Source organism: Nocardia sp. NPDC050378 (genome assembly GCF_040655675.1).
Taxonomy (GTDB): Bacteria; Actinomycetota; Actinomycetes; order Mycobacteriales; family Mycobacteriaceae; genus Nocardia; species Nocardia coubleae.
In genome coordinates, this window is record NZ_JBFAKI010000004.1 from 200,754 (window position 1) to 553,728 (window position 352,975).

The window sequence follows — 352,975 nt, forward strand, 5'->3', positions numbered from 1 at the left end:
TGTGCGCTTGTCGTCTTCTCCGATGCGGGGCGCACCAGTGCCGAGATCGTCGGAGTGGCGGACCGCGGCGGCGCGGTGATGCGGACGGCTGTGCAGGGGGATGTGCGGCCGCAGGTTGTGGGTGTGTTCACCGAACTCGATCGAGGGCGGCTCGGTGACGCGCGGTTGCATGCCGAGATCGATGCGCGGTTCTCGTCGAGTCCGAGTGGGTGGAAGCTGGCGGCGATCATCGGTGCGGTGCTGTGCACGCTGGTGTCGCTGATCTGCTTGCACCGCAGCGACCTTCGCGACGGCAGGCGCACCCGCCGCTTACTTCCGATGGGCTGGTGGCGGTTTCGCGCGGTCGACGCGACCGTTGCGGGCGTGCTGGTCGTGTGGCATGTGATCGGGGCGAACAGTTCCGACGACGGGTACATCCTCACGATGGCCCGGTCCGCGCGCGAGGCCGGGTATACGGCCAACTACTACCGGTGGTTCCAGGTGGCGGAGGCGCCGTTCGGCTGGCCGTACGAGGTGCTCGCCTGGATGAGCAGGGTCAGCGAGGCAGGCGTGTGGATGCGGTTGCCCGCTTTGCTCGCCGGACTCGTGTGCTGGCTGTTGCTCAGCCGGGAAGTGCTGCCCCGCTTGGGCATTGCCGCGAACCGCTGGGCGGTGTGGACGGGTGCGCTGGTGTTCCTCTCGATCTGGCTGCCGTACAACAACGGTCTGCGTCCGGAACCCTTGATCGCCGTCGGGGTGCTGGTGACCTGGTGCTCGATGGAGCGCGCGGTGGCGACCAGGCGTCTGCTGCCGGCTGCCGTCGCGGTGCTCGTCGCCGCGTTCTCCTTGGCCGCCGGTCCCACCGGATTGATCTGCACGGCAGCGCTTATGGCCGCTTCACGCCCGGTTCTGCGCACCATCGTCGCCCGCTCCGGCTCCACACCGAGCGGGTACGCCACTCTGCTCGCACCGATCGCCGCCGCCGGAACACTCGTTCTGGTTGTGGTCTTCGCCGACCAGACCCTGGCGACCGTTCTCGAAGCCACCCGCGTGCGCCAGCTCGTGGGCCCCGACATGTCCTGGTTCGAGGAACGCACCCGCTGGGACACCCTGCTGTCGGTGAACCCCGACGGTTCCCTCGCCCGGCGCTTCGGCATCCTCGCCATGCTGCTGTGCCTGATCATCGGCGTCCTCACCACCCTGCGCCACGGGCGCGTCCCCCGCACCGCCCGCGGGCCGGTAAACCGCCTGCTCGTAGTGGTTTTCCTGGCACTGCTGCTGATGATGTTCACCCCCACCAAGTGGACCCACCACTTCGGCGTGTACGCGGGCCTGGCCGCCGCCCTCGCCGCTGTCACCGCAGTCGCTCTGAGCCGCAGGATCATTCACGCCGCATACGTCCGCACCCTCTTCACCGCGGCGGTCCTGTTCCTCCTCGCGGTAAGCCTCACCGGCTCCAACGGTTGGTGGTACGTCTCGGGCTACGGCGTCCCCTGGCCGGACCGCGCCCCCGACCTCGGCAGTGTAAGCCTGTCCACCCTCGCCCTCACCGCCACCACAGCAACCCTCCTACTCGCGCTCTACCAGTACTACCGCGAGCCCCGCCCACACGAACACGGCACCCGGACACCCACTGGCGACCACAACAGCCAACCGCGCACGCCCGAGGGCGAGACCCTGCGAGGCTCCGCCGAGCACGACAGCGCCCCCGCCGATTCCCTCCGCGACGGCCATTCACCATCACCCGACCACGACGACCAGCCGACGGCGGACTACCCGCGCACATCCGAGAGGGGCAACCCAGTCGTCGACAAGCGTGGTGCAGCACTTCTCGACACCGAGAACGGCGGTGATCCTCGAGCATCGGGGGCCGACAGGAGGGTGCCGTTTGCTGGGAAGTGGGCTGCGGCTGGTCGTTTCAAGGTCGCCCCGGTTGCGCCGCTGAGCCTCGTAGCGGCAGCGCTGGTGCTCTTCGAGGTGGGTTCGCTCGCCTCGGCGGCGATCTCGCAGTACCCCGCCTACTCGGTCGGCCTGTCGAACCTGCGTGCCCTCACCGGCAACCCCTGCGCCATGGCCGACGACGTCCTGGTCGAAACCAACACCGCCGACTCCCTGCTCACCCCGTACACCGGCACCGTCGCCGACAGCCTCACCGCCGAGAACACCGGTTTCACCCCGAACGGCGTGGGCAGCCTCGCCCCGGACCCCGGCCCCGGCCAGTCGTCCGCACCACCCTCCGGCTCCGGTCCCGGCGGTGGAGGGCCGGGTAGCGGCCCCGGCGGCGCACCGAATGGCGGGGCAGCCGGTTCCCCACCAGGTGGTGGACCCAGCGGTGGCGCACCTGCCGCCCCAGGCGGCCCAGCACCCAGTGGCAGCGCAGGGCCCAGCAGCATCGGCCCGAGTGGCAGCGCGCCCACCGGACCGAATGGAGCCACGGCCGGTCCTCCGCAAGGAAGCCCCAGCGGAGGAGGACCCGGTGGCGGCCCCAGCGGCCCAGCACCTGGAAGTCCAGCACCCAGCAGCGCGCCTGGTGGCGGCGCAGGGCCGTACGGGACAGGGATTGCCGGTGTCAACGGGAGTACCGTGGCGCTTCCGTTCGGGCTTGCTCCGGAGCGGACGCCGGTTCTCGGTAGCTACGCCGTGGGAGAGCCTCGTGCCAGCAAGCTGGTCACCCAGTGGTTCCGGATGGATCTCGCAGCGGTGCGGCGTGATCCTGCTTACCGGGTGTTGATCCTCACCGTTGCCGGACGCATCGAAGGAATGGGGCCTGACGGGGCGCCCATGCCGGGACAGCGGCTCCGCGTGGAGTTCGGTCGGGAGGCCGGGGGAACGTTCTCGCTGTTGGGCGAAGCGACCCCGCCGAGTGTGGGCGGTGCACCGGGGTGGCGGAATCTTCCAGTCGCACTGGATCGGATTCCGGTGGGCACCAATGCTGTTCGCCTCATCACCGAGGGCGACCCCGATCCGATGCAGTGGGTAGCACTCACCCCACCACGCCTGCCGAAGCTGACAACGCTCAACACGATGGTCGGCGAAGAGAACCCGGTGCTCGCGGATTGGCATGTGGGACTGGCCTTCCCCTGCCAGCGCCCCTTCGATCATCGAGCAGGCGTGGCCGAGATGCCGATCTGGCGCATCCTCCCCGACAAACTCAACGCCCAGGTCTCCGAAACCTGGCAGGGCGACACCGGCGGCGGCCCCCTCGGCTGGACCGGCATGCTCATGCGATCACAGACCATCCCGTCCTACCTGGCCGACGACTGGACCCGCGACTGGGGCGAACTCCAACGCCTCACCCGCCTGATCACCGCACCCCCCGCCGAGATCACCATCGACACCGAACCCACCTGGGGCTGGTCGACCGACGCACCGATCAGAACCAACTGACCGCAAGCACGACCAGCCGAAACGACAACCGCCGCTGTCCAGACGGACAGCGGCGGTTGGATGTGGGACAACCTACTTCGGCGGTGCACCACCGGCCGGCGGCTCCGCACCGGGAGCACCCGGGGGCGCGGCAGCGGCGGGCGGCTTGGCACCCGCGGGCAGGGGCTTGCCGATGTGGGGTGCCATGTCCGGCATCAACCGGATCGCCACCTGCTCCCAGGTGCCCCAGTTGTGGATACCGATGTCGGGGAAGTCGTAACTCACGTTGGTGTAACCCAGTGCGGTGAGCCGCTTTTCGAACGAGCGGGTGTTGGCGAGGGCGATCGCTTCCAGCGGCATGCCCTGGGTGATCGCGTCGATGGACGACAGATCCTGATCGGCGGGCTTGGCGCTACCGGCCGAGATGTAGAGGCGGGTGTTGTTCGCGATCAGCTTCTCGGCGAACCCGTAAGGGTCCATCCGTCGCCACTTCTCGCTGCCCGCGGGCGCCATCGCCTCGATGTTGTACCCGCCGCTGGCGATCATGGCCGCACCGAGCGCCTCCCGCATGCCGGGCATCGACATGTGCAGGTACCCCGACAGCGATCCCGCATAGCTGAACTGCTCCGGGTAGTAGGCCGCCATCAACAGCGCCGCGCTGCCACCACTGGACAGCCCAAGCACACCGTTGCGCGTGGAACTGAACCCCAACCGCGACTTCAAGGCCTCGGGCAGCGTCTTGGTGATGAAGGTTTCCCACTGGTAGGCGGTGGTTTTGCCCTGGGTGTCCTCCCAGCCACCGATGGCCGAACCGGAATCGGCGCTCGGCAGCATCGACCCGTCGGGGTTCACCCCGTTGAAACTGCTCGGCTGCTCCCAGTCGGCGTAGAAGCTGGACTGCCCGCCGACCGGCATCACCACATTGATGTTGAACTTCGCCATCTGCGCCGGGATGGAGGTGTGCTTCTCCCAGCCGTTCAGGTCGTTTTCGGCGCGTTCACCGTCGAGCAGGTACACCACCCGGTCGGTGTTGCCGTCGGCCGCGCGCACGATGCGCGTGTTGATGGTGCCCATCGACGACTCGACCGCGAAGTCGATCGCATTCGGATCGGCGTCGCCGCTCGCGGGAACCATCGTCCCGAACGGCAGCAACACCGCCGCCGTGACCCCGATCAGGGTCCGCCGGACCCGCCCGGATCGGCGCGCAGGCGCCCCTCCCCCGTTTACGCCACGCATGTTCGACCTTTCACTGACGCGGCCACGCCGCTCCCCACACGACCCGCCCCCACGGCGATGTCCTGCCGCGCAGCATAGCGCGCCCCGCTGCCACCGGCACATACCGAATTACGGTGCGACGCAGCCCCCTTCATCAGCCTGGGCTTTCACCACGGCACCGGTGGCGATCCGGGCGCTACGCTGGTGGGGAAATTCGTGCCGCGACCCTGGCGGCCCCTGCAGAACGGGACCCCGTGAAGCTCGCTGTACGCCTGATGTTCGTGCTGATCCCAGCCTTGCTGCTGGCCCTGCCCTGGTGGACCCTTGTCTGGGCACCCACCGGCGGCACCGGAACGCTGTTCTGGATCGGGACCGCCGCCGCCGCACTCCTGCTCGCCGGCCTGCCGGTGGCGATGTTCCTCGGGCACGGCCCGGCCCAATCCGACCCGGCGGTGATCGTCGGTGATGCCCTGCTCGGGGTGTCGTGGGTGTTCTTCGCCTGGTCGGTCATCGGCGTGTTCGTGCGCGGCGCGCTGACGGTGATCGGCGTCGACGACCCCGCCCGCCCGGTCGCGGCCGGGGTGGCGATCACCGCGCTCGCCCTCACCGGCTGGGGCGTGTACGAGGCGCGCCGGGTGCCACGCGTGCGCACGGTCGACGTGGCAATCCGCGGCCTCGCCCCCGGTCTCGACGGTCTGCGGATGGTTGTCGTCACCGACACCCACTACGCCGCGCTGAACCGCGTGCGCTGGTCGGAGAAGGTGGTCGACGTAGTGAACGGCCTCGAACCCGACATCGCCTGCCACGCCGGTGATCTCGCCGACGGCTCGGTCGAGAAACGCCAGACCCAGGTCGACCCGCTCGGCAAGGTGGTCGCACCGCTCGGCCGCTTCTACATCACCGGCAATCACGAGTACTTCGGCGACGCACAGGGCTGGATCGATTACATGGCCGCCCTCGGCTGGCAGCCACTGCACAACGAACACCGCACCCTCACCCGCGACGGCGACCGCCTGGTCATCGCCGGAATCGACGATCCGACCGGGCGCGGCCTCCCCGGTCACGGCCCCGATCTGCCCGCCGCCCTCACCGGTGCCGACCCCGACCTGCCGGTGGTGCTGCTGGCCCACCAGCCCAAGCAGATCGCCGACGCCGTCGCGGCCGGGGTGGCCCTGCAGATCTCCGGGCACACCCACGGCGGCCAGATCTGGCCGTTCCACTACCTGGTGCGACTGGACCAGCCGGTAGTGGCCGGGCTGAGCAGGCACGCGAACAACACCCAGCTCTACACCAGCCGCGGCACCGGGTTCTGGGGCCCGCCACTGCGGGTGTTCGCACCCAGCGAGATCACCGTTCTGGTGCTCCACCCGGAGCCCGCCTGAACGGTCAGCGGTGCGGCTGGGTGACCTCGCTCGGCAGCGGACCGCTCATCGCCACACCGGAACCGGTCCAGCTGTAGGTGATCGCCGCCGGGCCACCCTGCGGCGCCGCGAACGGTTCGTCACCGACCAGCCACTTGTAATTCACGGTCACCGAGTCGCCACTCGCCCCGGCGACATAGGTGAACGCGTAGGCCTCGGAAGTCGCTGTGCCCAGGTACTTTCCGTCGTGGAAGAACATGATGTGAATCGGTGCGCCCGCCGAGTTCCCACCGACGGCGCGCACCCACAGCAGCTGACCACAGCTGCCCGGCCGGTCCTCAGAAGCCTGCGAGGCGGCCCAGCCGTCACCGAGTCCGGCGAGCGCGTTGCGCACACCGCGCGAGCCCGGGTCGACGCACCGATCCGGCCCGCTGATGTCGTCGGCGGGTGGCGTGACCACCGGCGGCTCCGTATCCGACGGCACCGGTGAGTCGATCACCGGCGGCACCTCAGCCGACGGCCTCCCCGGCGACGGCGCGCCCGGCGACGGCGTGATGGTCTGCTCCACAGGAGGTTCCACCGAAACCGAAGACGTGGCGGTGACCGAGGTCGCCGGGCGGGCAGTGCCGCCGTCGTCCCCGGTGCAGCCCGCGACCATCCCCGCCGCCACCGCGATCAGCGCACTCATCCGAACTGCGTTCTTCATGATTTCCTCGATTCCGAGTCCCCCGCACGCTGTCGGCGCGGACAACGACTCCATCGAGACGCTCGCCGGGCCCGTTAGGCGAAAAACGCGAATCCCAGCCCTAGGGTGCGAAATCCACACCCTCTGTCCCACAGGCTGTGACGTGCCGATTCGTCATCCGCGCCGAGCAGTTCCCGGCGAGCGGTACAGAATGAAAGCATCGGCGCGCGATCGGTGGCACTGTTACCGTGAAACGGGGGCATTCGCACCGAAAAGGGTTGCCCCGCAAGCAGTGTGATGTGTGATCGATGAGGAGACCTGAATGGACGACGTGGCACTGGTACTGGATCCCGCAGGCGCGGATATCCAGGGAGAATCCGCGCGGATTCGGGCACGGGGGCCGGTGACGCTCGTCGAGCTGCCGGGTGCGGTGCGGGCGTGGTCGGTCACCGACGCCGCCACGCTGAAGAAGTTGCTGGCCGACCCGCGGGTGTCCAAGTCCGCCACCAAGCACTGGCCCGCGTTCGCCGCGGGTGAGGTGCCGCCGGACTGGCCGCTGTTCCTCTGGGTGGCCGTGAACAATATGTTCACCGCTTACGGCGCCGACCACACGCGCCTGCGCAAGCTGGTCGCACCCGCCTTCACCCACCGGCGCACGGTGGCGATGCGCCCGATGATCGAGAAGATCACCGCGGGCCTGCTCGACGAACTCGCCGCCGTCCCGGCAGGCGAGGTGATCGACCTGCGCGAACGCTTCGCCTACCCGCTGCCCATCCAGGTGATCTCCGAGCTGATGGGTGTGCCGGATTCCCTGCACGCGGGCCTGCGCAAGTGCGTCGACGGCATCTTCGACACCTCGTTGAGCCCGGAGGAGTCGCAGGCCAACTACATGAACATGTACGGCATCCTCGGCGAGCTGGTCGCCTACCGCCGCACCAACCCCGGCGACGACATGACCAGCCTGCTCATCACCCACCGCGACGAGGACGACGGCACCCAGCTCACCGAGCAGGAACTCGTCGACACCTTGCTGCTGGTGATCAGCGCCGGCCACGAAACCACCGTCAACCTGCTCGATCAGGCGGTGCACGCCCTGCTCACCCATCCCGAGCAGCTGGCGGCGGTCGGGGAGGGCAAGGCCACCTGGGCCGATGTGGTGGAGGAATCGCTGCGCTTCGAGGCGCCGGTCGCACATCTGCCGCTGCGGTTCGCCGTCGAGGAGATCCAGCTCGACGGCGTCACCATCGCGGCGGGCGACCCGATCCTCGCCTCCTACGCCGGAGCGAGCCGTGACCCGAACCTGCACGGTGACACCGCCGACGATTTCGATGTGACCAGGGTGAACAAGGAACACCTGGCCTTCGGCTACGGCGTACACCGCTGCCTCGGCGCGCCGCTGGCCCGGCTGGAGGCCGAGATCGCCCTGCCCGCCCTGTTCGCACGCTTTCCCGGAATCCGATTGGCCGGTGCCACGGAGGAATTCGGTTCGGTGGCCAGTTTCATCTCCAACGGCCACGCGACACTGCCGGTGCGCCTGAGCTGAGGCCCCCGTCTCCCATACCTAGATCTGCTAGGGTCATACCTAACGGTTCTAGGTATGGGAGTGCTGTGCGTATCGACAAAGACCTGGTAGCGGCTTCGGCGACGCCGCTCGTACTCGGGATACTCGCCGACGGCGAGTCCTACGGCTACGCCATCCTCGAGCAGGTGAACACGCTGTCCAACGGCCGCATGCAGTGGACCGACGGCATGCTCTATCCCCTGCTGCACCGGCTGGAACGGCTCGGCTACGTGTCCTCGGCCTGGCGCGTGTCCGACAGTGGCCGCCGCCGCAAGCACTACCTCATCACCGACGCGGGCCGCGCCGCCCTCGCCGAACGCCGGGCGCAGTGGACCGTCGTGGCCGAAGCCCTCGACCAGGTCTGGCGCGGCATCAATCAGCCGCCGGCCGCAGCGCAGGGGTGGGCGTGATGGATACCGAACTCGACGCCGCGGTCGACCTGTGGCGCGGTTATGTCCAACGGCACCGGGTGATCTCGGTAGCCGATGTGGACGAGATGGAAGACCATCTGCGCGAACAGGTCTCGACATTGCAAGATGCCGGTCTCAGCAGCGAGGAAGCGTTTCTCGTCGCGGTCAAACGGATGGGCAATGTGGACTCGATCTCGCGCGAGTTCGCCCGTGAGCATTCCGACCGGTTGTGGAAACAGCTGGTCCTGGTGCCCGAAGACGGTGGGCGCCAGAGCAATCGGGAGCTGATGACGGTGATCGCCATCGCGCTCGCCGCGGGCCTGGCGGTGAAGACCGGGATCACGTTCCTGCACGAGGAGACGCTCGGGCTCAATGTCAGCCTTCTCGTCCTGCCCTTCCTCACCGGGTATTTCGCCTGGAAGCGGCAGGTGAGCGCGCCCGTCGCCGTCGCCTTGATCGTGCCGTTCGTCGTGGCCGCGCTCGTCCTGAATCTGTACCCGTTCGAGGACGGCGGTTCGACCGTGGTGCTTGCGGGCATCCACGCCCCGATCGCGCTGTGGCTGGTGGTCGGTCTCGCGTATGCCGGCGGTGACTGGCGCTCGGACCGCCCGCGCATGGATTTCATCCGGTTCACCGGCGAATGGTTCGTCTATCTCACGCTGCTCGCCCTCGGCGGTGGCGTGCTGATGGCCCTCACCGCCGCCGCCTTCGAAACCCTCGATTTCGATATCGAGCCGGTCATCACCCACTGGATCATGCCGTTCGGCGCGGCCGGTGCGGTGATCGTCGCGGCATGGCTGGTCGAGGCCAAACAGAACGTGATCGAGAACATCGCTCCCGTGCTCACCAGGGTGTTCACGCCGCTCACCATTTTGATGCTGCTCGCCCTGCTCGGCGCCTTCGCCACCACCCGCAGCTTCACCGGCATCGACCGGGACCTGCTGATCCAGATGGACCTCATCCTTGTCCTGGTGCTCGGCCTGCTGCTCTACACGATCTCGGCCCGCGATCCGCTGGCACCACCCGCCTTCTTCGACCGTGTGCAACTGGTGCTGGTGCTGAGCGCCCTGATCGTCGACCTGATGATGCTGGCGGTCATGGCCACCCGAATCGCCGAATTCGGTTCCAGCCCCAATAAAATCGTCGCGCTCGGCATGAATGTGGTGCTATTGGTGAACCTGGCCTGGTCGGCCCACCTGAGTCTCCGATTCCTGCGCGGCCGAACCCCTTTCACCGCACTGGAACACTGGCAGACCCGTTACCTGCCGGTCTACGGCGCCTGGGCGGCGGTGGTCGTGATCGTGATCGGGCCGCTGTTCGCTTTCGCCTGAAGGTTTTCGCAAGAAATTCGCTGGACCGGCCGTGACAGGATCGGTCTGTGCTGTTGACGATCTCCACGACCCACTCCCCGGCGACCGATCTCGGGTATCTGCTGGTCAAACACCCCGACCGGGTGCAGTCGTTCGCGACGACCGGCGGCACGGCACATGTCTTCTACCCTCGCGCCGACGCCGACCGGTGCACGGTGGCGCTGCTGCTCGAGATCGACCCCGTGGAACTGGCCAGGCCGGCGAAGGGCCAGCACAGCTCGGCGCTGGGGCGCTATGTCAACGACCGTCCGTACGTGGCGTCGAGCCTGCTGTCGGTGGCGCTGGGGAAGGTGTTCCGGTCGGCGCTCAACGGCACCAGCCGGGACCGGGCCGAGCTGGCGGGCACGGCGATCCCCCTGGAGATCGAGGTGCCCGCGGTGCCGTGCCGGGGTGGGAGCGAGATCGTCGAGCGGCTGTTCGCGCCACTGGGCTGGCAGGTATCGACCACCACCGAACCACTCGACCCGCGGTTCCCGGAGTGGGGCGACTCGCCCTACACCCGGCTGCGGCTCACCGGGACCGTGCGCCTGGCCGAGGCGCTGAACCACCTGTACGTACTGCTGCCGGTACTCGACGACGCCAAGCACTACTGGGTCGACGCCGACGAGGTCGACAAACTGTTGCGTGCCGGCTCCGGATGGCTCGGCACGCATCCCGACCGCGAACTCATCGCCCGGCGTTACCTGGCCGGTCGGCACTCGCTGACCCAGTCCGCGCTCGAACGGCTGCGCGCCGCCGACGACCAGCTCGAGCCCGAAACCGTCGAGGACCCGGTCGAACTCGTGGAGGCCACCGAGCGCAGGACACCACTGGTGAAATCGCGCCGCGACGCGGTGCTCGCCGCACTCGCCGAAACCGGCGCCACCCGCGTCCTCGACCTCGGTTGCGGGCCGGGCACTCTCCTGCTCGCACTGCACGCCGACCAGCGATTCACCGAGATCGTCGGCGCCGACGTGTCGAGTACCGCCCTCGCCATCGCCGAGCGACGCTTGAAGTTCCACCGCATGCCCGACCGGCAGCGGGCCAGGATCGCCCTCGTCCAGTCGGCGCTGACCTACCACGACGACCGGTTGCGCGGCTTCGACGCGGCCGTGCTGATGGAGGTGATCGAACACGTCGACGAGAGCCGGTTGCCCGCCCTCGAACGCGCCGTCTTCGGGCACGCCGCACCCGGTGCGGTCCTCGTGACTACGCCGAACGTCGAATACAACGTGCACTACGAAACGCTCGACGGGCACCGCCACGACGATCACCGATTCGAATGGACCCGTGCGCAATTCGCCGATTGGGCGGCCCGCGTGGCCGATACCTTCGGCTACACCGTCGACATCCGTCCTGTCGGCGAGCACGACCCGCGCACCGGCTCCCCCACCCAGCTCGCTCTCTTCCGTAAGGCCGCCTGATGAACATCGACCTTCCCGAGCTGTCGCTCGTCGCCCTCGTCGGCATCTCCGGTTCCGGCAAGTCCACCTTCGCCCGCGCACACTTCAAGCCGACCGAGGTGCTGTCCTCGGATTTCTTCCGCGGCCTGGTTGCCGACGACGAAAACGACCAGAGCGCGACGAAGGACGCCTTCGACGCGCTGGGACACGTGGCGGGGATCCGCCTGCGTGCCGGTCGACGTGTGGTCGTCGACGCCACCAATGTGCAGAAGCACGCCCGCGCCGAATTGGTCGCTCTGGCACGGTTTTTCGATGTGCTCCCCGTCGCCATCGTGCTCGACACGCCGGAAGCGGTCGCGTGGGAACGGACTCGGGCCCGCACCGATCGCACCTTCGAACGGCATGTCCTGCGTCGGCAGAGCCAGGAGCTGCGGCGCTCGTTGCGGCAGCTCGGGCGTGAGGGGTTCCGCAAGGTCTATGTGGTGAGCGACCCGGCCGACGTCACGATCTCCTACGAGCGGGCCTGGAACGACCGGCGCGAACTCACCGGACCGTTCGACATCATCGGCGACGTGCACGGGTGCCGTGCCGAATTGGAGTCCCTGCTCACCGAACTCGGCTGGGTGCTGGTGCGCGACGAGGCCGGACGCCCGGTCGATGCCACCCACCCGGACGGGCGCCAGGCCGTGTTCGTCGGCGATCTCGTGGATCGTGGACCTGATTCGCCGGGAGTGCTGCGGCTGGTGATGGGCATGACCGACAACGGACACGCACTGTGCGTGCCGGGCAATCACGAGCAGAAGCTGCTGCGCAAGTTGCGTGGCAAGCAGGTGACGGTGTCGCACGGGCTGGCCGAGACGCTCGAGCAGTTGGCGGCGCAGACACCGGAGTTCGTCGACGCGGCGGCGCGGTGGATCGACAAGCTGGTCAGCCACCTGCGGCTCGACGGTGGGCGGCTCGTCGTGGCGCACGCGGGACTCAAGGAGGAATACCACGGACGCGCCTCCGGGCGGGTACGCGACTTCTGCCTGTACGGCGAATCCACGGGGGAGACAGACGAATACGGTCTTCCGGTGCGTTATCCGTGGGCGCACGATTATCGCGGTTCGGCGATGGTGGTGTACGGGCACGTGCCGACACCGAAGGTGGAATGGGTCAACAACACCGTCTGCCTCGACACCGGTGCCGTCTTCGGTGGTGAGCTGACCGCGCTGCGCTACCCGGAGAAGACGTTCGTCGCGGTGCCCGCCGAGCGGGTGTACTACGAGCCGGTGAAACCGCTTGTGGCCGAACCTGTTCGCGACAACGAGACGCTGAATCTCGCTGATGTCACCGGGCGCAGGCACGTACGCACCGACGACGGCACCGTCATCGTCGACGCCGAGAGTTCGGCGGCCGCGCTCGAGGTGATGAGCCGGTTCGCCATCGATCCGCGTCTGCTGCTGTGGTTGCCACCGACCATGTCGCCGCCGTCCACGTCGTCGGTGGAGGGGTATCTCGAGTACCCGACCGAGGCGTTCGCCGACTATCGGGCGGCGGGCGTGGACACGGTGGTGTGCGAGGAGAAGCACATGGGTTCGCGTGCCGTCGTGCTCGTCTGCCGCGACCAGGTCGCTGCCACAACACGTTTCGGTGTCTCCGACGGCAGCTCCGGTGCCGTCTACACCCGCACCGGCCGGTCCTTCTTCAGCGACGCCGCCCTCACCGAAACACTGCTCGCCCGGGTACGGGCCGCCGCCGCGCCGCTGTTCGACGAACTCGACACCGACTGGCTGCTGCTCGACTGCGAACTGCTGCCGTGGTCGGCCAAGGCGGGCGGGTTGATCCGCACCCAGTACGCCGCGGCCGGTGCGGCCGCACGCTCCGCCCTCCCCCCGGCGCTGGCCGCATTGGAAGCGGGCGTCGAGCGCGGCCTCGACCTCACCGCCCTGCGTGATCGCACGGCCGCCCGCGCCGCGAACGCCGACGACTTCACCACCGCCTACCGTCGATACTGCTGGCCCACCGACGATCTCGACGGCGTGGCGCTGGCACCGTTCGCCCTGCTGGCCGCCGAAGGCACCACCTTCACCGACCGCGATCACGGCTGGCACCTCGACATCTGCGACCGCCTGGTCGCCGCCGACCCCACCACGTTCCGATCCACCGATCGCCGCGTGGTCGACCTGTCGGACCCGTCCGCCGAGGCCGAGGCCACCTCGTGGTGGCTCGACCTGACGGGCTCGGGCGGCGAAGGGATGGTCATCAAGCCCTACACGGGCCTGTTTACCCGCACCAAGGGCAAACTCGTCCAGCCGGGCATCAAATGCCGAGGCCGCGAATACCTCCGCATCATCTACGGCCCGGACTACACAGCCCCCGAACACCTCTCCCGCCTACGAGACCGCAACCTCAACCGCAAACGCGGCCTGGCCCTCCGCGAACACAGCCTCGGACTCACCGCCCTGAACGCCCTCACCGCCGGCGAGCCGCTGTGGCGGGTCCACGAGTTGGTCTTCGCGGTCCTGGCCATGGAGTCCACCCCTACCGACCCACGACTGTGACCACATACAAAGGCCGCTGATACCCAAACCGATAGCAGCTAAACGCTGAGATCCTGTTAGCCGCGTAACATCGCGGCTTGCAGTGGAGATCTCCTACAGACTGGCAGTAACCCTGGAGATCTCGCTGGAGAGGAAACCACTTGACCAACCCGCCGTATCCACCGCAGCCTTACCCCCAGCAGCCCTACGGCGGGCGCCCCGGGTATCCCCACCCTCCTCGGCCGCCCAAGAGCAATGCGAACACGATCATTCTGGCCGTCGTGGGTGGCTTTCTCGCACTCTGCGGGTTCGGCGGATGCGTGGCTGTGTTGTCCGACAGCGACAACAGCAAGACCGCCGCGACGTTCACGACTGCCGTGGGCAAACCCACCGCCCCAGCCCAACCGGCTGCGCCGGCCCCCACCGAGGAAGGACCGGCGCCAGCCGGTACGCCCGTTCGCGACGGCAAGTTCGAGTTCACGGTGACTGCGGTAGACCGACCGGTGAAGGTCATCGGGGACAATCCCTATCTGCAGAAGACTGCGCAGGGTGAGTACATCGCGGTACACCTCACCGTCACCAATATCGGAGATAAGCCTCAGTCCTACTTCGCGAGCAACCAGAAGCTGTTCGATGATCAGGGCCGCGAGTTCGAAAACGACACGATGGCCGGAATCAACGTCAACGACGACAGCGCCATGATGTCGGACATCAATCCGGGAAATTCGGTCGACGTGGTCGTTGTCTTCGATGTGCCGGCGGGGACTGTTCCCGCCTCGCTCGAACTCCACGACTCCATGTTCTCGGGCGGCGCTCAGGTCGCACTCCGCTGAACATTCGGGCCCATGCGTCGCCTCACGCCGTCGCATGGGCCTCGGATCGACCAACGGGGATGGGTCGGGAGGCGTTTCTGTGGCAGGGTCGCAGGAGTATCCGCGGAGTCGCCGTGGGTGCGGCAGAACTGTTGAGAGATCAGAGAATTGACTGAGTTGGATCTGTTCCCGTTGCCCTTTCGTGCCGCCCATGTGGCGTGTGTCGCGCCTGTTCGGACGGTGCGGGAACTCGAGATGATGCGGTTGAGCGCGAGTATCCGCGCCAAGCCGCAGTGGTATCGCAAGCGCGAGGATGCCGAGGTCGTGGCGCGGTGGTCGCGGGAGGCGGCCGAGCAGGGGATGACGCGGGCGCAGATCCGTTATGTGCTCGACGAATTGGAGTATTACGCCGAGCTTCGTGATGCGGAGCGCGGGATCGAGGTGTCGGCTGTCGACGGGGTGTGGCAGTCGGACTCGGTGATCGACGAGGATCTGCGCAAGCGGTTGGCCGAGGCGGTGCGCGTACTGGAGGAAGTGCCTGCGGCGGAACTGGATTGGCATCCGGGATCCGACGGACAGGTGCTCGATCTGGTGCACCCCTCGATGTACTGCCTGGTGCGTGGCGTGAGCTTGCCCGAGGACGCACCATGGCCCACCCCGGAGAAGAACGCCGAGTCGGCCTCGCATTCGAAGAAGTTCCAATGGTTGCCCACCGATGTCGAGGTCGGCGAAGACGGTTCCGTGGCGTTCCTTTCCTACGTGAACAATGTCGACCCGGACCGCCATCAGGAACTCGCCGCCGTCCTGCCCGAGCTCTTCGGCCGCACGCTCCCCCTACTGGAGAACGTGCTCACCGATCTGCGCGCCCCGAAACGAGTGCGCATCGTCGCCGACCCGTTCAGCTGGTACGAGGACACCGAACCGCAACCCCCGGAAGACGACGACGAGGCGGCCGAGGAAGCCTACGAGGAAGCCATGGAGAAGTGGTGGGAGGAACGACGCCCCGCCGTCCCCGACGCACCCGAGTTCCAGCCGCCCGAGCGGGACGACACCCACACCGTCACGCTCAGCGGCCGCCGGCTGCAGGTGATCGTCAAACTCGCCGACATCCACCTCACCCCGGACAAGCCCGAATATCCCGGTGGTTCTTGGCATGTCGAGGCCATGCTGAACGAACGCATCGTCGCCACCGCCATCTACTACTGGGACAGCGACAACATCACCGACAGCCTGCTCGGCTTCCGCACCGCCATCGACGAGCCGTACTACGAGCAGAACGACCGCACCGGAGTCCGCGAGGTATACGGCCTCGACGACGAGGACGCGCTCAACCAGGAACTGGGCTCGGTCCGCACCAGGACCGGCCGGTGCGTGGCTTTTCCGAACATCTACCAGCACCGCGTCGCCCCGTTCCGGCTCGACGATCCGACCCGAAACGGTCACCGAAAGATCGTGGCCTTCTTCCTGGTGGACCCGTCGGTCACCATCACCTCGACCACCGACGTCCCGCCGCAGCAGCCGTGGTCACCCACCTCGACGATGACCAGGGCCCAGGCCGAGGAATTCCGTGAACAACTGATGCACGAACGCAAGTTCTTCGTCGACGAACACAACGAGGAATACTTCGAGCGGGAGTTCTACCTCTGCGAGCACTGACCTACTTCGCGTGGCGGCCGACCTCGTCCAGGTGGGTCAGCGCTTGCCGGTAGGACTCGAAAAGGCTCGTCTCGCAGTACGGCACGCCGATCTCGTCGCAGAAGCCCGCGACGATCGGCTGTGCGTGGCGCAGGTTGGCGCGCGGCATCGACGGGAACAGGTGATGCTCGATCTGGTAGTTCAGACCGCCCATCGCCAGGTCGACGAGGAAGCTGCCGCGCACATTGCGTGAGGTGAGGACCTGACGACGCAGGAAGTCGGTGTTGTCGCCCTCGGGCAGGACTTCCATGCCCTTGTGGTTGGGCGCGAACGTCGAACCCATGTACAGCCCGAACAGGCCCTGCTGCACGGCGATGAACACCAGCGCTTTGCCCGGTGACAGCACCAGGAACGCCGCCGACAGCAGACCGATGAAGTGAGCGGCGAGCAGCGCACCCTCCCAGACACGGTTCGCGATCGGCCAGCGGAACACCGCGACGATGCTCTTCCAGTGCAGGCTGCCGCCTTCGAGCAGCAGCAACGGGAAGAACAGCCACCCCTGGTAACGGAAGATGAAGCGGCGCCAGCCCTTTCCGGTCCGCGCCCGCTCGCCGGAGAACGCCAGCACCCCCATCGCGTCCGGGTCCATGCCCTCGGTATTGGGGTGGGCGTGATGGCGGGCGTGATTACTGGTCCACCAGCCGATGCTCAATCCGATCGCCAGGTTGCCCGCGATCAAGCCGTACAGGTAGTTGGCCTTACGGCCCGCGAAGATCTGTTTGTGCCCGGCGTCGTGGCCGAGGAAGGCGATCTGCGAGAAGACCAGCGCGAGGAACGCCGCGACGAGCAGCGTCCACCACGAGTCCCCGATGACGAAAAACGCCGCCCAACCAGCGGCGAAAGCCGCCGCGGTGAGCACACTCTTCCACCCGTAATACCGCAACCGCCGGTCCAAGAGGTTCGCCTCCCGGACACGACGCAACAGAACCGAGAACTCACTGCCACGCACGGGGACGACATCAGACGCTATAACCACCGCACAAGCATGGCGTATGGAGGCCACGGCCGGGTGAACGGGTTGCAGATCGATGACGACCGATTGCCTCAGCGCCGCCAGAAGAAGTGGTGGACGACCCCGCTCGGGCTCAGGACCTCTTCGTGCTGGAAGCGGTCCGCCAGTTCGGCCGGGCTCTCCCACAGCCGCTCCCCCGCGCCCAGCTCCACCGGGGCAACCGCGATGTGCAGTTGATCGATGAGGTCGGCGTCGAGAAATTCCCGGACCGTCGCCACGCCACCGCCGACGCGCACGTCCTTGCCGTCAGCGGCGTCGAGAGCCCGTGCCAGCGCCTCTTTCGGCGAGGCGTTCAAGAAGTGGAAGGTGGTGTCGGACAGCGTGAACGAAGGGCGCTCATGGTGGGTGAGCACGAAAACCGGTGTGTGGAAGGGCGGTTCGTCGCCCCACCAGCCCTGCCAGTCGTAGTTCTCCCACGGACCGCGCTGCGGGCCGAACTTGTTGCGGCCCATGATCTCCGCGCCGATATTGCGGGCGTAGTCGCGGGTGATGTAGTCGTCGAGGCCGTAGCTGCCGCCCGGCGCGGTCCGGCCGGGCCAGTGCGCGGTGGCGCCCGCCCAGGACATGAAGTCCCCCGGGTCGGCGTGGCCGAACGGCCGCTCGCGGCTTTGCCCCTCACCTGCCCCGTACCCGTCGGTGGAAACGCTGAAGTTCTGCACCCGGACCAGTTGTGCCACGGCGGCACCCCTTTCTGATTGCGATCTGCAAGCAGTTGCGACGGTAGCCTAAACTGATCCCGTGACGCAACCAGTTTCAAAGAACAAGTTGCCGGTGCCGCCCGGCAAATCCGGGTGCCCGATCAACCGGACGGTCGAACTGCTCGGCGACCGCTGGAGCATGATCGTGCTGCGCGACATGATGTTCGGCGGGTACACGCATTTCCGGGAGCTGCTCACCGGCTCGATCGAGGGGATCGCGTCGAACGTCCTGGCCGCGCGGCTGGCGAAGCTGGTGTCGGCGGGGTTGCTCACCCGCCACGACGATCCGTCGCACCGGCAGAAGGTGGAATACCGGCTCACCGAGGCCGCGATCGACCTCGTCCCGGTGTTGGCTCAGCTCGGCGCCTGGGGCGCGCGCTGGCTCGAGACCACACCGGAGCTGACCGTGCGCGCGGAACTTCTCGCCGCGGGCGGACCGCCGCTGTGGGAGCGATTCATGGCAGAGCTGCGCGCCACGCACCTCGAGGGCGCACCCACCCCCCGCGACGGCGTCCTGGCAGAGCTCACCGCCGCCTACGAGGCGGCCAAGTCCTGAGGGTTTTGCGGGTTCGGGGCGTTCCCGTCTCACTCGCGAGTACTACCGAGGACTCTCCCACGGAGTGATGTGGTGCGGCTCGGCTCGTTCGTAATCTCGCCGTACTGCCCAACGGCGAGAGGACAATTGATGACCATCTCCACCGAGCGGAGATCGCCGATACAGCGGTTCCGGGTGCCGGTTCTGCTCGTCGGGACGGTCGTGTTGCTGATCGCCGCGCGGGGCGTGGACGCGCTCGTTTCGGGTGTGCCTGTGTTGCGGTTCTTCCTAGGAATCGGCGCGGCGGTCGGGGCGGTCGTCGCCTTCAGGTGGCTTTCCTGCCGTGTCGAGAAGCGGGCGGAGGTCCCGGAATTGGCAGCCGCCGGGCGGTGGAGGGGGCTCGGGCAAGGTGCGCTCATCGGAGCCGGGGCATTCCTCGCGACGATGCTGCTGGCGGTCCTGTACACCGACGCCGACATCACCAGTGGCTCGTTCGGAGCCTGCCTGGGAGTGGCGGGTTCGATGGCTTCGGTGGCGGTCACCGAGGAGCTGCTGTTCCGTGGCGTGGTGCACCGCGTCCTGGAAGAACGGACCGGCAGCGTCGTCGCGATCGCGGTCTCGTCACTGATCTTCGGCCTGACACACTTGGTCAACAGCAATGCCACGCTGTGGGGTGCCCTGGCCATCGCGGTCGAAGGTGGTGCGCTGCTCGCCATCGCCTACACCGCCACGCGGTCGTTGTGGTTGCCGATCGGCCTGCATTTCGCCTGGAATTTCACGGAGTCCGGCGTCTTCGGCACCGCGGTATCCGGCGCCGACGGCGAACCCGGCCTGTTACGCACCGTCCTCTCCGGGCCGGATGTGCTGACCGGTGCGACATTCGGTCCGGAGGCGAGCCTCTTCGCGCTGCTGTGCTGCCTGGTCCCGGCGGTGTGGATGCTCCGCGGCGCGAAGCTCGTCACCCGGCGCTGACAGTAGGAACACATGATCACCGCACCCCGGCCGTCGCCGAGCCGCTTCCGCCGAGCCGTACACGTGACAGTGACCGGCACGCTAGCCTTGCTGCTCGCGGCCGGCACCGCCGCGTGCACCACACCGTCCTCCGCCGACATTCCCCCGTACGCCCTTGCGACCCACAACGATCCGGAATTCGACAAGACCTTCCGGCACGAGTTCGCCGATATCGCCGGGGTGCGGATGCACTACGTGACCGGTGGCAGCGGCACCCTGGTGGTGCTGATACACGGTTGGCCGCAGACCTGGTTCGGCTGGTGGCCGATCATGCCGGAGCTGGCCGAGAAGCACACCGTCTACGCCATCGACCTGCCTGGGCTGGGCAACAGCACCGGTTCACCGAGCGGCTACGACAAAGCCACCCTGGCTCGCTACGTGCACACCCTGATCGCCGATCGGCTCGGGGTGCGTGATGCCCGCGTCATCGGGCACGATTTCGGCGCCGCGGTGGCGTTCCAGTACGCCACCCAGTTCCCCGCCGACACCGCGCGTCTCGGCTACCTCGACCTGCCGCTACCCGGGCCCGCGATCGATGCGGCCACATACCGGTCGATGAGCTGGCATATCGCCTTCCACTCCCAACGGCGGGTCCCCGAGGCAGTCGTCGACGACGTCCGCGAATATCTGGCGCTGTTCTATCCGCAGGTCTCCTTCGGCGGATCAGCTTTTGGTGGCACCTCGGACCGATCCCCGTTCACCGACGCCGAGATCGACGAATACGCGCGGACTTACAGCCGACCCGAACAACTGACGGGTGGCTTCGAGCTCTACCGCGCTCTCGACCAGGACGTCCGCGATGCCGTCGCGGCAGCACCGACACCGGTGCCCACGCTGCTGATGACCGCTCAGGGCCAGCTCGAGCCGGTCCGGGCGACCGCGGCACCACGAATGACCACGATCGTGCGGGCCGTGGACGTGCCGAACGCGGGCCACTGGCTCATCGAGGAGAACCCTCGGTTCGTCACCTCCGAACTGCTGCGCTTCCTCGACGGATGAGCGGGAGAAACAAGAAAGGGACGAGAGTCTCACGGCCCGGCGGAGTCCCCCGCAACAGCGACGACACGGGTGATGTGACCGAGTTTCGAAGGGTTGAACACCCAGTAGAGCCGGTCGATCGTCTCGTCGTCGGACGCACCGACGCTGAGCCAGGCGATGGGGGCTCCGTCGCGGCTGATCACCACAGACGCGCGACCGTTGGCGTCGACCCAGTCGATGGTGACGCCCGTCCAGAAGTGTGAGGCGAAGGCGGCCACGTACTTCGCCACGCGCGTCCGTCCGAATACCGGGATGCGCGAGGCATTGCGCACCGCGCCGCCGCCGTCGGAGTAGCTGGCGACATCGGTGGCGAATAGCGCCTCGAGTTCATCGAATTCGCCGGCGCGCGCGGCATTCAAGAAGGCAGCGAGCAGACGTCGCTGATGCACGGTGTCGACTGATACCTGTCGGTCGGACTCGATGGCCTGGCGTGCCCGGCTCACCAGCTTCCGGGTGGCCGGTTCCTTGATTTCGAGGACTTCGGCGATCCGGCCGTAGGGGTAGTCGAAAGCTTCCCGAAGGACGAACGCCGCACGCTCGGTCGGCGTCATCTTCTCCAGGACGACCAGTACCGCGGTCTCCAACGCCGCGGCACGCTCCGCACCGAGCGAGGGATCAGCACTGGTGTCCACGGGCTCGGGCAACCATGGGCCGATGTAGGTTTCCCGGCGGACCCGGGCCGTCTGCGTGGCATTGATCGCCTGCCGGGTGGTCATGGTGACGAGGAAGGCCTCCACATCACGCACGGAATCGCGGTCGGCATAGGACTGCCATTTCACCCAGACGTCCTGGACGATGTCCTCGGCGTCGGCAACGGTGCCGACCATTCGATACGCGATGCCGAACAGCCTGCCCTTGTGCGCCGAGAAATCGGCGACGGCTTTATCCAGGTCGGTACCCACGGGTCCACTCATCGCGCGGTCGTTCCAGCGCCACCCGCAATCGCGTGATTCATATCCCCCGCCTCGACTCGGCCGGCATCTGCCACGACATTACTCGCGCAGCCAGGACACGGGTGGGGTGACATACAGCAGCCGAGCAGCACCGAAGAGTGGGTGGCAGCCACGGGTTTCGCGGCGCTCCAACGCGGCTTCCAGGGTGGCGCGTGCCGCGAGCACCGAGGACTTCACATCGAAGGCGTGCGCCAGGTCCCGGAACCCGGCGGCGTCGGGGTGCACGCCGATATTCGTCATCCTCTCCTCGACCTCGTCGAGCTCGGCCAGGCCCGCCCGAATCCCGGTCTCGTCACGCACCACGCCGGCGTTCTCGGTCATGGTGTCGCGCACGCGCGTTGCAGGGCCCGTACGTTCTCCTGCCCGTCGACCGCCGGCAGCTCACACGAATTCGGCCGCCCGCGTGGACCGCGAGCCGGAACGAATCACCGGTGTTCTCGTCGCGTCGCGAGGAGGTACGACGCCAGATGCGGGTGTGCCCACCGGCGGCGAGAATCACCGCGTCTGCTCGGAACACATAGCGTTCGCCGCTGTCGAGATCGAAACCGTAGGCGCCGAAAACCACATTGTCACGCACCAGGATTCGGGTGACATAGCAGGTATCGATGATCGCGATGCCGAGCTGCGCGGCCCGGTTCACCAGGGTTCGCTGGATCCCGAGCCCGGTGTAGTCATCGGCGAACGCGGTGCGTCGGTAGGTGTGCGCGCCGAAGAATCGCAGCGAGATCCGTCCGTCGGATTCGCGAGCGAACGGCATGCCCCAGCGCTCGAGATCCTCGATTCCGCACGCGGCGTTCTCGGCCACGATCTGGGCGGTATCAGGCCGCGCCGGCAGGTAGCTTTCGGTGATCGTGTCGGCCGCGTGCTGCTGCCAGCTGTCTTCGACGTCCATGGTCGACAGCGCGGCGTCGATACCGCCTGCGGCGAGGGTGGTGTGCGCGTCCGCCTTCGGCCGCTTTCCCACCACCAGGACGTCGATGCCGCGCTCGGCCAGTTCGATCGCCGCACGGAGGCCGGATCCGCCGGTACCGACGACGAGCACCGACGTCGCGATCTGACGTTCCTCGGGTGTGAGCGTCGCTTCGTTCCCTTCCGAAGGGGACAGTTCGCGCGGGCGGGCCGATCGCCGCCCGCGCAAACAGGTCAGTTGCTGGTGAGCCACTCCGACAGCCGCGTCTGCGCCAGTTGCGCATCGCTACCGGGCAGCAGCTCGCGCTGCGGCACCGCCCCGAAGTACCGGGCCTCGGGATCGGTGACCACCGTGCGCGCGTCCGAGCGCGCGCTCAGCACGGTGCGGATCCATTCGTCGAGGGCGATGACCTCCGGGCCACCGACCTCGATGGTGCCGTTCTTCGGCGCGCCCACCGCGGTACGACCGACAGCCGCAGCCACATCGTCCGCGGCCATCGGCTGCATACTGGAAGCCGGCAGCCGCACCTGGCCGTCGACGGTCGCGGAATCCGCTATCCCACCGGCGAATTCGAAGAACTGCGTGGCGCGCACGATGGAATACGGCAGGCCCGATCCCTCGATCAGCTCCTCCTGCGCTACCTTCGCCCGCAGGTACCCGGAATCCGGCAGCCGTTCCGAACCCACCACCGACAGTGCGACGTAATGCCCGGCACCAGCCGCGGCGGCGGCCTCGAGCAGGTTCGTCGTGGAGGTCCGGAAGAACTCCAGCACGTCGTCGTCGGCGAACGACGGCGAATTGGATACGTCGATCACCACGTCCGCCTCCTGCAGTACTTCCTTGACACCCGCACCGGTGAGCGAGTTCACGCCGGTGTTGGGTGCGGCCGGAACCGCCTGGTGGCCGTGCTCACCGAGTCGTGCGACGAGCTTGGAGCCGATCAGGCCGGTACCGCCGATGACGACGATCTTCATGCTCATTCCTTTCGTTCGGACATTGCCGCGGGGCCGGCGAGACTCCGCTACATCAAGGACAGCGCAGGCGGTGAATTTGTGACAGCGCGCGGGCCGAGGCCCTGCGATCAGGCACAGTCCCGCGGCGCGGTGTATTCGATGGTCGGCCCCGCGGTGGTGCGGCCGTCACTGCTCGCCATCTTCATGAGAGCCGGGATCGGTTCACCGGTGGGCCCGGACTGCGGGGTATCACCGAACTGGAATCGCCTATCTTCCTTCAGTTCCAGGAAGCGATAGAACCGGGCGACCTCGTCTCGGTCGGGATGGAAGATGTCCTTTCGCCGTCCCGCACCGCGCCTTCGCCCAGCTCGACGATCAGCGCCGTCAGCGCCGACTTCAGATCGTGCACCGCGACAACCCGTCCACCACCGCTGTTGAAGTGCATCTCGGAGCACAGTGCGTCCGGAAAAACTGTGACAAGAATGTGCGACTCGCCGTAGCAACATCCGGCCGAGCTCGGGGGAACGACCCGATAGACGCGGGACATAACAAAACAGGTCAGGCCCGGTCTGTGACCGGGCCTGACCTGCTATTTCTGTGGAGCTAAGGGGACTCGAACCCCTGACCCCCACACTGCCAGTGTGGTGCGCTACCAGCTGCGCCATAGCCCCGTGTTCTGTTGTTTCAGCCGCTCTCGCTGCTGCCTGAATGAAGTTACACCATGGTTCTCCGGGAGAACAAATCGGCTGGTAGATGGGGAAAACGGCGTGATTCAGGAGTGGGTTCGGGGCTCAGGGAGGTGGGCGGGCGGCGCGGCGGGGGTCTAGGATGTGCGCAACCTCACGTGGGTCAGGGGGCGAGGGTGGTGACCCAGTTCTCGTCGCGCCAGTCGACGGTGGTTGTTCCGTCGTAGATGGTTGGGGTGGCGGATTTGTTGCCGGTGCGGGTGTCGAGGTCGGCGAGGGCCGATTTCGCGGTGGCCGCGGCGGCGTCGCGCTGGGTGCCGTGGGTGATGCAGGCGGCGACGGATTCGGGGGCGCCGGATTCGGTGGCGAGGGTGGCCAGGGCGGGGTTGCTCAGGTCCTCGGCGCCTTCTTCGGGCTGGCGGTCGACGAACAGGGCCTTGTGGAACTTGCCGTAGGTGGGGCCCGAATCTGTTTGGGCGACACAGAGATTGGCCGCGATGGCGCGGGTGGAGTAGTCCTTGCTCTTGGACTGGTCGTCGAGGAACGCGACGAGGTGGTAGTTCACTGCGAGCTTGCCCTCATCGATCTTCTGGGCTAGTTCCTGGCCGTAGCTGGTCTCCATCACCCCGCACGCGGGGCACAGCGGGTCTTCGAAGATGTCGATGGTCTTCGCGGCGTCGGGGCGGCCGAGCCGGATCACCCCTTCGGGCGTGGTGGTGACCTGCACCGCTGCCTCGCGTACAGCGCCGTAACCGTCGTTGCGGACGGCTGGTGGTTCGGCGCTCCACTTGTAGACGGCGAACACGATCAGCCCGATCACGACGAGGGCCACCGCGCCCAGGGCGTAGGTGGTGTTGCTCGACACGGGACGTGGATTGTGCGAAGAACCGGCTGTGCTCACCCGTCCACTCTGCCTCGAGCCGATATCGGCGCGCCGCCCGGGCACGGCGATATCGCCTCTACCAGCTACTTCTCCGTGTCGACCGGGCGACGGTTCGCGGGAACCATGCCGTCACGCACCACGGGTGACCCGTCGGGGCCGTCGCAGGTGCATTGCGGGTCGAGGCCGTCGCCCGCGTGGTCGGGGTGCTGTGGGTCCTCGGGATGCACGATCCGCGACGGCTCAGGCGTGAACACCCACACCGTCGCCGACACCGCGAGCACCGCCCCGGTCACCGCCATGCCGACCCCGAACGACGTGCGATCGGCCACCTCACCGATGACGATCGGGCCGATGACGGCGCCCAGGTCGGCCGCCATCTGGAACGCCGCGAGGACCGGGCCGCCGCGCGCCCGGCTGCCGAGCACATCGGCGAGCGCCGCCTGCTGCACCGGGCTGAACATGCCGGAACCGATACCCGCCACGAACGAGGCGAGCAGGAACCACGGCAGCGACGGCGCGAAACCGAGCGCGCCGGTGCCGACCGCGCAGATCGCCGAGCCGAGGATCAGGAACGGTTTGCGGCCGAGCCGGTCGGATAACCGCCCCGAGGCGAACAGCACCGCACCGTTGCCCGCCGCGAAGACGGTGAGCGCGACACCGGCCATGCCGGGTTCCTGCCGCAGGGTCTCCACCACCAGCAGCGGGACGAACGCCATCCGCACACCGAACACCGCGACACCGCCGGCGAAACTCGACAGCAGCACCGCGCGATACGCGGGCTCCGACCAGCCCTGCCGGAAGGTCAGTTCCGGGGTGGTCGTCGCGCTGTCGTCCTTCAGGACCGGTGACTCGCGCAAACCGGCGAACACGATCACGCACACGACGAGCAGGGCCAGCGCGTAGATGACGAACGGGGCCCGCAACCCGAGCCCGGCCAGCGCACCACCGACCAGCGGACCGACCAGCGAACCGATCAGGAAACTCGTCGAATACACACCGGACACCCGGCCGCGCGCGGCAGGCGGCGACACCCGGATGATCAACGCCATCGACGACACCGTGAACATCGTCGACCCGATCCCGCCGAGCGAGCGCAACACCAGCAGTTGCCAATACGTCTGCGCCAGCGCGCAGGCACCGGTCGACACCGCGACGATGAGGATGCCCGCCAGATACACCCGTCGCTCGCCGAGCTTCTGCACGAGCCGCCCACTGGCCGGGGCGAACAGCAAGCGCATCAACGCGAAGGCGCTCACGATCGCCGACGCGGCCGCGATACCGACCCCGAACTCGCGGGCGTACTGCGGCAGCACCGGCGCCACCAGCCCGAAGCCGAGCGCGATCACGAACGCCGCCGCGATCAGCACCCAGATTTCGGCGGGTAGCCGAACCTTTGTCGCGGTGCTCACTCGGTCAGCGCCTGATTCACCATCTCCTCGGCGGCGGCCTGCACCTGGGCCAGATGCTCGGAACCGAGGAAGGATTCGGCGTAGATCTTGTACTTGTCCTCGGTGCCCGAAGGACGGGCGGCGAACCAGGCGTTCTCGGTGGTTACCTTGAGCCCGCCGAGGGGGGCTCCGTTGCCGCGCGCGGTGGTGAGGATGCCGGTGATCTCCTCGCCGGCGATCTCGGTGCCGGTGATGGCGTCGGCGCTGAGCCGCGCGAGCTCGGCCTTCTGCTCGCTGGTGGCGACGGCGTCGATGCGCGCGTAAGCGGGGCTACCGTGCTGACGTTCGAGCTCGCCGTAGCGAGCCGAGGGCGTCTGACCGGTGACGGCCGCGATCTCGGCGGCCAGCAGCGCCAGCAGAATGCCGTCTTTGTCGGTGGTCCACACGGTGCCGTCCATCCGCAGGAACGACGCACCCGCGCTCTCCTCACCACCGAAAGCCAAACTGCCACTGAACAATCCGGGCACGAACCACTTGAACCCGACCGGCACCTCGTACACATCGCGGCCGAGTACGCCGACCACCCGGTCCACCATCGAGGACGTGACAACCGTCTTGCCGACCTTGGTGAGCGCGTCCCACCACATCCGGTTGGCGATGAGGTATTCGATCGCGACCGCGAGGAAGTGGTTGGGGTTCATCAGGCCACCGTCGGGGGTGACGATGCCGTGGCGGTCGGCGTCGGCGTCGTTACCGGTGGAGATGTCGTAGTCGTCCTTGATGCCGACCAATCCGGCCATGGCGTGGCGCGAGGACGGATCCATCCTGATCTTGCCGTCGCTGTCGAGGGTCATGAAACGCCAGGTGGGGTCGACGAACGGGTTGACCACCTCGAGTTCGAGATCGAAGCGCTGCCCGATCTCCTCCCAGTAGTCCACGCTCGCCCCGCCCATCGGATCGGCGCCCATGCGGATGCCCGCACCGCGAATCGCGTCCAGGTTCAGCGCGTTCGGCAGGTCGGCGACGTAGTGGTCGAGGTAGTCGTAGCGCTGCACATGGGTCTTCATCGCCTGTTCCAGCGACACCCGCTTCACCTCGGCCAGGCCGCCGCGCAGCAGTTCGTTGGCGCGCGCGGCGATGGCGTCGGTGGCCTTGGTGTCGGCGGGACCGCCGTGTGGCGGGTTGTATTTGAAGCCGCCGTCGCGCGGCGGATTGTGCGAGGGGGTTACCACGATGCCGTCGGCCTGATGCTTGGTTCCGCCCTGATTGTGGCGCAGCACAGCATGACTCAGCGCGGGCGTGGGGGTGTAGCGGCCGCGCGCGTCGATCACGGCGGTGACGTCGTTGCCCGCGAGGACCTCGAGCGCGGTGGTCCACGCGGGTTCGGACAGGGCGTGGGTGTCGCGCGCCAGGTACACGGGACCGGTGATGTCGCGGGTGGCGCGGTACTCGACGATCGCCTGGGTGATGGCCATGATGTGCGCCTCGTTGAACGCGCTGTCCTCGCTCGACCCGCGATGACCCGAGGTGCCGAAGACCACCTGCTGGCTCGGTTCGGCCGGATCGGGCACGCGGCTGTAGTACGCGGTGACCAGGTGAGCGATATCCACCAGGTCGGTCGGGCGGGCGGGCCGTCCGGCGCGATCGTGGGCCATGGTGGGTGTTCCCTTCCGTGTCGGCTGGGCGCGGCTGGTCATGAGGATCATGCGCACAACCAGTTGGTCAGGGACGCGGCGGCGTACACCGAGGCCAGGCTCGCCGCGACACTGATCGCGACGTTGCCCAGGGCATACACGTAGGCGCCCTCGGTTACCAGACGTATGGTCTCGTAACCGAATGTGCTGAACGTGGTCAGCGCACCACAGAAACCGATTCCCGCGAACGCCAGCAGAGTACTGCCCGCGCTCGCGCCGATCAGGCCCCCGAGCAACGCCGAACCGACAATGTTAACCGTCAACGTCCCCCACGGCAGCCCGGCCGGGAACCGCGCCGAGACCGCCCGATCGACGAGGTAACGCGCGGGGGCACCGAGCATTCCACCCGCGAACACGAGTGCCGCGGTCATCGCGCGCCTCCCGCCGTGGGAGCCCACATCGCGACCATCAAATGGCCCCCTTCCGTCGTCGGATTCACGTGCTCTGTCCCACGCTGCCTGCCGCCCAGCGGGTCCCGATCATGGCGAGCGCCATCGCGCCGAGGCCCGCGAGGACCGAGAGACCGAGATAGGCCGCGGCCGTGCCCGGCGAACCGGTGTCGATCAGTGTACGAAGCTCGAGGCCGAAGGTGGAGAAAGTAGTGAACCCGCCGAGCACACCGATCCCGAGGAACGGGCGAACCAGCAGCGGCGCCGACCAGAACTCGGTGACCACGACCATCAGCACCCCGAGGGCGAAGCAGCCGACCACATTGACGGTGAGGGTCGACCACGGAAATTGCCCGGGTCGCACCGGCCACCACTGGCCCACACCGTATCTGGCCGTGGCCCCGAGACCACCGCCCACCGAGATCGCCGCGAGGACGGCCGGGTCGAGCGCCGGGGGCCGCGATGCCATGCACTGCCCTCCCCTGCTAGTCCGACGGTGGTCGTTGCTCATGGTATCGAGTACCCCCGACAAACTAGCGCGCGGTGCACGTCCGGCAAACCCCCAGCAGCCACCCCGCGCGAACGCCGATGGCCCGGACCGAGTCTCGGTCCGGGCCATCGGTTTACGACAGGTGGATCAGTGCGCGAGCACCAACTCGCCCTCGGCAGGGGCGGGCACCTTGTTCGGCATGAGCACACCGATCACGATCGCGCCGAGCACGAAAGTGGCCGCCGCCCACCAGAAGCTGGTGGTGTAGCTCTCGATCGCGCCCTGGGCCATGGTCAGTGGACCGGGCTCGTGCGCGGACACGTAGTCGGTCATCGCCGAGGCCGCGATCGTGCTGAGCAGCGCGGTGCCGATGGAACCACCGACCTGCTGGCTGGTGTTCACCATCGCCGAGGCGACACCGGCGTCGTCGTGCTGCACGCCTGCCGTCGAGCCCTGGAACGCCACCGACATGGCGCCACCGAGGCCGAGGCCGAGCAGGACGAGCGCGGGCAGGATGTGGGTGACGTAGCTGCTGTCGAGACCGATGAAGGTGAGCCACACCATGCCCGCCGCGGCGACCAGGAAGCCGCCGCTGATGACGACCTTCGGCCCGACCTTGGGCAGCAGCAACGAGGGCGCGGTGGTGGAGGAGGCAACCATGCCGAACACCATCGGCATGAACGCCACACCGGTCATGATCGGCGAGTACTGCAGCGACAGCTGCATGTAGAACGTCAGGAACAGGAAGATGGCGAACATGCCGATGCCCATGATGAACACGGTCAGGTAGGAACCGGCACGGGTGCGGTCGGTGACGATGCGCAGCGGAAGCAGCGGGTGCGCGACGCGGGTCTCGATCCAGCCGAACACCGCGAGCAGCACGGCGCCACCGATCAAGAACGCCAGCGTGGTCGGGTCGCTCCAGCCGTGGGATTCGGCGTGCGAGAAGCCGTAGACGATGCCGAACAGCGCCGCGGTGACGGTGATGGTGCCGGGCCAGTCGAGCTTGGGCCGCGAGCTGGCGTTCACGTGCTTGGCCAGCAACAGCACCGCACCCACCAGCGCGACGGCGGCGAAGATCAGGTTCACATACATCGCCCAGCGCCACGACGCCCACTCGGTGAGCGCGCCGCCGAGCAGCAGGCCGATCGCGCCACCGGCACCGGCGACGGCACCGAAGATGCCGAACGCCTTCGCGCGTTCACCGGGTTCGGTGAAGGTGACGGTCAGCAGCGAGAGGGCGGCGGGCGCGAGCAGCGCGCCGAACACACCCTGGCCGACGCGCGCGGCGACCAGCATCTCGAAGCTGTTGGCCGCGCCGCCGATGGCGGAGGCGACCGCGAAGCCGACCAGGCCGACGATGAAAGTGTTCCGGCGGCCGAACAGGTCGCTGAGGCGGCCGCCGAGCAGCAGCAGGCTGCCGAAGGCCAGCGCGTAGCCGGTGATGACCCATTGGCGGTCGGCGTCGCCGAAGCCCAGGTCGGCCTGGGCGGCCGGCAACGCGATGTTCACGATCGTCGCATCGAGCACGACCATCAGCTGCGCGATACCGAGGACCGCGAGCACCCACCAGCGCAATGCGTGTGAGCCTCGCCGGTTACTGGTGTCCGCACCGGACGCGGGACTCGTCCCCTTGTCGAGTGTGGTGGTCATGACTCCCCTTGCAGGTCTAGGTCGGTGTTTTCGGTGGCATAATCGGAGATATAGCCTCCGCTTCAGTAAGAAGCTACCAGAGTAACGGAGAAACCACCTCCACTTAATCCGGCAATGAGTAGGATGCACCTGTGAATCACGCCACGACGACTGCCGCAGCGCCCCGCAGGCTGCGCGCCGATGCCGCCCGCAATCAGCAACGCATCGTGGCCGCAGCCAGGGAACTCTTCGCCGAACACGGCCTGGAAATCACCCTCGACGACGTCGCCGAGCGCGCGGGCGTCGGCGTCGGCACGGTCTACCGGCGCTTCGCCAACAAGCGGGCACTCATCGTCGAGGTCTTCGAGCAGAACATGGTCGACTTCGCCGACGCGGCCGACGCGGCGACCCGCAATCCGGACCCGTGGCTCGCACTCGTCGAGTTCTTCGAATACGCCTGCAAGCACCTGGCGACCAACCGTGGCTTCGGCGAGGTGGTGCTCGAACTCGAAGAGGACCCGGCCCGCTTCGCCGAGATGCGCGAGCGGATCCGCCCGTCGGTGGCGGCCATCGTCGACCGGGCGCGCGGCGCGGGCGCGGTACACCCCGACATCACCACCACCGACTTCTTCGCACTGATCCACATGGTCAACTCGTTCATCGAGTTCGCCGCGCCGGTCAATCCCGACGTGTGGCAGCGCTATATGGCCGTCGCGCTGAACGGCGTGCGCACCGACAACGTGCCGCGCCGGCCGCTGCTCGCCCCGCCGCTCACCGACGCCGAGGTGGAGCAGGCCAAATCGGCCGCCTGCCTGGGGCGTCGCCGCTGATTTCTGCGCACTCAGTAGCGCGGGTCACACTTGGTCCTCTACAGTTGGACACATGACCAAGAACACCTGGGTGAACTGGGCTGGCGAGCAGCGCTGCGCACCCGCCGTCGTCGCGACGCCGCGTGACGTCGATGAACTGGCCGGGATCGTCACCGAATCCGCGGCGCGGGGCCGAACGGTGCGTGTCGCCGGTTCGGGCCACTCGTTCACCGACGCCGTGCTCACCGACGGCACCCTCGTCGACCTCGGCGCCATGAACAAGGTGCTCGACGTCGACACCTCGACCGGCCGCGCGCGCGTGCAGGCCGGGTTGACGCTGAACGCGGCGAGCCCGGTGTTGCACGAGCACGGGCTGGCCTTCCCCAACCTGGGCGACATCGATACCCAGACCGTCGCGGGCGCCACCGCCACCGCGACCCACGGCACCGGCGCGCGGCTGCGCAACATCTCGGCGGCGCTGCACTCGGTGCAGGTGCTGTGCGCCGACGGCAACGTGGTCGAACTGAACGAGGAGACCGACCCCGAGGGCTGGCGCGCCGCACGGGTGAGCATCGGCGCGCTCGGCATCGTCACCGAGGCCACCCTGCAGCTCGAGCCGTCGTTCGTGCTCGAAGGCGTGGAACGGCCGCTGCCGCTGGCCGAGGTCCTCGCCGATCTCGACGAATTCATCGACGGGAACGACCATTTCGAGTTCTTCGCCTTCGCGCACAGCTCTGTGGTGATGACCAAGGCGCTCAATCGCACGGACGAACCCGAGCAGCCGCGCGGCGCGCTGAGCGAGTGGGTCAACGACATCCTGCTGTCCAACTATCTCTACGACGGCTTGTGCCGGGTGGGTCGCCTGGTTCCCGCGACTGTTCCACTGATCCATCGCGTGGCCACCGTCGCGGGCAGCAACAACCGTCAGCGCGACCGCTCCTACCGTGTGTTCGCCACCCCGCGCCTGGTGCGGTTCAACGAGATGGAATACGCGGTCCCGCGCGCGCACGCGGCCGAGGCCGTTCGCGAGATGATCACCCTCGCAAAGAGATTCGGAACACCCATGCCGATCGAGGTGCGCTGGGTCGCCCCCGACGACGCCTTCCTCTCCCCCGCGAGCGGACGCGACACCTGCTACATCGCGGTGCACCAGTACCAGGGCATGGAGTGGGAGCCGTACCTGCGCGCCTGCGAAGCGGTCTTCGACCGGTTCGACGGTCGTCCGCACTGGGGCAAACACCATTTCCAGACCGCTGAGACGCTGCGCGGACGCTATCCCGACTGGGATCGGTTCGCGGCCGTGCGCAAACGTCTCGACCCCACCGGAGTGTTCGCCAACGACTATGTGAACCGGGTACTCGGTTCGCTCGACTGAGGCGGACACCGCAGGACAACACCGTAGCCGCGCCCACACACGCGCGGGTTGATGCGATGATGGCGGTGATATCCGAAGCGCCACAAGCACTTCGCCCCTGCACCGAAAGGGCGACCATGGCCCACACACCCTGCGTGTTGTTCGTCTGCGTCCACAATGCGGGCCGATCACAGATGGCGGCGGGCTTCCTGCGCGCTATGGCCGGCGATCGCATCGAGGTCCGCACCGCGGGCAGCGAGCCCGCCGACGAACTGAATCCCGTCGCGGTGGCGGCGATGGCCGAGATCGGTATCGACATCTCCGGTGAACGGCCCAAGCCGCTCACCGACGATGTCGTCGGGCTGTCCGACGTGGTGGTGACCATGGGTTGTGGCGAGGTGTGCCCGTATTTCCCTGGCATCAGCTATCGCGACTGGGTGCTGTCGGATCCGGCCGGGCAACCGATCGAGGTCGTGCGCGGGATCCGCGATCACCTGCAGATCCTGATCGGCAACCTCATCGCCGAACTGGTGCCCGTGTCGGCGCGTTGATGTCCGATTCGTTCAAGACGACCGGCCTGCGCGCCGAATACGCTGCCGGACATGACTCCTCAGCTCGACGCCATCTCGATCATCGTGTCCGACATGGCCGCCTCGGTGGCCTTCTATCGTGCGCTCGGCCTGGACTTCCCCGAGGGATGTGAGACCGAGGGGCACGCCGAGGCTCCCCTGTCCGGTGGCATGCGGCTGCTGCTGGACACCGAGGCGACGGTCGCCTCGTTCACCCCCGGTTGGCAACCGCCCAGCGGCCCCGGCCGGAGCAGCCTCGCGTTCCGCTGCGCCGATCCGGCCGAGGTCGACTCGCTGTACAAGGAACTGCTCGGCGCCGGGTACCACGGTGAGCTCGCGCCGTGGGACGCCTTCTGGGGCCAGCGCTACGCCACGCTCGCCGACCCCGACGGGCACGGTGTCGACCTCTACGCGCCGTTGCCCAGCGGATAGGACGACCAGCCGTGCGGGTCGCGCAGGCGCCGCCGGTACCGGCCGAGCACCTCGCGGACCTCGTCGCTGACCGGCGGTTCGCCGTCCAGCTTGGTCCACAGGTGGGCGTCGTGTTCGGTGAGTTGCACGGGTCCGGTGGTGGCGACGTCGACGACGAAGGTGAACTGTCTGGTGCGCGCGCCGTTGCCGGACAGATAGTCGAAGTCGCCCAGGTAGTCGGTGATGCCGGTGACCTCGAGGCCCGTCTCCTCGGCAACCTCACGGGCGAGGGCGTCGTCGAGTGCCTCGCCGTGCTCGACGACGCCGCTGGGCAACTCCCACCGTCCGCTGAGGAAGTCGGATCGTCGGCGGCGCAGGATGAGGACCCGGTCGTGGCGCACGACGACGGCGCCGACCACAAGTCGGCGTACTTCGTCTCGTTCGGCCTCGATACGCAGCGTGGTGAACACGGATTCGTCGATCATCGGGTCACATCCTCTCGTCGTGGTTCGGACTGGGCCTGGCACATGCGACGGGGCGTGCACAGTGAGCATAACTTCGTATCGCAGCTGAGCCGAATGAGACTTTCCGGGCACCCTCAGCCGGGTTGCAGGCTTCGCACCGTGCATCCGCCCAGGTCACGGACCTCCCGGGACAGATGTGCCTGGTCGGCGTAGCCGTGCAGGACCGCTGCCTCGGCGGCCGGAGTACCCGTGCGGATGGTTTCCAGTGCGCGTTGAAATCGAAGAATCCTCGCCAACATCTTGGGGCCGTATCCGAATGCCGCGAGTGAGCGGCGGTGCAGCATGCGTGCCGACAAACCCGCGCGGGCAGCGGTGTGGGCGACCGATTCGCCCGCGGCCAAGGCGTCGACGATGCCGGTGAGGATCGGCTCCGGTGACGGCGCGGCGGCCGCGAGTTCGACGGCGACGGATTCGAGAGCCACAACGCGGTCGGGCGAGTTGTCGACCTGATCGAGCAGTGCGCGGGCGGTGGCGGCGGACACGATCGTGTCGAGTTCGACGCGCTGGTCGAGCAGCTCGACGGCGGGCACTCCGAGCACAGCCGGTGCGGCACCCGGGGCGAACCGGACACCGACGAAATCGGCGGCACCGGCACGCACCCGCGCGGCACGAGTGTCCGGGCCCGCCACCATCAAGGTGCCCTCGGTCCAGATCAAGTCCATGCAGCCGTCGGGAAACACGCTGACCTGGCCCGCGCCGCCGCCGGCGCGTTGCCAGACCACCGCGCGATCGACCCGTGACCGACGTTCCCGGTAGCCCATCCCCCGACGGTAGTACCGCCCACCGACACACTCGGTTCCACCGAAGGCAGTCCGTCCGTAAGATCTGGCAACACAACGTTCGGCTCGGCGGAGGGGTGGCTGGATGCAATCGGCAGGCTCAGTGCACGGGCGACCGCGCGTGGCGGGGTTTCCCGGCGCGGATATCGACCCCGAGCCCGACGTGTGGTCGGGCGCGGCGCTCGACGACGACCGGATTCGCGCGCTGGCCGTCGGCGCCTACTACGGACGAAGCTGGGGCGCCTACTGCGACAGTGTCGCCTTCCTGCCGGAGGAGCCCGGCAGTTCAGCCACGCGTCGCGAGACCGCGATCGAGGGTCTGCACGAATCGTGGGGCGTCGACCACGCCGAGGACGCGCGCGACACCATCCGCCGGCTATTGGCGGGCATGCACGCGCCCCTGTTCGAGCTCGTCCATCCGCTCGCCGTCGCCGCGGCCACCGACACCGGGCGGGTCGACCGGTCGGGGCTGGCCGACGAGCACCGCGAATTCCTGCACACCCTCTCGGGTTTCCGCGGCTACCGGGGTCCGGCCGGTATCGACCGGGACTACGACGCCTGGTTGCAGGCCATCAAACTCGGCATCACCGACAACCTGCCCGCACCGCTGCAGAACGACGCCACCGCCTGGGATCTGGCGCGACTGGTGTTCATCGCCCGGGCCTCCTGCACCGCCGGGTATCTCACCGAGAACGAGGCCTTCGAGCACATGCTCACCGGGCTCGACCGTGCGCGTCAGCACTATCGCAACTGGCGTCAGTTCGGCGACGGCTTCCTCACCGGAGCCATCTTCTGGGCCGCCACCCAGGATCTCTCGGCCGCGAAAAGCCAAGTGGCGGAACGGCGCCGGATGATCGCGGGTCTGCACCTGCGTCCGTCGAGTCCCTGGCGGCGGGTGGCGTTGCACGCGGGGGCGCCGGTGTTCAGCCCGGCATGGTCAGCATGATGCCGACGGCCTGACGACGAAACGGTTCGTCGGCGACCATCCCGAGTTTGCGCCGCTCCACCAGCAGTTGCCACTCGCCGAACAGGTCGGCCGAAGACGGCAGCGACGGCGCGATCGATCCGTCGACGTGCTCGATCTCGCAGGCCAGGCGGATCGCCTCGGCCATCCGCTCGAAGTCGGTCGCGGTCCAGTCGTGGAAGTCCAGATCGGTGCCCGCACCCGAAATCCGCAGGGTCACCATGTTTTCCGCACCCGAACGCACCGAGGCGCCGGTGAGTACCGACACCGGGAACTCGTACATCGCCCACGCGGAAACGAACAGCAACCGCAGGGTCGTGATCACGAGCAGGCCCGGCGCGCCCTCGTGCCCAGCCTGCGCCAGCTCGAGGACGTACTCGTCAGGGCGGGCGGCGGCGTGCAGGGTATCGATCTCGCGGGCGCAGTTGCCCGCGTGCCGCATGCGGGCCGCCGCCGCGCCGACATCGGGTCGTCGCGGGCCGTTCGGGCCGAGAAGTGGGCGCGGCGGAACAAGACTCGGACGTGGCGGGAACACCCGGCGCAGACCGACGAGATCGCGTTCGACCGCGCGAACCAGCACCTGGGCCTGCTCACGTAGCCCCGTCTCCAGGAACACCGGAACCGGATGCCGTTGCGTCGCTTCACCACCGACCACGAAATCGGCCGACCGGAAGAACAGCAGCAACGCCATCTGCCCGTCCTCGGTGGTCGCCAGGGCGATCCGCGCGAGTTCGGCCACACCGACGTCGAGGGCGATCTCGTTGTCGGCCCGCAGCGGTGTCGTCACCAAGCGCCCGTCCGCGTACCGCACCGCGACCCGCGCACCCCATACCTCGATCACGCCCGCGTCCCTCCTGCCCGACCCCGCCTGGCTGGATCGTACCGAGCTGGTAACGAAGCCCTCACACAGATGGCAGGCTTATCCCCATGTCCGAAGACGAAAACCCGACCGAGTCACCCACCGAGGCGACCAAACGCAAGTTCCGCGAAGCTTTGGAACGCAAGAACGGCAACGCCTCCGTGGCCGGCGCCGCCCAGAACGAAGCCAAGCTGCGCGGTACGTCCGCGGCTGCGGGTGGAAAGCGCACGTTCCGCCGTCGCGCGGGCGGCTGATCCCACGAAAAAGCCCCTCACCTGCGTGTCAGGTGAGGGGCTCTTCAGTGGAGCTGCCGGGAATCGAACCCGGGTCCTCCGCCGCGTCTTCAGGGCTTCTCCGTGTGCAGTTCGCTATGTCTCTACTCGGATCTCCGCGTCTCGCGAACAAGCTCGGATGACGATCCCAGTCGCTGTTCGATGTCCCGCCCAGATCCGCGACCGACCTGGACGGTGATTCCCTCTAGCTGATGCCAGTACCCGGGTCGAGGGACGAACCCGGACTGACAGACACGCTTCGCTACTTAGGCAGCGAGAGCGTAGTCGCGCTGATTGGAATCGGCGCTTAATTGGTTGCAACGACGCTTACGGTGGTCTCTTGCCTGCACCGACACGCTTCCCCTGAATCAACGTACGCAGTCGAAACCGTTCAGCCCCGTACGTGCCCGCACCTTGCGGGCTAGTCATATTAACACCCACGCTTTCCGGTTTCTTCCCCTTATTTCTGCCAGCGCCGGGTGGCGTCGTGGTGACCGGGTAGCGAACCGGCCAATTGGTCCGGCACAGTCGGTGGGGGCGAGTATCGTTCTCGATCGGTCGAACCGGGAGAAGCGAGATCGCCTGGGCGGCTGGACCAAGGAGTTGATTGATGGCATTCCCCCGTCGGCGTGGGCTGCGCCGGGTCGCGGTGATTCCGGCTGTTGCCGGACTGGTGCTCGCCGCGGCGTGTTCGGCCGGTGACTCGGAACACGCCCCTGGAGTGAGCAGTCAACCCTGCCCTGGTTCCACGCATCCCGATCGCGGCTGCCTCTATCTCGGGGTGCTCTCGGACCTGGCCGACGGCCCGTTCTCGGCGCTCGGTTCGTCGATGAACGAGGGGCAGTTGGCGTTCTGGAAAGAGGTCAACGAGGCGGGCGGCATCGGCGGCTACGACATCGACATCACCACACACATCCGCAACACCTCCCTCGACCCGGGCAGGCACCGTTCCGGCTACGCCGAGATCGAGCCGCATGTGCTCGCCCTGGCAATGAGTTTCGGCACGTCGCAGACCATCGCGATGCTCAACCAGATGGACGCCGACGACATGGTGAGCACCGCGGCCACCCAATGGTCGGGCTGGAACTATCGCAGCGCCGACCGCAATCTGGTGCTGAGCGCGGGCTACTCCTACTGCACCGAAGCGGTGATGGGGCTGGACTGGTTCGCCGAGAACCACTACGCGCCGACGAATATCGCGGTGGTGTCGTATCGGGGCAATTACGGCGGCGACTACGCCAGCGGCGCGCTGAAATGGGCGCTCGCGAACGGCGCCACCATCGCCGACCGCATCGACACCGGACCAAACGGCGAGGTGGGCAACCAGGACGGACCGGTGCAGGAGGTGCTCGCGGCCAACCCCGATCTGGTGATGCTGGCCACCGGGCCCGCCGAAACGGCCGAAATCGTGGGCAAGCTGGTGCGCGCCGGGTTCACCGGCCGGTTCCTCGGTTCGCTGCCCACCTGGAACGCCGCACTGCACCAGACCGCCGCCGCTCCGGCGCTCGCCGCCCGCTACAACTACCTGACTCCCGTCGACAGCTGGGCGGGCGACAGCGTCGGCGCGCAGAAGGCACGTGAGGCAACCGATCACGAACCGTCCAACTTCGGTTATTCGCTGGGCTGGGCCATCTCCTACCCGCTGAAGGCACTGCTCACAGAGGCGGCGGAGCGGGGCGAGCTCACCCGGGAGGGGTTGCGGAGGGCCGCGGAGGGGCTGAAACCCGACGGGGAAGGCATCGTCGCCATCCATCCGGTGGGTGCGGACGCGCCCGACCTGAGCAAGGAGTGGACCGTGGTGTTCCAGCCCGACGACAGCGCGCCGATGGGTGCGCGGGCGATCGCGGTCGGCTACCAGGGTTCGACGCTGACCAGGCTCGGACTGCACGAACCCTGCACCCGGTTGTAGGTCTCAGCTCGCGGCGATCATCGCGACCGCGGCGAGCGCGAGTACCAGGCCGAATTTCTGGGTGCGGCTGATTCGTTCGCCGAGCAGCACCATCGCCAGCAGCACGGTCGCCGCCGGGTACAGCGAACCGATCACACTGACCACCGACAGCATCGCCCCGTGGAAGGCGTAGAGCAGGGCGGCGTTGGCGATCACGTCGAGCACGCCGATCCACAACGCCAACCGCAGCGGTTCACCGTGCAGACCGGCGAACTGACCGGCGGCCAGAGCGCAGATCCACACCACCGCCGTCGCGGCGCCGCGCTGGCCGAGCAGCGGCCACAGCCCGGCGGCCGGGTCGGTTTCGTGCAGGAAGAAGAAGGCGAATCCGAACGCGGCGCCGGAACCGACGGTCAGCAGGGCGACGCGACGGGAGAATCGCAGTTGTCGTCCGCCGATGATCTCCTCGGTGGTCTCGTCCGGTGCCTCACGGCTCACCAGCACCACCGCGACGAGCGCGAGCGCGATACCGGCGATCGCGGCCGGGCCCGGGCGCTCACCGAGGAAGAAGCCCGCGATCACCGGAATACCGGCCACCAATACCGCCGTGACCGGGGAAACCACCGCCATCGGCCCGTCGGCGAGCGCGGCGTAGAACCACCACACCGCGAGCCCGCTCGCCACGCCGGCGGCCAGCCCCCACAGCATCGACGCGGTGTCGGGATGCCCGCCGACCAGCGGTGCGATCAGCAGGACCAGCAGCACCGACCACGGATACGAGACGACGACGACCCGCAGAGCGGTGACTCTGCGGGCCGCGATGCCGCCGAAGAAGTCGCTGACTCCGTAACCCGCCGCCGCGATCAGGGCGAGGACGACGGAGATCAACGCATGCCTTTGACCCGCCGACCGATCTCGCGGGTGACCTCACGCTCGGCCTGGCGGCGAGCCAGATCCTGGCGCTTGTCGTAGTCCTGCTTACCCTTGGCCAGGGCCAGCTCCACCTTCACCTTGCCGTCGGAGAAGTACATCGACAGCGGCACCAGCGTCTGGTTGCCCTCGCGGGACTTGCCGACCAGGTGCTCGATCTCACGCTTGTGCAGCAGCAGCTTGCGGGTGCGCCGGGGCGCGTGGTTGGTCCAAGTGCCGTGGCTGAACTCGGGAATGTGCAGGCCACGCAGCCACACTTCGCCGTTGTCGACCGTCGCGAAGGCGTCGACGAGCGAGGCCTTGCCCTCACGCAGGCTCTTCACCTCGGTGCCGACCAGCGCGATCCCCGCCTCGTAGGTGTCGAGGATCGTGTAGTTGTGCCGGGCCTTGCGGTTGGTCGCGATGACCTTCCGGCCTTTCTCCTTCATAACGGTCAACTGTAAGTGACGGCGCCAGCGGTTTATTCCATGGCCGGATCAGGCGCGGGCGGCGGCCCTGGCCAGTGCGCGGTCGCGTTGCTCCTCGAAGCGGGCAGCCTTGACCTCGAGATCGGTGAGGTAGGCGTGCAGTTCGTCGCGGGCGCGTTCGCCCTCGGGGCCGAAGTCGGAGCGTTCGAAGATCCGCCAGGTGCGCAGGACCGGCTTCAGCACGGTGTCGAGGTGCTGGCGCAGGTCGTAGACGCCGTGCTTGGCGAGCAGGACCGCATTGCGGCGGAAGTTGGGCTGGTTCAGGCCGGGCATCTGGAAACGCAGGATGACATCGGTGATCGCGGCCATAGCGGCGTCGGGAGTGAGGTCGAGGGCGGCGCCGCACAGTTTGCGGTAGAAGATCATGTGCAGGTTCTCGTCGGCGGCGATACGCGCGAGCATCCGGTCGGCGATCGGATCGCCGCACAGGGTGCCGGTATTGCGGTGGCTGATGCGGGTCGCCAGTTCCTGGAAGGTGACGTAGGCGACGCCGCGCAGGAACTGGGAACCCTTCTCCGGCTTGGCGATACCGGCGGTCATGTGCGCCATCCGTGCCTGTTCCAGGGCGACCGGGTCGACCGCGCGGGTCACGACGAGGTAGTCGCGCATGACGATGCCGTGCCGGTTCTCCTCGGCCGTCCAGCGCCCGACCCAGGTGCCCCAGGCATTGTCGAGGCCGAAGGTGTCGGCCAGTTCACGGTGGTAGGAGGGCAGGTTGTCCTCGGTGAGCAGATTGGTGATCATGGCCGCCCGCGCCACTTCGCTGAGTCTGGATTGCCCCGGTTCCCAATCGATTCCACCCATGGCGGCGAAGTTGCGACCCTCGTCCCACGGCACGTAGTCGTGCGGGTTCCAGTCCTTGGCCTTGGCCAGGTGGTCGTTGAGGTTGTCCTCGGCCGTCGATTCGAGCTCGGCGAGGATGTCGCGATCGGACAGGTGGAGCTGCATCTGGTGTCACCTCGAAGTTGCGGGAGCGGACTCGGAGTCCGTGCCCCTACGATCGGCGCAGGTCGTAGCGGGCGTCGGCACAGTCGCGGAATACTGTGCGCGATCACAGTCGCCCGCACCGTCGGCTAGTCCGCGGGCAGCATGGGACCGAACTGGTCGATACTCAGCGGTAGGTGGGGCCAGGGGGCGGTGTCGGGTGTCAGTTCACCGACCACGGTGACCCCGGCCGCGTCGAAGGCGGCTCGCGCCCGGGCGACGTGGTCAGCGGAGGTGACGAGGACGGCCGAGGTCAGGTTGTGCTCGCTCATCAGGGCGGCGGTGTAGTCGGCGTTGCCGATGGTGGAGTCGGCGTGTGGCTCGCGCAGGATGCGGGCGGGGTCGATACCGGCGTCCTCGAGCCAGCTCGCCATGGCGTCGGCCTCGCTGCGACCCGCCTGCGGGTTGCCGCCGGTGACGATGATCGGCGACCACGGCGCGAACACCGCCTGCACGTAGCCGGTCCGCAACCGGCGCAGCAGTTCTTCGCGCATGGTGCCCTCCGGGGTGAGTCCGTAGCCGAGGATGACCACCGCTGTGTCGCCGTCGTACGTACCCGGCACGGCGGGCGCGACGATGCGGCGCAGATCCTGGATCACAGTGACCACCGACGGTTCCGCCGACACCGATTGTGCTGCGGCACAGACGAATCCGGTTGCGGTGAGGGCCGTGCACACCCCTCGGATCGCCCACTTGGTCCAGACCATGGCCGTCGCCTCCTTGCGCGGACCGATCACCGTTCGATCGGTCGAGGAGGCCAACGGTGCGCCGTGGAAGGCCGCGCAGGAAGGGCTATGACGTGCGGCTACCGGAATTCACAAGGGTGTGGTGGGCGGTGCTGGTCCGCGCCATCACAAACATTACGGTCGCCACCGGGTCAGCCGCCCGGACGCAACAGCAGATAGAGGGCGAGCGCGGAGGCGAAGACGAGGACGAGCGCCACCGTCGACCAGCGGGGCCTGCCCTGGTGCACCGGGCGGTGGCCGCCGAGCAAGGAGGGTGCGACCGCCGGGTCGATATGCCGATGCGGCATCGGCGCGAGGGCATCCGCGCCACCCGAGCTCGACCCACCCGACGTCTCCGACTCGGAGCCTTCACCATTGGCCATGAATCGACACTAACGCGGCACCCCCTGATCCGTCGCGAGTTCCCTTCCCGCTAGTCGCCCGCCAGCGTGGCCAGCACCCCGTCCCCGTACCTGGCCAGTTTGTTCTCGCCGACCCCGGCGACGGTGCCGAGGGCGGCGAGGTCGCCGGGTTTGCGGGCCGCGATCTCGCGCAGGGTCGCGTCGTGGAACACCACGTAGGCGGGCACGCCCTGTTCCTTGGCGGTGGCCGCCCGCCAAGCCCGGAGACGTTCGAACAGTGGCACATCGGCGGCGGGCAGGTCGGCCGCGGCCTTGGCCGCCTTGGGTGCGCGTGCGGGCCGGGTGGGGCGTTCGGGTTCGCGACGCAACGCCACCTTGCGGCCCTCGAAGAGCACCTCGTTGCCCGCGTCGGTGAGGGCGAGCACACCGTATTCGCCCTGTACCGCGAGGAATCCGCCGGCCAGCAGCTGACGGACGACCCCGCGCCACTCGGTGTCGCGCAGGTCGGTGCCGATACCGAACACGGTGAGCTCGTTGTGGCGGTGCTGGGTGATCTTCGGGTTGGTCTTGCCGAGCAGGATGTCGACGAGGTGACCGGCGCCGAAAGCTTGTCCGCGTTCGCGTTTGAGCCGCAGCACCGTGGAGAGCAGTTTCTGCGCGGGGACGGTGCCGTCCCAGGTTTCGGGTGGGTTCAGGCACACATCGCAGTTGCCGCAGCCCTGTCCGGTGGGCTGTTGACCGAAATAGTTCAGCAGTTGCGCGCGTCGGCAATTGACCGTCTCGCACAGGGCGAGCATGGCGTCCAGGTGTAGTTGCAGTTGCCTGCGGTGGGCGGCGTCGCCTTCGCTCGAGTCGATCATCTTGCGCTGCTGCACCACGTCGGCCAGCCCGTAGACCATCCACGCCGTCGACGGCAGACCGTCGCGGCCCGCGCGGCCTGTCTCCTGGTAGTAGCCCTCCACCGACTTCGGCAGGTCGAGGTGTGCGACGAACCGCACGTCGGGTTTGTCGATGCCCATGCCGAAGGCGATGGTCGCCACCACCACCAGCCCGTCCTCGCGCAGGAACCGAGCCTGGTTCTGCGCGCGCACCCGGTTGTCCAGACCCGCGTGGTACGGCACCGCCCGCACACCGTTCTCGTTGAGCATGGCGGCGGTCTTCTCCACCGAATTGCGCGAGAGGCAGTAGACGATGCCCGCGTCGCCGGGATGCTCGGTGCGGATGAACTCGAGCAGCTGCCGGTCGGGGCGGTTCTTGCCCTCGATCCGGTACTGGATATTGGGCCGGTCGAAGCTGGCGACGAACTGCTTCGCCTCACCCAGATCGAGTCGCTCCACGATCTCGGCGGCGGTTTTCGCGGTGGCGGTTGCGGTGAGCGCGATGCGTGGCACATCGGGCCAGCGTTCGTGCAGCAGCGACAGCGCGAGATAGTCCGGCCGGAAATCGTGGCCCCACTGCGACACGCAGTGCGCCTCGTCGATGGCGAACAGGGCGACCGTGCCGCGATCGAGCAGCCGCAGCGTGGATTCCAGGCGCAGGCGTTCCGGCGCCAGATACAGCAGGTCCAGTTCGCCCGTCACGAACTGCGCCTCCACCGTGCGGCGCTGATCGGGCGACTGGGTGGAGTTGAGGAACCCGGCCCGCACCCCGAGGGCACTCAGCGCGTCGACCTGGTCCTGCATGAGCGCGATCAGCGGTGAGACGACGACACCGACACCCGGGCGGACCAGCGAGGGCACCTGGTAACACAGGGATTTGCCGCCGCCGGTCGGCATCAGGACGAGTGCGTCACCGCCGCCGATGACCTGCTCGACGATCGCGGCCTGGTCGCCACGGAAACTGTCGTAGCCGAAGACCCGGCGTAAGACCTCGTCTGCCGTCTCACCGCGTGCGGGGGCCGCCGCCCGGCCCGGGGTGGCGGGGGCGAGGTCGTCGAAGTGGAAGCCGCCGGTGTCGTCGAAATCGTGTTCGGAGACGTAACCGCCGCCCGACGAGTAGGGGTCGTCGGGCGGGAAGTCTTCCGGAGGGAAGTCGTCGGGGGCTGTGGCGCCGGAATTGCTCACCGGGCCATCCTACGAGCGAGCGCCGGGACCGCAGCCCCTCCGCCGACCCCGATCACAGCCGTGACCGGGATCTGCTCACATGTGGATAACTCGCCTCTCACGCCCGCAGACGGGCAAGGACCTCGGAGTGCAGGGGGCCATTGGTCGCCACCGCGTCGCCGCCGTGCGGGCCCGGGCGCCCGTCCAGGGAGGTGAACGTGCCACCCGCCTCGCGAACCAGGATGTCGAGTGCCGCCAGGTCCCACAGCGAGACCTCCGGTTCGGCAGCGATATCCACAGCCCCCTCGGCCACCAGGCAATAGTTGAAGAAGTCGCCGTACCCCCGGACTCGCCACACCTCGTCGGTGAGGTCGATGAACTTCTCCCGCAGCCCGCGTTCGTGCCAGCCCGACAGTGAGGAGAACGCCAAGCTCGCCGAATCCACCTCGCCCACCGCCGACACCGTGATGGGTTTCGGAGCACCCGGATGAACCTGAGCCCACGCCCCCGACCCCGCCGCCGCCCACCAGCGGCGACCGAGTGCGGGTGCGCTGACCACACCGACCACCGGGACACCGTCCTCGAGCAGGGCGATCAGGCTGGCCCACACGGGAACACCACGAACGAAGTTCTTCGTCCCGTCGATCGGGTCGACCACCCACTGCCTGCCGGTGAACTCGGCATCCCCGCCGAACTCCTCACCGAGAACCGCATCGTCGGGGCGTTCGGTACTCAGCACCCGGCGGATCACCTGTTCCACCGCGAGGTCGGCATCCGAGACGGGTGTGAGATCCGGTTTCGAGTCGACCTTCAGGTCTACGGCACCGAAGCGCTCTTTGGAGATGGCGTCGGCCTCGTCGGCCAATCGGAGAGCAAGGTCCAGGTCAGCGGAGTAGGCAGCCACGAGGGGAGTTTATGGCGAGCCCACAACCGCGACTCGAATGGGATTCCCCCAACCCGCCACCAACCACATTCCAGCCCACGTGCCACCACTCGAGTACGCCATGACAGCATTCCCAGCCCCGCACGACCCGACCTCGAGGAGAGTCCGCCGCGAAGCGGCGCAGCGGCCCGGCCGCGCGAACAGCGCTCGAAGCGCATGCGCCGCAGGTGCGAGTCTCAAGCGCTGTTCGCGCGGCCCTCCAGGGGCCGCGCTCGAGCGCGCCAGCGCTCCAAAAACACAGCCCAATACCTCCGTGGTGCACAAAACACCGCAGTGGTTCCGCACGGCGGGAAGTTCGGCAGGTTGCCGACTCGAGTAGCCCCATACGGCCGATCACCCGACAGCCGACGCCCCACGCAGATCAAGCAGAAACCGCGACAGATCGAGCACCCGCCAACGCCGTCGCCCACCAGAACAGTTGATCGAGCATCGCTTTAGCCGCAGCCTCGAACCCCTCGGGCTCACGCAGCCGACCACCCTCGTCGAACAACAGGTAATAACGAGGGAACGACACATAATCCCGAACAGTATGTGCATTGAGTTCGTTGAAAACCTGACGCAGATGTTCGATGGCGAGCACACCACCGGTCCCCCCGCTGTACCCGACAAACCCGATCGTCTTGCGATCCCACTGAGTGAAGTGCCAGTCGATAGCGGTCTTCAACGCCGACGGATAACTCCGGTTGTACTCGGGCGTCAGAACAACATAAGCATCGGCAGCAGCAAGCCGATCGGACAACGCCACCATCCCGGAAGGCCGCGCGGGATCAGGGTCCATCGCAGGCGGAACCGCAGGCAGTTCGGCCGGAAGATCGAACTCGGCCAGATCGATCACATCGACATCGAACCGATCGTCGACCTGCGCCGCGAACCAGTCGGCGACCACGGGGCCGAACCGCCCGTCGCGGACGCTGCCGATGATGATCGCGAGTTTCAATGCGGACACGGTGTGCTCCTCGAATCGTCGTTGCCGACCCGATCGGCCGGTGCAACCCAATGTCGTCGCTCGGCGACCTGGCAGGGAGACCACGCTGAGAGTGGTAGTGGCACGGCCACTCTCAGCGGCGCGAGGCTCGGTACCGTCGGTGCGGTGAGCGACAACGAACTCGGTCTGTTCCTGCGCACCAAGCGCGAGTCGGTCTCCCCCGCGCAGGTCGGTCTGCCGACCGGCGCGCGCAGGCGGACACCCGGTCTGCGTCGCGCCGAGGTGGCGATGCTGTCGGGTGTGAGCGTGGAGTACCTGATCCGGCTCGAGCAGGGACGCGACCGGCATCCCTCGCCGCCGGTGCTGTCGGCGCTGGCCGAGACGCTGCGGTTGACCCCGCGCGAACGGGTGCATCTGCACCAGCTCACCAAGGGCATGTCCGGTTTCAGCTGCGGAGCGGCCGAGAACGGCCCCAATCGCACGGTGCGCCCCACTGTCCGCGCGATCCTCGACCAGCTCGAACCCGCGCCCGCCGCGATCACCAATCGGTTCACCGAAGTGCTCGCCTGCACGGAGGGCTACCGCAGGCTGATGGGCCCCAGCGGCCTGTTCGACCAGGGCGAACCCGCCAATATCGCGCGTTTCGTCTTCACCCATCCCGGCGCGCGCGAGCTCTACCCGGATTGGGACCAGGCGGCCGACAAGCTGGTCGCGTCGCTGAAACAGGGCCCGTTCCGCGCCGACCCGATGGTCGCCGCGCTGGTGGACGAACTCACCGTCACCGCGGGCTCCGCCTTCACCGACCGGCTCGCGCGCTTGCCCGGCCTGCCGCCCTCGGGCGGGATCAACCGCATCAGCCACCCCGAGACCGGTGAGCTGCGGCTGGCCTACGAATCGCTAGATCTGTCCATCGACGACGATCAGCAGCTCTACGTTCTGCTGCCCGCCGACGCGGCCAGCGCCGCCGCCCTCGACGACCTCGTCGGCCGCCGCCCGGGTGGTCTCCGTGCCGTCGCGGGCTGACGTGGCGGTACGCGTGTTTCGCCGTGTCGGTGCCGACCGGTAACCTTGGACATCGTGCATCCTGACGTTATCGCCGACCTCGCCGAACTCGACACCACGCTCAAGACGGTCGAGTCGGTCCTCGATGTCGAGGAGCTGCGCCGCCGCATCGATGAACTCGAGCACCAGGCCGCCGATCCCGAACTCTGGAACAACCAGGAGCACGCCCAGCAGGTGACCAGCGAGCTGTCGCATGCCCAGAGCGAACTGCGCCGGGTGGAAGACCTGCGCCAGCGGCTCGAGGACATGCCGGTGCTCTACGAACTCGCCGAGGCCGAAGAGGGCGCCGCCGCCACCGAGGCCCTCGCCGACGCCGACGCCGAACGGGCGTCGCTGCGCGAGGACATCGAGGCGATGGAAGTGCGCACCCTGCTCTCGGGCGAGTACGACAAGCGTGACGCGCTGGTCAACATCCGCTCCGGTGCCGGTGGTGTCGACGCCGCCGACTGGGCGATGATGCTGATGCGCATGTACATCCGCTGGGCGGAGCGGCACAAGTACAGCGTGGAGGTCTACGACACCTCCTACGCCGAGGAAGCGGGCATCAAGAGCGCCACCTTCGCGGTGAAGTCGCCGTATGCCTACGGCACGTTGTCGGTCGAGATGGGCACGCACCGCCTCGTGCGGATCAGCCCGTTCGACAACCAGGGCCGCCGCCAGACCTCCTTCGCCGAGGTCGAGGTGCTGCCCGTGGTGGAGACCACCGACCACATCGAGATCCCCGACGGCGACATCCGAGTGGACGTGTACCGCTCCTCGGGCCCCGGTGGACAGAGCGTCAACACCACCGACTCGGCGGTTCGCCTGACCCACATCCCCACCGGCATCGTGGTGACCTGCCAGAACGAGAAGTCGCAGCTGCAGAACAAGATCTCGGCCATGCGCGTGCTGCAGGCCAAGCTGCTCGAGCGCAAGCGCCAGGAGGAGCGGGCCCAGATGGACGCGCTCAAGACCAACGAGGGCGCCTCGTGGGGCAACCAGATGCGCTCCTACGTGCTGCATCCGTACCAGATGGTCAAGGATCTGCGCACCAACTACGAGGTCAACAACCCCTCGGCGGTGCTCGACGGTGACATCGACGGGTTCATCGAGTCCGGAATCCGTTGGCGCATGCGCGAACAGGCCGACGCATAGCCAGCGATTCGCTCGCCGATGGTGTCGTTGTTCACGTTTGACGACGCGCCGTGACCGGCCTGTAACCTTTCTGGTGTGTGTTCGAACGGACCGGAACTGTGCCTGCGCGCGCCCCACGGGGCGACGCGATGAACGCTGTGCTCGCGATGAACGGCGGTACGGAGATCACCGCCTGGCTGCGTTCCAGCGGCCTGGAGATCGTCCTACTAGTCGTCGGGGCGATGCTGTTCGGCCGGTTCGCGGCGTTCGTGCGCGACCGGGTGACCACCAAGATCGATGCCTCGTTCCACTCGAGCGACGCCCTGGTCCGTACCGAGGCGGCCAAGCACCGGCACGCGCTCGCCCAGGTCATCACCTGGGTGGTGCTGACCATCGTGTATGTGCTGGTCGGCATGGAAGTGCTTCGGCGACTTGGCTTTTCGGTGACCGGGCTGGTCGCGCCCGCGGCGGTGCTCGGTGCGGCGCTCGGTTTCGGTGCCCAGCGCATCGTGCAGGACATCCTCGCCGGGTTCTTCCTCATCACCGAACGCCAATACGGGTTCGGTGACGTGGTGCAGATCGCGGTCACCGGCTCGGCCGACCCGGCCGAGGGCACCGTCGAGGACGTGACCCTGCGCATCACCACGTTGCGCAATGCCGACGGCGAGGTGATCACCATCCCCAACGGCCAGATCGTGAAGGTGACCAACCTGTCCAAGGACTGGGCACGCGCCGCGATCGACGTGCCGGTGTCGGCCCAAGCCGACATCAACAAGATCAACGAGGTGCTGCACGAGGTGTGCACCAAGGCCTACCAGGACGCCCGCCTGAAACCGCTGCTCCTCGACGAGCCTTCGGTGATGGGCGTGGAGGATCTCTCGCTCGACGAGATGAACATTCGGATGGTTGCCCGCACATTGCCAGGCAAACAATTCGAGGTGGGGCGTGAGCTGCGCGTGCGTGTGGCCGCCGCCCTGCGTAAGGAAGGAATCAGTGAAACCGCGTAAGTCCACGGCGATCTTGATCGCCACCTGGGTGTCGACCTTCGTCGTCTACCTGTTCGTGAAGCCGGCCGACGGCACGACCACCGAGCCGGTGACCCTGATCAATTCCGTCCCGTCCTGGGTGAATCCCACCCAGTAGCGCCCCGCCGACGTCGTCGGGGCACCCGTCACGAGCAGCCCGCTGGCTACACTGGCTCCTCGTGATCACCATGCGCAACGTTTCCAAGTCGTACAAAACGTCGACGCGGCCGGCGCTGGACAACGTCTCCGTCGAGGTGGACAAGGGCGAGTTCGTTTTCATCATCGGCCCGTCCGGTTCCGGCAAGTCGACGTTCATGCGGCTGCTGCTCAAGGAGGAGGCGCCGACCTCCGGGGAGATCCGGGTGGCCGATTTCCGGGTCGACCGGTTACCGGGCCGCAAGGTGCCGAAGTTGCGCCAGCGCATCGGGTGCGTGTTCCAGGATTTCCGGCTGTTGCAGCAGAAGACCGTGGAGCAGAACGTGGCGTTCGCGCTGGAGGTGATCGGCAAGCGCCGTCAGTTCATCGAGCGGACCGTGCCGGAGGTGCTCGACATGGTCGGGCTCGGCGGCAAGGGCAACCGGTTGCCCTCGGAACTGTCCGGTGGTGAGCAGCAGCGCGTGGCGATCGCGCGCGCGTTCGTCAACCGGCCGCTGGTGCTGCTCGCCGACGAGCCGACCGGCAACCTCGACCCCGAGACCAGCGCCGACATCATGGCGCTGCTGGAGCGGATCAACCGGGTGGGCACCACGGTGCTGATGGCCACGCACGACAATCACATCGTCGACGCGATGCGCAGGCGGGTGGTGGAACTCGACCACGGCAGACTCGTGCGCGACGAGGCGACCGGTGTCTACGGGGTGGGGCGATAATGCGACTGAGTTTCCTGTTCACCGAGGTCGCCGACGGCCTGCGCCGCAACCTGACGATGACCGTCGCGATGATCCTGACCACCGCGGTGTCGTTGATGATGCTCGGCGGCGGCATGCTGTCGGTGCGGATGGCCGACAAGACCGAGAACTTCTTCATCGGTCGGCTCGAGGTGCGCTTCTATCTCGACGATTCGGTCTCCGAGACCGATCCCGACTGCGCTGCCGAGCCCTGCAAGTCCCTGCTGGCCGACATGAAGCAGACCTCCGGGGTGGAGAGCGTGCAGTTCCTCAACCGCGCCGACGCGCTCGAGGAGGCCAAGAAGCTGTTCGAGGACCAGCCGGAGATGGTGCAGTACATCGCCGACTCTCCCCTGCCCGCCTCGCTGCGGGTGAAGATGACCGACGCCGACCAGTACCAGCACATCTACGACGCGTTCGCGACGCGGGAGGGCGTGCGGATCGTCGCCAACGACAAGGAGTTCGTCGACCGGCTGGTGAGCCTGTTCGACGGCTTGCGCAACGCCGCGTTCGGTCTGGCGCTGGTGATGGCGTTGGCCGCGATGCTGCTGGTGCTCAACATGGTGCAGATCGCGGCGTTCACCCGGCGCACGGAGGTCGGCATCATGCGCCTGGTCGGTGCGACGCGCTGGTATACGCAGCTACCGTTCCTGCTCGAGGCGGTCGCGGCCGCCTTCGTCGGTTCGGTGCTGGCCGTCCTCGGCTTGGTGATCGCGCGTCCGCTGGTGATCGACCGGGCGCTCGGCCCGCTGTTCGACAGCAACGTCTTCCCGCGCATCACCGGTGACGACATCGCGGTGGTCGCCCTGACGATCGCACCGGTCGGCATCGTCTTCGCCGCCGTCACCGCCTATCTCACGCTGCGGTTCTACGTCCGCGAATGAGTTCGGCGCCGCCCTGGACGTCCGGGGCGGCGCGAGAACGGTCGGGGTGCGTGTCGGCCTAACGGCTCGCACTCGGGATCGGTGCGCCGCTGTTCGCCAGACTGGCGTCGAGCTGGGCGGCGAGGTGCGAACGCTGACGGTCGAGGTCGGCGATGCGGCGGTCCAGCTCGGCGGTCCGATCGGCCATGATGCGCACCGACTTCTCGCAGGCCTGGACCGGTCCGTCGTGCTCGGCGCACGGGAGCAGGTCGGCGATCTCCTCGGTGTTCAGGCCCGCGGCCAGCAGGTCCCGGATACGGGCGACTCGGGCGACCGCTGCCTCGGGGTAGCTGCGATAGCCGTTGGTGTCGCGGCGCGGATGGAGCAGGCCCTGTTCCTCGTAGTAGCGCAGCAGCCGGGTGGCGACCCCGGTGCGGTGCGCGAGTTCGCCGATCAGCATGTGATCACCGGCCCGTTCGGCTTGACCTTCACACCCATGTCAATCCCTAACGTCGCCGTCATGACGACAATTCCGCTGCACACCACCGTTCACGGCTCCGGCCCCGGCATCGTGCTCGCCCACGGCGCGGGCGGCGGCATCGAGAGCAATTTCGGCCCTGTGATCCCCGCGCTCGCCGCCGGTCACACCGTGGTCGCCTCGGACTACCCCGGCGACGACACTCCGTTGACCCTCGACGGGCTCGCCGACGCGCTCGTCGCGGCCGCCGTCGACGCGGGCGTCGAGACCTTCACCATCGTCGGTTTCTCCCTCGGCACCGCGGTGGCCGTGCGTGCCGCCGCTCGCCATCCCGAGCGGGTCACCGGGCTGCTGCTCACCGCGGGCCTGGCCACCCCCGACCATCGCGCCCGCCTCGCCGTGCAGGCCTGGCAGGACCTCCTCGACCGGGGCGCCCACGAGGCGTTCGCCCGTCTGGTGCTGCTCACCGGCTTTTCCACCGACTTCGTGAACGGTCTGCCCGCCGCCGTCGTCGACGATGTCGTCCGCCGGACCGCCGCCGCGATCCCCGGCGGGACCCGCGCGCAGGCCGCACTGGTCGAAACCGTCGACACCACCGCCGATCTCGCCGCGATCGCGGTGCCGACGCTCGTCGTGGCGACCACCGCCGACCTGCTCGTCGACCCGGCGAACTCATGCACCCTCGCCGCCGCGATCCCGGGCGCGGAATACGCGGAGATCGCGGCCGGGCATGTGGTCATGGTCGAGCGACCCGAGGAGTGGCAGAAACTGCTGACCGACTTCCTGGACCGGCACGGGCTCTGAATCCCACGACCTGAGCGAGTCAGCCGAGATGCCGCAGCTCCGGCCACACCTGTGACCAGGGACGAAGTGGATTGCCGCAGAGGAACATCGGTTCGCCCTGTTCGTCGTTGTCGATTCCCAGGCCGTTGTCGAGAACGCCCCGGGGTTCGACGCTGGCACAGAGCCCGGTGAGCCGCTCGCGATCGATCCCAACGGTGAGGACCTCCGTCGCCGTATCGGGCGGCGGACCCCACCACCAGTAGGCGTTGTGGCCGGAATGCGGTGTTGGCAGGTCGTATTCGGTGCCGAAGTGTTCGATGGCGCCCGCTTCGCCGTAGTTGGCGGTGAGGATCGCAGCGCCGGGCGGGCGGGCCGCCGCGATCTGTTCGACATAGCGTGGCCAGCCGATGGTTTCGCCCGCGTCGTAGTTGATCGCGAGGGTCGGCGAGTGTGGGACCGCCTCGATCGGTAGCACCGGCAAGAACAGTGAGCCGGACATGACCGCGTTGAGCGCGATCACGGAAGACGCGGCGAACCAGCGCTTTCCGATATGTCCGAGCCAACCGGCCAGACCCACCGATCCGGCCGCGAGCAGGACCGGATACATCCCGCCGAGGTAGTAGGCCTTACCGCCGGTCACGAGGAACAGCACGAAGAGCAGTCCATAGGCCATCGCGAACGCGCGGTACCGCGAATGCCACAGCCACCACAGCCCGTAGACCCACAGCGGGACCAGCAGCGGACCGAACAAACCGAACTGCGAGAGCACGAACATGATCGGGGAATCCGAGGTCCCCGACGAACCGCCCGCGATGGCCCGGCTCAGCTCCCACTGCGGCCAGCCGTTGCGCGCCTGCCACCACAGATAGGGCAGGGTCAGCAGCGCGCCGACACCGACGGCGCACGGAAAGAACCTGGTGGCGAATACCTTTCGCTGCCCGGTGAGCAGCAGGGCCACGGCGAGCGCCACGACCGGCACGATCAACAGCACCTTGTTCAGCAATCCGGCACCGACGAGCGCGCCGATCAGCAGCCACCAGCGTGGATCGCCGGTCCGGGTCGTGCCGCCGTCGACCGCTACCGACGAGGACAACGCGTCCCCCTGCCCCCGAAGCAATTTCAGCACGAGCAGGCACACCGACGACCACACGGCGAGGTCGAACACGGTCGTGGTGAGCAAGTGCCCGACGCCCTGCACCAGCGCCGCGCTCGCGACCGCCGCGGCCGCCAGCGCCCGCGCGCCACGCCCACCACCCAACTCTCCCGCCATCCAGCCCGCGCAGACGACAACCACCACCGCGGCGACGACCGAGGGCAGCCGCAGCACCCACAGCGCATCGGGGTCGATCGCCGACATCACCCGCGCGAGAAGCGGCACGAGCGGTGGCTGGTCCGGATAGCCCCAGGCCAACCGTCTGCCCGCCGCGAGGAAGTACAGCTCGTCGCGGTGATAGCCGTAGCGGCCCGAGGTCACCAGCAGGACGAGCGCGAAGACCGATACCAGGACGCGCACCTGTGCAGCGTGACAGAATCCGGCGATTTCCCGGTTCGTCCTTGCGCTTCTTACTCCGGAGTAAGATAGTCTTACCGGAGAGTAAGATAGTGGGGCCACGGAGCGTCCCGACAGCCGAGGAAATCAGGTGATGATGAGCACTCGAGACAGCGCGACGAAGCGACGTCCGAACGACACGTCCGCGGTCGGCCTCAACCAGCCCAAACGGGACTGGATGGGCGCTGCGATGCGCGCTTTGACGACCGTGACCGGGTCGGAGTTCGCCGGCAAGTACAAGCTGCGCAAGCCCATCGAACGCATCACCTACGAGGGCACCAAGACCGGGTTCCGGACACTTGGCGCGGCGACCCGCACCTTCGGCAAGGTCACCGGCGGCGGCGAGCCCAAGCGGCTACCCGACAACGAGGCCAAGACCAAGGACTACTTCGACCTCACCCCCACCGACGACCAGAAGATGATCGTCGAGACGGTGAAGGATTTCGCCGGTGAGATCCTGCGCCCGGCCGCCTACGAGGCCGACGCGGCCGCCAAGGCCCCGCGCGATCTGCTCGATCGCGCCGCCGAACTCGGCATCACCCTGATCAACGTGCCCGAGGAGCTGGAGGGGGCGGCCGCCGAGCGCGGCGCGGTCACCAACTCGCTGGTGGCCGAGGCCCTCGCCTACGGCGACATGGGTCTCGCGCTGCCGATCCTCGCGCCGAGCGGTGTGGCCGTCGCGCTGTCGCAGTGGGGCACCGACGCCCAACAGCGCACCTACCTGCCCGCCTTCACCGGCGAGAACGTGCCGCAGGCCTCGGTGGTCATCAGCGAGCCGCGCGCCCTGTTCGACCCGTTCGCCCTGCAGACCAAAGCCACCCGCTCCCCCAGCGGCTACCGCCTCAACGGCGTGAAGAGCCTGGTCCCGGCGGCCGCCGATGCCGAACTGTTCCTGGTTGCGGCCGAGCTCGACGGGCGCCCGGCACTGTTCATCGTCGAGTCCGACGCGGCGGGCCTGGTGGTGGAGGCCGACCCGAGCATGGGTCTGCGCGCCGCCGGTCTGGGTCGGCTGATCCTGGACAACGTCGCGGTCGGCACCGACGCGATCCTCGGCGACGGTGACGCCGCCACCCGCGCCGCCGAGTACGCCGACGCCGTGCAGCTGGCCCGCCTCGGCTGGGCCTCGCTCGCGGTCGGCACCGGACAGGCCGTGCTCGACTACGTGATCCCCTACGTCAACGAGCGTGAGGCGTTCGGCGAGCCGATCTCGCACCGCCAGGCGGTGGCGTTCATGGTCGCCAATATCGCGATCGAGCTCGACGGTCTGCGCCTGGTCACCCTGCGCGGTGCCTCGCGCGCGGAGCAGGGCCTGTCGTTCGCCCGTGAGGCGGCGCTGGCACGCAAGCTCGCCACCGACAAAGGCATGCAGATCGGCCTCGACGGTGTGCAGTTGCTCGGCGGCCACGGCTTCACCAAGGAGCACCCGGTCGAACGCTGGTATCGCGATCTTCGTGCCATCGGCGTCGCCGAGGGCATCGTGCTGGTGTAGCGGCCGCTTTTCTTACCTTCCAGGAGACTTCCCATGATCAATCTCGAACTCCCGAAGAAGCTGAAGGCGAGCGCCAACCAGGCCCACCAGGTCGCCGCCCAGATCTTCCGCCCGATCTCGCGCAAGTACGACCTCGCCGAGCACGCGTACCCGGTCGAACTCGACACCATGTCGGCCATGATCGAGGGCCTCGCCGACTCGGGCACCCAGCAGATCGGCGGCGCCTCCGGCGGTCGTGGCGACGCCGCGACCGACCTGCTGACGGCCAACGCCAACGGCGGCAACATGTCGTCGCTGATGAACACCCTCGAAACCGCGTGGGGCGATGTCGGCCTGCTGCTGACCATCCCCTACCAGGGCCTCGGCAATGCCGCGATCGCCGCCGTGGCCACCGACGAGCAGCTGGAGCGGTTCGGCAAGGTGTGGGCCTCGATGGCCATCACCGAGCCCTCGTTCGGTTCCGACTCCGCCGCCGTGTCGACCACCGCCGTGCTCGACGGTGACGAGTGGGTGCTCAACGGCGAGAAGATCTTCGTCACCGCCGGTGAGCGGTCCACCCACATCGTGGTGTGGGCGACCGTGGACAAGAGCCTCGGCCGGGCGGCGATCAAGTCGTTCGTCGTCCCGCGTGACGCTCCGGGTCTTTCGGTGGCGCGGCTCGAGCACAAGCTCGGCATCAAGGCCTCCGACACCGCGGTACTGCTGCTGCAGGACTGCCGCATTCCGAAGGACAACATCCTCGGCTCGCCGGAAGTCAACGTGGAGAAGGGTTTTGCCGGGGTCATGCAGACCTTCGACAACACCCGCCCGCTGGTGGCCGCGATGGCCATCGGTGTCGCCCGCGCCGCGCTCGAGGAGCTGCGCACCATCCTCACCGAGGCAGGCGTCGACATCTCCTACGACACCCCCGCGATGAACCAGCACGCCGCGGCGGCCGAATTCCTGCGGATGGAAGCCGATTACGAGGCGGCCTACCTGCTCGCCCTGCGCGCGGCGTGGATGGCCGACAACAAGAAGCCGAACTCGCTCGAGGCCTCGATGTCGAAGGCCAAGGCGGGCCGCACCGGCACCGACGTCACCCTCAAGGCCGTGGAACTCGCAGGCGCGCTCGGCTATTCGCAGCGCCTGCTCCTGGAGAAGTGGGGCCGCGACTCGAAGATCCTCGACATCTTCGAGGGCACCCAGCAGATCCAGCAGCTGATCGTCGCCCGTCGCGTCCTCGGCAAGACCAGCGCCGAACTGAAGTGATCGGTTAGCGAAACCGGTGCGGATCATGCAGATCCGCACCGGTTTCGCATTCGTAACTCACCTCGACGAACCCGGAGACTCCCAGTTCAAGCCGGCAGCTTCGGCCGCTTCGCCCAGGCGCTTGTCAAAGGTCACCAATGCCGTCAGATCGGCGGCGAGCTCCAGCGCGGTCGCGAGATGGATCGCATCGAGGCTGCGGATCGACGGCGGTGACACCGCAGCGGCATTCGCCCGCACAATCGGATCGATCTCCACGCGGTCCACCCGTGCCAGCACGGCGGGCACATTGATCAAATCCGCGGGCGCGGCCACCCGAACCGCCCGGACGAGTTCCACCTCGGCCAGCGCTGAAGTCAGCCACGCCATCTCGGTTCGCTCGCCGAGCCAATCGAGCAGCGCATCGGTCTCTGCCTCCCGGTGGACCAGCTTCACCAACGCGCTCGTGTCGAAGTACAGCATCAGTAGCGTTCGCCGTCCCTGAGGTCCTGCAAGGCGGCGCTGACAGCGTTGTCGCTATCGGTGTCGGTCGAGCCACGGCGCAGCTGCGCCAGCAACTCAGCACGTCCTTGTGTAGCCGGACGTGCCCGGCGCTGCGCGATGAGTCTGGAGCGCACATCGCCATCCGGGTCGACCGGAACGATGCGTCCGATAACACGTCCACGCTCGGTGATGTCCACCGATTCCCCCGACTTCACCAGCGCGAGACACCGAGCCGTGTGGTGCGAGAGTTCACGAACCGGAACAGTAGCCATAGCTTAAGTGTGACACTTTTTTGTAAAACATGCGTGAAGCGGTCGATCGGCTAAGCCGGCCGACCGGTGGCGAGAAGTAGCAGGTCGATGGCGGGGGCTTTGATGTCTTCGGGGCCTTCGCCGTAGGTCCAGTCGGTGTCGGTGGCGGTCAATCGGGTGGCGCGGAAGCGTTTCTTCGCGCCGTAGAAGCGGCTGGCGATGGTGTAGTCGAGAGCGGGGAGCACGCGGTCGACGGGGGTTTCGTAGGGGCGCGCGAGGGGGCGGGCGATGTCTTGGCCGTGGACGATGATGTCGACCAGAGGGTCGAGGACGCCCGCGCCGGGTGCGCGGCGGGTCGAGTCGGCGAAGGCGCGCAGTTCGGTGAGCAGTTCGGCCGGGGTGTGGCGGGCGGCGCGGGTGGTGGCCAGCTCGGCGTTCATCCGGTTCCAGTTGCCCTTGGCGCGCAGGACGGCCACGAGGGTCTCGCGCAGGGTGTCGGTGGTGCTCACGTGGGCGAGGACGTCGTGGATGGTCCAGCCCGGGCACAGTGACGGCGTGGCCCACTCGCCGGGGGTGAGGTCTTGGAGAAAGTCGGCGAGTGCCAGCCGTTCGGCTCGCACCCAGTTCTGCACCTGCGCGTCGTCCATGACCACGTCTCCCATTCGTCGTTCGCTACCGGTACCGACGACGCGGCGGCCCGAAACTCATCGACGTGCGATGATTCCCGCCGTGGGGAAGAACTCGAAGCCGAATGCCGTGATGATCCTCGGCGTGGCCGGTGGCGTGGCGATCGGTTTGCTCGTCGCGAACTGGAGTGCGATGCGGGCGGTCGTCTACGCGGTGATCTGGCTGGTCGCGGCGGGGATTCTACTCTATCGACGGCGGCGGGAAGCAGCGGAGAAGACCGCCGAACGGGAGTGATCTCAGATGGTTGTCGTGTCGTTGGCGTGGAGTTGGCGGTCCAGGCGGTACGGGTTCACTTCGAGCAGTGCTCGATCCCAGTCGGCCAGGTCGGCAGCGGCGGCGTAGGTGGTGTCGAGGAAGTGAAGGAGGGTGGCGTCGGGGTCGTCGGACTGGCGCACCGCCTCGTAGGGCAGCACGAATTCGCCGAGGGCGGCGTCCCAGGAGGCGCCCTCGGGTCCCGCGGGCCGCGACGAATACCCGTCGGGGGCGGGGTAGCTGTAGGCGTAGAACATGCCCTCCGTGCCGCCGGGCCAGAAACCCGCGCTGGCGCATTCGCGCGAATACGCCTCCTCCATCACCCAGTTCGCGCAATTGGGCGCCCCGCCGGGATGCAGGGGCGCGCGACGCCCGGAGAAGCGGGTGCAGGCCAGGTCGAGCGAACCCCAGAAGACGTGCACCGGACTCGACTTTCCGGCGAACCCGGCTCGCCAGAGCTGGAACACCCGGTTCACCTGGACGAGTTGCTGCCAGTAGTTCCCGACGGCATCGGCGTCGTAGGACTGGTGAACGGTGTCCTCGGCGAATGGGATCGCGGGGTCGACCTCGTTCGGTGAGGCCTCGATATCGATGGTCACATCCAGGCGGGCGAGCACTTCGACGAGTTCGCCGTAGAAATCGGCGACGGTGCGCGGGCGCAGCGCGAGCGTTGCCCGGCGGCCGTCGCTGGTGCGCAGCACGAGTTCGTGCTCGGCGAAATCGAACTCGATGTCCAGGATACGACCGTCGACCGGAATGGCGCCGGTCGCCAGCCCGCGTGCGCTCACCGCGAACGTGACGTTCCACCAGTGGTTGATCAGCGGCGTGCCCGCCATCTTCAGTTTGCCGACGACCTGCGACCACATATGCAGGGTGTCGCGGGTATCGGCCCAGGTATCGACCTTCAGTGCGGGCCAGCGGGCCTTGTCCGGCGTGAGTCGAGCCATCGGATTCTCACTCCTTCGGTACGCGGTGGGGCGATCGGATCCGTGGAGCAGCCGAGCCTCATCCTACGGCGGGCCGACAGGATCACACGGCGGTGCGCGAATTGTTGTGCATACTTGTCTGAGACCCCGGGTCTCATATAACGTGCGAGCTGCGCCACCCCAAAGGAGACACCGCTGATGCTGTCGACAGCCAAGAACACCGCGACCGATCCCGAGTACCACGAGATCCTGCGCAACCTGTCCGAAGGCTCGGTGAACCGGCACTTCGATCCCTATGTCGACATCGATTGGGATTCGCCCGAGTTCGCCGTGCACAGCGACGACCCGCGCTGGATCATGCCCGACGAGGACCCGCTGGGCCGTCACCCCTGGTACAAGGCGCAACCGATCGAGAAGCAGATCGCCATCGGGATGTGGCGCCAGGCCGGTATCGCCAAGGTTGGCCTGGATTTCGAGCAGCTGCTCATCCGAGGTCTGATGCAGTACCTGATCTCGGTGCCCAACGGTGATCCGGAATTCCGGTACGTCACGCACGAGGCCGCCGAAGAGTGCAACCACACGATGATGTTCCAGGAGATGATCAACCGCATCGGCTACCGCGATGTGATCGGCATGGGCACGATCGACCGCAAGCTCACGATGATCATCTGGCCCGCGGTCAAGTACTTCCCCGAGCTGTTCTTCACGATGATCCTCGGCGGCGAGGAACCGATCGATCACCTGCAGAAGTCGTTGCTGCGCGGCGGTGTGGACCTGCATCCGATGGTGCACCGGGTGATGCAGATCCACGTGGCCGAGGAGGCCCGCCACATCTCCTTCGCCCACGAGTACCTGCGCCGCAACGTGCCGGGCATGAACGTGGTCACCAAATCCCTGCTGTCGGTGCTGTTCCCGCTCGCGATGCGGATCATGCTCGACATGATCATGACGCCGCCCAAGGAGTTCGTCGAGAAGTTCGACATCCCCGCCGAGGTGATGCGCGACGCCTACTGGTCGAACCCGGAATCGCAGACCATGATGCGCAACATCTTCGGCGATGTGCGCGCGCTGGCCACCAACAGCGGCCTGATGAACCCGGTTTCGCGCCTGGCGTGGCGACTGCTCGGTATCGACGGTCCCGTCACCCGGTACCGCAGCGAACCGGCCCGCAAGGCCGCCTGAGCCGGATTCACCCGATCCCACTGTACACAGCGATGTACAGTGGGATATGGCCGATTACGAGAGTGTCCCGCTGACCGAATTACGCGGTCAGCTCGGTAGTGTTTTCGACGGGGTGTCCGCGAGCGGACGACCGGTGATCGTCACCAGGGAGGGGAAAGAATTGGTCGCAGTGGTACCGGCGGAAGTGTTGCGGCACGCGGCATTGCCGCCCGCCTATTTCAACGACGATTTGCGCGAACAGATCCTCGGCAGACTCGACGATCGGATCAAACAGCATTCCGCCGAGGATATCGCCGAGGCGGAGGCGAAACTGAGCAAGGTGATGGGCGCGCTCGACGGCACGAGCGCGAGCCGCCGGTGAGCGTCGCCGACCACACCGCCCTCACCTCGCTTGCGCTGTCCCCGCTGTTCGGGCAGGTCATCATGCGCCAGTTCACCCAGCAGCGCCGCATCATGGTGGTGCCGACGGTGAGCCTGATGGCCGCCATGCGCGCGGTGGACAATGTCGACGAACTCGGCCGCCTGCTCGACAACCGGGTCGCGGTGCGCTGGGCCGATCTCGACGCGGCGGGCGCCATTCGCACGGGTACCACCGTTCCCATCGCCGACAATCACACCGATTGGCCGCTCATCGCCCCGGTCGTCTTCACCGCGCAGAATCTCGATATGCCGGTGCTCACCGCGAAACCCGAGTTGTATCGCGGATACAAGGTGCACGTAGCCCCCATGCCCTGAACTCCATTTTCGCGGGGGCGGCCGATAAACGTGATCCAGGTCTCCGTTACGGTGCCAGCGACAGGAAAAGCTGTACCAGGAACACTCTAGGAGAGCTGGTTATGCAGAGTTTCATGCGTCGTTTCACCACCGCGGTAGCCGCGACCTCGGTCGCCGCCGCCATTGTTTTCGCCGGCCCCGCCGTCGCCGAGCCCACCGAGACCCAGACCGTCGACGTGGCCGCCGCCGTGTCCCAGCTGCGCACCTCCGTCGCGGACAACCCCGGCGCACTCGCCGCCCTCGACCAGCTCGTCGCCGACGGCACGGTCGATGTCGCGCTGCCCGCCCAGCCGTTCCAGATCCCCGCCACCTCCGATATCGGCCAGAACGGTGGCGGACCCGGCGTGTACGGCTCGGGTATCGCGCTCGATGTCGACGGTTTCCGCTTCGGCTTCTTCGGCGGACCGGGCACCATCTCGCCGAATCAGAACGGCGCCAAGCTCGAGGTGATGTGGCTGAACCTGTCGAACGGGCAGAGCGGCACCGCCGTACTCACCGAGCACATGGACGTACCCGTCGACACCACCATCCGCACCGCGCCGCTGAACACCGGCGGCGGCCTGATCGTCGCGGCGGTGTACGGCAGCCTGTGGCACCGCTGGCCCGACGCCGGCCAGCCCGACGGTTACGCCTACCGGCTCGGCCACATCCAGCAGCCGTCGTTCGGCGCCGTCACGCGCTGATTCGCACCGACAACGACACCCCGGGTCCGCATGGTCCCGGGGTGTTCGCGTCGGGGCAACAGCGGATCCGGCGGTGGCGTAGGTTGACCGCGTGGATCTGGACGAGCGACTCGAGGCACTGGAGCGGCGGGTCGCCGCCCTCGAAGGCACCCCGCACACCGACGAGCGGCTGCCCTGGGCGGTGGCGCGGTTGCGCGCGGAATTCGACGACGCGGGCGACCGCAACGGCGGCGTCCTGCTGGCAGGCGCGCTGAAGCTGCCGACGGGTGAGCGGGTGGACTGGCAGGCGCAATACGCCACCGACGCCATCGTCGGCGATATCTGGACCATCGAAGCGGCCAATTGTCTTGCCGCCCTTGCCGATCCGGTTCGCCTGCGGCTGCTCCGCGAGATCGTGTACGGCCGCCGCACCGCCGCGGACCTGGCGGCCATCGCCGAACTCGGCACCTCGGCCGAGATCTATCAGCATCTGCGTCAGCTGGCGGCGGTCGGCTGGTTGCAGACCGCGGGTCTCGGCCGCTTCGAGGTGCCCGAGGGCAGGCTTGTTCCGCTGCTCGCCGCGCTGGCGAGCGCTCAGCGATGATTGGGAATTGTCCCAATTGTCCTGATTTACCACTGTGACGCAGGCCACCACACTGCTACCGTGAGCAGCGAAGACCAACGATGCGTGGAGGTAGACGAGTGAGCGTGGCCCATCTTCTCGAAACGGTGAAAGCCCTCGGTGTTCTGCGTTCGCGTGGCGTCTCCGATCCCACGAAGCCGCTCGAGACCCTGCGGACGATGAAAGAGTCCAAGATCTACGGTCCGCAGGCCACCCTGGTCCGGCACTCCGCCCGCGTCGCCCCCGAACAGGTCGCCCTGGCCGACGAACGCGGCGAACTCACCTACCGCGAACTCGACGACCAGTCCACGGCGGTGGCCCGTGGCCTCCAGGCGGCCGGGATCAGCGAGGGCATGGTGATCGCGGTCCTGGCCCGCGACCACCGCGGTCTCATCATGTCGATGATCGCGGCGGGCAAGCTCGGGGCGCGCATCGCGCTGATGAACACCGGGTTCGCCAAACCGCAGTTCGCCGAGGTGTGCGAGCGCGAGAAGGTGCGCGCGGTCCTGCACGACAGCGAGTTCCTCGGCCTGCTCGACGCACTGCCCGCCGACCTGCCGCGCTACCTCACCTGGGTCGACGAGGGCGCCGAGATCCCCGCGGGCGCAACCACTTTCGACGACCTGATCGCCGCCAACTCCGCCGAGCCGCTGCCCGCGCCGAGCAAGCCGGGCGGTTTCATCATCCTCACCAGCGGCACCACAGGCCTGCCCAAGGGCGCGCCGCGCACCAAGGTGACGCCGATGGCCACCGCGCAGTTCGTCGACCGGGTGCCCTTCCCCAAGCGCGGCGTGATGATGATCGTCTCGCCGATCTTCCACAGCACGGGTCTCGGCACCTGGCTGGTCGGCACCATCCTGTCGAACAAGATTGTGATGCGGCGCCGCTTCGACGCCGAGGCCACGCTGGCCTCGATCGCCGAGCACAAGGTGGAGATGCTGGTCTGCGTGCCGACGATGCTGCACCGGATGACCGAGCTGCCCGCCGAGGTCCGCGCGAAGTACGACCTGTCGTCGCTGAAGGTCATCCTGTTCGCCGGGTCGGCGCTCACCCCGGAGCTGTGCATCCGGGCCACCGAGGTGTTCGGGCCGGTGCTCTACAACCTCTACGGCTCCACCGAGGTGGCCATCGCCTCCATCGCCAACCCCGCCGAGCTGGCGGAGGCGCCGGGCACGGTCGGTCGCTCCCCCATCACCTGCGAGGTCCGCCTCTACGACGAGAACGACCAGCCGGTCCGCGAACCCGGCGCCAAGGGCCGCATCTTCGTGCGCAGCGGTGCCCCGTTCGAGGGCTACACCGACGGCAGGCACAAGCAGATCATCGACGGCTTCATGTCCAGCGGCGACATGGGCCATTTCACCGAGTCCGGCCTGCTCATGGTCGACGGCCGCGACGACGACATGATCGTCTCCGGCGGCGAGAACGTCTACCCGCAGGAGGTGGAGAACCTGCTGATCGAGCACCCGCAGGTGTTCGATGTGGCGGTGGTCGGCGTCGACGACCCCGAGTTCGGAAAACGCCTGCGCGCCTTCGTTGTCCCCGAACCCGGCCAGACACCCGACGCCGCCGCGCTGCAGGCCCACGTGAAGGAGAACCTGGCCCGCTTCAAGGTGCCGCGCGAGGTGGTGTTCGTCGAGGAGCTGCCCCGTAATGCCACCGGCAAGATCCTGCGCCGGGTGCTCATCGACTATGAGGTGTCACAGTGATGTCTCAGCGCTGAGACGGGCGACACAGTAAGAGGCCCGTGCTTGCTATTGTTAGCACCAGCACTGGATCTCGAAGACGCGGTCCGGCCCCGCGGTGACGCGGGCTCGGTCTGCCGAAAGGCTGTTCGATGTCTCTGTCTCTGCCCGCGCTAGGCGGCACGGCTCGGCGTGCGGGCGATTTCGCCCTCGGCGTCAAGGTCATGGTCGACCGCAAGCTGTTCAACCCCCTGCGCCTCGACCATGCCGCGCGCTCGTTCCGCAATGTGTCGAAGTTCGGCCCGTTCGCCGGTGTGGTCATGCACGCCGCCCAGACGCGCCCCGGTGCGGGTGCGATCGTCGACGAACGCGGTGAGCTCACCTTCGGACTGCTCGACGAGCAGTCGAGCGCGTTGGCCCGTGGGCTGCGCGCCGGCGGCATCAGCGAGGGCGATGTCATCGCGGTCCTGGCGCGCGACCACCGCGGCATGGTGCTGAGCCTGCTCGCGGCGGGCAAGCTCGGCGTGCGCGCGGTTCTGATGAACACCGGTTTCGCCAAACCGCAGTTCGCCGATGTGGCCACCCGCGAGAAGGTCAAGGCGGTGCTGCACGACAGCGAGTTCATGGACCTCATGAGCGCCATTCCCGCCGAGATCCCGCGCGTCCTGACCTGGGTCGACGAGGCGCACGGTGTGGATCCGTCGATCCCGACGGTCGAATCGCTGATCTCGGGGCGCTCGGTCGAACCGCTGACGCCGCCGAGCAAGCCGGGCGGCATGGTGATCTTGACCAGCGGCACCACCGGCACCCCCAAGGGCGCGCCGCGCGACAAGGTGAGCCCGTTCGCGTCGGCCCAGTTCGTCGACCGGGTGCCGCTGCCCTACAACGGCACGATGATCATGGCGGCGCCGATCTTCCACGGCACCGGCCTGTCGCAGTTCACCCTCGGTCTGGCGTTGGGCAACCGGGTGATCTTCCAGCAGCGCAAGTTCGACCCCGAACAGACCCTGGCCAATATCGTGAAGTACCGGGCGGATTCGCTGGTCGTCGTTCCGACGATGCTGCAGCGCATCCTCGACCTGGACGAGAAGATCCTGGCGAAGTACGACCCGTCCACGATCAAGGTGATCTTCGCGGCCGGCTCGGCCATCGCACCCGATGTGGTGACCCGCTGCCTGGACTACTTCGGCGACAGCCTCTACAACCTCTACGGTTCCACCGAATGCGCGGTGATGACCGTGGCCACCCCCGAGGATCTGCGCAAGTCGCCGACCACCGCGGGCAAGCCGCCGGTCGGTATCCGCATCGTGCTGCTCGACGAGAACCGCAAACCCATCACCGAGCCGAACGTCACCGGGACCATCTTCGTGGACAACGGTTTCGCCTTCACCGGCTACACCGACGGCCGCACCAAGGAAATGGTCGACGGCATGATGTCCAGCGGCGACGTGGGCCATTTCGACGAAGACGGCCTGCTCTACATCGACGGCCGCGACGACGACATGATCGTGTCCGGCGGTGAGAACGTCTTCCCGCTCGAGGTGGAGAACCTCATCGCGGGCCGCCACGACGTGTTCGAGGCGGCCGTGGTCGGTGTCGACGACCGCGACTACGGGAAACGGTTGCGCGCCTTCGTCGTGCCCGGGCCCGACTCCGCCCGGGATGCCGACGAGATCAAGGACTTCGTGCGCCAGAACCTGGCCCGCTACAAGGTGCCGCGCGAAGTGATCTTCCTCGACGAGCTGCCCCGCAACGCGACCGGCAAACTGCTGCGCAAGCCGCTGATCGAGATGGACATCGACGGGCAGTGATCCCGTCGCACCGTCGGGACCCGTCTCGGCGGTGCTTTATCATCGGCCGGTGATCATCGAGTTCCGGCGGGCGTCCGCGCCGTCGCGTGCCTTCGGCGCGCGCGTGCGCGGTGCCTGTGCGGGCTCGATGTCGGGTGCGTTGTCGCTGGCCGCCCACGGGCTGGCCGCCGGGAGCGCGATGCCCGGCAGCACAACGGTCGTACTGCTGGCGGCCGTGTCGGCCGTGGTCGGCGCGCTGGTGGCCGGGCCGGTGCGTCACGGTGCGCTCGGGCTCGCGGTGGTGCTGCTGGGTGGTCAGCTCGTGGGTCACACCACGATGAGCTGGTCCGGTCACGGACACCACGTGGAGGATTCGCTCGGCCTCGGCATGCTCACGGCCCACACCGTCGCGGCCGTCCTCGCCGCGGTGGTCGTCATCGGCGCCGAAGCCGCCTATCGCGCCGTGGGCGCCCTGCTGGCCCGCGCTCTCCCTCAGCGCTACCGCACCCCGCGCATTCCCGGTCGCGCACCGCTGCGCCTGACCCACCGCGACCGCGTCGTCTTGCGCGTCCTCACCGCGCGATCGCTGCGCACCCGAGCCCCGCCTCTCGCCTTCGCCTTCTGACCTTTCCCGGTGCGCGCATTCTCGTGCACTGGTCACCAATGCATGCCCCCGTGCTCGGCGGCTGTGCGTCTCGCCGGCCGACCGGCTTCGTGAGCGCGCCCGTTCGTCTTCATCGCGGAGGTCGGTGCGCTCGCGCAGCTCTCTGGCGGCTCATCGTGGTCGGTGGCTGGAAGCTCGCCTCACGACGTCGGCCACTGTGGCTCGCGCGGCGGCGGCCGAGGCATGCCGCGCGAAGTGGTTCGGTGAGCTCGTGCCGGACAACTCGGACTTCGTGTCGGCGGAGCACCCGGGCCAGCGAAAGCCGCGTGTCTTCCAACGCGGATGTCGTGGCTGGTTCTGCGCGAGCTGCCGATGCCTACCTCGGCGAGAGCCCTCCGGCATGCGGTGGCTGCTGCTCGCGATGGTGAGCACCGGGCTTCACTACTTCAGAAACGAATGATGATGAGTATTACCGATATTCGTCCGGCCGGGAGTTCGGTCGGGGACGGTGAGCGGACACCTCGCGCACGGCGCGGGATGCGGGTCGCTCCCTTGGCCATGCGGCTGCATTTCTACGCGGGGTTCTTCGTCGCCCCGTTCATCCTGATCGCGGCGCTCACCGGCGCGCTGTACGCGATCGCGCCGACGATCGAAGGGTTCGTGTCGCGGGATCTGCTTCAGGTACAGACCTCCGGGCCGGATCGAGCATTGTCGGCGCAGGTGGGCGCGGCGGTCGCCGGCAAGCCCGACCTGGCATTGGTGGCCGTCGCCCCGGCCGCGGCCGACGGTGAAACCACGCGGGTGCTGTTCAACGATCCTTCGCTGGGTGATTCCGAACGCCTCTCGGTGTTCGTCGACCCGCACACCGCCCAGCCGGTGGGCGAGGCCGTCGTCTACGGCAGCGGTGGCGCGCTGCCGTTGCGGGCCTGGCTCAGCGAGTTCCACCGGAGTCTGCACCTGGGCGAACCCGGTCGGCTCTACAGCGAGCTCGCGGCCTCGTGGTTGTGGGTGATCGCCCTGTTCGGGCTGGTGCTGTGGGTGAACCGGGTGCGCAAGCGTCGTGCGCGCAACGGTGCGCGGTGGCTGGTGGCACCGGATCTGTCGCAACCGAAACGCCGGAAGATGAACTGGCACGGCGCGATCGGTGTGTGGACGCTTCCGGTGATCCTGTTGCTGTCGGCGACGGGGCTGACCTGGTCGGCCTATGCCGGTGAGAACGTGACGAAGCTGCGCGAGGAAATGAGCTGGACCACCCCGGCGGTGAGCGTGGCACTGCCCGGCGCGGCCGCACCGGCGACGACAGGCGGCGACCACCACAGCGGCGGTAGCACCACACCCGCACCGGTCGATCAGCACCTCCGGATCGCGCAACTCGACCGGGTGTACGAGGTCGCGCGGGCCAACGGCATCACCCAGGCCGCCGAGATCACTGTTCCGGCGGAATCGGACGCCGCTTTCGGGGTCAAGGAGCTACGCAAGCCCGGCACCTACACGATCGACTCGGTCGCGGTCGACGGCAACGGCACGGTCACCGATCGGCTCGCCTACGCCGACTGGCCGCTGATGGCCAAGCTCACCAACTGGGGTATCGCCTTCCACATGGGGCTGCTGTTCGGCCTGGTCAACCAGCTGTTGCTGCTGGCGATCATGCTCGGTCTCGTGGTCATGATCGTCCTCGGCTACCGGATGTGGTGGCAGCGGCGACCCACCCGCGCCGGCTCGTTGCCGATGCCGCCGCGGCGCGGCGTCCTGCGCAAGGCATCGCTGTGGATCACGGTTCCGCTCGTCGCGGCGGCCGTGGTGATCGGGTGGTTCGTACCTTTGCTCGGGCTGAGCCTGCTCGGGTTCTTCCTGATCGACGTGGCGCTCGGCCTGGCCGCCCGCGCCTACCCGAACAGCTGAGTGCGCTGTCGGCGAGGTGAAACCACCTCGCCGACAGCCGCTTTCGGCCCGGCGACCAGCTCCTTTCCCGCGTGCCCGGTCCGCCAGGCGCGAGATGCTTAGGATCGGGGCATGGCGATCGACCGGCGGCAATTCCTGCGATACGGCGCGACCGGGTCGATCGTGGCGGCGGTCGGGGTGTCGGCGGCGAGCAGCGCACCGTTTCCCGCACCCCGCTTCCTCGGCGAACCGTTCTCCCTCGGCGTGGCCTCCGGCGAACCGACACCCGACGGCGTGGTGCTGTGGACCCGGCTCGCCCCCGACCCGCTGGCCCCCGACGGGTACGGCGGGATGCCGGTCGACCCGGTGACGGTCGACTACGAGGTCGCCGAGGACGAACGATTCAGCAAGGTCGTCGTCCGGGGTTCGGCGGTGGCCACCCGCGCGCTCGGCCACAGCGTGCATCCCGAGGTGACCGGCCTGGCGCCGGATCGCTGGTACTACTACCGCTTCCGCGCGGGCTCGGCCATCTCACCGGTCGGACGCACCCGCACCGCGCCACCGCCGGACCGGCCGACGCGACGGATGCGATTCGCGTTCGCCTCGTGCCAGTCGTGGAGTTCGGGCTACTACACCGCCTATGAGCACATGGCCGCCGAGGACCTCGATCTCGTCGTCCACCTGGGCGACTACATCTACGAGTCCTCGTGGGTGGTCGCCCGGCGCGGTGTGCGGCTGCCGCCGCAGCTCGAGGGCGAGGCGGTCGACCTCGCCGGATACCGGCTGCGCTACGCCCAGGCCAAGGCCGAAGCGCCCCTGCAAGCCGCCCACGCCGCGTTCCCCTGGCTGGTCACCTTCGACGACCACGAACTCGACAACAACTGGGCCGGTGAGCATCCCGGCCTCGGCAACGACGTGCACCGCCTGCCGTTCCTGTTCCGGCGCCGCAAAGCCGCCGCGTTCCAGGCGATGTACGAACATCAGCCGATGCGTCTGGCACAGCTCCCGTCGGGTTCGTCGATCCGCCTGCATCGCCGCTACCGCTTCGGTGACCTGGCCGAATTCACCATGATCGACACCAGGCAGTACCGCGACGAACAGGCCTGCGGTGACGGTAAAGCGGTGCTCGACTGCGCCGACCGGTACTCCACCGGGCGCTCGATTCTCGGCGCGGCCCAGCGTGACTGGCTCGTCGACGGTTTCGCCGCGTCCACCGCGCGCTGGCAGATCCTCGGCAACCAGGTCGCCATGGCCGAATCCGACTACGATCCCGGCCCGGACCTGCTGCTCGGCACCGACGCCTGGGACGGCTACATCGCCGACCGCAATGCCGTGCTCGGCGCCGCCGTCGACCACGACGTGGCCAACCTGGTGGTGATCACCGGTGACCGGCACGAGAACTACGTCGCCGACCTGCACCGCGACTACACCGACCCCGGATCACCGGTGGTCGCGACCGAATTCACGGGCACCTCGATCAGCACGGGCGGTGACGGCGAGGACTTCCCCGACACCGGCCGTGCCCTGCTGGCCGCCAACCCGCACATGCGGTTCTACAACAAGCAACGCGGCTATGTGCGGGTGGAGCTCGACCATCAGCTGTGGCGCAACGACTTCCGGGTCGTGCCGTACGTGCGTTCGCCGGGCGCGCCGATCAGCACCCGTGCCAGTTTCGTCGTGCAGGACGGCATTCCCGGCACGATCGAGGCCTAGTGGGCGAAGTCCACTGTGCGTGATCGTGCCCCGCGTCACCGCCGAAACGGGTGAACAATTGAGCGACCGTTCAATCCAGTTTGCGGGCGCCCGCACCCGGTTCGGCCGTGATCACCCGTGGCGCGGCCAGGCCCGCCGCCGCGAAGCGCCGCCCGATCGCGGCGCCGATCCGGTCGGCATCGGCGCGTTCGACCAGGGCGAGCACGCTGCCGCCGAAACCGCCGCCGACCATCCGCGCACCGTAGGCGCCCGCGTCGAGCGCCGCGTCGACGGCGAGGTCGAGCGCCGGTGTGGAGACTTCGAAGTCGTCGCGCAGTGACCGATGGGAGGCGGTGAGCAGCGGGCCGATGGCGCGCGGGTCGGCGCCGGAACGCAACCGGGAGACCACGTCGAGGACGCGATCGTTCTCGGTGACGACGTGGGTCGCCCTGCGGCGCAGCACCGGATCGTGCAGCCGGGCCATGTTCAGCTCGGTGGCGTCACGCAGCGCGTGGACGCCGAGGACGGCGGCGGCCGCCGCACATTCGTTGCGGCGCTCGGCGTAGCCGCCGTCGGCCAGGTCGTGTGGGTGACCGGTGTCGGCGACGATCAGCGCAAGCCCCGCGGCCCGCAGGTCGAACGGGATCTGTTCCACCGCACCGGCTTCGCCGTTCAGGTAAGCACGCACATCGAGGAACAGGGCGTGGCCCTCGGTGCACAGGATGGCGGCGGACTGGTCGAGGATGCCGGTCGGCACACCGGCGAAACCGTTCTCGGCCGCACGCGCGATCCGCACCATCGCCCGGTCGTCGAGATCGGGCGCGAACAGGTCACGCAGGGCAATGGTCACCGCGCAACACAACGCCGCCGAGCTCGACAGGCCCGCACCGATCGGCACCGCGCCGTCGAGTTCGAGATCGACCCCGGGGAACGGGCGCCCACCGGCGACGAACTCGCACACCACACCGAGCGGGTAACGCGCCCAGCCGGGCAGCTGATCCCGGTGTCCGGCAAGCTCATCCATGGCCAGTTCGACGTCTTCACCCGGCCGCTGTACCGAACCGACCCGCACCCGGCCGTCAGTACGCGCCCCGGCCGCACACACCACCCCGAGCGACAACGCGATCGGCAGTGCGAACCCGTCGTTGTAGTCGGTGTGCTCGCCGATGATGTTGACCCGGCCCGGCGCGATCCACCTGTCCACCCACACTCCCTTCTCACCGCCCCCCGCGCACCACCCCTGCTGACCATCAAACACCGTCTACCCGTGCCGCAGCCGAATCCCCATCGCGACGGCGCGGGACGTGTCATGATCGACTCAGTTGTAAAGGTTTTTCAGCGTCGGCGCGCCCGCCGACCGGGAATTCCACTCGGACAACGACACTCGGTGCTCCTCGGCCGACACCCCGAACCGAATTCCCGGCTCCACGTTTTCTCGGCGCGTCGCGGCGGATCGAGGGGGATCTGATGAAGGTCGGCACAGCACATCGGGGTCGTACGCGCTGGTGGACGCCTTCGCTCGGCGCGGTGGGTGTCATCGCGATCGCGCCGCTGCTCGGTGGGCGGCCCCTGTCGTTCCTGCTGCTCCTGATTGTCGCCGCGGGCAGTCTGGCGATGATCGGCATCGGTCTGCGCCGGTTCCGGCCGAGCAACCGGATGCCGTGGTGTCTGCTCGCCACGTCCATCCCCCTTTTCGCCGCGGGCACCACGATTCGCGAGCTGGACACGCACACCGCCTGGCATCCGGCCGACGACCTGAGCACCCTGGCCGCCTACGTGTGCCTCGCGCTGGCCGCCGTCGGCTGGCTGCAGCCGCGCAGGCTCACCGGTGCGTGCGACTCCTGGCTCGACTCGACCCTCATCGGGATCAGCGCGCTGCTGACCTCGTGGACGTTCCTGATCTCGCCGATTCTGCGCCACAACACCGGTGTCGACGCGGTGATCGCCGCGAGCTACCCGGTGATCGACGCACTGCTGCTCACCGCACTGGCACATTCGCTCGTCACCGTCGCCCGGTCGGACATCGCCTTGCGGCTGTTGCACGCGGCCCTGCTCGCGGTGCTGGTATCGGGAGTGGTCGAAAGTCTCTCGGCCGCAGGCTTTCTCGCGACCCAGAGCGCATTCGGCCTGGTGCCGCACCAGCTGGCCTATCTGCTGGCGGGACTGGCCGCGCTGCACCCGACGATGGACGTGAGCCGCGACGGCGCCGAAGCGCATCCGCACCGCTCCCGCAGGCGGGCAGGCGTGATCGCGGTGGCCCTGGTCGGCGCCTCGCTGATGAGCGTGGTCGGTACCGACCTCGGCACCGGCGACCGGATGGTGATCTGCCTGCTGCTCACCTCGCTGCTGGTCGGGGTGCTCGTACGCAGCGAACGCGCCATCGCCCGCAGCCAGTTCAGCGAACGCCGCGCCCAGTACCGGGCCGACCACGACGTGCTCACCGGACTGCTCAACCGGGCCGCACTGCTGCGCGCACCGCAGCGGCTGCGCACGCAGTGGGCGGGAAAACCGTTGTGCCTGTTGTTCATCGACCTCGACGGTTTCAAGATGGTCAACGACAGTTACGGCCACGCGATCGGCGACGAGCTGATCGCACGGGCCGCGTCCCGCATCCGTCGCACGGCGCGGCGCACCGACGTGACCGCACGCTACGGAGGCGACGAATTCGTCGTCCTGTCCCCGCGGACCCGCGCCGAGGCGGGGGTCCTCGCCGAACATCTGCTCGGCGCGTTCGTGCGGCCCTTCGAGCTGAGCTGCGGGGAAATCCCCATCACCGCCAGTATCGGGGTGGCGTGCGTGCGCACCCGGCCCAGCGACACCACCGTCTACGACCTGATCCGCGAGGCCGACGCGGCCATGTATCACGCCAAGGAACACCGCCTCGGCCTCACCTTTCACGACGACATGCACCGGCCGGGCTTCCGGCGGGCGCTGCGCCGCGCCGCCGACCCGACGAGCACGGCGGTGTGAGGGTGTCAGTCCCCCAGTTCGGCGAGCAGCCTTTTGGCCGCCTCCAGTTCGGCCTGCAGCTGAGCCACCTTGGCCTGCTGCACCTCCCGGGCGGCTTCCAGGATCCCGGCGACCACTTCCTCGACCTCCGGGTGCAGGATCTTGGCCGCCTGGGCGACCGCGCCGCTGTTCACGGCGAGTCCCTTGACGCTGCGCTTCTTGCCGTTCACGACGTCGACGGTCCATTCGCCGTCGGCGGTGCCCGTGAGCGTGACGGTGACCTCGGGCGCCTTGGGCTTGCGCGCCGCCGTGGCCTTGGCCGGACGCGGCGGCGCCGGTTTCGCCGCGGCGGTGGCCTCGTCGGGCACGGGCGCGAGCGAACGCGGCGCGGCGGGCTTCGGCGCGGCACTCGGCGGAGACGAGGGCTGGGTCACTGGGGTGTCCTTTCGGTTGCTCGGCTCGGGGACGTGGTGCGTGGCGGGCTTGGCGCCGCCGGGCGCAACGGTAGTCCCGCGGGCCGGCTTGGTCAGCGTCACCTCGCTCGGGCCGAACGAGAGCACATCTTTGGAACCGGTCGGGCGCACCTGCAGGAAGTCGCCGTCGGCCGGGTCACCGAGCGCGACGATCTTGCCGGACTTGCCCTCCTCGATGCCGACGGCCGCAGCGGTGAACCACACCATCGGAGGTTTGCCCTCGGCCAGCTCGCCTGCGATGCGCGCGAGCTCGGCCTCGGACAGAACCGGGGGAGCTGATCGACGGGATGCGGACTTGGTGCTCGGCGAGGACATCGTGGACTCCGGGAGGTTGGTGCGTGCTAGAGCGTGGTGTGCCCCTGATGATGCCGCACCCCACCGACAAGTTCCGGCCGAGGCCGTGGGCCGACCCCCAAAACCCGCCCCCGGAGCGGATTCTGGGGGCCGAGGACCTCAGCCGCGGGTGGCGTTGCCGTGGATGCTCGGACGGATGTTGGCGCGCACGGCGGCCACATCGGGGTAGCCGTTGACGGCAAGCAGCAGGTCGGCCTCGGCGGCGTAGGCCCGCAGCAGATGCACCAGACCGCGTACCCCGCCAAGGGCCAGCGCGTAGACGTAGGGCCTGCCGATACCGACCATCGTCGCACCGAGTCCGAGCGCCTTCACCACGTCGGCTCCCGAACGCACACCGGAGTCGAACAGCACCGGCACCCGGCCGTCACAGGCGGCGGCGACCTCGGGCAGGGTTTCCAGCGCACTCAGCCCGCCGTTGGCCTGGCGCCCACCGTGATTGGAGCAGTAGATGCCGTCGGCGCCGAGGTCGATGGCCCGGCGCGCGTCGTCGGGATGCGAGATGCCCTTGAGGATCAGCGGCAGGTCGGTGAGCGAGCGCAGCCAGGTGAGGTCGTCCCAGGTCAGCGAGTGACCGAAGGTCGAAACCCAGTGCAGCACAATCATCTTCGGGTCGTCGGAACCGACAATTGCCTGGAACACCGGGTCGCTGGTGTAGTTCTTCAGCACATGCCCACGCAGCTGCGGGAAGTTGCCGCTGGACAGGTCACGGGGGCGCCAGCCGGGCACCCAGGTGTCGAGGGTGACGGTGATGCCCGCGTACCCCGCGGCTTCGGCGCGGTGCACGAGGCTTTCCGCGAGTTCGCGATTCTTGGGTGTGTAGAGCTGGAAGAACGACGGGGTGTCACCCGCGTGTGGGCGAACCTCTTCCAGGGGGTCTTCCATCAGCGTCGAATACATCGCGGGCACACCGGTTTCCGCCGACGCCTTGGCGAGCGCGATGTCACCGTGTCCCTGTTCACCGACCAGACCGATCACCCCGACCGGCGCCAGGAACAACGGACTGGCGAAGGTGTGCCCGAACGCGCTGACGGTGAGGTCGCGTTCGGTCGCGCCGACCAGCATGCGCGGCAGCAGCCCCCAGTCGGCGAAGGCTTCGGCGTTACGGCGCTGGGTGAGCTCGTCACCGGCACCCCCGGCGATGTAATGCAGCAGCGTATCGGGCAGGGCGGCGGTGGCTTTACGCTCGAGAGTGGCGTAGTCCATGGGGAATTCGGGCAGAACACCCCCGAGCGCGGTGAGATAGATCTCGTTCTGATAGTCGGCGAACTGACTCATCGCTGAACTTTCGCACGCGACCCGCCCTCGCGCGCCGCCGGGGCCATGTAAGGTGCGTCATACTCCAACGTAGGCAGCACCTACCCCCAGCAGCGCGTTCCGAGATTGTGAGTGCCCCTGTCGTGACCGTCGTCGAACACTCGGCCGCTCCCGCCGATCCGGATGTAGCACTGGCCAAGCGCATCAACTGCGACCGCGTGCGCCACCTGACCCGGCTCGCCCTCGGCCTGTCCCAGGATTCGATGGATCTGCTCACCTCTGTCACCGATCGACTACGCGCCGCCGAAGGTGCGTTACGCGATCCGCTCACCAGCGACCTCGGCTTCGACTGACCCTCCCCTCTTGATCCGAGCGCCCGACGCTCGACCATTCCGGCTCCCGCGCCGTAGAGCGCGCAGCCGTGCGCAGGCCCCGTCGCTTGGCCCCCATCCTGGCCCCGACTGTGCGGCCGCCTCCTGTTCTGCCCGCGTTATGCGGATGTCTGTCTCGCCCGGCTGCCGCGGCATCGTCATGCCCATCGGCAACGATTGTGACTCGGCTCACCAAGAATCGTTGACAAAGCCACACAACTGGGCATAAAACAACATGAGTACACATTCACGAACCGGAGGAACCATGTACGCCGAGGAACGGCAGCAGGCCATCGCGACCCTGGTCGGGCAGCACGGTCGCGTCTCCGTCGCCGAACTCGCCGACAAATACGGGGTGACCACCGAAACCGTCCGCCGCGACCTGGCCGTCCTCGACCGGCTCGGCCTGATCCGGCGAGTGCACGGCGGAGCGGTCGGGGCGGGCGCGCTCACCACCATCGAGCTGGGCACCGTCGAACGCGACAGCACCCGCGCCGCCGAGAAGGACCGCATCGCCGAACTCGCCCAGCGCTACCTGCCCGCGGTCGGTGGCAGCGTGCTGTTCGACGCGGGCACGACGACCTCGCGGGTCGCGGCCGCCCTTCCGGTCGATCTGGATCTGGTCGCCGTCACCAACTCGCTGCCCGTCGCCACGCGCCTCACCGGGTACGCCGGGGTGCGGACGCATCTGCTCGGTGGGCGCGTGCGCGGCGTCACCCAGGCCGCCGTCGGGGCCGAAACCCTGCGCGTGCTCGGCGAATTGCGCGTCGACGTCGCGTTTCTCGGCACCAACGCGCTCACCGTTCGGCACGGGCTGTCCACCCCCGATCCGGAGGAGGCCGCCGTGAAGCGGGCCATGATCGCGGCCGCCGACCGTGTGGTCGTCGTCGCCGACGCCTCCAAGATCGGCCGCGAGGACTTCGTGAGCTTCGGTACCACCGCCGATATCGACGTGCTGGTCACCGACACCGACATACCGTCCGCCGCACACGACAAACTGCTCGCCGAGGGAATCGAAGTGGTGCTCGCATGATCGTCACACTGACCGCGAACCCGAGTGTCGACCGAACGGTGACCCTCACCGAACCGCTGCGCCGAGGGCAGGTGCACCGCGCGGCGAATGTCACCTCCCAGCCCGGCGGCAAGGGCGTCAACGTGGCACGTGTGCTCACCTCGGGCGGGGTGTCCGCGCTCGCCGTCCTGCCGGGCACCGAGGACGACCCGGTGGTGAGCGGATTGCGCGGCGCGGGCATCGCGTTCCGTGCCGTGCCGACCGTCGGCGCCCCACGGACCAATCTCACGATCGCCGAAATCGACGGCACCACAACGAAGATCAACGAACCCGGGCATCCGCTGCGAGCGCCGGAACTCGACGCGCTCGCCGGCGCGCTGGCAGAAGCAGCCGTGGGCGCTTCGTGGGTCGTGCTGTCCGGTTCGTTGCCGCCCGGTGTGCCCGTGGATTGGTACGCGCGGCTCGTGGGTGAGCTGTCCGCCACGGGATCGGCCAGGATCGCGGTCGACACCTCCGAGGCGCCCTTGCTCGCCCTGTTCGACGAACCCGGCTCTGCCGCACCGGATCTCATCAAACCGAACAACGAGGAACTTGCCCAGCTCACGGGGCTCGACGCTGTCGATCTCGAGAGTCCCACGGCCGCGGCGCAGGCCGCCACGTCACTGATCGAGCACGGTGTCGGTGCCGTGCTCGCCACCCTCGGCGCGGCGGGAGCGGTGCTGGTCACCGCCGAGGGCGCCTGGTTCGCCGGTGCGCCGCCGATCGTCGCGCGCAGCACGGTCGGTGCGGGCGATTCCGCGCTGGCCGGGTACCTGCTCGCCGATCTGGCGGGCCTCGACCCGGCCGATCGGCTGCGCGCCGCCGTCGCCTACGGCAGCGCCGCCACCGCGCTGCCAGGTACGGAACTGCCGGGCCCGGCCGACATCCTGCTCGAAGCCGTCATGGCCCACCCGCTCCCGGACGCGCTGCCGAAGGCGCTGGGCGACACCGCGACCAGCTGACCCGTTCGATCCCGCTCCACCCGACACCGGAAAGACACGACGATGGCCGATTCGATCATCACCCAAGACCTGGTCACGCTCGACGCCGACTTCGGCGCCGACAAGCAATCGGTCATCACGGCACTGGCCGCCACGCTGGCCGCGCAAGGGCGGGCGACCGACGCGGGCGCCGTCAGCGAAGCCGCGCTGAACCGGGAGGCCCGATCGGCGACCGGATTACCCGGCGGCATCGCCATCCCGCACTGCCGGGCCGCTGCCGTCACCGCGCCCTCGCTCGCCTTCGCCCGTCTCTCTCCCGGCGTCGACTTCGGTGCACCCGACGGACCGGCCGACCTGGTGTTCCTCATCGCCGCCCCCGAAGGAGCGGGCACCGACCACATGAAGCTGCTGTCTTCCCTGGCCCGGGCGCTGGTCCGCCCTGCCTTCGTCAACGACCTTCGCTCGGCCGCCACGCCCGCCGAGGTCGTCGCGTTGGTCGACGGGGTGATCAATCCCGCGCCTGCGTCCAGCGCTCCCACGGCCACGGGCGCGAGCGTTTCGGCAGCGGGAGCGACCGATGCGGGAGCGACATCCGCGTCCGGTGGGGATGCTGCTGACTCATCCGATGCCGCTGGTCATGCGGCATCGAGCGGTGACGCCGGTACCCCAGCTGACGCGACCGACCTGAGTAAATCGGCAACGGGTGGTGCGGCGGGTGCCGACGGCACGACTCGTCGAGGCGACGCGAGTGAGACCGCCGCCGCGGGAACACCTACGAGGATCGTGGCGGTCACGGCCTGCCCGACCGGCATCGCCCACACCTATATGGCCGCCGATTCCCTCGCCGCCGCCGCGGAGCGGGCAGGCGTCGACCTCAGGGTCGAAACGCAGGGATCCAGCGGCGGGAACAAACTCGATCCGGGAACCATCACCGGCGCCGACGCGGTCATCTTCGCCACCGATGTTGGCGTGAAGGATCGGAGCCGGTTCGCGGGGAAACCGGTCATCGAGTCCGGCGTGAAGCGGGCCATCAACGAACCGGACACCATGATCGCCGAGGCGGTCGCGGCCGCACGAACACCCGGCGCCGCCACGGTCGGCGGGGCAGCACCCGCGACGGGTGAGCAGGCGGCCAAGGGCATCGGGTGGGGTACGCGGCTGCGGCAGATCCTGCTGACCGGCGTGAGCTACATGATCCCGTTCGTCGCGGCGGGCGGTCTGCTGATCGCGTTGAGTTTCCTGCTCGGCGGTTACGAGATTTCCGGCAGCGCGAAGGACATCGTGCTGAACAATTCGCTCACCGACCTGCCCGCCGGCGGTCCGGCCACCTATTTCGCCGCCGTGCTCAACCAGATCGGTGTGCTCGCGTTCGGCTTCCTCGTTCCGGCGCTGGCCGGGTACATCGCCTTCGCCATCGCCGACCGGCCGGGTCTGGCGCCGGGTTTCACGGCGGGCGCGATCGCCCTCGTCGTCGGCGCGGGCTTCCTCGGCGGCCTCGTCGGCGGTCTGATCGGTGGTTTCGCGGCGCTGTGGGTGAGCAAACTGCCCGTCCCGACGTGGGCGCGCGGACTGATGCCCGTGGTGGTGATTCCGCTGTTGGCGTCGCTGATCGTCGGTGTGCTGATGTTCGTGCTGCTCGGCAAGCCGCTGGCGGCGGTCACCGACGCGCTCACCGACTGGCTCGGTGGTCTCTCGGGTAGTTCGGCGATCGCGCTCGGGGTGATCCTCGGTGTGATGATGTGCTTCGACCTCGGCGGGCCGGTGAACAAGGCGGCTTACTCGTTCGCCGCCGCGGGCCTGTCGGTCACCGACAACACCACCTTGCGGATCATGGCCGCGGTGATGGCGGCGGGCATGGTCCCGCCGCTCGCGATGGCGCTGTCGACCACGCTGCGACCCTGGCTCTACACCGAGGCCGAGCGGGAGAACGGCAAGGCGGCCTGGCTGCTCGGCGCCTCGTTCATCTCCGAGGGCGCCATCCCGTTCGCCGCGGCCGACCCGCTGCGAGTGCTGCCGTCGATGATGGTCGGCGGCGCGGTGACCGGTGGCATGGTGATGGCCACCGAGGTCACCTCGAGCGCACCGCACGGCGGGATCTTCGTGTTCTTCGCCATCGGCCACGTGCTGTGGTTCATCGTGTCGGTGCTGGCGGGCACAGTCGTCGGCGCCGCCTGCGTCACCCTCGCCAAGGAGTTCACCGGCAAGAAGTCACCCGCTCTGGCCACCACGTAAGTCCCCCTCGCACAACGTCACCTCGCACAACAAGGAGAAACCCATGCCAAGCACCACCGTCACCGTCGGTTCCTCGGTCGGCCTGCACGCGCGCCCCGCCGCCCTGATCGCGGAGGCGGTGGGCGCGGCGGGTGTGCCCGTCACCATCGCGCTCACCGGCGGCGATCCGGTCGATGCCGGGTCGGCGCTGATGATCATGACCCTCGGCGCGGGTCAGGGCGCGGAGGTAATCATCAGCTCCGACGATCAGCCGACGCTCGACAAGATCGCGGAACTGGTGGCCAGCGACCTCGACGCCTGACCACACGCCCTACCGCCGACGGCGCCGGCTCCCACCAGGGGCGGCGCCGTCGGCTTGTGCCGCACGGCCACGGTCAGGGGCACTCCCGCGGCGCCGGTGTCCCGGCCAGCCGGGCATCCATCCACTCCATCGCACCGGGCCAGCCGGCCATCATCCCGAGACTGTGTTCGGTGGGCAACGACCGGAAGACCACCCGCGTATCGCGGGCACAGTGCCGCCTGGCGACGGCGAGGCCCTGCTCCGGTGGTACGCCGAAATCGAATTGCCCGTGATAGATGTACAGCGGCGCGTCGGCGGTGCGGCCGCTCAGGTCGGTGCGGGTGAAGATCTCCCGGATCGTGTCGGAGGCGAGCGGGTTCGGTGGTGACATCCCGACGTCCACCGGCAGGCCGAGCAGACCGAGCGGGCCGTTGCTGTCACCGCAGAGGTCGCGGATCGGCGAGGTCGCCACCCACTGACCGAGATGGTTCAACTGGGCGAGCAGGGCGGGGTGTTCGCGGGCGACGGCGAAGCCCGCGGCCATCAGGATTCCGGAGGCGAAGCTGCCGTTGAAGCGGGCGGCGATGGCGGGATAGTCGCTGATCAGCCCGCCCATGGCGACGCCGGCGAGCGCGTCGCCGAGTTCGGGTGCGTAGTCGGGTTGCAGCACGGCCGCGCCGTAGGCGGCGATCGCGCCGCCGGAGTACCCACCGACCGCGAACCGGCTGTCGCCGAATACCTCGGGGCGCACCGCACGCACCGCGCGGATCGCGTCGAGCACCGCGTGCCCGGCGACCGTCGGCTCCGCGTATGCCATCAACGGTCCCTCGTGATCGGGCACGAGCACCGCATGACCCCGGTTCAGCGCCCAGGCCATCGTCGGTGGGAAGAGGTCGCCCATGTTGAATTTCGGGTGGGCACCGTGCGCGAGCCCGTATCCCGGGGTGCAGGACGCGCCGAGCGAGTTGATCGGCAGTGCGTTGACCACCACCTGTCTGGTCGTTCCGGACGGGGGTGCGGCAGCGGGAATGAGCAGGGTCGCGGTCGCGAAGGACGGCGCGCCGCGTGAGTCGGTCGTGCGGAACTTCAGCAGCACGGCCTGCTGGATCGGCACGACCGCGAACGGCGCCGCCGTGGCCGTCACATCGCGTTGTTCGATGATCTCCCCCGGGCGCAGGTCCGCGAGGTCGGCGGGCCAGGCGTCGAACAGGGGGTCGCCGGTCGGGGTGGCGCGGGTGGCTTGCCACAGGGCGGCGACGTCGGCGGGCAGGTCCTTGACCAGTTGTGTGGACGCCGCGGGCAGCGAGGGGGCGGGCAGAACATCGTCGACCAGCGACGGCCCTGCCCAGGCCGGGGTTGCCGTGATCGCCGCCGCGACGACGAGCGCGGTGATCGCGCAGGTTCGCAAACTACCGGGCCGCGACATGTGGTCCCTCCCCAGGAGCATCCGCCGGATCGTGAGGGCGGTTGGCCCCACGCGGCCATCGAGGCCGTCTCGAACGTATGCCGGAGGATCTCGGGGCAACACGGTGTCGGCGGCGTCCTTGGACATGTCACCGACGGTGAACAGTGGGAACGGTGACCGTCAACAGGATCGGGAGACTCGGCCGCACGACGCCTGGGCAAAAAAGAAGACGGTCCCGACCTGGTGGTCGGGACCGTCTTCGTTTGTAGCGGGGACAGGATTTGAACCTGCGACCTCTGGGTTATGAGCCCAGCGAGCTACCGAGCTGCTCCACCCCGCGTCGGTGAATACAACATTACACACGGGTTAGCGTAGATGCCAAATCGTCAGGTCAGGCGGGTTTTTCGCGGTTGCGGAGCGATCTTCACGGACGCGGGGTCGTCGACGGAGCGCTCAATTGTGATGACCATCACCAGGATCCGGATAAACCCGGAGCGCACGTTCGGATCAGTGACCGAGGTCACTATTTCGTGGTGATCTCGGGCACATAACGGTGCGATTACAAACCGTTCGGCACTTATGTATTCCCGCCGGATACACCGCCTAAACATCGAAAAGACGACTGTTCCAATCACACAATGGGTCCGTTATCAAGATGTGATCGGCGCGCAATTCTTGGTTAGCGTCTCCCCCATGACTGAAACCCGGAAATTCCGCACCCGTGCCCTCGGCGTCGCCGCCGTCACCGGCGCCCTGGTTGCCGTTCCGTTCAGCCTCGCCACCGGCACCGCCTCCGCCGCCGCCCACAACTGGGACGGCGTCGCCCAGTGCGAGAGCGGCGGCAACTGGGGCATCAACACCGGCAACGGTTACTACGGTGGCCTGCAGTTCTCGCAGAGCACCTGGGCTGCCAACGGCGGACAGGGCTCGGCCCACACCGCGAGCAAGGAAGAGCAGATCCGCGTCGCGGAGAACGTGCTCGCCACCCAGGGTGTCGGTGCGTGGCCGCACTGCGGCAAGTACCTGCAGGCCGCCGAGCCCGAGCCCATCCCGGCCCCGATCGAAGAGCCTGCCGTCGAGCTGCCGGTCGAGCTGCCCGCCGAGGCCCCCAGCGCGGTGCGCGCCGCCGTCGACCAGGCGACCACCGCGGGCCGCGCCCTGGCCGAGCAGTACGGTGTCGCCGGTCAGTACCAGGACCTGCTCAACGCCAACGTCCCGCTGATCGCACAGATCGCCGGCTGATCCACTCGTTTCCCCCTGCAGCAAGAAGGCCCCGCCGATTCCGGCGGGGCCTTCTTGTGTCGCGAACCGTTACCGGCCGCCCGCGTCCTGGTAGTCCTGCACGGCCTTGTCCAGTTCCTCGAGCGCCTTACCGAAATCGGCGAAGTTGCCCGTGCGCATCGCGGTGCGCACCGCCTCGATCTTGCGGCTCAGCTCGGCCGCGGCGGCTTCCTGAGTCGGCGTCGACGGGGTGCCCGTCGCGGGCGGCGGGGGAACGACGCCGCCGGCGGGCGGAGTCGAGCCCTGGTCGACCGGCGGGGTCGCCCCCGGTTTCGGCTTCACCGACGGGTCACCGCCGAACGGTGTCGCCAGCGAACCGGCGCCCGGGATCACCTGATTGAGCGCGTCGGCCAGGGTCGCCGCGTAACCCACCTTCACACCGCCACCGGAGTCGCGGTAGCTCACCAGCACGCGCAGCAGCTGCGGGAACGTCGACGAACCGGTGTTGCGTTCGTTGTAGAACGGCTCCACGTACAGGATGCCGCCGTCGGCCACCGGCAGGGTGAGCAGATTGCCGTAGCGGATCTTGTTCGAGTTCGACAGCAGCGTCTTCTCCCGTGACACCGCGTCGGCGGTGGTCATCGAGTTCTGCGTCTGCTGCGGGCCCTGCGTCTGCGTCTCGCCGGGCAGCTGCAGCACCGTGAACTTGCCGTAGCCCTCCGGATCGGAGCGCACCGAGATGTAGGCCGACAGGTACTCGCGGTTGTAGCCGACCATCGACGAGGTCAGGTTGAACACCGGCTTGTTCGTCTTCGGATCACCGAGCAGCACGTAGTACGGCGGCTGGTTGAAGGTGCCGCCCTCGATCGTCGGATCGCTCGGCACCGACCAGAAGGCGTTGTTGGTGAAGAACTCGCGCGGGTTGTCCACGTGGTACTTGGTGAGCATCTCCCGCTGCACCTTGAACAGGTCTTCCGGGTAGCGGAAGTGGGCGCGCAGTTCCGCCGAGATCTCGCTCTCGGGCTTCACCGCATCCGGGAAGACGCCCTGCCAGGCGTTGAGCACCGGGTCGTTGGTGTCGGTCTCGTACAGGGTGACGGTGCCGTCGTAGGCGTCGACGGTGGCCTTCACCGAGTTGCGGATGTAGCTGACCTCCTTGCGCGGGATGGCCCGGCCGGTCTTCTTGTCGATGCTGTCCTCGACGGCGCCGTCGAGCGAGGTCGACTGCGCGTAGGGGTACTTGTCGAGGGTGGTGTAGGCATCCACGATCCACACGATGCGCTCACCGACGACCGCCGGGTAGGCGTTGCCGTCGGTGGTCAACCACGGCGCCACCTTCTGCACCCGATCGCGCGGCGACCGATTGAACAGGATCTTGGAGTCGTCGCTGATCGCCGAGGAGAACAGGATGTTGCGCTCGGCGTACTTGGCGGCGAAGGCCAACCGGTTGAACCAGTTGCCCACCGGCACGCCGCCGCTGCCGTCGTAGGTGAATTGCGCGGTGTCGGAATCGTATTCGCGCGGCGCCTCACCCTCGGCGCTACCCACGATGGCGTAATCGGGGTCGGTCTGGGAGATCAGCTCGCCGAAGTAGATGCGCGGCTGGTCGACCTTGATCTGCTGCTTGTCCTTCTCGGTGAACAGGTCGCTCACCGTGAACAGCGGATACCCCGAGTCGCTGCCGCCCGATGCGCTCTGCGCGTCCGACTGCGGCTTGTTCACGCGGTTGGCGGGCGCGGCGACGAAGCCGTTGCCGTGGGTGTAGACGGTGTGCTGGTTGATCCAGTCCTTCTGGTTACCCGACAGTGCCGCCGGATGCAGCTCGCGCGCGGCGACGATGTAGTCCTGGAGCTCGCCGTTGACGTTGTAGCGGTCGATGTCGAGCGACTCCGGGAAGCCGTAGAAGTTCTTGCGCTGCTGCAGCTGGGTGAACGTGGGCGAGAGGATGTTCGGGTCGAGCAGCCGGGCATTGCCGATGGTCGCCGCGTCGGCGGGGACCTCGAGCGGGCTCTTGGTGCTCACACCCTGGTAGTCGCGATACTCGACCTTGTCGTCGGTGATGCCGTAGGCCTCGCGCGTGGCCTGGATATTGCGCTCGATGTACTGGCTTTCCTTCTCGGCGGCATTGGGTCGCACCGAGAACTGCTCCACGACCATCGGCCACACCGCCCCGACCAGGATCGAGGAGAGCACGAGCAGCGCCGCTGCCATCGCGGGCACCCGCAGATCACGCAGCACGATGCCGGCGAAGAAGGCGATCGCGCAGATCACCGCGATGGACAGCAGGATGAGCTTGGCGGGCAGTACCGCGTTGATGTCGGTGAACGACGGACCGCTGAAGGTGGGTTCCTTGCGTGTGCTCGACAGCAGGTCGTACCGGTCGAACCAGTACGCCACGGCCTTGAGCAGCACGAAGATGCCGGCGATCACGGCCAGCTGCACCCGCGCGGCACGGGTGAGCGCGCCCTCGCGTCCGGCCAGGCGCAGCCCGCCGAACACGTAGTGGGTCACCAGGTTCGCGAAGAACGCGATGACCACGGCGACGAACAGCCAGTTCAGCACCATCCGGTAGAACGGCAGGTCGAAGGTGTAGAACCCGATGTCGAGGTGGAACTGCGGGTCCTGCTGACCGAAGTCGCCGCCGTGCAGGAACAGCTGCACCGTCGCCCAATTCGACTGCGCCACCAGGCCCGACAGCAGGCCGAGCAGCACCGGGATGCCGATGCCGAACCAGCGCAGCCGCGCCATCACGGTGGTGCGGTAGCGCGCGATCGGATCGTTGGGCCCGGCGACCGGCACGAACACCGGACGCGAACGATAGGCGAGCAGCAGCGCCGCCCACACCACGAGCCCGACGAACAAGCCGATCACGACGAACAGGATGAATCTGGTGCGCAACACGCCCAGATACACACTGCGATAACCGACCTCGCCGAACCACAACCAGTTGGTATAGGCGTCGGTGAGGCGGGGCCCGAGCAGCAGCAGCGCCGCGAGGACGACAGCCGTCACCAGCAGCACACGGCTGCGTCGGGACAACGAAGGTAAGCCGGTGGGGGGCCGCATGCCCACGGTGCCACTCTCCATGCTCCGGCGGTTCCGCGACCGATTCCGGGGCGCGGACACCGCAGTCCGATGTTGCGGGTGATCCTGTTCGGGATCGTTGGCGCCCACTCTACGGAAATCGGACACCGTGCAAGCGGCAGGGCCGAAAATGATTGGATGGTCGCGTGACCGATGACGAGCACGCCGAAGTTCTCCTCGCCCGCTGTGTGCGCGAGGTCGTCGAGTTCGCCGACGCCGAGGGCTGGGGCAATCCGCCGCAGATGTTCGCGTTGGTGCCGACCGCCGACCTGGCCGCGGCCGAACCGGACCTGCAGGATCAGCTCGACGACGGCAGCGAACTGACACCCGTGGCCCAGGAAGCCTTCCCCGACGACATCACCGGCGGTTCGATGGCGCTCGACGAATTCCTGGCCACCACCACCTGGCCGCCCGCGGTCGAGGGTTGCGTGCTCGTCCAGGAGATCGTGGTGCTGCCGCCGGACGCGGAGAGCGATCTGGACGAGGCGCTCGTTCCGCTGCTCGCCGACGACGAAGCCGCCGACGCGGCCGGGCGCGCCGCCGCCCATGCCCACCCGGGCCGCCGCGATGCCCGCCTCATCGCGGGCGTGTTGCGCCAGGGCGCGTCGCTGTGCCTACTGCAGATCCGCCCCGAGGACGACGACGGGTTCGGTGACCTCGATCTGCGCACCTACCCGAACCTGGCACCGGGCCTCGTCGAGGCCCTGCACCACACTCTCGAGTGATCGACCGCGGCGCAGGCCGCCGTGTCAACTGCAGCTGAGGGGTTCGCGGCCCGCTTCGATGTCGGACAGGGCGGTGATCGCGGTGTCGAGGGTGTCGACCTTCACCAGTCGCAGCCCCTCCGGGACGCGCTGAGCTGCCTCGTTGCAGTTGGCGGCGGGCACGAGAAATGTTTCGGCGCCCGCCTCACGCGCGGCGATCATCTTGTACTGGATGCCGCCGATCGGACCGACCTTGCCGTCCTGGTCGATGGTTCCGGTACCCGCGACGAACTTGCCGCCGTTGAGTTCGCCGGGTGAGAGCTTGTCGATCAGGGCGAGGCTGAACATGAGCCCGGCCGAGGGACCGCCGATATCGGCGAGGTTGAACTCCACCTTCAGCGGCGGGCGCCCACCCTCGCCGAGGCCGATACCCAGGTAGCCCTTGCTGCTGTCGTCGGGGCGGGCGGCGAGGGTGATCGGGGTGGTCTGCTCGGCGTCGCCACGCCGGTAGACGATGGTGATGACGTCGCCGGGCCGCTTGGTGCCGACCAGATCGATCACTTCCTGGGGCGCGGTGATCGGCTTGCCGTCGATGCTGATGATCTGGTCGTCGGCGGCGAGGATGTCCTTGGCGGGACCCTCCTCCACGACTCCGCGCACCAGGACCACCGTCGGCAGCTTCAGGTGGTGCAGCGCGGCGACCTCGGCGTTGCTCTCGGAGTCCTTGAAGTCCTGCTGGTTGGACTTGTCCACCTCTTCGCGCGACACGCCGGGCGGGTACACCTCGGCGCGCGGGACGAGGCCGTGTTCACCGCTCACCCAGAAGCCGAACGCTTCGAACAGGTTCAGCTCGTCGCGCACCGAAACGGTCGTCATATTGAGCTGACCGGTGGTCGGATCGAGGGGTGCGCCCGTGACGTCGACCACCTGCTTGCCGTCGACCTGGCCGAGGGTGTCGAAGGTCGGGCCGGGGCCGAGTGCGACGAACGGGACGGTGACCACACTGCCGACCACGCCGAGCACGAGGACGGGTACCAGGGCCACGATCAGGGTGAGGATCCGACGATTCACTCCGACCACAGTAGTGATCACCTTCGCCGGGCGACGGCAGTGCCACGCTTTTGCGCCGTCGGCCCTGCCGAGGATTTCGCGATGCGCGAACACCGTGGACCGGCGGGTCCCGCGTAACGTAAGAGGCATGAGCGATCACCCCTTCGGCTTCTCGAACCGCGACGACGACGAGTCCGGTAAGCGTCGCGACGAGGCGAACGGACCCGGCGGATCGGATCCGTTCGGTTTCGGGGCGGGCGGCACGGGCGGATTCGACCCGTCGCAGCTGGGTCAGATGCTGACCCAGCTCGGCCAGATGATCAGCGGCATGAGCCAGGGTGGCGGCCCGGGCGGTGCCCAGTCCGGCCCGGTCAACTACGACGTGGCCAAGCGGCTGGCGCGCCAGCAACTCGGTGCCACCGTCGCGCCGATCGCCGCGAAGACCTCCTCCGCCGTCGCCGACGCGGCGCACCTGGCCGAGCTGTGGCTCGACGGTTCGACCGTCCTTCCGGCGGGTGCGAACAAGACCGTGGCGTGGACGGCCAACGACTGGATCGAGGAGACGCTGCCCACCTGGAAACGCCTGTGCGACCCGGTGGCCGAGCAGATCTCGGGCATGTGGACCGCGCAGTTGCCCGAGGAGGCCAAGCAGTTCGCCGGTCCGATGGTCGGCATGCTCGGTCAGATGGGTGGGCTCGCGTTCGGTTCCCAGCTGGGTCAGGCGCTGGGTCAGCTGGCCAAGGAGGTGCTCACCTCCACCGATATCGGACTGCCCCTCGGACCGGCCGGAACCGCCGCGCTGCTGCCGAGCGCGATCGCCTCGTTCAGCGAGGGACTCGAGCAGCCCGAGAGCGAGATCATGGTGTTCCTCGCCGCGCGTGAGGCCGCCCACCAGCGGCTGTTCGCGCATGTGCCGTGGCTGCGTCAGCAGGTGCTCGGGGCGGTCGAGGCGTACGCGCGCGGCATCAAGATGGACTTCTCCGCGCTGGAGGACGCCGCCCAGAACATCGATCCGATGATGCTCAGCGATCCGTCCAAGCTGGAGGAACTGCTCTCGCAGGGCACCTTCGAACCGCAGACCACACCCGAGCAGAAGGCCGCGCTGGAACGGTTGGAGACGCTGCTGGCGCTGATCGAGGGCTGGGTCGACGTGGTGGTCGCCGATGCGGTCGGCGAGCGGTTGCCCGGTGCGACGGCGTTGTCGGAGACGCTGCGTCGCCGCCGGGCGACCGGCGGGCCCGCCGAGCAGACCTTCGCGACGCTGGTCGGTCTCGAGCTGCGCCCGCGCAAGGTGCGTGAGGCCTCGGCGCTGTGGCGCAGGCTCACCGACGACGCGGGCATGGAGCGTCGCGACGGCGTGTGGGCGCACCCCGACCTGCTGCCCGATTCCACCGATCTCGACTCCCCCGCCGGGTTCATCGACTCCGTGATCGGCGGCGGCACAGGCGCTTTCGACGATCCGCTGGCCCAGCTCGCCGAGACCGAGGCCCGTGAGCGCGACCAGGCGCAGCAGGACGAGAAGAAGTCCGACGACACCGGCGACGACCCGGACTCCGACCACTCGTGACGGTGCGCGACCACCGGCGGTGAGAAACTTTCCGCCGGAGGTCGCGCGACACGGCTTTTCGGCGTGGCGTCGTCTCGAATCGCCGTAACGACGGGCGGAACATTGTCTGTTCACAAGGCGAGATCGCCGAAACGACACGCCCAAAACCTGTGGATAACTTGGCTTTCGAGCCGTGGTCGCAGGTGAGGCGATGCCGATACTTCTGGCATGACGACCACAACACCACTGCGCGGCCCGATGCTGCACCCGAGGGTGACCACCCTGGTCCGGCCCTCGGGCACGGTGCAACTGGGCTGGGACCCCGAACGCGCGCTCGTCCTCGAGACCACCGAGCTCGACACCGGCACGGTGCTCGCCTTCCTCCGGCTGCTCGACGGTCTGCAGTCGCGGCCGCAGATCATCTGGCGTGCCGGAGAATTCGGTATCTCGCCCGATCGCACCGTCGCATTGCTCACCGCGATCGACCGGGCGGGGCTGCTGCTGCAACCCGAGCGCAAACAGGCCAAGATCCGGTCGATCACCGTGCACGGGCTCGGCCCGCTGTCGGACGCGGTGACGATCGGGTTGCGCCGCATGGGTTTCCGACCCTCTCGATCGCGCACGTTCCGCCCCGAGGTGGTGGTCGGTGCCCCTGGTTGCGATCTGGTGGTACTCACCGACGCGCTGATGATCGACCCGCGCCTGTCGGTCGACCTGGTGTTGCGCCGGGTGCCGCACCTGCAGGTGCGGGTGCGCGACGGTATCGGCGTCGTCGGTCCGCTCGTCCTGCCCGGTCAGACCAGCTGCCTGCGGTGTGCCGACCTCACCCGCGCGGGCCTCGACCACGACTGGCCGCACCTGGCGGCGCAACTGCTCGGCCGCACCGGCCACGCCTCCCCCGCCGGCGTGGCGGCGACCACCGCACTGGCGCTCGGCGAGCTGGAAGCCATCGTCGAATGCTCACCGCGACGACGACCCGCGACCCTGGACGCCACCATGGAACTCGACCTCGATTCGCACGAACTGCACCGCAGGCCGTGGCCACCGCACCCGGAGTGCGGCTGCCGGACACTGGCCGGTCATCGTGCGGAAGTGGCCCGATGATCGCCGGTGTGAGCATTCCCATGGCACAGCGGCCGCAGGTTCGGCCATGATGGGTAGCGTGTCCGAGATCGTGCGCCGCAGCTCCAGCCGCAATGCCAAGTTGGCCAAAATTCCGCTCGGCATCGCGGGGCGAGCCGCCGTCGGGTTCGGCAAGAAGCTCGTCGGGGGTGACAAGCAGCAGATCAACGCCGGATTGAACCAGAAGGCCGCCGAGCAGTTGTTCACCGTGCTCGGTGAACTCAAGGGCGGCGCGATGAAGTTCGGCCAGGCCCTGAGCGTGATGGAAGCCGCCGTGCCGGAGGAATTCGGCGAGCACTATCGCGAGGCCCTCACCAAGCTGCAGGCCGCCGCACCGCCGATGCCGATCGAAACGGTGCACCGGGTCCTGGACCAGCAGCTCGGCACCAAGTGGCGGGATCGTTTCCAGTCCTTCGACGACACCCCCGCCGCATCGGCCAGCATCGGCCAGGTGCACCGGGCGGTGTGGTCGGACGGCCGCGCGGTGGCGGTGAAGGTGCAGTACCCCGGTGCCGACGAGGCGCTACGCGCCGACCTGAAGACCCTGTCGCGGATGTCGGGTCTGCTGGCGTCGGTGATCCCCGGCGCGGACGTGAAGCCGCTGCTCGCCGAGATCACCGAACGCACCGAGGAAGAGCTCGACTATCGGATCGAGGCGGCCAATCAGCGCCGCTTCGCCGCCGCCTTCGACGGGCACCCGCACATCGTGGTCCCCAAGGTCGTGGCGGGTGCGCCGAAGGTGATCGTCACCGAATGGCTGGACGGCACACCGGTCTCAGCACTGATCAAGGCGGGCGCCGAGGACCCGGAAGGCACGCGCGCGCAACGCAATCGGATCGCCGAGCTGATGGGCACCTTCCACTTCTCCTCCCCCGAGCTGGCCGGTCTGCTGCACGGCGACCCCCATCCGGGCAACTTCCTCGTACGCCCCGACGGCAAGCTGGCGGTTCTCGACTTCGGTGCCTGCGCGCCGATGCCCGGCGGCTTCCCCCGCATCCTCGGCGAGATGCTGGCGCTGGCTGTCGCCGAGGACCACGAAGCCCTCACCCGGCTGCTCTACGAGCACGGCTGGGTCATTCCGGGTCGCAAGGTCACGCACGAGGAGATCGAGGCCTACCTGCGCCCGTTCAGCGACCCGATCCGCACCGACACCTTCCATTTCACCAGGGCCTGGATGCAGCGGGTCGCGGGCAAGGCATCGGAATTCTCCAGTCCGGAGATGAAAACCGCTCGGGCGCTGCAACTCCCGGCGGAATATGTGATGGTCTTCCGGGTGCTCGGCGGCTCCGTCGGCATCCTCGCCCAGCTCGACGCGGAACTGGGTTTCATGCGGCTGGTCCGCACCTGGGTGCCCGGCTTCCCTGCCGAACAAGCCTCCTAGCCGCACAGAACAAACGAACCGCCCACCGACGCACGGTGAGCGGTTCGCTTGCGGTACAACCCTTCTCCGGGGTTCATGCGGTGTTCATTCGGCATGCTCGGGCGGCCTACGTGGTTACACTGCGCTTCCGCCTCCGGCCGCTGACCGCTCATGCCGAGATCGCGACCTTGCGCGGGCGACCGCGCGGGCGCTTGCGGGCGATCACGACACCCTGGTCGAAGATCTCACCGCCCCAGACACCCCACGGCTCGCCGCGGTCGATGGCCGCCGTCAGGCAGCCCTTACGGATCGGGCAGGAGGCGCACAGCTGCTTGGCCTGCTCGAGATCGGTGGGGCTCTCGGCGAACCACAGATCGGGGTTTCCGGCCCGGCAGGGCAGGGTCTTGGTGGTGACCTCACGGACGCGAGGGGTCTGCGCCACGGTTCGGCATGTCACGTCAGTAGTGGCCGTCGGCCAGTCCTGGGCGGTGAACACGTCGTTCTCCTTCAGCTCGTTGCAGCGGTCGTGGTGTTCGGTGTGCGAACCCGGAGCCTGCGGCTGAGGAGCCGAAAACAATGGCCACGGATTTCGCTTCTCGCGATCCGTGGCCAGGAGGTCTAGGGAGGAGTTCCTACCTAGTTCGACATCTGTGTCGAGACCTGAGCACGGTCGCTGGGTGGACGCGGAGGCGGGTTGCGCCGCCGAAGATTGCCGGTGCGTATCCGGCCTCATCGGCGAACGTGTCTGCCGATGCCGGAACGGCGGTCGGCCGCCAACCCACAATGGGCTTGTCCTGGAGACGAACAGGGCTGTCCTGATGCATGACAGTCATCGGGACAGCTTGGGTATCGACGCCGGACAGACCGGTCCCCTGCAGAGCGAGGACCCCCCGGGAGGCGGACACCATGAATTCGTTCACCAGGTCGCGATTGCCCATCGCGACGAATGCGGTGTTGCTGTTCATCTGACTGCCTCCCTCCTGAACTCGTGTGCTGATAGTTTCCGCGCGCCGAGATCACTCTCGGTGCGTGCTGTCCACCATAGGCAAAGATCGATAAGCGGACAACCTATTTTCTACCTGGGGTTTTGTGTCTTCGCCCGCATTCGCGACGCGACGATCGCGAGCACGTCGGCGCCGTACTGCTCGATCTTCTTCGGACCGATGCCCGCGATGGCCGCCAGCCCTTTGTCGTCGGCGGGGAGCTGTTCGGCGATGGCGGTGAGGGTGGTGTCGGTGAACACCACGAAATCGCGAACGCGCAGGACCTCCGCCTTCTCCGCGCGCCACTCCTGCAGGGCCGCGAGCAATTCGGCGTCGAGTTCGGCCGGGCAGCGCCGGCAGCGGCCGAGCATGGAGGCGTAGGTGCCGATCAGCGGTTTCGCGCAGACCCGGCAAAGTGGGCGTTTGCCGTCGGCGTCCTTGGGGCCCGTGGCCGTCGCGGCGATGCGCGAGGCGGGCGAGTCGTCGGGAACGAGACCGTTGAGGAACCGCGAGCGCCTGCGCACCCGCCGGCCGCCCTCGGCGCGGGCCAGCGACCACGAGACGGTGAGGTGTTCGCGCGCGCGGGTGACGCCCACGTAGAGCAGCCGGCGTTCCTCTTCCAGGCCCGCCTGGTCGGACGGGCTGCCGTCGTCGCCGAGCACGTGCTGGATCGGGAGCGTGCCGTCGCTGACGCCGACGAGGAACACCGCATCCCACTCCAGGCCCTTGGCGGCATGCAGCGACGCCAGCGTGACGCCTTCGACGGTCGGCGGGTGCTTGGCCTCGGCGCGGGTGGCGAGCTCGCGAAGCAGACCGGTGAGGTCGATCTCGGGGTCGTGGCCGACGAGTTCCTCGGTGAGCTGCACCAGCGCGAGCAGCGCGGACCAGCGTTCCTTGGCCTGGGCACCCGCCGGCTCCTCGGCGGTGAGCCCGACCGAGGCCAGCTCGGCGCGAACCAGCGTGATGAGTCCGCCCCCGCTGCGCGCCTCGTCGGGCAGATCGTCGCGGGTATCGGCCTGGCGCAGCTTCTGCACGGCCTGGCGCACCTCTTGGCGCTGGAAGAACCCTTCTCCGCCGCGCACCTGGAACGAGATACCGCGCTCGTTGAGCGCCTGCTCGAACGGTTCGGACTGGGCGTTGATCCGGTAGAGCACCGCGATCTCGGCCGCCGGTGTGCCCGCGGCGATCAGCTTCTTGATCTTGCCCGCGACGGCCGCGGCCTCGGCGGGCACGTCGGGGTACTCGGCGAATTCGGGTTCCGGGCCGTCGGGACGCTGGCCGACGAGCGCCAGCCGGGTGCCCGCGATGCGGCCGCGCGCGGCCCCGATCACCCGGTTGGCCAGCGACACCACCTGCGGGGTCGAGCGATAGTCGCGTTCGAGCCGGATCACGGTGGCGTCGGGGAAGCGGCGGGAGAAGTCGAGCAGGTAGTTGGGGGTGGCGCCGGTGAAGGAGTAGATGGTCTGGTTGGCGTCGCCGACGACGGTGAGGTCGTCGCGCTCGCCGAGCCAGGCGTCGAGCACCCGCTGCTGCAGCGGCGTGACGTCCTGGTACTCGTCGACGACGAAACTGCGGTACCGGCCACGGAATTCGTCGGCGACAGCCGGATAGTCCTCCAGCGCTGCGGCGGTGTGCAGCAGCAGGTCGTCGAAGTCGAGCAACAGGCCGTCGGCGGAGGTTTTCGCCGACTCGTACCCGGCGTAGACCTGGGCCACCCGGGTGACCTCGACGGGGGCGTCGCGGTGGTACTTCGCGGCGGCCGCCGGATAGTCCTCCGGGGCGATCAGCGAGGCCTTGGCCCACTCGATCTCGCTGAGCAGGTCGCGGATCAGTTCGGTCGAGCTGCCCAGCCCCGCCCGGTTGGCCGCCTGTGCGACCACGGGGAACTTGCTGTCGAGCAACCGCCACGGCACATCGCCCACGACCTGCGGCCAGAAGTACCGCAGCTGCCGCAGCGCCGCCGCGTGGAAGGTACGTGCCTGCACCTGCCCGGCGTCACCGCCGAGGCCCATCGCCCGCAACCTGCCGCGCATCTCGCCCGCGGCACGCGCGGTGAACGTCACCGCCAGGACCTGGTCGGCCTTCACATGACCGCCCGCGATCAGGTGCGCGATGCGGTGGGTGATGGTCCTGGTCTTGCCGGTACCCGCCCCCGCGAGCACACACACCGGTCCCCTCGGTGCCCGCACCGCGGCGGCCTGTTCCGGGTCGAGGGCGGCGAGATCGAGTGCTGACACGGCCACCATCATGACAGCGCCCGCCGACAAGAACCCGGCCGGAACACCAGGGCCGGTCGAGACGTTGCACATCGCGTGAGCGAAACAACCCCTGACCTGACGATGTACTCCACCACCTGGTGCGGCTACTGCCGCCGCCTCAAGACCCAGCTCGACGAGGCGGGCATCACCTACACGGTGATCGACATCGAAGAGGATCCCGCCTCGGCCGATTTCGTCGGCAGCGTCAACAACGGCAACCACGTCGTCCCGACAGTGAAGTACCGCGACGGTTCCACGGCGACCAACCCCACGCTCGCCCAGGTGAAGCAGGCCCTCGCCGCGCAGTCCTGATCTGGACCACCACGACCCGACCTCGAGGAGGGTTCGCCGCGCAGCGGCGGTTCGCGGCCGTCCCGACGATCAGGTGCCGTGGCGTAGGCGACGAAGGAGCAAGCCACGGTGCCTGATCGTCGGGACCGGCGGGGCCGCGAACTCGAGCGCGCCAGCGCTCCTAGGACTCAGCCCAGGATTCGATGATGGTTCTGGCTATAGAGATGGAGCCGGGGACCAAGAGACGGGCGTTCGTGTCGCGGGTGGACCAGTCGCCCAGGTTCAAGGCGGCACGGACCTCGTCGCGGGTGAACCAGTGCGCTTCTTCGATCTCACCGTCGGAGAAGGCGAGTTCCTGCGCGGGATCGCCGACGGCGGCGAAACCGACCATCAGCGAGCGTGGGAACGGCCACGGCTGGCTGCCAAGGTAGTGGATGTCGCGCAGGTCCACCCCGACCTCCTCGCGGACCTCTCGTTCCACGCAGCGCTCGAGTGATTCGCCGGCCTCGACGAAACCGGCGAGCAGCGAGAACATCGCGGGCGGCCAGCTGTGCTGACGGGCGAGCAGAACACGGTCGGCACCGTCGTGGACCAGGACGATCACGGCGGGGTCGATGCGTGGGAACTCCTCGTCGCCCGCGCTGGTGAGCCGGGACCAGCCGCCACGCGAGAGGGTGGTGGAGGCGCCGTCGCCGCCATGGAAACCGGCACGGTCGTGCCAGTTGAGCAGGGCGTAAGCCGTGGACAGCAGTTCGGCGGTGAAGTCGTCCACCGCGGCCAGCGTGCGCAGATCTTTCAGGGTGCCCTCGAGTTCCGGTTCCCGCACTGCCCACAGGTGCGCCCCCTCGGCGACGCCGAGGAACACCGCTCGATCCTCGGGCAGGTCACCGAAGGTGGCCGCCGCGTCGAGGACCACGGTGCCGCCGTTCACCCGCACCCGTCCGCGCGGATCGACGCGCAACACCTTGGCCTTACCCCACCCCTCGCGCAGCGCGGCGGGATCGACCCGCACGTGCTCGGCCCGATCGATGGTGGAACGCGACAGCAGCGGAACGTTTTTCAGCCGGAACGACACATCGCCGAGCCTAGCCCCTGCCGCTATTTGCCGCCGTTGCGGATGTAGAGCAGCTTGTCGCCCGCGTCGAGCGCGTCGACCTCCGGCTCGCCGACGCGGATCAGCTGACCGTCCCGCACGACACCGAGCACGATGTCGGACAGATGACGCGGCGACCCACCGACCTCGCTCGGCTCCACTTCACGCTCGGCCACGGCGAAACCCTCCTCCGGGGTGAGCAGGTCCTCCATCATCTCCACGACCGTCGGGGTGGTGGTGGCGATCCCGAGCAACCGGCCCGCCGTCTCCGACGACACGACCACCGAATCGGCGCCGGACTGGCGCACGAGGTGGGTGTTCTCGGCCTCACGGATGGCGACACAGATCTTGGCGGTCTTGTTCAGTTCGCGGGCGGTGAGGGTGACCAGCACCGCGGTGTCGTCGCGATTGGTCGCCACGATCACCGACGACGCCCGCTGCACGCCCGTCAGGCGCAGCACATCGGACTTGGTCGCCGAACCGTGCACGGTGACCAGACCCGCACCCGCCGCCGCCTCCAGCGCGATCGGATCGGTGTCGACGACGACGATGTCGGACGCCTGCACACCGTCGCCGAGCATGGCATCGATCGCGGTGCGTCCCTTGGTGCCGTAACCGACGACAACGGTGTGATTGCGCACGGTGTGCCTCCATCGCTGAATCTTGAACGCCTGCCGGGACCGCTCGGTGAGCACGCTGAGCGTGGTGCCGACCAGCACGATCAGGAACAGGACACGCAGGGGTGTGATGACGATGATGTTCACCAGCCGCGCCGACGGGGTGATCGGGGCGATATCGCCGTATCCGGTGGTCGACAGCGACACCGTGGCGTAATACATCGCATCGAGGAACGACAACTCGTCACCGGAGTTGTCGCGGTAGCCGTGGCGGCCCAGATACACCACGCCCGCGGCGGTGAACAGCAGCAGGATCGCGAAGAGGACGCGGCGGGTGAGCGAGGTCCAGGGACTGATCTGCTCGACCGGGATGCGCAACAAACCGACCAGCGCGTAGTCGGGACTGCTACTCAGCCCGAGCGGGCGGCGCTTGTCGAACATCGTCGCGCTCCTTTTTTGGCGGCTGGCGCCGCGGGTCTCGGCGCTGAACGCCGCCTCCACCGGTCGTGGTTTCCTCTTCGCGGGAAGAGTATCGGCTCAGTGGGGGTCTTGCTGTTCGGTGTCCTTGTTTTCCGGGGCGGCGTCGTGGATGAGACGGGCCAGCTCGTCCGGGCCTGCCAGGTCGGTGGGGGCGATGGTGCGGCCGGAGCGCACGTAATGGAAGGCGGCGCCGACTCGTTGGAGGATCGCGTCCTCGGCTTCGCCGGTGCGGGCGGCCATCAAGCGGGCCCAGGCCAGGCGGTAGACGGCGAGCTGCATGGCGACGGCTGGTTCGTCGGCGGGGCCGGGTTCGGCGCCGGTCTTCCAGTCGACGACGATCCAGCGGTCGCCGGGTTCGGCGAAGACGGCGTCCATCCGGCCGCGGATGACTGTGCCAGCGATGCTGGTTTCGAACGGCACCTCCACGTCGATGGGGTTGCGGTGCGCCCAGGGTGAGCGACGGAAGGCGGCCTGCATGGTGGCGAGTTCCTGATCGGCGCGGCCTGCGGTGTCGGCGGCGCCGGGTAGTTCGTCGAGGCCGAGCAACTGGTCGGTGCTGTACCAGGACTGCACCCAGGCGTGGAAGGCGGTGCCGCGCCGGGCCATCGGGTTCGGTGGATAGGGCAGGGGGCGGCGTAGGCGGGCGGCCAGGCGGGCGGGGTCGGCGCGCAGCTCGACCAGGGCGGTGGCGGGGAGCTGGCCGGGCAGTTCCACCTGTTGTTCGGCGAGTTCGGCGGCGGTGAACTCGGCGAGCAGGGCGTCGACGTCGTTGGCCCAGCCTTCGGGATCGTCGTCCTCGGGCGCGGATTCGGTTGGTGTGCCGCGCAACTGGTCGAGGGCTGCGCGGACGAGGGTGGCGCCCTGTTCGATGGGGTCGCGGCGGTCGCCGAGGGGGTCGCGCGGCCACTGGGCGGTCGGCGGGTTGTCGGCGAAGGGGTTGACGGCGTCGGCCGGTGGTTTGTCGTCCCAGCGGGCGACAGTCGCGACGCCGTAGGCGGGGCTGCCGGGGTCTTCGTTGGCCTCTTTGAGTTCGAGCAGGAACTCCGACGGCCCCTTCTGGGAGGTGCCGGTTTCGGGCCAGTAGTAGGCCGAAACCAGCAGTACCCGTTCGGTTCTGGTGAGGGCGACATAGAACAGTCGGCGCTCTTCGTCGAGGCGGCGGCTCTTGAGCGCGTCGCGGTGTTCGGCGATGGCCTGTTCGAGTTCGGCGCGGTCACCGACCCCGCTCAGGTCGAGAACCGGAACACCTTCGGTGGCGTCGGGTTGGGCGCGATCGCCGCGCAGGGTGGTGGGGAGTTCGGTGAGGGCGCCGAGCCAGGTGCTCAGTGCGGTGGTGGAGGGGAACACCGAGGCGCTCACGTGCGGCACCGCGACGATTTCCCATTCGAGGCCCTTGGCGGCGTGCACCGTGAGTACCTGCACGCGATCGCGGGCGACCTCCACTTCGCCCGGCTCCAAACCGTTTTCGACGGATTCGGCGGCGGTGAAGAAGGCGAGCAGCCCGCTGAGCGAGGCGCGCGAGTCGGCGGCGTAGCCCGCGACCACCTCGGCGAAGGCATCCAGGTGCTCACGGCCCGCGCCCCCGCCCGCGATGGCTCGGCGGGTCTGGGTCTCCACACCGACGCCGATCGTCCGCTCGACGTCGGCGACCAGTTCGACCAGCGGCTGCCCGCTGCGTTCACGTAGGGCCGCCAGTTCCTCACCGAGGGCGAGGATGCGCGCGTAACCCGCCTCCGAATAGTTCTCCGCCGGACCGGGATCGGCGATGGCGTCGGCCAGGCCCGCGCGTTCGGTGGGTTCCGGGGCCACCTGACGCAGGGCGGACGCCAGGCCGGTCGCGTCGGTGATGGCGGTGGAGGCATCGCCGGACAGGCTCCCGATCGACAGCATCCGAGCCCGCTTGGCCAGGGCGGCCAGGTCGGCGACACCGATGCGCCAGCGCGCGCCGGTGAGGATGCGCACCGCCGCGCTCCCGGTGCCCGGTTCGGCGATCAGCCGCAGGGTGGCGACGATGTCGGCCACCTCGGGGGTCGCCAAAAGACCACCGAGTCCGACGATTTCGACAGGAAGGCCCTGTTCGCGCAGAGCTTCGGCCAGCGGCGCGGCGTCCGCGTTGCGCCGGATGAGTACCGCCGAGGTAGGCGGCGGTCTGTCCTGTTCCCGCGCCTGGACCCACTCGCGGGCGATCCGCTCGGCGATCCAATCCCGTTCCTGAGCAACAGTTTCCGTGAGCGCGAGTTCGACAGTGCCCGCATGTGCGTCGGGCTTGGCACGCAGGGCATCCACGGTCGCACCCCCGGCCGCGCGCGCTCGCGACCGCAACGGGTCGGCCACGAGGTTGGCCAACGCCAGCGCTTCGGGCGGATTCCGCCAACTGGTGAGCAACGGCAGAATCGGTGCCGGAAGCCCGTCGCCGACAGGGAAATCCGTCGCGAACCGGGGCAGGTTCGCCGCCGAGGCACCACGCCACCCGTAGATCGACTGCATCGGATCACCCACCGCCGTCACGGCGAGCGCACCGGAACCTGCTTCCCCGGATCTACTTCCGTCCCCGGACGCACCAGGGCTGCCCCCGCCGGGCAAGCCGGAGCTCGGCGAATCGCCGTGACGACCGCCGCCTCCCTCACCACGCCGACCATCACCGACGCCATCGCGCGCACCACCGTGGAGGCCGGGGCTGCCGGCCCCACGCACAGCGGGCGCGATTTCACCGGGGGCTGGGTCGTCGGACCACAGCGTGGCGTGGTCGGACGTGGCCACCGCGCGCACCCGCACCGGCTCGCTACGCCGATTCTGTTGTACCGCCCTGGCATTGCCGAACAAGGCCGACAGCAGGACTCGCTGGGCGTGGCCGGTGTCCTGGTACTCGTCGAGCAGCACCAATTTGAAGCGCGCGCGTTCGGCGGCGGCGACCTCGGGGTGGTCGACGGCCAGGCGGGCGGCCAGCGACATCTGGGAGCCGAAGTCGAGGGCGCCGCGGCGGTCGAGCGCTTCCGCGAGTTGGCGGACCAGCGGGAGCAAGGCGACGCGTTCGCGCTGAGCGTTGACCACGTCCTGGAGTTTCTGGCTCGGGCCGCCGCGCTGACGCGGTCCGGCGGGCAGGGTGTAGACGAGTTTTTCCAGTTCGGCGTGCGCTTCGGCGAGTTCCTCCGGCTCCACCAGGTGTTCGGCGAGCTGCCCGGACAGCGCCAGCACCGCCTCGGTGACCGAGACAGGGGTGCGGTCGGTGTCGAGATCGCCGTCCCAGGAGCGGACCACCTCATGGGCGAGCTGCCACAGCTGCGTCTGGGTGAGCAGCGCGGCCGAGGGTTCCACCGGCAGCAGCAGACCGTGTGCGGTGAGCAGCCTGCCCGCGTACGAGTGGTAGGTGCTGATCTCCGGTTCGGCGCCCGCGATGACGGTGCGCAGCGCACCACTGGGATCGATCTCGCGCACCAGCGGTGCACCGGCCAGCCGGGCCAGGCGGGTACGGATGCGCGAGGTCAACTGCTGTGCGGCTTTTCGGGTGAAGGTGAGGCCGAGCACCTCGTCGGGGGCGACGAGCTGATTGGCGACCATCCACACCACGCGCGCGGCCATCGTCTCGGTCTTGCCCGCGCCCGCGCCCGCGACCACCAGCGTCGGACCGGGCGGCGCCGCGATGACGGCCGCCTGTTCGTCGGTCGGTGGTGGCAGGCCGAGCGCGTCGGCCAGCCGCTGCGGGGTGACGCGCACGCCGCTCACTCGTCGGTCACCTGCCGTCCGGTGTCACGGACGGGGCAGCTGCCGCCGACCGGGCAGTGCCTGCATCCGTCGTTGCGCACCGCGAGGTAGCCGGGGCCGCGGGTGGCCGCGGCGGCGTCGTGAATGGTGGTTCGCCACTGCTCGAGTCCCTCGGCGTCGAGGGGGTCCTGGGTGCGTTCGGTCGCGCCGGTCTTGTTGTGGGGTTTGGCGACGTAGACCAGGCGCGCACCGCCCGGCTCACCGGGTTCGGTGTCCTCCTCGTCGAGCGCACCGTGGGCGGCGGCGACCTGGTAGGTGGCCAGCTGGGCGTGGTCGGCGACGGTCTTCGCGCTGATCGGTGTCTTGCCCGTCTTCACATCGACGATCACGAACCGGCCCTGCGCGTCGCGTTCGAGCCGGTCGACCCGGCCCCGGATACGCACGGGCCGTTCGCCTTCGGCGCGCGGCGGCAGTACGCAGTCCACCGGCACCTCGACCCCGGCCTGGGTGAGTTCGCCGCGGGTGGTGCGCACCCAGGCCAGGAAGGTCTCGAGCATGGCCTCGGTGCGGCGCAGTTCCTGGCGGGAGTGCCAGCCGGTGGCCGGGTCGATCACCTTCCACGCCTGGTCGAGGGCGGCGCGCACCTGGTGTTCGGGCACGTTGCCCGCCAGTGCCTGCACCAGGGTGTGTACGAGGTTGCCCTTCACGGCGTGCGGGTTGTCGCCGTCGGTGCCGCCGTGGCGTTCCAGCGCCCAGCGCAGCGGGCAGGTGCGCAGCAGTTCGACCGTCGACGGGGACAGCCCGATGGGTGAATCGTCGTCGTCCCACAGTTCGCGTTCGCTGCTCAAGGCCGCGGTGCCGTACCAGTCGTCGGGGTCGGTCCCCGGCACCCCCGCGTCGGCGAGGCGAGCCAGCTGCCGGGCCGCGCGGTCGCGGCGCTGCGGGTCGGCGCCGGGATCGCAGACCACACCGCGCAATTCGGCGACCAGCGCGTGCATCACCAGCGCACGGCCGGGATCGGCGACGGGCAGGGCGCCCGGTTCGCCGGTGTCGTCGTCGCCGAGCAGTTCGGTGAGGAACCGCGACGGCACCAGATCCTGGTCTCCCGCAACCGATTCGACGGCGGTCACCAGCAGCGAGCGCCGAGCCCGGCTGCACGCGACGAGCAGCAGTCGGCGTTCTTCGGCGAGGATCGGGGCCGCCCGGTTCGTCTTGGCCGCCGGGTCGACTCCGGCCACCAGGTCGACCAGGTCCTCGGTGTGCAGCAGCGTCCCGCGCGCACGCGGGTTGGGCCAGATGCCTTCCTGCACAGCGGCGACCGCGACCACGTCCCATTCCCGGCCCGCCGCCGCGTGTGCGCTGAGCAGCGTGACGGCCTCCGATTCGGCGGTCAACGGCCTGCCCTGCTGCGGAATCTGCTGGTGCAGCAGGTATTCCACGAAACCCTCGATACCGGCTTTGGGCAGCCTGTCGACGTAGGCCGCTGCGGCGTCGAACAATTCGACGGCGGCGTCGAGGTCGCGGTCGGCCTGCATACCGGCCGCGCCGCCGCGCCGGGACTGCCGGAACCAGCGGCGTTCCAGTCGCGAACTGGTCCACAGAGTCCAGAGCACGTCTTCGAGGCCCTTGTCGCGCGCTTGGGCCTGCCTGGCCTTGTCGACGGCGCGCAGCACCCGCTGCAGCGGGGCCGCCTCCACCTCGGTGAGACCGTCGAGCAGGCGGGGCTCACCGATACCGACGATGAGGTCGCGCAGCACCTCGGCCGAGGACTGGTCGATCAGCGGGACCTCGGCCGGTTCCGGGCGCGTCGGCGTGGCGACGACGTCCAGTGCGGGCGGCATGGTTTCGGCATCGAGGACGTCGATGTCGTCCGGAAGCCGTTCGGCGACATCCCAGTCCGGTTCCGGCTCCGGGCGCAACGGGTCGTCGGGGTCCGGCGGCGGGGGCAGCCACTCGTCGTCGACCGGATCCGGTTCGGGCTCCGGCCATTCCGGTGGTGGCGGTGGTTCGTCCCACAGCAGGAACTGGTCTGCCGCTTCGGGCGGCGCGCCCGCCAGGGCGCCGGTGCGTTCGAGGTCGAGCACGGTGCGGCGGATGCCACGGCGCAACCTGCGCAGCGCGATCTGATCGGCCCCACCGAGCGGTCCCGACAGCAGATCCATGGCGTCTTCGGGAGAGAACACCGAGTCGACGGCCCGACGCGACCCCGGCCGCGACCGGTCACCGGCCAGCAGCACCCGCAGCGCGAGCACCATCCACGCCGCGCCCCGCCTACGCGCCAGTGGTTCGGCCACAGCCGGCCTGCGCACCGGCACCCCGGCGGCCAGCAGCGCCCGCCGCAACGGGGCAAGCGACAACGGCACCGATCGCACGATCACCGCCATGTCCGACCACGGCACACCGTCGGTGAGATGCGCGCGCCGCAGATGGTCCGCGATGAGTGCCGCTTCCTTGGCAGGCGTCGACAACACCCGAACCCGCACGCTCGACTCGTCGAGCCGGGAGTCACCCGGTTCCACCTCGGGATCGTTCGACTCTTGCCCCGGCAGCACCCGATGACGCGCGCTACCCGGCAGCCTGGCGGCGATGCGCGCGGTGGCCAGGCGGATCGGTGCGCCGCTGCGGTGGTTGTGGCGCAAGATGATTCGACGCTGCGGGCTTGTGTCGAGGTCGACGAGGAACCGTGAGTCGGCGCCGCGGAAGGTGAAGACGGCCTGGTCGGGGTCGCCGGTGACAACAGTGCTCGCGCTACCGCTGCCGATCGCGCGCACCAGGGTCGCGGCCTGCGGATCCAGGTGCTGGGCGTCGTCGACGAGCAGGTACCGGATCCGATCACGTTCGGCCGCAAGGAGATTGCGGTCCCCCGCGAGCGCGTCGAGGGCGGCACCGACCAGTTCGGCCGCGTCGAGTGCGGGCGCGGTGGCTTCCGGCGCGGCCACACCGACCGACCAGCGCAGCATCGACGCCTCTTCGTAGCGTTGCAGGAACCGGCCCGCCGCCACCCACGCGTCGTTGTCGTGTTCGCGGCCCAGTTTCATCAGGTCCTCGGGGCCGATCCCGCGTTCGGTGGCACGCAACATCAGGTCGCGCAGTTGTTCGGCGAACCCGCCGAGGGCGAGCGCGGGTTGCAGGCGCGGTGGCCACAGTCCGCGCGCGCCCTGCTCGATGTCCTCGAGGTCGCCGCGCAGCATCTCGCGCAGCACCGCGTCTTGTTCGGCACCGGTGAGCAGACGCGGCGGCGGGTTGCCGTGCCGTTCGGCGTGGCGGCGCAGCACCGAGAAAGCGTAGGAGTGCAGGGTGCGCACCATGGGTTCGCGGCTGGCGCCGGGGATGCCGGTGTGCGGGCCGAGCCGGTGGGTGACGGCGTCGCGCAGGGCCGCGGCGGCATGTTTGGTGTGGGTGAGGACGAGGACCGAGGACGGGTCGGCGCCGTCGGTGATGCGGGCCGCGACCAGGTCGACCAGCAGCGAGGTCTTGCCCGTGCCGGGGCCGCCGAGCACCTGCCAGGGCAGCCAGCCGGGACGGGGCGGGGCGGGTTGGGCTTGTTCGGCGAACAGCGCGCGAACAGGCGCGCCCCAGGCCCGCGGCCGGGGCGCTCGCGTCGTCCGGCGCACGAGTCGCACCGAGCTATCCGATCGCACCACATCGGCTATTGCAACAGACCCCACCGACACGCCCGCCCACCCCCATCGGGGGACACGCTGCGCGATAGCGCGCGACCGGCCACAATGGCTGTCGTGTCGTCGCTTCATGTAGAACGTTTCGGCCCCGCCGACGGTCCCGTCGTCCTCGCCCTGCACGGCCTCACCGGCCACGGCAACCGGTGGGAAACCCTCGCCACCCGGCATCTGCCGCAGGCCCGGGTGATCGCGCCCGACCTGCGCGGACACGGTCGTTCCACCTCGCTGCCGCCGTGGGATATCGATACTCTCGCCGCCGATGTGGCCGCACTCGTGCGCGCGGAGACCGACGGCCCGGTCGTCGTGGTCGGGCACTCGTTCGGTGGCGCGGTCGGCATCTATCTGGCGCGCACCCATCGCGAACTCGTGCGCTCGCTGGTGCTGCTGGATCCGGCCATCGGGATCGAACCGAAGCTGATGGAACAGGTGGCCGCCGCCGACCTGGCCTCGCCCGACTACACCGATGTCGACGAGGCGCGTTCGGACAAACAGGTGAGCGCATGGGGCCCCGACGAGGTCGACCCGGCCGAACTCGAGCGCGAGCTCGCCGAGCACCTGGTGCCCGCCGAGGGCGGCCGGGTGCGGTGGCGCACCTTCCAGCCGGCGATCACCTCGTACTGGGGTCAGCTGGCCCGCCCGTTCGTGCTGCCGCCCGCCGACGTGCCGACGGTGCTGGTCCAGGCCGCCAAGGTGCAGCCGCCGTACGTCACCGCCGAATTCCGTGGTGCGCTGGCCGCCGAGCTCGCCGATTTCACCGCTCACGACTGGGATTGCGACCACATGGTCCCGCAGGCCCGTCCCGCCGAGACGGCCGCGCTCATCGCGTCGGTGCTCTAGACCGTGCCCGCGACGACCGACGACCAGGTGGAGCGGGTGCGCGCCCTCGTCGCCGCCATCCCATCCGGTCGCGTCGCCACCTACGGCGACCTCGCCGCCGCCGTCGGCCTGTCCTCGCCGCGCACGGTCGGCTGGATCATGCGCACCGACTCCTCCGACCTCCCCTGGCACCGCGTCGTCCCCGCCTCCGGCCGCCCCTCCCCTCACCTCGCCAACCGCCAGCTCCGCCTCCTCGCCGAGGAAGGAGTCCCCATCACCGACGGCCGCATCGACCTGCGCACCGCCCGCCTGTAGCGGTCCGACTTCGTGACCGAGCAGATCGGGTCGGGGGCGCAGGGGTGGCGCGGATAGCATGGCCGACATGTCGACTACTTCGCTGGTCTCATGACCGATGCCGATGCGATCGTGCTGGCGGGTGGGCGGGCCAGCCGGATGGGTGGGGTCGACAAGCCCGGGATCGTGATCGGTGGGCGGTCGATGCTCGAGGCGGCGCTCGGGGCGGTGAGCGATTGCGGTGAGGTGGTTGTCGTCGGTCCGCCGCGACCCGAGCTCGACGCGCGGATCGAACAGGTGCGTGAGGTACCGCCGGGGTCGGGGCCGGTGGCCGCCATCGGTACGGGGCTGGCCGCGCTGGGGCCGGAGTCGGCACCGTGGATCGTTGTGCTCGCGGCCGACATGCCGTTCCTGACGCGCGATACCGTTCGCGAATTATTGCTCCGCGCAGCCGAATCCACCGCCGAAGCGGTGTTCGCCATCGATGCGTCGGGGCGCCCGCAGTACCTGGTCGGCGTGTGGCGGCGCACCGCGCTCACGGCGGCGCTGGCCGGCCTGGACGCCCTGGTGAACCAGCCGATGAAGGCGATCATTCCCACCGAAACGGCACTGGTCGAACTGCCGGGCACGACCGACTGCGACACCGAGGAGGAGGTGCGCCGGGCCCGCGAGTCCGTCGACAACGACGCCCGCCTCGACCTCACCGAAGCCAGGAATCGCATCGTCGGCACGCTCACCCCGTTGATCGCCTACGACGCCGCTTTCGCCGACGTACCCGGCGCCGCCCTGGCCGAACCGGTGGTCGCGGCGGGCGCGCTGCCGCGCTTCGACGTCTCGGCCATGGACGGCTACGCCGTGTGCGGTGACGGCCCGTGGCGCCTGCGCCGCGATGTCGGGTTCGCCGGTGGCGCAAGGCCGCTCGGGCTGTTGCCCGGCGAGGCGGTGCGGATCGCGACCGGTGCGCACGTGCCCGACGGAACCACCTCCGTGCTGCGTGACGAATTCGCCGTCGTCACCGGTGACGATCTGGCACGGCGGCCCGGCACCCCGGTCCGTGGCGATGTGCGGCGCAGCGGTGAGGACCTGCGGATCGGTGATCTGGTCGCCCCGGCGGGCACCCGGGTGACCGCGGCGCTGCGCTCGGCTGCCGCCTCGGTCGAGGTGACAACGGGATCGGTCCGTGGGCCCGTGCGTGCTCGAATAGTGATGACCGGTGACGAGATCCGCAGCACCGGCCCGCTGCAGACCGGCCAGACCCGCGACTCGATCGGCCCCGTCCTGCCCGACCTGCTCACCGGCTGCGGTGTCCGCGTGGTCGACCGGGTGCACCTGCGCGACACCGCGCACAGTTTCGACGACATGCTCACCGCCACAACCGGTCTCGATCTGCTGGTCGTGGTCGGTGCCACCGGCGGCGGCGCCGCCGACCAGTTGCGCGCCGCGCTGGCGCGCACCGGTGCCCGCATCGTCGTCCCGAGACTCGCACTGCGCCCGGGTGGTTCGACCGTAGTAGCCGAGTTGTCCGATGGACCAACGGTTCTCGGCCTGCCCGGTAACCCCTTCGCCGCTATCGCCGTACTACTCGCCCTCACCCCCGCCATCGTCGCGGCCCGCACCGCGTCGGCGCCGCCACGCACCGTCCTCGGCCCGCTGCACAATGCCGCCGACATCGCCGCTCCCGTCACCCGCATCACGCCCGCGCGCTACGCCCCCGGCGGCGGCTGGATCGGTGATCCGAATATCCGCACCGCCCACCTGGGCGGTCTGGTCGACCGCGACGGACTGGTCGTCGTCGGCCCGTCGGCCGAAGACGGCGACCTCGTGGAATTCCTCCCGCTCCCGAGTTGAAACAATGTCGCCCGAATTACCGTCGGTGGCTGCCGAAATACCGGGACACGCCGAATATCCGCTGGTAGGAATGCTATTTATCGTTCAACTCTACCGTTGCGACGACTCGATGCCTATCGTTGAGCAAGTCAGGCGTACCCCGCCTCGAAAAAGGCGGAATTACGCCGGACATCCGAATTAGGCGAAGTATTCATCCCTCGGAAAGGACCGTGTGGAGATGGCTGAGAAGTCGAAGAAAACGCCGAAAAAGATGCCCAAGCAGATGCCCCGCCAGCAGCAGGAGCAGCGGCAGGAGCAGGACTCGCAGCGGATGACGCGAGCAGGCCAGGATGATCGGCGCGAGCCGCGCCGCCCCGGCAGCCACTGATCCACGCGTCTCGACGAGCCGCCGGTACCGGTACCGGCGGCTCGTCCGCGTCAGGCCCCGATCGGCAGGGCATCACGTCCCCTGCGAGCCGTCGACGGATCGGGAGCGGGGACCGCGTCGAGCAGGCGGCGGGTGTATTCCTGCGCTGGTGCCGCGAACACCGCGCGTGCCGCACCGGTTTCCACGATCCGGCCCTGTCGCAGCACCAGGACGCGGTCGGCGACCTGATGCACCACAGCCAGGTCGTGACTGATGAACAGGCTCGCGAACCCGTATTCGGCGCGCAGATCGGCGAACAGGTCGAGCACCTGGGCCTGCACCGAGACGTCGAGCGCACTGGTCGGTTCGTCGGCCACCAGCAGTCGGGGCGCCAGTGCCAGCGCCCGCGCCAACGCCACCCGCTGACGCTGCCCACCGGACAACTCCGCCGGCCTGCGCTGGGCGTAGTCCCTCGGCAACCGGACCGACTCGAGCAGATCGCCCACCTTGGACCGCAGCAGCGCCCCCGAAGCGACTCGATGCACCTGGAGCGGTTCACCGATCGCGTCGGCGATGCTGCGTCGCGGGTCGAGCGAGGCGCTCACATCCTGATGCACCAGCGCCACATGGCGGCGCAACCCGCGCAGTTCGCGACGCGACAACCCGGCCAGGGAGACACCCTGCAACCGCACCGTTCCCGAGCTCGCCGGCACCAGGCCGAGCGCGGTCCGGCCCAGCGTGCTCTTGCCCGAGCCCGACTCACCGACGATGCCGAGCACCTCACGCGGGCTCAGCGTCAACGAGATGTCGTGCAGCGCGGGGAACGCGGATCCGCCGTGCCGACCGGGGTACACCACCGACAGCTCGTCGATGCGCAATACCTCGCGGGGCTCCGGTTCGGGCGTCCGACCACCCTTCTCGGCGACAACCGCCGGTTTTCGCGCCACCACCCGCCGCAACACGCGCTCGACCGCACCCGCACCATCATCCCCGACAGGCAGAACCGCATCGGTCGTCGCATCACCGGAATCGGCCGGATAGACACGGCCGTCCGCCACACCGCCCGGCGCAGTCACCACATCGGCATCCCGAAACCGTGGTTCACCGTTGCCCGCACCTGTGCGGCTGCCGTCGGCACCCGCCGACCCACCACGCGAGGACCGCGCGGGCAACCGCGGCACCGACGCCAGCAAGGTGCGGGTGTACCCGGCCTCCGGGGCGGCGAACAGGTCGAATACCGGCTGCTGTTCGACCACCTGTCCGGCCCGCAGCACCACCACCCGGTCGGCGATCTCGGCGACCACACCGAGGTTGTGGGTGATGAACAGCACCGCGGTGCCACGATCGCGGCGCAACGTGTGCAGCAGGTCGAGGATTTCGGCTTGCACGGTGACGTCGAGCGCGGTCGTCGGCTCGTCGGCGATGAGCAGATCGGGCTCACCCGACAACGCGAGCGCGATCACCACCCGCTGCTTCTGCCCGCCCGAGAGCTGATGCGGGTACCAGTCGAGGCGTTCGGCGGGTTCGGGGATGTCGACGGCGGTGAGCAGTTCGATCGCGCGGGCACGGGCCGCTGCCTTGTCGGTGACGCCGTGCGCGCGCAGCGCCCGCACGAGCTGGGTGCCGATCTTCTGCACCGGGTTGAGCGCGGTCTGGGGCTCCTGGAACACCATGGCGGCCCGCGTACCGCGCAGGCCGCGCAAGGTCGCTTCGTCGGCGCCGACGATCTCGGTCGAGGCGAGGGTGACCGACCCGCGCGCCCGCGCTGTCACCGGCAGCAGTCCGAGCGCCGCCCGCGCGGTGAGCGACTTCCCCGACCCGGATTCGCCGACCAGCGCGACGACCTCCCCGCGCCGCACCTGGAAGCTCACCCCGTGCACCACGGTCTTGTCCCCGAAGGCGACGGCCAGATCGGTGATGTCGAGCACGACATCACCGGACCCGTCGGTGCGCGTGACTGTCTCGGCACTCATCCCGATCTCCTCGCGTTGCCCAGTGCTTGGGCGATCAACAGAAACCCGAGCGTCAGCCCGGCGACGACGACCAGCGGCCCGACCGCCATCCACGGATTGGCGTCGAGGTTGCCGATGGATTCGCCGATCAGCGAGCCGAGCGAGGGATTCGGTGGCTGGACCCCGATCCCGATGAAGCTCATCGCGCCCTCGAGGAACACCGCGACCGACAGCGACAGCGCGAACTGCACGACGAGCGGTTCGACCGCGTTGGGCAGCACGTGTTTGCGCAGCGTCCACCAGGTGTCCGCGCCGATCACCTCGGATGCCTCGACGAAGGGTTGTTCACGCACCGCGAGCACGGCGGTGCGGATCTGACGGCCGAAGATCGGGATCTCGGCGGCCACGATGACGATCACCACCGCATGCCAGCCCGGCCCGGTGATCGCGGCGAGGGCGATCGCGAAGATCAGCGACGGGAAGGCAAGCACCAGGTCGAACAGGCGCTGCACGGTGACGTCGGCGAAGGGGTGCACGGTGGCGGCGAGCCCGATCAGCGAACCGATCACCGCGGCCAGCGGCACCGCGAGTGCCACGATGAGCAGGTCGACGCGGATGCCGGCCAGCACCCGCGCGGCCACGTCCCGGTTGAGGTGGTCGGTGCCGAGCCAGTGCTGTGCGCTCGGGCCGAGCAGGTTGGCGGACGGGATCTGCGCGAGCGGGTCGAAGGGGCTCAGTACCCCGGCGAACACACCGGCGAGCGCGATCACGGTGATCAACAGAACACCGGCCAGTCCCTGACCACTGCGCAACGCGGCCGCTCGCTGGGTACTCGCAGATGTTTCAGCGGTGGTGACAGTCATGATCGTCCCCCGATCCGGACCCGCGGGTCCAGCCACGCATGGGCGAGGTCGGTGAGCAACTGGATCACCACGAACACCGCGACGGCGAGCAGCAACAGCACCTGCACCACCGGGTAGTCCCGACGGCTGATGCCCTGCTCGATGAGCTGACCGATCCCCGGCCACACGAACGCCGCCTCGACCAGCACCGCCCCGCCGAGTAGCTGACCGGTCTGCAGGCCGAGCACGGTGAGCGAGGTCGGCAGTGCGTTGCGCAGCGCCCCGCGCGTGACGATCTCGCGGTGGTCGACACCGAGCGAACGGGCCGTGAGCACATACGGTTCGGTGAGTTCGGTCCGCAACGACTCGGTGAGGAACCGGGTCAGCGCGGCCGCCACCGGCAGTGCGAGGCAGATCGCGGGCAGCAGCAGATACTGCACCGCGATATCCGGCCGGGCGATGAACCCGTCCGGCGGCACCCCACCCGAGGGCAGGATGGGGATCGCGACGGCGAACACCAACACCAGCAGTGGTCCCACCACGAACGTCGGCAACGCGACGGCGATCGTATTCGCCGCCGCCACCACGGTATTCAGCCAGCGACTCGGCCACAGCACCGACGTCAGCGACACCGCAAGGCTCACCACCACGGCGAGCACGAGCGCGGTCACCGTGAGCACGAGGGTATTGGTGAGCCCACGACCGACCAGGTCGCTGATCTGACCACCGATGAGGTAGGACCGGCCGAGGTCGAGGGTGACCAGATCGCCCAGCCAGCTCAGGTATTGCGCCGGAATCGACTGGTCGAGACCGAGCTGATGCCGGATGGCCGCGACGGACTCGGGTGTCGCGTCGTTGCCCGCCAGGATGGTGGCCGGGTCGCCCGGCACCAGGCGTAGCAGCAGGAAGATCAGCACCGACGCGCCGAACAGGACGAGCAGCGCCGAGGGCAGGCGGTGCAGCAGGTAGCGCGTCATGACAGGAACGTGTCGGTGAGCAGGGGTTCGCGGCGTTTGGTCCAGCCGAATCCGTGCACGGTGTTGCTGGTGGAGTACTGCTGGAAACGCACACCGATCTCGATCAGGAACAACCCTTCCAGCAGCTGATCCGTCACGGCACGGAAGGCGCGCACCGCGTCGGGCCCGGTGCCCTGCGGCAGTTTCCAGGCGCTGTCGGCCGCGGCGGTGTAGGCGGGCGACTCGTAGCGGGAGGCATTGCGGCGGGCGTTGAAGGGGTAGGCGCTCACGGTGAGGGTCGACGGCACGAACTGCGCCCAGGAGTGGTCGGTCACCCAGAGGCCGCGGAACTGCTGGCCGGTCAGCTGTTTCACGAAGGCGGCATTGTCGATCGGATCGAGATCGACCTCGATGCCGACCTCGGCCAGGTTCGCCTGCACGATCTGGGCGGTCGCCTCGTGCCCCGGGTGGAAGGTCAGCGGCAGGCGCGGCGGCTTGTTCACCTCGGCGAGCAACTGCTCGGCCTTGCCGACATCCCGGCTGAACCTGGTATTGAGCGACTCGTCGAACGCGGGAGAATTCTTCGGCCACGGCACATTCAGTGGATAGCCCGCACCGCGAAAGACCTCGGTGACGATCCGTTCGCGGTCCAAGGCGTAGGCGATGGCCTGCCGCACCCGCACATCCGCCAGCGCGGGTTCGGAAACATTGACCCCCACATAGGTCTGCAGTTCGGCGCCCTCGAGATTGTGCACCCTGAAACCGCCGCTGTTGGACAGGTTTTCGGCGTCACGGAAGCTCAGTTCGCGCGCAGCGGCGACCTGACCGGTCTTGAGTGCGTTCAGCAAGGCCTGCGGATCGGGGACGATCGACACCTCCACCCGGTCGAGGTAGGGACGATCCGGGATCCAGTACCCGGTGTTCTTGGCGAAGATCAGCTGTGAATTCGGAATTCGCTGTACGAAGGTGAACGGCCCGGTGCCGATATAGGTTTCACCGGTGCCGAGTTTGTCTGCGGTTTCGCTGTCGAGAATAGGCACCGTATCGAGCAGATCGAAGATGTTGCTCACCGGATGGGCGAAACGCAGGACGATCCGGGTGGGCGAGACGATATCGAATTCGGTCACCGCGGCCGCGGTGGACCGTAGCTGCGCCGACCATTTCGGGTCGGCGTAGGTGCGGATCGAGAACTCCACATCCTTCGCCGTGAACACCCGCCCGCTGTGGAATTTCACGTCGTCGCGCAGGTCGAGACTCACCGACCGGCCGTCGGCGGCGAGCTGCCAGGCCTCGGCCAGCAGCGGCTGTGGTTCGAGTGAATCGTTCGGGTAGCGGATCAGCGATTCGTAGACCAGGCCGACGAGCACCGGGGTGGCGGCGGTATTGGTGAGCAGGTTGGCGGGTACCAGGTCCTCGCGGATGCCGACTTTCAAGGTGCCACCGCGCACCGGCGTCGCGTCGTCGCCGCCTGCCTTGCGCTCCGAGACCGCGGAGGTGCACGCCGCGAGGGCCGCCCCGCCGAAGATGGCCGCGGCAGCGATACCGCTGGTGCGCAGGAAATTTCGGCGATGGATACCGCCACGCGATGCATTGTTCGTTGACACGACAGCGACGCTAACAATGTGCGCGACACCGGTCACCGATTCCGCGCAGGCTGCATCTAACCCTGGTGACCAGCCATTTCGTCCAGTTCACTGCGGGAATGCCAGTTCCACCCCACGCACGCGGTTACGAATCCTTCGCAGGCGCGATCGGACGTACCTCCGCCGATTCCACGCCGAATTGGACCTCGCCGGCCACGGCGCCCGCCGGTGCGCCGAATATCGTCGTCGTCCTCGTGGACGATATGGGTTACAGCGATATCGGTCCGTACGGTTCCGAGATCGCCACGCCCACGCTGGATCGGCTCGCCGCGACGGGTGTGCGATTGTCGAATTACCACACCACTCCCCTGTGCTCACCGTCGCGCGCCGCGTTGCTCACCGGTATCAATCCGCACCGCGCGGGATTCGGTTTCGTCGCCAACGCCGATCCCGGCTATCCCGGGCTGCGCCTGGAACTGGCCGACGATGTGCTCACCCTGCCGGAGATCTTGCGGGACAACGGATATGCCACCTACGCGGTGGGCAAATGGCATCTGGTGCGTGATGCCACGATGAATCCGGCGGCGCACCGGAATTCGTGGCCGACGCAGCGCGGATTCGACCGGTACTACGGGTCGCTGGAAGGCCTCAATTCCTTCTACTACCCGAACCAGCTGGTTTCCGACAGTTCCGTCGTCGACGTCGAGGAGTATCCGCCGGGCTACTACCTCACCGACGACCTCACCGACAAGGCGCTGTCCTACCTCAAGGACCTGCGCGCGCACGACGCGACGAAACCGTTCTTCCTGTACTTCGCACACGTCGCCATGCACGGACCGTTGCAGGCGAAGGCGCAGGACCAGGCCAAGTACCGCGGACGATACGACGAAGGCTGGGACCGACTGCGCCGGAAGCGCTTCGCCGAGCAGTTGGCGCAGGGCCTGTTCCCGCCGGGCACCCAGCAGAAGCCCCGCAACACCGAGCCGGGTTACGAGGCGGCGGAGTGGGATTCGCTGTCCGCGGCCGAGCAGCGGCGGTACGCCCGGTACATGGAGGTGTACGCGGGCATGGTCGACAGCATCGACCAGAGCCTCGGCCGCATCGTCGATCTGCTCGAGGAACTGGGCGAGCTCGACAACACGGTCATCGTGTTCACCTCAGACAACGGCGGCACCGCCGAGGGCGGGCCGGAGGGCACCCGCTCCTATTTCGCCGAGTTCGCCCACATCGACGACCCCGACTGGGTGGGTGACGTGCCGCACGACGAGGAACTGATCGGTACCGCGAAGCTCGGGGTGCACTATCCGCGTGGCTGGGGGCAGGCGTCCAACACGCCGTTCCGCTTCTACAAGGGGCAGACCTTCGCCGGTGGCGTCCGGGTGCCGCTGATCGTGTCGTGGCCGAAAGGCCTGCCGCGCAAGGACAACGACACCGGCATCCGCCACGAATACGCCTATGTCACCGACCTGGCGCCGACCCTGCTCGAATTCGCCGGGCTGGACCGGCCTTCGGTCCGCAACGGTCTACCGGCCAAGGAGTTCGACGGCGTCTCCGCAACCGCCTTGCTCCGCGACGCCTCCGCACCCACCCTGCACACCGAGCAGTATTCGGAGATGACCGGTCATCGCGGTTTCTATCGCGACGGCTGGAAACTGCTCTCGCTCCACGAAGCGGGCTCCGACCTCGACGCACCCGACTGGCAGCTCTTCGACGTGCGCGCCGACCCGACCGAGCTGCACGACCTTTCGGCGGTGCATCCGGACAAGGCCGCCGAACTCGCCGCCGCGTGGGACGAATCAGCGTGGGCCAATACAGTTTTCCCGCTTCTCACCCGTGCCGACTTGTTCCGCAGGCGCCCGGAGGAGGCGCGCCTGGCCGACCAGGTGCGCCTGCTCCCCGGCACCCCGACCCTCGAGCGCTACCGTTCGCAACGGCTGATCGCCTACCGCGACTTCACCATCACCGCCGAGCTCGGCGCGGTCACCTCCGCTTCGCGAACCGGTGACCGATCCGTGCCCACCGGTTACCGGGACGGCGACGAAGGCGTACTCGTCGCCCACGGCGACCCGCTCGGTGGCTACCTGCTCTACATCGAGCACGGCGAGGTGGTGCTCGGCGTGAACAGTTACGGCCGCTACGCGTCGGTGGGCACACCACTGCCGGTCGGCACCCGCTCGGTCACCGTCCGCGCCGTCGTGCGTCCCCACCTGCGCTGGGACTTCGTCGTCGAAGCCGACGGCACACCCCTGGCCGAACTCACCGACCAGGTCCAGCTCGTCGGCATGGCACCGTGGACCGGCATCTCCGTCGGCATCGACGCCCGCGGCCCGGTGTCCTGGGACCTCCGCGAACGCCGCGGCCCCTTCCGCTACACCGGCGCCCTCCGCGCGATCACCTACACACCCGGCCCGATCCAGGTTCCGCAGGCCACCATCGACGCGGTCGAACGCGAGGCCGAGTTCGTTGCCGAGTAGCGTCCGGATCGAGCCGTGCACGCGCTCCGCGCGGCTGGTCACGCGTCTGTCCAGGTCGGGATCGGGTCCCGGCGGGTCGATCTGGTCCGATATCGTCTATCGGCGGAATGACCGTTTCGCAGTGAGGACACCCCGATGGACGACAGTTCCCTGACCTGGGACGACGGTGCGCTCGTCACCATCGACCAGCGCGGGCTGCCGCACGAGGTGCGTGAGCTGCGGTTGACGAGCGTCGATCAGGTGATCGACGCCATTACTACGCTCGCCATCCGTGGTGCGCCCGCCATCGGGATCGCGGGGGCGTTCGGGGTGGTCATCGCGACGCGTGCCCACACACGAGCTGTCGGGGTCCTCGACGTGGCGGCGGTGGAAGCCGAGGCGGATCGGATCGCGGCGGCGCGACCCACCGCCGTCAACCTGGCGTGGGCGGTCGAGCGGGTGCGGGCACGGATCGCCGAAGGGGCCGACGCCGTGCTGGCCGAAACCCTCGACATGCTCGCCGAGGACGGCCGGGTCAACCTGGCCGCCGCCACCCACGCCGCCGACCTGGTGCAGCAGCTCTGCGGTGACCGGCCGCTCCGCCTGCTCACGCACTGCAATACCGGGCGCCTGGCCACCAGCGCGGTGGGTACGGCTATCGGCGCGCTGCGGGTACTGCACGAGCGCGGCGCGGTCACCGATGTGATCGTGGACGAGACCCGGCCGTTGCTGCAGGGTGCGCGGCTCACCGCGTGGGAGCTGGCCGAGGCGGGCATCCCGCACCGGCTCACCATCGACTCGGCCGCGGCGTGGGCGATGGCAACGGGACAGGTGGACGCCGTGCTCGTGGGCGCCGACCGGATCACCGCCAACGGCGATGTCGCCAACAAGATCGGCACCTTCGGTCTTGCGCTGGCCGCGCGTCATCACGGCATCCCGTTCATCGTCGTCGCCCCGGAGTCCACCCGTGATCCCGCGATGGCGACCGGCGCGCAGATCGTCGTCGAACAGCGGGCCGCCGCGGAGGTCACCGGATTCGGCGGGGTCGAGGCCGCACCGGCAGGCACCGCCGTGTTCAACCCGGCCTTCGACGTGACACCGGCCGACCTGGTCACCGCCGTGGTCACGGAGAACGGTGTGGTCTACCGCAACGCGGACACCTTCGCCGAGAACGGCCGCGCCGCGAGCTCGCAGAGCATGGCAGGACGCGCGCTAGCCGCCGTCGCTCGTCAGCTCTACGAGCGCGGCTGGATGCCCGGTACGGCGGGCAACATCTCGGTGCGAACCGGGAGCGACGAGGCGCTGATCACCGCCAGCGGACTGTCGAAAGGCGAACTGACCGAGCACGATGCGGTGCGCGTCCGCGTCGCCGACACCACCGCGTACCCGGGTCAGGACCGAAAACCCTCCGCCGAGACCAGTATTCACACCGCCGTGTACCGCACCCGCGATGCCGGTGCCGTCGTGCACGTGCACTCACCGTTCGCCACCGCCCTGGCGACCACCGCCCGGCCGGGTGACACTGTGCGGGTCAGCGGCTACGAACTCATCAAGGGTTTCGGGCTCGACGATCCGTCGACCGTGGATGTTCCGGTGTTCGCGAACTGGCCCGAGGTCGCGCGCATCGGCGCCGACATCGAGTACTACCTGCGCGAGAATCCCGGTGCCGCACCGATTCTGTTCATCACCGGGCACGGCATCACCGCCTGGGGTGACACTCTTGCCCAGGCGCGCGATCGCGCCGAATGTCTGGAAGCACTGTGCGAGTTGATCGCCCGCACCGGACGTACCGACGCCACTCCTTTCGAGATCGGACCGAGATGACCCTGCTGCAAGTGATGGCGGCCGACAATGCCGCCGATGTCCGGGTGCGTACCACCGATACCGCCGAGATCGGTGCCGAGCTGTCCAAGCACGGCATCGCCTTCTCGCGCTGGGAGGTACTCCCCGACGCCGCGACCACCGACTCCGACACGCTGCTCGCCCATTACGCGCCGCGGATCGCCGAACTGAACGCGTCGGGTCGCTACGAGCACATCGATATCGCCCGCATCCACCCCGACGACGACAACCCCGACTGGCCCGCCACGGCGGCGGGCGCGCGCACCAAGTTCCTCGACGAGCACCGGCACGCCGAGGACGAGGTGCGGTTCTTCGCCGCCGGTCGCGGCTGCTTCTACCTGCACATCGACGACGCGGTGCTGGCAACGGTATGCGAGGCGGGCGATCTGCTGTCGGTGCCCGCGGGCACCCTGCACTGGTTCGACATGGGCCCCCGCCCCGATTTCGTCGCCATCCGCTTCTTCGAGGAGGCCGACGGCTGGATCGGCGATTTCACCGGCGACAAGATCAGCGCCGGTTTCCCCACCCTGGACGAGCTGCTCGCGTGATCCGCGCCATCGTCCTCGATATCGAGGGCACCACCAGCCCCACCGATTCGGTGCGCACCGACCTGTACGGCTACACCGAGAAGCATCTGCCCGCCTGGTTGGCCGAGAACGCCACCGGCGCAGCCGAATCCGTGATCGCCGCCACCCGGGAACTGTCCGGCGAGGCGACCGCCGATACCGCGCGGATCGCCGAAATTCTCACCGGCTGGCTGCATTCCGATGTGAAGGCCGAGCCGCTGAAGGCCGCGCAGGGTGCCATCTGCGCCGAGGGTTTCCGCGCGGGCGATCTGCACGGCCGCTTCTTCGACGACACCGCCCCCGCCCTGCGCGCCTGGCACGCCGCAGGGCACGCCCTCTACATCTACTCCTCGGGCTCCGAACGCAATCAACGAGATTGGTTCACCTACGCCGAACACGGCGACCTCTCGCCGCTCATCACCGACCACTTCGACCTGGTGAGCGCGGGACCCAAACGTGAACCGTCCTCCTACGACACCATCACCACCCGCATCGGCGTTGCCCCGCGCGAAATCCTGTTCCTCTCCGATCACCCGGACGAACTCGACGCGGCGGTCACCGCGGGCTGGCACGTGGTCGGCGTACACCGCCCCGGCGAACCGAATCCCCCACGCCCACCGCATAAGTGGGTCGGTTCGTTCGCGGAGGTCGACCCTGCCGCGCTGACCGAACAGTAGGCCGCAGAGGAAAAACGCGCCGAGGTCCTGGTGAGACCTCGGCGCGTGGGGATCACGAAGCGGCGGTAACCTTTTCGCGTTCCGGTTCGTAGGTCTCCCAGAAGGTGGCGTTGCGGATACCGAGTGCCTTCGGATCGAAGACCGGGTCCTTGCCTTCCTTCTTCTGCTTCTCGTAGTCACGCAGGTCCTTGTAGGCGGGCTGCTGGATGATGATGATGCCGATGATGTTGAGCCAGGCCATCAGGCCGACGCCGATGTCGCCGAGGGTCCAGCGGCGTCCGACGGCAGCACGCCACCGTCGGCCAGGACCTTGCCGTCGGCGGACTCGCCCTCGAAGACCCGGTAGGCGCCGGTCGACAGGATCAGCAGCCCGGTGGCGGTGCAGACGAACAGGGTGTCGATGTACACGGCGAACGCCTGCACCAGACCCTGCTTGGCGGGGTGGCATGCCTCGGCGGCGGCCGCCAAGTACGGGCGGGTGCCCTGACCTGCCTCGTTGGAGTACACACCGTGCTTGACGCCCCACATCACGGCCGCGCCGATGATCGCACCGAACGCCGCGTCGGCGCCGAGGGCGCTGCGGACGACCAGGGCGAGGATCTCGGGGATCTGGCCGGCGTTGGCGAACACGATGACCATGGAGATCAGGATGTAGCCCACCGCCATGAACGGCACGACGACCGCCGCGAAGGCGGCGATGCGCTTGACGCCACCGATGATGACGAACGCGAGCACGATCACGGTTGCCGAGGGCGACCACCCATTCCGACACATCCCAGGCCTGGGTTCATCGCGGCCGCACTCGACGAAGGAAGTGGAGGCGCCGAGGAAGGCCACTGCCCACATCCAGAACAGCGCCCCCGGCCCGCCGAAGGCGAATATAACCGTTGATCGTGGTCAAGAACTCAGCCACTCGCTCGTATGCCCTGATAGCCGTCGATGGACGTCAGACATGATCGCATGTCCGGTAACCGTTGATTAGCTGAGTACATATTGTTCGCCCGCCCGCCTCGCTCTCGGGCGCGGATCGAAGCGACGCAGGTCACTGTGGGTGTGTAAACAAATGTAAACCGTCCGAGAACCCGTCGTTTCCGAAGCATCACCGCGTCGGTGCCGAACCGCATCGCGAGCGTCGGGAAGGGCCGGTCGGGGGCGGGTTTCCCCTGGTCGCCGCGGGTGTGGTGGGTGAGCAGCGGGTTACGGGGGTGACCAGCACATTTCGCCCACCTCACAACGCACAAAGGCCCGATCCGGGGTGTGAGAAGTTCGTTTTGCCCGGCGGGATCGCCTCCTTACAGTTGGCCTCAACAGCCCGATTTCACAAGCTCGAAGGGGGCGTCGTGGTTAATTCGCGCACTCATGGTCCGTCGCCCACCGATTTCGGTGACAGTCTGCTGACGCTCGGAAAATACTTTCAGCGCGGTGAGGTTTCCGCGGATCAGCGGTCGGTGTTCAAGGTCGGTGGGCGCGATGCCGACGCGTTCTACCGCGACCGGTGGTCGCACGACAAAGTGGTGCGCTCCACCCACGGCGTGAACTGCACCGGTTCGTGCTCGTGGAAGATCTACGTCAAGGACGGCGTGATCACCTGGGAGTCCCAGCAGACCGACTACCCCTCGGTAGGCTCGGACAAGCCCGAGTACGAACCGCGCGGCTGCCCCCGTGGCGCCTCGTTCTCCTGGTACACCTACTCCCCCGCCCGCGTGCGCTACCCGTATGTGCGCGGCACCCTGCTCGACCTGTACCGCAAGGCCAAGGCCGAGCTGAAGGACCCGGTGCTGGCCTGGGAGTCGATCGTCGAGGATCCAGTCAAGGCCAAGGCGTACAAGAACGCTCGAGGCAAGGGCGGGTTCGTGCGCGCCGAGTGGTGGGAGGCGGCCGAAATCGCCGCTGCCGCACACGTTTACACGATCAAGCAGTACGGCCCCGACCGCGTCGCCGGGTTCTCGCCGATTCCGGCGATGTCGATGGTCAGCCACGCCACGGGCGCACGGTTCGTGTCGCTGCTCGGCGGCTACATGCTCTCGTTCTACGACTGGTACGCCGACCTGCCGGTGGCCTCGCCGCAGGTGTTCGGCGACCAGACCGACGTGCCGGAGTCGGCCGACTGGTTCGACGCGGGTTACCTCATCATGTGGGGTTCCAACGTCCCGGTGACCCGAACCCCCGACGCGCACTACATGACCGAGGCGCGGTATCGCGGCCAGAAGGTCGTGGTGGTCTCCCCCGACTACGCCGACAACACCAAGTTCGCCGACGAGTGGGTGGCCGCACGCCCCGGTACCGACGCGGCGCTGGCGATGGCGATGGGGCACGTGGTGCTCAAGGAGTTCTTCCTCGAGAAGCAGACTCCGATGTTCCTGGACTACATCAAGTCCTACACCGATTTGCCGTACCTGATCTGTCTCGACGAGGCGGTGGATCAGGGCGGCGCTCTTCCCGGCAAGTTCTTGACGGCGGCCGATCTGGGCCACACCGACGAGAACGCCGCACACAAGCCGGTGCTGCTCGATCAGGCCGGAAACCCGGTGGTGCCCAACGGTTCTCTCGGCCACCGCTTCAACGAGGCCGACGCGGGCAAGTGGAATCTCGACCTGGAAGGGGTCGACCCGCTGCTCACCCTGCTCGGCCATTCCGGCGAGGCGCCGACCACCATCGCGCTGCCCCGCTTCGACACCGACACCGCCGAGCCCATCATCCGTGGCGTGCCGACGAAAACCGTCGCGGGCAAACGGGTCACCACCGTCTTCGACCTGCTGCTCGCCCAGTACGGCCTCGGCCGTGACGGCCTGCCCGGCGAGTGGGCCAAGGGTTACGACGACGCCGAGTCGCCCTACACCCCGGCCTGGCAGGAAACCATCACCGGCGTGCCCGCCGTGCAGGCCGCGCGCATCGGCCGCGAATTCGCCGACAACGCCGAACGTTCCGGTGGCCGCTCGATGATCCTGATGGGCGCGGGCACCAACCACTGGTTCCACTCCGATCAGATCTACCGCGCGTTCTTCACCCTCACGCTGCTCACCGGCTGCCAGGGCAAGAACGGCGGCGGCTGGGCACACTACGTCGGCCAGGAGAAGTGCCGGCCCGTAACCGGTTGGGCCACATTGGCTTCGGCGAGTGACTGGCAGCGCCCGCCACGTCAGATGCAGGGCACTGTGTTCTGGTACCTGACCAACGACCAGTGGCGCTACGACCCGTTCACCTCCGACTCGTTCGCCTCCCCGCTCGGCAAGGGCAAGTTCGCCGGTCGTACCGCCGCCGACAACATCGCGCTGGCGAGTCGGCTCGGCTGGATGCCGAGCTACCCGACGTTCAACCGCAACCCACTGGACATGGCCGACGAAGCGGCCGCCGCGGGTAAGACCCCCGGTGAGCACGTGGTCGACGGTCTCAAGTCCGGTGACCTGCGGTTCGCCTGCGAAGACCCGGACGCTCCCGAGAATTTCCCCCGCGTGCTCACCGTGTGGCGGGCGAACCTGCTCGGCTCCTCGGGCAAGGGCAACGAGTACTTCCAGAAGCACCTGCTCGGCTGCGGCTCCAACCTGCAGACCACCGACGCCACCGGTGTGCGCCCGCAGGAACTGGAGTGGCGGGAGGAAGGCGCCGAAGGCAAGCTGGATCTGTTGCTGGCGTTGGACTTCCGCATGACCAGCACCACCCTGTTCGCCGACATCGTGCTGCCCGCCGCCACCTGGTACGAGAAGCACGACCTGTCCTCCACCGACATGCACCCCTTCGTGCACGCCTTCTCCCCCGCCATCTCCCCGCCATGGGAGGCCAAGACCGACTTCGAGGCGTTCCACCGCATCGCGCGCGGGTTCTCCTGGCTTGCCGAAAAGCACCTGGGTACAAGGAAAGACATCGTCGCGGTGCCGTTGCAGCACGACTCCCCGGATGCGCTGGCGCAAGCGGGCGGCACGGTGCTGGACTGGAAAGCCGGTGAGTGCGAACCGATTCCGGGCAAGACCATGCCCAAGATCGTCGAGATCGAACGCGACTACACCAAGATCGCCGAGAAGCTCGCGGCGCTCGGCCCGCTGGTCGACACGCTCGGGGTGACCACCAAAGGCATCACGACCTACCCCGACAAAGAGGTGGAATACCTCGCGGGCAAGAACGGCACCGTGGTGTCGGGGATCGCGGCCGGGCGGCCGTCGCTGGCCAAGGACACCTTCGCCGCCGAGACCATTCTCGCGCTGTCGGGCACCACCAACGGCCGTCTCGCGGTCGAGGGTTTCCACCAGCTCGAGCGGCGCACCGGCACGAAACTGGCCGATCTCGCCGCCGAGGCCGAGGGCAAGCAGATCACCTTCGCCGACACCCAGGCCCGGCCCGTTCCGGTCATCACCTCGCCGGAGTGGTCGGGCAGCGAGAGCGGCGGGCGTCGGTACTCGCCGTTCACCATCAATGTGGAGCGGCTCAAGCCGTGGCACACCCTCACCGGGCGTCAGCACTTCTACCTCGACCACGACTGGATGATCGAACTCGGTGAGCAACTGCCGATCTTCCGTCCGCCGCTGGACATGTCGGCGCTGTTCGCGGAGCCGAGCATCGGCAATGTGAGCGGCAACGGGCTCACCGTGCGCTACCTGACCCCGCACTCGAAGTGGTCCATCCACTCCGCCTACCAGGACAACCTGCACATGCTCACGCTCTCGCGGGGTGGTCAGACGATCTGGATGTCGGATGTGGATGCCAAGAAGATCGGTGTGGCCGACAACGACTGGATCGAGGCGATCAACCGCAACGGTGTCGTCGTGGCCCGCGCGATCGTCTCGCACCGCATGCCCGAAGGCACGGTGTTCATGTACCACGCCCAGGACCGCGCGGTCGACGTGCCGCGCATCGAAGGCGCCGAGGACACCACCAAAGAAGCCAAGGGCAAGCGCGGCGGTATCCACAACGCGCTCACCCGGGTGCTCATCAAGCCCTCGCACCTGATCGGCGGCTACGCCCAGCAGTCGTTCGCGCTGAATTACCACGGCCCCACCGGCAACCAGCGCGACGAGGTCACCACCATCCGTCGCCGCAACCAGAACGTGGAGTACTGACATGCGCGTAATGGCTCAACTTGCGATGGTCATGAACCTGGACAAGTGCATCGGCTGCCACACCTGCTCGGTCACCTGCAAGCAGGCGTGGACCAATCGCGGTGGCACCGAATACGTCTGGTTCAACAATGTGGAAACCCGTCCGGGACAGGGCTATCCGCGCCAGTACGAGGACCAGGAGAAGTGGAAGGGTGGCTGGACGCTCAACAAGCGCGGCAAGCTCACCCTGAAGTCGGGGTCGCGGTTCAAGCGGCTGATGAACATCTTCGCCAACCCCGATCTGCCGACGGTCGACGACTACTACGAGCCGTGGAGCTACGACTACGACAACCTGCTGTCGTCGCCGCCCACCGACACCACCCCGGTCGCCCGGCCGAAGTCGCTGATCACCGGCGAGGACACCAAGGTCACCTGGGGCGCCAACTGGGACGACGACCTGGGTTCGGGCCCCGAGCAGGTCGGCAAGGACCCCTTGCTCGGCAAGCTCGAGGACAAGGTGAAACTGGAGTTCGAAGAGACCTTCATGTTCTACCTGCCGCGCATCTGCGAGCACTGCCTCAATCCCTCGTGTGCCGCGTCGTGCCCGTCGGGCGCGATCTACAAGCGCGAGGAAGACGGCATCGTGCTCGTCGACCAGGACAAATGCCGTGGCTGGCGGCAGTGCATCACCGGCTGCCCGTACAAGAAGATCTATTTCAACCACAAAACCGGCAAAGCCGAGAAGTGCACCTTCTGCTACCCGCGCGTGGAGGTCGGCATCCCGACCGTGTGCTCGGAAACCTGTGTGGGCCGGCTGCGCTACATCGGCGTGATGCTCTACGACGCCGACGCGGTGCTCGAGGCGGCGCAGGTCACCGACCCGCAGGATCTGTACACCTCCCAGCTCGGGGTGTTCCTCAACCCGCACGACCCGCGCGTGATCGCCGAGGCGGAGAAGGCCGGTATCTCGCCGGAATGGATTGCCGCCGCGCAGGATTCGCCGGTGTACAAGCTGATCGTCGACTACCAGCTCGCGCTGCCGCTGCATCCGGAATACCGCACCATGCCGATGGTCTGGTACGTGCCGCCGCTGTCACCGGTGGTGGATGTGCTCACCGAGACCGGCCACGACGGCGAGGACGCGCGCAACCTGTTCGGCGCCATCGATGCCCTGCGCATCCCGATCGGCTACCTGGCGGAGCTGTTCACCGCCGGTGAGATCGGTCCGGTGCGCGCCTCGTTGCAAAGGCTGGCCGGGATGCGGGCTTTCATGCGGTCAGTGAACCTCGGGGAGGAACCCGATACGGGGATCGCGCCATCGATCGGGCTCGAGCCCGAGGAGATCGAGGCGATGTACCGGTTGCTCGCGATCGCCAAGTACGAGCACCGCTACGTGATCCCCAGCGGCGCGACTTCCCGCGCGCACGAACTGGATTCGCTGGCCACCGGGTGCAGTCTCGACACCGACGGCGGGCCGGGCATGACGGCGTTCGACCAGGTGGTGGAGAAGTTCTCCCTCGCCGACACGAATCAGGCCGCACCGGAGGAGAAGTCGGGGCGGATCAACCTGCTCAACTGGGACGGTCGCTCCACCGCAGGTCTGCTGCCCGGCAGCGACAACGGCAACGGCAACGGGAATGCCAACGGCCACACCGGCAACGGCGCCGGATCCGGTGGTGGAGGCAACGGCGCCGCCACCACCGACCCGGCCGTCAGCGGGGTGCCGCAATGAGTCTGCTCTCCATCCGGCGGCGACCCGAGCCCGTCCTAGCGCTGGCCGAGCACGAGCGTCGCATGGTCTGGCGCCTGGCCGCGCTGCTACTGGACTATCCCGGCGAACAGACCCTCGCCCTGCTCGAGCAATTGTCCTCCGCCGCAGCGCGATTGCCCGACGAGGTGCGCACCCATTTCGAGCCGGTGCTCGCCTACCTGCGCGACACCCCGGACATCGAGGTCGCCCAGAGCTATGTCGAGACCTTCGACATGCGCCGCCGCGCCAGCCTGCACCTGACGTTCTACGCCTACGGCGACACCCGCAAACGCGGCATGGCGCTGCTGCGTTTCAAGCACGCCTACCGCCAGGCCGGTGCCGAACTCGGCGACGAGGAACTGCCCGACCACCTGCCGGTGCTGCTCGAGTTCGCCGCCACCGTCGACCCCATCGGCGGCGAACGCCTGCTCGGCGAACACGTACCGGTACTGGAGCTGCTCCGGTTGTCACTGGGAGACAACAACTCCCCGTACTCGGGTGTCCTCGCGGCCGTCCTGGCGACCCTGCCACCGGTGACCACCGCCGACCGCCGCCGCATCGCCGAACTCGCCGCCCAGGGCCCGCCCGAGGAAGAGGTCGGCCTGGAACCCTTCGCCATGGACCCCGCCCTCTTCGACGCAACAGAAGGTCGCCGATGAACGCCACCATTCCGCTTCCCGAAGGCCTGTGGCTGATCCTGCCCTACATCGCCGCGACTTCCTTTGTGCTGGGCCATGTCTGGCGCTACCGGTTCGACCAGTTCGGATGGACCACGCGGTCCTCGCAGATCTACGAGTCCAAGCTGCTGCAGCTGGGCAGTCCGCTGTTCCACTTCGGCATGCTCGGGGTGTTCGGCGGGCATGTGATGGGCCTGCTGATTCCGCAGTCGTGGACGGCGGCGCTCGGGATCTCCGAGCACACCTATCACCTGGTGGCCGTCGGCGCGGGATCCATCGCGGGTCTGATGGTGGTGGCCGGGGTGGCCATCCTGTGTTACCGCCGCATCGTCGTACCCGCTGTGCGCAAGGCGACCAGCCGCAACGACATCATGATGTACACACTGCTCACGCTGGCGCTGGTCACCGGGCTGCTCAACACCTGGGGCTCGAACCTGCTGTGGGGCACCTACAACTACCGCGACACCGTGTCGCCGTGGTTCCGCAGCCTGTTCACCATCAACCCGGAGCCGGGGCTGATGGTCGGCGTGCCGTGGACCTTCCAGCTGCACGGACTGGTGGTGCTCGCTCTGGTCGCGGCCTGGCCGTACACCCGGCTGGTGCACATGTTCAGCGCGCCCATCGGGTATCTCACCCGCCCGTACATCGTGTACCGGCGCAAGGAAGTGGACACCAAGGACAAGACCCGTTTCGCCAAGGCCTGGGACGCCCCGGTGACTCCCGATCGCTGGTAGGCCACCTTTTCGCCCGGTGAGCGGGCGATACCATTGCGGCCCACAATTGAAACGTGTTTCACTTCTGGGATGAGCGATGTCCTCGCGCCCGCCCGCCTCGGTCCCCTCACCCTGCGTAACCGCGTGCTCAAGGCGGCCACCTTCGAAGGGCGAACGCCCGACGCGCTGGTCACCGACGAGCTGGTGGAGTTCCATCGCGAGGTCGCCGCCGGTGGGGTCGGGATGACGACGGTCGCCTACTGCGCGGTCGCCCCGGGTGGGCGTACGGATCGGCACCAGATCTGGATGCGTCCGGAGGCGGTGCCGGGTTTGCGGCGGCTCACCGACGCGGTGCACGCCGAGGGTGCGGCGGTGAGCGCCCAGCTGGGGCACGCGGGCCCGGTGGCGAACGCGAAATCGAACCGGGCGCCCGCGCTGGCGCCGAGCCGGATGTTCAATCCGCTCGGAATGCGGTTCACCAAGGTGCCCGACGCACTCGGTATCGCCGAGGTGGTCGAGGCGCACGCGCGGGCGGCGCGGCTGGCGCGGGAAGCCGGATTCGATGCCGTCGAGGTGCATCTCGGGCACAACTATCTGGCCAGCGCGTTCCTGAGCCCGATGCTCAATCGCCGCAAGGACGACTACGGCGGCAGTCTGGTGAACCGGGCCAGGCTGGCGAGACAGCTGGTGCGCGCAGTCCGTGACGCGGCGGGTGACAGCATGGCCGTGACGGCCAAACTCACCATGGAAGACGGGGTGCGGGGCGGTTTCTCGATCGAGGAGTCGCTGCAGGTGGCGCGCTGGTTGCAGGACGACGGCGCCGTCGATGCCATCGAACTCACCGCGGGCAGTTCCCTGCTCAATCCGATGGCCATCTTCCGCGGCGATGCTCCGCGCCGAAACTTCGCGCGCGCACTGCCGATTCCCGTGCGCTGGGGTTTCCGGCTCGTCGGCGGGCAGTTCCTGCGCGAATATCCCTATCGCCCCGCCTATCTGCTCGACAAGGCGCGCCGCTTCCGCGCGGAGCTGACGATCCCACTGATCCTGCTCGGCGGCATCACCGACCTCGCGGGCGCCGAGCAGGCCCGCACCGAGGGCTTCGATTTCGTCGCCATGGGCCGCGCTCTGCTCCGCGAACCCGACCTGATCCGCCGCTGGCAGGACGACCGGGCGACCCCGTCGCTGTGCACGCACTGCAACGAATGCGTGCCGACCATCTATTCGAAGACCCGCTGCGTGCTGCGCACCTGAACGCACGCCGATGATTTCGCGGTGTCGGCGCCGTCTGCACTACGGGACGCCGGTCGGCGCCGCGGCGCCCGGCGATCGACGGTGCCTGGAGGATTTCGTGCCCGCTACCCGTGCCGCGCTGTGGGCGATGATCCACACCGAACGCGCCACTCTCGCCGACGACCTCGCCCACCTCGACGACGACCAGTGGCACCGGCCGTCGCTGTGCGGTGCGTGGACCGTCGAGGACGTGGTCGCTCATCTCACGGCGGGTGCGAGCACCGGACGGATGCGCTGGCTCGGCAGCGTTCTCGCGGCCCGCTTCGACTTCGACAAGCACAACGAACGGCGCAAAGCCGACCACCTCGGCGCGACAACGGCCGAGACCCTCGAACGGTTCCGCGCGATCATCCCCAGCACGACCGCCCCGTCGGGCGACACGGCCGCATGGCTGGGTGAAATCGTCGTCCACGGTCAGGACATCCGCCAGCCCCTCGGGCTGACGACCACACCGTCGATCGAATCGACCACAGCGGTTGCCGAGTTCTTCGCCGCCCGCGACTTCACCGTGCCGAGCCACACGCTGGTCGACGGTCTCCGCCTGGAAGCGACCGACGGGCCGTTCACGCACGGCGCCGGGCCCCTGGTCAGCGGAACGACGATCGCCCTGACCATGACGATGGCCGGACGGGCCGCCTACTGCGACGACCTCGCGGGCCCCGGAGTCCCCACCTTGCGTGAGCGTCTGGCCGAGGGCGGGCGCTGAGAACTCACCCCTGCTCGGGAGCGTCTCACCGAGCGCGGCTGTCGGCTGCTGATGCCGTTACGCACCAAGCAGGGGCGACCGGGCAAGAACGGCCACCGTCAGCGCCGATCACGAAGAGGCGTGCAGGTTTTCAGCGGATCGCTGGGCTCGAGTCAGGTGGCAGTGCCGAGGGCTTTGCGGACCGTGTCGAACCACGCTTGAGTGCCGCTGAGCCCCGCTTCGATGTCCTTGCGGCCGCCGTGGAAACCGAAGAGGTCGGCGGCGGCGCGGCTCAGGACCGTACCCTCGGATTCGCCGAGTTCGGTGAGGACGTCGGTGTCGCCGAGGAGGTAGGCGACAATCGCCACCTGACCCTCGGACCACTGCTCGCGGTGCGGCGACCAACCGTCGGCGCGCACCGCCCGAGCCTTGGCGAGCAGGTCGTCTCGCAGGGCGTCGCGGTCGGCGTCGGTCGGCTTGCGTGGTTTACCCCAGCTGATCCGTTTCGCGTCCGACATGGCGCCGAGTCTGCCACAGCGCTTTGTCCGATCACGGTGCGCGGCACCGATCGCGCGGGCTAGAGGGAACGGGCGATCAACTCCTTCATGATCTCGTTCGTTCCCGCGAGAATGCGCAGCACCCGGGCGCTGGTGAAGATCTCGGCGATCGGATATTCGGTCATGTATCCGTAGCCGCCGAACAGTTGCAGGCACCGGTCGGCGACGACGCTCAACTGGTCGGTGAGCCAGTACTTGGCCATCGACGCCGTGGCCACATCGAGCTCACCGCTCAGGTGCCGAGTGATGCAATCGTCGAGGAACACCCGGCTGATCCGGGCGATGGTCGCGCACTCCGCGAGTTCGAACTTGGTGTTCTGGAAGGCGAACACCGGTTTGCCGAAAGCGTTGCGGCCCTTGGTGTAGTCGACGGTCATCGCGACTGCCGCCTCCATCGCCGCCACCGCCATCACCGCCGCCACCAGCCGTTCCTGCTGGAGCAACCGCATCATCTGATAGAAGCCCTGGCCCTCGGCCTCGCCGAGCAGGTTGCCGACCGGTACGCGCAGACCGTCGAAGAACAGCTCACCGGTGTCCTGCCCCTTGCCGCCGATCTTGGCCAAAGTGCGGCCGCGGCTGAAGCCGGGCGTGTCCGGCCCGACCTCCGCGACGATCAGCGACACACCCGCGGCACCCTTGTCGGGGTCGGTCTTGGCGGCGATGACGACCGCGTCGCACAGCGCGCCGTTGCTGATGAACATCTTCGATCCGGTGATGACGTACTCGTCGCCGTCGCGCACCGCCCTGGTCTGGATGTTCTGCAGATCCGAGCCGGTGCCCGGCTCGGTCATCGCGATCGCGAGCACACACTCACCGCTGGCAGCCTTCGGCAGGATGCGGCGTTTGACCGCGTCGGAGGCGAACTCCACCAGGTAGGGCGCCACGATTCCGGAGTGGATCGCGATCCCCATCGAGGTGTCGCCGACCTTCGATTGAGCCTCGATGATGGCGGCTTCGTGGGCGAAAGTGCCACCCCCGCCGCCGAATTCCTCCGGGATGGACGGGGCGAGCAACCCGAGCTTTCCCGCCGCGCGATAGAGATCGCGGTCGGGGTGACCCTGCTCCTTGTACCGCTCGGCGCCGGGAAGCACCTCTTTCTCGAAGAACTTGGTCGCGAGTTCACGGACCGCCTCGATCTCGTCGTCTACCCAGCTCGCCCGTGCGCTCATCGGTGATCCTCCAGGAACTTCAGTCGGTGGAGGCAGGTTTTCAGACCAATTGGCGTCGTGTCAATAGTGCCGAAAATTCATCCGCTGAGTTGATTCGATGAATATGTTCTCAATGTATCATCGTGTCTATGCGCGAAGCTTCAGCTCTGCCCGCACCGACCACCGCGGGTTCCGACGACAGGGTTCTGCGGTGCCGCTACGGCACGGTCGACGACTTTCAGATCGAGCGGTTTCTCGACGGCATCGGCGCTTTCGCGGGAGCGGGCGCGAATGTCATCGTGCAGCTGGCGAACCGGCCCGTGGGCTACGGCGTCGTCGAGAGCACGGTCGAGTCGGGCCGCGCCGACGTGCATCCGTGGAAGCGGCTGCGCACCACGCTGACCTACATCGCCGTGGCGATGCTCGGCACCGAGCAGGACCGCGACATCTATCGGGAGGCGGTCGGCACCGTGCACCGGCACGTGCGGTCGAGGCCGGGAGCCGCGGTGAAGTACAACGCCTTCGATCCCGAGCTGCAGAAGTGGGTCGCGGTGTGCCTGTGCTGGGGTGTCCTCGACATCAACGAACGCCTGTACGGGCCGCTGGACCGTGACACCAAGGAGGTCTTCGTCCAGTACGGCGCCCGATTCGGCACCGGCCTGCAGATGCGACCCGGCATGTGGCCCGCCGATCTGGACGAGTTCGAACACTACTTCGCGACCGGGCTGGCGAACATGCGGATCGACGACCCGGTCGCCGAATACCTGCGCAAGCTGATCGGCCTGCGCAATGTCGCGCGGCCACGCTGGCTGGCGAACTTCCACCGCTTCGCTGTGATCGGCCTGCTGCCCGAGCCCATGCGCGCCCAGCTCTACCTGCCGTGGACCGACGCGCAGGAACGGCGCCACCGGCTGCTGTTCCGCGCCATCGGCGCCGGCTACGGACTGCTGCCCGATCGCGCGCGACTGTTCCCGTACTCGACGCTGCTGTGGGACATGCGGCGACGCCACCGGCGCGGGCGTCCACTCGTCTGAGTACGGTGAGACATCGGCCGGCGACGGCCATGATGTTCGGGCGGTTCAGGAGGGAATGGTGATGGCCGAGTCGACCGGATTGCTGGTCCGCATCCGCGGCAACGGCGGGGTGGAACGGGACAATGCCGACATTCTGAACGGCGCGCTCGCCGCCTTCCTGGATTTCGGGATCAAACGCACGAGCATGGCCGAGGTTGCCCGGCGCGGCGGGTTGTCCCTGGCGACGCTGTACCGCCGGTTCGGCGGCAAGGACGACATCGTGCAGGCGGTCGGGTTGTGGCAGGTGCGCCGCCTGCTCGACCAGGCCGACGCCGCATTGCGCAGGCAGGCCGACGAGGGCGCGAGCGCCGAGGACCAGATCGTCGAATTGTTCGTCGTCTTCGCCCTCGGCCTGCGGGAGAACCCGCTGCTCGACCGTCTGCTCGCCACCGACCCGGCCACGGTGCTGCCGTATCTCACGACCGGCGGGGCACCGGTGATCGAACTCGGCCGCGACTTCCTCGCCGAGTTCATCACGCGGTTGCAGCAGGCGGGCAAACTGCCCGCCTACGATCCGCTGCCCGTCGCCGAGATGGTGGCGCGCACCGCGTTGTCGCTGGTGCTGACCCGGCCGACCGTCATCCCCCTCGACGACGAGGCGGCGGCGCGCCGATTCGCCCGCGATCACATCGCACCGGGGTTCCGTCCACTGGACGCGCACCCCGGTGCCGACGAGACCTGACGATCAGCGACCGAACCGGCGCCGCCCGCGCGCCCCGGCCAACCGCATCGCGTTCCGCATGAATCCGAAGTTCTTCAGGCTGTACGGGTACCAGACGAGTTCGGATTTCTGCGTCGGCAGCGCCGGTGCGGTGATCGCCTGCTTGCGGCAGTACTTGCGCACACCGTCCGCGCCGCCGAAGCGGTAGCCGGTGCCCGACTGCCCCCAACCACCGTGGGGCAATGCGAAATTGAACAGGTTGATGGTGGCGTCGTTGATGTTCACCGCACCCGCCATCAGGCGTCGGGCGATGGCCTGCCCACGGGACTTGCTCCCGGTCCACACCGAGGCCGACAGACCGTACTCGGAGTCGTTGGCGAGCCGGATCGCCTCGTCCGCGTCGGCCACCTTGATGACCGGGATGGTCGGGCCGAAGGTCTCCTCGGTGATGCACGACATCGAATGATCCACGTCGACAAGGACAGTCGGCTCGAAGAAGTTCCCCTCCCCCGTGGCCTTGCCACCGGTGAGCGCGCGGGCGCCCTTGGCGATCGCCTCCTCGACGTGCCGGGTGACGATCGCGACCTGCGCTTCGTTGGCGAGCGGGCCCACATCCATGTTCCCGCTGCGGTCGTCGCGTCCGAGCCGCAGCGTCTCGACATGCGCCACCAGCTTTTTCACGAACTCGTCGTACACCGGCGCCTCGACATACACCCGCTCCACCGACACGCACAGCTGCCCGGCGTTGGTCAGGGCGCCGAAGGTGATGCCGTTGACCGCGCGGTCGAGGTCGGCGTCGGCCAGCACGATCGCCGGGTCCTTGCCACCCATCTCGAGGCTGTAGGGGCGGGTGCGTTCCGCGCAGGCGACGGCGATGCGGCGGCCGGTGGCGCCGGAACCGGTGAACTGGACGAAGTCGGAGTTGTCGACCACCGCGGCGCCGATGTCACCCCGCCCGGAGACCACCGTGAACACCGGCGGCGCGCCGATCTCGGCCCAGCCGCGGGCCAGCAGCAGGGGCGTCAGCGGGGTGACTTCCGACGGCTTGAGCAGCACGGCGGCCCCGGCGGCGAGTGCGGGAACCACATCGGAGGCGGGCATGGCGAGCGGGAAGTTCCACGGCGTGATGATGCCGACCACCTGGTACGGCTTGTACGCGGTGGTCAGCTTCTTGACCCGCATCAGCGGGGTGTGTGGGCTCACGTGGGTGTCGGCGAGGAACGCGACCGCGTTGCGCGCGTAGTAGCCGAGCAGGTCGGCGGTGAAGGCGACTTCGACCTCGGCCTCGACCCGGGGCTTGCCCGATTCGTCCTGGATCGAGTCGGCCAGCGCGGCGGCATTGTCGAGCACCCAGTCCTGCAGCTTCAGCAGCCACTGCTTGCGCCCGGCCGCGCTGATCGACTCCCAGCGCGGCTGCGCCGTGCGCAGGGCGTCGGCCGCGGCGGCGACCTCCGCCGGGGTGGTGACGGCGACGGTGCCGACCGTCTCCCCGGACGCCGGGTTACGCACGATGAGCTCGGCGGCGGCGACGGTTGGCGTAGCGGAATCAGACACTTCTTCTCCTGGCTGGCCGAATCGGATTACACCACCACTCTAGACATCGTGAGAAGGTTTCAGTGTCAGTCTTTCAATCTCTCTATTGGACAGCGAGGTCGCGGCGGGTGACCTTGCCGGTCGCGTTGCGAGGCAGCGGGTCGGCGGTGATCTGCCATCGGGCCGGGACCTTGAAGTAGGCCAGGCGGGCGGCGAGATAGTCGCGCAGTTCGTCCTCGGTGACGGTGCCCGGTTCGGTGACGACGACGGCCGCCACCTCCTGACCCAGGTCGGGGTGCGGGACGCCGAAGACCGCGCAGTCGAGGACCGCGGGGTGTTCGACGAGGACGTTCTCGACTTCGGTCGGGTACACGTTTTCCCCGCCACGCAGGATCAGGTCGGTCCGCCTGCCCGACACGGTCAGCCTGCCGTCGGTCATGGTCCCGAAATCTCCTGAGCGCAACCACCTTCGGTCGTCGAGGACCTCCGCCGTCGCGGTCTCGTTGTTCCAGTAGCCGAGCATCACGTACTGGCTGCGGATGAAGATCTCGCCTTCCTGACCGTCGGGCAGCACCGCGCCGTCGGGGTCGCGAATCTCCACCGACACCCCCACGATCGGCCTGCCGACCGAAGCCGGATCGGCCATCAGGTCCAGCGGCGTGGCCACGGTCGCGGCGGTGCCGCTCTCGGTGAGCCCGTAACTGGTGGTCAGCGACAACGGCACGCCGGCGAGGTGTTCGCGCAGCCGCTCGAGCAGGGCGGGCGCCGACGGTGCGGAGTTCAGCGACAGCGCCGTCAGCGTCGACAAGTCGTAGCCCGAGACGTCGTGGTCGAGCAGGCGGGTCGCCATGGTCGGCACCGCCGCCCAGTTGGTGACCCGTTCCCGCTGGACCATGCGCAGCACGCGATCGGCCTCGAAGGCGCCGTGCGGGAACACCGCCGCCGCACCGGTGGCCAGGCGCGGGATCACCAGATTGTGCAGGCTGGCGATGTGGAACAGCGGGGCGGTGACCAGGTAGCGCCGCTCGCTCGGGCCGTCACCGACCGGTTGTCCGGTGAACGCCGCCTGCATCGCGTCGGTGAAGCGGTGATATTCGGTGATCGCCAACAGGTTTCGCTGGGTGTGCACCACACCTTTGGCGCGCCCGCTGGTGCCGCTGGTGTACAGGATGACGGCCGGGTCGTCCTCTGCCACTTCGGTTTCCGGCATCGCCGCACCCCGGTACTCCGCGATCAGGGCGGGCAGGTCGGCCTCGAAGGTCGATACGGGCACCTCGATGCCCGTATCCGCTAGCCGCGCGGACCTTTTCGCGTCGGCGACCACCACCTTCGGGGTGGTGTGGCCGAGTGCGTAGGCGATTTCCGGCGGCGCCCACCAGGCGTTGTAGCCCACCGGGATCGCGCCGAGACATTGCGCCGCCCAGAAGGTGACCACCCAGTCGGGGCCGTTGGCGGCCAGGATCGCGACCCGGTCGCCCTTGCCGACGCCGTGGCGTTCGGCCAGCGCGGTAGCCAGCGCACCGACCGCCGCCGCGTGCTCGGTGAAGCTGACGCGCCGGTCCTCGGTGACAAGATAATCGCGCTCACCCCAGGTCAAGGAGTGTTCGAGCAGTTCGCGCAGACTGCGTCGCCGATGCGCGAACACCGGCATCGGCGCCCCCAGCACCTCCTCGACCGTCATCTCGAAGGGCGCACCCGGCGCGGTGAGTCCGGCCGCCACCTGCGCGACGAACACCTGGGGGTCAACGGCTTCGGTCATGAGGTCCTCCCTCGAGAACGGTCGGCGACCGCGTCGAAGACCGCCTTCAGATAGATGTCGCAGCGTTCCGACCCGATGACACCAGGTGCCATCCGGTTCATGGTGTAGGCGAAGGTGATTCGGTGATCCAGGTCGTTGACCACCATGGCGCCGCCGTAGCCCGCCCACCAGCAGACCCGGCCGTCGGGGATGTGCGGGTAGGTCTGTGGGCGCGGCAGGCCGTAGCCGATGCCGAAGCGCAGTGGGGCGAGCAGCGCCAGGTCCAGGCCGTCGGACTGTTCGTGGAAGATCGAGTCGATCGTGGCGGGTGCGAGGAAACGCCTGCCGCCGAGCTCGCCGCCGCAGGAGACGACCGACTGCACCCGGGCGACCGAGCGCGCGTTGCCGTGGCCGTTGACCGCGCCGAGTTCGGCGGAACGCCAAGCGGGGGTGGCTGTTTCGGCGATGTCGAGCAGCGGGCTGGTCAGTGTTTTGACGAGGATGCTGTCGGGGTCGAGTGCGGACAGGTCGAATTCGCGTTGTGGTGGCGCGACGAGCGTGGCGATCCGGTCGGCGTGTTCGGGTCCGGTGCCGATGTGGAAATCCGCGCCGAGTGGGCCCGCCAGTTCGGCGGCGAAGAACGCACCGAGGGTGCGACCGGTGATGCGCCGCACCAATTCCCCGACCAGATGCCCGTAGTCGAGAGCGTGATACCCCGAGGCCGTGCCGGGCTCCCACCACGGTGGCTGAGCGGCGAGCCGGGCGGCGGCGGCTTCGGTGTCGTAGATGTCGGCGAGCGCGATGGGCCGTTCCCAGCCCGAGACGCCCGAGGTGTGCGACAGCACGTGCCGCACCTCGACGCGGTCCTTGCTCTCGGCGGCGAATTCGGGCCAGTACCTGGCCACGGGTGCGTCCAGTTGGAGATCGCCGCGATCCACGAGCAGCAGGGCGCACAGCGCGGTCATCGTCTTGGTCACCGAGAAGACGTTCACCAGGGTGTCGGCCTGCCAGGCCACGGTGCGGTCGGGGTCGGCGTGACCACCCCACAGGTCCAGGACCGGATCACCGTCGACCGTCACGCACAGCGACGCGCCGAGCTCGGCGCCCGCCGCGAGCTGCTCGTCGAATACCGCTCGCACCTGCGCGAAGTCGTCCCGGCAGAAGCCCGCTGCGCGTGTCATCGGCTGGCCTCGGCCTGGGCGCGGGCGGGTACCGGCAATGTATTACCCGCGGCCGCGGCACGTTTGGCCCCGCGCTCGAGCTCCTTGGTCAGCCCGCGGACATACGGCTCGAATTCGACCTGGATGGTGTGGCGCGGCGAATCGTAGTACCGCCCGGCGCGGGCATCGAGCCGCTCGGCGACCTCGGCGTCCATCTCGGCCCGCGAGGGCAGGTGATAGCGGCCGGTGAGGTAGGCGGCCACCAGCTTGGTCTGCTGTTCGGCGAAGTTGACCAGCGTCGGAGTCGGTTGTGCCAGACCGAGATAGAACAGATTGTCCACCGAGGGCTTCATCAGCATCTGGAACAGCGGGAACCGGTTGTCGCCATCCGGTGCCAGCGCCGGATCGGTGAAGAACGGGAAGCTGATGTGATAGCCGGTCGCGCACAACACCACATCGACCTGTTCGCTCGAGCCATCCGCGAAATGAACGGTGTCACCGTCGAGCCGGGTGATGGCGGGCTTGCACTCCACGTCCCCGCAGCCGGCGCGGTGCAGGAATTCCTCACTCGCCGACGGGTGCGCCTCGAACGGTTCGTGATCCGGGGCGGGCAGACCGTAGTTCTGCATCAGGCCGCGATTCTTGCGCACGAAGCGCTGCTTGAGTTTCAGCGCGACCTTCGGCGGCATCCACTTGGGCATCGACCGCCGGTCACCCACCTGGCCGCGCACGTATTTCGGCAGCACCCACACACCCCGCCGAGCCGACACGAACAGCCGTTCGGCCAGAAACCGCTGGGACAGCTCCGAGGCGATGTCGAGCCCGGAATTGCCCATGCCGACCACCACGATGCGCTTGCCACGCATGTCGATGGGATCGAAGGGGTCGTTGTAGGCGTGACTGTGCATGAGCACACCGTCGAAATCACCGGGGTAATCCGGCATCCGGGGGTCCCAGTGGTGGCCGTTGCAGACGATCAGCGCGTCGAAGACCTCGGTGTCACCGGCCGCCGTCACCAGCCAGCGGCCGTCGTCGGTCCGCTCGGCCGCGGTGACCAGCGCATCGAACCTGATCCGGTCGCGCAGGCCGAAATGGTCGACGTAGTCCTTGAAGTACTGGTGCAGTTGCGAATGGTGCGGAAAGTCCGGCCAGTCCGCGGGCGCGGGGAAGTCCTCGAACTGCAAGCGGTACTTGGACGTATCGATGTGCAGGCTCTGATAGCAGGCCGACATGCCGTTGGGATTGCGGTAATACCAATTGCCGCCGACCTCGTCGGACGCCTCGTAACAGACGAACGGAATGCCGTACTCGGCAAGGCGTTTGGCCGCCGTGATACCCGACGGGCCCGCCCCGATGACGCAAACCCTCGGCAGCTCCGGTGTGTTCATGCACGACTCCTCATCGACTCACGCTCGCCGACGTGACCCGCACCACACGATAGCGGCTCGCTGGACACAGCGTCCAGTGAATGAGCATGCCGTCTACGATGGGTCCTATGTCGCCGGAACCCACCGCTCAGCGGGGCTCGCTGCGCGAGGAACACAAGCGCCTGACCACGGCACGCATCGTCGACACCGCGCGCACACTGTTCGAGACCCGCGGCTACTCCTCGGTCCGGGTCGACGACATCGCCGCCGCCGCGGGCTGCAGCCGAGCCACCTTCTACCTGCACTTCACCGGTAAACCCGAGGTGCTGCGCGCCATCGCCAACCAGGGCACGCTCACCAGCGTCCGGATGGTCTACGCCGACCTCGACCGCGTGCTCACCACCGGATCGCGCGCGGCGTTCGCGGAGTGGATGGCCCGCGCCATCGACTGGTTCTTCGTGAACAAGGACATGCTGCCCGCCTGGGACGAGGCCACCGCGGTGGAACCGGAATTCCGCAGGCTGGCCCGCGAGGGCATCATGACGCTGGCCGACAGCATGCCGGACTACCTCGCCCGCTGGCCCGAGGACCGGCGCGAGGAAGCCCGATTGCGGATCGAACTGCTCGTCGCCCAGCTCGAGCGGTTCTTCACCCGCTGGGCCATGCAGGGCACCATCGACGTGACCGCCGAACAGGCCGCCGAAGTCCTCACCGACGTCTGGTTTCCCGCGCTGCGCGCCCCGTGAAACTCAGAGCAGGCCGACGCACCGCGCCTGCGCGATGGCCGCACCGCGTGCGTTCACACCGAGCTTCTGGTAGATGCCGCGCAGATGCGTCTTCACCGTGTTCACCGAGACACCCAGGTCGGCGGCGATGCTGGTGGCGGTCAGTCCCGACGGAAGACGGCGCAGCACAACGAGTTCGGTGTCGGTGAGCCGTGGCGCGTCGGCCATGGCGCCACGGTGGGCACGCACGTGGTCGACGAAGGCGTCGTAGCGACCGAAGTGCGAACCCAGCCGGTCGAGCAGTTCGGCGGCACCCGGCACGTCCAGGAACGGACGGATCAGGTGTTCCCCGCCGGCGTGGGCAAGGGCCTGCTCGAAGGCGTCCTCGACCTTGCGCGGACGATCGAGATGATCGGCGGCGACCGCGATGAGCAGCCACGCGGCCACGGCCTGCCCGTCGGTGACCTCGCCGACCAGCGGCGTCAGCAGCGGCAGGACGGCGGCCGGGCGCTGGGTATGCAGGGCCAGGGCGGCTTCGGCCAGCTGGGTGTCGACGGTCTTGCCGAGCACCCGCGTCGCGTGGTCGACGAGGGCGCGCGCCTCGACCTTGGCGTGCACCCGCAGCAGCAGCCACAGCACCTCGGTGACCAGGTTTCCGGCACCGAGCAGCGCCGGGGCGTCGTCGAGCAGGTGGTGCAGGCGTCTGCTCAGCGCGGTGGCCGCGGCGGCACGGTCGATGGTGTCGTCGAAGGTGAGGACGCCGATGACGATGCCGGCCTGTCGCAGCAGGGCAGGCGTGGTCGTGTCGTCGGCCGACAGGTCGGGCAGCGGCTTGCCGTAAGCGCAACCCTGCCGGTGCGCGCCGTAGGCGGCGGTCACGCGGGCCATCGCGGCCTCCGACGATCCGGTGAGCCCGTAGCGATCAGCGCACTCGAGGGCTTGGGCGGCCAGCACCCGCAGCTCACCGACCCGGCCCGTGATGCCCGATGCCGCCGCGACCGCCGTGCGGGCCCGTACCGCGACGCGACCGAGTCCCGCCTCCTCGGCGTAGACGACCGCATGTCGCAAAGCCGCTGTGCCACTGACGATCCGGCCGCCGAACACTTCGGCCGCACCGCAGTGCAGCGCCACATAGCAGTCGAGATCGGTGTGACCGGTGACCGGCGGCAACGGCCACCGCATGGACGCCGAATCACCGGCCAGCACCGCCACACCCGCACTCACCGCATGATCGAGCGCGGCGATCCACTCGGCCGGAACCAGCGCCGACCCCGGCCACGAACCCACATGGGCCGCCTCCAAATACACTTCCGCCGCGGCGATCTCACCGTCTTCCACCGCGACGGCGGCGCGCAACAACCCGACGAACGTGTCGTCCGACAGGCCGGGTACCTGATCGAGGGCGTGCAACAGCAGGTGTCCCCGGCCGTCGAGCACCATCCGTACGCCCCACTCCCACAGGAACGACGCCAGCCCCGGCGCACCCGGTTCGGCGAGCACATGGTCCAGGGCGAACCCGGGCAGGGCGGCGCCGGTGAACCACTCGGCGAGGTGACGGTGCAACCCGGGCAGGCGTTCGGCCCTGGTGTGCGCGGCCTCGGCCAGCAGGTAGGCGCGCAGCAGCGGGTGATAGGTGTACCAGAGCTGCCCGTCGGTGGCGACCGTGTGCAGCGGGAAGCTGGCACGCAGTAGTTCGTCGAGGACGCGCGGCGCGTCCAGGCCGAGCAGTTCCTCGGCCATCGGCAGGCAGAACCGGGTGGGAACGGCTGTGGTGAGCAGGAATTCGACGGTGCGCGGGGGCAGTGTCTCGATCAGTTCGGCGACGAGGAAGTCGGCGACCGCGTGGGTGGGTGCGGCCAGTGCGGTCAGCGCGGTGGTCCGGTCGTCGGCACCGAGCGAGATGGCGGCGATCCGGACCAGGGCGGCCCAGCCGCGGGTGAGTTCGTGCAGGGCGGCGAGGTCGGTGTCGTCGAGGTGACAGTCGTGCTGGGCGAGCAGCTGGGCGACGCGATCCGGTGGCATGGCCAGGTCGTTCGCGCCGAGCCGGGTGAGCCTGCCCGCCAGGTCGAGCACGTGCCAGCGCAGCGGCGGTTCGAAACGGCCACCGAGCAGCACGGTGATCTTCGGTGGCAAGCGGGTGAGCAGGTACTCCAGGCCGGCGAGTTGCAGCGGGTCGGTGAGCAGGTGGACATCGTCGATGACGAGGACCGTCTCCTCGGTGTCGGCGAGTGCGGCGACGAGATCGGCGGCGCGGTCGGCAGGCGTGCGCAGGACACCGTCGGGAACGGCCGCGGCCGTCGGGTCGAGCGCTCGGGCCACGGCGGCGAGCAGGTCGGCGCCGGGGCTGGTGCACACCGTCAGCCACGCCAGCCGTGGCGCGGGCCTGGCGGTGTTCACCCAGTCGACCATGGCCACGGTCTTGCCGCTGCCCGCCGGTCCGCACACCAGCACGACGTGCCCCGGCGCGGTGCGGGCGCTGTCGAAGGCGGCGGTCGCCGCGTCACAGCGGACGGGGGCGAAAGACAGTTCGGGAACGCGGTCCTCGGTCCCACGGCCGGCCACAGCTATCGCGGAGCGTGCCATCACGAGCCTCCTGAACTCGAGTTCTCACCTGCCCCCGACATCGTGTGCGAGTTCGACGGTAGGCCACGCGGGCGCCACGAGTTTGCTGGTGACGACATCTCGACGCGCTCGTTACCAGATCGACGCAGGCTCTTTGCGTCGCCGCCCCCTCGGCGGCTCAGTCGGGCAGGCGTGACATTTCCAGCAGGGTGAGGCCGAGGGTGTCGATGCGCGCGAGAATCCCCCGCACGGCGGTGCTGTCGGCGACCGTGCCGAACAGGGTGGTCGTCCCGGCTGCGGCATGGTCGCTGGGAACGAGTTCGGGAAATGCCGCGAGCACACGATCGGACAGTTCGCCCTCGAGGACGAATTGATAGCGCAGTGGCCCGGACATGCTGCCAGTCTCGCAGCTCCCGCCGGAGCCTCACCTCATCCGAGGCGGGTGAAATCGACGATGGCCGACTATTTGCTGGGCAGGGCCTCGGCGAAGGCGACGCCACGGGTCACCCAGTCCCGCAGGGCGGCATCGTCATCGACCACCTCGGCACCGACATGTAACCAGCCGCTGAGCTCACGGCCACCCATCACCATCGGCGACACCAGTGACCCGTCGAGCAGCGCGTCGCCCTCGGCCGGGTCGACGCGCACCAGCAATCCCCCTCGGCCGCTGGCGGCGACGGCCATGTTGCCGCCGATCAGGAACGCGAGTCCACCGAACATCTTCTTCTCGGCGAGATCGGCCCGAGGGTAGACGATCTCCCGGATCCGCTCGGCGAGTTCCTCGTCGTATGCCATGGGCCGAGTATGCGCCGGGGCACCGACAGATTCGCTCCACTTTCCCGGCCGTAAAATTTTAAACACCTCTTTTTCTGTTTCCGGGACCTCGGCCGAACCGACTGGCTAATCTCGCGCTCACCACAGCTCGACAGGAGAACACCATGCAGATCCACCAGGCACGGCGCACCGGCTTCGGCCTCACCGCGTTCACGGCGATCGCGGCGGCGGCCGTGCTGACGGCACCGCAGGCCTCGGCGCTCGTCCAGAGCATCGCGGTGAGCGGCACCACCCACTACGTGGGCACCCCCTACACCGTGACGGCCGACGTCACCGCCACCTCGTTCCTGTTCAAGGTGACCTTCTCCGACAACGGCACGCAGATCGGTGAGCCGGTGGCGGTCAAGGACGGCAAGGCGACGATCACCTGGACACCGTCCACACCCGGCGCCCACGAGATCAAGGCGGTACAGGAACTCATCAGCTCCAAGACCGTCACCGTGCAGGTCTCCGAGAAGCCGACCACCCCGCCCGACGGTGGCAGCACCGGCTCCGCCGACCTGGGCGGACTGCTCACCGGTTCGGCGAGCTAGCTCCGGACACGACGACGGCCGCCACGTGCTGCGTGGCGGCCGTCGTCGTGTGTGGTTCAGATGCCGAGGGCGGCGGCGAACATCGGCCAGGAGTCGTGCACGTCGTCCTGCCAGTACGGCCAGGCGTGCGTGCCCGCGGCCCGGAAGCGGACATCGGCGGGGATACCGAGCTGACCGAGGCGTCCGACGAGCGGTCCCGAGCAGCTGCCGACGACGGCTTCCATGGTGCCGCCGACGAGTACCCGATCGAGCAGCACGCCGACATTGCCCGCGATGCTCGGATCGTTGAGCGCCTCGTGCGGCCCGGGGGCACCGTTGCCCGAGGACAGGTACACCGAGGTGCCACGCAACCGATCCGCGTGCAGCACCGGATCGTTGGCCACCCACGCCGGGTCGCCCGGTCCGCCCCACATGTTGTCGGCGTTGGCGCCGAAGGTGGCGAGCTGGGAGCGGACGAGGGTCTGTGCCAGCGGATTCGCGGTCTGCGTGCACCCGCTGAAGGCGCCGACCGCGCGGTAGCGGCCCGGGGCGGCGATGGCCAGGTTCAGCGCCGAAGTGGCCGACATCGACAGTCCCGCGACGCCGTTGGCACCGGTCATGCCGAAGCGGTCGTCGAGCAGCGGGGGCAGTTCGCTGGTGAGGAAGGTGGTCCACTTGTTGCGGCCGAGGACCGGATCGTCACGTTGCCAGTCGGTATACATGCTGGCCCGGCCGCCGATCGGGACGATCACATTCACCGGCTTGTCGGCGAAGAAGTCGACCACATCGGTGCGCCGCATCCACGGCCCGCCGCTCTCCCCGCCGTCGACGGCATTGAGCAGATACAGCGCGGGCGCACCCGGACCGGGATGCGACATCCACAGGGTGATCGGCCGGTTCATCGCCGCCGAATGGACGACGACCTCGAACTGCCTGCCGCCGAGCGGCCGGACCTCGAGGATCGATGAATTCGCCGATGCCGCAGGTGAGACCACCACACCGCAGCCGAGCAGGACAAGCAGACAGCACAACAGCCGACGCATGCGCACGAGTGTGCCGCATCGGCCCATGGATACCGCGCATTGACGGCGAATGTGTCCGTGTCGTCCCGTATGGGTGGGCTAGGGCGTTTCGGCCGGTACCCGGACGGCCCGGACCACGTCGGCGAGGACATCGTCGACCTCCGACGCGGCGACACCGAAGGTCGTGCGCAGGGCCGTGTCGTCGACCAGGAAGTCGCGGCGTGACATGTGCGCGGTCTCGAGCAGTTCCGGCCAGAACGGGTCGTCGCGGCCGAGTGCGAGCACCTCCTCGTCGGTCATTTCGGTGAGCACGGGGGCGGGTGCGTTCGCGAGCTCGGCGAGGCGGGTCGCGAGTGCGCGGATGCTCGTCGTGATCACCGGGGCGTGCCAGGCCCGACCCCAGGCCCGGTCGTCACGCGCCACGGCGACCAGCGCCCGTGCGGCGTCGCCGATCGCGGAGAACGCGTGCGCGAGATCGAGGCCCTGCGGCACGCTCGCGGGTTCACCCGCCAGTACCGCGGGCTGCACGAGCAGAGAGAACAGGGAGGCGGCGCCGACTCCGACGAACTGGCCCGCGCGCACCTCGGTGACGCGGATCCGGCCCGCCCGGTGGGCGTCGAGCGCATCGATCCACACCTGGGCGCGGACCCGGCCCTTGGCGCCGGTGGCCGTGAGCGGTGCGGTTTCGTCCACCACGCCGTCGACAGGGCCGTAGCCGTAGTGGTTGCCGAGCAGCACCAGGTCGGCCCCGACGTTTTCGGCCGCCGCCCTGATCGAATCGAACAGGGGCGGAAGGGTTTCCGGCCAGGTGTGATAGGCGGGCATGGCGCAGTTGAAGACGGTCCGGGCGCCACGGGCGAGTTCGGTCAGGGCGGCGGTGTCGTTGGCGTCGAGCGCGACCAGCTCCACATTCGGGTGGGTGGGGCCGAGCCCGCCCCGGCTCACCACGCGCACCCGCTCCCCCGCTTCGGCGAGCAGCAGTGCGGTGGCTGTCGCGACGCCGCCACGACCGACGATCACATTCATGGACACGGTATTTCCTTTCCCAGCAGGATGTTTCACCCAACGATGCCGTGCGGGGCCGGGCTACACTAGTGGCTGGAATGCCAGCTATCCCAAGGATCGAGCCATGAAGACAATCGCGGTGGTCGCCGTCGCGCCGGTGAAGGCATTCGACCTGTCCATGCCGGAGACCCTGATGGGTTCGGTACTCGTCGGCGGTGCACCCGGGTACCGGGTGGTGGTGTGTACGGCCGAGCCGGGTGTCCTGCCTTCTACGCCAGGCGGTTTCGATGTGGTCGTCCGGCACGGGCTCGAGGTGCTCGACGAGGCCGACACCGTGATAGTGCCGAGCACCGGCAGTCGCACCGGCGCCGATCCGGTCACTCTCGCCGCGCTGCGAGCGGCCGTCGCGCGGGGTGTGCACGTCACCTCGATCTGCAGTGGCGCTTTCGTGCTCGCGCAGGCGGGGTTGCTCGACGGGCGCACCGCGACGACGCACTGGGGACTGGCCGACGAACTGGCCACAGCTCATCCACTGGTAACGGTGCGGACGGACGCGCTGTTCATCGAGGACGGGCCGGTCACCACGGCGGCGGGGGCCGCGGCCGGGATAGACCTGTGCCTGCACCTGATCCGCACCGACTACGGCGCCACCGTCGCCAACGCGGCCGCGCGCGCCGCCGTGGTGACGCCGGTACGGCCCGGTGGCCAAGCCCAATTCGTCGACACCGCACTGCCTCCCGACGAAGACCTCTCCCTGTCGGCTACTCGTGCCTGGGCCATGCAGCGGCTCGACACTCCCCTGTCGCTACGCGATCTCGCCGCACACGCCCGGACCAGTGTGCGCACGCTGACCAGGCGGTTCCACGAGGAAACCGGACTCAGCCCACAGAAGTGGTTGCTGCATCAGCGCATTCATCGTGCGCGCGAACTGCTCGAATCGACGACGCTGTCGGTCGAGTCGGTCGCCCGGCACAGCGGAATGGGGACGGCGGAGTCGTTGCGCCAGCACATGATCCGTCAGCTCGGTGTGCCGCCGAGCACCTACCGTGCCAATTTCGCCACGGCCCGCTGAAGGGCATGCGGACTCCCGGCGAGGCCGACCACGAACCGGATGCGGCGGGTCGAAACGGTGCGTCAGCTCAGAAGCGCGGTGACGATCCGGTTCGCGTCGCGCAGGCGGGAGGCGGCGTTCGGGGTGCGCTCGAGGACCCAGACGCCCTGGAGGAAGACCAGCAGGAAGCGGGCCAGGGCGCGGGGATCGCTGGCGGGAGCGAGTTCGGCCTGGGCACGGGCTCGGGTGAGAGCGCCGGTCAGCGCGGTTTCGGTCCGCGCCCAACTGGATTCGACCGCCCGGGCGACCTCCTGGTCGCGGGCGGCCAGTTCCACCGCCGACGTGGTGACCAGGCAGCCGAGGAAGCGGTCCTCGCTGCACGACTCGCGCACGAACTGGTCGATCAGCGCACGCACGGCGGGCAGCGCCGGGCCGGGTACGGACAGCTGCGTGGTGACCCGTTCGTCGACGACCTCCAGGTGCCGCTGCAGTGCCCGCATGAACAGGTCGTGCTTGTTGCCGAAGGTGGCGTAGATGGAACCCCTGGCTATGCCGAGATGCTCGGTCAGATCGGCCATCGAGGTCGACTCGTACCCGCGCTCCCAGAACAGATCGAGTGCGCGGCCCAGTACCACATCGGGGTCGAATTCCTTGGTGCGCGCCACTGTTCGAGCCTAACAGCGCCGCTGGTCAGCGGGGTCCCGCGAGCGGGTACTGCGGGTAGGCCGGGCGGGCGGGCGCGAAGAAGGGCGCCGACTTCGGATTCCAGAGCAGCACGACGGCTCCGAGCCCGATGGCGAAACCCGCGAGGTTGAACGCCAGCGCTCCCGCGGTGACGCCCAGGTCCGCCACCACCCCGAGTACCGCGTAGAGCGTCGAGAGGACATTGAAGCCGAAGAATATGGTCGAGGTGATCCGCGCCCAGTTCTTCCCGGCCCGGCACGCGAACGCCATCCAGATCCACAGGCCCACAGTGATCAATGCCCCGACCACCGTCGCCCCGACCGTCGCGTATACGAGGACATCGAGACTCGAGCCGCGGAACATCCCATCCGAGGAGTCGAGAAGGGTCGTGCGAACGGTGTCGATATCGGTGAGCGAATACGCCCCGCCGAGAAACGCCACCGCCGCCCCGACCAGCATCACGATGAACGCCATCCGGATGTTCTCCGGAACCGCCCGCGGCTCGGTCTCCGCCGGCTCGGGCGCATACGCGGGATACGGCGCAGGGGGAAACACCGGCCCACCCGGCTGCCCACCGGCATAAGGCTGTCCTGGAGAAGCGCCGGGCGGGAACTGCGCACCGATCGCCTGCCCGGACGGATAGGTCTGCCCGCCCGGCTGCTGCCCGGAAACATTGGGCTGCCCCGGAGCAGCGCCAGGCGCGAACTGCCCGCCGATCGGCTGCCCGGGCACAGGCTGACCTACAGCGGGCGTCGGTGTCTGCGGCTGACCCGGCACATACGGGTGCTGACCCGACGCGAACGGAGCGGTAGCCGGGGCAGGCGGCTGCGGGACGGCCACCTCGTCGGCGGGATACGACGTCAGTTCGTTCGGCTCCTGCGCGTACTGCTTGTCGTCCGAACCGGACATGACCGGGTACCCCCTTCGATGGAAATCACACCACCCTATCGCGACCGGCACCCCACTGCCGCCTACGAAGCGGTGCCCACCGCACCTGCGCCCAGCTACCAGGCGACGGTTCCCTGATCGTCGAAGAAGCCGCCTCGAGGACCGTCGTCGGGGAGGGTGGCCAGGCGCAAGGCGATCGCGGCACCCTGCTCGGGCGTGCGTTCTCCGGCGAACCCGGTGAAGTCGGTGGCGACGTAGCCGGGGCAGGCCAGGTTCACGATGATGTTCGTGTCGGCGAACCTGCGAGCGTACTGCGCCGTGACGCTGTTGAGCATCGACTTGGAAGGTGCGTAGGCGGCCATGACTGGCCCGGTCCGCAGGGTCAGCGAACCCATATTGCTGGACATGTTGACGATCCGGGGCGCGGTGGCACGACTGAGCAGCGGGAGCATCGCGTTCGTCACCCGAATCACCCCGAGCACGTTCGTTTCCAGGACCGTGCGCAGGACATCGAGGTCCAGAGTCGTGGGGTCCTGCGCGCCGTCGTCGAACCGGCCGGCTATCCCGGCGTTGTTGACGAGCACGTCGAGTCGCCCGGCTCGTTTCTCGATGCTCGCGGCCGCGGCGGTGACACTCTCGTCGGAGGTGACGTCCAGGGCGACGCCGAACGCGTCTAGGCCGCCCGCACGCAACCGCGCCACGGCCTCCCCACGTCGGGCCTCGTCGCGTGCTCCCACCGCGACCGCGAAGCCGAGGGATCCGAGACCTTCGGCGATGGCGAAGCCGATGCCCTTGTTCGCGCCGGTGACCAGCGCTGTCTTGGTTTTGTTCACACACTCCATGCTCGGCGCGCGATATCCGTTGCGTCCAATATTGATCGGGTACCGCGAGATACCCGGCGGGTATCACCGGGTGGATACAGTGGGCGCGTGGACGACCTGGAGACTCGTGAGCTGCGGTACTTCGTGGCGGTGGCCGAGGAGCTGCACTTCGGGCGTGCTGCCCAGCGGCTCGGGATCGCGCAGCCGCCGCTCTCGCGGGCGATCCGGCAGCTGGAACGTCGGCTCGGCGTCCAGCTTCTCGACCGGGACCGGCGGGGCGTGGCGTTGACCGGCGCGGGCGATGTGCTGCTGCACGAAGCCCGCCTCGCCCTCGACGCGGTCGCGTCTGCTGCTCGACGGACCCGGCGGGCGGTGGATCGGCAACGACCCCTTGTGTTGGTGACGAAAGCCGGTGCGTCGCACGAGCTGCTACAACGGCTTCTCGCCGCGTCGGCTGCCCGCACCGATACGGCACCGGTGGAAGTTCTCTTGTGCGAGGTCGGTGAGCAGGCACGATTCCTGCGCAACGGGCGCGCGGACGTGGCCCTGATGCACCGGCCGGTCGATGACCTCGCCGGGTTCGACACCGAAGACATCTGCACCGAGGGCCAGGTCGCCCTCCTCCCGGCGGGGCATCCGCTCGCCGCACGTCCGCAGCTGACTCTCGCGGACGTGGCCGACGTGCCCGGCCTCCCCATCGCGCGATGGCCCCGGCTCGACGGCTCCTACCCCGACGGGCCCGGGCCCGAAGTGCGCACCCAGTCACAACTCGCGCAGCTCGTGGCACTCGGCAAGACCCTGCTCGTCATCCCGGCCTCGAGCCGTGCCTGGCAGTGGCCCGACCATGTCGCGGTGCCCGTCGTCGATGCCCCGGAGATCACCACCGTCCTCGCCTGGCCTGCCGACAACCGCGCACCGGCCCTCGCCGCACTGGCCCGAGCCGCGGCCGAGGTTCGAACCATGCCACCAGCTGCGGCCCAGAAAGCGGCAAGGTAACGGACGACCGCCGGTACAAGATGCCTAGCGGACGGCTGCGGGTACGGAACCGCCGGCAGACGACAGCGGGCACAGCACAGTGGCGGACGATCGCGCGTGTGTTCGCGACGTGTCCGAAAGCGCAAGTCCTAGTGGACGTTCGCGCGGGCGAGTTCGTGAGCGGCGGTGCGGTAGCGGTCGGCGATGAGACGGACGACCGCGGGGTGGACGCCGATCGGTTCGGCGACACCATCGGCGCCCGCGTCGTGCAGACGCTGGTGGAACAGGCCGTGGGCCAGCAGGTACGACGCGATGAACACCCGCTGTGCGCCCGATTCGCGCAGGGCGGCGACGACTTCCGGGACGCGCGGGGCACCGGTGGCCACATAGGCGATCCGCACCGGTGCGGCGAGCTGCTCGGCGAGCATTCCCGCCGCGCGCCGGACATCTTGGCGCGCACGGGAATCCGACGAACCGGCGGCCGCGAAGACCACCGCGTCACCGGGCTGCCAGCCGGCCGCGCGCAGGCGCATCGCCATGATCCTGGTCAGTGCGGGATCAGGACCCATGGCGGGGGTCACCGCGACGGCGACGTGTCCGCTCTCGGCCACCTCACGCGGAACATCTTGGTACACGTGGTAACCCGACGCCAGGAACGCCGGCACCACCACGGCCGGTCCGTCGAGGTCACGCAGCACCTCCGACGGCGACGGGCCGAGCACATCGACGAACGCGGTGCGCAGCAACGGGTTCGGGCCGGAGGTGTCCATGCCGCAGCCCAGCTCGGCGCCGACCGCGTCGGCGAGGGCCGCGATCATCTCCACCCCGCGCGCGCTACGGGTGCCGTGCGCGACGAGCACGAGGGCCGGCTCACCCGGCCGCGCCGCGCTCACCACACCCCGATCGTCTGGGTCCGCGCCGACCGCGCGGGAGTGCCGATGCCTGCGGCGTGCGGCGGCTGCACCGGCGGACGCGACGGCGCGTCGGAGCAGTCGGCCGCGTCGAGAGCCAGGCGGTAACCACGCTTCACCACGGTCTGAATGGCTTTCGGTGTGCCGAGTCCCGCGCGCAGGCGGGCGATCGCGGTTTCCACCGCATGGGTGTCGTCGCCACCGCCGGGCAGCGCCGACAGCAGATCCTCGCGCGAGACCACCCGACCGGGCTGACGCGCCAGCGACCGCATCAACGCCATCGGCGCCGGTGCGAGCTGACGCACCTCACCGTCGACGACGACGCAGCCACCGCGCACGCTGATGAGGTGCCCGGCCGCGTAGATCCGGTTGGCCCGGCGCGGCAGTTCCTCGGCCACGTGGCGGGCGAGCGCACCGAGCCGTGCCCGGCCGGGCATGGTCGTCGGCACACCGAGTTCTTCCAGCGGGGCGGCGGTGATCGGGCCGACACAGGCGGCGAGCACCCGTCCGCGCAGGGCGTGCAGCACCGACTCGAGCAGCCCGGTTTCCTTGGCGCGCATGAGAAGTGAGGCCACGGCGGGGGCGCTGGTGAAGGTGACGCAGTCGAGGCTGCCGGAGATGATCGCGTCGATCATCGAGTCCATCGGGCCGCGATCGGCGGGCGGTTCCCACCGGTACACGGGCACCGGAACCACGTCGGCGCCCGCACAGCGCAGCACCTCGCAGAAGTCGGGCACCGGCTCCCACTCGGTGGTCGCGCCGTGCAACTGCACGGCGATGCGCACGCCCTCGACGCCCTCGGCGAGCAGGTGGTCGAGCACCTCGGCCGACGACTCGGACGCGGGCGACCACTCTTCGCGCAGCTCAGCGGCCCGGATGGCGCCCTTGGCCTTGGGGCCGCGGGCGAGCATGCGGGTGGCGGCGAGGGTGTCACGCAGCGTCTCGGCCAACCCCCAGCCCTCGGCGGCCTCCATCCAGCCACGGAAACCGATGCCGGTGGTGGCCACGGTGATCGCGGGCGGGTCGGCGATGAGCTGTTCGGTGACCCGCTCGAGTTCGGTGTCGTCGGCGAGCGGGATGATGCGGATGGCGGGCGCACTCACCACGGTGGCGCCACGGCGGGTGAGCAGGGTGCCGAATTCCTCGGCGCGACGAGCAGCGGTGATACCGATGGTGAAACCGGCGAGACAGGGTCCCGCTTCGGGCACAGAATTCATGAAGTCACCGGTTCGTTCGACACCGAGACGATGCCTGCGTCGAGTCGCACGGCATACACCGGCAGCGACTGGGTCTCGTCGTCGAGGCAGCGGCCGTCGATCAGCGAGAAGGCCTGCTTGAGCAGGGGCGACGCGACCACGGGTACCCCGCCCCGGTCGCCGACGATGCCGCGCGACATGACCGCGGCCCGGCCGAACGGATCGACATTGCCGACGGCGGCCAGCGTGCCGTCGGGTAGCAGGAACAGGGCGGCCTGCTTGCCGCCGTCGAGCAGGACCGCAACGCCGCGTCCCGGAATAAGGAAATCGAGTCGGCACGCCTGGGTCCAGGTCGTGGTCTCGGTGGTGATGGTGGGTGTGTCGATAACGGTCATCGGTTCCTCCTCCGAACGCCTTACCTATTGGTACAGGCGCCCTGTTTCCACAGGGTTAAGCGCTTATTTCCCGGCTGCTGCTGTGTCGGAGCCAACACCGACCGGCATCCCGGGCAGACCCAACAGCACAGGTACCTTGCGTTCGCCGCTCTCGTCGAAGGCGATCGTCGGATCGGCCTCGTCAGGGGCATTGACGAAGGAGACGAAACGCGACAGCTTGTTCTCGTCCTCGAGCACGGCGGCCCACTCGTCCTTGTAACCGTCGACATGCTTGGCCATGGCGGCCTCGAGGTCGGCGGCGATGCCGAGGCTGTCGTCGCACACGACGGCCTTGAGGTAGTCCATGCCGCCTTCGAGGGCCTCCTGCCAGGGCGCGGTGCGCTGCAGGCGGTCGGCGGTGCGGATGTAGAACATCAGGTAGCGGTCGATGTAGCGGATCAGGGTCTCGTCGTCCAGGTCGCCCGCTAGCAGCACGGCGTGCTTGGGGGTGAGACCGCCGTTGCCGCCGACATAGAGGTTCCAGCCGTTCTCGGTGGCGATCACGCCGACATCCTTGCCACGGGCTTCGGCGCATTCGCGCGCGCAGCCCGATACGGCCAGCTTCAGCTTGTGCGGCGAACGCAGACCCCGGTAGCGCTTCTCGAGCAGCACAGCCATGCCGACCGAGTCCTGCTGGCCGTAGCGGCACCAGGTGGAACCGACGCAGCTCTTCACGGTGCGCAGCGACTTGCCGTAGGCGTGCCCGGACTCCATGCCCGCGTCGACCAGGCGCTTCCAGATCAGCGGCAGCTGCTCGACGCGCGCGCCGAACAGGTCGATGCGCTGACCGCCGGTGACCTTCACGTACAGGTCGAATTCCTTGGCGACCTCGCCGATCACGATCAGCTGTTCGGCGGTCACCTCACCACCGGGCATGCGCGGCACCACCGAGTAGGTGCCGTTCTTCTGCAGGTTGGCCAGGAAGTGGTCGTTGGTGTCCTGCAGCGCCGCCTGCTCGCCCTCGAGGATGTGGTCGCTCGAGGTGGAGGCGAGGATCGAGGCGACGGTCGGCTTGCAGATATCGCAGCCCGAGCCCTTGCCGTGCTTGGCGATCAGCTCCGAGAAGGTGCGGATACCGGTGACATTGACGATGTCGAACAGTTCGGCACGCGACTGCTCGAAGTGCTCACACAGCGCCTTCGACAGCGCGACACCGGACTGCTCCAGCAGCTTCTTGATCATCGGCACACAACCACCGCAGGAGGTGCCCGCGTTGGTGCAGCCCTTCACGGCCGGGATGTCACAGGCGCCCTCGGCGATGGCGCCGCAGATGGCGCCCTTGCTCACGTTGTTGCAGGAGCAGATCTGCGCGTCGTCGGGCAGCGCGTCGGCACCGAGCTCGGCACCGGCCGGGGAGATGAGCGAGGCCGGGTCGGCGGGCAGCGGACGCCCGACCAGCGGGCGCAGCGCGGCGTAGGCCGACGCGTCGCCGACCAGGATGCCGCCGAGCAGGATCTCGGCGTCGTCGGAGACGACGAGCTTGGCGTAGGTGCCCTTGGCGGCGTCGTGCAGCACCACCGACAGCGCGCCCTCGGTGGTGGCGTGCGCGTCGCCGAAGGAGGCCACGTCGACGCCCATCAGCTTCAGCTTGGTCGACATGTCGGCACCGGGGAACTCACCAGCACCGCCCAGCAGGCGGTCGGCGACGATCTCGGCGGTGGTGTAACCGGGCGCGACCAGGCCGTAGCAGACACCCTCGACGGCGGCGCACTCACCGATCGCGTAGATGTCGGGGTCCGAGGACCGCAGGCCGAGGTCGGTGAGAATGCCTCCGCGCGGGCCGATTTCGAGCCCGGCGTCCTTGGCGACGGAGTCGTGCGGGCGGATACCGGCGGAGAACACCACCAGCGAGGCGTGGATCTCGGACTCGTCGGACAGGTGCAGCTTGACCCCGCCGGTCTCCTCCTCGATCGACTCGATCTTGGCGGTGCCCACCCCGGTGTGCACGTTCAGGCCGATGTCGGAGACCAGCTTCTCCAGGATCGCGCCACCACCGGCGTCGACCTGGGCGGGCATCAGGCGGTCGTTGTACTCGATGACGTGCGGGGTCATGCCCATCAGGCGCAGCGCGTTGGCCGCCTCCAGGCCGAGCAGGCCACCGCCGATCACGACACCGTGCGCACCGGGGCCGGCCTTCTCGGCCGCGGCGCGGATGCCGTCGAGGTCATCGATGGTGCGGTAGACGAAGCACTCGGGCAGGTCGTGGCCCGGCACCGGCGGCACGAAGGCGTAGGAACCGGTGGCCATCACCAGCGCGTCGTAGGCGATGACGTCGCCGGTGGAGGTGGTGACGGTCTTGGCCGCGCGGTCGATGGCCTCGCCGCGCTGGCCGAGGCGCAGCTCCACCAGCTCGTCGCCGTCGTACATGTTGCCCGGCAGGGCCAGGTCGTCGGGGTTCCAGTTGCCGACGTAGTAGGACAGGCCGACGCGGTCGTAGGCGGGCAGCTTCTCCTCGGAGAGCACGACCACGCGCCACTGTCCGGCGTCGTCGCGCGAGCGAAGGGCCTCGACGAAGCGGTGTCCGACCATGCCGTGGCCGACCACGACCACTGTCTTGCGAATGCTGTTCATGAGAGTGACCTCCTGGATTGTGGTCGGTTGTCAGCGAGCCGACGAAGTGGTTTCGGCCTCGAGGACCAGGGATTCGGCCTCGGCCACGACATCGGAGTCGACGGCGGCCCGGGGGCGGCGCAGGAACACCGTCCAGGTGACCGCGGCGCAGACCACGTAGAAGGCGAGGAACACCCAGAACGCGGTGGTCGCCGAGGCGGTGCTTGCGTAGGAGGAGCGGAGCACCATGTTGATGCCGACGCCGCCGAGTGCACCGATGGCACCGACGAAACCGATCAGGGCGCCGGAGGTGTTCTGCGACCACGCGGCCTGTTCGGCGCGCGGCAGCGGCAGGCTCTTGGACTTGGCCTCGAACACCGACGGGATGATCTTGGTGACGGCGCCGTTGCCGAAACCCGACAGGATGAACAGCGCGATGAATCCGGCGACCAGGATCGTCATGGTCGATCCGGTGGCGATGCCGTTGTTGCGGTCGGCCAGCGTCGACGCGAAGATCACGACAAGAGCGGCGGCCATCATGGCGCAAAAGGTGGCGATGGTGACCTTGCTGCCACCGATGCGGTCGGCCATCTTGCCGCCGTAGGGGCGGGCGAGCGAACCGAGCAGCGGGCCGATGAACGCGATCGAGGCGGCGTGGATGGCGGCCTGGGTCGCGGTGTCACCACCGGCCTTGAAGCTGATCTGCAGGATCTGGCCGAAGGCGAAGCTGTAGCCGATGAACGAACCGAAGGTGCCGATGTAGAGGAAGGCGATGGCCCAGGACTGCGGCACGCGCAGGGCCTTGAGCATGTAGGACATGTCGGCCTTCTGGTTGGTCAGGTTGTCCATGTACAGCGCGGCACCGACCGCGGTGACACCGACCAGAACCAGGTAGACCGCGCAGATCACGTAGGCGTAGTCGCCACCGAGGGTGACCAGCACGAGCAGGCCGAGCAGCTGGATCACCGGCACGCCGATGTTGCCGCCACCGGCGTTCATGCCGAGCGCCCAGCCCTTGAGCCGCTGCGGGTAGAAGGCGTTGATGTTGGTCATCGAGGAGGCGAAGTTGCCGCCACCGAAGCCGGCGAACGCGGCGACGATCAGGAACGTGGTGTAGGAGGTGCCCGGCTGGTTGACGAAGTACAGCGTCAGCAACAGCGGGATCACCAGCATGAACGCGCTGAAGATGGTCCAGTTGCGACCACCGAAGCGGGCCGTGGCCACCGTGTACGGAATGCGCAGGAACGCGCCGACGAGGGTGGGCATGGCGACGAGGAAGAACTTGCCCGCCGGATCGATGCCGAACTTGTCGGTGGGCATGAACAGCACCATCACCGACCAGATGGACCACACCGAGAAACCGATGTGCTCGGCGAACACCGACCAGATCAGGTTGCGCTTGGCAATGTCCTTGCCGCCGGCCTCCCAGGCCGCGACATCTTCGGCATCCCAGTGCTCGATGTCGTGGTTACGCTTCAGCGTGCTCAAGTTGGGCCTCCCAAAAGTGCGATGGCCCAACGGTAGGAAATGGGTATTGCCGAAATGCTGCGGGAAATTGCGCTTGAATCAACGGTTTCTCACGCCGCCCCGGTCACAGGGGTGAGATCAGCCCTTTTGTTTCGGGCATGTGACACAACGATTTCCGCACGTAAGAAGGCGGCCAGAAATCATTCGAAACGCCCGTGAGGGTGTGATCTAGGTAGCATCGACCCGAACGCACCATTACGCAACTCGAACGGTGAGTTTTCTTCGGCTCAATTCCAGGTGTCTTCGAGCATGCGCGGTTTGCAGGCCTGCCAGGCGCCGGTGAGCAGCACAGCGAGCGCGACGAGCAGCAGACCGAACGGGGCCAGCCAGCCGCCGGTGGCGGTGTGCAGGATGCCGAACAGCAGCGGACCCACACAGGCGACGACGTAACCGACGCCCTGGGTGAATCCGGACAGCGCCGCCGAGCCCTGCGGTGTGCGGGTGCGCAGGTTGATGAGGGTGAGCGCCATCGGGAAGGTGCTCGGGCCGAGGCCGAGCAGCACCACCCACAGCAGCGGCGCCCCCATCGGCGCGATCAGCAGCCCCACGAAGGCGATGACGAACAGCACCATGCAGGCCACGACGACCGGGAACGGGTTGCGCATGCGCGAGACGACGGTCGGCGCACCGAGCGCGGGGATCAAGCCGATCAGCGCGAACAGCGCGACCATGTTGCCGCCGAAGGCGGCGCTCGCGCCCGCGTCGGCCAGGATGGTCGGCAGCCAGGTGAACATGGCGTAGGTGGTGAGCGAGGTCATGCCGAACATGCCCGCCATGCCCCAGGCCACCGGAGAACGCCACACTTTGCCTGTGGCCGTTGGGGTTTCGGGCGGCAGCGCGGTGGTGTCGGCCTTGTCGCGGCCACGCCGGTCGCGCAGGACGACCAGCCACGGCACCGCCGCGGCGAAACCGACGAGCGCCCACACACCCATCGAGATGCGCCACCCGTGCGCCTCGGCCAGCGGCACCGCGACGAACGCGGGAAGGACCGTGCTGAGCTGCACCATCACGATGTAGAGCGAACTGATCGACGCCAACCGATCGGCGAAATACCGCTTGACCAGCGGCGGGATCACCACATTGCCGACACCCATGCCGAGCAGCGCGACCCCGGACAGGGCGAGCAGCTCCCCCGTTCCGGCGGAGAACACGCGCGCCAACGACCCGAACCCGGCCAGCAGCATCGCCAGCAACACCGTGCGCTCGAGCCCGAACCGCCGCACCGCGAACGGCGTGACCAGCCCGGCGACACCGAACATCGCGGTCGGCAACATGCCGAACACACCGACGATCGCGGTGCCGTACCCGATGTCGTCACCGATCTGTTCGGCCAGCGGGCTGAACGCGGTGACGGCGGCACGCAGGGTGAGCGCCGACATGATGATGGCCGCCAACACCAGCAGCCGACCCTCGATCAACGACCGCCGGGTGAGCTGCTCGGACTCCGCCGGATCGACCTCGGCGGGCGGATTCGGGAGGGCACTCCCACCATCGACCGCATCCCATCGACCATCGACCTGCCCATCCACAGGGGTGAGCCGGGTCAAGGTTTCGGAGGAGGGCGGAGGAGTCACAGACGAAATCATAGGATGACCCGATGATCGACGCCAGCAAATGTGAGCGACAAGTCAGGCTCGAGTACCGGCCTGCCGCTTTGCCTTACGCTGGCTCACGTGCAACCCGTCCGGCGCTCCAGCCTCATCGCCCAGGTGACCGAACAACTGCGCGCCGAAATCCGGTCGGGCCGTTGGCCGGTCGGCGGCCGTATCCCCACCGAACCCGAGCTCACCGAACTCACCGGCACCGGCCGCAACACCGTGCGTGAAGCCGTGCAGGCCCTGGTCCACGCGGGCATGCTCGAGCGCCGCCAGGGCTCGGGCACCTATGTGATCGCCACCTCCGAGGTGGGCGGCACGCTCGGCAAGTACTTCGCCGACGCCGAGGAACGCGACATCCTCGAATTGCGCCAGGCGCTCGACACCACCGCCGCGGGCTTGGCCGCGCGTCGCCGCGACGACACCGATATCGCCAACCTGCGCCGCCTGCTCGCCGAGCGCAACGACCGCGACTGGACCAAACCCGACCCGGTGGCCATCGCCGCCGATGTGGAATTGCACCGCGCGATCGTCGTCGCCAGCCACAACGCCGTGTATCTGGAGTTCTACGACTCGCTGCTGCCGGTGATCGAGCAGGTGATCCACGCGCGCACCGCCAAATCCGACGACGCCTACGACAGCGAGCACATCGAACTGGTGCAGGCCGTCATCGACGGCGACGCCGACCGTGCGATGCAGGCCGCGCGCTGCTTCCTCGGCTCGCTCATCGCCGAGTACCCCGACCGCTGAGTTTCGCCGGGTAACCGAGCTGTCACCCCGGCGAAGAAGCCTCGGTGAGCCCGAGTTGGCTCGAATGTCACCTGAGGCCATTGTCACGCAACAACCGGCTCCTACCGTTTCTCTCGACACCGCATCACGCGCCCGATCGAGAGGAAGCCGATGACCGCGATCGCCGCCACCGGCCAGACGACAGACACCGCGTCGTTCGAGTACGAGAAGAAGGGCCGCTGGCTGACCCAGTGGGAGCCCGACAATCCGAGATTCTGGGAATCGGGCGGTGAGCAGACCGCCAAGAAGAACCTGTGGTTCTCGGTGTTCGCCGAGAACCTCGGCTTCAGCGTCTGGGTACTTTTCGGTTCCATCGTCACCGCGATGGGCGCCGCGGGCTTCACGTTCCTGGAGGGCCTCGGCAAGGGCAACCCGACCGCCGTCGCCAACGCCCTGCTGCTGACCTCGGTGCCGACGCTGGTCGGCGCCACCCTGCGCATCCCCTACACCTTCGCCGTCCCCAAGTTCGGCGGTCGGGCCTTCACCACCTTCAGCGCCGCCATGCTGCTGTTCCCGACGCTGGGCCTGGCGTACTTCGTCAACCAGCCGGGCACCCCGATGTGGGTGTTCCTGCTGCTGGCCGCGCTCGCCGGTGTCGGCGGTGGCAACTTCTCGTCCTCGATGGCCAACATCTCGTTCTTCTTCCCCGAAGGCAAGAAGGGCGCGGCGCTCGGCATCAATGCCGCGGGCGGCAATCTCGGTGTGGCACAGACACAATTGGCCGCGCCGCTGCTGATCACCCTCGGCACGCACCTACTGGCCAAGGATGCCGCGGGCTACCGGTTCGGCCTCACCCTCGCCATCCTGGTCTGGGTGCCGTTCATCCTGGTCGCCGCGTTCGGCGCGCTGCGGTACATGGACTCGATCGCCTCGGCCAAGGCCGACGGCAAGTCCTACAAGCTGGCGCTGACCAATCCACACACCTGGATCATGTCGTTCCTCTACATCGGCACATTCGGTTCGTTCATCGGCTTCTCGTTCGCCTTCCCGACCCTGATCAAGGCCAACTTCCCGCACCTGGCACAGATCGGCTGGATCAGCACGGTCGGTAACCTCGCCTTCCTCGGCGCCCTCGTCGGGTCGTTCAGCCGCCCGGTCGGCGGGTGGATTTCCGACAAGGTCGGCGGCGCACGGATCACGGTGATCGTCTTCACCGGGATGGCCGTCGCGGTCGCGTTGATCATGACCGCCCTGACGATGAAGAGCTTCCCGCTCTACCTCGCCGCGTTCCTGCTGCTGTTCGTGCTCACCGGTGTCGGCAACGGCTCGACCTACCGGATGATCCCGTCGATCTTCGGCGCCACCGCCAAGAAGTACGCCGCCGAACACGGCATGCAGCTCACCGAGGCACAGGCATCGGCTCGCCGTCAGGCCGGCGCCGCGATCGGCGTGATCGGCGCCGTCGGAGCCTTCGGCGGATTCATCCTGCAGCAGGCACTTCGCTTGTCCAACATCAACTTCGGGTCCATGGCCCCCGCCTTCTGGGCCTACGCCGTCGCCTTTGTCGTCATGGCGGGCGTCACCTGGTGGTGCTACCTGCGCACCTCCTTCGCCACCGACAAGGTCCCGTCCCTGGCCTACGCCAACGTCTGACCCCACGAAAGCCGCGCCCGGAATCCCCGACCGGGCGCGGCTTTCGGCATTTTTCCTACAGAACCAGGCGAACCATATCGGCGGTACGGGCCAGGCCCGGAAAGGCTTCCGGGGTGGAGCGTGGGTGCAGGGCGTGCACGGCGAGGCGGAAGATCAAGGCGCGCAACAGCATCTGTGGCCATTCGGGCAGGCTGGACCAGCGTTCCAGGAGGCCGTCGTCACCGCCGCCCCAGGCCAGAGCGTCGACGACGACCACACCCGCCGCCCAGGAGGCGGGGCGCCAGTACGGGGTGATGTCGGTCAGGCCGGGGGCGTGGGTGCCGGAGAACAGGACCGTGCCGAACAGGTCGCCGTGGACTAGCTGGTCGGGGCTGCGCACCGGTTTGCGCAAAGTGGCCAGCTGGCCGATCAATTCGAGGCTGCGCTGACCGTCGGGGGTCGCGGTGAGCGGCACACCGCCGGCGCGCAGGGTGCGCAACGGCACCGACTCCCAAGCGGCGCGGTCGGCGGCGACGAACACATCCACATCCACCCACGGCGCGACGGGCGGCTGCACCAGGAAACGCGGGCGTTCCAGCTGTGCTGTCGCCTTGTGTAATCGCAGCGACACCGACACCACCTCGTCGTGGCGGGGTTCGGGGGCGCCGTCGATGAAGGTGTCGGCACGCCAGCCCGACACCACGTAGCGGCCGTCGGTGGCACGCACCGGACGCGCGACGCGCACACCGTCGACGGCGAGGGTTTCGCGCACCTTGGCCGACCACGCCGCGCGGGCGTGATCGGCCACCGGGCTCAGCACCACATCGCCGAGCCGCCAGCCACCGTCCCAGTCACCGAGGGAGACCGGCGTCACTTCGCGAAGACCGAATGTGGCCCGCACATGCTCGGGTGGTTCGACTGAAGTCACTGACGTCACGGCCGTACCGTAACCCTGAGGACGCGTCAACAGCCCGAAGGCACGCTGGCACGCGACCCCATTGCGACCTCCCCGCAATCAACGGCGGATCGGTACGGATCAGTACACGGGCAGCGACGGATCGACCTGCTTGGCCCACGCGACCACGCCGCCCTGCAGGTGCGTGGCATCGGCGAAACCGGCGCGTTTGAGCGCCGCAAGCGCCTCGGCGGAGCGGATACCGGTCTTGCAGTGCAACACGATCGGCTTGTTCTGTGGCAGCTCCGAGAGCGCCTCACCGGAGAGGATGCGGTCCTTGGGGATCAACGTCGCACCGTCGATGTGCACGATGTCCCACTCCACCGGCTCGCGCACGTCGATGAGTTCGACCTTGTCGGCGTCGAGCAGGTCCTTCAGCTCGGCGGCGGTGACGGTCGACCCGGCAGCGGCGGCCTGGCCCTCCTCCGACACCACACCGCAGAAGGCCTCGTAGTCGATCAGTTCGGTGATCGGCTGACGTTCCGGATCGCGGCGCAGCTTGATGGTGCGGTAGTTCATGTCCAGTGCGTCGTAGACCATCAGACGGCCCAGCAGCGTCTCACCGATGCCGGTGATGAGCTTGATCGCCTCGGTCACCATCACCGAACCGATCGACGCGCACAGCACGCCGAGCACGCCGCCTTCGGCGCACGACGGGACCATGCCCGGCGGCGGCGCCTCCGGGTACAGGTCGCGGTAGTTGATGCCGCGGCCGTCGGGTGCGTCCTCCCAGAACACCGACACCTGGCCCTCGAAGCGGTAGATCGAGCCCCACACGTAGGGCTTGCCCGCGAGGACGGCGGCGTCGTTGACCAGGTAGCGGGTGGCGAAGTTGTCGGTGCCGTCGACGATCAGGTCGTACTCGCCGAACAGCTCGACCGCGTTGTCGGGTTCGAGGCGGATCTTGTGTAGCCGCACGTCGATTCCCGAATTGATCTCGAGGATCGAATCGCGGGCGCTGTCGGCCTTGGACCGGCCGATGTCGGATTCCCCGTGGATGACCTGGCGCTGCAGGTTCGACATGTCGACCTCGTCGAACTCGACGATGCCCAGCGTGCCGACGCCCGCGGCGGCCAGATACAGCAGGGCGGGCGAACCCAGACCGCCCGCGCCGATCACGAGCACCTTGGCGTTCTTCAACCGCTTCTGACCGTCGACACCGAGATCGGGGATGATCAGGTGGCGGCTGTACCGCGCGACCTCATCCTTGGTCAGTTCCGCCGCAGGCTCGACGAGCGGCGGTAGGGACCCGTTGAAAGACACGTTGGAACTCCGTTTCTTCGGCGGCTGGCGCCGCGGGTTTGCGGCCTGCTCCCTCGATCTTCCCTCCCGCCGGGCACTCCTTCGTCGCACCCTCTGGTCGGTCCGGATCAAGGCGGCCGCAAACCGATGGCCGTGTGTATCTACAACACTGGCCGCCGTACTGTTCTTCCCGCCTATGGTCTCGCACCGGCGGAGCTGTCAGCCGCGCGGGTACGGCCAGGGGTTGAAGCGGCAGGTCTTGCCGTCGGGCGGGACCACCCCGTGCGGATCGAGTTGGGCGATGTCGTTGTTCTTGGTGCCGAAGGTCTGCTGCATCATGATCGGCGCCAGGCCGCCCTCGGTCTCGCACGGCTGGTGGCCGTGGTAGCCGATGGCGTGGCCGACCTCGTGGTTGACGAGGTACTGCCGGTAGGAACCGATGTCGCCGTCGAAGGCGAGCGCACCGCGCACCCAGCGGGCCTCCGACAGCACCACCCGGTCGATGCTCGCGTTGTAACACGACGAGTCGATGGGGATCTCGAATCCACAAGCGGCGCGGGTGCTTTCGCGGGAGGTGAGCGAGAGCCGGAAGTCGGGTTCGCCGACGTCGATGCGCTGGAACCCGAACTTGGGATCCTTGGTCCAGCTCTTGGGGTTGGCCAGCGTGGTCTCCACCATCTTGGCCACGGCCACGTCACCACCGTAGGCCGAGGTGTCGATGCCGTCCTCCACCTCGACGGTGTAGCGGAACACCCGCTCGGTGCCCGCCCCGACCTGTGGTCCCGCGCCCGGCACCACATGCCAGGTGCCCGCACCGCGCTCGACGAACGCCCCGCCCTCGGGGAGCGCGCCGAGCGGCAGATCGGCGGGGAACTTCCCGTCGCCGGGCGGTGCGCCGATGATGCCGGACTGGGCGACGTTCGGGCTCAACGCCCCGAACCCCGGGTCGACCGGTGCGGGCGCGGGCCCGGTGCGCAGGGCGTCGACGATCACGAACACCGTCACCGCCAGCAACACCGGCAACGCGTAGGCGCGCCACCCGTAGGTGGAGACGAAGCGGCCCATCGCGCTCTGCTTCTTGGCGTCACGTTGCGGGCTACGCGGCCTGCCCGTATCGGACTCGGTGGGATCCCAGCGTGCGCGGAGGGGCTGACGCGATCGGTCGGCCGGTTGGTACAGCCCGAGGGGGTCGTAGACCTGCAGTTCCCGCCCTTCTGACTCCGAAGTCACTGAACCGGACTCGGTGGTTTGCGTGGGGCGAGCGACATCGCGCCCGCCGCCGGATGGTCGTTCCGGGCGGTCGGTCACCACACCAGATTCTCACAGTGGCCAAATCGGTGACGCGGGTGGCCGGGGAAGATCCGCCGGTTACGGCCCGGCGAACGTCCCCGCCTGGTACTACATTTCCAGGGCGAAACTCTGGGGGAACACTGTGCGAGTATCGTTCGTGGGACATCGGGCGCACCTTCGCCTGCCTGGTGTAGTCGACAAAGAGAGCCGAGATGACTGACCTCGTGGACCGCATGACCTCGCGCCGATCGGTGCCGGAGACGGTCCCGGCAAAGCGCGGCACCCGCCTGCCTCGTGATGAGCGGCGTCAGCAACTGCTGCTCGCGGCGAGCGAGGTATTCGTCCAGCGTGGTTACCACGCCGCGGGCATGGACGAGATCTCGCAGGTGGCCGGTGTCAGCAAGCCGGTGCTCTACCAGCACTTCGCGAGCAAGCTGGAACTGTATCTGGCGGTTCTGCAGAACTATGTGGACATCCTGGTGTCGAGCGTGCGTCAGGCGCTGCGCTCCACCACCGACAACAAGCAGCGTGTGCGCGCCGCCGTCGCCGCCTACTTCGATTTCGTCGACAACGAGATGCAGGGCTTCCGCCTCGTCTTCGAATCCGACCTCACCAGCGAACCGCAGGTGCAGCGCCGGGTGGAACAGGCCACCGAGGCCTGCGTCGACGCGGTGTTCGACCTGGTCGCCCACGACTCCGGTCTCGACCCCTACCGGGCGCGCATCCTGGCCGTCGGCCTGGTCGGCGCGAGCCAGTTCTCCGCGCGCTACTGGCTCGAGGCCGACCGCCCGGTTCCCAAGGACGAGGCCGTCGACACCACCGTGGCCCTGGCCTGGGGTGGCCTGAAGCACGTGCCTTTCCGCCTCTCCGGGTCTTGAGGCCAGACTCGGGGCGTGGGGAGTTCTGGAGGCGGCGAGCTTTGTGGGAGTAGCCGGGTCAGCCCGTGCCCGGTGAGTTACCCCTGTGCTTGCGAAATCAGTCGTTTCTGTCCGTGACGTGAAAGTGCCCGCCTTCGTGTGAAGGCGGGCACTTTTTGTTTTCGCGGGCTACACCGTGGCGAAGCCGACGCGGCCGACGGCCGGGGAACCGATCTCCACGTAGGCGACCTTCGCGGCCTGGATCAGGAACTTGCGGTTCTTGTCGTCGGTGAGCTTGACGACGCCACCGGAGCCGCTGAGGGCATCGGTCACCAGCGCCTCGATCTCGTCAGGGCTCTGCGAGCTGTTGATGACGAGCTCCCGAGGGCTATCCGAAATACCGATCTTGACCTCCACGGCCAACCTCCGAACGTAAGAGTCCTGTGTTGTCCTCTTCAGGCTAATGCAGCCACTCGACCCCGGTGACACACCCGCCTGCGCTGTGAGCGAACGAGCGGGTGATCAGGGCTCGACGAGCTCGATCTCGAGTTCGATCTTGACCGTGTCCGACAGCATGCCCGGCATGGGTCCGCCGACGCCGAAATCGGTGCGCTTGATGGCGCCGGTCGCGGAGAAGCCCGCGTGCCGCGAGCCGTCCGGGAAGTCGCCGACGCCGCCCCACTCCACCTCGAGGGTGAGCGGCTTGGTGACGGTGCCGAGGGTGGCCTCACCGGTGACGGTGAAGGTCTCGGCGATCCGGACCGGTTCGGTGGCGCGGAAGCTCAGGGTCGGACGATTGGCGACGTCGAGGAAGTCGGCATTGCGCACATGGGCGTCGCGGTCGGCGTTGCCGGTGTCGAAGGAGTCCAGGTCGATGGTCGCCCCGATGGTGGCGGCACCGGATTCGTCGACGACGAACTCGGTCTCGAACCGGGTGAAGCCGCCGCGCACCTTGGCGATGCCGAGGTGGCGAACGGTGAACGAGACCGAGGAATGGCTGCGGTCCAGCGCCCAGGATCCGGCCTTCAGCTGCTGTGTCTGTGTCGAAGAAGTCATGCGCCCAGCCTGACCGGACCGTGGTCCGCTAACCAGACCGCCGTTATCCTGGACCTGTCAGGGCCAGGCTGTCAGAGCCAGGACCAGGGAGGATGGAGCAATGCCCGACCAGCTTGGAGCCCGCTCGACCTTCGCCGAACTGCTCATCGCGCGCCGCGCGGAACTGCGCCCCGACGACGTGGGCCTGCCCGGTGGCGGTCGCCGGCGCACACCGGGACTGCGCCGCGAGGAGGTCGCGGTGCTGGCAGGCGTGAGCGCGGACTACCTGGCCCGGCTCGAGCAGGGCCGCGACAGCAATCCCTCCCCGGCCGTCGTCGACGCGCTGGCCACCGCCTTGCGCTTCAACGACACCGAACGCGCGCACTTCGGCTGGCTGGCACTGACCACCAGCAAGGAAGCGCGGTGCCCCAGTACGGCTTTCGACCCGAAGCTCGATCAGGTGCCGCCCGCGCTGACCGCCGTGCTCGACGCCCTCACCCCCACCCCGGCCTTCGCCCTCGGCCCGCGCGCGAATGTGCTCGCATGGAACGACTCCTGGGAAGACCTCGTCGCCCCGCTCGGCCTGCTCGAAGATCCCGAGCAGGTGAACCTGGCGGTCTGGACGTTCCGACATCCACTGGCGCGCACCACCATCACCGACTGGCCCCAATACGCCGACCTGCTCGCCGATCAACTGGCCCGCACGAGACTGCGCCGCCCAGAGGACGAGGCCATCGCCGCGACCATCCGATTGCTCAGCGCCGAACCAGAATTCGCCCGCCGCTGGCAACCACACCGGCTCGCCGAAAACCTGCCGAGCCTGCTCGGCATCGAACACCCGAGCCGGGGCACCCTCACCTTCACCGTGCAGACGCTCGCCGCCGAGAACGATCAGCAGATCGTCATCTGGCTCCCCCGCGAAACCGCCGCTCGCGCACCGGAACTACGCCTGATCCACCCCCAGGCAGCCAACGGCTGACCGCTCACGCAAGAACATGGGTAACTCACCGGGCACGAGCTGACCCAGCCACCTCCAGAGAGCTTGCCGCCTCCACAACTCCCCACGTACCTGAGTCCGGCCAGAAGTCCCGGGGAGGCGGAACAGCTAGAGCCCTAGTTGGGCCATGCGGGCGGCGTGGCGCTCCTGCATGCGGTCGAACAGGGAGACGATGCCGTTGAGGTCGCCCGTGGCGGCCAGCACCAGTTCGGCGAGTTCGTCGCGCTGAGCCATCACGTACTGCGCCTGGGTGATCGCCTCACCGAGCAGCCTGCGACCCCACAGGGTGAGCCGATCGCGCTCGGACCGGCTTGCGGTGACCGCGTTGCGGACCTCCTCGACCACGAACTGCGAGTGCCCGGTCTCGGCGAGCACGTCGCGCACCACATCGGCGACCTCGGCGGGGAGCGCGCCGGCGATCTCGGTGTAGAAGTCGGCGGCCAGGCCGTCACCCACGTAGAACTTCACCATCGACTCGAGCCACGTGGACGGGTCGGTGGAGGCGTGGTAGGAGTCCAGCGCGCCCTGGTACTGGTCCATCGCCCGCTCGGCGTCCACTCCGCGCGCGCCGAGCGCCGCCTCGAGTGCCTCGAAGTGCGCCAGTTCCGCGGCCGCCATCTTGGCCACCGCCACCCGCCCGCGCACCGACGGCGCGAGCTTGGCTTCCTCGGCGAGCCGGTAGAACGCGGACAGCTCGCCGTAGGCGAGGACCGCGAACAGCTCGGTCACCCCCGGGTGATCGGCGGACAGCGGTGCGGTCGAGAAAACTTCCGGCGCGGCTGAGGTCTGGGCTCCCATGACCGCCAATCGTAGTCGCGATCGCGGATCAGTCGCGATCGGCCAGGAATTTGTCCAGATGCGTCCAGGTGGTGTCGCGTGCCTGTGGTCCGGCGAGAATGCCGAGGTGGCTGCCGGGAACGACCTCGTAGGTCACCGAAGGCGACCCGGTGAGCGTGCGCAAACCCGCCTCGACAGCGGCCTTGGGCGTGATGACGTCGGCGGTGCCGCCGAACAGCAGCACCGGCACCCGCACATCGGCGAGGTCGATGGTGAGGCCGCGCAGGTGCACTTTGCCCTTGCCGATGTCGTTGGCCAGGATGAACCGGCCCCACAGCTGCCCGTAGAAGCGGCCGGGGTAGCCGGGCATGGCGGCCTGGAACCGGTCGATGGATTCCATTCTGGCCAGCGTCTCGGTGCGCGCGATATTGCCTGCGATGAACATCGGCCGCGCCAGTTCGCGGTCGAACGCCGCGACGCGGTAGGCGAATTTGGTCAGCGGCGCGGGGATGCCGCCGACGGCCCGCACCACGTTGGTGACCGCTTTGCCGCCGGTGATCCGGGCGACCGCGCGCACCTGCGGCATGCCGAGCATCTTGTCGTAATCGAGCGGCGGTCCGACTCCGGTGACCGAACGGATCGGCAGATCGGCGTTGGCGGCGGTGGTGAGCAGGGCGAAGATGCCACCGATGGACCAACCGACGAGGTCGACGGGCGCGCCACCGCGATCGGCGCTGACCCGGCGGATCGCCTCGGGCAGGATGTCAGCTACCCAGTCCTCGAAGCCCATGCGGCGGTCGGCGAAACCGATCTCGCCGTAGTCGATGAGGTAGGTGGGGCGACCGGTGGACACCAGATGGCGGGCCAGGCTCTGGTCGGGGCGCAGGTCGTAGCAGGTGGCGGGCGCCGCCAGCGGTGGAATCAGCAGCACCGCGGAATCGGTTGTGGCCGAGTCGTTTTCGGTGTCGTATCGACGCAACAAGCGGTGCGGTTCGTCCCACAGCACGGTCGAGGGCGCGGGGGCGGGTGCCTCGATGCCCGCGCCGAAGCTCAGCGCCCAGGCGTTGCGCGCGGCGGTGGTGACGGTGTCGGTGATGCTCACGACAAGAAATGTCTCACATCCCGGTACCGCCGGTTACAGTGACCTCTATTACATCCGCGACACGCGCGAAATCCGGAAACGGTGAATTGCGCTGCGTCGCATCGAGTATGCGGGCGTGACCGGCGACGATCGCGATTTTCACGCGACACCTCGACGGCGTGAAATTCGGATTGCGCAGAATATCACGCTACAATCACTGTGGACAACGCTAGTTTCGTAGCCCCGGCACACTTCGCGGGCGCGTCACACCCCGGCGCACAGCGCCACCCGGCAGCGTTGACCAGGAAAATGTGCGCGCACCGAATCCGTATCACCGATGTGCCGCGCCGATGACGCAGAAGCGATCGGCGCTGGCCCGGCGAGTATCACAGGCGGATATGTGGTCGTCGCGGGCCGACCGGCCCGCCCCACCTCGTGCGTGCGAGATGCAATGACGAGGAAGGCACGAACCCTGAGCAAGATCACTGTCGAACAGGAACCCGGTGTGGCCGACACCCTGCTGACGGCCGAACTGGACGACACCCACACGCCGCCGAGTTTCGCCGAATTGGGGGTGCGCTCCGAAATTGTGCGCGCGCTCGGCGAGATCGGTATCGAACGCACCTTCGCGATTCAGGAACTCACCCTGCCGCTGGCACTGGCCGGCGAGGATCTCATCGGCCAGGCCCGCACCGGCATGGGTAAAACTTTCGGTTTCGGTGTGCCGCTGCTGCACCGCGTCGCGACCGCCGACACCGGGACCACCCCGCTGGACGGCACGCCGCGCGCGCTGGTCATCGTGCCCACGCGCGAGCTGTGCATCCAGGTGACCAAGGACCTGGAGAACGCGAGCAAGTACCTGATCAACCACCAGGGCCCGCTGAAGGTCGCCGCCATCTACGGTGGCCGCCCCTACGACTCCCAGATCGCCGATCTGAAGAAGGGCGTCGACGTGGTCGTCGGCACCCCGGGTCGACTATTGGACCTGGCGAACCAGAATCATCTGATCCTCGGCAAGATCGGCGTGCTCGTCCTCGACGAGGCCGACGAGATGCTCGACCTGGGCTTCCTGCCCGATATCGAGCGCATCCTCACGATGGTGCCCGACAAGCGTCAGACGATGCTGTTCTCGGCGACCATGCCCGGGCCGATCATCACTCTCGCCCGCACCTTCCTGACCAAGCCGACGCATATCCGCGCCGAGCTGGCCAACGATTCCGCGGTGCACGACCGCACCAAGCAGTTCGTCTACCGCGCACACGCGATGGACAAGGCCGAGCTGGTCGCCCGCGTGCTGCAGGCCGAGTCCCGCGGCGCGACGATGATCTTCACCCGCACCAAGCGCACCGCGCAGAAGGTGGCCGACGATCTGGCCGAGCGCGGGTTCGCTGTCGGCGCCGTGCACGGCGACCTGAACCAGGTCGCGCGGGAGAAGGCGCTCAACAAGTTCCGCAACGGCACCATCGACGTGCTGGTCGCCACCGATGTCGCCGCGCGCGGTATCGACATCGACGACGTCACCCACGTCATCAACTACCAGTGCCCTGAGGACGAGAAGACCTACGTCCACCGCATCGGGCGCACCGGTCGTGCGGGCCGCACCGGCGTGGCGATCACCCTGATCGACTGGGACGAGCTGCATCGCTGGGAGTCGATCAACAAGGCGCTCGGCCTGAACATGGCCGATCCCGCCGAGACGTACTCGCGTTCGCCGCACCTGTACTCCGACCTCGGCATCCCCGAGGGTGTCACCGGTGTGGTCCGCAAGCCGAAGCCGGAGCGCGACGAGGACGCGGTCGTCGTGGAGCGCACCGAGCGCCCCAAGACCACGCGCAGCCGCCGCCGCACCCGCGGCGGCAAGGCCGAGTCCACCGAGACGACCTCTTCGGAAACCACCACCGAGGAATCGTCGGACGCGAGCGACACCGCCGACGGCGACAAGCCCGCCCGTCGCCGTCGCCGCCGCCGCAAGCCCGCCGAGGGCACCGACGCGACCACCGAGTCGGCTGCCACTGATCCAGCGAACTCCGAGTCGGCACCGACCGATTCGGCTACCACGGAGTCGGCTCCGGCCGATTCGGCCCCCGCCGACGCGACCGATTCCGGTGACGAGCCCAAGCCCGCTCGCCGCCGCCGTCGCCGCAAGCCCGCGGACACCACCGCCGACGCCCAGGTAACCGTCGACGCCTGACCGCACCCAGCACCACCCGAAACGGCCCGCCATCACCAGATGGCGGGCCGTTCGCCTACTCACCCGGCACAAACCACTTCTTCACCTTGCCGCAGGCAAAGGCCTCACAATTCCGTCCCGGAGCAGCAGTCCAGCACATGGGTAACTCACCGGGTACGGGCTACCGCGACCACCGAATTCGTCTGGCCGCCGACGCAAAGTTCACCGCACCTGAGCCTGGCCCAAATCCCCGGGGAGGCGGATGAGCTAGGGTCGCTGGCGTGGTTGTTCCGGAGCGGCGTACCCGTGCCGATGTCATCGCCGCCGTAACGATCGCCGTTGTCTGCCTGGTCGCGGCGGCTGTCGTGTGGGCGCGTGCGGACGCCACCGGCACCGATTCCGTCACCGCCGACTCCCCCGCGCCGACCGTTGTCGCCGCGACCCAGTTGCCCGGCACGCTGCGCGAGCGGTGGCATGCGGCGGATTCGGCCGGTTCGCGGGCGCTGGTCGCCGGGAATGTGGTCGTCACCGGCGACGAAGGCACGGTGAGCGGGCGCGATCCGGTGACCGGTGAGCAGCGCTGGTGGTACCGGCGCGACATGCCGCTGTGCGGGGTGGAGGCGCAGTGGGGTTCGGTGATCGCGACCTACCGCGATCAGCGTGGATGCAGCCAGACCACCATGCTCGACGCGGACACCGGTGCGCGCAGCATCGCCCGCAGCAGTTACATGGACGACGAGATCCGGCTTTCCGGCGACGGCACCTATCTGCTCGCCCTCGGTGCCGACCGGCTGGAGATGTGGCGTTCGGATCTGGTCCGCACGCTCGAGTACGGCTTCGTGGACGCGCCGGTGAACCCGAATACCCAGCCGCGCAACGGATGTGAGCTCCGGTCTGCGGCGTCGAGTTCGTCGCGGCTGGCGGTGATCGAACGGTGCCCGGACGATCCGGGCGCCCGGCTGACGGTGCTCGCCCCGTCGCCGAAGGAAGCCACCGCACCCGAGGAACACGGCTCGCGCCTGCTCACCGCACCCGGTGCCGACTCCGCCGAGGTGCGGGTGGTCGCGGTGTCGGATGCCAAGATCGCCGTCTACTATCCGCCGACTCCGGCCACCGCGACGGGTCTCGCGCAACCGGCCCGCCTCGCCGTGCACGACGGCACCGGCAACGAGGTGTCCTCGGCCGCGCTGGCCGAGCCGTGGACCGACCGCACCACTGTGACCCGGCTCGGCTCGGCGATCTATGTGTTCACCGGGAAGACTTTGATCGCCTTGAGCGCCGCCACATTACAGCCCACCTGGACGGTGCGCGACGCGCTCGGTACCCCGGCGTCGATGGCGGGCAAACTGCTGGTCCCCGTCGCCGACGGCATGCTCGCGGTGGATTTCGCCACCGGGACCACCGTTGCCCGGATCGCGGTGCAGCGCAGCGATTACAGCGGCGACCCGATCAGCACGGCGGTGCTCGGCGACACCGTCTTCGAACGACGCGGTGGCAGGCTCTACGCACTCGGCTGAGCCCGCCGGGCTGTCATGATGGAGCCATGTCCGCATCCGACGCCCGTTTGGTCCTGCTCCGCCACGGCGAAACCACGTGGTCCGCGCAACGGAAGCACACCAGCCACACCGATCTGCCGTTGACCGAGCTCGGCGAGGCGCAGGCCCGCGCGGCCGGGCTGGTCGTGAAGTCCCTCGACCTGCGTGATCCGCTCGTCTTCACCAGCCCGCGCCGACGTGCGCGCCACACCGCCGAACTGGCCGGGCTCGCCGATATCCATGTCGACGACGAACTGGTCGAATGGGATTACGGCGACTACGAGGGCCTCACCACCGCCGAGATCCGCGAGACCGTCCCCGGCTGGACCGTGTGGACCCACCCGGTACCCGGCGGCGAGACGGCCGAGCAGGTGGGCGCCCGCGCCGACCACGTCCTCGACCGGGCCGAGCCGGCCCTGGCCGATCGCGATGTGGTGCTCGTGGGACACGGGCACTTCTCCCGCGTGCTGATCGCCCGCTGGGGCGAGTTCGCGGTGCGCGAGGGGCGACGGTTCGCGATGTCGACCGGCGCGGTGAGCGTTCTCGGTTACGACCATGGGGCACACACGATCTGGGCCCACAACCTGACTCACCGCACCGAAGGAGCCCTCCGTTGACCGTGCGACGCGCCCTCGCGACCGACGTGCCCGCGATGGTCGGGCTCGTGCACGATCTCGCCGAGTACGAGAAGGCTCCGCAGGCGTGCACACTCACCGAGGCGCAGTTGAGCGCGGCGCTGTTCGGGCCGTCGCCCGCCGTGTTCGCCCACGTCGCCGAGCACGAGGGCGAGGTGGTCGGGTGCGCGATCTGGTTCCTGAACTACTCCACCTGGGACGGCGTGCACGGCATCTACCTCGAGGACCTCTACGTGCGCCCCGAAGCGCGCGGCACGGGGCTCGGTCGCGCCCTGGTCGCGGCCTTGGCCGCCGAGGCGGTCACGCACGGCTACAGCCGGGTGTCGTGGTCGGTGCTCACCTGGAACACACCGTCGATCGAGTTCTACCGAGCCCTCGGTGCCACAGCGCAAGACGAATGGATCGGGTATCGGCTCGCGGGAAAGGAACTGTCCGCGCTCGCCGCGTCGGCGCGGTGATATCCGATGCGCATAGCTCTACCGCACGATTGGCCTGCCACACCCGAGGACGCCGTCGCACTGCAAGATCGGCTACGCCCGCTGGTTCGCGCCGAAAACCCTGTGCCACCGCAATTCTCGACAGTGGCCGGGATCGATTCCGCCTACGCCGAGGACGGCACTGTTGCCACGGCGGCGGTAATTCTCGACGCGCATACCTTGGAAACCGTGGAAACGGCGGTGGCGTACGGTGTTTCGACATTTCCCTACGTGCCGGGCCTGCTCGCTTTCCGGGAACTTCCCGCCACCGTCGCCGCCCTCGAAAAACTCACGCGCACACCGGATCTGCTCGTGTGTGACGCGCAGGGCCGGGCGCATCCGCGCCGATTCGGCCTCGCCTGTCATGTCGGATTGCTGACGGGAATTCCGACTATCGGTGTCGCCAAATCGGTGTGGGGCGAATACGGCGAACCCGGGCCGCGACGCGGTGACACCAGTGCGGTGACGATCGACGGCGAGATCGTCGGCCGCGCGGTGCGCACCAGGGACGGCGTGAAACCACTGTTCGTCTCGGTGGGTCATCTCGTCGACCTCGACACCGCCTGCGCCCAGGTGCTCGCGCTCACGAAGAACTTCCGGCAACCGGAGACGACGCGCGCCGCCGACCACCTGTGCCGACAGGCGCTGCGCGCGAAGACCGGCTAACGCTCCTCGGGCAGCTCGCCGTAGTCCTGCGCCATCCACCGGCTCGACGCGGGGGCGAACAGGGCGGCCAGGCCGCCGAGCGCGACGATGGCGAGCAGGGTGCCGTACACCGGCTGATGCGAGTCGGTCAGCAACGACCAGGCGACCGGCAGCAACAGGATCTGCGCGATGACCGCGATGGCCCGGCCCCAGCGCTTGCCGCGCAGCAGTGCGATCCCGGCCGCGAGCACGCCGCCGAACAGCGCGATGAACCACATGGCCGTGCCGACCCCGCTGGCCACCGACTGATCGTGGCCGGTCAGCGCCCGCACGATCAGCACGACCGCGGTGCCGACACCGGCCAGCCCCTCGAGGGTGACGATCGCACCGGCCACCCGCACCGTCGTCGGAATGCCCGAGTCTGCCCGTCCGCCGTGGTCGTGCTCGTCACCCTTGGTCATGTCGCGCTCCGTCACGGCGCCCAGCGTACGACCCCGGCCCCGCACCCCCGACCCCTAGGGAGGGGCGTCCACGGCCCGGGCCCTCCAGGGGCCGCGAACCCGTCGGGCCGCAGGCGCGGCAAGATGGATACAGTGCGGACGCTGCTCATCGTTAATCCCAATGCCACCTCGACCACGCCGGCGACCAGGGACCTGCTCGCGCATGCCCTGGAGAGCCGGACGCAGCTGACCGTTGCGCACACCCAGCACCGCGGTCACGCGGCCGAACTGGCGCAGTGGGCATCGACCCAGGAGATGGACCTGATCGTCGTGCACGGCGGCGATGGGACGGTCAACGAGACCATCAACGGTTTCCTGCCGCTGCCCCAGGTGGAAGACGATCAGGTGTGGCGGCCCCGCCTCGGGGTGATCCCCGGCGGCTCGGCCAATGTGTTCGCCCGCGCCCTCGGCATCTCCCCCGATCCGGTGACAGCTACCAACCAGCTCATCGATCTGCTCGGCCGCGACGCGGACCGCCGGATCGGGCTCGGTCTGGCCGATGACCGGTGGTTCACATTCAGCGCCGGAGTCGGCCTCGACGCGGACGTGTGCGAGGCGATCGACGCGGCCCGCGCCAAAGGTCGCAAGGCCACTCCGGCGCGCTATCTGCGGACGACGGTTCGGCAGTTCTTCCGCGCGCGCAGGCATGAACCGAGCGTCACCGTTACCGTTCCGGGACATGATCCGGTGGAGTCGGTGTATTACGCCTTCGTCACGAATTCGAGCCCGTGGACCTATCTGGAGGATCGTCCGGTTCGTACGAATCCCGGTACGACCTTCGAAACGGGTCTCGGGGTGTTCGCGATGGGGTCGATGAGTGTGACGCGCACCCTGTTGCTCGCCCGGCAGTTGCTGAGCGATAATGGAAACCCTAAGGCGGACGCACTGTTTCGGATCGACGATGTCGATTCGGTTCGCATCGATTCTCCCGGTGAGATCGGCCTGCAAATCGATGGCGACTTCATCGGAAAACGCAAGATGGTGCATTTCACATCGGTGCCGAGCGTGCTCGATGTGGTGGCACCGAAGCCCGTCTGAGCAAGGAACTCTCGAAAAAATCTCCGGGTTGCGCTGCGAAAACCCGGAGACGCGAGTACAAAGGACCGGGCAGGTGCCCCATGTGGGCAGCCTAGAGCGTGATCTCCCCCACGGTGCGCCGCAGACCTATTGACATCTACGGTGATCGTGAAAGCATTCACAAGCAACCGTGCGGAAACATTCGAGTCGCACAAGTGAACGATCCACTAACCAGAGGTGCCCTTTGTGGCGCCCGCGCAAAGGAGCAGAGGAATGGACTGGCGCCACAAGGCCATCTGTCGCGATGAGGACCCCGAGCTGTTCTTCCCGGTGGGTAACAGCGGTCCTGCGCTCGCGCAGATTGCCGATGCCAAGCTGGTCTGCGCCCGCTGCCCCGTCACCGCCGATTGCCTGTCGTGGGCCCTGAAGTCGGGCCAGGACGCCGGCGTGTGGGGCGGAATGAGCGAAGACGAGCGTCGCGCGCTCAAGCGGCGCAACGCGCGCACCCGTACGCGTACCTCCGTCTAGGTAGACAAGACGGGCGTTACCGGGCCAGCAGCCCCGGTCCGGTAACGCATGTGAGAACCCGGCACCCATGGGTGCCGGGTTTATTGTTGCCCGGCAACAGTTTTCGAAGTTTTATCGGGCGGAACGGCGACCGAGCGGAACCCGCAGCACCGCGTCGGTGCCGACATCGGCACCGGGGTGCAACCCGATGGAACCGCCCAGTTCCGAGGTCACCAGAGTCCGCACGATCTGCAGGCCGAGGCGGTCGGAACTCTCCAGGCTGAAACCGGTGGGCAGGCCACGTCCGTCGTCGCTGATGATCACGTCGAGCCAGCGCGCCGAACGCTCCGAACGAATCGTCACGGTACCGTTCTGCCCCGCGTCGAAGGCGTGCTCGATGGCGTTCTGCACCAGTTCGGTCAGCACCATCACCAGCGGGGTAGCCCGCTCGGCCGAGAAGACCCCGAGCGAACCCGCGCGGCGCACCTTGATGCGTGCGGTGTGCACCGTGGCCACGTCGGCCATGATCGGCAACAGCCGGTCGACGACCTCGTCGAGGTCGACTTCCTCGTCCACCGACATCGACAGCATCTCGTGCACCGACGCGATCGAGGTGACCCGGCGTACCGATTCCGTCAGTGCCACTTGGGCTTCCGGGTTCTCGGTGCGACGCGCCTGCAACCGCAGCAGCGCCGCGACGGTCTGCAGATTGTTCTTCACCCGGTGGTGGATCTCACGGATGGTCGCGTCCTTGCTGAGCAGGGCGCGGTCGCGGCGCTTCACCTCGGTGACATCGCGCACCAGCACCGCGGGCCCGGCCAGCTGCCCACCCGGGCGCATCACCAGGGTGCGCAGCAACACCGTGGCACCCCGCGCCTCGACCTCCATCCGGCGACCCGTGCGGCCCGCGAGCGCGGCCTGGATATCGGCGACCACCTCTTGCGCGTCGAAGGGGTCGGTGATGAGTGAGCGCGTCGTCACCGCCAGATCCTGGCCGACCAGGTCGGCCTGCAATCCCATCCGGTGATAAGCCGACAGCGCGTTCGGGCTGGCGTAGACCACCTGCCCCTGGGTATCGAGCCGGATGAAGCCGTCACCCGCGCGCGGACTGGAATGGGTGGCCGCCCGGTCCTCGGGGGTGGGGAAGCTGCCGTCGGCGATCATCTGGCACAGGTCGTCGGCGGCCGACACGTAGGCCGTCTCCAGGGTGGAACGCACCCGGGAGCGCTGCAGGTCGCCGTCGCGGCTCAGCACGGCGATCACGTCCTCTCCGCAGCGCACCGGAATGGCCTCGCGCACCGCGTGCACCGGGCTCGCGTCCGCGGCGCCGCTCACCCGCACCTCGGTGTCGGTGCGTACGGCGGCCCCGGTGAGCAACGCGTCGAAGACCTGCGGGAAGTCGGTACGCGACGCGGTGGTGCCAACCTTGTCGTCGAGGTGCACTGTCGGTGCGGTGGTCGGCCGGATCTGGGCCACGCACACCACGTCGGCGCCGTCGACGACCGGGCCGGCGCCCACCCACAGCAGCAGATCCGAGAACGACAGATCGGCGAGCAACTGCCAATCGCCGACCACTCGTTGCAGATGGTCCACGGCGGTGCCGGGAAGGTCGGTGTGTTCGGCCAGGAGCTCGCTCAGTGTTGCCACGCTGGATCTACCGCTTCGTTTCTCGTGCGACTTACGCGATGGTGGCGATCAGGTCGCCCGCCTGTAGAACCTGGCCCGGGGTGACGTCGACGGAGGTGACCTCGCCGTCCACCTCGGTGAGCACCGGGATCTCCATCTTCATGGACTCGAGCAGCACAAGGGTCTGATCGACGTGCACGTGATCACCCACCGCGACCTCGACAGCGAGCACGGTGGAGACCATCTCCGCGCGCACTTCTTCCACCATGACACCCCGTTCTTAGTCGTGTCGGCCACCGCGCTCGCGGCCGTGGCCGTATCCGCCGAAGCTACAGCCAACCACACGTGAAACAATGGCTCTCGATCAGATTGTGCTCCGCGCTGCGGCGGGGAGGACCCAGAGAAGGGAGCTACCTATGGGTAAGCGCGGACGTAAGAAGCGCAGCCGTAAGGGCAACGCAGCCAACCACGGCAAGCGGCCCAACGCCTGAGCCAGGCTCGGACACGAAAAAGGGGCACCCGTCGGGTGCCCCTTTTTTGCTGCCGTCAGCCTTCGGTCGACTCGACCCGGGTGACGGTGATGCAGCGGTGGATCTCCACCTTCAACCGTTCACGCAGACCCTCGGGTGCGTGCTCACCACCGCACTTGCGGTTGAGCAGGCCCTTGATCTTCTCCTCGATGCCGTAGGCCTCGATGCAGGGGCTGCAGTGGTCCATGTGTTCCTGCAGCCGCGCGCGCGTGGCCTCGTCGCATTCGCCGTCGAGCATGAGCCACACATCCGCGAGTACGGCGGTGCAGTCCATCTCCATATCGGGGTCGCTCACTTCGAAACCTCCTGGCGTTCCCCACGGTCGAATCCACGGTCGCGCGCCACCCCGGCGAGCAGACCCTTGAGTTGCTTGCGGCCGCGGTGCAGCCGCGACATCACGGTACCGATCGGGGTGCCCATGATGTCGGCGATTTCCTTGTACGGGAAGCCCTCGACGTCGGCGTAGTACACCGCCATCCGGAACTCCTCCGGCAACTCCTGCAGCGCGGCCTTGATCTCGTCGTCGGGCAGGGCGTCGAGGGCCTCGACCTCGGCCGAACGCAGACCGGTCGAGCTGTGCTCGGCGGTGGCGGCCAGCTGCCAGTCGGTGATCTCGTCGGTCGGGTACTGCGCGGGCTGACGCTGCTTCTTGCGGTAGGAGTTGATGTAGGTGTTGGTCAGGATCCGGTACAGCCAGGCACGCAGATTGGTGCCCTCCTTGAAGGACTTGAATCCCTGGAACGCCTTGACGTACGTCTCCTGCACCAGGTCTTCGGCGTCGGCCGGATTCCTGGTCATCCGCAGGGCGGCGCCGTAGAGCTGGTCGAGCATCGGGAGCGCGTCGCGCTCGAACCGGGCCGCCAGCTCGGCTTCGTCGACTTGCGCGCCGGACGCCTCGGTAGGCACCACGTCATCGTCGCTCGTCACACCAATCCCTTCGATCGCCGTAGCCACCGAATCTACCGGCAGCACGGTGTCGATGGGCAATCGCACGTCCCCCGACGCGAGGGGACGCTCCTCGAGCAGCAGTGTCACTATCTCTCCTCACGTTGTCTCGGGGGGTGTCACTGCTGTGCAACAGGCACTCCCCCGGCTGTGTTCCCGATCGGCCGGTTTTAGGGTGTGCTCATGGCTGCCGCGTCGACGCCCGCGATCAAGGTGCTCACCGCTGCGAAAATCGCGCACCAGGTCCACTCCTACGCCCACGACCCGCGCGCGGACTCCTACGGCGCGGAAGCTGTCGACGCGCTCGGCGACGCACTGGGTGTGGTGGCAGCACAGGTCTTCAAGACCTTGGTGATCGAGCTCTCCACCGGCGCGCTCGCCGTGGCGGTGCTTCCGGTGCCCGCCAAGCTGTCGCTCAAAGCCGCCGCGGCCGCGCTCGGTGCGCCGAAGGCGAGCATGGCCGACAAGACCAAGGCCGAACGAACCACCGGATACGTACTCGGCGGGGTCTCCCCGCTGGGGCAGCGCAAAAAGCTGGCAACCGTCGTCGACGCCTCGGCACTGGAGTGGGACCGGGTGCTGTGCAGCGCGGGTAAACGGGGCCTGGAGATCGAACTCGCTCCCGCCGATCTGGTGCGCGCGGCGGGCGCGGTGACGGCGCCGATCACGGCGTAGCAATCCGATCACAGTCTCGTTCCGAATCCACTACCGACGCATTCCGCGCCCGGTACGACCGATTCGACCCGAGGATGTGATGCGAAAAATGTCCACTCGCTCGACGATCGCCACCCTGTCCCTGGCCCTGATACTCGGCTTCGGCGCGGCGGAGGCCGCCGTTCCCGCCGCGGCGATTCCACCGGTGGCGCCGTCCGCACCGACCGACCCCGGCGACTATCCGCTCAACGGCCAGGGCACCAGCCCGAAGAACGCGCCGGGAGCCGAGAACAACGAGCAGGCCGAGAAGACCGAGAACCTCGGCGGCGGACTGGCCACCGAGATCATCGACCTGGTCACCGGCGCCATCAAATGCGGTCTGAACATCGCCACCGATTCGGTGCCCTGCCCGCTCTGATATTTCCGGCGGCCGGGCACGATCACAGCAGTGTGGTCTGCCCGGCCGCTTCGTCGGGCACCAGCAGTTCGGGACCGTTGTTGCGCACGTTGTTCACCAGGGTGGACACCGGTCGCGCGACGATATTCGCCACCTCGTCCGCGGCAGGGCCGCCGAGCAATTCGGCAGGCGCCGGATGGTCCGGATCCAGCCAGGCGTGCCAGTGCTCACGCGGCATCGGTAAGGGCATGCGGTCGTGGATGCGGGCGAGCTCGCCCACGGCGTCGGTGGTGAGGATGGTGCACGACATCAGCGGTTGCGCGTCCGGTCGGCTCCGGTCGCGCCACACCGACCACAGACCGGCCATGTAGATCCGCGAACCGTCGGCGTGGGACATGAAGAACGGCTTCTTGACCGCCTTGCCCTTGCCGGTCGCAGCGGGTTCGACGAGCCACTCGTACCAGCCGTCCATGGGGACGAGGCACCGCTTGGACTTGGCCGAGTCACGGAACGACGGTGCCGAGACGATCTTGTCGGCCCGGGCGTTGAACAGCGGTTTGCCCTTGACCGGCACACCCGGTTCGGCGGCCATGGTCCAGTGCGGGATCAGCCCCCAGCGCATCCGGCGGATCCGCAGGCGCGGATCGTCGTCGGGGTGGTCGTGCTCGTGGCGTTCGACCACGGTGAGCACCTGGCTGGTCGGGGCCACGTTGTAGCTCACCGTCTCGTCGGGATTGTCGAGATCGGTTTCGTCGACCGCGTCGAGCTCGGCCGCCAAGCGACCGGGGTTGGTCGTAGTCGCATATCGTCCGCACATAGCAACCATGGTGGCACCGACGTCCGACAAGTTCGGCCGACGCGGCGACGCGAGTTCGCGCACCACCGGTGTGTTCGGTCCGCACATGAGGGAGGATGGGCAGGTGAGTTTCTGGCCAGCGCCCCACATCGAGGTCCCCGTCCACGCGACCGTCACCCTGCCCGGATCGAAATCCATCACCAATCGCGCGCTCATCCTCGCCGCACTTGCCGATGGGCCGTCCACCCTCACCGGTGCTCTGCGCAGCCGCGACACCGACCTGATGATCGCCGCCCTGCGCGCCCTCGGCACCGAGATCGCCGGCGACGCCGAAACCCTCGAGGTCACCCCCGCACCACTGCACAGTGCCGCCGTGGACTGCGGCCTCGCGGGAACCATCATGCGGTTCCTGCCGCCCGCCGCCGCCCTGGCCACCGGTGATGTCGCCTTCTTCGGCGACGAGCAGGCCAGGCACCGGCCGCTGTCGACCATCCTCGACGCGCTGCGCAGCCTCGGTCTCGACATCGAGGGCGACGCGCTGCCGTTCGTGGTGCACGGCACCGGGACGCTGCGCGGCGGTGAGGTCACCATCGACGCCTCCGGGTCCTCGCAGTTCGTGTCGGGCCTGTTGCTCTCGGCCGCCCGTTTCGAGCAGGGCATCACCGTCAACCACAGCGGCGGTGTGCTGCCGTCGATGCCGCACATCGAGATGACGGTGGAGATGCTGCGCCGCGCCGATGTCGCCGTCACCACCCCGAGCGACGTGCGCGGCGCGCAGACCTGGACGGTGGCGCCCGGCCCGATCCGCGCCGTCGACTGGGAGATCGAACCCGACCTGTCCAACGCGACGCCGTTCCTGGCGGCGGCCGCGGTCACCGGCGGTGAGGTGAGCGTGCCGATGTGGCCGCGCGGCACCACCCAGCCCGGTGACGTGATCCGCGAGATCCTGGTCCGCATGGGCGCCGAGGCCCGCGTCTTCGACGGGATCCTCACCGTGCGCGGGCCGGAACGGCTGGCGGGCATCGATATCGACCTGCACGATGTCGGCGAGCTCACCCCCACCGTCGCCGCGCTCGCCGCCCTGGCCGATTCACCGTCGGTGCTGCGTGGCATCGCGCACCTGCGCGGGCACGAAACCGACCGTCTCGCAGCGCTTTCCGCCGAGATCAACCGGCTCGGCGGCAAGGTCACCGAGACCGCCGACGGGCTCGAGATCGTGCCGGCCCCGCTGCACGGCGGGCAGTGGCATTCCTACGCCGATCACCGGATGGCCACCGCCGGAGCGATTCTCGGCCTGCGGGTGCCCGGTATCGAGATCGAGGACATCGGCACCACCGCCAAGACCCTGCCGACCTTCGTCACGCTGTGGGAGCAGATGCTCGCGCCTGCGTTATCGGGTGAAGGAGTGGCGCGCTGAGTCGCCGAGGACGCAGCGCGGCCAGCTACGACGAATCCGATGTGCGGGTTCGTCCCGGCAAGGCCTCTTCCCGCCCGCGCACCAAGACCCGGCCGCAGCACAACGACGCCGAGGACGCCATGGTCGTCGCGGTCGACCGGGGCCGGTGGGGGTGTGTCCTCGACGGTGACCCCGACCGGCGCATCGTCGCCATGCGGGCCCGTGAGCTCGGCCGCACCCCGATCGTCGTCGGCGACCGGGTGGGCGTCGTCGGTGATCTCACCGGCAAGCCCGACAGTCTTGCCCGGATCGTCCGGGTCGCCGATCGGCGAACGGTGTTGCGGCGCACCGCCGACGACACCGATCCGTTCGAGCGGATCGTCGTCGCCAATGCCGAGCAGTTGTTCATCGTCGTCGCCCTGGCCGATCCGCCACCGCGCACGGGTTTCGTGGAACGGACCATGGTCGCCGCGTATGCCGGTGGGCTGGAACCGATCTTGGTGCTCACCAAGCGTGACCTGGTGGCCGAGTCCGAATTCGCCTCGGCCTTCGAGGGTTTGGACCTGAAGATCCTGTACGCGGGGATCGACGACCCCATCGAACCCGTGGTCGAGATCTTGCGCGACCGGCTCACCGCGCTCATCGGGCATTCCGGGGTCGGCAAGTCGACGATGGTGAATCGCCTTGTCCCCGACGCCTATCGGGCGGTCGGCGAGGTGTCCGGCGTGGGTAAGGGCAAGCACACCTCCACCCAGTCGGTGGCGCTGCCGCTGCCCGGTGGTGGCTGGGTGATCGACACACCGGGTGTGCGTTCGTTCGGTCTGGCCCACATCACGCCCGACGACGTGATCGCCTCGTTCACCGATCTCGCCGACGCCATCGAGGACTGCCCGCGCGGCTGCACCCATCTCGGGCCGCCCGCCGACCCCGAATGCGCCCTCGATCAGCTGCCCGGTGTCGAGCGACGGGTCGCCGCGATCCGTCAGTTGCTCACCGCGCTGATCTCCAATGAGGCGTGGTAGCACTCGATCAGCGCGCGAATGGGTCTCGGTCGGATTGCGAATTCGACTCGCGTTCGCTCGCGTTCACGACTGCGACACTCCGCGCCGGTACGGTCATGCCCATGAAGCCACCGGCGATCGGATATCTGCGCCGCGACATCTCGGGTGTCGCCCAGTCCTGGGACGAAACGCAGATCCGATCCCTAGCCGAACGCCTCGGCTACCGCTTCACCAAGACCGTGGCCTTCAGCGACCGCACCACCGACCCGATCGGCCGCCTGCTCGAGGTGGTCACCGCCACCTCCGCCGCGGCCGTCGTCATGCCGAGCCTCGCCCACCTCGGCGACCACTTCCCCCACACCCTCCTCGCCGCCTGCGACATCGTCACCGTCGCCCCCGAGGTGACCCACACCCGCACCGCCCCCGCCTTACCCGCCTAAGGGGACGGGCCGTCGCCGTCCGGCATCGCCGCGCGACACCACCGTCGTGCGTGGACTGGAGCCTTCGCGGATCAGGTGAGCGGACGGTAGCGGCCGTCGGGGTCGGTGGTGAGCCTGCCGCGACGGGTCGCGAGGGTGAGGGCGGCTTCGATGCGGTCTTCGGCGATGCCGGTGCGTTCGTGGGCGAACTGGGTGAGGGTGGACCAGACGAGGTCGTCGAAGGTGGGGCGGTTGTGCTGGGCGACATGGGTTATCGCGTTCGCGATCTCCTCGCCGCAGATCGTCTCGATGGGGCGGGTGGTGCCGGGTGGGGTGAAGCGGAAGCCGCGCCAGGTGCCGGGGTCCACGCTCGACGGCCAGACGAAGACACCGAGCGGGGTCGCGCGCACCAGTTCCTCGGGGACCTGACCGAGCACGCAAATCTGTTGTTTCTCGGAGGGTTTCGGCACGCCGAAGCGTTGGGCGATCAGTGTCACCAGGCGGCCGCGTTCGATCGGGCCCTCGATGGCGATGAGCTCGCGGACCGCGGCACGCACCCGGACGGGGATGGTCGCGGCACTGTCGCGGTCGAGGTCGACGGGCGAACCGAGCACGCTCGTCGGTGCGCTCGCGTAGGGGATTCCGGTGGGCAGCCAGTGGTGGGTGCTTCGGGTGCTCGTGACCCACTCGGGCGTCTGGGCGACGGTCGCGGCGATCGGCGCCGAAGGCGGGGTGTAGGCCGCGTACGGGATGTCCGCAGGCGGGGTGTGCCAGGTTTGCCGAGGGTAGCCGCGCCTTTTATGACGGTCGCCGACGACGAGCTGCCAGATCGATACTCCCGCCAGCGCGCACCCCGAGCCGAAGAACACCACGGCCAGGGTGATCTCGAACGGACTGCCGTTGCCGATTCCGGTGAAGTACCCGACGCTGCCGAGCAGCACCCCGAATGCCCCGGCCAGCAGCCCGACGACCCACCCGATTCTGCCGACCCACTGCACGGCACGATCTCCACTTCCGACGGCCGACACCGTCCCCTGTCAGCGATGCGAGCAGCTTACTCCGCCGGGAATGCCCCGGACGCACCTCAGCAGCGGAGTTCGGCCGCCAGCGCTTCGATCTTCCAGCGCATCGGGTCGTCGGGTGGCCGTAGCACCGCGAGGTCGTCCCGTAACCGGGCGACGAACCTCGCGGCCCGCGCGTGATCGCCCGCGGCGGGCAGGTGCTCGGCGAGCGCGAGCCGGACCAGCAGCGCGTCGTCACCGAATTCGTTGTCTGCCGAACGTATTTCACCGAGCATCCGGTACAGCTCGTCGACCGCGGCCGCGGCGGTGAGCTCGCCGAGCGCGGCGCGGCAACCGATCGCGGCTACCCGCGCCCGCCTACCCCTGGTGCCGGTCGGCTCCGCGATCGCTTCGACCCGCTGCCACTGCGCCAGCGCCCGGCGTTGGTCACCGGAGTGCTCGAGCGCGGTCGCGATATCGCCGTGCAAGTCGCCCAGCTGCGGGCTCTCGGGCCCGAAGCGCTGTTCGGCCTGGTCGACGACGCCGAGCAGCACGTCGGCCGCTTGCGCTGCCCGGCCGAGGGCGAACAGTTCGCGATACCGCGCGGCGGCCTCGGACAGACCGGCGGCGGGCAGCTCATGGGAAGGCTTGGGCGGCAGCGGTTCCATCACGATGTCGGCCGGCGGATTGGGTCGGCGGAAGAGGCGCGTCGGGTCGGGATGGGTCCGCGAGGCGGGGTCCGGCGGCGCACCCGGCGTGGGCAGGAACGGCAGGAGCCGCTCGTAGACGAGTTGCGCGCTCGACGGTCGCTGCGCCGGATCCTTGGCCAGCAGCTCGAGGACGAGCTGTTCGATCGGGGCGGGCACGTCCCGGCGCAGCGCCCGCAGCGGTGTCGGCGGGTCGGACAGGTGCCGGTTGTGGGTGTCGAACTGCGATCGGGCTTCGAAAACCCTTCGTCCGCTGAACATCTCGTGCATCACGCAGCCGAGGGCGTACAGGTCGGCGCGTGGCCCCGCCTCCTGCCCGTTCACCAGCTCGGGCGGCATGTAGGCGGCGGTGCCGAGAACCGATCCGGTCCGGGTGATCCGCCCGGTGCTCCCGTCGAGCAGTGCCGCGATCCCGAAGTCGATCACCTTCACCGTGCCATCGTGTGCGACAACGATATTGGCCGGTTTCAGGTCCCGGTGCACCACCGGCAGTACATGGGCATACGACAGCACCGTCGCGACCTGCGCGGCGATCGCGACAGCCCAGCCGACCGGCAGTTCACCGATCTCGGCCAGGTAGTCCCGCAGCGTCACGCCGTCGATGTGCTCCATCACCAGATACACGCTGTCGGCCTGCGCGTCGAGCACGGCGTCGAACACCTGGGGAACGCCGTGATGCCTGATCCGGGCCGTCACCCTGGCCTCACGGCGGAACCGGGCGACGAACTCGTCGACCAGATCGGCACGGGACGCGAACTGGCGCACCGCGATTCGCTTCACAGCGACGGGCCGGTCGAGCACCGTGTCGTAGCCGGCCAGCACCTCCCCCATCCCACCGGCACCGAGCACTCCGGTGATCTCGTACCGCCCGTCGACGATCTCGCCCACCACTACCCCCAGCTCGATACCGGTACCGGACGCCAGCACGATACTGCCCGGCACCGATCGGCACCGCCTCGACTACGCCGTCGGGACCGGTAGCGAGGTCGTCGGCGGCTCCTCGACTACTTCGCCGGTGGCTCGAGTGCGGCCGCAGTGAGGCCGGTGGCGATGAGGTCCGCGGCGGCGCGCGCGGCCTCGGCAGTCGTGCGGGCGCTCACCCTGAGTTGGTGCAGCCGGCGGAATGCCGCGCCGTAGCGTTGCTGTGCGGCGATCGGCAGCAGCGGGATGCGCAGGCGCGCGGGATCGAGGCGGATAGTAGTGGTGCCAAACATGGCGGCCGCGTTGTCGGGGCTGCCGATGAAGCCTGCGAAGAACCAAGGATCCACGCGGGCGGGATCGGTGCGGAAGACGAGCACGCCCGGGCCGGGAACAGCACCGATATCGGCGCCCTCGGCGACGCGGGCGCCCTGGGCGGCACCGTGGTCGTCGCGCAGCCGCGACACCAGGACATCGCCTTCTTCGATCGGCTCCCCCACCGGCGCCCCGGGGGTCGTGATGCCCGACGGGTTGCGGCTGCCGAGCAGGTCGTGGCCCATGAGCACCGGACGCGCGTCGTCAACGGGGGCCGGGTCGGTGGTCGCGGTGACGATCCGCACCGCCTTACCGGCGATCAGGTTGCCGACCGCCACGTAACGCCAGTCCGCGCCGGGGGCCGAATCCCATTCGCGCACAGTCTCGGCCACCGCCCGCAGCTCGCCGAGACGGTCACCGAGCGCACCGATAGCGGTGTGCGCGGCGGCCGAGGCGTTCCCCGGGTCGACCGCCGCACGGACCTGACGGGCGGGCGTCAGATCCACATCGTCGTCTAGGACATCCATAACCCGAACCACGGCGGTGACATCGGGGACCGTCGCGGCCCGCGCTTCACCGGCGTCGAACGCACGCCAGGACTCGAGCACCGTGGTCGACAGGTGCTGCCAGTCCGGTTGGTCCCCACGATTAGGCAGGCGGGTGGTGTCGGCGAACAACAACGTGTCACCGGGACTACCGACACCGGGGCGGCGCAGCACCCACAGTTGCAGCCCGACTTGACGCGGTGTCGACACGCCTGGAGGCAGCGCGATCACCGCGCGCAGCGCACCGGCGCGCAACAGTTCCATGCGGATCCGCCGACCCGACGATCGTGCCGCGACGGCAGGCGGCAGGAGAAGCACCGCGGTCGCGCCCGGGCGCAGGTGGGCGAGGGCATGCTGCGCCCAGGCGAGTTCGGATTCACCGCGCGGGGGCACCGAATACACCCAGCGCGCGTCGAGCGCGAGCTCGTCGGCCCCCCAATCGCGTTGCGAATAGGGCGGGTTGGAGATAACCGCATCGAACTCGGTCTCGGGGAAGGCGTCGGCGAGCAGGGCGTCGCCGGCGCGGATGTCGGACTTCGCCTGCGGGACGAGAATGCCGAGCGCCGCCGCGGTGCGGCCGGCTTGCACCGGGAGGATGTCCTGCCCGTTCAGCTTGGTCGCGCCGATACGCGCGGCTTCGAGCAGGAGGGTGCCACCACCGCAGGAGGGATCGAGGACCGAGCTCGGAGTGGGTGAGGTCGCGGCGGCGAGTAGATCGGCCATGAGAGCCGCCACAGGCTGGTCGGTCGGATAGACGCCGGTACTCGGCCCGTCGAGGCCACGTTCGGACAGTACCGCGAGCGTCTGGGTGACGCCGACTTCATCGATCGCCTCGCGGATGGCCTCACGCACGGGATCGGCGGCTTTCGCACGCTTGTCGGCGACGAATGCCATGAGCGCGACGACCTCGTCGGGGGCGACCTCCGAGCGTAAGAGGGTGCGCAGCCGTTGCACCGGGGAATCGGCGGCGGTGACGCCATGGCCGCGCAGCCACTGCTGCACCTCGGCGAGGTCGAACAGCGGCCGTTTCTCCGAGCCTCCCGGGACGGGCGCGGGAAAGTCGGCGTGGCGGCGCCGCCAATTGCTGACGGTCGCACGGGTGACGCCTGCCAACCGCGAGATCTCGGCGGCGGCCACGGTGGGCGTCGAGTCTGGCATGGGTCTCCTCTCGGCCCCCGGCCCTACCGGCCAGGTAGTCAAGGTCAAACCTTACATGGGTCGGTTACTTATCCGTTCCGTCGTACACATACAAAAGTAGTAAAGCTTGAAAACATTGTTCTCCTGTTGCCAATGGCGTATGTTCGGTGTAGCGTCCTCCTCAACGGAGCGACAACCGGCCAGAAGCCGCTTCCGCAGCGCAAATCTGTTGCGCGCCAACACTTTCACGCTGCGTCAACCAGCCGGGCAACCCCACCCCCAGCACGCCGGACGGTCCGTCCCGGCGCGACCACACCCGACCTTTCCAGACGAGGAGCCAGTCATGTCCCATCCCCAGCACACCAATCCCGGTGCTCCGCAGCAGCCCTATTACCCGCAGCCGCCGAAGAAGCGCAAGGTCTGGCCGTGGGTACTCGGCGGCTTCCTCCTCGCGGTTCTCGCCCTCTTCGGCGGCTGCGTGGCCCTCATCGGCGGGGCAGCCAACGAGGTCGCCAAGAGCGAGCAGGCCCGGTCGGTGGCCGCACCGGCGGGAACCGAGGTCCGCGACGGGAAATTCGCTTTCACGGTGACGCAGGTCGACCCGCCGGTCCGCACGGTCGGCGACAACCCGTACCTGCAGAAGACCGCCCAGGGCGAATTCGTGCTCGTACACATCGAGGTGACGAATGTCGGCGATGTCGCCCAGCAGTACTTCGGGGCGAATCAGAAATTGATCGACGCCCAGGGTCGCGAGTTCGCCAACGACACCTCGGCGGAGATCAATGTCAACGACGAGCTCGTCACCGAGATCAATCCGGGCAACAAGATCTCGATGGTCCTGGTGTTCGACGTGCCGACCGGCACCGACCCGGCGGCGGTCGAATTCCACGACTCGGCCTTTTCCAACGGTGCGCGGGTAGCGCTGAAGTAAGCGATCACCCGGCTCGGTGCCCGGCGGTATCCGCCGGGCACCGAGCCGTGCGCGTACGGGAAAATGCGGGGTATGACCACTGACGACGGGCGACCCGGACCGCCGATTATGAGCCCGAGCATCCTGGTGATCACCCTGTGCCGACGGGTGGAGGCGGCGCTGGGAGCGGGGCTGGCGCCGTTGGACCTGACGGTGGCCCGGTTGGGGCTGCTCGGGCATATCAACGGTGTGCCGGGGGCCTCGTTCAGCGAGCTGGCACGGATGTCGGGGACCAGCGTGCAGAGTGTGCACACCTCGGTGAAGGCGCTGGTCGGGGCGGGGCTGGTACGGGACCGGACCGCGCGGGCGGGGTCGGCGTCGACCATCGAACTCACCGAAGACGGGGTTCGCCTGCTGGCGGCGGCACGAGAAGTGGTGTCGCAGGTCGATATTCAGCTCTTCGGCCCCGAGGCGGATCCGATCCAGCGACAGGTGGGCGCGGCGATTCTCGAGGCGTTCTCGGGCGCCTCGCCCTAGCACTTTCAACAACTATGAAGGTTGCGCTACGCTTCAAGCATGTTGAAGGCTGGAGGTCGGTAGTGGAACATTTCTTGCTGTCGGTGCATGTGCTCGCGGGCATCGTTTTCGTCGGTGGCTCGGCGGTGGCCACCAGTCTTTTCCCCCGCTACGCGCCGATCGCCGCGCCCGAACCCGATTCGGTGCGCAGCCGGTCGGTGGCCGTCGCGATGCACCGCATCACCGGCAACTACGCGAAACTGGCGATCATCGTGCCGGTGGTCGGGATCATTTTGGCCACCATTCAGGGCCGGATGAACGAAATCTGGATCACCTCGGCCATGATCACCACGGCCATCGCGGGCGGCCTGCTCGCGGTGCAGATCCATCCGATGCAACGCGAGGCACTCGACGAGCCCGACGACGGCAAACGCCTGCGAATGCTGTCGATGCTCGCGGGGATCTACAACCTGCTGTGGACGGCGGTCGTCGTCCTCATGATCGTGCGCCCGGGCGGCTGAGCGCGTCGAGGAACACGGCGACGAGGTCGGGGGTCGAGGCGGGGTTCTGGCCGGTGTGCAGGCAGCGATCCGATTCCACATGCGGGGCGAAGGGTTCGGCGCGGCGGTAGTCGACACCGAGTTCGGTGAGCCGGTCCTGCAGGAGCCAACGGGCCCGATCGGCCAGCCCGTTGAGTTCTTCCTCGGCATTGCTGAAGGCGGTCATGCGGTAGCCCGCGAAGTCGGCGCCGGTGGCGAGCAGGGCTGCGGGGCCGTGGCTGATCAGCGCTGTCGGCTTGTCCGCGCGCAGGGCATCGACGAGCAGCGCGGCGGAATCGGCGTTGCCGGCGAGGTCTTCCATCGGCCCGTAACCGCCGGGGTAGTAGAGGGCGTCGATGTCGGCGGCGGAGATCTCGCCGAGGGCGACGGGCTTTTCGAGAACCGTCGCGCCCTTGATCGTTTCGGCCACTTCCTGCGCTTTGTCGTTGCCGCCGTTGGCGTTCGGCGCGAGGCTGCCCAGGTCGACGGGCGGCACCACCCCGCCGGGCGTCGCCACCAGCACCTCGTGTCCCGCCTCGCGGAAGGCCAGGTAGGCGGTGGTGAATTCGGCGGCCCAGTAGCCGGTGTAGTGCTTGGCGCCGGTGGTGAGACTCCAGCGGTCGGCACCGGTCATCACGAACAGGATCTTCGCCATCATCGCCTCCCGAGCAGGGCCGATCGACGTCAGGTGTGTTTGGCGCCGATGGTGTGCAGAATCTCGTGGATGATCGGGTCGGCGAGTCGGTTGGTGACCGACCGCCCTTCCCGGCTCGATACGACGCACCCCTCGTGCCGCAGCACGCGCAGCGCCTGGGAGATCGCGTTCTCGGTGCGCCCGATCGCGGCAGCGAGCTCACCCACGCTGATGCCGGGGGTGCGGTGCAGGCAGAGCAGGATCTCCAGCCGGTTGGGGTCCGAGAGCAGGTCGAATCGCTGCGCCCAGGCGCGGATCTCGACATCACCGATCGCGCGCCTGCCGAGCTCGACCGGCGACCCGTCCAGTGTGCGTGGCTCTCCCATAACGCCCTCAGCTTAGTCGCCGGATTCGGCACCGGACTATCATCTGTCCATCTGTTCAGATAAACAGCTAGGAACATCATGATGCGAATTCGGACCGTCGCGGGGGCCGCGTTCGCGCTGGTACTCACCGCCTGCGGTGCGCCGACCGCCACGACCACCGATTCGCTGGTCCTCGCGGATGCCGCCGAGCTGGGCGGATACAACCCGATCGCCGGGTACGGCGCGGCAGGCGAGGCGAAGATCTACGACGGTCTGCTTCGGCTCACCGGCGGTCCGGGGATGCCCGGTTTCGCACCCGCGCTGGCCACCGAGTTGCCGAGAGCCGAGCCCGGTGCTGCCGTGTGGACGGTGCCGCTGCGCACGGGCGTGCGGTTCAGCGACGAAACCACGTTCGACGCGGCCGATGTGGTGGCCACGTATCGAGCGATCCTCGACCCTGCCTCGGCTTCGGAGGTCCGTTCGTCGTTCTCGATGATCGAGCGGGTCGAGGCGATCGATCCCGCCACCGTGCGATTCACGCTGCGGCACCCGTATGCCGCGTTCCCGACCAAGCTGCTCATCGGGATCGTGCCGTCGGAAGCGGTGGCCGAACCGGGACCCGCCACCGAGTCGGCGCTCAACACGAAGCCGGTCGGCACGGGGCCCTACCGGCTGACAACACTCGAACCGACCCGAGCCGTCTTCGTGGCGAACGAGAACTATTGGGGCGGTGCGCCTGTCGTCAAGCGGCTCGCGGTGCTCCACGTCCCCGACGACAACACCCGCGCGCAGCGGATGGCGAGCGGCGAGCTGGACGGAACCTCGCTGCCACCGCTGCTGGCCGCCACCTTCGCCGATCGCGCGCCGATGTCGGTGCACGCCAACACCTCTGCCGATTGGCGCGGTGTCTCCCTGCCCGCCGGTGATCCGGTGGCCGGTGATCCCGCGGTCCGGCTCGCGCTGAATTTCGCCGTGGATCGGCAGGCCATGATCGACAACATCCTCGGCGGATACGGGCGGCCCGCTTACACCCCCGTTCCCGAGGTATACGGCGAATCCCACAACCCCGCAGTGTCTTTCGCGTTCGATCGGGCGCGTGCCGAGCAGATTCTCGACGCGGCGGGCTGGCCGCGCGGTGCGGACGGCGTGCGCGCGAAGCAGGGTGTGCGGGCCCGGTTCACGGTGATGTACAACTCCACCGATACCTTGCGCCGTGACCTCGCCATGGCTTTCGCCTCGGATGCTCGCCGGGTCGGTGTGGAGGTCGACCTCGAAGCGTTGTCCTGGGATCGGATCGAACCCCGGATCGAACGGGCGGGCATCCTGCTCGGCGGCGGCAGCGAGCCCTTCGATACCGATACGCAGGCCTACAACACCCTGCACACCGTCGATCCGGGTGCCGGCAGTCCGTACGACAACGCGAGCCGCCACTCCGATCCCACGATCGATGCCCTTCTCGAAAAGGCCAGGCGCACCCTCGACCCGGCTGACCGGGCCGCCGCCTACCGGGCGGTGCAGACCCGCTACGCCGAGGACCCGAGCCACGTTTTCCTCGTCCACCTGGATCACACCTATGTGGTGAAGGATTCGGGGTGGACGATGTCGGGTCCGGTGCTCGAACCACACGCGCACGGCGTGACATGGGGGCCGTGGTGGTCATTACAGACCTGGACGCGCGGCTCGTGAGGGGGCGTGGCATCGCGCGGATGACGCGGCGGCGGGTGCTGACGATGATTCCGGTGCTGGTCGTGGTGTCGGCGGCGCTGTTCGCGGCGGCGGCGGTGTCACCGTTCGACCCGCTCGTCGGGTACCTCGGGGACCGCTACGTGACCACGGGCACCGCCGATCGCGCGGTGCTCGCCGGGCAGTTGGGGCTCGACGTGCCCTGGTACCGGCTCTACGCGCGGTGGGCCGCCGATCTGTGCACCGGCGACCTCGGGGTGTCGCGTAGCTTCGCCCAGCCGGTGGGTGAGCTTCTCGCCCAGCGCGTTCCGTGGACGATGCTGCTGGTCGCGGTCGCCATGACGGTGGCGGTCGCGGTGTCGCTCGTGGCCGGGGTGGTCGCGGGGATGCGCCGCGGTGGCCTGCTCGACCGGGTGGTGAGTGCCGCCTGCGTGGCCCTGCAGGGGCTGCCGCCGTTCGTGGTGTCGCTGGCCGTGATCGGGGTGTTCGCGGTGGGGCTCGGCTGGTTGCCGCCTGCGGGGCTCACCGATGCGGGCGCCGAGGTCGATGCGGCGCAGGTCGCCCGGCACCTGGTGTTGCCCGCCGCCGCCCTGGCGGTCTCGCAGCTGCCGTGGTTGTTGCTCGCGGTGCGGGAAACGGTGGCCGCCAATCGCGGTGAGGACTTCGTGGTGGGCGCGGTGACGCGCGGCATCGACACCGCGACCGTCACCCGCCGCCACATCCTGCCTTCCTCGCTGGCTCCGTTCGTCACGATCCTCGGTGCGCGACTGCCCGAAGTGGTGGTCGGCGCGGTGCTGGTCGAGGAGATCTTCTCCTGGCCAGGGGTGGCCGGTGCCTTCGTGCAATCGGCGAAAGACCTGGATATGGCGTTGCTGGCCACGCTGACTGTCGTCACGACGGGTGCGGTGCTGCTCGGTTCGCTGCTCGCCGACATCGCGGTGGTACTGCTGGATCCGCGGGTGCGGGCCGATGGCTGAGCGTGCTCGGCGACGGCTGGTCGTCGCGGTCGCGGTGCTGGTCGCCGTGTTGATCTACACGCTCGTCGTGCCGTGGCTCGGTGGTGTCGAGGACCGGCTCACCGATTTCGCCCAGGCCCGGCAGGCGCCGTCGGCGCAGTGGTGGTTCGGTACCGATGCGGCGGGCCGGTCGCTGTTCGTGCGGATCGCGGCGGCGCTGCGCACTTCGCTGGTGGTCGCGGTGTGCGCGGCGGCGGTGTCGACGGTGCTCGGTGTGCTGGTCGGTGCGGTATCGGCGCTGGCAGGCGGACGGGTCGACCGGGTGCTGATGCGGTTCGCCGACACCGCCAACGCCCTGCCGCATCTGCTGCTTGGCATCGTGATCGTCGCGCTGTTCCGGGGCAATGCCGTAGCGGTGGTGTTGTCCATCGGGCTCACGCATTGGGTGCAGGTGGCGCGGATCGTGCGGGCGGAGAGTCTGAGCCTGCGCGAACGCGAATATGTGGCTGCCGCAGTGCTGGCCGGGGCCGGACGCACCCACCTGTTCACCCGGCACCTGTTGCCCGCCGTGACACCACAGGCGTTGATAGCGGTGGTTCTGCTTCTGCCGCATGCGATCTGGCATGAGTCGACGCTGTCGTTCCTCGGGTTCGGCTTGCCGCCGCACGAACCGAGTCTTGGCACCCTGCTGGAGGAGGCGCGGAGTTCGCTGTTGCTCGGCGGGTGGTGGACATTGGTGTTCCCGGCGGGATTCCTGGTGGTGACGACCATTGCGGTCGCTGTGGCCGGGTCGTCGCTCCGGGGGATTCTGTTGCCGCCCAAGCCTTCCCGGATTCCGCGATGAGCGGGGTGGGCGCAAGTCCCCGGACGGAGCTTCCGGAGGGGCTGCGGATCGATGGGCTGACGGTGCGGATCCCCGTGCGACGTGGCGCTGTCGTGCATGCGGTGAGTGAGGTGTCGCTCGAGGTTGCGGCAGGCACGGTCACGGCGCTCGTCGGGGAATCCGGTTGTGGGAAGTCGATTGTCGCGAGCGCGGTGATGGGGGTATTGCCGCGGGCGGCGGTGGTGAGTGGGTCTGTTCGACTCGATCTTCGTGCTCGAAGCGTGCACATCGTGGGTGATCGCGGCGGATCGTGCTCGCCGGCGAACGCCGGGACTGATCCTCGCCCTCCACAATCCCGATGGTCGGCGCGTCGTCGCCAGGCCGAGCCGTACCGTGGTCGTCATATCGCGTTGGTTCCTCAGTCCGCGAGCACACATTTCACGCCGGTTCGTACGATCGGCTCGCAACTTGCGGAAACCGTTGCAGCGCTGGAAGCCTCGCACACACCGGCAGACCTGCTGCGCCGAGCCGGCCTCGAACCCGCAGCACTGAACCTCTATCCACACCAGCTGTCCGGTGGAATGGCGCAGCGGGCGGCGGTCGCTGCGGCGCTCGCCGGTGATCCCGCGGTGATCGTCGCCGACGAACCGACGGCCGGGCTGGACCGCGGTCACACCGATCGGATCGGCGCCCTGCTGCGTGAGTGCGCCGACGCGGGTGCGGCCGTCCTGCTCATCACCCATGATCTGAGTCATTTGTTGCGGGCGGGGATCGCCGACACGGTGGCGATCATGTACGCCTCGCGGTTGATGGAGGTGGGGCCCGCGGCCGAGGTGTTCGCGGATCCGTGGCACGACTACACGCGCGATCTGCTCGCCGCGCTACCGGAGCACGGCCTGCACCCACTCCCCCATCCACCACGGGAGCTGACGAATCTGTCCGACATCTGCCCCTACGCGGGTGGACCTACTGTGCTGGTTCCACAGCGGCAACGCAGGATTCGGAAAGGTATCGACGGTGCTCATCGCTGATTCGATCACTGTCGGCTACGGCAGCCCCGTACTCGAGGACGTGACGCTGACGATCTCGCCCGGTGAGATCGTCGGACTCGGCGGCGAATCCGGTTCGGGAAAAACAACTCTCGCCGCCACCTTGGCGGGACTGCGCACGCCCGATGCGGGGCTGGTCACGGTCGACGGCGTACCACCCCGACGCGCACGCGGCACCACAGCCATGGTCTTCCAGTCCCCGCGCGCCGCGGCCAATCCCCACTTCACCGTGGCACAGATCATCGCCGAGCCCGCCCGAATCCATCGCCGCCCCATCGATATCCCCGCCTTGGCTACCTCGGTCGGCCTCACCCCCGACCTCCTCGACCGCCGCCCCCACACCCTCAGCGAAGGCCAGCTCCAACGCGCCTGCCTGGCCCGCGCCCTCGCCCAGAATCCGCGCTACCTACTCCTCGACGAACCGACCGCCATGCTCGACGCGGCGACGACCGCCGCCGTCATCCGCCTGGTCATCGAGCACGCCACCACCCTCGGCGTCCTCCTCATCAGCCACGACCCCGCCCTCCTCGAGGTGGCTTGCACCCGTGTGCACACCCTGCACAAGGGCACACTTTCTCCACAACTGTCTCAGCCGGGGCTCAGCGAGCCGGTTTAGCGTGGCCGGGTGACATCGACGCTGGGGACATGCACCGGAACGCGACGGCGTTTGAGCGGGTGGGGACGCACCGCGCCGACCGTCGCCGAGGTCTTGCGCACGCCCGATCTGGAACTGATCGCCGAACGGGTGCGCACCGCGGGCGCGCGCGGGGTGATCGCGCGCGGGCTCGGCCGCAGCTACGGAGACCCCGCCCAGAACGGCGGCGGCCTGGTGGTCGACATGACCGCCCTGGACCGGATCCACCGCATCGACCCCGACAGCGGGATCGTCGACGTGGACGCGGGCGTGAGCCTGGACGCGCTCATGCGCACGGCCCTGCCCCACGGCCTGTGGGTGCCGGTGCTGCCCGGCACGCGCCAGGTGACCGTCGGCGGAGCGATCGCGGCGGATATCCATGGGAAGAACCATCATTCGCAGGGCAGCTTCGGCAACCACGTGCCATGGAATTGCTCACGGGTGGGTCCGACGACGGCTACGACTATTCGATGGCGGTGCCCGACACCATTTCCACCGGGGCGAAGCTCGGCCGCGCGGGTTTCAGTCGTGGGTCGCTGGCCACGCTCGATCAGCTACCTGCGAAATTGCGCGCCGAGCCGCTGGCTTTCGATGCGCCACAACTGTTCACGGTGCCCGACATCTTCCCCAACGGCATGGTCAACGCCGTCACCACGCGCATCGCCGGGGAGGCGGCGCACCGGATGTTTCCCCGCCGGGCACGCGGCCGCATCCAGAATCTGACGCAGTTCTATCACCCGCTCGACCTGCTCGGGGAATGGAATCGCGCCTACGGCAAACGGGGTTTCCTGCAATACCAGTTCTCGATGCCCTTCGGCGCCGAACAACACCTGGCCGAGGCCGTTCGCGCCATCGCCGAATCGGGCAATCACTCATTCCTCAACGTGTTCAAACGCATGGGCGCGAGCAACCCGGCACCCTTGTCCTGGCCGCACCCCGGTTACATGCTCAGCCTTGATTTCGCCTGCACCGACGGCCTCGGCCGGTTCTGCGCCGAACTCGACGAGCGCGTCCTCGCCGCGGGCGGGCGCCTCTACTTCGCCAAGGACTCCCGCACCACCCCGCACATGATCGAAGCGATGTACCCCCGCCTCGACGAATGGCGGCGCATCCGGAACCGAATCGACCCGGAGGGTGTTTTCGCCTCCGACCTCGCCCGCCGCCTGCGTCTCCTCGGCTGAGTCAGGCGAGCCGGATCCGCAGGGATTCGTACGTGGGGATGAAGACTTTCCGGCGGTAGCGGCGGTGCACGATTTCCCACGGACGGCCCGCGGCGGTGAGGGATTCGAGCAGGGCGGTCAGTTCGGAGTGGACCAACTGGGCACCGAGGCACAGGTGGCGGCCACCGCCGAACCAGAGCTGGCGGGTTTCGGGGTTGTAGTCGCGGTGGATGTCGAAATCGCCCGCGGCATTGTTGATGGTCCAGGTGAGGATCTTGACGTGATCGCCTGCTTTGAGGTCGCGGTCGGCGACGCGGACGTCGGCGGTGACGGAGCGGCCGACGAGGTAGGCGGGACTCGTGACGCGCAGGGTTTCGCGGACCGCGTCGGGAAGGCGGTGGGGGGCGGCGAGCAGGGCGCGGTGCTGGTCGCTGTCGTGCATGATCGCGACCATCCTGGTCATGGCGCTGGCCAGGGTGTCGGTGCCCGCGACCGCCATGAGGATCGCCAGCCCGGCCGCGTGTTCGACCGCGAGACCGAGTTCGCGGCAGCGGCCGAGGGTGGTGTCGGGGTCGGCGCGCTCGTAGGCGGCGGGAACGTTCACGGCGAGCCGGGTGGCCAGTTCCCTGGCCCGCGCCACCGCGACCGGGTCGAGGGTGGTGGAGGTCATGGTGCCGAAACCCAGGTTGACCAGCTCCTCCACATGATGGAACAGGCGAAGGAACAGCGCGTCCTGGTCGGCGTCGGGATCGCCACCGATGGCCGCGGCGATGTCCTCGGGCCGCATGCCGACCAGGTCGGAGACGCTGCGGCCGACGAGGATCTGCGCGCGGGCGGCCATGTCGACCGTCTCACCCGCCGCCAGCCGCTCCCGCAGATCGCGCAGATCGGGGCCGATGACCCGCCGGACGAGGGCATCGGTGTGGGTGAGGGTGAACAGGTCGCGCACCTTGGTGCGCAACTCGGTGTGCCCCGGACCTTCGAACAGGTCCTGCACCCAGTCACCGATCACCTGCGACCACCAGTGCCCGGCCGCACCCTCGGAGACGATGCTGAAGTGAGTGCTGTCGTTGTAGATCTGGCGGGCGATCACGGGATCGGCGACGAACCAGCCGAGTGCGGGCACTTTGCGCACCGGCCGCGCGACCCGTCCCAACAGCAATAAGCCCGGTAACCAGGGCTGACCTGCGGCTAGTAGGGTGAGTTCACGGCGACGAGCAGTACTCCACACCCCGGCAGAATCTAGCTGACCAGGCCCGATTAGTGAAGGTCTGTGACTAGGATCGGCGAGACGCACGGTGGCGGAGTCGGCCTTCGCGCGATAGCTGGAAGTGACACACATGGTGAGATCGACAATCGAAGCGATCGGCGCGTATCTGCCGTCCCGCGAGCTGACCACGACGGAACTGATGAGCAGGCTGGCCGTCGAGGCGCCGCTGGATCTGGAGAAGGTCAGCGGGGTCAGGGCCCGCCGGGTGCGCGGTGACGACGAGGACTCGTTCACCATCGCCCTCGCCGCGGCCCGCACCGCACTGGACAACTCGCGCTACGAAGCCGCCGACCTCGATGTGGTGATCTCGTGTTCGATCACCCGCACCCGCGGCACCGATTTCTGCCTGGAACCGTCGTTCGCGCTGATGCTGCGCAACACCCTCGGCGCCACCCGCGCGATACATTTCGACGTCTCCAATGCCTGCGCGGGCATGCTGACCGGAGTTCTGGTGCTGGACAGGATGATTCGCTCCGGCGCGGTGAAACGCGGCCTCGTGGTCTCCGGTGAGTGCATCACGCCGATCTCCGACACCGCGGTCCGCGAGATCTCCGAGAAGTACGACCCGCAGTTCGCCTCGCTCACCGTCGGCGACGCGGGCGCGGCCGTGCTGCTCGAGGCCACGGACGGACCCGGCCTGGACTATGTGGAACTCAATACCAGCGCCGCCTACGCGAAGTTGTGTCTCGGAATGCCGAGCGACCGCAGCGCGGGCGTGGCGCTCTACACCGACAACCGGGCGATGCACAACGAATCGCGGTATCTGCTGTGGACCTCGCGTCAGCAGCGGTTCCTCACCGAGCGCGACTCGAGTTTCGCCGCCGAGGGCTACGACTACCTGATCCACCACCAATTCAGCGGCCCCGCAGTGGAATTGATCGACAAGATCGCCGAGCGCGAGTTCGACTCGGTGATGCCACCCAAGCTCGCCGTTCTCGACAAGTACGGAAACACCGCGTCGACTTCGCATTTCGTCGTTCTGCACGACGCGCTGCGGGACGGCCGGATCGCACCGGGGTCGAAGGTATTGCTCGTGCCCGCCGCCTCCGGGGTGGTCGCGGGATTTTTGTCGGTGACACTGGGCGATCTTCGGGTATAGGACAGTATGGGAATTATCATTTCGGCGGCGATCACACGCACCGGCGGCGTCAGCTCGGTGGGTCAGGCGGCCGAGGCCGCCCGCGCCGCGCTCGACGCGGCGGGCTGTCCGCACGAGCAGGTCGACGCGCTCATCAATGTCGGGGTGTACCGCGACGCCAACCTGGTGGAACCGGCGGTGGCGGCGCTCATCCAGCAGGCCGCCGGTGTGGGCCTCGAGTACCGGCCCGGTGACGTGCCGTGCCTGTCGTTCGACCTGATGAACGGCGCCTGCGGGTCGGTGAACGCCATCGGCGTGGCCGCCTCGCTGCTGGCCGACCTGCCCAACGGGCACGTGGTGATCGTCTCCGGTGACGCGCATCCGTCGATGAGCGCGGACGCGCACTTCCCGTTCCAGCCCGTCGGTGCGGCATTCGTCCTCGAGAACCGGGCCGACGTAGCCGGTTTCGGTGACGTCCATGTGAGCGCCGGTGACACCCTGCCCGATGCGCAGGGGTACGTGGCACTCGCCGAGATGGGCGCCGAGGGACGCTCCGCGCTGACCGTCGAACTCGTTACCGGCACAGCCGAACTCGTCGAGCACGCGGTGATCGCCGCCCGCGACGCACTGACCACCGACGGTCTCGACGCGGCCGATACAGTACTGGTGTGCGGCAAGCCGACGCCGGACTTCGCCACCGAACTGGCGCGCGAACTCGGCGTCGCGGCGGTGGTGACCGACGACTTCGCCGGTGACGCCCATACCTCCGCCCTCACCGGCGCCTATGTCGCCGCGCGAGCGGCGGGACACGACAATCGTGCGCTGCTGTTCGTCGCCGCCGACGGCGGGCCGACGGCGGCGGCGGTGACCTACCGAGGACAAGGAGTGCGGTGAGCAGTCGTCCGTTGCATGCGGTCTCTACGGAGGGTGAGTTCTGGCAGGTGAGTGTGCCCCAACCGGGCCGTCACCGGGCCGAACCCCCGCGTGCCCCGAGCCGCGAGGCGGTGCTCGCGCTGCGGGCGATCCCGGTTTTCGGATGGTTGTTCCTGATTCTCGGTGTGGTCCGACCGTTCCGCACCAAGCTGCTGCGGGCGGCGTTCTGGATCGATGTGGTGCTCAGTGTCGGCGTGCATGCCGCGCAGATCCCGGCCGCGCGGCGGGTGGCCGCCGAACGCGGTATCCCGACCGGCCGGGCCGCGCTGATGACGATGCTGCTCGGCGCCACCTGGTGGAAGACCCTGGGCGAGCCATGACCAACCGGCGCCCGTGAAAAAGCCGCTGTGGGTGGTGATCCCCGCGTTCGACGAGGAACGCGGGATCGAGGCGACGCTGAAAGCCCTTGCCGCTCAACGCGACACCGATTTCACGGTGGTCGTCGTCGACAACAATTCGACCGATCGCACCGTCGAGGTGGTGCGTAAATTCGCCGTGGCGAACCCCGTTCCGGTGATCGAGGTGATCGGCGAGGCGCAGAAGGGCACCGGCGCGGCGGCCGACACCGGTATGCGGTACGCCATCGCCCAGGGCGCGCAACTGCTGGCCCGCACCGACGCCGACTGTCTGCCCGCGCCGGACTGGACACAGCGGATCCGCGCCGGCTTCGACTCCGGTCTGCGCCTGGTGAGCGGGCAGCTGATTCCCCGGACCGACGAGGGGGTTTCATGGCGGGACCGCACGATCATCCGCGTCGCGCTCGAGGTGGCGTCGCTGTTCGGGAAGGTGCGCTCGGGCAATCGTGACCCGAGATATCTCGGGCCGTATGTGATGACACCGGGGTGCAATATGGCCATCACCGCCGAACTCTATTCGGCCGCAGGCGGATTCCCGCGTACCGCCATCGAGGACCTGCACGAGGACCGTGCCCTCGTGAACGCGGTGCGCACCATCACCACCGATTACGGGCTGCGCCGTGACGTGCGGGTGTACGGGTCGAACCGGCGGGTGCGCGCGTGGGGTATTCGCAAGACGCTGGCCTGGTACGCCGATCACCGCTACCGGCCCGAGGTGGTCGACATCCGGTGAGCTCGCTGTTTCCCGATTTCCTCGACCGTCTCGCCACCCATGCCACCCGCATTCCGGATGCCTCCGCGCTCGGAACCGTCGGCAAGCGGGCACTCACCTATCGCGAACTGGTCGACACGATCGGCCGGGTGGCACACAATCTGCGGGTCGCCGGGTTGCGGCCGGGTGATCGGATGCTGTTCTCGATCCGGCCGTCGGTGAGTTCGGTCGGCTTGATCTTCGGCACCATCGCCGCGGGCGGGACCATTGTGTTCGTGGATCCCGGTGTGGGGCCGGAGTTGTTCGCCAAGCGCATCGCTCTGGTCGAACCGCGCTGGGCGGCAACGGAATCGCTGCTCTACGCACTGAGTGGGCCGCTCGCCGGATTCGGGCGCAAGCGTGGGTTGACGCTGCCCCGGTTCAGCGAGCTCGAGGTTCGGCACCTGCACAGCGGGGTGTGGTTGCCCGGCACACCCCTGCCATCCCTCCCGCTGCGCCGCGTATTCGGTGACGCGCCGGATTCGGCTCTGCCCCAGGGTGATCCGGAATCGGAAGCCTTGATCGTCTTCACCTCGGGCACCACCGACGAGCCGAAAGCCGTTGTGCATACCCGTGCTTCGCTCAGTGCCGGGCTGGCGGCGATGGGCGGGCGGACCAGCCTCGCGCCCGGTGCGTTCCTGCACACCGAACAGCTCATGATGGGTCTGCCCGCGCTGATGTCGGGTGCGCGCTGGGCCATGCCGAGGTATCCCCGCTTCGGCACCCACATCGATCCGGTGCGGTTCACCCGCGACCTGCGCAGCGCCACCCACGCCTTCTACACCCCCGCCGACCTGGCCGTGGCCCTCGATGCGCTGGAGGCGGGGCGGATCACCGCGCCGCAGTACCTTCGTCAGGTCGCCCTCGGTGGTGCGCCGGTGACGGCCGCGCTGCTGCGTCGGGCCAAGAAGTCGTTGCCCGACACCGAGTTTCTCGCCGTCTACGGCATGACCGAGATCCTGCCCGTCGCCGTTGCCACCGGTGCGGACAAGCTCGCGCACGACGGTGACCTGCTCGGCACGCCTGTTCGCGGCGTCCAGGCACGTATCGCCGACGACGGCGAACTCGTCCTGAGCGGCCCCAACCTGTGCCGCGGCTACCTCGGTTCCGCACCGCTGACCGAGATCGCGACCGGTGACCTCGCCCGCTTCGACGGCACCCGGTTGGTCCTCACCGGACGCAAGAAGGACATGATGATCCGGGGCAAGACCAACATCTACCCCGGACTCTACGAACCGGCGATCGCCGGCGTCGACGGGGTGCGCGAGGCCGTACTCGCCGGGCTACCCGACGAGATCGGCGACGAACGCATCGTCCTCGCGATCGTCGCCGAGCCCGGCGCGGGCGATGTGGTCGACCGCCTCCGCACCGTCTTACCGCAGCTCATCGACACCTCCGCCCTGCCGGACGACATCGTGGTCGTCGACCGCATCCCTGTCACAGGCCGGACAAGCAAGCCCGATCGGACCGCGCTGCGCGAAATGGTGCGGGCTCTCCTGCCATAACCGCATCCGTAGCATTCTGTACACGCCGTAGCAGCAGAGTACACTCGGCTTTATGAGGCAGATCCAGCAACGCGACCTACGCAACGACAGCGGGAAAGTTCTAGCCGCCGTCGAAGCCGGCGAAAGCTTCATCATCACGCGGAACGGCAATCCGGTGGCCAAACTCGAGCCATTGGTTCGCCGGACATTCGTGCCGGTGTCCGAGCTCGCGCGCACCAGCGCGACCTTGCCTGCTGTCGGATACGAACAGTGGCGTGCCGACCTCGATGCGATGATCGATCCGGAAGTCCCCGGCCGTGAGTGAGGCTGCCGAACCTCTCAATATCCTGCTGGACACTTCGGTCCTCATCGATTACGCCGAGATCCACACCGAGCTTCCCAGTCAGGCCGAAGCCGCGATCAGCGCAGTCAGCCTCGCCGAACTCGCGGCCGGAGTCCACGCGGCGAAGGACCCGGTACGCCGAGCCCAGCGCCAACTCCAGTTCCACTGGGTGGTGCGGACATTCGACCCCTTGGTCTTCGACGCCGAGACGGCGCATGTTTACGGATCATTGGCTTTACTGGTCGAACAGCTCGGCCGCAAACCCCGCAGTCGCACAGCAGACCTGCAGATCGCTGCGACCGCTGTCCAACATGCGCTGCCGCTCTACACACGGAACCCGGACGATTTCAAGGGCTTAGGTCCTCTGCTCAACGTTGTCCCGGTCTGAGTAATCGGCCGTGGCGATCATGGTGTCGGCCAGGGCTTCGATGGTTTCCCTCGGGAGCATGGTGTCGACGTAGCAGAAGGTGATCGACATGGTGTTGTCGAAGGTGGCTACGCCTACCGTGAGGGCGCTGGCACAGGAGTTGGTTCCTGCCACCGTGACGTCGGTGATGTGCAGGGGCTCAGGGGTTTCCGGTGGGGTGACCAGGCCGAGGTTGCTGAGCGTGATGTTCCAGGGGGCGCGGCGGTCGATGAGTTCGATGGTGCGCCTGCCTGATTCGAGGGTGCGGGGGCAGCCGTAGCGGATGGCCGCCAACGAGCGGAGATCGGTATGGCGGGCGATTCCCCTGTCCAGCTGCGCTTTGGCCGATCGCGCGGCGTCGGGTAGATCGGCACCGAAGGGGACGAAGGTGGGGACTACGGCGGTGAACATGCCCGGTTCGTCTTCGGCGGGAGGGGGATTCAGGCGGGTCCGGACGTCGACAGGAATGCCGATGCCCACCGTAGCGGCTGCTTTCGGGACACAGCCGCCGATCGCCTCGGCCAGGGCTGCTGCCAACAGCGCGTTGACGGTGACACCTTCGCGTTGGCAGCGGGCGCGCAGCGCAGTGAGCCTCTGCCCCGCGATCGTGCGTACGACCGTGCGGGTGCGGCGAATCGCCAGCGGTGGCGGGCAGCCGGGCAAGCTCGCCGCGCGTCGGGCGAAGGCGGTGAGCTGGGCGGACACATTCGTCCACAGGCAGCGCGACATCCGCGTCTGCGCGGGCGGAATCAGATCGTCGGGAGCCGGGATCGCCGGGCGAGCAGTCGGCGCCGGTTCGGCGCCGAAGGCGTAGGCGAGCAACCGCCAGACGAGCGCGACCATCGAACGCCCGTCGAGATAGACGTGGGAGAACACCACGATCAGGTCGTGATGTTCGTTGTCGGTCCCCGGCCTAAAGGCCAGATCCACGATCCGGCCCGGCGCGGTCGCCACATCGACCGGCGTCGCGAGCTGGGTGTCGAACACGGTGCGCCAATCGTCGGGATCGGCGACGATGCGATGCAGCACCGGCAGATGCGGATCCGCCGACGCGGCGAAACTCGGCCCCTCCCCGACCACCGACCGCAACAGCGGAAACTCCGCGACCAGCGCCTCAGCGGCGAATTCCAGCCGATACGCACCGATCGGCCCACGCACCCGAATCCGCACCACACAATTCGCGGGCGACAACTGGTCCACCAGCCAGAACCAGCGTTCCGACGCCGACAACGGTCGCTTCACCGCCTCCGTGCGCACCGCCGCACCTTTCCCTCGGTCGGAAATCGGGTCACGGCGAGCCTAACGAACCGCGGCCGGTTCGATACACAGCTCTTTCACAGTCGGTTACTACGTGCGTATTATGGACTTATGGGTTTCGAGTGGCCTGATTGGGCGATCGCTCACCTGATCGGCATCGAACCCAGCGAGGTTCGGCAGGTCCTCGCAGCGTCACGACGGTGGCCGCGCCCGGCCTTCGACGGCCAGGTGACCGTCTTGACGGTGTGGGGGCGCACCACGGCCGGGCGTCCGTTGATCGTGGTCACACGGCAGCGCGACGACTGGACGTGGGTGATCATCGGCGCACGGACGATGCGTGCCGAGGAGCTGGCGCGATTCGAGCAGTGGGAAAGTGGGAATCCATCATGAGCGATCAGGACTTTCCGTCCAGCCGAGAGGAACTCGCCGATTTCATGGACCGGCTGAGTTTCTCCGACGAGCCTGCCGACGCGCCGCCCCGACTGCCGGCCAACGAGGACATCATGGTGACCACCTCGATTCGGTTACCGCTCGGCCTGCATTCCCGCCTCAAGGATCTGGCCGACGAACGGCGCGTCGGAGTATCGACACTACTGCGCGAATGGGCCGAGGCCGCCGTCGCCGAAATCGACGACGAAGACCACATGATCTCCCTGGCCGAAGCCAAACGCGCCCTCTCCCGAGTCCACCCCATCCACCGAGCCAGCTGAGCGCCCCGACCGCCGATCAGTACTGAGAAGTTCGTTGTGCTGAGCAATCGAAACCACGCCCGAACGCGGGTTTCGTTGCCGACGGAACCCGCTGCGGGAGAGCAGTTCCCAGGCGCATTCTGACGCTGTGCGGACAGTGTTCACAGTGATACTCGCGATGTTCGTCGGGTTCGGTGCGGTGGCGTGTGACCACGAGAAGGCGACCGAGACGACACAGGATGTCGTGTGCGAGATGGTGATTCCGGTCGTCGAGGTCATCGCGCTGAAACTGCGCGCGGGGGTGACGGTGACGGCGGCGCTGGTCACGGCGGCCACCGGGATCGCGCTGAGCGCGGCCTGTGAGTACGTGATCGACCGGCTCGGCGCGGCACCCGACGAAGAACACACCGTCGAGCTCGAAAGCGGAAACGGCAGCGAGACAACGACAGTCAGCGCCAAGACATTCACCAGCGTCACCGAGGACTGGTGCGACAAGACCGGCGGCTGCACCGGCTTCGAGCGCTGCCCCACCTCGTATGTGTGCGTGTTCACCGGACACGACGGCGCGGGCAAGATGTCGCTGTTCAAGATCGGCTCCCCCGACCTGAGCGGCCAGCACATCGATGCCGCCGCCGTCTCGGTGTTCAACCGCACCGGCAAGACGGTCACCCTGTTCGACACCGCAGGACACGAAGGCGACAGCTACACCATCGCGGTGTCGACCAAGGGAAATCTGCCCGAGGCTTGGCAGGGTCGGGCCCGGTCGCTGACGGTGGGACCGGTGCCGACCACCACCTCGAAGAAGACCACCACGACAACCGCACCGATCCCGACGAGTACAACCCGCAAGCCGACGACCACCACGTCGACGGTAACCACGGCCGCCCCACCCTCCTGAAAGAATGATCAGGAATACAACGCAGGCCCCCACGGAAAACCATGAGGGCCTGCGTTATTCGAAAAACCGATCAGCGACGCCGCTTGCCCTTGGTTTCGGTGCGGGCGGCCTCGCGACGTTCGCGGCGGGTGCCGGTGGTGGGGCGACCGCCGTATTCCTGGGCGTCGGAGTGGGATTCGGCGCGGCCGTCCTCGGCGGGGCCCGAGTAGTTCAGGCCGCGCGGGGTGGACTCGTCGATTCCCTTGGCGCGCAGGGCAGGCGGGGCCTGGGTCTGCGGGGCGGCATCCTGGGGGCGGGGGGCGCCCACCGGGGAACGCAGGCCCTTGTCGATGGAGACGCCTTCGGGCTGCGGCTGCTGGACCTCGACCTGCAGGTTGAACAGGAAGCCGACCGACTCCTCCTTCAGGCCTTCCAGCATGGCCGCGAACATGTCGAAGCCCTCGCGCTGGTACTCGACCAGCGGGTCACGCTGGGCCATCGCGCGCAGGCCGATGCCCTCCTTGAGGTAGTCCATCTCGTAGAGGTGCTCACGCCACTTGCGGTCGAGGACCGAGAGCAGGACCTGGCGTTCCAGGTTGCGCATGGCGCCCTCGCCCGCGAGGCCGTCGATTTCCTGTTCGCGCTTCTCGTAGGCGTTGTGCGCGTCCTCGAGCAGAGCTTCACGCAGTTCGTCGCGGGTCAGTTCGCCCGCCTCGCCGGTGGCGGTCTCGCCCGCCAGCTCCTTGTGGTCCAGGCTCACCGGGTACAGCGACTTCAACGCGGTCCACAGCTTCTCCAGGTCCCAGTCCTCGACGTAGCCTTCGGCGGTCGCGCCGTCGACGTAGGCGGTGATCACGTCGGTGATCATGTTCTGGACCTGACCCTCCATGTCCTCGCCACGCAGGATCCGGTTGCGCTCGCCGTAGATGACGGTGCGCTGCTGGTTCATGACCTCGTCGTACTTCAGAACGTTCTTGCGGATCTCGAAGTTCTGCTGCTCGACCTGGGTCTGGGCGCTCTTGATGGCCTTGGAGACCATCTTCGCCTCGATCGGCACGTCGTCGGGCAGGTTCAGGCGGTTCATGATCGCCTCGAGCGCGGCACCGTTGAAGCGGCGCATCAGCTCGTCACCCAGCGACAGGTAGAACCGCGACTCGCCCGGATCGCCCTGACGACCGGAACGACCACGCAGCTGATTGTCGATACGACGCGACTCGTGACGCTCGGTGCCGAGCACGTAGAGACCACCGGCCTCGCGCACCGTCTCAGCGTCTTCCTCGGTCTGCTTCTTCACCTGCTCGAGCGCCGAATGCCAGGCGGCCTCGTACTCCTCGGGGGTGGTGACCGGGTCGAGGCCCTGCTTGCGCAGCAGGATGTCGGCGATGATGTCGGCGTTGCCGCCGAGCACGATGTCGGTACCACGACCGGCCATATTGGTCGCCACGGTGACCGCGCCGGGCCGACCGGCCTCGGCGATGATCTGGGCTTCCTGCTCGTGGAACTTCGCGTTCAGAACGCTGTGGGCCACACCGCGTTTGGTGAACTGCTTGGACAGGTACTCCGAGCGCTCCACGCTGGTGGTGCCGATCAGGACCGGCTGGCCCTTCTCGTGCCGCTCCACCACGTCGTCGACGACCGCGTTGAACTTGGCCTCTTCCGACTTGTAGATCAGGTCGGCCTGGTCCTTACGGACCATCGGCTTGTTCGTCGGGATCGGCACCACGCCCAGGCCGTAGATCGAGTGCAACTCGGCGGCCTCGGTCTCGGCGGTACCGGTCATACCGGACAGCTTGTTGTAGAGGCGGAAGTAGTTCTGCAGGGTGATCGTGGCCAGGGTCTGGTTCTCCGGCTGGATCTCGACCTTCTCCTTGGCCTCGATCGCCTGGTGCATGCCCTCGTTGTAGCGGCGCCCGACCAGGATGCGGCCGGTGAACTCGTCGACGATGATGACCTCACCGTCGCGCACGATGTAGTCCTTGTCGCGCTGGTAGAGCTCCTTGGCCTTGATGGCGTTGTTCAGGTAGCTCACCAGCGGCGAGTTCGCGGCCTCGTAGAGGTTGTCGATGCCGAGCTGGTCCTCGACGAACTCCACGCCCGCCTCGTGCACGCCGATGGTGCGCTTCTTGATGTCCACCTCGTAGTGGACGTCCTTCTTCAGCAGCGGCGCGATGCGCGCGAACTCGGCGTACCACTTGGAGGAGGCGTCAGCCGGACCCGAGATGATGAGCGGGGTACGTGCCTCGTCGATGAGGATGGAGTCGACCTCGTCGACCACGGCGAAGTTGTGCCCGCGCTGGACCAGATCGTCCAGCGAGTGGGTCATGTTGTCGCGCAGGTAGTCGAAGCCGAACTCGTTGTTCGTGCCGTAGGTGATGTCGGCGGCGTAGGCCACGCGGCGCTCGGCCGGGGTCATGCCGCCGAGGATCACGCCGACCTCGAGACCGAGGAAGCGGTGCACACGGCCCATCCACTCGGCGTCGCGCTTGGCGAGGTAGTCGTTGACCGTGACCACGTGCACGCCGTCGCCGGAGATCGCGTTCAGGTAGGCGGGCAGCACACAGGTCAGGGTCTTGCCCTCACCGGTCTTCATCTCCGAGATGTTGCCCAGGTGCAGCGACGCGCCACCCATGATCTGCACCTTGTAGTGCTTCTGGTTCAGCACGCGCCACGACGCCTCGCGGGCCACCGCGAACGCCTCGAGCAGCAGGTCGTCGAGGGTCTCACCAGCGGCGTAGCGCTCGCGGAATTCCTCGGTCTTGGCGCGCAGCTCCTCGTCGGTCAACGCCTCGATCTCGTCGCCGTACGCGATGACCTCATCGGCGAGGTTCGACAGCCGCTTGACCATGCGGCCTTCACCAATCCGTAGCAACCTCGTCAGTGTCAGCGCAGGCACGGGTCTCGTCAGTCCTCTGGTCGGAGTCGGGTTCGGGCTAGTGAGCCACAGTGTTGTGGGCAATGGTAGTCCGCAGACCACCGTACCCGGCCGCACGTACCGATGCCCGGTGTACCGGGTGCTCACATCCGCCCAGGTCACGGCATTCGGTGAGGCGCCTTGCCCGGCATCACGATTCACCTACTGTGCCGTAGGATGTAGCCGGTGCCCGATCTGCGCCGGGAAGGCGCGCGTAGCGTGCAACGGAAGGAGCATCGGAGCGCGTGATCACGAGATTGACGCCGCAGGACGCGGCGTTCTACCGGCTCGAGTCGAGCAGTAATCCGATTCATATCGGCTCTCTCGCGATCCTCCAGAACTCCTCCGGTGACGGCTCCGGCCAGGTCCTCGACTACGAACAGCTCATCGAGCTGGTCGAATCCCGGCTGCCGCTGGTTCCCCGCTACCGCCGCAAAGTCCGCGAGATCCCGCTCGCGCTCGGCCGTCCGGTGTGGGTGGAAGACAGCCGGTTCGACATCAGCTATCACATCCGCCGCTCCGCGCTGCCCGCCCCCGGCACCGACGAACAGCTCTACGATTTGGTCGCCCGGCTCGCCTCCCGGCCGCTGGACCAGGGCAGGCCGCTGTGGGAGATGTACCTCATCGAAGGGCTGTCCGACGGGCGAAGCGCGGTGTTCACCAAATCGCATTCGGCGCTCGTCGACGGTGACACCGCCCTCGAGATCGGGCACGTGATCCTCGACAACAGTCCCCTGCCACGCGAACTGGCCGACGACGCCTGGCGCGCACCACGCGAACCCACCGATGTGGAACTGCTCGCAGGCGCGCTGTCGCAACTGGCCGCGCAACCACGCGAGGCCTACTCGGCGGTGCGCGACGCGGGCTCGAGCGCGTTCGGGGTGGTACGCGGCGCCCGGATGGCGGTGCACGCCGCGGCCAATGCCGTCCGCGCGGCGACCTCGGGCGCACCCGACAGCCCGCTCAACGCCCGCACCTCGCGCAGCCGCCGCTTCGACGTGGTGCGCACAGACCTCCAGGACTATCGCAAGATCCGCAGGCATTTCGACTGCTCGATCAACGACACCGTGCTCGCGGTCGTCACCGGCGCCCTGCGCAATTGGCTGCTCTCGCGCAACGAGGCTCTCGTCGAATCGACGAATCTGCGTGCGGTGGTGCCGATGTCGGTGTACGTCGACGGCGACAATCAGCTGACACCGGCCAGCGAGGTGTCCTCGTTCCTCATCGATCTGCCGGTGGGCGAACCGAATCCGACGATGCGGCTCTCGCATATCTCGCACGCCACCGAGGCCGCGGGCAGGCAGCGCCGCGGCGTGCGGGCGCGCACCCTCGTGCACCTGGCCGGTTTCGCACCGGCCAGCCTGCACGCGATGAGTGTGCGGGCGGCCAGCACCTTCGCCGACAACACCTTCAACCTGGTGATCACCAACGCGCCGGGGCCCCAGACCGCGATGTTCATCGGTGGTGCGCGCATGCTGGAGATGTATCCGGTGTCGCCGCTGCTGCGCAATCAGACCCTGAGCTTCGGGCTCACCTCGTACGACGGTCAGGTCTTCTACGGACTCAACGCCGACCGCGACGCCATGGCCGATCTCGACGTCCTCGCGGCGTCGGTGCACGAATCGATGGAGGAGTTGCTCGGTGCCTGTCCCTGAGAACGCCAAGATGCGCGTCTACATCCCGGCGACGATCCCGATGCTGCGGCAACTGGTCGACGAGCGCGAACTGTTCCCGCTCGGCGCGACCGCGTTCGCGGTGACGCCCGCGCTGCGCGAGGCCTACGCCGCGGGCGACGACGACGAACTCGCCGAGGTGGCGATGTCGGAGGCCGCGCGCGCCTCGCTGCGGCTGATCGCCGCCGAACGCGACGGGCTCGACGACGCCGACGACGACACCACCTCCCTGGACGAGGTCGCCGACCCGGGCAGTCCGATCTACCGGCGCTGCGTGATCGCCGCCGACGTCACCGGCGCGAAACTGCGCCCCGACCTCGACGACGCGGTGGTGAAACTGGCCGGGCCGATCACCTACGACCAGGTGGCCTCGGTGCACGTCGACCTGGCCGAAGCCGAACCCCAGGTGGCCAAGGCCGTCGACGTGATCGACGTCGCCGACATGGGCGACCCCGACGCCGAGTTCGTCCTCGGCGACGCCGAAGACCACCAGCTGGCCTGGTACGCCACCCAGGAACTGCCTTTTCTCCTGGATCTGCTGTGACATCGGCGGCTGGCGCCGCGGTTCTCGGCGCTGAGCCCCGTCCTTCGGCTGGCGCCAAACCTACGATGCCGTAACCTTGCGGGCAGTGAGCCACACGGGTGGCTGAGGTGCGCGACAGGGAGTAACGGCGAAGCGATGGTCCTGAACAAGTTCCGGGAATGGCTCGAGGCACCGGCGGCGCAGGTCGCCGATCGCGGCGGCAAGCTGAACGTGCTACGCGGCGCGGTCGCCCGGGTGACCACACCCCTGCTGCCCGACGACTACCTGCACCTGGCCAATCCGCTGTGGTCGGCAAGGGAACTGCGCGGACGCATCGTCGACGTGAAGAAGGAGACCGCCGACTCGGCGACGCTGGTCATCAAGCCGGGCTGGGGGTTCGACTTCAAGTATCAGCCGGGTCAGTACATCGGCATCGGCATTCTCATCGACGGCCGCTGGAACTGGCGTTCCTACTCGCTGACCTGCCCGCCGGACTGGACCGGTGAGGGCGGCAAGCGGCTCATCTCCATCGCGGTGAAGGCCATGCCCGAGGGCAAGCTGTCCAGCCACCTCGTCAACGGCGTCGCGGCGGGCACCATCGTCCGGCTCGCCGCACCCCAGGGCGGGTTCGTGCTGCCACAGCCGGTACCCGAGAAGGTGCTCTTCCTCACCGCGGGCAGTGGCATCACCCCGGTGATGTCGATGCTGCGCACCATGGACCGCCGCGACGGTGTGCACGACGTGGTGCACGTGCACTCGGCGCCGACCGACGCCGACGTGATGTTCGGCGCCGAACTGCGCGCCCTGCACGACAAGCACCCGAGCTTCGTCTCGCACCTGCAGCTCACCGACGAACAGGGCCTGTTCGCACTGTCGAGCCTCGACGAGCTCTACCCCGACTGGCGCGAGCGCGAGACATGGGCGTGCGGTCCCGCGCCCATGCTCGACGCCATCGAAGCGCACTGGAAGGCGGCGGGCATCCCGGAGAAGCTGCACGTCGAGCGTTTCGAGGTGGAACGGTCCGCGGTCGGCGAGGGCGGCACGGTGACCTTCGGCACCACCGGCCGCACCCTGACCGTCGACGGCGCGACGAGCCTGCTCGAGGCCGGCGAGTCGGTGGGCGTGCAGCTGCCGTTCGGCTGCCGGATGGGAATCTGCCAGACCTGCGTGGTCACGCTGTCGGCCGGGCACGCCCGCGACCTGCGCAACGGTGACGAACGCCAGCCGGGCGACAAGGTTCAGACCTGTATCTCCGCCGCCGCGGGTGACTGCACACTCGACATCTGATCCCACCGTCACGCTTCGGTTACGGGTATCCTCGAATCATGCGCCGGTCATATGACTGATCGGCAGCGGCTGGTCTCGGCAGTGACGCCGTAGCGTCACCGCCGGGCCCCTCGTGTGTGGACCGAGCGTGCAGGCCGTCAACCGAACAAGAGAGGACCCCGGTGGCCATCACCGATATCCAGGCCTTCGCCCATCTGACGGCGGCCGACATCGAGACCCTGGGCAAAGAACTCGACTCGATTCGACGATCTGTCGAAACCTCGCGCGGTGAGCGCGACGCCAAATACATCCGCCGCACCATCGCCGCCCAGCGCGCCCTCGAGGTCGCGGGACGCGCGGTGCTGTTCGGCAGCCGCAACCGCTGGGCGTGGCTCGGTGGCACGGCGTTGCTGTCGGTCGCCAAGATCATCGAGAACATGGAGCTCGGGCACAACGTCAGCCACGGGCAGTGGGACTGGATGAACGATCCCGAAATCCACTCCACCACCTGGGAATGGGATCAGACGGGTCCGTCGGCGCAGTGGCGGCGCGCGCACAACTACTCCCATCACACCTACACCAACGTGCTCGGCAAGGACGAGGACCTGGGTTTCGGCATCCTGCGGATGACCCGCGACGAGGCGTGGGAACCCAAGCACCTCGTGCAGCCCGCCGCGAACCTGCTGCTGGCCGCCACCTTCGAGTGGGGCATCGCCCTGCACGACCTGGGGATCGAGAAGGAACTCGCGGGCGTACCGACCAAACAGCTGCTGTCGGAGCCGAACAAGGACTTCGCGCGCAAGGCGGGCCGCCAGGTGGTGAAGGACTTCGTGCTGTTCCCAGCGCTCACCGGTCCGGCCTGGAAGTCGACCCTCAAGGCCAACACCACCGCCAACCTCGTACGCAATCTGTGGGCCTACGCCGTGATCTTCTGCGGGCACTTCCCCGACGGCGCCGAGAAATTCACCATCGAACAGCTCGACGGGGAAACCCAGGGCGAGTGGTACCTGCGGCAGATGCTCGGTAGCGCCAACTTCAAGGCGGGCCCGGTCATGGCGTTCATGAGCGGCAACCTCTGCTACCAGATCGAGCATCACCTGTTCCCCGACCTGCCGAGCAACCGGTACCCGGAGGTCGCCGCGCAGGTGCGTCAGCTGTGCGACAAGTACGACCTGCCCTACACCACCGGCTCGCTGGGCAAGCAGTACCTGCTGGCCTTCCGCACCATCCACAAGCTCGCGCTGCCCGACCGGTTCCTCAAGCGCACCGCCGACGACGCACCCGAGACATCGTCGGAGCGCAAGTTCCACGGCATCTCGCTGCCGGAAGCGCTGCGCGTGGATCCGGAGACCGGCAAGCGCCTCGGCCTGCGTTCGGCGCTGCACGACGCGAAGGTGAGTCTCGAGGCGAAGGCGCGGCACGAGAAGGAAGTGCTGCGCGAGGCCAAGGTGGCGCTCAAGAAGCGGGCACGGCAGGAAAACGCCGCTCTGCGGAAAAGGGCGCGCGGTCTCAGGTAACATCTTTGTCTCGATCGCGCAATAGGACACATCCCACAATCCATCGCGGAAATCACCAACCTACGCTCTCGTAACCTACGGTACTGTAACCGCCATGGCGATCTCGGATGTCAAGGAATACGCGCACCTCACCGCCGCGGATGTCGAAGCTCTCGGTGCGGAGTTCGACGCGATCCGCCGCGAAATCGAATCTTCGCGAGGCGAAGCCGACGCCCGGTATATCCGCAACGTCATCCGGTTACAGCGAGCCCTGGAGATCAGCGGCCGCACTGTCCTGTTCGCCAGCTTCCTGCCCCCGGCCTGGCTGGCCGGCGTCGCCCTGCTCGGCACTGCCAAGATCATCGAGAACATGGAGATCGGGCACAACGTCATGCACGGGCAGTGGGACTGGATGAACGATCCGGAGATCCACTCCACGTCCTGGGAGTGGGACAACGCGGGCCCGTCGGCGCACTGGAAGATCACCCACAACTTCCTGCACCACAAGTACACCAACGTCCTGGGCATGGACGACGACATCGGCTACGGCCTGCTGCGCGTCACCCGCGACCAGCGCTGGATGCCGTTCTACCTGGGCAACCCGATCTACAACTTCCTGCTGCAGGCGCTGTTCGAGTACGGCGTCGCGATCCAGCACCTCGAGCTGGGCAAGGTGGCGAAGAAGAAGTGGGACAAGGATTCCCCGGAGTGGAAGCAGTTCGACGCCGACCGCAAGCTGGTGCTCAAGAAGATCGGTAAGCAGGCCGCCAAGGACTACGTGATCTTCCCGCTGCTCACCGGTCCGTCGTTCTTCTCCACCCTCACCGCCAACCTCGCCGCCAATGTGGTGCGCAACGTGTGGACCAACGCGGTGATCTTCTGCGGTCACTTCCCCGACGGCGCCGAGAAGTTCACGAAGGCCGACATCGAGAACGAGACCAAGGGCGAGTGGTACCTGCGCCAGATGCTCGGCAGCGCCAACATCAGCGGCGGCCCGGTCATGCACTTCATGACCGGCAACCTCAGCCACCAGATCGAACACCACCTGTTCCCCGACCTGCCGAGCAACCGCTACGCCGCCATCGCGGTGCGGGTGCGCGAGCTGGCCGACAAGTACGACCTGCCCTACACCACCGGGTCGCTGCCGGTGCAGTACTTCAAGTCGTGGCGCACGATCCTCAAGCTGTCGCTGCCCAACAAGTACCTGCGCCACACCGCCGACGACGCACCGGAAACCAAGTCCGAGCGCCTGTTCGAGGGCAAGGCCGTGCCGACCATCGATCCGGTGACCGGTCGCAGGCGTGGGTTGCGCACCGCGCTGGCCGCCGGACGACGGATGGCGCGTAGGTCGGCCTGACCTCGCAATGCCACAGTTCGGCCCGCCCGCCTCTGGACCGACCGGAGGGCGCGACGAAGGAGTGCCCGCAGGGAGGGAAGAGGCGGGGAACAGGGCCGAGAACTGCGGCGCCAGCCGCAATGCCACACTGCACCGGTGTGTGCTGAGCAACTGAGCGTCTACGACGCGATCCGTCTGCGTCGCGATGTGCGCGCCGAATTCACCGGCGAACTCGTCGACGACGACACGTTGTGGCGGATTCTGTCCGCCGCCCACCGGGCGCCGAGCGTCGGCAATTCCCAGCCGTGGGACTTCGTCGTGGTCCGCGAAGCGGCGACCTTGCGCCGCTTCGCCGATCACGTGGCGGGCAAACGCGTCGAGTTCCGTGACGCGCTGCCCGCCGACCGGGCCGCGACCTTCGACCCGATCAAGATCGAGGGAATCGTCGAGAGCGGTACCGGGATCGTGGTCACCCACGACGACCGGCGCGGCGGACCGCAGGTACTCGGCCGGGCCAGCGTCCCGGAGACCGGTGTGTATTCGACCGTGCTCGCCATCCAGAATCTGTGGCTGGCGGCGACCGCCGAACAGGTCGGTGTCGGCTGGGTGTCGTTCTACGAACCCGGGTTCCTGCGCGATCTGGTCGGTCTGCCCGAGGGCATCACGCCCATCGCCTGGCTGTGCGTCGGACCGGTACGCGAGTTTCAGGAGGTGCCGGACCTCGAGCGATTCGGCTGGCGGGCCCGGCGGGCGCTCACCGACGCCGTGCACTACGAAAAGTTCGGTGGCTGAACGCGATCCGGGCACCCGCGCCCGCGGGTGCCCGGAGTTCCGGATGGGTCAGACCAACCGGATCAGACCGTAGTCGAAGGCGTGTCTGCGATAGACCACCGACGGCCGGTCCGTTTCCTTGTCGTGGAAGAGGAAGAAGTCGTGCCCGACCAGTTCCATCTGGTACAGGGCGTCGTCGACAGTCATCGGCGTAGCCGGATGGTCCTTCGTGCGCACGATGTGGCCGGGACCCTCGTCCTGGGGTTCCTCGTCGTGTTCGTGCGCCACGTGCCCGTTGGCCTGGGCGAACAGTGAGTCGTCGACCAGGGATGCGGTGGCTTCGGCCACCGAGACGGGCGTCTTGTCGCCGTAGTGCACAACACGCCGCTTGTCCTTGGCCCTGCGCAGCCTGCTCTCGATCTTTTGCGACGCCGACTCGAACGCGGCGTAGAAGCTGTCGGCGCACGCCTCGGAACGCACGATCGGGCCCCGCCCGCGTGCGGTGATCTCGACGCGCTGGCAGGCCTTGCGTTGACGACGGTTGCGCTCGTGGAACAGCTCCACATCGAAGAGGAAGATCGACGGATCGAAGCGCTCCAGCCGGGAGAGCTTCTCCGAGACATAGATTCGATAGTGGTCGGGTACTTCGACATTGCGACCGGAGACCACCACTTCCGCGTGGGGTGTCCGAGTCGAGTCGGCGGCACTGTCCTCCAGTGCCGAAGGGTCAGCATCGTGCACTGATGCCCGTGCAGAAGTCGTCACGCGAGTACCTCCCGGATATGGCCGCACACCAGAGCGAGTGCGGCGGGATTGAGCTGTGCCGATCGGGAATCGCTCGACACCAGAGTTCGCGGCGCCACCTCCCAGAAGCTGTGGTTCGGTGTGTGTTCGCGACGCTAGTCCGCCACGGACGAGTCCGCCACTGTTCACGCAAATTTCGCTGAGTCAAGCCGCACAGGTCACCAAAACAGCGCACGGATGTATGCCGATCCGGCTAAGAACACGTATCGATTCGGTGGCCGTGGCACCGGTGGTCAACACGTCGTCGACCAGCACTACCTCGGCATTCGCCGGAATTCGCCCCCGCGCGGTGGCCGGGGTCACGGCGATGATCTTGTGCGCGAGATTGTGTGCGCGCTCGCGCGAGCCGAGCCCGACCGAGTCACGGACGCCGGGCCGCAGACGAAGCAGACCGACCGTCCGGCAATCGATCAGCCAACCGGCCGCGCAGGCCGTGGAACGGGCTACGGGATCGCCGCCGCGGCTGCGGGCTGCCGACGTCCGGGTGGGCGCCGGAATCAGCACCAGCGGGCGGTCAGCGGACCGTAGCCGGACCAATGCCGCGGCCAACGCGGCGCCGAGCGGGTCGGCCAGGTCTCGTCGTCCGTGCTCCTTGGCAGCCAGCACCGCGCGCTTCGCCGGACCGCGATAGGGGCGAAGCGCCCAGCACGGAACGCCGGGGTCGGTTCGCGGGCGTACCCGCACCGGACCCGTCGTCAACTCGGCCGCGCACGCGCCACACCAGGGCGTGCCTGCCCGCGCACAGCCGCCGCAGCGGACCGGCAGCACGAGATCGAGCAGAGCCTTCATAGCCGGTGAGCATGACAGCGGGTACCGACAGATTCAGGTCGGCAGGACCGGGACCACGCCTTCGCCGGTGAGCCCGGGTACCTCACGCCAGAAGCGGTCGGTTCGGGTGGGGTCGGCGGTCTGCAGTTGCAGCACCGCGCGGGAATCGGCGACGTACTGGGTCGTCTGCGCCGCCGTGACCACCCGCACCGGCGGAGTCAGGTTCTGCGAGGTCACCGGCGTGAACTGGGAACCGTCGATGGACACGGTGAACACCGGGTCGACATTGCCTTCCCGGGCGACCATGAGGGTGTCGCCGGTGATCCAGCTCAGCGAGACCGCGGGCGTGCTCAGCCCGATCGCCACCGGCAGCGCGGAGGTGAGCGCGTACTTGCCGTCCGGCCTGCGTTCGATCACCGCCACGTACACCTTGCCGTCGGCGATCAGCGCGGCCCGCACACCGGTCCGCGAGACGACCACCTCGGTGATCGGCAGTCGCGGCGCACCCGCGCCCTCGAACAGCGCCGAGGTGTCCACGTCCTGCAGCGACACATTGCCGGTGGCGCGATCGGTGACCGCGCGCACGACGCGTTGCTGGTCGAGCACGGTCCACGCGGCGCCACCGTCCATGGTCCAGGACGGCCGGGCGATGCTCGCCGCCTCGACCACACCGAACGCGCCCGCGCCGTAGTTGCCGATCAGCAGGGTGCGGCCCGGTTCCGGTGCGGGCCGTCCGGTGTCGGCGACGGCGGCGACGAACTGGCCGTCCGACGAGATGCCGACCGACTGCAGGTTGGTCGCCTCCCCGAAGGCCCCACTGGGCGCGACGATCCCGTCCGGTGTCACCTGGACGAGGGTGCCGTTGCGCAGTGCGTGCAACCCGATCTTGTTCCCGCCGGGCGCCGCCGCACTGAACTGGTCGACATCGGCGAGCGACCACCCGCTCGCGAAGCGTTCGTCGAGCGGTTTGCCGTCGGCGAGCAACACATACGGGCCGAGGATGTCGGCGCGCGACAGCGTCGTCACCACCTGGGCGGCCAGCAGTTCGCGACCACGTTGATCGAGTGTCCCGATCCCGCCGAAATCGATACGCACCCCGCCGATCCCGACACCCACCTCGCCGGGGTCGTTCTCCGCCTTGGTGATCGGGCTGCGCACCGCGGTCGGCGGGGCGAGCAGGTTGCGCACGACCCCCGCGATGGCCGGCTGTGGGCCACCGCTGAGCAGCCCGACGAGCCGCTCGGTGAGCTGACCGCGCGGCACCGAGATCCAGCGCGGGTCGGGTACCAGCAGCTGGGCGGAGCTGTCGAAGTAGTACAGGACGTAGCGCTGGTAGGTGCTCGCGAACGACGCGGAATCCATCACCACGCCGTCAGGCAGATCGGTGATGCGCCACTCTCCGTCGATCTTGCTCAGCTCGATCTTGTTCTCGAGCATGCCGTCGGTGGCGCGATAGGCGCCGTCGCGGCCCAGCTCGCCCACCTTGCGGGCGCGCACCACATACGTCGCCCGGTCGCCGGTGCGTGATTCGCGCAGCGTGTCGGGCCGATCGACGATGGTGATGCTCGCCTCGTCGTTCCACTCCCCCGCCGTGTCGTCGCGCATGTACTGGCGGGCGGCGGCGTGCCGATTGGTCGGGTCGGCGCTGGCACCGAGGAAATCACCGACCAGCAGGTCGGGATCGCGACCGGGCTCCGGCGGCGGCGGACCCGCCGACGTGGGCTCGCGCTCGATGGTGCCGAGGGCCTGCGGCGCCGACGATTCGGGCAGGCTCGCGCACCCGGTGAGGACGAGCAGGCAGACGAGGGCGAGCAGCCCCACACCCTTGCGAACACCACCCGCGTTGCTCATGACTCTCGGTCTCCGGTCTCGGTCGCTGCGGTTTCCTCGTTGTCGTCGGCGGCGTCGTCGCGCTGGTTGTCGAGGACCTCGGGTTCCGGCTCGGCCTCGGGTAACGCGGGCACCTTGCGCAGCATCGGTTCCAGCGCCAACGGGCTCGGGCCGAGTTTGCGGCCGCGCACCATCGGCAGCAGCAACCGGAAGCTGGCTCCCACGCCCGGATCGCCCCACGCCTCCAGTCGGCCCTCGTGCAGGTTGGCGTCCTCGACACTGATCGACAGACCGAGACCGGTGCCGCCGGAGCGGCGCACCCGCGAGGGGTCCGAGCGCCAGAACCGGTTGAACACCAGCTTCTCCTCGCCCGGTCGCAGACCGACACCCTGATCGCGCACCACCGTCGCCACGGCGTTGGCCTCGGCGTCGCCGCGCATCCGGATCAGCACCGGTTTGCCCTCGGAGTGGTCGATCGCGTTGGCGAGCAGATTGCGCAGCACCCGCTCGACGCGTCGCGGATCGACCTCGGCGACCACCGGTTCCTCCGGCAGGTCGACGACCAGTTCGACCCCGGTGTCCTTGGCCAGATGCCGCACGGTCGTGATCGCGGCCCGCGCGCACATCCGCACGTCGAGGGACTCCACCTGCAGTTCGGCCACACCGGCGTCGTGCCGCGAGATCTCCAGCAGGTCGTTGAGCAGCCCTTCGAACCGGTCGAGTTCGTTGACGAGCAGTTCCGAGCTACGCGCGAGCGCGGGATCGAGGTCGTCGCTGGAACCGTGGATGAGGTCCGCGGCCATGCGCACCGTGGTGAGTGGGGTGCGCAGCTCGTGGCTGACATCGGAGGTGAACCGGCGCTGCAGATTGCCGAATTCCTCGAGCTGGGTGATCTGGTTGGACAGGCTCTCGGCCATCTCGTTGAACGCCTGCGCCAGCCGCGCCATGTCGTCCTCGCCGCGCACCAGCATGCGTTCCTTCAGCCTGCCGTCGGCGAAGCGGCCCGCGATGCGCGCGGCCGACCGGATCGGTAGCACCACCTGCCGGGTGACCAGCGCGGTGATCGCGGCGAGCAACACCAGCAGGACCACGCCACCGATGAGCATCGTGCCGCGCATCAGCGACAGGCTCGACTCCTCGCTGGCCAGCGGGAAGATCAGATAGATCTCGAGTGTCGCGATCTCGGCGCTCGGGCTGCCGATGATCAGCGCGCGGCCACGGTAGCCGTCCGGGTCGGCGACGGTGGTGAACTGATAGGACACCTGGCTACGCTGCACGAACCGGCGCAGTTCCTGTGGCACCTCGGAGATGAGATCGGTGGTGATCTCCTGCGGCGGGGTACCACCGACCATGGCCAGCGCGGAGTAGAAACTACCGGCGGCGCCCGTGGATTGCCCCGTGCCGCCCCGGCTGGACAGCGCGCTGCGCGCATCGGCCAGCTGCTGCTGGCGGCTGTTGGCGCCCTCGACACCGCTCAGCTCGTTCTCGATCGTGCTGCGGGCGCGATCCATCTCCTCGACCGCCGCGTTGATCTTGGCTTCGAGGAGCCGGTCGGTGATCTGACCGGTCAGCACGACCCCGAGGATCGTGATCACGATGAGGGAGAGAGTCAGCGTGGAAACGATGACCCGCAATTGCAGCGAGCGACGCCACAGGTGACCCAGCGCGGTGCCGATGGTCTGGAACCAGTCGAGCACCGGGGTCGCCCACCGCCGCAGCCGCGCGATGAGCCCGTCGGTCACCGCGGCGCCTCACAGCGACCGATCACGGCGGTCCGGCCTTGTATCCGACGCCGCGCACAGTGAGCACGATCTCGGGGTTTTCCGGATCCTTCTCGACCTTGGCGCGCAGCCGCTGCACGTGCACGTTCACCAGGCGGGTGTCGGCGGCGTGCCGGTAACCCCACACCTGTTCGAGCAGCACCTCGCGGGTGAACACCTGACGCGGTTTGCGCGCGAGCGCCACCAGCAGGTCGAACTCCAGTGGGGTGAGCGAGATCTGCGTGCCACCGCGGGTCACCTTGTGCGCGGGCACGTCGATGACGATGTCGGCGATCGAGAGCAGCTCGGCCGGTTCGTCCTCGGTGCGACGCAGGCGCGCACGCACGCGGGCGACGAGTTCCTTGGGCTTGAACGGCTTGACGATGTAATCGTCGGCACCGGACTCGAGACCGAGGACCACATCGACGGTGTCGGTCTTGGCGGTGAGCATCACGATCGGAACGCCGGAATCGGCCCGTAGCACGCGGCATACGTCGATGCCGTTCATGCCGGGCAGCATCAGGTCCAGCAAAACCAGGTCGGGGCGGATCTCCCGCACCGCCGACAGGGCCTGCGTGCCGTCGCCGACCACGTGCGGGTCGAACCCTTCCCCGCGCAAGACGATGGTCAGCATCTCAGCGAGTGCCATATCGTCGTCGACGACCAGAATCTTGGGCTTCATAATCCTATGTTGTCATCTTCCAGGCCAGGATCGGGCCGCCACGCCATTAATGGTGTGAACCCGTCGCTTATCCAACCTTATCCGGCAAGAATTTCCGTGCACACAGTGAGGAGGGCAGGCCGGTCGTGTTCGGATCGGTATGTCCACCACCGGCCGAACCAATCGCGGTCGGCCAGTTCACGATAGACCTCGCCGGTGCGCTGCTGTAGACCGCTGTCCTTCTCGTAGGCGTCGAGGGCGCGCGCGGTGTCGAGTTCGCCACGGCGACGGGCACGTTCGGCGGCCACCTCGGTGCCGACATCGATGAGCACGGTGAGGTCGGGCACCGGGAGCCCGAGCCTGCCGTATTCCAGATCGCCCATCCAGGCGACGATTTCGCCGTCGGCGTCCTGCACGGCGCGAGCCGCGGAATAGGCGGCGTTGGAGGCGACCCAGCGATCGAGGATCACGATGTCGTTGGCGTCCAACAGGTTCGACAGCTCCGCGCTGGCGTCGGCGCGATCCAGGGCGAACATGATCGCCATGGCGTGGATCGAAGCGGCGAGATCGCCGTGCGCCCCGCGCAATGCCTCGGCCGCGAGGTCGGCGTGTATCGATCGGCCGTATCGCGGAAAGGCGAGACTGCCCGCGCGAAGTCCTTTCGCGGACAGTTCGTCGACGAGCCCGTCGATGAGCGTGCGCTTACCCGCCCCGTCGAGCCCTTCCACCGCGATCAACACACCCATGCCGTGAGATTACCGCGCCGCATGCCACGCCCTTCGACACGAGCCGCTCCGGCGATTCCGGCCCATTCCGAGATTGTGAGGTGTTTTCATTTCAAAGTCTGTTCTACCCAGGAGTCACCATGCGCTCACGCATCGCCCTGCACACCGCCGTCGCCGCCACGGCTCTCGGACTCGCCCTCGCCGGCGCGGGCACCGCCTCGGCCGCGCCCGTCGACCCGATCCGCCACGGTCACCACAGCCACCCAGGCCTGCTCTCCGGCTCCGCATCTGCGGGCTCCGCCGCCGCGGGTTCGGCCGCCCGCGGCTCGGCCGAACTGGCAGGCTGCCTCCTGCTGGAAGTCGTCGTACCTCTCCCCCTCTGCTTGCTGCTGAGCTGACCTTTCGGGTGCGGCCTGTGGCCAGCGCGGGCCGTACCCCCGAAAACTGCGGTCTGTCGCGACGCTCACCCGACTACGACAGTCGACGAATCAACCGACCAGCGATCGAACGGCCAATCATGAACACACGCACACTTGCCCTCGCAGCGGGAGTCTTCGCCGCTATAACCGCCGTAACGTGCGGGCCTGCCACCGCCGCACCGATCGCCGGCGACGCCGTCGGCTCGACCGACCTGAGTCGACTGGTCACCGGCCTGGTCACCACGGGTTCCGGCCCGGCCCTGTTGACCGGCAGCAACGACACCGCCGCCTCGACCGGATCCAGCGACCTCGCCGGCGCCCTGCTGTGCGGCCTGATCAGCATCAGCGACGCCGACGGCATCCACATCTGCAACACTCCACCGCTGGGGTAGAGACGACGGTGGCCCGCCGACCGGAACGGTCGACGGGCCACCGGGTGTCGACTCAGTAGCGGTAGTGGTCCGGCTTGTACGGGCCTTCCACGTCCACGCCGATGTATTCGGCCTGATCCTTGGTGAGCTTGGTCAGGGTGCCGCCGAGGGCCTCGACGTGGATCTTGGCGACCTTCTCGTCGAGGTGCTTGGGCAGGCGGTAGACCTCGTTGTCGTACTCCTGCGGCTTGGTCCACAGCTCGATCTGGGCGATGACCTGGTTGGAGAAGCTGTTCGACATGACGAACGAGGGGTGGCCGGTGGCGTTGCCCAGGTTGAGCAGGCGGCCCTCCGACAGCACGATGATCGACTTACCCGATTCGAAGGTCCACTCGTCGACCTGCGGCTTGATGTTGATCCGGGTGGCGCCCGAGCGCTCGAGGGCGGCCATATCGATCTCGTTGTCGAAGTGGCCGATGTTGCCGAGGATCGAGTGATCCTTCATCGCCTTCATGTGGTCGAGAGTGATGATGTCCTTGTTGCCGGTGGAGGTGATGACGATGTCGGCGTCGCCGATCGCCTGCTCCACGGTGACCACGTCGTAGCCGTCCATCAGCGCCTGCAGCGCGTTGATCGGGTCGATCTCGGTGACCTGCACGCGCGCGCCCTGACCGGCCAGCGACTCCGCACAGCCCTTGCCGACGTCGCCGTAACCGCAGATCAGCACCTTCTTGCCACCGATGAGCACATCGGTGCCGCGGTTGATGCCGTCGATGAGCGAGTGGCGGGTGCCGTACTTGTTGTCGAACTTGGACTTGGTGACCGAGTCGTTGACGTTGATCGCCGGGAACACCAGCTCACCGGCGGCGGCGAACTGGTAGAGGCGAAGCACACCGGTGGTGGTCTCCTCGGTGACGCCCTTGACCGAGTCGGCGATGGTGCCCCATTTGGTCTTGTCGCGCTCGAGGCTCTCGCGCAGCAGGTTCAAAAACACCGTGTACTCGGCGGAGTGCTCCTCGTCGGCGGGCGGGACCACGCCCGCCTTCTCGAACTGCGCGCCGCGCAGCACGAGCATGGTGGCGTCACCACCGTCGTCGAGAATCATGTTGGCGGGCTCGCCCGGCCAGGTGAGCATCTGCTCGGCCGCCCACCAGTACTCCTCGAGGGTCTCGCCCTTCCACGCGAAGACCGGCACACCCTTGGGCTCCTCGACGGTGCCGTGCGGCCCGACGACGACCGCCGCGGCGGCGTGGTCCTGGGTGGAGAAGATGTTGCACGACGCCCAGCGAACCTGCGCGCCGAGGTCGACAAGCGTTTCGATCAGGACAGCGGTCTGCACCGTCATGTGCAGGGAACCGGAGATACGGGCGCCCTTCAGCGGCTGCACGTCGTGGTATTCACGGCGCAGCGCCATCAGGCCCGGCATCTCGTGCTCGGCCAAGCGGATCTCTTTGCGGCCGAATTCGGCCAGCGACAGATCTGCCACCTTGTAATCGATGCCGTTGCGGACGTCAGCGGTGAGCTCGGTGCGCGGGGAGAGTTCTGAGGTCGTCACGCAGGCAAGGCTACCGTCTGCGGCCGCCCCTGTTCCCGCCTCCGCCCAGGTCGGAGTCAGGCGGCCGCGCGGTATCTGGCCAGCAACCGTCGCTGTTTGACCGGCGCCACGTTCGCCAGGCTGAGATCGCCGCCGTAATGGGCGGCCACCCGGGGGTCCATCACCGCACGCCACAGGGGTGGGACGGCCGCGAGCAGGATCATGGTCGCGTACCCGGCGGGCAGTTGCGGTGACTCACTGGTGCTGCGCAGGGTCTGGTAGCGGCGGCCGGGGTTGGCGTGGTGGTCGCTGTGACGCTGCAGATGGAACAGGAAGATGTTGGTGACCAGGCGATCGGAGTTCCAGCTGTCACGCGGGGAGCAGCGTTCGTAGCGGCCGTTGGGCTTACGCGCGCGCAGCAGTCCGTAGTGCTCGACGTAGTTGACGGTCTCGAGCAGCATCACCCCGATCACCGCCTGCAGCGCCAGCCAGGGCACGATCGCGAGCCCGAAGACCAGCACCAGCGAACCGAACAGCAGCACCGACATCGACCATGCCTGCAGGATCTGATTGCCGGGGTTCCACCAGCGCAGACCCTTCCTGGCCAGGCGTGCGCGCTCCAGCTGAACGGCGGAGCGGAAGCCGCCGATCACGCTGCGCGGCAAGAACTCCCACAGCGACTCACCCATGCGGGCACTCGCCGGATCCTCGGGTGTCGCGACCCGCGCGTGATGGCCGCGGTTGTGTTCGACGAAGAAGTGCCCGTACCCCGACTGGGCGAGCGCGATCTTCGACAGCAATCTTTCAGCACGCTCCACCCGGTGGCCCAATTCGTGGGCGGCGTTGATGCCGATGCCGCTGACGAAGCCGACCGTGGTGGCCAGGCCGAGCTTGTCGACGACGTCGAGGTCGTTGCCCGCCCACATCGCGCAGGCCAGCAGCAGGCCGATGAGCTGGATGGGCAGGAACAGATAGGTGCACCAGCGGTAGTAGCGGTCCCGCGAGAGCGCCTCGTAGTCCTCGTCGCGTGGGTTGTTGCCGTCCTCGCCGACGATCCAGTCCAGGACGGGGATCGCGATCAGCACGATGACGGGACCGATCCACCAGAACGCTTCGGCGCCGGTGCGGTACACGAGCTGGGAGGGCAGCAGCGCGCACGCCGGCGCGATCAGCCCGAGAGCCCAGAGATACCGTTTGGGATCACGAAAACCCCCCGGTTTGCCAACCGTTTGCACACCCGCTCCGCTACAAAAAGACCAACTGCCGACGGATGTGAATACTGACAGACCAGGGGCACGTTACACAGCGGCCACTCCTCAAACGTGGTGATGGTTACATCACCGCGAATAAGAGCTGATCACCCCTTATAGTGATCCGTCCCACTCCGTCTAGGGGCGAATACCACGTGCCTGAACAATCGCCTCCACATAGGGACTCAGCAACGCCGCCATCTCGGCGGGTGCGTCGCGTTCGGGGACCGGCGGATTGGGGATATAACTCAGCGCGATGCGGACCAGCGCGTGCGCGAGGACATCGGCTTCGGTGTCGGTCGCGTTCACCCAGCTGTGCTGGAAGACGTCGGCAAGGCGCGCGGTGGCGTGTTCGAGGAGGGGGCCCGCGTCGAGGGTGATGAGCCGCAGCAGATCAGGCTTCATCTCCCCGGCGAGCAGCGATCGGACGAGCGGGTCGGCCGCGGCGGCGAAGAAGAAGCCGGTCATGCCGTCGCGGATGGACTCGCGCGCGTCGCCGACGTGCCGATGGATCGCGTCGCGCACCTGGTCGACGAGGGAGTCGGCCAGGCGCAGCGCGTAGGACTGGGAAAGGCCCGCGCGCGACCCGAACTCGTTGTAGAGCGTCTGCCTGCTCACCCCGGCCCTGGCGGCCACGTCACCGAGGGTGATCTTGGACCAGTCCCGTTCGGTGAGCAGCTCGCGCATGGAGTCCAGGACCGAGGTGCGCAGTAGTTCGCGCGCGGCCTCCTGGTACGGCGGGCGCGCACGTGAGCGCGCCACGCTCACGAACGTTCGATCTCGACCATGAAGAAATCGGATTTGCGGGCACCGCAGTCCGGACAGGTCCAGTCGTCGGGGATGTCGTCCCAGCGGGTGCCGGGGGCGATGCCGTCGTCGGGCCAGCCCTGCGCTTCGTCGTATTCGAATCCGCACTGGGCGCACTGGTAGAGCTTGTATTCGGTCATCGCGCTACTCCTACCGCCTCGAAATCGATCTTCTCCCGCACTCCGCAGTCCGGACAGCACCAGTCGTCCGGCACCGCCGACCACGGGGTACCTGCCGGAAAACCTTCGCGCGGAGCACCTTCGGTTTCGTCGTAGACATAATCACAGACGGGGCATTTGTACGCACTCACGGCGCCTCCGTTCCGTACTTCGCCAGCACCTGCTCGCGGCGCTTGGGCTCGATATTGGCCAAGGTGACATCGCCGCCGTAGTGCGCGAGCAACCGCTTGTCCATCACCTTGCGCCAGATCGGCGGGAAGTAGCTCAGCAGGATCATGCTGGCGTAACCGCTCGGCAGGTTCGGTGCGCCGTCCCAGCTACGCAGCGTCTGGTAGCGACGGGTCGGGTAGGCGTGATGGTCGCTGTGGCGCTGCAGGTGGTAGAGGAAGATGTTGGTGACCAGGTGGTCGCTGTTCCAGCTGTGTTCGGGGGCGGGCCGCTCGTAGCGCCCGCTCGGCGTCTTCTGCCGGACCAGGCCGTAGTGCTCGAGGTAGTTCACCGACTCGAGCAGGCTGAAGCCGATCACCGCCTGCAGGATCAGGTACGGCAGCACCTCGATACCGAAGGCCAGGATCAGCCCGAGCCACAGCACCACCGACATGGCCCAGGCGTTGAGCACGTCGTTGCGCAGCGTCCACGGGCCCTTGTCCAGGCGGGCGAGCCGTTCCTTCTCGAGGTGCCAGGCCGAGCGCAGGCTGCCCCAGACGGTGCGCGGCCAGAAGGCCCAGAAGGTCTCACCGAGACGCGAACTCGCCGGGTCCTGCGGGGTGGCGACCCGCACGTGGTGACCACGGTTGTGCTCGATGTAGAAGTGCCCGTAGAACGACTGGGCCAGCGCGATGCGCGAGAGCCAGCGCTCCAATTCGACCTTCTTGTGGCCCAATTCGTGCGCGGTGTTGATCCCGATGCCGCCGATCATGCCGACGCTGATCGCGATGCCGATCTTGTCGACCACGTTGGCGCCGCCGGGGAAGCCGAGCCAGTGCAGGTTGTCGGCGGTGATGATGTAGCAGGCGAAGATCAGCGAGGCGTACTGGAACGGCAGGTACAGGTAGGTCAGGTAGCGGTAGTACTTGTCGTTCTCCAGCTGTTCCATGACCTCGTCGGGCGGGTTGTCGCCGTCCGGGCCGAAGAACAGGTCGGCCAGCGGGATCACGATGTAGACCAGCACCGGGCCGAGCCAGAACGGCACTTCGGCCAGCCGGTGCCAGCCGAGCTGGTTGAGGCCCCAGATCATGGGGATCGCGATCGTGAACAGTCCGGTGGGGGCGAACAGGCCCCACAGCCACAGATATCGCTTGGAATCGCGCCATTGCGGCGGCGCTGCCGTCCGTTCGGACGGGTTGGCGTCGGTGGACATCGTTGTCTCCATCCTGAGGCACATCTCACAACTGTGATGTGCGTAACTCTCTGTCACAGACGATAGGCCGCTCGCCCGGTCGGTGTCTAGACAAATTTGCGAATTTGTAAAGTGGGTAACGGGGAGATAACGGAAAAGGCGGCCGCATCCGTTCGGATGCGGCCGCCACGATCGCCGGTCAGCGAGGGGTCAGGCTTTCAGCGCCACGTCGGCGCCAGGTGGTAGCCCGTCGACCGGCCACCACCGCAGATCGGTGGATTCGGCGCTGCGCACCGGGACCGCACCGGGGGGCGCGATGACCTCGAACAACAGGTCCAGATGACGAGTCGGCACACCGAGCGAACAGGTGATCGGATGCGCCTGCGCGCCGTACAGCCCGGGCACCGGCGACAGATCGGGAATACCGGATTCCTCGACGGCCTCGCGCAGCGCGGCGTCGGCGACGGTGTCGTCACCGGGTTCGCAGTGGCCGCCCAACTGGATCCAGCGACCCACGCGCGGATGCAGGGTGAGCAGCACCTCGCGGCGGTCGTGCGACAACACGATCGCCGAAGCGGTGATGTGGCCGGGCGCGTGCTCGCGCAGACAGCCGCGCGGTGCCGACCCGAGAAACGCCAGCATCGCTTCGCGCAGTGAGGAATCCGCGTCGGTGGGTGGTTTCCAGGCGGTGAGGAGTTCGGTGGCCGAGGCGTGCAGGGATTCAGCGCTCATGACAGTGCCTCCGCATCGGGCAGGCGCCGTCTCGGCCGGCCGCACCGAGCCGCTCCGGGCGGCGCGTTGTCACCGCCGAGCGCAGTGCCGTGCCGGTCGAGGCTCGCCGGCAGTAGCCGCGCGCTATCAACCGCCCGGCTCACAGTTCGACCAGGCCAGGACCCGGTTCGCCGACCGTCCGCGGCTCGGGCGTCTGCAGTGGATGCCCGATGGCGATGGCGCCCAACGGGTTCCAGTCGGCCGCGAGACCGAGGACATCTCGGGTCACCTCCGGCGCGAAGATCGTCGAGCCGATCCAGCAGCTGCCGAGACCGTCGGCGGCCAGCGCCACGAGCAGACCCTGCACGGCGGCACCGACGGCAACGGTGAACATCGTCTGCTCGGCCGCTTGGCGACGCGCGTCCGGATAGTCGTGCGCGCCGTCGGGCACGCAGAACGGGATCACCACCTCCGGCGCGTCGACCAGGATCTGCCCGCGCGCGACGCGACGTTCGATCCGCTCCGGGTCGAGTCCGTCGGCCGCGAGATCGGCACGCCACTTGTCGGCCATGGCGGCGAGCAGCCGGGCGCGCACGTCGCGATCACGCAACCAGACGAAGCGCACGGGCCGGGTGTGATGCGGCGCCGGGGCGGTGAGACCGGCGGCGACCGCGGCCCTGAGCCGTTCCGGGTCGACCGGTTCGTCGCTGAACGCGCGCACCGAACGACGAAGGGGCACAGCCTGTTTGCGGCCGAGCTCGATCGCCTCGGCGGTGCCGAGCCAGAACAGGTCGTCTACCCCGCCGCGCAGCAGCGCCGCCGCGTTGGAGCCGTCGTCCACGGTCGGCAGGCCGCGAACCACCGCGACCGGCACCGCGCCGAGCTTGCCCTTCACCAGGTCGGCGGCAGCGGCGAGTTCGTCGGCGACGGCCACCTGGGTGACGTGTAGTTCATTGCCCTGCCCGTCGACCGCGCCCGCGTAGTCGTGCAGCACGCGCAGGCCGGCCGAGCCGATGGCCGCGTCGATCTGACCGTTGCGCCAGGCGCGGCCCATCGTGTCGGTGACGACCACGGCCACGTCGACGCCGAGCCGCTGGGCGACGGCCGCGCGCAGCGCTTTGGCGCTGGCGTCGGGATCCACCGGGAGCAGCACCAATTCGCCCTCGGCCACATTGGAGCCGTCGACACCGGAGGCGGCCTGCACGATGCCGAGCCGGTTCTCGGTGATGAGGGTGCGGCCTTTGCGCGCGAGCACCCGCACCGCCTCGGCGTCGACCAGCTTGCGGCGGGCGGTGTCGCGTTCCTCCGGGTCGGTCGGGGCGGCGACGATGCGGCCCTCGGCCTTGGACACGATCTTGCTCGTCACCACGAGGATGTCACCGTCGGCGAGCCAGGGCGCCTGTGCCACAAGGTGTTCGGCGATGTCGTCGCCGGGCCGGAACTCCGGCAGACCGGTGACCGGCAGGATGCGCAGTTCGCCCGCCGCGTGGTCGGTCGGTGTGCTCACGCCTTCACTCCCGCCAGTTCGAGTGCGGCACGGGCCATTTCGGCCGTCGCCTCGGGATCGGACATGAGCAGCGGCACGCTGCGCACCTCCACGCCGGGCACCTCGGCGGTGTCGGTGGAGTGGACGAGCCAGCCGTCGAGTATGCCGGTGGCCGAGCGGGCGCCGTAATGCCTGCCGACCCCTTCGGCCGTCGAATCCACCCCGATCACCTTCAGGCACTCATCGGCCATGCCGCGCAACGGCTTTCCATCGATCACGGGAGACAGGCCGACGACCTTGGCTTCGGTGGTGCGCAACGCGCCACGGATACCGGGCACGGCGAGGATCGATCCGATGCTCACGACGGGGTTGGACGGGGCGAGCAACACGGCGTCAGCCGCCGCTATGATCTCGGTCACATTTGGTGCGGGAGAGGCTTGTTCGGCGCCGATCGAGGCAAATCCGTGTGTCGGAAGCGCCGCGCGGTACCGCACCCACCATTCCTGGAAGTGGATCGCGCGACGTTCGCCAGCATTGTCGGGATCGCTGACCACCACGTGGGTTTCGCAGCGGTCGTCGGTTGCCGGAATGAGTTTCACGCCCGGCTGCCACCGATTGCACAGCGCTTCGGTGACCGCGGACAGCGGAAATCCGGCGCGCAACATCTCGGTGCGAATGAGGTGAGTGGCGATATCGCGATCGCCGAGCCCGAACCAATCGGGCTTGGCGTTGTATTTCGCCAGTTCCTCCTTGGCGTGCCAGGTCTCGTTCGCGTGGCCCCAGCCACGTTCGGGATCGATGCCACCACCGAGGGTGTACATGCAGGTGTCGAGGTCGGGACAGATGCGAAGGCCGTGCATCCAGACGTCGTCACCGACGTTGACGATGGCCGAGATATCAGCGTCGGGCAGCAGCTGCCTGACGCCGAGGAGGAACCGTGCACCCCCGACACCACCGACGAGAACGGCGATCTTGGGCTCGCGCACCGCGTGTTGTGCAGTCACAGGGAGACAGCCTATGTGGTGCCGGTTGCCGGGTTGTTTCCCCGTGCTGAAGAACAAAGTTGCTGGTCATTTGCCACGGCACATAACAAGATCAACACGAAAGGCGGGTCCGGAGTGTAACGGAAGGGTGACGGCGGGTTGACCACCGGCAAGTGCGGCGTGTCTAATCACAGACATGTCATTCCGGTCACCGCGAGAAGACATAGCGCGGGGGCGTTTGCGAGAGGGTGCCGGCGCGCCGGAAGGCAGGCTCGGGGAAGCCCGCGAGACTACGTCGCGGTGTTGGGCCGTCGGGGTTCTAGTTGGTCCGACGGAAATCATTCTGCGCTAACACATAGTGAGGAGGCGGAACGATGACCGAAAACCTGGTCTCGCCGACCGATTCCACAGCAGGCGCAGCTCACGCTGTCTGCGCTGAAACGAGCTGGCCGGAACCGGACGCGGCAAGCGAAGTCGCGGCCCCCCGGCTGAGTCTGGTCGTCACGGGCTTCGACGAAATGTTCGAGTCGATCGAAGAGCAGTGGCAGGAACGTGCCCTCTGCGCTCAGACCGACCCCGAGGCGTTCTTCCCCGAGAAGGGCGGCTCGACCCGTGAGGCCAAGCGCATCTGCTTGGGCTGTGAAGTGCGTGACCAGTGCCTGGAATACGCGCTGGCGCATGACGAACGTTTCGGCATCTGGGGCGGTCTCTCGGAACGAGAGCGTCGCAGGCTGAAGCGCGGAATCGGATAAGTGACTGTTCGAAAGTAGACTCTCCAGGCCTGGCCCGGAGCCACGCAGGCGCAGTACGTCGGTGTCTCCGGGCGAACGCCCGTTTACCGGTCAGGCGAGAGAGGCGAAGTACCCATGGCACGTTCCCGGCGACATCTTCCGGCGCCGACCGCTCGTTCGGTGACCCGCCGCGGTCGCGGTGTCCGTGGCCCCATGCTCCCGCCGACGGTGCCCGCCTGGCGCACGCGCGGGCAGAAATTCGACCGGCTGGTGCTCGAGGCCTTCGCACCGCTGGACACCCGCTGGCACGACCGGCTGACCAAACTCGACATCGCCGTCGACGACGTGCCGAAAATCCGTCCGCTGCATCCCGATTCGGTCACCTGGCCGGACGAGGTCGTCGCCGACGGGCCGGTCCCGCTTTCCCGGCTCATCCCCGCGGGCGTCGACCGGCACGGTGCCGCCACCCGCGCGCGCGTGGTGCTGTTCCGTAAGCCGCTCGAGCTGCGCGCCGCCGATCCCGACGATCTCGTCGAGCTGTTGCGCGAGGTGCTGGTGCAGCAGATCGCGACCTACTTGGGTGTCGATCCCGACCTGATCGACCCCGAACCGGAGTAGCGGCGCGCGAGAACGACGCCCTCGTCACCGCGTGTCCGTATCCACTTTTGTGGGCGGGAGGGTTAATCTCGACGTCGTGATCCCTATGCGTCGTTGCTGCCGACCCGGCTGCAAGAACCCGGCTGTAGCGACGCTGACGTATGTGTACTCCGACTCGACCGCCGTCGTCGGACCCCTGGCCACCGTCGCCGAACCGCATTCCTGGGATCTGTGCGAAACCCACGCCTGCCGCATCACCGCCCCCAAGGGCTGGGAACTGGTGCGTCACGAGGGCGGCTTCTCCTCCAGCACCCCCGACGACGACGATCTGACCGCCCTGGCCGAAGCCGTTCGCGAAGCAGGCCTACGCCGCCGCCCCGCCGAACCCGACCAGCCCGGCTACCGCGACACCGCCACCCCGGCCCCCCGCCAAACCCGCACCGGCCGCCGCGGCCACCTACGAGTCCTCCCCGACCCGTAGGCAGTTCCGCCTCCCCGCGACTCTGGCCGGACTCGGGTGCGGGGAGACCTGCGTTGGCGGCCAGACTCCCGTGCCGGGTCGCCGGAGCCCGTGCCGGGGAGTCACCCATGTGCTTGCGAGATCCGGCGTTGCGACTCCGGGCCACGTGCCGCTCGGTTTGCCCGCCAACGCCTCGTTCCCCACACCTGAGTCCGACCACGAGTCCCGCGGGCAGCAGGTGAGCACATGGGTAACTCACCGGGCACGAGCAAACCCGGCACCCCACCCAAGTCTGGCCGCCAACGACACCTCCCCCGCACCGGAGTCTGGCCAAAAGACCCGGGGAGGCGGGTGAGCTAGGCTTTGCGGCATGACGACCCTCGCGCGCTCTGGCGAACTCGTGAACGCCGTGATCAAGGCTTATGACGTCCGCGGGGTGGTGGGCGAGCAGATCGACGCCGGGTTCGTCCGCGATGTCGGCGCCTCTTTCGCCCGGTTGATGCGTGCCGAAGGCGCCGAGCGCGTGGTCATCGGTCACGACATGCGTGAGTCCTCCCCCGAGCTGGCCGAAGCGTTCGCCCAGGGCGTGCAGAATCAGGGCCTCGACGTGGTGCACATCGGGCTCGCCTCCACCGATCAGCTGTACTTCGCCTCCGGCAGGCTCGGCTGTCCCGGCGCCATGTTCACCGCCAGCCACAACCCCGCCAAGTACAACGGCATCAAGCTGTGCCGGGCCAACGCGCTGCCGGTCGGTCAGGACAGCGGCCTCGCCACCATCGCCGCCGAGGTCGTTGCCGGTGTGCCCGCCTACGACGGTGCGCCCGGTTCCGCCTCGACCGTCGACCTGCTCGCCGACTACGCGAGCTTCCTGCGGAAGCTGGTGAATCTCGACGAGGTCCGCCCGCTCACCATCGCGGTCGACGCGGGCAACGGCATGGGCGGGCACACCGTCCCCGCTGTGCTCGGAACGCTCGGACCCGTCACCATCGTGCCGCTGTACTTCGAGCTCGACGGCTCCTTCCCCAACCACGAGGCCAACCCCCTCGACCCGAAGAACCTGGTCGACCTGCAGGCGCTGGTGCGCTCGAGCGGCGCCGACATCGGTCTGGCCTTCGACGGCGACGCCGACCGTTGCTTCGTCGTCGACGAACGGGGCGAGCCGGTGTCACCGTCGGCGATCACGGCTTTGGTCGCGCAGCGCGAGCTGGCCAAGGAACCGGGGTCGACCGTCATCCACAACCTCATCACCTCCCGGGCGGTGCCCGAGCTGGTCGAGGAACTCGGTGGCAAGCCGGTGCGCACGCGGGTCGGCCATTCGTTCATCAAGCAGGAGATGGCCGCCACCGGCGCGGTGTTCGGTGGCGAGCACTCCGCGCACTACTACTTCCGCGACTTCTGGGGTGCCGACTCGGGCATGCTCGCCGCGCTGCACGTGCTCGCCGCACTCGGTGAGGGCGACCGGCCGGTGTCGGAACTGATGGCCGCCTACGACGTGTACGCGGCCTCGGGCGAGATCAACTCGACCGTCGCCGACGCCGCCGACCGCACCGCCGCCGTGCTCGCGGCCTTCGCCGATCGCACCGTGTCGGTGGACCGCCTCGACGGCGTCACCGTCGACCTCGGCGACCACGCCTGGTTCAACCTGCGCGCCTCCAACACCGAACCCCTGCTCCGGCTCAACGTCGAGGCCGGATCGCAGGCCGAAGTAAACGCACTCGTGACCGAGATCCTGAGCATCGTCCGCGCCTGACTGGGAACATGGAAACCAGGATGCGGAACCACATGAACAGGAACCGGCCGAACGAGTCCAACGGCTCTGTTCGATACCGAGATCCTGAACATCGACCGCGCCTGACTGGGAACATGGAAACCAGACGGCCGTGGAGCACACAGCGCGATGAGGGGAGGTGGACTCGGCGATGATCGCTGGAACACCGGTCTTCGACCTCGATGATGCCGCGTCGCTCGAGGCGGCCGACACCGGCGGCTTCTTACGATCGGCGGCCTCGGGCGGTGCCCAGGTGCGGGCGACCGCCGCCGCGGTCGCCGAGACCTCCCTGATCGAACGGCTGTCGGAATTGCGGGCGCGCAGCCTGGTGCTCGTCACCGGTTCGGGTCGCGCCGCCCGGGCAGCCGGACTGCTGGTCGCCACCCTCGGTGACCGTGCCGGACTGCCGATCGTGCCCGTCACCGCGCTCCCGCCGTGGGTCGGACCGCTAGACGTGGTCCTCGTCGCCGGCGACGACGCGGGCGACCCGCGCCTGATCGACGCCGTCGACCGGGCCGTGCGACGCAGTGCCGAAGTGGTGATCGCCGCCCCCAACGAGGGCCCGCTGCGGGCGGTCGCCGCCGGTCGCGCGATCGTGCTCGAACCCCGCGTGCCCGTGCTCGACCACAACCGGCTGCTGCGTTTCCTCGCCGTCGGCATCGCGGTGCTGCGCGGTATCGACGCCCAGCGCAGTGTCCCCGCCACACCCGATCTGACCGCGCTCGCCGACGTGCTCGACGCCGAGGCCCTGCGCGACGGACCGCACAACGAGGTGTTCCACAACCCGGCCAAGACCCTCGCGACCCGCATGCACGGCGTCGGCGTCGTCCTGGCAGGCGACTCCCCCGCCGCGGTCGAACTGGCCGGGCACGGCACCGAGGTGCTGCTGCAGTCGGCGGGCAAGCTGGCCTCGGCGGCCGACCTGGCCGACACGGTCGCCGCCGTCGGCAGGCTCGCCCAGGCGGCCGGTGGCGCCGCGCCCGGTTTCGATCCGCTGTTCCACGACGAGGAACTCGACGGTCCGGCCCCGGTCGACCGGGTACGTGTGCTCGCCCTCAGCGTGCACCCCGATCAGGCGGCCGCGCGCCGCAAGCTGGCCGTGTTCGAGGGTGCGGGCGGCGGGCTCGTCGACGCCGATCTCGTGCACGCCGATGTCGACGTACTCCAGTCCCAGCTCGCCGAACCCGGCTCGGAACCGTCCGCGGAGAGCGCGACCGCCACGTCCGCCGCAGGGGGCGGGCACGGCAGTGAGCTCGTGCAACTGGCGGTGCTCGCGCTGCGGCTCGACATGGCCGCGGCCTACCTTCGCCTCGGCTCGCACGGTGCGGCCGCGAGCGACCAGGCCCGATATCACGACGGGGGACGCTACTAGTGCAGGAACTCGTTGGTGCGCTGCGTTCTTACGCATGGGGATCGCGCACCGCGCTCGCTCGGTTGTGTGGCAGGCCGGTGCCCTCGGCGCATCCGGAGGCCGAACTGTGGTTCGGCGCGCACCCCGCCGACCCCGCGCACGTGAAGTCCAACGGCAGTTCGCGTTCGCTGCTCGAGGTACTCGCCGCCGATCCGGTGCGCGAATTGGGCCCGGTCGCCGAAGGTTTCGGTCCTCGGCTGCCGTTCCTGCTGAAGATTCTCGCGGCGGAGGAACCGCTGTCGCTGCAGGCGCATCCGAGTTCGGCGCAGGCGCTTGCCGGTTTCCAGCGGGAGAACCGTGTCGGTGTGCCGCTCGACTCGCCGCTGCGCAACTACCGCGACGACAGCCACAAGCCCGAACTGGTCGTCGCGCTGGAGCGTTTCGAGGCGCTGGCCGGTTTCCGCAACCCGCAGCGCACCGTCGACCTGCTGCGCGCCCTGAACGTGCCCGGCCTCAGCGTGTACGCCGAACTGCTTGCCGCCCAACCCGATTCGGCGGGCCTGCGCACGCTGTTCACCACCTGGATCACCCTGCCGCCCGCCGCCCTCGCCACCCTGCTGCCCACGGTGCTCGAGGGATGCGTGCGGTACCTGTCGGGCACCGGGCCACGCGAGTTCACCGCCGAGGTCCGCACCGCGCTGGAACTGGCCGAGGTGTACCCCGGTGACGCCGGGGTGCTCGCCGCGCTGCTGCTCAATCGACTCACCCTCGAACCGGGGCAGGGCCTGTTCCTCGCGGCCGGAAATCTGCACGCCTACCTGCGCGGCGTCGGTGTGGAGATCATGGCCAACTCCGACAATGTGCTGCGCGGCGGGCTCACCCCCAAGCATGTCGACGTGCCGGAGTTGCTGCGCGTGCTCGACTTCGAACCGATCGACCTGCCGGTGATCGAGCCCGAACCCGGTCCCGACGGCAGCGTCCGCTACCAGACCCCGGCTCCCGAATTCGCGCTGTGCCGGTTCGATCTGGCGCCCGATGCCGAACCCGTCGCCCTCGCCGACGCCGGACCCGGCATCGTGCTGTGCACGCACGGAACGATCGAATTGCGTCACGACGGGCGCGAACTCATCTTGGCGCCGGGCAGCGCCGCCTGGATCTCGGCGGCCGACACCGACATCCGCGCGCGAGCACTCGGCGGTGCCGCGCAGCTGTTCAGCGCCTGCGTGGGCGACGGGAACTAGCGTCGGGGCGAACTTTTCGCGCCACTCCCCTTAGGCTGTTGCGAGCAAAGCGTGTTCGGCGAAGCGGGAGGACGGGGACAAGATGTCGGCTGGTGGCGGCAAGAAGGCGATCATCGCCGCATTGACGGCCAATGCGGGGATCGCGGTGGCCAAGTTCGTCGGCGCGGCGATCACCGGATCGGCGTCGATGCTGGCCGAGGCGGTGCACTCGGTGGCCGACACCTCCAATCAGGGTCTGCTGCTGTTCGGTCAGCGTGCCGCGGCGAAGGACGCCGACGAACTGCACCAGTTCGGCTACGGGCGCAACCGGTACTTCTACTCGTTCGTCGTGGCGCTGGTGCTGTTCACCCTCGGCTCGGTGTACGCGATCTACGAGGGCATCCACAAGATCCAGCATCCCGAGGAACTGAGTCAGCCGATCGTCGCGATCGTCATCCTCGGTATCGCGATCGGCCTCGAGACGTTCAGTTTCATCACCGCGGTGCGCGAGTCGCGCCCGCTCAAGGGTGACGCCGGCTGGTGGCGGTTCATCCGCACCTCCCGCAGCCCGGAGCTGCCGGTGGTGCTGCTCGAGGACACCGGCGCCCTGATCGGTCTGATCCTGGCCTTCGGCGCGGTCGGACTCACCATGATCACCGACGATCCCGTCTACGACGGCATCGGCACCCTGTGCATCGGCGTGCTGCTCGGCATCATCGCGGTGGTGCTCATCATCGAGATGAAGAGCCTGCTCATCGGTGAGGGCGCCACCCCCGAACAGGATCGCGCCATCCGCGACAACCTGATCGACGGCGAGAAGATCACCTCCGTCATCCACCTCAAGTCCGAGTACATCGGTCCGGAGGAAATGCTCGTCGCCGCGAAGGTGGCCATCGCACCCGGCCTCGGGATCTCCGATATCGCCGAGGCCATCGATGCCGCCGAGACGCGCGTTCGCACCGCGGTCCCGTTCGCCCGTCTGATCTACCTCGAGCCCGACCTGTACCGACAGGCGAAGTAGACACGGCCTGGGGTCGGGGGCATGCGTCGGCGAGGACGGTAGCGTGCCCCGGTATGGCCGCTGAAGGTGGAGACAGCAAGATCGCGATCCTGGCCGCGCTCGGCGCGAACGCCGGGATCATGGTCGCGAAGTTCATCGGTGCGTTCATCACGGGCTCGTCGTCCATGCTGGCCGAGGCCGTGCACTCGGTGGCCGACACCGGCAACGAAGCGCTGCTGCTCGTCGGCCGCAACCGGGCCGAGCAGGCGCCCGACGTGCTTCATCCCTTCGGTTACACCCGCAACCGGTACTTCTATTCGTTCGTCGTTGCGCTCGTGCTGTTCACGATGGGCTGCCTGTTCGCGCTGAACGAGGCGGTGCACAAGATCCGGTTCCCGCACGAACTCGAGTCGCCCGGGGTCGCGATCGTGATTCTGCTGGTGTCGATGCTGCTCGAGGGCTTCAGTTTCCGCACCGCGCGCCGGGAATCGGAGCCGTTGAAGGGCAAGCACTCCTGGTGGCATTTCATCCGCAACAGCCGCAATCCCGAGCTGCCGGTGGTGCTGCTGGAAGACCTGGGCGCACTGGTGGGGTTGATGTTCGCGTTGGCCGGTGTCGGGCTGACGGTGCTCACCGGCAACGGAGTGTGGGACGGCATCGGCACGCTGCTCATCGGCCTGCTGCTCGGCTTCAACGCCATCGTGCTGATCGTGGAGACCAAGAGCCTGATCATCGGTGAGGGCGCCACCGCCGCCGAGGACCGGGCCATCCGCGACGCGCTGCTCGCCGATCCGCGCATCGTGCGGGTGCTTCGCCTGCAGACGCAGTACCTCGGTCCGGAGGACCTGCTGGTGAACGCCAAGATCGCCATGCAGCCCGAACTCGACATCAGCCGCGTCGGTGCCGCGATCGACGCCGCCGACGCCCGCATCCGCGAGGCGGCGCCGAGCGTGCGCACGGTCTATCTCGAGCCCGACGTGTTTCGGCCCGAGAAGGCCGGTGCCACCGGCAGTCACCGATAGGCGGGTTCCTCACCGCGCAACAGGTCGAGTGGGTCGGTGACGATGCCGAACCGGGTGCGCAACATGTGGTGTGTCGCGTGTAGTCCGGACATGCCGTGCACGCCGGGGCCGGGGGACGTCGACGACGAACACAGATAGGTGCCGGGAATCGGGGTGGCATACGGGTTCCAGCGGGCCAGGGGCCGGAACACGGTCTGGCGCAGGGTCATCGCGCCCGCGGAGATATCGCCGCCGATGTAGTTGGCATTGTGGGCGGGCATGAACGCGGCGGGGCGAACATGCTTGGCGAGAACGAGGTCGCGGAATCCGGGAGCGAAGCGTTCCACCTGGGCGATCACGTCCTCGCTGATATCGCGATCGGATCCGTTGGGAACGTGGGCGTAGGTATAGAAGGTGTGCTTGCCCTCGGGGGCGCGGGTGCTGTCGACGACGCCGGGCTGAATGGCGAGCACGTACGGGCGGTCGGCGAATCGTCCTGCGGCGATCTGCTTTTCGGCCTGCATCGCCTCGGCGCGGGTGCCGATCAGGTGCAGGGTGCCTGCCAGGTCGGCGCCGGGCGCGGTCCACGGCACCGGGCCCGACAGGGCGAAGTCGACCTTGCACGCCGCCCCGCCGTAGCGGAAACGGCCGAGGCTGTTGCGGTAGCGCTCGGGCAGGCGGTCACCCGCGATGCGCAGCAGTTCGGCGGGTGAGGTGTCGAACAGGACGGCGCGGGCGGTGGCGAGTTCGGCGAAATCGTCGACGCGATGACCGGTGACCACCTCGCCGCCAAGGCGTTCCAGCTCCGCGATCAACGCGTCGGGGATGGCCTGGCTGCCGCCGCGCGGGATCACCCAGCCACCCGCGTGGGCAAGGGTGCCGAGCAGCAGTCCGGCGCCGACGGCGGGAATGGCGCGCGGCTGGGTGATGGCGTGGGTGGCCACACCGGTGAGCATGGCGGGGGCCGCGTCCTCGTGAAAACGGTTGTTCCACAGCGGTGATGCCTGTTCGAGCACCCGCAGCCCGAATCGCACACCCGTCGGGACGTTCAGCGGCGGGTGCCGCAGGTCCGACATGGCCAGCTCCACCACCGCGGGCCAGTGTTCGACCAGCGGGGCGAACAGCGAACGCCAGGCCGGACCGTCGCGGCCGAGATCGGCGACCGTGGATTCGAGATTGCGCCAGGCCAGTCCGGCGACACCGCCGTCGAGCGGGTGCGCGTAGGAGACGGTGGGCGCGAGCAGTTCCACACCGTGTGCGGCGAGGTCGAACGCCCGAAAGAACGGTGAGGCCAAGGCCATGGGGTGCGCGCCCGCGCACACATCGTGATGGAAGCCCGGCAGGGTCAGCTCGGCGGTGCGTGAACCACCACCCGGCTCATCCTGTGCCTCGAGCACCCGCACCGAGAGCCCGGCGCGTGCGGCGATCACCGCCGCGGCGAGCCCGTTCGGCCCCGACCCGACCACTACGACTTCGGCCATCGCCGTCCCTTCGCCGACCGACTTTCTCTCCAACCTACGCGGCGAATCCGCGCCCGCGGCCGAGTGCCGCGTCACCTCTGCAGGGGGCCCGCACCGCGATTCGTGTGCGCGTCGGGGTGCCCGACCGCGGACCTGCTCCGCGTCGCGGCGGGGCCGGTCCGCTGTTCTACTGAACCGCGACAGGGGCAGGCTCGGTGGCGGGCTTGGCTTCGGGGGCGCTGTGATCGTCGTCGACCATGGTCTCCTCGTCGAAGGGGAGTTCGCGGTCGAGTACGCGGCGGGTGCGGTCGGCGTCGACGGTTTTGGTCCAGGTGCCGATGAGCAGGGTGGCGACGGCGTTGCCCGAGAAGTTGGTCAGCGCACGGGCTTCGGACATGAACCGGTCGATGCCGACGATCAGGCCCACACCGTCGAGGAGTTCGGGGCGGTGGCTCTGCAGACCGCCCGCCAGCGTCGCCAGGCCCGCACCGGTGACGCCCGCCGCGCCCTTGGACGCGATGATCATGAACAGCAGCAGGCCGATCTGCTCGCCGAGACTCAGCGGCTGACCGAGGGCGTCGGCGATGAAGATCGAGGCCATCGTCAGGTAGATGGCCGTGCCGTCGAGGTTGAACGAGTATCCGGTCGGCACGACGACACCGACCGTGGTCTTCTCCACACCGGCGTGCTCCATTTTGGCGATCAGCCGTGGCAGCGCCGACTCCGACGACGAGGTCGCCACGATCAGCAGGTACTCCCGGGCCAGGTACCGGCACAACTTCAGGATCGACACACCCGACACGATCCGCAGTACCGCGCCGAGCACACCGAAGACGAACACCAGGCACGTCAGGTAGAACGCGATCATCAGCGTCGCCAGCTCCACGACCGCCGACCAGCCGGTGCGCCCGACGACATTGGCGATCGCACCGAACGCGCCGATCGGTGCCAGCCACAGGATCATCGACAGGATCCGGAACACGAGCTTCTGCCCGAGCGACACCGCCCGCAGGATCGGCTCGCCCGCCGCGCCCATGGCCTGCACCGCGAATCCGACGAGCAGTGCGACGAACAGCGCCTGCAGCACGCTGCCCGCCGTCAGCGAGGACACCAGCGTGGTCGGCACGATGTTCTGGATGAAGTCCCAGGTACCACCCGCACCGTGCGCCTGCTCGGCGTACTTGGCGCCCGCACCGGGCTTGGCCGCGCCGAGTCCGGACCCGGGTTCGATCAGGTTGCCGACCACCAGACCGATACCGAGCGCAGCCGTCGACATGGCGAGGAAGTAGGCGATGGCCAGACCACCGACCTTGCCGACGGTGGCCGCCGCCCGTACCGAACCGATGCCGAGCACGATGGTGCAGAAGATGACCGGCGCGATCATCATCTTGATCAGATTCACGAACAGGGTACCCAGCGGCGCCAGTGACTGACCGAACTCCGGTGCCAGCCTGCCGACGAGAATGCCCGCTAGCACCGCGATAATCACCGCGATGTACAGCCAGTGGGTATGGTCTCGTTTTCGCGCGGTGGTTGTGCTCATGGCAGCGAGCATGCACCGCTGGTGTGATCGTCGTCACGTTTGGTACATAACGTGCTTTAGGTACATAACGTTCAGTTCGAGGTCGGAGGGCAGGATGCGACGAGGACGACTGTCGCTTGCCGGACAGGCCTTCGTGTGGCAGTTGGTGGTGCTGGCGCTGATGATCGGCACGGGTACGGTGCTCGCCGTGCTCGACGCCAGACGCGACCACGATGTGGCCACGGAACTTCAGGTCAGGGACGTCGCCGTGTCGGTGGCCAGGGCGCCGTCGACGCTGGCGGCGGTGAGTTCGCCGTATCCGAGCGGGCTGCTGCAACCCACCACCGAGCGGATCCGGGCCGATACCGGGATGGACTTCATCGTGGTGATGGCGCCGGACCGCACCCGCTACACCCACACGAATCCGGAGATGATCGGCAAACCGTTCTCCGGCAGCATCGACCGGGCGCTGGCCGGGCAGACGTTCACCGAGACCTTCACCGGCACGCTCGGCCCGTCGATCCGGGCGGTGACGCCGGTCTACGACCGCGGCCGGGTGGTCGCGCTGGTGTCGGCCGGGGTGACCAGGGCCAGGATCGGCACCCAGGTGGCCTCGCAGCTGCCGCTGATCCTCGGGGTGAGCGCGGCCGGACTCGCGCTGGCCGCGTTCTCCTCGTTCCTGCTCAGCAGGCGGCTGCGCAGGCAGACCCACGGCTTGGCGCCCGACGAACTGCGCGCGCTCTACGAGCATCACGACGCGGTGCTGCATTCGGTCCACGAGGGTCTTGTGGTGTTCGGCACCGGCCAGGGGCCCGCGGAGGTGGTCAACGATCAGGCGCGCACCCTGCTCGATCTGCCGCAGGGCCCGGTGTATCGCGACGACCTGCCCGTCTCGTTGCGCCAGGAGCGCCCGGGCGTGGTGCGCGACGAAACGCATGTGACGACCGACCGGGTGCTGCTGGTGAACCAGGACGTGGTGACCTGGGAGGGCGAGCAGATCGGTACCGTGCTCACCATCCGCGATCAGACCGAACTGCGCGCGGTGCTCGGCGAGCTCGACACGGTGCGCAATTTCGCCGAGTCGCTGCGCGCCCAGGCGCACGAGGCGGCCAACAAACTGCACACCGTGGTCACCATGGTGGAACTCGGCAGGCCCGACGAGGCGGTGGCGTTCGCCACCGACGAGCTCGCGCTCTCGCAGGTGCTGATCGACCGGCTGCTGGCGGCGGTCGGTGACGCGGCGCTGGCGGCGCTGCTGCTCGGCAAGGTGGACCAGGCCGCCGAGCGTGGGGTGAGTCTCGCCATCAGCGAGGACACCGCGCTCGACTCCACCGACCCGCTCTCGGCGCAGGAAACCGTGACGCTGGTCGGCAATCTGGTCGACAACGCCATCGACGCGGCCGCGGGCACCATCGACAAGCGGGTCGAGGTGTCGGTGAGTCACCGCGACGGGCACCTGCGCGTGCGAGTCTCCGACAGCGGCCCCGGCATGTCGGCGCAGATGTTCGAGCGCGCCGCCGAACGCGGCTACACGACCAAATCCGATCATGCCGGCCTCGGCCTGGCACTCGTGCACCGTCTCGTCGATCGACACGGCGGTGCCATCACCACAACGGCCGCACCACACAGCGCGGTCACCGTCCGAATTCCGTTGAGGGAGAACCCATGATCCGCGTCCTGATCGTCGAGGACGAACCGTTGATCGCCCAGGCACACCGGGCCTATCTCGAACGGCTCGACGGATTCGTCACCGGCGGCGTCGCCCATACCGGTCATGACGCGCTCGATCTCGCCGCGTCGGCGATCGCCGACGGCAATCCGTTCCACCTGGTGCTGATGGATATCGGGCTGCCCGACATCAACGGCCTCGAGGTGGCCGCCGCGCTCAACGGACTCTCCCCGCGTCCCGATGTCATCGCGATCACCTCGGCGCGCGAGCTGACCATGGTGCGCAGCGCCGTCGCCCACGGGGTGGTGCTGTATCTGCTCAAGCCGTTCACCTTCGCCGCCTTTCGCGAAAAGCTGGAACGCTACCGGGATTTCGACACCGCCCTGCCCGCGGGCGAAGCGGCGCTGTCGCAGTACGACATCGACCGCGCCCTCGGTGCGCTGCGCACCGCCGACCAGCGCGCGGGCGCCCCGAAGGGCGTTGTGCAGCACACGCTCGAGGAGGTGTCGCGGGCGGTGCGCGCGGCCGAGGCGGGCATCACCGCCACCGATGCCGCCGCGGCCGTCGGCGTTTCCCGGATCACCGCGTGGCGGTATCTCGAGAAACTCGCCGACGACGGCCTCGCCGAACGCCGCGCCGACTACGGCCGGGCCGGGCGCCCGAAGACCCGCTACCGCTGGCGGGTTTCGACCTAGCTCACCCCTGGGTGGTGGCGCCCGCCAGATTGTCGGGCGCCCCGGTGCGCGCCACCGGGCCGAGGTCGACCGGCATGTGCTCGAACCCGTGCAGGGTGAACAGATTGCGGCGCACCGGTTCTCTACGTAAGCGCAGATCCGGGTAGCGGGCGTAGAGCGCGCGCAGGGCGTGTACCGCTTCCATCCTGGCCAGGCTCGCGCCGAGGCAGGCGTGGATGCCGCTGCTGAAGGCGACGTGCTCCTTGGCATTCGGGCGGTCGATGTCGAAGCGGTCCGGATCGGCGAAGACCGACGGGTCGCGGTTGGCGCCGGCCAGCGACAGGATGACGGTGGCACCCGCCTTCACCGTCATCCCGTCGACCTCGACGTCCTCGAGCGCCACCCGGGCGGTGGTCTGCACCGGTGGGTCGAACCGCAGCGTCTCCTCTACTACGTCGGGCCAGCGGTCGGGGTCGTTCTGGGCGATGGCGAGCTGGTCGGGGTTGGCCGACAGCGCGGCCACCGCGTTCCCGATGAGGTTGACCGTGGTCTCGAAGCCCGCGCCCATCAGCAGTCCCGCGCCCGCCTGCAGTTCGCGCATGGTCAGGTCGCCGGAGGTGACCAGGCTGGAGAGGATGTCCTCGCCCGGTTCGTCGCGCAGCTTCTCGATGTGCTCGGCCAGATAGTCGGCCAGGGTGTCGGTGGCGGCCATCGCCTCCCGGTAGGAGCGCCAGGAGGTGCCGATGTCGAGCAGTGGGGTGACGCGGTCGCCCCAGCGCAGGAACAGCTCGCGGTCGGCGGCGGGGAACCCGAGCATCTCGGCGATGATCGCGATCGGCACCTGGGCCGCGAAATCGGTGACGAGATCGATCGAGCCGTGCGCGGGCATCGCGTCGAGCAGCTCGGTGGTGACGGTTTCGACGCGGTCGCGCAACCTCCCGATGGCGCGCGGAGTGAAGGCCGATGCCACCGGCTTGCGCATCCTGGTGTGTTCGGGCGGATTGAGCACGAGCATCGACGGCGGCTCGACCGGGCTCGGCGGCGGGACAACCCGTTCGGCCAGCTTGCGCAACGGCGACGGGACCTCGCGTCCCAGCGCGGGGAACACACCGAATCTGTTGTCGCGCAGGATACTTCGCACCGGTGCGTGTTCGAAGCACGCGTACGCCAACGGCGTGCGGCGCAGACCGGGGCCGCGCAGTTCCTCGATGAGCGGGTAGGGATCGTGCAGTCCCCGGTCCCCGGCGAGCAGGGTGGCGAAGGTGTCGCCACGCCGCGCACGCCAGCGCAGGAAGGCACGGGGAATCCCGTGCTGTGCCGACCAGCGGATCCAGTACCCGACGTTCATAGCCGCCCCTTTGCGCCGTACTGCCGAAGATGTCTTCCACAGTACGGACGGGGTGTGACAGAAACCACGTTCCTCGGGCGGAGACCGACCTATACCCAGGTAGGAGACGAGCGGCTCAGCGCCGCACGGTCACCCGTTCGGTCTCGGCGCGGTGCTCGGTGGCGGTCGCGTCGGGATTGACCACCTGCACCAGCGACGCACCGGCGCCGAGAACGGCGAGGTACCCGTCGATCAGCTCGGCCGCGGTGTCCCACGGCGCGCTCGACAGCACCCGGTCACCGGCGGAAATGCCCTGCAGCGCCGCCGATTTCTTCGCCGCGTCGAGCACCTCGCCCACCGACATACCGTCGAGAGCGGCCCGGAAGCCACCGGGCAGGAACTGGTCACCGTGCACGCGCACCGCGGTGGCGAAATCGGTGACACCGACCGGCAGGTCGCGCACGGGTGTGCCCATGGCGTCCAGCGACAGCACCGCGACCTCGTCGACGCCGTCGGCGTCGTCGAGCCGGTCGGGTGCCACCAGGGCGAGGTCGGCGTCCGGATCGGGGCTGAGCACCACTTCGGTTCCGGCCCACCAGCACCCGAGCAGCACCGCGGCCGTCTGCCAGTGCGCGGGCAGCAGCACCGCGACCCGCGCGCCGGGGGTGAGCGCGAACTCGTCGCGGATCAGGTTGGCGGTCTTGGCCGCCCAGTTGGCCAGCGTCAGCCCGGACAGTTCGATGCGGGCGCCGGTGGCGTCGTCGTACCAGGTGACGCGCGGTCCGGCGGGATCGCGTTCGAGGATCGGGTCGAGGAGGGCGTCGGTCAGTGTCGAATGAGGCTCACGCATAGGTCAATTCACGCATTTCGGTCCGTTCTGGCCTGCGTCGATCGGCGGGGCGGGCGGTACTGGCGTGGCGGTCGCCGAGGCTGTTCCGTCGAAATCGAACATGCCTGCCGCGGCCGAGCCGGGACCAGAGTAGTCGCTCGCCAGCACCACGCTCACCGAATCCGCCGACAGCGACGGATCCGCGACCACGGTCAGGCCGCCGAGTTCCTCGGCCACCGCGACGGCCTTGGGATCGGCGCTGTCGGCGGCGAGCACCCGGCTCGAGCTCACACTCCCCCCGGAATAGTTCCCGACCAGACCCTCGCGGAAACCCTTACCGGTCAACGCGGCCGCGACCTTGGCCGCCAGGCCCGTCGCGCCACCGGCGTTGAACACGCTCACCGTCACCGTGGACGGGTCGACCTTCTTCTCCTCGGCCGGTTTCTCCTCGCCGACCAGCCCGGCCACGTAGTCCTGCACGGCCTTCGGCTCCACCCGAACCACCGATTCGCCGTCGGCCGTCATGCTGTTCAGGTCGGCGACGGGAATGGTGTCGAACTCGACCTGACCACCGGAGAGATCCTTCAGCTGCTGCAGGAAGGCGAGCACGTCCCAGTCGTCGTCGAGGACGACCGTGCGCCCGACGGCTTCGCTGATCTCGCCGAGCTTGCCGGGATCGGCCAGCGTCCTGGCATTGAGCAGCTGACTCACCAGCTGGGCCATGAACACCTGCTGACGCACGATCCGGTCGATGTCGCCGCGCGGCAGATCGTGGCGCTGCCGCACGAAACTCAAGGCCTGCGCGCCGTCGAGACGTTGATTGCCCGCCGGGAACTGCGCACCGGACATGTATTCGTCGACCGCGTTGTTCAGGCACACCTCGACCCCGCCGACGGCATCGGTGAGCAGCACGAACCCGAGCAGACTCACCTCGGCGTAGTGGTCGACGGTGACGCCGGTGAGATTGGCCACCGACTTGATCAGCGCCTGCCTGCCCGCCTTGGTCGAGTCGCGTTCGGCGTCGGCCTCGGCGTCACCGTCTGCGAGCATCTTGGCGCGTTCGGTCTCTTTCGTCGCGCCGTAGGCGGAGTTGATCTTGGCCTTGCCCTGACCGGGAACGTCGACGTAGGAGTCGCGGGGAATGGAGATGGCGGTGGCGGAGCGGCCGTCGTTGGGGACGCGGACCAGCACGATGGTGTCGGTGTTGGTGCCCACTTCGTCGCCGGCGTGCAGCATGGCGCGTTCGGCGCTGGTGAGCGGATTGCCGTGGGCGTCGGTGCGGCTGTCGACACCCACGAGCAGGATGTCGACGGCGCCGTCGCGGCCGCCGCCGAGACCGAGTCCACCGATGCGTTCGATATTGGCGATCAGATTGTCGACGCTGCGCCAGGCGAACCCGGTGATCGCGAGCACCAGGACCGCCGCGATCGCCACCATCACCTTCGCCGGTCCCGCAGGCGTGGTGGCCGACGGTGATCCTGTCGACTCTCGCACTCGTGCTTCCTCTCGACCTCGCGGCGCCCCCGCCCTGCACGCCTCCCCGCAAACCCCACTGTCGTGAACACAGGCTAACCAACAGTTACCACAGTCGGGCCGACCCGCAGGTGTTGCGGCGTGCCAGACTGGCCGCGTGAATGCCGATTTCCCCACTCGAGCTTCCCTGATCGTAACCGGCGCCGGTGGGCTGCTGGGGCGGGAAATCCTGCGTCTGGCCCCGCACGCACGTGGCCTCGGCCGGTCGCAGGTCGACATCACCGACCGCGACGCGGTGGAGGCGATGCTCACACCCGGCGCGGTGGTGCTCAACTGCGCGGCCTACACCGCCGTCGACGCCGCCGAAACCGACCGCGACGCCGCGTTCGCCGCCAATGCCACCGGTCCGGCCGTGCTCGCCGCCGCCTGTACCGCGATCGGCGCGCGGCTCATCCACGTGTCGACCGACTATGTGTTCCCCGGCACCGCGAGCACACCGTACGAACCGGACGACCCCACCGGACCGGCGACGGTCTACGGCCAGTCGAAACTGGCAGGTGAGCGAGCCGTGCTCGACGGCTGCCCCGAGGCGCAGGTCGTGCGCACAGCATGGGTGTACGCCGGTGTCGAGGGGGATTTCGTCGCGACGATGCGCAGGCTCGAGCGCGAACGCGACACCGTCACCGTGGTGAACGACCAGCTCGGGTCGCCGACCAGTGCGATCGATCTGGCCGCCGCCCTGCTGGAGCTCGCCGACCGCCCCGACGCGCCCCGGGTGCTGCACGCGACCAACTCCGGCACCGCCACCTGGTTCGACCTGGCCGTCGCCGTTTTCACCGAGCTCGGCGCCGACCCGGCCCGGGTGCTGCCGTGCGATTCGAGCGCGTTCCCCAGACCCGCGCCGCGCCCGCCCTATTCGGTGCTCTCACCCCGGGTTTGGAACGACGCGGGCCTGACCCCGATGCGGCCCTGGCGTTCCGCACTCACCGACACACTTCGCCGGTTGTCCGACTAGGCTGCGCACTCGTGAACGCAGCCGAATCCCCCGCCCCCGCCGGTCTGGCCGTCGTCACGGTGACCTATTCACCGGGCGAGCATCTCGAGCACTTCATCACCACCCTCGCCGACGCGACCAGCGAGAAGCCACAGGTGATCCTGGCCGACAACGGGTCGACCGACGGCGTGCCCGAGCTGGTGGCCGAGGCCAACGCGCACGTGCGGCTGCTGCGTACCGGCGGCAATATCGGCTACGGCGGCGCCATCAACCGGGCCGTCGCCGAGATCGATCCGTCGATCGAATTCGTGATCCTGGCCAACCCGGACATCCGCTGGGGCGTCGACTCCATCGACAAGCTGCTCGAGGCCGCGCAGCGCTGGCCGCGCGCGGGCGCCTTCGGGCCGATGGTCCGCGAACCCGACGGCAGCGTCTACCCCTCGGCCCGGCGGGTGCCCGGCCTGGCCGACGGTGCCGGGCATGCGATCCTCGGCGCGATCTGGCCGAAGAATCCCTGGTCGGTGCGGTACCGGCAGGAGAACGAGGAGCTTTCGGAGCGGGTGGTCGGCTGGCTGTCGGGCTCGTGCCTGCTGGTGCGTCGGGCCGCGTTCGACACCATCGACGGCTTCGACTCGCGCTACTTCATGTACATGGAGGACGTCGACTTCGGCGACCGGATGGGCAAGGCGGGCTGGCACAATGTGTTCGTCCCGGACGCCGAAGTGACCCACGCCAAGGGCCACGCCGCGGGCAAGCACCCCGAACTGATGCTGCCCGCCCACCATGCCAGCGCGTACCGCTTCCAGGCCGACCGGCATCCGCACTGGTGGCAGGCGCCGCTGCGGCTGGCGTTGCGGGCCGGACTTGCGGTTCGCTCCCGGATTGCGGTTCGATCGGCGCTGCGTGAGAAAGCGCGAACCAGCGCCTGAGTAGGGGCTGGTCCACTGTGAACAGGGGAAACTCGATGGCAGGCAATGCAGGCACCGACGCGGTCATCCTCGTCGGCGGACAGGGCACGCGGCTGCGTCCGCTCACCCTCTCGGCGCCCAAGCCGATGCTGCCGACGGCCGGGCTGCCGTTCCTGACCCACCTGCTGGCCCGCATCGCCGAGGCCGGGATCACCCACGTCGTGCTCGGCACCTCCTTCAAGGCGGAGGTGTTCGAGGAGCACTTCGGTGACGGTTCGGAGCTGGGACTCGACCTGGAGTACGTCACCGAGACCGAGCCGCTCGGCACCGGTGGCGGCATCCGCAACGTGCTGCCCAAGCTGCGCGCCGACAATGTGATGGTGTTCAACGGCGACGTGCTCGGCGGCACCGACCTCGGCGCGATCCTCGACACCCACGAGTCGACCAACGCCGATGTGACCCTGCACCTGGTCCGGGTGAGCGATCCGCGCGCGTTCGGCTGTGTGCCGACCGACGAGGAAGGCCGGGTCACGGCGTTCCTCGAGAAGACCCAGGATCCGCCGACCGACCAGATCAACGCCGGTTGTTACGTGTTCCGCCGCGAGTACATCGAGAAGATCCCGACCGGTCGCCCGGTGTCGGTGGAGCGCGAGGTGTTCCCCGCGCTGCTGGCCGAGGGTGCCCGCGTGCAGGGTCACGTCGACGCCTCCTACTGGCGCGATATGGGCACCCCGGAGGACTTCGTACGCGGATCGGCCGACCTGGTCCGCGGCATCGCCCCCTCCCCCGCGCTGCCGGGTCAGCGCGGTGAGTCGCTGGTGCACCCGAGTGCGGGCGTGGCGCCCGGGGCGCTGCTCATCGGCGGCACCGTGGTCGGGCGTGGCGCCGAGATCGGCGCGGGCGCGCGACTCGACGGAGCCGTGATCTTCGACGGCGCGGTCGTCGAGGCGGGCGCGACCGTGGAACGGTCGATCGTCGGCTTCGGCGCCCGGATCGGTCCGCGCGCGCTGGTGCGTGACGGTGTGATCGGTGACGGCGCCCAGGTCGGTGCCCGCTGCGAACTACTGCGCGGGGCGCGGGTGTGGCCGGGCGTGGAAATCCCCGACGGCGGCATCCGCTTCTCGACCGACGTGTGACGGGGACTGCTCAGCTGAAGCCGACGGCCTGGTCGCCCCAGGCGGTGTGCAGTTCGGCGTCGGGATTGTCGACGACCCGGTCGATGGCGTCGATGAGCAAGGTGGTCCGGTCGGTGGGCAGATAGCGCGGCCAGTGCTTGGAACCGTCCAGTGCCGCCGGTACGCCGTGTTCGGCGAAGGCCAGCCAGCGGCGCTGCATCCGGCCCGAGACCGCGAGCGAGACCTTGCGACCGCCGAGCCAGAACGTGGGGTCGTGGTTGAGCGTGCCGAAATTGCCGAACACATAAGGCAATTCGGTGGCGTGGCCGGCACCGACCCGGGCCGCCTTCAACATCGGTGTCGCGTAGTCGAACCGGTACTTCCAGGTCGGTGAGTGCTGGGCGTGCCCTTCGGCGACCCACGCGGCGGGCATACGGAACGCGGCGTCGGTCGACATGGCGAGCGCGCCACGGATCTTGGTGAGATCCGGGTAGGCGGAGGTGATCTCGGCGATCCGTTCCGGCGACATCTCCGGGTGCGAAGCGGCGACGTCGCGCAGCATGGCGTTCACGGCGTCGGGTGTCACCGGCATGATCGGGGATTTGAGCACCCGGAACAAGGAGGCCTCGTCCTTGTTGCTGCCGATCAGCAACGGCACCCGATGGGAAAGGCCCTGCTGGAAACGGTCGATCGGATAGGCGGGCAACAGGTCCCCGTCGACGACCGGGGCGGCGGCCAGCCTGCCCGGTTCCTTGGTCGGCACCTCGTCGAGCAGGACCGCGCCGACCTCCACGAGCTGCTCGATCGGCAGCTCGAGCAGCCGATCCGTTTCGCCCGCACCGAGTTCCAGCAGTTCCAGGTACCGCTGGGCGACGACGGCGGCGCGTTCCTGCCCGAATACCGTGGTGGCGGGCGGACTCTGGGCGATCGCCTGGTGGAACAACCCGTCGGCGGCGGGTGCGGTGAGCAGCGCGGTGACGCAGCCCGCGCCGGAGGATTCGCCGAAGACCGTCACTTTGCCGGGGTCGCCGCCGAACGCGGCGATATTGTCGCGGACCCAGGCGAGGGCAGCCAGCTGATCGTGCAGGCCGAGGTTCGGGGTGAACTGGTCGCCGAAGGACGACAGGTCCAGGAATCCGAGGACCCCGAGCCGGTAGTTCACGGTGACGACCACCACGTCGCCCGCTTCGGCGAGTCTGCGCCCGTTGTAGATGGTCTGCGCGGCGGTGCCGAGGCAGTAGGCGCCGCCGTGCAGCCACACCATCACGGGGCGCGGTTCGTCGTCGCTGGGCTGGGGCCGGGGCGACCACACGTTCACCCACAGACAGTCCTCGCCCATTCGCAGATCCGAGTCGACGGGCACCATCGCGCCCATCGCCTGCGGTGCGATCTCACCGAAGACCGCGCAGTCGCGCACACCCTCCCAGGGCTTCGGCGGCTGGGGGAGGCGGAATCGAGCCGGGCCGGCGGGTGCCTTCGCGTAGGGCACACTGCGCCACACGGCGACCGGCCCCTCCCAGATTCCGCTGACCGTGCCGTGCTCGGTGTGCGCCAGTGGTTCGGCTTCGTGGGTCCACGTGCCTTGGTCGAGATCGGGCTGAATGCTCATCGCACACCTCCTAGCCGGCGCGATCCACGAGTGCCTGTGCATTTGCTCCCGCGGGCCGCAGCACCTGGTGACTCCTTACGAGAGTACGTCGACAGGCCACTGGCACGCCGCCAACGCACCATTTCCGCAGGTAACGGTTACTCGCCGGTACAGCTTCGACCTCCGCACGGTGTCGTCACCGGGGGGATCTGGGCTGCCGGAGCCGCGGTGGGCCGGCGGGGTTCCGATCGACGTCAGCGCGGTGCGCGGCGAACCCCACCGCACCGGAATTCGATAGCTGCGAGTGTGCTGATCGGCCAGGTGTCGGTGCGGCCGTCGCGACTTACACTTGCCGCATGCCGAACTACAGCTTCCGGTGCCGCTCGTGCGGCGACACGTTCGAGGTGAACCGGCCGATGGCGCAGTCCTCGGATCCGGCGTCCTGCCCCGCGGGCCACGACGACACCGTCAAACTGCTGACCACCTTCGCCACCGTGGGTCGCGGCGCCGCGCCGATGCCCGCGGCACCTCCCGCGGGCGGCGGATGCTGTGGTGGGGGCGGCTGCTGCTGATCAGTCGCGCCGGTCGACGTGCCCGAGGTCGCGCTCGGGTGCGATCCGATCGCGAACCCGCTGCTTGAGCACCGCGATCTCGGGAAAGCCGCCGTCGGCCTTGCGTTCCCACAGCTGATCGCCGTCGAGGGTGATCCGGAAGACGCCACCCTCCCCCGGCACGAGCGCCACCTCGGCGAGATCGGTGCCGAAGGTGCTCAGCAGTTCCTGTGCCATCCAGCTCGCGCGCAGCAGCCAGCGGCATTGGGTGCAGTATTCGATCGCGATGCGGGCCACCGGTGCAGTATCCCCGGTTCAGGCGGCGAACACACCGTCGAGGTACACCCAGGCACCGTCGACGCGGACGAAGGTGCTCACCTCGTGCATGCTGTCGCGCGTGCCGTCGAGCCGGTAGTGGGCGATGAACTCGACGGTGCCGTTGTCGTCGAACGGTCCGCCGCGTTCGGTGCGCACGATCTCGAGGAACAGCCAGCGCTGGTCGGGATCGAGTTCGAGGTCCTTCGGGCGGGTGTCCGGGTGCCAGGAACGCAGCAGGTAGTCGGTGTCGCCGACGACGTAGGCGCTGTAGCGCGAGCGCATGAGGGTTTCGGCGGTCGCCGCCGCGCGCGCACCGGCCAGGATCGGGCCGCAGCAGGCATCGAACGGTTCGCCGCGCCGGCACGGACATGGTTTCGCTTCACCCATGGGGTCATCCTGCCGGGTGCGTGCGGGCGGCCGATCGCCGACCGTGCTCAGCCGAAGGTCTGGTGCGTCAACGGGACCAGTTCCAGGGCCCGCCACAGTTCGGTCGTCTGGTCGCGCCAGCGACGCAGGTCGGTGACGCTCGGCGCCATCTCGTAGTCGAGGTGGTGGGCCGCGCGCGAGAGCGCCGCCCACAGTGCACCCACCTGACCTGCTGTTTCGGGACCGGCATAGACCCGAAGAGCGAGCAACTGGGCGCGCATCGGGCAGCGCATGAGTTCCGGCGCGATCTGGGCCCACAGTTCGTCAACGGCTTGCTCCAAGGCCAACCGCAGAATCCAGGCGACGGCCCGCGACCACACTCCCCCGGCATCCGAGACCGACCCGTTCAGCAGGTCGTCGGCGGCCGCCAACCGTTCGGCGACGGAAGGACGCGGGGTGAACTGGGCCCGCCGCGGCCTGCCACGACGGTTCACCACGGCCCGACCCGCCTTGCCGCACAACGAATCGGGGTCACTCCGTGCCTGCGGGCGACGCCACGCCCGAGCCGTGGCCTTCCCCGGCGGCGAACACGAATTCGGTGCACCGCTACATCGACCGGGTGGTCGAATGCGCGGCCGTACCGGACCGGATCCCCGTTCACGACCGCACCATCGCCGGTTCATGGGCGCGCAGCCAAGCGATGAATCGTTCGGTATCGCTGATCAATTCGCGCATCGGCCGGTCGATCGGCACGTGGGCGCCCGCGGTCGCGTCGCGCAGCACCCCGACGAGCCAGCGGCCACCGACGGCACTGAGGTGCTTGTTCAGGTCGTCCACGCGGGCACGGGGACCCATGATGGCCAGGGTGATCATGGCGCGCGTGGTGTGCGCGTTGCGAACCCGGCGCTCCACTTCGCCGTGCGCGAGCCCGGCGGCGAGCAGCTCGTGGCGCGCTTTCGCCAGCCCGGCGGCCTCGATGGCCGAACGGCAGCAGGTGGCGACGAGTTCGTCGGCGATCGCGGGGGGTAGTTGCGGTGTGCGGAGCAGGGATCGGGCGTCGTCGAGGTAGCGGCGCACCGGGTCGCCGGTCACCCGGACCTCGACGACGGAGCGTTCGCGGCGCTGTACTTCGAGCACGGTGGCGTCGAGCTGCATGCGGCGCACGGCTTCGGCGAGGCGCTCGTCGTGGGTGAACACGACGACCTGCCTGGTGAGGGCGACCTCGGCCAGTACCCGGGCCAGTCCGTCGACCTTGGCAGGGTCCATCGCCTGCACCGGGTCGTCGATCATCACGAACCGGAAAGGGCTGTGCGCCACCGTGGCTCGCGGCAGGAACAGCGAGAGCCCGAGCGCGTGCAGCTCGCCCTGGCTCATCACACCGAGCGCGGCGCCGTCCACCTCGTCGACGGTGACATCGAGAAGCACCCGCCGCGCCGTCCCCGCGCTGCCCTGCAACCGGATCGCCCCGAGCTCCACATTGCTCTGCTGGCGCAGGGTGCTCCACACCCACCGCGCCGTCGCCTCCAGCGGCCGCATCCGTTCGCCCCGGATGCTCGTCGTCGCCGACTTGAGCCAGTCCGCGGCTTTGCGCACGATCCGCAACTCGCCCGCGTCGGCCGCGACGGCCCTGGCCGGTTCGAGCCAGGCCAGGATGCGCGGGACCAGCGGCGACCACACCGCATCCAGGCGTTCGAGTTCGATGCGTGCATCGCGTTGCAGGGCAGCGAGTTCGGCGGCGAGGTCCTGGTAGGTCGTGCGGAGGCGGTCGACCGACTGCTCGTCGTACTCGGCGGTCGCGAGTGCGGCCCACGCGTCCCAGGATCGTCGAACCGCGTCGCGGCGCTTGCCGAGTACTTCCGACCGGATCGGCGCTTCGGGCAACGGCGAGGTCGTCCCGGGTTTCACGACCCGGTCTGTGGCCCGGGTCGCCGGAGCCAATTCCTCGGGCACCGGCGCCGGGAGGACGCGAGCTGCTGCGAGAGCGGACTCGAATTCCGTTCGGGCGGAGCGCAGGGCGTCGAGATCGGCGCTCCGCCTGGCTATCTCGGCGTCGGCGGCGAACAGCCAGTCGTCGTCCAGGTCGCCACGGCCGCAGACCGGGCAGGGACAGGTGCCTGCGGTGACGGCGTGTTCGCGTGCGCGGGTGAGCAGTTCGAGGACGCGCAGGTCGGATTCGGCGTCGATCGTCGCGTGGTCGGACAGGTCGGCGGCGGCGCGGGTGAGCCGGTCGGCGACGGCGGCCACCACCACCGGATCGGGCAGGGACAGGCGCAGGATCGCGCGCAGGCCCTCGGGTCCTTCGGCACCGAGAACCGAGCCCGCCACCTCGGCCGCGATGGCGTCGAGGTCGGGGTCCGGGTCGCGGAGCAGCTCGGCGACGCGATCGGCGCGATCGTCGGCGACCTGGGCGAGTTCGTCGAGCAGGTCGGCGCGGTCCTGCCGCGAATTCTTCACGGCGCGTTCGAGTTCCAGCTTGCGCAGCCGGATGCTTTCGGCCGCCGCGGCGAGCTGGTCGAGGCCGAGGAGGCGGTGCAGCGCGTCGAACAGGTCGCTCGGTTTGCCGTCGACGAGGGCGCCGAGCTCGCTGTAGGACAGGAACGGGCGATACAGGTCGAGGCGTTGGCGCCTGCTCACCGGGTCGACGGCAGCGGGCGAGGCGTCACCGCGCCGTTCGGTCCACTGCGCCTCGGTCAGCTCGGCGCCGGGTGCCCAGTGCGTCGCGACGGTGACCGCACCGCCACCGGTGAGCAGCTCGACCTCGATCCGGGCGAGGTCGGGTTCGTGCAGGTTGCGCCAGCCTTCGCGCCAGGCGCTGGTGCGCCCGTCCCAGCGGCGATTGCCGCCGGTCAACGCGAATTCGGCGGCCTCGGCGAAGCTGGATTTCCCGCTGCCGTTGCGACCGACCACCAGGGTGAGACCGGGTCCGGGATTCAGCCGGAGGGTGGCGGTGGGGCCGATGCCGCGGAAGCCGTGCACGGTGACGGCACGAAGGAAGACGCCGGTGTCACCGGCATCGGCGGTGTCGGCGGCATCGTCGACCTCGGTGAGCGCCGCGAGCACGCAATCGGCGACCCGGTCCTCCACAGCCGGGTCGGCGGCGAGCTCGCGCGCGACCACCTCGGTGATGCGGTCCGAGCACACTGGCGACACCCCCTTCACGCCCCGAGCGCAACTGTGCCCGAAACGCTACCCGATCGCCGGGCGTTCGCCCAGGGGATGCGCTGCGCCCCAGCGAATCTGCCCGCGGGAGTGGAATGGCCATCGTGGCGCCGCGACCGGCCCTCGATGTCCACCCCTCGCCCACCCCGGCGGGCAGCTCGATGAGGTGCTCTCACCCGCGCTACGCTGCGTTGAGCGACCCGGGCGGTCCGGTCGAGCCGAACAGGTCAGAATGCCAGAGTTCGCCCCACACAGCAAGAGGTGAGGCGCGAATTTTCCACGGCACCAGGGTTTTCCAGGTCTTTCACTGTGCACGGGCGAAGTTGTCGGTGGGCTCGGGTAGATATTTCGGCGACAGAGAACGGGGGAACCGATGACCGACACATCCGCGCTGTGGACCGAGGACCAGGTCCGTGCGCTCGCACCCGATGCGAGCTCGGTGGCTGCCGCGCGCAAGCTGGCGAGTCGCTGGCGCGACACCGGCGCCGAGGGGAACGCGGTGTGGGGGCTGTGCCAGGGCAGTGGGGCCAAGCCCTACCAGACGATCGTCGATCTCTCCGGTCCCGCGTACAAGTGTTCGTGCCCGAGCCGGAAGTTTCCCTGCAAGCACGCCCTGTCGTTGCTGCTGGCGTGGTCGAGCGGCGCGGTGCCGACGCGGGACGCGCCCGCCGACTTCGCGGCCGAGTGGCTCGCGGGCCGGGCCGCCAAAGCCACCGCGGCGCCGAAGGCCAAGTCGGCGCCGTCGGCCGCGGCGGTCGAGCAGCGGCGCGGCCGGGTGTCGGCGGGGCTGGCGGAACTGCAGGTGTGGCTCACCGACCAGGTTCGCACCGGCCTCGCCCAGACCGACCGCTCCTACGCCGCCTACGAGGCCGTGGCGGCGCGCATGGTCGATGCCCAGGCCCCACGGATCGCGGAGGCACTGCGCAGGCTGCCCACGGCGGTGGCCACCACCGAGCACTGGCCCGAACTGTTGCTGCGCGAATACGCCCGGCTGTATCTGCTCGTCCTGGCTCACCGCACCCTCGACGCGTTGCCGGAATCGTTGCAGGCCGCCATCCGCTCCCACATCGGCTACCCGGTGCAGGCCGAGACCGTGCTCGCCGAACCGGCGGTGCGCGACCGTTGGCAGGTGCTCGGCATGCGGGTGAGCGAGGAGGAACGGCTCTACGCGCGACGCACCTGGTTGCGTGGCCGTGCCGGTGGCCGCTGGGCGCTGCTGATCGAACATTCCTTCGGCACACCGAATTTCACCGGCGAGGTGCCCGCACCGGGCAGCGAGGTCGACGCGGAACTGCACTACTACCCCGGCCCCGTACCGCTGCGGGTGCAATGGGGTGCCCGCCACGGTGCCCCCGAACCGTTCACCACCGTCCCGGCCGCCGGTACCTCGATCGGCGATGCGCTCGACGCCTACGCCGCCGCGCTGAGTCACGACCCGCTGGTGCGTTCTGTTCCGGCGCTGCTCACCGATGTGGTTCCTGCCATCGACGAGCACGGTTGGCATCTGGTCGATGCCGAGGGCACCGCGCTGCCCCTGCCCACCGGGGTCCGGCCGTGGCGGTTGGCCGCGGTGTCGGGTGGTCATCCGGTGACGGTGACCGGTCAGTGGTCGGCCGAGGGCTTCGACCCGGTGTCGGTGTTCAGCGCGGGCGAGGTACACGACCTGGAAACCGAATTCCCCACCGGTTCCACCGCGAGTCCCGAACTGGCCGAACTCGTTTCGATCGCCCTGCTCGGCACCGCGCGCCGTGGGCTCGACGGTGTGCATCTCGATCCCGCGGTCACGGGCGCGGTGCCGCAGCGCGGTGGCGATACCGCGACCCGACTCCTCGAGACCGCCGCGTTGCAGGATCTGTACCTGCGGGGCGGGCGGGTACCCGGTACGGCACCGAAACCCGATCCCGCGCTCGATGATCCGCGTCCGTTGCTGCCGCGCCGGTCGGCCGATCGGCTCGGCCGCCTGCTCCGGGAGAAATCGGCGTTTCTTCCCGAATGGTTCGCCGCCGCCGAGCCGTTCGACTTCCGATTGCCCGATGTGCTGTGTGTGCAGGCCTTGTCGGCGGCGTCGGATCCCGCGCTGCGCGATCCGCTGCTGCGGTTGGCCGGGCGGCGGGGGCGGTGGCTGGCGGCGCGTAACCCCGCCTGGTCGAAGCTGGTCGACGAGTTTCCCGTCGACCGCACCTCGTCCGGGGGGAGCACTGCGTCCCGCCACGAATCATCGGCCGTGGCCGATGGTCCGACCGCTGCGGATTCGCCTGTGGTCGACGGCGACTCCGTCGAGGTCGCTGCCTCGCACGATGTGTGGCTGTTCGGCACCGCGGGTGAACGCAAGGACTGGTTCGCGAACCTGCGCCGGGTCGACCCGGCGCGTGGGCTCGAGGTGCTGACCAGCGCGTGGCCCAAGGAATCGGGGTCGATCAAAGCCGAACTCCTCGGCCTGCTCGGCATCGGTGCGAACGCCGCCGACGAAACCCTCCTGGAACGGGCCCTCGACGACCGGCGCGGCGACGTACGTCGGACGGCCGCCGGTCTGCTCGCCCGGCTCCCCGATTCCGGGTACGGCGCCAGGATGACCGCGCTGCTCACGACGTGGGTTCGGGTCGGCTCCGACGGCGGGCTCGAGGTGGACGTCCCCGCCGACGTGGGCGCGCAAGCCCGCCGCGACGGCATCACCGACGGCACCGAACAGCCGAAGCTGCGCTGGGACACCTCCGACGCATCGGTGCAGACCCTGCATCAGGTGATCGCCGCGGCACCGTTGTCGGCGTGGACGCGAATTCTGGGCACCACCCCCGAGAACACCGCCGCGACCGCACTCGCACTCGCACTGCCTGTGCGTTATGCCAAGGCGATCGTCGACGGCTGGGTCGACGCCACCCTCGCCGCCCGCGACACCACCTGGGCGCGTGAGCTTTTCGCCGGGGCGAGCCCGACCGAACAGGCGGTACTGCGCCGCCGGGAACTGTTCACCCTGCTCGATCCCGCCGACCGTGTCGAGCACGTGCTCGACCTGGACGCGCATCAGCTCACCGAACTGCACGCGATCCTGCCCGGACTCGACCACCCGTGGCCGGACCGGGTCGCCACCCATGTACTGCGACTGCTCGGCGAACGCGCCCGCACCACAGCACGTCACCCGCATTCCGGTGCGGGCGTCTACACCGATCGAGCCCTGCTCACCGCGGCAGGCATCCACTTCCCCGTCGGCCTCGCCGCCCGCGTCACCGCGCTGGCCGAGGCCACCGACGACCCCGCCTGGCATCAGGCCTTCCGCACCCTCGCCACCGATCTCACCGAACGCGCCACCATGCTCGAGGAGCTGTCATGACGACGACCGAATCCGCAACCACCCTGCTGCGCCCGCACGCCGAGCAGGCCTTCGCCGACGAGCTCACCGCGCTGGCGCGCGTCGACGACCGGCCGCGTCCGCCGTCGTGGAAGTTGTCGCCGTGGGCGGTGGTCACCTATGTGCTCGGCGGCACGCTGGCCGACGGCACGGTCATCACACCCAAGTACGTCGGTCCCCGCCGGTTGATGGAGGTGGCCGTGGCGACGCTGGCCACCGATCGCGCGCTGCTGTTGCTCGGCGTGCCCGGCACCGCGAAAACCTGGGTGTCGGAGCATCTTTCGGCAGCCATCAGTGGCGAGTCGACCCTGCTGGTGCAGGGCACCTCGGGGACGGCGGAAGAAGCCATCCGATACGGCTGGAACTACGCGCGGCTGCTCGCCGAGGGGCCGAGCGATGCGGCGCTGGTGGCGTCGCCGGTGATGACGGCCATGCGCACCGGCGCGATCGCCCGGATCGAGGAACTGACCCGCATCCCCTCGGATGTGCAGGACGCGCTCATCACCATCCTGTCCGAGAAGACGCTTCCCGTCCCCGAGCTCGGTGCGGAGGTGCAGGCGGCCAAGGGTTTCAATGTGATCGCCACCGCCAACGACCGCGACCGGGGTGTCAACGATCTGTCCTCGGCGCTGCGCCGCCGTTTCAACACCGTCGTGCTTCCGCTGCCCGCCGACGAGGATTCCGAGGTGGCGATCGTCAGCCGCCGGGTCGAACAGCTCGGTGCCGCACTGGAGTTGCCGACGGTCCCGGCCGCCGCCGAGGAGGTGCGGCGCGTGGTCCGGGTGTTCCGTGAGCTGCGCTCGGGCATCACCGCCGACGGGCGAACCAAACTGAAGTCGCCGTCGGGCACGCTGTCCACCGCCGAGGCGATCTCGGTGATCACCAACGGTCTGGCCCTCTCGGCCCACTTCGGTGACGGTGTGCTTCGCGCCTCCGACATCGCGGGCGCCGTACTCGGTTCGGTCATCAAGGACCCGGTCGCCGATGCGGTGATCTGGACCGAATACCTCGAGGCCGTCGTCCGTGAACGCCCCGACTGGGCCGATTTCTACCGCGCCTGCCGCGACATCGCCGGCTGACACCCGCGCGACGGGGAGGACGGATCACACAGCACACATGGGGATTTCGATGAGCGAACAAACAGGCGGTACCCGGCCGGATCAGGCACGGGACGAGCCGGCGGCCGGTGAACCCGTGACGCGGGTGTTCGGTATCCGTCATCACGGGCCGGGGTCGGCACGGTCGTTGGCGCAGGCACTCGAGGAGTTCCGGCCGGACACGATTCTCATCGAGGGGCCCGCCGACGCCGATCCGCTGGTCGGTTTCGTCGCCGCCGACACGATGAGCCCACCGGTCGCCCTGCTGGCCTACGTCCCGGATTCGCCCGCCCGGGCCGCCTTCTGGCCCTTCGCGGTGTTCTCCCCGGAGTGGCAGGCCATGCGCTACGGCGTCGACAACGGTGTCCCGGTCCGCTTCTGCGACCTGCCCGCCACCAATGTCCTCGCCATCGAAGACGACACCCGCGTCGACCGCACCGATCCCTTGGCCGCCCTCGCTTCGGCCGCGGGCTTCGACGACGCCGAACGCTGGTGGGACGCGGTCGTCGAATCCGTCCCCGACACCGCTGCTTTCGACGCCATCACCGAAGCCATGGCGGCCCTGCGCGAAGACGCCCCGGGCGGCGGCCTCGCAGCCGGGACCGATTCGAACGATCCCGAGACGCCGACCCGCCGAGACGAACCTGCCACGCCGATCAGCTCGGACCAGCCCGCGGCCCACACCGAAGCGGACGACCGAGCGACATCGACCGATCCGTTGACGTCGTCGGACCGGGAGTCAGTCGAGAGTGCTGGGCTCGAGCACCTGCTGCCCGAAACGACGAGGGCCGGGCCGCTGGTGGTCGACGAGCACACCTTGCGACGCGAGGCGTACATGCGCCAGACGATGCGGCAGGTGCTCAAGGGCGGGGCTCGTCGGGTGGCGGTCGTGTGCGGGGCGTGGCACGCACCCGCGCTGGTGGGGCCGCTGGGTCCGGCGGCACCGGATATGCGTCTACTGAAGGGACTTCCGAAGACGAAAGCCGCTCTGACCTGGGTGCCGTGGACGCATTCCCGGTTGGCATCTGGCTCGGGGTACGGGGCCGGGGTCACCTCACCCGGCTGGTATCACCACCTGTTCACCGAGACCGAGCGGCCGGTGGCGCGGTGGTTGACGAAGGTGGCGGGGGTGCTGCGCGCACACGATCTGCCGGTGTCGAGCGCGCACATCATCGAGTCGGTTCGTCTGGCCGACACGCTCGCCGCGCTGCGTGGCAGGCCGCTGGCGGGGTTGTCGGAGGTCACCGAGGCCGTGCGGTCGGTGATGTGCGGCGGGGACGAGACCATGCTGCGGCTGGTCGTCGATGAGCTCGTCGTCGGCGAAACGCTCGGTGCGGTGCCGGAGAACACGCCGACCGTTCCGCTGGCCGCCGATCTGCGGGCACGCATCAAAACCCTTCGGCTCAAGCAGGAAGCCCTCGTCCGCACGGTCGACCTAGATCTGCGTAAGGAACGCGACGTCGAACGCTCGCACCTGCTGCACCGGCTGCGGCTGCTCGGCATCGAGTGGGGCACTCCGACCGTCGGTGAGGTGCGCAGCACCGGCACTTTCCGCGAAACCTGGTCGCTGCGTTGGGAACCCGAGTTCGAGGTGCGCATCGTGGAAGCCGCCGTGTGGGGCACCACCCTGCGCACGGCGGCGGAAGCCAAGATCCTCGACACGGCGAGCCGCGACGGTGTGTCGGTCACCGAACTCGCCGACGCGCTGGAGACGGCGCTGCTCGCCGACCTCGGCGGTGCCACCGACGGTCTGATCGCCCGCCTGGAGGCGGCCGCCGCCCTCGATCACGACGTCACCCATCTCCTCGGCGCTCTGCCCGGCCTGACCCGCACCCTGCGCTACGGCGACGTGCGCGGCACCGACACCAAGGCGCTCGAGCACGTGGCGGACGGCCTGCTCGTCCGCATCTGTGCCGGACTGCCGGGTGCGGTGACCGGTTTGGACACCGACGCCGCCGAGGCGCTGCGCCGCCAGATCGACGCCGCCCACACCGCCGTCAGCACCCGCGACGACACCCGCTCGACCACCGAGTGGTTGACCACCCTGCACCGCATCGCCGACCGCGACGACGTGCACGGCGCCATCGGCGGGCGCGCCGTTCGGCTGCTGTGCGACGCCGAACGCATCGACGACGCCGATTCGGCGCGCCGGCTCTCGGCGGCCTTGTCGGTCGGCAACACACCCGCTGCCAAGGCCGCCTGGATCGACGGGTTCCTCGGCGGCCGAGGACTCCTGCTCGTGCACGACCGAGACCTGTTGCGCCGCATCGACGACTGGCTGCGCGACCTCCCCGAAGACCAGTTCGTCGCCACCCTGCCCCTGCTACGGCGAACCTTCGGTTCCTTCGAATCGGGTGAACGCCGCGCCATCGGCCAAGCCCTGCGCGACACCGGCCCCACACCGGCCGTCGCCGCGAACGCGAGCGCTGTCGACCCGGTGCGCGGACAGCTGGCCCTGCGCGCCGCCGCGGCCATTCTGGGCGCCGCCGGATGAGCGCGTACCCCGATCCGACGGCCTTCGGACGCGGGGCCGTCCCGTACCTACTTCGGCTCGCCCACCGCGCGTTTCGGCATCGCACGGCGACCGAACCGGCGCCGGCCGGTGAACTCGCCGCCCTCGTCCCGGCGCACCTTCTTCGCCGTGCGCGACGAAACCGACTCGACCTCCAGGAGCGTCAACCATGACCGGTAACGACGAAACCCACGCTCGCCGTTGGCGTCTCGTGCTCGGTTCCGCCGCCGAGGAACAACTCGGCGGACTCGGGTCGGGGGCTGATCAGGCGATGGACCAGGCGCTCAGCGCCCTGTACAACACCGGTGAGGCCGGTACGTCGGCGAAAAGATCCGGCGGCCTCGGTGGTTCGGCTCCCCGGGTGGCGCGCTGGCTCGGTGACATCCGCACCTACTTTCCCGCCACCGTGGTCGAGGTGATGCAACGCGACGCGGTGCAGCGGCTCAACCTCACCCAGCTGCTGCTGGAACCGGAACTGCTGGAATCGGTGGAACCCGACGTGCACCTGGTCGGTACGTTGCTCGGTCTCAACCGGGTGATGCCCGAGACCACCAAGGCGACCGCCCGCATGGTGGTGGAGAAGGTCGTGCGCGAGATCGAACGACGCATCGCGGCCAAGACGGTGGCGGCCGTGTCGGGCGCGGTCAATCGGGCCGCGCGCACCCACCGCCCGAAACTGCGCGATATCGACTTCGACCGGACCATCCGCAAGAACCTGGTCAACTACCTGCCCGAACACCGAACCATCGTGCCCGAGCGACTCGTCGGGTACGGCCGCAAGTCGCAGGCGATCCAGCGCGACGTGGTGCTCGCGATCGACCAATCGGGGTCGATGGCGGCCAGCGTGGTCTACGCCTCGGTGTTCGGCGCGGTACTGGCCTCGATGCGGTCGCTGAAGACCTCGCTGGTGGTGTTCGACACCGAGGTCGTGGATCTCACCGAACAGCTCAGCGACCCGGTCGACGTGCTGTTCGGCACGCAACTCGGCGGTGGCACCGACATCAATCGGGCCATCGCCTACTCCCAATCGCTCATCACCCGGCCCACCGACAGCCTGTTCGTGCTCATCTCCGACCTCTACGAGGGCGGGGTACGCGAGGAGATGTTGCGCCGGTGCAATGCGATGAAGGAATCGGGCGTGCAGGTGGTGGTGCTGCTCGCGCTCTCCGACGAAGGCGCACCGGCCTACGATCACGACAACGCGGCGGCGCTCGCGGCGCTCGGCATCCCGGCTTTCGCCTGTACACCGGACAAATTCCCCGACCTTCTCGCCACCGCGCTCGACCGCGGCGACATCACCCGGTGGGCGCACACCCACGCACCGGCGGTGTGACAACGACTCGGCGAAGGCACGCGAGGCGATTAGGCTGCAGGCGATCGGATTCGGTGAACGGGGTGAGCGATGGTGCGGCGCGGGGCGGTTTTCGCCGGTTTCGTCATCGAACGAGAGCTGGGGCGCGGCGGGATGGGCGCGGTGTACGCGGCGAAGGACCGCAGGCTGCCACGCCTCACCGCGCTCAAGCTCATGCATCGGGAGTTGTTCGCCGACACCGAGATCCGGGCCAGATTCGAGCGTGAAGCCGATGTGATCGCCCAGCTCGATCACCCGAACATCATCACCGTCTACGACCGCGGCGTCGAGGACGAACGGTGCTGGATCGCCATGCAGTTCGTCGACGGAACGGACGCGGCGGCGGTTCCGGCGGCGGAGTTCGGGACCGACCGCATCGCCCAGATCGTCACCCAAACGGCAGGCGCGCTGGACTACGCGCACCGCCAGGGTGTGCTGCACCGGGATGTGAAGCCCGCCAATATCCTGCTCTCGCGCACGGCGGGCGTCGGCGCGGGTTTCGACGAACGGGTGGTGCTCACCGATTTCGGCATCGCCAAGCTCCTCGACGACAGCGGCGGCCTGACCCGCACCGGCCAGTTCACCGCCACCATCGCCTACGCCTCCCCGGAGCAGCTCAGCAGCGAACCACTCGACGGACGCGGCGACCAATACTCTCTGGCCTGCACCGTTTTTCGGCTGCTCACCGGTGCCGGTCCCTACGACGCGCCCAACCCCGCCACCGTCATGCTCGGCCACCTCAACGCCCCACCACCCTCGGCAAGCTCGCGGCGTACCAGCCTCCCCGCCGCCGTCGACGCGGTCCTGGCCAAGGCCCTCGCGAAGAACCCGGCCCACCGCTTCCCCACTTGCACCGCCTTCGCGACCGCACTCACCGAGGCGCTCCGCCGACCACCGCACACCGGGCAGCAACCGGCAGTGCGGCCGTACACGGGCGAACACCCGCAGGCACACCTCCGTAGCGACCCCACCGCTGTCAGCCGGCCCGTCCACCATGGCGCCGCCGCTCGCCCCGCCACCGGAACGGCCACACCCACCGCGAACCCGGCCGCGTCGGCGGGTATCCCGGTGATCCACACCGGCGATGGTTCGCCATCGCCGCCGCACGCGTCCCCTTCCCAGCAAAAACCGCACTCGGACAGCGGCAACGCGCAGCGCGCCGGTACCGCTCGGTCGCAGGGCCCGGCGGAATGGCTGAACGCCGTCCACGGTTGCCTGATCGGCGGTGCGGTCGGTGACGCGCTCGGTGCACCGATCGAGACCATGTCCCTGCGCCGGATCCGCGACGAGTACGGGTATCTCGGGGTGACCGACGAGGCCGACCAGCTCCGGATCTCCGAGGAGACGCAGTTGACCGCGTTCACCGTGGAGGCCCTCATCCGGGGTTCGGTGCGGGCGCGGGCCAAGGGCATCGGGGGTGCCACGCTCGGTCTGCTGCAGCAGGGAATGCTCGTGTGGTTGCGCGGGCAGGTGGGTGAGCTGCCCGACCAACCGACCGCCCTGCACAGCTCCCTGGCCGGTCACCGCGAACTGGTCGAACAGCGCGGCGTCGCGAACTCGGTGTACACCTCGCTGCGCGCGGCGGCCGAGCGGCGCGAGCCGACCAACCCGCTCGGCACCCGCGACCGGCCGATCAACAATTCCAAGGGCAGCGGCGCGCTGATGCGGTCGGCTCCGTGCGGATTCGGTTACGCCGCCGACCGTTCCGGTGCCGCGCTCACCGCCATCTTCGAATTGGGTTGCGACACAGCCGCGCTCACCCACGGACACCCGAGTGGCTGGCTGCCCGCGGGCGTGCTGGCGGCACTGGTCTATCAGATGAGCCGGGGAATCGGCACCAAGACCGCGCTGGACCGGGCATTGACCGAACTCGCGACCTACCCGAACCACGAGGAAACCACGGCCGCCCTCGAAACGGCGATCACCCTGGCCGCCCGCACGGCGCGGCCCGCACGTGTGCCACGCCCCGAAGACCTCGAGACCCTCGGCGAGGGCTGGATCGGCCCCGAGGCACTCGCCATCGCCGTGTACGCGATGCTGGCGGCGGAGACGGTCGGCGGACCCGGGCACGTGATCGTCCGCACCGGGCTGCTGCTGTCGGTGAACCACTCCGGCGACAGCGACGCCACCGGTTCGATCGCGGGCAGTCTGCTCGGCGCCCGCTACGGCCGCGGCGCCCTGCCGCACCGTTGGTCCCGCACCGTCGACGCCCGCCCGGTCCTCGAACGCCTGGCCACCGACTACTGCACCGAATTCGGCCTCACCCCACCACGAGACGAGCACGGCCAGCCCACCCGCGACTGGTTCGACCGCTACCCGGCCTGACCCAGACCGACGGGCCGAGGCACGCCGGTACCGTCCCCCCTACGGTGGCTCCGAATCACCCACCGCATTCCCCGATGAACTCTCGGTTTCACGGCGTGCCGAATGCCGAAAGGCTGACCGCTCCTACAGATCCGCGATAGCCGCCAACGGTGGCGTCCGCGCGGCCCGCACACCCGGCCACACCGCCGCCAGCACACCGACCACGCCCGAGGCGATCAACATCGCCACCAACTGCGACCACGGGATATCGATCTGATCGATGCCCATGTCGCGCAAGGTGCGCAGGAACCCGACGCCGAGGGCAACGCCGAGAAGCAGTCCGACGATGGCGCCGAAGATCGCGATCAACATGGATTCCAGGTAGATCGTGCGGCGAATCTGCGAACGCTGGGTGCCGACCGCGCGGAGCATGCCGATCTCCCGGCGACGTTCCACCACCGACAGGGCGAGGGTGTTGATGATGCCGAGCACCGCGATCACCACCGCCAGCGCGAGCAGACCGTAGAGGATGGCGAGCAGCGTATTGATCTGCTGCCCTTGTGCACCCTTGAACTGTTCGTGGTCCTGGACCTGCACCACGGCGAACGGTTCGGTGGCCTTCTCGAGGTTGGTCCGCATGGCGGTGAGATCGGCGCCCGGCACCGCCTTCACCAGCACGATCACGTTGGTGCGCAACTTCTGCGGCATCAATCGCTCGTAGAGGCGCGGGTCGACGACCATCGAACCGAGCAGTGGCGAGTCGACGTAGATGCCGCCGACGGTCAACTCGAGCTCGGCATTGTCGAGGCTGGTGATGGTCACCTTCTCGCCGAGCTCCCAACCGCGGTCGGCCGCTTCGGTTTCGCCGACCAGCAGGCCCTTCTCCGCGATGGTGCTCGAGCCTTCGCGCATCTCGATGTCCATCACCGGATCGATCGGTCCGTCGAGTGTGGTCGCGCCGACCCGTTCGTCGCCGAGCCGGAACCCGACCGCCCGGATGCCGGTGACATCACTGACCTGCGGAACCTGCTGGCGCACGGCGTCCACCGCGCCGATCGCCGCGCCGATCATCGGCGGACCGGCCAGCACGTATTCGGCCTTCACACCCTTGTCGATCAGCACGTCCACGCTGGTTTTCGCCGACGCACCGAGGATGCCGATGGCCGAGACCAGCATCAGACCCAGCGTCAGCGCGAAGGCGGTGGCGGCGGTGCGGCGTGGATTGCGCACCGCGTTGTTGCGCGCCATCCGGCCCATCGGCCCGAACGGCCGGGTCAGCACACCGAGCACCACCACCACGGGCCGCGACAGCGCGGGCGCGGCGAGCAGTACGGCCAGGATCAAGCCGAGCGCGCCCACTCCGACGGTGATCGCCGCGCTCTTGCCCGTACCCTGCGCGCCGAGGTAAACCAGCAAACCGCCCGCCACGGCGAGCACCGCACCGATGACGGTACGCACCCGCAACGACTCACCCGCACTGGCGAATTCGGACCGCATCGCCTCCACCGGCGGCACCTTCGCGGCGCGGCGGGCAGGTGCGTAGGCACTGGCCACCGTCACCAGCAACCCGACGAGCAGCGCGACGATCGCGGTGCGCGGCAACACCGTCAGCGAACCGGTCGGCAAACCGAGATCGAAGGCATTGAGCAACGCCGACAACCCGAACGCCAGCGCGATACCCGCCGCCAAGCCGATCGCACTGCCGATCAGCCCGATCACCACGGCCTCGGCGACCACGGACCGGCCCACCTGCTGACGGCTCGCCCCGATCGCGCGCAGCAACGCGAGCTCACGCAACCGCTGCGCGACGATCATCGAGAAGGTGTTGTAGATGATGAACGTGCCGACGATCAGCGCGATCGCACCGAACGCGAGCAGGAAGTAGTTGATGAAGGTGAGCGCCTCGGAGATCTCCTTCTTCATGTCCTCGCGGACCTCGTCGGAGTTCTGCACCTTCAGGTTCGGCAGGCCGGCGGCGAGCCGATCGCGCAGGTCGTCGGCCGAAACACCCGGTGCGGCACGGATATCGGCATAGGCCACGTAGTTGCCGTCGGTGAACAGTTTGCGGCCCTGCGGTTCGGTGAACATCACCGCGACCACCCCGCCGCCCTCGGCGCCCGGCATCTCGTAGATGCCGGTGAGCGTCACCTCGAACGGGTCGCCCTTGGACGGGACGAGCACCTTGGTCTTGTCGCCGACCTTCAGCCCGGCCTTCTCGGCACCGCCGGTGTTGAGCGCGATCTCGCCGGTCTGTGACGGCGGCGCGCCCGCGACGAACTTCTCCGGCTCCTCGACGGCCTGGTCCGGCGGCAGGTACGACAGACCGAAGCTGGGGGCGCCACCGGTCTGGACGGCCTTCTTGCCGTCGGGTTGCAGCAGCACGACCGGGCCGTTCACCGCCGGGGCGACGCGTTCGACGCCGTCGGCCTTGGCCAGCGCGGCGACGATATTGTTCGGCACGCCGAGCGACTGCTGGTCCTTCGGGCCGACGCGCACGTCGACGCCCTGGGCCTGGCCTGCGAAGATCCCGTCGAAGGTGCGCTGCAGGGTGTCGGTGAACACGAACGACCCGGAGATGAACGCGGTGCCCAGCACCACCGACAGCACCGTCAGAGCCAACCGCACCTTGTGCGCGGCGAGATTACGCAAGGCGACCTTGCGCATGGGGTTGTTCATTTGGTCTCCAGCGCCTTCATCCGGTCGAGGATCGAGTCCTGCGTCGGATCGCGCAGCTCGTCGACGATGCGGCCGTCGGCGAGGAACACCACCCGGTCGGCGTAGGCCGCCGCGCGCGGGTCGTGGGTGACGATCACGACGGTCTGGCCGAACTCGTCGACCGAGGCGCGCAGGATCGAGAGCACCTCACCGGAGGAGTGCGAGTCGAGATTGCCGGTCGGTTCGTCACCGAAGATGATCTCCGGTTTGCCGACCAGCGCGCGGGCACACGCCACGCGCTGCTGCTGACCACCGGATAGTTCGCTCGGCCGATGGGTGAGCCGGTCGGCCAGCCCGAGCCGCTTCACCACGGTGTCGAGCCAGTCCTGATCTACCTTGCGGCCCGCGATGTCGAGCGGGAGGGTGATGTTCTCCAGCGCGGTGAGCGTGGGAACCAGGTTGAACGCCTGGAAGACGAATCCGATGCGGTCGCGGCGCAGCGCGGTCATCTGTTTGTCGGACAGTCCGGTGAGCGCGGTGTCACCGATGCGGACCTCGCCCGCGCTGGCGCTGTCGAGGCCGGCCAGGCAGTGCATGAGGGTCGATTTGCCCGAACCGGACGGTCCCATGATGGCCGTGAACTCGCCGCGCGCGAAGTCGGCCGACACCCCGTCGAGGGCCTTGACCTGGGTATCTCCCGAGCCGTACAGCTTCACCAGGTCCTGTGCTGCGGCGGCGGTCTCGGTAGCGGCCGCCGACTCGACGGCCTCGGTCCCCATGGGGTGTGAAGTCATGGTGTCCAGTCTGGCGGCCGACCGTCACCGGCGCCATCCGGGATCCCCCCGATACCTACCGGATGACCCACTCGAAGGCGTCGGCTTTCGACCGCGCTCCCTCGGCCGTGCGCGAGCGGTTGGGTTCGCCCAGCTCGCCGAGCAACTCCTCGGTCAGCCCCACCAGCCGCGCCAGCTTCTCGGGACCGAACCAGGACGGGCGGGTCGCGAACAGGATGTCCTCGGTCGCGGTGTTGCCGCTGGCACCCGGTGCGAACGGGCACCCGCCGAGGCCGCCGAGGGCACCGTCGACCATCTCCGCGCCCGCCTCGATCGCGGCGAGGGTGTTGGCCACGCCCATGCCCCAGGTGTCGTGCCCGTGGAAGACGATGCGGCGCGGCGGGGTGGTGTCGCGCACGGCGCCGACCAGCGCGCGCACTTCGCCGGGTGCGGCCTGGCCGAGGGTGTCGGCGAGGACGATGTCGGTGGCGCCTTCGGTGCGTGGGTCGCGGGCGATGGCCAGCACCCGTTCGGGGTCGACGGGCCCGTCGAACGGGCACGTGAAACTGGTGGCCAGGCACAGCTGGATCGAGCCGTTCGCCTCGTGCGCCAGCCGGATGGCGTCGGGCATGGCGGCCACCGACGTCTCGGTGTCGCGCCCGATATTGGCCTTGTTGTGGGCGTCCGACACCGAGAAGCAGTACTGGAAGTTGCGTGCCCCCGCCTCGGCGGCCTTCTCCACATGCCGTGGCGTGGCCACCCACACCCAGCATTTCGCCAGCTCGGCAGGGGTGAGGGCGGCGATCAGCTCGAGCGAGTTGGCCATCGGCGCGACCAGATCGGGACGGGCCATCGAACCGATCTCGAGCGCGGGCACACCGGCGGCGAGCAACCGGCGCACCACGTCGATCTTGTACTCCACCGGCAGCACCTTGCCGGTGAGCTGCAACCCGTCACGCAGGGTGACGTCGCGCAGCAGCGCGGTCATCGCCGGTGCTCCGGTTCTTGCGTGGGCACGCACATCACCCCGCCGCACGGTTTGTCACCGACACTGGCCGGGGTCGGGTGCACCGTCGGACGCACATGGCCCGGACCGCGCGGTTCCCACTTGCTGCGCACCGGCGGGCGGCGCCGACCGTGTACTCGTCTGGTCACGATGCCTCCAGCGCGTCGATCTGATCGTCGGTCATCCCCAGCAGCCCACCGAGCACCTCCCTGGTGTGCTCGCCGAGGTCGGGGCCGACATTGCGGATCGGCAGCGACTCACCCCCGATCACGGGGACGATGCCGGTGAAACCCACCTGTTTGGGTTCGGGCTCGCCCACCTCGACCGGGAACGACTGGATCATGTTTCTTGCTCGATACTGCTCGTCGGCCACGATATCGGCCGCGGTGTAGATCGGACCGCACGGTATGGCAGCGGCGTCGAGCAATTTCAGCGCCTCGTCCCTGGTGTGGCGCACCGTCCATTCGGCGATGGCCGCGTCGAGACGCTCGCGATTGCGCCAGCGACCGGCGTTGTCGGCCAGTTCCGGGTCGACGGCCAGGTCGGGACGGTCGATGACCTGCATGTATCGCTGGAAGATGGCATCGCCGTTGCCACCGATGATGATGCTGAAGCCGTCGCTGGTCGGGTAGGCGTTGCTCGGGGCGATGCCTTCCATGCGGCCGCCCACCCGTTCCCGGTTGATGCCGTAGGCCAGATGGTCGGGCACCAGCGACTCCATCACCGACAGGATCGACTCGTTGAGCGCCACGTCGATGATGCGTTCGGCCTGGGGCACCCGGCCGATGCGTTCGCGTTGGAACAGGGCCATGACAGTGCCGAACGCGGCGTAGATGCCCGCGATGGAGTCACCGATGGACACCCCGACACGCACCGGCGGCCGATCGGGATCGCCGACGAGTTCCCGCAGCCCACCCACGGCCTCGGCCACGGCGGCGAAACCCGGCCGCGACGCCATCGGACCGGTCTGCCCGTAGGCCGAGATCCGGGTGATGACCAGGTTCGGATTCACCTGCTCGAGCACGTCGGGCCCGAGTCCCCACTTCTCCAGCATTCCGGGCCGGAAGTTCTCGAGCAGCACATCGCAGTGCGCGAGCAGGTCGAGCACGACGTCACGGCCCGCCTGGGTGCGCAGGTCGAGCACGATCGACTTCTTGTTGCGGTTCACCGTGCGATACAGCATGGAGGTGTCGCCGCCGTAGAGCCGCCAATTCCGTAGCTCGTCGCCGGTGCCGGGCCGTTCGACCTTGATGACCTCGGCACCGAAATCACCGAGGATACGACCGGCGGTAGGAGCGGCCACGTAGTTGCCGAGTTCCAGGACGCGAACACCGTCCAACGGCCGAATACACTTATCCGCCACCCGGCAACTCTAGCCGATCCGCCTCCCCGCGACTCTGGCCGGACTCAGGTGCGGGGAGACTTGGGGACGCGGCAAACTTTGGGGCATGTGGTGAGTTGGCCCGTGCCTGGTGAGTTACCCATGTGCTCGCGTTGATCAGGCCACACTTTCCCCCAGGGCGGCCAGGTCGTCGGGGACGTCGATGATCGAGTAGTCCTCGGCGTTGCCCTGCAGCGACTTGCTTGCCTGTCCGTCGACACCGACCGGAATGTCGCCGGCCAGGGTGATCCGGGTGAGGCGGCGTGGCTGGTCGTCGTAGTCGTCGATCGCGTAGTGCTGGGTGGCGCGGTTGTCCCAGATGGCGACATCGCCGTCGGCCCAGTTCCAGCGGGTGGTGTTCTCGAGCCGGGTCACCCGATCCTGGAACAGGCGGAACAGTGCCTGGGACTCACTGGTCGACAAACCGACGAAGTTCTTCACGAAATGCCCGAGCAGCAAGGCACGCTCCCCGGTCTCCGGATGCACCCGGACGACCGGATGCTCGGTCTCGAAGTACGTCGACTGGAACTCGGCTCGGTACTGCTCGGACTTCGGCCGGAGCGGCTCCACATTCTTGGCCGCGTAGTCGTACACATTGGTGTGCACAGCACGCAGGTTGTCGGCGAGCAGCTTCAGCGGCTCGGGCAGCGAGTTGTAGGCGGCCACCGTCGACGCCCAGGTCGTCGAACCGCCGTAGGTGGGCAGATACTCCGCCCGCAGGATCGACGCCTTCGGGATCCGGTCGACGAACGTGACGTCGGTGTGCCACGAATTGGCGCGACCGTTCTCGGAGTCGATGGCCAGGCTCTTCACCCCCTGCGACTTCACCGTGGGATGCGGGGTGGTCGGGCTGCCGAGCAGCTGTGCGAACTCGTGCTGACCGTCTTCGGTGAGATGGTCCTGACCACGGAAGAAGATCACCTTGTGCTCGTTGAGCGCGCGCCGGATCGTGGCGACGGTCGCCGCGTCCAGCGCACCGCCGAGGCGGACGCCGTCGACCTGGGCGCCGATGTGGGCGCCGAGCTTGGTCACGGTCAGGGTGGCCTGATCGACCGTCATGGGGGATCACCTCTGTCTGTTGTGGATTCGGGTAGGCGTCAAGCACACCGCGAACCCACTCGAACAGACAGGTTTTCTCGCCGGCTGATCCGAAACGTCCTCAGCCCAGGGTTTCCCGCAGGTAGGCCAGGTCGTCGGCGACGCCGTCGACGGGGGTTTCGAGGATGACGGGGGCGCCCGCGGTGCGGCAGACCTCGGCGAGCAGCTGCGGGTCGATGGTGCCGTCGGCGAAGTTGGCGTGCCGGTCGGCGCCGGAGTCGAACTCGTCGCGCGAGGAGTTCAGGTGCACCAGGTCGATACGGCCGGTGATGGCCTTGATCCGCTCGACCACGCCGACGAGTTCCTCGCCACCGGCCCAGGCGTGACAGGTGTCGAGACAGAAGCCGGCACCGTAGTCGCCGACGGCGTCCCACAGCCGGGCGATCGAGTCGAAGTGCCGTGCCATCGCGTGGTTGCCGCCCGCGGTGTTCTCGATCAGGATCGGCACGGCGAAGCCGCCCTTGTCCTGCTGGCGTTCGAACAGTTTGCGCCAGTTGTCGATTCCGGTGTCGATCTCGGCGTCGGAGCGCACGTGCCCGCCGTGCACGACCAAGCCGAACGCGCCGAGTTCGGCGGCTGCCTTCGCCTGCTGGGCGACCGCGTTGCGCGAGGGCATCCGCAGCCGGTTGTTCAGGCTGGCCACATTGATCTGATAGGACGAGTGCACGACCACGTCGATCGGGCTGGCCAGGATCTCGGCCGCCTTCGGATGCGGCTGCGGTTTGTCCCAGCTCTGCGGATCGACTACGAACATCTGGATGACCTCGGCGCCGAGCTTCTCGCCGAATCCGATCGGATCGCCCTCGTCGCGAACGTGTGCTCCAATGCGCATAGCTGACACCCTAATCCGCGGCACCGACAAGGTCGGAAGATGTTGCATGTGGGAGGCGGCAGGAGATACATCGGTAGAATTTCGACGGGTGCTCTGCCCTGGAGGGGGTGACTTCGCGTGTTGGTCAAAGGCGACGTGTTCGCCGGCTACACGATTCGGCGTGTGCTCGGCCACGGTGGCATGGGCGTGGTGTATCTGGCCCGGCATCCGCGTTTGCCACGCCTCACCGCGCTCAAACTGCTCAGCCGCGATCTGTCCTCCGACGAGGAGATCCGCCGCCGGTTCGAACGCGAGGCCGACCTGGTCGCCCAGCTCGAGCACCCCAATATCGTCAATGTCTACGACCGCGGCACCGACGACGACCAGCTGTGGATCTCCATGCAGTTCGTCGCGGGTACCGACGTGGCGACCGCCGATGTGAACGTGCTGACCCCCGGCCGCGCCGTGCAGATCGCCGCCGAGACCGCCACCGCGCTCGACTTCGCGCACGCGAGCGGGGTCCTGCACCGCGACGTGAAACCGGCGAACATCCTGCTCGCCAAACCGCCCATCGGCCGCCCGGAGCGGGTGGTTCTCACCGACTTCGGCATCGCGGCGGTGCGCGACAGCGAGACCACCCTGTCCTCGGCGGGCTCCATCACCGCCACCCTCGCCTACGCCGCACCCGAACATCTGGCCGGTGGCCCGATGGACCATCGCGCCGACCAGTACTCGCTGGCCTGCACCCTGTTCTGGATGCTCACCGGCTCGGTGCCGTTCCCCGGACCGAGCCCGGCGGCGGTGATCCAGGCGCACATGAGCACCCCGGTCCCGCCGCTGCGCAGCCTGCGTCCCGACCTGCCGTCGACGCTGGACGCGGTGCTGGCCAGGGCAACCGCCAAGCACCCGGCGGCCAGATACGCCAGTTGCACCGAGTTCGCCGACGCGGCCAAGGCGGCGCTGTTCGCCGTGCCGGGACCGTGGCATCACCAGCCGCAGTACACCTCGAGCGGTGTGGTGCTGCGCGCGAGGGAAACCCCGCGGCCCTATCCGGCGCCGCGACCGTCGACTCCCGCGCAGCCGTATCCGCACGTCGCGCAGCCGCGTACCCAGCGCCCGTCGACGGGAGGGAATCCGGTTCCGCCGAGGCGCCCGGCCACCCGGCCGGGAACCATCGACTTCCCCGGTGGCCGTAACCATCCCGGTTACATCGTGCCGCCGCAGCACCGGCGCCCACCGTGATCGTGTGCCCGCAGTTCGCGGGCCCCGTCGGTGTGGTCACCGACTGCTATGGTTTCGATGATTTTCGGTACGCGCGTGCGCTGGTGGGTCCCGGCGCACGGCGGGAAGTGGAGCAGACATGCTGGCCAACGGAGATGTCTTCGCCGGTTATGTCATCGAACGGCAGCTCGGCCGCGGTGGCATGGGTTCGGTCTATCTCGCCAAGCACCCGCGCCTACCGAGACTCACCGCGCTGAAGCTGCTCAACCGCGAGATGTTCTTCGACCAGGAAGTGCGTGCGCGTTTCGAACGTGAGGCCGACCTGGTCGCGCGCCTCGATCACCCGAACATCGTCACCGTGTACGACCGGGGCCTCGACGACGAGCAGCTCTGGATCTCCATGCAGTACATCGACGGTATCGATGCCGCCTCGGTGGAACCGCAGTCGCTGCCACCGGCGCGCGCGCTGCAGATCGTGAAGGAGACCGCCGACGCGCTGGACTACGCGCACGGCATGGGTGTGCTGCACCGCGACGTGAAACCCGCGAACATCCTGCTCGCCCGCTCGGGCGCGGGCCGTGGCGAACGCGTGTATCTCACCGACTTCGGTATCGCCCGCCTGCGTGACGACACCGGTCATCTCACCCAGACCGGCACCTTCACCGCCACCCTCGCCTACGCCTCCCCCGAGCAGCTCACCGGCGCCGCCCTCGATCACCGTTCCGACCAGTATTCGCTGGCCTGCACGCTGTTCTGGCTGTTCACCGGTTCCGGCCCGTTCGCGGCGACCAACCCGGCCGCGGTGATCCAGGGTCATCTGCAGCAACCGCCGCCGCCGCTGAGCAGTGTGCGTGCGGGTCTGCCGCCCGCGCTCGACGGCGTGCTGGCCAAGGCGATGTCCAAGCGCCCCGACGACCGGTTCGCCTCGTGTTCGGATTTCGCCGCCGCCGCGATCGCCGCGCTGGACAATCCGAGCTCACCCGCGCTGCCACTCGCCCGCCCGAGCACGGGACCGGGGATGCCGATCACCGGCGGCCCTCGGCCCACCACGGGTGGCGCGATCCCGCAAACCGGTTCGCCGTATCCCCTTGCGGCGCAGGGCCCGATGACGGGCGCCGGAATGACCGGCAACGCGATGACGGCCGGTCCGATGGGTACCCCCGCGCACACCCAGGGCCCGATGACCGCGCCGCCGATGCGCAACCAGACACCCGCGCCACACACCGGCGGCGCCTACAGCCAGCAGTCGCACCCGCAGTTCGCGGCGCCGCGTCAGCCCACGGGCGGCAACTACACCCAGTACCCGCAGCGGCCACCGACGAAGTCCAACACCGGGCTGATCGTCGGCATCGTGATCGCCGTCGTATTGGTGCTGGCCCTGTTGATCGGCATCGGTGTCGCGGCGAGCGGGGGCGATTCGAGCACCGCGGCGACCACGTCGACGACCACGACCACCGCGGTCAAGCACGTCACCCCCGACGCCGCCGCGATCAGCGCCGAGTTCAGCCGGATGGTTCCGCCCGATGTCGACAGCGAGACCGGCTACAACGGCGCCACCTGCTGGGAGACCGATCCCAGCTACACCCCGACGGACAACGACGGCGATCCGCAGTTCGGTTCATGGGTGTGGCAGTGGCGCTGCTACGGCGGCGGTGACGAGCAGGACAACGACCCGTTCTACCGCTTCTACGTGTACAACTCGGCCGCCGACGTGCAGGCGGTGATCGACGGCCTGCCCGCCAACACCAAGTCGACCGACACCAACGGCGGCAAGCAGTACACCAACTACAAGTACTCCGACAACGGAAACAAGATCATCACCGTGTTCACCGGCGATCCGGATCGGGCCCAGTTCCTGATGTTCACCGACAGTTACGGCGAGCCCGAGGACGTGCTGCGCTGGTGGCGTTCGGCCCCGCTGAACTGATGCGGGAGACGACGGGCGTCTTCGCCGGGTGTCGAGGACGATCCGTCGCGGAGGCCTATCTCGGCCCGAAGCGGACCTCGCGCTGGCAGGGCTCGGTCATGGGCTGGCTGTCGCTGATCCTTCGCCGCGCTCAGCGGCTGAGTTCGTAGTTCAGGAAGTCACGCACGGGCCGGAACCCGATGTCCTCGTAGATCTTGTTCGACGTCGGGTTGGCCAGATCGGTGAACAGGCAGACGTCGGCGCCCTCGGCCCGGATCGCCGCCGACACCGCCGCGGTGAGCGCGCTGGCGTACCCGTTGCCACGCAACGCGGCCGGGGTGTAGACCGGCCCGATCCGCGCCCAGCCGAACACTTCGGGCTGCCGGGCGACGAAGCTGCGTGGTACGTCGTCGGCCTCCCACAGCCACCACCATCCGCGTCCGATCAATCGCAGCGCCCGTTCTTCGTCGAGCGCGCGCACGGCACCGATCTCGCGGTCGAAGTCGGCGAACCATGCCAGGCACAGCTCCACGTCGTTCGCGGTGGCCCGCCGGGCGACGCCGGGGACCTCGGGCACGTGCGGGGTTTCGAGCCGATAGAGCCGCGCGGTGTAGTCCAGGCGGTGCGTGCCGCGGTATGCCGCCGACCAGTGGGCGAGGAATGCGTCGACTTCGGCGCTGGAACCCTCGACGCTGCGCAGGTTCTCGCTGTGCTCGACGAGGGTGTCGACCACGGCCGGGATGCTCGCGGCGGGCAGGTCGCCCAGGTAGGCGCGGCCGTCGTCGGTGCACTGCGCGAGCCCGACGACGTGCTCGTCGCGCACCGCCAGGAATCGGGTGCCCGAGAAGTTGCCGTTGATCTGATTGACGACGCTGCTCGCGATCACCGTGTTGCGCAGGCCGTCACGGCGCAGGAAGGTCTCGACCTCGGGCAGGAACCGGGCGGCGTCACCGGTGATATCGATTCGCACCACATCGACGGTAGCGCTTACCCGTCGGTGGTGGAATCGGATCATGCAGTGGCTCAGGCGGTTTCGCGCGGCTCCTGATCGGCGCGCAGCTTGAGCAGGATCAGGCCCGCGGTGCAGGCCAGGATCAGGCCCGCCACCGTGATCTCCACGTGCAGCCCGGCGATGCCGAGGCCGGCGCCGACGAGTCCGCCGACGAAGAACAACCAGCCGAGTACCCGGGCCACGACAGCGAACGCGCCGTTGCCCGGCGGGGTTGCGGTGTCGGGTGTCTCGGGGGCCTCGGTGGCCGGATCGGGGTTCGCCTCGGCCGTTTCCAGCCGGGGTGTCGAATAAGCTCCCATCAGACTCTCCTCGATGACGCCGATCTGATTCTTGCGTCGCGCAAACCTCGCGCGTCAGGGGTTTCGGTCCGGGCGTCTCATGCGTAACTTTGCTCACACACGCTACGACCCTCTCGCTACGAAAGCCCGCGACACGTCACCACGACACGCTTACGAGACCAATCCGATATCTGAATCATTCATGTTTACAATGAGCCGATTTTTCCGGGCTGCACTACTGTGAGGCGACCCGAAGCCGACGAGGAGTACAAGGCGATGGAAGACAGCAGGGCCAAGCTCGTAGGTCCGGCAATCGCTGTTGGCGCGGTGTCGCTCGGACTGATCGTGATCGGTGCGTGCGGCGTCGGACAGCAGGACGTCTACGTGACGCCGCCGCCGCTGCAGGCCGGACTGGCCGCGGCACCGAGCCAGGTCGCCGACGACCCGACCTCCACCACGGTCCGCGTCTCGATCCCACCGTCGCCGACCTGGCGCATCGCCCCGTACATGTCGCCGCGCAAGCCCTTCAGCCTCAGCTCCACCGAGACCTCCCCCTCGGAGACCCCCGCACCGGACGAACCGACGAGCGAGAGCCACCCCACCGAGGCGACAACCGAATCCCGCCCGCCGGAAACGACCACCGAGTCCCCCGAGACCACCACCGAGGACTCGACGCCGACCACCACCCGCCCGCCGCGCACCACACCACCCACCCGCACGGTGAGCCCCCCACGCACCCGCCCGACCTACGAGGGCGAGTTCGAAGACTCCGACTTCCCCACCACCAACGCCCACGACAACACCACCCGCACCCCCGAACCCACCACAGCCCCACCGACGACCACCCAGGCCGACGGCTGACCGGACTCGGTGCGCTCACCGGATCTCCCGGGCAAGAAAATGGTGCGCACCCACCCGGGGGCACGCACCATCAGTGGTCTTCTACAACTCCGGCAAGTCGTAACTGTCGACGCGATCGGCGAGCACCCGCCGGTGTTCCAGTTCTCCGCCGAGGGTCTGGCCGATCGCGGTGAGGCGGGCGACGTAGTGGCTCACCGGGTATTCGGCGGTGACGCCGATTCCGCCGTGCATCTGGATGGCCTCGCGGCCGATGTGGGCGGCGGACTTTCCGATCTGCAGGCGGGCGCGGGAGGCGACGATCGGGTCGTGGGAGCCGTCGGCGAGGGCAGCGGTGATGTAGAGGTTCATGCTGCGGGCCAGTTCCAGTGAGACGTAGCAGTCGGCGGCGCGCTGGGTGAGGGTCTGGAACTTCGACAGGGTCACGCCGAACTGTTTGCGCGACTTCAGATAGTCGGTGGTCGAGGTGAGTGCCATCTGCATGGCACCGACCGATTCCGCGCACAGCGCCGCCTGGGCGTAGCCCTGGGCGAGTGCGATCTGCTCGGCCGCGTCGACGGTGTCGCCGAGCAATTCGCCCGGCGCCGAGGCGAAATCGAACTGGGCGCCGCGGCGTCCGTCGAAGGTGCGGTAGGTGCGCCGGTGCACGCCGGTGCCGGTGGGGTCGACGAGGAACAGGCCGACACCGCCGCCGGGAAGTATCGCGCTGACGATCAGCTGATCGGCGCAATCACCGCGCGGGACCGGGTTCTTCACACCGGAAAGGGTGTACGAATCACCCTGCTGCTCGGCGGTTGTGGTGACCTCGGTGGACGGCCAGCGTTGTCCCGGTTCGGCATGGGCGAAAGCGAGCAGGACGGTGCCCTCGGCGAGCGCGGGCAGCAGCCGGTGGCGCTGGTCGCCGCTGCCGGTGAGCCGGATCAGCTCGGCCGGAACGACCACGGCGTCGAGCACCGGTTCCGGGGCAAGCGCACGGCCCAGTTCCTCCTGCACGAGCATGGCTTCGACGGGGCCCGCGCCGACGCCGCCGTCGTCCTCGGGGATGGTCAGGCCGAGGACGCCGAGGTCGGCGAGTTGCTTCCAGACCGTGCGGCTCCAGCCGGGATCGGTGTCACCCGCCTTGGTGAGGGCCTCGCTGTCGTAGAACCGGTGCAGCAGTTCGCGCACGGTGTCACGCAGCATCGTCTGTTCTTCGGTCAGTGCCAGATCCATGTCAGCGCCTCACAATCCGAGGATCGTGGAGGAAATGATCGAGCGCTGGACCTCGCTCGAACCTCCGTAGATGGTCACCTTGCGGTAGTTCAGGTAGCCGGGACCGGTGTGCTGGGCCCAGCCGGGTGAGGCGATGTCGTCGGCGTCGACGGGAAGGGCGTCGGCGCCCGCGATGTCGAGCAGCAGTTCGGTGGCCGCCTGCTGCAGTTCGGTGCCACGCAGTTTCAGCACCGAGGAGGCCGGGTTGGGTTTGCCGTCGGCCGAATTGGACACCACCCGCAGCTGGGTGAGTTCCAGGGCGAGCAGTTCGTTCTCGAGTTCGGCGATGCGCGCGGCGAATACCGGGTCCTCGAGCAGGGTGCCGTGGCCGGTGCGGATCGAGCGCGCGTGGTCCTTGGCCAGCCCGATCTTGACCTTGGTCTTGCCGACGCCGGTGATCGACGTGCGCTCGTTGCCGAGCAGGAACTTGGCGTAGGTCCAGCCCTGGTTCTCCTCGCCGACCAGTTGGTCGGCGGGGACCCGGACATCCTCGAAGAACACCTCGTTCACCTCGTAGCTGCCGTCGATCAGTTTGATCGGGCGCATGGTGACACCGGGCGACTTCACGTCGAAGAGCAGGAAGGAGATGCCCGCCTGCTTCTTGGGTGCCGACGGGTCGGTGCGCACGAGGCAGAAGATCCAGTCGGCGTACTGCCCGAGCGTGGTCCAGATCTTCTGCCCGTTGACGATGTAGGAGTCACCGTCGCGGACGGCGGTGGTGCGCAGCGAGGCCAGGTCGGAACCGGCGTCGGGCTCGGAAAAGCCCTGGCACCACCAGATGTCGAGGGCGGCGGTCGGCGGCAGGAAACGCTGCTTGAGCTCCTGGGAACCGAACTGGGCGATCACCGGGCCGACCATGGAGGCGTTGAAGGTGAGCGGCTCGGGCACCGAGGCCAGCTGCATCTCGTCGAGCCACAGGTGACGCTGCATCGGCGTCCAGTCCTTGCCACCCCACTCGACCGGCCAGTTCGGCACGGCGAGCCCGTGATCGTTGAGGATCTTGTTGGCGGTGACGATGTCTTCGCGGGAAAGCTCGTGTCCGTATTTCACACGGTCACGGATCTCGACGGGGATCTCGGTGTGATAGAAGTGCCGGAGCTCATCGCGGAAGGCGACCTCTTCCGGGGACAGGGCTAGCTTCATACGGGTCTCCCAGCGTCTCTAGTAGCCGTCCTGGAGAAACCTACCCCGCACGGCGACGCCGCGACACCACCACGCTGCCACCGGCCCGTCGAACTGGTACGTTGCCACACGGACCGGGGAACCGGTGGGCGAGCAGCAGGGAGTTACGGGTGAACGGCAGATCCATCGCAGGTAGGGCGGCGGCGGTGACCGCGGCGAGCATCGGTGCTGTGGTCGTGCTCGCGTCGACCGCGAGTGCGTCTCCTCTCGACGACGCCATCACCCACTTGCACGATCTCGCGGGCGAGGACGTGAGCACCAAGGCCGGTGTCGACGCGATCGCCAACTTCACCGGCATGGTCGGCGCCGACCGCCTGCGTGACATCTCGGCCCAGTTCATCCCGCTGGGCTACGCCGCCCCCACCTTCGGCTGCGGCAGCAACGGACCCATCACCACCATCATCGCCGCCGCGACCGTCGAGGGCCCTGGCCCGCGCACCGAAACCAGCCTGACCCCGGGCGATGTCCGGTTCAGTGCCAGTCCGGCCCACACCGGTGTGCCGCTGGCCTCCGGCTTGAGTGTGGCCTGGGTGAATGTGAACAACGGGCAGAGCGGTATCGCCCCCCTCGACGACCTCACCGAATACCAGCTGCCGTCGCTGTCGAAGACGATCACCAGCGGCGCGGGCACCGTGGTCGCCTCCATGTGGGGCACCATCGACTACCCCGGCGCGCGCTGCGTGATGACGCCGACCGTCGGCACGTTCGTCGTTCCCGACCTGCCGGTGGCGGCTCCCGAAACACCGGCCGCCCCGCCCGCGCCGGAACCGCAGGCCCCCGCTCCCGGTTCGGGTGCGCCGGGCGCCGGTGCGGCACAGTCGCAGGCTCCCGCCCCCGAAACGCCCGCTCCGGCCCCCGCCCCGGCGGAGGCGCCGCAGCCGGCTCCCGTGCCCGCTCCCCCGGCTCCGCCGTCGGCGCTGAGCGTCGGCGGCTGATCATTCGGCGCCCGAGGCGCCAGGACAGAAAACGGCCGTCGACCGATGTCGGCGGCCGTTCGTCGTGTGAAAGGGTTCGGGTCAGCCGCGCGGACGGATGCGCAGGACGGTTCCCTCTTCGGTGCCCGCGAGCAGTGCCGACGAGTCGGCTGGGTCGGCGACGACGGCGGTGAGTGGCTGGGTGGCGGCGATCGTGCAGGCACCACCCGAGGTCAGGTCGACGCGCACCAGCTGTCCGGTCAAGGTTGTCACGTACAGTGCGCCGTCGCGCAGGACCAGGTCGTCGACGAAATCGGGCAGCGAACCGAACGAGGTCAGATCGGCGATGGTTGTGCTCACCGCCGGATTCGTGCGTGACAAGCGGAGCACCCGGCCCACCGGACCGGCCGTGCTGTCGACGTAGTTCGCCGTGACGTATACCGAATCACCGGACACTACAACACCATTGGGGCCCTCGACGGTGGCGTTCGACCACCAGATCATGTCCTCGGTGCCGTCGGGGAAGAGGCGGTGCACGCCGTCGCGAGCGGTGACGTACAGGTTGCCCTGGGCGTCGAAGGCGGCGCCGTTGGGGTGGATGAAACCGGTGGCGAAGGGTTCGGGCACCGGGTCGGCGGCGGTCGGGTCGAATCGGACGACACCGCCGGAATCCGACAGCGGCGAATTTCCGGTGACCACGTAGAGCAGACCGTCGGGACCGAGTCGGACGGCGCCGGGCGCCGCGATATCCACCGTGGCGGTGAGCGTTCCGGCGCTGTCGTAACGCTGTACTTCACCGCGCAGCACGCGCGACACCCACACGTCGCCGCGCTCGTCGATGCCGAAGTTCTCCGACCAGTCGAGTAGTGGGACCGTCGAGTGGATCGCGATCTCCTGACCGGCCCGCCCACAGGCGGCGACCGGATCGGCACCGGCGACGCCGGTGACCGCGGTGCTCACGCCCGCCGCACCGACGACAATGCTTGCCACACAACGACGCAACGACAACATGGACGACCTCGACTCTGAACCGGGTGGACTGGCGAAGTGTAACGGCTGGCGCGATGCTTTGGCAGGTGCGGATAATCGGCCGGTGCCCTACTTCGACAGCGCGCGTGGCCGTCTGCACTACCGGCGCAGGTCACCCGGCCTGCTCGCCGCGACCGTCGTGCTGCTGCCCGGCACCGGTCAGCACAGCGGGCACTACCACCGATTCGGGGCCGCGCTGGCCGCCGCCGGCATCGAGTTGTGGACCCTCGACACCTCGGGACAGGGTCTGAGCGAAGGCGATCCGCACGCGCCGGGCACCCTCGACGAGCTGGTCGCCGACGCCAGGGGACTGCTCGCGGTGGTGTGCGCCGAAACCACCTCCGCGCCGGTACTCATGGGCCACTCCCTCGGCGCCGTCACCGCGCTGGCCGTCGCCGCCGATCAGGCCGCCGACCTGCGCGGACTCGTCCTGTGCGGCACACCGCGCCGGGCCACCGAAACCGCGCCCGACCCGCGCCTGCCGACGCTCGCGGTACACGGAATCGACGACCGCCGGGCACCGATCGATGCGATGCGGCTATGGACACAGCGGTATGGATCGGTAGATTTGCGCGAGTACGCCGACGCCGGTCACGACCTGTTGCACGAGCCGGTGCGGGACCGCGTGGCCGACGATATCGCGCGGTGGGTACTCGCCACGGCGGACTGAACGACGAAGGGGGAAGCGGTGCAATCCAATCGCACGGGGCTGCCGAATACGGCGGCGCTCAATCAGGCCGTCGAGGAGGGCGGACTGTGGGTCGACGGGGTGCTCGTCGCCGACGGCGCGACCGAACGATGCGCGCTGCGCTACGAACGTCTCGCCGCCGCCGTCGACGCGCAGGTACAGGCCTTGACGCAGGCCGCGACGCTGCCGGGCTTCGGCGGGCTGCCCTCCGGTGCCGCGCTGCGCACCGGCTTCGAGACCAAGACCGGTAATGCCCTCGACCAGTTGCGTGCCTACGCCGCGACGGCTCGTCAGCTGGCCGCCGTGCTGCGGGCCGCCGGGGCCGCCTACCAGGAGAGCGACCAGGCGATGGCGAGCGCGGTCCGGGCGATCGAGACGGGTGATGGGCATGCGTAGCCTTTCCGGTGCACCGGGGACCGACCCGGACTACGTGGCCGTCGTCGAGGTGTTCGACAGCCTGTCGCATTCCGAAATCCACACGGCGGTACAGCAACTCGACCCGGCCGCCTTGAGCAGCGGCGGGCAGTTGTATCTCGGCGCGGCCACCGCGGTCGGTGACGAGGTCGACAACGCCCATGCCGAGATCCGGGCCGCGATCGCCGACGGCTGGCGCGGGTCGGCGGCACAGTCCGCCGTCGATGCCCTTCGCACATTCGAGCAGGTGGGTCGGCAGATCGCGGATGTGCTGACGGCTGTCGGTGTCCGGCTGTGCCAGGCGGGTGACGCGGCGGAGTCGATTCGGGCCGCTGTCGCCGAACCCGCCGCGGCGCAGCCCGATCCGGACGGCGCGCTGCTCGATCCGCAGCGGGCCACGGACAATGCCACGATTTCGCGGGAAGCCGAGAACGCCCGGCTGGACGCGGTGCAGGCGATGGAGACGATCTACGCGGGGGCTTTCGTGCCCACCGGGTCGGGCGTCCCCGCCTTCGGCGAGATCAGTGCGGGCACAACGGATGTAGAAGTCGGCGGCGCGCTCGGTGCGGTGCCTTCGTCGGTGGTCACGGCAGTTTCCGGCGAGGGATCCGATGCCGCGGTTACCGGAGCGGCAGCAGGGAACGCCGATGCGGTGCGAGGGCCGACGGCCGACGGCTCCGGTGCTGCGGTTTCACCGGCCAGTGTGAGCAGCTCGACGGCGAGCACTTCCCTGTTCACGGGCGGTTCCACCGCAGTCGCTCCGGCGGCGACCGCGGCCGGAGCCGGTACATCGAGTGCCTTGTCCGGGGCAGGCGGGTCTGTCGCCGCGAATGGGGTGCCAGTCGCGGGTCCTGTTCCCGCCGGTGCGCTCGGGCGGGCCGGGAAGCGCGCGAACGCGTCGCGGAAGGAATCCTGGTCCTCCTCGACACAGGCGGCTTCACTCGGGGAATCCGGTTCTCCCGCAACGCGATCGGCGTCCTCCGAGGACGTCCGTCAGGACCCCACGGTGGCCGGTGGCGAAGCGGCTGCCGGCATGAGTGCGGGCGCGATCGGTGGGTTGATGGGTGGGGCGATGGTCGCGGCGGAGCACACCCGCGCACCCGGCGGCCCGCGCCCACCCGCCCAGCCCGACATCGAGGACGACGACGACGAATTCCTGCGCTTCCTCGAGGAGGAACCCACCTTCCTCGAGCCCGCCGACGAGGTGAACCCGCTGATCGGGAAGCTGGAACCGACCAGTCCCGCCGTGCTCGGAGAGTGGACCGAGCAGGAGTGAACTGGCACCTCACGCCCGACCAGTTCGCGCTGGCCTGGGCGCGTACCGACGGCGACCGGATCCCGTATCCGCTCGCCGTTCGCGCGTCCGCCCGCGACACCGCCGAGCGGGCGGCCGCACGACCGGCACTCGACGCCTGGTGTGCCCGCACCCTCGATCCCGACCTCTCGGCGGCGCTGCGCGTGCTGGCCGAACCGGAGATCCGGGTGGAGGTGTGCGGACACGCGCCCGCGCCGGTGCGCATGCTCGGTGCCGTCGCGGGGGACGTGGCGATACTCGCCGTGCAGTCGCCCGGCACCTCGGCCGACCGAGGTGGAGACCTGCACGTTCAGGTCGGTGCGACGAAACGCTTCGCGCCTCAGGTCTTTTCCCGGATGCCACGCCAACCGGTCGGCACCGGTCCACGCATCGCAGCACCGGCGGCGCGCGTGCGCGAGGACAGCCGTGACCTGGTCACTGTCCCCGTCGCCGGACCCTCCGACGCCGCCCGCATCCGCAAACTCCTCCAACGCCCGCGCACCGGCATCGGCCAGATCCTCGTCGCCCCGGGTGCCGACGAACCGGCCACGGGCGTCCTGTCCTGGATCGACGTCACCGGCGACGGCCGCTACCTGATCCACTCCGGGCACCAGGTGTCGGTCGCCCCGGCGACACCGGACACCGCCGCCGACTGGCTGCGGCGGCTGTTGCGCGCCGCTTGACCCGCAGCGAGCGGCCCCTCGCAGCCACAGGTAACGGCGAGGTCGCCGGTGCGATACATGCGCCTTCCAGGTTCGACGTAGGGGCAGGCGGTGAATCGGTCGGAGTTGGTGGACGGTATCGGATCGAGGCGTGGACCGCGCCCACCGTCACCCGCTCGCGAAGCGAGTTGCCGGTCGAGTGCGGGCGGCCGCGCCGTGCGTCGGGGGTGTGCCGCCGAAGTTCAACCGAGCTGGAGGAAGCCGCGCAGGGCGGCGAGTTCTTCCGGGGTGTCCGGGAGGTACTCGGTGAGCAGCGGCGAGCGGATGATGATCGCTTTCCACATGGCACGGCACAGGGTGGCGTGAATGACGGTGCGCGAGAGGAGGGCCCGCATACCGAAGGGAGCGTCGTCGGGGGTGGAGGTGGTCATCGACAGGACGACCACGGCGGCTTCACGGCCACGGAAGCGGTCGGGGGTGCCGACGAGGACGTCCTCGATCTTGGCGCGCGCCAGCAGGGTTCGGATCCGCGCCACCTGCGCGGCGTAAGGGGCGACCACGAAGACGTCGTGCGGGTGCAGTTTGCGGGTACGCGCACCGGAGGTCCAGGTTTCGCCGAGCAGGGCGCGCACGCGGCGCACCACCTCGCGGGCTTCGGCATCGGATTCGGTCGCGCTGCCGCGATGTTCGACGAACACCGTGCTCACCCCGGGCGCGATCCCGGCGAGATCGCGGGCGCGGGTGACGGCCTCGACCGCCGTGAGCTTGCCGTCGTAGCAGCTCACCGACACCGGCGCGCACACCGCCGGGTGCATCCGCCAGGTGCGGTCGAGGAAGTATCCGTATTCCGGCGGCAAGGTTGCGGCGCCGTCGCACAGCCACTCCAGGGCCGAAACATGAATCGGCTCAGGGTGTTCGGCCTGGGCGAGCGCGGGCTCGGGGTCACCGACGAGCAGCAGGTTGCGCGCGCTCACCGCGACGGCGACGGTGTCGGCCAGCGAGCATTCGCCCGCGTCGGCGATCACCAGCAGATCGAGCGAGCCGGGGGCGATGAGGGTCTCGTCGACGAAATCGGCTGTGGTGCCGCCGATCACGCACCCGTTCACCGCATTGTCGAGGAATCGTTGATAGCGGCTGCCCTCGATCGCCGACCATTCGCGGCCGACCGACGCCACGTCCTTCTTCGCGACGAGTTCGGGCAGCAACCCGGCCTCCACGACCGCGTCGAAGATCCGCTCGATCACCTCGTGCGAGCGGGCGACCACCCCGATCCGCCACCGCTTGCGGGTGACGAGGCGCTCGATGGCGCGGGCCGTCGTCCCGGTCTTGCCGGTGCCGGGCGGTCCGTGCACCGCCAGGTAGGAGGCGTCGAGCGCGGCTGTCGCCTGGGCGAGGGCGTGTGTGATATCGCCGTCGACCTGCGGTAACGGTGCGCCCTCGTGCAGGCGGGGCGTGCGGCGCAGCAGCAGGTCGTAGACCGCGTTCGCGGGCACGGACGGCAACGTCACCAGCAGGTCCTGGGCGGTGGCTTCCAGGGCCGCCTCGAGGTCGGCCTCGCCGTCGGGCGGGCCGGGGGCGATGGCGGCGGGCAGGTCGTCGTAGGGCGGGCAGCCCGCCGGGAGCAGTTCTTCCAGCCGCACGGTGTCGTCGAAATCGGCGTCGACCGCGCAGCCGAGGACGGTGGCCGTGGCGGTGGCGCGTCTGCCGAGCGTCTGCGTCATGCCCGCTGCCGCCGCACCGTCGTAGATGGTGATCATCTGGGTGCCGGGAGTCAGCGTGGCACCGGTACCGAGGCGGCCGGTGAGGGTGAGGTAGCGGCGCATCGTCGGCAGCTGGGGTGTGCGATGCCATTTGGTGTCGACGGTGCCCCACTCGGCGACCAGCACGCCCGGTGCGTCGGCCCACTCGCCCACCGGGTGCCCGAGCCGGTCGATGTGCGCCCACCATCTGGGCTGCCGTTCACGCCGGTGATACCCGAGCACCGCGGCCGTGAGCGCGGCCGCCCGTGCCGCGTCGCCGTGCGCGTCGGCGGCGAATTCGGCGAGCGCCGCCTCGAGCGATCCCGTTCGCAGGGACGGCGGAATGTCGGTCTCGGCCACCGCGAACCGTGGGCCGGGCACCTCGATCCCCGCCTCGGCCGCCCGCTCGAGCAACCAGTCCCTGATCCCCAGCACGGTGGCCGCGCGACCGTGCGCGCCCGGCACCAGGGCGGCCAACCCGGCCACGTCGTAGGACTGCTCACCGATCAGCAATGCGGTCCGCACTACGGGTGCCAAGTCGACCAGCGCCCCGTCGGCGAGCAGTTCGTCGAGCTGATCGGCTCCTGCACCGAAGCGCCCCGACCAATCGAGCAGCGCCGTCCGGACCGCCGACCCGTAGTGATAGACCCGCACATCCGGATCCAGCGCCCGATACTCACCGATGATGTCGAGCAGTTCCTCGAGCACGTCCGGGCCGTACCCGCCCTGTCTGGACGGCCCGGGCTCGCCGCCGTCCGTCGCTGAAGTTTCCAGCCATTCGGCGCCCCTCGCGAAAGCCCCGAGAGCGCCACCGTTCCCCTCGTAGGACCCGAGCCCGCCGTTCCCCGCGGATGATCCGTAGTCGCTCGCCTTCGCGTAGCCCGGGTCGGTCGACGCGATCGGCGAGGGGTCCGGGCGGAAGACAGTGGTTGTCGAATCGGCGAGTTCCACCGAGGTGATGGTTCCCCGGCGGTCCACGTCGATGAGCAGTGCCAGGTCGCCGGGGCGCGGGGTGGGGAGTGCGCCGAGGGCGGTGGCGTCGCGCAGCGCGAAGGTGGGCGTGGCCGTGCGTTCGCGGGTGAGCTGGATGTCGGCTTGGCGGCGCAGTTCGGTGACCGTGCGCGGGGCGAGGCCGGGGACGGGAACGGTGGTGGCGGCGAGGCGGTCGATGGTGAGCACACCGGCTTCGCGCAGCCGGGCGCGCTGGGTGGGCCGAATCCCCGCTACCAGCAACAGGTCCCGTGCGGTGGCGGCCGCCGCGCGACAGGTGGGGCACTGCCCACACGCCAGATAGCGCGGGTCACCCCACTGCACGGGCAGCAATTCGGTGAGCTTCTCCTCGACGACGCGTTCCACCCGCGCCCGCCGCGCCCGGTAGATCGGCTCGAGTTCCGCTGCGACCACGCCACGTTCACCGGTCGGCGTCGAAATTCGCGCCACCGGGTCGACATCCACCCCGACCGCCGCCGATGCCTCGGCACACGCGGCTACTTCGACCCGAGCACACAGCTCCAGCCGAACCGGGTCGACCCCCACCGACCGCACCGACGCCGAAACCCGCTCGAACGGCGTCCGCCCCGCCGCGAGTTCACGCCGCAACACCCTGTGGTCGTCGGCATCGAAACCCGCGACACCAGAACCGGACTCGACAAGCGGACCCGGTTCATCACGACCGGTTTCCGCCCCGAGGGCCCGGTCCCGGGGCGACTCGGCATGCCCCACGCGCGCAGGTGCGACCGCGCTGTGCACCACGTACCGCGCACCGACGCGCACGAGAAGGTCTGCCTGGCAGACCAATCGACCGTCGAAGAAGACCGCACCGGCGATCGCCTCGGTACCGGCACGCAGGGCGTCGGTGGTGCGTGCGGCGGCTTCGGTGAGGGTGGTGGCGTCGACGGGATCGGGGGTGGGGATGTGGATCAGCCGGTCACCGAAGTGCCGCAGCAACTCCGGGGAAACGTCGACGGCGCGCACGAGGTTCGCGGCGGCGTCGCGGGTGCCGGGGAGGTTGCCGAGGGCGGCGTCGACCGCGCGCAGCAGCGCGAACTCGCAGTCCGCCGCGCGCACGAGATCGCCGACAGCACCGATCACCCGATCACCGGAGACGAACAAACGCGGCCCTCCTGTGTTCACGCACACCCGACGGCAACACCTTAGCCAGCGCCGAGACAGCCCATGGAGCGACCCATGGACTTGTCTACGTGCGGTGGTGCGCTACGTGCGCGGCTTACGCCGTTCGGTACGCGGCCGGGCTTCACGGTCACGCCGGGGACCACGGGAGTTGAGCCGCTGCGACGGCGGGCCCTGATCCGGCTGCAGCTGGATGAGCACACCGCTGATCCTGGTGCGCCGCAACGCTTCCAGCGTTTCGTTCGGCAGGTCGGCAGGCAGCTCGACGAGGCTGTAGTCGGGCCGGATGCTGATGTGCCCGAAGTCGCTGCGCCGCAGGCCGCCCTCGTTGGCGATGGCGCCGACGATCGCGCCGGGCACCACCCGATGCCGCTTGCCGACGCTGATCCGGTAGGTCGCCAGCTCCGCACCGCTCTCGCGGGAGAACGACGGCGGACGCGGTCCACGGTCCTCGTCGTCGAAGTGGCGCGGGGCACGCTCGCGATCGCGGTCCCGGTCGCGTTCGCGACGCGGCGCGGGCTCCGGCTCGGGCGCCATGAAGAAGTTGTCCCCGTCGTACCCACCGACCGCCAGCGCGGCGGCGATATCGACCAGCGGGGTGTTGTGCTCGGCCTCGTAGTCCTCGATCAGCTTGCGGAACAGCTCGATCTTGTCCGAGGCCAGGTTCTCGGTGATGGAGTCACCGAATTTCGCGGCACGGGTCGCGTTCACGTCGTCGACACTCGGCAACTGCATCTCGGTGAGCGGATGCCGGGTCGCGCGCTCGATCGCCTTGAGCAGATGACGTTCACGCGGCGCCACGAACAGCAGCGCCTGACCCGAGCGGCCCGCGCGACCGGTGCGGCCGATGCGGTGCACATACGACTCGGTGTCGTGCGGGATGTCGTAGTTCACGACATGCGAAATGCGGTCCACGTCGAGACCACGCGCGGCCACATCGGTGGCGACGAGGATGTCGAGCGCACCCGACTTCAGCTGACCGATGGTGCGTTCACGCTGATTCTGCGCGATGTCACCGTTGATCGCGGCCGCGGAGAAACCACGCGAGCGCAGCTTCTCGGCCAGCTCCTCGGTGGCCTGCTTGGTGCGCACGAAGATGATCATCGCCTCGAAGTCCTCGACCTCGAGGACACGGGTGAGCGCGTCGAGCTTGCGCTGGTGCGACACCTGCACATAGCGCTGGGTGATGTTGGTGTTGGTCGTGGTCTTGGACTTGACCGTGATCTCGACCGGGTCGTTGAGGTACTGCTTGGAGATCTTGCGGATCGCGCCCGGCATGGTGGCCGAGAACAGGGCGACCTGCTTGTCCCGAGGAGTGTCGCGCAGGATGCGCTCGACGTCCTCCTGGAAGCCCATCTTGAGCATCTCGTCGGCCTCGTCGAGCACCAGGTAGCGCAGCTCGGTGAGATCGAGCGTGCCCTTCTCCAGGTGGTCGATGACGCGGCCGGGCGTACCGACGACCACATGCGCGCCGCGGCGCAGACCCGACAGCTGCACGCCGTAGCTCTGGCCGCCGTAGATGGGCAGCACGTGGAGACCGGGGATGTGCGAGGAGTACTTGCCGAACGCCTCGGCGACCTGGATCGCGAGTTCGCGGGTCGGCGCGAGCACCAGCGCGCTGGGCTTCTTCTGCGCGGTGTCCAGATTCATCAGGATCGGGATCGCGAATGCGGCGGTTTTGCCGGTGCCCGTCTGGGCCAGGCCGACGACGTCAGCGCCGGAGAGCAGTGGGGGAATCGTGGCCGCCTGGATCGGCGACGGCGACTCGTAGCCCACGTCGGCGATGGCCGCGAGGACGCGGTCATCGATCCCGAGATCGGCGAAGGTCGGGCCGTTGTCGTGCCTGTCGTCGTCGGCAGGAACGCTGTCGACCTCATTTGTGTTCATTGACCACGAGTTTACTGCCTGGCGGTAGCTGATCGGCCCACCGGGTGAATACGGTGTGACCTATGCAGCTGCACAACGGGTCATCGCATCAGGAACACGCCGCGGCGACGGTGCCGATCGCGGTCGTCCAATTCGCCCCGCAGACCGACTCGTCGGCCAACCTGTCCACCTTGCGCGAACACGTGCGAACCGCTGCCGAATCGGGTGCGCGCGTCGTGGTCGCACCCGAATACTCGATGTTTGCGGTGACCCGTCTCGACGAGCGGGTGGTGGCCGCCGCCGAGCCCCTCGACGGGCCGTTCACCACCGGACTCGCCGCGCTCGCCGCCGAATTCGGGGTTCATCTGGTGGCCGGTGTCGTCGAATTGCCGACACCGGACGCGGACCGGATCAGCAATACCCTCGTGGCGCACGGACCCGACGGATCACGGCTCGCGCTCTACCGCAAAGTGCATCTCTACGACGCTTTCGGGCACCTGGAATCCGATGTCGTCGCGGCCGGTCCGTTGGTGGCGCCCGCCACATTCACCGTCGACGGTGTGATTTTCGGCATGCAGACCTGCTTCGATCTGCGTTTTCCGGAGGGATGTCGGCGTGTCGCGGCGGCGGGAGCGCACGTGTTGCTGCTGCCCGCGCAGTGGATTCCCGGCCCGGCGAAGGTCGATCAGTGGACCACGCTGCTGCGCGCGCGGGCCATCGAGAACACCGTGTACGTAGCGGCGGCCGACCAGTGCGCGCCGCTCGGGGCGGGCGCGTCGATGGTCGTCGATCCAGCGGGCACCGTGCTCGCCGAGCTCGGCGACGAGCCGGGGGTGCTCACCGCGTCGATCGACCCGGCCCACCTGGCCAGGGTGCGCACCGCCAACCCGAGCCTGTGGCTGCGCCGCTTCACAGTTTCGGCCGACGCCGCCGCGGAGTAGCGTTCGAAGCGATGGTGTACCCGGATCGCGCTGCGGCGGGCCGCGCTCTCGGCACGGCCCTCGAGCATCTGCGGGGCACGCACCCGCTGGTGCTCGGGTTGCCGCGCGGCGGTGTGCCGGTGGCGGCCGCGGTAGCCGAGGCGATCGACGGTCAACTCGATGTGCTGCTGGTGCGCAAGCTCGGTCTGCCGCAACATCCTGAGCTGGCGATGGGCGCGCTCGGCGAGAACGACGTGTTGGTGCTCAACGACGACGTGCTGGCCCGCGCCCGGGTGAGCGAGGCCGCCTTCGCCGAGGTCGAGCGCGCCGAACGCACCGAGTTGGCGCGCAGGCGGGCCCTGCTCCGCGCGGGCGACCCCGTCCCGCTGACGGACCGGACGGTGGTGATCGTCGACGACGGGATGGCCACCGGGGCCACCGTGGCCGCCGCCTGCCGGGTCGCCCGCGCGCAGCGACCGGCCCGGCTGGTCGTGGCGATGCCGGTGTCGGCCCCCGAGGCGGCCCGTCGGGTCCGCCCGGAGTGCGACGAACTGATCTGTCTCTGGATGCCGGAGGACCTCGGCGGCGTCGGCGGGGCCTATCACGACTTCCATCAACTCACCGACGACGAGGTCCTCGACCTGCTCGCCGCGCCGCCGCGCGCTCAGTTCTCTTCGTAGACAACGTGATAGGGGCGGGTGTAGCGGTTGAGGGCGGCGGGGTCGAACCGCCCGCCCGCGCTGACCTCGGTGCGGTGCTCGATGATCGCCTCGACGACACACTCCCAGCCGCCGGGTGCGGAGATCTGCACGACGCGCGGCGGCGGGCTCGAGCCGGGACGCAACGCGTGGGGAACGCCGTGCGGCAGCAGCACGAACTGGCCGGGGCCCGCGGTGTGGACACGGTCGTCGAACTCGACGTCGAGCACACCGTCGAGGACGTAGATGCATTCGTCGGCGACGAGGTGGGTGTGACGTGGAATCGGCTGGGCGACAGTGACTTCCAGAGCCGAGAACAGCCCGTCGGTGTCCCCGGAGCGGGCCTTCACACTGAACGCGGGCGGTACCGGAATCCGGCCGGGGCGCGCCTGCCCCCTGCCGAGCAGATAGAAGCGGTCCGGGTCGCCCCATTCGCCGGGGTCGCCCGCACCGAGGTGGTACCGCATACCGTGCGCCTTGCCGATTTCGTTTGCCCTGGTCCAGTCGCGGGGCCCGGCCCAGTCACCGCTCTGGGCGGCTTCGGCGACGTCTTCGAGGTAGCGCTCCCAGCCGCCGGGCGCCGACAACTGCAACGCGTGCACGGGTGAGTCGCCCAGGTTGCGCATGGCGTGGGTAACGCCCCTCGGCACCAGAAAACACATCCCGGGCGTGATCTGGTGAGTCATCCCGCCGTAGTCGAGGCCGATGGCACCGTCGATGACGTAGACGAACTCGTCGAACGTGTCGTGCACGTGCGGCGGGATGTCGCCGCCGCCGCGGTTCTCCATCAGGGTGAATCGACCCTGCGTGTCCTCGGTCCCCGCTTTGACGCTCGCCCACGGTGGGAGCGGCACCCGGGTGGGACGGGAAGCTCCGGCGTCGAGCAGGAAGAAGCGGTCGTCGGTCATGGCGCACCTCGTTCGCTAATAGGAATCGGATTCCGGTTCCGATAGCATGGCAGCGACGCACCGACGCTGTCAATGACGCCGATGACGAGAAGAACGATCGAACAGCCCGGTTGCGATACTGTGCACAGTCCGAATCCCGTTCCGCATCAGCCGAGGACCTATGACCACTCCGCCGCGCCGCCTGCGCGCCGACGCCGGGCGCAACCGCGCCAATGTGCTCGACGCCGCCGTCCGGTTGTTCACCGAGCGTGGCGACGCGGTGCAGATGGCGGAGGTCGCGGGCACCGCGGGCGTGGGCGTGGGCACCGTTTATCGCCACTTCCCCACCCGCCAGGCCCTCATCGAAGCCGTGGCCGAACAGCGCTTCGTCGAGATCCTCGAGTTCGCGCGGGCCGAATCCGCGCAGGCGCCGACGGGCCGGGAGGCCGTGCGGTCACTGCTACTGCGGGTCGGCCGGGTACACGAGCAGGGGCGCGTCCTGTCGGGCCTGATCGAATCGGCACTCGGCAACACCGCACCGCGCGGCGAGGTCGCGCTCGCTTTGCGCGAACTCGGCACCACCCTGGTCGAGCAGGGCAGAGCCGACGGCACCCTCCGGCGCGATGTCACCTTCGACGACCTGTACATGATCGTCGGCGCCCTGGCCACCGTAGCCCGCGCCGACCTGGGTGATTGGCAACGATTCGTCGAGATCACCCTCGCCGGGCTGACGCCCCTGCCCGGCGCGGACTGATTGCCGCCGCGCGCCAACTCTTGACAGCACAACCCCTCTGCCGTATTCCTTAATCGGAAGCTGATTCCGCTTCCGATTTAGCGTCGAACCATCCCACCGCCTCCAGGACAGGGCAGAGAAATGGCTTTCACACAGACCGCCGGACAGCTGACGACAAACAACGAACGACGCGGGCCATGGGCCGCGGCAACACTTTTCACCCGCGTGGCCCTCGGCGCGGGCTTCCTGTCCGCCGTCGCGGACAGATTCGGAATGTGGGGCGAACCGGGGACGGGCAATGTCGCCTGGGGCGATTTCACCGCGTTCACCAGCTACGTCGAGGACCTCGCGCCCTACCTGCCGGACGCGCTTGTCGACATCACCGCCTGGGCCTCCACCGGGGTCGAGATCGTGCTCGGCATCGCGCTGCTGCTCGGTGTCCTGCTGCACTGGACGGCGATCGCGAGCCTGGTCACCCTGGTCGCCTTCGGCGGGTCGATGTTCTTCTTCAGCGGCTTCCAAACACCGCTGAACGCGTCGGTGTTCAGCGCCGCGGCGGCTGCGGCACTGCTGGCGTTGTCACCGCCGAGCAGTCACGTCCTCGCCCTCGACCGGCTGCGCGCGGCGCGCTAGCGCTGATCAGCCGAAGCACTGGCCTTCGCCGCGATAAGTGGGAACGGTTGTGCGGGTTCCCGATTCGTCGACGAGGTGGATCTCGGCGAAGCGTTCGCACAGCTCACCTGCCTTGGCGTGGCGGAACCAGACGCGGTCGCCGATCTCGAGCTCGGAGCCACCGGCGAGGGGGGTCTGTACCTCGCCCGCGCCCTCGGCGCCGAGCAGCTTCAGGCCCGCGGGCCAGACCGGCAGCGGCACCCGGCTGGGGCCGGTGGGGCCGGAGGCGATGTAGCCGCCCGCGAAGACGGTGGCGATGCTCGGGGTGGGTTTGCGCAGCACCGGCGTGGCGAAGAACAGGGCCGGGCGGGGGGTGAAGGACCGGTAGTGGTCGAAGAGGGTCGGCACGTAGAGGCCGGAACCGGCGGTCACCTCGGTGACGTCGGGATCGGCGATCGAGACCTCGATCGAGCCGGTGCCGCCGCTGTTGACGATCTCGAGCGGCCCGGTCACCATGCGGACCGCGTCGAGCACCTGGGTGCGGCGGCGGGCGATCTCGGCGGCCGAGAGTCGCTTGACCACGCGCACGGCCGGATTACTGTCGGGCAGGCCCGCGATCTGCGCCTCGTAGGTCATCACCCCGACCACCTCGAAGCCGCGGGTGCGCGCCTGCGTCGCCAGGACGGCGGCTTCGCCGGGGGTGCGGATCGGGGAACGGCGAACGCCCAGGTGCAGCGGGCCGATGCGCAGGGAGGCGTCGACGTCGAGGCAGACGCGTGGGTGGACGGTATCGGTGCCGAGGGCGGCACGGGCCAGGTCGAGCTGGGCGACGTCGTCGATCATCAGGGTGATCGAGCGCAGCAGCGTCGGTGCGCCGGCGAGTTCGGCCAGCGCGGCACGGTCGAGGGTCGGATAGCCGAGCAGGATGTCGCGGGCGCCGAGGCGGGCCAGCCAGATGGCTTCGCGCAGGGAGTAGGCCATGATGCCCGCGAAGCCGTCGGCCGCGGTGAGGTCGGCGCCGAGGACCCGTTCGAGCACGGCCCGGCAGCGCACCGATTTGCTCGCCACGCGGATGGCGACGCCGTTCGCGCGGCGGCGCAGATCGGCGGCGTTGGCGTCGAGCCGGGACAGGTCGAGTGCCGCCAGCGGCGGGTCGAGGTCAGCGGTGGCGTCGTGCAGATGGTGCGGCGCTGTTGTCTCGGTCACCCGTCTACTGAACCACCTATCTGGTCACTCGTCCAGCAATCTCAGGCTTCGACGGCCTTGAGGGCGAGACAGCCGACGAGATCGTCGGTGACGACGAGGATGGTCTCGTCGTTGCCGTCGGCGAGCCAGCGCAGCACCGCGCCGTGGAAGACGGAGACGAGGTAACTGGCGATGGAGTCGACCGGCTCGAGCCACTGGGTACCCGAGAACTCGGCGCACAGCTCGAGGAACTCGGCCGCCTCGGCATCCATCTCACGGAACATCACGATCGCGGACGGATCGCCCACGTTGTCACCGGGCTCGATCCACCGCTCCCGCAGGGTCCGCAGCGCGGTCTCGTAGGACCTGATGCTTTTCGCCGGCGCGGCCTTCACCACCGGCCAATACGCACTGAGCCCCGCATGCAGGCAGATTCGCAGTGCCCGCAGCCCCGCGGTATCCGAACTCGCGGCGGCTGCTTCCACGGCCCGGCGAACGACGGGTCGCAAGGATGTTTCGGTTAGTTCACGACTGGCGCTCAACGACAACTCCTCGGCAACAAATTTCGCTGCCCGCGGCGATGCGAGCTGGTCGGGAAGGGGTCCTCTTCGAGGTTAACCACATCCCGCAAGCACGATCTTAGAAGGTTTTCTGGATTCACGAACTGGTTCAGCCATCCTTTTCAGACTGAAAGATTGTTTTGTTACCCGAATGCGACCTTGATAAAAACCGACCATACGGCTCGATTTTGTTTTCGCGCTCGAATAGATGCCCCCGCTGTAATCGCTTACTGGTCGATGGTACAAGTCGTGGTAGCCGCACTCACGTTCCTGTGGGTGAGCACACACGTGTCGCGCGGGGAAACGCACGTCACACACTTCGTGACCGATCCGCCGACTCCGTCAACGCCCGGTGGAACCGCCGATAACCTGGGTGGGTGACTCTCTCGCCTCGCGCCGATCAGTTCGCCCTCAGCGGCACCTTCAATTTCCGCGATGTGGGCGGGCTGCGCACCGTCGACGGCGGGACCGTCCGCCCCGGTGTGCTCCTGCGCTCGGCGCAGCTCAGCGGTCTCGACGACCAGGGTCTCGTCACACTCGGCGAACTGCGGGTCACCGATGTGCACGACCTGCGCGGCCCGGTCGAGATCGATCACATCGGCCACGACACCCTGCCCGAGGACGTGCGCCTGCACATCACCCCGTTCGACTCGCGGATGGAAGAGGCCCCGCCGCACGAGGCGGCGACCGTCAGCGCGTTCGCGCACATGGTCGAGGTGTACCGGCAGTTCCCGCTGCTGTCCGAGGCGGGCGAGGCCATCACCCGGCTGGCCGGCTCGATCGTGCACGGCGACGGTGCCGTGCTCGTGCACTGCGCGGCGGGCAAGGACCGCACCGGCTGGGCGGTGGCGACCGTGCTGCGCGCGGTCGGCGTGCACGAGGACGACATCTACACCGACTTCCTGGCCAGCAATGCGGCGGTGGAACCCCTGCGCGTCCTGCTGGAGCCGAAGATCGGCGGTGGCGAGGCACTGTCGGTCGACCTCCTCGGCGTGCGCGAGGAGTACCTGCGCACCGCCGATGCCACCGTGCGCGAACGCTACGGCGACACCGAGGGCTACCTGACCGAGATCGGCCTCACGGGCGACCTGCGCGCGGCGTTGCGCGCCAAACTGGTGTGAGTCAGCCGGCCGGCTCGGCGTAGACCAGACCGTCGGTGTCGATGCGGACGAAATCGCCCGTATGGAACCAGGTTCCACTGAACCGGGCGACGGTCGCGTCGGGGTTGTTCCAGTACCGGCGGCTGACATTCGGTCCGCGACAGAGCAGCTCGCCGCGGCCCTGGCGAGCCTGCGGGCCCGACAGCGCCAGTTCCGTTCCGCCGAAGGCGAACCCGAGCGCCGCCTCGGTGCGGTCGGTGTCGTCGACGAGCAGGCCGATACCGCTGGTCTCGGTGGCGCCCCACACCGACCACTGCCGCGCCTCGGGGAACAGCGCGCGCAAGGCGGCGGTGAGCGGGGCCGAGGCCGGGGCGGCGGCACGTTCGGAGCGGTGACAGGCCTTGCTCACGCGGCGCACACCCGCGCCCGAGCGTCGCTCGGCGAAGGCGGGCAGCAGGTCGGCGAAGATGCGCGGGGTGGCCGAGACCGTGTCGATCCGCTCGCTGACCAGCACGTCGGCCAGGCTGTGGGCAGCCGGTGCGAGGACGACGGTTCCGCCGACGGCGAACGTCGGCAGCAACTGGTCGACGCACCCGCTGGCGTGGGCCAGCGGCAGCAGCACCAGATTGCGCACGCCGTCGGCTGGCAGGCCGAGCGCGCCGACCATCGATGACACCGCCGACAAGAGGTTCTCGTTGGTGAGCTCGACCCCGGCGGGCACCGGACCGCGCGCGGCGGCGCCGGTGTAGCAGAGCAGGGCCGGATCTCCCAGTGCCGCACCGTCATCGATGTAGGCGGTGCTGTCGGGCAATGGCCCGTCGGGTCCGAGCACGAAGTCGGCGCGGCTGTCGGCGATCACGCGGGCCGTCAGGTCGGCGCCGAGCCCGTCGGGGATCAGGACCGGTACCGCACCGGACAGCAGGGCGCCGAGGAACGCCTGCACCCAGCGCGCGCTCGTCGGCATGTGCACCGCGACCCGGTCGCCGTAGCCGATGCCGTGGCCCTGCAGGCCGCCCGCGATGCGGGAAGCGCTGTGCCACAGCTCGCGGTAGGTCAGGCGTGGCCCGCCGACCTCGACGACGGCCTCCCGATTCGTGAAGGAGTGCACGCGCAGGTCGAGCAGTTCGGTGAGCGCTGGGTGCAGGTCGCCGTAGCGGAGCACGCCGTCGGGGCCGCGCCGCAGCTGTCCGCAGCCCAGCACACCGGAGCCCACCGGGGACGACCGGAACGCCCGGAAATCGGGCCCACTCGTGATCGACACCCGAGCCTCGGTGGCGCGCCCTCGCTCCGGCGCGCCACCGTCCGAGCGTGCGGTCGTGTCCGGTTCCGGCTGACCCATCAAGACCTCCACGTACTCGCCCGGCATGCATCTCCGACTATATGACGTGGATCACATTTCTGTCAGCCGCTCGGCGTTCACTCGCCCTTGTAGGTCGCCTTACCTGGGCCGACATCGAGGAAACTACGGACGGCACCGCGCAGGTCGGCGGTGTCGAACAGGGCGCCCGACACCTCCGGTGTCACCGAATCCGCGTGTGCCACACCGCCGGAACGCCATGCCTCGATGATCTGCTTGGTCGCGGCGTGCGCGCGGGTGGGTCCGTCGGCGAGGCGGGTGACCAGCGCGCGGGCGGCGGTGTCGACGTCGTCGTGGACGGCGTTGACCACACCCCAGTCCGCCATGGTCGCGGCGTCGTAGAGGTCGCCGGTCATCACGAACTCGCGGGCCCGGCCCGACCCCGCGCGCTCGGCGAGCCGCTGCGGGCCACCCATCGACGGGGTGAGGCCGACCACCGTTTCCACCAGCCCGAACTTCGCCTTCGGCGCGGCCAGGATGATGTCGCAGGCCAGCGACATCTCGAAGGCGGCGGTGAGGGTGAGCCCGTGCGCGGCGAACACCACCGGGCACGGCAGGGCCTCGAGCGGATGGATGATCCGGTCGAACAGCTCGCGCCACAGTTGCGCGCCCTGCTCGGCGCTTCGCCCCTCGAAGACGTGCACGTCGACACCGCCGGAGACCACTTTGCCCTCGGCGCGGATGAGCACGGCGCGCGGCGGCTGCGCGGTGAGCGCGGCGAGATCGGTGATCAGAGCGTCGATCAGGGGCCGGTCGAAGAGGTTGAGCGGCGGATGATCGATGGTGATCGTGGCGATCTCGGCACCGGCTTCGGTGAACTCACGCGTCAGTCGGGTCGGGTTCGTTTCACTCATCCGGTCAGCGTAGAACCCGGGCACCCGGTCGTGGGAGTGGAGAGCGTGCCCACATCGCGGAACCACAGGGGTGTCGGTAGTCGTTGGCATGATGGGCTGTCGGGACCACAGGTGCCCTACAGTTCGACTCGTCGGTCGAAGAGGAGGACGACGCCGTGTTCAAGAGTGCGATCGAGAAGGCCGTAGTCGATGTTCTCGACACCGGTTCCAAGCTGCAGGCCCCTGCCGTGCGGCGCTATGTCCAGTACCTGCGGGAACGCCATCCCGGGGAGAGCCCGGCCCAGATCGCCGAACGGCTGGAGAAGCAGTACCTGCTCGCGGTGACCGGCAGCGGTGCCGCCGTCGGCGCGACCGCGGCCGTGCCGGGCATCGGCACGGTGGCCGCGCTCGGCGCGGTCGGCGCGGAGACGGCCTTCTTCATGGAGGCCTCGGCGCTGTTCACGCTGGCACGGGCCGCCGTCCAGGGCATCGAGCCGCATGACCAGGAGGCCCGGCGCGCGCTGGTGCTCGCGGTCGTCCTCGGTGACGCGGGCATCGCCATCGTGCAGAAGGGATTGCGCACCCAGTCGAAGAACTGGGCGAACACGCTGGCGGGCAAGGCCACCGGCATGGGCGCGATCAACAGCAAACTGCTGCAGCAGTTCATCAAGCGCTTCATCACCAAGCGGGCCGCGCTGATGGCGGGCAAGGTGCTGCCGGCCGGTATCGGTGCCGCCATCGGTGGCGCGGGTAACCGGGCGCTCGGCAAGGCCACGATCGAGAACGCGCACAAGGCCTTCGGGCCCGCGCCCGCGCTGTGGCCGACGCCGCTGCACAACGTGATCGACGCCGATCCGCTGCCCGCGATCGGTACCGACCCGGCCCGTAAGCAGTGAGGAAAGCCGGGGGCGACGCCGTGCTGGTGCGCGGCGTCGGAAAAGTCTTCGACCAGGTCAGCGCCGTCGACGGCATCGACTTCGCGGTGCCGTCCGGTGCGGTGACCGCGCTGGTCGGGCCCACCGGAGCGGGCAAGACCACCCTGCTGCGGATGGCGCTCGGGCTGCAGCGGCCGAGCACCGGCCGGGTGGAGGTGACGGTGGGGCACGGACCGGCCGCGGTCGGCGCGGTGCTGCATCCGCGCGGTCTGCATCCGGCGCGCACGGTGCGCGATCAGCTGTCGTGCTATGCCCCGGTCGCGGGCGTCGGCGGGCGGCGGGTCGAGGCGGTGCTCGAGACGACGGGTCTCGGCGCTCTCGCCGATATCGTTGTAGCCCAGCTGAATCCGGGTCAGCAGACCCGCCTCGCACTGGCCACGGCCCTGCTCGCCGATCCCCCGCTGCTCGTCCTCGACGACCTGTTCGCCGAGGCCGACGGCATGGAACGCGCCTGGTTGCAGGAGGTGCTGCGCGGTCACGTGGGGCGTGGCGGCACGGTGCTGGTGAGCGCGGGCAGCCTGGCCGACGTGGTGTCGGCGGCCGATCATCTCGTGGTACTGAGCGAGGGGGCCGTCGTCTGGCAGGGCACTCCGGCCAAGCTGCGGCGCGGCCATCCCGACCGCCTCGTCGTCGCCTCTTCCCCCTCGATCGCGCTGGCCACCGCCCTCGCGGCTCGTGGATTCACCGACGCGGTGATGCGTCCCGACGGCCGCCTGGCCGTCGCCGAAGCCGACGAGGCGACCATCCGTTCGGTCGCCGAGGCGGCCTCGGTGCGGATCGGCAGCATCGTCGCCGACCCCATCCACCCCGACCGGGTCCTTGCTTCGTTGACCAAACCGCGCAGGCATCAGCACCGCGTGCTTGCTCCCGCGAACCCGGCCTTCGCCCCGGCCCCACCGTCCTACGGGATGACGCGATGATCCCGATGCGCGAAGGCCTGGCGTCGCACCCCGCGCACCGGCGGGTCCCGGGCCCGTTCCGGGCCGTCCCGGTGACTCGGATACTCGCGCGACAGCCGACGCGGGCTGCGTCATCCGACGGCCGCGAAGTCCGCCGCAATACCCAGACGGAGGCCCTCGATTCCGCCTCGGCCCTGACTTCGGAGGGGATGACCCGATGACCACTGTGCTGCCCCAGGATCTACTTCCAGGTCTGGATACCGAAACCCGCAAGGTGTTCACCCTGCGGCCCAATCGCCTGTTGCTCGCGGGCCCGATCGCGGTGGCGCTGGTCGCGACGCTGATCACCGCGCTGATGTCGGGCCGCTACGACCCCACCGGGCAACCCGTGACGGGCGCGGCGACCATCGGCCTGTACCTGGGTCTCGTCGCGGTGTTCGTGGTGGCGGCACTGCTCGGCGTCGGCGCGACCGGTGGCGAGTACAAGCGCAAGACGATGGCGCTCACGGCGTTGTTCGCCCCGGACCGCGAGCGGCTGGTCATCGCGAAATACGTTGCCGTGGCGGGCATCTCGCTGGTGGTTGCGGTAGTCGCCGAGGTGGTCGCGATGCTCGTGCTCGTCGCGGCCGGTCGTGGCAAGTTCGAGTTCGGCTGGCCGCTGCTGGAAGTCCTCGGCGCCGGGCTGCTGGTGGCCATGTGCTGGGCGGTGCTCGGCGCGGGCATCGGGCTGCTGTTGCGCACGACCGGTGCGGCGGTGTGGCTGGTGCTCGGCTGGGCCTTCGTGCTCGAACCGTTGATCTGGTTGGTGGCCAAGGGTTTCGGGGCCGGTGGTCTCACGTCCGTGCTGCCCGTGTCAGCGACCGTGGCTGGGGTGAGCGCCGGTTCGTTCGACGAAGCCGAGGTGTTCGCCCCGACGCCCGCCGCCCTGGTTGTACTGCTGTTGTGGACCATCGCCGTCGGCGCGGCCGGGTGGTGGGACCTGCGCAACCGCGACCTGTAGTGCGGGCCGACTCCCCCGCCGAGCCGGACGCGCCGCAGGCACGTGCTGGATCAGCTTCCAGACGAACACGGCGGAAAGCCCGGGCCGAGGCGACCGGCCGCAAGCCGGGCTGGATTCGCCGCCTGTGGCGCCTGAGCCTGGACCACCCGCGCACGCTGGCCGTGATCGTGCTGTCGGTCCTCGCCGGTGCCGTCGTCTCGATCGCGGCACCGCTGGCCACCAAGAGCGCGGTGGACGCCGCCGAAGTGGGCGACACCTCGGTCATCGGTGGTGCCGCCGCACTGCTCGCCGTGCTCGCGGTGAGCCGGTTCCTCGTCACCTTCGCGCGCCGGTTGTGGGCGGGCAAGCTGTCGCTGGAAGTGCAGCACAGCCTGCGTGTCTCGCTGCTCGCCGCGCTGCAGCGCCTCGACGGCGCGGGCCAGGACGCCATCCGTACCGGGCAGGTGGTGTCGCGTTCGATCACCGACCTGCAACTGGTGCAGGGGCTGCTGGCAATGGTCCCGTGGTCGGGACTCGCGGTCATGCAGTTCGTCGCCTCGGCGGTGGTGATGGTGTGGCTGAGCCCGCCGCTGGCACTCGCCGCGCTGCTCGTCGCGCCGGTGATGGCGGTGGTGGTGCTGCGGATGCGGCCCCGGCTGTACGCGGCGACCTGGTCGGCGCAGCAGCGGGCCGCCGAGCTGGCCGAGCACGTCGAGCAGACGGTCACCGGCGTGCGGGTGGTGAAGGGCTTCGGGCAGGAAGCCCGGATGGTCGACCAGCTCGAGGACCACGGCCGCGCCCTCTACGCCGAACGCCTGCGCGCCGCGCGGATCAACGCCCGCTTCGCACCCGTCGTGTCCGCGCTGCCGCAGGCCGGGCTGGTCGCCGTCATCATCGTCGGCGGATTGCTCGCCTCGCGCGGCGCGATCGGCATCGGCACCTTCCTCGCCTTCACCGCCTATCTGGCCACGATGACGTCCTCGGCGCGCACGATCACCTCGGTGGTCATCATGAGCCAGCTCACCAAGTCCGCCGCCGACCGGGTGTTCCAGGTGATCGACGCGGCGCCGGTCCTCGTCGACCCCGACAAGCCGACCGAGCTGCCACCCGGCCCGCTCGGCATCGAATTCCAGGGTGTCGGTTTCGGTTTCACCGCAGACGAGCCGGTGCTCTCGGAACTCGACCTCACGATCCGGCCCGGTGAGACCGTCGCGATCATCGGCCCCGCCGGATCCGGCAAGTCGACGCTGTCGCTGCTGCTGCCCCGCTTCTACGCCCCCGACGCGGGCACCATCAGCCTCGTCGGCACCGACGGCACCCGGGTGGACCTGGCCGACCTGCGCGCCGAGGAGCTGCGCGGCGCGCTCGGCGTGGTCTTCGACGACCCGTTCCTGTTCTCCGACACCATCGCGGCCAATATCGCCCTCGGCCGCCCGGAGGCCACCGACGCCGAGATCCGGGCGGCGGCCACCGCGGCCGTCGCCGACGAGTTCATCGCCGAGCTGCCCGACGGGTACGACACCGTCATCGGCGAACGCGGCCTCACCCTCTCGGGTGGGCAACGCCAGCGGATCGCGCTGGCCCGCGCGCTGCTCACCCGACCGCGCGTGCTCGTCCTCGACGACGCCACCTCCGCCGTCGACGCCGTGACCGAGGCGGAGATCTTCCGGCGGCTGCCCGACCCGGGCGGGCGCACCACACTGATCCTGGCCCACCGCGAGTCGACCCTGGCCCAGGCCGATCGCGTCATCCGGCTGCCCGCGCCCACCGGCTCGGTCGTGCCGACCGTGCGCCTCGACAAGCGGCCTGTCGTCGGTGATCGGCCACGTTCGATGGCGGCCGCCGACCTCAGCGAGACCCCGGAACTACGCGCGGCCGTCGACGCGCTACCCCCGGCCACCGAACGACCCGACCTGCCCGGCGACCTGCGCGCCCCCCAACCCGACTTCGGTCTGCGCGTCCTGCTTCGACCGGTCCGCAAGCTGGTCGGGCTGGTAGTACTGCTGCTGATCGCCGACGCCATGATCGGCATCGCCTTCCCGCCGCTGGTCCGCTACGCCATCGACACCGGAGTCACCGGCGGGCAGAGCTCGGCGCTCGCGGTGTCGGCGGTGATCGGGATCGGGCTGGTGCTGGCGAGCCTGATCGTCGGCGCTGCCGTCACGGTGCTCACCGCGCGCACCGGCGAACGGGTGCTGTTCGGGCTCCGGGTGCGCAGCTACGCCCAGTTGCAGCGACTGGGCCTCGACTTCTACGAGCGCGAACTGTCCGGCCGGATCATGACGAGGATGACCACCGACGTCGACGCCCTGTCGACCTTCCTGCAGACCGGTGTCGCCACCGGCCTGGTCGCGGTCATCACCCTGATCGGCGTGGCGGTCGGCCTGGTGGTCATCGACGCGGGGCTCGCCCTGGTCGTGCTCGCCACCGTGCCGCCCATGCTCATCGCGACCCTGCTGTTCCGGCGCGTCTCGACCGCCGCCTACACCGTCTCGCGCGAACGGGTCTCCGCCGTGAACGCCGACTTCCAGGAGAACATCGCCGGCCTGCGGGCCGTGCAGGCCGCTCGCAACGAGCCGGTGGCCGCGCGCCGCTTCGCCGAGTACTCCCATCGTTACCGCGAGGCGCGCATCCGCGCTCAGCGCGCGATCGCCTGCTACTTCTCCTTCGGCCTGGCCTGGGCCGACCTCGCCCTGGCGGTCGTCGTCTATCTCGGCGCCAACGCGGTGGCCGACGGACGAACGACCACGGGCACGCTCGTCGCCTTCGTCCTCTACCTCGGCCTGCTGTTCAGCCCGATCCAGGAACTGTCGCAGGTGTTCGACGGTTACCAGCAGGCCAGGGTCGGGCTGCGCCGCATCGGTGATCTGCTGCGCACGCAGTCGTCCATCGCGGCCGACCCGCCCGACGCGGTGCACATCGATCGGTTGCGCGGCGAGGTCGTCTTCGACGATGTCCACTTCCGCTATCCAGGAGCGAACTTCCCGGCGCTGGACGGCGTGTCCTTCACCCTCCCGGCCGGGCGCACCCTCGCGCTCGTCGGGCCGACCGGCGCGGGGAAATCGACGATCGTGAAACTGCTGGCCCGGCTCTACGATCTGCCCGGCGAGCCGTCGGCGGGCGAGATTCGGGTCGACGGCGTGGACTTACGTAAATTTGTGCTCACCGAGTACCGCTCGCGGCTGGGAATTGTGCCTCAGGAAGCTCACCTGTTCAGCGGTGACGTGGCGAGCAACATTGCATTCGGGCAACCTTTCGCCACATCGGTGGACATCGCACAGGCGGCGAGCAACGTCGGTGCGGCCGAAATGATCGCCGGATTACCCCGAAAAATGAACCAACCGGTCGGCGAAAGGGGGCGCGGGTTATCCGCCGGACAACGTCAGCTCGTCGCCCTCGCCCGCGCCGACCTCGTCGACCCCGACCTGCTGCTGCTCGACGAGGCCACCTCGACCCTCGACCCGGAGACCGAGGCATCGGTGCTGGTAGCGAGCCGTTCGCTGGCTCGGGGCCGCACGACAGTCGTGGTCGCCCACCGGCTGGCCACCGCGGCCCGCGCCGACCTCGTCGGCGTGGTCGAACAAGGACGTATCGTCGAATTCGGTAGCCACCGGGAACTGCTCGCCCGAGGCGGGAGTTACGCCCGACTCTGGTCGGCGGGTCTGCACGAGGAGCGAATAGTCTCGGGCCACTAGCTACGCCGACATGCCACGGGGCATATGCTCGGTGAGGGCGCATCGGCAGCCATCCGCTGATACCCCTGCCGGGCACGTCACAAACGTCGCAGCGCGAAGAACGAAATGAGGCGAACACCAGCTGTGAGCAGCTCAACTTCCCAGTTCGGACAGAACCAGTGGCTAGTCGACGAGATGTATCAGAAGTTCAAACAGGACCCGTCCTCGGTCGACGCGAGTTGGCACGAGTTCCTCGCCGACTACACCCCGGAGGCCACCGACTCCGCTAACGAGCAGGCTCCCGCCGCTACCGCGCAAGCGGCCCCGCAGCAGGCTCCGAAGGCCGCACCACAGGCCCCCAAGACCGCCGTCGCGACGGCACCGAAGCCCGCCCCGGCTCCGGCCGCCGCCAAGGCTCCGACTCCGGCTCCGGCTCCGAAGCGGGAGAACGTGCGCGCACCGCAGACCACGCCCGCCCCGGTGTCGAACGCTCCGGCCACCGCGGCCGCCAAGACGAGCACCGGCACCGACGAGTCGAAGGTGCTGCGCGGTCCCGCCGCGGCCATCGCCAAGAACATGTCGGCCTCGCTCACCATCCCCACCGCCACGTCGGTGCGCGCGATCCCGGCCAAGCTGATGATCGACAACCGCCTCGTGATCAACAACCACCTGGCACGCACCCGAGGCGGCAAGATCTCGTTCACCCACCTGCTGGGTTACGCGATCGTGCAGGCCGTCAAGTCGTTCCCGAACCTGAACCGGCACTTCGCCGAGATCGACGGCAAGCCGAACGCGGTCACCCCCGCGCACACCAACCTCGGCCTGGCCATCGACCTCGTCGGCAAGGACGGCAACCGCACGCTCGTCGTGGCCGCCATCAAGGGCACCGAGGACATGAGCTTCGGTCAGTTCCACGCGGCCTACGAGGACATCGTGCGCCGCGCCCGCGAGGGCAAGCTCGGCGCCGAGGACTTCTCGGGCGTCACCATCTCGCTGACCAACCCCGGCACCATCGGCACCGTCCACTCGGTGCCTCGCCTCATGCCGGGCCAGGGCGCGATCATCGGCGCCGGTGCGATGGAGTACCCGGCCGAGTTCCAGGGCATGAGCGACGAGCGCCTGGCCGAGATCGGCGTCGGCAAGCTGATGACGCTGACCTCCACCTACGATCACCGCATCATCCAGGGCGCCGAGTCCGGCGACTTCCTGCGCACCATCCACAACCTGCTGATCTCCGACGAGTTCTACGACGAGATCTTCCACGGCCTCGGCGTGCCGTACGAGCCGATCCGCTGGCGCAAGGACATCAGCGAGCGCGGCGTCGACAAGAGCGCCCGGGTGCTCGAGCTGATCGCGGCCTACCGCAACCGCGGTCACCTGATGGCCGACACCGACCCGCTGCGCCTGGTCAAAGACAAGTTCCGCAGCCACCCGGACCTCGACGTCACCTCGCACGGCCTGACCCTGTGGGACCTGGACCGCACCTTCGACGTGGGCGGTTTCCACGGCCAGGAGCGGATGAAGCTGCGCGACGTGCTGTCGATCCTGCGCGACGCCTACTGCCGCCACGTCGGTGTGGAGTACACCCACATCCTCGAGACCGACCAGCTGAAGTGGATCCAGGACCGGGTCGAGCAGAAGCACGTCAAGCCGACGGTCGCCCAGCAGAAGTACATCTTGAACCGGCTCAACGCCGCGGAGGCGTTCGAGACCTTCCTGCAGACCAAGTACGTCGGTCAGAAGCGGTTCTCGCTCGAGGGCGCCGAAGCCGTCATCCCGATGATGGACGCCACCATCGACCAGTGCGCCGAGCACGGGCTCGACGAGGTCGTCATCGGCATGCCGCACCGTGGCCGCCTCAACGTGCTGGCCAACATCGTCGGCAAGCCGTACTCGAAGATCTTCACCGAGTTCGAGGGCAACATGAACCCGGCCGCCACCCACGGCTCGGGCGACGTGAAGTACCACCTCGGTGCGCACGGCCAGTACCTGCAGATGTTCGGCGACAACGAGATCGAGGTGTCGCTCACCGCGAACCCCTCGCACCTGGAGGCGGTCGACCCCGTCCTCGAGGGCCTCGTGCGCGCCAAGCAGGACCTGCTGAACAAGGGCGACGGCCCCGAGGGCTTCTCGGTGATGCCGCTGATGCTGCACGGTGACGCCGCGTTCGCCGGTCAGGGCGTGGTCGCCGAGACGCTGAACCTGTCGGGTCTGCGCGGTTACCGTGTGGGCGGCACCATCCACATCGTGGTGAACAACCAGATCGGCTTCACCACCGCGCCGGAGAACAGCCGCTCCACCGAGTACTCCACCGACATCGCGAAGTTCATCGGCGCGCCGATCTTCCACGTCAACGGTGACGACCCCGAGGCCTGCGACTGGGTCGCGCGCCTGGCGGTCGACTTCCGGCAGAAGTTCCGCAAGGACGTCGTCATCGACCTCGTCTGCTACCGCCGCCGCGGGCACAACGAGGGCGACGACCCCTCGATGACCCAGCCGGAGATGTACGACGTCATCGACACCAAGCGTTCGGTGCGCAAGGCCTACACCGAATCGCTGATCGGTCGTGGCGACATCTCCATGAAGGAGGCCGAGGACGCGCTGCGCGACTACCAGGGTCAGCTCGAGCGCGTGTTCAACGAGGTCCGCGAGCTGGAGAAATACGTTCCGGAGCCGTCGGAGTCCGTCGAGGACGACCAGAAGGTCCCCGCGACCGTGCAGACCGCGGTCGACAAGTCGGTGCTGCAGCGCATCGGCGACGCGTTCAACACCCCGCCGGACGGTTTCAACGTGCACCCGCGCGTGAAGCCGGTGCTGGAGAAGCGTCGTGAGATGGCCTACGAGGGCAAGGTCGACTGGGCCTTCGCCGAGCTGCTGGCCTTCGGCACGCTGATCGATGAGGGTCACGATGTGCGCCTGACCGGTCAGGATTCGCGTCGCGGCACGTTCACCCAGCGCCACGCGGTCATCATCGACCGGATCAACGCGCAGGAGTACACCCCGCTGCACAACATCGGTTCGGAGAACCCGGGCTGGTTCGCGGTGCACGACTCGGCGCTGAGCGAATTCGCCGCTGTCGGTTTCGAATACGGCTACTCGCTGGGCAACCCCAACGCACTGGTGTTGTGGGAGGCGCAGTTCGGTGACTTCGTCAACGGCGCGCAGTCGATCATCGACGAGTTCATCTCCTCCGGTGAGGCCAAGTGGGGTCAGCTCTCCGATGTGGTGCTGCTGCTGCCGCACGGTCACGAGGGCCAGGGTCCCGACCACACCTCGGGCCGTATCGAGCGGTTCCTGCAGCTGTGCGCCGAGGGTTCGATGACCGTCGCGGTGCCGTCCACCCCGGCGAACTACTTCCACCTGCTGCGCCGCCACGCCCTCGACGGCATCCGTCGTCCGCTGATCGTCTTCACCCCGAAGTCGATGCTGCGCAACAAGGCCGTGGTGTCCGACATCAAGGACTTCACCGAGTCGAAGTTCCGTTCGGTGTTCGACGAGCCCACCTACGAATCGGGCGTCGGCGACACCGGCAAGGTCAAGCGCATCCTGCTGACCTCGGGCAAGCTCTACTACGAGCTCGCCGCGGAGAAGGCCAAGCACAAGCGTGAGGACGTGGCCATCGTCCGGATCGAACAGCTCTACCCGATCCCGACGTACCGCCTCAACGAGGCCCTGGCCAAGTACCCCAACGCGACCGACATCGCCTGGGTCCAGGAGGAACCGGCCAACCAGGGCGCCTGGCCCTTCTTCGGCCTGAACCTCCCCGAGGTCCTCCCCGACCGCCTGGGCAAACTGCGCCGCATCTCGCGGCGCGCCATGTCGGCCCCGTCCTCGGGTTCCTCCAAGGTCCACGCCGTGGAGCAGGCCGAGATCATCGCCGAGGCCTTCGAGCCGACCGCGTAATCTCTTCCCGCACAACGGCGAACGCCGGGTGGATCATCACGATCCGCCCGGCGTTCGCCGTTGTCAGGCCCGCAGGTTGCGCATCACCACGCGAACGTGGTGTTCGGTCAGCTGTCGCAGCTCGGCGCGGCTGATCCGGTTGCCATCGATCGTCAGTGTGGTGTCCACGCGCAGGTTCTCGTCGAGCACGCCGATCCGCACTTTTGTCACCGGACGCCCGGCCCAGTTGGCCTCCTCCTGAACGAAGGCGTCCTCGCCGAGCCCGGCCAGATATTCGAAGCTCGTATTCGGATCCGAGAGACGGTCTCCGACAAGATGTTTGAACCTGTCGTGCTCCCGTCGCCGGTCGCCTCCCGCCCGCGTGACATCGAGGCTCAGCGACACGGTGAGGTCACCGAAAGCGCCGGAGCAGTAGCCGGTCGACCCGATGGGCTCCTGATGTTTCTGCTGCCACCCGGCGCTGCCGCGACGCGTCAGTTCGGCCAGATCCATCAGCTCGCAGTGATTGCCTTGCTCCAGCTCGCGGTACTTGCGCGAGGTCGGGGTGTCGATCGGTATGCCCGGCGTCCACCGCGAGTCCGCCGCCCCGTCCTCGCGCCCCAGCCACATCGCGGCGGCGATCACGGTGACCACCACGAGCGAGCAGGCCGACACCGCCGCAGCCGTCCATGGCAGCGAGAACCGTCGTCGTGGCGTCATACGAGGCGCTCCCAGAGTATTCGGCCTTGATGCTCACAGGCCGTCACCATCTCCGAATCGTCCACCGTCGACGCCGCGGGCGTGCTCAACGTCACGGCGACGACCACGTTGTCGTCGAAGAGGCCGAGCTCGCAGGTCGGGCCGTACATGTACGGCAGTCGGCGCACGTAGAGATAGGAGTCGTCAGCGAGCTCGAGCCGGTGGTCCGCCCGGATCGTGTCGGCCGCGCCCAGACGAACCAACTCCAAGTCGTCGCGGAAGAAGGCCTCGGCGCCGTGTCCATCGTTCACGACCTTGGCAAGCACAGTGGCTGCCACACCGCGGTAGGAGACCGAGCAGTGGTGGGACGAATATGGCTCGGAGTCAACGGATTCGGAATGGATGGGCGAATCGGGCGGCGCCCCACCGAGCTGTTCGAGCGCGGGCAGATCGAGCAGGTCACAGGCGTTCGCGACACTCTGTGTGGTGTAGACCCGGGTCGGCCGGCCACGGAACAGGTCGGTGGTCGTCATGACGACGAGCAACGCGACCGTGGCGGTCGTCAGCACCGCGGTGAGCACCGAGGGCAGGAGCGTTCGCGCGGCGCGGGTCCGCCGTCGACCTGGCCGGGCGGCCGGAACACCGGCCGTGACCGGATCGGTCGGCGACGGGCTCGGGGAAGGCGTGCGGACCGGCGCCCCGGTGTCGAACGCTCTGCTCGCCGCCGCGGCGAGGTCGGCGCAGCGGGCAAATCGGTCCTGCGGCCGTTTCGCCATCGCGGTCGCCACGACCGCGTCGATGGCTCGCGGCAGCTCCGGTCGTAGCTCGGTGGGCCGGGGCGGTGCCGCGCCCAGATGCGCGGCGATCACCGCCGCCTGGTCACCACGTGGAAACGGCGTCCGGCCGGTGAGTAGCTGATACAGCGTGCAGCCGAGGGAGTAGATGTCGGCGCGATGATCCACCATGTGCCCGTGGAATCGTTCGGGCGCGGCGTAGGCGAAGGTGGCGGCCATCGCCGACAGCGTCACCGTGTCGTCGAGGCTGCGGGCAATGCCGAAGTCGGTGAGCAGCGCGGTTTCCCGCCCCTCCGGGTCGCGTTCGATCAGCAGGTTGGCCGGTTTCACGTCCCGGTGCAGCACCCCGTGCGCGTGCGCGAAATCCAGTCCGGCGGCGGCACCTTGGATCAGCCGCAGGGCGCGCTCCGGTGCCAGGCCGGTGGGATTCGCGTGCAACAGACCGATCGCGTCGCCACCGTCGACGTATTTCATCGACAACCACAGCACCGGGTCATGGGAACCGCTGCGGTCGTACACGGGCACGATATTGGGGTGTTCGAGTCGCGCAGCCAGCGTTGCCTCACGTTCGAACGCGTTGCGCGCCTTGGCATCGGTGGATATCCCGTCACCGAGCACCTTCAGAGCGACCCGCCGACGCAGCCGCGGATGCTCCGCGAGATACACCGACCCCATCCCGCCCGCGCCGAGCAGCCGTTCGATCACGTATCCGGCGAACACCGTCCCGGACTCCACCGCCACTGCGCCCCACCTCCGCTTCGCCCGCCGATGCCCTGAGCGGAACCATGGGACCACCCGAGCACGGATGAATGTAAGGGCAGCCGCGCGGCCGGGCAACCGTCTCGCTCCGGCGGAACACGCGGCGGCAGGGGCGGACCCGGTCGGCTCCGCCCCTGCCGCTGTCCGTTCTACGCGTTGAGGGTGATCCAGGCCTGGCCCGAAAGCTGTTCCAGGTCATGGTGTTGCGGGTAGGTGTCGGTGGTGGCGACGATCTTCGCCTCGACGCGGCCGGGGCCGGGGCCCATGCCGAAACCGGTGATCACGCCGTCGGGCGCCTGTTCGATGACACCGTTGGCGTCGACCCGGTGCGACTGGCCGTTCTCCCGACCGGTGTCGAGGTTCTTCCACCGCACCGAGATCCGGTACGGCTGGCAGTTCTGCCCGTCCTGAATGATTTTCACGCGAACACCGAGGTGCCCGGCCTGTGGCTGGGGCACGGTTTCCGCGTTGACGATGGCCGAACAGCCGCCCGGCACCCTGACAAGGGTTGGGACGAACTGGACGACCTGATCCGACGGCAACGCCGCCGCCGGACCACTGAACCCGACGAGCGCGGTAACGGCCGCTGCGGCGGCCACCCCGACCCGAACCGAAACCCGTTGACCTTGCTTACTTTTCAGACTCATGTCTCGAAATTCGCGACCCGCCCGGAGATCGTTAACCACCGTAATGGTCTCGATGTGACAACGGCGATCGAGACCTGGGTCACAGAGTTCTCTCAGGCAAGCGGCATTCCGTGCTCACTGTTGCGCAGTAGTGTCCGCTGCGAACTATCGGACAGGAGACAACAGGTGAGCGGACGCAACGGATTTCTGCTGCTCGGCGGGAGCGCGTCGGTCGGGGCCGGGGCGGTGCACTTCCTGGCCGCCGGAATGCACACCGAGCACGCCACACTGGCCCGGCTGATGGTCGTGCTCGCGGCGATGCAGTGTGCCGCCGGGGTGGCGGTGCTGCTGAGTGATCGCAAGATCGTCGTGTCCGCGCTGGCCGCGGTGAACGCGTTCGCGGTTGCGGTGTGGGCGTTCACCCGTTTCGCCGATATCTCGTGGGTCACCGGGCTGACCGCGGAGGCGCCGGGCGTCGCCGATACCGTCTGCGCCGCGCTCGGTGCGCTCGCTGTCCTCGGTGCGGCCATCGTACTGGTGCGGCCCGGCGCTACCCTGCCGCCCATGCGGTCCGGGTTCGCGGCCGCCGCCGTCGGTGTGCTGGCACTGGCGGCCATGCTCAACGGTGTCGGGCATGTACACAGTCACGGCGACGGCGACGATCATGCGCACGCGGCGGGCGAGGACCACGGCGACTCCTGGCCCCGGGCGTTCGACCCCGGCAAGCCGATCGATATCTCCGGCGTCCCGGGCGTCACCGCCGAACAGGAGCAGCGCGCGACTGCCCTGATCCAGAACACCCTCGCGAAACTGCCCGCCTTCGCCGACGTCACCACCATCGGCGCACTCGGCTTCCGCTCGATCGGCGATGCCGCCACCGGCTACGAACACTGGATCAACACCGGCTACATCCGCGACGACAGCTTCCTCGACCCCACGCGACCGGAGTCGCTGGTCTACCGGGTCGACGGCCAGAACCGCACCCTGGTGTCGGCCATGTACATGGCCAAGGGCAAGAAGATCGACGACCCGGCCCTCACCGAGTACGCGGGCCCGCTGATGCAGTGGCACGTGCACGACAACCTGTGCTGGAAGGCAGGCGACAACGGCCCCCAGGTCGCAGGCGTGACCGACGAGCTGGGCAACTGCCCGCCGAACTCGATCAACCCCGGCGCCGGCGATCCGATGGTGCACGTGTGGATCGCCCCGCACGAATGCGGCCCGTTCGCGGCGCTGGAAGGTCACGGTGCGGGCCAAGCGGCTACGGATGGTCGACGCACCGACACCTGCGGCGGCCACGACCACGGCGGCGGCCACAAGTAGGACGGCTTTCCCACGGCCGGAGCTCAGCGGATCCGATTCCCGGCGGGCGCGCGTCTCGACTGCCGATAGTCAGCGGGCTTGCAACCCGCGGCGCAGCGCGTCGATGGTCGTCTCCGGAGAAGTGTTGAAGCAGAACCGGATTCCCGGCGCGATCTCGGTCGCGACATTGATCAGACGTTCGAACAGCAAGGTGTGCTCGGGCGCCATCCGCACCCCGGCGCCGATCATCGCGACGCCGAACCGCCCACCGGTCGCGCAGTCGCGCAGCGCCGCCTCGGCGGCGTCGGGGTCGGCCGGGACCTGGCAGGTGACGATGCCGAAGCCTGCCTCGCGCAGGGCCGTCTCGCCCGCCGCGATACGCGCGGTGAGTGCGGCTTCGTCGATCTGCGGGTAGCGGCTGTAGTCGACGGCGCTGGGGTGCAGGCCGATCGAGAGCACGGTGTCGGATTTCTGTTCTGCCACTGCGTCCTCCGTTGTCATCAGATAGGCGGCGACCGCCAGCAGCGCGGCCGTGAGCACGGCGCCGAGTTTCACCACGGCGCGGTGCCGGTGCGGTCGACGAAGGTCCCGGTGGGTCCGTCGGGGCCGATCGTCGCCATGGCCACGATCGCATCGGTGCCCTCGGTGACGGTCTGGAACCCACTGTGCCCGTTGAGGTCGGTCGCGGTGTAGCCGGGATCGACGGCATTGACCTTCATGGTTCCGAGTTCGCTCGCGTACATGACGGTGAGCATGTTCAGCGCCGCCTTGGTGCTCGGGTAGCCGAGTGCGGGCGGCAGCAGACCAGCCCATTTCGGGTCGGTGCGGGTGGCGATCGAGCCGACGCCGCTGGAGACCATCACGATGCGTGGATGGGCGGACAGGTGCAGCAGCGGCAGAAACGCGTTGGTCACCCGGATCGGGCCGAATACGTTGGTTTCGAACACCTCACGCAGGTTTTCGGGCCTGGTCTCGCTCGGCGCTATGCGTGGGCCGCCGATGGCGGCGTTGTTGATCAGGACGTCGAGGTGGCCCGCTTCGGATTTCACCCTGTCCGCCGCGGCCATGACGGAATCGTCGGAAGTCACATCCAGCGCGACGAACCCGACGTCGAGACCGGTGCCGGCGAGTTCGGCGGCCGCCGCCGTACCGCGCCCGGTGTCGCGGGCGGCGAGGAACACCTGCCAGCCCCTGCCCGCCAGCCGGCGAACCGTCTCGCGGCCGAGTCCTTTGTTTGCCCCGGTCACCAGGGCGATTGTCGGTGTCATGCATCCAGATTCACGCCACAGCGAGCCACGCTCCAGTGCCGGAGAGGCATAGGACGGGCGGTACCACGTCCTATCGAGCGAGAGCAGGTGCAGCGACCTGCGCACCGGCGACACGGATGCCGCGCAGCAGCAGAATCGCCGCGATCACCACCACCGGAGCGGGCGTCGGCTCCACGACGACGGCGCACACCACACCCCAGCCGAGCACCGCCCACGCGAGGAATTCGGGTGGGACGATGCCGCGCCGGTCCATCCACACGATGAGCGAACCGACGAGCAGCAGCGGCCAGCCGAAGCCGGCGGGGTTGGCCCAGAAGCTGTTGGCCGCGGGAGTGTCCTCCCACCAGTGGCCCCAGAGTTCGAGGGTCAACCACTCGTCGAAGGAGGATGAGCTGACCAGCAGTCCGAGGCCGAGGTGCCCGGTGCCGATGACGGCGAGAATCCAGCCCGCCCATTTGATCGTGCCAGGCATGTCGTGTTGCCCCATCGCGAACTCCTACCAATTATACGGATGCGTATAACAACGAGGATACGGTCGCTTATACGGTTGCGTATAGATCTGTCGGATATGCCGTGCCGCACAGCGGAATGGGATTCGCGGTACCACCCCGCCGCCACCGACCTGCGGCACCATGGAAACGTGGACAGAGCGGAATTGGCGACGGTACTGCGCGATCTCGCCGAGCTCAACCGCAATATCGTCGGCAGTATCGAGGTGGTGCGACGATTCCCCGACGATGCGCCGATACCGGAGTGATCAGGCTTCGGAGTGCTGTGTCAGGAGTGCTGCTTTGATCGCGCCGATCGCGGTCTGTGGGTCGTCGGCCCAGAAGGCGATGGTCGATGAGGTCAGGTCGCCCTGTGGTGTGGAGAAGGTGTGGGGCGCGGCCAGTTCCAGGCGGATGTTGGTGGAGCTGCCGACCGGGAGGGCGATGGTTCCATTTGCTGTGCGGTGCAACGACTTCGATTCGTCATAGCCGCGCAGGTCGGGGCGGACGGCGCGCACGGCGGAGAGGGGGATCGCGAGTTCTGTGCGGCGCAGGTAGCGCACGCGTAGGTGGTCGGGGGCGAGGACGTGCGGGTACACGTGGTGGGCGGCCAGCAGGCCGAGCATCCACAGCAGTCCCCAGAGGCCAAGTGCCAGTGCGGCGAGGCGGACCGGTGCCCACGGAATGATGAGGTGCACGGCGGGAATCTCCACGGCGCTGACCACCACGAATGCCCAGAGGATGGCCGCCATGGCGCCCGCGTACCGAATCGGGGTGCCGCCCGCGGTGTCGGGCTTGCGGATGATCGCGCGGGCCAGACTCACCCACAGATCGATTTCGAACCGGAAGAAACGGCGTACGAGCCGCAGGACAGGGCGCATGGCGACCTCCTTTTGCAATGCAACTGCATTATAAAGAGCCACACCATGGCAATACAAGTGCATCGTGAAAGAATGGCCGCATGCCGAAACGGGTGGACCACAGTTCGCGCCGAGCCGAGATCAGCGACGCCGTGATGCGCCTGCTCGCCCGCGACGGCCTCGAATCGATCAGCCTGCGCCATGTCGCCGCCGAAGCAGGCGTCTCCGCAGGTCAGGTGCAGCACTACTTCCCCACCAAGGACGCGATGATGGAATTCGCGGCCACCACCATCGCGGGCAGAATCGGCGAGCGCATCACCGCCGCGGGCCCCGACCCCGACCTGCACCAGATTCTCACCGCCCTCCTCCCCACCGACGCCGAATCAGCCGCCGACACCCGCACCCTGATCGGCTACCTGGCCTTCGCCTCGGTCCGCCCCCAGATCGCCGAAACCCTGGCGACCAACGGCCGAGGCTTCCGCGACCACATCGCAGGCCTGCTCCCCCACCACCCCGAGCCGACCGCGGCAGCCAGCACCCTGCTGGCCCTTCTCGACGGCCTGGCCCTCCACGTCACCGTCGGCCAGATCTCCGCCGACGACGCACGCCCGCTGCTGACCAGCGCCATCGATGAAACCCTCGCGCGAGGGTCACGTGGGCGTTGAGCAGGCGGCGAGCCCACTCCCGCTGCCCGTTCGGCAACGGCCGACCGACGAGTAGCCCCGGCGCACCGTTCGATGCGCCGGGGCCGGCACTCATCCAGTGACAGCGGCGGCTTCGGAAGCCCGGATCCGCTCGACCGCCGCGGCGGTGTCGGCCGTCACCAGCTCCGCGTTGATCTGCGCGCCCGCCATCGCACCGGCCGCGGCGGCCGCCCCGACCTGTGCCATCGGGTCGGTGGCGTTGCCCGCGATCCATACGCCGGGGACCGAGGTGCGGCCGGTGGGGTCGGCGGGGATGTGGTCGCCGACTCCGCTCGGGTGGGGCTGAGGGGTGAGGCCGAGGTCGGTGAGGAAGGTGGCGCGGGTGCTGAAGCGGGGGCCGACGACCAGCGCGTCCCGGTCGATGACGGTGCCGTCGGCAAGCCGGACGCCGCTCAGCTTTCCGCCGTCGGCGAGCACCTCGACCACCTCACCGTCGACCACGCGAACACCCCGTGCCGCAAGTTTTTCCGCGTCTTCGTCGGTCGCCGGCGACGTGTGCGACAGGAACACGATGTCGTCGGTCAACTGGGTGAACAGCAGCGCCTGATGGACAGCCATCGGACCGGTCGCCAGTACCGCGATCCGCTGATCGCGCACCTCCCAGCCGTGGCAGTACGGGCAGTGCAGTACATCGTGTCCCCAGCGTTCGCGGAGTCCGGCGATCGGCGGCAATTCGTCGGCAAGCCCGGTGGTGACGAGGATGCGCCGCGCGAAGACGGACCGGCCGTCGGCCAACTCCACGCGGAATTCACGCGCGGCGCTTCCGGCGGAATCTTCTGTTCCCGTGGCGGGTTCGCCGACACGGTCGACAGCGACCACCTCGCCGGTGACCACCTGACCGCCGTACCCGCGCACCTCCTCGCGCCCGAGCGCGACCAACTCCAGCGGCGGCATCCCCTCCCGCCCCAGCAGCCCGTGCACCCCGTCGGCGGGCGCGTTGCGCGGCGCACCGGCATCGATCACCAGCACCGATCGCCGCTGCCGCACCAGCATCAGCGCACCGTTCAGCCCGGCGGCACCCCCGCCGATCACCACCACGTCGTAGGACTCGTTCAGCTCTGTCATGTCGACCTCCTTCGGGAATTCACAGTGCACCAACGGACGAAAAACTGGCAAGCATGTTTGCCGCTATGGCAAACTGATCGTCATGGACGACCTCGAACAGACCCTCGACTCGGTCGGCCCCCGTCTGCGCGCCCTGCGCAAACAGCGCCAGACCACGCTCGCCGACCTGTCCACCGAGACGGGGATCTCGGTGAGCACCCTGTCGCGCCTGGAATCGGGCGACCGCAAACCAACCCTGGAGCTGCTGCTCCCCCTGGCCAAGGCACACGGCGTCACCCTCGACGAACTCGTCGACGCCCCACCCACCGGCGACCCACGCATCCACCTACGCCCGGTGACCAGGCACGGCATGACGATGCTCCCGCTCACCAAACGCGCGGGCGGTATCCAGGCCTACAAGATCGTCATCCCCCCGGGCGCGCGCGACCGGCCCGACACGCCCCAAACGCACGAGGGCTACGAATGGCTCTACGTTCTCAACGGCCGTCTACGCCTGATCCTCGGCGACCACGATATCGTCCTCACCCCGGGCGAGGCAGCCGAATTCGACACCCATGTCCCGCATTGGTTCGGCGCGGCCGACAACCAGCCCGTCGAATTCCTCAGCCTGTTCGGCAAACAGGGCGAACGCGCCCACTTCCGCGCCAAACCGCGCGAGAACGGTTGACCCTCAACCCCGCAGCGCGGAGATCAACGCGGGACTGAGCGCGAGCGCGGGCAGCGACTCGACCAGTAGGTCGACCAAAGACTCACGGCTGATGGGCTTTTCGACCATCCAGGTCAGAATCGTCTCCTCCACGAACGCGATCCAGCCGCGGATCGCGAGGGTGAGCCGCGCCAGGTCGGGGTCGTCGGGCGGCAGCGGCAGTTCGCTGACGATGAGATCGGCGATGGCGCCGCGGGTCTCGTTGACGTAGCCGGTCATGTCGGGGGTGCGGCTGGCCGGACCGCGCAGCACCGAGTGGTAGGCCGCGGAATGGCCGATGGCGTAGTCGACGAACCGTTCGATCGAATCGCGCAGCATGTCGAACAGCGACAACTCACGGTCGGGCATCACGGCGGTGTAGAACTCGGTGCTCACGTGCCGCGCGACGGCCTCGTGGAACTCCTGCTTGGAGGCGAAGTAGTGGAACAGCAGGCCCCGCGAGATGCCCGCCTGCTTGGCGATGTCGTCGACCGAGATGTCCTCGAGCGGTCGATCGGCCAGCATCTCGGCGCCGAGGTGGATCAGCTGCAGTCGCCGCTCCTCCGGGCCGAGCCGGACACGCTTGGTCGCTCCCGAACTTCTGCTACTCACATCGACCATCCTAGCCACTACTGAACGATGCTCAATAGCTGTTGACTCCGGCTCAATAGCGACGTAGTCTGCATTACATGAGTCGCAAGGTTACAGACAATGTTGTCGAACCCCGAGCCGTCGACAACCGCGCCCGCCACGTGAAGACCATCATCATCGGCAGCGGGTTCGCCGGGCTCGGCCTGGCCATCCGCCTGTCCCAGCAGGGTCGCGAGGACTTCCTCGTGCTCGAGCGGGGCAGTGAGGTCGGCGGCACCTGGCGTGACAACACCTATCCGGGCGCAGCCTGCGACGTGCCTTCGCACCTGTACTCGTACTCCTTCGCGCTGAACCCGGACTGGACCCGCTCGTTCTCCCGCCAGGGCGAGATCCAGGCCTACATCAGGAGCGTCGCGCAGCGCTACGACGTGCTCGACCGGCACGTCTTCGACTGCGACGTGCGCCGCGTGCACTGGAACAACGAGACCAGCCGCTGGGAGATCAGCTCGACCCAGGGCGAATTCACCGCCGACACCGTGATCAGCGCGGTCGGCGCCCTCTGCGAACCCGCGCTGCCCGACATCAAGGGCATCAACGAGTTCGAAGGCGAGATCTTCCACTCCGCGCAGTGGAACCACGATGCCGACCTCACCGGCAAGCGCGTCGCCGTCATCGGCACCGGCGCCTCGGCGATCCAGATCGTGCCCGCCATCGCGGACAAGGTCGCCACCCTCGACGTCTACCAGCGCACCGCCCCCTGGCTGCTGCCGCGGATGGACCGTCCCTACCTGCTGCCCGAACGTCTGGCGTTCAAGCACATTCCGGGCGTGCAGCGGCTCAGCCGCGCCGCCATCTACGCCGCGCGCGAGACCCAGGTCGTCGGCCTGGCCAAGTTCCCGGTGCTGATGAAGGGCTTCGAGGCCCTCTCGCGCGCCAAGCTGCAGTTCGAGATCCGCGACCCCGAACTGCGCAAGAAGGTCACCCCGAACTACCGGATCGGCTGCAAGCGCATGCTGATCTCCAACGAGTACTACCCGGCGCTGGATCGCGACAACGTCGACGTGATCACCGACGGCATCGCCGAGGTGAAGCCGGGCTCGATCGTCACCAAGGACGGCACCGAGCGCGAGATCGACGCGCTGATCGTGGCCACCGGCTTCCACGTCACCGATTCGCCGACCTACAACAACATCGTCGGCCGCGACGGGCGCACCCTGTCGGAGGTGTTCGACGAGATCGGTCAGCAGGCCTACAAGGGTTCGGCGATCGCGAACTTCCCGAATATGTTCTTCCTGGTCGGCCCGAATGTGGGCCTGGGACACACCTCGATGGTGTACATGATCGAATCGCAGATCAATTACGTCAGCGATGCCCTGGCTACCATCGACAAACTCGGCCTGAAAACTGTCGAGGTGCGCGAGGACGTCCTGCGCGAGTACAACACCGGCTTGCAGAACAAGCTCGCCAAGACGGTCTGGAATACCGGCGGCTGCGCCAGCTGGTACCTCGACAAGCACGGCAACAACACCACCCTGTGGCCGGACTTCACGTTCGAATTCCGCAGGATCACAAAGCATTTCGACGTTTCCGCCTACAATACGACAACCGCAGACGCCCCCGGCGCCGATCTGAAAGTGGTGGCAGCACAGTGAGCAAAGACGCTTACTTCACGAACAAGGTCTGTGTGATCACCGGTGCCGGTTCCGGCATCGGGCGCGCGCTGGCCGAGAACCTGGCCAAGCGCGGCGCCAAGCTGGCACTGAGCGATATCGACACCGAGGGCCTGGCCGAGACCGTCCGCCGGTGCGAGGCACTGGGCGCGCAGGTGAAGTCCGACCGGCTCAACGTGGCCGAGCGCGAGGCCTTCCTGGTCTACGCCGACTCGGTGAAGCAGCACTTCGGCGTGGTGCACCAGGTGTACAACAACGCGGGCATCGCCTACCACGGTGACGTCGTGAAGACCGAGTTCAAAGACATCGAACGCATCATGGATGTGGACTTCTGGGGTGTCGTCAACGGCACCAAGGCATTCCTGCCGATGCTGATCGAGTCCGGCGACGGCCACGTGGTCAACGTGTCGAGCCTGTTCGGTCTGGTCACCGTGCCGGGCCAGGCGGCGTACAACTCGGCCAAGTTCGCGGTGCGCGGCTTCACCGAGGCGCTGTACCAGGAGATGAAGATCTCGAAGACGCCCGTGCAGGTCACCTGCGTGCACCCCGGCGGCATCAAGACCGCCGTGGCCCGCAACGCCACCTACGCCGAGGGCATCGACGGCGCCAACACCGCCTCGCTGTTCGACAAGTACCTGGCGATCCACAGCCCGGAGATGGCCGCGCAGACCATCACCGAGGGTGTACGCAAGGGTCACGCGCGCGTGCTGATCGGCTGGGAGGCCAAGCTGCTCGACGTGAGCGTGCGTTTCCTCGCGTCGGGCTACAACCGGATCTCGGCCGCTGTCAACGGCCGCTTCATGCCGCACTGACCCTCTCGAGATCCAGGAAAACGCCATGCGCGAGTTCAAGATTCCGCTGCCGGTGGTTCGCGCGCTGCTCGATCCGGTCTTCCGGGTGACGCTGCACGCGCGACTGCCCGTCGCCGTGCAGCGCACCCTGCTCGACGTGTCCTCCCGGCTGCAGTTCATGCCCGACGGCGCCGTCGTGCAGCGATTGCAGCTGGGTGGGCGCCCGGCCGAGCGGGTGATCGCCGAGATCGCGATCCCGGGTTCGCGTACCCGGGCCGTCCCGCCGGAGCGCGCGGCGGGCGCGATCCTGTACCTGCACGGTGGCGGTTACGTGGTCGGTTCGCTGGCCACCCACCGCTCCCTGGTCGCCAGGCTGGCGCTGGAGAGTTGCTGTGCGGTGTACTCGCTGGACTACCGGCTCGCGCCCGAGCACCCGTTCCCGGCCGGCCTCGACGACGCCGAGGCCGCGTTCCTGGATCTGGTGAACAATGTCGGCTACCAGCCGGATCAGATCTGTCTGGCAGGCGATTCGGCGGGCGGTGGACTCGCGCTCGCGCTGGCCCAGCGATTGATCGAACGCCACAAGATGACCCCGGCCGCGCTCGGGCTCATCGCACCGTGGGTCGACCCGACCGACCCGCCGAGCCGCGACCGTGACCTGGTGATCAACCGGGCGTGGTCGCGACTGTGCGCCGCGCACTACCTGGGCGACGGCGACGCCACGACGGCGGGTTACGCCCCGCTGTCGGGCAATCTGATCGGCCTGCCACCCACCTATGTGCAGGTCGATGTGAGCGAACTTCTGCACGACCAGTGCCGCACGCTCGTCTCGGCCCTGCGTGGAGCGGGTGTGCACGTCCGTTTCACCGAAACCCGCGGCCTTTGGCACGTCGCGCAACTGCAGGCCGCGCTGGTCGCCGAGGCCGCGCTGGCGCTGCGCGAACTCGCGGACTTCCTTCGGGAAGCCATCCAGCCTGTATCGATTGACGACTTACGATAAAGCCAGGTCACGGGCATTTCGGGCGGCGATATCGCAGCCGGGCCGAACGTGTCGTAGATTACTGGCGAGTAGAACCCACTGGAAGGGCACTGATGCGAGAGTTCGAAGTTCCGGCTTCCTACACCATCCCGGACGATGCGAACAATGCCGACAACGTCTACCGCTTCGCGCAGGAGACGCCGAATGTCGTGTTGTTCAACGTCCCGAACGGCAGCGGCGGCTGGAATGACGTCACGGCGGCACAGTTCGAGAAGGCCGTCACCGGCGTCGCCAAGGGCTTGATCGCCTCCGGCGTCGAACTGGGCGACCGGGTGGCCATCATGGCCGCCACCCGCTACGAATGGACGCTGCTCGACTTCGCGATCTGGGCCGCCGGTGGCGTGACCGTCGCGATCTACGACAGCTCCGCGGCCGAGCAGGCCAAGTGGATCCTGCAGGATTCCGAGACCAAGCTGCTGGTCGTCGAGAACGACAAGCACAAGGCCACGATCGACGAGATCGACGCCGCGTCGCTGCCCGCGCTCGCCGAGACCCTGCAGATCGACAAGGGCGCCGTCGACACCCTCACCGAGCGCGGTGCCGACCTCGACGACACCGTGGTGCACGAGCGCCGCAAGCAGGTCGGCGCGGCCTCGCCCGCCACCCTGATCTACACCTCGGGCACCACGGGCAAGCCCAAGGGCGTGCAGCTCACCCACGCCAACCTGTGGGCCGAGTCGCGTTCGGGTGGTATCGAGCTCAGCGCGTTCGTCACCGAGGGTCAGAAGACCCTGCTGTTCCTGCCGCTGGCGCACGTGTTCGCCCGCGCGGTGGCGCTGATCGCCTTCGATTCCAAGGTGACCATCCGCCACTCCTCGGACTGGACCACCCTGGTGGAGCAGTTCGGTGAGTTCAAGCCGGACTTCATCCTCTCGGTGCCGCGTGTGTTCGAGAAGGTGTACAACTCGGCCAAGCAGAAGGCGCACGACGGCGGCAAGGGCAAGATCTTCGACGCCGCCGCCGAGACGGCCATCGCCTACAGCGAGGCGCTGGAGAAGGGCAGCCCCGACCTGCTGCTCAAGCTCAAGCACTTCGTCTTCGACAAGCTGGTCTACAGCAAGCTGCGTGCCGCCCTCGGTGGGCAGTGCCTGGCCGCCGTGTCCGGTGGAGGCCCCCTCGGCGCTCGCCTCGGCCACTTCTTCCGTGGCGTCGGCGTCACCATCTACGAGGGCTACGGCCTGACCGAGACCACCGCCGCGTTCAGCGTGAACACCCCCACCCACATCCGGGTCGGTTCGGTGGGTCGCCCGATCCAGGGCCACGCCGCCAAGATCGCCGAGGACGGCGAGCTGCTGCTCAAGGGCTCGGTCGTGTTCGGCGGCTACTGGAAGAACGACGAGGCCAGCGCCGAAGCGTTCGAGGACGGCTGGTTCAAGACCGGCGACCTGGGCGCCATCGACGCCGACGGCTTCATCACCATCACGGGCCGCAAGAAGGAAATCCTGGTCACCGCGGGCGGCAAGAACATCTCCCCCGCCGTGCTCGAGGACTCCCTGCGCGCGCACCCGCTGATCAGCCAGGTGATGGTTGTCGGTGACGGTCAGCCGTTCATCGGCGCCCTGATCACCCTCGATCCCGAGGCCCTGCCCGGCTGGAAGGACCGCAACGGTGTCGCCGCCGACACCGCGATCGAGAAGCTGATCGAGAACGAGGCGCTGGTCGCCGAGATCCAGGCCGCCGTCGACGAGACCAACAAGAAGGTCTCCAAGGCCGAGGCCATCAAGAAGATCCGTATCCTCCCGGTCGACTGGACCCAGGAGACGGGCGAGCTCACCCCGAAGATGTCGCTCAAGCGCGCCGTCGTCATGAAGCAGTACGCCGGTGAGGTCGACAAGATCTACAGCTGACGTAGCTGATCAGAAAAGGCCGGTTGCTTTGCGCAACCGGCCTTTTCGTTGTTCTCGATACGTTTCAGAACCGCTGGGCCGCGAATCGGGCTGCGGTGACGGTCATTCCGTTGACGCTGTAGAGGGTGTGCAGGGCATTGGGGTAGGCGAGCGGGGAACCGTCGCAGATGTTGTCGCCGTCGATGCACAGGTCGATGGTCTTGTTCCGGTAGGACGCGCCGATCGACAGCGCGGGGGCCGCCGCGTCACGCAGGAACCGTTCGGAGGGTTTGCCGAACAGCACGACGGCGGCGACGTGCTCGGCCACCTCGGCCCGCATCGGCTCGGGCAGGTACTGCTCGTATTCCGGCGGAACCCCCTCGGGCACACCGGCACCCGTCGCGAACCCGGCCAGCGCCGCACCCTGCGAATACCCGCCGAGCACGATCCGCGTGCCGGGACAATTCGCCGCGACGAACTCCACCCGCCGCTGCGCATCGTCGATCCCGCGCACCACCGACTGCGCGAAGCCCAGCCGATCCGCGAAATCACTACTCGCCGGATAGTCGACCCCGTACGCCCCCACCGACCGCCCACCGGCATTGGCCCGTAGCGCCTCGACAAAGGACATCCCGGTCACCCCGACCACCCCACCCGGCTCCGCGGTCCCCCGCGCGAACACCACCTCCACATCGGAACACGGCGCCGCGTAAGCGGACTGGATGGGCGATACCACTGGAATCGCGGCTGCCAGGAACACTGCAGACACGAATCGACGAAGAGAACGTGCTGTCATGCCGCGCAGACTACCTACCGGCGGCGCTGACCAGCCCCTTTCCACACCGACTCGCCGACCGACGATCGATAACGCGCGGGCCGGCACCGAAATGGTGGACAGCGCCGACAAGAAAACCGAATACGCCCTGGCCGGAATCCCCTGGTACTGGCTGGTGTGGGTGTCGGACAACAGCGTCAGCATGATCAAGATCTTTGTCCTCGACCATATACAGGGGCAGTACGTCCCGCACCTGGAATCGCAGCCTGCCGACGGTGATTCCGTTATCGAGGCGCCGGTCCGCTGCCAGATCGACTGGAAGCGGTTGAGCGACCTGGTGCTGTGACGGTGACTCCCGGTTTCGCCGCCGCCGACTTCGCGTGGCCGACGAACAGAGCCGAGGCGAGGACACCCACGAGCAGGATCGCGGCGGGCAGCAGCATGGACTGGGCGAGCGAGGTACTGAATTCGTCGACGACGTGCGCTGGGAGGGGGCCGGTGCTCGCGCCCTCGCCGACCGGGGCGTCGCCGCTGAGTCCGTTGGCGCTGAGGCGGGCGGCGATGAGGGCGCCGATGGCGGCGCTGCCGAGGACCGAACCGACCTGGCGGGTGGTGTTGTAGACACCGGCGCCCGCGCCGGCCTGGGCGACCGGCAGGTTGTGGGTGGCGGTCGAGGCGAGCGGCGCCCAGATGCAGGCGTTGGCCAGACCGGCGAGACCGCCCACGATCAGGAACGCCACGATCGACGAATCCGGCTTCATCAGCACGGCGAAACCGACGATGGAGGCGGCGAACAGTGAGAAGCCCGCGGTCGGGATCAGGCGAGGCGGTAATCGGTCGGCGAATTTGCCGATGAACGGCGCCGCGATACCGGTGACGATCGCCATCGGCGCGAACATCAGTGCCGACATGGTCGGCGACATCTCCCGCACGCCCTGGAGATAGAAATAGGCGGGCACCATCATCGACGTGACGGCGGCGCCCATCGCGGCGATCGCCAGATTCGACAGGGCGAAATTGCGGTCACCGAACAAACTCAACGGCACGAGCGGTTCGCCGGTATTTCGCGCCTGATTCACGACGAACAGCACGAGCATCACCACTCCGAACGCGATCAACGCCCAGATCCACGGCGCCCAATCCTGCGCATTGCCTTCCTGGATACCGAACACCAGGGCGAGCATGCCGATACCACTGAGCAGCACACCGACGAAGTCGAACTTGTGGTCGCTGGTCGGCAAGGCGGGTACCAGCCACATCGCCAGACCGAACGCGATGACACCCACCGGCAGGTTCACGAAGAAGATCCATTCCCAGCCGAGCCCGTCGACCAGGACACCACCGAGAATCGGGCCTATCAGCGTCGCCAGACCGGCCACCGCACCCCACAGGCCCATCGCCGCGCCGCGCCGGTCCGGTGGGAAGGTCCGGGTGATCACCGCCATCGTCTGCGGTGTCATCAGCGCGGCACCGATCCCCTGGGCGGCGCGCGCCGCGATCAGCATCCCGATACTGCCCGACAACCCGCACCACAGCGACGCACCGGTGAAGACCGCCAACCCGATCAGGTAGATGTTCTTCGGCCCGAATCTGTCCCCTAATCGGCCGGTGACCAGCAGCGGCACCGCATAGGTGAGCAGGTAGGCGCTGGTCACCCAGATGACATCGGTGATGTCGGTGTGGAACGCGCTCATGATCGCCGGATTGGCGACAGCGACGATCGTCATGTCCAGCAGGATCATGAAGAACCCGACCACCAGCGCGAACAGCGCCAGCCACGGATTGCGTTCGGTGGTCATCGATACGTCCTATCAAGGGATTGATCGGGAGACGATCCGGCCGTTCATGATCGTCGCACTGCCGAGCCTAGGCCCGGGCACCGACACGAAGCCCGACGAGCATCGGGTGCGCCCCCGGATACGCCCTTCTGGCTGGTCGAGGCTGCGGTACCGTGGGGAAATCTCGACAGGGTGGCTGGGTGGTCCCCGTCGTCTCCCTCTGGTTCTCGGCCCTGTTCCTGCACGACATCGCGAAAGCATCGAGCCCCCAGCAGCGCGGCACCCCACTCGTACCCCTCTGGTGGATCACCTGGATCGCCGCCTGGCTCACCTTCTGGGCCGGAACAGTCCTGACCGCGTCCGGCATCTCCGACGACCACGACACCATCCAAACCCTGCGCGACGCCGAGGTCGACTCCCTGTTCACTTTCAGCCTCCTCCGCACCCTCGCCGCCCTCCTCTTCATCTCCGCAGGCATCCTCCTGTCGACCACCGTCCTGAAAATCACCCGCACCCAATCCCACTGGACTCCGACCCGCCTTTAGATCATCTGTGCCAATGCAGTGTGGCTTCGGTGACGGTGGGGTGGTGGCCGGCGAATGGTGTGCCGGATTCCAGGCTGTCGGCGAGGGTGGTGAACAGGTGGGTGAGCGACGGCCACAATTCGCCCTCCGAGGCACCGGTGGCGCTGTATTCACCGATGCAGCCGGAGCGGTCGCCGGGGCGGGTGTCGAGGAACAGGGTGGAGCCGTCGAGGTCGGCGAACGGGATGAATTCGGGGAGGAACAGTTCGCTCGGTGAACCCGCGGGTTCGGCGCTGAAGGTTGCCGGGTCGTAAGCGGCGGCGTACTCGGGGATCCGGTTTCGCTGGTCGTCGATGATCTCCAGCCACATCGTCCAGACGCGGTGGGCGCCGGACAGGGTGAGCAGGTCGTGGTCGGGGAGGAGGCGGGGCGGGAAGTGGTCGACGTGGTTGAACAGGACGGCGAGGTCGGCGGGGATCCGCTCCCACCAGCCGTGCGAGACGTCGGCGGGATCGTCGTCGGTCGCCACGGGGGCCAATGTCGACTCCACCCAGTTCTGGACGCGGGTCAGCGGGGCGGTCAGCGCGCGGGCGGGCGAGTCGGTCATAGTCGCCGGTCCCGCCGGAAGGGGGTCGGGGTCGATGCGGCTCTGATCGGCATCTTTCGAGTATGGCGTCCGAGCCGGGCCGAATCGTGTTACGCGCCGCGCGGACCCGGCCCGCTGTGATCTAGATCGGTGAGATCGTCCGCCGCTTGCCCGGCACCCGGTCGGGGCGGCGGGGCTGTACCCGGCCCAGCGCCTCGAGCAGCAGCGCGCGCGTGCGCGACGGCAGGACCACGTCGTCGATGCCGAACCCGTCGGCGGCCAGTAGCGGGTCGATATTGGCCTGGAAGAGCTTGATGAGCTGGGTGCGGCGTTCGGCGGGGTCGGGGGCGGATTCGTAGTCGGCGCGGAAAGCCACGTCGACGGCGCTGTCGATGGGGATGGCGCAGATCTCGGCGGTCGGCCAGGCCAGCGACAGATCCGCGTCGACGCTTCGCCCGCCGCCCATCACGATGTAGGCGGCACCGTAGGCCTTGCGGGTGACGACGACGAAGCGGGGCACCGTCGCGTTGGCGAGTTCGTAGCCCAGGCGCGCGCTGCGCCGGACCAGGCCGGTTTCCTCGGCGGCGGTACCGACCAGGAAACCGGGCAGGTCGATGAGGATCAGCAGCGGCAAGCCGAACGCGTCGCAGACGGCCACGAAATGGGCGGCCTTCTCACACGCCGCGCTGTCGAGCGCACCGGCCAGGTGCAGCGGCTGGTTGGCCACCACACCCACCGGGCGGCCGCCGAGGCGCACGAACGCGGTCACCACATTCGGCGCGTTGGTGCGTTTGAGTTCGAAGAGCGTGTCGCGGTCGGCCAGGGCCTCGATCACCTCGCGCACGTCGTAGCCCGCACGCAACGAGGCGGGCACGAGCGCGTCGATCTCGCCTGCCCGATCGCCGGGTTCGAAGGGAGCCGTGCCGAGCACGGGAGTGCCGTCGGCCGACGGCGGGAGGTAGAACAGGTAGAGCCGGATGGCGTCGATGGCCTCGTGTTCGTCGTCGGTGACCACGTCGACGACACCGCGTTCGGCCTGGATGTCGGCGCCGCCGATCTCGTCGTTGGTCAGGGTCTCCCCCGTCGCGGCCTGCACGAGCGGCGCCGACGACATCCCGATGGTGCCGATCCCCCGCACGATGGTGACGAAGTCACAACAGGCGGCGAGGTTGGCGGGGGCGCCGAAACCGGGACCCATCATGGCCGCCACGATCGGGACGTACCCCGACAGATCGGCCAGCCGCATCAGCAGCCGCGAACCCGGCGCGGCCAGTCGCGAATCGAGCGCCTCCTGCATGCGGTGCCCGCCGCCGTCCATCAGCATGACGAGCGGAATCTTGTCCAGCAGTGCGCGTTCCACGCAGCGGTCGAGTTTGGCCATGCCGGTGGCGCCGTTGCTGCCGCCGAGCACGGTGAAGTCGAACGCGGCCAGGGCGAGCGGGCGGCCGTCGACGTAGGCGATGCCGGTGACCACGCCGTCACCGGGCGCGACCAACGGCGCGGCACCGGCCTGGGCGGGCCCGGGTCCGGCGAGCGCGCCGAATTCGTAGAAGCCGCCGTTGGCGAGCAGCGCGACCCGTTCGCGCGCGGTCAGCTTGCCGCGGGCGTGCTGTTTGGCGACCTTGTCGGCGCGCGCCTCGTCGGTGACCGCGGCATAAGCCTCACGTACCCGTTCGATCAGCGGGTCCACCTGGGGATCTGTCACGGCACACCTTTCACCCACGACGGCATCGCTCGTTGCCGTGTCGGTGACGACCCTAGCGTTTTTGACTCAGTGCCAATAGTCGATCTCGCTCAGAGACCGTGCGCGTTCAACCAACCGTGCGCGGCCTCGGCGGGCGCTGTCCCACCCTCGACCTGCCCGAGCAACTCGACCAGACCCTCGGTGGTCAGCTCGCCCGCGACGTAATTGAGCTTCTTCAGCCGCGCACGGTCGAAGATGCCCGAGCGGAACAGCGCGAGGACGTTCTGCGCGCGCAGGTCGTAATTCTTGTCGTCGAGGACCACGAAATCCTCGGCCGCCGCGACCGGACCCGACAGCACGGCGACCTGGACCTCCCCGGTGCGCAAGGCTTCGAACAGTCGCGCCGAGGACGGATAGCGCACCGTCGCGGCGAAGGAACAGCCCTCGATGCGTGGGGGTTCGGTGGGTGCGAGCCCGGGCACCTCGACGAAGCCCGCCGTGGCGTTCGCACACGTCAACGCGTCGATCGTGCGCACGTTGTCGCGAGTGGCGGACTCGCGGGTGACCAGCAATCGCGCGCGCAGGTCGGTACCGTCGGCGGCGTCCGACAGCGACAGTCCCTGGGGCAGTGCCGCATTCACGGCCGCGCCGACGTCGTCGGGCTTGCGAGCGGGGGACGACGGGTTCCATCGATCGAGCAGGGCGCCGTTGCGCGCGGGCAGGACGGCGATCCGCCCGGCATCCAGATCCGCCACGGGAGCGGCGGACTCGTTCACAACGGACGTTTCCATGCCCGTCCGAGCCAGGGCCTGGGCGTAGATCTCGGCGAGCACCACCGCTTCCGCCGAACCGTCGGCGCCGACCCTCACCACCGGGCCCGGCTCGTCACCGGCACAGGACGCGAGAGCGAAAACGCAGGTGGCGGCCACCAACACGGCCGCGCTCCGCCGCAGGGCGCCCGAGATCATCCGCCGACACCAACTTCCTGTCTTTGCCGTCAACCCCCGCAATTCGCCGCGACGCGGGGCAATATGAACACCCAGAATGTACCTGCGGCGTCCGCGCCGCACGCACCGCGCACTGCCCGCCTTTGCCGGAAGGACTCCAGTGAGAACCTCTGCACACCGACAATGTCGACCGGCACACCGCATGGTGGTGCGGATGGGCCGGATTCTGGCCGCCGCGGTGGCGCTGGCCGCCGCCATGGTGGTGGCGTCGTGCGCCGACTCCGAGCAGCAGATGGCCCACGGCGATTGCGCCAGCGACGAATTGATCATCGGCTCGGCCGATTTCCCCGAGTCCGAGACCGTGGCGACCATCTACACCGAGGTGCTGCGGATCAACGGTTTCAAGGTGGCGACGAAATTCGATTTCGGAAATCGCGAGGCCTATCTGCCCGCCGTCCGCCGATGCGTCATCTCCCTGGTCCCCGAATACACCGGAAACCTGCTGCGGTACCTGAACAAAGACGCGACCGCGACCACGCCGGCCGAGGTGGATACCGCGCTGAGCAGCGCGCTGGGTAAAGACCTCGCCATCGCCACCCCCGCCCCCGGCCAGAATTCCGACGCGGTCGTCGTCACCCGGGCGACCGCGCAGCGCTGGAACCTCACCACCATCGCCGACCTCGCACCGCATTCGGCCGAGACGACCTTTGCCGCCAAACCCGAATTCGCCGATCGCCCCGGCGGCCTACCCGGCTTACGCAAGAACTACGGACTCGATATCAGCGCCCAGAATTTCGTCGCCATCGCCGACGAACCGGAGACCGTGCGTGCCCTGACCGACGGCCGGGTCACCGCCGCCGATATCTACACGACCTCACCGGCGATCATCCAGAACGACCTCGTTGTCCTCACCGATCCCCAGAACAATTTCGCCGCCCAGAATGTGGTCCCGCTCTTCCACGCCGCCAAGAAGACCGACAAGGCCGTCGCGGTCCTCGACGCGGTGTCGGCCGAACTCACCACCGCGGAATTGATTTCCCTCAACACCGCCGTCTCCGGCGCCGCCAAGATCGAACCCAAGGCCGCCGCCCTCGCCTGGCTCACCGCCCGCGGGCTCGACACCCCGATCGCCTAGGCGTTTCAGTCGTCGCCGAGCAAAGACGACGGCGGCCCCGCTCCTCGGGGAGCGGGGCCGCCGTCGGTTGTTCGTTGCCGATCAGGCGACACCCTCGCGGCGCGCGGCCTCCGCCACGGCCTCGGCGACGGCGGGAGCCACGCGCGGGTCGAGCGGGCTCGGGATGATGCGGTCGACGGCCAGTTCGTCGGCGACGACGTTGAAGATGGCGTCGGCGGCGGCGACCTTCATGCCCTCGGTGATGCGGCGAGCACCCGCGTCCAGCGCGCCCTTGAAGACGCCGGGGAAGGCGAGGACGTTGTTGATCTGGTTCGGGAAGTCGCTGCGGCCGGTGGCCACGATGGCGGCGTACTTGGCGGCCACCTCCGGGTGGATCTCCGGGTCGGGGTTCGACATGGCGAACACGATCGACTCGGGGGCCATCGAGGCGATGAGCTCCTCGGGGATGGTGCCCGCGGACAGGCCGAGGAACACATCCGCGCCGGCCAGCGCGTCGGCGGCACCACCGGTCAGGCCGCGCGGGTTGCTGCGGGCGGCCAGGTCGGCCTTCACGCCGTTGAGGCCGTCACGACCGATGCTCACGATGCCTTTGGAGTCGAGCACGACCACATCGGGAACGCCCGCGGCCAGCAGGATGTTGGCGCACGCCACACCCGCGGCACCGGCACCGGAGACGACGACCTTGAGCGCCGACATGTCGCGGCCCTGCTGCGCGGCGGCACCCTTGAGCGCGGCGAGCACCACGATGGCGGTGCCGTGCTGGTCGTCGTGCATGACGGGGCAGTCCAGCGCCTCGATGACACGGCGCTCGATCTCGAAGCAGCGCGGCGCCGAGATGTCTTCCAGGTTCACCGCGCCGAAGCTGGGGCGCAGGCGGATCAGGGTCTCGACGATCTCGTCGGGATCGGTGGTGTCGAGCACCAGCGGGATCGAGTTGAGGCCCGCGAACTTCTTGAACAGCGCAGCCTTGCCCTCCATCACGGGCAGCGAGGCGCGCGGGCCGATGTCGCCGAGGCCGAGCACGGCGGTGCCGTCGCTGACGACAACGACGAGGCGATCGGTCCAGGTGTAGGTCTTGGTGAGGGCGGGGTCCTCGGCGATCGCACGGCTCACCTGGGCGACGCCGGGGGTGTAGGCGATCGACAGGTCGCGCTGGGTCTCGAGCGGCGCGCTGAGCTCGACCGACAGTTTGCCGCCGAGGTGACCGGCGAAGATCTCCTCGTTGGTGATAGCAGCGAGGCTGGCTGCGTCATCGGCCTGGGGCGCCGCGGTGGCATTCGGTGCGTCAGTCACAGGTGACACGATTTCACTCCTGCTCGGGTCGGGCTCAACCGGGGGACGGTTACCGCCGGGTTTTTCTGAAAGCCGGGTTTATCTGGAATACGGGATACATGACGCTCATCGGGTGCGCGGCCGCCCGCGTTTCCGAACGGACCGGATGCGGGGCGCGACACTGAACCGCGGAGCGGAGCCGGACGGGTGGTCCGGGCGAGCAAACGGGTCGACCTTCGGCCACGACGGTGCGTCGCGAGGCGGACGGTCTCCAAGATCCCCGAACCCGGCGGTGGCAAGGGAAGGGAATTCGCACCATTCTGCCAGCCCGGCCGACCGGTTGCCAAACCGGTGCGGCGTGTCAAGGGGCTGGGCGTCATCCGTCGAGCGTAGCCGTGTCGAATTGCCGTGGAGTTAGGGAAAACTCGCCGCACCGGTGCGGTCACCGGTGAACAGTCACACCGTGACGGTGGTGTTCGCGGTGAGCTCCCCACCGCGCGGGTCGGGCCGCTGCTCCGGGCGTACCCAGACCTCGTCGAGCCCACCACAGCGCAACCTGATCCGCCATTCCGCCAGCACGCCGGGGTGGTCGAGGCGCCGGTGGATGCCCCGGCTCTCGGTGCGGGTGAGGGCGCTGTGCCCGGCCCAGCGGGCGACGGCGAGCATCGCGGCGGCCTCGCGGGCGCGCAACCGCTCGGCACCGGCGCCGCCGAGCTCGAACCGGGCGCCGGGCCACATGGCGTCGAGTTCGGCGATGCTGTCGGTGAGGCTGTCGGCGCTGCGCCGGAAACTGCGGCGCAACGGCAAGGTGTGTTCCTGGACGAGCCCGATCACCGAACGCGGGTCGATGTGGGCGTGTGGACCGAGTCCGGCACCGGGCGCGGGCGGCAGTGCGACATCGTCACGGAAGTCGGTGGCCGCGCGGGCGGCTCCCTCCCCCGCCCAGCTACCCGAGGCGAGAGCCCAGGCGCCACGCAATCCGCCCGAGCACCCGGCGGCCCCGGCGACGAGCTCACGACCGGCGACGCCGCCCGCGGCGAAGAGCCCGGGCACGGTGGTCGCGCAGTCGGCACCGGTGAGGGCCAGCCCGCCGCAGCCGCGCACGGTGCCGTCGAGCACCGCGCGCACCGGCACCCGGCCCGCCGCGTCGACCGCGCCTTGCCTGCGCAGCCAGTGCCCGACCGCCTCCGGCACGTCGTCGAGCGCGGCGAAGACCCGCCTGCCGTCGGCGATGGCGGCCAGCGCCGCGGACGTGCGTCCCGACAGCTCGGCCCCGGATTCGTCGTAGAACGTGGCGAAACGCACCGCGAGCCCACTGGCGATCGTTCGATGCGGGTGCACCCGGGCGAGCACCGGGGCCAGGACGTAGGCGCTGGAGAATTCCATGCCCGACAGCTCGGCACCGGCCTCCGCCGCCATCAGCAGACCGTCGCCGGTGTTCACCTCGGTGCCCGCGCCGCCGGACCCGAACGCACAGCCGCCGGTGGCCACGACCACGGCGCCCGCACGAATCGTCCAGTGCTGAAAGTTGTTGTGCCGCCGCACCCCCGAGGCACCGACCACCCGTCCCGAGCGATCGACGAGCAGGTGCAAGGAGGGGTGGTAATCGAGGATGCGCACACCGGCCTCGAGCGCACCGCGACGCAGTCGGCGCAGGTAACTCGCACCGTCGAACCGGATCCGTCGCGGGTCGGTGACCTGCCTGCCCGACCAGTTCCGCAGCCGCTCGTGCGCCTCGTCGATGACGCGGTGCAGCCAGGCCGGGTCACCGAGACCGCCGCCGCGCACCAGCGCGCGCTCCACGGCTTCGGCCCGCGCCTGACCCGGCGGGATGTCCCACACCGTCGTCGCGCCGTAGACGCCGGGCCCGCTCGATCCGCAGCGCCCCTTGTCGACCAGCACCACCCGCGCCCCGTGTGCGGCCGCGGAGACGGCGGCCCAGAGTCCGGCGGGTCCGCCGCCGAGAATCAGAACATCCGTCTCCAGGTTGCCCATACAGAGAGATATTCGGGCACAGTTCACCCTTCCGCAACCATTAGCGGACTGTCATCCCCACCACTGTGTCCACAGCAGGGCGCCGGACATCACGAACACGACGGCCGACCCGGCCAGAGCCGCCGCCCCGCGCCGCCGATCCGCGACGATCTGCGCCCCGACGACGACCACCGTCACCAGTACATGCCACGTCAGGGATTCGCCGCCCGGCCCGGGAAAGTCGCGGCGCGCACCGATCAGCGCGGCACCGACGACCACACACAGCAGCGCGACCACACCGCCCGCCACCACACCGCTCAGCGCCCGGACCGCCGTCACGAGGAGATCACCGGAACCCCGCTCGCCTTGCCGATCAGCGCCTCGAACTGTTCCGGATCGGTGCGGCAGGCGCCGATCTCGATGGTCTTGTTGCTGCCGTGGTAGTCCGACGACCCGGTGCGCACCAGGCCGAGCTCGCCGGACAGCTCGGTGAGTACCGCGCGATCGGCGTCGCTGTGATCGGGATGGTCGATCTCGAGGCCGGTGAGACCGAGCCCGGCCAGGTTCCTGATCTCGTCGAGCGCGAGCAGCCTGCCGCGTTTGCGGGCCCGCACGTGGGCGAGCACGCTCACCCCGCCCGCGTCGGCGATGAGCTGCACCGCGCGCGGCAACGGTGTGTCCACCTTCTCCGCGTAGTACGGCCCGTGCGGGGCGAGCAGGTCGACGAACGCGGCGTCGACACTGGCCACCACACCCGCCGCGACCAGGGCCCGCGCCAGATGCGGACGCCCAGCGGCCGGTCCGGCACCGGCAAGCACGGCCTCGGGATCGATCGGCAGACCGTCGGCCACCATCAACTCCGCCATGGCGCGCACCCGCGCGATGCGCTCGGCCCGCAATCGTTCACGTTCCTCGGCGAAACCGCGATCGGCCGGATCGAACAGGTAGGCCAGCAGGTGCACCGGAACGGGAAAGCCGTCCTCCCCCATGCCCGTACACGACATCTCCATCCCGCGTACCAGTGTGAGTCCCGGCGGACGCGCCGCTTCGGCCTCGGCCCACCCGCCGGTGGTGTCGTGGTCGGTGATCGCGACGACGTCGAGCCCGGACGCGGCGGCGTGGCGAACCAGTTCGGCCGGGGTGTCGGTGCCGTCGGAGGCGGTGGAATGGGTATGCAGGTCGATGCGCACACACTCAGTCTTACAGTGCGGTGTCGGCCGGTGTGCGGTCGTCGACCTGCCCGTAACATCCGGATGTGCCTTCCTTCCCGTCACTGCCGAACTTTCACAAGACGGGTCGTGCCGCGACGACCGCGCGGCCACGGGTGCCGGTGCCGACCGCACGCGCCATCGTCGACTGCGGTGTCTACGTCGACGGCCAGCGGTTACCCGGCCGATTCACCCCGCAGCAGGCGCTGGCGGAGGCGCGCGGCACCGACTCGGGCTTCGTCTGGGTCGGTCTGCACGATCCCGACGAGACGCAGATGAACGACATCGCCCAGATCTTCGGGCTGCATCCGCTGGCCGTCGAGGACGCCGTGGTCGGGCGTCAGCGCCCCAAGCTGGAACGCTACGACGACACGCTGTTCCTGGTGATGCGCACGGTCAGCTACGTGGAACACGATATGCACGCCATCAGCGAGATCGTGGAGACCGGCGACATCATGGTCTTCACCGGCCCGCATTTCGCGATCACCGTTCGCCACGGCGAACACACCGGCCTGTCGGGCGTGCGAAGGGGACTGGAGGGTCATCCCGATCAGCTGCGGATGGGTCCGCCCTCGGTGTTGCACGCCGTGGCCGATCACGTGGTCGATTCCTATGTGGAGACAACCGAATCCATCGAGGAAGATGTCAACGAGATGGAGGAGGCGGTGTTCACACCGAACTCCAAGGTGGGCATCGAATCGATCTACCAGCTCAAACGCGAGGTCGTCGAACTGCGCCGCGCGGTGTCACCGCTGGGCGTTCCGCTGGAGCGGTTGGTGAACAACCAGGACCTGCCGGTACCGACCGAGTTCCGGCGCTATATGCGCGATGTGGCCGACCACCATGTCAGCGTCAACGAACAGATCGCCTACTTCGACGAGGCGCTGAGCAGCCTGGTCAACGCCGCGCTCGCCAAGATCAGCGTTCAGCAGAACACCGATATGCGCAAGATCTCGGCGTATGCGGCCATGGCGGCGGTGCCGACCATGATCGCCGGCGTGTACGGCATGAACTTCGACTACATGTGGGAACTGCACCAGCGGTGGGCTTATCCGGCGGTGGTCGCGCTGATGGCGGTGCTGTGCGCGTTGCTGTTCCGCAGTTTCCGCCGCAACAAGTGGCTCTAGAGGTTCACCGCACCGCGACCGGGATCGCGCACGTCGATACCCGCCTCCGCCCACGCGTCCCGCAACGCCTGCGCACCGCGCACCCGCACCCAGGCGGCCTCGGTGGCGGTCACCGGGGTGACGCTGAGGTAGCGCACCGGTTCGGCCGGTTCGGGCAGCACGATCTCGGGCACCTCGCTCTCGCCGAGCAGCACCGCGGTGAAAGGCCCGTTGTGCCACAACGGTTCACCGAGATCGAGCAGCGCGTCGGTTTGCAGCACAACGCCTTCCACCGACGGCGTGGCGACGAGCACGCCGAGTGACCGAACCAGACCCGCCTGCGGCCCGGCAGCGGCCAGCAGGGTGAGCACGAGTTCGGCGCGGGGGCCACGGACCGGGTCGGCGAGCAGGTCGGCCGGGTCGCCCATCGGATGACGCGAGCCGCCAAGTGTCGCGTAGTGCACCACACCGTCACCGGGGATGCGCAGGATCTCGATCGGTTCCAGCCCGAGGAACGTCACCGACGCGGAATCCACACCGGCGCGCTCGACCTCGTAGTGGTCCAGCACCGCGGTACGGACCGAATTCACCACATCCATTGCGTCACAGCGCCAATCGGGCCAGCATGTCGCGGGCGCGTTCGGCGGTCTTCGGGTCGCACAGCACGTCGTAGCGACCGGCGACCAACTGCATGGTCGACGCGAAGTCGCGCTGCCCCTTGGTCGCCGCGTAGGGAATGGACGTGGTGATGACACCGAACACGATGCCGCCGAGCAGACCGACGACCAGCGGACCGAGCGCCCCACCGGTGGTGGTGAACAGGCTGAGCAGCAGGCCGAGGAACAGGCCGAGCCAGGCACCCGACACCACCCCACCGCCGATGACCTTGCCCCAGGTGAGCCGGTACAGCACCCGCTCCACCTGCATCAGGTCGACACCGACGATGGTCACGTCCCCCACCGGGAACTGATTGTCGGCCAGGTAATCGACCGCGCGCTGCGCCTCGGCGTAGGTCGGATACGACCCGACCGGCCAGCCCGACGGCGGCGTCGGCAACGCCTGCCGCCCGCGGTTCGAGTTGCCCAAGGGATTCGTCATAGTCCCATTCTGCTATTCCTGGCCGGGTTGTGGCGGAGTGAAACGGGTGGTCCTGCTCATTCCGGCGGCGCGGCCCTTCTCGGCGATGACCTGTGCCATCTTGGCGGAGGCCTCGTCGATCATCTCATTGCCGAGCATCACCGCGCCACGAGCACCACCGGCGGCCGAGGTGTGGAAGGCGTAGGCCTCGAGAATCAACTCGGCGCGGTCGTAGTCCTCCTGGCGCGGGCTGAAGATCTCGTTGGCGGCGTCGATCTGGTCCGGGTGCAGCACCCATTTGCCGTCGAAGCCGAGCGCGGCGGTGCGCGCGGCGGCCCGACGGAAGCCGTCGACATCGCGAACCTGCAGGTAGGGGCCGTCGATGGCTTGCAGGCCGTGGGCGCGGGCGGTGAGCAGGATGGTCATCAGGATGTGGTGGTAGGCATCGCCGGTGTCGTAGCCGGGCGGCTGTTCGCCGACGACGAGGGTGCGCATATTCAGGCTCGCCATGAAATCGGCGGGACCGAAGACCAGGGCCTGCACACGGGGGCTGGCGGTGGCGATCTCGTCGATATTGCGCAGCCCCATGGCGTTTTCGAGCTGCGGTTCGATGCCGATGCGCCCGACCTCTAGCCCGCACACCTTCTCCAGCTGGGTCAGCAGCAGATCGAGCGCACGCACCTGGCCCGCGTCGGTGACCTTGGGCAGCAGGATCGCGTCGAGCTCGCGGCCCGCGCCTTCCACCACCGTGATGACGTCGGCGTAGGTCCATTCGGTCGTCCAGTCGTTGACCCGGACCACCCGCAGCTGCTCGCCCCAGCCCGGTTCGTGCAGGGCTGCCACGATATTGGCGCGCGCCGACACCTTCGCCTCGGGTGCGACCGCGTCCTCCAGATCGAGGAAGACCTCGTCGACCGGCAGTCCCATCGCCTTGTGGATCATCTTCTGGCTACTGCCCGGCACGGCGAGCACCGAACGGCGGGGCTTCATGGGAGCACGCTCCTTACTACTAGCCTGAGGTCATGGCAACCACCAGGGTGTACGTCGCCCGGCTCGCCGGCCTGACAGTGCTGGGTCCGGACGGGGAGTCTATCGGCCGGGTCCGGGACGTGGTCGTCGCCGTCCGGTTCGGGCGGCAACCGCCGCGCGTACACGGCTTGGTCGTGGAGTTGCCCACGCGCCGAAGAATTTTCGTGCCGATGCTGCGGGTCACCGCGATCGAGCCGGGTGTGGTGACGCTCAATACCGGCACCGTGAGCCTGCGCCGGTTCGCCCAGCGCGCGGGCGAATTGCTCGCGCTGGCCCAGATCGTCGACACCCGGGTGCACGTGCACGATCCGGACCTGCCCGATCTCGAGGACGTCGACGTGTTCGTCGCCGATCTCGGCATCGAGCAGCCCCGCACCAGGGACTGGGTGGTCGGCCGGATCGCGGTGCGCGGGCACCGGCGGATCGGGCGCAGGCGGACGGTGCACGTGGTCGACTGGTCGTCGGTGAGCGGCCTGACACCGGCCGCCGTCGGCAGGCCGGGCCAGGATGTCACCGCGCTGCTCGCCCAGTTCGAAGGACTGCGCGCCGCCGACGTCGCCAACCGGTTGCGCGAGCTGCCCGAGAAGCGCCGCGTGGAGGTGGCGATCGCCCTCGACGACGAACGCCTCGCCGACGTGGTGCAGGAGCTGCCCGACGACGACCAGGTCGACCTGCTCGGCCACCTCGAGGTCCGGCGGGCCGCCGACGTGCTCGAGGCGATGGACCCCGACGACGCGGCCGACCTGCTGGGCGAACTGCCCGAGAGCGAAGCCGAATCGCTGCTGGCCCTGATGGACCCGGAGGAGTCCGAACCGGTGCGCCGGTTGCTCGCCCACTCCCCCGACACCGCGGGTGGCCTGATGACCACCAAACCGGTCGTGCTCAGTCCGTCGACCACTGTCGCCGAGGCGCTGGCCCGCGTCCGCGATCCCGACCTCACCCCGGCCCTTGCCTCGATGGTCTTCGTAGTCCGCCCGCCCACGGCCACCCCGACCGGTAGCTACCTGGGCTGCGTGCACATCCAGCACCTGTTGCGCGAGCCCCCGGCGCACCTGGTGGGCGGCATGGTCGACACCGACCTGGCCGCCCTGACCCCCGAGTTGCCGCTCTCGGCCGTCACCCGCTACTTCGCCACCTACAACCTGGTCTGCGGGCCGGTGATCGACGACGAGAACCACCTGCTCGGGGCGGTCACCGTCGATGACGTGCTCGACCATCTGCTGCCGGAGGACTGGCGCGAGGAGGAGACCCCACCGCTCGAACAGACCGAGCCGACACCGATCGACACCGACGGGAGACCGGCATGAGAGGTCAGCGCCTCGAGGCATCAGCGGAGCAGCCGAAAGGACACGCGTGAGCGAGAAGAACCTGGCCAGGCAGCGGCTGGAGACACCCGGCGGTACCCGGCTGCGTTTCGACTGGGACTCCGAGGCGTTCGCGCGCAGCAGCGAGCGGGTCGCCCGGTTCCTCGGCACCGGGCGTTATCTGGCGATCCAGACCATCATCGTCATCGTCTGGATCCTGCTCAATGTCTTCGTGGTGGCGCTGCGCTGGGACCCGTACCCGTTCATCCTGCTCAACCTGGCCTTCTCCACCCAGGCGGCCTACGCGGCGCCGCTGATCCTGCTCGCCCAGAACCGGCAGGACAATCGCGACAAGGTCTCGCTCGAGGAGGACCGCACCCGGGCCGCGCAGACCAAGGCCGACACCGAGTTCCTCGCCCGTGAGCTGGCGGCTCTTCGCCTGGCCGTCGGCGATGTCGCCACCCGTGACTACCTCCGGCGCGAATTGGAAGAGATCAAGGAAATGCTCGACGGCACGCCGAGGACGGAGACGAAGCGAAAAGGCACCCGCAAGAAAACCTCCGGTCAAACGCCGTCTTCTCCCCCGGTTTCGCCTGGTGCTCCAGATGAGTAACCGGAAATGCTCTGTAAGTACCTGACCGATGGGTAACCTGGATCACGTTGTTCCGGGCGGGCCGGAGGGGGGACTCTGCGGCGCCGCTGCTTCGACGTAAAGGGTTGGTGTGGCCGCAATGCGAATCTCTGCTCCGATAACTATGTCGGCCCTTGTCGTCGCGGGACTCGTCGCGTCGGGCTCGGCCGCGCACTCGTCGAACCCGAGCACCGCACCGAGCGCGCCGGAGGCCTTGCTCGCCGCGAACAAGAGCACCACCGACCACAAGCCCGAGAGCGATCCGTCCGAAATCGTCGGCCTGCTGCCGGTGACCCAGGAGGCACCGCGCAAACTGCGTGCGCTGAGCCCCTCGGCCAACAGCCTGGCCCCCTTCGCCGGAACCGTGCCACTGCAATCGATTTCACTACCACCCGGCAGCGGCACGCTCGGCATCCCCGAGATCGTGCTCGCCGCCTACCGCAACGCCGAACTGGCCATGCAGACCGCCCAGCCCGGCTGCGGGCTCACCTGGAACCTGCTGGCGGGCATCGGCCGCATCGAATCCGGGCACGCCAGCAGCGGGCGAACCGACGCCGCGGGCACGACGACCACACCCATCTTCGGACCAGCGCTCGACGGCACCCTGCCGGGTAACGAGATCATCAAGGAGGCCGACGGCGGCTTCGTCCGCGCCGTCGGGCCCATGCAGTTCCTGCCGAGCACCTGGGCGCACTACTCGGCCGACGGCAACGGCGACGGCACGGCCGACCCGCACAACGTCTTCGACGCCGCGCTCGGCGCGGCCAAGTACCTGTGCTCCGGCGGGCTGAACCTGCGCGACGCGGCCCAGGAACTGCGTGCCGTCCTGCGCTACAACAACTCGATGTCGTACGCGGCCAATGTGCTCAGCTGGTCGGCGGCCTACCGCACCGGCGGTGCGCCGAGCCAGGTGTCGATCTCACCCGACATCGTGCCGCCGGGCAGCGCGCCGACCGTCGCGCCGAACGTGCTCGCCGCCGATACGCCCGTCACGGCGGCGCCGCCGTCGACGACGAACCAATTGCCGCCCAACACACCGAAGGTCACTACGCCGACCCAGGTGATGATCACGCTGCCCGGCTTGCCGCCGATCCCCTGCGGCATCTTCTGCCCCGCGCCCGTAGCACCCGCCCCCGAGGTATGTGTGACCGAGCCGCTGCCCGCGCAGATGCCCAATCCCATCGCGCCCGCACCGCAGACGTTCGGCGCTGAGGTACAACAGAATCCGGCACCGCAGGATCCGGCCGCCGTTGCACCGCAGCCCGGTGAGCGCACCGAACAGGCCGCGTGCACCCCCGCCGAACAGCCCGCGCCCGCCGAGGCACCGGCGCCCGCACCGGCCGAACCGCAGAAGACGCCGGAGCCGGGCATCGCGCCCACCGAGGAGCCCGCGCCGCCCGCCGCTCCGGCACCGGCACCGCAGCCCGCGATCACGTTGCCGTTCAACATCGTTATCCCGCTGCCGCCCGCCCCGCCGGCCCCCTAGAAATCAAACCGAAATTCAGATCACGGAGGGGTAACAAAAAGGTCTCGGGTGCGGTAATCTCGGCTCATGGGTCGTCATCGTAAACAGCCTGCAACGACGGTTCGACGTAGTTCGATCATCGCGCTCACCGGCTTGGTTCCGGCCGGACTCGTGGCCGTCACCGCCGCCGCCACCGACACGACCACCGCCGAAATGGCGGCCGTGGAGCACGATCTGCCCGAACTCGACACCGAGACCGGCCCCGAGTTCGCCGCCGCACCGCAGGCCGAGGTCGCCGAGGTCGTCCACGCCGAGGCCAAGCAGTCGCGATCGGCCACCCCCGAGGTGAAAACCGTTGCGCTGCCCGGTGATCGGGCCGTTTCCGACATGCCCGCCGGGCCGCTCGGCATCCCCGGCATCGCGGTGGCCGCCTATCAGAACGCCGAACAGCAACTGGCCGTGGAGAATCCGAACTGCGGCATGTCGTGGTCGCTGCTGGCGGGTATCGGCCGCGTCGAATCCACCCACGCCTTCGGCAAAGCCGACGCCGACGGCAACCCGATCAAGGCCGTCTACGGTCCCGTTCTCGACGGCAGCCTGTCGGGCAACAACGTCATCCACGACAGCGACGGCGGCGCCCTCGACGGCATCGGCGGCTACGACCGCGCCATCGGCCCCATGCAGTTCCTGCCCGAAACCTGGGAGCGCTACGCCGCCGACGGCAATGCCGACGGCATCGCCGACCCGCAGAACCTCTACGACGCCGCACTCACCGCGGGCAAGTACCTCTGCGACGGCGGCCTGAACATGCGCGACCTGTCCCAGCAGTCCAAGGCGATCCTGCGCTACAACAACTCCATGGCCTACGTCGCCAATGTGATGGCATGGTCGGGCTCCTACTCCAGCGGCCTGGCCCCCAAGCCGCAAGACCTGCCGCGCATCCACTGAGCGCGCGCCCCACACCCGGCCGGGAAACCGGTGCAGCCTAATATCGGACATATGGCAGTGATTACGGAAGCGGATGTGCGGGCTGCGCTCGCGAAGGTCGACGACCCGGAGATCCGCAAGCCGATCACCGAGCTCGGCATGGTCAAGAGCATCGCCATCGCCGACAGCGGTGACGTGCACGTGGAGGTGTACCTCACCACCTCCGGCTGCCCGCTGCGCACCGAGATCATCCAGCGCGTCACCAAGGCCGTCGCCGACGTGCCGGGTGCGGGTGCGGTGACCGTCGATCTCGATGTGATGAACGACGAGCAGCGCACCGAGCTGCGCAAGTCGCTGCGCGGTGACTCCGCTGAACCGGTGATCCCGTTCGCCCAGCCCGGCTCGCTCACCCGCGTGTACGCGGTGGCCTCCGGCAAGGGCGGTGTCGGCAAGTCCAGCGTTACCGCGAACCTGGCCGTCGCCCTCGCCGAGCGCGGGCTGTCGGTCGGCGTGCTCGACGCCGACATCTACGGCCACTCCATCCCGCGCATGCTCGGCAGCGACGCCAAGCCCACCCAGGTGGAGCGGATGATCATGCCGCCCATCGCCCACGACGTGAAGATGATCTCGATCGCGCAGTTCACCCAGGGCAACACGCCCGTGGTGTGGCGCGGTCCGATGCTGCACCGCGCGCTGCAGCAGTTCCTGGCCGACGTGTTCTGGGGCGATCTGGACGTGCTGCTGCTCGACCTGCCGCCCGGCACCGGCGACGTGGCCATCTCCATCGCCCAGTTGATCCCGAGCGCCGAGATCCTCGTCGTCACCACCCCGCAGATCGCCGCCGCCGAGGTGGCCGAACGCGCGGGTGCCATCGCCCTGCAGACCCGGCAGCGGATCGCGGGCGTCGTCGAGAACATGTCCTGGCTCGACCTGCCCGACGGTTCGCGCATGGAGCTCTACGGTTCCGGCGGCGGCCAGGTGGTCGCCGACCGCCTCACCCGCGCGGTCGGCTCGACCGTCCCGCTGCTGGGCCAGATCCCCATCGAGCAGGCCCTGCGCGAAGGTGGCGACGCGGGCACCCCGATCGTGCTCTCGGATCCGGAGAACCCGGCCGCCGTCGCCCTGCGCGGCGTCGCCGACAAGCTCGCGGTCCGCAAGCGCGGCCTGGCGGGGATGTCGCTCGGCATCGATACCACCCGCCACCTCTGAGACCGGGCGGTCGCCGACTCGAGCCCACCCGCGCCTGACTCCACCTGAATTCGCGGAGGCGGGACGGGACTTGTCGGTGGGCTTGCTTAGGGTGGGAGCATGCTGACGCTGCTTCTGTACGTGCTCATCGTCGGGTTGGTCGCGGCGATGTTGTTCTTGGTCGCCAGTGCGGTGTTCGGGCGCTCCGAGGAGTTGGGTCCGTTGCCGCAGGGCACCACCGCTACCGTGCTGCCCGCCGACGGCGTCACGGGGGCGGATGTGCGGGCGTTACGGTTTCAGCAGGTTGTGCGCGGCTACAAGGCCGGTGAGGTCGACTGGGCGTTGGGGCGGTTGGCCGAGCGCATCGACGAACTCGAGTTCGAGTTGGCGCAGATGCGGCAGTGGCAGGCGCAGGTGGTAGCGGGCCAGGAGCAACGGTGAGCGAGTTCGTCGATGACGGGCTGGTCCGCTGCGACTGGGCGACCGGCTCCCAGCTCTACCGCGATTACCACGACCACGAATGGGGCAAGGCCCTCCACGGCGACGATGCCATGTTCGAGCGGCTGTGCCTGGAAGCGTTCCAATCGGGCCTGTCCTGGATCACGATCCTCCGCAAACGCCCGGCCTTCCGCGCCGCCTTCGCTGGCTTCGAGATCGCCAAGGTCGCCGAATTCGACGACACCGACCGGGCCCGGCTGCTCGCCGACGCCGGGATCGTCCGCAACCGCGCGAAAATCGACGCGGCCATCGCGAACGCCCGGGTTGCTCGCGACCTGCCGACAGGCCTCGACGAGCTGGTGTGGTCGTTCGCACCCGAGCCACGCCCGAGGCCCGCGACCATCACGGATGTGCCCGCCACCACACCCGAATCCATTGCTCTGGCAAAGGAATTGAAGCGCCGTGGCTTCGCTTTCGTCGGCCCGACCACGGCCTACGCACTGATGCAGGCGACCGGCATGGTGGACGATCACCTGGCCGTTTGCTGGGTGCAAGCCGTACCGAAAGGAACCGACTCCGGAGTCAGATTTGCTACTCAGGTGTCCGCCCGAGTCGGCAATAGGGAAGAATAGGACCGGTGTGGCCCGCCGAACACCCGGCGGACCAGAGAACAGTAGTGCGCACTCCACCGCGCAGATCTGGAGGGAGCAGAGGATGGCGGCCATGAAGCCCCGTACCGGGGACGGTCCCCTCGAGGCAACCAAGGAAGGTCGTGGAATCGTCATGCGGGTTCCACTCGAGGGTGGCGGGCGTTTGGTCGTCGAACTCACACCGGACGAGGCAGCGGCGCTCGGTGACGAACTGAAGAGCGTCACCAGCTGACAGCCCTGACCGAGGTCGCCGCACTCCTGGCCTGCCCGGAGTGCGGCGACACCCTGCAGCCCGGCGCAGGCGCACTGCGGTGCGGCAACCGGCACAGCTTCGACATCGCCCGCCAGGGTTACGTCGGCCTGCTCACCGGCGCTTCGACGAAGATGACCGGCGACACCGCAGCGATGCTCGACGCCCGCGCGGCCTTCCAGGGTGCGGGCCACTTCGCCCCCATCGCGGACGCGGTCGCCCAGGCGTTCGGCTCCGCGCACCCGGCCGGACATACGCGGTCCGCGGCCTACCACTTCGACACGCTCGACAGTGTGCGGCCGCAAGGCACACCCAGGTTGCCGAGCAGCACCGCATCGCCCAGTAGCACCGCATCGCCGAACGGCCCCCCATCGCCGGACCGCCACGCCTCGTCGGCCGACGCCGGACCGCTGCGGGGCGCGGTGCTGGAGATCGGGGCCGGTACCGGGTACTACCTGGCCGAGGTCCTCGACGCGCACCCGGGTCTCCTCGGCATCGCGCTCGATGTCGCGAAGCCCGCTGCTCGTCGCGCGGCTCGCGCGCATCCCCGGCTCGCGTCGATCCTGGCCGACGCCTGGCGTGGTCTGCCGATCCGCGATGACGCTCTCACCGGGGTCTTGTCGGTCTTCGCACCGCGCAACCCCGGCGAAGTCGCGCGTGTGCTCGCCCCCGGCGGACGGTTCGTCGTCGTCACACCCACGCCACGGCATCTGGGCGAATTGATCGAGCCGCTGGGTATGGTCCGCGTCGACCCCGACAAGGAGCGTCGGCTCGATGACGCGCTGTCGGGGACTTTCACCCGCACCGATCACACCGTGGTCGAATTCCCCATGAAGCTGTCACGTGCCGACGTCACCAATGTGGTCGCCATGGGCCCCTCCGCCTTCCACACCACCGCCGGGGACGACCCGCGCATCGCCGGCCTCGCCGACATCACCGAGGTCACCGCATCGGTGACCGTCGCGCGGTACGCACCTGTCGGCTGAGCGCGGACAACACCTCGGTGTGTTTGTGCACCACAAAGGTATTGGGCTGTGTTTGTTGGAGCGCTGGCGCGCTCGAGCGCGGCCCGTGGAGGGCCGCGCGAACAGCGCTCGAGACTCGCGCTTCGCGCATGCGCTTCGAGCGCTGTTCGCGCGGCCGGGCCGCTACGCCGCTTCGCGGCGGACCCTCCTCGAGGTCGGGTCGTGCGGGG

At 68.6% G+C, this 352,975-nt stretch carries 325 protein-coding genes, 2 tRNA genes, 1 other RNA gene and 2 pseudogenes (1 of these 330 running past the window's edge); 171 read left to right on the forward strand and 159 right to left on the reverse strand.

The annotated features are described in order from the left end of the window. A protein-coding gene (locus AB0I35_RS11100; protein WP_357395934.1) for an arabinosyltransferase domain-containing protein crosses the window boundary here: on the forward strand, nucleotides 1–3,366 show its 3' portion. It extends 42 nt beyond the left edge of the window; the window shows 3,366 of its 3,408 coding nt (coding positions 43–3,408); its start codon lies beyond the left edge, outside the window; the stop codon is at nucleotides 3,364–3,366. A gap of 72 nt (nucleotides 3,367–3,438) precedes the next feature. Here AB0I35_RS11100 and AB0I35_RS11105 read toward each other — a convergent pair whose 3' ends face one another. Then, complete coding sequence (locus AB0I35_RS11105; protein ID WP_357395648.1) at nucleotides 3,439–4,479, reverse strand: alpha/beta hydrolase family protein; 1,041 nt, start codon at nucleotides 4,477–4,479, stop codon at nucleotides 3,439–3,441. 335 nt (nucleotides 4,480–4,814) lie between these two features. Here AB0I35_RS11105 and AB0I35_RS11110 point away from each other — a divergent pair, with 335 nt between their 5' ends. Continuing rightward, a complete protein-coding gene (locus tag AB0I35_RS11110; protein ID WP_357395649.1) occupies nucleotides 4,815–5,942 on the forward strand; it encodes a metallophosphoesterase in 1,128 nt (375 codons plus the stop codon). A 4-nt stretch (nucleotides 5,943–5,946) separates the two neighbouring features. On the opposite strand, the gene AB0I35_RS11115 is transcribed toward AB0I35_RS11110, so the two are convergent. Then, nucleotides 5,947–6,627 (reverse strand): LppP/LprE family lipoprotein, encoded by a 681-nt coding sequence (locus AB0I35_RS11115; protein WP_357395650.1) that lies wholly within the window; start codon nucleotides 6,625–6,627, stop codon nucleotides 5,947–5,949. Nucleotides 6,628–6,928: 301 nt separating this feature from the next. Between AB0I35_RS11115 and AB0I35_RS11120 the strand changes: the two genes are divergently transcribed. The 7 genes from AB0I35_RS11120 (at nucleotide 6,929) to AB0I35_RS11150 (ending at nucleotide 16,319) form a co-directional block, all read left to right on the forward strand. After that, complete coding sequence (locus tag AB0I35_RS11120; RefSeq protein WP_357395651.1) at nucleotides 6,929–8,149, forward strand: cytochrome P450; 1,221 nt, start codon at nucleotides 6,929–6,931, stop codon at nucleotides 8,147–8,149. A 65-nt stretch (nucleotides 8,150–8,214) separates the two neighbouring features. Then, nucleotides 8,215–8,577 carry a PadR family transcriptional regulator gene (locus AB0I35_RS11125; protein ID WP_067491817.1) on the forward strand — a complete coding sequence of 121 codons (363 nt, stop codon included), beginning with the start codon at nucleotides 8,215–8,217 and terminating at the stop codon, nucleotides 8,575–8,577. Beyond that, entirely contained in the window at nucleotides 8,577–9,908 is a 1,332-nt protein-coding gene (locus AB0I35_RS11130; protein ID WP_357395652.1) for a permease prefix domain 1-containing protein, read from the forward strand. The genes AB0I35_RS11125 and AB0I35_RS11130 overlap by 1 nt, the downstream gene beginning before the upstream one ends. A gap of 47 nt (nucleotides 9,909–9,955) precedes the next feature. After that, nucleotides 9,956–11,350: a 3' terminal RNA ribose 2'-O-methyltransferase Hen1 gene (locus tag AB0I35_RS11135; RefSeq protein ID WP_357395653.1), complete on the forward strand. Its 1,395-nt coding sequence runs from the start codon at nucleotides 9,956–9,958 to the stop codon at nucleotides 11,348–11,350. Then, nucleotides 11,347–13,872 (forward strand): polynucleotide kinase-phosphatase, encoded by a 2,526-nt coding sequence (locus tag AB0I35_RS11140; protein WP_357395936.1) that lies wholly within the window; start codon nucleotides 11,347–11,349, stop codon nucleotides 13,870–13,872. Before AB0I35_RS11135 ends, AB0I35_RS11140 begins: the two co-directional genes overlap by 4 nt. A 140-nt stretch (nucleotides 13,873–14,012) precedes the next feature. Further along, a complete protein-coding gene (locus tag AB0I35_RS11145) occupies nucleotides 14,013–14,684 on the forward strand; it encodes a DUF4352 domain-containing protein (protein WP_357395654.1) in 672 nt (223 codons plus the stop codon). A 147-nt stretch (nucleotides 14,685–14,831) separates the two neighbouring features. Then, a complete protein-coding gene (locus AB0I35_RS11150; RefSeq protein WP_357395655.1) occupies nucleotides 14,832–16,319 on the forward strand; it encodes a DUF4246 domain-containing protein in 1,488 nt (495 codons plus the stop codon). A 1-nt stretch (nucleotide 16,320) separates the two neighbouring features. On the opposite strand, the gene AB0I35_RS11155 is transcribed toward AB0I35_RS11150, so the two are convergent. Then, nucleotides 16,321–17,334, reverse strand: a complete 1,014-nt coding sequence (locus AB0I35_RS11155) for an acyl-CoA desaturase (RefSeq protein WP_357395656.1) — start codon at nucleotides 17,332–17,334, stop codon at nucleotides 16,321–16,323. A gap of 68 nt (nucleotides 17,335–17,402) precedes the next feature. Next, nucleotides 17,403–18,047 (reverse strand): dihydrofolate reductase family protein, encoded by a 645-nt coding sequence (locus AB0I35_RS11160; protein ID WP_357395657.1) that lies wholly within the window; start codon nucleotides 18,045–18,047, stop codon nucleotides 17,403–17,405. 61 nt (nucleotides 18,048–18,108) lie between these two features. Here AB0I35_RS11160 and AB0I35_RS11165 point away from each other — a divergent pair, with 61 nt between their 5' ends. From AB0I35_RS11165 to AB0I35_RS11175, 3 genes are all read left to right on the forward strand, one after another. Further along, complete coding sequence (locus AB0I35_RS11165; RefSeq protein WP_357395658.1) at nucleotides 18,109–18,624, forward strand: helix-turn-helix domain-containing protein; 516 nt, start codon at nucleotides 18,109–18,111, stop codon at nucleotides 18,622–18,624. 129 nt (nucleotides 18,625–18,753) lie between these two features. Further along, nucleotides 18,754–19,575 carry a CPBP family intramembrane glutamic endopeptidase gene (locus tag AB0I35_RS11170; protein WP_357395659.1) on the forward strand — a complete coding sequence of 274 codons (822 nt, stop codon included), beginning with the start codon at nucleotides 18,754–18,756 and terminating at the stop codon, nucleotides 19,573–19,575. Nucleotides 19,576–19,587: 12 nt separating this feature from the next. After that, nucleotides 19,588–20,613, forward strand: a complete 1,026-nt coding sequence (locus AB0I35_RS11175; RefSeq protein WP_357395660.1) for an alpha/beta hydrolase — start codon at nucleotides 19,588–19,590, stop codon at nucleotides 20,611–20,613. A gap of 29 nt (nucleotides 20,614–20,642) precedes the next feature. Here AB0I35_RS11175 and AB0I35_RS11180 read toward each other — a convergent pair whose 3' ends face one another. The 12 genes from AB0I35_RS11180 to AB0I35_RS11235 form a co-directional block, all read right to left on the reverse strand. Beyond that, nucleotides 20,643–21,566: an RNA polymerase sigma-70 factor gene (locus AB0I35_RS11180; protein WP_357395661.1), complete on the reverse strand. Its 924-nt coding sequence runs from the start codon at nucleotides 21,564–21,566 to the stop codon at nucleotides 20,643–20,645. A 78-nt stretch (nucleotides 21,567–21,644) separates the two neighbouring features. Beyond that, a complete protein-coding gene (locus AB0I35_RS11185; protein ID WP_357395662.1) occupies nucleotides 21,645–21,926 on the reverse strand; it encodes a hypothetical protein in 282 nt (93 codons plus the stop codon). Then, the gene (locus AB0I35_RS11190; protein WP_357395663.1) at nucleotides 21,898–22,647 is read right to left on the reverse strand and encodes an FAD-binding protein; all 750 of its coding nucleotides are present in this window, start codon (nucleotides 22,645–22,647) and stop codon (nucleotides 21,898–21,900) included. Before AB0I35_RS11190 ends, AB0I35_RS11185 begins: the two co-directional genes overlap by 29 nt. A 101-nt stretch (nucleotides 22,648–22,748) precedes the next feature. Beyond that, nucleotides 22,749–23,489, reverse strand: coding sequence for an SDR family oxidoreductase (locus AB0I35_RS11195; protein ID WP_357395664.1), 741 nt, complete (start codon nucleotides 23,487–23,489; stop codon nucleotides 22,749–22,751). 256 nt (nucleotides 23,490–23,745) lie between these two features. Further along, complete coding sequence (locus tag AB0I35_RS11200) at nucleotides 23,746–23,913, reverse strand: hypothetical protein (protein WP_357395665.1); 168 nt, start codon at nucleotides 23,911–23,913, stop codon at nucleotides 23,746–23,748. A 153-nt stretch (nucleotides 23,914–24,066) separates the two neighbouring features. Next, nucleotides 24,067–24,139: transfer RNA gene (locus tag AB0I35_RS11205), tRNA-Ala, on the reverse strand. Nucleotides 24,140–24,317: 178 nt separating this feature from the next. Continuing rightward, complete coding sequence (locus AB0I35_RS11210) at nucleotides 24,318–25,019, reverse strand: thioredoxin domain-containing protein (RefSeq protein ID WP_357395666.1); 702 nt, start codon at nucleotides 25,017–25,019, stop codon at nucleotides 24,318–24,320. Nucleotides 25,020–25,120: 101 nt separating this feature from the next. Further along, nucleotides 25,121–26,446: an MFS transporter gene (locus tag AB0I35_RS11215; RefSeq protein ID WP_357395667.1), complete on the reverse strand. Its 1,326-nt coding sequence runs from the start codon at nucleotides 26,444–26,446 to the stop codon at nucleotides 25,121–25,123. Then, nucleotides 26,443–28,080 (reverse strand): phosphoglucomutase (alpha-D-glucose-1,6-bisphosphate-dependent), encoded by a 1,638-nt coding sequence (pgm, locus tag AB0I35_RS11220; protein ID WP_357395668.1) that lies wholly within the window; start codon nucleotides 28,078–28,080, stop codon nucleotides 26,443–26,445. Before pgm ends, AB0I35_RS11215 begins: the two co-directional genes overlap by 4 nt. 47 nt (nucleotides 28,081–28,127) lie before the next feature. Further along, nucleotides 28,128–28,490 (reverse strand): CrcB family protein, encoded by a 363-nt coding sequence (locus tag AB0I35_RS11225; protein ID WP_067491792.1) that lies wholly within the window; start codon nucleotides 28,488–28,490, stop codon nucleotides 28,128–28,130. A 64-nt stretch (nucleotides 28,491–28,554) separates the two neighbouring features. After that, nucleotides 28,555–28,977 (reverse strand): CrcB family protein, encoded by a 423-nt coding sequence (locus tag AB0I35_RS11230; RefSeq protein WP_357395669.1) that lies wholly within the window; start codon nucleotides 28,975–28,977, stop codon nucleotides 28,555–28,557. 168 nt (nucleotides 28,978–29,145) lie between these two features. Continuing rightward, nucleotides 29,146–30,651 carry an MFS transporter gene (locus tag AB0I35_RS11235; protein ID WP_357395670.1) on the reverse strand — a complete coding sequence of 502 codons (1,506 nt, stop codon included), beginning with the start codon at nucleotides 30,649–30,651 and terminating at the stop codon, nucleotides 29,146–29,148. Nucleotides 30,652–30,782: 131 nt separating this feature from the next. Between AB0I35_RS11235 and AB0I35_RS11240 the strand changes: the two genes are divergently transcribed. The 4 genes from AB0I35_RS11240 to AB0I35_RS11255 all read left to right on the forward strand — a co-directional run bounded on the left by AB0I35_RS11240 (nucleotide 30,783) and on the right by AB0I35_RS11255 (nucleotide 33,794). After that, the gene (locus tag AB0I35_RS11240; protein WP_357395671.1) at nucleotides 30,783–31,460 is read left to right on the forward strand and encodes a helix-turn-helix domain-containing protein; all 678 of its coding nucleotides are present in this window, start codon (nucleotides 30,783–30,785) and stop codon (nucleotides 31,458–31,460) included. A 52-nt stretch (nucleotides 31,461–31,512) separates the two neighbouring features. Then, on the forward strand, nucleotides 31,513–32,814 hold the full coding sequence (locus AB0I35_RS11245; RefSeq protein WP_357395672.1) for a D-arabinono-1,4-lactone oxidase: 1,302 nt from the start codon (nucleotides 31,513–31,515) through the stop codon (nucleotides 32,812–32,814). Between the two features lie 116 nt (nucleotides 32,815–32,930). After that, a complete protein-coding gene (locus tag AB0I35_RS11250; protein ID WP_357395673.1) occupies nucleotides 32,931–33,344 on the forward strand; it encodes an arsenate reductase ArsC in 414 nt (137 codons plus the stop codon). A gap of 51 nt (nucleotides 33,345–33,395) precedes the next feature. Further along, on the forward strand, nucleotides 33,396–33,794 hold the full coding sequence (locus tag AB0I35_RS11255) for a VOC family protein (protein WP_357395674.1): 399 nt from the start codon (nucleotides 33,396–33,398) through the stop codon (nucleotides 33,792–33,794). Here the strand turns inward: AB0I35_RS11255 and AB0I35_RS11260 are convergent. Together AB0I35_RS11260 and AB0I35_RS11265 are read right to left on the reverse strand one after the other, a co-directional pair. Then, complete coding sequence (locus tag AB0I35_RS11260) at nucleotides 33,770–34,258, reverse strand: NUDIX domain-containing protein (protein ID WP_357395675.1); 489 nt, start codon at nucleotides 34,256–34,258, stop codon at nucleotides 33,770–33,772. The genes AB0I35_RS11255 and AB0I35_RS11260 overlap by 25 nt on opposite strands. A gap of 113 nt (nucleotides 34,259–34,371) precedes the next feature. Beyond that, complete coding sequence (locus AB0I35_RS11265) at nucleotides 34,372–35,058, reverse strand: helix-turn-helix domain-containing protein (RefSeq protein WP_357395676.1); 687 nt, start codon at nucleotides 35,056–35,058, stop codon at nucleotides 34,372–34,374. A 139-nt stretch (nucleotides 35,059–35,197) separates the two neighbouring features. Between AB0I35_RS11265 and AB0I35_RS11270 the strand changes: the two genes are divergently transcribed. Beyond that, nucleotides 35,198–36,022 carry a DUF1266 domain-containing protein gene (locus tag AB0I35_RS11270; RefSeq protein WP_357395677.1) on the forward strand — a complete coding sequence of 275 codons (825 nt, stop codon included), beginning with the start codon at nucleotides 35,198–35,200 and terminating at the stop codon, nucleotides 36,020–36,022. Here AB0I35_RS11270 and AB0I35_RS11275 read toward each other — a convergent pair. Beyond that, a complete protein-coding gene (locus AB0I35_RS11275) occupies nucleotides 36,000–36,881 on the reverse strand; it encodes a hypothetical protein (protein ID WP_357395678.1) in 882 nt (293 codons plus the stop codon). The genes AB0I35_RS11270 and AB0I35_RS11275 overlap by 23 nt on opposite strands. A gap of 86 nt (nucleotides 36,882–36,967) precedes the next feature. Here AB0I35_RS11275 and AB0I35_RS11280 point away from each other — a divergent pair, with 86 nt between their 5' ends. Further along, a complete protein-coding gene (locus AB0I35_RS11280; RefSeq protein WP_067491771.1) occupies nucleotides 36,968–37,153 on the forward strand; it encodes a DUF5302 domain-containing protein in 186 nt (61 codons plus the stop codon). Nucleotides 37,154–37,198: 45 nt separating this feature from the next. On the opposite strand, the gene ssrA is transcribed toward AB0I35_RS11280, so the two are convergent. Then, nucleotides 37,199–37,570, reverse strand: a transfer-messenger RNA (tmRNA) gene (gene ssrA, locus AB0I35_RS11285). 211 nt (nucleotides 37,571–37,781) lie between these two features. On the opposite strand from ssrA, the gene AB0I35_RS11290 reads away from it, so the two are divergent. Continuing rightward, nucleotides 37,782–39,080: an ABC transporter substrate-binding protein gene (locus AB0I35_RS11290; protein WP_357395679.1), complete on the forward strand. Its 1,299-nt coding sequence runs from the start codon at nucleotides 37,782–37,784 to the stop codon at nucleotides 39,078–39,080. A 3-nt stretch (nucleotides 39,081–39,083) separates the two neighbouring features. On the opposite strand, the gene AB0I35_RS11295 is transcribed toward AB0I35_RS11290, so the two are convergent. The 8 genes from AB0I35_RS11295 to AB0I35_RS11330 form a co-directional block, all read right to left on the reverse strand. Then, entirely contained in the window at nucleotides 39,084–39,947 is an 864-nt protein-coding gene (locus tag AB0I35_RS11295; protein ID WP_357395680.1) for an EamA family transporter, read from the reverse strand. Then, nucleotides 39,944–40,417 (reverse strand): SsrA-binding protein SmpB, encoded by a 474-nt coding sequence (gene smpB, locus AB0I35_RS11300; protein ID WP_357395681.1) that lies wholly within the window; start codon nucleotides 40,415–40,417, stop codon nucleotides 39,944–39,946. The genes AB0I35_RS11295 and smpB overlap by 4 nt, the downstream gene beginning before the upstream one ends. A 48-nt stretch (nucleotides 40,418–40,465) precedes the next feature. Then, complete coding sequence (locus AB0I35_RS11305; RefSeq protein ID WP_356986595.1) at nucleotides 40,466–41,404, reverse strand: acyl-ACP desaturase; 939 nt, start codon at nucleotides 41,402–41,404, stop codon at nucleotides 40,466–40,468. 125 nt (nucleotides 41,405–41,529) lie between these two features. Continuing rightward, nucleotides 41,530–42,147, reverse strand: coding sequence for a YdcF family protein (locus AB0I35_RS11310; protein WP_357395682.1), 618 nt, complete (start codon nucleotides 42,145–42,147; stop codon nucleotides 41,530–41,532). A gap of 170 nt (nucleotides 42,148–42,317) precedes the next feature. Further along, on the reverse strand, nucleotides 42,318–42,548 hold the full coding sequence (locus tag AB0I35_RS11315; protein WP_357395683.1) for a hypothetical protein: 231 nt from the start codon (nucleotides 42,546–42,548) through the stop codon (nucleotides 42,318–42,320). A gap of 50 nt (nucleotides 42,549–42,598) precedes the next feature. Beyond that, nucleotides 42,599–44,590, reverse strand: coding sequence for a DNA helicase RecQ (recQ, locus tag AB0I35_RS11320; protein WP_357395684.1), 1,992 nt, complete (start codon nucleotides 44,588–44,590; stop codon nucleotides 42,599–42,601). Between the two features lie 97 nt (nucleotides 44,591–44,687). Then, nucleotides 44,688–45,473, reverse strand: coding sequence for a histidinol-phosphatase (gene hisN, locus AB0I35_RS11325; protein ID WP_357395685.1), 786 nt, complete (start codon nucleotides 45,471–45,473; stop codon nucleotides 44,688–44,690). Between the two features lie 400 nt (nucleotides 45,474–45,873). Continuing rightward, nucleotides 45,874–46,458 carry an NAD(P)H-dependent oxidoreductase gene (locus AB0I35_RS11330; RefSeq protein WP_357395687.1) on the reverse strand — a complete coding sequence of 195 codons (585 nt, stop codon included), beginning with the start codon at nucleotides 46,456–46,458 and terminating at the stop codon, nucleotides 45,874–45,876. Between the two features lie 144 nt (nucleotides 46,459–46,602). Here AB0I35_RS11330 and AB0I35_RS11335 point away from each other — a divergent pair, with 144 nt between their 5' ends. The 6 genes from AB0I35_RS11335 to ftsX all read left to right on the forward strand — a co-directional run bounded on the left by AB0I35_RS11335 (nucleotide 46,603) and on the right by ftsX (nucleotide 51,408). Further along, a complete protein-coding gene (locus AB0I35_RS11335; protein WP_357395688.1) occupies nucleotides 46,603–47,460 on the forward strand; it encodes a helix-turn-helix transcriptional regulator in 858 nt (285 codons plus the stop codon). Between the two features lie 54 nt (nucleotides 47,461–47,514). Further along, nucleotides 47,515–48,633: a peptide chain release factor 2 gene (gene prfB, locus AB0I35_RS11340; RefSeq protein WP_067491755.1), complete on the forward strand. Its 1,119-nt coding sequence runs from the start codon at nucleotides 47,515–47,517 to the stop codon at nucleotides 48,631–48,633. Nucleotides 48,634–48,761: 128 nt separating this feature from the next. After that, complete coding sequence (locus tag AB0I35_RS11345; RefSeq protein ID WP_225278974.1) at nucleotides 48,762–49,619, forward strand: mechanosensitive ion channel family protein; 858 nt, start codon at nucleotides 48,762–48,764, stop codon at nucleotides 49,617–49,619. Next, nucleotides 49,606–49,755 (forward strand): hypothetical protein, encoded by a 150-nt coding sequence (locus AB0I35_RS11350; protein ID WP_157102088.1) that lies wholly within the window; start codon nucleotides 49,606–49,608, stop codon nucleotides 49,753–49,755. The genes AB0I35_RS11345 and AB0I35_RS11350 overlap by 14 nt, the downstream gene beginning before the upstream one ends. 61 nt (nucleotides 49,756–49,816) lie before the next feature. Then, nucleotides 49,817–50,506 (forward strand): cell division ATP-binding protein FtsE, encoded by a 690-nt coding sequence (gene ftsE, locus AB0I35_RS11355; RefSeq protein ID WP_067491646.1) that lies wholly within the window; start codon nucleotides 49,817–49,819, stop codon nucleotides 50,504–50,506. Beyond that, nucleotides 50,506–51,408, forward strand: a complete 903-nt coding sequence (ftsX, locus tag AB0I35_RS11360) for a permease-like cell division protein FtsX (RefSeq protein WP_067491644.1) — start codon at nucleotides 50,506–50,508, stop codon at nucleotides 51,406–51,408. The genes ftsE and ftsX overlap by 1 nt, the downstream gene beginning before the upstream one ends. Before the next feature lie 58 nt (nucleotides 51,409–51,466). On the opposite strand, the gene AB0I35_RS11365 is transcribed toward ftsX, so the two are convergent. Next, the gene (locus AB0I35_RS11365) at nucleotides 51,467–51,847 is read right to left on the reverse strand and encodes a MerR family transcriptional regulator (protein WP_357395689.1); all 381 of its coding nucleotides are present in this window, start codon (nucleotides 51,845–51,847) and stop codon (nucleotides 51,467–51,469) included. 60 nt (nucleotides 51,848–51,907) lie between these two features. Here AB0I35_RS11365 and AB0I35_RS11370 point away from each other — a divergent pair, with 60 nt between their 5' ends. Continuing rightward, nucleotides 51,908–52,669, forward strand: a complete 762-nt coding sequence (locus AB0I35_RS11370) for an alpha/beta fold hydrolase (protein WP_357395691.1) — start codon at nucleotides 51,908–51,910, stop codon at nucleotides 52,667–52,669. Between the two features lie 19 nt (nucleotides 52,670–52,688). On the opposite strand, the gene AB0I35_RS11375 is transcribed toward AB0I35_RS11370, so the two are convergent. Further along, complete coding sequence (locus AB0I35_RS11375; protein ID WP_357395692.1) at nucleotides 52,689–54,161, reverse strand: glycosyltransferase family 39 protein; 1,473 nt, start codon at nucleotides 54,159–54,161, stop codon at nucleotides 52,689–52,691. Nucleotides 54,162–54,291: 130 nt separating this feature from the next. On the opposite strand from AB0I35_RS11375, the gene AB0I35_RS11380 reads away from it, so the two are divergent. Beyond that, nucleotides 54,292–55,686: an acyl-CoA dehydrogenase family protein gene (locus AB0I35_RS11380; RefSeq protein WP_357395694.1), complete on the forward strand. Its 1,395-nt coding sequence runs from the start codon at nucleotides 54,292–54,294 to the stop codon at nucleotides 55,684–55,686. Between the two features lie 33 nt (nucleotides 55,687–55,719). Beyond that, complete coding sequence (locus AB0I35_RS11385) at nucleotides 55,720–56,934, forward strand: acyl-CoA dehydrogenase family protein (protein WP_357395695.1); 1,215 nt, start codon at nucleotides 55,720–55,722, stop codon at nucleotides 56,932–56,934. A 57-nt stretch (nucleotides 56,935–56,991) separates the two neighbouring features. Here AB0I35_RS11385 and AB0I35_RS11390 read toward each other — a convergent pair whose 3' ends face one another. The 3 genes from AB0I35_RS11390 to AB0I35_RS11400 all read right to left on the reverse strand — a co-directional run bounded on the left by AB0I35_RS11390 (nucleotide 56,992) and on the right by AB0I35_RS11400 (nucleotide 58,327). Beyond that, nucleotides 56,992–57,393 (reverse strand): type II toxin-antitoxin system VapC family toxin, encoded by a 402-nt coding sequence (locus AB0I35_RS11390; protein ID WP_356986610.1) that lies wholly within the window; start codon nucleotides 57,391–57,393, stop codon nucleotides 56,992–56,994. Beyond that, nucleotides 57,393–57,611 (reverse strand): hypothetical protein, encoded by a 219-nt coding sequence (locus AB0I35_RS11395; protein ID WP_356986611.1) that lies wholly within the window; start codon nucleotides 57,609–57,611, stop codon nucleotides 57,393–57,395. The genes AB0I35_RS11390 and AB0I35_RS11395 overlap by 1 nt, the downstream gene beginning before the upstream one ends. Before the next feature lie 125 nt (nucleotides 57,612–57,736). Next, entirely contained in the window at nucleotides 57,737–58,327 is a 591-nt protein-coding gene (locus AB0I35_RS11400) for a maleylpyruvate isomerase family mycothiol-dependent enzyme (RefSeq protein ID WP_357395697.1), read from the reverse strand. Between the two features lie 67 nt (nucleotides 58,328–58,394). Here AB0I35_RS11400 and AB0I35_RS11405 point away from each other — a divergent pair, with 67 nt between their 5' ends. Continuing rightward, a complete protein-coding gene (locus tag AB0I35_RS11405; protein ID WP_357395698.1) occupies nucleotides 58,395–58,586 on the forward strand; it encodes a hypothetical protein in 192 nt (63 codons plus the stop codon). Nucleotides 58,587–58,588: 2 nt separating this feature from the next. Here the strand turns inward: AB0I35_RS11405 and AB0I35_RS11410 are convergent, their stop codons facing one another. Next, a complete protein-coding gene (locus AB0I35_RS11410) occupies nucleotides 58,589–59,551 on the reverse strand; it encodes a DUF5996 family protein (RefSeq protein ID WP_357395700.1) in 963 nt (320 codons plus the stop codon). Nucleotides 59,552–59,728: 177 nt separating this feature from the next. Between AB0I35_RS11410 and AB0I35_RS11415 the strand changes: the two genes are divergently transcribed. The 10 genes from AB0I35_RS11415 (at nucleotide 59,729) to AB0I35_RS11460 (ending at nucleotide 70,440) form a co-directional block, all read left to right on the forward strand. Beyond that, nucleotides 59,729–60,712, forward strand: coding sequence for a diiron oxygenase (locus tag AB0I35_RS11415; RefSeq protein ID WP_357395701.1), 984 nt, complete (start codon nucleotides 59,729–59,731; stop codon nucleotides 60,710–60,712). A 46-nt stretch (nucleotides 60,713–60,758) separates the two neighbouring features. Beyond that, nucleotides 60,759–61,073, forward strand: coding sequence for a type II toxin-antitoxin system prevent-host-death family antitoxin (locus AB0I35_RS11420; RefSeq protein ID WP_067491628.1), 315 nt, complete (start codon nucleotides 60,759–60,761; stop codon nucleotides 61,071–61,073). After that, nucleotides 61,070–61,447 (forward strand): hypothetical protein, encoded by a 378-nt coding sequence (locus AB0I35_RS11425; protein WP_067491626.1) that lies wholly within the window; start codon nucleotides 61,070–61,072, stop codon nucleotides 61,445–61,447. Before AB0I35_RS11420 ends, AB0I35_RS11425 begins: the two co-directional genes overlap by 4 nt. A gap of 101 nt (nucleotides 61,448–61,548) precedes the next feature. Next, nucleotides 61,549–62,169, forward strand: coding sequence for a hypothetical protein (locus AB0I35_RS11430; RefSeq protein ID WP_067491624.1), 621 nt, complete (start codon nucleotides 61,549–61,551; stop codon nucleotides 62,167–62,169). 91 nt (nucleotides 62,170–62,260) lie between these two features. Then, nucleotides 62,261–62,752 (forward strand): helix-turn-helix domain-containing protein, encoded by a 492-nt coding sequence (locus AB0I35_RS11435; protein ID WP_067491622.1) that lies wholly within the window; start codon nucleotides 62,261–62,263, stop codon nucleotides 62,750–62,752. Between the two features lie 80 nt (nucleotides 62,753–62,832). Continuing rightward, entirely contained in the window at nucleotides 62,833–64,476 is a 1,644-nt protein-coding gene (locus AB0I35_RS11440; protein WP_357395702.1) for an acyl-CoA synthetase, read from the forward strand. 128 nt (nucleotides 64,477–64,604) lie between these two features. Beyond that, nucleotides 64,605–66,263 (forward strand): acyl-CoA synthetase, encoded by a 1,659-nt coding sequence (locus AB0I35_RS11445; protein ID WP_357395703.1) that lies wholly within the window; start codon nucleotides 64,605–64,607, stop codon nucleotides 66,261–66,263. Nucleotides 66,264–66,312: 49 nt separating this feature from the next. Then, on the forward strand, nucleotides 66,313–66,867 hold the full coding sequence (locus tag AB0I35_RS11450) for a hypothetical protein (RefSeq protein WP_357395704.1): 555 nt from the start codon (nucleotides 66,313–66,315) through the stop codon (nucleotides 66,865–66,867). Nucleotides 66,868–67,308: 441 nt separating this feature from the next. Next, nucleotides 67,309–68,748 carry a PepSY-associated TM helix domain-containing protein gene (locus AB0I35_RS11455; RefSeq protein ID WP_357395705.1) on the forward strand — a complete coding sequence of 480 codons (1,440 nt, stop codon included), beginning with the start codon at nucleotides 67,309–67,311 and terminating at the stop codon, nucleotides 68,746–68,748. A gap of 111 nt (nucleotides 68,749–68,859) precedes the next feature. Continuing rightward, a complete protein-coding gene (locus AB0I35_RS11460) occupies nucleotides 68,860–70,440 on the forward strand; it encodes an alkaline phosphatase D family protein (RefSeq protein ID WP_357395706.1) in 1,581 nt (526 codons plus the stop codon). Nucleotides 70,441–70,510: 70 nt separating this feature from the next. On the opposite strand, the gene galK is transcribed toward AB0I35_RS11460, so the two are convergent. Further along, on the reverse strand, nucleotides 70,511–71,623 hold the full coding sequence (gene galK, locus AB0I35_RS11465) for a galactokinase (protein WP_357395707.1): 1,113 nt from the start codon (nucleotides 71,621–71,623) through the stop codon (nucleotides 70,511–70,513). 263 nt (nucleotides 71,624–71,886) lie between these two features. Here galK and AB0I35_RS11470 point away from each other — a divergent pair, with 263 nt between their 5' ends. Next, complete coding sequence (locus tag AB0I35_RS11470; RefSeq protein WP_357395708.1) at nucleotides 71,887–73,389, forward strand: GGDEF domain-containing protein; 1,503 nt, start codon at nucleotides 71,887–71,889, stop codon at nucleotides 73,387–73,389. Nucleotides 73,390–73,394: 5 nt separating this feature from the next. Here AB0I35_RS11470 and AB0I35_RS11475 read toward each other — a convergent pair whose 3' ends face one another. Continuing rightward, on the reverse strand, nucleotides 73,395–74,156 hold the full coding sequence (locus AB0I35_RS11475; protein WP_357395709.1) for a DUF6319 family protein: 762 nt from the start codon (nucleotides 74,154–74,156) through the stop codon (nucleotides 73,395–73,397). A gap of 138 nt (nucleotides 74,157–74,294) precedes the next feature. Then, the gene (locus AB0I35_RS11480) at nucleotides 74,295–75,470 is read right to left on the reverse strand and encodes an alpha-hydroxy-acid oxidizing protein (RefSeq protein WP_357395710.1); all 1,176 of its coding nucleotides are present in this window, start codon (nucleotides 75,468–75,470) and stop codon (nucleotides 74,295–74,297) included. A gap of 122 nt (nucleotides 75,471–75,592) precedes the next feature. On the opposite strand from AB0I35_RS11480, the gene AB0I35_RS11485 reads away from it, so the two are divergent. The 5 genes from AB0I35_RS11485 (at nucleotide 75,593) to AB0I35_RS11505 (ending at nucleotide 80,345) form a co-directional block, all read left to right on the forward strand. Beyond that, nucleotides 75,593–75,802 (forward strand): hypothetical protein, encoded by a 210-nt coding sequence (locus AB0I35_RS11485; protein WP_067491607.1) that lies wholly within the window; start codon nucleotides 75,593–75,595, stop codon nucleotides 75,800–75,802. 283 nt (nucleotides 75,803–76,085) lie between these two features. Next, complete coding sequence (locus AB0I35_RS11490; RefSeq protein WP_357395937.1) at nucleotides 76,086–76,853, forward strand: DeoR/GlpR family DNA-binding transcription regulator; 768 nt, start codon at nucleotides 76,086–76,088, stop codon at nucleotides 76,851–76,853. After that, nucleotides 76,850–77,833: a 1-phosphofructokinase family hexose kinase gene (locus tag AB0I35_RS11495; RefSeq protein WP_357395711.1), complete on the forward strand. Its 984-nt coding sequence runs from the start codon at nucleotides 76,850–76,852 to the stop codon at nucleotides 77,831–77,833. The genes AB0I35_RS11490 and AB0I35_RS11495 overlap by 4 nt, the downstream gene beginning before the upstream one ends. Nucleotides 77,834–77,875: 42 nt before the next feature. Next, nucleotides 77,876–80,044, forward strand: coding sequence for a fructose-specific PTS transporter subunit EIIC (locus AB0I35_RS11500; protein ID WP_357395712.1), 2,169 nt, complete (start codon nucleotides 77,876–77,878; stop codon nucleotides 80,042–80,044). 43 nt (nucleotides 80,045–80,087) lie between these two features. Then, the gene (locus AB0I35_RS11505) at nucleotides 80,088–80,345 is read left to right on the forward strand and encodes an HPr family phosphocarrier protein (protein ID WP_357395713.1); all 258 of its coding nucleotides are present in this window, start codon (nucleotides 80,088–80,090) and stop codon (nucleotides 80,343–80,345) included. A gap of 73 nt (nucleotides 80,346–80,418) precedes the next feature. On the opposite strand, the gene AB0I35_RS11510 is transcribed toward AB0I35_RS11505, so the two are convergent. Together AB0I35_RS11510 and AB0I35_RS11515 are read right to left on the reverse strand one after the other, a co-directional pair. Next, nucleotides 80,419–81,750: a lipase family protein gene (locus tag AB0I35_RS11510; RefSeq protein WP_357395714.1), complete on the reverse strand. Its 1,332-nt coding sequence runs from the start codon at nucleotides 81,748–81,750 to the stop codon at nucleotides 80,419–80,421. Nucleotides 81,751–81,995: 245 nt separating this feature from the next. Then, nucleotides 81,996–82,069 (reverse strand) — tRNA-Met (locus AB0I35_RS11515). 353 nt (nucleotides 82,070–82,422) lie between these two features. On the opposite strand from AB0I35_RS11515, the gene AB0I35_RS11520 reads away from it, so the two are divergent. After that, nucleotides 82,423–82,971 carry a transglycosylase family protein gene (locus AB0I35_RS11520; protein WP_357395715.1) on the forward strand — a complete coding sequence of 183 codons (549 nt, stop codon included), beginning with the start codon at nucleotides 82,423–82,425 and terminating at the stop codon, nucleotides 82,969–82,971. 69 nt (nucleotides 82,972–83,040) lie between these two features. Here the strand turns inward: AB0I35_RS11520 and AB0I35_RS11525 are convergent, their stop codons facing one another. Further along, the gene (locus AB0I35_RS11525; protein ID WP_357395716.1) at nucleotides 83,041–86,022 is read right to left on the reverse strand and encodes a UPF0182 family protein; all 2,982 of its coding nucleotides are present in this window, start codon (nucleotides 86,020–86,022) and stop codon (nucleotides 83,041–83,043) included. Between the two features lie 158 nt (nucleotides 86,023–86,180). Between AB0I35_RS11525 and AB0I35_RS11530 the strand changes: the two genes are divergently transcribed. Further along, entirely contained in the window at nucleotides 86,181–86,759 is a 579-nt protein-coding gene (locus AB0I35_RS11530) for a PPA1309 family protein (protein WP_067491592.1), read from the forward strand. Nucleotides 86,760–86,783: 24 nt separating this feature from the next. Here AB0I35_RS11530 and AB0I35_RS11535 read toward each other — a convergent pair whose 3' ends face one another. Then, the gene (locus AB0I35_RS11535; RefSeq protein ID WP_357395718.1) at nucleotides 86,784–87,809 is read right to left on the reverse strand and encodes a PDZ domain-containing protein; all 1,026 of its coding nucleotides are present in this window, start codon (nucleotides 87,807–87,809) and stop codon (nucleotides 86,784–86,786) included. A gap of 127 nt (nucleotides 87,810–87,936) precedes the next feature. Between AB0I35_RS11535 and AB0I35_RS11540 the strand changes: the two genes are divergently transcribed. From AB0I35_RS11540 to AB0I35_RS11550, 3 genes are all read left to right on the forward strand, one after another. Then, nucleotides 87,937–89,355 (forward strand): zinc-dependent metalloprotease, encoded by a 1,419-nt coding sequence (locus tag AB0I35_RS11540; RefSeq protein WP_357395719.1) that lies wholly within the window; start codon nucleotides 87,937–87,939, stop codon nucleotides 89,353–89,355. Between the two features lie 207 nt (nucleotides 89,356–89,562). Then, nucleotides 89,563–90,438, forward strand: coding sequence for a TOMM precursor leader peptide-binding protein (locus tag AB0I35_RS11545; protein ID WP_357395720.1), 876 nt, complete (start codon nucleotides 89,563–89,565; stop codon nucleotides 90,436–90,438). Between the two features lie 46 nt (nucleotides 90,439–90,484). Further along, nucleotides 90,485–91,837 (forward strand): AarF/UbiB family protein, encoded by a 1,353-nt coding sequence (locus tag AB0I35_RS11550; RefSeq protein ID WP_357395721.1) that lies wholly within the window; start codon nucleotides 90,485–90,487, stop codon nucleotides 91,835–91,837. A 148-nt stretch (nucleotides 91,838–91,985) separates the two neighbouring features. Here AB0I35_RS11550 and AB0I35_RS11555 read toward each other — a convergent pair whose 3' ends face one another. From AB0I35_RS11555 to AB0I35_RS11565, 3 genes are all read right to left on the reverse strand, one after another. Beyond that, nucleotides 91,986–92,312 (reverse strand): WhiB family transcriptional regulator, encoded by a 327-nt coding sequence (locus AB0I35_RS11555; protein WP_281201970.1) that lies wholly within the window; start codon nucleotides 92,310–92,312, stop codon nucleotides 91,986–91,988. Nucleotides 92,313–92,448: 136 nt separating this feature from the next. Further along, on the reverse strand, nucleotides 92,449–92,781 hold the full coding sequence (locus tag AB0I35_RS11560) for a hypothetical protein (protein ID WP_357395722.1): 333 nt from the start codon (nucleotides 92,779–92,781) through the stop codon (nucleotides 92,449–92,451). 110 nt (nucleotides 92,782–92,891) lie between these two features. Next, a complete protein-coding gene (locus AB0I35_RS11565) occupies nucleotides 92,892–95,045 on the reverse strand; it encodes an ATP-dependent DNA helicase UvrD2 (protein WP_357395939.1) in 2,154 nt (717 codons plus the stop codon). Between the two features lie 93 nt (nucleotides 95,046–95,138). Here AB0I35_RS11565 and AB0I35_RS11570 point away from each other — a divergent pair, with 93 nt between their 5' ends. Further along, nucleotides 95,139–95,369 carry a mycoredoxin gene (locus AB0I35_RS11570; protein WP_067637296.1) on the forward strand — a complete coding sequence of 77 codons (231 nt, stop codon included), beginning with the start codon at nucleotides 95,139–95,141 and terminating at the stop codon, nucleotides 95,367–95,369. 160 nt (nucleotides 95,370–95,529) lie between these two features. On the opposite strand, the gene nudC is transcribed toward AB0I35_RS11570, so the two are convergent. From nudC to AB0I35_RS11590, 4 genes are all read right to left on the reverse strand, one after another. Continuing rightward, complete coding sequence (nudC, locus tag AB0I35_RS11575; RefSeq protein ID WP_357395723.1) at nucleotides 95,530–96,423, reverse strand: NAD(+) diphosphatase; 894 nt, start codon at nucleotides 96,421–96,423, stop codon at nucleotides 95,530–95,532. A gap of 23 nt (nucleotides 96,424–96,446) precedes the next feature. Then, nucleotides 96,447–97,499 carry a potassium channel protein gene (locus AB0I35_RS11580; protein WP_067491584.1) on the reverse strand — a complete coding sequence of 351 codons (1,053 nt, stop codon included), beginning with the start codon at nucleotides 97,497–97,499 and terminating at the stop codon, nucleotides 96,447–96,449. A gap of 96 nt (nucleotides 97,500–97,595) precedes the next feature. Continuing rightward, nucleotides 97,596–101,261: a UvrD-helicase domain-containing protein gene (locus tag AB0I35_RS11585; RefSeq protein WP_357395724.1), complete on the reverse strand. Its 3,666-nt coding sequence runs from the start codon at nucleotides 101,259–101,261 to the stop codon at nucleotides 97,596–97,598. Further along, nucleotides 101,258–104,854, reverse strand: a complete 3,597-nt coding sequence (locus tag AB0I35_RS11590) for an ATP-dependent DNA helicase (protein WP_357395940.1) — start codon at nucleotides 104,852–104,854, stop codon at nucleotides 101,258–101,260. Before AB0I35_RS11590 ends, AB0I35_RS11585 begins: the two co-directional genes overlap by 4 nt. 114 nt (nucleotides 104,855–104,968) lie before the next feature. Between AB0I35_RS11590 and AB0I35_RS11595 the strand changes: the two genes are divergently transcribed. From AB0I35_RS11595 to AB0I35_RS11610, 4 genes are all read left to right on the forward strand, one after another. Beyond that, entirely contained in the window at nucleotides 104,969–105,757 is a 789-nt protein-coding gene (locus tag AB0I35_RS11595) for an alpha/beta hydrolase (RefSeq protein ID WP_357395726.1), read from the forward strand. 3 nt (nucleotides 105,758–105,760) lie between these two features. Continuing rightward, on the forward strand, nucleotides 105,761–106,051 hold the full coding sequence (locus tag AB0I35_RS11600; protein ID WP_357395727.1) for an MGMT family protein: 291 nt from the start codon (nucleotides 105,761–105,763) through the stop codon (nucleotides 106,049–106,051). A 90-nt stretch (nucleotides 106,052–106,141) separates the two neighbouring features. Further along, nucleotides 106,142–107,878 carry an NTP transferase domain-containing protein gene (locus AB0I35_RS11605; RefSeq protein WP_357395728.1) on the forward strand — a complete coding sequence of 579 codons (1,737 nt, stop codon included), beginning with the start codon at nucleotides 106,142–106,144 and terminating at the stop codon, nucleotides 107,876–107,878. 217 nt (nucleotides 107,879–108,095) lie between these two features. Continuing rightward, on the forward strand, nucleotides 108,096–108,245 hold the full coding sequence (locus AB0I35_RS11610) for a hypothetical protein (protein ID WP_157104805.1): 150 nt from the start codon (nucleotides 108,096–108,098) through the stop codon (nucleotides 108,243–108,245). Between the two features lie 50 nt (nucleotides 108,246–108,295). Here the strand turns inward: AB0I35_RS11610 and AB0I35_RS11615 are convergent, their stop codons facing one another. Genes AB0I35_RS11615 through AB0I35_RS11630 form a run of 4 tightly spaced genes read right to left on the reverse strand, consistent with a single transcriptional unit; the run spans nucleotide 108,296 to nucleotide 113,578 of the window. Next, nucleotides 108,296–110,197 (reverse strand): ABC transporter ATP-binding protein, encoded by a 1,902-nt coding sequence (locus AB0I35_RS11615; protein WP_357395729.1) that lies wholly within the window; start codon nucleotides 110,195–110,197, stop codon nucleotides 108,296–108,298. Then, the gene (locus tag AB0I35_RS11620; RefSeq protein WP_357395730.1) at nucleotides 110,194–111,039 is read right to left on the reverse strand and encodes an ABC transporter permease; all 846 of its coding nucleotides are present in this window, start codon (nucleotides 111,037–111,039) and stop codon (nucleotides 110,194–110,196) included. The genes AB0I35_RS11615 and AB0I35_RS11620 overlap by 4 nt, the downstream gene beginning before the upstream one ends. Beyond that, a complete protein-coding gene (locus AB0I35_RS11625; protein ID WP_357395732.1) occupies nucleotides 111,036–111,995 on the reverse strand; it encodes an ABC transporter permease in 960 nt (319 codons plus the stop codon). The genes AB0I35_RS11620 and AB0I35_RS11625 overlap by 4 nt, the downstream gene beginning before the upstream one ends. Further along, nucleotides 111,992–113,578, reverse strand: a complete 1,587-nt coding sequence (locus AB0I35_RS11630) for an ABC transporter substrate-binding protein (RefSeq protein ID WP_357395733.1) — start codon at nucleotides 113,576–113,578, stop codon at nucleotides 111,992–111,994. Before AB0I35_RS11630 ends, AB0I35_RS11625 begins: the two co-directional genes overlap by 4 nt. Nucleotides 113,579–113,676: 98 nt before the next feature. On the opposite strand from AB0I35_RS11630, the gene AB0I35_RS11635 reads away from it, so the two are divergent. The 4 genes from AB0I35_RS11635 (at nucleotide 113,677) to mtnC (ending at nucleotide 119,095) form a co-directional block, all read left to right on the forward strand. Further along, a complete protein-coding gene (locus tag AB0I35_RS11635; RefSeq protein WP_357395734.1) occupies nucleotides 113,677–116,031 on the forward strand; it encodes an arylsulfatase in 2,355 nt (784 codons plus the stop codon). Between the two features lie 135 nt (nucleotides 116,032–116,166). Next, complete coding sequence (mtnA, locus tag AB0I35_RS11640) at nucleotides 116,167–117,834, forward strand: S-methyl-5-thioribose-1-phosphate isomerase (RefSeq protein WP_357395735.1); 1,668 nt, start codon at nucleotides 116,167–116,169, stop codon at nucleotides 117,832–117,834. Then, nucleotides 117,831–118,400 (forward strand): cupin, encoded by a 570-nt coding sequence (locus AB0I35_RS11645; protein ID WP_067491561.1) that lies wholly within the window; start codon nucleotides 117,831–117,833, stop codon nucleotides 118,398–118,400. Before mtnA ends, AB0I35_RS11645 begins: the two co-directional genes overlap by 4 nt. Then, entirely contained in the window at nucleotides 118,397–119,095 is a 699-nt protein-coding gene (gene mtnC / locus AB0I35_RS11650; protein ID WP_357395737.1) for an acireductone synthase, read from the forward strand. Before AB0I35_RS11645 ends, mtnC begins: the two co-directional genes overlap by 4 nt. Nucleotides 119,096–119,147: 52 nt before the next feature. On the opposite strand, the pseudogene AB0I35_RS11655 reads toward mtnC, so the two are convergent. Continuing rightward, a pseudogene (locus tag AB0I35_RS11655) lies at nucleotides 119,148–119,971 on the reverse strand (alanine:cation symporter family protein); the annotation flags it as partial. Between the two features lie 464 nt (nucleotides 119,972–120,435). Between AB0I35_RS11655 and AB0I35_RS11660 the strand changes: the two are divergent. The 6 genes from AB0I35_RS11660 to AB0I35_RS11685 all read left to right on the forward strand — a co-directional run bounded on the left by AB0I35_RS11660 (nucleotide 120,436) and on the right by AB0I35_RS11685 (nucleotide 129,261). After that, nucleotides 120,436–124,146, forward strand: a complete 3,711-nt coding sequence (locus tag AB0I35_RS11660) for a nitrate reductase subunit alpha (protein WP_357395738.1) — start codon at nucleotides 120,436–120,438, stop codon at nucleotides 124,144–124,146. A gap of 10 nt (nucleotides 124,147–124,156) precedes the next feature. After that, nucleotides 124,157–125,857 carry a nitrate reductase subunit beta gene (narH, locus tag AB0I35_RS11665; protein WP_357395739.1) on the forward strand — a complete coding sequence of 567 codons (1,701 nt, stop codon included), beginning with the start codon at nucleotides 124,157–124,159 and terminating at the stop codon, nucleotides 125,855–125,857. Continuing rightward, on the forward strand, nucleotides 125,854–126,534 hold the full coding sequence (narJ, locus tag AB0I35_RS11670) for a nitrate reductase molybdenum cofactor assembly chaperone (protein WP_357395741.1): 681 nt from the start codon (nucleotides 125,854–125,856) through the stop codon (nucleotides 126,532–126,534). Before narH ends, narJ begins: the two co-directional genes overlap by 4 nt. After that, on the forward strand, nucleotides 126,531–127,286 hold the full coding sequence (narI, locus tag AB0I35_RS11675; RefSeq protein WP_357395742.1) for a respiratory nitrate reductase subunit gamma: 756 nt from the start codon (nucleotides 126,531–126,533) through the stop codon (nucleotides 127,284–127,286). The genes narJ and narI overlap by 4 nt, the downstream gene beginning before the upstream one ends. Nucleotides 127,287–127,355: 69 nt before the next feature. After that, nucleotides 127,356–128,516, forward strand: coding sequence for an NADH:flavin oxidoreductase (locus tag AB0I35_RS11680; protein WP_357395743.1), 1,161 nt, complete (start codon nucleotides 127,356–127,358; stop codon nucleotides 128,514–128,516). 97 nt (nucleotides 128,517–128,613) lie between these two features. Then, nucleotides 128,614–129,261: a maleylpyruvate isomerase family mycothiol-dependent enzyme gene (locus tag AB0I35_RS11685; protein ID WP_357395744.1), complete on the forward strand. Its 648-nt coding sequence runs from the start codon at nucleotides 128,614–128,616 to the stop codon at nucleotides 129,259–129,261. Nucleotides 129,262–129,413: 152 nt separating this feature from the next. On the opposite strand, the gene AB0I35_RS11690 is transcribed toward AB0I35_RS11685, so the two are convergent. Further along, a complete protein-coding gene (locus AB0I35_RS11690; RefSeq protein ID WP_357395745.1) occupies nucleotides 129,414–129,758 on the reverse strand; it encodes a hypothetical protein in 345 nt (114 codons plus the stop codon). A gap of 59 nt (nucleotides 129,759–129,817) precedes the next feature. Beyond that, nucleotides 129,818–130,966: an acyl-CoA dehydrogenase family protein gene (locus tag AB0I35_RS11695; protein WP_357395747.1), complete on the reverse strand. Its 1,149-nt coding sequence runs from the start codon at nucleotides 130,964–130,966 to the stop codon at nucleotides 129,818–129,820. A 128-nt stretch (nucleotides 130,967–131,094) separates the two neighbouring features. Here AB0I35_RS11695 and AB0I35_RS11700 point away from each other — a divergent pair, with 128 nt between their 5' ends. Both AB0I35_RS11700 and AB0I35_RS11705 read left to right on the forward strand, forming a co-directional pair. Then, on the forward strand, nucleotides 131,095–131,979 hold the full coding sequence (locus AB0I35_RS11700) for an oxygenase MpaB family protein (RefSeq protein WP_357395748.1): 885 nt from the start codon (nucleotides 131,095–131,097) through the stop codon (nucleotides 131,977–131,979). A gap of 61 nt (nucleotides 131,980–132,040) precedes the next feature. After that, nucleotides 132,041–132,700: a TetR/AcrR family transcriptional regulator gene (locus tag AB0I35_RS11705; protein ID WP_357395749.1), complete on the forward strand. Its 660-nt coding sequence runs from the start codon at nucleotides 132,041–132,043 to the stop codon at nucleotides 132,698–132,700. Nucleotides 132,701–132,703: 3 nt separating this feature from the next. Here AB0I35_RS11705 and AB0I35_RS11710 read toward each other — a convergent pair whose 3' ends face one another. From AB0I35_RS11710 to AB0I35_RS11725, 4 genes are all read right to left on the reverse strand, one after another. Beyond that, a complete protein-coding gene (locus AB0I35_RS11710; protein ID WP_357395750.1) occupies nucleotides 132,704–134,233 on the reverse strand; it encodes an aldehyde dehydrogenase family protein in 1,530 nt (509 codons plus the stop codon). Between the two features lie 82 nt (nucleotides 134,234–134,315). Beyond that, nucleotides 134,316–135,971: a class I adenylate-forming enzyme family protein gene (locus AB0I35_RS11715; RefSeq protein WP_357395752.1), complete on the reverse strand. Its 1,656-nt coding sequence runs from the start codon at nucleotides 135,969–135,971 to the stop codon at nucleotides 134,316–134,318. Next, nucleotides 135,968–137,131 (reverse strand): serine hydrolase domain-containing protein, encoded by a 1,164-nt coding sequence (locus tag AB0I35_RS11720; RefSeq protein WP_357395753.1) that lies wholly within the window; start codon nucleotides 137,129–137,131, stop codon nucleotides 135,968–135,970. Before AB0I35_RS11720 ends, AB0I35_RS11715 begins: the two co-directional genes overlap by 4 nt. Beyond that, complete coding sequence (locus AB0I35_RS11725; RefSeq protein WP_357395755.1) at nucleotides 137,128–138,498, reverse strand: NAD(P)-binding domain-containing protein; 1,371 nt, start codon at nucleotides 138,496–138,498, stop codon at nucleotides 137,128–137,130. The genes AB0I35_RS11720 and AB0I35_RS11725 overlap by 4 nt, the downstream gene beginning before the upstream one ends. A gap of 107 nt (nucleotides 138,499–138,605) precedes the next feature. Here AB0I35_RS11725 and AB0I35_RS11730 point away from each other — a divergent pair, with 107 nt between their 5' ends. After that, on the forward strand, nucleotides 138,606–139,223 hold the full coding sequence (locus AB0I35_RS11730) for a helix-turn-helix domain-containing protein (protein WP_357395756.1): 618 nt from the start codon (nucleotides 138,606–138,608) through the stop codon (nucleotides 139,221–139,223). Between the two features lie 3 nt (nucleotides 139,224–139,226). Here the strand turns inward: AB0I35_RS11730 and AB0I35_RS11735 are convergent, their stop codons facing one another. The 3 genes from AB0I35_RS11735 to AB0I35_RS11745 form a co-directional block, all read right to left on the reverse strand. After that, on the reverse strand, nucleotides 139,227–141,785 hold the full coding sequence (locus AB0I35_RS11735) for a LuxR C-terminal-related transcriptional regulator (RefSeq protein ID WP_357395757.1): 2,559 nt from the start codon (nucleotides 141,783–141,785) through the stop codon (nucleotides 139,227–139,229). Between the two features lie 157 nt (nucleotides 141,786–141,942). Next, complete coding sequence (locus tag AB0I35_RS11740) at nucleotides 141,943–142,158, reverse strand: hypothetical protein (protein ID WP_357395759.1); 216 nt, start codon at nucleotides 142,156–142,158, stop codon at nucleotides 141,943–141,945. Nucleotides 142,159–142,226: 68 nt separating this feature from the next. Then, entirely contained in the window at nucleotides 142,227–142,559 is a 333-nt protein-coding gene (locus tag AB0I35_RS11745; protein ID WP_357395760.1) for a TfoX/Sxy family protein, read from the reverse strand. A 143-nt stretch (nucleotides 142,560–142,702) separates the two neighbouring features. On the opposite strand from AB0I35_RS11745, the gene AB0I35_RS11750 reads away from it, so the two are divergent. Continuing rightward, nucleotides 142,703–143,131 (forward strand): Ig-like domain-containing protein, encoded by a 429-nt coding sequence (locus AB0I35_RS11750; protein ID WP_357395761.1) that lies wholly within the window; start codon nucleotides 142,703–142,705, stop codon nucleotides 143,129–143,131. A gap of 56 nt (nucleotides 143,132–143,187) precedes the next feature. On the opposite strand, the gene AB0I35_RS11755 is transcribed toward AB0I35_RS11750, so the two are convergent. Together AB0I35_RS11755 and AB0I35_RS11760 are read right to left on the reverse strand one after the other, a co-directional pair. Beyond that, on the reverse strand, nucleotides 143,188–144,153 hold the full coding sequence (locus tag AB0I35_RS11755) for an alpha/beta hydrolase family protein (RefSeq protein ID WP_357395763.1): 966 nt from the start codon (nucleotides 144,151–144,153) through the stop codon (nucleotides 143,188–143,190). Between the two features lie 78 nt (nucleotides 144,154–144,231). After that, on the reverse strand, nucleotides 144,232–145,164 hold the full coding sequence (locus AB0I35_RS11760) for an NAD-dependent epimerase (protein ID WP_357395764.1): 933 nt from the start codon (nucleotides 145,162–145,164) through the stop codon (nucleotides 144,232–144,234). A gap of 97 nt (nucleotides 145,165–145,261) precedes the next feature. On the opposite strand from AB0I35_RS11760, the gene AB0I35_RS11765 reads away from it, so the two are divergent. Continuing rightward, on the forward strand, nucleotides 145,262–146,209 hold the full coding sequence (locus AB0I35_RS11765) for a helix-turn-helix domain-containing protein (RefSeq protein ID WP_357395765.1): 948 nt from the start codon (nucleotides 145,262–145,264) through the stop codon (nucleotides 146,207–146,209). Nucleotides 146,210–146,271: 62 nt separating this feature from the next. Here the strand turns inward: AB0I35_RS11765 and AB0I35_RS11770 are convergent, their stop codons facing one another. The 3 genes from AB0I35_RS11770 to AB0I35_RS11780 form a co-directional block, all read right to left on the reverse strand. Next, complete coding sequence (locus tag AB0I35_RS11770; protein ID WP_357395767.1) at nucleotides 146,272–146,853, reverse strand: TetR/AcrR family transcriptional regulator; 582 nt, start codon at nucleotides 146,851–146,853, stop codon at nucleotides 146,272–146,274. A 25-nt stretch (nucleotides 146,854–146,878) separates the two neighbouring features. Continuing rightward, on the reverse strand, nucleotides 146,879–147,781 hold the full coding sequence (locus tag AB0I35_RS11775; RefSeq protein WP_357395768.1) for a hypothetical protein: 903 nt from the start codon (nucleotides 147,779–147,781) through the stop codon (nucleotides 146,879–146,881). A 95-nt stretch (nucleotides 147,782–147,876) separates the two neighbouring features. Next, on the reverse strand, nucleotides 147,877–148,602 hold the full coding sequence (locus AB0I35_RS11780) for an SDR family oxidoreductase (RefSeq protein WP_357395769.1): 726 nt from the start codon (nucleotides 148,600–148,602) through the stop codon (nucleotides 147,877–147,879). 87 nt (nucleotides 148,603–148,689) lie between these two features. On the opposite strand from AB0I35_RS11780, the gene AB0I35_RS11785 reads away from it, so the two are divergent. Continuing rightward, nucleotides 148,690–149,577 carry a LysR family transcriptional regulator gene (locus tag AB0I35_RS11785; protein WP_357395770.1) on the forward strand — a complete coding sequence of 296 codons (888 nt, stop codon included), beginning with the start codon at nucleotides 148,690–148,692 and terminating at the stop codon, nucleotides 149,575–149,577. Between the two features lie 128 nt (nucleotides 149,578–149,705). Here the strand turns inward: AB0I35_RS11785 and AB0I35_RS11790 are convergent, their stop codons facing one another. The 6 genes from AB0I35_RS11790 to AB0I35_RS11815 form a co-directional block, all read right to left on the reverse strand. Continuing rightward, nucleotides 149,706–150,452, reverse strand: a complete 747-nt coding sequence (locus AB0I35_RS11790) for a sirohydrochlorin chelatase (RefSeq protein ID WP_357395772.1) — start codon at nucleotides 150,450–150,452, stop codon at nucleotides 149,706–149,708. After that, nucleotides 150,446–151,684 carry a uroporphyrinogen-III synthase gene (locus AB0I35_RS11795; protein ID WP_357395773.1) on the reverse strand — a complete coding sequence of 413 codons (1,239 nt, stop codon included), beginning with the start codon at nucleotides 151,682–151,684 and terminating at the stop codon, nucleotides 150,446–150,448. Before AB0I35_RS11795 ends, AB0I35_RS11790 begins: the two co-directional genes overlap by 7 nt. Then, nucleotides 151,681–152,058, reverse strand: coding sequence for a nitrite reductase small subunit NirD (gene nirD / locus AB0I35_RS11800; RefSeq protein WP_067491499.1), 378 nt, complete (start codon nucleotides 152,056–152,058; stop codon nucleotides 151,681–151,683). The genes AB0I35_RS11795 and nirD overlap by 4 nt, the downstream gene beginning before the upstream one ends. 63 nt (nucleotides 152,059–152,121) lie before the next feature. Continuing rightward, nucleotides 152,122–154,668: a nitrite reductase large subunit NirB gene (gene nirB, locus AB0I35_RS11805; protein WP_357395774.1), complete on the reverse strand. Its 2,547-nt coding sequence runs from the start codon at nucleotides 154,666–154,668 to the stop codon at nucleotides 152,122–152,124. A 30-nt stretch (nucleotides 154,669–154,698) separates the two neighbouring features. Then, the gene (locus AB0I35_RS11810) at nucleotides 154,699–156,135 is read right to left on the reverse strand and encodes a nitrate/nitrite transporter (RefSeq protein ID WP_357395775.1); all 1,437 of its coding nucleotides are present in this window, start codon (nucleotides 156,133–156,135) and stop codon (nucleotides 154,699–154,701) included. Between the two features lie 266 nt (nucleotides 156,136–156,401). Then, complete coding sequence (locus tag AB0I35_RS11815) at nucleotides 156,402–157,553, reverse strand: MFS transporter (RefSeq protein ID WP_357395942.1); 1,152 nt, start codon at nucleotides 157,551–157,553, stop codon at nucleotides 156,402–156,404. Nucleotides 157,554–157,847: 294 nt separating this feature from the next. Between AB0I35_RS11815 and AB0I35_RS11820 the strand changes: the two genes are divergently transcribed. After that, nucleotides 157,848–158,519: a FadR/GntR family transcriptional regulator gene (locus tag AB0I35_RS11820; RefSeq protein WP_067637373.1), complete on the forward strand. Its 672-nt coding sequence runs from the start codon at nucleotides 157,848–157,850 to the stop codon at nucleotides 158,517–158,519. A 150-nt stretch (nucleotides 158,520–158,669) separates the two neighbouring features. Beyond that, complete coding sequence (locus AB0I35_RS11825) at nucleotides 158,670–160,151, forward strand: MFS transporter (RefSeq protein ID WP_357395776.1); 1,482 nt, start codon at nucleotides 158,670–158,672, stop codon at nucleotides 160,149–160,151. 55 nt (nucleotides 160,152–160,206) lie between these two features. On the opposite strand, the gene AB0I35_RS11830 is transcribed toward AB0I35_RS11825, so the two are convergent. The 3 genes from AB0I35_RS11830 to AB0I35_RS11840 form a co-directional block, all read right to left on the reverse strand. Continuing rightward, on the reverse strand, nucleotides 160,207–161,058 hold the full coding sequence (locus AB0I35_RS11830; RefSeq protein ID WP_067491486.1) for a TIGR02569 family protein: 852 nt from the start codon (nucleotides 161,056–161,058) through the stop codon (nucleotides 160,207–160,209). Nucleotides 161,059–161,166: 108 nt separating this feature from the next. Next, on the reverse strand, nucleotides 161,167–162,348 hold the full coding sequence (gene moeZ / locus AB0I35_RS11835; RefSeq protein WP_357395777.1) for an adenylyltransferase/sulfurtransferase MoeZ: 1,182 nt from the start codon (nucleotides 162,346–162,348) through the stop codon (nucleotides 161,167–161,169). 198 nt (nucleotides 162,349–162,546) lie between these two features. Further along, nucleotides 162,547–163,530, reverse strand: coding sequence for a DUF3152 domain-containing protein (locus tag AB0I35_RS11840; protein ID WP_357395943.1), 984 nt, complete (start codon nucleotides 163,528–163,530; stop codon nucleotides 162,547–162,549). A 299-nt stretch (nucleotides 163,531–163,829) separates the two neighbouring features. Here AB0I35_RS11840 and AB0I35_RS11845 point away from each other — a divergent pair, with 299 nt between their 5' ends. Further along, nucleotides 163,830–164,495: a TetR/AcrR family transcriptional regulator gene (locus AB0I35_RS11845; RefSeq protein WP_067985004.1), complete on the forward strand. Its 666-nt coding sequence runs from the start codon at nucleotides 163,830–163,832 to the stop codon at nucleotides 164,493–164,495. A gap of 168 nt (nucleotides 164,496–164,663) precedes the next feature. Here AB0I35_RS11845 and AB0I35_RS11850 read toward each other — a convergent pair whose 3' ends face one another. Together AB0I35_RS11850 and AB0I35_RS11855 are read right to left on the reverse strand one after the other, a co-directional pair. After that, the gene (locus tag AB0I35_RS11850; RefSeq protein ID WP_067491482.1) at nucleotides 164,664–164,891 is read right to left on the reverse strand and encodes a DUF3107 domain-containing protein; all 228 of its coding nucleotides are present in this window, start codon (nucleotides 164,889–164,891) and stop codon (nucleotides 164,664–164,666) included. A 105-nt stretch (nucleotides 164,892–164,996) separates the two neighbouring features. Next, on the reverse strand, nucleotides 164,997–165,530 hold the full coding sequence (locus AB0I35_RS11855) for a YceI family protein (RefSeq protein WP_067491480.1): 534 nt from the start codon (nucleotides 165,528–165,530) through the stop codon (nucleotides 164,997–164,999). A 100-nt stretch (nucleotides 165,531–165,630) separates the two neighbouring features. On the opposite strand from AB0I35_RS11855, the gene AB0I35_RS11860 reads away from it, so the two are divergent. Next, a complete protein-coding gene (locus AB0I35_RS11860) occupies nucleotides 165,631–166,488 on the forward strand; it encodes a helix-turn-helix transcriptional regulator (RefSeq protein WP_357395778.1) in 858 nt (285 codons plus the stop codon). A 126-nt stretch (nucleotides 166,489–166,614) separates the two neighbouring features. Here the strand turns inward: AB0I35_RS11860 and AB0I35_RS11865 are convergent, their stop codons facing one another. The 3 genes from AB0I35_RS11865 to AB0I35_RS11875 are packed head-to-tail and all read right to left on the reverse strand — an operon-like array spanning nucleotide 166,615 to nucleotide 168,527. Then, entirely contained in the window at nucleotides 166,615–167,304 is a 690-nt protein-coding gene (locus AB0I35_RS11865; RefSeq protein ID WP_357395779.1) for a ferritin-like fold-containing protein, read from the reverse strand. Between the two features lie 28 nt (nucleotides 167,305–167,332). Continuing rightward, nucleotides 167,333–168,385, reverse strand: a complete 1,053-nt coding sequence (locus tag AB0I35_RS11870) for an alpha/beta fold hydrolase (RefSeq protein WP_357395780.1) — start codon at nucleotides 168,383–168,385, stop codon at nucleotides 167,333–167,335. A gap of 13 nt (nucleotides 168,386–168,398) precedes the next feature. Next, nucleotides 168,399–168,527 carry a hypothetical protein gene (locus AB0I35_RS11875; protein ID WP_357395781.1) on the reverse strand — a complete coding sequence of 43 codons (129 nt, stop codon included), beginning with the start codon at nucleotides 168,525–168,527 and terminating at the stop codon, nucleotides 168,399–168,401. Between the two features lie 288 nt (nucleotides 168,528–168,815). Between AB0I35_RS11875 and AB0I35_RS11880 the strand changes: the two genes are divergently transcribed. The 5 genes from AB0I35_RS11880 (at nucleotide 168,816) to AB0I35_RS11900 (ending at nucleotide 173,846) form a co-directional block, all read left to right on the forward strand. After that, nucleotides 168,816–170,555 carry a DEAD/DEAH box helicase gene (locus tag AB0I35_RS11880; RefSeq protein WP_357395782.1) on the forward strand — a complete coding sequence of 580 codons (1,740 nt, stop codon included), beginning with the start codon at nucleotides 168,816–168,818 and terminating at the stop codon, nucleotides 170,553–170,555. Nucleotides 170,556–170,815: 260 nt separating this feature from the next. After that, a complete protein-coding gene (locus AB0I35_RS11885; RefSeq protein WP_357395783.1) occupies nucleotides 170,816–172,051 on the forward strand; it encodes a hypothetical protein in 1,236 nt (411 codons plus the stop codon). Nucleotides 172,052–172,077: 26 nt separating this feature from the next. Then, on the forward strand, nucleotides 172,078–172,686 hold the full coding sequence (locus tag AB0I35_RS11890; RefSeq protein ID WP_357395784.1) for an acid phosphatase: 609 nt from the start codon (nucleotides 172,078–172,080) through the stop codon (nucleotides 172,684–172,686). 35 nt (nucleotides 172,687–172,721) lie between these two features. Next, complete coding sequence (locus tag AB0I35_RS11895) at nucleotides 172,722–173,162, forward strand: GNAT family N-acetyltransferase (RefSeq protein ID WP_357395945.1); 441 nt, start codon at nucleotides 172,722–172,724, stop codon at nucleotides 173,160–173,162. A gap of 6 nt (nucleotides 173,163–173,168) precedes the next feature. Continuing rightward, nucleotides 173,169–173,846: an endonuclease V gene (locus tag AB0I35_RS11900; RefSeq protein ID WP_357395785.1), complete on the forward strand. Its 678-nt coding sequence runs from the start codon at nucleotides 173,169–173,171 to the stop codon at nucleotides 173,844–173,846. Here AB0I35_RS11900 and AB0I35_RS11905 read toward each other — a convergent pair. Next, nucleotides 173,843–174,286 (reverse strand): hypothetical protein, encoded by a 444-nt coding sequence (locus tag AB0I35_RS11905; RefSeq protein WP_067491722.1) that lies wholly within the window; start codon nucleotides 174,284–174,286, stop codon nucleotides 173,843–173,845. The two genes, AB0I35_RS11900 and AB0I35_RS11905, sit on opposite strands and share 4 nt — an antisense overlap. 132 nt (nucleotides 174,287–174,418) lie before the next feature. On the opposite strand from AB0I35_RS11905, the gene AB0I35_RS11910 reads away from it, so the two are divergent. Continuing rightward, nucleotides 174,419–175,363 carry a diacylglycerol kinase family protein gene (locus tag AB0I35_RS11910; RefSeq protein WP_067491720.1) on the forward strand — a complete coding sequence of 315 codons (945 nt, stop codon included), beginning with the start codon at nucleotides 174,419–174,421 and terminating at the stop codon, nucleotides 175,361–175,363. A 252-nt stretch (nucleotides 175,364–175,615) separates the two neighbouring features. Next, entirely contained in the window at nucleotides 175,616–175,870 is a 255-nt protein-coding gene (locus tag AB0I35_RS11915; protein ID WP_022567051.1) for a WhiB family transcriptional regulator, read from the forward strand. Between the two features lie 111 nt (nucleotides 175,871–175,981). Here the strand turns inward: AB0I35_RS11915 and AB0I35_RS11920 are convergent, their stop codons facing one another. The 4 genes from AB0I35_RS11920 to AB0I35_RS11935 all read right to left on the reverse strand — a co-directional run bounded on the left by AB0I35_RS11920 (nucleotide 175,982) and on the right by AB0I35_RS11935 (nucleotide 178,932). Next, nucleotides 175,982–177,496, reverse strand: coding sequence for a histidine kinase N-terminal domain-containing protein (locus tag AB0I35_RS11920; protein WP_357395786.1), 1,515 nt, complete (start codon nucleotides 177,494–177,496; stop codon nucleotides 175,982–175,984). A 31-nt stretch (nucleotides 177,497–177,527) separates the two neighbouring features. Further along, nucleotides 177,528–177,743 carry a biotin/lipoyl-binding carrier protein gene (locus tag AB0I35_RS11925; RefSeq protein ID WP_067491718.1) on the reverse strand — a complete coding sequence of 72 codons (216 nt, stop codon included), beginning with the start codon at nucleotides 177,741–177,743 and terminating at the stop codon, nucleotides 177,528–177,530. Nucleotides 177,744–178,021: 278 nt separating this feature from the next. After that, entirely contained in the window at nucleotides 178,022–178,285 is a 264-nt protein-coding gene (gene rsrA / locus AB0I35_RS11930) for a mycothiol system anti-sigma-R factor (RefSeq protein WP_067637392.1), read from the reverse strand. Nucleotides 178,286–178,296: 11 nt separating this feature from the next. Then, nucleotides 178,297–178,932, reverse strand: coding sequence for a sigma-70 family RNA polymerase sigma factor (locus tag AB0I35_RS11935; protein WP_067491716.1), 636 nt, complete (start codon nucleotides 178,930–178,932; stop codon nucleotides 178,297–178,299). A gap of 201 nt (nucleotides 178,933–179,133) precedes the next feature. On the opposite strand from AB0I35_RS11935, the gene ybaK reads away from it, so the two are divergent. Together ybaK and AB0I35_RS11945 are read left to right on the forward strand one after the other, a co-directional pair. Next, nucleotides 179,134–179,625: a Cys-tRNA(Pro) deacylase gene (gene ybaK, locus AB0I35_RS11940; protein WP_357395787.1), complete on the forward strand. Its 492-nt coding sequence runs from the start codon at nucleotides 179,134–179,136 to the stop codon at nucleotides 179,623–179,625. Nucleotides 179,626–179,713: 88 nt separating this feature from the next. Continuing rightward, entirely contained in the window at nucleotides 179,714–180,022 is a 309-nt protein-coding gene (locus AB0I35_RS11945) for a hypothetical protein (protein WP_357151103.1), read from the forward strand. Nucleotides 180,023–180,044: 22 nt separating this feature from the next. Here the strand turns inward: AB0I35_RS11945 and AB0I35_RS11950 are convergent, their stop codons facing one another. Continuing rightward, the gene (locus AB0I35_RS11950) at nucleotides 180,045–180,818 is read right to left on the reverse strand and encodes an SOS response-associated peptidase (protein WP_357395788.1); all 774 of its coding nucleotides are present in this window, start codon (nucleotides 180,816–180,818) and stop codon (nucleotides 180,045–180,047) included. An 85-nt stretch (nucleotides 180,819–180,903) separates the two neighbouring features. Here AB0I35_RS11950 and aroA point away from each other — a divergent pair, with 85 nt between their 5' ends. The 3 genes from aroA (at nucleotide 180,904) to AB0I35_RS11965 (ending at nucleotide 183,634) form a co-directional block, all read left to right on the forward strand. Beyond that, nucleotides 180,904–182,214, forward strand: a complete 1,311-nt coding sequence (gene aroA, locus AB0I35_RS11955; protein WP_357395789.1) for a 3-phosphoshikimate 1-carboxyvinyltransferase — start codon at nucleotides 180,904–180,906, stop codon at nucleotides 182,212–182,214. Next, entirely contained in the window at nucleotides 182,211–183,215 is a 1,005-nt protein-coding gene (gene rsgA, locus AB0I35_RS11960; RefSeq protein WP_208115331.1) for a ribosome small subunit-dependent GTPase A, read from the forward strand. Before aroA ends, rsgA begins: the two co-directional genes overlap by 4 nt. Nucleotides 183,216–183,316: 101 nt before the next feature. Next, the gene (locus AB0I35_RS11965; RefSeq protein WP_357395790.1) at nucleotides 183,317–183,634 is read left to right on the forward strand and encodes a hypothetical protein; all 318 of its coding nucleotides are present in this window, start codon (nucleotides 183,317–183,319) and stop codon (nucleotides 183,632–183,634) included. A gap of 71 nt (nucleotides 183,635–183,705) precedes the next feature. On the opposite strand, the gene AB0I35_RS11970 is transcribed toward AB0I35_RS11965, so the two are convergent. The 3 genes from AB0I35_RS11970 to AB0I35_RS11980 form a co-directional block, all read right to left on the reverse strand. Then, the gene (locus AB0I35_RS11970; RefSeq protein WP_357395791.1) at nucleotides 183,706–184,611 is read right to left on the reverse strand and encodes a hypothetical protein; all 906 of its coding nucleotides are present in this window, start codon (nucleotides 184,609–184,611) and stop codon (nucleotides 183,706–183,708) included. Nucleotides 184,612–184,697: 86 nt separating this feature from the next. Beyond that, complete coding sequence (locus AB0I35_RS11975; protein ID WP_357395792.1) at nucleotides 184,698–186,263, reverse strand: serine/threonine-protein kinase; 1,566 nt, start codon at nucleotides 186,261–186,263, stop codon at nucleotides 184,698–184,700. A gap of 62 nt (nucleotides 186,264–186,325) precedes the next feature. After that, the gene (locus AB0I35_RS11980) at nucleotides 186,326–188,257 is read right to left on the reverse strand and encodes an N-6 DNA methylase (protein WP_357395793.1); all 1,932 of its coding nucleotides are present in this window, start codon (nucleotides 188,255–188,257) and stop codon (nucleotides 186,326–186,328) included. Nucleotides 188,258–188,579: 322 nt separating this feature from the next. On the opposite strand from AB0I35_RS11980, the gene AB0I35_RS11985 reads away from it, so the two are divergent. The 3 genes from AB0I35_RS11985 (at nucleotide 188,580) to AB0I35_RS11995 (ending at nucleotide 190,183) form a co-directional block, all read left to right on the forward strand. Then, the gene (locus AB0I35_RS11985; protein ID WP_357395794.1) at nucleotides 188,580–189,167 is read left to right on the forward strand and encodes a DUF4352 domain-containing protein; all 588 of its coding nucleotides are present in this window, start codon (nucleotides 188,580–188,582) and stop codon (nucleotides 189,165–189,167) included. 72 nt (nucleotides 189,168–189,239) lie between these two features. Continuing rightward, nucleotides 189,240–189,683 carry a MarR family winged helix-turn-helix transcriptional regulator gene (locus AB0I35_RS11990; RefSeq protein WP_067491704.1) on the forward strand — a complete coding sequence of 148 codons (444 nt, stop codon included), beginning with the start codon at nucleotides 189,240–189,242 and terminating at the stop codon, nucleotides 189,681–189,683. A gap of 62 nt (nucleotides 189,684–189,745) precedes the next feature. Further along, nucleotides 189,746–190,183 carry a hypothetical protein gene (locus AB0I35_RS11995; protein ID WP_181700312.1) on the forward strand — a complete coding sequence of 146 codons (438 nt, stop codon included), beginning with the start codon at nucleotides 189,746–189,748 and terminating at the stop codon, nucleotides 190,181–190,183. Here AB0I35_RS11995 and AB0I35_RS12000 read toward each other — a convergent pair. Both AB0I35_RS12000 and AB0I35_RS12005 read right to left on the reverse strand, forming a co-directional pair. Further along, nucleotides 190,158–190,856, reverse strand: a complete 699-nt coding sequence (locus AB0I35_RS12000) for a type 1 glutamine amidotransferase domain-containing protein (RefSeq protein WP_357395795.1) — start codon at nucleotides 190,854–190,856, stop codon at nucleotides 190,158–190,160. The two genes, AB0I35_RS11995 and AB0I35_RS12000, sit on opposite strands and share 26 nt — an antisense overlap. A gap of 29 nt (nucleotides 190,857–190,885) precedes the next feature. Then, nucleotides 190,886–191,221: a metalloregulator ArsR/SmtB family transcription factor gene (locus tag AB0I35_RS12005; protein WP_067491441.1), complete on the reverse strand. Its 336-nt coding sequence runs from the start codon at nucleotides 191,219–191,221 to the stop codon at nucleotides 190,886–190,888. A gap of 81 nt (nucleotides 191,222–191,302) precedes the next feature. Between AB0I35_RS12005 and AB0I35_RS12010 the strand changes: the two genes are divergently transcribed. The 6 genes and pseudogenes from AB0I35_RS12010 (at nucleotide 191,303) to AB0I35_RS12035 (ending at nucleotide 197,526) form a co-directional block, all read left to right on the forward strand. After that, complete coding sequence (locus AB0I35_RS12010; protein WP_357395947.1) at nucleotides 191,303–192,886, forward strand: ABC transporter substrate-binding protein; 1,584 nt, start codon at nucleotides 191,303–191,305, stop codon at nucleotides 192,884–192,886. A 20-nt stretch (nucleotides 192,887–192,906) separates the two neighbouring features. Further along, nucleotides 192,907–193,860: an ABC transporter permease gene (locus AB0I35_RS12015; RefSeq protein ID WP_357395796.1), complete on the forward strand. Its 954-nt coding sequence runs from the start codon at nucleotides 192,907–192,909 to the stop codon at nucleotides 193,858–193,860. Beyond that, the gene (locus AB0I35_RS12020; RefSeq protein WP_357395797.1) at nucleotides 193,853–194,683 is read left to right on the forward strand and encodes an ABC transporter permease; all 831 of its coding nucleotides are present in this window, start codon (nucleotides 193,853–193,855) and stop codon (nucleotides 194,681–194,683) included. Before AB0I35_RS12015 ends, AB0I35_RS12020 begins: the two co-directional genes overlap by 8 nt. Continuing rightward, nucleotides 194,680–195,693, forward strand: a complete 1,014-nt coding sequence (locus AB0I35_RS12025; protein WP_357395798.1) for an ATP-binding cassette domain-containing protein — start codon at nucleotides 194,680–194,682, stop codon at nucleotides 195,691–195,693. The genes AB0I35_RS12020 and AB0I35_RS12025 overlap by 4 nt, the downstream gene beginning before the upstream one ends. After that, a complete protein-coding gene (locus tag AB0I35_RS12030) occupies nucleotides 195,680–196,327 on the forward strand; it encodes an ATP-binding cassette domain-containing protein (protein ID WP_357395799.1) in 648 nt (215 codons plus the stop codon). The genes AB0I35_RS12025 and AB0I35_RS12030 overlap by 14 nt, the downstream gene beginning before the upstream one ends. A gap of 9 nt (nucleotides 196,328–196,336) precedes the next feature. After that, a pseudogene (locus tag AB0I35_RS12035) lies at nucleotides 196,337–197,526 on the forward strand (FAD-binding oxidoreductase). Nucleotide 197,527: 1 nt separating this feature from the next. Here the strand turns inward: AB0I35_RS12035 and AB0I35_RS12040 are convergent. Further along, a complete protein-coding gene (locus AB0I35_RS12040; RefSeq protein ID WP_357395801.1) occupies nucleotides 197,528–198,631 on the reverse strand; it encodes a cytochrome P450 in 1,104 nt (367 codons plus the stop codon). A 214-nt stretch (nucleotides 198,632–198,845) separates the two neighbouring features. Between AB0I35_RS12040 and AB0I35_RS12045 the strand changes: the two genes are divergently transcribed. From AB0I35_RS12045 to AB0I35_RS12075, 7 genes are read left to right on the forward strand one after another with little or no spacing between them, the layout of a single operon-like run. Beyond that, on the forward strand, nucleotides 198,846–199,874 hold the full coding sequence (locus tag AB0I35_RS12045; protein WP_067491432.1) for a 3-oxoacyl-[acyl-carrier-protein] synthase III C-terminal domain-containing protein: 1,029 nt from the start codon (nucleotides 198,846–198,848) through the stop codon (nucleotides 199,872–199,874). A 6-nt stretch (nucleotides 199,875–199,880) separates the two neighbouring features. Beyond that, on the forward strand, nucleotides 199,881–200,747 hold the full coding sequence (locus AB0I35_RS12050; protein ID WP_357395802.1) for a hypothetical protein: 867 nt from the start codon (nucleotides 199,881–199,883) through the stop codon (nucleotides 200,745–200,747). Further along, nucleotides 200,744–201,106, forward strand: coding sequence for a hypothetical protein (locus tag AB0I35_RS12055; RefSeq protein ID WP_357395803.1), 363 nt, complete (start codon nucleotides 200,744–200,746; stop codon nucleotides 201,104–201,106). The genes AB0I35_RS12050 and AB0I35_RS12055 overlap by 4 nt, the downstream gene beginning before the upstream one ends. Before the next feature lie 13 nt (nucleotides 201,107–201,119). After that, entirely contained in the window at nucleotides 201,120–201,875 is a 756-nt protein-coding gene (locus AB0I35_RS12060; RefSeq protein ID WP_357395804.1) for a glycosyltransferase family A protein, read from the forward strand. Continuing rightward, nucleotides 201,872–203,398 carry a class I adenylate-forming enzyme family protein gene (locus AB0I35_RS12065; RefSeq protein WP_357395805.1) on the forward strand — a complete coding sequence of 509 codons (1,527 nt, stop codon included), beginning with the start codon at nucleotides 201,872–201,874 and terminating at the stop codon, nucleotides 203,396–203,398. Before AB0I35_RS12060 ends, AB0I35_RS12065 begins: the two co-directional genes overlap by 4 nt. A 52-nt stretch (nucleotides 203,399–203,450) precedes the next feature. Then, complete coding sequence (locus tag AB0I35_RS12070; protein WP_225278889.1) at nucleotides 203,451–203,702, forward strand: type II toxin-antitoxin system prevent-host-death family antitoxin; 252 nt, start codon at nucleotides 203,451–203,453, stop codon at nucleotides 203,700–203,702. Then, a complete protein-coding gene (locus tag AB0I35_RS12075; protein ID WP_357395806.1) occupies nucleotides 203,695–204,108 on the forward strand; it encodes a type II toxin-antitoxin system VapC family toxin in 414 nt (137 codons plus the stop codon). The genes AB0I35_RS12070 and AB0I35_RS12075 overlap by 8 nt, the downstream gene beginning before the upstream one ends. Here AB0I35_RS12075 and AB0I35_RS12080 read toward each other — a convergent pair. Further along, on the reverse strand, nucleotides 204,076–205,383 hold the full coding sequence (locus tag AB0I35_RS12080) for a hypothetical protein (protein WP_357395807.1): 1,308 nt from the start codon (nucleotides 205,381–205,383) through the stop codon (nucleotides 204,076–204,078). The two genes, AB0I35_RS12075 and AB0I35_RS12080, sit on opposite strands and share 33 nt — an antisense overlap. A 111-nt stretch (nucleotides 205,384–205,494) precedes the next feature. Between AB0I35_RS12080 and AB0I35_RS12085 the strand changes: the two genes are divergently transcribed. From AB0I35_RS12085 to AB0I35_RS12095, 3 genes are all read left to right on the forward strand, one after another. Beyond that, entirely contained in the window at nucleotides 205,495–205,773 is a 279-nt protein-coding gene (locus tag AB0I35_RS12085) for a hypothetical protein (RefSeq protein ID WP_067984941.1), read from the forward strand. After that, the gene (locus tag AB0I35_RS12090) at nucleotides 205,770–206,093 is read left to right on the forward strand and encodes a hypothetical protein (RefSeq protein WP_067637425.1); all 324 of its coding nucleotides are present in this window, start codon (nucleotides 205,770–205,772) and stop codon (nucleotides 206,091–206,093) included. Before AB0I35_RS12085 ends, AB0I35_RS12090 begins: the two co-directional genes overlap by 4 nt. A 127-nt stretch (nucleotides 206,094–206,220) precedes the next feature. Continuing rightward, complete coding sequence (locus tag AB0I35_RS12095; protein ID WP_357395808.1) at nucleotides 206,221–206,970, forward strand: peptidase inhibitor family I36 protein; 750 nt, start codon at nucleotides 206,221–206,223, stop codon at nucleotides 206,968–206,970. Nucleotides 206,971–207,040: 70 nt separating this feature from the next. Here AB0I35_RS12095 and secA read toward each other — a convergent pair whose 3' ends face one another. Beyond that, nucleotides 207,041–209,842 carry a preprotein translocase subunit SecA gene (gene secA, locus AB0I35_RS12100; protein WP_357395809.1) on the reverse strand — a complete coding sequence of 934 codons (2,802 nt, stop codon included), beginning with the start codon at nucleotides 209,840–209,842 and terminating at the stop codon, nucleotides 207,041–207,043. A 263-nt stretch (nucleotides 209,843–210,105) separates the two neighbouring features. On the opposite strand from secA, the gene AB0I35_RS12105 reads away from it, so the two are divergent. The 6 genes from AB0I35_RS12105 (at nucleotide 210,106) to bluB (ending at nucleotide 216,946) form a co-directional block, all read left to right on the forward strand. Next, a complete protein-coding gene (locus AB0I35_RS12105; RefSeq protein WP_357395810.1) occupies nucleotides 210,106–211,515 on the forward strand; it encodes a wax ester/triacylglycerol synthase family O-acyltransferase in 1,410 nt (469 codons plus the stop codon). A 10-nt stretch (nucleotides 211,516–211,525) separates the two neighbouring features. Then, complete coding sequence (locus tag AB0I35_RS12110; protein WP_357395948.1) at nucleotides 211,526–212,077, forward strand: hypothetical protein; 552 nt, start codon at nucleotides 211,526–211,528, stop codon at nucleotides 212,075–212,077. Nucleotides 212,078–212,212: 135 nt separating this feature from the next. Continuing rightward, the gene (locus AB0I35_RS12115; protein ID WP_357395811.1) at nucleotides 212,213–213,343 is read left to right on the forward strand and encodes a ferredoxin reductase; all 1,131 of its coding nucleotides are present in this window, start codon (nucleotides 212,213–212,215) and stop codon (nucleotides 213,341–213,343) included. Nucleotides 213,344–213,504: 161 nt separating this feature from the next. Then, a complete protein-coding gene (locus AB0I35_RS12120; protein ID WP_357395812.1) occupies nucleotides 213,505–214,839 on the forward strand; it encodes a fatty acid desaturase in 1,335 nt (444 codons plus the stop codon). Nucleotides 214,840–214,933: 94 nt separating this feature from the next. Then, complete coding sequence (locus AB0I35_RS12125) at nucleotides 214,934–216,175, forward strand: fatty acid desaturase (RefSeq protein ID WP_357395813.1); 1,242 nt, start codon at nucleotides 214,934–214,936, stop codon at nucleotides 216,173–216,175. A gap of 135 nt (nucleotides 216,176–216,310) precedes the next feature. After that, nucleotides 216,311–216,946 carry a 5,6-dimethylbenzimidazole synthase gene (bluB, locus tag AB0I35_RS12130; RefSeq protein ID WP_357395814.1) on the forward strand — a complete coding sequence of 212 codons (636 nt, stop codon included), beginning with the start codon at nucleotides 216,311–216,313 and terminating at the stop codon, nucleotides 216,944–216,946. Nucleotides 216,947–216,994: 48 nt separating this feature from the next. Here the strand turns inward: bluB and raiA are convergent, their stop codons facing one another. From raiA to AB0I35_RS12160, 6 genes are all read right to left on the reverse strand, one after another. Then, a complete protein-coding gene (gene raiA, locus AB0I35_RS12135; RefSeq protein ID WP_357395815.1) occupies nucleotides 216,995–217,690 on the reverse strand; it encodes a ribosome-associated translation inhibitor RaiA in 696 nt (231 codons plus the stop codon). A 183-nt stretch (nucleotides 217,691–217,873) separates the two neighbouring features. Continuing rightward, the gene (locus AB0I35_RS12140) at nucleotides 217,874–218,518 is read right to left on the reverse strand and encodes a ComF family protein (protein ID WP_357395816.1); all 645 of its coding nucleotides are present in this window, start codon (nucleotides 218,516–218,518) and stop codon (nucleotides 217,874–217,876) included. Between the two features lie 33 nt (nucleotides 218,519–218,551). Continuing rightward, nucleotides 218,552–220,348 (reverse strand): MtrAB system accessory lipoprotein LpqB, encoded by a 1,797-nt coding sequence (gene lpqB, locus AB0I35_RS12145; RefSeq protein ID WP_357395817.1) that lies wholly within the window; start codon nucleotides 220,346–220,348, stop codon nucleotides 218,552–218,554. Continuing rightward, nucleotides 220,345–222,069 carry an MtrAB system histidine kinase MtrB gene (gene mtrB / locus AB0I35_RS12150; RefSeq protein WP_357395818.1) on the reverse strand — a complete coding sequence of 575 codons (1,725 nt, stop codon included), beginning with the start codon at nucleotides 222,067–222,069 and terminating at the stop codon, nucleotides 220,345–220,347. Before mtrB ends, lpqB begins: the two co-directional genes overlap by 4 nt. Nucleotides 222,070–222,091: 22 nt before the next feature. After that, nucleotides 222,092–222,769, reverse strand: a complete 678-nt coding sequence (gene mtrA / locus AB0I35_RS12155) for an MtrAB system response regulator MtrA (protein ID WP_067491393.1) — start codon at nucleotides 222,767–222,769, stop codon at nucleotides 222,092–222,094. Nucleotides 222,770–222,846: 77 nt separating this feature from the next. Beyond that, on the reverse strand, nucleotides 222,847–223,494 hold the full coding sequence (locus tag AB0I35_RS12160) for a dTMP kinase (protein ID WP_357395819.1): 648 nt from the start codon (nucleotides 223,492–223,494) through the stop codon (nucleotides 222,847–222,849). A 119-nt stretch (nucleotides 223,495–223,613) separates the two neighbouring features. On the opposite strand from AB0I35_RS12160, the gene AB0I35_RS12165 reads away from it, so the two are divergent. Next, nucleotides 223,614–223,871, forward strand: a complete 258-nt coding sequence (locus AB0I35_RS12165) for a hypothetical protein (protein WP_357395820.1) — start codon at nucleotides 223,614–223,616, stop codon at nucleotides 223,869–223,871. A gap of 119 nt (nucleotides 223,872–223,990) precedes the next feature. Then, nucleotides 223,991–224,284: a hypothetical protein gene (locus AB0I35_RS12170; protein ID WP_357395821.1), complete on the forward strand. Its 294-nt coding sequence runs from the start codon at nucleotides 223,991–223,993 to the stop codon at nucleotides 224,282–224,284. A 52-nt stretch (nucleotides 224,285–224,336) separates the two neighbouring features. Here the strand turns inward: AB0I35_RS12170 and ahcY are convergent, their stop codons facing one another. The 9 genes from ahcY to cofD all read right to left on the reverse strand — a co-directional run bounded on the left by ahcY (nucleotide 224,337) and on the right by cofD (nucleotide 232,555). Beyond that, nucleotides 224,337–225,818: an adenosylhomocysteinase gene (gene ahcY / locus AB0I35_RS12175; RefSeq protein WP_357395822.1), complete on the reverse strand. Its 1,482-nt coding sequence runs from the start codon at nucleotides 225,816–225,818 to the stop codon at nucleotides 224,337–224,339. A 56-nt stretch (nucleotides 225,819–225,874) separates the two neighbouring features. Then, nucleotides 225,875–227,032, reverse strand: coding sequence for an alkane 1-monooxygenase (locus AB0I35_RS12180; RefSeq protein ID WP_357395823.1), 1,158 nt, complete (start codon nucleotides 227,030–227,032; stop codon nucleotides 225,875–225,877). A 153-nt stretch (nucleotides 227,033–227,185) separates the two neighbouring features. Further along, nucleotides 227,186–227,809 carry a TetR family transcriptional regulator gene (locus AB0I35_RS12185; RefSeq protein ID WP_357395824.1) on the reverse strand — a complete coding sequence of 208 codons (624 nt, stop codon included), beginning with the start codon at nucleotides 227,807–227,809 and terminating at the stop codon, nucleotides 227,186–227,188. Nucleotides 227,810–227,811: 2 nt separating this feature from the next. Further along, entirely contained in the window at nucleotides 227,812–227,994 is a 183-nt protein-coding gene (locus tag AB0I35_RS12190) for a rubredoxin (RefSeq protein WP_067491380.1), read from the reverse strand. After that, on the reverse strand, nucleotides 227,991–228,164 hold the full coding sequence (locus AB0I35_RS12195) for a rubredoxin (protein ID WP_357395825.1): 174 nt from the start codon (nucleotides 228,162–228,164) through the stop codon (nucleotides 227,991–227,993). The genes AB0I35_RS12190 and AB0I35_RS12195 overlap by 4 nt, the downstream gene beginning before the upstream one ends. Continuing rightward, nucleotides 228,161–229,393, reverse strand: coding sequence for an alkane 1-monooxygenase (locus AB0I35_RS12200; protein ID WP_357395826.1), 1,233 nt, complete (start codon nucleotides 229,391–229,393; stop codon nucleotides 228,161–228,163). Before AB0I35_RS12200 ends, AB0I35_RS12195 begins: the two co-directional genes overlap by 4 nt. Nucleotides 229,394–229,582: 189 nt before the next feature. Further along, on the reverse strand, nucleotides 229,583–230,104 hold the full coding sequence (locus tag AB0I35_RS12205; RefSeq protein ID WP_357395827.1) for an NUDIX domain-containing protein: 522 nt from the start codon (nucleotides 230,102–230,104) through the stop codon (nucleotides 229,583–229,585). Nucleotides 230,105–230,243: 139 nt separating this feature from the next. Next, a complete protein-coding gene (locus tag AB0I35_RS12210; protein ID WP_357395828.1) occupies nucleotides 230,244–231,590 on the reverse strand; it encodes a coenzyme F420-0:L-glutamate ligase in 1,347 nt (448 codons plus the stop codon). Continuing rightward, a complete protein-coding gene (gene cofD / locus AB0I35_RS12215; RefSeq protein ID WP_357395949.1) occupies nucleotides 231,587–232,555 on the reverse strand; it encodes a 2-phospho-L-lactate transferase in 969 nt (322 codons plus the stop codon). Before cofD ends, AB0I35_RS12210 begins: the two co-directional genes overlap by 4 nt. A gap of 515 nt (nucleotides 232,556–233,070) precedes the next feature. Here cofD and AB0I35_RS12220 point away from each other — a divergent pair. The 8 genes from AB0I35_RS12220 to AB0I35_RS12255 all read left to right on the forward strand — a co-directional run bounded on the left by AB0I35_RS12220 (nucleotide 233,071) and on the right by AB0I35_RS12255 (nucleotide 240,701). Beyond that, nucleotides 233,071–233,304, forward strand: a complete 234-nt coding sequence (locus tag AB0I35_RS12220) for a WhiB family transcriptional regulator (RefSeq protein ID WP_133733920.1) — start codon at nucleotides 233,071–233,073, stop codon at nucleotides 233,302–233,304. Nucleotides 233,305–233,418: 114 nt separating this feature from the next. Continuing rightward, nucleotides 233,419–233,901 carry a metallopeptidase family protein gene (locus tag AB0I35_RS12225; protein ID WP_201449895.1) on the forward strand — a complete coding sequence of 161 codons (483 nt, stop codon included), beginning with the start codon at nucleotides 233,419–233,421 and terminating at the stop codon, nucleotides 233,899–233,901. A gap of 85 nt (nucleotides 233,902–233,986) precedes the next feature. After that, nucleotides 233,987–234,361, forward strand: coding sequence for a DUF3499 domain-containing protein (locus tag AB0I35_RS12230; protein WP_067491375.1), 375 nt, complete (start codon nucleotides 233,987–233,989; stop codon nucleotides 234,359–234,361). A 349-nt stretch (nucleotides 234,362–234,710) separates the two neighbouring features. Beyond that, a complete protein-coding gene (locus AB0I35_RS12235; protein WP_357395829.1) occupies nucleotides 234,711–236,090 on the forward strand; it encodes a phosphomannomutase/phosphoglucomutase in 1,380 nt (459 codons plus the stop codon). Between the two features lie 169 nt (nucleotides 236,091–236,259). Then, nucleotides 236,260–237,480: a tobH protein gene (locus AB0I35_RS12240; RefSeq protein ID WP_357395830.1), complete on the forward strand. Its 1,221-nt coding sequence runs from the start codon at nucleotides 236,260–236,262 to the stop codon at nucleotides 237,478–237,480. Then, nucleotides 237,480–238,700 (forward strand): mannose-6-phosphate isomerase, class I, encoded by a 1,221-nt coding sequence (gene manA, locus AB0I35_RS12245; RefSeq protein WP_357395831.1) that lies wholly within the window; start codon nucleotides 237,480–237,482, stop codon nucleotides 238,698–238,700. The genes AB0I35_RS12240 and manA overlap by 1 nt, the downstream gene beginning before the upstream one ends. Before the next feature lie 82 nt (nucleotides 238,701–238,782). Beyond that, on the forward strand, nucleotides 238,783–239,700 hold the full coding sequence (locus AB0I35_RS12250; protein WP_357395832.1) for a cation diffusion facilitator family transporter: 918 nt from the start codon (nucleotides 238,783–238,785) through the stop codon (nucleotides 239,698–239,700). Between the two features lie 53 nt (nucleotides 239,701–239,753). Continuing rightward, a complete protein-coding gene (locus AB0I35_RS12255) occupies nucleotides 239,754–240,701 on the forward strand; it encodes a cation diffusion facilitator family transporter (RefSeq protein WP_067637479.1) in 948 nt (315 codons plus the stop codon). Here AB0I35_RS12255 and AB0I35_RS12260 read toward each other — a convergent pair. Together AB0I35_RS12260 and AB0I35_RS12265 are read right to left on the reverse strand one after the other, a co-directional pair. After that, nucleotides 240,692–242,161, reverse strand: coding sequence for an NAD(P)/FAD-dependent oxidoreductase (locus AB0I35_RS12260; RefSeq protein ID WP_357395833.1), 1,470 nt, complete (start codon nucleotides 242,159–242,161; stop codon nucleotides 240,692–240,694). The two genes, AB0I35_RS12255 and AB0I35_RS12260, sit on opposite strands and share 10 nt — an antisense overlap. Nucleotides 242,162–242,327: 166 nt before the next feature. Then, nucleotides 242,328–243,683: a cation:dicarboxylase symporter family transporter gene (locus tag AB0I35_RS12265; RefSeq protein ID WP_357395834.1), complete on the reverse strand. Its 1,356-nt coding sequence runs from the start codon at nucleotides 243,681–243,683 to the stop codon at nucleotides 242,328–242,330. Nucleotides 243,684–243,777: 94 nt separating this feature from the next. Between AB0I35_RS12265 and AB0I35_RS12270 the strand changes: the two genes are divergently transcribed. Together AB0I35_RS12270 and AB0I35_RS12275 are read left to right on the forward strand one after the other, a co-directional pair. Beyond that, complete coding sequence (locus tag AB0I35_RS12270; protein ID WP_357395835.1) at nucleotides 243,778–245,331, forward strand: sensor histidine kinase; 1,554 nt, start codon at nucleotides 243,778–243,780, stop codon at nucleotides 245,329–245,331. Next, on the forward strand, nucleotides 245,328–246,026 hold the full coding sequence (locus AB0I35_RS12275; RefSeq protein WP_357395836.1) for a response regulator: 699 nt from the start codon (nucleotides 245,328–245,330) through the stop codon (nucleotides 246,024–246,026). The genes AB0I35_RS12270 and AB0I35_RS12275 overlap by 4 nt, the downstream gene beginning before the upstream one ends. Before the next feature lies 1 nt (nucleotide 246,027). Here AB0I35_RS12275 and AB0I35_RS12280 read toward each other — a convergent pair whose 3' ends face one another. The 3 genes from AB0I35_RS12280 to AB0I35_RS12290 form a co-directional block, all read right to left on the reverse strand. Continuing rightward, nucleotides 246,028–247,353: a cytochrome P450 gene (locus AB0I35_RS12280; protein WP_357395837.1), complete on the reverse strand. Its 1,326-nt coding sequence runs from the start codon at nucleotides 247,351–247,353 to the stop codon at nucleotides 246,028–246,030. A gap of 115 nt (nucleotides 247,354–247,468) precedes the next feature. After that, complete coding sequence (locus AB0I35_RS12285; RefSeq protein ID WP_357395838.1) at nucleotides 247,469–248,182, reverse strand: TIGR03089 family protein; 714 nt, start codon at nucleotides 248,180–248,182, stop codon at nucleotides 247,469–247,471. A 3-nt stretch (nucleotides 248,183–248,185) separates the two neighbouring features. Continuing rightward, nucleotides 248,186–249,598, reverse strand: coding sequence for an LCP family protein (locus AB0I35_RS12290; protein ID WP_357395950.1), 1,413 nt, complete (start codon nucleotides 249,596–249,598; stop codon nucleotides 248,186–248,188). Between the two features lie 193 nt (nucleotides 249,599–249,791). Between AB0I35_RS12290 and rfbD the strand changes: the two genes are divergently transcribed. Genes rfbD through AB0I35_RS12305 form a run of 3 tightly spaced genes read left to right on the forward strand, consistent with a single transcriptional unit; the run spans nucleotide 249,792 to nucleotide 252,672 of the window. Continuing rightward, a complete protein-coding gene (rfbD, locus tag AB0I35_RS12295) occupies nucleotides 249,792–250,649 on the forward strand; it encodes a dTDP-4-dehydrorhamnose reductase (RefSeq protein WP_357395839.1) in 858 nt (285 codons plus the stop codon). A gap of 11 nt (nucleotides 250,650–250,660) precedes the next feature. Further along, on the forward strand, nucleotides 250,661–251,557 hold the full coding sequence (locus AB0I35_RS12300; protein WP_357395840.1) for a glycosyltransferase family 2 protein: 897 nt from the start codon (nucleotides 250,661–250,663) through the stop codon (nucleotides 251,555–251,557). Between the two features lie 35 nt (nucleotides 251,558–251,592). Continuing rightward, nucleotides 251,593–252,672, forward strand: coding sequence for an NDP-sugar synthase (locus AB0I35_RS12305; RefSeq protein ID WP_067491352.1), 1,080 nt, complete (start codon nucleotides 251,593–251,595; stop codon nucleotides 252,670–252,672). 10 nt (nucleotides 252,673–252,682) lie between these two features. On the opposite strand, the gene AB0I35_RS12310 is transcribed toward AB0I35_RS12305, so the two are convergent. Continuing rightward, on the reverse strand, nucleotides 252,683–254,260 hold the full coding sequence (locus AB0I35_RS12310) for a carboxylesterase/lipase family protein (RefSeq protein WP_357395841.1): 1,578 nt from the start codon (nucleotides 254,258–254,260) through the stop codon (nucleotides 252,683–252,685). 335 nt (nucleotides 254,261–254,595) lie between these two features. Between AB0I35_RS12310 and AB0I35_RS12315 the strand changes: the two genes are divergently transcribed. Beyond that, on the forward strand, nucleotides 254,596–254,811 hold the full coding sequence (locus AB0I35_RS12315) for a zinc ribbon domain-containing protein (protein ID WP_357395842.1): 216 nt from the start codon (nucleotides 254,596–254,598) through the stop codon (nucleotides 254,809–254,811). On the opposite strand, the gene AB0I35_RS12320 is transcribed toward AB0I35_RS12315, so the two are convergent. The 4 genes from AB0I35_RS12320 to AB0I35_RS12335 all read right to left on the reverse strand — a co-directional run bounded on the left by AB0I35_RS12320 (nucleotide 254,812) and on the right by AB0I35_RS12335 (nucleotide 258,633). Then, nucleotides 254,812–255,087, reverse strand: a complete 276-nt coding sequence (locus tag AB0I35_RS12320) for a SelT/SelW/SelH family protein (RefSeq protein WP_067491346.1) — start codon at nucleotides 255,085–255,087, stop codon at nucleotides 254,812–254,814. It abuts the gene before it with no gap. 18 nt (nucleotides 255,088–255,105) lie between these two features. Continuing rightward, the gene (locus AB0I35_RS12325) at nucleotides 255,106–255,495 is read right to left on the reverse strand and encodes a YchJ family metal-binding protein (protein WP_357395843.1); all 390 of its coding nucleotides are present in this window, start codon (nucleotides 255,493–255,495) and stop codon (nucleotides 255,106–255,108) included. Between the two features lie 47 nt (nucleotides 255,496–255,542). Beyond that, nucleotides 255,543–255,971, reverse strand: a complete 429-nt coding sequence (locus AB0I35_RS12330) for a hypothetical protein (protein WP_357395844.1) — start codon at nucleotides 255,969–255,971, stop codon at nucleotides 255,543–255,545. 160 nt (nucleotides 255,972–256,131) lie between these two features. Then, a complete protein-coding gene (locus AB0I35_RS12335; protein WP_357395845.1) occupies nucleotides 256,132–258,633 on the reverse strand; it encodes an AAA family ATPase in 2,502 nt (833 codons plus the stop codon). Nucleotides 258,634–259,006: 373 nt separating this feature from the next. On the opposite strand from AB0I35_RS12335, the gene AB0I35_RS12340 reads away from it, so the two are divergent. The 5 genes from AB0I35_RS12340 to AB0I35_RS12360 all read left to right on the forward strand — a co-directional run bounded on the left by AB0I35_RS12340 (nucleotide 259,007) and on the right by AB0I35_RS12360 (nucleotide 269,264). Then, a complete protein-coding gene (locus AB0I35_RS12340) occupies nucleotides 259,007–261,961 on the forward strand; it encodes an SWIM zinc finger family protein (RefSeq protein ID WP_357395846.1) in 2,955 nt (984 codons plus the stop codon). Further along, complete coding sequence (locus tag AB0I35_RS12345; RefSeq protein WP_067637501.1) at nucleotides 261,958–263,058, forward strand: AAA family ATPase; 1,101 nt, start codon at nucleotides 261,958–261,960, stop codon at nucleotides 263,056–263,058. Before AB0I35_RS12340 ends, AB0I35_RS12345 begins: the two co-directional genes overlap by 4 nt. Before the next feature lie 49 nt (nucleotides 263,059–263,107). Continuing rightward, nucleotides 263,108–265,570 carry a DUF5682 family protein gene (locus tag AB0I35_RS12350; protein WP_357395848.1) on the forward strand — a complete coding sequence of 821 codons (2,463 nt, stop codon included), beginning with the start codon at nucleotides 263,108–263,110 and terminating at the stop codon, nucleotides 265,568–265,570. A gap of 187 nt (nucleotides 265,571–265,757) precedes the next feature. Further along, the gene (locus AB0I35_RS12355; RefSeq protein WP_357395849.1) at nucleotides 265,758–266,921 is read left to right on the forward strand and encodes a VWA domain-containing protein; all 1,164 of its coding nucleotides are present in this window, start codon (nucleotides 265,758–265,760) and stop codon (nucleotides 266,919–266,921) included. Nucleotides 266,922–266,990: 69 nt separating this feature from the next. After that, a complete protein-coding gene (locus AB0I35_RS12360) occupies nucleotides 266,991–269,264 on the forward strand; it encodes an ADP-ribosylglycohydrolase family protein (RefSeq protein WP_357395851.1) in 2,274 nt (757 codons plus the stop codon). A gap of 123 nt (nucleotides 269,265–269,387) precedes the next feature. Here the strand turns inward: AB0I35_RS12360 and AB0I35_RS12365 are convergent, their stop codons facing one another. The 6 genes from AB0I35_RS12365 to AB0I35_RS12390 all read right to left on the reverse strand — a co-directional run bounded on the left by AB0I35_RS12365 (nucleotide 269,388) and on the right by AB0I35_RS12390 (nucleotide 276,988). Next, nucleotides 269,388–271,919 (reverse strand): FtsX-like permease family protein, encoded by a 2,532-nt coding sequence (locus tag AB0I35_RS12365; RefSeq protein WP_357395852.1) that lies wholly within the window; start codon nucleotides 271,917–271,919, stop codon nucleotides 269,388–269,390. Further along, entirely contained in the window at nucleotides 271,916–272,692 is a 777-nt protein-coding gene (locus AB0I35_RS12370) for an ABC transporter ATP-binding protein (protein WP_357395853.1), read from the reverse strand. Before AB0I35_RS12370 ends, AB0I35_RS12365 begins: the two co-directional genes overlap by 4 nt. 55 nt (nucleotides 272,693–272,747) lie before the next feature. Continuing rightward, nucleotides 272,748–273,659 carry a hydroxymethylglutaryl-CoA lyase gene (locus AB0I35_RS12375; protein WP_357395854.1) on the reverse strand — a complete coding sequence of 304 codons (912 nt, stop codon included), beginning with the start codon at nucleotides 273,657–273,659 and terminating at the stop codon, nucleotides 272,748–272,750. A gap of 163 nt (nucleotides 273,660–273,822) precedes the next feature. Further along, complete coding sequence (locus AB0I35_RS12380) at nucleotides 273,823–275,040, reverse strand: CaiB/BaiF CoA-transferase family protein (protein ID WP_357395855.1); 1,218 nt, start codon at nucleotides 275,038–275,040, stop codon at nucleotides 273,823–273,825. 135 nt (nucleotides 275,041–275,175) lie between these two features. Continuing rightward, nucleotides 275,176–276,117, reverse strand: a complete 942-nt coding sequence (locus AB0I35_RS12385; protein WP_357395856.1) for a TauD/TfdA family dioxygenase — start codon at nucleotides 276,115–276,117, stop codon at nucleotides 275,176–275,178. A gap of 100 nt (nucleotides 276,118–276,217) precedes the next feature. Beyond that, entirely contained in the window at nucleotides 276,218–276,988 is a 771-nt protein-coding gene (locus AB0I35_RS12390; protein WP_067491328.1) for a deoxyribonuclease IV, read from the reverse strand. A 117-nt stretch (nucleotides 276,989–277,105) separates the two neighbouring features. Here AB0I35_RS12390 and AB0I35_RS12395 point away from each other — a divergent pair, with 117 nt between their 5' ends. Both AB0I35_RS12395 and AB0I35_RS12400 read left to right on the forward strand, forming a co-directional pair. Then, a complete protein-coding gene (locus AB0I35_RS12395) occupies nucleotides 277,106–278,209 on the forward strand; it encodes a protein kinase (RefSeq protein ID WP_357395857.1) in 1,104 nt (367 codons plus the stop codon). A 118-nt stretch (nucleotides 278,210–278,327) separates the two neighbouring features. Beyond that, nucleotides 278,328–280,115: a protein kinase gene (locus AB0I35_RS12400; protein ID WP_357395858.1), complete on the forward strand. Its 1,788-nt coding sequence runs from the start codon at nucleotides 278,328–278,330 to the stop codon at nucleotides 280,113–280,115. 130 nt (nucleotides 280,116–280,245) lie between these two features. Here AB0I35_RS12400 and AB0I35_RS12405 read toward each other — a convergent pair whose 3' ends face one another. Both AB0I35_RS12405 and AB0I35_RS12410 read right to left on the reverse strand, forming a co-directional pair. Further along, nucleotides 280,246–281,064, reverse strand: a complete 819-nt coding sequence (locus AB0I35_RS12405) for a GNAT family N-acetyltransferase (protein ID WP_357395860.1) — start codon at nucleotides 281,062–281,064, stop codon at nucleotides 280,246–280,248. Nucleotides 281,065–281,117: 53 nt separating this feature from the next. After that, nucleotides 281,118–281,405 carry a hypothetical protein gene (locus AB0I35_RS12410; RefSeq protein ID WP_067637588.1) on the reverse strand — a complete coding sequence of 96 codons (288 nt, stop codon included), beginning with the start codon at nucleotides 281,403–281,405 and terminating at the stop codon, nucleotides 281,118–281,120. A gap of 255 nt (nucleotides 281,406–281,660) precedes the next feature. Here AB0I35_RS12410 and AB0I35_RS12415 point away from each other — a divergent pair, with 255 nt between their 5' ends. Next, on the forward strand, nucleotides 281,661–282,245 hold the full coding sequence (locus tag AB0I35_RS12415; protein ID WP_357395861.1) for a hypothetical protein: 585 nt from the start codon (nucleotides 281,661–281,663) through the stop codon (nucleotides 282,243–282,245). An 81-nt stretch (nucleotides 282,246–282,326) separates the two neighbouring features. Here AB0I35_RS12415 and AB0I35_RS12420 read toward each other — a convergent pair whose 3' ends face one another. Further along, the gene (locus tag AB0I35_RS12420) at nucleotides 282,327–283,454 is read right to left on the reverse strand and encodes an acyl-CoA dehydrogenase family protein (RefSeq protein ID WP_357395862.1); all 1,128 of its coding nucleotides are present in this window, start codon (nucleotides 283,452–283,454) and stop codon (nucleotides 282,327–282,329) included. A 9-nt stretch (nucleotides 283,455–283,463) separates the two neighbouring features. After that, nucleotides 283,464–284,636: an acyl-CoA dehydrogenase family protein gene (locus AB0I35_RS12425; protein ID WP_357395863.1), complete on the reverse strand. Its 1,173-nt coding sequence runs from the start codon at nucleotides 284,634–284,636 to the stop codon at nucleotides 283,464–283,466. Nucleotides 284,637–284,785: 149 nt separating this feature from the next. Here AB0I35_RS12425 and AB0I35_RS12430 point away from each other — a divergent pair, with 149 nt between their 5' ends. Then, complete coding sequence (locus AB0I35_RS12430; RefSeq protein WP_357395864.1) at nucleotides 284,786–285,610, forward strand: hypothetical protein; 825 nt, start codon at nucleotides 284,786–284,788, stop codon at nucleotides 285,608–285,610. A gap of 81 nt (nucleotides 285,611–285,691) precedes the next feature. On the opposite strand, the gene AB0I35_RS12435 is transcribed toward AB0I35_RS12430, so the two are convergent. Then, entirely contained in the window at nucleotides 285,692–286,579 is an 888-nt protein-coding gene (locus AB0I35_RS12435; RefSeq protein WP_357395866.1) for a hypothetical protein, read from the reverse strand. Nucleotides 286,580–286,682: 103 nt separating this feature from the next. Between AB0I35_RS12435 and AB0I35_RS12440 the strand changes: the two genes are divergently transcribed. The 4 genes from AB0I35_RS12440 to AB0I35_RS12455 are packed head-to-tail and all read left to right on the forward strand — an operon-like array spanning nucleotide 286,683 to nucleotide 289,697. Continuing rightward, nucleotides 286,683–287,288, forward strand: coding sequence for an alpha/beta fold hydrolase (locus AB0I35_RS12440; RefSeq protein ID WP_357395867.1), 606 nt, complete (start codon nucleotides 286,683–286,685; stop codon nucleotides 287,286–287,288). A gap of 18 nt (nucleotides 287,289–287,306) precedes the next feature. After that, the gene (locus tag AB0I35_RS12445) at nucleotides 287,307–287,702 is read left to right on the forward strand and encodes a hypothetical protein (RefSeq protein ID WP_357395868.1); all 396 of its coding nucleotides are present in this window, start codon (nucleotides 287,307–287,309) and stop codon (nucleotides 287,700–287,702) included. Then, nucleotides 287,695–288,996 (forward strand): hypothetical protein, encoded by a 1,302-nt coding sequence (locus tag AB0I35_RS12450; RefSeq protein ID WP_357395869.1) that lies wholly within the window; start codon nucleotides 287,695–287,697, stop codon nucleotides 288,994–288,996. The genes AB0I35_RS12445 and AB0I35_RS12450 overlap by 8 nt, the downstream gene beginning before the upstream one ends. Next, a complete protein-coding gene (locus tag AB0I35_RS12455) occupies nucleotides 288,993–289,697 on the forward strand; it encodes an ESX secretion-associated protein EspG (RefSeq protein WP_357395870.1) in 705 nt (234 codons plus the stop codon). Before AB0I35_RS12450 ends, AB0I35_RS12455 begins: the two co-directional genes overlap by 4 nt. Before the next feature lie 221 nt (nucleotides 289,698–289,918). Here the strand turns inward: AB0I35_RS12455 and AB0I35_RS12460 are convergent, their stop codons facing one another. Together AB0I35_RS12460 and AB0I35_RS12465 are read right to left on the reverse strand one after the other, a co-directional pair. Continuing rightward, a complete protein-coding gene (locus AB0I35_RS12460) occupies nucleotides 289,919–293,548 on the reverse strand; it encodes an AAA domain-containing protein (RefSeq protein ID WP_357395872.1) in 3,630 nt (1,209 codons plus the stop codon). An 81-nt stretch (nucleotides 293,549–293,629) separates the two neighbouring features. Beyond that, nucleotides 293,630–295,432 (reverse strand): DEAD/DEAH box helicase, encoded by a 1,803-nt coding sequence (locus tag AB0I35_RS12465; RefSeq protein ID WP_357395873.1) that lies wholly within the window; start codon nucleotides 295,430–295,432, stop codon nucleotides 293,630–293,632. Nucleotides 295,433–295,494: 62 nt separating this feature from the next. Between AB0I35_RS12465 and AB0I35_RS12470 the strand changes: the two genes are divergently transcribed. Both AB0I35_RS12470 and AB0I35_RS12475 read left to right on the forward strand, forming a co-directional pair. Further along, entirely contained in the window at nucleotides 295,495–296,352 is an 858-nt protein-coding gene (locus AB0I35_RS12470) for a carbon-nitrogen hydrolase family protein (protein ID WP_357395874.1), read from the forward strand. An 11-nt stretch (nucleotides 296,353–296,363) separates the two neighbouring features. Then, complete coding sequence (locus AB0I35_RS12475; protein ID WP_357395875.1) at nucleotides 296,364–297,011, forward strand: phosphoribosyltransferase family protein; 648 nt, start codon at nucleotides 296,364–296,366, stop codon at nucleotides 297,009–297,011. Here AB0I35_RS12475 and AB0I35_RS12480 read toward each other — a convergent pair. Continuing rightward, the gene (locus AB0I35_RS12480) at nucleotides 296,996–297,937 is read right to left on the reverse strand and encodes a cupin domain-containing protein (RefSeq protein ID WP_357395876.1); all 942 of its coding nucleotides are present in this window, start codon (nucleotides 297,935–297,937) and stop codon (nucleotides 296,996–296,998) included. The two genes, AB0I35_RS12475 and AB0I35_RS12480, sit on opposite strands and share 16 nt — an antisense overlap. Nucleotides 297,938–298,097: 160 nt before the next feature. On the opposite strand from AB0I35_RS12480, the gene AB0I35_RS12485 reads away from it, so the two are divergent. Both AB0I35_RS12485 and AB0I35_RS12490 read left to right on the forward strand, forming a co-directional pair. Beyond that, nucleotides 298,098–298,670: a helix-turn-helix domain-containing protein gene (locus AB0I35_RS12485; protein ID WP_357395877.1), complete on the forward strand. Its 573-nt coding sequence runs from the start codon at nucleotides 298,098–298,100 to the stop codon at nucleotides 298,668–298,670. Between the two features lie 120 nt (nucleotides 298,671–298,790). Next, on the forward strand, nucleotides 298,791–299,282 hold the full coding sequence (locus AB0I35_RS12490) for a MauE/DoxX family redox-associated membrane protein (RefSeq protein WP_357395878.1): 492 nt from the start codon (nucleotides 298,791–298,793) through the stop codon (nucleotides 299,280–299,282). A 6-nt stretch (nucleotides 299,283–299,288) separates the two neighbouring features. Here AB0I35_RS12490 and AB0I35_RS12495 read toward each other — a convergent pair whose 3' ends face one another. Continuing rightward, on the reverse strand, nucleotides 299,289–300,467 hold the full coding sequence (locus AB0I35_RS12495) for an amino acid deaminase/aldolase (protein ID WP_357395879.1): 1,179 nt from the start codon (nucleotides 300,465–300,467) through the stop codon (nucleotides 299,289–299,291). Nucleotides 300,468–300,508: 41 nt separating this feature from the next. Next, complete coding sequence (locus tag AB0I35_RS12500) at nucleotides 300,509–300,988, reverse strand: TetR family transcriptional regulator (protein WP_357395881.1); 480 nt, start codon at nucleotides 300,986–300,988, stop codon at nucleotides 300,509–300,511. Between the two features lie 395 nt (nucleotides 300,989–301,383). On the opposite strand from AB0I35_RS12500, the gene AB0I35_RS12505 reads away from it, so the two are divergent. Beyond that, nucleotides 301,384–302,127, forward strand: a complete 744-nt coding sequence (locus tag AB0I35_RS12505) for a tyrosine-protein phosphatase (RefSeq protein WP_357395882.1) — start codon at nucleotides 301,384–301,386, stop codon at nucleotides 302,125–302,127. Nucleotide 302,128: 1 nt separating this feature from the next. On the opposite strand, the gene AB0I35_RS12510 is transcribed toward AB0I35_RS12505, so the two are convergent. Both AB0I35_RS12510 and AB0I35_RS12515 read right to left on the reverse strand, forming a co-directional pair. Further along, the gene (locus AB0I35_RS12510; RefSeq protein ID WP_357395884.1) at nucleotides 302,129–303,472 is read right to left on the reverse strand and encodes an AMP-binding protein; all 1,344 of its coding nucleotides are present in this window, start codon (nucleotides 303,470–303,472) and stop codon (nucleotides 302,129–302,131) included. 50 nt (nucleotides 303,473–303,522) lie between these two features. Further along, on the reverse strand, nucleotides 303,523–304,317 hold the full coding sequence (locus AB0I35_RS12515; RefSeq protein WP_357395885.1) for an enoyl-CoA hydratase/isomerase family protein: 795 nt from the start codon (nucleotides 304,315–304,317) through the stop codon (nucleotides 303,523–303,525). Nucleotides 304,318–304,472: 155 nt separating this feature from the next. Between AB0I35_RS12515 and AB0I35_RS12520 the strand changes: the two genes are divergently transcribed. The 5 genes from AB0I35_RS12520 to AB0I35_RS12540 all read left to right on the forward strand — a co-directional run bounded on the left by AB0I35_RS12520 (nucleotide 304,473) and on the right by AB0I35_RS12540 (nucleotide 314,686). Then, nucleotides 304,473–305,192 carry a hypothetical protein gene (locus tag AB0I35_RS12520; protein WP_243749741.1) on the forward strand — a complete coding sequence of 240 codons (720 nt, stop codon included), beginning with the start codon at nucleotides 304,473–304,475 and terminating at the stop codon, nucleotides 305,190–305,192. Beyond that, complete coding sequence (locus tag AB0I35_RS12525) at nucleotides 305,189–306,151, forward strand: ATP-binding cassette domain-containing protein (RefSeq protein ID WP_357395886.1); 963 nt, start codon at nucleotides 305,189–305,191, stop codon at nucleotides 306,149–306,151. Before AB0I35_RS12520 ends, AB0I35_RS12525 begins: the two co-directional genes overlap by 4 nt. 196 nt (nucleotides 306,152–306,347) lie before the next feature. Next, on the forward strand, nucleotides 306,348–307,130 hold the full coding sequence (locus AB0I35_RS12530; protein ID WP_357395887.1) for an ABC transporter permease subunit: 783 nt from the start codon (nucleotides 306,348–306,350) through the stop codon (nucleotides 307,128–307,130). A gap of 113 nt (nucleotides 307,131–307,243) precedes the next feature. Further along, entirely contained in the window at nucleotides 307,244–310,804 is a 3,561-nt protein-coding gene (locus tag AB0I35_RS12535; RefSeq protein WP_357395951.1) for an ABC transporter ATP-binding protein, read from the forward strand. A 105-nt stretch (nucleotides 310,805–310,909) separates the two neighbouring features. After that, nucleotides 310,910–314,686, forward strand: coding sequence for a multifunctional oxoglutarate decarboxylase/oxoglutarate dehydrogenase thiamine pyrophosphate-binding subunit/dihydrolipoyllysine-residue succinyltransferase subunit (locus AB0I35_RS12540; RefSeq protein ID WP_357395889.1), 3,777 nt, complete (start codon nucleotides 310,910–310,912; stop codon nucleotides 314,684–314,686). A 63-nt stretch (nucleotides 314,687–314,749) separates the two neighbouring features. Here AB0I35_RS12540 and AB0I35_RS12545 read toward each other — a convergent pair whose 3' ends face one another. The 3 genes from AB0I35_RS12545 to AB0I35_RS12555 all read right to left on the reverse strand — a co-directional run bounded on the left by AB0I35_RS12545 (nucleotide 314,750) and on the right by AB0I35_RS12555 (nucleotide 317,564). Beyond that, on the reverse strand, nucleotides 314,750–315,310 hold the full coding sequence (locus AB0I35_RS12545; RefSeq protein ID WP_357395890.1) for a hypothetical protein: 561 nt from the start codon (nucleotides 315,308–315,310) through the stop codon (nucleotides 314,750–314,752). Nucleotides 315,311–315,381: 71 nt separating this feature from the next. Continuing rightward, nucleotides 315,382–316,899 (reverse strand): serine/threonine-protein kinase, encoded by a 1,518-nt coding sequence (locus AB0I35_RS12550; RefSeq protein WP_357395891.1) that lies wholly within the window; start codon nucleotides 316,897–316,899, stop codon nucleotides 315,382–315,384. 167 nt (nucleotides 316,900–317,066) lie between these two features. Next, a complete protein-coding gene (locus AB0I35_RS12555) occupies nucleotides 317,067–317,564 on the reverse strand; it encodes a hypothetical protein (RefSeq protein ID WP_357395892.1) in 498 nt (165 codons plus the stop codon). Between the two features lie 165 nt (nucleotides 317,565–317,729). Here AB0I35_RS12555 and AB0I35_RS12560 point away from each other — a divergent pair, with 165 nt between their 5' ends. After that, a complete protein-coding gene (locus AB0I35_RS12560; protein WP_357395893.1) occupies nucleotides 317,730–318,866 on the forward strand; it encodes a hypothetical protein in 1,137 nt (378 codons plus the stop codon). 69 nt (nucleotides 318,867–318,935) lie between these two features. Here the strand turns inward: AB0I35_RS12560 and AB0I35_RS12565 are convergent, their stop codons facing one another. The 4 genes from AB0I35_RS12565 to AB0I35_RS12580 all read right to left on the reverse strand — a co-directional run bounded on the left by AB0I35_RS12565 (nucleotide 318,936) and on the right by AB0I35_RS12580 (nucleotide 321,482). Then, the gene (locus AB0I35_RS12565) at nucleotides 318,936–319,400 is read right to left on the reverse strand and encodes a hypothetical protein (protein ID WP_357395895.1); all 465 of its coding nucleotides are present in this window, start codon (nucleotides 319,398–319,400) and stop codon (nucleotides 318,936–318,938) included. Next, nucleotides 319,397–320,113, reverse strand: coding sequence for an SDR family oxidoreductase (locus AB0I35_RS12570; protein ID WP_357395896.1), 717 nt, complete (start codon nucleotides 320,111–320,113; stop codon nucleotides 319,397–319,399). The genes AB0I35_RS12565 and AB0I35_RS12570 overlap by 4 nt, the downstream gene beginning before the upstream one ends. Nucleotides 320,114–320,183: 70 nt before the next feature. Further along, nucleotides 320,184–320,600, reverse strand: coding sequence for a DUF6463 family protein (locus AB0I35_RS12575; RefSeq protein ID WP_357395898.1), 417 nt, complete (start codon nucleotides 320,598–320,600; stop codon nucleotides 320,184–320,186). A 270-nt stretch (nucleotides 320,601–320,870) separates the two neighbouring features. Continuing rightward, nucleotides 320,871–321,482 carry a hypothetical protein gene (locus AB0I35_RS12580; protein WP_357395899.1) on the reverse strand — a complete coding sequence of 204 codons (612 nt, stop codon included), beginning with the start codon at nucleotides 321,480–321,482 and terminating at the stop codon, nucleotides 320,871–320,873. A gap of 80 nt (nucleotides 321,483–321,562) precedes the next feature. Here AB0I35_RS12580 and AB0I35_RS12585 point away from each other — a divergent pair, with 80 nt between their 5' ends. After that, the gene (locus tag AB0I35_RS12585) at nucleotides 321,563–322,126 is read left to right on the forward strand and encodes a TetR/AcrR family transcriptional regulator (RefSeq protein WP_357395901.1); all 564 of its coding nucleotides are present in this window, start codon (nucleotides 321,563–321,565) and stop codon (nucleotides 322,124–322,126) included. A gap of 90 nt (nucleotides 322,127–322,216) precedes the next feature. Here the strand turns inward: AB0I35_RS12585 and AB0I35_RS12590 are convergent, their stop codons facing one another. Beyond that, nucleotides 322,217–323,230 (reverse strand): NAD(P)/FAD-dependent oxidoreductase, encoded by a 1,014-nt coding sequence (locus AB0I35_RS12590; protein ID WP_357395902.1) that lies wholly within the window; start codon nucleotides 323,228–323,230, stop codon nucleotides 322,217–322,219. A gap of 82 nt (nucleotides 323,231–323,312) precedes the next feature. Here AB0I35_RS12590 and AB0I35_RS12595 point away from each other — a divergent pair, with 82 nt between their 5' ends. Further along, a complete protein-coding gene (locus tag AB0I35_RS12595) occupies nucleotides 323,313–323,897 on the forward strand; it encodes an XRE family transcriptional regulator (RefSeq protein ID WP_067491263.1) in 585 nt (194 codons plus the stop codon). A gap of 3 nt (nucleotides 323,898–323,900) precedes the next feature. On the opposite strand, the gene AB0I35_RS12600 is transcribed toward AB0I35_RS12595, so the two are convergent. Continuing rightward, entirely contained in the window at nucleotides 323,901–324,536 is a 636-nt protein-coding gene (locus AB0I35_RS12600; protein WP_357395953.1) for a TetR/AcrR family transcriptional regulator, read from the reverse strand. 68 nt (nucleotides 324,537–324,604) lie between these two features. Here AB0I35_RS12600 and AB0I35_RS12605 point away from each other — a divergent pair, with 68 nt between their 5' ends. From AB0I35_RS12605 to AB0I35_RS12620, 4 genes are all read left to right on the forward strand, one after another. Then, nucleotides 324,605–326,158: an NAD(P)/FAD-dependent oxidoreductase gene (locus tag AB0I35_RS12605; protein ID WP_357395903.1), complete on the forward strand. Its 1,554-nt coding sequence runs from the start codon at nucleotides 324,605–324,607 to the stop codon at nucleotides 326,156–326,158. Next, nucleotides 326,155–326,988, forward strand: coding sequence for an SDR family NAD(P)-dependent oxidoreductase (locus AB0I35_RS12610; protein WP_067637640.1), 834 nt, complete (start codon nucleotides 326,155–326,157; stop codon nucleotides 326,986–326,988). Before AB0I35_RS12605 ends, AB0I35_RS12610 begins: the two co-directional genes overlap by 4 nt. Nucleotides 326,989–327,013: 25 nt before the next feature. After that, nucleotides 327,014–327,967: an alpha/beta hydrolase gene (locus AB0I35_RS12615; protein ID WP_357395905.1), complete on the forward strand. Its 954-nt coding sequence runs from the start codon at nucleotides 327,014–327,016 to the stop codon at nucleotides 327,965–327,967. 92 nt (nucleotides 327,968–328,059) lie between these two features. Continuing rightward, a complete protein-coding gene (locus tag AB0I35_RS12620; RefSeq protein WP_357395906.1) occupies nucleotides 328,060–329,853 on the forward strand; it encodes a long-chain fatty acid--CoA ligase in 1,794 nt (597 codons plus the stop codon). Nucleotides 329,854–329,917: 64 nt separating this feature from the next. Here the strand turns inward: AB0I35_RS12620 and AB0I35_RS12625 are convergent, their stop codons facing one another. Further along, entirely contained in the window at nucleotides 329,918–330,628 is a 711-nt protein-coding gene (locus AB0I35_RS12625) for a cutinase family protein (RefSeq protein ID WP_357395907.1), read from the reverse strand. Between the two features lie 91 nt (nucleotides 330,629–330,719). Between AB0I35_RS12625 and AB0I35_RS12630 the strand changes: the two genes are divergently transcribed. After that, nucleotides 330,720–330,953, forward strand: coding sequence for a hypothetical protein (locus AB0I35_RS12630; RefSeq protein ID WP_357395909.1), 234 nt, complete (start codon nucleotides 330,720–330,722; stop codon nucleotides 330,951–330,953). Here the strand turns inward: AB0I35_RS12630 and AB0I35_RS12635 are convergent. Then, the gene (locus AB0I35_RS12635) at nucleotides 330,892–332,406 is read right to left on the reverse strand and encodes a DHA2 family efflux MFS transporter permease subunit (protein WP_357395910.1); all 1,515 of its coding nucleotides are present in this window, start codon (nucleotides 332,404–332,406) and stop codon (nucleotides 330,892–330,894) included. The genes AB0I35_RS12630 and AB0I35_RS12635 overlap by 62 nt on opposite strands. A gap of 152 nt (nucleotides 332,407–332,558) precedes the next feature. Between AB0I35_RS12635 and AB0I35_RS12640 the strand changes: the two genes are divergently transcribed. Further along, the gene (locus AB0I35_RS12640) at nucleotides 332,559–332,930 is read left to right on the forward strand and encodes a DUF4328 domain-containing protein (RefSeq protein WP_357395911.1); all 372 of its coding nucleotides are present in this window, start codon (nucleotides 332,559–332,561) and stop codon (nucleotides 332,928–332,930) included. Nucleotide 332,931: 1 nt separating this feature from the next. Here the strand turns inward: AB0I35_RS12640 and AB0I35_RS12645 are convergent, their stop codons facing one another. The 3 genes from AB0I35_RS12645 to AB0I35_RS12655 form a co-directional block, all read right to left on the reverse strand. Further along, nucleotides 332,932–333,516, reverse strand: a complete 585-nt coding sequence (locus AB0I35_RS12645; protein WP_357395912.1) for a hypothetical protein — start codon at nucleotides 333,514–333,516, stop codon at nucleotides 332,932–332,934. A 121-nt stretch (nucleotides 333,517–333,637) separates the two neighbouring features. Further along, nucleotides 333,638–335,200: a carboxyl transferase domain-containing protein gene (locus AB0I35_RS12650; RefSeq protein WP_357395913.1), complete on the reverse strand. Its 1,563-nt coding sequence runs from the start codon at nucleotides 335,198–335,200 to the stop codon at nucleotides 333,638–333,640. Nucleotides 335,201–335,289: 89 nt separating this feature from the next. Beyond that, on the reverse strand, nucleotides 335,290–336,147 hold the full coding sequence (locus tag AB0I35_RS12655; RefSeq protein ID WP_357395914.1) for a glycine betaine ABC transporter substrate-binding protein: 858 nt from the start codon (nucleotides 336,145–336,147) through the stop codon (nucleotides 335,290–335,292). A gap of 193 nt (nucleotides 336,148–336,340) precedes the next feature. On the opposite strand from AB0I35_RS12655, the gene AB0I35_RS12660 reads away from it, so the two are divergent. Beyond that, nucleotides 336,341–337,261, forward strand: a complete 921-nt coding sequence (locus tag AB0I35_RS12660) for an ABC transporter substrate-binding protein (protein ID WP_357395915.1) — start codon at nucleotides 336,341–336,343, stop codon at nucleotides 337,259–337,261. Between the two features lie 81 nt (nucleotides 337,262–337,342). Here the strand turns inward: AB0I35_RS12660 and AB0I35_RS12665 are convergent, their stop codons facing one another. The 4 genes from AB0I35_RS12665 to AB0I35_RS12680 all read right to left on the reverse strand — a co-directional run bounded on the left by AB0I35_RS12665 (nucleotide 337,343) and on the right by AB0I35_RS12680 (nucleotide 341,697). Beyond that, complete coding sequence (locus AB0I35_RS12665) at nucleotides 337,343–338,491, reverse strand: NADP-dependent malic enzyme (RefSeq protein ID WP_157104828.1); 1,149 nt, start codon at nucleotides 338,489–338,491, stop codon at nucleotides 337,343–337,345. Nucleotides 338,492–338,989: 498 nt separating this feature from the next. Continuing rightward, nucleotides 338,990–340,528: an FAD-binding protein gene (locus tag AB0I35_RS12670; protein ID WP_357395916.1), complete on the reverse strand. Its 1,539-nt coding sequence runs from the start codon at nucleotides 340,526–340,528 to the stop codon at nucleotides 338,990–338,992. 51 nt (nucleotides 340,529–340,579) lie between these two features. Beyond that, nucleotides 340,580–340,846, reverse strand: a complete 267-nt coding sequence (locus AB0I35_RS12675) for a hypothetical protein (protein WP_357395917.1) — start codon at nucleotides 340,844–340,846, stop codon at nucleotides 340,580–340,582. Continuing rightward, on the reverse strand, nucleotides 340,843–341,697 hold the full coding sequence (locus tag AB0I35_RS12680; RefSeq protein WP_357395918.1) for a PHP domain-containing protein: 855 nt from the start codon (nucleotides 341,695–341,697) through the stop codon (nucleotides 340,843–340,845). Before AB0I35_RS12680 ends, AB0I35_RS12675 begins: the two co-directional genes overlap by 4 nt. 83 nt (nucleotides 341,698–341,780) lie before the next feature. Here AB0I35_RS12680 and AB0I35_RS12685 point away from each other — a divergent pair, with 83 nt between their 5' ends. Beyond that, nucleotides 341,781–342,842 (forward strand): magnesium and cobalt transport protein CorA, encoded by a 1,062-nt coding sequence (locus AB0I35_RS12685; protein ID WP_357395954.1) that lies wholly within the window; start codon nucleotides 341,781–341,783, stop codon nucleotides 342,840–342,842. On the opposite strand, the gene AB0I35_RS12690 is transcribed toward AB0I35_RS12685, so the two are convergent. From AB0I35_RS12690 to AB0I35_RS12700, 3 genes are read right to left on the reverse strand one after another with little or no spacing between them, the layout of a single operon-like run. Continuing rightward, on the reverse strand, nucleotides 342,839–343,420 hold the full coding sequence (locus AB0I35_RS12690; protein WP_357395919.1) for a suppressor of fused domain protein: 582 nt from the start codon (nucleotides 343,418–343,420) through the stop codon (nucleotides 342,839–342,841). The genes AB0I35_RS12685 and AB0I35_RS12690 overlap by 4 nt on opposite strands. 4 nt (nucleotides 343,421–343,424) lie before the next feature. Next, nucleotides 343,425–343,919 (reverse strand): general stress protein, encoded by a 495-nt coding sequence (locus tag AB0I35_RS12695; protein ID WP_357395920.1) that lies wholly within the window; start codon nucleotides 343,917–343,919, stop codon nucleotides 343,425–343,427. Nucleotides 343,920–343,931: 12 nt separating this feature from the next. Beyond that, entirely contained in the window at nucleotides 343,932–344,888 is a 957-nt protein-coding gene (locus AB0I35_RS12700; protein WP_067637676.1) for a CoA ester lyase, read from the reverse strand. Between the two features lie 32 nt (nucleotides 344,889–344,920). Here AB0I35_RS12700 and AB0I35_RS12705 point away from each other — a divergent pair, with 32 nt between their 5' ends. The 9 genes from AB0I35_RS12705 to AB0I35_RS12745 all read left to right on the forward strand — a co-directional run bounded on the left by AB0I35_RS12705 (nucleotide 344,921) and on the right by AB0I35_RS12745 (nucleotide 352,766). After that, a complete protein-coding gene (locus AB0I35_RS12705) occupies nucleotides 344,921–346,234 on the forward strand; it encodes a CBS domain-containing protein (RefSeq protein WP_357395921.1) in 1,314 nt (437 codons plus the stop codon). A 46-nt stretch (nucleotides 346,235–346,280) separates the two neighbouring features. Then, nucleotides 346,281–346,844 (forward strand): DUF1003 domain-containing protein, encoded by a 564-nt coding sequence (locus tag AB0I35_RS12710; protein WP_357395922.1) that lies wholly within the window; start codon nucleotides 346,281–346,283, stop codon nucleotides 346,842–346,844. A gap of 118 nt (nucleotides 346,845–346,962) precedes the next feature. Continuing rightward, nucleotides 346,963–348,348: a lytic murein transglycosylase gene (locus AB0I35_RS12715; RefSeq protein ID WP_357395923.1), complete on the forward strand. Its 1,386-nt coding sequence runs from the start codon at nucleotides 346,963–346,965 to the stop codon at nucleotides 348,346–348,348. A gap of 66 nt (nucleotides 348,349–348,414) precedes the next feature. Further along, nucleotides 348,415–349,275, forward strand: a complete 861-nt coding sequence (locus AB0I35_RS12720) for a lytic murein transglycosylase (RefSeq protein ID WP_357395924.1) — start codon at nucleotides 348,415–348,417, stop codon at nucleotides 349,273–349,275. Between the two features lie 51 nt (nucleotides 349,276–349,326). Further along, a complete protein-coding gene (locus AB0I35_RS12725) occupies nucleotides 349,327–350,463 on the forward strand; it encodes an Mrp/NBP35 family ATP-binding protein (RefSeq protein ID WP_357395925.1) in 1,137 nt (378 codons plus the stop codon). Nucleotides 350,464–350,562: 99 nt separating this feature from the next. After that, complete coding sequence (locus AB0I35_RS12730; RefSeq protein ID WP_357395926.1) at nucleotides 350,563–350,883, forward strand: DivIVA domain-containing protein; 321 nt, start codon at nucleotides 350,563–350,565, stop codon at nucleotides 350,881–350,883. Further along, nucleotides 350,880–351,512: a DNA-3-methyladenine glycosylase I gene (locus tag AB0I35_RS12735; protein ID WP_357395927.1), complete on the forward strand. Its 633-nt coding sequence runs from the start codon at nucleotides 350,880–350,882 to the stop codon at nucleotides 351,510–351,512. Before AB0I35_RS12730 ends, AB0I35_RS12735 begins: the two co-directional genes overlap by 4 nt. 82 nt (nucleotides 351,513–351,594) lie before the next feature. After that, nucleotides 351,595–351,762, forward strand: a complete 168-nt coding sequence (locus AB0I35_RS12740) for a DUF3117 domain-containing protein (RefSeq protein WP_011211259.1) — start codon at nucleotides 351,595–351,597, stop codon at nucleotides 351,760–351,762. Between the two features lie 26 nt (nucleotides 351,763–351,788). After that, nucleotides 351,789–352,766 carry a putative RNA methyltransferase gene (locus AB0I35_RS12745; protein ID WP_357395955.1) on the forward strand — a complete coding sequence of 326 codons (978 nt, stop codon included), beginning with the start codon at nucleotides 351,789–351,791 and terminating at the stop codon, nucleotides 352,764–352,766. The last annotated feature ends 209 nt before the right edge of the window (nucleotides 352,767–352,975 follow it).

What these genes read in the sequence shown, in the direction of transcription:
- AB0I35_RS12720 (WP_357395924.1), top strand. Translation starts at nt 348,415, where the DNA reads ATGGGTCGTCATCGTAAACAGCCTGCAACGACGGTTCGACGTAGTTCG.
- AB0I35_RS12705 (WP_357395921.1), top strand. Translation starts at nt 344,921, where the DNA reads ATGGCAACCACCAGGGTGTACGTCGCCCGGCTCGCCGGCCTGACAGTG.
- narI (WP_357395742.1), top strand. Translation starts at nt 126,531, where the DNA reads ATGAACGCCACCATTCCGCTTCCCGAAGGCCTGTGGCTGATCCTGCCC.
- AB0I35_RS12285 (WP_357395838.1), bottom strand. Translation starts at nt 248,182, where the DNA reads ATGCGTGAGCCTCATTCGACACTGACCGACGCCCTCCTCGACCCGATC.
- AB0I35_RS12690 (WP_357395919.1), bottom strand. Translation starts at nt 343,420, where the DNA reads ATGGATGTGGTGAATTCGGTCCGTACCGCGGTGCTGGACCACTACGAG.
- AB0I35_RS12070 (WP_225278889.1), top strand. Translation starts at nt 203,451, where the DNA reads ATGAGGCAGATCCAGCAACGCGACCTACGCAACGACAGCGGGAAAGTT.
- AB0I35_RS11880 (WP_357395782.1), top strand. Translation starts at nt 168,816, where the DNA reads ATGACGAGGAAGGCACGAACCCTGAGCAAGATCACTGTCGAACAGGAA.
- AB0I35_RS12265 (WP_357395834.1), bottom strand. Translation starts at nt 243,683, where the DNA reads ATGAGCACAACCACCGCGCGAAAACGAGACCATACCCACTGGCTGTAC.
- AB0I35_RS11540 (WP_357395719.1), top strand. Translation starts at nt 87,937, where the DNA reads ATGAGCGATCACCCCTTCGGCTTCTCGAACCGCGACGACGACGAGTCC.
- AB0I35_RS11305 (WP_356986595.1), bottom strand. Translation starts at nt 41,404, where the DNA reads ATGCAGCTCCACCTGTCCGATCGCGACATCCTCGCCGAGCTCGAATCG.
- AB0I35_RS11625 (WP_357395732.1), bottom strand. Translation starts at nt 111,995, where the DNA reads ATGACGCGCTACCTGCTGCACCGCCTGCCCTCGGCGCTGCTCGTCCTG.
- AB0I35_RS12670 (WP_357395916.1), bottom strand. Translation starts at nt 340,528, where the DNA reads ATGGGCAACCTGGAGACGGATGTTCTGATTCTCGGCGGCGGACCCGCC.
- AB0I35_RS11235 (WP_357395670.1), bottom strand. Translation starts at nt 30,651, where the DNA reads ATGACCACCACACTCGACAAGGGGACGAGTCCCGCGTCCGGTGCGGAC.
- AB0I35_RS11480 (WP_357395710.1), bottom strand. Translation starts at nt 75,470, where the DNA reads ATGAGTCAGTTCGCCGACTATCAGAACGAGATCTATCTCACCGCGCTC.
- AB0I35_RS12325 (WP_357395843.1), bottom strand. Translation starts at nt 255,495, where the DNA reads ATGGGTGAAGCGAAACCATGTCCGTGCCGGCGCGGCGAACCGTTCGAT.
- AB0I35_RS12475 (WP_357395875.1), top strand. Translation starts at nt 296,364, where the DNA reads ATGGTGTACCCGGATCGCGCTGCGGCGGGCCGCGCTCTCGGCACGGCC.
- AB0I35_RS12725 (WP_357395925.1), top strand. Translation starts at nt 349,327, where the DNA reads ATGGCAGTGATTACGGAAGCGGATGTGCGGGCTGCGCTCGCGAAGGTC.
- AB0I35_RS12625 (WP_357395907.1), bottom strand. Translation starts at nt 330,628, where the DNA reads ATGACAGCACGTTCTCTTCGTCGATTCGTGTCTGCAGTGTTCCTGGCA.
- AB0I35_RS11695 (WP_357395747.1), bottom strand. Translation starts at nt 130,966, where the DNA reads ATGAGCGCACGGGCGAGCTGGGTAGACGACGAGATCGAGGCGGTCCGT.
- aroA (WP_357395789.1), top strand. Translation starts at nt 180,904, where the DNA reads ATGAGGGAGGATGGGCAGGTGAGTTTCTGGCCAGCGCCCCACATCGAG.
- AB0I35_RS11610 (WP_157104805.1), top strand. Translation starts at nt 108,096, where the DNA reads ATGGCTGAGAAGTCGAAGAAAACGCCGAAAAAGATGCCCAAGCAGATG.
- AB0I35_RS12170 (WP_357395821.1), top strand. Translation starts at nt 223,991, where the DNA reads ATGAACACACGCACACTTGCCCTCGCAGCGGGAGTCTTCGCCGCTATA.
- AB0I35_RS12190 (WP_067491380.1), bottom strand. Translation starts at nt 227,994, where the DNA reads ATGACCGAATACAAGCTCTACCAGTGCGCCCAGTGCGGATTCGAATAC.
- AB0I35_RS11170 (WP_357395659.1), top strand. Translation starts at nt 18,754, where the DNA reads ATGACCATCTCCACCGAGCGGAGATCGCCGATACAGCGGTTCCGGGTG.
- AB0I35_RS12280 (WP_357395837.1), bottom strand. Translation starts at nt 247,353, where the DNA reads ATGAACGTCGGGTACTGGATCCGCTGGTCGGCACAGCACGGGATTCCC.
- AB0I35_RS11345 (WP_225278974.1), top strand. Translation starts at nt 48,762, where the DNA reads ATGAACGCTGTGCTCGCGATGAACGGCGGTACGGAGATCACCGCCTGG.
- AB0I35_RS11380 (WP_357395694.1), top strand. Translation starts at nt 54,292, where the DNA reads ATGATGAGCACTCGAGACAGCGCGACGAAGCGACGTCCGAACGACACG.
- AB0I35_RS12485 (WP_357395877.1), top strand. Translation starts at nt 298,098, where the DNA reads ATGACCACTCCGCCGCGCCGCCTGCGCGCCGACGCCGGGCGCAACCGC.
- AB0I35_RS11680 (WP_357395743.1), top strand. Translation starts at nt 127,356, where the DNA reads ATGAGCGATGTCCTCGCGCCCGCCCGCCTCGGTCCCCTCACCCTGCGT.
- AB0I35_RS12515 (WP_357395885.1), bottom strand. Translation starts at nt 304,317, where the DNA reads ATGAGTGAAACGAACCCGACCCGACTGACGCGTGAGTTCACCGAAGCC.
- AB0I35_RS11855 (WP_067491480.1), bottom strand. Translation starts at nt 165,530, where the DNA reads ATGACTTCTTCGACACAGACACAGCAGCTGAAGGCCGGATCCTGGGCG.
- AB0I35_RS12345 (WP_067637501.1), top strand. Translation starts at nt 261,958, where the DNA reads ATGACGACGACCGAATCCGCAACCACCCTGCTGCGCCCGCACGCCGAG.
- AB0I35_RS11430 (WP_067491624.1), top strand. Translation starts at nt 61,549, where the DNA reads ATGCAGAGTTTCATGCGTCGTTTCACCACCGCGGTAGCCGCGACCTCG.
- AB0I35_RS12230 (WP_067491375.1), top strand. Translation starts at nt 233,987, where the DNA reads ATGCGTCGTTGCTGCCGACCCGGCTGCAAGAACCCGGCTGTAGCGACG.
- AB0I35_RS12575 (WP_357395898.1), bottom strand. Translation starts at nt 320,600, where the DNA reads ATGGGGCAACACGACATGCCTGGCACGATCAAATGGGCGGGCTGGATT.
- narH (WP_357395739.1), top strand. Translation starts at nt 124,157, where the DNA reads ATGGCTCAACTTGCGATGGTCATGAACCTGGACAAGTGCATCGGCTGC.
- AB0I35_RS11950 (WP_357395788.1), bottom strand. Translation starts at nt 180,818, where the DNA reads ATGTGCGGACGATATGCGACTACGACCAACCCCGGTCGCTTGGCGGCC.
- AB0I35_RS12315 (WP_357395842.1), top strand. Translation starts at nt 254,596, where the DNA reads ATGCCGAACTACAGCTTCCGGTGCCGCTCGTGCGGCGACACGTTCGAG.
- AB0I35_RS11980 (WP_357395793.1), bottom strand. Translation starts at nt 188,257, where the DNA reads ATGCCAGACTCGACGCCCACCGTGGCCGCCGCCGAGATCTCGCGGTTG.
- AB0I35_RS11115 (WP_357395650.1), bottom strand. Translation starts at nt 6,627, where the DNA reads ATGAAGAACGCAGTTCGGATGAGTGCGCTGATCGCGGTGGCGGCGGGG.
- AB0I35_RS11580 (WP_067491584.1), bottom strand. Translation starts at nt 97,499, where the DNA reads ATGTTCGACAAGCGCCGCCCGCTCGGGCTGAGTAGCAGTCCCGACTAC.
- AB0I35_RS12220 (WP_133733920.1), top strand. Translation starts at nt 233,071, where the DNA reads ATGTTCGAGTCGATCGAAGAGCAGTGGCAGGAACGTGCCCTCTGCGCT.
- AB0I35_RS12580 (WP_357395899.1), bottom strand. Translation starts at nt 321,482, where the DNA reads ATGCGCCCTGTCCTGCGGCTCGTACGCCGTTTCTTCCGGTTCGAAATC.
- AB0I35_RS12615 (WP_357395905.1), top strand. Translation starts at nt 327,014, where the DNA reads ATGCGCGAGTTCAAGATTCCGCTGCCGGTGGTTCGCGCGCTGCTCGAT.
- AB0I35_RS12005 (WP_067491441.1), bottom strand. Translation starts at nt 191,221, where the DNA reads ATGGGAGAGCCACGCACACTGGACGGGTCGCCGGTCGAGCTCGGCAGG.
- AB0I35_RS11740 (WP_357395759.1), bottom strand. Translation starts at nt 142,158, where the DNA reads ATGTCCGGGCCACTGCGCTATCAATTCGTCCTCGAGGGCGAACTGTCC.
- AB0I35_RS12125 (WP_357395813.1), top strand. Translation starts at nt 214,934, where the DNA reads ATGGCGATCTCGGATGTCAAGGAATACGCGCACCTCACCGCCGCGGAT.
- smpB (WP_357395681.1), bottom strand. Translation starts at nt 40,417, where the DNA reads ATGAAGGAGAAAGGCCGGAAGGTCATCGCGACCAACCGCAAGGCCCGG.
- AB0I35_RS11390 (WP_356986610.1), bottom strand. Translation starts at nt 57,393, where the DNA reads ATGCTGTACTTCGACACGAGCGCGTTGGTGAAGCTGGTCCACCGGGAG.
- AB0I35_RS12400 (WP_357395858.1), top strand. Translation starts at nt 278,328, where the DNA reads ATGCTGGCCAACGGAGATGTCTTCGCCGGTTATGTCATCGAACGGCAG.
- AB0I35_RS12425 (WP_357395863.1), bottom strand. Translation starts at nt 284,636, where the DNA reads ATGAAGCTAGCCCTGTCCCCGGAAGAGGTCGCCTTCCGCGATGAGCTC.
- AB0I35_RS12555 (WP_357395892.1), bottom strand. Translation starts at nt 317,564, where the DNA reads ATGAGTCTGAAAAGTAAGCAAGGTCAACGGGTTTCGGTTCGGGTCGGG.
- AB0I35_RS11690 (WP_357395745.1), bottom strand. Translation starts at nt 129,758, where the DNA reads ATGTCGGACGCGAAACGGATCAGCTGGGGTAAACCACGCAAGCCGACC.
- AB0I35_RS11400 (WP_357395697.1), bottom strand. Translation starts at nt 58,327, where the DNA reads ATGGGAGACGTGGTCATGGACGACGCGCAGGTGCAGAACTGGGTGCGA.
- AB0I35_RS11475 (WP_357395709.1), bottom strand. Translation starts at nt 74,156, where the DNA reads ATGTCCTCGCCGAGCACCAAGTCCGCATCCCGTCGATCAGCTCCCCCG.
- rsrA (WP_067637392.1), bottom strand. Translation starts at nt 178,285, where the DNA reads ATGGAGATGGACTGCACCGCCGTACTCGCGGATGTGTGGCTCATGCTC.
- AB0I35_RS11265 (WP_357395676.1), bottom strand. Translation starts at nt 35,058, where the DNA reads ATGGGCTACCGGGAACGTCGGTCACGGGTCGATCGCGCGGTGGTCTGG.
- AB0I35_RS11440 (WP_357395702.1), top strand. Translation starts at nt 62,833, where the DNA reads ATGCGTGGAGGTAGACGAGTGAGCGTGGCCCATCTTCTCGAAACGGTG.
- AB0I35_RS11865 (WP_357395779.1), bottom strand. Translation starts at nt 167,304, where the DNA reads ATGGGAGCCCAGACCTCAGCCGCGCCGGAAGTTTTCTCGACCGCACCG.
- AB0I35_RS12200 (WP_357395826.1), bottom strand. Translation starts at nt 229,393, where the DNA reads ATGTCCACCGACGCCAACCCGTCCGAACGGACGGCAGCGCCGCCGCAA.
- AB0I35_RS11795 (WP_357395773.1), bottom strand. Translation starts at nt 151,684, where the DNA reads ATGAATTCTGTGCCCGAAGCGGGACCCTGTCTCGCCGGTTTCACCATC.
- AB0I35_RS12540 (WP_357395889.1), top strand. Translation starts at nt 310,910, where the DNA reads ATGAGGCGAACACCAGCTGTGAGCAGCTCAACTTCCCAGTTCGGACAG.
- AB0I35_RS12015 (WP_357395796.1), top strand. Translation starts at nt 192,907, where the DNA reads ATGACGCGGCGGCGGGTGCTGACGATGATTCCGGTGCTGGTCGTGGTG.
- AB0I35_RS12045 (WP_067491432.1), top strand. Translation starts at nt 198,846, where the DNA reads ATGGTGAGATCGACAATCGAAGCGATCGGCGCGTATCTGCCGTCCCGC.
- AB0I35_RS11175 (WP_357395660.1), top strand. Translation starts at nt 19,588, where the DNA reads ATGATCACCGCACCCCGGCCGTCGCCGAGCCGCTTCCGCCGAGCCGTA.
- AB0I35_RS12275 (WP_357395836.1), top strand. Translation starts at nt 245,328, where the DNA reads ATGATCCGCGTCCTGATCGTCGAGGACGAACCGTTGATCGCCCAGGCA.
- AB0I35_RS11255 (WP_357395674.1), top strand. Translation starts at nt 33,396, where the DNA reads ATGACTCCTCAGCTCGACGCCATCTCGATCATCGTGTCCGACATGGCC.
- AB0I35_RS11490 (WP_357395937.1), top strand. Translation starts at nt 76,086, where the DNA reads ATGTACGCCGAGGAACGGCAGCAGGCCATCGCGACCCTGGTCGGGCAG.
- AB0I35_RS11815 (WP_357395942.1), bottom strand. Translation starts at nt 157,553, where the DNA reads ATGTCGGCGCTCACCCTGCGTGCCGCCGTCACCGCGTTCAGCCCGCTG.
- ftsX (WP_067491644.1), top strand. Translation starts at nt 50,506, where the DNA reads ATGCGACTGAGTTTCCTGTTCACCGAGGTCGCCGACGGCCTGCGCCGC.
- AB0I35_RS11550 (WP_357395721.1), top strand. Translation starts at nt 90,485, where the DNA reads ATGATGGGTAGCGTGTCCGAGATCGTGCGCCGCAGCTCCAGCCGCAAT.
- AB0I35_RS11415 (WP_357395701.1), top strand. Translation starts at nt 59,729, where the DNA reads ATGCTGTCGACAGCCAAGAACACCGCGACCGATCCCGAGTACCACGAG.
- AB0I35_RS12415 (WP_357395861.1), top strand. Translation starts at nt 281,661, where the DNA reads ATGGAAGACAGCAGGGCCAAGCTCGTAGGTCCGGCAATCGCTGTTGGC.
- AB0I35_RS11365 (WP_357395689.1), bottom strand. Translation starts at nt 51,847, where the DNA reads ATGCTGATCGGCGAACTCGCGCACCGCACCGGGGTCGCCACCCGGCTG.
- AB0I35_RS11370 (WP_357395691.1), top strand. Translation starts at nt 51,908, where the DNA reads ATGACGACAATTCCGCTGCACACCACCGTTCACGGCTCCGGCCCCGGC.
- AB0I35_RS12260 (WP_357395833.1), bottom strand. Translation starts at nt 242,161, where the DNA reads ATGGCCGAAGTCGTAGTGGTCGGGTCGGGGCCGAACGGGCTCGCCGCG.
- AB0I35_RS12115 (WP_357395811.1), top strand. Translation starts at nt 212,213, where the DNA reads ATGGTCCTGAACAAGTTCCGGGAATGGCTCGAGGCACCGGCGGCGCAG.
- lpqB (WP_357395817.1), bottom strand. Translation starts at nt 220,348, where the DNA reads ATGAGCAACGCGGGTGGTGTTCGCAAGGGTGTGGGGCTGCTCGCCCTC.
- AB0I35_RS12450 (WP_357395869.1), top strand. Translation starts at nt 287,695, where the DNA reads ATGCGTAGCCTTTCCGGTGCACCGGGGACCGACCCGGACTACGTGGCC.
- AB0I35_RS11705 (WP_357395749.1), top strand. Translation starts at nt 132,041, where the DNA reads ATGGCCGAGTCGACCGGATTGCTGGTCCGCATCCGCGGCAACGGCGGG.
- AB0I35_RS11900 (WP_357395785.1), top strand. Translation starts at nt 173,169, where the DNA reads ATGCGCATAGCTCTACCGCACGATTGGCCTGCCACACCCGAGGACGCC.
- AB0I35_RS11825 (WP_357395776.1), top strand. Translation starts at nt 158,670, where the DNA reads ATGACCGCGATCGCCGCCACCGGCCAGACGACAGACACCGCGTCGTTC.
- AB0I35_RS11420 (WP_067491628.1), top strand. Translation starts at nt 60,759, where the DNA reads ATGGCCGATTACGAGAGTGTCCCGCTGACCGAATTACGCGGTCAGCTC.
- AB0I35_RS11245 (WP_357395672.1), top strand. Translation starts at nt 31,513, where the DNA reads ATGACCAAGAACACCTGGGTGAACTGGGCTGGCGAGCAGCGCTGCGCA.
- AB0I35_RS11990 (WP_067491704.1), top strand. Translation starts at nt 189,240, where the DNA reads ATGACCACTGACGACGGGCGACCCGGACCGCCGATTATGAGCCCGAGC.
- AB0I35_RS12360 (WP_357395851.1), top strand. Translation starts at nt 266,991, where the DNA reads ATGGTGCGGCGCGGGGCGGTTTTCGCCGGTTTCGTCATCGAACGAGAG.
- AB0I35_RS11745 (WP_357395760.1), bottom strand. Translation starts at nt 142,559, where the DNA reads ATGGCATACGACGAGGAACTCGCCGAGCGGATCCGGGAGATCGTCTAC.
- AB0I35_RS11445 (WP_357395703.1), top strand. Translation starts at nt 64,605, where the DNA reads ATGTCTCTGTCTCTGCCCGCGCTAGGCGGCACGGCTCGGCGTGCGGGC.
- AB0I35_RS12510 (WP_357395884.1), bottom strand. Translation starts at nt 303,472, where the DNA reads ATGCCGGGCGAGTACGTGGAGGTCTTGATGGGTCAGCCGGAACCGGAC.
- AB0I35_RS11570 (WP_067637296.1), top strand. Translation starts at nt 95,139, where the DNA reads ATGTACTCCACCACCTGGTGCGGCTACTGCCGCCGCCTCAAGACCCAG.
- nirB (WP_357395774.1), bottom strand. Translation starts at nt 154,668, where the DNA reads ATGAACAGCATTCGCAAGACAGTGGTCGTGGTCGGCCACGGCATGGTC.
- AB0I35_RS12620 (WP_357395906.1), top strand. Translation starts at nt 328,060, where the DNA reads ATGCGAGAGTTCGAAGTTCCGGCTTCCTACACCATCCCGGACGATGCG.
- AB0I35_RS12655 (WP_357395914.1), bottom strand. Translation starts at nt 336,147, where the DNA reads ATGATCTCGGGCGCCCTGCGGCGGAGCGCGGCCGTGTTGGTGGCCGCC.
- AB0I35_RS12090 (WP_067637425.1), top strand. Translation starts at nt 205,770, where the DNA reads ATGAGCGATCAGGACTTTCCGTCCAGCCGAGAGGAACTCGCCGATTTC.
- AB0I35_RS11500 (WP_357395712.1), top strand. Translation starts at nt 77,876, where the DNA reads ATGGCCGATTCGATCATCACCCAAGACCTGGTCACGCTCGACGCCGAC.
- AB0I35_RS12480 (WP_357395876.1), bottom strand. Translation starts at nt 297,937, where the DNA reads ATGACCGACGACCGCTTCTTCCTGCTCGACGCCGGAGCTTCCCGTCCC.
- AB0I35_RS11915 (WP_022567051.1), top strand. Translation starts at nt 175,616, where the DNA reads ATGGACTGGCGCCACAAGGCCATCTGTCGCGATGAGGACCCCGAGCTG.
- AB0I35_RS11860 (WP_357395778.1), top strand. Translation starts at nt 165,631, where the DNA reads ATGCCCGACCAGCTTGGAGCCCGCTCGACCTTCGCCGAACTGCTCATC.
- AB0I35_RS12355 (WP_357395849.1), top strand. Translation starts at nt 265,758, where the DNA reads ATGACCGGTAACGACGAAACCCACGCTCGCCGTTGGCGTCTCGTGCTC.
- AB0I35_RS12270 (WP_357395835.1), top strand. Translation starts at nt 243,778, where the DNA reads ATGCGACGAGGACGACTGTCGCTTGCCGGACAGGCCTTCGTGTGGCAG.
- AB0I35_RS11615 (WP_357395729.1), bottom strand. Translation starts at nt 110,197, where the DNA reads ATGAGTGCCGAGACAGTCACGCGCACCGACGGGTCCGGTGATGTCGTG.
- AB0I35_RS12420 (WP_357395862.1), bottom strand. Translation starts at nt 283,454, where the DNA reads ATGGATCTGGCACTGACCGAAGAACAGACGATGCTGCGTGACACCGTG.
- AB0I35_RS12635 (WP_357395910.1), bottom strand. Translation starts at nt 332,406, where the DNA reads ATGACCACCGAACGCAATCCGTGGCTGGCGCTGTTCGCGCTGGTGGTC.
- AB0I35_RS12595 (WP_067491263.1), top strand. Translation starts at nt 323,313, where the DNA reads ATGGACGACCTCGAACAGACCCTCGACTCGGTCGGCCCCCGTCTGCGC.
- AB0I35_RS12255 (WP_067637479.1), top strand. Translation starts at nt 239,754, where the DNA reads ATGGCCGCTGAAGGTGGAGACAGCAAGATCGCGATCCTGGCCGCGCTC.
- AB0I35_RS11195 (WP_357395664.1), bottom strand. Translation starts at nt 23,489, where the DNA reads ATGAAGATCGTCGTCATCGGCGGTACCGGCCTGATCGGCTCCAAGCTC.
- AB0I35_RS11645 (WP_067491561.1), top strand. Translation starts at nt 117,831, where the DNA reads ATGACCCTGCTGCAAGTGATGGCGGCCGACAATGCCGCCGATGTCCGG.
- AB0I35_RS11225 (WP_067491792.1), bottom strand. Translation starts at nt 28,490, where the DNA reads ATGACCGCGGCACTCGTGTTCGCGGGTGGAATGCTCGGTGCCCCCGCG.
- AB0I35_RS11520 (WP_357395715.1), top strand. Translation starts at nt 82,423, where the DNA reads ATGACTGAAACCCGGAAATTCCGCACCCGTGCCCTCGGCGTCGCCGCC.
- AB0I35_RS12740 (WP_011211259.1), top strand. Translation starts at nt 351,595, where the DNA reads ATGGCGGCCATGAAGCCCCGTACCGGGGACGGTCCCCTCGAGGCAACC.
- mtrA (WP_067491393.1), bottom strand. Translation starts at nt 222,769, where the DNA reads ATGAAGCCCAAGATTCTGGTCGTCGACGACGATATGGCACTCGCTGAG.
- pgm (WP_357395668.1), bottom strand. Translation starts at nt 28,080, where the DNA reads ATGGCCCACGATCGCGCCGGACGGCCCGCCCGCCCGACCGACCTGGTG.
- AB0I35_RS12385 (WP_357395856.1), bottom strand. Translation starts at nt 276,117, where the DNA reads ATGACGGTCGATCAGGCCACCCTGACCGTGACCAAGCTCGGCGCCCAC.
- AB0I35_RS11720 (WP_357395753.1), bottom strand. Translation starts at nt 137,131, where the DNA reads ATGACACGCGCAGCGGGCTTCTGCCGGGACGACTTCGCGCAGGTGCGA.
- AB0I35_RS11780 (WP_357395769.1), bottom strand. Translation starts at nt 148,602, where the DNA reads ATGGAGTGTGTGAACAAAACCAAGACAGCGCTGGTCACCGGCGCGAAC.
- AB0I35_RS12050 (WP_357395802.1), top strand. Translation starts at nt 199,881, where the DNA reads ATGGGAATTATCATTTCGGCGGCGATCACACGCACCGGCGGCGTCAGC.
- narJ (WP_357395741.1), top strand. Translation starts at nt 125,854, where the DNA reads ATGAGTCTGCTCTCCATCCGGCGGCGACCCGAGCCCGTCCTAGCGCTG.
- AB0I35_RS11495 (WP_357395711.1), top strand. Translation starts at nt 76,850, where the DNA reads ATGATCGTCACACTGACCGCGAACCCGAGTGTCGACCGAACGGTGACC.
- AB0I35_RS12470 (WP_357395874.1), top strand. Translation starts at nt 295,495, where the DNA reads ATGCAGCTGCACAACGGGTCATCGCATCAGGAACACGCCGCGGCGACG.
- AB0I35_RS11605 (WP_357395728.1), top strand. Translation starts at nt 106,142, where the DNA reads ATGACCGATGCCGATGCGATCGTGCTGGCGGGTGGGCGGGCCAGCCGG.
- AB0I35_RS12235 (WP_357395829.1), top strand. Translation starts at nt 234,711, where the DNA reads ATGACGACCCTCGCGCGCTCTGGCGAACTCGTGAACGCCGTGATCAAG.
- AB0I35_RS11560 (WP_357395722.1), bottom strand. Translation starts at nt 92,781, where the DNA reads ATGAACAGCAACACCGCATTCGTCGCGATGGGCAATCGCGACCTGGTG.
- AB0I35_RS12225 (WP_201449895.1), top strand. Translation starts at nt 233,419, where the DNA reads ATGGCACGTTCCCGGCGACATCTTCCGGCGCCGACCGCTCGTTCGGTG.
- AB0I35_RS12025 (WP_357395798.1), top strand. Translation starts at nt 194,680, where the DNA reads ATGAGCGGGGTGGGCGCAAGTCCCCGGACGGAGCTTCCGGAGGGGCTG.
- AB0I35_RS12390 (WP_067491328.1), bottom strand. Translation starts at nt 276,988, where the DNA reads ATGCGCATTGGAGCACACGTTCGCGACGAGGGCGATCCGATCGGATTC.
- AB0I35_RS11565 (WP_357395939.1), bottom strand. Translation starts at nt 95,045, where the DNA reads ATGGTGGCCGTGTCAGCACTCGATCTCGCCGCCCTCGACCCGGAACAG.
- AB0I35_RS11765 (WP_357395765.1), top strand. Translation starts at nt 145,262, where the DNA reads ATGAAGACAATCGCGGTGGTCGCCGTCGCGCCGGTGAAGGCATTCGAC.
- AB0I35_RS11700 (WP_357395748.1), top strand. Translation starts at nt 131,095, where the DNA reads ATGCGCGAAGCTTCAGCTCTGCCCGCACCGACCACCGCGGGTTCCGAC.
- AB0I35_RS12020 (WP_357395797.1), top strand. Translation starts at nt 193,853, where the DNA reads ATGGCTGAGCGTGCTCGGCGACGGCTGGTCGTCGCGGTCGCGGTGCTG.
- AB0I35_RS11105 (WP_357395648.1), bottom strand. Translation starts at nt 4,479, where the DNA reads ATGGTTCCCGCGAGCGGCGACGCCGATCCGAATGCGATCGACTTCGCG.
- AB0I35_RS11290 (WP_357395679.1), top strand. Translation starts at nt 37,782, where the DNA reads ATGGCATTCCCCCGTCGGCGTGGGCTGCGCCGGGTCGCGGTGATTCCG.
- AB0I35_RS12205 (WP_357395827.1), bottom strand. Translation starts at nt 230,104, where the DNA reads ATGAGCGCTGAATCCCTGCACGCCTCGGCCACCGAACTCCTCACCGCC.
- AB0I35_RS12585 (WP_357395901.1), top strand. Translation starts at nt 321,563, where the DNA reads ATGCCGAAACGGGTGGACCACAGTTCGCGCCGAGCCGAGATCAGCGAC.
- AB0I35_RS12250 (WP_357395832.1), top strand. Translation starts at nt 238,783, where the DNA reads ATGTCGGCTGGTGGCGGCAAGAAGGCGATCATCGCCGCATTGACGGCC.
- AB0I35_RS11890 (WP_357395784.1), top strand. Translation starts at nt 172,078, where the DNA reads ATGTCCGCATCCGACGCCCGTTTGGTCCTGCTCCGCCACGGCGAAACC.
- AB0I35_RS12695 (WP_357395920.1), bottom strand. Translation starts at nt 343,919, where the DNA reads ATGACGAATCCCTTGGGCAACTCGAACCGCGGGCGGCAGGCGTTGCCG.
- AB0I35_RS11185 (WP_357395662.1), bottom strand. Translation starts at nt 21,926, where the DNA reads ATGACCGAGAACGCCGGCGTGGTGCGTGACGAGACCGGGATTCGGGCG.
- AB0I35_RS11775 (WP_357395768.1), bottom strand. Translation starts at nt 147,781, where the DNA reads ATGTCCGGTTCGGACGACAAGCAGTACGCGCAGGAGCCGAACGAACTG.
- AB0I35_RS12490 (WP_357395878.1), top strand. Translation starts at nt 298,791, where the DNA reads ATGGCTTTCACACAGACCGCCGGACAGCTGACGACAAACAACGAACGA.
- AB0I35_RS11505 (WP_357395713.1), top strand. Translation starts at nt 80,088, where the DNA reads ATGCCAAGCACCACCGTCACCGTCGGTTCCTCGGTCGGCCTGCACGCG.
- AB0I35_RS12530 (WP_357395887.1), top strand. Translation starts at nt 306,348, where the DNA reads ATGACCACTGTGCTGCCCCAGGATCTACTTCCAGGTCTGGATACCGAA.
- AB0I35_RS11180 (WP_357395661.1), bottom strand. Translation starts at nt 21,566, where the DNA reads ATGAGTGGACCCGTGGGTACCGACCTGGATAAAGCCGTCGCCGATTTC.
- AB0I35_RS11965 (WP_357395790.1), top strand. Translation starts at nt 183,317, where the DNA reads ATGAAGCCACCGGCGATCGGATATCTGCGCCGCGACATCTCGGGTGTC.
- AB0I35_RS12165 (WP_357395820.1), top strand. Translation starts at nt 223,614, where the DNA reads ATGCGCTCACGCATCGCCCTGCACACCGCCGTCGCCGCCACGGCTCTC.
- AB0I35_RS12240 (WP_357395830.1), top strand. Translation starts at nt 236,260, where the DNA reads ATGATCGCTGGAACACCGGTCTTCGACCTCGATGATGCCGCGTCGCTC.
- AB0I35_RS11895 (WP_357395945.1), top strand. Translation starts at nt 172,722, where the DNA reads ATGGTCGGGCTCGTGCACGATCTCGCCGAGTACGAGAAGGCTCCGCAG.
- AB0I35_RS12630 (WP_357395909.1), top strand. Translation starts at nt 330,720, where the DNA reads ATGGTGGACAGCGCCGACAAGAAAACCGAATACGCCCTGGCCGGAATC.
- AB0I35_RS12660 (WP_357395915.1), top strand. Translation starts at nt 336,341, where the DNA reads ATGGGCCGGATTCTGGCCGCCGCGGTGGCGCTGGCCGCCGCCATGGTG.
- AB0I35_RS11715 (WP_357395752.1), bottom strand. Translation starts at nt 135,971, where the DNA reads ATGACCGAAGCCGTTGACCCCCAGGTGTTCGTCGCGCAGGTGGCGGCC.
- AB0I35_RS12290 (WP_357395950.1), bottom strand. Translation starts at nt 249,598, where the DNA reads ATGGTGGCGATCGCGGCGGTCCTGGTGCTCGCGATCACCGGGTTCGCC.
- AB0I35_RS11985 (WP_357395794.1), top strand. Translation starts at nt 188,580, where the DNA reads ATGTCCCATCCCCAGCACACCAATCCCGGTGCTCCGCAGCAGCCCTAT.
- AB0I35_RS12160 (WP_357395819.1), bottom strand. Translation starts at nt 223,494, where the DNA reads ATGGGTGTGTTGATCGCGGTGGAAGGGCTCGACGGGGCGGGTAAGCGC.
- AB0I35_RS11925 (WP_067491718.1), bottom strand. Translation starts at nt 177,743, where the DNA reads ATGGTGGAAGAAGTGCGCGCGGAGATGGTCTCCACCGTGCTCGCTGTC.
- AB0I35_RS12370 (WP_357395853.1), bottom strand. Translation starts at nt 272,692, where the DNA reads ATGACTTCACACCCCATGGGGACCGAGGCCGTCGAGTCGGCGGCCGCT.
- AB0I35_RS11945 (WP_357151103.1), top strand. Translation starts at nt 179,714, where the DNA reads ATGTCCACTCGCTCGACGATCGCCACCCTGTCCCTGGCCCTGATACTC.
- AB0I35_RS12605 (WP_357395903.1), top strand. Translation starts at nt 324,605, where the DNA reads ATGAGTCGCAAGGTTACAGACAATGTTGTCGAACCCCGAGCCGTCGAC.
- AB0I35_RS11545 (WP_357395720.1), top strand. Translation starts at nt 89,563, where the DNA reads ATGACGACCACAACACCACTGCGCGGCCCGATGCTGCACCCGAGGGTG.
- AB0I35_RS12310 (WP_357395841.1), bottom strand. Translation starts at nt 254,260, where the DNA reads ATGAGCATTCAGCCCGATCTCGACCAAGGCACGTGGACCCACGAAGCC.
- AB0I35_RS11260 (WP_357395675.1), bottom strand. Translation starts at nt 34,258, where the DNA reads ATGATCGACGAATCCGTGTTCACCACGCTGCGTATCGAGGCCGAACGA.
- AB0I35_RS12590 (WP_357395902.1), bottom strand. Translation starts at nt 323,230, where the DNA reads ATGACAGAGCTGAACGAGTCCTACGACGTGGTGGTGATCGGCGGGGGT.
- ybaK (WP_357395787.1), top strand. Translation starts at nt 179,134, where the DNA reads ATGGCTGCCGCGTCGACGCCCGCGATCAAGGTGCTCACCGCTGCGAAA.
- AB0I35_RS11310 (WP_357395682.1), bottom strand. Translation starts at nt 42,147, where the DNA reads ATGGTCTGGACCAAGTGGGCGATCCGAGGGGTGTGCACGGCCCTCACC.
- AB0I35_RS11620 (WP_357395730.1), bottom strand. Translation starts at nt 111,039, where the DNA reads ATGACTGTCACCACCGCTGAAACATCTGCGAGTACCCAGCGAGCGGCC.
- AB0I35_RS11730 (WP_357395756.1), top strand. Translation starts at nt 138,606, where the DNA reads ATGTCGCCGGAACCCACCGCTCAGCGGGGCTCGCTGCGCGAGGAACAC.
- AB0I35_RS11725 (WP_357395755.1), bottom strand. Translation starts at nt 138,498, where the DNA reads ATGAACACACCGGAGCTGCCGAGGGTTTGCGTCATCGGGGCGGGCCCG.
- AB0I35_RS12375 (WP_357395854.1), bottom strand. Translation starts at nt 273,659, where the DNA reads ATGACCGCGCTGCTGCGCGACGTCACCCTGCGTGACGGGTTGCAGCTC.
- AB0I35_RS11230 (WP_357395669.1), bottom strand. Translation starts at nt 28,977, where the DNA reads ATGGCATCGCGGCCCCCGGCGCTCGACCCGGCCGTCCTCGCGGCGATC.
- AB0I35_RS11510 (WP_357395714.1), bottom strand. Translation starts at nt 81,750, where the DNA reads ATGTCGCGGCCCGGTAGTTTGCGAACCTGCGCGATCACCGCGCTCGTC.
- AB0I35_RS11755 (WP_357395763.1), bottom strand. Translation starts at nt 144,153, where the DNA reads ATGCGTCGGCTGTTGTGCTGTCTGCTTGTCCTGCTCGGCTGCGGTGTG.
- AB0I35_RS12010 (WP_357395947.1), top strand. Translation starts at nt 191,303, where the DNA reads ATGCGAATTCGGACCGTCGCGGGGGCCGCGTTCGCGCTGGTACTCACC.
- AB0I35_RS12365 (WP_357395852.1), bottom strand. Translation starts at nt 271,919, where the DNA reads ATGAACAACCCCATGCGCAAGGTCGCCTTGCGTAATCTCGCCGCGCAC.
- AB0I35_RS11120 (WP_357395651.1), top strand. Translation starts at nt 6,929, where the DNA reads ATGGACGACGTGGCACTGGTACTGGATCCCGCAGGCGCGGATATCCAG.
- AB0I35_RS12085 (WP_067984941.1), top strand. Translation starts at nt 205,495, where the DNA reads ATGGGTTTCGAGTGGCCTGATTGGGCGATCGCTCACCTGATCGGCATC.
- AB0I35_RS11410 (WP_357395700.1), bottom strand. Translation starts at nt 59,551, where the DNA reads ATGGCTCGACTCACGCCGGACAAGGCCCGCTGGCCCGCACTGAAGGTC.
- mtnA (WP_357395735.1), top strand. Translation starts at nt 116,167, where the DNA reads ATGGACGACAGTTCCCTGACCTGGGACGACGGTGCGCTCGTCACCATC.
- AB0I35_RS12350 (WP_357395848.1), top strand. Translation starts at nt 263,108, where the DNA reads ATGAGCGAACAAACAGGCGGTACCCGGCCGGATCAGGCACGGGACGAG.
- AB0I35_RS12715 (WP_357395923.1), top strand. Translation starts at nt 346,963, where the DNA reads ATGCGAATCTCTGCTCCGATAACTATGTCGGCCCTTGTCGTCGCGGGA.
- nirD (WP_067491499.1), bottom strand. Translation starts at nt 152,058, where the DNA reads ATGACCGTTATCGACACACCCACCATCACCACCGAGACCACGACCTGG.
- AB0I35_RS11635 (WP_357395734.1), top strand. Translation starts at nt 113,677, where the DNA reads ATGCCAGTTCCACCCCACGCACGCGGTTACGAATCCTTCGCAGGCGCG.
- AB0I35_RS11280 (WP_067491771.1), top strand. Translation starts at nt 36,968, where the DNA reads ATGTCCGAAGACGAAAACCCGACCGAGTCACCCACCGAGGCGACCAAA.
- AB0I35_RS12645 (WP_357395912.1), bottom strand. Translation starts at nt 333,516, where the DNA reads ATGACCGACTCGCCCGCCCGCGCGCTGACCGCCCCGCTGACCCGCGTC.
- AB0I35_RS11315 (WP_357395683.1), bottom strand. Translation starts at nt 42,548, where the DNA reads ATGGCCAATGGTGAAGGCTCCGAGTCGGAGACGTCGGGTGGGTCGAGC.
- AB0I35_RS11595 (WP_357395726.1), top strand. Translation starts at nt 104,969, where the DNA reads ATGGCTGTCGTGTCGTCGCTTCATGTAGAACGTTTCGGCCCCGCCGAC.
- AB0I35_RS12600 (WP_357395953.1), bottom strand. Translation starts at nt 324,536, where the DNA reads ATGGTCGATGTGAGTAGCAGAAGTTCGGGAGCGACCAAGCGTGTCCGG.
- AB0I35_RS12570 (WP_357395896.1), bottom strand. Translation starts at nt 320,113, where the DNA reads ATGACACCGACAATCGCCCTGGTGACCGGGGCAAACAAAGGACTCGGC.
- AB0I35_RS11200 (WP_357395665.1), bottom strand. Translation starts at nt 23,913, where the DNA reads ATGCACTTCAACAGCGGTGGTGGACGGGTTGTCGCGGTGCACGATCTG.
- AB0I35_RS12730 (WP_357395926.1), top strand. Translation starts at nt 350,563, where the DNA reads ATGCTGACGCTGCTTCTGTACGTGCTCATCGTCGGGTTGGTCGCGGCG.
- AB0I35_RS12000 (WP_357395795.1), bottom strand. Translation starts at nt 190,856, where the DNA reads ATGGCGAAGATCCTGTTCGTGATGACCGGTGCCGACCGCTGGAGTCTC.
- AB0I35_RS11905 (WP_067491722.1), bottom strand. Translation starts at nt 174,286, where the DNA reads ATGACCAAGGGTGACGAGCACGACCACGGCGGACGGGCAGACTCGGGC.
- AB0I35_RS12340 (WP_357395846.1), top strand. Translation starts at nt 259,007, where the DNA reads ATGACCGACACATCCGCGCTGTGGACCGAGGACCAGGTCCGTGCGCTC.
- AB0I35_RS12305 (WP_067491352.1), top strand. Translation starts at nt 251,593, where the DNA reads ATGGCAGGCAATGCAGGCACCGACGCGGTCATCCTCGTCGGCGGACAG.
- AB0I35_RS11750 (WP_357395761.1), top strand. Translation starts at nt 142,703, where the DNA reads ATGCAGATCCACCAGGCACGGCGCACCGGCTTCGGCCTCACCGCGTTC.
- AB0I35_RS11470 (WP_357395708.1), top strand. Translation starts at nt 71,887, where the DNA reads ATGAAGGTCGGCACAGCACATCGGGGTCGTACGCGCTGGTGGACGCCT.
- AB0I35_RS11460 (WP_357395706.1), top strand. Translation starts at nt 68,860, where the DNA reads ATGGCGATCGACCGGCGGCAATTCCTGCGATACGGCGCGACCGGGTCG.
- AB0I35_RS12110 (WP_357395948.1), top strand. Translation starts at nt 211,526, where the DNA reads ATGCGCGTCTACATCCCGGCGACGATCCCGATGCTGCGGCAACTGGTC.
- AB0I35_RS11455 (WP_357395705.1), top strand. Translation starts at nt 67,309, where the DNA reads ATGAGTATTACCGATATTCGTCCGGCCGGGAGTTCGGTCGGGGACGGT.
- AB0I35_RS11250 (WP_357395673.1), top strand. Translation starts at nt 32,931, where the DNA reads ATGGCCCACACACCCTGCGTGTTGTTCGTCTGCGTCCACAATGCGGGC.
- AB0I35_RS12465 (WP_357395873.1), bottom strand. Translation starts at nt 295,432, where the DNA reads ATGAACACAAATGAGGTCGACAGCGTTCCTGCCGACGACGACAGGCAC.
- AB0I35_RS11385 (WP_357395695.1), top strand. Translation starts at nt 55,720, where the DNA reads ATGATCAATCTCGAACTCCCGAAGAAGCTGAAGGCGAGCGCCAACCAG.
- AB0I35_RS11130 (WP_357395652.1), top strand. Translation starts at nt 8,577, where the DNA reads ATGGATACCGAACTCGACGCCGCGGTCGACCTGTGGCGCGGTTATGTC.
- AB0I35_RS11845 (WP_067985004.1), top strand. Translation starts at nt 163,830, where the DNA reads ATGACTGACCTCGTGGACCGCATGACCTCGCGCCGATCGGTGCCGGAG.
- AB0I35_RS12140 (WP_357395816.1), bottom strand. Translation starts at nt 218,518, where the DNA reads ATGAAGGCTCTGCTCGATCTCGTGCTGCCGGTCCGCTGCGGCGGCTGT.
- AB0I35_RS11735 (WP_357395757.1), bottom strand. Translation starts at nt 141,785, where the DNA reads ATGGCACGCTCCGCGATAGCTGTGGCCGGCCGTGGGACCGAGGACCGC.
- AB0I35_RS12700 (WP_067637676.1), bottom strand. Translation starts at nt 344,888, where the DNA reads ATGAAGCCCCGCCGTTCGGTGCTCGCCGTGCCGGGCAGTAGCCAGAAG.
- AB0I35_RS12410 (WP_067637588.1), bottom strand. Translation starts at nt 281,405, where the DNA reads ATGGGAGCTTATTCGACACCCCGGCTGGAAACGGCCGAGGCGAACCCC.